This window comes from Klebsiella sp. BDA134-6, from assembly GCF_015601345.1.
In the GTDB taxonomy this organism is placed as follows: domain Bacteria; phylum Pseudomonadota; class Gammaproteobacteria; order Enterobacterales; family Enterobacteriaceae; genus Klebsiella; species Klebsiella grimontii.
Genome location: NZ_CP064784.1, coordinates 345059 through 803786 on the forward strand (window position 1 = coordinate 345059; position 458728 = coordinate 803786).

At 55.0% G+C, this 458728-nt stretch carries 420 protein-coding genes, 9 tRNA genes, 3 rRNA genes, 12 pseudogenes and 1 riboswitch (2 of these 445 cut by a window edge); of the genes and pseudogenes, 199 read left to right on the top strand and 245 right to left on the bottom strand.

What is annotated here, in order from left to right:
* Together rtcR and IYV58_RS01580 are read right to left on the bottom strand one after the other, a co-directional pair.
* Positions 1-924, bottom strand: partial view of an RNA repair transcriptional activator RtcR gene (rtcR, locus tag IYV58_RS01575; protein ID WP_049115447.1) — the 5' portion only. It extends 657 nt beyond the left edge of the window; only the first 924 of its 1581 coding nucleotides appear in the window; it begins with the start codon at positions 922-924; its stop codon lies beyond the left edge, outside the window.
* A 105-nt stretch (positions 925-1029) separates the two neighbouring features.
* Positions 1030-1233 (bottom strand): hypothetical protein, encoded by a 204-nt coding sequence (locus tag IYV58_RS01580; RefSeq protein WP_071988251.1) that lies wholly within the window; start codon positions 1231-1233, stop codon positions 1030-1032.
* A gap of 138 nt (positions 1234-1371) precedes the next feature.
* On the opposite strand from IYV58_RS01580, the gene IYV58_RS01585 reads away from it, so the two are divergent.
* Positions 1372-2499, top strand: coding sequence for a slipin family protein (locus IYV58_RS01585; protein WP_172879602.1), 1128 nt, complete (start codon positions 1372-1374; stop codon positions 2497-2499).
* A 5-nt stretch (positions 2500-2504) separates the two neighbouring features.
* Positions 2505-3293 (top strand): nucleotidyltransferase domain-containing protein, encoded by a 789-nt coding sequence (locus IYV58_RS01590; protein ID WP_087829761.1) that lies wholly within the window; start codon positions 2505-2507, stop codon positions 3291-3293.
* Between the two features lie 39 nt (positions 3294-3332).
* Here the strand turns inward: IYV58_RS01590 and lysC are convergent, their stop codons facing one another.
* A complete protein-coding gene (lysC, locus tag IYV58_RS01595; protein WP_004127755.1) occupies positions 3333-4682 on the bottom strand; it encodes a lysine-sensitive aspartokinase 3 in 1350 nt (449 codons plus the stop codon).
* 180 nt (positions 4683-4862) lie between these two features.
* Positions 4863-5096: riboswitch (Lysine riboswitch) on the bottom strand.
* Between the two features lie 352 nt (positions 5097-5448).
* Between lysC and pgi the strand changes: the two genes are divergently transcribed.
* Positions 5449-7098 (top strand): glucose-6-phosphate isomerase, encoded by a 1650-nt coding sequence (gene pgi / locus IYV58_RS01600; RefSeq protein ID WP_004127757.1) that lies wholly within the window; start codon positions 5449-5451, stop codon positions 7096-7098.
* A 45-nt stretch (positions 7099-7143) separates the two neighbouring features.
* Here pgi and IYV58_RS01605 read toward each other — a convergent pair whose 3' ends face one another.
* The 6 genes from IYV58_RS01605 to IYV58_RS01630 all read right to left on the bottom strand — a co-directional run bounded on the left by IYV58_RS01605 (position 7144) and on the right by IYV58_RS01630 (position 11026).
* Positions 7144-7599 carry an acyltransferase gene (locus IYV58_RS01605; RefSeq protein ID WP_004097740.1) on the bottom strand — a complete coding sequence of 152 codons (456 nt, stop codon included), beginning with the start codon at positions 7597-7599 and terminating at the stop codon, positions 7144-7146.
* 8 nt (positions 7600-7607) lie between these two features.
* Positions 7608-8117, bottom strand: a complete 510-nt coding sequence (locus IYV58_RS01610) for a GNAT family N-acetyltransferase (RefSeq protein ID WP_004127761.1) — start codon at positions 8115-8117, stop codon at positions 7608-7610.
* A gap of 110 nt (positions 8118-8227) precedes the next feature.
* Positions 8228-8605, bottom strand: coding sequence for a Rid family detoxifying hydrolase (locus tag IYV58_RS01615; protein ID WP_004127773.1), 378 nt, complete (start codon positions 8603-8605; stop codon positions 8228-8230).
* A 25-nt stretch (positions 8606-8630) separates the two neighbouring features.
* The gene (locus tag IYV58_RS01620) at positions 8631-8951 is read right to left on the bottom strand and encodes an AzlD domain-containing protein (protein ID WP_004097748.1); all 321 of its coding nucleotides are present in this window, start codon (positions 8949-8951) and stop codon (positions 8631-8633) included.
* Positions 8944-9681 (bottom strand): AzlC family ABC transporter permease, encoded by a 738-nt coding sequence (locus IYV58_RS01625; protein WP_195729379.1) that lies wholly within the window; start codon positions 9679-9681, stop codon positions 8944-8946. Before IYV58_RS01625 ends, IYV58_RS01620 begins: the two co-directional genes overlap by 8 nt.
* Before the next feature lie 67 nt (positions 9682-9748).
* Positions 9749-11026, bottom strand: a complete 1278-nt coding sequence (locus IYV58_RS01630) for an L-cysteine desulfidase family protein (RefSeq protein ID WP_004127779.1) — start codon at positions 11024-11026, stop codon at positions 9749-9751.
* Positions 11027-11403: 377 nt separating this feature from the next.
* Between IYV58_RS01630 and psiE the strand changes: the two genes are divergently transcribed.
* Entirely contained in the window at positions 11404-11814 is a 411-nt protein-coding gene (gene psiE / locus IYV58_RS01635; protein WP_087829644.1) for a phosphate-starvation-inducible protein PsiE, read from the top strand.
* Positions 11815-12002: 188 nt separating this feature from the next.
* Here the strand turns inward: psiE and malG are convergent, their stop codons facing one another.
* The 3 genes from malG to malE form a co-directional block, all read right to left on the bottom strand.
* On the bottom strand, positions 12003-12893 hold the full coding sequence (gene malG / locus IYV58_RS01640; protein WP_004097756.1) for a maltose ABC transporter permease MalG: 891 nt from the start codon (positions 12891-12893) through the stop codon (positions 12003-12005).
* 14 nt (positions 12894-12907) lie between these two features.
* Complete coding sequence (gene malF / locus IYV58_RS01645; RefSeq protein WP_087829647.1) at positions 12908-14452, bottom strand: maltose ABC transporter permease MalF; 1545 nt, start codon at positions 14450-14452, stop codon at positions 12908-12910.
* Positions 14453-14638: 186 nt separating this feature from the next.
* Complete coding sequence (malE, locus tag IYV58_RS01650) at positions 14639-15829, bottom strand: maltose/maltodextrin ABC transporter substrate-binding protein MalE (protein ID WP_112167070.1); 1191 nt, start codon at positions 15827-15829, stop codon at positions 14639-14641.
* A 370-nt stretch (positions 15830-16199) separates the two neighbouring features.
* Here malE and malK point away from each other — a divergent pair, with 370 nt between their 5' ends.
* The 5 genes from malK to ubiA all read left to right on the top strand — a co-directional run bounded on the left by malK (position 16200) and on the right by ubiA (position 21375).
* Positions 16200-17309 carry a maltose/maltodextrin ABC transporter ATP-binding protein MalK gene (malK, locus tag IYV58_RS01655; protein ID WP_004097762.1) on the top strand — a complete coding sequence of 370 codons (1110 nt, stop codon included), beginning with the start codon at positions 16200-16202 and terminating at the stop codon, positions 17307-17309.
* A 171-nt stretch (positions 17310-17480) separates the two neighbouring features.
* Positions 17481-18767 carry a maltoporin gene (locus IYV58_RS01660; RefSeq protein WP_004097765.1) on the top strand — a complete coding sequence of 429 codons (1287 nt, stop codon included), beginning with the start codon at positions 17481-17483 and terminating at the stop codon, positions 18765-18767.
* Between the two features lie 107 nt (positions 18768-18874).
* Positions 18875-19807, top strand: a complete 933-nt coding sequence (gene malM / locus IYV58_RS01665; protein ID WP_004097766.1) for a maltose operon protein MalM — start codon at positions 18875-18877, stop codon at positions 19805-19807.
* Between the two features lie 188 nt (positions 19808-19995).
* Complete coding sequence (gene ubiC / locus IYV58_RS01670; protein ID WP_014227537.1) at positions 19996-20493, top strand: chorismate lyase; 498 nt, start codon at positions 19996-19998, stop codon at positions 20491-20493.
* A gap of 12 nt (positions 20494-20505) precedes the next feature.
* Positions 20506-21375, top strand: a complete 870-nt coding sequence (gene ubiA, locus IYV58_RS01675; RefSeq protein ID WP_004127792.1) for a 4-hydroxybenzoate octaprenyltransferase — start codon at positions 20506-20508, stop codon at positions 21373-21375.
* 91 nt (positions 21376-21466) lie between these two features.
* Here the strand turns inward: ubiA and plsB are convergent, their stop codons facing one another.
* Positions 21467-23890 carry a glycerol-3-phosphate 1-O-acyltransferase PlsB gene (gene plsB, locus IYV58_RS01680; RefSeq protein WP_004127795.1) on the bottom strand — a complete coding sequence of 808 codons (2424 nt, stop codon included), beginning with the start codon at positions 23888-23890 and terminating at the stop codon, positions 21467-21469.
* A 129-nt stretch (positions 23891-24019) separates the two neighbouring features.
* On the opposite strand from plsB, the gene IYV58_RS01685 reads away from it, so the two are divergent.
* The 4 genes from IYV58_RS01685 (at position 24020) to IYV58_RS01700 (ending at position 26854) form a co-directional block, all read left to right on the top strand.
* Positions 24020-24388, top strand: a complete 369-nt coding sequence (locus IYV58_RS01685) for a diacylglycerol kinase (protein ID WP_004127797.1) — start codon at positions 24020-24022, stop codon at positions 24386-24388.
* Positions 24389-24510: 122 nt separating this feature from the next.
* A complete protein-coding gene (gene lexA / locus IYV58_RS01690) occupies positions 24511-25119 on the top strand; it encodes a transcriptional repressor LexA (RefSeq protein ID WP_004097774.1) in 609 nt (202 codons plus the stop codon).
* Positions 25120-25191: 72 nt separating this feature from the next.
* Complete coding sequence (gene dinF, locus IYV58_RS01695; RefSeq protein ID WP_004127801.1) at positions 25192-26508, top strand: MATE family efflux transporter DinF; 1317 nt, start codon at positions 25192-25194, stop codon at positions 26506-26508.
* Positions 26509-26644: 136 nt separating this feature from the next.
* Complete coding sequence (locus IYV58_RS01700; protein WP_004137568.1) at positions 26645-26854, top strand: CsbD family protein; 210 nt, start codon at positions 26645-26647, stop codon at positions 26852-26854.
* Positions 26855-27068: 214 nt separating this feature from the next.
* Here the strand turns inward: IYV58_RS01700 and zur are convergent, their stop codons facing one another.
* Positions 27069-27584, bottom strand: a complete 516-nt coding sequence (gene zur / locus IYV58_RS01705; RefSeq protein WP_004127803.1) for a zinc uptake transcriptional repressor Zur — start codon at positions 27582-27584, stop codon at positions 27069-27071.
* Between the two features lie 192 nt (positions 27585-27776).
* Between zur and IYV58_RS01710 the strand changes: the two genes are divergently transcribed.
* From IYV58_RS01710 to pspG, 3 genes are all read left to right on the top strand, one after another.
* The gene (locus IYV58_RS01710) at positions 27777-28265 is read left to right on the top strand and encodes a cupin domain-containing protein (protein WP_004127806.1); all 489 of its coding nucleotides are present in this window, start codon (positions 27777-27779) and stop codon (positions 28263-28265) included.
* Positions 28266-28369: 104 nt separating this feature from the next.
* A complete protein-coding gene (gene dusA / locus IYV58_RS01715; protein ID WP_123828569.1) occupies positions 28370-29368 on the top strand; it encodes a tRNA dihydrouridine(20/20a) synthase DusA in 999 nt (332 codons plus the stop codon).
* A 139-nt stretch (positions 29369-29507) separates the two neighbouring features.
* The gene (gene pspG, locus IYV58_RS01720) at positions 29508-29750 is read left to right on the top strand and encodes an envelope stress response protein PspG (RefSeq protein ID WP_195729380.1); all 243 of its coding nucleotides are present in this window, start codon (positions 29508-29510) and stop codon (positions 29748-29750) included.
* A 304-nt stretch (positions 29751-30054) separates the two neighbouring features.
* Here the strand turns inward: pspG and IYV58_RS01725 are convergent, their stop codons facing one another.
* Positions 30055-31038: a quinone oxidoreductase gene (locus IYV58_RS01725; protein WP_195729381.1), complete on the bottom strand. Its 984-nt coding sequence runs from the start codon at positions 31036-31038 to the stop codon at positions 30055-30057.
* Between the two features lie 61 nt (positions 31039-31099).
* Between IYV58_RS01725 and dnaB the strand changes: the two genes are divergently transcribed.
* The 6 genes from dnaB to IYV58_RS01755 all read left to right on the top strand — a co-directional run bounded on the left by dnaB (position 31100) and on the right by IYV58_RS01755 (position 36973).
* The gene (dnaB, locus tag IYV58_RS01730) at positions 31100-32515 is read left to right on the top strand and encodes a replicative DNA helicase (RefSeq protein ID WP_004097788.1); all 1416 of its coding nucleotides are present in this window, start codon (positions 31100-31102) and stop codon (positions 32513-32515) included.
* A 144-nt stretch (positions 32516-32659) separates the two neighbouring features.
* Entirely contained in the window at positions 32660-33739 is a 1080-nt protein-coding gene (gene alr, locus IYV58_RS01735; RefSeq protein ID WP_004127814.1) for an alanine racemase, read from the top strand.
* Positions 33740-33954: 215 nt separating this feature from the next.
* Entirely contained in the window at positions 33955-35148 is a 1194-nt protein-coding gene (gene tyrB, locus IYV58_RS01740; RefSeq protein WP_004127815.1) for an aromatic amino acid transaminase, read from the top strand.
* A 197-nt stretch (positions 35149-35345) separates the two neighbouring features.
* The gene (gene aphA / locus IYV58_RS01745; RefSeq protein WP_004127818.1) at positions 35346-36059 is read left to right on the top strand and encodes an acid phosphatase AphA; all 714 of its coding nucleotides are present in this window, start codon (positions 35346-35348) and stop codon (positions 36057-36059) included.
* A gap of 141 nt (positions 36060-36200) precedes the next feature.
* Positions 36201-36617 carry a secondary thiamine-phosphate synthase enzyme YjbQ gene (locus IYV58_RS01750; protein WP_049115957.1) on the top strand — a complete coding sequence of 139 codons (417 nt, stop codon included), beginning with the start codon at positions 36201-36203 and terminating at the stop codon, positions 36615-36617.
* A 2-nt stretch (positions 36618-36619) separates the two neighbouring features.
* Positions 36620-36973: an MmcQ/YjbR family DNA-binding protein gene (locus IYV58_RS01755; RefSeq protein ID WP_004127822.1), complete on the top strand. Its 354-nt coding sequence runs from the start codon at positions 36620-36622 to the stop codon at positions 36971-36973.
* Positions 36974-36981: 8 nt separating this feature from the next.
* Here the strand turns inward: IYV58_RS01755 and IYV58_RS01760 are convergent, their stop codons facing one another.
* From IYV58_RS01760 to uvrA, 3 genes are all read right to left on the bottom strand, one after another.
* Complete coding sequence (locus tag IYV58_RS01760) at positions 36982-37293, bottom strand: hypothetical protein (protein WP_049115955.1); 312 nt, start codon at positions 37291-37293, stop codon at positions 36982-36984.
* A gap of 2 nt (positions 37294-37295) precedes the next feature.
* Entirely contained in the window at positions 37296-37706 is a 411-nt protein-coding gene (locus tag IYV58_RS01765; protein WP_004127825.1) for a hypothetical protein, read from the bottom strand.
* A 132-nt stretch (positions 37707-37838) separates the two neighbouring features.
* Positions 37839-40664 carry an excinuclease ABC subunit UvrA gene (gene uvrA / locus IYV58_RS01770; protein ID WP_004097797.1) on the bottom strand — a complete coding sequence of 942 codons (2826 nt, stop codon included), beginning with the start codon at positions 40662-40664 and terminating at the stop codon, positions 37839-37841.
* A 246-nt stretch (positions 40665-40910) separates the two neighbouring features.
* Here uvrA and ssb1 point away from each other — a divergent pair, with 246 nt between their 5' ends.
* Positions 40911-41438, top strand: coding sequence for a single-stranded DNA-binding protein SSB1 (ssb1, locus tag IYV58_RS01775; protein ID WP_004097799.1), 528 nt, complete (start codon positions 40911-40913; stop codon positions 41436-41438).
* Between the two features lie 86 nt (positions 41439-41524).
* Here the strand turns inward: ssb1 and IYV58_RS01780 are convergent, their stop codons facing one another.
* Complete coding sequence (locus IYV58_RS01780; RefSeq protein ID WP_004127827.1) at positions 41525-43096, bottom strand: MltF family protein; 1572 nt, start codon at positions 43094-43096, stop codon at positions 41525-41527.
* Positions 43097-43693: 597 nt separating this feature from the next.
* Here IYV58_RS01780 and IYV58_RS01785 point away from each other — a divergent pair.
* The 3 genes and pseudogenes from IYV58_RS01785 (at position 43694) to iraM (ending at position 45291) form a co-directional block, all read left to right on the top strand.
* Positions 43694-43957 carry a hypothetical protein gene (locus IYV58_RS01785; RefSeq protein WP_004127830.1) on the top strand — a complete coding sequence of 88 codons (264 nt, stop codon included), beginning with the start codon at positions 43694-43696 and terminating at the stop codon, positions 43955-43957.
* Positions 43855-44582 (top strand): annotated as a pseudogene (locus IYV58_RS01790) (BamA/TamA family outer membrane protein); the annotation flags it as partial. The gene IYV58_RS01785 and the pseudogene IYV58_RS01790, both read left to right, overlap by 103 nt.
* Before the next feature lie 319 nt (positions 44583-44901).
* Positions 44902-45291 (top strand): anti-adapter protein IraM, encoded by a 390-nt coding sequence (gene iraM, locus IYV58_RS01795; protein WP_049115948.1) that lies wholly within the window; start codon positions 44902-44904, stop codon positions 45289-45291.
* 146 nt (positions 45292-45437) lie between these two features.
* Here iraM and IYV58_RS01800 read toward each other — a convergent pair whose 3' ends face one another.
* On the bottom strand, positions 45438-45719 hold the full coding sequence (locus tag IYV58_RS01800) for a YjcB family protein (RefSeq protein WP_004097808.1): 282 nt from the start codon (positions 45717-45719) through the stop codon (positions 45438-45440).
* A 544-nt stretch (positions 45720-46263) separates the two neighbouring features.
* On the opposite strand from IYV58_RS01800, the gene IYV58_RS01805 reads away from it, so the two are divergent.
* Positions 46264-47868, top strand: coding sequence for an EAL domain-containing protein (locus IYV58_RS01805; protein ID WP_004127839.1), 1605 nt, complete (start codon positions 46264-46266; stop codon positions 47866-47868).
* Here IYV58_RS01805 and soxS read toward each other — a convergent pair.
* Positions 47853-48182 (bottom strand): superoxide response transcriptional regulator SoxS, encoded by a 330-nt coding sequence (gene soxS / locus IYV58_RS01810; protein ID WP_195729382.1) that lies wholly within the window; start codon positions 48180-48182, stop codon positions 47853-47855. The genes IYV58_RS01805 and soxS overlap by 16 nt on opposite strands.
* 84 nt (positions 48183-48266) lie before the next feature.
* Here soxS and soxR point away from each other — a divergent pair, with 84 nt between their 5' ends.
* The 4 genes from soxR (at position 48267) to IYV58_RS01830 (ending at position 53183) form a co-directional block, all read left to right on the top strand.
* Complete coding sequence (gene soxR, locus IYV58_RS01815) at positions 48267-48725, top strand: redox-sensitive transcriptional activator SoxR (protein WP_004097815.1); 459 nt, start codon at positions 48267-48269, stop codon at positions 48723-48725.
* Between the two features lie 258 nt (positions 48726-48983).
* Positions 48984-49652 carry a glutathione S-transferase family protein gene (locus tag IYV58_RS01820; protein WP_004127844.1) on the top strand — a complete coding sequence of 223 codons (669 nt, stop codon included), beginning with the start codon at positions 48984-48986 and terminating at the stop codon, positions 49650-49652.
* A gap of 388 nt (positions 49653-50040) precedes the next feature.
* Positions 50041-51390, top strand: a complete 1350-nt coding sequence (locus IYV58_RS01825) for an NCS2 family permease (RefSeq protein ID WP_004127847.1) — start codon at positions 50041-50043, stop codon at positions 51388-51390.
* A gap of 146 nt (positions 51391-51536) precedes the next feature.
* A complete protein-coding gene (locus tag IYV58_RS01830; RefSeq protein ID WP_004127849.1) occupies positions 51537-53183 on the top strand; it encodes a Na+/H+ antiporter in 1647 nt (548 codons plus the stop codon).
* A 45-nt stretch (positions 53184-53228) separates the two neighbouring features.
* Here the strand turns inward: IYV58_RS01830 and IYV58_RS01835 are convergent, their stop codons facing one another.
* Complete coding sequence (locus tag IYV58_RS01835; RefSeq protein WP_087829668.1) at positions 53229-54110, bottom strand: LysR family transcriptional regulator; 882 nt, start codon at positions 54108-54110, stop codon at positions 53229-53231.
* Between the two features lie 103 nt (positions 54111-54213).
* Here IYV58_RS01835 and IYV58_RS01840 point away from each other — a divergent pair, with 103 nt between their 5' ends.
* The 7 genes from IYV58_RS01840 to IYV58_RS01870 all read left to right on the top strand — a co-directional run bounded on the left by IYV58_RS01840 (position 54214) and on the right by IYV58_RS01870 (position 61456).
* Complete coding sequence (locus IYV58_RS01840) at positions 54214-54624, top strand: CidA/LrgA family protein (protein WP_049114150.1); 411 nt, start codon at positions 54214-54216, stop codon at positions 54622-54624.
* Entirely contained in the window at positions 54617-55306 is a 690-nt protein-coding gene (locus IYV58_RS01845) for an LrgB family protein (RefSeq protein WP_004127853.1), read from the top strand. The genes IYV58_RS01840 and IYV58_RS01845 overlap by 8 nt, the downstream gene beginning before the upstream one ends.
* Before the next feature lie 590 nt (positions 55307-55896).
* Positions 55897-56436, top strand: coding sequence for a fimbrial protein (locus IYV58_RS01850; protein ID WP_087829670.1), 540 nt, complete (start codon positions 55897-55899; stop codon positions 56434-56436).
* Between the two features lie 60 nt (positions 56437-56496).
* Positions 56497-57183: a fimbrial assembly chaperone gene (locus tag IYV58_RS01855; RefSeq protein WP_004127856.1), complete on the top strand. Its 687-nt coding sequence runs from the start codon at positions 56497-56499 to the stop codon at positions 57181-57183.
* A complete protein-coding gene (locus IYV58_RS01860) occupies positions 57137-59725 on the top strand; it encodes a fimbria/pilus outer membrane usher protein (RefSeq protein WP_195729383.1) in 2589 nt (862 codons plus the stop codon). Before IYV58_RS01855 ends, IYV58_RS01860 begins: the two co-directional genes overlap by 47 nt.
* Entirely contained in the window at positions 59722-60336 is a 615-nt protein-coding gene (locus IYV58_RS01865; protein WP_032742009.1) for a fimbrial protein, read from the top strand. The genes IYV58_RS01860 and IYV58_RS01865 overlap by 4 nt, the downstream gene beginning before the upstream one ends.
* Positions 60337-60358: 22 nt before the next feature.
* Positions 60359-61456: a type 1 fimbrial protein gene (locus IYV58_RS01870; RefSeq protein WP_004127865.1), complete on the top strand. Its 1098-nt coding sequence runs from the start codon at positions 60359-60361 to the stop codon at positions 61454-61456.
* Positions 61457-61494: 38 nt separating this feature from the next.
* Here the strand turns inward: IYV58_RS01870 and actP are convergent, their stop codons facing one another.
* From actP to acs, 3 genes are all read right to left on the bottom strand, one after another.
* Positions 61495-63144: a cation/acetate symporter ActP gene (actP, locus tag IYV58_RS01875; RefSeq protein ID WP_004127868.1), complete on the bottom strand. Its 1650-nt coding sequence runs from the start codon at positions 63142-63144 to the stop codon at positions 61495-61497.
* Positions 63141-63455: a DUF485 domain-containing protein gene (locus IYV58_RS01880; protein ID WP_004127871.1), complete on the bottom strand. Its 315-nt coding sequence runs from the start codon at positions 63453-63455 to the stop codon at positions 63141-63143. The genes actP and IYV58_RS01880 overlap by 4 nt, the downstream gene beginning before the upstream one ends.
* Positions 63456-63637: 182 nt before the next feature.
* A complete protein-coding gene (gene acs, locus IYV58_RS01885; RefSeq protein WP_004127873.1) occupies positions 63638-65596 on the bottom strand; it encodes an acetate--CoA ligase in 1959 nt (652 codons plus the stop codon).
* 411 nt (positions 65597-66007) lie between these two features.
* Between acs and gltP the strand changes: the two genes are divergently transcribed.
* The gene (gltP, locus tag IYV58_RS01890; RefSeq protein ID WP_004109428.1) at positions 66008-67321 is read left to right on the top strand and encodes a glutamate/aspartate:proton symporter GltP; all 1314 of its coding nucleotides are present in this window, start codon (positions 66008-66010) and stop codon (positions 67319-67321) included.
* Positions 67322-67357: 36 nt separating this feature from the next.
* On the opposite strand, the gene IYV58_RS01895 is transcribed toward gltP, so the two are convergent.
* Positions 67358-68041 (bottom strand): tetratricopeptide repeat protein, encoded by a 684-nt coding sequence (locus IYV58_RS01895; protein ID WP_004127875.1) that lies wholly within the window; start codon positions 68039-68041, stop codon positions 67358-67360.
* A gap of 204 nt (positions 68042-68245) precedes the next feature.
* On the bottom strand, positions 68246-70393 hold the full coding sequence (gene fdhF, locus IYV58_RS01900) for a formate dehydrogenase subunit alpha (protein WP_077598887.1): 2148 nt from the start codon (positions 70391-70393) through the stop codon (positions 68246-68248).
* Between the two features lie 93 nt (positions 70394-70486).
* Between fdhF and IYV58_RS01905 the strand changes: the two genes are divergently transcribed.
* Complete coding sequence (locus IYV58_RS01905) at positions 70487-70654, top strand: hypothetical protein (protein ID WP_157262004.1); 168 nt, start codon at positions 70487-70489, stop codon at positions 70652-70654.
* Here the strand turns inward: IYV58_RS01905 and alsK are convergent.
* The 6 genes from alsK to IYV58_RS01935 all read right to left on the bottom strand — a co-directional run bounded on the left by alsK (position 70651) and on the right by IYV58_RS01935 (position 76689).
* A complete protein-coding gene (alsK, locus tag IYV58_RS01910) occupies positions 70651-71562 on the bottom strand; it encodes an allose kinase (RefSeq protein ID WP_139528974.1) in 912 nt (303 codons plus the stop codon). The genes IYV58_RS01905 and alsK overlap by 4 nt on opposite strands.
* A complete protein-coding gene (gene alsE / locus IYV58_RS01915; RefSeq protein WP_004127884.1) occupies positions 71546-72241 on the bottom strand; it encodes a D-allulose 6-phosphate 3-epimerase in 696 nt (231 codons plus the stop codon). Before alsE ends, alsK begins: the two co-directional genes overlap by 17 nt.
* Before the next feature lie 10 nt (positions 72242-72251).
* On the bottom strand, positions 72252-73232 hold the full coding sequence (gene alsC, locus IYV58_RS01920; RefSeq protein WP_004127887.1) for a D-allose ABC transporter permease: 981 nt from the start codon (positions 73230-73232) through the stop codon (positions 72252-72254).
* A complete protein-coding gene (gene alsA, locus IYV58_RS01925; RefSeq protein WP_004127889.1) occupies positions 73211-74743 on the bottom strand; it encodes a D-allose ABC transporter ATP-binding protein AlsA in 1533 nt (510 codons plus the stop codon). Before alsA ends, alsC begins: the two co-directional genes overlap by 22 nt.
* Positions 74744-74805: 62 nt before the next feature.
* Positions 74806-75741: a D-allose transporter substrate-binding protein gene (gene alsB / locus IYV58_RS01930; RefSeq protein ID WP_004127900.1), complete on the bottom strand. Its 936-nt coding sequence runs from the start codon at positions 75739-75741 to the stop codon at positions 74806-74808.
* A gap of 60 nt (positions 75742-75801) precedes the next feature.
* Positions 75802-76689 carry a MurR/RpiR family transcriptional regulator gene (locus IYV58_RS01935; protein WP_004127904.1) on the bottom strand — a complete coding sequence of 296 codons (888 nt, stop codon included), beginning with the start codon at positions 76687-76689 and terminating at the stop codon, positions 75802-75804.
* Positions 76690-77053: 364 nt separating this feature from the next.
* Here IYV58_RS01935 and rpiB point away from each other — a divergent pair, with 364 nt between their 5' ends.
* Together rpiB and yjdP are read left to right on the top strand one after the other, a co-directional pair.
* The gene (rpiB, locus tag IYV58_RS01940; RefSeq protein WP_004127907.1) at positions 77054-77503 is read left to right on the top strand and encodes a bifunctional allose-6-phosphate isomerase/ribose-5-phosphate isomerase RpiB; all 450 of its coding nucleotides are present in this window, start codon (positions 77054-77056) and stop codon (positions 77501-77503) included.
* Between the two features lie 69 nt (positions 77504-77572).
* Complete coding sequence (yjdP, locus tag IYV58_RS01945) at positions 77573-77905, top strand: DDRRRQL repeat protein YjdP (RefSeq protein ID WP_004127911.1); 333 nt, start codon at positions 77573-77575, stop codon at positions 77903-77905.
* Here yjdP and IYV58_RS28225 read toward each other — a convergent pair.
* The 13 genes from IYV58_RS28225 to IYV58_RS02010 all read right to left on the bottom strand — a co-directional run bounded on the left by IYV58_RS28225 (position 77899) and on the right by IYV58_RS02010 (position 87220).
* Entirely contained in the window at positions 77899-78123 is a 225-nt protein-coding gene (locus IYV58_RS28225) for a hemolysin XhlA family protein (protein WP_224326683.1), read from the bottom strand. The two genes, yjdP and IYV58_RS28225, sit on opposite strands and share 7 nt — an antisense overlap.
* 259 nt (positions 78124-78382) lie before the next feature.
* Entirely contained in the window at positions 78383-79141 is a 759-nt protein-coding gene (phnP, locus tag IYV58_RS01955) for a phosphonate metabolism protein PhnP (RefSeq protein WP_004127918.1), read from the bottom strand.
* Between the two features lie 13 nt (positions 79142-79154).
* Positions 79155-79718, bottom strand: a complete 564-nt coding sequence (gene phnN, locus IYV58_RS01960) for a ribose 1,5-bisphosphokinase (RefSeq protein ID WP_004127921.1) — start codon at positions 79716-79718, stop codon at positions 79155-79157.
* The gene (phnM, locus tag IYV58_RS01965; RefSeq protein ID WP_004127924.1) at positions 79718-80854 is read right to left on the bottom strand and encodes an alpha-D-ribose 1-methylphosphonate 5-triphosphate diphosphatase; all 1137 of its coding nucleotides are present in this window, start codon (positions 80852-80854) and stop codon (positions 79718-79720) included. The genes phnN and phnM overlap by 1 nt, the downstream gene beginning before the upstream one ends.
* Positions 80851-81537 carry a phosphonate C-P lyase system protein PhnL gene (gene phnL, locus IYV58_RS01970; RefSeq protein WP_004127927.1) on the bottom strand — a complete coding sequence of 229 codons (687 nt, stop codon included), beginning with the start codon at positions 81535-81537 and terminating at the stop codon, positions 80851-80853. Before phnL ends, phnM begins: the two co-directional genes overlap by 4 nt.
* Before the next feature lie 106 nt (positions 81538-81643).
* A complete protein-coding gene (phnK, locus tag IYV58_RS01975) occupies positions 81644-82402 on the bottom strand; it encodes a phosphonate C-P lyase system protein PhnK (protein WP_195729384.1) in 759 nt (252 codons plus the stop codon).
* On the bottom strand, positions 82399-83247 hold the full coding sequence (locus IYV58_RS01980) for an alpha-D-ribose 1-methylphosphonate 5-phosphate C-P-lyase PhnJ (protein WP_004127934.1): 849 nt from the start codon (positions 83245-83247) through the stop codon (positions 82399-82401). Before IYV58_RS01980 ends, phnK begins: the two co-directional genes overlap by 4 nt.
* Entirely contained in the window at positions 83240-84304 is a 1065-nt protein-coding gene (locus IYV58_RS01985) for a carbon-phosphorus lyase complex subunit (RefSeq protein WP_004127936.1), read from the bottom strand. The genes IYV58_RS01980 and IYV58_RS01985 overlap by 8 nt, the downstream gene beginning before the upstream one ends.
* Entirely contained in the window at positions 84304-84888 is a 585-nt protein-coding gene (phnH, locus tag IYV58_RS01990; RefSeq protein WP_087829683.1) for a phosphonate C-P lyase system protein PhnH, read from the bottom strand. The genes IYV58_RS01985 and phnH overlap by 1 nt, the downstream gene beginning before the upstream one ends.
* A complete protein-coding gene (gene phnG / locus IYV58_RS01995; protein WP_004097867.1) occupies positions 84885-85337 on the bottom strand; it encodes a phosphonate C-P lyase system protein PhnG in 453 nt (150 codons plus the stop codon). The genes phnH and phnG overlap by 4 nt, the downstream gene beginning before the upstream one ends.
* Positions 85338-86063: a phosphonate metabolism transcriptional regulator PhnF gene (gene phnF / locus IYV58_RS02000; RefSeq protein WP_049114407.1), complete on the bottom strand. Its 726-nt coding sequence runs from the start codon at positions 86061-86063 to the stop codon at positions 85338-85340.
* Between the two features lie 204 nt (positions 86064-86267).
* Positions 86268-86711, bottom strand: coding sequence for a VOC family metalloprotein YjdN (yjdN, locus tag IYV58_RS02005; RefSeq protein ID WP_195729385.1), 444 nt, complete (start codon positions 86709-86711; stop codon positions 86268-86270).
* A gap of 173 nt (positions 86712-86884) precedes the next feature.
* Positions 86885-87220: a zinc ribbon domain-containing protein YjdM gene (locus IYV58_RS02010; protein ID WP_004127949.1), complete on the bottom strand. Its 336-nt coding sequence runs from the start codon at positions 87218-87220 to the stop codon at positions 86885-86887.
* Positions 87221-87760: 540 nt separating this feature from the next.
* Here IYV58_RS02010 and proP point away from each other — a divergent pair.
* A complete protein-coding gene (gene proP / locus IYV58_RS02015) occupies positions 87761-89263 on the top strand; it encodes a glycine betaine/L-proline transporter ProP (protein WP_004127952.1) in 1503 nt (500 codons plus the stop codon).
* Between the two features lie 145 nt (positions 89264-89408).
* Here proP and cbpM read toward each other — a convergent pair whose 3' ends face one another.
* From cbpM to IYV58_RS02030, 3 genes are all read right to left on the bottom strand, one after another.
* On the bottom strand, positions 89409-89714 hold the full coding sequence (gene cbpM / locus IYV58_RS02020; RefSeq protein WP_004127958.1) for a chaperone modulator CbpM: 306 nt from the start codon (positions 89712-89714) through the stop codon (positions 89409-89411).
* Entirely contained in the window at positions 89714-90631 is a 918-nt protein-coding gene (cbpA, locus tag IYV58_RS02025; RefSeq protein ID WP_195729386.1) for a curved DNA-binding protein, read from the bottom strand. Before cbpA ends, cbpM begins: the two co-directional genes overlap by 1 nt.
* A 150-nt stretch (positions 90632-90781) precedes the next feature.
* Positions 90782-91462, bottom strand: coding sequence for a TerC family protein (locus IYV58_RS02030; RefSeq protein WP_142471650.1), 681 nt, complete (start codon positions 91460-91462; stop codon positions 90782-90784).
* A gap of 223 nt (positions 91463-91685) precedes the next feature.
* Here IYV58_RS02030 and IYV58_RS02035 point away from each other — a divergent pair, with 223 nt between their 5' ends.
* A complete protein-coding gene (locus IYV58_RS02035; RefSeq protein WP_049114401.1) occupies positions 91686-92468 on the top strand; it encodes a DsbA family protein in 783 nt (260 codons plus the stop codon).
* Between the two features lie 33 nt (positions 92469-92501).
* Here the strand turns inward: IYV58_RS02035 and IYV58_RS02040 are convergent, their stop codons facing one another.
* Positions 92502-93098, bottom strand: coding sequence for a TetR/AcrR family transcriptional regulator (locus IYV58_RS02040; RefSeq protein ID WP_049114399.1), 597 nt, complete (start codon positions 93096-93098; stop codon positions 92502-92504).
* 115 nt (positions 93099-93213) lie between these two features.
* Between IYV58_RS02040 and IYV58_RS02045 the strand changes: the two genes are divergently transcribed.
* Both IYV58_RS02045 and IYV58_RS02050 read left to right on the top strand, forming a co-directional pair.
* Entirely contained in the window at positions 93214-93801 is a 588-nt protein-coding gene (locus tag IYV58_RS02045) for an NAD(P)H-dependent oxidoreductase (RefSeq protein ID WP_004127972.1), read from the top strand.
* Between the two features lie 451 nt (positions 93802-94252).
* Positions 94253-94690, top strand: coding sequence for a hypothetical protein (locus tag IYV58_RS02050; protein ID WP_227676880.1), 438 nt, complete (start codon positions 94253-94255; stop codon positions 94688-94690).
* 34 nt (positions 94691-94724) lie between these two features.
* On the opposite strand, the gene IYV58_RS02055 is transcribed toward IYV58_RS02050, so the two are convergent.
* On the bottom strand, positions 94725-95534 hold the full coding sequence (locus IYV58_RS02055; RefSeq protein ID WP_004127977.1) for a polysaccharide pyruvyl transferase family protein: 810 nt from the start codon (positions 95532-95534) through the stop codon (positions 94725-94727).
* Positions 95535-95633: 99 nt separating this feature from the next.
* Here IYV58_RS02055 and IYV58_RS02060 point away from each other — a divergent pair, with 99 nt between their 5' ends.
* Positions 95634-97856: a glycosyltransferase gene (locus tag IYV58_RS02060; protein ID WP_004127980.1), complete on the top strand. Its 2223-nt coding sequence runs from the start codon at positions 95634-95636 to the stop codon at positions 97854-97856.
* Positions 97857-98649: 793 nt separating this feature from the next.
* Here IYV58_RS02060 and IYV58_RS02065 read toward each other — a convergent pair.
* The 7 genes from IYV58_RS02065 to aspA all read right to left on the bottom strand — a co-directional run bounded on the left by IYV58_RS02065 (position 98650) and on the right by aspA (position 106626).
* Positions 98650-98725, bottom strand: a tRNA-Phe gene (locus IYV58_RS02065).
* A gap of 115 nt (positions 98726-98840) precedes the next feature.
* Positions 98841-100928, bottom strand: a complete 2088-nt coding sequence (locus IYV58_RS02070) for a DUF1176 domain-containing protein (protein WP_195729387.1) — start codon at positions 100926-100928, stop codon at positions 98841-98843.
* A 67-nt stretch (positions 100929-100995) separates the two neighbouring features.
* Positions 100996-101571, bottom strand: coding sequence for a transcriptional regulator (locus tag IYV58_RS02075; protein ID WP_004871181.1), 576 nt, complete (start codon positions 101569-101571; stop codon positions 100996-100998).
* A gap of 35 nt (positions 101572-101606) precedes the next feature.
* The gene (locus tag IYV58_RS02080) at positions 101607-103376 is read right to left on the bottom strand and encodes a protein-disulfide reductase DsbD (RefSeq protein ID WP_195729388.1); all 1770 of its coding nucleotides are present in this window, start codon (positions 103374-103376) and stop codon (positions 101607-101609) included.
* On the bottom strand, positions 103352-103675 hold the full coding sequence (gene cutA, locus IYV58_RS02085; RefSeq protein WP_004109254.1) for a divalent cation tolerance protein CutA: 324 nt from the start codon (positions 103673-103675) through the stop codon (positions 103352-103354). Before cutA ends, IYV58_RS02080 begins: the two co-directional genes overlap by 25 nt.
* 94 nt (positions 103676-103769) lie before the next feature.
* A complete protein-coding gene (locus tag IYV58_RS02090) occupies positions 103770-105071 on the bottom strand; it encodes an anaerobic C4-dicarboxylate transporter (protein ID WP_004871172.1) in 1302 nt (433 codons plus the stop codon).
* 118 nt (positions 105072-105189) lie between these two features.
* Complete coding sequence (aspA, locus tag IYV58_RS02095; protein WP_004097898.1) at positions 105190-106626, bottom strand: aspartate ammonia-lyase; 1437 nt, start codon at positions 106624-106626, stop codon at positions 105190-105192.
* Positions 106627-106964: 338 nt separating this feature from the next.
* Between aspA and IYV58_RS02100 the strand changes: the two genes are divergently transcribed.
* Complete coding sequence (locus tag IYV58_RS02100) at positions 106965-107441, top strand: FxsA family protein (protein ID WP_004127994.1); 477 nt, start codon at positions 106965-106967, stop codon at positions 107439-107441.
* A gap of 40 nt (positions 107442-107481) precedes the next feature.
* Here the strand turns inward: IYV58_RS02100 and yjeH are convergent, their stop codons facing one another.
* Positions 107482-108720 carry an L-methionine/branched-chain amino acid transporter gene (gene yjeH / locus IYV58_RS02105; RefSeq protein ID WP_049112919.1) on the bottom strand — a complete coding sequence of 413 codons (1239 nt, stop codon included), beginning with the start codon at positions 108718-108720 and terminating at the stop codon, positions 107482-107484.
* 234 nt (positions 108721-108954) lie between these two features.
* On the opposite strand from yjeH, the gene IYV58_RS02110 reads away from it, so the two are divergent.
* The 3 genes from IYV58_RS02110 to IYV58_RS02120 all read left to right on the top strand — a co-directional run bounded on the left by IYV58_RS02110 (position 108955) and on the right by IYV58_RS02120 (position 111423).
* On the top strand, positions 108955-109248 hold the full coding sequence (locus IYV58_RS02110; RefSeq protein ID WP_003855929.1) for a co-chaperone GroES: 294 nt from the start codon (positions 108955-108957) through the stop codon (positions 109246-109248).
* 43 nt (positions 109249-109291) lie between these two features.
* Complete coding sequence (gene groL / locus IYV58_RS02115) at positions 109292-110938, top strand: chaperonin GroEL (RefSeq protein WP_195729389.1); 1647 nt, start codon at positions 109292-109294, stop codon at positions 110936-110938.
* Between the two features lie 131 nt (positions 110939-111069).
* Entirely contained in the window at positions 111070-111423 is a 354-nt protein-coding gene (locus IYV58_RS02120; protein WP_004097909.1) for a DUF4156 domain-containing protein, read from the top strand.
* A gap of 49 nt (positions 111424-111472) precedes the next feature.
* On the opposite strand, the gene yjeJ is transcribed toward IYV58_RS02120, so the two are convergent.
* The 8 genes from yjeJ to IYV58_RS02160 form a co-directional block, all read right to left on the bottom strand.
* On the bottom strand, positions 111473-112339 hold the full coding sequence (gene yjeJ / locus IYV58_RS02125; RefSeq protein WP_195729390.1) for a YjeJ family protein: 867 nt from the start codon (positions 112337-112339) through the stop codon (positions 111473-111475).
* A 22-nt stretch (positions 112340-112361) separates the two neighbouring features.
* On the bottom strand, positions 112362-114485 hold the full coding sequence (locus IYV58_RS02130; protein ID WP_004128007.1) for a peptidase domain-containing ABC transporter: 2124 nt from the start codon (positions 114483-114485) through the stop codon (positions 112362-112364).
* Positions 114478-115764 carry an HlyD family secretion protein gene (locus IYV58_RS02135; RefSeq protein WP_142468494.1) on the bottom strand — a complete coding sequence of 429 codons (1287 nt, stop codon included), beginning with the start codon at positions 115762-115764 and terminating at the stop codon, positions 114478-114480. Before IYV58_RS02135 ends, IYV58_RS02130 begins: the two co-directional genes overlap by 8 nt.
* Before the next feature lie 118 nt (positions 115765-115882).
* Positions 115883-116248 carry a hypothetical protein gene (locus IYV58_RS02140; RefSeq protein WP_032742011.1) on the bottom strand — a complete coding sequence of 122 codons (366 nt, stop codon included), beginning with the start codon at positions 116246-116248 and terminating at the stop codon, positions 115883-115885.
* A gap of 336 nt (positions 116249-116584) precedes the next feature.
* On the bottom strand, positions 116585-117598 hold the full coding sequence (locus IYV58_RS02145; protein WP_075208564.1) for a fimbrial protein: 1014 nt from the start codon (positions 117596-117598) through the stop codon (positions 116585-116587).
* A 16-nt stretch (positions 117599-117614) separates the two neighbouring features.
* Positions 117615-120158 carry a fimbria/pilus outer membrane usher protein gene (locus tag IYV58_RS02150; protein ID WP_154302731.1) on the bottom strand — a complete coding sequence of 848 codons (2544 nt, stop codon included), beginning with the start codon at positions 120156-120158 and terminating at the stop codon, positions 117615-117617.
* A gap of 37 nt (positions 120159-120195) precedes the next feature.
* Entirely contained in the window at positions 120196-120888 is a 693-nt protein-coding gene (locus IYV58_RS02155) for a fimbrial biogenesis chaperone (protein ID WP_049112912.1), read from the bottom strand.
* A gap of 53 nt (positions 120889-120941) precedes the next feature.
* Entirely contained in the window at positions 120942-121502 is a 561-nt protein-coding gene (locus IYV58_RS02160) for a fimbrial protein (protein WP_004128016.1), read from the bottom strand.
* A 491-nt stretch (positions 121503-121993) separates the two neighbouring features.
* Here IYV58_RS02160 and IYV58_RS02165 point away from each other — a divergent pair, with 491 nt between their 5' ends.
* Positions 121994-122551, top strand: a complete 558-nt coding sequence (locus tag IYV58_RS02165; RefSeq protein ID WP_004128019.1) for a winged helix-turn-helix domain-containing protein — start codon at positions 121994-121996, stop codon at positions 122549-122551.
* 155 nt (positions 122552-122706) lie between these two features.
* Here IYV58_RS02165 and epmB read toward each other — a convergent pair whose 3' ends face one another.
* On the bottom strand, positions 122707-123735 hold the full coding sequence (gene epmB / locus IYV58_RS02170; RefSeq protein ID WP_087829705.1) for an EF-P beta-lysylation protein EpmB: 1029 nt from the start codon (positions 123733-123735) through the stop codon (positions 122707-122709).
* A gap of 42 nt (positions 123736-123777) precedes the next feature.
* Here epmB and efp point away from each other — a divergent pair, with 42 nt between their 5' ends.
* The 4 genes from efp (at position 123778) to sugE (ending at position 125316) form a co-directional block, all read left to right on the top strand.
* Positions 123778-124344, top strand: a complete 567-nt coding sequence (gene efp, locus IYV58_RS02175) for an elongation factor P (RefSeq protein ID WP_004097931.1) — start codon at positions 123778-123780, stop codon at positions 124342-124344.
* 72 nt (positions 124345-124416) lie between these two features.
* Positions 124417-124548 carry an entericidin A/B family lipoprotein gene (locus tag IYV58_RS02180; protein WP_004128026.1) on the top strand — a complete coding sequence of 44 codons (132 nt, stop codon included), beginning with the start codon at positions 124417-124419 and terminating at the stop codon, positions 124546-124548.
* 163 nt (positions 124549-124711) lie between these two features.
* Complete coding sequence (gene ecnB, locus IYV58_RS02185) at positions 124712-124858, top strand: lipoprotein toxin entericidin B (protein ID WP_004097935.1); 147 nt, start codon at positions 124712-124714, stop codon at positions 124856-124858.
* A 140-nt stretch (positions 124859-124998) separates the two neighbouring features.
* Positions 124999-125316, top strand: coding sequence for a quaternary ammonium compound efflux SMR transporter SugE (sugE, locus tag IYV58_RS02190; RefSeq protein ID WP_004128029.1), 318 nt, complete (start codon positions 124999-125001; stop codon positions 125314-125316).
* Here sugE and blc read toward each other — a convergent pair.
* The 5 genes from blc to frdA all read right to left on the bottom strand — a co-directional run bounded on the left by blc (position 125313) and on the right by frdA (position 129277).
* A complete protein-coding gene (gene blc, locus IYV58_RS02195; protein WP_049112906.1) occupies positions 125313-125843 on the bottom strand; it encodes an outer membrane lipoprotein Blc in 531 nt (176 codons plus the stop codon). The two genes, sugE and blc, sit on opposite strands and share 4 nt — an antisense overlap.
* 140 nt (positions 125844-125983) lie before the next feature.
* Positions 125984-126343 (bottom strand): fumarate reductase subunit FrdD, encoded by a 360-nt coding sequence (gene frdD / locus IYV58_RS02200; protein ID WP_004128035.1) that lies wholly within the window; start codon positions 126341-126343, stop codon positions 125984-125986.
* Between the two features lie 10 nt (positions 126344-126353).
* Complete coding sequence (gene frdC, locus IYV58_RS02205; RefSeq protein ID WP_004128037.1) at positions 126354-126749, bottom strand: fumarate reductase subunit FrdC; 396 nt, start codon at positions 126747-126749, stop codon at positions 126354-126356.
* A 10-nt stretch (positions 126750-126759) separates the two neighbouring features.
* The gene (locus IYV58_RS02210; RefSeq protein ID WP_004128039.1) at positions 126760-127494 is read right to left on the bottom strand and encodes a succinate dehydrogenase/fumarate reductase iron-sulfur subunit; all 735 of its coding nucleotides are present in this window, start codon (positions 127492-127494) and stop codon (positions 126760-126762) included.
* Entirely contained in the window at positions 127487-129277 is a 1791-nt protein-coding gene (frdA, locus tag IYV58_RS02215) for a fumarate reductase (quinol) flavoprotein subunit (RefSeq protein WP_087829763.1), read from the bottom strand. Before frdA ends, IYV58_RS02210 begins: the two co-directional genes overlap by 8 nt.
* Positions 129278-129552: 275 nt before the next feature.
* On the opposite strand from frdA, the gene epmA reads away from it, so the two are divergent.
* Entirely contained in the window at positions 129553-130530 is a 978-nt protein-coding gene (gene epmA, locus IYV58_RS02220; RefSeq protein WP_004128048.1) for an elongation factor P--(R)-beta-lysine ligase, read from the top strand.
* A gap of 119 nt (positions 130531-130649) precedes the next feature.
* Here epmA and mscM read toward each other — a convergent pair whose 3' ends face one another.
* From mscM to rsgA, 3 genes are all read right to left on the bottom strand, one after another.
* Entirely contained in the window at positions 130650-133976 is a 3327-nt protein-coding gene (gene mscM / locus IYV58_RS02225; protein WP_004128051.1) for a miniconductance mechanosensitive channel MscM, read from the bottom strand.
* Between the two features lie 23 nt (positions 133977-133999).
* Positions 134000-134962 (bottom strand): archaetidylserine decarboxylase, encoded by a 963-nt coding sequence (gene asd, locus IYV58_RS02230; protein ID WP_004128055.1) that lies wholly within the window; start codon positions 134960-134962, stop codon positions 134000-134002.
* A 94-nt stretch (positions 134963-135056) separates the two neighbouring features.
* Positions 135057-136118, bottom strand: a complete 1062-nt coding sequence (gene rsgA / locus IYV58_RS02235; RefSeq protein ID WP_004128058.1) for a small ribosomal subunit biogenesis GTPase RsgA — start codon at positions 136116-136118, stop codon at positions 135057-135059.
* A gap of 94 nt (positions 136119-136212) precedes the next feature.
* On the opposite strand from rsgA, the gene orn reads away from it, so the two are divergent.
* Positions 136213-136758, top strand: coding sequence for an oligoribonuclease (orn, locus tag IYV58_RS02240; RefSeq protein WP_004128059.1), 546 nt, complete (start codon positions 136213-136215; stop codon positions 136756-136758).
* 41 nt (positions 136759-136799) lie between these two features.
* Here orn and IYV58_RS02245 read toward each other — a convergent pair whose 3' ends face one another.
* Entirely contained in the window at positions 136800-137531 is a 732-nt protein-coding gene (locus IYV58_RS02245) for an arginine ABC transporter substrate-binding protein (protein WP_004128062.1), read from the bottom strand.
* Between the two features lie 286 nt (positions 137532-137817).
* On the opposite strand from IYV58_RS02245, the gene IYV58_RS02250 reads away from it, so the two are divergent.
* The 3 genes from IYV58_RS02250 (at position 137818) to IYV58_RS02260 (ending at position 138154) form a co-directional block, all read left to right on the top strand.
* Positions 137818-137893 (top strand) — tRNA-Gly (locus IYV58_RS02250).
* Between the two features lie 85 nt (positions 137894-137978).
* Positions 137979-138054: transfer RNA gene (locus tag IYV58_RS02255), tRNA-Gly, on the top strand.
* Between the two features lie 24 nt (positions 138055-138078).
* Positions 138079-138154 (top strand) — tRNA-Gly (locus tag IYV58_RS02260).
* Between the two features lie 269 nt (positions 138155-138423).
* On the opposite strand, the gene queG is transcribed toward IYV58_RS02260, so the two are convergent.
* Entirely contained in the window at positions 138424-139563 is a 1140-nt protein-coding gene (queG, locus tag IYV58_RS02265) for a tRNA epoxyqueuosine(34) reductase QueG (protein WP_024360250.1), read from the bottom strand.
* A 13-nt stretch (positions 139564-139576) separates the two neighbouring features.
* Here queG and nnr point away from each other — a divergent pair, with 13 nt between their 5' ends.
* From nnr to hflC, 9 genes are all read left to right on the top strand, one after another.
* Positions 139577-141088: a bifunctional ADP-dependent NAD(P)H-hydrate dehydratase/NAD(P)H-hydrate epimerase gene (gene nnr / locus IYV58_RS02270; RefSeq protein WP_177952644.1), complete on the top strand. Its 1512-nt coding sequence runs from the start codon at positions 139577-139579 to the stop codon at positions 141086-141088.
* Positions 141081-141542, top strand: coding sequence for a tRNA (adenosine(37)-N6)-threonylcarbamoyltransferase complex ATPase subunit type 1 TsaE (gene tsaE, locus IYV58_RS02275; RefSeq protein ID WP_004128070.1), 462 nt, complete (start codon positions 141081-141083; stop codon positions 141540-141542). The genes nnr and tsaE overlap by 8 nt, the downstream gene beginning before the upstream one ends.
* Before the next feature lie 16 nt (positions 141543-141558).
* Positions 141559-142890 (top strand): N-acetylmuramoyl-L-alanine amidase AmiB, encoded by a 1332-nt coding sequence (gene amiB, locus IYV58_RS02280; RefSeq protein WP_049115787.1) that lies wholly within the window; start codon positions 141559-141561, stop codon positions 142888-142890.
* Between the two features lie 10 nt (positions 142891-142900).
* Complete coding sequence (mutL, locus tag IYV58_RS02285) at positions 142901-144781, top strand: DNA mismatch repair endonuclease MutL (RefSeq protein ID WP_195729391.1); 1881 nt, start codon at positions 142901-142903, stop codon at positions 144779-144781.
* On the top strand, positions 144774-145724 hold the full coding sequence (gene miaA, locus IYV58_RS02290; protein ID WP_049115784.1) for a tRNA (adenosine(37)-N6)-dimethylallyltransferase MiaA: 951 nt from the start codon (positions 144774-144776) through the stop codon (positions 145722-145724). The genes mutL and miaA overlap by 8 nt, the downstream gene beginning before the upstream one ends.
* Before the next feature lie 92 nt (positions 145725-145816).
* Positions 145817-146125: an RNA chaperone Hfq gene (hfq, locus tag IYV58_RS02295; RefSeq protein WP_004097968.1), complete on the top strand. Its 309-nt coding sequence runs from the start codon at positions 145817-145819 to the stop codon at positions 146123-146125.
* Between the two features lie 75 nt (positions 146126-146200).
* Entirely contained in the window at positions 146201-147481 is a 1281-nt protein-coding gene (gene hflX, locus IYV58_RS02300; RefSeq protein ID WP_004128082.1) for a ribosome rescue GTPase HflX, read from the top strand.
* 65 nt (positions 147482-147546) lie between these two features.
* Positions 147547-148803, top strand: coding sequence for an FtsH protease activity modulator HflK (gene hflK, locus IYV58_RS02305; RefSeq protein WP_004128085.1), 1257 nt, complete (start codon positions 147547-147549; stop codon positions 148801-148803).
* 2 nt (positions 148804-148805) lie between these two features.
* A complete protein-coding gene (hflC, locus tag IYV58_RS02310) occupies positions 148806-149810 on the top strand; it encodes a protease modulator HflC (protein ID WP_004128087.1) in 1005 nt (334 codons plus the stop codon).
* A 67-nt stretch (positions 149811-149877) separates the two neighbouring features.
* Here hflC and IYV58_RS02315 read toward each other — a convergent pair whose 3' ends face one another.
* A complete protein-coding gene (locus IYV58_RS02315; RefSeq protein ID WP_004128090.1) occupies positions 149878-150165 on the bottom strand; it encodes a hypothetical protein in 288 nt (95 codons plus the stop codon).
* A 217-nt stretch (positions 150166-150382) separates the two neighbouring features.
* Between IYV58_RS02315 and IYV58_RS02320 the strand changes: the two genes are divergently transcribed.
* The 5 genes from IYV58_RS02320 to rlmB all read left to right on the top strand — a co-directional run bounded on the left by IYV58_RS02320 (position 150383) and on the right by rlmB (position 155860).
* Positions 150383-150580, top strand: a complete 198-nt coding sequence (locus IYV58_RS02320) for a DUF2065 domain-containing protein (RefSeq protein WP_004097978.1) — start codon at positions 150383-150385, stop codon at positions 150578-150580.
* A 102-nt stretch (positions 150581-150682) separates the two neighbouring features.
* Positions 150683-151981, top strand: coding sequence for an adenylosuccinate synthase (locus IYV58_RS02325; protein ID WP_004097979.1), 1299 nt, complete (start codon positions 150683-150685; stop codon positions 151979-151981).
* Positions 151982-152132: 151 nt separating this feature from the next.
* Positions 152133-152558, top strand: a complete 426-nt coding sequence (nsrR, locus tag IYV58_RS02330; RefSeq protein ID WP_004097980.1) for a nitric oxide-sensing transcriptional repressor NsrR — start codon at positions 152133-152135, stop codon at positions 152556-152558.
* Positions 152559-152595: 37 nt separating this feature from the next.
* The gene (rnr, locus tag IYV58_RS02335; RefSeq protein ID WP_049115782.1) at positions 152596-155043 is read left to right on the top strand and encodes a ribonuclease R; all 2448 of its coding nucleotides are present in this window, start codon (positions 152596-152598) and stop codon (positions 155041-155043) included.
* An 85-nt stretch (positions 155044-155128) separates the two neighbouring features.
* A complete protein-coding gene (gene rlmB / locus IYV58_RS02340; RefSeq protein ID WP_004109129.1) occupies positions 155129-155860 on the top strand; it encodes a 23S rRNA (guanosine(2251)-2'-O)-methyltransferase RlmB in 732 nt (243 codons plus the stop codon).
* A gap of 45 nt (positions 155861-155905) precedes the next feature.
* Here rlmB and IYV58_RS02345 read toward each other — a convergent pair whose 3' ends face one another.
* Positions 155906-156259 carry a hypothetical protein gene (locus tag IYV58_RS02345; protein WP_049115780.1) on the bottom strand — a complete coding sequence of 118 codons (354 nt, stop codon included), beginning with the start codon at positions 156257-156259 and terminating at the stop codon, positions 155906-155908.
* 105 nt (positions 156260-156364) lie between these two features.
* Here IYV58_RS02345 and IYV58_RS02350 point away from each other — a divergent pair, with 105 nt between their 5' ends.
* The gene (locus IYV58_RS02350) at positions 156365-158002 is read left to right on the top strand and encodes an isovaleryl-CoA dehydrogenase (RefSeq protein WP_049115778.1); all 1638 of its coding nucleotides are present in this window, start codon (positions 156365-156367) and stop codon (positions 158000-158002) included.
* Here IYV58_RS02350 and yjfN read toward each other — a convergent pair.
* The gene (gene yjfN / locus IYV58_RS02355; RefSeq protein WP_185910090.1) at positions 157993-158268 is read right to left on the bottom strand and encodes a DUF1471 family protease activator YjfN; all 276 of its coding nucleotides are present in this window, start codon (positions 158266-158268) and stop codon (positions 157993-157995) included. The genes IYV58_RS02350 and yjfN overlap by 10 nt on opposite strands.
* Positions 158269-158405: 137 nt before the next feature.
* Positions 158406-158714: a biofilm peroxide resistance protein BsmA gene (bsmA, locus tag IYV58_RS02360; protein WP_004128104.1), complete on the bottom strand. Its 309-nt coding sequence runs from the start codon at positions 158712-158714 to the stop codon at positions 158406-158408.
* A 197-nt stretch (positions 158715-158911) separates the two neighbouring features.
* Between bsmA and yjfP the strand changes: the two genes are divergently transcribed.
* Positions 158912-159628: an esterase gene (yjfP, locus tag IYV58_RS02365; RefSeq protein WP_004128106.1), complete on the top strand. Its 717-nt coding sequence runs from the start codon at positions 158912-158914 to the stop codon at positions 159626-159628.
* On the opposite strand, the gene ulaR is transcribed toward yjfP, so the two are convergent.
* Both ulaR and ulaG read right to left on the bottom strand, forming a co-directional pair.
* Positions 159625-160380, bottom strand: a complete 756-nt coding sequence (ulaR, locus tag IYV58_RS02370; RefSeq protein WP_004128109.1) for an HTH-type transcriptional regulator UlaR — start codon at positions 160378-160380, stop codon at positions 159625-159627. The genes yjfP and ulaR overlap by 4 nt on opposite strands.
* 106 nt (positions 160381-160486) lie before the next feature.
* A complete protein-coding gene (gene ulaG, locus IYV58_RS02375; RefSeq protein WP_004128112.1) occupies positions 160487-161551 on the bottom strand; it encodes an L-ascorbate 6-phosphate lactonase in 1065 nt (354 codons plus the stop codon).
* A gap of 364 nt (positions 161552-161915) precedes the next feature.
* Between ulaG and ulaA the strand changes: the two genes are divergently transcribed.
* The 6 genes from ulaA to IYV58_RS02405 are packed head-to-tail and all read left to right on the top strand — an operon-like array spanning position 161916 to position 166325.
* Positions 161916-163316 carry a PTS ascorbate transporter subunit IIC gene (gene ulaA / locus IYV58_RS02380; RefSeq protein ID WP_004128123.1) on the top strand — a complete coding sequence of 467 codons (1401 nt, stop codon included), beginning with the start codon at positions 161916-161918 and terminating at the stop codon, positions 163314-163316.
* A 12-nt stretch (positions 163317-163328) separates the two neighbouring features.
* Complete coding sequence (gene ulaB / locus IYV58_RS02385) at positions 163329-163634, top strand: PTS ascorbate transporter subunit IIB (RefSeq protein WP_004109091.1); 306 nt, start codon at positions 163329-163331, stop codon at positions 163632-163634.
* Between the two features lie 9 nt (positions 163635-163643).
* Complete coding sequence (ulaC, locus tag IYV58_RS02390; protein ID WP_004128126.1) at positions 163644-164111, top strand: PTS ascorbate transporter subunit IIA; 468 nt, start codon at positions 163644-163646, stop codon at positions 164109-164111.
* 13 nt (positions 164112-164124) lie between these two features.
* Positions 164125-164775: a 3-keto-L-gulonate-6-phosphate decarboxylase UlaD gene (gene ulaD / locus IYV58_RS02395; RefSeq protein ID WP_004128129.1), complete on the top strand. Its 651-nt coding sequence runs from the start codon at positions 164125-164127 to the stop codon at positions 164773-164775.
* A 9-nt stretch (positions 164776-164784) separates the two neighbouring features.
* Positions 164785-165639, top strand: coding sequence for an L-ribulose-5-phosphate 3-epimerase UlaE (gene ulaE, locus IYV58_RS02400; protein ID WP_004128131.1), 855 nt, complete (start codon positions 164785-164787; stop codon positions 165637-165639).
* Positions 165639-166325, top strand: a complete 687-nt coding sequence (locus IYV58_RS02405) for an L-ribulose-5-phosphate 4-epimerase (protein WP_195729392.1) — start codon at positions 165639-165641, stop codon at positions 166323-166325. Before ulaE ends, IYV58_RS02405 begins: the two co-directional genes overlap by 1 nt.
* Positions 166326-166385: 60 nt before the next feature.
* Here the strand turns inward: IYV58_RS02405 and IYV58_RS02410 are convergent, their stop codons facing one another.
* Complete coding sequence (locus IYV58_RS02410) at positions 166386-167579, bottom strand: MFS transporter (protein ID WP_195729393.1); 1194 nt, start codon at positions 167577-167579, stop codon at positions 166386-166388.
* Between the two features lie 180 nt (positions 167580-167759).
* Positions 167760-168035: a YdgH/BhsA/McbA family protein gene (locus IYV58_RS02415; RefSeq protein WP_049115791.1), complete on the bottom strand. Its 276-nt coding sequence runs from the start codon at positions 168033-168035 to the stop codon at positions 167760-167762.
* Positions 168036-168372: 337 nt separating this feature from the next.
* Here IYV58_RS02415 and rpsF point away from each other — a divergent pair, with 337 nt between their 5' ends.
* The 5 genes from rpsF (at position 168373) to IYV58_RS02440 (ending at position 170911) form a co-directional block, all read left to right on the top strand.
* Complete coding sequence (rpsF, locus tag IYV58_RS02420) at positions 168373-168768, top strand: 30S ribosomal protein S6 (protein ID WP_004098001.1); 396 nt, start codon at positions 168373-168375, stop codon at positions 168766-168768.
* 5 nt (positions 168769-168773) lie between these two features.
* Entirely contained in the window at positions 168774-169088 is a 315-nt protein-coding gene (gene priB / locus IYV58_RS02425) for a primosomal replication protein N (RefSeq protein WP_004128142.1), read from the top strand.
* A 4-nt stretch (positions 169089-169092) separates the two neighbouring features.
* On the top strand, positions 169093-169320 hold the full coding sequence (gene rpsR / locus IYV58_RS02430) for a 30S ribosomal protein S18 (RefSeq protein ID WP_000135199.1): 228 nt from the start codon (positions 169093-169095) through the stop codon (positions 169318-169320).
* Positions 169321-169361: 41 nt separating this feature from the next.
* On the top strand, positions 169362-169811 hold the full coding sequence (rplI, locus tag IYV58_RS02435) for a 50S ribosomal protein L9 (RefSeq protein ID WP_004109068.1): 450 nt from the start codon (positions 169362-169364) through the stop codon (positions 169809-169811).
* Positions 169812-169957: 146 nt separating this feature from the next.
* Positions 169958-170911, top strand: a complete 954-nt coding sequence (locus tag IYV58_RS02440) for a DMT family transporter (RefSeq protein WP_004128146.1) — start codon at positions 169958-169960, stop codon at positions 170909-170911.
* A 4-nt stretch (positions 170912-170915) separates the two neighbouring features.
* On the opposite strand, the gene IYV58_RS02445 is transcribed toward IYV58_RS02440, so the two are convergent.
* Positions 170916-171575 (bottom strand): LysM-like peptidoglycan-binding domain-containing protein, encoded by a 660-nt coding sequence (locus IYV58_RS02445; protein WP_123828546.1) that lies wholly within the window; start codon positions 171573-171575, stop codon positions 170916-170918.
* 451 nt (positions 171576-172026) lie between these two features.
* On the opposite strand from IYV58_RS02445, the gene fklB reads away from it, so the two are divergent.
* Both fklB and cycA read left to right on the top strand, forming a co-directional pair.
* Positions 172027-172647: an FKBP-type peptidyl-prolyl cis-trans isomerase gene (gene fklB / locus IYV58_RS02450; RefSeq protein WP_004098007.1), complete on the top strand. Its 621-nt coding sequence runs from the start codon at positions 172027-172029 to the stop codon at positions 172645-172647.
* A 306-nt stretch (positions 172648-172953) separates the two neighbouring features.
* On the top strand, positions 172954-174357 hold the full coding sequence (cycA, locus tag IYV58_RS02455) for a D-serine/D-alanine/glycine transporter (protein WP_004128150.1): 1404 nt from the start codon (positions 172954-172956) through the stop codon (positions 174355-174357).
* A gap of 114 nt (positions 174358-174471) precedes the next feature.
* On the opposite strand, the gene ytfE is transcribed toward cycA, so the two are convergent.
* The 4 genes from ytfE to IYV58_RS02475 all read right to left on the bottom strand — a co-directional run bounded on the left by ytfE (position 174472) and on the right by IYV58_RS02475 (position 178017).
* A complete protein-coding gene (ytfE, locus tag IYV58_RS02460; protein ID WP_064379970.1) occupies positions 174472-175134 on the bottom strand; it encodes an iron-sulfur cluster repair protein YtfE in 663 nt (220 codons plus the stop codon).
* A gap of 82 nt (positions 175135-175216) precedes the next feature.
* The gene (locus IYV58_RS02465) at positions 175217-176188 is read right to left on the bottom strand and encodes a DMT family transporter (RefSeq protein ID WP_004128153.1); all 972 of its coding nucleotides are present in this window, start codon (positions 176186-176188) and stop codon (positions 175217-175219) included.
* Between the two features lie 75 nt (positions 176189-176263).
* A complete protein-coding gene (locus IYV58_RS02470; protein ID WP_004128154.1) occupies positions 176264-177088 on the bottom strand; it encodes an AraC family transcriptional regulator in 825 nt (274 codons plus the stop codon).
* A gap of 80 nt (positions 177089-177168) precedes the next feature.
* Positions 177169-178017, bottom strand: a complete 849-nt coding sequence (locus tag IYV58_RS02475) for an SDR family oxidoreductase (RefSeq protein ID WP_142471640.1) — start codon at positions 178015-178017, stop codon at positions 177169-177171.
* Between the two features lie 90 nt (positions 178018-178107).
* Between IYV58_RS02475 and IYV58_RS02480 the strand changes: the two genes are divergently transcribed.
* The gene (locus IYV58_RS02480; protein WP_004098015.1) at positions 178108-178485 is read left to right on the top strand and encodes a winged helix-turn-helix transcriptional regulator; all 378 of its coding nucleotides are present in this window, start codon (positions 178108-178110) and stop codon (positions 178483-178485) included.
* 52 nt (positions 178486-178537) lie between these two features.
* Here IYV58_RS02480 and IYV58_RS02485 read toward each other — a convergent pair whose 3' ends face one another.
* Complete coding sequence (locus IYV58_RS02485) at positions 178538-180481, bottom strand: bifunctional 2',3'-cyclic-nucleotide 2'-phosphodiesterase/3'-nucleotidase (protein WP_195729394.1); 1944 nt, start codon at positions 180479-180481, stop codon at positions 178538-178540.
* 191 nt (positions 180482-180672) lie between these two features.
* On the opposite strand from IYV58_RS02485, the gene cysQ reads away from it, so the two are divergent.
* Positions 180673-181416, top strand: a complete 744-nt coding sequence (gene cysQ / locus IYV58_RS02490; RefSeq protein WP_004098019.1) for a 3'(2'),5'-bisphosphate nucleotidase CysQ — start codon at positions 180673-180675, stop codon at positions 181414-181416.
* Here the strand turns inward: cysQ and IYV58_RS02495 are convergent.
* Positions 181406-181963, bottom strand: a complete 558-nt coding sequence (locus IYV58_RS02495; RefSeq protein ID WP_004128163.1) for a YtfJ family protein — start codon at positions 181961-181963, stop codon at positions 181406-181408. The two genes, cysQ and IYV58_RS02495, sit on opposite strands and share 11 nt — an antisense overlap.
* 322 nt (positions 181964-182285) lie before the next feature.
* Here IYV58_RS02495 and IYV58_RS02500 point away from each other — a divergent pair, with 322 nt between their 5' ends.
* Positions 182286-182492, top strand: a complete 207-nt coding sequence (locus tag IYV58_RS02500) for a DUF1107 domain-containing protein (protein WP_004128166.1) — start codon at positions 182286-182288, stop codon at positions 182490-182492.
* A gap of 67 nt (positions 182493-182559) precedes the next feature.
* Here IYV58_RS02500 and araC read toward each other — a convergent pair whose 3' ends face one another.
* The 5 genes from araC to msrA form a co-directional block, all read right to left on the bottom strand.
* On the bottom strand, positions 182560-183432 hold the full coding sequence (araC, locus tag IYV58_RS02505; protein WP_004128168.1) for an arabinose operon transcriptional regulator AraC: 873 nt from the start codon (positions 183430-183432) through the stop codon (positions 182560-182562).
* Between the two features lie 30 nt (positions 183433-183462).
* Positions 183463-185472, bottom strand: coding sequence for a beta-galactosidase (locus tag IYV58_RS02510; RefSeq protein ID WP_142983830.1), 2010 nt, complete (start codon positions 185470-185472; stop codon positions 183463-183465).
* An 18-nt stretch (positions 185473-185490) separates the two neighbouring features.
* Positions 185491-186723 carry an oligosaccharide MFS transporter gene (locus tag IYV58_RS02515; protein WP_087829724.1) on the bottom strand — a complete coding sequence of 411 codons (1233 nt, stop codon included), beginning with the start codon at positions 186721-186723 and terminating at the stop codon, positions 185491-185493.
* A gap of 196 nt (positions 186724-186919) precedes the next feature.
* The gene (locus IYV58_RS02520) at positions 186920-188263 is read right to left on the bottom strand and encodes a polyamine export protein PaeA (protein WP_004128175.1); all 1344 of its coding nucleotides are present in this window, start codon (positions 188261-188263) and stop codon (positions 186920-186922) included.
* 185 nt (positions 188264-188448) lie between these two features.
* Positions 188449-189087 (bottom strand): peptide-methionine (S)-S-oxide reductase MsrA, encoded by a 639-nt coding sequence (gene msrA / locus IYV58_RS02525; RefSeq protein WP_004128176.1) that lies wholly within the window; start codon positions 189085-189087, stop codon positions 188449-188451.
* Between the two features lie 209 nt (positions 189088-189296).
* On the opposite strand from msrA, the gene tamA reads away from it, so the two are divergent.
* From tamA to IYV58_RS02540, 3 genes are read left to right on the top strand one after another with little or no spacing between them, the layout of a single operon-like run.
* Positions 189297-191030: an autotransporter assembly complex protein TamA gene (gene tamA / locus IYV58_RS02530; protein WP_004128178.1), complete on the top strand. Its 1734-nt coding sequence runs from the start codon at positions 189297-189299 to the stop codon at positions 191028-191030.
* Positions 191027-194803, top strand: a complete 3777-nt coding sequence (gene tamB / locus IYV58_RS02535) for an autotransporter assembly complex protein TamB (protein WP_142445968.1) — start codon at positions 191027-191029, stop codon at positions 194801-194803. The genes tamA and tamB overlap by 4 nt, the downstream gene beginning before the upstream one ends.
* Positions 194804-194805: 2 nt before the next feature.
* Positions 194806-195150: a gamma-glutamylcyclotransferase family protein gene (locus IYV58_RS02540; RefSeq protein WP_004098039.1), complete on the top strand. Its 345-nt coding sequence runs from the start codon at positions 194806-194808 to the stop codon at positions 195148-195150.
* Positions 195151-195306: 156 nt separating this feature from the next.
* Here the strand turns inward: IYV58_RS02540 and ppa are convergent, their stop codons facing one another.
* The gene (gene ppa / locus IYV58_RS02545; RefSeq protein ID WP_038636623.1) at positions 195307-195834 is read right to left on the bottom strand and encodes an inorganic diphosphatase; all 528 of its coding nucleotides are present in this window, start codon (positions 195832-195834) and stop codon (positions 195307-195309) included.
* A 403-nt stretch (positions 195835-196237) separates the two neighbouring features.
* Between ppa and ytfQ the strand changes: the two genes are divergently transcribed.
* From ytfQ to yjfF, 4 genes are all read left to right on the top strand, one after another.
* Positions 196238-197194 (top strand): galactofuranose ABC transporter, galactofuranose-binding protein YtfQ, encoded by a 957-nt coding sequence (ytfQ, locus tag IYV58_RS02550; protein WP_004098043.1) that lies wholly within the window; start codon positions 196238-196240, stop codon positions 197192-197194.
* A 180-nt stretch (positions 197195-197374) separates the two neighbouring features.
* Positions 197375-198877, top strand: coding sequence for a galactofuranose ABC transporter, ATP-binding protein YtfR (gene ytfR, locus IYV58_RS02555; protein ID WP_195729395.1), 1503 nt, complete (start codon positions 197375-197377; stop codon positions 198875-198877).
* A gap of 10 nt (positions 198878-198887) precedes the next feature.
* Complete coding sequence (ytfT, locus tag IYV58_RS02560) at positions 198888-199913, top strand: galactofuranose ABC transporter, ATP-binding protein YtfT (RefSeq protein WP_032742013.1); 1026 nt, start codon at positions 198888-198890, stop codon at positions 199911-199913.
* Positions 199900-200886 (top strand): galactofuranose ABC transporter, permease protein YjfF, encoded by a 987-nt coding sequence (gene yjfF / locus IYV58_RS02565; protein ID WP_004128182.1) that lies wholly within the window; start codon positions 199900-199902, stop codon positions 200884-200886. The genes ytfT and yjfF overlap by 14 nt, the downstream gene beginning before the upstream one ends.
* Positions 200887-200930: 44 nt before the next feature.
* Here yjfF and fbp read toward each other — a convergent pair whose 3' ends face one another.
* A complete protein-coding gene (gene fbp / locus IYV58_RS02570; protein ID WP_004128183.1) occupies positions 200931-201929 on the bottom strand; it encodes a class 1 fructose-bisphosphatase in 999 nt (332 codons plus the stop codon).
* Positions 201930-202104: 175 nt separating this feature from the next.
* Between fbp and mpl the strand changes: the two genes are divergently transcribed.
* On the top strand, positions 202105-203478 hold the full coding sequence (mpl, locus tag IYV58_RS02575; protein WP_004128184.1) for a UDP-N-acetylmuramate:L-alanyl-gamma-D-glutamyl-meso-diaminopimelate ligase: 1374 nt from the start codon (positions 202105-202107) through the stop codon (positions 203476-203478).
* Between the two features lie 64 nt (positions 203479-203542).
* The gene (locus IYV58_RS02580) at positions 203543-204088 is read left to right on the top strand and encodes a GNAT family N-acetyltransferase (RefSeq protein ID WP_049114228.1); all 546 of its coding nucleotides are present in this window, start codon (positions 203543-203545) and stop codon (positions 204086-204088) included.
* Between the two features lie 177 nt (positions 204089-204265).
* On the opposite strand, the gene IYV58_RS02585 is transcribed toward IYV58_RS02580, so the two are convergent.
* The 4 genes from IYV58_RS02585 to yjgA all read right to left on the bottom strand — a co-directional run bounded on the left by IYV58_RS02585 (position 204266) and on the right by yjgA (position 209826).
* Complete coding sequence (locus tag IYV58_RS02585; RefSeq protein ID WP_195729396.1) at positions 204266-205474, bottom strand: aldose 1-epimerase family protein; 1209 nt, start codon at positions 205472-205474, stop codon at positions 204266-204268.
* Between the two features lie 325 nt (positions 205475-205799).
* Positions 205800-206942 carry an iron-containing alcohol dehydrogenase gene (locus tag IYV58_RS02590; RefSeq protein WP_195322290.1) on the bottom strand — a complete coding sequence of 381 codons (1143 nt, stop codon included), beginning with the start codon at positions 206940-206942 and terminating at the stop codon, positions 205800-205802.
* 204 nt (positions 206943-207146) lie between these two features.
* A complete protein-coding gene (locus tag IYV58_RS02595) occupies positions 207147-208658 on the bottom strand; it encodes a CoA-acylating methylmalonate-semialdehyde dehydrogenase (RefSeq protein ID WP_195729397.1) in 1512 nt (503 codons plus the stop codon).
* 616 nt (positions 208659-209274) lie between these two features.
* Complete coding sequence (gene yjgA / locus IYV58_RS02600; protein ID WP_004128196.1) at positions 209275-209826, bottom strand: ribosome biogenesis factor YjgA; 552 nt, start codon at positions 209824-209826, stop codon at positions 209275-209277.
* Between the two features lie 94 nt (positions 209827-209920).
* On the opposite strand from yjgA, the gene pmbA reads away from it, so the two are divergent.
* From pmbA to IYV58_RS02660, 12 genes are all read left to right on the top strand, one after another.
* Positions 209921-211273 carry a metalloprotease PmbA gene (gene pmbA / locus IYV58_RS02605; RefSeq protein ID WP_004128199.1) on the top strand — a complete coding sequence of 451 codons (1353 nt, stop codon included), beginning with the start codon at positions 209921-209923 and terminating at the stop codon, positions 211271-211273.
* A 35-nt stretch (positions 211274-211308) separates the two neighbouring features.
* Positions 211309-211695 (top strand): cytochrome b562, encoded by a 387-nt coding sequence (gene cybC / locus IYV58_RS02610; protein ID WP_004128201.1) that lies wholly within the window; start codon positions 211309-211311, stop codon positions 211693-211695.
* 439 nt (positions 211696-212134) lie between these two features.
* Positions 212135-212473: a PRD domain-containing protein gene (locus IYV58_RS02615; protein WP_004128203.1), complete on the top strand. Its 339-nt coding sequence runs from the start codon at positions 212135-212137 to the stop codon at positions 212471-212473.
* Between the two features lie 11 nt (positions 212474-212484).
* Entirely contained in the window at positions 212485-212847 is a 363-nt protein-coding gene (locus tag IYV58_RS02620) for an SFCGS family glycine-rich protein (RefSeq protein ID WP_004098072.1), read from the top strand.
* 2 nt (positions 212848-212849) lie between these two features.
* Entirely contained in the window at positions 212850-213149 is a 300-nt protein-coding gene (locus IYV58_RS02625; protein WP_032742017.1) for a DUF4312 family protein, read from the top strand.
* A 21-nt stretch (positions 213150-213170) separates the two neighbouring features.
* Positions 213171-213947, top strand: a complete 777-nt coding sequence (locus IYV58_RS02630) for a DUF4311 domain-containing protein (RefSeq protein WP_004098075.1) — start codon at positions 213171-213173, stop codon at positions 213945-213947.
* Between the two features lie 12 nt (positions 213948-213959).
* Entirely contained in the window at positions 213960-214604 is a 645-nt protein-coding gene (locus tag IYV58_RS02635; protein ID WP_004128208.1) for a DUF4310 family protein, read from the top strand.
* A 42-nt stretch (positions 214605-214646) separates the two neighbouring features.
* A complete protein-coding gene (locus IYV58_RS02640; protein ID WP_004128211.1) occupies positions 214647-215780 on the top strand; it encodes an amidohydrolase/deacetylase family metallohydrolase in 1134 nt (377 codons plus the stop codon).
* Positions 215764-216882, top strand: a complete 1119-nt coding sequence (locus IYV58_RS02645; RefSeq protein WP_087829733.1) for a DgaE family pyridoxal phosphate-dependent ammonia lyase — start codon at positions 215764-215766, stop codon at positions 216880-216882. The genes IYV58_RS02640 and IYV58_RS02645 overlap by 17 nt, the downstream gene beginning before the upstream one ends.
* Complete coding sequence (gene dagF / locus IYV58_RS02650; protein ID WP_004128216.1) at positions 216879-217619, top strand: 2-dehydro-3-deoxy-phosphogluconate aldolase; 741 nt, start codon at positions 216879-216881, stop codon at positions 217617-217619. The genes IYV58_RS02645 and dagF overlap by 4 nt, the downstream gene beginning before the upstream one ends.
* A 160-nt stretch (positions 217620-217779) precedes the next feature.
* On the top strand, positions 217780-218931 hold the full coding sequence (locus IYV58_RS02655; protein ID WP_195729398.1) for a lactonase family protein: 1152 nt from the start codon (positions 217780-217782) through the stop codon (positions 218929-218931).
* A 22-nt stretch (positions 218932-218953) separates the two neighbouring features.
* The gene (locus IYV58_RS02660) at positions 218954-220864 is read left to right on the top strand and encodes a BglG family transcription antiterminator (RefSeq protein ID WP_195729399.1); all 1911 of its coding nucleotides are present in this window, start codon (positions 218954-218956) and stop codon (positions 220862-220864) included.
* Positions 220865-221016: 152 nt separating this feature from the next.
* Here IYV58_RS02660 and nrdG read toward each other — a convergent pair whose 3' ends face one another.
* The 3 genes from nrdG to IYV58_RS02675 all read right to left on the bottom strand — a co-directional run bounded on the left by nrdG (position 221017) and on the right by IYV58_RS02675 (position 225051).
* Positions 221017-221481 (bottom strand): anaerobic ribonucleoside-triphosphate reductase-activating protein, encoded by a 465-nt coding sequence (gene nrdG / locus IYV58_RS02665; RefSeq protein WP_004128223.1) that lies wholly within the window; start codon positions 221479-221481, stop codon positions 221017-221019.
* Positions 221482-221799: 318 nt separating this feature from the next.
* Positions 221800-223938 (bottom strand): anaerobic ribonucleoside-triphosphate reductase, encoded by a 2139-nt coding sequence (gene nrdD, locus IYV58_RS02670; protein WP_004128226.1) that lies wholly within the window; start codon positions 223936-223938, stop codon positions 221800-221802.
* A 369-nt stretch (positions 223939-224307) separates the two neighbouring features.
* Positions 224308-225051: a MurR/RpiR family transcriptional regulator gene (locus IYV58_RS02675; RefSeq protein ID WP_049113515.1), complete on the bottom strand. Its 744-nt coding sequence runs from the start codon at positions 225049-225051 to the stop codon at positions 224308-224310.
* Between the two features lie 305 nt (positions 225052-225356).
* Here IYV58_RS02675 and IYV58_RS02680 point away from each other — a divergent pair, with 305 nt between their 5' ends.
* The 3 genes from IYV58_RS02680 to celB all read left to right on the top strand — a co-directional run bounded on the left by IYV58_RS02680 (position 225357) and on the right by celB (position 228389).
* Entirely contained in the window at positions 225357-225620 is a 264-nt protein-coding gene (locus tag IYV58_RS02680; protein WP_232391401.1) for a PTS sugar transporter subunit IIB, read from the top strand.
* 79 nt (positions 225621-225699) lie between these two features.
* On the top strand, positions 225700-227007 hold the full coding sequence (locus tag IYV58_RS02685) for a 6-phospho-beta-glucosidase (RefSeq protein WP_195729400.1): 1308 nt from the start codon (positions 225700-225702) through the stop codon (positions 227005-227007).
* Positions 227008-227033: 26 nt separating this feature from the next.
* Entirely contained in the window at positions 227034-228389 is a 1356-nt protein-coding gene (celB, locus tag IYV58_RS02690) for a PTS cellobiose transporter subunit IIC (RefSeq protein ID WP_004128234.1), read from the top strand.
* Between the two features lie 123 nt (positions 228390-228512).
* On the opposite strand, the gene treC is transcribed toward celB, so the two are convergent.
* The 3 genes from treC to treR all read right to left on the bottom strand — a co-directional run bounded on the left by treC (position 228513) and on the right by treR (position 232715).
* Positions 228513-230168, bottom strand: coding sequence for an alpha,alpha-phosphotrehalase (gene treC, locus IYV58_RS02695; protein ID WP_087829740.1), 1656 nt, complete (start codon positions 230166-230168; stop codon positions 228513-228515).
* A 52-nt stretch (positions 230169-230220) separates the two neighbouring features.
* A complete protein-coding gene (gene treB, locus IYV58_RS02700) occupies positions 230221-231639 on the bottom strand; it encodes a PTS trehalose transporter subunit IIBC (protein ID WP_004128239.1) in 1419 nt (472 codons plus the stop codon).
* 128 nt (positions 231640-231767) lie between these two features.
* Complete coding sequence (treR, locus tag IYV58_RS02705) at positions 231768-232715, bottom strand: trehalose operon repressor TreR (RefSeq protein WP_004128250.1); 948 nt, start codon at positions 232713-232715, stop codon at positions 231768-231770.
* Between the two features lie 180 nt (positions 232716-232895).
* Here treR and mgtL point away from each other — a divergent pair, with 180 nt between their 5' ends.
* Positions 232896-232949: a mgtA regulatory leader peptide MgtL gene (gene mgtL / locus IYV58_RS28555; protein ID WP_219192905.1), complete on the top strand. Its 54-nt coding sequence runs from the start codon at positions 232896-232898 to the stop codon at positions 232947-232949.
* A gap of 145 nt (positions 232950-233094) precedes the next feature.
* Complete coding sequence (gene mgtA, locus IYV58_RS02710) at positions 233095-235803, top strand: magnesium-translocating P-type ATPase (protein ID WP_004128253.1); 2709 nt, start codon at positions 233095-233097, stop codon at positions 235801-235803.
* A gap of 67 nt (positions 235804-235870) precedes the next feature.
* On the opposite strand, the gene ridA is transcribed toward mgtA, so the two are convergent.
* The 5 genes from ridA to IYV58_RS02740 all read right to left on the bottom strand — a co-directional run bounded on the left by ridA (position 235871) and on the right by IYV58_RS02740 (position 239676).
* Entirely contained in the window at positions 235871-236257 is a 387-nt protein-coding gene (gene ridA / locus IYV58_RS02715; RefSeq protein WP_004128256.1) for a 2-iminobutanoate/2-iminopropanoate deaminase, read from the bottom strand.
* 154 nt (positions 236258-236411) lie between these two features.
* Positions 236412-237866: an N-acetylglucosamine-binding protein GbpA gene (gene gbpA / locus IYV58_RS02720; protein WP_142447047.1), complete on the bottom strand. Its 1455-nt coding sequence runs from the start codon at positions 237864-237866 to the stop codon at positions 236412-236414.
* 259 nt (positions 237867-238125) lie between these two features.
* A complete protein-coding gene (gene pyrI / locus IYV58_RS02725) occupies positions 238126-238587 on the bottom strand; it encodes an aspartate carbamoyltransferase regulatory subunit (RefSeq protein WP_004128261.1) in 462 nt (153 codons plus the stop codon).
* Between the two features lie 12 nt (positions 238588-238599).
* Positions 238600-239535, bottom strand: coding sequence for an aspartate carbamoyltransferase (gene pyrB / locus IYV58_RS02730; RefSeq protein ID WP_004098118.1), 936 nt, complete (start codon positions 239533-239535; stop codon positions 238600-238602).
* 36 nt (positions 239536-239571) lie between these two features.
* Positions 239572-239676 carry a pyrBI operon leader peptide gene (locus tag IYV58_RS02740; RefSeq protein ID WP_009652331.1) on the bottom strand — a complete coding sequence of 35 codons (105 nt, stop codon included), beginning with the start codon at positions 239674-239676 and terminating at the stop codon, positions 239572-239574.
* A gap of 192 nt (positions 239677-239868) precedes the next feature.
* Here IYV58_RS02740 and IYV58_RS02745 point away from each other — a divergent pair.
* The 6 genes and pseudogenes from IYV58_RS02745 to IYV58_RS02770 all read left to right on the top strand — a co-directional run bounded on the left by IYV58_RS02745 (position 239869) and on the right by IYV58_RS02770 (position 246326).
* A pseudogene (locus IYV58_RS02745) lies at positions 239869-240320 on the top strand (YhcH/YjgK/YiaL family protein).
* A 244-nt stretch (positions 240321-240564) separates the two neighbouring features.
* Complete coding sequence (locus IYV58_RS02750) at positions 240565-241539, top strand: SIS domain-containing protein (RefSeq protein WP_195729401.1); 975 nt, start codon at positions 240565-240567, stop codon at positions 241537-241539.
* Positions 241540-241550: 11 nt separating this feature from the next.
* The gene (locus IYV58_RS02755) at positions 241551-242381 is read left to right on the top strand and encodes a PfkB family carbohydrate kinase (RefSeq protein ID WP_123829426.1); all 831 of its coding nucleotides are present in this window, start codon (positions 241551-241553) and stop codon (positions 242379-242381) included.
* Positions 242382-242475: 94 nt separating this feature from the next.
* A complete protein-coding gene (locus tag IYV58_RS02760) occupies positions 242476-244041 on the top strand; it encodes an amidohydrolase (protein WP_004128269.1) in 1566 nt (521 codons plus the stop codon).
* 56 nt (positions 244042-244097) lie between these two features.
* Positions 244098-245516 carry a YfcC family protein gene (locus tag IYV58_RS02765; RefSeq protein ID WP_004128272.1) on the top strand — a complete coding sequence of 473 codons (1419 nt, stop codon included), beginning with the start codon at positions 244098-244100 and terminating at the stop codon, positions 245514-245516.
* Between the two features lie 84 nt (positions 245517-245600).
* Entirely contained in the window at positions 245601-246326 is a 726-nt protein-coding gene (locus IYV58_RS02770) for a GntR family transcriptional regulator (protein WP_004128274.1), read from the top strand.
* Positions 246327-246328: 2 nt separating this feature from the next.
* Here IYV58_RS02770 and argF read toward each other — a convergent pair whose 3' ends face one another.
* Both argF and argL read right to left on the bottom strand, forming a co-directional pair.
* Positions 246329-247333, bottom strand: coding sequence for an ornithine carbamoyltransferase (argF, locus tag IYV58_RS02775; protein WP_154902765.1), 1005 nt, complete (start codon positions 247331-247333; stop codon positions 246329-246331).
* Positions 247303-247398, bottom strand: a complete 96-nt coding sequence (gene argL, locus IYV58_RS28560; protein ID WP_371320544.1) for a putative translational regulatory protein ArgL — start codon at positions 247396-247398, stop codon at positions 247303-247305. Before argL ends, argF begins: the two co-directional genes overlap by 31 nt.
* Positions 247399-247497: 99 nt before the next feature.
* Here argL and rraB point away from each other — a divergent pair, with 99 nt between their 5' ends.
* Positions 247498-247923 carry a ribonuclease E inhibitor RraB gene (gene rraB, locus IYV58_RS02780; protein WP_004098122.1) on the top strand — a complete coding sequence of 142 codons (426 nt, stop codon included), beginning with the start codon at positions 247498-247500 and terminating at the stop codon, positions 247921-247923.
* Between the two features lie 52 nt (positions 247924-247975).
* Positions 247976-248734, top strand: coding sequence for a tRNA isopentenyl-2-thiomethyl-A-37 hydroxylase MiaE (miaE, locus tag IYV58_RS02785; RefSeq protein ID WP_004128278.1), 759 nt, complete (start codon positions 247976-247978; stop codon positions 248732-248734).
* 40 nt (positions 248735-248774) lie between these two features.
* Here miaE and IYV58_RS02790 read toward each other — a convergent pair whose 3' ends face one another.
* The 5 genes from IYV58_RS02790 to pepA form a co-directional block, all read right to left on the bottom strand.
* Entirely contained in the window at positions 248775-249797 is a 1023-nt protein-coding gene (locus tag IYV58_RS02790) for an alpha/beta hydrolase (protein WP_195729402.1), read from the bottom strand.
* Positions 249798-249949: 152 nt separating this feature from the next.
* A complete protein-coding gene (locus IYV58_RS02795) occupies positions 249950-250453 on the bottom strand; it encodes a GNAT family N-acetyltransferase (protein ID WP_004128281.1) in 504 nt (167 codons plus the stop codon).
* A 123-nt stretch (positions 250454-250576) separates the two neighbouring features.
* Positions 250577-253432, bottom strand: coding sequence for a valine--tRNA ligase (locus tag IYV58_RS02800; RefSeq protein ID WP_004128282.1), 2856 nt, complete (start codon positions 253430-253432; stop codon positions 250577-250579).
* Positions 253432-253875 (bottom strand): DNA polymerase III subunit chi, encoded by a 444-nt coding sequence (gene holC, locus IYV58_RS02805; RefSeq protein WP_004098129.1) that lies wholly within the window; start codon positions 253873-253875, stop codon positions 253432-253434. Before holC ends, IYV58_RS02800 begins: the two co-directional genes overlap by 1 nt.
* A gap of 98 nt (positions 253876-253973) precedes the next feature.
* Positions 253974-255485 carry a leucyl aminopeptidase gene (gene pepA, locus IYV58_RS02810; protein WP_004128283.1) on the bottom strand — a complete coding sequence of 504 codons (1512 nt, stop codon included), beginning with the start codon at positions 255483-255485 and terminating at the stop codon, positions 253974-253976.
* Positions 255486-255878: 393 nt separating this feature from the next.
* Here pepA and lptF point away from each other — a divergent pair, with 393 nt between their 5' ends.
* Positions 255879-256976, top strand: coding sequence for an LPS export ABC transporter permease LptF (lptF, locus tag IYV58_RS02815; protein WP_004128284.1), 1098 nt, complete (start codon positions 255879-255881; stop codon positions 256974-256976).
* The gene (lptG, locus tag IYV58_RS02820; protein ID WP_004128285.1) at positions 256976-258058 is read left to right on the top strand and encodes an LPS export ABC transporter permease LptG; all 1083 of its coding nucleotides are present in this window, start codon (positions 256976-256978) and stop codon (positions 258056-258058) included. The genes lptF and lptG overlap by 1 nt, the downstream gene beginning before the upstream one ends.
* 42 nt (positions 258059-258100) lie before the next feature.
* On the opposite strand, the gene IYV58_RS02825 is transcribed toward lptG, so the two are convergent.
* Together IYV58_RS02825 and IYV58_RS02830 are read right to left on the bottom strand one after the other, a co-directional pair.
* Positions 258101-259603 carry a helicase HerA-like C-terminal domain-containing protein gene (locus tag IYV58_RS02825; protein ID WP_142447046.1) on the bottom strand — a complete coding sequence of 501 codons (1503 nt, stop codon included), beginning with the start codon at positions 259601-259603 and terminating at the stop codon, positions 258101-258103.
* Positions 259604-259689: 86 nt separating this feature from the next.
* Positions 259690-260511, bottom strand: a complete 822-nt coding sequence (locus IYV58_RS02830; RefSeq protein ID WP_004128287.1) for a TIM barrel protein — start codon at positions 260509-260511, stop codon at positions 259690-259692.
* A gap of 361 nt (positions 260512-260872) precedes the next feature.
* On the opposite strand from IYV58_RS02830, the gene IYV58_RS02835 reads away from it, so the two are divergent.
* Both IYV58_RS02835 and iolB read left to right on the top strand, forming a co-directional pair.
* Positions 260873-262378 carry a CoA-acylating methylmalonate-semialdehyde dehydrogenase gene (locus IYV58_RS02835; protein WP_004128288.1) on the top strand — a complete coding sequence of 502 codons (1506 nt, stop codon included), beginning with the start codon at positions 260873-260875 and terminating at the stop codon, positions 262376-262378.
* 18 nt (positions 262379-262396) lie between these two features.
* Positions 262397-263206, top strand: a complete 810-nt coding sequence (gene iolB / locus IYV58_RS02840) for a 5-deoxy-glucuronate isomerase (protein WP_004128289.1) — start codon at positions 262397-262399, stop codon at positions 263204-263206.
* A gap of 432 nt (positions 263207-263638) precedes the next feature.
* On the opposite strand, the gene IYV58_RS02845 is transcribed toward iolB, so the two are convergent.
* Both IYV58_RS02845 and IYV58_RS02850 read right to left on the bottom strand, forming a co-directional pair.
* Positions 263639-264496, bottom strand: coding sequence for a MurR/RpiR family transcriptional regulator (locus IYV58_RS02845; RefSeq protein WP_004098142.1), 858 nt, complete (start codon positions 264494-264496; stop codon positions 263639-263641).
* A 151-nt stretch (positions 264497-264647) separates the two neighbouring features.
* The gene (locus IYV58_RS02850; RefSeq protein ID WP_004128291.1) at positions 264648-266561 is read right to left on the bottom strand and encodes a bifunctional 5-dehydro-2-deoxygluconokinase/5-dehydro-2-deoxyphosphogluconate aldolase; all 1914 of its coding nucleotides are present in this window, start codon (positions 266559-266561) and stop codon (positions 264648-264650) included.
* 525 nt (positions 266562-267086) lie between these two features.
* On the opposite strand from IYV58_RS02850, the gene iolD reads away from it, so the two are divergent.
* Genes iolD through iolE form a run of 4 tightly spaced genes read left to right on the top strand, consistent with a single transcriptional unit; the run spans position 267087 to position 271938 of the window.
* Positions 267087-269027, top strand: coding sequence for a 3D-(3,5/4)-trihydroxycyclohexane-1,2-dione acylhydrolase (decyclizing) (iolD, locus tag IYV58_RS02855; RefSeq protein ID WP_004128293.1), 1941 nt, complete (start codon positions 267087-267089; stop codon positions 269025-269027).
* A gap of 47 nt (positions 269028-269074) precedes the next feature.
* Complete coding sequence (locus IYV58_RS02860) at positions 269075-270088, top strand: bifunctional inositol 2-dehydrogenase/D-chiro-inositol 1-dehydrogenase (protein WP_004098145.1); 1014 nt, start codon at positions 269075-269077, stop codon at positions 270086-270088.
* A 41-nt stretch (positions 270089-270129) separates the two neighbouring features.
* Positions 270130-271014, top strand: a complete 885-nt coding sequence (locus IYV58_RS02865; protein WP_049112879.1) for a sugar phosphate isomerase/epimerase family protein — start codon at positions 270130-270132, stop codon at positions 271012-271014.
* Positions 271015-271038: 24 nt separating this feature from the next.
* Positions 271039-271938, top strand: coding sequence for a myo-inosose-2 dehydratase (gene iolE / locus IYV58_RS02870; RefSeq protein WP_087829745.1), 900 nt, complete (start codon positions 271039-271041; stop codon positions 271936-271938).
* Between the two features lie 136 nt (positions 271939-272074).
* Here the strand turns inward: iolE and IYV58_RS02875 are convergent, their stop codons facing one another.
* The 6 genes from IYV58_RS02875 to ahr all read right to left on the bottom strand — a co-directional run bounded on the left by IYV58_RS02875 (position 272075) and on the right by ahr (position 278251).
* Positions 272075-273385 carry an ABC transporter substrate-binding protein gene (locus IYV58_RS02875; protein ID WP_004108836.1) on the bottom strand — a complete coding sequence of 437 codons (1311 nt, stop codon included), beginning with the start codon at positions 273383-273385 and terminating at the stop codon, positions 272075-272077.
* A complete protein-coding gene (locus IYV58_RS02880; protein ID WP_004128298.1) occupies positions 273378-274451 on the bottom strand; it encodes an ABC transporter ATP-binding protein in 1074 nt (357 codons plus the stop codon). Before IYV58_RS02880 ends, IYV58_RS02875 begins: the two co-directional genes overlap by 8 nt.
* A gap of 5 nt (positions 274452-274456) precedes the next feature.
* Entirely contained in the window at positions 274457-275281 is an 825-nt protein-coding gene (locus tag IYV58_RS02885; protein ID WP_142445955.1) for a phosphodiesterase, read from the bottom strand.
* Positions 275282-275291: 10 nt separating this feature from the next.
* Positions 275292-276179 carry a carbohydrate ABC transporter permease gene (locus IYV58_RS02890; protein ID WP_032694864.1) on the bottom strand — a complete coding sequence of 296 codons (888 nt, stop codon included), beginning with the start codon at positions 276177-276179 and terminating at the stop codon, positions 275292-275294.
* Positions 276169-277041 (bottom strand): carbohydrate ABC transporter permease, encoded by an 873-nt coding sequence (locus IYV58_RS02895; RefSeq protein ID WP_142469201.1) that lies wholly within the window; start codon positions 277039-277041, stop codon positions 276169-276171. The genes IYV58_RS02890 and IYV58_RS02895 overlap by 11 nt, the downstream gene beginning before the upstream one ends.
* A 190-nt stretch (positions 277042-277231) precedes the next feature.
* Positions 277232-278251 carry an NADPH-dependent aldehyde reductase Ahr gene (ahr, locus tag IYV58_RS02900; protein WP_004108819.1) on the bottom strand — a complete coding sequence of 340 codons (1020 nt, stop codon included), beginning with the start codon at positions 278249-278251 and terminating at the stop codon, positions 277232-277234.
* A gap of 234 nt (positions 278252-278485) precedes the next feature.
* Between ahr and IYV58_RS02905 the strand changes: the two genes are divergently transcribed.
* Positions 278486-278570 (top strand) — tRNA-Leu (locus tag IYV58_RS02905).
* A 163-nt stretch (positions 278571-278733) separates the two neighbouring features.
* Complete coding sequence (locus IYV58_RS02910) at positions 278734-279996, top strand: tyrosine-type recombinase/integrase (protein ID WP_195729403.1); 1263 nt, start codon at positions 278734-278736, stop codon at positions 279994-279996.
* Between the two features lie 35 nt (positions 279997-280031).
* Here the strand turns inward: IYV58_RS02910 and IYV58_RS02915 are convergent, their stop codons facing one another.
* From IYV58_RS02915 to IYV58_RS02930, 4 genes are all read right to left on the bottom strand, one after another.
* Entirely contained in the window at positions 280032-282395 is a 2364-nt protein-coding gene (locus IYV58_RS02915; protein WP_142631144.1) for an SIR2 family protein, read from the bottom strand.
* An 893-nt stretch (positions 282396-283288) separates the two neighbouring features.
* Positions 283289-283855: a phage polarity suppression protein gene (locus tag IYV58_RS02920; protein WP_195729404.1), complete on the bottom strand. Its 567-nt coding sequence runs from the start codon at positions 283853-283855 to the stop codon at positions 283289-283291.
* Positions 283856-283872: 17 nt separating this feature from the next.
* Positions 283873-284118, bottom strand: coding sequence for an ogr/Delta-like zinc finger family protein (locus tag IYV58_RS02925; RefSeq protein ID WP_023339332.1), 246 nt, complete (start codon positions 284116-284118; stop codon positions 283873-283875).
* The gene (locus IYV58_RS02930) at positions 284115-284852 is read right to left on the bottom strand and encodes a hypothetical protein (RefSeq protein WP_064173414.1); all 738 of its coding nucleotides are present in this window, start codon (positions 284850-284852) and stop codon (positions 284115-284117) included. Before IYV58_RS02930 ends, IYV58_RS02925 begins: the two co-directional genes overlap by 4 nt.
* 560 nt (positions 284853-285412) lie before the next feature.
* Between IYV58_RS02930 and IYV58_RS02935 the strand changes: the two genes are divergently transcribed.
* The 6 genes and pseudogenes from IYV58_RS02935 to IYV58_RS02955 all read left to right on the top strand — a co-directional run bounded on the left by IYV58_RS02935 (position 285413) and on the right by IYV58_RS02955 (position 289122).
* Positions 285413-285679, top strand: coding sequence for a helix-turn-helix transcriptional regulator (locus IYV58_RS02935; protein ID WP_195729405.1), 267 nt, complete (start codon positions 285413-285415; stop codon positions 285677-285679).
* Between the two features lie 116 nt (positions 285680-285795).
* A pseudogene (locus IYV58_RS28460) lies at positions 285796-286014 on the top strand (ash family protein); the annotation flags it as partial.
* Positions 286015-286038: 24 nt separating this feature from the next.
* On the top strand, positions 286039-286233 hold the full coding sequence (locus IYV58_RS28465; protein WP_265090822.1) for a host cell division inhibitor Icd-like protein: 195 nt from the start codon (positions 286039-286041) through the stop codon (positions 286231-286233).
* The gene (locus tag IYV58_RS02945; RefSeq protein WP_004098168.1) at positions 286230-286457 is read left to right on the top strand and encodes a hypothetical protein; all 228 of its coding nucleotides are present in this window, start codon (positions 286230-286232) and stop codon (positions 286455-286457) included. The genes IYV58_RS28465 and IYV58_RS02945 overlap by 4 nt, the downstream gene beginning before the upstream one ends.
* Entirely contained in the window at positions 286454-286774 is a 321-nt protein-coding gene (locus tag IYV58_RS02950) for a DUF5375 domain-containing protein (RefSeq protein WP_004098169.1), read from the top strand. The genes IYV58_RS02945 and IYV58_RS02950 overlap by 4 nt, the downstream gene beginning before the upstream one ends.
* Positions 286775-286788: 14 nt before the next feature.
* The gene (locus IYV58_RS02955) at positions 286789-289122 is read left to right on the top strand and encodes a primase-helicase zinc-binding domain-containing protein (protein ID WP_195729407.1); all 2334 of its coding nucleotides are present in this window, start codon (positions 286789-286791) and stop codon (positions 289120-289122) included.
* 704 nt (positions 289123-289826) lie between these two features.
* Here IYV58_RS02955 and IYV58_RS02960 read toward each other — a convergent pair.
* The 23 genes and pseudogenes from IYV58_RS02960 to IYV58_RS03070 form a co-directional block, all read right to left on the bottom strand.
* The gene (locus IYV58_RS02960) at positions 289827-290753 is read right to left on the bottom strand and encodes a tyrosine-type recombinase/integrase (protein WP_195729408.1); all 927 of its coding nucleotides are present in this window, start codon (positions 290751-290753) and stop codon (positions 289827-289829) included.
* Positions 290743-292362, bottom strand: a pseudogene (gene mobH, locus IYV58_RS02965) (MobH family relaxase). Before mobH ends, IYV58_RS02960 begins: the two are co-directional and overlap by 11 nt.
* 178 nt (positions 292363-292540) lie before the next feature.
* Positions 292541-293451, bottom strand: a pseudogene (locus IYV58_RS02970) (ArdC family protein).
* Between the two features lie 85 nt (positions 293452-293536).
* Positions 293537-293830 carry a hypothetical protein gene (locus tag IYV58_RS02975; RefSeq protein WP_023247628.1) on the bottom strand — a complete coding sequence of 98 codons (294 nt, stop codon included), beginning with the start codon at positions 293828-293830 and terminating at the stop codon, positions 293537-293539.
* A gap of 321 nt (positions 293831-294151) precedes the next feature.
* A complete protein-coding gene (locus tag IYV58_RS02980; RefSeq protein WP_195729409.1) occupies positions 294152-295024 on the bottom strand; it encodes a phosphorothioated DNA-binding restriction endonuclease in 873 nt (290 codons plus the stop codon).
* Between the two features lie 290 nt (positions 295025-295314).
* Positions 295315-296676 (bottom strand): DNA double-strand break repair nuclease NurA, encoded by a 1362-nt coding sequence (locus IYV58_RS02985; protein ID WP_000535973.1) that lies wholly within the window; start codon positions 296674-296676, stop codon positions 295315-295317.
* Between the two features lies 1 nt (position 296677).
* The gene (locus IYV58_RS02990) at positions 296678-298759 is read right to left on the bottom strand and encodes an ATP-binding protein (RefSeq protein ID WP_000892298.1); all 2082 of its coding nucleotides are present in this window, start codon (positions 298757-298759) and stop codon (positions 296678-296680) included.
* A 9-nt stretch (positions 298760-298768) separates the two neighbouring features.
* Positions 298769-299752 carry a DNA-methyltransferase gene (locus IYV58_RS02995; protein WP_042780313.1) on the bottom strand — a complete coding sequence of 328 codons (984 nt, stop codon included), beginning with the start codon at positions 299750-299752 and terminating at the stop codon, positions 298769-298771.
* A 473-nt stretch (positions 299753-300225) separates the two neighbouring features.
* Entirely contained in the window at positions 300226-301707 is a 1482-nt protein-coding gene (locus IYV58_RS03000) for a conjugal transfer protein TraG N-terminal domain-containing protein (RefSeq protein WP_195729410.1), read from the bottom strand.
* The gene (locus IYV58_RS03005) at positions 301704-301961 is read right to left on the bottom strand and encodes a hypothetical protein (protein ID WP_195729411.1); all 258 of its coding nucleotides are present in this window, start codon (positions 301959-301961) and stop codon (positions 301704-301706) included. The genes IYV58_RS03000 and IYV58_RS03005 overlap by 4 nt, the downstream gene beginning before the upstream one ends.
* Positions 301958-303325: an integrating conjugative element protein gene (locus IYV58_RS03010; RefSeq protein WP_195729412.1), complete on the bottom strand. Its 1368-nt coding sequence runs from the start codon at positions 303323-303325 to the stop codon at positions 301958-301960. Before IYV58_RS03010 ends, IYV58_RS03005 begins: the two co-directional genes overlap by 4 nt.
* Before the next feature lie 2 nt (positions 303326-303327).
* Positions 303328-304194 (bottom strand): TIGR03756 family integrating conjugative element protein, encoded by an 867-nt coding sequence (locus tag IYV58_RS03015; protein ID WP_227676923.1) that lies wholly within the window; start codon positions 304192-304194, stop codon positions 303328-303330.
* Positions 304094-304438, bottom strand: a pseudogene (locus tag IYV58_RS03020) (conjugative transfer ATPase); the annotation flags it as partial. The pseudogene IYV58_RS03020 and the gene IYV58_RS03015, both read right to left, overlap by 101 nt.
* Positions 304439-304512: 74 nt before the next feature.
* Positions 304513-304692, bottom strand: coding sequence for a TIGR03758 family integrating conjugative element protein (locus IYV58_RS03025; RefSeq protein WP_227676883.1), 180 nt, complete (start codon positions 304690-304692; stop codon positions 304513-304515).
* The gene (locus IYV58_RS03030; protein WP_227676885.1) at positions 304689-305042 is read right to left on the bottom strand and encodes an integrative conjugative element protein, RAQPRD family; all 354 of its coding nucleotides are present in this window, start codon (positions 305040-305042) and stop codon (positions 304689-304691) included. The genes IYV58_RS03025 and IYV58_RS03030 overlap by 4 nt, the downstream gene beginning before the upstream one ends.
* 79 nt (positions 305043-305121) lie before the next feature.
* Positions 305122-306084 (bottom strand): SIR2 family protein, encoded by a 963-nt coding sequence (locus IYV58_RS03035; RefSeq protein ID WP_195729413.1) that lies wholly within the window; start codon positions 306082-306084, stop codon positions 305122-305124.
* A 14-nt stretch (positions 306085-306098) separates the two neighbouring features.
* Positions 306099-306778, bottom strand: a pseudogene (locus tag IYV58_RS03040) (DUF4400 domain-containing protein).
* Positions 306778-307044 (bottom strand): hypothetical protein, encoded by a 267-nt coding sequence (locus tag IYV58_RS03045; RefSeq protein WP_195729414.1) that lies wholly within the window; start codon positions 307042-307044, stop codon positions 306778-306780. Before IYV58_RS03045 ends, IYV58_RS03040 begins: the two are co-directional and overlap by 1 nt.
* Positions 307041-307322 (bottom strand): hypothetical protein, encoded by a 282-nt coding sequence (locus IYV58_RS03050; RefSeq protein ID WP_227676887.1) that lies wholly within the window; start codon positions 307320-307322, stop codon positions 307041-307043. Before IYV58_RS03050 ends, IYV58_RS03045 begins: the two co-directional genes overlap by 4 nt.
* A 117-nt stretch (positions 307323-307439) precedes the next feature.
* Positions 307440-308153: a hypothetical protein gene (locus IYV58_RS03055; RefSeq protein WP_142469195.1), complete on the bottom strand. Its 714-nt coding sequence runs from the start codon at positions 308151-308153 to the stop codon at positions 307440-307442.
* A 165-nt stretch (positions 308154-308318) separates the two neighbouring features.
* The gene (locus tag IYV58_RS03060) at positions 308319-308753 is read right to left on the bottom strand and encodes a VOC family protein (protein ID WP_049113956.1); all 435 of its coding nucleotides are present in this window, start codon (positions 308751-308753) and stop codon (positions 308319-308321) included.
* Positions 308754-308899: 146 nt separating this feature from the next.
* Positions 308900-309223, bottom strand: a complete 324-nt coding sequence (symE, locus tag IYV58_RS03065; RefSeq protein ID WP_004128377.1) for an endoribonuclease SymE — start codon at positions 309221-309223, stop codon at positions 308900-308902.
* A gap of 289 nt (positions 309224-309512) precedes the next feature.
* Entirely contained in the window at positions 309513-310217 is a 705-nt protein-coding gene (locus tag IYV58_RS03070) for a DNA/RNA non-specific endonuclease (RefSeq protein ID WP_134897227.1), read from the bottom strand.
* A 473-nt stretch (positions 310218-310690) separates the two neighbouring features.
* Between IYV58_RS03070 and IYV58_RS03075 the strand changes: the two genes are divergently transcribed.
* Together IYV58_RS03075 and IYV58_RS03080 are read left to right on the top strand one after the other, a co-directional pair.
* A complete protein-coding gene (locus tag IYV58_RS03075) occupies positions 310691-311722 on the top strand; it encodes a DUF1176 domain-containing protein (RefSeq protein WP_195729415.1) in 1032 nt (343 codons plus the stop codon).
* Between the two features lie 210 nt (positions 311723-311932).
* Positions 311933-312946 carry a LacI family DNA-binding transcriptional regulator gene (locus tag IYV58_RS03080; RefSeq protein ID WP_004117622.1) on the top strand — a complete coding sequence of 338 codons (1014 nt, stop codon included), beginning with the start codon at positions 311933-311935 and terminating at the stop codon, positions 312944-312946.
* Between the two features lie 136 nt (positions 312947-313082).
* Here IYV58_RS03080 and IYV58_RS03085 read toward each other — a convergent pair whose 3' ends face one another.
* The 6 genes from IYV58_RS03085 to IYV58_RS03110 form a co-directional block, all read right to left on the bottom strand.
* On the bottom strand, positions 313083-313514 hold the full coding sequence (locus tag IYV58_RS03085) for a GlcG/HbpS family heme-binding protein (RefSeq protein WP_195729416.1): 432 nt from the start codon (positions 313512-313514) through the stop codon (positions 313083-313085).
* Positions 313501-314412: a dihydrodipicolinate synthase family protein gene (locus IYV58_RS03090; RefSeq protein WP_195729417.1), complete on the bottom strand. Its 912-nt coding sequence runs from the start codon at positions 314410-314412 to the stop codon at positions 313501-313503. The genes IYV58_RS03085 and IYV58_RS03090 overlap by 14 nt, the downstream gene beginning before the upstream one ends.
* A complete protein-coding gene (locus IYV58_RS03095) occupies positions 314406-315233 on the bottom strand; it encodes an SDR family oxidoreductase (protein WP_016809991.1) in 828 nt (275 codons plus the stop codon). Before IYV58_RS03095 ends, IYV58_RS03090 begins: the two co-directional genes overlap by 7 nt.
* Positions 315234-315256: 23 nt before the next feature.
* Positions 315257-316360, bottom strand: coding sequence for a mandelate racemase/muconate lactonizing enzyme family protein (locus IYV58_RS03100; RefSeq protein ID WP_195729418.1), 1104 nt, complete (start codon positions 316358-316360; stop codon positions 315257-315259).
* Between the two features lie 52 nt (positions 316361-316412).
* Entirely contained in the window at positions 316413-317864 is a 1452-nt protein-coding gene (locus IYV58_RS03105; RefSeq protein ID WP_004128398.1) for an MFS transporter, read from the bottom strand.
* A 144-nt stretch (positions 317865-318008) separates the two neighbouring features.
* Positions 318009-319658 carry a signal transduction protein gene (locus tag IYV58_RS03110; protein WP_195729419.1) on the bottom strand — a complete coding sequence of 550 codons (1650 nt, stop codon included), beginning with the start codon at positions 319656-319658 and terminating at the stop codon, positions 318009-318011.
* A gap of 564 nt (positions 319659-320222) precedes the next feature.
* Between IYV58_RS03110 and IYV58_RS03115 the strand changes: the two genes are divergently transcribed.
* Positions 320223-321587: an MFS transporter gene (locus IYV58_RS03115; protein WP_195729689.1), complete on the top strand. Its 1365-nt coding sequence runs from the start codon at positions 320223-320225 to the stop codon at positions 321585-321587.
* Between the two features lie 41 nt (positions 321588-321628).
* On the opposite strand, the gene IYV58_RS03120 is transcribed toward IYV58_RS03115, so the two are convergent.
* Positions 321629-322972: an OprD family outer membrane porin gene (locus IYV58_RS03120; RefSeq protein ID WP_195729420.1), complete on the bottom strand. Its 1344-nt coding sequence runs from the start codon at positions 322970-322972 to the stop codon at positions 321629-321631.
* Between the two features lie 84 nt (positions 322973-323056).
* Positions 323057-323836, bottom strand: a complete 780-nt coding sequence (locus IYV58_RS03125) for a histidine phosphatase family protein (RefSeq protein WP_172880462.1) — start codon at positions 323834-323836, stop codon at positions 323057-323059.
* A gap of 495 nt (positions 323837-324331) precedes the next feature.
* Here IYV58_RS03125 and surE point away from each other — a divergent pair, with 495 nt between their 5' ends.
* Positions 324332-325207 (top strand): 5'/3'-nucleotidase SurE, encoded by an 876-nt coding sequence (surE, locus tag IYV58_RS03130; RefSeq protein ID WP_195729690.1) that lies wholly within the window; start codon positions 324332-324334, stop codon positions 325205-325207.
* A gap of 68 nt (positions 325208-325275) precedes the next feature.
* Here the strand turns inward: surE and IYV58_RS03135 are convergent, their stop codons facing one another.
* Positions 325276-326400, bottom strand: a complete 1125-nt coding sequence (locus IYV58_RS03135) for a ribosomal protein uL16 3-hydroxylase (RefSeq protein WP_004128415.1) — start codon at positions 326398-326400, stop codon at positions 325276-325278.
* Between the two features lie 602 nt (positions 326401-327002).
* Here IYV58_RS03135 and IYV58_RS03140 point away from each other — a divergent pair.
* The 5 genes from IYV58_RS03140 to IYV58_RS03160 all read left to right on the top strand — a co-directional run bounded on the left by IYV58_RS03140 (position 327003) and on the right by IYV58_RS03160 (position 333283).
* Positions 327003-328542 (top strand): 16S ribosomal RNA (locus IYV58_RS03140).
* Between the two features lie 87 nt (positions 328543-328629).
* Positions 328630-328704 (top strand) — tRNA-Glu (locus IYV58_RS03145).
* Positions 328705-328894: 190 nt separating this feature from the next.
* A 23S ribosomal RNA gene (locus tag IYV58_RS03150) occupies positions 328895-331800 on the top strand.
* Between the two features lie 201 nt (positions 331801-332001).
* Positions 332002-332117 (top strand): 5S ribosomal RNA (gene rrf, locus IYV58_RS03155).
* Together the 16S, 23S and 5S rRNA genes with 1 tRNA gene alongside form the textbook arrangement of a ribosomal RNA operon.
* An 848-nt stretch (positions 332118-332965) precedes the next feature.
* Positions 332966-333283, top strand: coding sequence for a hypothetical protein (locus IYV58_RS03160; protein ID WP_004128418.1), 318 nt, complete (start codon positions 332966-332968; stop codon positions 333281-333283).
* A gap of 40 nt (positions 333284-333323) precedes the next feature.
* Here the strand turns inward: IYV58_RS03160 and IYV58_RS03165 are convergent, their stop codons facing one another.
* From IYV58_RS03165 to IYV58_RS03175, 3 genes are read right to left on the bottom strand one after another with little or no spacing between them, the layout of a single operon-like run.
* Positions 333324-334448: an ABC transporter permease gene (locus tag IYV58_RS03165; protein ID WP_142445101.1), complete on the bottom strand. Its 1125-nt coding sequence runs from the start codon at positions 334446-334448 to the stop codon at positions 333324-333326.
* The gene (rbbA, locus tag IYV58_RS03170) at positions 334448-337177 is read right to left on the bottom strand and encodes a ribosome-associated ATPase/putative transporter RbbA (RefSeq protein ID WP_195729421.1); all 2730 of its coding nucleotides are present in this window, start codon (positions 337175-337177) and stop codon (positions 334448-334450) included. The genes IYV58_RS03165 and rbbA overlap by 1 nt, the downstream gene beginning before the upstream one ends.
* On the bottom strand, positions 337174-338241 hold the full coding sequence (locus tag IYV58_RS03175) for an HlyD family secretion protein (RefSeq protein WP_004128432.1): 1068 nt from the start codon (positions 338239-338241) through the stop codon (positions 337174-337176). The genes rbbA and IYV58_RS03175 overlap by 4 nt, the downstream gene beginning before the upstream one ends.
* A 532-nt stretch (positions 338242-338773) precedes the next feature.
* On the opposite strand from IYV58_RS03175, the gene IYV58_RS03180 reads away from it, so the two are divergent.
* The gene (locus IYV58_RS03180; protein ID WP_004128440.1) at positions 338774-340171 is read left to right on the top strand and encodes a GGDEF domain-containing protein; all 1398 of its coding nucleotides are present in this window, start codon (positions 338774-338776) and stop codon (positions 340169-340171) included.
* A 151-nt stretch (positions 340172-340322) separates the two neighbouring features.
* Here IYV58_RS03180 and trpS read toward each other — a convergent pair whose 3' ends face one another.
* The 21 genes from trpS to IYV58_RS03285 form a co-directional block, all read right to left on the bottom strand.
* Entirely contained in the window at positions 340323-341330 is a 1008-nt protein-coding gene (gene trpS, locus IYV58_RS03185) for a tryptophan--tRNA ligase (RefSeq protein WP_004128443.1), read from the bottom strand.
* A gap of 206 nt (positions 341331-341536) precedes the next feature.
* On the bottom strand, positions 341537-342793 hold the full coding sequence (mtr, locus tag IYV58_RS03190) for a tryptophan permease (protein ID WP_004128446.1): 1257 nt from the start codon (positions 342791-342793) through the stop codon (positions 341537-341539).
* 333 nt (positions 342794-343126) lie between these two features.
* The gene (gene tnaA / locus IYV58_RS03195; RefSeq protein ID WP_004128455.1) at positions 343127-344515 is read right to left on the bottom strand and encodes a tryptophanase; all 1389 of its coding nucleotides are present in this window, start codon (positions 344513-344515) and stop codon (positions 343127-343129) included.
* A gap of 122 nt (positions 344516-344637) precedes the next feature.
* Entirely contained in the window at positions 344638-344733 is a 96-nt protein-coding gene (gene tnaC, locus IYV58_RS03200; protein ID WP_004098218.1) for a tryptophanase leader peptide, read from the bottom strand.
* A gap of 241 nt (positions 344734-344974) precedes the next feature.
* The gene (locus IYV58_RS03205; protein WP_004108688.1) at positions 344975-345304 is read right to left on the bottom strand and encodes a DMT family transporter; all 330 of its coding nucleotides are present in this window, start codon (positions 345302-345304) and stop codon (positions 344975-344977) included.
* An 18-nt stretch (positions 345305-345322) separates the two neighbouring features.
* Complete coding sequence (locus IYV58_RS03210; protein WP_049114468.1) at positions 345323-345736, bottom strand: DMT family transporter; 414 nt, start codon at positions 345734-345736, stop codon at positions 345323-345325.
* A 19-nt stretch (positions 345737-345755) separates the two neighbouring features.
* The gene (locus IYV58_RS03215; protein WP_004128467.1) at positions 345756-346442 is read right to left on the bottom strand and encodes a hypothetical protein; all 687 of its coding nucleotides are present in this window, start codon (positions 346440-346442) and stop codon (positions 345756-345758) included.
* Between the two features lie 12 nt (positions 346443-346454).
* Positions 346455-347075 carry a phosphate propanoyltransferase gene (locus IYV58_RS03220; RefSeq protein WP_014837302.1) on the bottom strand — a complete coding sequence of 207 codons (621 nt, stop codon included), beginning with the start codon at positions 347073-347075 and terminating at the stop codon, positions 346455-346457.
* The gene (locus tag IYV58_RS03225) at positions 347072-347494 is read right to left on the bottom strand and encodes a BMC domain-containing protein (protein WP_004098223.1); all 423 of its coding nucleotides are present in this window, start codon (positions 347492-347494) and stop codon (positions 347072-347074) included. The genes IYV58_RS03220 and IYV58_RS03225 overlap by 4 nt, the downstream gene beginning before the upstream one ends.
* Before the next feature lie 12 nt (positions 347495-347506).
* The gene (gene cutD, locus IYV58_RS03230) at positions 347507-348454 is read right to left on the bottom strand and encodes a choline TMA-lyase-activating enzyme (RefSeq protein ID WP_004128480.1); all 948 of its coding nucleotides are present in this window, start codon (positions 348452-348454) and stop codon (positions 347507-347509) included.
* A 56-nt stretch (positions 348455-348510) separates the two neighbouring features.
* Positions 348511-351897 (bottom strand): choline trimethylamine-lyase, encoded by a 3387-nt coding sequence (gene cutC, locus IYV58_RS03235; protein WP_142445096.1) that lies wholly within the window; start codon positions 351895-351897, stop codon positions 348511-348513.
* Between the two features lie 25 nt (positions 351898-351922).
* On the bottom strand, positions 351923-353077 hold the full coding sequence (locus IYV58_RS03240; RefSeq protein ID WP_087828890.1) for a 1-propanol dehydrogenase PduQ: 1155 nt from the start codon (positions 353075-353077) through the stop codon (positions 351923-351925).
* Positions 353078-353092: 15 nt separating this feature from the next.
* A complete protein-coding gene (locus IYV58_RS03245) occupies positions 353093-353350 on the bottom strand; it encodes a EutN/CcmL family microcompartment protein (RefSeq protein WP_004098229.1) in 258 nt (85 codons plus the stop codon).
* A 26-nt stretch (positions 353351-353376) separates the two neighbouring features.
* Positions 353377-354978 carry an acetaldehyde dehydrogenase (acetylating) gene (locus IYV58_RS03250; RefSeq protein WP_142473663.1) on the bottom strand — a complete coding sequence of 534 codons (1602 nt, stop codon included), beginning with the start codon at positions 354976-354978 and terminating at the stop codon, positions 353377-353379.
* Positions 354979-355031: 53 nt separating this feature from the next.
* Positions 355032-355310, bottom strand: a complete 279-nt coding sequence (locus IYV58_RS03255) for a BMC domain-containing protein (protein ID WP_002442217.1) — start codon at positions 355308-355310, stop codon at positions 355032-355034.
* Between the two features lie 15 nt (positions 355311-355325).
* Positions 355326-355610 (bottom strand): BMC domain-containing protein, encoded by a 285-nt coding sequence (locus tag IYV58_RS03260; protein WP_004098238.1) that lies wholly within the window; start codon positions 355608-355610, stop codon positions 355326-355328.
* Positions 355611-355627: 17 nt separating this feature from the next.
* Positions 355628-355906 (bottom strand): BMC domain-containing protein, encoded by a 279-nt coding sequence (locus IYV58_RS03265; RefSeq protein ID WP_004098239.1) that lies wholly within the window; start codon positions 355904-355906, stop codon positions 355628-355630.
* A gap of 406 nt (positions 355907-356312) precedes the next feature.
* Positions 356313-356831, bottom strand: coding sequence for a FidL-like protein (locus IYV58_RS03270; RefSeq protein ID WP_004098240.1), 519 nt, complete (start codon positions 356829-356831; stop codon positions 356313-356315).
* The gene (locus IYV58_RS03275; protein ID WP_049114453.1) at positions 356828-357628 is read right to left on the bottom strand and encodes a winged helix-turn-helix domain-containing protein; all 801 of its coding nucleotides are present in this window, start codon (positions 357626-357628) and stop codon (positions 356828-356830) included. Before IYV58_RS03275 ends, IYV58_RS03270 begins: the two co-directional genes overlap by 4 nt.
* Before the next feature lie 17 nt (positions 357629-357645).
* Positions 357646-358230 carry a TetR/AcrR family transcriptional regulator gene (locus tag IYV58_RS03280; RefSeq protein WP_139529220.1) on the bottom strand — a complete coding sequence of 195 codons (585 nt, stop codon included), beginning with the start codon at positions 358228-358230 and terminating at the stop codon, positions 357646-357648.
* 147 nt (positions 358231-358377) lie between these two features.
* Positions 358378-359160 (bottom strand): NAD(P)H-dependent oxidoreductase, encoded by a 783-nt coding sequence (locus IYV58_RS03285; protein ID WP_142481040.1) that lies wholly within the window; start codon positions 359158-359160, stop codon positions 358378-358380.
* Positions 359161-359247: 87 nt separating this feature from the next.
* On the opposite strand from IYV58_RS03285, the gene IYV58_RS03290 reads away from it, so the two are divergent.
* The 3 genes from IYV58_RS03290 to IYV58_RS03300 are packed head-to-tail and all read left to right on the top strand — an operon-like array spanning position 359248 to position 360864.
* Entirely contained in the window at positions 359248-360156 is a 909-nt protein-coding gene (locus IYV58_RS03290; protein ID WP_004128500.1) for a LysR family transcriptional regulator, read from the top strand.
* A complete protein-coding gene (locus IYV58_RS03295) occupies positions 360150-360593 on the top strand; it encodes a FosA family fosfomycin resistance glutathione transferase (protein ID WP_142470459.1) in 444 nt (147 codons plus the stop codon). The genes IYV58_RS03290 and IYV58_RS03295 overlap by 7 nt, the downstream gene beginning before the upstream one ends.
* A gap of 43 nt (positions 360594-360636) precedes the next feature.
* Positions 360637-360864 (top strand): hypothetical protein, encoded by a 228-nt coding sequence (locus IYV58_RS03300; protein ID WP_195729422.1) that lies wholly within the window; start codon positions 360637-360639, stop codon positions 360862-360864.
* Here the strand turns inward: IYV58_RS03300 and IYV58_RS03305 are convergent.
* The 6 genes from IYV58_RS03305 to hsdR form a co-directional block, all read right to left on the bottom strand.
* Entirely contained in the window at positions 360861-362204 is a 1344-nt protein-coding gene (locus tag IYV58_RS03305) for an APC family permease (RefSeq protein ID WP_142445093.1), read from the bottom strand. The two genes, IYV58_RS03300 and IYV58_RS03305, sit on opposite strands and share 4 nt — an antisense overlap.
* Complete coding sequence (locus IYV58_RS03310; RefSeq protein ID WP_195729423.1) at positions 362201-363112, bottom strand: acetamidase/formamidase family protein; 912 nt, start codon at positions 363110-363112, stop codon at positions 362201-362203. The genes IYV58_RS03305 and IYV58_RS03310 overlap by 4 nt, the downstream gene beginning before the upstream one ends.
* Before the next feature lie 453 nt (positions 363113-363565).
* The gene (symE, locus tag IYV58_RS03315; protein WP_049075177.1) at positions 363566-363901 is read right to left on the bottom strand and encodes an endoribonuclease SymE; all 336 of its coding nucleotides are present in this window, start codon (positions 363899-363901) and stop codon (positions 363566-363568) included.
* Between the two features lie 216 nt (positions 363902-364117).
* On the bottom strand, positions 364118-365875 hold the full coding sequence (locus IYV58_RS03320) for a restriction endonuclease subunit S (protein ID WP_195729424.1): 1758 nt from the start codon (positions 365873-365875) through the stop codon (positions 364118-364120).
* Entirely contained in the window at positions 365875-367344 is a 1470-nt protein-coding gene (locus tag IYV58_RS03325) for an N-6 DNA methylase (protein ID WP_119834586.1), read from the bottom strand. The genes IYV58_RS03320 and IYV58_RS03325 overlap by 1 nt, the downstream gene beginning before the upstream one ends.
* Positions 367345-367418: 74 nt before the next feature.
* On the bottom strand, positions 367419-369848 hold the full coding sequence (gene hsdR / locus IYV58_RS03330) for an EcoAI/FtnUII family type I restriction enzme subunit R (RefSeq protein ID WP_195729425.1): 2430 nt from the start codon (positions 369846-369848) through the stop codon (positions 367419-367421).
* A 141-nt stretch (positions 369849-369989) separates the two neighbouring features.
* Here hsdR and IYV58_RS03335 point away from each other — a divergent pair, with 141 nt between their 5' ends.
* Positions 369990-370958 carry a hypothetical protein gene (locus IYV58_RS03335; protein WP_195729426.1) on the top strand — a complete coding sequence of 323 codons (969 nt, stop codon included), beginning with the start codon at positions 369990-369992 and terminating at the stop codon, positions 370956-370958.
* 95 nt (positions 370959-371053) lie between these two features.
* On the opposite strand, the gene IYV58_RS03340 is transcribed toward IYV58_RS03335, so the two are convergent.
* Positions 371054-372466, bottom strand: a complete 1413-nt coding sequence (locus tag IYV58_RS03340; RefSeq protein WP_087828879.1) for an aminotransferase-like domain-containing protein — start codon at positions 372464-372466, stop codon at positions 371054-371056.
* A 177-nt stretch (positions 372467-372643) separates the two neighbouring features.
* On the opposite strand from IYV58_RS03340, the gene IYV58_RS03345 reads away from it, so the two are divergent.
* The 4 genes from IYV58_RS03345 (at position 372644) to IYV58_RS03360 (ending at position 375619) form a co-directional block, all read left to right on the top strand.
* Entirely contained in the window at positions 372644-372808 is a 165-nt protein-coding gene (locus IYV58_RS03345; protein WP_004098259.1) for a DUF1127 domain-containing protein, read from the top strand.
* Positions 372809-373026: 218 nt separating this feature from the next.
* Positions 373027-373491, top strand: a complete 465-nt coding sequence (locus IYV58_RS03350; RefSeq protein WP_004128530.1) for a MarR family winged helix-turn-helix transcriptional regulator — start codon at positions 373027-373029, stop codon at positions 373489-373491.
* Between the two features lie 6 nt (positions 373492-373497).
* Positions 373498-374565, top strand: coding sequence for an HlyD family secretion protein (locus tag IYV58_RS03355; RefSeq protein ID WP_049113042.1), 1068 nt, complete (start codon positions 373498-373500; stop codon positions 374563-374565).
* Complete coding sequence (locus tag IYV58_RS03360) at positions 374555-375619, top strand: DUF2955 domain-containing protein (protein ID WP_195729427.1); 1065 nt, start codon at positions 374555-374557, stop codon at positions 375617-375619. The genes IYV58_RS03355 and IYV58_RS03360 overlap by 11 nt, the downstream gene beginning before the upstream one ends.
* Positions 375620-375621: 2 nt before the next feature.
* Here the strand turns inward: IYV58_RS03360 and IYV58_RS03365 are convergent, their stop codons facing one another.
* A complete protein-coding gene (locus tag IYV58_RS03365) occupies positions 375622-376536 on the bottom strand; it encodes a LysR family transcriptional regulator (RefSeq protein ID WP_004098266.1) in 915 nt (304 codons plus the stop codon).
* 312 nt (positions 376537-376848) lie between these two features.
* On the opposite strand from IYV58_RS03365, the gene IYV58_RS03370 reads away from it, so the two are divergent.
* The 3 genes from IYV58_RS03370 to IYV58_RS03380 are packed head-to-tail and all read left to right on the top strand — an operon-like array spanning position 376849 to position 379116.
* Complete coding sequence (locus tag IYV58_RS03370) at positions 376849-377532, top strand: nucleoside recognition domain-containing protein (RefSeq protein WP_004128538.1); 684 nt, start codon at positions 376849-376851, stop codon at positions 377530-377532.
* Positions 377525-377992 (top strand): YjiG family protein, encoded by a 468-nt coding sequence (locus tag IYV58_RS03375; RefSeq protein WP_004128539.1) that lies wholly within the window; start codon positions 377525-377527, stop codon positions 377990-377992. The genes IYV58_RS03370 and IYV58_RS03375 overlap by 8 nt, the downstream gene beginning before the upstream one ends.
* Before the next feature lie 20 nt (positions 377993-378012).
* Entirely contained in the window at positions 378013-379116 is a 1104-nt protein-coding gene (locus tag IYV58_RS03380) for a M20 peptidase aminoacylase family protein (protein WP_087828878.1), read from the top strand.
* Between the two features lie 59 nt (positions 379117-379175).
* Here IYV58_RS03380 and IYV58_RS03385 read toward each other — a convergent pair whose 3' ends face one another.
* From IYV58_RS03385 to IYV58_RS03400, 4 genes are all read right to left on the bottom strand, one after another.
* The gene (locus IYV58_RS03385; RefSeq protein WP_004128543.1) at positions 379176-379430 is read right to left on the bottom strand and encodes a putative Se/S carrier protein; all 255 of its coding nucleotides are present in this window, start codon (positions 379428-379430) and stop codon (positions 379176-379178) included.
* Positions 379427-380194 carry a putative 2-hydroxyacyl-CoA dehydratase activator YjiL gene (yjiL, locus tag IYV58_RS03390; RefSeq protein WP_004128545.1) on the bottom strand — a complete coding sequence of 256 codons (768 nt, stop codon included), beginning with the start codon at positions 380192-380194 and terminating at the stop codon, positions 379427-379429. The genes IYV58_RS03385 and yjiL overlap by 4 nt, the downstream gene beginning before the upstream one ends.
* A gap of 8 nt (positions 380195-380202) precedes the next feature.
* Positions 380203-381354, bottom strand: coding sequence for a double-cubane-cluster-containing anaerobic reductase (locus IYV58_RS03395; RefSeq protein WP_004128548.1), 1152 nt, complete (start codon positions 381352-381354; stop codon positions 380203-380205).
* A gap of 82 nt (positions 381355-381436) precedes the next feature.
* Complete coding sequence (locus IYV58_RS03400) at positions 381437-381676, bottom strand: DUF2164 domain-containing protein (protein ID WP_004128551.1); 240 nt, start codon at positions 381674-381676, stop codon at positions 381437-381439.
* Positions 381677-382049: 373 nt separating this feature from the next.
* Between IYV58_RS03400 and IYV58_RS03405 the strand changes: the two genes are divergently transcribed.
* Together IYV58_RS03405 and IYV58_RS03410 are read left to right on the top strand one after the other, a co-directional pair.
* Entirely contained in the window at positions 382050-383261 is a 1212-nt protein-coding gene (locus IYV58_RS03405; RefSeq protein ID WP_004128554.1) for a phosphoadenosine phosphosulfate reductase, read from the top strand.
* Positions 383261-383887 carry an IbrB-like domain-containing protein gene (locus IYV58_RS03410; RefSeq protein ID WP_004128557.1) on the top strand — a complete coding sequence of 209 codons (627 nt, stop codon included), beginning with the start codon at positions 383261-383263 and terminating at the stop codon, positions 383885-383887. The genes IYV58_RS03405 and IYV58_RS03410 overlap by 1 nt, the downstream gene beginning before the upstream one ends.
* 10 nt (positions 383888-383897) lie before the next feature.
* Here IYV58_RS03410 and mdtM read toward each other — a convergent pair whose 3' ends face one another.
* From mdtM to IYV58_RS03430, 4 genes are all read right to left on the bottom strand, one after another.
* Positions 383898-385139 carry a multidrug efflux MFS transporter MdtM gene (gene mdtM / locus IYV58_RS03415; protein ID WP_049113053.1) on the bottom strand — a complete coding sequence of 414 codons (1242 nt, stop codon included), beginning with the start codon at positions 385137-385139 and terminating at the stop codon, positions 383898-383900.
* 163 nt (positions 385140-385302) lie between these two features.
* Positions 385303-386592, bottom strand: a complete 1290-nt coding sequence (locus tag IYV58_RS03420) for a DUF445 domain-containing protein (RefSeq protein ID WP_004128562.1) — start codon at positions 386590-386592, stop codon at positions 385303-385305.
* Complete coding sequence (locus IYV58_RS03425) at positions 386585-387247, bottom strand: LysE family translocator (RefSeq protein WP_004128563.1); 663 nt, start codon at positions 387245-387247, stop codon at positions 386585-386587. The genes IYV58_RS03420 and IYV58_RS03425 overlap by 8 nt, the downstream gene beginning before the upstream one ends.
* Before the next feature lie 46 nt (positions 387248-387293).
* The gene (locus tag IYV58_RS03430) at positions 387294-388109 is read right to left on the bottom strand and encodes an AraC family transcriptional regulator (RefSeq protein ID WP_049113054.1); all 816 of its coding nucleotides are present in this window, start codon (positions 388107-388109) and stop codon (positions 387294-387296) included.
* A 625-nt stretch (positions 388110-388734) separates the two neighbouring features.
* On the opposite strand from IYV58_RS03430, the gene IYV58_RS03435 reads away from it, so the two are divergent.
* Positions 388735-390105 carry an NAD-dependent succinate-semialdehyde dehydrogenase gene (locus IYV58_RS03435; RefSeq protein ID WP_004128567.1) on the top strand — a complete coding sequence of 457 codons (1371 nt, stop codon included), beginning with the start codon at positions 388735-388737 and terminating at the stop codon, positions 390103-390105.
* A gap of 45 nt (positions 390106-390150) precedes the next feature.
* Here the strand turns inward: IYV58_RS03435 and IYV58_RS03440 are convergent, their stop codons facing one another.
* The 5 genes from IYV58_RS03440 to IYV58_RS03460 form a co-directional block, all read right to left on the bottom strand.
* The gene (locus IYV58_RS03440; protein WP_004128569.1) at positions 390151-390471 is read right to left on the bottom strand and encodes a hypothetical protein; all 321 of its coding nucleotides are present in this window, start codon (positions 390469-390471) and stop codon (positions 390151-390153) included.
* Positions 390471-391016: a YfaZ family outer membrane protein gene (locus tag IYV58_RS03445; protein ID WP_004098290.1), complete on the bottom strand. Its 546-nt coding sequence runs from the start codon at positions 391014-391016 to the stop codon at positions 390471-390473. Before IYV58_RS03445 ends, IYV58_RS03440 begins: the two co-directional genes overlap by 1 nt.
* A gap of 348 nt (positions 391017-391364) precedes the next feature.
* Positions 391365-392321: a GTPase gene (yjiA, locus tag IYV58_RS03450; RefSeq protein ID WP_004128572.1), complete on the bottom strand. Its 957-nt coding sequence runs from the start codon at positions 392319-392321 to the stop codon at positions 391365-391367.
* Positions 392322-392332: 11 nt separating this feature from the next.
* Positions 392333-392536 (bottom strand): YbdD/YjiX family protein, encoded by a 204-nt coding sequence (locus IYV58_RS03455; protein ID WP_004108577.1) that lies wholly within the window; start codon positions 392534-392536, stop codon positions 392333-392335.
* Between the two features lie 109 nt (positions 392537-392645).
* Entirely contained in the window at positions 392646-394796 is a 2151-nt protein-coding gene (locus tag IYV58_RS03460; RefSeq protein ID WP_004128574.1) for a carbon starvation CstA family protein, read from the bottom strand.
* A gap of 502 nt (positions 394797-395298) precedes the next feature.
* On the opposite strand from IYV58_RS03460, the gene IYV58_RS03465 reads away from it, so the two are divergent.
* The 3 genes from IYV58_RS03465 (at position 395299) to IYV58_RS03475 (ending at position 405276) form a co-directional block, all read left to right on the top strand.
* On the top strand, positions 395299-396981 hold the full coding sequence (locus tag IYV58_RS03465; RefSeq protein ID WP_195729428.1) for a ShlB/FhaC/HecB family hemolysin secretion/activation protein: 1683 nt from the start codon (positions 395299-395301) through the stop codon (positions 396979-396981).
* 88 nt (positions 396982-397069) lie between these two features.
* Positions 397070-404965, top strand: coding sequence for a two-partner secretion domain-containing protein (locus IYV58_RS03470; protein WP_227676890.1), 7896 nt, complete (start codon positions 397070-397072; stop codon positions 404963-404965).
* Positions 404962-405276 (top strand): hypothetical protein, encoded by a 315-nt coding sequence (locus IYV58_RS03475; RefSeq protein WP_195729429.1) that lies wholly within the window; start codon positions 404962-404964, stop codon positions 405274-405276. Before IYV58_RS03470 ends, IYV58_RS03475 begins: the two co-directional genes overlap by 4 nt.
* Before the next feature lie 45 nt (positions 405277-405321).
* Here IYV58_RS03475 and IYV58_RS03480 read toward each other — a convergent pair whose 3' ends face one another.
* Positions 405322-405429: a SymE family type I addiction module toxin gene (locus tag IYV58_RS03480; RefSeq protein WP_142445307.1), complete on the bottom strand. Its 108-nt coding sequence runs from the start codon at positions 405427-405429 to the stop codon at positions 405322-405324.
* A 35-nt stretch (positions 405430-405464) separates the two neighbouring features.
* Here IYV58_RS03480 and IYV58_RS03485 point away from each other — a divergent pair.
* The 6 genes and pseudogenes from IYV58_RS03485 to IYV58_RS28565 all read left to right on the top strand — a co-directional run.
* Positions 405465-405779, top strand: a pseudogene (locus tag IYV58_RS03485) (tyrosine-type recombinase/integrase); the annotation flags it as partial.
* Positions 405780-406528: 749 nt separating this feature from the next.
* A pseudogene (locus tag IYV58_RS03490) lies at positions 406529-407410 on the top strand (VENN motif pre-toxin domain-containing protein); the annotation flags it as partial.
* Positions 407407-407625, top strand: coding sequence for a hypothetical protein (locus tag IYV58_RS03495; RefSeq protein ID WP_004128582.1), 219 nt, complete (start codon positions 407407-407409; stop codon positions 407623-407625). The pseudogene IYV58_RS03490 and the gene IYV58_RS03495, both read left to right, overlap by 4 nt.
* Positions 407626-407730: 105 nt before the next feature.
* Positions 407731-408369: a ParB N-terminal domain-containing protein gene (locus IYV58_RS03500; protein WP_170101013.1), complete on the top strand. Its 639-nt coding sequence runs from the start codon at positions 407731-407733 to the stop codon at positions 408367-408369.
* 1 nt (position 408370) lies between these two features.
* The gene (locus IYV58_RS03505) at positions 408371-408769 is read left to right on the top strand and encodes a DUF6896 domain-containing protein (RefSeq protein WP_004128589.1); all 399 of its coding nucleotides are present in this window, start codon (positions 408371-408373) and stop codon (positions 408767-408769) included.
* A gap of 293 nt (positions 408770-409062) precedes the next feature.
* Positions 409063-409200: pseudogene (locus IYV58_RS28565) on the top strand (filamentous hemagglutinin); the annotation flags it as partial.
* Between the two features lie 84 nt (positions 409201-409284).
* On the opposite strand, the gene IYV58_RS03515 reads toward IYV58_RS28565, so the two are convergent.
* From IYV58_RS03515 to IYV58_RS28570, 12 genes and pseudogenes are all read right to left on the bottom strand, one after another.
* Positions 409285-409797 carry a 4-hydroxyphenylacetate 3-monooxygenase reductase subunit gene (locus IYV58_RS03515; protein ID WP_004128595.1) on the bottom strand — a complete coding sequence of 171 codons (513 nt, stop codon included), beginning with the start codon at positions 409795-409797 and terminating at the stop codon, positions 409285-409287.
* Positions 409798-409815: 18 nt separating this feature from the next.
* A complete protein-coding gene (gene hpaB / locus IYV58_RS03520; protein ID WP_139529232.1) occupies positions 409816-411378 on the bottom strand; it encodes a 4-hydroxyphenylacetate 3-monooxygenase, oxygenase component in 1563 nt (520 codons plus the stop codon).
* Between the two features lie 361 nt (positions 411379-411739).
* Positions 411740-412630 (bottom strand): 4-hydroxyphenylacetate catabolism regulatory protein HpaA, encoded by an 891-nt coding sequence (gene hpaA / locus IYV58_RS03525; RefSeq protein ID WP_112167009.1) that lies wholly within the window; start codon positions 412628-412630, stop codon positions 411740-411742.
* 9 nt (positions 412631-412639) lie between these two features.
* Entirely contained in the window at positions 412640-414016 is a 1377-nt protein-coding gene (hpaX, locus tag IYV58_RS03530; RefSeq protein ID WP_139529233.1) for a 4-hydroxyphenylacetate permease, read from the bottom strand.
* 69 nt (positions 414017-414085) lie between these two features.
* The gene (hpaI, locus tag IYV58_RS03535) at positions 414086-414877 is read right to left on the bottom strand and encodes a 4-hydroxy-2-oxoheptanedioate aldolase (RefSeq protein WP_049115401.1); all 792 of its coding nucleotides are present in this window, start codon (positions 414875-414877) and stop codon (positions 414086-414088) included.
* 10 nt (positions 414878-414887) lie between these two features.
* Positions 414888-415691 carry a 2-oxo-hept-4-ene-1,7-dioate hydratase gene (hpaH, locus tag IYV58_RS03540; protein ID WP_049115400.1) on the bottom strand — a complete coding sequence of 268 codons (804 nt, stop codon included), beginning with the start codon at positions 415689-415691 and terminating at the stop codon, positions 414888-414890.
* A 135-nt stretch (positions 415692-415826) separates the two neighbouring features.
* Positions 415827-416207: a 5-carboxymethyl-2-hydroxymuconate Delta-isomerase gene (locus IYV58_RS03545; protein WP_087828583.1), complete on the bottom strand. Its 381-nt coding sequence runs from the start codon at positions 416205-416207 to the stop codon at positions 415827-415829.
* Positions 416208-416219: 12 nt separating this feature from the next.
* Positions 416220-417077: a 3,4-dihydroxyphenylacetate 2,3-dioxygenase gene (gene hpaD, locus IYV58_RS03550; RefSeq protein ID WP_004128612.1), complete on the bottom strand. Its 858-nt coding sequence runs from the start codon at positions 417075-417077 to the stop codon at positions 416220-416222.
* 1 nt (position 417078) lies between these two features.
* The gene (gene hpaE, locus IYV58_RS03555) at positions 417079-418545 is read right to left on the bottom strand and encodes a 5-carboxymethyl-2-hydroxymuconate semialdehyde dehydrogenase (protein ID WP_123828491.1); all 1467 of its coding nucleotides are present in this window, start codon (positions 418543-418545) and stop codon (positions 417079-417081) included.
* A complete protein-coding gene (locus IYV58_RS03560) occupies positions 418542-419306 on the bottom strand; it encodes a fumarylacetoacetate hydrolase family protein (RefSeq protein WP_004128617.1) in 765 nt (254 codons plus the stop codon). The genes hpaE and IYV58_RS03560 overlap by 4 nt, the downstream gene beginning before the upstream one ends.
* Positions 419303-419935, bottom strand: a complete 633-nt coding sequence (locus IYV58_RS03565) for a fumarylacetoacetate hydrolase family protein (protein ID WP_004128618.1) — start codon at positions 419933-419935, stop codon at positions 419303-419305. The genes IYV58_RS03560 and IYV58_RS03565 overlap by 4 nt, the downstream gene beginning before the upstream one ends.
* 56 nt (positions 419936-419991) lie before the next feature.
* Positions 419992-420066 (bottom strand): annotated as a pseudogene (locus IYV58_RS28570) (hypothetical protein); the annotation flags it as partial.
* Between the two features lie 153 nt (positions 420067-420219).
* Between IYV58_RS28570 and hpaR the strand changes: the two are divergent.
* The gene (hpaR, locus tag IYV58_RS03570; RefSeq protein ID WP_004128621.1) at positions 420220-420657 is read left to right on the top strand and encodes a homoprotocatechuate degradation operon regulator HpaR; all 438 of its coding nucleotides are present in this window, start codon (positions 420220-420222) and stop codon (positions 420655-420657) included.
* Positions 420658-420775: 118 nt separating this feature from the next.
* Here hpaR and IYV58_RS03575 read toward each other — a convergent pair whose 3' ends face one another.
* Positions 420776-421990: an amino acid deaminase gene (locus IYV58_RS03575; protein WP_087828586.1), complete on the bottom strand. Its 1215-nt coding sequence runs from the start codon at positions 421988-421990 to the stop codon at positions 420776-420778.
* Between the two features lie 200 nt (positions 421991-422190).
* On the opposite strand from IYV58_RS03575, the gene IYV58_RS03580 reads away from it, so the two are divergent.
* From IYV58_RS03580 to IYV58_RS03600, 5 genes are all read left to right on the top strand, one after another.
* The gene (locus tag IYV58_RS03580; protein ID WP_087828587.1) at positions 422191-423630 is read left to right on the top strand and encodes an N-acyl-D-amino-acid deacylase family protein; all 1440 of its coding nucleotides are present in this window, start codon (positions 422191-422193) and stop codon (positions 423628-423630) included.
* Positions 423631-423640: 10 nt separating this feature from the next.
* Entirely contained in the window at positions 423641-424033 is a 393-nt protein-coding gene (locus tag IYV58_RS03585) for a RidA family protein (RefSeq protein ID WP_049114121.1), read from the top strand.
* 102 nt (positions 424034-424135) lie between these two features.
* Positions 424136-425623 (top strand): sodium:solute symporter family protein, encoded by a 1488-nt coding sequence (locus IYV58_RS03590; RefSeq protein WP_087828588.1) that lies wholly within the window; start codon positions 424136-424138, stop codon positions 425621-425623.
* The gene (locus IYV58_RS03595; RefSeq protein WP_004128628.1) at positions 425620-426492 is read left to right on the top strand and encodes a 2-dehydro-3-deoxygalactonokinase; all 873 of its coding nucleotides are present in this window, start codon (positions 425620-425622) and stop codon (positions 426490-426492) included. Before IYV58_RS03590 ends, IYV58_RS03595 begins: the two co-directional genes overlap by 4 nt.
* Positions 426479-427081, top strand: coding sequence for a 2-dehydro-3-deoxy-6-phosphogalactonate aldolase (locus tag IYV58_RS03600; protein WP_004128629.1), 603 nt, complete (start codon positions 426479-426481; stop codon positions 427079-427081). Before IYV58_RS03595 ends, IYV58_RS03600 begins: the two co-directional genes overlap by 14 nt.
* Here the strand turns inward: IYV58_RS03600 and IYV58_RS03605 are convergent.
* A complete protein-coding gene (locus IYV58_RS03605; protein WP_004128630.1) occupies positions 427078-427941 on the bottom strand; it encodes a MurR/RpiR family transcriptional regulator in 864 nt (287 codons plus the stop codon). The two genes, IYV58_RS03600 and IYV58_RS03605, sit on opposite strands and share 4 nt — an antisense overlap.
* A gap of 70 nt (positions 427942-428011) precedes the next feature.
* Positions 428012-428545, bottom strand: a complete 534-nt coding sequence (locus IYV58_RS03610) for a GNAT family N-acetyltransferase (protein ID WP_004128631.1) — start codon at positions 428543-428545, stop codon at positions 428012-428014.
* 32 nt (positions 428546-428577) lie between these two features.
* On the opposite strand from IYV58_RS03610, the gene IYV58_RS03615 reads away from it, so the two are divergent.
* A complete protein-coding gene (locus IYV58_RS03615; RefSeq protein ID WP_049123268.1) occupies positions 428578-429414 on the top strand; it encodes a GNAT family N-acetyltransferase in 837 nt (278 codons plus the stop codon).
* Between the two features lie 3 nt (positions 429415-429417).
* Here the strand turns inward: IYV58_RS03615 and IYV58_RS03620 are convergent, their stop codons facing one another.
* Positions 429418-430779: an MFS transporter gene (locus tag IYV58_RS03620; protein ID WP_004128633.1), complete on the bottom strand. Its 1362-nt coding sequence runs from the start codon at positions 430777-430779 to the stop codon at positions 429418-429420.
* 179 nt (positions 430780-430958) lie between these two features.
* Entirely contained in the window at positions 430959-431873 is a 915-nt protein-coding gene (locus tag IYV58_RS03625; RefSeq protein WP_172879690.1) for a GntR family transcriptional regulator, read from the bottom strand.
* Between the two features lie 139 nt (positions 431874-432012).
* Between IYV58_RS03625 and IYV58_RS03630 the strand changes: the two genes are divergently transcribed.
* The 10 genes from IYV58_RS03630 (at position 432013) to IYV58_RS03675 (ending at position 443230) form a co-directional block, all read left to right on the top strand.
* The gene (locus tag IYV58_RS03630) at positions 432013-433035 is read left to right on the top strand and encodes a zinc-binding alcohol dehydrogenase family protein (protein WP_004128635.1); all 1023 of its coding nucleotides are present in this window, start codon (positions 432013-432015) and stop codon (positions 433033-433035) included.
* Positions 433036-433046: 11 nt separating this feature from the next.
* Positions 433047-434492: a tagaturonate reductase gene (locus IYV58_RS03635; protein ID WP_049113873.1), complete on the top strand. Its 1446-nt coding sequence runs from the start codon at positions 433047-433049 to the stop codon at positions 434490-434492.
* Positions 434493-434627: 135 nt separating this feature from the next.
* Positions 434628-437393, top strand: a complete 2766-nt coding sequence (locus IYV58_RS03640) for a sigma 54-interacting transcriptional regulator (protein ID WP_123828488.1) — start codon at positions 434628-434630, stop codon at positions 437391-437393.
* 99 nt (positions 437394-437492) lie between these two features.
* A complete protein-coding gene (locus tag IYV58_RS03645; RefSeq protein WP_004128638.1) occupies positions 437493-437915 on the top strand; it encodes a PTS sugar transporter subunit IIA in 423 nt (140 codons plus the stop codon).
* A gap of 14 nt (positions 437916-437929) precedes the next feature.
* On the top strand, positions 437930-438400 hold the full coding sequence (locus tag IYV58_RS03650; protein WP_024360411.1) for a PTS sugar transporter subunit IIB: 471 nt from the start codon (positions 437930-437932) through the stop codon (positions 438398-438400).
* A 16-nt stretch (positions 438401-438416) separates the two neighbouring features.
* Complete coding sequence (locus IYV58_RS03655; RefSeq protein ID WP_004108505.1) at positions 438417-439196, top strand: PTS mannose/fructose/sorbose/N-acetylgalactosamine transporter subunit IIC; 780 nt, start codon at positions 438417-438419, stop codon at positions 439194-439196.
* Positions 439174-440025, top strand: coding sequence for a PTS system mannose/fructose/sorbose family transporter subunit IID (locus IYV58_RS03660; RefSeq protein ID WP_004128642.1), 852 nt, complete (start codon positions 439174-439176; stop codon positions 440023-440025). The genes IYV58_RS03655 and IYV58_RS03660 overlap by 23 nt, the downstream gene beginning before the upstream one ends.
* Before the next feature lie 12 nt (positions 440026-440037).
* The gene (locus IYV58_RS03665) at positions 440038-441099 is read left to right on the top strand and encodes an SIS domain-containing protein (protein WP_195729430.1); all 1062 of its coding nucleotides are present in this window, start codon (positions 440038-440040) and stop codon (positions 441097-441099) included.
* An 18-nt stretch (positions 441100-441117) separates the two neighbouring features.
* The gene (locus tag IYV58_RS03670; RefSeq protein ID WP_112167019.1) at positions 441118-442128 is read left to right on the top strand and encodes an SIS domain-containing protein; all 1011 of its coding nucleotides are present in this window, start codon (positions 441118-441120) and stop codon (positions 442126-442128) included.
* Positions 442129-442267: 139 nt separating this feature from the next.
* Positions 442268-443230: an Rpn family recombination-promoting nuclease/putative transposase gene (locus tag IYV58_RS03675; protein WP_139529244.1), complete on the top strand. Its 963-nt coding sequence runs from the start codon at positions 442268-442270 to the stop codon at positions 443228-443230.
* Between the two features lie 53 nt (positions 443231-443283).
* Here the strand turns inward: IYV58_RS03675 and opgB are convergent, their stop codons facing one another.
* The 6 genes from opgB to IYV58_RS03705 all read right to left on the bottom strand — a co-directional run bounded on the left by opgB (position 443284) and on the right by IYV58_RS03705 (position 449021).
* Positions 443284-445575 (bottom strand): phosphatidylglycerol--membrane-oligosaccharide glycerophosphotransferase, encoded by a 2292-nt coding sequence (gene opgB / locus IYV58_RS03680; protein WP_004128650.1) that lies wholly within the window; start codon positions 445573-445575, stop codon positions 443284-443286.
* A gap of 257 nt (positions 445576-445832) precedes the next feature.
* On the bottom strand, positions 445833-446327 hold the full coding sequence (locus IYV58_RS03685) for a YjjA family protein (protein ID WP_004128652.1): 495 nt from the start codon (positions 446325-446327) through the stop codon (positions 445833-445835).
* Between the two features lie 65 nt (positions 446328-446392).
* The gene (dnaC, locus tag IYV58_RS03690) at positions 446393-447130 is read right to left on the bottom strand and encodes a DNA replication protein DnaC (protein WP_014227813.1); all 738 of its coding nucleotides are present in this window, start codon (positions 447128-447130) and stop codon (positions 446393-446395) included.
* A 2-nt stretch (positions 447131-447132) separates the two neighbouring features.
* A complete protein-coding gene (dnaT, locus tag IYV58_RS03695; RefSeq protein ID WP_195729431.1) occupies positions 447133-447672 on the bottom strand; it encodes a primosomal protein DnaT in 540 nt (179 codons plus the stop codon).
* A gap of 108 nt (positions 447673-447780) precedes the next feature.
* Positions 447781-448254 carry a threonine/serine exporter gene (locus IYV58_RS03700; RefSeq protein ID WP_004134228.1) on the bottom strand — a complete coding sequence of 158 codons (474 nt, stop codon included), beginning with the start codon at positions 448252-448254 and terminating at the stop codon, positions 447781-447783.
* Complete coding sequence (locus IYV58_RS03705; RefSeq protein ID WP_004128660.1) at positions 448245-449021, bottom strand: threonine/serine exporter family protein; 777 nt, start codon at positions 449019-449021, stop codon at positions 448245-448247. Before IYV58_RS03705 ends, IYV58_RS03700 begins: the two co-directional genes overlap by 10 nt.
* Before the next feature lie 284 nt (positions 449022-449305).
* Between IYV58_RS03705 and pobA the strand changes: the two genes are divergently transcribed.
* The 4 genes from pobA to bglJ all read left to right on the top strand — a co-directional run bounded on the left by pobA (position 449306) and on the right by bglJ (position 453026).
* Positions 449306-450490 (top strand): 4-hydroxybenzoate 3-monooxygenase, encoded by a 1185-nt coding sequence (gene pobA / locus IYV58_RS03710; protein ID WP_195729432.1) that lies wholly within the window; start codon positions 449306-449308, stop codon positions 450488-450490.
* Between the two features lie 23 nt (positions 450491-450513).
* A complete protein-coding gene (locus IYV58_RS03715) occupies positions 450514-451383 on the top strand; it encodes a helix-turn-helix domain-containing protein (protein WP_004128665.1) in 870 nt (289 codons plus the stop codon).
* 279 nt (positions 451384-451662) lie between these two features.
* On the top strand, positions 451663-452385 hold the full coding sequence (locus tag IYV58_RS03720) for a helix-turn-helix transcriptional regulator (protein ID WP_087828597.1): 723 nt from the start codon (positions 451663-451665) through the stop codon (positions 452383-452385).
* Positions 452346-453026 carry a DNA-binding transcriptional activator BglJ gene (gene bglJ, locus IYV58_RS03725; protein WP_004128669.1) on the top strand — a complete coding sequence of 227 codons (681 nt, stop codon included), beginning with the start codon at positions 452346-452348 and terminating at the stop codon, positions 453024-453026. Before IYV58_RS03720 ends, bglJ begins: the two co-directional genes overlap by 40 nt.
* Before the next feature lie 13 nt (positions 453027-453039).
* Here the strand turns inward: bglJ and IYV58_RS03730 are convergent, their stop codons facing one another.
* Positions 453040-453498 (bottom strand): YbaK/EbsC family protein, encoded by a 459-nt coding sequence (locus tag IYV58_RS03730; protein ID WP_004128671.1) that lies wholly within the window; start codon positions 453496-453498, stop codon positions 453040-453042.
* Between the two features lie 341 nt (positions 453499-453839).
* On the opposite strand from IYV58_RS03730, the gene IYV58_RS03735 reads away from it, so the two are divergent.
* The gene (locus tag IYV58_RS03735; protein WP_142445038.1) at positions 453840-455183 is read left to right on the top strand and encodes a PTS sugar transporter subunit IIC; all 1344 of its coding nucleotides are present in this window, start codon (positions 453840-453842) and stop codon (positions 455181-455183) included.
* Between the two features lie 47 nt (positions 455184-455230).
* On the opposite strand, the gene fhuF is transcribed toward IYV58_RS03735, so the two are convergent.
* The 3 genes and pseudogenes from fhuF to IYV58_RS28575 all read right to left on the bottom strand — a co-directional run.
* The gene (fhuF, locus tag IYV58_RS03740) at positions 455231-456019 is read right to left on the bottom strand and encodes a siderophore-iron reductase FhuF (RefSeq protein WP_004128675.1); all 789 of its coding nucleotides are present in this window, start codon (positions 456017-456019) and stop codon (positions 455231-455233) included.
* A 108-nt stretch (positions 456020-456127) separates the two neighbouring features.
* Complete coding sequence (locus IYV58_RS03745; protein WP_004128677.1) at positions 456128-457174, bottom strand: GGDEF domain-containing protein; 1047 nt, start codon at positions 457172-457174, stop codon at positions 456128-456130.
* 92 nt (positions 457175-457266) lie between these two features.
* A pseudogene (locus tag IYV58_RS28575) lies at positions 457267-457332 on the bottom strand (hypothetical protein); the annotation flags it as partial.
* A gap of 104 nt (positions 457333-457436) precedes the next feature.
* On the opposite strand from IYV58_RS28575, the gene IYV58_RS03750 reads away from it, so the two are divergent.
* Positions 457437-457676, top strand: coding sequence for a DUF1435 domain-containing protein (locus IYV58_RS03750; protein WP_004128679.1), 240 nt, complete (start codon positions 457437-457439; stop codon positions 457674-457676).
* Positions 457677-457697: 21 nt separating this feature from the next.
* Here the strand turns inward: IYV58_RS03750 and IYV58_RS03755 are convergent.
* From IYV58_RS03755 to rsmC, 4 genes are all read right to left on the bottom strand, one after another.
* Positions 457698-457784, bottom strand: a tRNA-Leu gene (locus tag IYV58_RS03755).
* Positions 457785-457815: 31 nt separating this feature from the next.
* Positions 457816-457902: transfer RNA gene (locus IYV58_RS03760), tRNA-Leu, on the bottom strand.
* Positions 457903-457930: 28 nt separating this feature from the next.
* A tRNA-Leu gene (locus IYV58_RS03765) sits at positions 457931-458017 on the bottom strand.
* Between the two features lie 165 nt (positions 458018-458182).
* Positions 458183-458728 carry the 3' portion of a 16S rRNA (guanine(1207)-N(2))-methyltransferase RsmC gene (gene rsmC, locus IYV58_RS03770; protein ID WP_049114002.1) on the bottom strand. It continues 483 nt past the right edge of the window, so the window shows 546 of its 1029 coding nt (coding positions 484-1029); its start codon lies beyond the right edge, outside the window — the gene reads right to left on this strand; it ends in the stop codon at positions 458183-458185.

Below are 458728 nucleotides of genomic sequence, written 5' to 3' on the forward strand. Positions count from 1 at the left end.
GGCCTTCAGCAGCATGGCCTGCTCATCCAGCCCCAGCTCGGCTATTTCATCGAGAAACAGTACGCCGCCGTCGGCTTCGCGTAATAGCCCGGCGCGAGGCGTCACCGCGCCGGTAAACGCGCCTTTGACATGACCAAACAGCGTGGACATGGCGTTATCGCCGCGCAGCGTGGCGCAGTTCACCGCCATGAATTTTCCCGCCACCCGATGCCGTGACTGACGAAGCTGAAAAATACGTTTGGCGAGGACGGATTTACCGGCGCCCGTTGGGCCGGTAAGCAGGATCGGATCGGTCGATCGGATCGCCACGCGCTCAATACGATCGATAAGTGCGTTGAACGTCGCGTTCCGCGTCTCGATACCTGCCTTCAGGAAGGAGACGGACTGCTGCTGCTCGCGCTGAAAGCGGCTGGTGAGCGCAGCATAGCGGCTTAAGTCCAGATCGATCACCGAGTAAATACCGGCGGCGACGGCTTCATCCGCTGCGCCTTTCGGCGCAGGGCTGGTCTGCAGCAGGCTGGCGGGAAGGTAGCGCGCTTCGGTCAGCAGGAACCAGCAGATCTGCGCCACGTGGGTCCCGGTGGTGATATGCACCAGATACTCTTCGTTTTCGGTATCAAAGCGATAGCGGTTGGCGAAGTCGAGAAACGCCGCGTAGACCTCTTCAAAATCCCAGGGATCGTTGATTTCAACCGTATGCGGATGGACTTCGGTATGCGGCGAAAGCTGTGCGATATCGTCAATCAGCTTTTGCGCCATATTTTCATCACGCGGCTGGTGGAGAAGCTCCAGCCTGTCGACAGGAAAATCGGCCTGCTGGCATAGCCCCACGGTGGGCCGCCATTTTTTAAAACGGTTCGCTCGCTTGCCGCGTTTATCCAGTACCGTTCCGAGGACGCCAATCACCACTCGCCGCTTTTTCATGTTTATCCCAAAAGATAATTGTTGATATTTAAAGATAAAAAAACCTGTTGGCGGGAGCAAGCGCTACGGTGTGCTTTGAAAATAAAAACCTTATTAATCAATTTTTTAAAAAACAACTTTCGCCATTGTTGTTTTTGGCACGCATCTGGCAATAGTCCTTTTGTCACGACGCTGAAGACGCAGGGGGTTAAACCCCGCCGGCACGCCAGGAACGGTACAGACCGTTTTTCGGGCGCGTTCCGTCAGCCGATGACCACCAATGGGTTCGATTCCCGATTTCATCTCCAATGAAAACTGGTTGTTAATCATAAAAATACACCGGGGTTGTGCGCAGTCGGCACTCCCCAAAGCAGGTCGCCGGTAAAGGCGCCGTGCCGCAGGTAAAAGGGAGTTCCCCTGCGGCTTCGCCCCTGCACCCGCGCCTGATTAATTGTTAAGGAATAAAAAATGACGAAAAAAATTACGGTACGTAAAGGTCAGCTTGGCCTTTTATCCCGCCAGGGCGACTACTATCAGGTTCTGGAAGCGGGCGAGCACCGCCTGCCGTGGTTCAACGTTCCTGACGTGCTGATCGTAAACCGGGACGGCAGCGAGGTGCCGGAAGCGCTGGCGGAGTATTTACGGCGCTTTCAGCCTGAATGGGTTGAACGCTACTGCCTGGCGGCGGATTTGACGGATATCGAAACCGGGGCGCTGTATGCCAACGGTGTGCTGCAGGAAATTTTACCGCCTTCGACGCGCCGGCTGTACTGGTCCGCCGGTGACGAGATGCGGCTGCTACGTATCGATACCCGGCAGGTTGCGGTTCCGGCTGACATCATGAATGCGGTGCTGCAGCCGCGACGTCACGGGGCGGTAAAAGGCCGCGAAGCGATCCTCACCGTATCGGTGCCGGCGTGGCACGTCGGGGTGCTGAAAATCGACGGCGAGACACAATCGCTGCTGCAGCCTGGCCTGAGCGCGTACTGGAAGATCAATCACCTGGTGGAAGCGGAAGTGGTCGATACCCGCCTGCAGGTGCTGGAGGTTGGCGGCCAGGAGATTCTGACCAAAGACAAAGTGAACCTGCGTTTAAATCTGGCGGCGAACTGGCGCTACAGCGATGTGCTGCAGGCTTTTGGACAGCTGACGAAGCCGCTGGACCATCTATATCGCGAGCTGCAGTTTGCGCTGCGTGAAGCCGTCGGAACACGAACGCTGGATGCGCTGCTGGAAGATAAGAAAATCATTGATGAGGTGGTAAGCGCGCAGGTCACCGAGCGCATGGCGGCATTTGGTATCGACGTCGCGTCGCTGGGCGTGAAGGATATTGTGCTGCCCGGCGACATGAAAGCCATTTTGTCGCAGCTGGTGGGGGCGGAGAAATCGGCGCAGGCGAACGTGATCCGCCGGCGTGAAGAGACCGCGGCGACGCGCTCGTTGCTCAACACCGCGAAGGTGATGGAAAACAATCCGGTGGCGTTGCGTTTAAAAGAGCTGGAAACGCTGGAAAGAGTGGCGGAGCGTATCGATAAAATCTCGGTCTTTGGCGGTCTGGACCAGGTGCTGCATGGCCTGGTGAATCTAAAAGGATAATGAAAATGACGTATCACGGTGTGAACGCCGCCATGCGCCATAAGGTGCAGCGGCAGTTAAACGACGTGGAGCGGCGCTACGGCGTCAGGGTGCTCTACGCCTGCGAGTCCGGCAGCCGGGGCTGGGGCTTTGCTTCGCCGGACAGCGATTATGATGTGCGGTTTCTCTACGTTCATTCGCTGGAGTGGTATCTGCGGGTGGACGCGCAGCGCGATGTTATTGAGCTGCCCATCGACGATGAGCTGGACGTTTGCGGCTGGGAGTGGCGCAAAGCGCTGGGTCTGTTGAAAGGGGCGAACCCGACGCTGATCGAATGGCTGGATTCACCGGTGGTGTATCGGCAGGATGATGCGACGGTTCAGGCGCTTAAAAAACTCATCCCGCATTGGTTTTCTCCGGTTCGCGCCCGCTGGCATTACTACTCGATGGCCAGGAAAAATTTTCGCGGCTATCTGCAAGGCGAACAGGTGCGGCTGAAAAAGTACTTTTACGTATTGCGCCCGCTGCTGGCCGTCCGCTGGGTTGAGGCGGGAAAAGGCGTGCCGCCGATGCGCTTTGATGAACTGCTGGCGGGAAGCGAGCTGGAAACGGGTCTACGTGCGGAAATAGGCGAGCTGCTGGAGCGTAAACAGCGTGCGGGAGAGGCGGAAAACGGCCCGCGTCGACCGCTGCTGCATGCGTTTATTCAGTCCGAGCTGCTCAGGGGCGCAATCCCGCCAGCGCTGCCGGAGAGCCGGAGCGGTGATGTCAGGGAGTTGGACAGATTGCTGATCACCACGGTGATGGGAAACTAAAAATGGCCCGGCAGAAATGGCGGGCCATTTTATTCGCTATTACTCGAACAGATTATGATGCAGCTTCTGCACCACTTTTTCGGCATCCGCTCCCGGTACCAGGAAGCACAGGTTATGGCTGGATGCGCCGTAGCAAATCATACGAATATTAAACGGGTCCAGTACGCCAAACACCTCTTTACCGACGCCGCACGCCTTCGACAGCTCATTACCAATGATGGCGACCAGCGCCAGATCCTGCTCGACCTCAACGCGGCACAGAGAGGAAAGTTCGGTCAGCAACCCTTGGGTGAGCAGGGTATCGCCAGCCGACGTCGAACCGGTGGTATCCATGGTCAGCGCCACGCTCACTTCCGACGTGGTGATCAGATCGACGGAGATACTGTGACGCGCCAGAATACTGAATACCTCGGCCAGAAAACCGCGTGAGTGCAGCATATTCAGGCTGTGCAGGGTTAGCAGCGTCTGCTTGCGGCGCAGCGCCAGCGCGCGGAACAGTGGCGGGTTTTCGGTGTTTTTGCACACCAGCGTGCCGCCGGCTTTCGGCTCTTTGCTGGAGCCGACGAATACCGGAATATCGCTGCGCACGGCGGGGAGCAGGGTGGCCGGATGCAGGACCTTCGCGCCAAAGGTCGCCATTTCCGCCGCTTCTTCAAAAGCGATAACGTCAATGCGTTTGGCCGCCGGGGCGACGCGCGGGTCGGTGGTATAGATACCCGGAACATCGGTCCAGATATCGACGCGGGTGGCGTTTAGCGCTTCGCCGAGCAGCGCGGCGGTATAGTCGCTGCCGCCGCGGCCCAGGGTGGTGGTACGGCCTTTGGCTTCGCTGCCGATAAAGCCCTGGGTGATCACCAGCCCTTCCGCAAGGCGCGGGGTCAGCTGCTGCTGGGTTAATTCAGATAAGGCGGCGATATCCGGTTCCGCACGGCCAAAGCGGTCGTTGGTGCGCATAATTTTGCGTACATCGAACCACTGGGCGGCGATACCGCGCTCGCGCAGGATCTCGACAAACAGCAGGGTAGACATCAGTTCGCCGTGGCTGACCAGCTCGTCGGTTAACGCGGTTGAGCTGGCCAGGGAGGCGGCTTCCGCCAGGGTGGTGATATTTTCCAGCAGGCGCTCAATTTCATCGCGAATAACGTTGGGATAGCGCAGACGCTCCAGAATATTGAACTGGATTTGACGCATGGCATCGAGCTTCGCGAAACGTTCGCCGGGTTCCAGCCCTTCCGCTAATGCGACCAGCAGGTTGGTCACGCCCGCTGAGGCGGAAAGCACCACCACGCGGGTATTGGCATCCAGCAGCGCGACGTCTACGCTGCGGTTCATGGCATCAAAATCGGCAACGCTGGTGCCGCCGAATTTGGCTACAACTAAATCTGTCATAACAACCTCGTGTCAGGGGGCCTGACTTATTAAAACGATTCCAGAAAACCAATCCTGGCGGGGCTGGACGCAGCCGGATTGCAATAAAATGTCTTAATAAGCCAGGCCAAATTATTCAGCCATGGCACAAGGGAAGAGCGAAAAACAGGGTGGGCGCAGAGCGATAAACAAACTACGATGTCACCCAGAAGTGCTCCACCTTGTAGACCCGCTTGCCGATGCTGTGCATCAGATGGCGAGTATGAAACGCCCGACTGCGAACGTTTCTGGTGACAACCCAGGGGATTCAGCCCCTGTGGCCGGTGATGAGCGTAACCAGACGCTTATTCACCTCGGCGTTGCTCCCCCTCACGTATTTTCCCCGGACTGGCTCCTCCAATACGGTTACCTGGGCAACGCACCTCTTCTGGCAATTACCGACGTCTTTCACTTTGCCTGGGGGACGCGGGACATTATACCCCCCTACAATACCCTTTCGCTGTAGCGTGAAATGCGCGATCCATACATATCTACGTATACGTAGGTACTGCCGTTATATAAAGGCTTCAGGCGAAGTATGTCAACGTCAGGGTTATGCGGATTTTTCATGCGCGGGTCGCTGACAGAAAAAAGCCTTATGATGTCTATACTATCAGGGGCATTTTGCGCCAAATCGGCCCAATTTCTGACGCGTATCATCGGCATAACATAAAAATCATCACAATTTTTCGTCACCGGCGCTACAATCGACCGCAGTCACAATTCTCAAATCAGAAGAGTATTGCTAATGAAAAACATCAACCCAACGCAGACCTCTGCCTGGCAGGCATTACAGAAACACTTTGATGAAATGAAAGACGTTACCATCGCGGATCTGTTCGCGAAGGATAGCGATCGTTTCTCTAAATTCTCCGCCACGTTCGACGATCTGATGCTGGTGGATTTTTCCAAAAACCGCATCACCGAAGAGACGCTGGCAAAACTGCAGGACCTGGCCAAAGAGACCTTCCTGGCAGACGCCATTAAATCCATGTTCTCCGGCGAGAAGATTAACCGTACGGAAGATCGCGCGGTGCTGCACGTTGCGCTGCGTAACCGCAGCAATACTCCGATTCTGGTTGATGGCAAAGACGTGATGCCGGAAGTGAACGCCGTGCTTGAGAAGATGAAAACCTTCTCCGAAGCCATTATCTCCGGCAGCTGGAAAGGCTACACCGGTAAAGCGATTACCGACGTCGTCAACATCGGTATCGGCGGCTCCGACCTCGGCCCGTTCATGGTGACCGAAGCGCTGCGCCCGTATAAAAATCACCTGAATATGCACTTTGTTTCCAACGTCGATGGGACCCACATCGCCGAAGTGCTGAAAACGGTGAACCCGGAAACCACGCTGTTCCTGGTGGCGTCGAAAACCTTTACCACTCAGGAAACGATGACCAACGCCCACAGCGCGCGCGACTGGTTCCTGGCGACCGCCGGCGATGAGAAACACGTAGCGAAACACTTCGCCGCGCTCTCCACCAATGGTAAAGCGGTGGGCGAGTTCGGTATTGATACCGCTAATATGTTTGAGTTCTGGGACTGGGTTGGCGGCCGTTACTCTCTGTGGTCAGCCATCGGCCTGTCCATCATCCTGTCCGTGGGCTTCGACAATTTTGTTGAACTGCTCTCCGGCGCGCATGCGATGGACAAACACTTCTCCACGACCGCGCCTGAGAAAAACCTGCCGGTGCTGCTGGCGCTGATTGGTATCTGGTACAACAACTTCTTCGGCGCTGAAACCGAAGCGATTCTGCCGTACGACCAGTATATGCACCGCTTTGCCGCCTACTTCCAGCAGGGCAACATGGAATCCAACGGTAAATACGTTGACCGTAACGGCAACGCCGTGGATTACCAGACTGGCCCAATCATCTGGGGCGAGCCGGGCACTAACGGTCAGCACGCGTTCTACCAGCTGATTCACCAGGGGACCAAAATGGTGCCTTGCGACTTTATCGCCCCGGCGGTTACCCACAACCCGCTGTCCGACCACCATCCGAAGCTGCTGTCTAACTTCTTTGCGCAGACCGAAGCGCTGGCGTTTGGTAAATCCCGCGAAGTGGTCGAGCAGGAATATCGCGATCAGGGTAAAGATCCGGCGACCCTGGAACACGTTGTGCCGTTCAAAGTGTTTGAAGGCAACCGCCCAACCAACTCCATCCTGCTGCGTGAAATTACGCCGTTCAGCCTGGGCGCGCTGATTGCCCTGTATGAGCACAAAATCTTCACCCAGGGCGTGATTATGAACATCTTCACCTTCGATCAGTGGGGCGTTGAGCTGGGCAAACAGCTGGCTAACCGCATCCTGCCGGAGCTGAAAGATGGTTCCGAAGTGAGCAGCCACGACAGCTCCACTAACGGTCTGATTAACCGCTATAAATCCTGGCGCGCATAATCGCTAAAACGTTCGCAATGCCGGCCCATGTGGTCGGCATTTTTGTTATAGCCGGCGCAGCAGCTTTGCCGGGTTCCCGGCCCACACGCCTTTCTCAGTAATGGATTTTGTCACCACGCTGCCCGCGCCGATCACGACCCCATCGCAGATGCTGACCGCCAGAATGGTTGCGCCGCTGCCGATAGACACATCGTTGCCAATCACAATTCTTCCCCAGCTCTCGCGGTCGGCGTTGGGTTTGCCTTCGCGGAACATATCGTTGGCGAACATCACGCCGTGGCCGATAAAGCAGCGCTCGCCGATGGTCACGTACTCGCAGATAAAGGTGTGGGACTGAATTTTGCTGTCGTTGCCGATGCGGGTATGACCCTGAATCTCCACAAATGGCCCGACGAAGACGTTATCGCCAAGCGTGCAGTCGTAGAGGTTGGCGGGTTGGTAAATCACCACGTTTTCGCCGCTGGCGACGTTGCGAATGGCGGTTTCACGAAGGGTATGCATGCTGCCTCTCAGATTGGTTTAGCCAGAATATGGAGTGTGCTTTGCTGGGTTGCAGAATGAAATGCCACATCCTTCACGTGCTGCATCCCCTGGCGTTCATAAAAACGGCGGGCGCGGGTATTCGCGGCGAGCACTTCCAGCCATAGCCAGCTTTCACCCGTCTCTTTCGCTCGCGTCTCGACGGCGCGGAAAATCTGCTCGCCGTAACGATGCCCGGTGGCGTCAGGCAGTAGATAGAGCTTATGTAGCAGCGCGCCGGATGGACCCCCGGGATCAATATTCTGACCACAGGCGTATTTAGCAAAGCCGACAGGGCGCGCGGCTTCCGCAATCAACCAGCAGCACTGCGGATCGGCCAGGCTGGGCGCCAACGCGGCCATGGAATACTCTTGCTGCAGGTAGTGCTCCATTTCCTCGGCGTTGTGCCAGAGATGGGTAAAGTGGTGGCGGTAACTGACGTTGGCCATTTCGTTGAGTAAAGCCGCATCTTCCGGACGTCCAATACGAATCTTTAGCATTCTGCGTTCCTCGCAAAGAAGTGGCGATATTTTGCCCGTAAACTTCGCTGCGGGTAAACCTCAAAAGTGGGGGGGAAGACGTTGCCGGAGGAGGACCTCCGGCAGGGGGATTAGGCGACGGCGATGGCTTCGATCTCAATGCCCGCATCTTTAGGCAGTCTGGCGACTTCAACGCAAGAGCGGGCTGGAAAGTCCGCGTTGTGTTCGGCGAAGAACGCTTCATAAACCGCGTTGATGGTGGCGAAGTCATTCAGATCCTTGACGAAGACCATCGTCTTAACGATGTTTTTCACCTGCAAACCCGCCGCTTCAACGATAGCCTTAACGTTATCCAGCGACTGTCGCGTCTGCTGAGCGATGTCGTCAGACATGGTGCCGTCTTGCGGATTGACCGGCAGCTGCCCCGAGGTCATCGTCATGGTACCCAGGTTTACCCCCTGAACATACGGACCAATGGCGGCAGGCGCAGCGGCAGTGGTAATTATCATTCTGTTGATTCCTTCTGATAGGTGGTTACATGAAATAGTTGAGCAAAACGAGTGAACCGACGCCGCTGACGACGACCCATACCAGGCCCAGGCGGAAGCTGGCGAGCGTGCAGATAATCGCGGCGATCACCTTCGGGTTTTTCAAATCGAATTCCATGCTGGAATTTACGCTCAGGATCTGAATCGTGATGATGGCCGGCAGCACGGTCACCGGCACAAAACGCAGCGTTTTGCTGACCCGGCTCGACATCTGAATCTTCCCGGCGAGGCCAATGAACGAGAAGCGAATAAGAAAGGTCACGGCGGCCATGCCCAGCGTCAGGGCGATAAAAAAGCTATTACTCATTTTCCAGCGCTCCTTCGAGAGAGAGTTTGTCAGCGGCCTGCGCCTGTTTACGCTCTTCGGCGAGATCGACGCTCAGGCCCGCCATTACGCCCAGTACGGACGCGACGACGATACCTAACGAGTAGGGCAGTACGACCAAAAGTACCCCGGATACGGCAGCAACAACGGCGGCGACGGTACAGGCCTGGCTTTTGATTTGCGGGACCACGATGGCGATAAATGCGGCGACCATCGCGAAGTCCAGACCATATTTTTCAATGTGCGGAAAAGACGCGCCAACCAGAGCGCCAAGGAAATCGGCCAGTACCCAGGCGAACCAAAACGTCAGCATTGCTGAAAAATAGAAAAGATATTTATCTTTTTTATTCTCCTCCATCTCTTTCACCGTCGTGGCGTACACTTCATCGGTCAGGGCATATGCCATAAAGCATTTTTTAAAGAAGGAGGCTTCGCGTACCGCACTGGAAATAGAGGCGCTATAAAGCACATGGCGAAGATTAATTATCATCGTGGTGAATATAATCACCCCAAGGCTCGCTCCGGTTTTTAGCATATTTAACGCCAGCATTTGTGCCGAACCGGCGATGACAATCGTCGACCATGCCGTACTTTGCCAGATACTCATCCCGGCGCTAACGCTTAGCGCGCCGACAATAAATGAAAACGGAAAGTCGCCGATGCACAAGGGAAGTATGGCGCTCATACCCCGTAGAATAACTTTTTTGTTCATAAGCAATACCTGTTGTATTCAGGAGATTAATTATTTGTGTAAGGTACATTAAAACGCGAATTAATGATTACTTTGCTACCATAATGTTGATGATTTCTTTATCGGTATAGGCCATGGGCTTAATCACCAGACGGCAGAGATTATTAATGGTCTGCTCTACATCAGCGCAAACAATGCCGTCATTAGAGCCTGCGCAGCTATTTTGCATCGCCATCAGTACGGCCTTAAAGGCGCTGGAAACCACGGACGATACTTTCATTGCGCAGCTATTAGAGGCGCCATCGCAAATCATGCCGGTAATATCGCTGATCATATTAATAATAGCGGTATTAATTGTTTGCAGGTCACGGGTAAATAACCACGCCATACCTGCCGCGGCGCCCATCGCTGCCGTGGACGCTGCGCATAGCGCGGACAGACGCGTATAGCGGGAGTGGATCGATATGGCGGTCAGGTGGGAGAGCGCCAGCGCCCGCGCGAGGGTCTCTTCATCGGCGTTAAGATGCTCCGCGACCGTCACTACCGGCATGGTGGCGGCGATACCCTGGTTACCGGAACCAAAGTTTGACATCGCGACGACGGGGGCTCCGCCCATTCGCGCGTCGGATGCGGCGACGGTATTGATGATGACTTTACTCAGCAGGTCGTTGCTGAGCAGGCCATTTTTTACCGCATCAGAGAAGGTGCCGTTGATGTTCAAACCGTATTTTTTGCTTTTACCTTCCTCCGCCAGCGCCGAATTGAGCCGGGCGGCTTCGAGAATAAATGCGATGTCGGCGAATTCGACCTCGCTAATAAAATCAAAGGCCTCGGCAAGCGAAAAGGTTGCTAATGTTTCCTGCTGCGTTACCGTACTCTGTTTGTCCGCCAGCACCTGCGCTTCGCCATTAATATACAGCTCAACGATATTGGTATGCGTGCCCTTGACCACCACGCGGCAGCTCTTTTCGCCGCCCGTTAGCGTCAGATCCAGATGAATAAAATCAGGGGTGTCTTGCACGCTAATATTGACCTGACCATCGGCGATTAATTTTTGGGCTAGTTCAACATGCCGTTCGCTAATCCCCTCCAGTGTTTTTAATCCCTTATCAGCGTCGCCGCCAAATGCGCCAATTGCGGCCGCAAGCGCCACGCCGCTGACGGATGTTCCGGGAATAGTTACGCCCATTGCATTCTTATACAGATTTGCGGAAATAAAACCGCTAATACTTTGACAAGCGGTATCCAAATGTTTCGCGGCGTAAGCCGCGGTAAAAGAAATAGCGACAGGCTCTGTACAGCCTAATGCCGGGGCAACTTCTTTTTTCAGCCAGTTTATAAATAGAGATGCGTGTTCAGTAGTCATATTTTATATCTATCCGCTAACGAGGGCTTATTAATATGCGAATATGCTATGTCAATTCTTAAGAAAAAACTTACTCTAATACCCCCGTTATTTATGCCTGAAAGAGAAAAATATTCGCTTATTAAAATATTGTAAAATTGTGATCTTATTATGGTTAATTAGCTGATTTGATAGGTATTTATATTCTGTTTTTTGAACATAAAAAGGGATTTAGTTAACTGCCTCACAGCCTCGCCGAAAGTAAAAATTTCTTTTTTTACGTATTTCGTCGGATAGTCGAGAGCTATGTAGTAACAAGAAGGGACTCATAAATGTAGATCTGGATCACATTTTTGCGTTATACAGGTCACAGGAAATCATGATGATGAGGTGTACCTATGCCGCCGGTTTATCGTCCGTTGGTGAATTTTATTGCAACCGCCATGCAAACCGTTTTGAATCTCGGGCTATTGTGTCTGGGAGTCATACTGATCGTTTTTCTCGGGAAAGAGACGTTGCATCTGGCGCACGTCCTGTTCACCCCTGAACCTGTCAGTAAGTACAAGCTGGTGGAAGGGCTGGTGGTCTACTTCCTCTATTTCGAATTTATCGCGCTGATAGTGAAGTACTTTGAGTCGGGATTTCACTTCCCGCTGCGCTACTTTGTCTATATCGGCATCACCGCCATCGTCCGCCTGATCATTATCGATCATGAGTCGCCTATGGCGGTACTGATTTACTCCGCGGCGATCCTGATTTTGGTGATTACGCTCTGGCTGTGTAACTCCAACCGCCTGAAACGCGAATAAAAAAAAGCGGCCTCCAGGGCCGCTGACCAACAGTCACAAATTAAATTTATGTAGGGTCCAGTTGAGGATAGCAGTGGCATTTGCCTTACTTTTTCAGCTGAGGGCGGCGGCAATACCCGGTTGGGGACGTGTATTGCCGCTAAACCGCCGGCCCTCATCTGAAATTTGGGGCGGGTGTTACAAAAAAATTAACCTTTCACTCCGCCAGCCGTCAGGCCGTTGACCAACCAGCGCTGGGCCAGCAGGAACACTACGGTAATCGGGATGGCGGAGAGCACCGCCGCGGCGGCAAAGTCGCCCCACAGATAGTTCTGCGGGTTGAGATACTGCTGCATTCCGACCGCCAGGGTATAGCTGTTCACATCGCGCAGCAGCAGGGAGGCCACCGGTACTTCGGTAATCGCAGCGATGAACGACAGAATAAACACCACCGCCAGAATCGGCACTGACAGCGGGAGCAGCACCAGGCGGAAAGCCTGCCATGGGGTGGCGCCGTCCAGCGCCGCCGCTTCTTCCAGCGAGCCGTCGATGGTTTCGAAGTAACCTTTAATCGTCCAGACGTGCAGCGCGATACCGCCCATATAGGCAAAGATGACGCCGCCGTGGGTATTCAGGCCGACGAACGGCACGTACTGGCCAAGACGGTCAAACAGGGCATACAGCGCGACCAGCGACAGCACTGCGGGGAACATCTGGAAAATCAGCATCCCTTTCAGCAGCGTTGCTTTACCTGGGAAGCGCATGCGGGCAAAAGCGTAAGCGCAGGTGGTAGAGAGCGCGACAATGCCAATAGCGGTAATGCCGGCCACCTTGATGGAGTTCCACAGCCACAGCAGCACCGGGAAGGGCGGCGGCGTGACGCGGCCGTCAGCGTGTTCGACGCTGAAACCTAACGCCAGCCGCCAGTGCTCCCAGGAGATACTTTCAGGGATCAGGCTACCGGTGGCGAAGTTACCTTCGCGCAGAGAGATAGCGATAACCATCAGCAGCGGGAACATAATCGCCGCGATAAAAATCAGCAGCAGGAGATGCGTCGTGAACAGGCGCAGCTTCTGAGATTTGGGTTGAACCATAGCCATAATCGTTATCTCCCTTAATCAAACTTCATACGTGTGGCTTTCAGGTTAACAATCGCCAGCGCGCCTACCAGCAGGAAGATCAGCGTGGCGATAGCCGCCGCGAGGCCGAAGTCCTGACCGCCGCCGCCTTCAAAGGCGATACGGTAGGTATAGCTCACCAGCAGGTCGGTGTAGCCCGCCGGCGTGGTGGTGCCGAGCCGGTCCGGCCCGCCGTTGGTCAACAGCTGAATCAGCACGAAGTTGTTAAAGTTAAAGGCGAAGCTGGCGATCATCAGCGGCGTCAGCGGCTTGATCAGCAGCGGCAGCGTAATTTTGAAGAAGTTCTGGAACGGCGTAGCGCCATCCATTGCCGAGGCTTCATATAAATCGTCAGGAATCGCTTTCAGCAGGCCCATGCACAGGATCATCATGTACGGATAGCCCAGCCAGGTGTTGACGATGATAATCATCGTGCGCGCGGTGGTCGGGTCGCTGAACCAGGCTGGCTTGATGCCGAACATCGCACTGAGCATCATGTTGATCTCGCCAAAGCTCTGGTTGAACAAGCCTTTGAAAATCAGAATCGAGATAAATGACGGTACGGCATACGGCAGAATCAGCAGTACGCGGTAAATCGCTTTGCCCTTCAGGGCTTCCCACTGGACGAGACAGGCGAGCACCATGCCGACCGCAACGGTGAGAATCACGGTCAGAACGGAGAACACCACCGTCCAGACGAAAATCGCGAAGAACGGTTTCTGGATCCCTTCATCCTGGAACACGCGGGTGAAGTTATCCCAGCCGATGGTTACGGTGTAGCCCGGGCTGAGCTTTTCGCTGCCCCAGCTGCCGTCGGCGTTGATCGCCTGATAGAAACCGACCTCGGCGTTCGGACGATATTTCACGCCGCTCTGGTTGTTGGTCAGCGTACCGTCATTGGCCAGCGCGTACAGCGGTTGAGTACCGGAGAACTGACGCAGGGAGCTCATGATGACTTTGCTTTCATCCGGCAGCACGGCGGTCAGCTGGTTCAGGGCGGTACGGTTTTGCGTAATCACGCGCAGCGTGGCGCGCTCGCCTTCCGGCAGGGCGTCAGCCTCTTTTAAGGCCAGCTTCTGCTCGCCGCCGAATTTAAAGGCGTCGGAAAGATAGTTTTTGCCGCTTTCGCCGTCGGTCAGCGCCAGCTTCCATTCATCTCCCGCCGGATAGAGCGCGAAGTTGTAGGATTTACCCGCCTGGAAGGAGCGGTCCATCAGCACCTGTTGGGCGCGTTCGAAGGTCAACTGGTTAGTGCTGCTGTAGTTGGTAAAAGCGATTGCGATCGTGCAGATCAGCGGGAACAGGACGAACAGCCCCATCCCGGCGAGACCCGGATACACATAGCGCCAGGCGTAGGCTTTGCGATTGGAAAAAATATACAGGCCAACCGAGCTCAAAATCAGCGTCATGATGGCAAACAGGTACTCCCCCTGGGCGTACATCAAAACAACAAGGTAACCCACCAGCAGGCACAGCAAGCCGATCACAGACCATGTGAGCTGCGGGCTTTGCCACCAGTGTTTCTTTTTCACGACATCCATGGGGATCATCCTCTTTACACTTTATCCTTCGCGCTACCTCTTTGTTGGCTGCGGATGCGTACCCCAGTCACTTACTGATGTAAGCGCCTGGGGATTTGCATCCTTGCCGCCTCGATGTAGCGCGAATGATTTCGTGTAACAACGTATTCAACAAACCTTATTCCCTAAGAAATAAGGGAAACCGTATTACTTGGTGATACGAGCCTGTGCGTCTTTCAGCGCCTCTTCAACGGTCTGGCGACCGCTAGCGGCGTTGATCACTGCGGTACGAACGGCATACCAGAAGGCGGACATCTGCGGAATATTCGGCATGATTTCACCATTCTTGGCGTTAGCCATGGTGGCGGCGATACGCGGATCTTTTTCCAGTTTTTCCTGGAAGGATTTCAGCGCGACCGCGCCCAGCGGTTTGTCCTTGTTCACTTCATCCAGGCCCTGATCGGTCATCAGGTAGTTTTCGAGGAACTCTTTCGCCAGTTCTTTGTTCGGGCTGGCGGCGTTAATACCGGCGCTCAGTACGCCAACGAACGGTTTAGACGGGTTGCCTTTGAAGGTCGGCAGCAGGGTAACGCCGTAGTTAACCTTGCTCTTATCGATGTTAGACCACGCCCACGGACCGTTGATGGTCATCGCGGTTTCGCCTTTGTTGAATGCCGCTTCCGCGATGGAGTAGTCGGTGTCGGCGTTCATATGCTTGTTCTTAATAAGGTCGACCAGGAAGGTCAGGCCTGCTTTCGCGCCAGCGCTATCCACGCCTACGTCTTTCACGTCGTACTTGCCGTTTTCAAACTTGAACGCATAACCGCCGTCGGCGGCAATCAGCGGCCAGGTGAAGTACGGTTCTTGCAGGTTGAACATCAGCGCGCTCTTACCTTTCGCCTTCAGTTCTTTATCCAGCGCCGGGATCTCTTCCCAGGTTTTCGGCGGATTTGGCACCAGGTCTTTGTTATAGATCAACGACAGCGCTTCGACGGCAACCGGGTAGGCAATCAGCTTGCCGTTATAGCGAACCGCGTCCCAGGTGAACGGATAGAGTTTGTCCTGGAAAGTTTTGTCCGGGGTAATTTCCGCCAACAGGCCGGACTGGGCGTAGCCGCCAAAACGGTCGTGGGCCCAGAAAATGATGTCAGGGCCGTCGCCGGTCGCGGCAACCTGCGGGAATTTCTCCTCCAGCTTATCCGGATGTTCTACGGATACTTTAATGCCGGTGTCTTTTTCAAACTTTTTACCCACTTCAGCGAGGCCGTTGTAGCCTTTGTCGCCGTTAATCCAGATAACCAGCTTACCTTCTTCGATTTTTGCGAGGGCAGAGGCGGAAAACATCATCGTGGTCAATGCAGACAGCGCGAGGATGCGAGCGCCAGTTTTGATTTTCATATACCCGTCCTATTTGGTGATGTGCTCGTGGATACACTTGAGTGGCTTAACGGTGATGAGTTTCCTTTTTTAACAACCTCTTTCCATCCTCCCCATGTCTACGCCCCATCCCCCGATTGTGTGATCTCCATAGCAGAAATGCCGGTTATGAGTCCTGGAGCACATAAAAAGGAGGCCAATTTTGCAGGCTGCATCACGAAATGGGTATCGGCCCGCCCCCCCCAGCGGCGAGACGTCATCTCTCATCCTCCCGTCTCCTCCCCCATGAAAAAGCCGGGGGGTGGAGGATTTACCAGACTAATGAATGCCGCATAGTCAGCCCATCTTGAATGTGTCGTTAAGTGACAGGTTGTAACGAAGGGAGAAGGGCATGGCGAGCGTACAGCTGCGAAATGTAACGAAAGCCTGGGGTGACGTGGTGGTATCAAAAGATATCAATCTCGAGATCCAGGATGGGGAGTTCGTCGTGTTTGTTGGGCCATCAGGCTGCGGCAAATCCACCCTGCTGCGTATGATTGCCGGGCTGGAAACGGTGACCAGCGGCGATCTGCTGATTGGCGATACCCGAATGAATGATGTTCCGCCCGCCGAGCGCGGTATCGGGATGGTGTTTCAGTCTTATGCACTTTACCCCCATCTTTCCGTCGCGGAAAACATGTCTTTTGGCCTGAAGCTGGCCGGCGCCAAAAAAGAGCTGATTAACCAACGCGTGACTCAGGTGGCGGAAGTGCTGCAGCTGGCTCACCTGCTGGAGCGTAAACCGAAAGCGCTTTCCGGCGGTCAGCGCCAGCGCGTGGCGATTGGTCGTACCCTGGTGGCTGAACCGCGCGTTTTCCTGCTGGATGAACCGCTCTCCAACCTCGATGCCGCGCTGCGCGTACAGATGCGTATTGAGATTTCCCGTCTGCATAAGCGTCTTGGCCGCACGATGATTTACGTGACCCACGACCAGGTCGAAGCAATGACCCTCGCCGACAAGATTGTGGTGCTGGACGCCGGTCGCGTCGCGCAGGTCGGCAAGCCTCTCGAACTCTATCACTACCCGGCGGATCGCTTCGTCGCGGGCTTTATCGGTTCGCCGAAGATGAACTTCCTGCCGGTCAAAGTCACCGCTACCGCCATTGAGCAGGTGCAGGTGGAGCTACCGAACCGTCAGCAGGTCTGGCTGCCGGTGGACAGCGCCCGCGTTCAGGTCGGCGCCAATATGTCTTTAGGTATTCGCCCGGAACATCTGCTGCCCAGCGATATCGCCGACGTCACCCTTGAAGGTGAAGTTCAGGTGGTCGAACAGCTCGGCCACGAAACGCAAATTCATATCCAGATCCCATCCATCCGTCAAAACCTGGTTTACCGCCAGAACGACGTGGTGCTGGTAGAAGAGGGAGCCACATTCGCCATCGGTTTGCCGCCGGAGCGCTGCCATTTATTCCGTGAGGATGGCACCGCTTGTCGTCGGCTGCATAAAGAGCCGGGCGTGTAGGGCTTCTAACTAAAAAAAAACACAAAACCATTCGCGCTGCATCGAGGCGGCAAGGGAATGAATCCCTGGGAGCGTACAAAAGTACGTGACCAGGGTGAGTGAGCGCAGCCAACAAAGAGGCAGCCCGAAGGGTGAAGTGTTCAAAGAAAAGCAATGATCTCAGGAGATAGAATGATGATTACTCTGCGCAAACTTCCACTGGCGGTCGCCGTTGCGGCAGGCGTTATGTCTGCTCAGGCGCTGGCCGTTGATTTCCACGGTTATGCCCGTTCTGGTATCGGCTGGACCGGCAGCGGCGGTGAGCAACAGTGCTTCCAGGCAACCGGCGCTCAAAGTAAATACCGTCTGGGTAACGAATGTGAAACCTATGCGGAACTGAAGCTGGGCCAGGAAGTATGGAAAGAAGGTGATAAGAGCTTCTACTTCGATACCAACGTCGCCTACTCTGTGTCACAGCAGAACGACTGGGAATCCACCAGTCCGGCATTCCGTGAAGCTAACGTGCAGGGTAAAAACCTGATCGAATGGTTGCCAGGTTCCACCATCTGGGCCGGTAAGCGCTTCTACCAGCGTCATGACGTTCATATGATCGACTTCTACTACTGGGATATTTCTGGTCCTGGTGCGGGTATTGAAAACATCGATCTGGGCTTCGGTAAACTCTCTCTGGCAGCAACGCGTTCTTCTGAATCCGGCGGCTCCGGCACCTTCGCCGATCGCGACGAGTTCGGTAATCGCGTCTATGACAATATCGTGCCGAACGATGTATTCGACGTGCGTTTAGCCGGTCTGGAAACTAACCCGGGCGGCACGCTGGAACTGGGCGTTGACTACGGCCACACTAACATCCCTGATGATTACTCACTGCAGCCGGGCGCTTCCAAAGACGGGTGGATGCTCACCGCTGAGCATACTCAGAGCATGCTGAAAGGCTTTAACAAATTTGTTCTGCAGTATGCAACTGACTCTATGACCTCCAGCGGTAAAGGCGTTCCGCAGGGTGGCAGCATTAATAACGATGGATCTATGTGGCGCGTGTTGGACCACGGTGCGATCTCTCTGGGCGATAGCTGGGATCTGATGTACGTCGGTATGTACCAGGATATCGACCGCGACAACAACAATGGTACCCAGTGGTGGACCGTCGGCGTTCGTCCAATGTACAAGTGGACGCCTATCATGAGCACCCTGATGGAAATCGGCTACGACAACGTCAAATCTCAACGCACCAGCGATCGTAACAGCCAGTATAAAGTGACTCTGGCACAGCAGTGGCAGGCTGGTGACAGCATCTGGTCCCGTCCGGCAATCCGCGTATTCGCAACGTACGCTAAATGGGATGAGAAATGGGGCTATAACGATAGCGGCGTAGCGTACAACGACACCAGCGCTAAAACCTTTAGCCGTGGCGATAGCGACGAGTGGACCTTCGGTGCCCAGATGGAAATCTGGTGGTAATCGAGCCTGACCGTTCGTAACTAAAAGAGGGGCGCAAGCCCCTCTATCTTAGGCCCAGCGCGCTATTGCCTGGCTACCGCTCGGCCATCGGAATTGAGGTGATAACAATGAAAATGAAGAAAAGTCTCGTTGCCCTCTGCCTGTCCGTCGGCCTGATGGCCTGCGTACCCGCAGTCAGTTTTGCTGATGTTAATTTCGTGCCGCAGAACACCTCTGCCGCGCCGTCGATTCCGGCCTCCGCGTTGCAGCAGTTGACCTGGACTCCGGTCGATCAATCCAAAACGCAGACGACAAAGCTCGCCGTGGCCGGACAGACGCTCAGTGTCCCCGGTATCAGCGGCCCGGTCGCCGCATACAGCGTTCCGGCGAATATTGGCGAGCTCAATATTACGTTAACCAGCGAAGTGGAAAAACAAACTGCGGTATATGCGCCGAACGTGCTGATTCTTGACCAAAATATGACGCCATCCGCGTTTTTCCCCAGCAGCTACTTCACTTATCTTGAACCGGGAGTGATGAGTTCAGATCGTCTGGAAGGCGTAATGCGCCTGACTCCGGCGCTGGGACAGCAGAAAATTTATGTGCTGGTTTTTACCACGCCGCAGGATTTGCAGCAGACCACTAAATTAATCGATCCGGCGAAGGCTTACGCCAAAGGTACCGGCAATGCGGTGCCGGATATTCCGGATCCCATCGCGAAACACGTTACAGACGGCACCATTAGCCTGAAGGTGAAAACCTCTACCGGCTCCAGCGTGCTGGTTGGCCCGTTGTTTGGTTCGTCAGGTCCGGGGCCCGTTACCGTCGGTAATACCGCTGCTCCTGCCTATAGCGCGCCGGTTGTCGCGCCGGCCCCGGCTCCGGCGGCGAAAAGCGAACCGATGCTTGATGACACCGAAACCTATTTCAACAACGGCATTAAGCAGGCGGTTGCGAAAGGCGATATCGATAAAGCCCTGAAATTGATGAACGAAGCTGAACGTCTTGGCTCGAAATCTGCTCGTTCCACCTTTATCAGCAGTGTAAAAGGCAAGGGGTGACCGTCTCCCCGCAATGCTGATGTTTAGGCACAGCCTTTAGGTGCGTCCGTCAGGGCGCACTTTTTTTTAGCGCGCCGCAGCCTCTGTTGCACGGCTGTTGCGCGGATGATCGTATATTGACGTTTGCCCGCCCCCGATGCCCCATTCTGCGATACAATACCTTCACGTTATGTACCGGAGATTCAGGCATGCCACATCCTGCGCTTACGCAACTGCGTGCGCTGCATTATTTTGCCGCTATGCCCCCGCTGGATGCGCATCTGCGCGACTGGTTATTGCTGGAAGACTCAATGACCAAACGCTTTGAGCAGCAGGGGAAGAAAGTCAGCGTCATCATGGTTAACGAAGGTTTTGTTGGACGCGACGCGCTGGCCGGTGAGGCGCCCCTGTTACCGAGCGAACCCCGCTACTGGCTGCGGGAAATCATTCTTTGCGCCAACGGTGAACCCTGGCTGGCCGGGCGCACGATAGTGCCCGAATCAACGCTGAGCGGCCCCGAACTGGCGCTGCAACAGCTGGGGCAAACGCCGTTGGGCCGCTATCTCTTCACGTCATCGACGCTAACCCGCGATTTTATTGAAATTGGTCGTCATGCAGAGCTGTGGGGGCGTCGTTCCCGTCTCCGGTTGAGCGGCAAACCGCTGCTGCTGACGGAACTGTTTTTGCCTGCATCGCCGTTGTATTAAGAGGAAAATGAAATGGAGTGGAGTCTGACGCAGAACAAGCTGCTGGCGTTTCACCGCCTGATGCGTACTGACAAACCGATTGGCGCGCTGCTGCTGCTGTGGCCGACGCTGTGGGCGCTGTGGGTGGCGACGCCGGGGATACCGCCGCTATGGATCCTCGCCGTTTTCGTCGCCGGCGTCTGGCTGATGCGCGCCGCAGGCTGCGTGGTCAACGATTATGCCGATCGCAAGTTTGACGGCCACGTCAAACGGACGGCCCACCGCCCGTTGCCGAGCGGCGACGTGAGCGAAAAGGAGGCGCGGACGCTGTTTGTCGTGCTGGTGCTGCTTTCGTTCCTGCTGGTGTTGACCCTGAACACCATGACCATTTTGCTGTCGGTAGCGGCGCTGGCGCTGGCATGGGTATATCCGTTTATGAAGCGCTATACCCACCTGCCGCAGGTAGTACTGGGCGCGGCGTTCGGCTGGTCGATCCCGATGGCCTTTTCGGCGGTCAGCGAATCGCTGCCGCTGAGCTGCTGGCTGATGTTCCTCGCCAATATCCTGTGGGCGGTGGCCTACGATACCCAGTATGCGATGGTCGATCGTGATGATGACGTCAAAATAGGTATTAAATCGACGGCGATTCTCTTTGGCGACAACGATCGCTTAATCATCGGCATTTTACAGGTGGCGGTGCTGGCCCTGATGGCGGCGGTAGGCTGGCTGAGCGGGCTGGGCTGGGAGTATTACTGGTCGTTGTTTATCGCCGCGGCGCTGTTCGCCTGGCAGCAGAAGCTAATATTTAAACGCGAACGCGATGCCTGCTTTAAGGCGTTTATGAACAATAACTACGTTGGGCTGGTGCTGTTTCTTGGTCTGGCGATGGGATATATGCAGTAGTTCTTCCCGGCTTGCGGCATAAACGCCTTAGCCGGGCTACAAAACCGCATGGGCCGGTAGCCCGGCGCAAGCCGGGACATCTCTTTAAACGTTACGCTTCATCCTGGGTAACGCTTTCAATCGTTAACCGCACATCCGAAGTAATCAGATCCGCCAGCATGCGGTAGATCTTCAACGTCTCTTCCGGCTCGGCGTCCCCGGTATCGCTGATATAGCCTTCGTCACGCAGGGTCAGCACCAGCGTGCTGAACACCGCCTTATCGAAGAACTCCGGCGCGTTGATGCCGTGCAGAACGGACAGGCGCTGCGCCACGGTGCGGCTCTCTTTCTCCAGCGAACTGCGGTTGATTGACGGGTTAGCGCTCAGCAGCCAGAAGGTAATGGCGTAGCGCTGCAGCGTTTCGCGCGCGCCTGCGGCCAGCAGCTGCAGAGAACGGGCGTGAGACGGATTAACGCTCACCTCATCGTTGTTCAGGGCGATCAGACCCTGACGCTGCATCTCGGCGATCAGCGCATCGACGACGCCCGCCAGCTCCGCTTTTTCCCAACGCAGGAATAGCTCGGCCTTGAGGAACGGATAGAACATCTCAACGTGACGCAGAATTTCGGCGCGGGTAATGCGACGATGCTGAGTGACGATGGCGGCTAACAGCGACGGCATCACCAGCATATGGGCGATGTTGTTGCGGTAATAAGTCATCAGGACGGCCTGCTCGCGCGGCAGAATGATGATATCGCCAATGGTGTCTTTCTCGACTTCGAACTTGTTCATCTGCAGCGCGTGGTCGATAAGCTCGCTGGCTGAGGCCGCAGGCGTGGTCGCATCCGCTGAATATGGCACGTTGCGCAGCAGGGCGAGATAGCACTCCAACTGCTCGGTGAGCTGCTCGCGGGTCAGTGAGCGTTGACGCGATGCCAGCAGCGCGGTACAGCACAGGTTCATGGCGTTAGCCGCGCCGGCATTGTTGATGCGTACCATCAGATCCGAGGCGATGTTATTCACCGTCGGCGTCAGCCAGGAAGGACGGACCGCTTCGATAGGGTCGATAGACTCGCGCCAGTCCGGCACATGCTGGTTCAGATAGGTCATCAGCGGCAGCGGTTCGCCGAAGTTAACGTAGCCCTGGCCGAGATTGCGCAGCTTGCTCAAGCCGCGCAGCATCTGCGGCAGACTCTCTTTCTCTTTTGTCGCGCCGCGCAGCTCTTTGGCGTAGGTGCCGACCTCCATCACGTGCTCGTAGCCGATGTAAATCGGCACCAGGGTGATAGGGCGATTACCGCCGCGCAGCATTGCCTGGATGGTCATCGACAGAGTGCCGGTTTTCGGATCCAGCAGACGACCAGTACGTGAACGCCCGCCCTCCACGAAGTACTCCACCGAATAGCCGCGGCTGAACAGCTCGCCAAGATATTCGCGAAATACGGTTGAGTAGAGCTTATTGCCCTTGAACGTGCGACGAATAAAGAACGCGCCGCCGCGACGGAAGATCGGCCCGGCGGGCCAGAAGTTCAGGTTGATGCCGGCAGCGATATGCGGCGGCACCAGGCCCTGATGATAAATGACGTAAGAGAGCAGCAGATAGTCCATATGGCTGCGGTGGCATGGGACGTAGACTATCTCGTGGCCTTCGTGCGCCAGCTGACGGACACGCTCGGCGTTATGGACGTTGATGCCCTGATACAACCGGTTCCAGGTAAAGCCCAGCACGCGGTCTGTCAGGCGAATCATCTCGTAGGAGAAGTTTGCCGCGATCTCTTCCATCAGAGCGATAGCGTTTTGCTGCGCCTTTTCATGAGAAATCTTCTTGCTGCGCGCTTCGTCTTCTACCGCACGGGCAATGGCTTTCGACGCCAGCAGTTTATTAAACAGATCCTGGCGCGCGGGGAGGCGCGGGCCGACCGCCGCCAGACGCTGACGGGCGAAGTGCATGCGCGCCACGCGGGCCAGCTTCTGGGCGATGGTTTTATCGGTACCGTGTTCGTCCGCCATCTTACGCAGCGAGACCGAAGGCGAGAAACGGACGAAGCTATCGCGGCCCAGCCACAGAACGGCGAAGAATTTTTGAATGCCGTTGAGCATACGCAGCGGCGGGTTAACCTCGCCTTTTTCACGCCCCGGCGCGCGCCCGAACATCACCGAAACCGGCACCATCTGCACGTCAAGATCGGGATGATTGCGGTGCAAATCCAGATAGTCGTGAAAGAGCTTGATAGACTCTTCTTTCGGCGTGTAATAGGTGAACACGCGCGGCCCGCCGTGGATAAATACGTAGCGCGGAAGCAGGGCGCCGTCGATCTCGAGCGGCTCCAGCGGGTCCGGTAACTCATGTTCCAGACATTGCGCGCGCAGCGTCAGCAGGTCCGCCTTCGAATTGTAGGGCAGGACGTACATAATAGGACGCGAGGTATCCAGGCCTAATTCCTGCGCAGGTTGCGCCGGAATCGACTTGCTTTTTACCAGCGCCCTTAATGGTAAATTCAGTAATTTATAGTAAATTCGTTGCCAGCCAGACATAGACGATGTGAAGCCTCTGGTTAATCATGCAAATGCGCCGCAAGAATAACAGAAAGTGCGCAAAATTTCCGTTGTAACGCGGCAAACGCGTACACTCATTGACGTCATTTACATAAAAAGGTTTGTTTGATGGCCAATAATACCACTGGGTTAACCCGAATTATTAAAGCTGCCGGGTATTCCTGGAAAGGATTCCGTGCGGCGTGGGTCAATGAGGCCGCATTTCGTCAGGAAGGCATCGCGGCCGTCATTGCCGTGGCGATCGCATGCTGGTTGGACGTCGATGCTATCACGCGGGTGCTGCTCATTAGCTCGGTCTTGCTAGTGATGATAGTTGAAATTATCAATAGCGCGATTGAGGCGGTGGTTGACCGTATCGGTCCCGAACATCATGAGCTTTCGGGGCGAGCGAAAGATATGGGATCGGCGGCAGTTCTGCTGGCGATTATCATCGCGCTGATCGCATGGGGAACGCTGCTGTGGGCGAACTACCGCTAAGTCTTGTCGTAGCTGCTCGCAAAACGGAAAGAAACTCCTGATTTTTGTGTGAAATGTGGTTCCAAAATCACCGTTAGCTGTATATACTCACAGCATAACTGTATATACACCCAGGGGGCGGAATGAAAGCGTTAACGACCAGGCAGCAAGAGGTGTTTGATCTCATTCGGGATCATATCAGCCAGACGGGCATGCCGCCGACGCGTGCGGAGATTGCTCAGCGCTTGGGGTTTCGCTCCCCAAACGCGGCGGAAGAGCACCTGAAAGCGCTGGCGCGTAAAGGCGCAATCGAGATCGTTTCCGGCGCCTCCCGCGGAATTCGTCTGCTGACGGAAGAAGAAACCGGTCTGCCGCTTATCGGCCGCGTCGCGGCAGGTGAGCCGCTGCTGGCCCAGCAGCACATTGAAGGCCACTACCAGGTGGACCCGGCCATGTTTAAGCCGAACGCCGATTTTCTGCTGCGCGTTAGCGGTATGTCGATGAAAGACATCGGTATTCTTGATGGCGACCTGCTGGCCGTCCATAAAACGCAGGATGTGCGCAATGGCCAGGTGGTTGTGGCGCGCATCGACGAAGAAGTGACCGTGAAGCGTCTGAAAAAACAGGGTAACGTCGTGGAACTGCTGCCGGAAAACAGCGAATTCTCGCCAATTGTGGTCGACCTTCGCGAACAAAGTTTTACTATTGAAGGCCTGGCCGTCGGCGTTATCCGCAACGGCAACTGGCAATAATCTCTTCATCTCGCGGCATCATCATCTGAAGCATGATGCTGCGTCGTTTTTCCTCATTTAGGCGCTTTCTCCATGCTTTTTAACGCCGCCGACAAAGCCCTGTGGCGCTTAGCGCTGCCCATGATCTTCTCCAATATCACCGTTCCGCTGCTGGGGCTGGTGGATACCGCCGTTATTGGCCATCTCGACAGCCCGGTTTATCTGGGCGGCGTGGCGGTTGGCGCAACGGCGACCAGCTTCCTCTTTATGCTGCTCCTTTTCCTGCGCATGAGTACCACCGGGCTAACGGCACAGGCGTTTGGTGCCAGGGATCCGCAGCGGCTGGCGCGCGCGCTGGTGCAGCCGCTGGGCCTGGCGCTGGCCGCCGGGCTGGCGATTGTGCTTTTCAGGATCCCGTTGATAAACCTGGCTCTGCATATTGTCGGCGGCAGCGAAGCCGTGCTTGAACAGGCCAGGCGTTTCCTTGAGATCCGCTGGCTAAGCGCGCCGGCCTCGCTGGCGAACCTGGTCCTGCTGGGCTGGCTGCTGGGCGTGCAGTACGCCAGAGCGCCGGTGATCCTGCTGGTGGTCGGCAACGTCCTCAACATTGTGCTCGATTTATGGCTGGTGATGGGCCTGCATATGAACGTGCAGGGAGCTGCACTGGCGACGGTCACCGCAGAATACGTCACTTTCTTTATTGGTCTGCTGATGGCGAGACGCGTGCTGGCGCTGCGCGGCGTTTCCCTGTCGATGCTGAAAAATGCCTGGCGCGGCGATATACGCCGCCTGCTGGCGCTGAATCGCGACATCATGCTGCGCTCGCTGCTGCTACAGCTCTGCTTCGGGGCGGTGACGGTATTTGGCGCCCGCCTCGGCGCCGATGTCGTCGCGGTCAATGCGGTCCTCATGACGATGCTGACCTTTACCGCCTATGCGCTGGACGGTTTTGCCTATGCCGTTGAGGCGCACTCCGGGCAGGCCTACGGCGCGCGCGACGACAGCCAGCTGCTTGCGGTCTGGCATGCGGCCTGCCGCCAGTCGGGGATGGTGGCGCTGGGGTTTGCGCTGATTTACGGCCTTGCCGGTGAACAGATTATCGCGTTGCTGACCTCGCTGCCTTCGCTGCAGCAGTTGGCCGACCGCTATCTGGTCTGGCAGATGATCCTGCCGGTCATCGGCGTCTGGTGTTACCTGCTGGACGGCATGTTTATCGGCGCGACGCGCGGCGCGGAGATGCGCAACAGCATGGCGGTCGCAGCAGCAGGGTTTGCCCTGACGCTGTTTACCGTACCGGCGCTCGGTAACCACGGGCTGTGGCTGGCGCTGACGGTATTTCTCGCCCTGCGCGGCGCTTCCCTGGCGGTTATCTGGCGGCGCCACTGGCAGCGCGGAACCTGGTTTTCGTAATGCCTTTGGCTCTTCTGATGGTTAAAGATTCCGAATAATAAATCTTACTCAGAATACTCATCTATAGTTAAGTCATGTCCGGCACACAGCGGGCTGTTCATTCACCGAACGATCACCGAACGATGAGGAATGCATGATGAATAAAGACGAAATCGGCGGTAACTGGAAACAGTTCAAAGGTAAAGCGAAAGAAAAATGGGGCAAGCTGACCGACGATGACATGACCGTCATTGAAGGCAAACGCGACCAGCTGGTGGGCAGAATTCAGGAACGTTACGGTTACGCAAAAGACCAGGCAGAGAAAGAAGTGACCGACTGGGAAACTAAAAACGACTATCGCTGGTAGCGAAAACGCCGTGTTTTAACCCCTTACTATTGTCTGCCCTAACGATTTATACCCTAAATAATGCGAGTTGCAGGACAAGGCACTCGTGCTTTGAACAGCGCTTGCGCTGGCCCCGAAGGGCGAAGCTCATGGATGAGCCGAGTACCAAAGCCAACGCACATGCAACTTGAAGTATGACGGGTATACACCCTTGATTCCCGCTGCGGCTACCGCCTCAGCGGGCTTTCTTTTTGATCTGAATGGTATGGTCGTGGTGGCAATGGCCCGGCGTACTGCAGGACTCAACCTCGACGCAGGCGGCGCACAGGCCGTGAGCCTCAATGACGTTGTGGCGCAGGGCGAATCCCATTCTTGCCGCCAGCGTATGCATAATATCTTCGACGCCTTCCGCACACTCTTCTTTGACGCCACCGCAGCGGTCGCAGATAAACATCGCCGAGCTGTGGGTAGGCTGATCGAAAAGGTGACACAGTACGTAGCTATTGGTGGATTCCACCTTATGTACGAACCCTTGCTCCAGTAAAAACTCCAGCGCCCGGTATACCGTTGGCGGTTTCGCCTGAGGTTCTTTATCACGAAGGAGATCGAGCAGATCGTAGGCGCTGATTGCCCCTTGCTGTAGGCTCATCAAACGCAATACTTCGAGGCGCTGCGGGGTCAGGCGCACGCCACGCTGCGCGCACAGCTTTTCAGCATGCGCTAACATTTGTTGCGAAGTGGTCTTATCCATGAGCGTCCTCTGGTTGCGTGAATCTGAAACTGTTACTTTATCACGATACCGGTAAAACGCCGAGACCCGGCGGGATATAGCCGTCACACTTCATGTGACATGTGCGTTGGTCGCCCCGGTCATGCGCTCTCGGGGCGCGCTATCTTGCCGCCTTATGCTATACCTGAAGCATCTCATTTTCGGGAGAAAACGATGAAACGACCTGATTGCATACGACACTGGCGTGAACTGGAAGGTGCGGATGATTCCACCTATCCCGACAGTACTGAGCTTTTCTCCATCGGCGCGCCGCTGGCGCGCGGCCTGCGACTGAATCGTCTGGGGATCCACCATGAACGTCTGCCGCCCGGGCGTCGTACCTCCTACCCGCATGCGGAAAGCGATGAAGAAGAGTTCATCTACGTGCTGGACGGCTATCCTGAGGTGTGGATTAACGGCTACCTCTGGAAGTTGGAGCCGGGGGATAGCGTCGGTTTTCCTGCTGGAACCGGCATTTGCCATACCTTCCTCAATAACACCGAGCAGGAGGTGCGGCTGTTAGTCGTTGGCGAGGCAAACAAGAAATTCAATCGCATCTACTACCCGCTGAACCCAGGCTATGCCGCCACGCGTCAGGATCGCTGGGTTGACCATCCGCCGCAGTTTTTTGGCCCTCACGACGGGAAGCCGCGGAAAATATAGCGTTTATTGCGGGATAAAAAAGGTGAGCGCTGACGCTATGCGTCAGTGGTTTATCTTTATGCTATAGTAGCGCCCCTTTTTACCCGGATGCTTATTTATTCGCCATGATGTCAGAATCAACGCCTACTGCTTTCGCCGCTCACCGTTTTTCCATCGCGCCGATGCTCGACTGGACCGATAGACACTGCCGTTATTTTCTGCGTCAGCTGTCGCGCCATACGCTGCTGTATACCGAAATGGTGACCACCGGTGCGATTATTCACGGCAAGGGCGATTATCTGGCCTACAGCGAAGAAGAACATCCGGTCGCCCTGCAGCTCGGCGGCAGCGATCCGGCTGCGCTGGCGCACTGCGCGAAGCTGGCGCAGGCGCGCGGCTACGATGAAATTAACCTCAACGTCGGCTGCCCGTCAGATCGCGTGCAGAACGGTATGTTTGGCGCTTGCCTGATGGGGAATGCGCAGCTGGTTGCCGACTGCATTAAAGCGATGCGCGACGTCGTGTCGATCCCGGTCACGGTAAAAACCCGTATCGGCATTGATGACCAGGACAGCTACGCGTTTCTGTGTGATTTTATCGAAACGGTATCCGGGAAAGGCGAATGCGAGATGTTTATCATCCACGCGCGCAAAGCCTGGCTTTCAGGTCTGAGTCCAAAGGAAAACCGCGAGATCCCGCCGCTGGATTATCCGCGCGTCTACCAGCTTAAACGTGATTTCCCGCATCTGACCATGGCGATTAACGGCGGCATTAAGTCGCTGGAAGAGGCAAAGCTGCATCTTGCGCATATGGACGGCGTGATGGTCGGCCGCGAGGCTTATCAGAATCCGGGCATTCTGGCCTCGGTGGATCGGGAGATTTTCGGCGTGGAAGGCGTCGATGCCGATCCGGTCTCCGTGGTCCGGGCGATGTATCCCTACATCGAGCGCGAGCTTAGCAACGGGACTTATCTCGGACATGTGACGCGTCATATGCTGGGGCTGTTTCAGGGGATACCTGGCGCGCGCCAGTGGCGTCGCTATCTGAGCGAAAATGCGCATAAAGCCGGGGCGGATATCAACGTGTTGGAACAGGCGCTGAAGCTGGTTGCCGATAAGCGTTAGTTTTTCGCTAAAACCTGGTCAAATTCACCACGCCCTGCACGTTTCGTGTTGGGCGTTTTTGTTTTTATTCAATAGCTTATATTTGGCACGATTTTTGTAACATCCGGCAAGGTAGATAAATTTCTTTAGGGGAAAGACGATGCTGGAACTCTTATTTGTTATTGGCTTTTTTGTCATGCTGTTGGTCACCGGCGTGTCGCTGCTGGGCATAATTGCCGCGATTGTGGTCGCGACCGCGCTGATTTTTGTCGGCGGTCTGTTTGCATTAATGATTAAACTGCTGCCGTGGCTGCTGCTGGCCGTTATCGTGGTTTGGCTGATTCGGGCGATAAAATCGCCAGCCGCGAACCGCTATCGCGGTAATAACCGCTGGCGTTACTAAGGTATTGAGCGGTATGTCACAACCTGAAGATTTTTGCATAAAACAGCGTAGGCTTTGCTTATTAAATCTGTCACTATTAGCGGGTTAACGAATTCATCGCGCTGTACCCTACATACAGCCGAACAAAAAAAAGTAAGGGCTTCCCATGTGGAAGCCCTAAACTTTTCTTCTTTTCCCGTCATACTTCAGGCTACAGGGGCGTTGGTTGCTTGCATTCACCCCAATCACTTACTGTTGTAAGCTCCTGGGGATTCATTCACTTACCATCTTCCTGTAGCCCGAATTATTTAGGGAAAAGCCATAACTATGGCAAGAGCAAACTTGAACCCTGCGTCGCCCGGCTTTCCAGCACCTCATGCGCGCGCCTGGCGTCGGTTAACGCATATTTTTGACTCTCCGCGACATCCACTTTTATCACGCCGCTGGCGATCAGCGAGAACAGCTCGTTGCTGGCTTCCGTCAGCTCGTCACGCGTGGTGATATAGCCCTGCAGAGAAGGGCGGGTGACGTACAGCGAACCCTTTTGATTGAGGATCCCGAGGTTGACGCCGGTCACCGGGCCGGAAGAATTGCCAAAGCTCACCATCAGCCCCCGACGCTGCAGGCAGTCAAGTGAGGCTTCCCAGGTATCTTTACCGACTGAATCATACACCACGTGGACTTTCTTACCGTCGGTGATCTCTTTCAGGCGCTCGACGATATTCTCTTCGCGATAGTTAATGATCTGCCAGGCGCCGGCCTGTTTAGCGCGTTCAGCTTTTTGCGCGCTGCCGACGGTACCGATTAGCTTCGCGCCCAGCGCTTTGGCCCACTGGCAGGCGATGAGCCCGACGCCGCCGGCCGCTGCATGAAACAGGAACGGCTCGCCCGCTTTGATCTCGTAGGTTTTCCGCAGCAGGTAATAGACCGTGAGCCCTTTCAGGAATGAGGCCGCCGCCTGCTCGAAAGAGATCGCGTCCGGCAAAATAGCGGCCTTATCGGCGGGGACATTGTGGACAGTGCTATAGGCTCCCAGCGCCGATTGTGCGTAGACCACCCGATCGCCGGCTTTAATATGTTTCACGCCGCTGCCAACTTTGCTCACCACGCCAGCGGCTTCGGTGCCCAGACCGCTCGGCAATGATGGTGGTGGGTAGAGGCCGCTGCGGATATAGGTATCAATGTAGTTGATGCCGATGGCCTTATTCTCTACCTGAATTTCGTGCTCTGCGGGATCTTTCGGCATGAACTCTACCGCTTGCAGAACTTCAGGCCCTCCGTGCTGGTGAAATTCAATTCGTGTTGCCATGCTTCCTCCAGAAATGTGGTAATCTTTCGACCCATTCACTATCTCGGTAACTCCATTCACTATGGCAGGAAATAAACCCTTCAACAAACCACAGACTGAACCCCGCGAGCGTGATTATCAGCTTGATGGGTTGAAGGTCCCGCCGCACTCGATTGAAGCGGAACAGTCGGTGTTGGGCGGTTTAATGCTGGATAACGAACGTTGGGACGATGTTGCCGAGCGCGTTGTTTCGGAAGATTTTTATACCCGTCCGCATCGCCATATTTTCACCGAAATGGCGCGTCTGCAGGAGTCGGGAAGCCCGATTGACCTGATTACGCTCGCGGAATCGCTGGAGCGTCAGGGTCAGTTGGACAGCGTCGGCGGCTTCGCCTATCTGGCCGAATTATCGAAAAATACGCCAAGCGCGGCGAATATTAGCGCCTATGCCGATATCGTTCGCGAACGCGCGGTCGTACGCGAAATGATCTCTGTGGCGAATGAAATCGCCGAAGCCGGCTTTGACCCCCAGGGCCGCACCAGCGAAGATCTGCTCGACCTCGCCGAATCCCGAGTCTTTAAAATCGCCGAAAGCCGCGCGAATAAAGACGAAGGGCCGAAGAATATCGCCGACGTGCTCGACGCCACCGTGGCGCGTATTGAGCAGCTGTTCCAGCAGCCGCATGACGGCGTCACCGGGGTAAATACCGGCTATGACGATCTCAACAAAAAGACCGCCGGTCTTCAGCCGTCGGACCTGATTATCGTTGCCGCGCGTCCGTCTATGGGTAAAACGACCTTTGCGATGAACCTCGTGGAAAACGCGGCGATGCTGCAGGATAAACCGGTACTCATCTTCAGTCTCGAGATGCCTTCGGAGCAGATTATGATGCGTTCTCTGGCCTCACTGTCGCGCGTTGACCAGACCCGCATTCGAACCGGCCAACTGGATGACGAAGACTGGGCGCGCATTTCCGGCACCATGGGGATCCTGCTGGAAAAGCGCAATATTTATATTGATGACTCCTCCGGCCTGACGCCGACGGAAGTGCGCTCCCGCGCGCGGCGTATTGCCCGCGAGCACGGGGGGATCGGACTTATCATGATCGACTACCTGCAGCTGATGCGCGTGCCGTCGCTCTCCGATAACCGTACGCTGGAAATCGCCGAAATTTCGCGCTCGCTCAAGGCGCTGGCGAAGGAGCTACAGGTGCCGGTGGTGGCGCTGTCGCAGCTTAACCGCTCGCTGGAACAGCGTGCGGACAAGCGCCCGGTGAACTCCGACCTGCGTGAATCCGGATCCATTGAGCAGGACGCCGACTTAATCATGTTTATCTACCGTGACGAGGTTTATCACGAGAACAGTGATTTAAAAGGCATCGCCGAAATTATTATTGGTAAACAGCGTAACGGCCCTATCGGGACGGTGCGCCTGACGTTTAACGGCCAGTGGTCGCGTTTTGATAATTATGCTGGGCCACAATACGACGACGAATAAATCTCCGTCATCCTTCATGCCGCAGATGCGTTGACTACGCCTGTTCACCCGGTCACTTAGTTTACTAAGCTTCCGGGGATTCTCAGGCTTGTCGCCTTCCTGCAACACGAAGGATTTAGGAGATTCTTTTATTAAGGAATTCAAATGCAAGCGGCAACTGTAGTCATTAACCGCCGCGCTCTGCGACACAACCTGCAACGTCTGCGTGAACTGGCGCCCGCCAGCAAACTGGTTGCGGTGGTGAAAGCGAACGCCTACGGACACGGTCTTCTTGAGACCGCGCGAACGCTCCCTGACGCCGATGCTTTTGGCGTCGCCCGTCTTGAAGAAGCTCTGCGCCTGCGCGCGGGCGGTATCGGCCAGCCGATTCTGCTGCTGGAGGGGTTCTTTGAGGCTGCCGACCTGGCGGTGATTTCCGCCCAGCGCCTGCACACGGCGGTACACAGCCCGGAACAGCTGGCGGCGCTGGAGGAAGCGGATTTACCCGAGCCGGTCACCGTATGGATGAAGCTGGATACCGGAATGCATCGATTAGGCGTTCTGCCTGAGCAGGCCGAAGCGTTTTATCAGCGTCTTAGCCAGTGTAAAAACGTCCGCCAGCCGGTCAACGTGGTCAGCCATTTTGCCCGTGCGGATGAGCCTGAGTGCGGCGCGACCGAACGTCAGCTGGATATCTTTACCACCTTCACGGAAGGGAAACCGGGACTGCGCTCTATCGCCGCATCCGGCGGTATATTGCTGTGGCCCCAGTCGCATTTCGACTGGGCGCGTCCGGGGATCATTCTCTACGGCGTGTCGCCGCTCGACGGTAGCTCTACCGGCGCGGACTTTGGCTGCCAGCCGGTGATGTCTCTGACCTCGAGCCTGATTGCGGTCCGCGAGCATAAAGCCGGGGAGCCGGTGGGCTACGGCGGAACCTGGATCAGCGAGCGTGATACGCGTTTAGGGGTGGTGGCGATGGGCTACGGTGACGGCTATCCGCGCGCTGCGCCGTCCGGGACCCCGGTGCTGGTCAACGGCCGCGAAGTGCCGATTGTGGGTCGCGTGGCGATGGATATGATTTGCGTCGATCTCGGGCCCGAAGCGCAGGATAAATCGGGCGACCCGGTGGTGCTGTGGGGCGAAGGCCTGCCCGTCGAGCGTATTGCCGAAATCACAAAAGTAAGTGCTTACGAACTTATTACCCGCCTGACTTCACGGGTATCAATGAAGTACGTGGATTGATTTCAGCCAGCGCTCTTTCCCCCGGTGGCGGCTGACGGCTTACCGGGGGGCTACGTATTCGCTACCGGCTGCGGGTCGGTAGCCAGGATAAGGCGTTTTAAGCCGCCATCCGGGATGGCTGGCAAACCCAGCCATCCGCCAACATCCTCTCGACCTTCTTTCACATCCGGTTTATTGTGTTATGACGAGCCCATGTAAACCTGGAGAAACATCCCGTGTTTCAGAAAGTTGACGCCTACGCTGGCGACCCCATTCTCTCCCTGATGGAGCGTTTCAAAGACGATCCGCGTAGTGACAAAGTAAATCTCAGCATCGGTCTTTATTACAACGAAGACGGCATTATTCCGCAGCTGCAGTCGGTTGCCGCAGCTGAGGCGCGCCTCAATGCCCAGCCGCATGGCGCCTCAGTCTATTTACCGATGGAAGGGCTGAACACCTATCGTCACGCTATCGCGCCGCTGCTGTTCGGTGCCGATCATCAGGTGCTGGCGCAAAATCGCGTGGCCTCCATTCAAACGCTGGGCGGTTCCGGCGCCCTGAAGGTGGGCGCTGATTTTCTGAAACGCTACTTCCCGGAGTCGCGTGTTTGGGTGAGCGACCCGACATGGGAAAACCACATCGCAATATTTGAAGGGGCAGGATTCGAAGTAAGTACTTACCCTTGGTTTGATGAGAAGACCAATGGCGTACGTTTCGCGGCGTTCCTGGAAAAACTCAATTCGCTAGCGGAGCGAGATATTGTGCTGCTGCATCCGTGCTGCCATAACCCAACGGGAGCCGATCTCAGCAACGCCCAGTGGGATCGGGTGGTTGAGGTACTGAAAGCGCGTAATTTGATTCCTTTCCTCGATATCGCCTATCAGGGCTTTGGCGCAGGAATGGAAGAGGATGCTTACGCAATCCGCGCCATTGCGAACGCCGGCATGCCAATGCTGGTCAGCAACTCGTTCTCAAAAATCTTCTCCCTGTACGGTGAGCGCGTTGGCGGGCTGTCAATCGTCTGTGAGGACGCTGAAACCGCGATTCGCGTGCTGGGGCAATTAAAAGCGACCGTACGTCGCAACTACTCCAGCCCACCGAACTTTGGCGCACAGGTTGTTGCGGCGGTACTGAGCGACAGCGAGCTGAAAGCCTCATGGTTGGCGGAAGTGGAAGGGATGCGTACCCGTATTCTGGCCATGCGTCAGGAGCTGGTTAATGTGCTTAAAGATACGGTGCCGGGCGGTAATTTTGACTATCTTCTGAAGCAGCGCGGAATGTTTAGCTATACCGGGTTCAGCCCGGCCCAGGTCGACCGCCTGCGCGATGAGTTTGGCGTCTACCTGATTGCCAGCGGACGCATGTGCGTCGCGGGACTGAATTCACGCAACGTTCAGCGCGTGGCCCAGGCCTTTGCCGCGGTGATATAAATCCTTACAGACCGCTTTTGCCCTCGCCAACATTTTGGTGAGGGTCATTCCCTTCCTGAAGTGTGATCATTCTCTTTTTATATGACATCTGAGCAGAAAAACCTTCCTATCCGCCTCAGCGGGGGGTAAGGTCTGGGTGCATTAATAAGCGTACACATTATTGAAAACTATAACGATTCGATTATTTAGGGAAAAATATGCGCAAGATCACCCTGGCCTTTGGGGCCATCTGCTTACTGTTCACGCTAAATAGCTCCGTCGTTGCTCGCGCCTCCACGCCGCAGCCGCTGTGGACGGGCACCAATATGGCGAAACTCGCCGAACAGGCGCCGATCCATTGGGTTTCCGTGGCTCAGATTGAAAATAGCCTGCTGGGACGCCAGCCGATGGCCGTCGGCTTTGATATTGATGATACCGTCCTGTTCTCCAGTCCGGGCTTCTGGCGCGGGCAGAAAACCTATTCCCCCGGCAGCGATGATTACCTGAAAAATCCGGAGTTCTGGGAAAAAATGAACAACGGCTGGGATGAATTCAGCATGCCGAAAGAGGTGGCGCGCCAGCTGATTGCGATGCACGTGAAGCGTGGCGATAGCATCTATTTTGTCACCGGACGCAGCCAGACCAAAACCGAAACGGTATCAAAAACTCTGCAGGACGATTTTCTCATCCCGGCAGCGAACATGAACCCGGTTATTTTTGCCGGCGATAAGCCTGGTCAGAACACCAAAACGCAGTGGCTGCAGGAGAAGGGCATTAAAGTCTTCTACGGCGATTCAGATAACGATATTTCTGCCGCCCGTGAGGTTGGCGCCCGCGGTATCCGCATCCTGCGGGCATCCAACTCTTCCTATAAGCCGCTGCCAATGGCAGGCGCTCAGGGTGAAGAGGTGATTGTGAATTCAGAATATTAAGCTGACGACGGCTTAATTATGAATTGCTAAAACGGCAGCCAGCGCGCTGCCGTTTTTTTGTGCAAAATAGCGTACCAAAGGTTTTACCTTTTCGCTTATTGCTGCACACTTAGGAAGGTTCATTAGTAGAAGGAGTCGCCTATGTGGCATCAGCAAACCCTGACGTTAGGCCCAAAATCAAGGGGCTTCCATCTGGTCACTGATGAAATTCTCGGTCAAATCCGCGAACTATCGCGGGTGAAAACGGGCCTGCTGCATATGCTGCTCCAGCATACATCTGCTTCCCTGACGCTTAATGAAAACTGCGATCCGACCGTCCGTTACGATATGGAGCAGCATTTTCTTACTGCCGTACCGGATAACGCGCCGTATGAACACGATTATGAAGGTCCTGATGATATGCCCTCGCACATTAAGTCGTCGATGCTGGGCGTATCGCTGATGCTGCCCGTTCGGGATGGGCGCGTCAGGCTAGGGACCTGGCAGGGGATCTGGCTCGGGGAGCATCGTATTCATGGCGGATCGCGCCATATCATCGCGACGCTGATGGGGGAATAAAAATGACAATTTCGGATTTATTGCAGTACTGCATGGCCAAGCCGGGCGCGGAACAAAGCGTACATAGCGACTGGAAAGCGACGCAAATCAAAGCGGCTGACGTACTGTTTGCGATGATAAAAGAGGTAGAGGACAACCGGCCTGCGGTATCGTTAAAAACCAGCCCCGAGCTTGCAGAGCTGCTGAGGCAGCAGCATCGCGATGTGCGACCCAGCAAACATCTTAATAAAGCCCACTGGAGCACGGTGTTTCTTGACGGCTCCCTGCCTGATTCACAAATTTACTATCTGGTGGATGCGTCATATCAGCAGGCGCTTGATTCTCTTACTGAAAACAAGCGTAAGCTGTTGTCATAAAGCGATATTCAACCCAGCAGCGCCAGTAGCGTCATATCAAGCAGACGAAGCAGCGTGGACTGAAGATGTCTCTGCATGGCGATATGCGCGTTATTGGCGCGAATGCGGGCAATATCGCGCTGCCCTTGTAGAAGCAGAACCAGGTCGTCATGGGTTAACCAGCCGCGCGCTTTCTCCTGTAATGCCTGGAGCATAAGCGTCCCGGCGTCGCGAATGTCGCTGTCGTCATCATGAACGATCGCGTGCATAAGCTGTAACCACTCTGCCGCATTCACGCCGGAGTCGGTTAACTGGGTACTTAACTCTTCTATGGTGGACATGCTCACCTTCCTGAACGCCGCTGTTCGCCGCTGATGGCCTGCTGGTAAAGATTTTCCGTTTGTTGCGTCAGAATCCCGGCCTCGAAGGGCGTTAGCGCAGTATCCTGGCTGGCTACGTGCCGGTACAGCCGCTGATAATTTTTCTCCAGCACGAGCAGATTATTCTGCCGTAGCGCATCGCTATCGCTTAACGCCAGGCTAAATTGCTGACGAATCTGGCGATCCTCTTGCCTGAGTAATTGTCGGTTGACCGGCGCGGCGGCCGCATCGCTGATGAACTGCAGATGAAGCTGTTCCAGCATCAGCAGTTGCTGATGAGCCGTGCTGCTGTAGCCGTCTACCCAGCTGCAGGCGGCTATCAAAAACAACGCTGCGGCGAGGGCCAGGCGATAAACTCCGGGCTGTAAATACATGATCCATCCTGCAATTTATGGCTGTGGTGCTATCTGATGACAGATGCCGTCCGGCTGCAAATCACAAAATATCAGTGGGAAAAAATGAGAGGAAATGGTGCCTCTTCCCGGGACGGAAAGAGGCAGATGAGATTACTTCAACATGGGCTTGAGGAAGCGAGCCGTATAGGAGGCCTCGCACTCGGCGACCGTTTCCGGCGTACCGGAAACGAGGATCTCTCCGCCGCCGCTTCCGCCTTCCGGCCCAAGGTCAACGATCCAGTCAGCCGTCTTGATGACGTCCAGGTTGTGCTCAATCACCACAATGGTATTGCCCTGGTCGCGGAGCTGATGCAGAACTTCCAGCAACTGTTGAATATCGGCAAAGTGCAGGCCGGTAGTCGGTTCATCAAGGATATACAGCGTTTGCCCGGTACCGCGTTTGGACAGCTCGCGCGCCAGCTTGACGCGCTGGGCCTCGCCGCCGGAGAGGGTGGTCGCTGACTGACCCAGACGAATATAGGTCAGGCCGACGTCCATCAGCGTTTGCAGCTTACGCGCCAGCGCCGGTACCGCATCGAAGAACTCACGCGCTTCTTCGATGGTCATATCCAGCACTTCATGAATCGTTTTGCCTTTGTACTTAATCTCCAGCGTTTCGCGGTTATAGCGCTTGCCTTTGCACTGGTCGCACGGCACGTAGATATCCGGCAGGAAGTGCATCTCGACTTTGATCACGCCGTCGCCCTGACACGCTTCACAGCGACCGCCGCGCACGTTAAAACTGAAGCGGCCCGGCGTGTAACCGCGCGAACGTGATTCAGGTACGCCGGCAAACAGTTCACGGACTGGCGTAAAGACGCCGGTGTAGGTGGCCGGGTTAGAACGCGGCGTACGGCCGATGGGGCTCTGGTCGATATCAATGACTTTGTCGAAATGTTCCAGCCCCTGCACGTCGCGGTACGGCGCCGGCTCGGCGATGGTGGCGCCGTTGAGCTGACGCTGAGCAATCGGAAACAGCGTGTCGTTGATCAGCGTGGATTTACCCGACCCGGAAACGCCGGTAATGCAGGTGAAGAGGCCCACCGGCAGCGTCAGCGTCACGTCTTTCAGGTTGTTTCCGCGCGCGCCGGACAACTTCAGCACTTTCTCCGGATTGGCGGGCACGCGCTGTTTCGGTACTTCGATTTTACGCTTGCCGCTCATGAACTGGCCGGTCAGCGATTCCGGCACCGCCATAATATCTTCCAGCTTGCCTTCAGCCACGACCTGACCACCGTGTACCCCGGCACCCGGGCCGATATCGATAACGTGGTCGGCGGCGCGAATAGCGTCTTCATCGTGCTCAACGACGATCACGGTATTGCCGAGATTTCGCAGATGGATCAGGGTGCCCAGTAGGCGTTCGTTATCGCGCTGATGCAGGCCGATAGAGGGCTCATCCAGTACGTACATCACGCCCACCAGGCCCGCGCCGATCTGGCTGGCGAGGCGGATACGCTGCGCTTCGCCGCCTGAGAGGGTTTCCGCCGAACGGGAGAGCGTCAGGTAGTTCAGACCGACGTTAACGAGGAACTTCAGGCGATCGCCAATCTCTTTCAGGACTTTTTCAGCGATTTGCGCACGCTGGCCGGAGAGCTTCAGGTTGTTGAAGAAGTCCATCGCGTGGCCGATGCTCATGTCCGAGATGGTCGGCAGCGGGGTATTTTCCACGAAAACGTGCCGCGCTTCACGCTTCAGGCGGGTCCCTTCACAGCTGGTGCAGGGACGGTTGCTGATGAATTTCGCTAACTCTTCACGTACCGCGCTGGATTCCGTCTCTTTATAACGGCGCTCCATATTATGCAGCACACCTTCGAACGGATGGCGGCGCACCGAGGTGTCGCCGCGATCGTTCATATATTTGAATTCAATATTCTCTTTGCCTGAGCCATACAGGACCACTTTTTGTACGCTGCTATTCAGCGTGCCCCAGGGGGCTTCAACATCGAATTCATAGTGTTCCGCCAGCGACTTCAGCATCTGGAAGTAGTAAAAATTGCGCCGATCCCAGCCGCGAATCGCCCCGCCCGCCAGTGACAGCTCTGGGTTCTGAATGACGCGTTCCGGATCGAAATACTGCTGTACGCCGAGACCATCGCAGGTCGGGCAAGCGCCAGCCGGGTTGTTGAAGGAGAACAGGCGCGGTTCCAGTTCGCGCATGCTGTAGCCGCAAATCGGGCAGGCGAAGTTGGCGGAAAACAACAGCTCTTCGGCTTTCGGATCGTCCATATTGGCGACGATAGCGGTGCCGCCCGACAGCTCCAGCGCGGTTTCAAAAGACTCGGCCAGGCGCGTGCTGAGATCGTCGCGTACCTTAAAGCGGTCAATCACCACTTCAATAGTGTGTTTCTTCTGCAGTTCCAGCTTTGGCGGATCGGAGAGATCGCAGACCTCGCCGTCGATCCTCGCGCGGATGTAGCCCTGCCCGGCGAGATTTTCCAGGGTTTTGTTATGCTCGCCTTTGCGCTCTTTAATGATCGGCGCCAGCAGCATCAGGCGCTGTCCTTCTGGCTGGGAGAGCACGTTATCGACCATCTGGCTCACGGTTTGCGCCGCCAGCGGGACGTCGTGATCCGGGCAGCGCGGCTCGCCGACGCGCGCGTACAGCAGACGCAGGTAGTCGTGAATTTCGGTAATGGTGCCTACCGTTGAACGGGGGTTGTGGGACGTTGATTTCTGTTCAATGGAAATCGCCGGCGACAGCCCTTCAATATGGTCGACGTCGGGCTTCTCCATCAGCGACAGGAACTGCCGCGCGTAGGCGGAGAGCGACTCAACGTAGCGACGCTGCCCTTCGGCATACAACGTGTCGAAAGCCAGTGAGGATTTGCCTGAACCCGAAAGCCCGGTGACGACAATGAGTTTGTCGCGCGGGATGACGAGGTTGATATTTTTGAGATTATGGGTGCGGGCGCCCCGAACTTCGATCTTATCCATTCACCTTTCCCGGTAGATACGCGGATTGCCTGGTTTGTTAGAAGGACAAACGGCAGAAACGGCTAATTATGACACAATTTAACCTGTTTGAATATACAGTATTGGAATGCATTTTCCGGTGGGATGTGTAAAAATGTCGCACCGCGAGAGTTATCTGGAACCTACTTCCCAGCTATCAACATAGCACCTGGAAATGGTACACTCGCGCGTTTACACTATTAAGAAACGCATTCAGGAGACACAAACATGGCCAGCAGAGGCGTAAACAAGGTGATTCTCGTCGGTAATCTGGGCCAGGACCCGGAAGTACGCTACATGCCGAGTGGTGGCGCAGTTGCCAACATTACGCTGGCTACTTCCGAATCCTGGCGTGATAAAGCGACCGGTGAGATGAAAGAGCAGACCGAATGGCACCGCGTTGTGCTGTTCGGCAAACTGGCGGAAGTGGCCGGCGAGTATCTGCGTAAAGGTTCTCAGGTCTACATTGAAGGCCAGCTGCGTACGCGTAAATGGACTGATCAATCCGGTCAGGAAAAATACACCACTGAAGTTGTGGTTAACGTTGGCGGCACGATGCAAATGCTCGGCGGTCGTCAGCAGGGCGCGGGCGCCCCGGCGGGCGGCGGTCAGCAGCAGGGCGGTTGGGGTCAGCCTCAGCAGCCGCAGGGCGGAAACCAGTTCAGCGGCGGTGCGCAGTCTCGTCCGCAGCAGCAGGCTCCGGCAGCCCCTTCCAATGAGCCGCCGATGGACTTTGACGACGATATCCCGTTCTAATCGCGATTAGACGTTGTGAAGTCTGTTCCGAAAAAGCCCCTGACCGGGGCTTTTTCTATTTTAAAACGCAGGTTATCAGCGCTATTTCACTGCGAAGCGGGCGTGGCCGCAGCGGCTGGTACGGCTGGCGTCGCTGTCGCGGGCGGCAAGGCCGGATTTTTGGCGGCAGCTGTCGCCAGCTGCTTGCGCGCCATTTCATCCACAATCAGCCGGTAAGCGATGTAATATTTATAGATATTGCTGACATAGCTTACGGTCTCGGAACCGATCTTCTCGGCGGCCAGATATTCCACGTTGCCAAACCAGATGTTTGGGTCAAAACCGCGCTTTTTGGTATCCGCCCGCAGTCGGGCGATGCGCGCGGGGCCCGCATTATAAGAAGCGAATGAGAACAGCGCCTTATCAAGCTGGGTCATCGGTTCATCGCCATAGTAGCGGTCTATCATCCAGCGCATATATTTCACCCCAGCATGAATATTGGGATCGAGCTGCTTAATATCGCCGACGTTCAGCTCCCTGCCGGTGCCCGGCATCACCTGCATAACGCCAATTGCGCCGACGTGGCTACGAACCGACTGATTTAGCCGCGACTCCTGATAGCCCTGCGCCGCCATCAGCAGCCAGTCAACGTCGTAGCGATCGCCATATTTGCGGAAGATCTCCACCATGGTCAGAAATTTACGCCGCTCTTTTTGTGCTGCCGCGTTTTTAACGTATCGGGCATCCTTCAGGTAGCGCAGCAGAATCGTATTACCCAGCTTGCTGCCCTGACGATTTTTGTTGATGAATTCATTAAGCAAGGCCAGCAGCTGCGGGCTGTTGTTGCGTACTGCCCAGCCGATATTGCCTTCGTTGCGCAGAATGATGTTTTGATGAACCTGAATTCTGGGGAAGACCTGCTTCCAGAACAGGGCCTTGTGGCGGTCGACGACGGTCAAGGGAATCAGGCCCGCGCTGAGCATCTCTATCAAATCTTCATCCTCCAGCGCTTCAGGCGCCGGTGTGATGGTGATAGGGGGCAAAGATTGCTGCGCAAAGCGCGCGTTGAGCGCGACCAGGCTCTCGTAATAGCTCGATGAGGTACGCACAAAGACCGTTTTACCGGAAAGCTGCTGCAGATTGTCCACTTTGGGGGAACCCGGGCCGGAAAGGAGCAGCTCCTGAACGTGAGAGTATATCGGCGCGGTAAAGGTCATCTCCTGCTGGCGAGCGGGGGTAATCGTCAGGTTGGCGGCGATAATATCCCCTTTACCAGCGTTAAGCGCGCTGATGAGCTGGTCGCGGGCAACCGGCACAAAGATGATACGGACCTTAAGATGACGATGTTTGAGCTTTTTCTCCTTCGCCAGGCTTTGGTTAAGGCTACGCTCAAACTCCATAAAAATATCGTGCGTGGCGCCGCGCTGAGTGCCTTTGTTAATAAAGAAAAAGGTTTTGCTGAAGGTGGTTAATACGCGAATAGTTCGCCGGTCGAGCATGCCGGGTAAATCTCCCTTCCATGGTTGTAGCATATCGTCAACGTTGACCTCCAGAGCCTCGCGTTCTTCTGGCTCTGACAGTTTGTTCTCAGTGGCGGCGTAAACGGAGGTGAAGCATAGCAGGGCGGCAAGGCATGCGAGCCCACCGACAAGGTATCGATAGAACGATGAAGTGTTCATGGCGCGGTGCTCCGCAGGGGGATTTTCTTATTTTAGTCAATTCCACGCCGTTAGCATCCCCGGCGATCGAGAATGTCGGTCGGTTAATCAGCTATTTTATTAATTAACAGGCTCAGTATTTATAGTGGAGTAATAAAGAAATAGATGTCAGTAATTATGGAGATAATATGATCAGATTGTGTTTTTTTTGGTGTGGATATATTTTAATTATTTAAAGTGCTAATAAGAAATAAGCGCAAATAATTATTTCATTTTTTTGTTTTTATTGGATTATTTAAATTTATTGGTGTGATGCATAGTTATCTACTTGATAATACATCTCATTTCTAATAACGTTGTGTGGCACAATACTCCTATTACTGCTGTTGGGCAAATGCTATCAAAGAATAGCACGGTGCGTTTATTTCTTCATTTTTGCCAAAGTAAAAAATCTATTTTGGCCGATCATTATTTATTGCTGTTCCGCTATTTAAGCTGGAGGGCCCGGCTACGCCAAAAGCAGAGATACTGCGCTTGCATGAAAGTCATTGCCGTTGTTTATCTGGCTGATGAAGAAGACGCGCCCCGACAGCTAAAAAGAAAAACAGGGCATATTCCATGAAACACGATTCATACTACTCGCTGGCCGTGCTGATCCCGATGGTCATCTGGGGAGGGACGCTGCCGGTTCAGGCCGCTGATGGCAGCACGCCAGACGATATGAAGAAATCTGAAACGGCTGCGGGAAATGATGATGAAACGATGGTGGTTACCGCGGCGGCGCCACCTATAGCGCCAATGACTATTTTGCCAGCGTTGGCTGGAGCTATAACAACCTCGATCGCGGCTTCTTCCCGCGCGCGGGGAATAAAAGCAGCCTGACCGCCAAGGTTACCGTGCCCGGTTCGGATAACAGCTATTACAAAGTCACTTTCGATACCACCCAATATATGCCGCTGACCGAGAGCAAAAGCTGGGTGTGGATGGAGCACCTGCGAGCGGGCTATGCCGATGGGCTAAACGGCAAATCGGTACCGTTTTATGATAATTTTTATGCCGGCGGATCGTCGTCGGTTCGCGGTTTTTCGTCGAATACGATTGGCCCAAAAGCGGCTTATTATCGTTGTAATGGTTCTGAAAGCAGCTACAGCGCCTGTCAGCTGGACTCATCATCCGATGCGGTTGGCGGTAACGCGATGGCGGTGCTGAACAGCGAGTTTATTGTGCCGACGCCGTTTGTGAATGACAAATACGCCGACAGCCTGCGGACGTCGCTATTCCTCGATGCCGGTACGGTATGGAGCACCTCCTGGCAAAATACCGGCCAGACGCTGGCGGCCGGGATCCCTGACTATGGCGATCCGTCGCATATCCGGATGTCTGTCGGGATTGCGGTGCAGTGGATGTCGCCGCCAGGCCCGCTGGTATTCTCTGGGCCGAGCCGTTTAAAAAATACGATGGGGATAAAGCCGAGCAGTTTCAGTTTAATATCGGCAAAACCTGGTAATCCCCCAGGTGATTATTATTCGAGTCGTTCAGTCTCTTTCTGCTTAATGCAAAAATAACACTACAGGCTATCGATTCTGATGGCCTGTAATTTATTGTCAGTATGTTTTAATTTATGTATAGGCCTGCGCGCATTGTTTTTGGCTATTATGGCTAATCATTCATTATTAGATCGCCATATTCATGGTAAGCCTTATTGAGTATCAGTAATGTTGAGAATTGTCTAATATCAAATTATTCGGCGACAACCTTGCGGGTAGCAATGATGGATGCTATCAATATATAGAGTCATTTATCAGCAATGCCTGCAAGGATAAAAAATGAAATGGACTATTCATAATACGCTTGTGTGCCCGTATTCCGGCGTGGCTTTCTCTTCGATTTCCAGCCTGCGTTTTTTAAAATTTATTCTTTGGTATGAAGCTGACATTTTGTTGCTGCCGGGAGAGTCGATGAAGCTCTATTCGTCTGGCGTGTTAATTAACGAGCAGTATCACGCGATAAGGGTTTATAACGTTACGCGATACGACGAGACGCAATGGGATAAATTACGTGAGCGGCCCTCCTGTCCCTACCAGTCTACCGCCACGGCGGCGGCGTCCTGTGCTTACCAGGCGCACTGCGCGATAAAGCGCTGCCCGAACGATTTTTCTCGCGGAGCGCCAGAGCAGGCTTCCGGACGGCGCGACGTCGGTCAGCGGATGCGCTAAAACCTGGCGGCTATGTTGCCATGGCTGCGGTTTATGCCGGTGATATATTTATGCTGTCGCAGAGGGGGAAATTGCTGCGCACCTGTCCAGGCCAGGGAGTGACTGCCCGGTCAGGTGCACCGGCGCCCGGCCAGGGCGGGCGGACATCAGGTCATCATCATCGGCCATTCCGGCGGGGTCTGACTCATGACTTCAATCATCACGTCCTTGATATTACCCCAGATTTTCGCCACGTCCAGCAGCGTGATACCTAACAGACCGGTGGCGAACCAGCAGGCCGCAGCCAGGCCCATACAGCTACAAATCACCGCTAAACCGGCATAATCGCTTTTACGTAGCTGAATGTTTAACGAGCTGGCCAGAAACATCAGCACTGCGCTCACGAGCGGCCAGCGCAAAAGTACGACACTGGTAGTAATGGAAGCCATCAACCTATCCTCAACGAAATTTGGCAGCCTTTGACAACCGGGTGAGACTGACGATGGTACGGTCTTCTGGTCATCTTCAGGCAAACAAGAATGTAATGAAACAACGTTTTTGTTTCATTAACTAATGTGAACTATATCACACTTGTTCTTTTATTGACCAGCCTAAAAAAGGTCTTTTATTGCGCCTTATAACCATTCTAATGATGTGGTTAATGGCGAGGGGGAGGATTGTTCTTTCAGCGTGAAGGCCGATTATAAGGGATTCCCGGCGACTTTTCTTTTTTATATAGGTTTATGTTCTACGGATTTTATTACTTATTCCGGCTAATTATACGGATAAACCGAATAACATAGTGGAGCTAATCTCATTCTGTTGAGAATGTTTCTCCAGACTTCTATAAGCCAGTATTATTCATAATTCATCGTCATGAGGTTTTTACGTCAAAGCATGTGTTGCTGAGATGCCCTAATTCATATCACAGTAAGCAGAGTCGTCGGGGCAGCTCACCTTGATTAAGGCGTATCGCATGGATAAGAAGCGGAAATGAATCATAGCGCGCCACGTAAGGCGTTGAGAATATTTGGCATCGTGTTAGTCATTCTGCTACCGGTGCTGCTGGCGTTGTGGTTTGCGCAGATACGCGCCAAAGCGGAAACCGGCGATCAGCTGCGGTTGTTTTCTCGGCTGGCGTTGCAAAAAACGGAGTTGGTGATTCATGAGGCCGACGAAGCGCGGGATAAAGCCCGTTTGTATCAGGGAGAGATATGTTCACCGCAACATCAGCAATATCTGCTCGGGATTGTTCGCGGTCTGCTCTATATCGACGATTTAATCTACGCCAACGGCACCCATTTTTTCTGCTCCACCTCGGTACGCCGCCCGACGGGGTGGCGGATTCCGGCCGCAACCTATACCAAAAAGCCGGATATCGCGATTTACTACTACCGCGAAACGCCTTTCTACCCAGACTACGCGATGAACTATATGCAGCGCGGTAACTATGTGGTGGTGGTGAATCCGCTTTCATATAGCGCGTTGATAACCAGCGACCGCAACCTCGCCTGGGGCGTTTTCGACACTAAAACCCGGCAGTTTTTTTCCGTCAGCAAGAATGCCGATCCCGCTGAGCTGCATCGTCTGATTCGTGCTGAAGAGGCTTTATTTCATCAGGATGGTCGCGTTTATACCATCGCTCATTCCAGCGTTCGCCCGATAGCCGTTATTATGTCGACCTCGCGCGTCAGCTATTTTCAGAATTTTTATAACCAGGTCACGTTGACGTTACCGCTGGGGCTGATTTGCAGCGTATTGCTTTTACTGGTGTGGTCGCGCACCCGGCAGCAGTACCACTCTCCGCGCAAGATGCTGCAGCGGGCGTTGAGTCGGCGCCAGCTGTGCCTGCACTATCAGCCGGTTATCGATATTAAAAATAACCGCTGCGTCGGCACCGAAGCATTATTGCGCTGGCCGGGCTTTGATGGCCCGGTGATGAGCCCGGCGGAGTTTATTCCACTGGCGGAAAACGAAGGGATGATCGCGCAGGTCACCGATTATGTGATAGAAGAGGTTTTTGCCGATCTTGGCGAGTTTCTGGCACGGCAGCCGCATCTGTACGTAGCGATTAACCTTTCCGCTTCCGATTTCCATTCCGCTCGCCTGATTGAGAACATCAACGAGAAGCTCCGCCGCTACGCGGTCAAGGCGGAACAAATTAAAATTGAAGTGACCGAACGCGGGTTTATCGACGTGGCGAAAACGACGCCGGTGATTCAGGCGTTCCGCGAGGCGGGATATGAAATCGCCATTGATGATTTCGGTACCGGGTACTCCAACCTGAACAACCTCCATGCGCTCAACGTCGATGTCCTCAAGATTGATAAATCTTTTGTCGACATGCTGACGAGCAACAGCACCAGCCACATGATTGCTGAGCATATTATCCAGATGGCGAACAGCCTGCGCTTAAAAATCGTGGCTGAAGGCGTCGAAACGGCAGGGCAGGTCGCATGGCTCCAAAAGCGCGGCGTGCAATACTGCCAGGGATGGCACTTTGCGAAAGCGATGCCACCGCAGGAGTTCATGCAGTGGCTGGCGAATGACCGCATCAGCCTCTGCCCTTATCAGCAGCCTTATCAGGCCGAAATTTGATGGCGATAGGAGGTAGGCGTACGGTCAAATTCGCGGCGGAACACCCGCGAGAAAGTCTGCTGCGACACGTAGCCGAGATCCATCGCGATATCAAAAATAGGACGCTGGGTGGTTCTTAGCGCTTCCGCGGCGAGCAGCAGGCGGCGCTGGCGAATGTAATCTCCCAGCGTTTGATGCATCACGGCGCGGAACATCCGCTGCAGATACCATTTCGAGTATCCCGATTTTCTGGCGACTATATCAATGTTAAGTGGTTGATCGATATGTTCATCAATCCATTCAATAAGCGTTTGGATAATATCCTGATGGGACATAAAGCGGCCTCTCTCAATTCTCGATTCGTCGTTTTGTCTGCGGGCGAGTATAATTCCTCAAGTTAACTTGAGGTAAAGCGCTTTATGGAAAAGAAATCACCCCGCATCAAAATGCTGCTGACGCCCGGCGAAGTGGCAAAACGAACCGGCGTGGCCGTCTCCGCGCTGCACTTTTATGAAAGCAAAGGGCTGATCCACAGCCAGCGCAACGCGGGTAATCAGCGGCGCTACCGGCGCGACGTCCTGCGCGCGGTGGCGATCATTAAGATTGCGCAACGTATTGGTATTCCGCTGGCAACCATCGGCGACGCGTTCGGCGTGCTGCCGGAAGGGCATAACCTCAGCGCCAAAGAGTGGAAGATGCTGTCGTCCCAGTGGCGGGAAGAGCTAGACCGACGCATCCATACCCTGACCGCGCTGCGCGATCAGCTCGATGGTTGCATTGGCTGCGGCTGTCTGTCGCGCCGCGATTGCCCGTTACGTAACCCCGGCGATAAGCTGGGTGAAGAGGGGACCGGCGCGCGATTGCTGGAAGATGACTAAAAAAACTAAAGCGCCACAACAGGGCGCTTTAGTTGTTTTCCGGTCTTGGTCTTTCGCACTATCCCGCTGGTACGCAGGAGGGTTTCCCCCGACGTCGGCTCACCTCAGTATTGCGCAATCTTTGATGGAGGTTCCGGTTTGCGCCGACACTTTAAGTGTGGCTCTTTTCTCTGAATTTGCCTCTTCCGTTTGCCGAAAAATTCCCGTCATTCGCCGCCTGTTCCTATAGTTAATTTGAACAAACAGCGGGAGAGGCCCATGTTAACGGTACATCATCTCAATCAGTCACGATCGCAGCGCGTATTATGGGCGCTGGAAGAGCTGCAGCTGCCTTATCAGGTTGTCTCTTATCAGCGGGGAAAGAATATGCTCGCCCCGGCGGAATTAAAAAGCGTTCATCCGCTGGGCAAATCACCAGTTGTAGAGGATAACGGCCATATTTTGGCGGAATCCGGCGCCATTCTGGAGTATTTACAGGAAACCTATGATAGCGCCCGGCGCTTAAAGCCTGAGTCGGTGGAAGATAAGCTGCAATATCGTTTTTGGCTGCACTACGCCGAGGGTTCGCTAATGCCCCTGCTGCTGATGAAGCTGGTATTTGCCAGCCTGGGTAAACCCCCAGTGCCGTTTGGCATGCGCACGCTGGGCAATGCGTTGGGCAAAGGGGTGCAAAAGGCGTGGCTTAACCGCCAGGTGGAAACCCATGCCCGTTTTATTGAGGCGCATCTTTCCCGCCAGCGCTGGTTTGCCGGCGCGGATTTAAGTATGGCCGATATTCAGATGAGCTTTCCGGCGATGGCGCTGCTGGCGCGCGGCGGCGTGGATGATTTACCGCATCTGACGCAGTGGGTTCAGCGCGTAGAGCAGCGTCCGGCCTGGCAGAAGGCGATTGCGCGCGGGGGACCATTTACCTTACCCGGCGAGTAAACTATTACTAAAGCCGATGACCGGCGAAAATTGCTATCAGCGCAATACAAAAATGTTACCGGATTGCGCATGGACGATAACGTTTGCGCATCGGCTGGTTATTTCCTGAACGTCATAAGCGAAATTTAGCGAAATACGACAAACTTCAGTTGAAAAGGCCCGTCTAAAGGCTGGATAATCGTTTGCCTTTTTATTTTGCTCATCATTTCCTCTGCTGACAGGGGGGAGCAAAGTCATTCTTCACACCGTATTGGATGCGCGGAGTTAAACGTTTGCTTTTCACAGCCCCTGGCGCTGCGATGTAGCACAAGGAGATCGCGTTTAACTGGCAGTGGATGGTCCACCACGCATCCAGATGAACGATAAAAATTCTCAGGGGAAGTTTTCTATGTCTACGCCTTCTGCGCGTAACGGCGGTTCATTAGACGCCTGGTTTAAAATTTCTGCTCGCGGCAGCACCGTGCGTCAGGAAATCGTTGCCGGTCTTACCACCTTTCTGGCGATGGTCTATTCCGTCATCGTGGTGCCAGGTATGCTCGGTAAAGCGGGTTTCCCGCCGGCAGCGGTATTTGTCTCCACCTGCCTGGTTGCCGGCGTCGGCTCTCTGGTGATGGGCCTGTGGGCGAACCTGCCGCTGGCGATTGGCTGCGCCATCTCGCTGACCGCGTTTACCGCCTTCAGCCTGGTGCTGGGTCAGCAGATCAGCATTCCGGTCGCGCTGGGCGCGGTCTTTCTTATGGGCGTGTTGTTTACGGTGATTTCCGCAACCGGTATTCGTAGCTGGATCCTGCGTAACCTGCCGCAGGGCGTGGCGCACGGCACCGGGATTGGTATCGGCCTGTTCCTGCTGCTGATTGCCGCCAATGGCGTAGGCCTGGTGATCAAAAACCCGCTGGATGGTCTGCCGGTGGCGCTGGGGCATTTTGACAGCTTCCCGGTGATTATGTCGCTGGTCGGGCTGGCGGTGATTATCGGCCTTGAAAAACTGAAAGTGCCGGGCGGTATCCTGCTGACGATTATCGGCGTCTCGATTATCGGCCTGATTTTCGATCCTAACGTCCACTTCTCCGGGATTTTCGCCATGCCGTCGCTGAGCGACGATAAAGGCAACTCGCTGATCGGTAGTCTGGATATCGTGGGGGCGCTGAATCCGGTCGTGTTGCCAAGCGTGCTTGCGCTGGTGATGACCGCGGTGTTTGACGCCACCGGTACCATCCGCGCGGTGGCCGGTCAGGCGAACCTGCTGGATAAAGACGGGCAGATTATTAACGGCGGCAAAGCGCTGACCACCGACTCCCTGAGCAGCGTTTTCTCCGGCCTGGTGGGCGCGGCGCCGGCGGCGGTGTATATCGAATCGGCTGCCGGTACGGCGGCGGGTGGTAAAACCGGCCTGACGGCAGTGACCGTCGGCGTGCTGTTCCTGCTGATCCTGTTCCTCTCGCCGCTCTCCTATCTGGTTCCGGCATATGCCACCGCTCCGGCGCTGATGTACGTCGGCCTGCTGATGCTGAGCAACGTGGCGAAAATCGATTTCAACGACTTCGTCGACGCGATGGCGGGCCTGATTACCGCGGTCTTTATCGTGCTGACCTGCAACATCGTGACCGGTATCATGATCGGCTTTGCGACACTGGTGATTGGACGTCTGGTGTCTGGTGAATGGCGTAAGCTTAACCTGGGTACGGTGATCATCGCCGCGGCGCTGGTTATCTTCTATGCCGGCGGTTGGGCGATTTAACTTTTTCTGCTAACAACGGGCGGCTTTGGCCGCCCGCTTAATTTTTAAGCCACATCCTGTTTCCTTTTGCGTTAATCTGAGTAGCGTATTATGCCGAGACATGACGCCTCAGATGTAAAAAAAGAAACGCAGCAAACAGGGAACACATGGAAATATTTTTTACCATACTCATCATGACCCTCGTGGTCTCTCTCTCCGGGGTGGTTACACGCGTACTGCCCTTTCAGGTTCCACTCCCCTTAATCCAAATCGGCATCGGCGCGCTGTTGGCCTGGCCTACTTTCGGACTGCACGTTGAATTCGACCCTGAACTCTTTCTGGTTCTGTTCATTCCGCCGCTGCTTTTTGCCGACGGCTGGAAGACGCCGACCCGCGAATTCATTGAGCATGGGCGAGAAATTTTTGGTCTGGCGCTAGCGCTGGTGGTGGTGACGGTGGTTGGTATTGGCTACCTCATCTACTGGATCGTTCCGGGTATTCCACTGATTCCGGCTTTTGCTCTGGCGGCGGTCCTGTCGCCAACGGATGCCGTGGCGCTATCCGGGATTGTTGGCGAAGGGCGCATCCCGAAAAAAATTATGGGGATTTTGCAGGGCGAGGCGCTGATGAACGATGCCTCCGGCCTGGTCTCCCTGAAGTTTGCCGTTGCGGTGGCGATGGGCACCATGGTCTTTACCGTAGGCGGCGCGACGGTGGAGTTTTTCAAGGTGGCGGTCGGCGGTATTCTCGCGGGCTTCGTGGTCAGCTGGCTGTACGGGCGCTCGATGCGCTTCCTCAGCCGCTGGGGCGGCGATGAACCGGCAACGCAAATTGTGCTGCTGTTCCTGCTGCCATTCGCTTCTTACCTGATCGCCGAGCATATCGGCTTTTCCGGGATCCTGGCGGCGGTCGCGGCGGGGATGACTATCACGCGTTCCGGGGTGATGCGCAGCGCGCCGCTGGCGATGCGCCTGCGCGCCAACAGCACCTGGGCGATGCTGGAGTTTGTGTTTAACGGCATGGTCTTCCTGCTGTTGGGCCTGCAGCTACCGGATATTCTCTCCACTTCTCTGGTGGCCGCGGAAGCGGATCCCAACGTCGAAACCTGGATGCTGTTTACCGATATCATCCTGATTTATGCCGCCCTGATGCTGGTGCGTTTTGGCTGGCTGTGGACGATGCGCAAACTCAGCCAGCGTTTCCTGAAAAAGAAACCGATGGAATTTGGCTCCTGGACCACGCGCGAGCTGCTGATCTCCTCCGTCGCTGGTGTCCGCGGGGCGATTACCCTTGCCGGCGTACTGTCGATTCCTCTACTGCTGCCGGACGGCAACGTCTTCCCGGCGCGCTATGAGCTGGTGTTCCTGGCCGCAGGGGTGATTCTGTTCTCGCTGTTCGTCGGCGTGATTGTGCTGCCGATTCTGCTGCGGCATATCGAGTCGAGCGATCATGTCCAGCAGCGCAAAGAGGAGCGTCTGGCGCGGGCGGCAACCGCGGATGTGGCGATTGTCGCGATTCAGAAAATGGAGGAGCGCCTGGCTGCGGATACCAAAGAGAATATCGATAATCAGCTGCTGACCGAGGTCAGTTCGCGGGTCATCGGTAACCTGCGTCGTCGCGTCGATGGGCGCAACGATGTTGAGACCTCAATGCTGGAAGAGAGCCTCGAACGGCGGTTCCGTCTGGCGGCGCTGCGCTCAGAACGCGGTGAGCTGTACCACCTGCGCGCCACCCGGCAGATTAGTAACGAGACGCTGCAGAAGCTGCTGCATGACCTCGACCTGCTGGAAGCGCTGCTTATCGAAGACCAGTAACGCGGTTGTTCCCCGGGTCAGGCGTTTACGCCGCGACCCGGGGACTTACTTCAGCCAGAACGCCTTACTGCACGCCAGCCACGCGCGCGCGCTGTGCGACATATACACCCCTTCCCGCCAAATCATCCCCAGCTCCCAGCGCAGGTCGCTCTGCAAGGGGATCCAGCAAAAGCTCTGTGGGTCGAGACGCTGGCAAATCGGTTCCGGCAAAATCGCGACGCCAATTCCTGCCTGCACCATGGCGGCCAGAAAATCCCACTGTCCGCTGCGTACGGCGATGCGCGGCTTAACCTCATGCTGAGCAAAAAGCCGCATCAGCTGCTGGCTGAGGGCGAAATCCTCGTTGTAAATTACCAGCGGATACGCTGCGAGCGCCTGCGGCGATAATGACGCGATGCTCTCCCACTGCGCCGTTCTCGGCGTCAGTACGCAGAGCGGATGGCTGAACAGAGATAGCGTCGTCAGGCCGCTGGCCTCATCAACGGGAAGCGCCGTCATGGCCAGATCCAGTTCGCCGTTGCTAACCGCCTGCTGCACGGTCAACCCGCCAAACTCGGCGATTTTCAGCTCAATGCCCGCATAGCGCTGGCGGAAGCGGCTAATCGGCTCGGCCATCAGCATGCCGACCATCGGCGGGATCCCGAGGCGCAGTACGCCTTTGTGCAGATGATTAATATCGCTCAGCTCCGACTCCAGTTGATGAAATTCGCCAAGAATGGCCTGCCCGCGCTCGAAAACCACGCGTCCGGTATCGGTCAGCAGCAGCTTGCGCCCGTCGCGGATCAGCAGCGTACAGTTCAGCTCATCTTCCAGATTTTTAAGCATTTTGCTGATGGTGGGCTGCGTGACGAACAGTTTCTCCGCCGCGCGGGTAAAGCTTTGTTGGCGAACCACTTCGACAAAATAACGCAGCGTTCGGATATCCATGATTATTCCCTGAGACTATACCTGCGATGATTTTAATTCATTTCTGCCAGGCCGGGCGGCTCTCTATACTGCACGCCTGTCTTCTTTTTCAGGAATACCGCTCATGGCCTTCGCGCCAGCACGAGTGACGCCCTTCGTCATGCAACGTCTTCAGGTACCGGTTCAGGTACTGATTTACGCCGGACTGTTCGTCTGCTCTGAATATTTAGTCAACTGGCTGCACCTGCCGCTTCCGGCGAATCTGGTCGGCATGCTGATGCTGCTGGCGCTGATTGTTTGCCGCATTATCCCCCTAAACTGGGTACGGGCCGGCGCCCGCTGGCTGCTGGCAGAGATGCTGCTATTTTTCGTGCCGGCGGTGGTGGCGGTCGTCAACTACGCGCAGCTGCTAATGGTCGATGGCTGGCGCATCTTTCTGGTCATTGGCCTGAGTACCACCATGGTACTGGGCGCAACGGCGTGGGTGGTTGATAAAGTGTATCACTATGAAGTCAGCAGGATGAAACATGAGTGATTTTCAGCTAAGCGTTCTGTGCCTTCTGGTCACGCTGGGACTCTATTTTGCCAACAAGCGGCTTTACCGTCGCTTCCATAAACTTCCGCTGATGCCGCTGGTATTTACCCCGATTCTGTTGGTCATGATTCTGGTGGTTGGCCATATCTCCTATCAACGCTACATGGGGGAGACCCACTGGCTACTGTGGCTGCTGGGTCCGGCGACGATCGCTTTTGCCGTGCCGGTGTATGACAACCTGGCGATCATTAAGCGCCACTGGATGTCGCTGACTGCCGGCGTCACTACCGCGTCGGTTGTCGCAGTGACCAGCTCGGTGTGGCTGGCGCGATTACTGACTTTACCTGATGAGATCCAGCGCAGCCTGGCGGTACGCTCGGTGACCACGCCCTTTGCGCTGGCGGCAGCCAAACCGCTGGGCGGTCAGCCAGACTTAGTCGCCCTGTTTGTGGTGGTGACCGGGGTATTCGGTATGGCGGTAGGTGATGTACTGTTTCTGCGCCTTTCTATTCGCGAAGGAATGGCAAAGGGGGCCGGGTTTGGCGCCGCATCGCACGGCGCCGGTACCGCACGATCCTACGAGCTTGGCCCGCAGGAGGGCGTGGTCGCCAGCCTGGTAATGATGCTATCCGGGGTGGTGATGGTGCTGGCCGCGCCGCTGGTGCGTTGGGTGATGTTCTAAATATTGCTTTTTACACAATGCGTTTTTTTATTAGTGCGGAAGTATATATCTAACTCCTCTTAATATTCATATAATTAGTCATTTTATATATATGAGTAGGCGTTAATTATCAGAATTGAAAGGGCAATGCGACGAATTTATTAGAGAATGTCCTTATTTATTTGTGCTTAATTGTAAGTAATTATTTCTGATTTTAGTGTTTTTAATTTTTAATATCAATATAAATATGTGAAGTAATAGATAGTGTGAATATGTTTTGTTTTTAATGCTATGATTTCATTTAAATATTTTTCATGTGTATGCTTTAATGTTTTATATAATGTGACTTCTTAATTAAGATAATTCATAAACTGTGGTTGAGAATAATCTCGATTTTAGTTACCTTAGTTACGTGAGCTTTTATTATTGAATGGATTCATGTGGAATTAAAGCTCTTGTATTTATGATCTGATATTATTAAATACAGGCAACTCACTCCCCATGCTGCAAGTCAGCTTAAATCTTAAGTTGATATTTAATTTCAATCTCTAATAAATGCCATAAAACAATTGATGGATTGATTGTTAATCTTAATATACAGGGGAATACCAATGAAATTAAAAGCCAAAACACTTGCCAAAATATTAACCTTATCTGCTGTCTGCTCTCTGGTGACCATGGCTCAAGCAGCGAATACAATTACTTTTACCGGTACGGTCTCAGATACCACTTGTACAGCCAATATCAACAATGGCGCCAACTCCATTGAAATGGGCACTGTTTCGGTAGCAGATTTAAAAGATAATACCTATAGCGCGGCCAAGAACTTCTCTTTCACTTTGAGCAATTGCCCTACCGGTGAAGAGGGGGCTCTGACAAAAGCCAGAATTACTTTTGGTGGTGAAGCAGATACATTTAATAGCGATTATTTTAAAAACCAGGCTCCAGTGTCTCCAGCCGCTAATGTCGCAATAGCTATTTTTGATAATGCCGGGGTCGTACAGAAGAACAATACTGAAGGTTCAGATGTCGATATTTCTTCTGGCGAGGCTACCATTCCGTTTATCGTTAAAATGGCTAAGTCGGGTGCCGCTGATCCAACAAAAGGGCCGGTGCAGACAACAGTAACTTATAATGTCACCTATTATTAATTAAGCATTATATAAATAGATATAGGGAAAGCCTTGAGCTTTCCCTCACTGGACTCTACCATGAATAAATTAGCTTATTTGATGTGTTTTTTTTCCTGCATATCCGTCGCGCAGGCCAGTGTGGTGGTTGGCGGGACGCGAGTGATATTCGACGGTACGCAAAAGGCGGCGACGGTATCTGTGCAAAATAAGGATAACGTTACAAATATTGTCCAGTCGTGGATCGCTGTTGTGGATGAAGCATCACCGGCAAAAGATTCCTTTATTACAACCCCTCCGCTATTTCGCCTGAAGGCGGGAGAAAAAGGGTTTGTGCGCATTCTTCGCTCAGGTAAACCGCTGCCCGAGGAGCGAGAGTCAATGTTTTGGCTAAATATTAAAGGCATTCCCGCTATGGATAGCGCCCCGGACAAAAATATGGTGCAGTTTGCCATTAACTCGCGGATTAAACTTATTTTTCGCCCGGCGGCATTAAAAAATGCCATTCCGGAAAATTTTGCCGAAAAGCTGCAGTGGTCTACTGAAGGTCGAGAAATTAAAGTAAAAAACGCCTCGCCGCTATATATGAATTTTTCAGAAATAACAGTTAATGGTAAGTCAGTCCCTGAAGCATGGTTTGTAGCTCCGTTCTCAACAATAAAAATACCGCTTGCAAATACATCTTCACCAGGGAAAAAGAAAATCACATGGAGCGTGATCAATGATTATGGAATGCCGGGACCAAAATACACCGCCATCATTCAATAACGTTGGACAGAATTTTACATTCCTGTTGAAGAGTGGCTATGTTGCCATTATTTCCTGCTTTGCCACAGTTCCGCTATCTACTCTCGCCGGTGAGTATTTCAATCCTCACCTGCTGGAGGTCAATGAAACCGGTACAACGTCGGTCGACTTAAGCTATATCTCCCAGGAAACCGTACCTCCAGGCGAATATAATCTTGATGTTTATATTAACAACGAATTTGTCACTTCCGAATCGGTCAGTTTCAAGCAACAGGATGAAAATCATGACGATTCTTCACCTTGTATCAGCGTCGCGCATCTGAAAGAGTGGTCAATTAAAACGGAAAATTACCCCGAGCTCGCGGTCGCGGGCTCCAGCTGCGCCAGGCTATCCGCGATCCCCGGATGGGGAACCACGGTATTACTTTCGCAACAGCGCGTTGATTTTAACGTGCCTCAGGTCGCGGTGATGCATCACCCGCGGGGATATGTTCCTGAAAACCGATGGCAGCAGGGCATTACCGCGGGGCTGCTTAACTATAATCTCTCCGGGCAAAAAACCGACCCGCGGCACGGCGGGGAAGCGACGTCGAGCCAGTTTGTTAGCCTGCAGCCAGGCTTAAACATCGGGCCGTGGCGCTTACGTAATTACAGCACTCTTAACCATGATGATAACGGCAACCAGTGGGACTCGGTCTACAGCTATATTGCGCGAGACATCCACGCCCTGAAAGGCCAGCTGATCGTAGGTCAAACCTATACTTCATCAAGCGTGTTCGACAGCATTAGCTTCACCGGGCTACAGCTGAATTCAGATAAAGAGATGCTGCCGGACAGTATGAATGGCTTTGCGCCGGTCATTAAAGGCATCGCCCGCTCGACCGCCGATGTGACGGTTTATCAGAATGGATACAGCATCTATAAAACCACGGTCTCTCCCGGCGCGTTTGAGATAAACGATCTTTATCCAACCGGCAGCGCGGGCGATCTGTATGTGACGGTGAAAGAGTCCGATGGCAGTGAACAGAGCTTTGTGGTGCCTTTCGCTTCGCTGGCGATTTTGCAGCGCGAGGGCCAGGTAGATTACGCTCTTAGCGGCGGTAAAACCCGCTCGGGGAGCTCCGGTGGAAAGGAATACAACTTCCTGCAATATAACCTTGCCTGGGGGGCATCGAGCAACGTCACGCTATATGGCGGTTTTCAGCAGCTTGAAGACAAATACAGTAATTTTTTGCTGGGCGCCGGACTTAACCTCGGCACTATCGGCGCGCTCTCTCTGGATGCATCTCAGTCCTGGGCGGATATCAAAGACAATTCCGCAGCGGATCGAACGTCATCCAGCGAAGGGCAATCTTATCGCGTGCGCTTTAGTAAAGATATTCCGCAGACGGGTACCAACTTCTCCGTTGCCGGATATCGTTATTCGACCCATGGCTATTATTCTCTGCAGAATTTCATTGATAGGGCGAATGCTCATAGCGGGTGCTGTTCATCAACGGGGCGGACTAAAGATCGTTTTGATGCTTCGGCTTCCCAGATTTTCTCCGGGTTCGGTTCTCTCTCCCTCTCGCTGGTCAGTGAATCTTATTGGGATAATTCACGTATGGAGTCGCTGGGGGTGAGCTATAGCAATACTCTGGGCCGCGTTTCCTATTTCATTAACTACTCCTATAGCCGAAATGTGCAGAGCGCAAGCCAGAACAGCGAAAGCTCTCCGACCAGTGATAATATGATTTCGCTTACAGTGAGCATGCCTTTTGGCGCGGATATATCGGCTAACTACAACCTGAACAGCAGCCGGACGGGCGACACGACCCATAATCTGGGGCTGAGCGGTTCTGCTTTTGCGGACCGTTCCCTGAGCTGGAACGTGCAGGAAGGCTACAACGCCAGCGACAAAGGCACCTCGGGAAATGTCAATCTGAACTATCAGGGTTCACGAGGCGAAGTCGCCGCCGGATACGGATATGACAGCTATAGCTCGCACTACAACTACTCGTTGCGCGGTGGGATGGTTGCCCATTCCGGCGGGGTAACCCTTTCTCGCTATCTGGGTGAGAGCGTGGCGCTGGTCGAAGCGCCTGGCGTTAGCGATGTGGCAGTGCGCGGGCAGACGAATATTACGACCGATGCTTTCGGATACGCCGTTGTGCCTTTTGTACGACCTTACCATGAAAACAATCTCTCTCTTGATGAGCAGCAGGTCTCTGGTGCGGAAATTGATAATATTGTCAAAACAGTAGTACCGACGCGTAATGCGGTTGTTAAAGTCAAATACGATACCTGGATCGGCTATAAGGCCATGATCACCATAAGCTACAAAAACAAAGCGGTGCCTTTTGGCGCTGTGGTGACGCTAGATGATGAAAATCTGAATGATAAAGAGCGCCGTAGTTCAATTGTGGGCGATGCCGGGCAAGCCTACTTGACCGGGTTACCCAAAAAAGGCCGGCTATTTGTGAAATGGGGTGATACGAAAAATAGCCAGTGTTATCTCAATTATGATTTGTCCTCTAATCAGTCAGTGGATGATATCGTTTTTTATGCAGCGGATTGCCAATGATGAATAACAGGATAATGGCTTTAATTCATAAACCCAGGATGGAAATGATGGAAGGAAATAATTGCCGGTCATTAATGAAATCGCGCTTGTTATTCATTATTAGCATTGGGTTTGTATCTATTTTCGCAAGACCTGCCGGGGCCTATGATGCGAATAGTACTGTTAATTTCAATGTCACCGGTAAGATTGAAGAGCCCGTATGCGAGGTGTCGATAAAGCCCTCCAGTACTATCGATCTGGGAACAGTGTCCTATCAAAGTCTGAGCGGAAAACCAGGTGCGAGTAGCGCTGCGAAGATCGTTGCCATTGCCTTTGATAATTGCTCTCTTGGAACGGCTTCCGTAACGCTAACGTTTAGCGGTACCTCATTTAGCAGTACCTATACCGATATTTATGAGAGTGAGAACATTTATGGCGCTAAGGACGTCGGGCTTCAGCTGTTAAGCGCGGGGGATCAAAAGGTCCTGGGGCCAAATGACAGCTATACCTATGCTTTCATTGAGGGTTCTGAGCATGTTTTTAATATGAACGCCAGAATGTATACGCCGAATGGACGAGCTACGAGGGGAAGTGTCGCTTATACGGTCACTTTTAATGTGGCCTATAGGTGAACTATTCACGCGAGGAAGAGGAATGAAGACGTTTATTTTATTATTGCTGACCTGTTTGTTACCGGCTTACAGCTGGGCATGTCAATCTGGCGCAAATTTGGGTGATATCGCGTTGACCAATTTACCCCCGCAGATACTGGTTAATGCCGGAAGCTATTCGGCGGGCACCATTCTGTATGATTCCGGGCAGCTCACTCATCCAGATACATCTGTTACAGATTGTCGCGGGTGGTTATATGCACAGTTTGTATGGAATTCGGAGAATGCGGGCACGTTAGTTGGCGATAATATCTACTCAACTTCAGTACAGGGCGTCGGTATCAGAGTTAAAGTCTGGTTAAACATCACAGGTGAGTATGCTGGTGATAAAGATGATTTTAATGCTGACTACAATGTTCACTATATCGGTGATGCGGACCTGTATCTGGGAAAACCAAACGGCTATGGCGATGACAAGGCGAGCACACATTATGCGCCGACGTACCAGGTGCAGCTTGTCGCTACGGGAGGGACTATCGCCAGTAATAGCACGCTGACGCTAGCCGATCCGATTTCCAGGGTTTCGATTCTCGACCTTGACGGAACGATGGTTCTTTCGCAGCTGCACGTGACGGGTTCGACAAAAATTCAGCTAACCCCGATGGGGTGCACGGTAGGTTCGACCGCCCTCAATTTCCCCATGGGCTCAATCAGCACAAACGTCTTTAATCTCTCGAACAAGGCTGGTTTTGCTGAGCAAACGCTTATCTTGTCCTGTGAACCCGGTACAAGAGTAACGATGCGTATTAACGCGACTGAAACAGATGGCGATAGCCCGGACAATAGCGTGATAGCGCTCACCCCTGGTAACAACGTGGCGACCGGCGTTGGCGTCCAATTGAATATTGACGGCGCTCCGTTATCCCTGAATACCAACTACCGGGTCTATCCTTACAACAGAACAACGGTAACTAATCCCGGTGCGGATGCCAGCTATCTGATATTCACCGATCCCGATAACCCCGGCGGGGCGGCGGCATCCAATGCGTTGACGTTTACGACGAACTATTACAAAACCGGATCGAAAGTAACACCAGGAAATGCAAATGCAAGTGGCACGATAACCTTTATTTATCAATAAAATATACCCCGGTCGCCAGGCCGGGGTACGAATGATAATTAATGCGCCTGACCCTTCTCAATACCGATACCGGTCTGCGAACGGATAAACTGGGCGCGGAACCGCTCGCGCTCGCGCAATCCTTCTTCTGAGCTATCGGTGGCGGAGAAGAACCAGATACCGACAAAGGCAATGGCGATAGAGAACAGCGCCGGATATTCATATGGGAATACCGCCTTTTCGTGGCCGAGGATCTGTACCCAGATAGTCGGGCCGAGGATCATCAGAATCACCGCGGTCAGCAGACCCAGCCAGCCGCCAATCATCGCCCCGCGGGTGGTCAGCTTCGACCAGTACATCGACAGCAGGATAATCGGGAAGTTACAGCTGGCGGCGATGGAGAATGCGAGACCGACCATAAAGGCGATGTTCTGATTCTCGAACAGGATGCCAAGTAGAATCGCCACTACGCCAAGGATCAGCACGGTAATCTTCGACACCTTCAGTTCCTGACGTTCGGTCGCGCCTTTACGGAACACGTTCGCGTACAGGTCGTGAGAGACCGCCGAAGCGCCCGCCAGCGTCAAACCGGCCACCACCGCCAGAATGGTAGCGAAGGCGACGGCCGAGATAAAGCCGAGGAACAGATTGCCGCCGACCGCGTCCGCCAGATGCACCGCTGCCATGTTGTTGCCGCCGATAAGCTGCCCGGCCGCATCTTTGAACGCCGGATTCGCCCCCACCAGCATGATGGCGCCGAAACCGATGATAAAGGTCAGAATATAGAAGTAGCCCATAAAGCCGGTGGCGTAAAACACGCTCTTACGCGCTTCTTTGGCGTCGCTCACGGTGAAGAAACGCATCAGAATATGCGGCAGGCCCGCAGTACCGAACATCAGCCCGAGACCGAGCGATAGCGCTGATATCGGGTCTTTCACCAGCCCGCCTGGGCTCATAATCGCCGCGCCTTTCGGGTGGACCGCCATCGCTTCGGTGAACAGATTATTGAAGCTGAAGCCGACGTGCTTCATCACCATAAAGGCCATAAAGCTGGCGCCGAACAGCAGCAGGACCGCTTTGATAATCTGCACCCAGGTAGTGGCGAGCATGCCGCCGAAGAGGACGTAAAGCACCATCAGCACGCCGACCAGGACGACCGCAATGTGGTAGTTGAGGCCAAACAGCAGTTGGATAAGCTTACCTGCGCCGACCATCTGGGCGATCAGATAGAGCGCCACTACCACTAGCGAACCGCAGGCGGAGAGGGTGCGAATCGGCCCCTGTTTAAGACGATAGGACGCCACGTCGGCAAACGTATAGCGCCCGAGGTTACGCAGGCGTTCGGCGATCAGGAATAAAATAATCGGCCAGCCGACGAGGAAGCCGAGCGAGTAGATCAACCCATCGTAGCCGGAGGTGTAAACCAGCGCGGAAATGCCGAGGAACGAGGCCGCAGACATAAAGTCGCCGGCAATCGCCAGCCCGTTCTGGAAACCGGTGATATTGCCGCCCGCGGTGTAGTAATCGCTGCGCGAACGTACGCGTTTTGACGCCCACCAGGTGATATAGAGCGTCAGGGCGACGAATATCAGGAACATGATAATCGCCTGCCAGTTAGTCGGCTGGCGCTGTACCGCGCCGGTAATAGCATCCGCGGCATTGGCGGTAAAAGGGAGCGTGGCGGCGAGCGCCGTCAGGACTTTCTTCATGATGCTTTAACCTCGCTGAGAATGCTCTTCGTCAGCCGATCAAATTCACCATTTGCCCGCCAGACGTATATTCCGGTTAATACGAAAGAGATAACGATCACGCCGATACCAATCGGAATACCCCGGGTGACGCTGGTGCCCGCATGCAGCGGCGTGCCCAGCCAGCCGGGGGCGAAGGCGATAAGCAGAATAAAGCCCACATAAATCACCAGCATAATCAGTGACAGGATGGCGGCAAACCTTTGCCGGGCTGCAACAAGTTCCTTAAAATGCGCACTATTTTCTATCCGCTGACAAATCTGATCGTTCATCGTAGCGTCTCCAGAGGTTCCCTTTTGTCATTCACGCGCCGGTCGTCGGCAACACTCATCCGCCCGGCAGTTAACTGTCGGGAATCCGCCTGTTTACCGCTTTCCTGCTACCTGAAATCCTTCGGGAGTATGTATTTATATCCTCTCCCCCGAAGAGGAGAGGGTGTAGGGGATCGGTTGGTTTACGATGGCATCGTGATGGCCTGCTTCTCTTCGAGCAGTTTCTCCACCACGCCCGGATCGGCAAGCGTTGAGGTATCGCCGAGGTTACTGGTATCGCCCGCGGCAATTTTGCGCAGAATACGGCGCATGATTTTGCCCGAACGGGTTTTCGGCAAGGAATCGGTCCAGTGCAGCACGTCCGGCGTCGCCAGCGGACCAATCTCTTTACGAACCCAGTTGCGTACCTCGGCGTAGAGCTCCGGCGTTGGTTCCTCGCCATGGTTGAGGGTCACGTAGGCGTAGATGGCCTGGCCCTTAATATTATGCGGAATGCCGACCACCGCCGCTTCGGCGATTTTCGGATGCGACACCAGCGCCGATTCAATTTCAGCGGTCCCCAGACGGTGGCCGGAAACGTTCAGCACGTCATCGACGCGGCCGGTGATCCAGTAGTAGCCATCTTCGTCACGGCGCGCACCGTCGCCGCTGAAGTACATATTTTTAAAGGTGGAGAAGTAGGTCTGTTCGAAGCGTTCGTGGTCGCCAAACAGCGTGCGCGCCTGGCCCGGCCAGGAGTCGGCGATCGCCAGGTTGCCCTCGGTCGCGCCTTCCAGCGGTGTGCCTTCGTTATCGACCAGTACCGGCTGGACACCGAAGAAGGGACGCGTGGCGGAGCCGGCCTTCAGCTCGATGGCGCCGGGCAGCGGGGTGATCATAAAGCCGCCAGTTTCGGTCTGCCACCAGGTGTCCATCACAGGGCACTTCTCGTTGCCGATTTTCTTCCAGTACCACTCCCAGGCTTCCGGGTTAATCGGTTCGCCGACGGAGCCGAGTATGCGCAGGGAAGAGCGGTCGGTGCCTTCGATGGCCTTATCGCCTTCCGCCATCAGCGCGCGGATCGCCGTAGGAGCGGTATAGAGAATGTTGACCTGATGCTTATCCACCACCTGGCACATGCGCGCCGGGGTCGGCCAGTTCGGTACGCCTTCGAACATCAGCGTCGTTGCGCCGCAGGCCAGCGGGCCGTACAGCAGGTAGCTGTGGCCGGTGACCCAGCCGACGTCGGCGGTGCACCAGTAGATGTCGCCCGGATGGTAGTCGAACACGTATTTAAAGGTCGAAGCCGCATAGACCAGGTAGCCGCCGGTGGTGTGCAGCACACCTTTTGGCTTACCGGTGGAACCGGAGGTATAAAGGATGAACAGCGGATCTTCGGCGTTCATCTCTTCAGGCTGGTGTTCCACGCTGGCTTTCTCAATCAGATCGCTCCACCACTGGTCGCGCCCCTCCTGCCAGTCGATTTTGCCGCCGGTACGCTTGAGCACCACCACGTTTTCGATACTTTTGACGTTCGGATTCTTCAACGCGTCATCGACGTTCTTCTTAAGGGGGATCGCGCGACCGGCGCGCAATCCTTCATCAGCGGTGATCACCAGACGGGAGTTTGAATCGATGATTCGTCCGGCGACCGCTTCCGGCGAGAAGCCACCGAAAATCACCGAATGGATAGCGCCGATGCGGGCACAGGCCAGCATGGCCACCGCCGCTTCCGGCACCATCGGCATATAGATAGCGACCACATCGCCCTTTTTGATGCCGAGATCGAGCAGGACGTTGGCGAAGCGGCAGACATCGCGGTGTAGCTCGCGATAAGTGATGTTTTTGCTCTGGCTGGCGTCATCGCCCTCCCAGATGATGGCCGTCTGGTCGCCGCGCTCCGCCAGATGGCGATCGAGGCAGTTAGCGGCGAGGTTCAGCGTGCCGTCTTCGTACCATTTAATCGAAATATTGCCTGGCGCGAATGAGGTATTTTTCACGCGCGTGTAGGGTTTCATCCAGTCAAGGATTTTGCCCTGTTCGCCCCAGAAGGCATCAGGGTCGGTGACGGACTGTTGATACTGCGCCTGGTACTGTTCCGGGTTAATCAGGCAACGTTCCGCAATAGTAGCGGGAATAGGGTGTTTATGTATTTGGCTCATGGCTTTTTTTCTCCTGTAGGTTGTTAAATATATGTCAAATAAACGTTAATAGTAGGGGCTTTGGTGGCTTTGTTTGCTATTTGGGGGGCAGATCACGCAATAAATAAATTGAATGAAAAGCAATCAAATGAAACTTTTATGTGAAATAATTTCAGAAATGGATTAATAGAAATTGAATATATTAAATATTTTTTATAACAAATACTTATGCAATATAAGGTGGGAATATCAGCGGGTTTATGCATAAAATCAGAGTAAACCGCTGTTCTTAAAGACTTGCGCAGCATGCCGTGCAAATGATACTGATATTGCGCGTTAAATAACCCTATAAAGCAACGCAACACAATTCATACCCCTTTCAGTGGGCGCCATTACCTCCTGGAATGGTGCCTTTCATCGAGGAAGTCTGTAGTGAAGAAAAAAACAAAAGTCAGCCTGGCCTGGCAAATTTTGCTGGCGCTGGTGCTGGGCATACTTCTGGGCAGTTACCTGCATTACCACGCCGAAAGCCGTGATTGGCTGATCTCGAATCTGCTGACCCCGGCGGGCGATATCTTTATCCATCTGATTAAAATGATCGTCGTACCGATCGTTATTTCGACCCTGGTGGTCGGTATTGCGGGCGTGGGCGACGCGAAGCAGTTGGGCCGTATCGGCGCGAAAACCATTATCTATTTTGAAGTGATCACCACGGTGGCTATCGTGCTGGGGATTACCCTGGCGAACGTCTTCCAGCCGGGGAGCGGAATCGATATGTCGCAGCTGGCGGCGGTGGATATTTCGAAGTATCAAAACACCACGGCGGAAGTGCAGAGCCACGCGCATGGCCTGATGGGCACCATCCTCTCGCTGGTGCCGACCAATATCGTGGCCTCGATGGCGAAAGGCGACATGCTGCCGATTATCTTCTTCTCGGTGCTGTTTGGTCTCGGCCTCTCCTCGCTGCCCGCTACCCACCGCGAACCGCTGGTTACGGTGTTCCGCTCTATCTCTGAAACCATGTTCAAAGTGACGCATATGGTGATGCGTTATGCTCCGGTTGGCGTGTTCGCGCTGATCTCGGTGACCGTGGCGACCTTCGGCTTCGCCTCGCTGTGGCCGCTGGCGAAGCTGGTGATTCTGGTTTACTTCGCGATCCTGTTCTTCGCGCTGGTGGTATTAGGCATCGTGGCGCGGGTTTGCGGGCTGAGCATCTGGACTCTGATTCGCATTCTGAAGGATGAGCTGATTCTGGCTTACTCTACCGCCAGCTCCGAGAGCGTGCTGCCGCGTATTATTGAGAAGATGGAAGCCTATGGCGCGCCGGCGTCGATCACCAGCTTCGTGGTGCCTACCGGCTACTCGTTTAACCTCGATGGCTCAACGCTGTATCAGAGCATTGCGGCGATCTTTATTGCCCAGTTGTACGGTATCGACCTTTCCATCTGGCAGGAAATTACCCTCGTGCTGACGCTGATGGTGACGTCGAAAGGGATTGCCGGCGTGCCGGGCGTCTCCTTCGTGGTGCTGCTGGCGACGCTGGGCAGCGTGGGTATTCCGCTGGAAGGTCTGGCCTTTATCGCCGGCGTTGACCGTATCCTCGATATGGCGCGTACCGCGCTGAACGTGGTGGGTAACGCGCTGGCGGTGCTGGTTATCGCCAAGTGGGAACACAAATTTGACCGCAAAAAAGCGCTGGCGTACGAGCGTGAAGTGCTGGGTAAATTTGATAAAACGGCGCAATAAAACAGAAAGCCCGGTGACATCGCTCCGGGCTTTTTCTTATCTTTTACTGATCCTGTCGAACTCTTCACAGCCGGTATCAAACCCCTCCTGACAGCTCACGTTGAGCCAGTGCAGCGCTTTTTGCTTGTTTGGTTCGATAAAGCCTTTTTCTCCCTGCTGGAAAAGCATCCCGGCCCAGTACTCGGCGTAGCCGGTGCGGGAGAGGGCGGAGCTCTCTTTGAAATACTGCGTCGCTTTTACGTCATCCTCCGGCGGATGAACGCCGCTGGCGTAGATGAGCCCCAGCAGCATCTGGGCGTCGACGGCGGAGTCGCTCTCCGGATCCTGTGCGGCATGCTGTAACAGGGAGATGGCGTGCGAATAGTTCGGCGTACCGGCCTGCTGATTCACCAGCACCCGGGCGAGGACAATTTCTCCCGCCCTGCTGCCGGTTTTCACCGATTTTTCAGCCAGCGCTTTCGCCTGGAGATAGTCGGCCTGCTGCGGGTTGCGGATTTTGAGCTGGGCCAGCAGCGCCAGAGCATCGCCGTCGCCGTTGTCCGCGGCTTTTTGCGCCCAGTATTCGGCCTGCGGAAAATCGCCGAAGCTAACGTAGGTATCCGCCAGGTAATACTGAGCGCGCGGGTCGCCCGCTTCGGCCTGCGCTTTGTACTGGCTGCCGGGTTCCATGGCACCTGCGGCGACGCTTGCTATCACCAGCAGTAAAGAGAGGTATTTCATTTTTTATTATCGGTAGAGGACATAGTGAGCAGTATAAAGGCAGGTGAAGGAGAAGAAAACGACGGGAACGAGTGGGGGAGACTCATGCTTTACCCGAATAATCGAGCGATCTGTTTCCTGGGTTGCGGCGTAAACGCCTTACCCGGGCTACGGATTATGTAGCCCGGACAGGTGTGAAGCACCGCCTCCGGGGAGGCGGCCTGATTAGCCCATTGCGCTTTCGCGCAGGCGGGTTTTCAGCTTGTTGTACTCGTCAATCACGTACTGCTCGGCGGCCCGTTGGTCGGCAATCGGCTCAACGTTGACGGCGCAGTACTTGTACTCCGGCGTTTTGGTTATCGGGCTCAGGTTCTCGGAAACCAGCTCGTTACAGGCGCCAATCCACCACTGGTAGGTCATATAGACCGCCCCTTTGTTCGGACGGTCGCTAACCTGCGCGCGGGTGATGATGCGGCCTTTACGCGAATTCACCCACACCAGCGCCTCATCCTCAATGCCCAGACGTTCGGCATCGGCGGTATTGATCTGCGCATAGCCCGGTTCATCTGCTAACGCGGCCAGCGCCGCACAGTTGCCGGTCATCGAACGGCACGAGTAGTGGCCGACTTCACGCACCGTCGACAGCACCATCGGATACTCGTCGGTAAGCTTGTCAATCGGCGCGACCCAGTCGCAGGTGAAGAACTGCGCCAGACCGTTCGGGGTATCGAACTTCTCTTTAAACAGATAAGAGGTCCCCTGGTCAGCGTCGGACTCATCGCGGCACGGCCACATGACGTAGCCCAGCTCGCCCATTTTCTCGTAGGTGGCGCCATAGAAATCCGGGCACAGATGACGCAACTCGTCCCAGATTTCCTGGGTGTTGTTGTAGTGCATCTTATAACCCATCCGGGTGGCGATTTCGCTGATGATCTGCCAGTCGGTTTTCAGGTCCCACTTCGGCTCTACCGCTTTAAAGAAGCGCTGGAAGCCGCGGTCCGCTGCGGTATAAACGCCTTCGTGCTCGCCCCATGAAGTGGAAGGCAGGATAACGTCGGCCGCTGAGGCGGTTTTGGTCATGAAAATATCCTGGACGATAACCAGTTCCAGATCGTCGAAAGCCTTACGTACGGCGGACAGCTCGGCATCGGTCTGCAGCGGATCTTCCCCCATGATGTACGCAGCCCGTACTTCGCCATGCGCCGCGCGGTGCGGCAGCTCGCTGATGCGGTAGCCGGTGTGCGCCGGCAGGCTGTCGACGCCCCAGGCTTTGGCGAACTTCTCGCGGTTTTCCGGGAACTTAACGTACTGATAGCCCGGATAGGTATCCGGCAGCGCGCCCATATCACAGGCGCCCTGAACGTTGTTCTGGCCGCGCACCGGGTTGACGCCGACGCTCGGCTTGCCGAGGTTGCCGGTGAGGATCGCCAGGCTGGTCAACGAACGTACGGTCTCCACGCCCTGGTAGAACTGGGTCACGCCCATGCCCCACAGGATAGCGGCGGATTTCGCGCTGGCGTACATCCGGGCGCAGGCGCGGATTTCCTGGGCGCTGACGCCGGTAATCGCTTCCACCGACTCCGGCGTATAGCCTTCGACGATTTTGCGATACTCTTCGAAGCCCTCGGAACGGCTGGCGACGAAGGATTTATCGTAAAGATCCTCTTCGATAATGACATGCCCGATGGCGTTGAGCAGCGCGATGTTCGAGCCGTTTTTCAGCGCAATGTGCATATCGGCGATGCGCGCGGTTTCGATTTTACGCGGATCGCAGACGATGATTTTCGCCCCATTGCGTTTGGCGTTAATCACGTGATTCGCCACAATAGGGTGTGAATCTGCCGGGTTATACCCGAAGATAAACACGAGATCGGTGTTGTCGATCTCGGTGATGGCATTACTCATAGCGCCGTTACCGACCGATTGGTGCAGACCTGCAACCGATGGGCCGTGTCAGACGCGAGCGCAGCAGTCGACGTTATTGGTACCAATAACGGCGCGCGCGAATTTTTGCATCACATAGTTGGTTTCGTTACCCGTCCCGCGGGACGAACCGGTAGTCTGAATCGCGTCCGGGCCATACTTCTCTTTAATGGCGCTAAGGCGAGTGGCGACGTAATCGAGCGCCTCATCCCAGGAGACGGATTCCAGCTTGCCGCCGCGCTGGCGACGGATCATCGGGGTTTTCAGGCGCGGGGTAAGGATCTGGGTATCGTTAATGAAGTCCCAGCCATAATAGCCTTTCAGACACAGGGTTCCCTGGTTGGTTTTCCCCTGTGCCGCCTCCGCCCGAACGATTTTGCCGTTATCGACCACCAGGTTGATTTTGCAACCTGATGCGCAATACGGGCAAACCGTGACGACTTTTTTCATCGGTCTTGCTCCAGTTAATCAATTGGCGCATACGCGCTATCGCGCCGTCACTATGCATCTTCTATGCCATGTTTTCATTGTGGGTATTGACTGATGATACGTTGTTTTTTTGGGCGAAATGCTGACGAAAAACAGCCTATCGTCAGTTTTGACGTGTCGACGCGAGAGGATGTGACGCGGGTCGGGCAGCCGGGACAGGCGCGCAGCACCGCCCCCGGAGAAGATCGCGGGGCAGCGCGCTTACAGGTATTGCTGGGCTAGTTTAAATACCGGCTTCTCGCCAGCGCCGCCGCGCCCTGGGCGCCGTTAAACGCTGAAGAGGAGGCGGCGATAAAGCGTACGGCCTGATACGGCAGCGGACGGCGAACGTAGGTTTTGACCATCGCGATTAAGGCGTCGCGCGGGAAGGCGGGCATATCCATCACTCCGCCGCCGAGGATCACCGCATCGGGATCGAACAGGTTGATGCTGGTGGCGATGGCGCGAGCGGCGTGGTTTAGCAACGTCTGGACAAACGGCTCCCGCGCAGCGTGGACGAACAGCTCGCCCAGTTCGTACGCTCGAGGTTGCTGTTCATACCAGCGCTTGAGCGCAATGCCGGAGCAAACGGTTTCCAGACAGGCGGGGTTGCCGCAGGCGCAGGTGAGGGCGTCATCGCCCTGCGGAATATGCCCCAGCTCGCCCGCCACGCCGTGCGCGCCGGTCCACGGCCCGCCGTTGAGCCAGACCGCGAAGCCCATGCCGGTGCCGAGATAGGCCGCTAGTACCTCCTGCTCCTGCAGGCCATTCTCCTGCACATCAAAAGAGAGCTGCAGATTCACATCGCGGGAAAACTCCACCGGGCAGCATAGCGCCGCTTCCAGCCGGTCGGCCAGATTATAGAGGTCGTCGGCGGCGAGAGGCAGATTAGGCGTGGAGATAATCGTCCGCTTGTCTTTTGCCACCAGCGCCGGGAACCCCATCACCAGCCCGCAGCAATGGGCGTCGTGCAGGGTCAGCTGCTGCTGCAACAGGTTTTTAATGCCATTGACCAGGCCGTCGGCGCTAATTACATCAGCGGTGCGCCGCTTTTCGCAGTGCAGCGCTTCGCCCTGCGCGGTTTGCAGGCAAAGGCGGATATGGGTCGCGCCCATATCCACGCCCGCGACGACGTTACGCTGTTTTTGCATGAGGCAGTACCTCGTGTTTCGCCGCCAGGATCTGCTCTGCCATGATCTGCCACGCGTCTTCAATCTTATCAGCATGGTTAAAGAGGCCTGAGGTGCCGACGATAAACACGTCCGCGCCCGCCGCCATCAGCTTTTGATAGGTGGCTTTATTGCAGGAACCGTCGATTTCGATCTCGTAGCTCAGCCCCTCGCGCTCGCGCCAGGCTTTCAGTTCGGCGATTTTTTCCAGCATCTCCGGGATAAACGGCTGCCCGGCGAAGCCCGGATCGACGGTCATCACCGTGATTTTGTCGGCTTTATGAATGTAGTACTTCATGGCTTCGACCGGGGTTTCCGGGTTGAGGATCAGCCCGACCTTCATGCCGTGGCGGCGGATCTCTTCGATCAGGCGGAAGGCCTGGCCGTTAATCGTTTCCGGATGCAGGGTGATAAAATCCGCCCCTGCCTGCGCCAGTTGGCTAATGTAGTCCTGCGGGCGGGTGACCATCAGGTGGCAGTCCAGCGGCTTGCTGGCCAGCTTTTTCACCTGGCCGACGAAAAACGGCGACAGGGTCAGGTTCGGTACAAAATGACCGTCCATAATGTCGATGTGGAAATAGTCTGCGTGCTGGTCGATAAACTCGATCTGTTCTTTGAATTTCAGCAGATCCATACACATTAAAGAGGGAGCAATTTTCATTATAAATTCCTTACTTACTGATAAGACGGTCGAGGGCGACAGCCGCGATGATTAACCCGCCCATTACCACCAGCTGGTAGTAGGTTTGTACTTGCAGAATGTTCAGTCCGTTATTGATGGTGCCGATAATCAGGCCGCCGATGACCACCGAGAAGATGCGTCCTTTACCGCCGAAGAAGCTGGTGCCGCCGATGATGGCGCTGGCGATGGCGTAGGTTTCAAAGCCCATCCCCGCCAGCGGTTCCGCCGCGCCGAGACGCGCGGTGGAGACCACGCCCGCCAGCCCGGCGCAAACGCCGGAAATAATGAACACCAGCAGCATGTGGAATTTGACGTCGATACCGGAGTAGAAAGCGGAGTTCTTGTTGCCGCCCAGCGCGTAGATGTTGCGGCCCACGCGCATGCGGGTGGTCAGGAACCAGAGGATCACCGCCACAATCAGCGAGAAAATCACCGGAACCGGTATACCCAGCGGCGTGGCGGCGAAGAAGTTAACGAAATCAAACGAGAAGCCGTATACCGAGTTGGCATCGGAAATCACCAGGGTGATACCGCGAAAGATAGCGTTGGTGCCGAGGGTAATAATGAACGGGTGCAGGCCGGTCCAGTTGACCAGACAGCCGTTGATGGCGCCCAGCGCGCCGCCGACCAGCACGCCGCCAATCAGCGCCGCGAGGAACGGATCGACGCCCGCCAGCATTAACTTAGCGGTGACCATCCCGGAGAGCGCGAGGATCGCCCCTACCGACAGATCGATCCCGGCGACGAGGATCGCGAAGAATTCGCCCATGCCGATCAGGACGGTGACCGAACTTTGGACGAAGATCTGTGTAATGTTGTTGGTCGTCAGGAAGTACTCTGACGATAGGGTGCCGAAGATGGCGACAATAATGGCGAGGATAAAAAAGGTGCCGTATTTATCCCAGAACAGCGCGAAGTTAAACGGTTTTTTCTCGTCCATATCGCCTTTCACTCTTGTGGTAGTGCCCATGCCATAATCTCCTCTTCGCTCAAGTCGTCGCGATTGGTCAGGATTTGCGTCAGTCGCCCTTCGCAGAACACGGCAATGCGGTCGCAGACGGCGATAATTTCAGGTAGTTCGGATGACACCATCAGGATGACTTTTCCGTCATCGGCCAGCTGGCGCATCACTTTATAAATTTCGGCTTTCGCACCGACGTCGATACCGCGCGTCGGCTCGTCAAAAATGATCACTTCGGGGCTGCAGCACAGCCATTTGGAAATCAGCACCTTCTGCTGGTTGCCGCCGGAAAGCTCGGTGATGTTCTGATCGACCGAATGGCACTTCAGCGCCAGCAGTTTGCGCTGCTCTTCCGCCGTTTTGCGTTCGTCGCCTTCGCGGAACAGCCCCATAGCCCCTTTGTAGCCGCCACGCTTCAGGCTCTGGCTGACCGCCATGTTCTGAGCGATGGAAAAATTGGGGAAAAAGCCGTTTTCCCGGCGGCTTTCGGTGATGTAGCCCATCCCTTTTTTTAAGGCGTCCAGCGGCGAGCGGGGGGAGATCGCTTTGCCGTTGAGATAAATTTCACCGCCGCTACGCTTATCAACCCCAAACAGGCAGTCCATGAGCTCCGTGCGCCCGGAGCCGACCAGCCCGGCGAAGCCGAGAATTTCGCCGCGATTCACGCTGAACGAGATATCGCGTACCTTTTTCTTGTCATGGCTGGTGACGTTTTTCACTTCGAATACCGTCTCGCGGACGATATTGCCGGTGCTCTCTTTCATGGCGTTAAAGCGGTTTTGCAGCTCGCGGCCGACCATCAGGCGTACGATGTCGTCGTTATTCACTTCGCTGACCATTCCGCTGCAGACGCTGCTGCCGTCTTTCATCACCGTATAGCGGTCGCAGATGCGGCGTATTTCCGCTAGCTTGTGCGAGATATAGACAATGGCGGTGCCCTCTTTACGCAGCTGGTTCATGATCAGGAACAGATAGTCCACCTCTTTATTGGTCAGCGAGGAGGTCGGTTCATCCATGATCAGCACTTTGGCGTCGAGCATCAGCGTTTTGGCGATTTCCAGCATCTGCTTGTGGCTGATGGAGAGATTGGCCACCTTTTCGTCTAAGTCGATCTTCAGCCCGACGCGCAGCAGCATCATCGCCGCCCGCACGCGCATTTCTTTCCAGTCGATCACGTTGACGCCGCAGACTTTTTTCGTCAGATGGCGGCCAATATATAAATTCTCCAGCACCGTTAATTCATCAATGACGCTGAGCTCCTGATAAATAATGCCGATGCCGAGCTGGGCCGCTAATTTATGGTCCAGCTTGTCGTAGTTCACGTTATTAATGGTAATGGTGCCTTTGGTCGGTTCATGGATTCCCGACAATACTTTCATCAGCGTTGATTTACCGGCACCATTTTCCCCTAATAACGCATGTATTTCGTGCGGGTAAATAGTTAAATCAACCGATTTTAATGCGTGAACCGGGCCAAAGGATTTGCCGATCCCCGCCATTGAAATATATGGCGTGAGCATAGAAAATTTCCTTCATTACCTCTGCATGAATGCCCCTCTCCCAAAGGAAGAGGGGGGCAGACCTATTTCGTCACCAGAATGGAATCCACCAGCGTAAACTGAGGGGCTTTATCCAGCGGGATCACCTTGCCGCTCTTCTCGGCATCGACCATCAGCTTCAGGCCCGTCGCGCCAATATCTGCCGGGTTCTGCGCGATAGTGGCGGTCATCTGTCCGGCTTCGACCATTTTGCGCGCTTCCGGAATACCGTCGGTACCGACCACCAGCACCTTGCCGGTTTTGCCGGCGTTGGCGACGGCCTGGGCGACGCCCATCGCCATGGTGTCGTTGGCGCAGTAAATCGCTTTAACGTTCGGGTTACGCTGCAGCACGTTCGTGGCGACGTCCAGCGCTTTAATACGGTCCCAGTCGGCGGGCTGGCTGGCCACTAGCTTGATCTGGCTCGCTTTTTTGAAGGCCTCGGTGGCGCCATTGCGGCGAGCTTCACCGGAGGCGTTACCGGCTTTACCTTCGATAATCGCCACTTCGCCGCCTTCCGCGCCCAGCTTGTCGATAATAAACTCCGCGCCTTTTGCCCCGACAGCCACGTTATCGGTGGTGACAAAACCTTCAACGTTGCCGCCGGCTTTCTTCAGGTTATCCATATCGATTTTTTCATCGAGGTTGACCAGATAGATGCCTTTTTTCCAGGCTTTGGCCACCGGCATCACCAGGTTTACCGAGGAGAGCGGCGCAAAGGCGATACCTTTGTAGTTTTTGTTGCTCAGGTCTTCAAACAGCTGCAGCTGCGACTGAAAATCCCCTTCAGAAGGAGAAGCAAAAATATCGACGCTCACGCCCAGCGTTTTGGCTTCGTCTTCAATCCCTTTTTTCATATCCACCCAAAACGGATTGGATAAAGTTTTTAAAACCACAGCATAATCGGCGGCGGCAAAGGCGCTGGTGGATAACATTACGCCCATGAGCGTGCCGCTGAAAAGTTTCAGATATTTATTCATGGCAGTATTCTCAGTGTAGGATACAGTTATATTGATCCCACCAACGTGGGATCGGTTTTTTTATTTAAGCGCGCCGGGTGAAAAGAAATTAACAATCGCGCCGGTTTTTCGCATATTTAAATTCGCTTGTTCAATATTCAGCTGGGCAACGGAAACAAAAAACGCATCTAATAATGTGAGTTGTAATATACGCGCTGAGGCGTTACGGCCTAATAAAGGCGTCTCTGGTGCTGGCGAACAAATAATAAAATCAGCTAATTTGGCAATCGGTGAATGATAGCTATGGGTGATACAAATAATTTTTGCGCCATTCTTTTTCGCCAGCTCCACCGCTGATTTGATATCGCTGGTGCGCCCGGAGTGCGAGACCACCAGTACCACATCGCCTTCCTTCAGCAGCGAGGCGGACATCATCATGATATGCGCGTCCGGGTAGGCCTGGCAGCGCACGCCGATGCGTAAAAACTTATGCTGCACGTCCGCGCAGATGGCGTTTGAACCGCCCGCGCCGTACAGGTCGCGCTGGTTGGCCTGGGCGAAAAAGCGCGCCGCGCGATGAATTTCGTCGACGTTCACGATCGACTGGCCTTCCATAATGGTGCGCAGGGTGATGTTGAACACCTTATTCACCACATCCTGCGGCGCTTCATCAAAAGAGAGCTCAGTCGGCAGGACCTGCTCAGACTGCGAAAAATAGGCTTCCAGCGCGCTGCGCAGATTACGAAAACCGCTAAAACCGAGCAGTTTAGAGACCTTAACGATCATGGCCTCTGACACCGACAGCGCCTCTGCGACGTCCTTAATGGCCGGCGCATCGCTCAGATTGCCGGGGGTAAGCAACCATTCGACGATGCGGCTTTCATTTTCGGTCATCCCTTCCTGCTTCATGCGAAGCCAGGGGGCAAGGCCGATACCGTTGGGGAGCGAACTGGATTCTGACTGATTCATCGCTTTCTCATTGTCCATAAAATGAAGACGTCACTATATCACCACAGGCAAAACAGAAAAGATACTATCAACTTCACAAATTTTATATTTTTATAAAGTATTGTCCATTGTGAAGTTTAAGGGAGGTTGGTTTTTCGTTGAATTATTTATTATTTTTTAATTATCAATGAATTATGTTGTTTTTCCTGTTGGTTTTAATGGGGTGGTAATTTGAGGGGAAAGAACGATGACGCTTGATTTGTGAAATTACAGCGTGTAGAACAGGCCCTGGTTGCGGTGTTTTTGACGCTTATTTGGCCGATAAATGCCGTTTAAATCACAACATAAAGCATTTTCGTAAAGTGACTAACAGGCGAGGCTAGGTATGAAAAGGATTGCAATTGGCTGCGATCATGTTGGGTTTATCCTGAAAGACGATATTGTGTTGCATCTGCGTCAGCGCGGAATGGAGGTGGTGGATAAAGGCGCATGGTCAACGGAACGCACCGATTATCCGCGCTATGCCAGCGCCGTCGCGCAGGCGGTTGCCGCCGGCGAAGTTGACGGCGGGATTCTGATCTGCGGCACCGGCGTCGGCATCTCCATTGCCGCCAATAAGTACCCCGGGATTCGCGCGGTGGTTTGCAGCGAGCCCTACTCGGCTCAGCTATCACGCCAGCATAATGACACCAACGTTCTGGCCTTTGGCGCCAGGGTGATCGGCCTTGAACTGGCGAAAATGATCGTTGATGCCTGGCTGAGCGCCGAATTCGAGGGCGGACGCCATCAGGGGCGGGTGGACGCCATCGGCGCGATTGAACAGCAGCGGATTTGAGATTCCTCCGCTACTCGCCGCGATAGCCCTTGATTAACGTAGAGCCAGCCCCCTGATGAGACTGGCTTTATGAAACGTTACTCTACTACTTTGCTTTTCTGCGCTCTTTCCTTCGCCAGCCAGCTGGCGCACGCTGATATTATTGACGATGCGATCGGCAATATTCAGCAGGCCATTAATGACGCTTATCAACCCAACGGCAACCGTTCCGATGATGAGGATTATGATGATGGGCGCTATCAGGGCAGCCGTCAGCAAAACGCCGATCGCCAGCGGCAGTATGACGATCAACGGCGACAGCTGGAAGATCGTCGCCGCGAACTTGATGAGCGTCAGCGCCAGCTGGACCGGGACCGCCGTCAGTTGGAAAGCGACCAGCGCAGGCTGGATGATGATTATTGATGCGGCGCGACCCGCGGCGGAAGTCGGGGAATTATCAGCCCCATAATCATGCCGGACAGCAGCGCCGAGAGAAGTAACAGCGGGATTAAATAGAAAAACATCGGCATAAAGGCGCCGATTGTGCCGCAGCAGATGGCCGTTATCACAACGGCCGCGATTCCCCCTGTTAATAAACGCCAAAACCAGTGGCGATAAACGTTACCAGACAGAACGGCCATAAAAATACCGGTTAACAATGCGGGCAGAAAGCCCACAATCCAGGTAAGAGATACGATCTCCGGAAGATGCCTGAAGATGCTGAAAAACGAGCTTCCCTTAGGGAAAAAAAGAAGTATCGGCAGCGGTATAAACGGCCCAAAGCCGGCAAACCAGCCGGCATGATGTAGAACTCGTCGTGTTGTGGTCACAGGATTCCCTTCAGATAGTTAAGTCCGCAGGGAAGATAGTGAGGTTAAGTGAAGAGACGATGAAGTTTGGTTAATCCAGCACAATCTCCATGCCGTCAAATCCCGCTTCAAATCCCGCAGGCAGAGAATTTTCCATCATCCATGCATCGAACTGGTGGCTGATATGGGTAAGGATCACCCGCGGGCAGCCGATGACCTCGTTAATAGCTCGCACGGTGTTGAGATCGCAGTGATTGCGTGGGGGCTGCGGGCGCGGCTCGTGGCTGCAGTCGATGATGATAAGCTGCGGTCGGTTGTTAAGCAGGAACTTGAGGGTTTTTTCCGGCAGGGCGGCGGTGTCGGACAGCCAGGCGACCCGGCTATGGGCCGATTCCAGCAGGTAGCCGAAAGTGAGCTTTGAGTGATTCAGCGGCAGCGGCGTAACGCGCAATCCCTGAAGTTCAAACATCACGAACGGCTCAACGGTATGGCTGAAATCAAGCAGGCCCGGATGCCTGAACAGGTCATCGCAGCCCTGTTCATCGGGCGGGCCGTAAACCGCAATCGCTTCGCCTACGCCCCAGCGCAGGGGGAACAGGCCCTGCACGTGATCCATATGATAATGGGTGAGCAGAAACTGCTGAAAGCTGCCGGCGGGCCACCGCTCCAGCAGATCCGGCAGCCCGGCATCGAGCAGCGTCACCGCGTTGTTGAACTTCACCGCCGCGCTACAGGGGCGACGGCGATGCGCGTCGTCGGCGCGGGCGCGGCGGCAGGCGCGGCAGGCGCAGCCGAAAACCGGCACCAGCTGCGCGCCGCCGGTGCCGGTCAAGCGGATCGTCAGGCTCATATTTTTCCTCGTCTCAGGCAATTTGCTGCTCGTGTCGGTTGCCGTGAACGCGAATCAGCGAGACCAGCGCATCCACCGACTGGCTCAGGCGGCCATCGTTATTCAGGGTCAAACATGCGCTCGGCGTATAGCGCGCCGCGCGCTCCAGCCGCTGGGCGATTTCCGTCTCGTTCTCCCTTCCGCGCTGCTCCAGGCGCTGGCGCAGCACCTCCGGCGAGACCTGCAAACAGATGGGCAGTAGGGCGTCGGCATAGCGCGTCTGCGCCTGCGCCAGGTGGGCGCGGGAGCCGTTAGCGACCACGTTAAACCCGGCGTGCAGCCACAGGTCAATCTCGATACCGATGCCATAGTAATTATTGTTAGCGTGCCAGCTAAGGGCAAACAGATGCTGCTCAGCGCGGGTAAAAAACTCATGCTCGCTGAGGGCGATATGGTTTTCACAGCCCGCGTTGTGCGGGCGGGTAATGTAGCGGTGCGCCACCAGCAGCTGGGGATGTTCTCGCTGGCGCAGCGCCGCCAGCAGGCTGTCTTTGCCGGAGCCGGACGGACCGACCAGCCAAATCAGTTTCCCTGTCATCAGAAGACCCTCTTGCCTTGCCGCCAGACGTGGTCAATATGGATATGCTCGCCGTGACGGCGCGCCAGCACCAGGTCCGCCCGCTTACCTTCGGCAATCTCCCCGCGGTCGTGCAGCCCCAGCGCCTGGGCCGGGTTTTTGCTCACCAGACGAATGGCCTGCGCGAGGGTAAAGGCGTTGCCCTCGTCGTCGGCGATGCGAAAAGCGGCATCCAGCAGGCTGGCGGGATAATAGTCGGAGGAGAGAATGTCCAGCAGGCCGCTGGCCGCCAGATGGTGGGCGGCGACGTTCCCCGAGTGCGAGCCGCCGCGTACGATATTCGGCGCGCCCATCAGAACGTTCATCCCGTGCTGGCGCGACGCCTGGGCTGCGGCGATCGTGGTGGGAAATTCGGCGATGACGCTGCCAAGCTGGCGCGATTCGAGCACATGTTCGCAGGTGGCGTCATCGTGGCTGGCCAGCGCGATATTTCGCTCGCGACAGATGGCGGCGATGCGCTGCCGGTTAGGCTGAGACCAGGCCGCCGCCAGCGCCATCTGTTCCTCTTCGAATTTGTCCATCTCTTCGTTGGTCAGGTGATATTTGCCCTGATAATAGTCGCGGTATTTGCTGCGGTCGGCATACTGGCGCTGGCCAGGGGAGTGATCCATCAGGGAGACCATGCTCACCGGCTCGCGGCCAACCAGCTTCTCAAACAGCGGCAGGGTGGTGTGATGCGGCAGTTCGCAGCGAAGATGCAGCCGATGCTCAGCGCGGTTGAGGCCGCGCTTCTGCGTCTCTTCCACGGCGTTGATCATTTTTTCGAGATTTTCCAGGCGATCGCCGCCGTCGCGCACATCGCCAATAGCCACGGCATCCAGCACGGTGGTGATGCCGCTGGCGACCATCAGCGCGTCGTGGCTGCTCATCGCCGAGTGGGCGGGCCAGTCCACTTTCGGTCGCGGGGTGAAAAACTTGTCCAGGTTGTCGGTATGCAGCTCGATAAGCCCCGGCAGCAGCCAGCCACCCTCTCCATCGATGGCCTCCGCCAGTCGGCTCTGGCTTTCGGCAAAGGCCGAAATTCTGCCGTCCTGGACTTCCAGCGAACCGTTAACCACCTCGTCTTCGAGGACCAGCTTTACGTTATTAATAATCATGCTGAAATCCCCATCGGGTGCAGACGGTCGGCGACCTGGTTGCGTGTGGCCTCGTCGTGGAAAATACCGACGATCGCCGCGCCGCGGGCTTTAGCTTCGAGAATCAACGCCACCACCGCGGCGCTGTTATTAGCGTCCAGCGAGGCGGTGGGTTCGTCGAGAAGCAAAATCGGGTAGTCGACCGCGAAGCCGCGGGCGATGTTAACCCGCTGCTGTTCACCGCCGGAAAAGGTTGAGGGGGCGAGGTGCCACAGGCGTTCGGGGACGTTCAGGCGCGTCAGCAGGCGGGCGGCTTTCGCGGCACTCTCTTCGCGCGGGGCGCCCAGTTCGAGCAGCGGTTGCATCACCACGTCGAGGGCGGAGATACGCGGGATCACCCGTAGAAACTGACTAACCCAGCCGATAGTGGTTTTGCGCACTTCCAGCACTTTGCGCGGCGTTGCGGTAACCAGGTCGACCCATTCGTCGCCGTGGCGAATATGAATGTGGCCGCTATCGGGGAGATAGTTGGCGTACAGCGAGCGCAGCAGGGTCGATTTGCCGCTGCCGGAGTGGCCGTGCAGCACCACGCATTCGCCGGCATTCACGGTCAGCGAGGCGTTGGCGAGGACCGGCAGACGCGCGCCGTGCTGCTGGTGCAGAACAAAGGTTTTATGAATATTTTCAACGCGGATGGCGTTCATTTTTAGCCTCATCGTGCCTGAATTTCCCCGGATCGCGGCGTAAACGCCTTATCCGGGCTACCTGATGCATTAACTCACGAAGCGCCACCAGGGAGTGGACATACGCTCAGTTCTGCAATACCGACGACACCAGCAGCTGGGTGTAGGGGTGATGGGGATCGTCGAGCACCCGGTCGGTTAAGCCGCTTTCCACTACCTGACCCTGCTTCATCACCAGCAGACGGTTAGCCAGCAGGCGGGCAACGCCGAGGTCGTGGGTCACAATCACCACCGCCAGGTTCAGCTCCACCACCAGGCCGCGCAGCAGATCGAGCAGGCGCGCCTGCACCGACACGTCCAGCCCGCCGGTGGGTTCATCCATAAACACCAGCTTCGGCTGGGTCACCAGATTGCGGGCGATTTGTAGACGCTGCTGCATACCGCCGGAAAAGGTGGTGGGCAGGTCGTCAATGCGCGAAGGCGGGATCTCCACCTCCTGCAACCACCTTTCGGCGGTCGCGCGAATATTGCCGTAGTGGCGGGCCCCGGTGGCCATCAGGCGCTCGCCGATATTCCCCCCAGCCGACACCTGACGGCGCAGGCCGTCCATCGGATGCTGATGTACCACGCCCCATTCGGTGCGCAGCAGGCGGCGGCGATCCGCTTCGCTCATCGCGTACAGCGAACGGTTCTGATAGCGCACGTCGCCCTGTTGCGGCGTCAGGCGGGCGGAAAGCGCCTGTAGCAGGGTGGTTTTCCCGGAGCCGGACTCGCCGACGATACCCAGCACTTCTCCCGGCCACAGCTCAAACGACACGTCGCAGAAGCCTTTGCCTGGCGCGTAGAGGTGGGTCAGATTATTGACCGCCAGTAACGGATGACTCATTTTTCCTGCTCCTCGCTCTGCTGGCGGCAATAATCGGTATCTGAACAAACAAACATCCTTTTGCCGCTGTCGTCGAGCACCACTTCATCAAGATAGCTATGGCGAGATCCGCAGATGGCGCAGGGTTCATCCCATTCCTGAACGGTAAACGGATGATCGTCGAAATCGAGGCTCTCAACCGGGGTATACGGCGGTACCGCGTAGATGCGTTTTTCGCGTCCGGCGCCGAACAGCTGAAGTGCGGGCATCATATGCATCTTCGGGTTATCGAATTTCGGAATCGGCGACGGGTCCATCACGTAGCGGCCGTTGACCTTCACCGGATAGGCGTAGGTGGTGGCGATATGGCCGAAGCGGGCGATATCTTCGTACAGCTTCACCTGCATCACGCCGTACTCCTCCAGCGCGTGCATGGTGCGGGTTTCGGTTTCTCGCGGTTCAATAAAGCGCAGCGGCTCCGGGATCGGCACCTGGAAGATCAGGATCTGATCTTCGGTCAGCGGCGTTTCCGGGATCCGGTGGCGGGTCTGGATCAGCGTCGCGTCTTCGGTGCGTTCGGTGGTCGCGACGCCGGTGACGCGTTGGAAAAACTGGCGAATCGACACCGCGTTGGTGGTGTCGTCGGCGCCCTGGTCAATCACCTTCAGCACGTCATTTTCGCCGATGACGCTGGCGGTAAGCTGGATACCGCCGGTACCCCAGCCGTAAGGCATCGGCATCTCGCGACCGCCGAAGGGCACCTGGTAGCCGGGGATGGCCACCGCTTTCAGGATGGCGCGGCGGATCATGCGTTTGGTTTGCTCGTCAAGATAAGCAAAGTTGTAGCCGGTCAATGCGTTAGCCACGTTGATTCTCCCGTTGCAGGCGTTTAAGCAGCGCCAGTTCGGCCTGGAAATCGACATAGTGGGGAAGTTTAAGGTGCGAAACGAAACCGGCCGCCTCGACGTTATCGGCATGGGCCAGCACAAACTCTTCGTCCTGAGCGGGGCCCGCTAGCTCTTCGCCGTACTCCGGCGCCTGGAGCGCACGGTCCACCAGCGCCATCGCCATCGCTTTACGCTCGCTCATGCCGAACGTCAGGCCGTAGCCGCGGGTAAAGTGCGGCGGTTCATCCTCAGGGGCGACAAAGCCGTTAACCATTTCGCATTCGGTCATCAGCAGTTCACCGATATTGACGGTGAATCCCAGCTCTTCGGGAGCGATCTCCACCGCGACGTAGCCGCTGCGAATTTCACCGGCAAACGGGTGGTTGCGCCCGTAGCCGCGCTGGGTGGAGTAGGCCAGCGCCAGCAGGTAACCCTCGTCGCCGCGCGCCAGCTGCTGCAGGCGCGAAGAGCGCGAGCAGGGATAGACCGGCGGATGGCGGGTGATATCGTCGGGCTGCGCGTCGGTATCTCGTTCGGCTTTCGCCAGTTCTTGCTGAACCAGCAGATTAAAAACGTGCGGCGCGGCTTCCTGCGGCGCGCTATCGGTCGCCAGCGGCGGGGTTTCGCCGTTGGCCAGCAGGGTAAAATCGAGCAGGCGGTGGCTGTAATCGTAGGTTGGGCCGAGCAGCTGGCCGCCGGGAATATCTTTATAGACCGCCGAAATACGGCGCTCAAGGCGCATACCGGCGGTGTCGACGGGCTCGCTGACCGCCAGCCTTTGCAGCGTGGTACGGTAAGCGCGCAGCAGAAAAATCGCTTCAACGCTATCACCGCTGGCCTGCTTAAGCGCCAGCGCCGCCAGTTCCCGGTCGGCGATACCGCCTTCGGTCATTACCCGGTCCACCGCCAGATTAAGCTGCTGGCTAATCTGGTCAACGCTGATTTCAGGAAGCCGTCCATCGCCTCGGCGTTTCTGTTCCTGTAGGGCGTGAGCGGCGACGATCGCCTTCTCGCCGCCTTTGACGGCTACGTACATTAGCAGACCTCGACATGGGTAGTGCGCGGGATAGCCAGCAGGCGTTCACCGCAGGTGAGGATCAGATCGATGCCCAGCGGGAACGGATGCGGGCGCTCGGTCAATTCTTCAATAATGCATTCCGGCAGCTGCGGGGCGATCATCCGCTCTTCGGCGATCCCCGCGCCGGTCAGCCGCAGCATCCGGCCGCCGCTCAGGCTGGCAAGCTGGACCACCAGCGTGACGCCGGTTTCAGGGGCGACGACGGTTCCGGCGGAAAGCACGTTCAACTGCTCGGCGCTGATGGTGTCACTGGCGACGGCGAAGATCGCCTGCTGCGGCTGCTCAACCAGCGGCGCACCGGTATGAAAGCGCAGATTCTGGCCGACGAGATCGTTATGCAGCACCGGAGCCAGCCAGACCGGCGTCTCGTGATCCACCAGCGTCAGCAACAGGCTGGTAGAGGCGACGTTCAGCGGCTGCCAGCCGTGCTGAAGCTGTTGCAGGGAGACAATCACTCCCGGCTCGCTCATCGCCTTCAGCAGGCGGCGGAAACTGTGCTGGGCATCTTGCACAGCCAGGGTAAAGGCGGGTTGTAGTGTCATGCGTTATCTCCGCGAACCAGAGTAAAGAAGTCGACCCGGCTGGCGTTGACTTCGGCGCGTCGGGCTTCAATGCGCGCGCTACGTTGTTCTTCCAGCGGGGTTATCAGGGTTTCCATCAGGGTGTGAAAATGGTGTGGCGACTGCATCAGGGCATCGATAGCCGCGCAGCGTTCAGCGTGCGGGCGGTCGCGGCCCAAAATCCAGCTATAGCCGAGCGTTCCGTCGGCCAGGCGAATGGCGGCGCGGGTTAAGGTGGCGTCTCCGGCAAAGAATCGGTCGCCGATGCCGCCCATACGCGCCTGCAGCTGAACCAGTCCGGTTTCCGGGGCGCGAATCAGCTCATACTGCGGCGCGAGCTGCAGGGTCTGCATCCGTGCCGCCAGTTCTTGTGGTTCACTGTGGGCCAGCACGGACATCCAGCGCTGGCGGGTGGCGGTATCAAAGTGCATTCAGTGCTCCATGGTGAATTCAATCATGTCGGCGCGGGTCAGGCTGACGGAGTACTCCGTCGCGTTCTGCTCGTCCTGGCGATGATTCAGGGTGCGCACGCACAGCAGCGGCGCCATGTTGGGAATGCCGAGAATGTTGCTCTCTTTGGCCTGCGCGCGGCGGGCGCTGATTTTGGTGCGTACGCGGGTCAGTTCGATATCAAGCCGGTCGCGCAGCAGGTCATGGAGAGAGCCGTGGGTAAAGGTTTGCAGAACCGGCCACAGTCGCAGGTCGGTAAAGTAGTGGTCTATCAGGCACAGCGCGACGCCGTTAACGCGGCGCAGGGTGCGCAGGTGGATGACGTTATCGCCTTCATTAATGGCAAACGCCTCAGCAACGTGGCTACTGGCCGGGCGTAATACCGACAGCAACTTCTCGCTGGTCGGATGGCTACCCTGTTCGAGAAGATTCTGGCTAAAGCGGGCCTGAGCATTGAGTGGATAATCTATCGGGCGCATCAGAACCAGCACGCCGACGCCCTGGCGGCGCTGGACCCAGCCGCGTTCGACGAGCTGATCGATGGCCCGGCGCAGGGTATGGCGGTTAACTTCAAAGCGGGTTGCCAGCTGCTGCTCGGCGGGAAGATAGTCGCCGCAGCGGTAGTGATGGCGAAGCTCTTGCTCAAGTTTGGCGGCAATTTCCTGATATCGTGTCGGGTAACTGGTCGGATGTCTGGATAAGTACATGTCAATCGAACCTCACTATAGACATGAAGGAGTTTCCCTCTGAGCGTGGGCCGATCCTGACGGTTTTTTGTTACATTTCGGTTAACTCATGATGACCGGGGGATGAAGAGTTAATGCCGATGGGATGACAGGGAGAGGGGGAATGAACGCACGGATGCCCTCACCCTGGCTCTCTACCGGAGGGTGAGGGGAGGAAGGTAAGCGTTAAGGCTCTTGAGGCTCTTTCACCACGTTGACCATCCACGGGACGCCAAAGCGGTCGATGACTTTACCGAAGCCGTGCGCCCAGAACGTTTCCTGCCAGGCCATCTCTATCTGGCCGCCGTCGGCGAGGCCGTCAAACCAGCGTTTACCCTCGATCACGTCTTTTGGGTCGAGCACGATGGTAAATCCGGCGTAGCGCTCCATTTTGCTGGAGGGGCTGTCGCTGAGCATCAGGATGCTGTCCGCGATGCGCAGGCTGGCGTGTGCGATACCGTCAGCAGCCAGATGTTGGCCAGAAGGGCAGCCATCTTCGGCGTCCTGGGTATTCTGCGGCATTTCACCCCAGGTGATTTTGTGGATCAGCTCAGCGCCCAGCGCCTTCTGGTAGAAGGCGATGGCGGCAGCGCAGTTGCCGCTAAAAGCGATATAGGGACTTAAGGGCATAACCATTACCTCAGGTAACGAATATTCCATTAAGCGTAGAAGGGGATTGCAGAATTAAGCCAGGCGGCAGGCGACGGATGCCAGGCTCGGGTAAGGCGAGTGCGAATGAGGGAAGGCTGATCAGGGCGCGGAAAAATCTTTTCCCCCCGGCGATGGGCGCCGGGGGAATAAAATCAGTTCTTTTTAACAAATTCGGATTTTAGCTTCATCGGTCCAAAACCATCAATTTTACAGTCAATATTATGATCGCCTTCTACCAGGCGGATATTTTTAACTTTAGTACCAATTTTTAGCATCGAAGAGCTGCCTTTAACCTTCAGATCTTTTACCACGGTGACGCTATCGCCGTCGGCCAGTAAATTGCCGTTGGCGTCTTTGACAATCAGCGCGTCGTTATCGTCCGCAGGCTCGGCATTGTTCCATTCGTGGGCGCATTCCGGGCAAACAAACATGCCGTTGTCTTCATAAGTGTATTCAGAATGGCATTTTGGGCAGTGTGGCAGTTGCATGACGTTCCTCGCGATTACTGGGTAAAACAGGACGTTGGTCCTTTAAATGGCGGCTGATAGCCGAAAGTGATGCTGATTATAGCGCAATCCCGCACTTTTGTCGGGCCTTTTTTATGCGGCTTCGCAGCGGAGTAAGAGAATTTATATTGTGAGGATTGGCGGGATTAATTCCTTAAAAACCGCCAGTTATTTCCGGAAATATATCGCTAAGTTCCAATATTCATTGAACTTATTGGTTTGGGACGACTCTGTTTAAGGGTAGGTAAATTTTTGTGAAGTTGATCCCAAATTTAAACGCTGTTAGGGTAAAAAAGCGAGAACGCAAATTCACTACACTTATTAGCGGCACCGCTTATTTGATTATGGCCAGAGCAGGCGTCAACAGGTTCGGTTGTACGGACTGTCAGCAGACAGTGCAGGCAAACCTGCTACGCTTGAAATGTGGAGCACAGCAATTCGCCGCTCCCAACGCATGACGCGAATGACTTTGTCATTCGGCGGAGATTCGTGCGCTCAAGGCGAGAGCAAAAGAGGATAATTATGCTTAAAAGGAAAAAAGTAAAACCCATCACGCTTCGGGATGTGACCATCATTGATGACAGCAAACTGAAGAAAGCGATTACCGCAGCATCGCTGGGTAACGCGATGGAATGGTTCGATTTTGGGGTTTATGGTTTTGTTGCGTATGCCCTGGGTAAAGTCTTTTTCCCCGATGCTAACCCCAGCGTGCAGATGATCGCCGCCCTCGGTACCTTCTCGGTTCCCTTCTTAATTCGTCCATTAGGCGGCCTGTTCTTCGGGATGCTGGGCGATAAATACGGTCGACAAAAGATTCTGGCGATAACCATTGTCATCATGTCGATAAGTACATTCTGTATCGGTCTTATTCCGTCGTATGCCACGATTGGTATCTGGGCGCCAATACTGCTGCTGCTGTGTAAAATGGCGCAGGGCTTCTCGGTGGGCGGAGAATATACCGGCGCATCGATCTTTGTTGCGGAATACTCCCCTGACCGGAAACGCGGCTTTATGGGTAGCTGGCTGGACTTCGGTTCGATAGCCGGTTTTGTGATGGGCGCGGGCGTGGTGGTACTGATTTCCAGCGTGGTGGGTGAAGAGAACTTCCTCGACTGGGGCTGGCGTATTCCGTTCTTCCTGGCGCTGCCGTTAGGGATTATTGGTCTTTATCTGCGCCATGCGCTGGAAGAGACGCCAGCGTTCCAGCAGCACGTTGATAAAATGGAGCAGGGCGATCGTGAAGGCCTGCAGGAAGGACCGAAAGTCTCGTTTAAAGAGATTGCGACCAAACACTGGCGTAGCCTGCTGACCTGTATCGGTCTGGTGATTTCCACCAACGTGACCTACTACATGTTGCTGACCTATATGCCGAGCTACCTATCGCATAACCTGCACTATTCAGAAGACCACGGGGTGCTGATCATCATCGCCATCATGGTCGGGATGCTGTTCGTTCAGCCGGTTATCGGTATGCTCAGCGACCGTTTTGGCCGTCGCCCGTTTATTCTGATTGGTAGCGTGGCGCTGTTCGCGCTGTCGATTCCGGCCTTTATCATGATTAACAGTAACGTTCTCGGCCTGATTTTCGCCGGTCTGCTGGTGTTGGCGGTAGTGCTGAACTGCTTTATCGGGGTGATGGCCTCGTCGCTGCCGGCGATGTTCCCGACCCACATCCGCTTTAGCGCCCTGGCCAGTGCCTTTAACATCTCGGTGCTGATTGCCGGTCTGACGCCGACGCTGGCGGCGTGGCTGGTGGAAAGCACGCAGAACCTGATGATGCCGGCTTACTATCTGATGGTGGTGGCATTGATTGGTCTGATTACCGGCCTGTCGATGAAAGAGACCGCTAACCGTCCGCTGAAAGGGGCGACGCCAGCGGCTTCGGATATTCAGGAAGCGAAAGAAATTCTCGGCGAGCACTACGATAACATCGAACATAAAATCGAAGATATCGATCAGGAAATCGCCGACCTGCAGGAAAAACGTTCTCGTCTGGTGCAGCAGCATCCGCGCATCAACGACTAAATCGTTTTGCTGGTAACGCATGCCGCCGCGGGCTTCCCCCGGCGGCATTTTTTATGTCCTGACTGACTACAGACGTGATGTCGTTCGCGAAATGCGTATGCCCGGTAAGGTATTAGCCGCCACCGGGCGTTGCGGCGGCGAGGGCTTAGCTATGCGTCAGAAAGCGCGCCAGCCGCTGCTGCAGGATTTGATTTTCACGGCTCAGGCGCGCGTTCTCGTCCAGCAGCGTTAAGGCGACAGCGATACCCGGCCAGTCTAGCTCCAGCTCTTTGCGCAGGCGTACGGCGCGGTGCACTATGGTCACTGCGCTATCGTCAAACAGCCAGCTTTCCCGCTGCGGCTGGCGGGGCTCAATCATGCCAAGGCCGACAATCTCGTCAAGCTCCTCTTCGGAAAGGCCGGTGTGGAGACAAAACTCGGTAATCGTGAACGTCACTGTTATCTTAGCCATCAGGCTTTCCCCCATGTCTTACGCGGCTCGAAGCTGGATTGCGCATCCGCCAGTTGTTGCCAGAGCGCGCGACTCTTCTCATCTGGTTTTGGCGGCATGACGATTTTAATCACCGCATACAGGTCGCCGGTGGTGGTTTTGCTGGTCAGCCCTTTGCCCTTCACGCGCAGCCGCTGACCGGCCTGGCTGCCCGGCGGAATGGTCAACAGGATGTTCTCTTTCAGCGTCGGGATGGTAACTTTAGCGCCCAATGCGGCTTCCCATGGTGCCAGCGGCAGGACGATTTCAAGGTTATGGCCGACGACATCAAACAGCGGATGCGGTGCGATATGGATCACCAGCCACAGATCGCCGTTGGGGCCGCCATTTTCACCGGGAGTGCCCTGGCCTTTCAGACGGATGCGCTGGCCGTCGACGACGCCCGCGGGAATTTTCACGTTCAGGGTTTTCGGCGTTTCGCTTTCGACCATGCCGAAGACGTTATAAACCGGCAGCTTATAGCTGATAGTGCGCGTCTGCTCCGCCAGGGTCTCTTCAAGGAATACCGCGACTTCTATCTCCAGGTCATGACCGCGGACGCCGTGCTGGCGGCGGCTATGGTGCGCCTGCTGGCCAAACATAGTGGAGAAGATGTCGTCGAAGTCCTGCTGGCTATAGCTCTGCTCGTGAGAATGCTGCTGCCGGCCAAACTGCGGATCGTTGCGGTGCTGCCAGAGCTGGTCGTATTCGGCGCGGCGCTGGTCATCTTTAAGCACTTCCCAGGCTTCGGCGAGATCTTTGAATTTGGCTTCGGCATCGTTTTCTTTGCTGACATCGGGGTGATATTTACGTGCCAGACGGCGATAGGCGGTCTTAATGGTTTTCAGATCGTCCGTTGGCTGAACCCCTAAAATGGCATAATAATCCTTTAATTCCATGGCGTTATCTCATTTATGCGCAATATTACGGTTACAGATCCCTGGATCAGGTGTCTCTATTAAGCGTAGGGCAAATGAAGACGGATTGGGCGGAAAAGTGGCGCAAACTTGACGCCGTCGGGATTGACGGCGGCCAATTGTGAACGCCAGCTATTCGCTGGAGCGCCTGCGGTTTCTGCGTAGCCCTTCGAGTAGCACCAGCGCTGCGCCAATGGTTCCGCCCATCAGTGGGAGAGCGGCGGGTGCGTTGGGGAACAGATGAATGATGGTCACATCGGTCACCATCATTGAACCGGATATCCAGCCGATGAGCGCACCGCCCAGCATCACCACGGACGGGAAGCGGTTAAGGATTGCCAGCACCAGTTTGCTGCCGAGGACGATAATCGGAATGCTGATTAATACGCCCAGCGCGACCAGCAGCAGATGGCCTTTCCCGGCGGCGGCAACCGCCAGTACGTTATCCAGCGACATAATGACGTCGGCAACGGTAATGGTGACTGCGGTACGCCACAGGCTGCTGGAACTACTGACGTCGCTCTCTTCTTCCTGATTGGTCACCAGCTTGATGCCAATCCACAGTAGCATCAGCGCGCCGACCACTTTAAGCCACGGCAATGAGAGTAAATAGATCGCGATGGCTAAAAGCAGCACGCGTGCCGCTATTGCGCCGACGGTACCGATGATAATCGCTTTGGTACGCTGCTGAGGTGGTAGTTTACGGCAGGCCATCGCAATCACCACCGCGTTGTCGCCGCCCAATAACAGATCGATAGCAATAATTTGCAGCAGAATAACCGCCACGTCCCACTGACTGAAAAACTCATTCATACCCAACTCATCGAACCAAAAAAGAAAACCTACAGAAAAACGCAGGGGCGAAGCGTACTCTCGTTCGGGCACCCTGACCACCTTCCAGAGAGACCGCGCGCAGCGAGTTATTGAAAAATATCGTTACCAATCATTGCATGGTCCGGCAATGATTCGCAGGCAAAGGATGATATTTTGTTCGCAGAAATATATCTGCCGTTCACCTATCGCAAGGACTAACTACATGCCCGGCCATAAGAATTTACTCACATTTGCCTTTATTAGCGCTACCCTGTTTCCGCTTATGGCGACCGCTGCTGATGCGCCGACTTTTACGCCTGAACAAGAGGCCCGTATTGGCAAAATCGCCGCGGATTACTTAGTCGCGCACCCGGAAGTGCTGCTGCAGGCTAGCCAGAAGCTACAGCAAATTCAACAGCAGCAGCAGGCCAGCGCCGCGACCCAGGCGGTACTGAAGAATGCGGCTGCGCTGACCCAGGATAAAAATACGCCAACCTACGGTCCGAAAGAGGGCAAAGTTACGGTCATTGAATTCTTCGATTATCAGTGTGTTTACTGCAGTCGTCTGGCGCCGGTAATGGAACAGGTGATTAAAGAGAACCCGCAGACCCGCTTTGCATTTAAAGAGTGGCCGATTTTTGGCAGCCGCTGGGAAACCTCGCTTGAGGCGGCGAAAACCGGCCTGCAGATTTATCAGCAGAAGGGCGCAGAGGCTTATCTCACCTACCATAACGGGATCTATTCCACCGGGCATAACGAAGGCAAGCTGACGGCTGCCGACATCCAGCAGCAGGCGAAGAAAGTGAATTTCGATGCCGGGAAAGCGGCGGACGTTGAGCCGGCACTGGAAAGCACCAATCAGCTGGCGCAGGAAATTGGTCTGAGTGGGACGCCGGGAGTTATCGTGATGCCGACTACCGGCGCCACGGAAGCGACGATCACCGTGTTCCCGGGGCTAGCGGATAAAGCCTCGCTGGATGCGGCGATCAAGAAAGCGGGCGGCTGATAATCCACGCGTCCGCCGGATGGCGGGCGCGATTTAGCGATGACAGCAGCGTTGCAGCATCGACATAATAACCTGAAAGAGCTCATCTTTAGCCTGCTGCTCGGTGATGACGCCGTTCACGACCGCGGCCGATAATCCGTCGGCGGAGCCGAGCATGGCGAGAATGGCCGCCTCGCTGAGATTCTCGCTCTCACAAAGCGGAGAAAAATAGTCCCGGCATTTTCCGGTAAAGGTGGCGATGCACTCTTGTTTGATCTTCTCCAGCTCAGGCGTCCCGGCCAGCGCGGCCATGACGCTCGGCATCTCGCGCCCCTGAAGCAGCACGCACTCGATATAGGCGTTGGCGATCGCCGCGGCCAGTTTATCCGCGTCCGGTTCGGTATTGCGCAGAATTTCATCCATTCGCGCCGTCTGGCGCTGGTCGTATTCCGTATACAGCGTCGCGAAAAGTCCCGAACGGCTGTCAAAATGATCGTATACCACCGGTTTAGTGACCCCCGCCTGCGTCGCCAGGTAGCCCAGCGTCAGGGCATCGGTCCCTTCTTGGCGAATAATCTGCCAGGCAACATCAATCAGCTGTTTGTGCCGCTCTTCTCGCGTTAAACGCTGCCGTACGAGTGGTTCAGACATAGAAGCATTCTCCCGTTGACATGCTTATATACCAAAGGTAACTTACTATTGGTAGGTTACTGTTAGTATATAAGACTACGTCCAATATCGTTGTATAGCAACTGGAGTATCCGTCATGCATGCATTAATCGTGGTTTCTCATCCTCTTAATACTTCTCTGACTCACAGCGTTGCGACGGCGATTGCGCAGGGGGTTGCCGAATCCGGTTCGCATCACAGCGCTGAAATTGCCGATTTAACCCAGGAAGGCTTTAGCCCGGTTTTTGCCGAACCGGATATTGCCGCCTTTCTGCAAACCGGCGCTACGCCGTCCGATACGACCGCTGAACAGGCCAGAATCGATAACGCCGATGCGCTGGTGCTGGTGTTTCCCATTTACTGGTGGTCGATGCCGGGGCTGCTGAAAGGCTGGATTGACCGCGTGTTTTCAAACGGCTGGGCGTATGAGGAGACCGCCGACGGCAACGTCGTGAAGAAGCTGGGGCGCCTGCGGGTACATCTGGTGGCATTAGGCGCAGCGAGTCGACAAACGTATGACAAGCACGGGTTTACCGATGCTTTTAATGCGCAAATTGTCCACGGCATTTTTGATTACTGCGGGGCTACGGTAGCCAGTTCGCAGATGCTGCTGTTGCCGGACCTGAAAACGGCGGAGGCGCATCTGGAGGCGGGGCGCCAGCTGGGAAGAAAGATGTTTGCCTGAGGTTCGTTTCGCTCCCGAGCCGGGGGTTCCGCCGGGCGGCTTTATCCGAGCCCGGCCTGAAAAAAATATATTATCAATGGCTTATGTTCGCCATGTCGGGACAGAATGGGTGCTAATCCTGCGAGGGCACCTAATGCTGATATGCCGTGTATTCATCGAGTTATGTTGCCCTGAGCAGACTGGATCTGCCGACATTTTGGTGTTAGCGAGAGATGCCTTATTGTATAATCCTTCCATTCCCCCTCTGGAAAACAATGATAAATAATTTACAGCGTTTCGAAAGTCTCGGTGATAATTGTGAGTTTGCTTTCTTTCTAAGAGAGTCAGGTTATGATGAAGGCAGCTTATTTCGTTGGACTTTAATAAAAAACTATCATGCACTTCTAAAGTTAATCGAATCTGATTTTGCTGATTTGTATGTTATGAAAATCTGACGCCCTCCTGGCAGGATATGGTGCTTGATCAACGGCATGATATTTGTTTTCATACTGAAATGTATAGCGATAATAAAGATGATGGCTGGGTCTGGCGTTATACCCAAGAGGAAAATGATCTTATTTATACAAGGGAAATGGATAAGATTAATTACTTGATAAATAAATTTAAGAACAGCCTTGCTGATGAGAATAAAATTTTTGTCGTAAAAAACAATGGCAATAACCTTGATGATGTTGTACTGGCTTTAGCAAACGAGTTCAAGAAGCACGGCAACAGTAAAATACTCTATGTTAATAGCGATGCGGGAAATTCAAAGCCAGGTGAGATAACGAAATTAACGGATAATCTCTTTGTTGGGGCCATTGATAGATTCGCCGACTATAGTCGTGCAAATGAATACTCACGTGAAGGCTGGCAGGCAATAATTGATAATGCTGTAAAGGTTATGTGACTTTTTAGCAGCGTATTAATATACGCTGCATTTTTTAGCTGGTAGTGATAAAGCACGTTTTTGGGTAATGATTCAACAGTGAGTAATTATAAACGGCTTCATTTTTATAGTACGAGTTAGGGTAGAAGTTGACTTCTTTCCCGAGCAGAGAAGCTAAAATTGCTACATGCAGTCTGTCGGTATTAACGACTTTATACTCTTCAAGAAAGTTAATCATGCAGCGGGTAGAATTTCGTGCCAGAAATTCATTGTCCCAATAGTCGCCATTCCATGTGAGCGAAATATCATGATTGTTTTCTTTATAATCTCCTGTCAGCGATTCTGAATCTGTTCTGAAACAATTTGCCTGTTGTTTATAGGCAGGTTTAAGGGACAGATATTTGCTAAGATCGAGATAAAACGCCATGTCATCAGCAATGAATACGTTTTTGTTTGCCTCGTAGTTAAGAGATCTAATATAATCGAAAGTGGTATTTTCACGGCAAAATACCACTAACTTATCGATGTTGCTGGTGAATAAATCGCTGTACCCTCTGATTGTCGAAGGCATAATGATTGCTTTGTGAAATTTATGAATATTATTTTGGATAAAATCACGGCCTTCAGCATATAACCCTTCGATGAGGTTTCCTCCGCCGCCAAAAATTAAAATATCGGTATCGGGGCTGTAGTGCTCATCGGCCCTGTAAGGAACATAAGTAAGCGCATTTCGTTCGAAAAAATCGTACGTTGCCGATGCAATCACGCCATCACCCGCGTTACCGGGGTTTGCCTTATAGACAAATCGATGAGATGGATGATAGGATTTTAGAAATAAATCAAATTTTAACTCTGCACTGGTCATTTTTTATCCTGTTTAACAGAAGCTATTGATTGCTATCTTAATATTACTTCAACTCACTCATTATTATAGAAAAGTCTAGGTTACTAAGGAAAGATCACAATGAAAAAAGTTCTTATAATGACGCCGGACATAGAGGGGCCTGTCCGTAACGGCGGCATTGGTACTGCTTTCACTGCCCTTGCCACTACTTTGGCAAAAAAGGGGTATGATGTCGATGTATTGTATACATGTGGTGACTATTCGGAGTCATCTGCATCAACTTTTAGCGATTGGTCACGTATTTATAGCACCTTTGGTATTAATCTGCTGAGTACCGGGCTGGTTAAAGAAATTAATATCGACGCCCCCTATTTTAGAAGAAAAAGTTACTCAATTTTGCTCTGGCTGAAAGAAAATAATGTCTATGACACGATTATTTCTTGTGAATGGCAGGCAGATCTTTATTACGCTTTATTAAGTAAAAAGAATGGCACTGATTTTGAAAATACCAAATTCATTGTCAATACCCATAGCTCAACGTTATGGGCTGATGAAGGGAACTACCAGCTCCCATATGATCAGAATCACCTTGAACTCTATTATATGGAAAAAATGGTTGTTGAGATGGCTGATGAAGTCGTTAGTCCTTCTCAGTATTTAATTGACTGGATGTTGAGTAAACACTGGAATGTTCCTGAAGAACGCCGCGTTATTTTAAATTGCGAGCCATTTCAAGGGTTTGAAAAGAGAAGTGACGTTGTCGTTAAAACCAATGAAAAAACCGCCTCAGGCGTTGAGCTTGTATTTTTCGGCCGCCTTGAAACCCGTAAAGGGCTCGATATCTTCCTGCGCGCATTAAGAAAACTCTCTGACGAAGATAAAGAAACGATCTCTGGTGTAACTTTCCTCGGGAAAAACGTCACGCTGGGTAAAATTGATTCATTTACCTATATCATGAATCAGACCAAAAATCTGGGTCTGGCAGTCAATATCATCAGCGATTATGACCGTACCAATGCGAACGAATATATAAAAAGAAAAAATGTATTAGTCATCATCCCATCGCTCGTTGAAAACTCTCCGTATACCGTTTATGAATGCTTGATTAATAACGTTAACTTCCTCGCTTCAAACGTCGGAGGGATTCCAGAGCTTATTCCGCAGGAGCATCATGCCGAAGTTTTGTTTACCCCAACGCCGGTTGATTTATACGGTAAAATTCACTATCGCTTAAAAAATATAAACATCAAACCCGGACTGGTTGACTCACAAGAAAATATCCAGGCAGCGTGGTTTGCCGCGATTGAAAGAAAAGATAACTGTGTCTTCAAGAAAATTGATGAATCCAATCGCCCGTTAGTGAGCGTATGTATTACTCATTTCGATCGTCACCATCTGCTCCAGCAGGCGCTGGCCTCAATAAAAACGCAAACGTACCAAAATATTGAAGTTATTTTAGTTGATGATGGAAGCACAAAAGAAGAATCTCATCGTTATTTGAATCTAATCGAGAACGACTTTAACGCCCGAGGTTGGAAAATCATCCGCAGTTCTAATAACTACCTCGGTGCAGCACGAAATTTGGCTGCGCGACATGCTTCCGGTGAATATCTGATGTTTATGGATGATGATAATGTCGCTAAACCTTTTGAGGTTGAGACATTTGTCACGGCAGCTTTAAACTCCGGTGCCGATGTGTTAACCACTCCAAGCGATCTCATTTTTGGTGAGGAGTTCCCTTCGCCATTCCGTAAAATGACGCACTGCTGGCTTCCGTTAGGACCTGATTTAAATATTGCCAGCTTTAGTAACTGCTTTGGCGATGCTAATGCCCTGATCAGGAAAGAAGCTTTCGACCACATCGGTGGCTTTACTGAAGATTACGGTTTAGGTCATGAAGATTGGGAGTTTTTTGCAAAAATATCTTTAAATGGTTATAAACTGCAAATCGTTCCTGAGCCGCTATTTTGGTACAGAGTAGCAAACTCCGGAATGTTGTTAAGCGGAAATAAGAGCAAAAACAACTATCGCAGTTTCCGTCCATTTATGGATGAGAATGTGAAATATAACTATGCGATGGGGTTGATTCCTGCTTACCTCGAAAAAATTCATGAGCTGGAGAATGAAGTGAGCCGACTGCGCAGCATCAATGGCGGCCACTCAGTCAGTAATGAACTACAGCTTTTAAATAATAAGATTGATGGTCTGATTTCTCAGCAAAGGGACGGCTGGGCCCACGATCGCTTTAATGCTCTTTATGAAGCGATTCATGTTCAGGGGGCAAACAGAGGCAGAAGTCTGGTTCGTCGGGTAGGCAGGAAAGTTAAATCCCTGTTGAAATAGCAGCGTCCGCGGAGCTCGAAAGAGCTCCGCAAAAAATAGTTTTAATGAAGTTTAATTGTCCGACGTACTCAACTCCCCCCGAATACCAACGTCTGCTTATTCCGCGATTAGGCTGCTTTTAGGCGGGTTCTCTGAATAGTGGTGCCCGGACTCGGACTAACGCCGCAGGCGTTGAACAGCGCGCTTGTCGCGCTGGCCCCGAAGGGGTGAGCCGCTGTGCGGCGAATAATCGAACGTAGTTCGATGGAGAGTCCGGTCGTAGAAAAGCAAAAACCCAGCCATAGGCTGGGTTCTCTGAATAAGTGGTGCCCGGACTCGGACTAACGCCGCAGGCGTTGAACAGCGCGCTTGTCGCGCTGGCCCCGAAGGGGTGAGCCGCCGAGCGGCGAATAATCGAACGTAGTTCGATGGAGAGGCCGGTCGCAGAAAAGTAAAAACCCAGCCATAGGCTGGGTTCTTTAAATAGTGGTGCCCGAACTCGGACTAACGCCGCAGGCGTTGAACAGCGCGCTTGTCGCGCTGGCCCCGAAGGGGTGAGCCGCTGTGCGGCGAATAATCGAACGTAGTTCGATGGAGAGTCCGGTCGTAGAAAAGCAAAAACCCAGCCATAGGCTGGGTTCTCTGAATAAGTGGTGCCCGGACTCGGACTAACGCCGCAGGCGTTGAACAGCGCGCTTGTCGCGCTGGCCCCGAAGGGGTGAGCCGCCGAGCGGCGAATAATCGAACGCAGTTCGATGGAGAGGCCGGTCGCAGAAAAGTAAAAACCCAGCCATAGGCTGGGTTCTTTAAATAGTGGTGCCCGGACTCGGAATCGAACCAAGGACACGGGGATTTTCAATCCCCTGCTCTACCGACTGAGCTATCCGGGCAACGGGGCGCATTAAACCGTAATCCGTACGCCCCGTCAATCAAATTTCTCGTTTTATCTATCGGTTGCTTAACTTTGCGGCAATTCTGCGCCCAAAGGCGCTTTTTTGCTGAAAATTACATCATACCGTTGTCGCCTTCGCGGATTTTCCAGCCGCTGGTCACCGAGATAGCGCGGCGCAATCCGGAGATCGTGTAGTCGCCAACGATATCTTCATCATCACGCGGCGAGCTGAGCGTGATTTCCGCGTCGACGCCGTGGCGATAGGCGCCGTGGTGGCTAAAGATGGTGCCGATAAAACATTTATCGTTCAGCCAAACCGGGATATACGCCACGGTTTCATAGATATAGTTCGATGGTACGCCGCTGTAGTAGTTTTCCGCGTCATCGGACGACGTGCCCGGAGGAATAGGGCAAATCGGCGCGTCATTGTCGCTCTGCGGCTTATCCTTGAGCAGGCTGCTCTGCATCACTTCCAGTGACTTCAGCAGGTCTGATTTTTCCCGCTCATTCAGCGCGGGCGTCAGGGGCTGGTCTTTTTCCGGCGAGCGAATGTCGTTAAGGGTGTAGCGGTAGCGGATCGTCACTGCCGGCGTACTGCCTGAGGGACCAAACGGGCGCAAGAGATAGAGATTATCTTCGCCAAACTGGCCGTTGTACCAGAGCGCATAAACCTGGCCATTAATGCGTACCCAATGGCTCCACTGGTTGGCGCCGCGGCCGTTGAGAGAGTAGAGCGCGCCGGGAACGCCTGCGTCAAAATCATCGCCGTTGCCGCTATCATCGCTGTTGACCGCAGCAAAAGCATCGTCGCTGCGTTTTAATATTCCGGTATAGCTAAAGAGTCCGGTACCGCCGACGTAGCTGTCGATGATTAAATCACGCTTACCGTCTCCGTCGAGGTCGACCAGGGTAAAGCTGACTTTGCCGTTTTCGGAGTCGGCGCTGATATCGGACTGGAGAAACGTCTGCCACTCATCATCGCTGATATCGGCGGAAGGTTTCGTCGTCGAGACCAGAGAGTCGTCCGCGTAGGTTAGCGTAAAATGGCTGACGTTGCCGCTGAGAGGAAACTGCTCGGCGATCTTATTCAGATCCAGTTCAGGATTGACCTTCTGCTCTTTTAACACCGCGTTGTATAACGCTTTCAGCGCGTTGTTATCGGCATCTTTCTGCTGCTTTGGGATAACCTGGCTCACAAAGGTGGGCAGCATCCACGCGCCGCCGGGAGCGATTTCCCGGCAGTCACCGGTGGTGTACTTTAGGCTCTGGACAAACGTTTTGCCGTCCCAGACGCGCTCTTCGCCGCTGATGCAGTCGGCGATACCGCGGCCTTTATTGAAAAAGGTGAGTACGCCATCGGCATAGCTGGAGGCGTCAGTAGTGACCAACTGAGGCGGGGTCATGAACCCTTTGTCCACAACCCACATTGCATAGCCGTCGTTATAGGCCGCGCGCCAGCACAGGGCCTGAATCAGCGTGTGGTTTTTGTCCAGCGGGATTGCGGTGAGCTGGCGCTCAGACGCCGGGATATCCGCGTTTTGCCAGTCGTCACAATGACTGTTCAGGAGCGGGACAAGCTGGGGAAGGAGTTTCTGCCGCTGCTTTGCCGGCAGCGGCGCGGTAGCGGCATCGTGAACCACCGGCGCGGCGATGATTTCCGGCGCGGGCGCTGCCGATAAAATATTGTCATCACCGGCGTCGCCCTGGCGTAACAGCGCATCGGCAGTGCCCAGGCGCCGCTGGAACTCATCCATCTTCAAAAATACGGCGCTGCTGCCTGCGTCGGAAAGCGTCTTACGCTCGCCGTTAAGCGCCAGCTCAATTTTTCCGTTGTGCTCAAGGGCCTGAATCAGGGCCGCCGTCTGGGTATCATCGAAGCGAAAGTGGCTCTCGTCGGCGACGTCAAGTGGACCGTGATCCCGATCGTCAATAAACAGGTTTACCACGGCGTCGGGAGGAATATCGCGTTCGGTTTGCGCGAAGGTCGCGACAGCGATGACGTGCTGCGCCGCGCCCGCATTGCGGGTCAGCAGAACGCTGACTTCGCCCATGGTGGCGCCATAGCCGGCGGCCCTACAGGTACCGGTGTTGTCGCAGGCGAGCTCCCAGTCTTTATGCGCGAAAGAAAAGCCTTGCGGAGAGGCTGCCAGGAGCGGCGTCGAACACAGCCCCATGGTGGCAAGCCAAAGAAGAGAGCGCATATCAAACCCTGTCAGCATATCGATGAAGGGGAATTATATGCGCGATGAATCAGTTAAGATATCGGAATCAGGTCAGGGCGCCGCCCATACGGCACTGGGCAAAACGTAAAATGTCTTCAGCCAGGCGACGCGCGGTATCGACGTCCGTCTGACTGCGTTTGATCAGCAGCCGGCTCAGGCAGCCTTCGATGATCAGCTCCATCTGCTTCGCGACCATTGCCGGATCGTCAACTTCCAGCTGGCTAAGCAGTTCGTGGGTATAGGCCAGTGAAGCCTGCTTTTGCTGTTCGGCCAGCTGATGGATTGGATGCTGAGGGTCCGGATAAAAAGTACAGGCGGCAATAAACAGGCAGCCGGGATAACGATGGTTGCTTACGCAGGTGGTCAGCGCGGCGTAGCGGGCCAGCAGCTTCTGCTCTGCGCTTAGCGACTCGTCCAGTAAAAGCTGGCGGCGCCAGGCATCGACCTGATGGCTGAGATAGCGAAGCGCGTCGTACAGCAGCGCTTCCTGGTCAGGCCAGAAACGTTTGAGGTCATTGAGCGGGTAAGCCACGCGCTCGGCGACCATTTCCAGCGTGGTGTTAGCGATACCCTCGATTTCGAGGATTTGGATGGCTTCACCCAGGACATCTTCACGTTGCACGGTCTTTTCCTCCATTTTTCCTCCTACAGTGTCGCTCACGGTTGTCGATCGCGCAAATGGGCGCTGAATGCCGCGGCATCCATAAATCCGGTGACTCGCTGCGCGGGCAGCTCCTCGCCCTGTTCATTGAAGAACAGAATGGTGGGCAAGCCGAGCACCTGGAGATGCTTCAGCAGCGCCGCGTCCCGCGCGCTATTTTTGGTGACATCAACCTGCAGCAGAACGGTCTCTTTCAGGGCCTGTTGAACCTCAGGTGAGGTGAAGGTGTATTTCTCGAACTCCTTGCAGGCCACGCACCAGTCGGCGTACAGGTCGAGCATCACCGGTTTACCTTTCGCCTGCGCCAGCGCCTGATTGAGCTCATCGACGCTATGGATACGGGTAAACTGGAGATGGGCCTGCCGTTGGGCGAGCGGCGCATCGAAAGCCCAGTCCTGCAGCGGACGGGCGCTGACCAACGCAGCGCCGAACATTGCTATTTGCACGATACGCAGCCAGGGGCGCGTGCCGCCCAGCGAGGTAATAAACGCCCAGCTAAAAAAGGCGACGCCCAGCAGCGACCACAGCCGCAGGCCCCACGGTTCGCCCACGATACGCTCCAGTAAAAAGACCGGCAGCGCGAGGATCACAAAGCCAAAGGCGGTTTTGACGTGGGACATCCATGGGCCGCTTTTCGGCAGCAGACGGTTACCGAATAAGGTCACCAGGATCAGCGGCAGCCCCATACCGAGCGCATAGAGATACAGGGTACCGCCGCCCAGCCACAGATTACCGCTCTGGGCGATATAGAGCAGAATGGCGCTCAGCGGCGCGGTGGTGCAGGGCGAGCAGATTAATCCGGCGATCGCCCCCATGGCGAATACGCCGCCGGGTGAACCGCCCTGACGTTTGTTGCTCATCAGCGTCAGACGCGTTTGCAGCGACGAAGGCAGCTGGAGCGTAAACAGACCAAACATCGACAGCGCCAGCAGGATAAACACCACCGACAGGCCGATCAGCACATAAGGGTGCTGCAGCGCCGCCTGGAACTGCAAGCCCGCAGCGGCAACAACCAACCCCAGCGCGGTGTAGGTTAAGGCCATACCCTGAACGTAGATAAAGGCCAGCAGCAGCGCGCGGGCGGTGGAGAGACGTTGCTGGCCGCCCAGCACGATACCGGAAATGAGTGGATACATCGGCAGAACGCAGGGGGTAAACGCGATGCCGATACCAATTAATAGCGCCCACAGCGCGCTAAAAGGGAGATCTGAGCCTTTGTTATCCTGGACTAAGGGAGGAAGAGCAGATGGCGACTCTACCGGCAGCGCCGGGCGCGTTTCCAGCGGCAGAGGCGGGTTGAGCTTTGGTTGTTCGGCCGTAGCGCCGCTGTCGGAGCGCGCCAGCGCATTGCCGAGCGGCACGATTTTGGTTTCCGGCGGATAGCAGAAACCGGCATCCGCGCATCCCTGATAAGTCACGGTAAGAGTCGCGCCGGCGGCGGCGTGAGTCAGCGTGACCGGCACGGTCAGGCGCTGGCGGTAAATTTCGCTTTTACCGTAAAACTCGTCCTCATGCCACTCGCCTGCAGGCAGCGAGGGGGCGGTAAACGCCGCATCGGCGGACGTCAGCTTTATCTGTTTACGGTAAAGATAGTAACCATCTTTGATTTGCCAGGTCAGATTAAGATCGTGTTGATTCTGCTGAAAATCGAAGGCAAAAGCCTGGTCAGCAGGAACAAAGTTCGAACGGCCAGGGGCGTCGAACAGGCCGGCAATGGCCGAAGTGCTGCAAAGCAGCAGGATCAGCGTAATGATGCGTTGAGCCATGAGAGGTAATCGTTGTCTCCGTGAATAACGGGCAGAACCAGAAGTTCAGGGGTTTGATACGGGTGATGAGACTTCAGGCAGTCCAGTAGCGCCTGCTGATGGGCAAGGTCGGTTTTCAGCAGCATTTGTACTTCATACTCCTGCTCCAGTTTTCCTTCCCAATAGTAGAGCGATGTCGCTCCCGGGAGGAGAGTGGCGCAGGCGGCGAGTTTTTCCGCCAGCGCTTTGGCCGCCAGGTCCTGGGCGGTCGCTTCATCCGGCGCGGTACAGAGTACAACAACAGCATCAGGCGTAGTCATCGTGAACCTCGTATCAGCGAAAAGAGGCACTATAGCACGCAAGGTGGGGAGGATTAACGAAACGGGCCAGGCTCTGGCCCGAATTTGAAGAGATTTACAGCATGATACCGCCGAAAATAAACCCGAGGATCACGCATAGCGTAATGGCGATGACGCCGGGGATCAGGAAGGCATGGTTAAAGACATATTTGCCGATGCGGGTTGAGCCGGTGTCATCCATTTCGACCGCCGCCAGCAGCGTTGGGTAGGTCGGCAGAACGAAAAGGGCGGAGACGGCGGCAAACGAAGCGATGGCGGTCAGCGGGCTCACGCCCAGCATCAGCGCTGCGGGCATCAGCGCCTTAGTGGTCGCGGCCTGGGAATATAGCAGGGTCGCAGCGAAGAACAACACCACCGCCAGCAGCCACGGGTAGTTGTGCAGCAGGTCGCCCGCCACGGTCTGGATATCGCTGATATGGGCTTTGACGAACGTATCCCCCAGCCAGGCGACGCCGAGAACGCAGACGCAGGCGCTCATGCCGGATTTAAAGGTACTGGCGTTGAGAACTTCACCGGTGTCGATTTTACAGGTAATGCTTATCAGCGTTGCGATAGTCAGCATAAATACGACGATCGCTTCGTTACGCGGCAGGACCGGGTTCTGGATCAGGCCTACGGTATCGCTAATGGCGGTGGCGTAGAACATCACCGCGATGATACCAATCAGAAACAGTAATACCGAGCGTCTGGCGTGCGGCTTCAGTTCAAATACCTGGCTGCCGCGCAGTTTGACTTCCCCTTTTGCCAGTCGCTCCTGATAAATCGGATCGTCTTTCAGCTCGCAACCGAGGAAGTTACAGACGATGGCGGTAAGCATGACGGCAATCAGGGTTACCGGAATACAGATCGCCAGCAGGGTCAGGTAGCTGACGCCCAGCGGCTCAAGAATGCCGGCAAAAAAGACCACCGCTGCCGAAATCGGCGAGGCGGTAATCGCAATCTGCGAAGCGACCACCGCGATGGAGAGAGGACGCGAGGGGCGGATGCCCTGTTCTTTTGCCACTTCGGTGATCACCGGTAGGGTCGAGAATGCGGTATGCCCGGTTCCGGCAAGTACGGTCATAAACCAGGTGACCAGCGGAGCGAGAAAGGTGATGTATTTAGGGTGACGCCGGAGCATACGTTCGGCGAGGCTGACCAGATAGTCCATCCCTCCGGCGACCTGCATGGCGGCGATAGCGGCGATAACCGCCATAATGATTTCAATAACGTCGAAGGGGATCGCGCCGGGTTTAATTTGAAAAACGAGAGTCAGGACGAGGACACCCAGGCCACCGGCGAAACCGATGCCGATGCCCCCCAGTCTGGCTCCCAGATAAATAGCCAGCAGGACAATAACGAGTTCTGCACCAAACATATTTTCCTTCCTTGTTTTATTAACAAGTTGATATTGGGTTGTTGTGATTTAGTAAATCAATAAGAACAAAAAAGGCATGTCATCGCTGACATGCCTGTGGTAAGTCTACTCTGAAGATCTATTGTTCGCTTTCATCGGTATAACGCTTCGCTTTATAGGCCGGGTGCATCAGGTTCTGCGCAGAGAAGATGTCATCCAGCTCCGCTGCGGTCAGTAGCCCGCGTTCAAGCACCACGTCCCTGACGCTCTTGCCCGTTTCGGCGCAAATCTTGCCGACGATATCGCCATTGTGGTGGCCGATATACGGGTTGAGGTAGGTGACAATACCAATCGAGTTATAGACGTAGCTTTCACATACCGCTTTGTTGGCGGTGATGCCGCTGACGCATTTTTCCAGCAGGTTGTAGCAGGCGTTGGTCAGAATATGGATAGATTCAAACATCGCCTGGCCAATCACCGGTTCCATCACGTTCAGCTGCAGTTGGCCAGCCTCGGAAGCCATGGTGACGGTGGTGTCGTTGCCGATCACTTTGAAGCATACCTGGTTGACGACTTCCGGGACTACCGGGTTTACCTTAGCTGGCATGATGGAGGATCCCGCCTGTAGTTCAGGCAGATTGATTTCGTTCAGGCCAGCGCGCGGGCCGGAAGAGAGCAGGCGCAGGTCGTTACAGATTTTGGACAGTTTTACCGCCAGACGCTTCAGGGAACTGTGGACCATTACGTAGGCGCCGCAGTCGGAGGTCGCTTCGATCAGATCTTCCGCGGGTACGACCGGCAGGTTGCTGACTTCCGCCAGTTTTTGTACCGCTAACTGCTGATAACCATCCGGGGTGTTCAAGCGGGTGCCGATAGCGGTCGCGCCAAGGTTCACTTCCAGCAGCAGCTCCGCAGTGCGCAGAATGCATTTGGTCTCTTCGTTAAGCAGAACATTAAACGCGTGGAACTCCTGGCCGAGGGTCATCGGCACCGCATCCTGTAGCTGAGTCCGGCCCATTTTCAGAATGTCCTGGAACTCAACCGCCTTCTGCTGGAAGCCTTCGCCCAGCTGGTTAATCGCATCGATCAACTTGAGGATGGACGCGTAGACCGCGATGCGGAAACCGGTCGGGTACGCATCGTTGGTGGACTGGCATTTGTTAACGTGGTCGTTAGGGTTGAGGTACTGATATTCGCCTTTCTGGTGGCCCATCAGCTCAAGGCCGATGTTGGCCAGTACTTCGTTGGTGTTCATGTTAACGGAAGTGCCCGCGCCACCCTGGAACACATCGACCGGGAACTGGTCCATGCATTTGCCATTATTCAGGACCTCATCGCAGGCGGCGATAATGGCATTGGCAACGCTTTTTGGGATAGTTTGCAGCTCTTTGTTAGCCTGCGCAGCGGCCTTCTTCACCATTACCATTCCGCGGACAAATTCAGGGATATCGCTGATTTTGTTGTTGCTGATGTAGAAGTTTTCAATCGCTCTCAGAGTATGGACGCCGTAGTAAGCGTCGGCTGGAACTTCCCTGGTGCCCAACAGATCTTCTTCGATACGAATGTTGTTTAACATGTGAACCTTCTCTTTCAAGCTGCCTATGAATTCACCAAATACGCAGAATTTATCGGATCTAGCGCATTTTCTGGCCGCAGATTATTTCCTTAATCGGCCCGGTGCCCACGATCATATGCTGATGATAGCGAATATCAGCCGCCCTGATCACTTATTATGTAGTGAATCTTATAAGAATTATTAATCTGTGAAATGAGTCACCGGTTTTCTAATCTTGAAAAAAATAAGCTTTTTTTACGATTGAAAAGTGACGTTTTGGCCCAACATCTTTCTGATGCGAATAGCACATCAATGACTACGGGCGCCGATGCGGGCGTCTGTTTATGAAGGAGACGCCGGTGCGTTGGATTCCATTAATTGCCGTTTTTTTATACGTTTACATTGAAATCTCGATCTTTATCCAGGTCGCCCATGTGCTTGGCGTCTTGCTGACGCTGATTCTGGTGATCTTCAGCTCGGTGGTGGGGATATCGCTGGTAAAAAACCAGGGCTTTAAAAACCTTGTGCTGATGCAGCAGAAGATGGCGGCGGGGGAGAGCCCGGCCGCTGAGATGATCAAAAGCGTGTCGCTGATTATCGCCGGTCTGCTGTTACTGCTGCCGGGGTTCTTTACCGATTTCCTGGGACTGCTGCTGCTGCTACCTCCGGTACAGAAGCATCTGACCTTAAAACTGATGCCGCATCTGCGTTTTAGCCGGATGCCGGGCGGCGGGTTTAGTGCCGGAACGGGCGGCGGCGATACCTTTGAAGGCGAATACCAGCGTAAAGACGACGAACGCGACCGTCTCGATCATAAAGACGATCGCCGCGACTAACCTGCATTGTCCAGGCCGGTTACTCCGGCCCGGAACCCCTCTACGCCAGCCTGCGCTTCGGTAAAAACAACCACAGTACCGCCAGCATGATAAACGCGTAAAGGCTCTTCCAGCCCACCATCGCCAGCAGCAGCAGGCACAGCAGGCTGCCAAACGCCGCTAACAGGCGATAACGTCCCTCAAGCAAACGGCAGCCCGCCAGCATGCACAGCAGATAGATCATAATAAAAATGCCGTTGGCGTATACGATCAGCGCATCAAGATTGATATTGAGTGCATAAATGCCTAACGCGCTAATGACGCAGCAGCCGAGCACCGCATTCAGCGCGTTGCGCGGAATCTGTCGCGGCGACAGCCGGGCCAGATAGCTCTCGGGCTTGTACTGCGCCTGCGACCAGACCAGGCGAGCAAAACTCTGAATATAGATATTGAGGCTGGCGAAGCAGGCGAGATAGCCGATAACGCAGGCAATCCACAGCGCCTGCACGCCAAACAGGCGCACCACGATATTGGGCAGCGACGCGGCGGCGGCCATCTCTTCGCTAAAGGCGTGAAAATGCAGAACCAGTACCGTACAGGCCCAATAGACTGAACCCGCCAGTAATAAGCCGATCATCAGCGCGCGGGGGAAATCGCGTTCCGGCTGCTTAAATTCAGAGGCCAGGTGCGCGAAGGCCTCAAGACCGACAAAACACCAGAACATCACCGAAAGGGCAGAAAAAAGCTGCGAACTGTCGATATCAGAAGGCGCCGGGAAGGGGATCTGCGCTGGGTTTATCCCCCCGCGCCACCAAATGGCGACAATCAGGGCGACAATCAGCACGGCAACCAGCGTTTGTAGATTGGCGCTGGAGCTGGCCCCGCGGGAACCGACCCACCAGATAATCGCCAACGTTCCCAGCTCGGCCAGCAGCAGCTGGCTATCGTGCCAGCCAAAGAGCGCCTGACCAAAGCCGGTGGCGATATGCAGGGCGGCGGGTAACCCGACCGGGATCACCGATAAAAAGAGCCAGCCGGTGACGCGCGCCAGGCGCGGGCCAAAAGCCATATGCACAAAATGCGCTACGCCGCCTGCACTGGGAAAGTGGCGGCCCAGCGTGGCGAAGACGATAGCGATGGGAAACACCAGTAAAATCAGCGCCGGCCAGGCCCAGAGGCTGTTATCGCCGGCGACTAATGCCGCCAGTGCCGGAACGGCGAAAACGCCGGTTCCCAGTAATGATGTGGAAAGTAGCCCCACTCCTTGAGCAAGCCCCAACTCCTGTTTTAAACCACTCATGATTCAACCTTGCGCCCGGCAAAAAAGGGATGGTATCACAATCGCTTTTGCTTATGACGTCAGGTGAGGACAGCAAATTAGTGTGCGTCTGAGCACGTGGACAAATTTTTTTTTGCTTTTCCCCTTGAAGCGGGAAAACCCCATCCCCATCTCTCAGGGCACTAGCCGGAAAACCGTGTGCGGACCGGCGTCATCCATAACTGATAATGACTTTCTCAAAGGAGAGCTATCAAAATGAGTATTCGTCCGTTACATGATCGTGTGATCGTCAAACGTAAAGAAGTTGAAACGAAGTCTGCTGGCGGCATCGTTCTGACCGGTTCTGCGGCAGCAAAATCAACTCGTGGCGAAATCATCGCTGTCGGTAAGGGCCGCATCCTGGAAAACGGAACCGTGCAGCCTCTGGACGTTAAAGTTGGTGACATCGTCATTTTCAACGATGGCTACGGCGTAAAATCCGAGAAGATCGACAATGAAGAAGTGTTGATCATGTCCGAGAGCGACATTCTGGCAATTGTTGAAGCGTAATCCGCGAACGACACTGAACATACGAATTTAAGGGAAAGATAAAATGGCAGCTAAAGACGTAAAATTCGGTAACGACGCTCGTGTGAAAATGCTGCGCGGCGTAAACGTACTGGCAGACGCAGTTAAAGTCACCCTGGGCCCGAAAGGCCGTAACGTGGTTCTGGACAAATCCTTCGGGGCGCCGACCATCACTAAAGATGGCGTGTCCGTAGCGCGTGAAATCGAGCTGGAAGACAAGTTCGAAAATATGGGCGCGCAGATGGTAAAAGAAGTTGCCTCTAAAGCGAACGACGCTGCAGGCGACGGTACCACTACCGCAACCGTACTGGCTCAGGCTATCATCGCTGAAGGCCTGAAAGCCGTTGCTGCGGGTATGAATCCGATGGATCTGAAACGTGGTATCGACAAAGCTGTCGTAGCCGCTGTTGAAGAACTGAAAACGCTGTCCGTACCGTGCTCTGATTCTAAAGCCATTGCTCAGGTTGGTACTATCTCCGCTAACTCCGACGAAACCGTAGGTAAATTGATCGCTGAAGCGATGGATAAAGTTGGTAAAGAAGGCGTGATCACCGTAGAAGACGGTACCGGTCTGGAAGACGAACTGGACGTGGTTGAAGGTATGCAGTTTGACCGCGGCTACCTGTCTCCGTACTTCATCAACAAGCCGGAAACCGGTGCTGTTGAGCTGGAAAGCCCGTTCATCCTGCTGGCTGACAAAAAAATCTCCAACATCCGCGAAATGCTGCCGGTTCTGGAAGCCGTAGCGAAAGCTGGCAAACCGCTGGTTATCATCGCTGAAGACGTAGAAGGCGAAGCGCTGGCGACCCTGGTGGTGAACACCATGCGCGGCATCGTTAAAGTGGCTGCGGTTAAAGCTCCGGGCTTCGGCGACCGTCGTAAAGCTATGCTACAGGATATCGCAACCCTGACCAGCGGTACCGTTATCTCTGAAGAGATCGGTATGGAGCTGGAAAAAGCGACTCTGGAAGACCTGGGTCAGGCGAAACGCGTTGTTATCAACAAAGACACCACCACCATCATTGATGGCGTGGGTGAAGAAGCTGCGATTCAGGGCCGCGTTGCTCAGATCCGTAAGCAGATTGAAGAAGCAACTTCTGACTATGACCGTGAAAAACTGCAGGAGCGCGTAGCTAAACTGGCTGGCGGCGTCGCGGTAATCAAAGTTGGCGCAGCGACAGAAGTTGAAATGAAAGAGAAAAAAGCACGCGTTGACGATGCCCTGCACGCAACTCGTGCCGCGGTTGAAGAAGGCGTAGTTGCCGGTGGTGGCGTAGCGCTGGTTCGCGTTGCCGCTAAACTGGCTGGCCTGACTGCTCAGAACGAAGATCAGAACGTCGGTATCAAAGTTGCGCTGCGCGCAATGGAGGCTCCGCTGCGTCAGATCGTATCCAACGCTGGTGAAGAGCCATCTGTTGTTGCTAACAACGTAAAAGCCGGTGAAGGTAACTACGGTTACAACGCAGCAACTGAAGAATACGGCAACATGATCGACTTCGGTATCCTGGACCCAACTAAAGTGACTCGTTCTGCTCTGCAATACGCAGCATCCGTTGCTGGTCTGATGATTACCACCGAGTGCATGGTCACCGACCTGCCGAAAAGCGATGCGCCTGATTTAGGTGCTGCTGGCGGTATGGGTGGCATGGGTGGTATGGGCGGCATGATGTAATCGTGCTCTATACCCCTTAAATAAAGAACCCTCGGGCAGAAATGCTCGGGGGTTTTTCTTTTTGTCGTCTTTTTAGTATAAGGTTGTACATCCGGGCCAGTGCGTCCAGCTCATTGATCGTGGGGAATAACATGCAGGTAAAATATTTAGCAGGGATTGTCGGCGCAGCATTGTTGTTAGCAGGTTGCAGCTCCAGCAACGAATTGACCTCTGGCGGCCAGAACGTACGCTTTGTTGAAGATAAGCCGGGTTCTGAATGCCAGCTGTTAGGGACCGCGACCGGAACGCAGAGCAACTGGCTGTCCGGGCAGAATGGTGATGAAGGCGGCTCTATGCGCGGCGCGGCAAATGCTCTGCGTAACCATGCGGCAGAAATGGGCGGCAACGTGATTTACGGCGTCAGCAGCCCGACGCAGAATCTGCTGTCGAGCTTTGTGCCGACCGATAGCCAAATGAACGGCCAGGTTTATAAGTGCCCGAATTGAGTTAACAGGTGCCTCTCTTGCATAAATTGAGGCACCCGCTTGATCTCTTTTATTGCTTGCTGATTTGCGCCTGAGTTTGCTGGTAGAACGCATGCAAAGGACGTAGGCACTCCTCCAGCGTCATCATTTTTCCTGGCTGAGAAGGAATTATTTGGCTAAAAATCTGGCTGGGCTGGCGCTGGGTATGCACTTCTTTCAGCTTTGGGCTTCTCTCAATTAAGCGCATTACAACGATATTTTCCTGCTCTGATGGATGAGCGGCGTTGGTTTTAATCACTGCGCCGGAGATGATTTTTCGGCCTTCCTCCGTGTCACAACAGTACAACACGCCGAGATAATGGGAAAACAGATTGAGCTTCCATTCATCCTGAAGATACTGCTGATAATCAACGCTGCTGGTATTCTTTAAATCCACCGCGTATAGCATCAGGCCTTCCAGCGAGGAAGTTAAATAATTAATTAGATCGCTATCACCAGTGTGTTTAAGCGACTGCTGAATGCCCACCAGCAGCGCTTCAACTTGCATATCATCAATGCGCAACGTAGCAATTTGTTCATTTTGCAGCACCAGTATGAGCGTTGACCAGGTGTGGCCGGGTTTTAACGTTATCGACATGATACGCTTTTCCGGATTGGGCTGCTGTACTTCCGGAATATCGATCGTCGGTGTATTTTCCATAAGGCGTTCATTAAAGGCCACCAGTTCATTCTTATAACTTTCGCCTTCAGCATTTAAGCGCTGCAGGACGATGGCCATTCTGTGCTGCAGAACTAACAGGAGATCCGCAAGAATCGGCGCCTGAAGATAATAAGACTGACAGAGTTGATTACTCTGTTTGACTTTGAGCATCAAAGCCAAAAATTTGTCCTCATATTTAATAGATGCAGTATTAAAACCAATAAATGTTCCTTGCATACGGATCTCCTTTTCCTGGTGGTTACGCTGGTGCCTGCATATGGAGCTGTGACATATCAATGATGCGATCGGCTGAGGCAATGGTGGATGGTCGATGGGCAACAATGATTCGGGTAATGCTTAAACCAGAGATAGACTGGTTAATGGCCGATTCATTTTTCAGGTCGAGATGGCTGGTGGCTTCATCCATAAACAGAATGCTGGGTTTGCGGTAGAGCGCACGGGCGATTAAGATTCGCTGTTTTTGCCCGCCAGAGATGCCTAAACCAAGCTCACCGACAATGGTTTCGTAACCCATAGGCATTTTCATAATTTCGTCATGAATATTACACCTGCGCGCACATTCGATGATGAAATCCATATCGGCGTTATCTTCAAAACCGCTGATATTATCGATAAGTGAGCCAGAGAAAAGACGGTCCTCCTGAAGAACGCAGGCCGTTCCATGGCGGAAGTTGTTAAGGCCAATTTTTTGAATATCGAGATTATCCGCTATCACGTCGCCGCTGGTGGGGGCTAACAGGCCGCACATGACTTTCAGTAGGGTGGTTTTACCGACCCCGGAAGGGCCCACCAGAGCTATTGACTCACCTGGTTCAACGGTAATATTTAAATTAGAAAAAATAGGCTGTGAGAACGGATCGTACTGATAGCTGAGATTTTTCACTTCCAGCTTAACGCCCGTATTTTCAGCAAAAACGCGTCGCGAAGGCAGCTCTTTTTCTGGCTCGCTGAAGACGATCTCTGAAAGACGCTCATTATGTAACGACAGCATGCGCAGTTGCATGACCAGGTCGATCAAGCTTGATGCTCGCTGCGAGAATTGCCCGCGATAGGCGTTAAAAGCCATAAACATACCGAGGGTCATATTGTTATCAATAACCATAATAGCACCCAGCCAGAGTACGGCGACTTGATCGATAGAGGTAATAAAAGTATTAATACCGCCAAACATCATATCGAAACGAGTCTGTTTGATGCCGGCATTACAGGCATCGATATTGATATTTAACCAGTGCTGCGAACGACGCTCTTTTAAGTTGAGCGCTTTAATGGTTGAAATGCCATACAGCGACTCCATGAAGTGCGAGCTGGAGCGCGCGCCCTTGATAACCTGCTCTTCGGCAACGCGACGATAGAAGCTGTAGGTGGCAAAACGCATGATGGCGTAGCATAACGTAAAGCCTACCACGACCCAGACCAGCCAGCCGCCGTACAGGGTTAACATAACCAGCAGGCCAATCGTCATGATTGAGTCGATAATGCCGGTAACAATGCTATTGGTAAACGTCGAGCGAATGGTATCCAGTGATGAGAAGCGAGACTGAATATCGCCTAAATGGCGCTTCTCAAAAAAGGATAATGGTAGGCTCGTCAGATGATCGAACAGCGTTGTCTTCCACTGAATGTTGGTTAAGGTGTTTAACGTTAATGAGGTCCATGCTCTCAGCATACTGATAAAGGTGCGAAAGAGCGTAAAAAACACCAGGCCAATACATATGACAGAAAGCAGGCTCTGGTCGTGGGCCATGATGACATGGTCGGTTACCAGCTGCGTACCGATAGGTAATAACAAACCGATGGCTTCAACGACAACCGAAAAGGCAAAGATCTTCAGCAGGACGGATTTGAGGCCAACAATGTTGCGCATCAGATCCAGCAGGCGCAGGCGAGACTTTGCCTGCTCCTGCTGGAAGTTTTGATCTGGCCATAGCTCCAGGGCAACGCCGGTAAAGTTATTCGACATCTCCTGGATACCAATAACTCTTTTTCCCAGCGCCGGGTCATGAACGATAAAGCTACTTTTACGTGCTTTAGTCAGTACAACGTAGTGGTTCATACCCCAGTGGATAATGCAGGGGAGCTTTAGCTGCTTTATTTCATCGAGGTCGAGAGAAAGTGCCCGGCTTTTTAGCCCGGCATGTTCCGCCGTTTTACTTAATGACATCAGCGTGACGCCCTGAGAGGGGCTGCCGTAGCGATGGCGGAAGTTAAACAGATCGATATTGAGACCGTAAAAGCCGCATACCATTGCCAGGCAGGCGATGCCGCATTCGGCAGCCTCTGACTGTAAAATAACCGGCGTTTTATGGCGGAATGAAAAATTAAGCTTATCGGTAATGGTTTTAAATAGTTCTTTATTCATCGATCGGGCCACTCACGCTTTGCGTCATCTTATAGAAAGGAGTAAACATCCACATGTAAAGCGGGCGTTCTTCAAGGAAAACTACCGCCTGAGCCTTCAGGCCGTTAGAGAGCGTGAGCGTTTTTCCATTGTAGCTAAAGGTCTTGTCCTTTATTTTTATAATTGCTTTATAGAGCGCTAATTCCTGCTGATTAGTGCCGTTACTTACATTGGTATATTCTGCCATTTCCTGACGTGACGCCGGGACCGAGGAAATAGAAAAAACCTTACCTGGAAATTGGCCAAATTTATCGGCAGGAAAAGCATCATAGCGAATATTAATGGTGTCCCCGGGTTTCACGTAGGGGATGGTGTTATTGGGTAACCAGAGGATGAGATAATACTCAACATTGCCGGTGGGCTTAATCTGAGCAAGGCTGCTGCCGTTTTCCACCATCTGACCTTTGGTAACGGCTAAAGACTCTATTTTTCCGTCGGTAGTGGCTTTAATAATTATATTGCTATTGGCATTTGATTCCACTAGCTGGTTTTTATAGTCATTAATTTGGTTATGCTGGCTCGATATCTGATTGTCAAAATCTGCCGCTTTAGTGACTTTATCACTATTTGTTTGTGTGAGCTGGGACTCGAGTTGCATCTTTTGGCTCACCAGAGACTGGTAAGCACTTTGCTGTTGGAAATATAATGAATGCTGATAGTTATACTGATCTTTAGTAATCATCCCGTCTTTCAGATATTTATCATAGCTGGCTAAGTTATTATGCATCTTTTTTAAGCCTGCCTGAGTGTTTACCAGCATACGATTGGTTTCTGCCAGGGAGTCACGGGTAGTTTTTATTTGTTTATCCAGGGCGCTTAGCGTTTCAGACTTATTATGTGAAAGTTTGCTGATGATATCCTGGGCATTAGCGATTTTCTCATTGATGACTTCAATCTGTGCAGTGCTGACATTGCCATTCACTGTATTGCGTGAAATATCCAGTTCATAGAGTGATTGACCTTTTTTAACTATATCACCCACTTTTACATGCTGGTTAACAACAAAACCCTGCTGGGGAGCGAAAACGTTAACGGAGTGGGGAAGGGTAATAACTTCACCACGTACATCAATACGCTGGGTAAAGGTGCAATATATAAGCGAAAGTACCAGGGCAATAAGGAAAATGAATGCCAGTAAGGTTATAAGCCATGCAGGAATTCCTGCCAACAATAGAGCTTTCCCTTTCCAGTGCGTTTTTTTGTACTCAATCGCTTCCTTGCGATAGATATTTTTTAGCATATTTTACCAATTTTACTCTGCTTCTAGTAAAAAAGGTCTGGATATCCAGACCTTTAATTCAATGAATATAAAGAATATTATCTATTCATGATACTATAATATATTCGATTGTTGAATTTTAAGCCCAAGGAGCAAGGGTGCCGTTATAGAGACCATTCATAGCTGCTTGAGCTTCCTTGCTGGCAAATTCCCAGCCACCCATAGCGCCGTAAACTGCACCACCAATAGCACCAACAGCCAGACCCCAAACCATTCCAACAGCTTGCCCGATAGCACCAATACCAAGTAGACCACCGCCGTCACCACCCTGTGATCCCCCAATAGTCGAACCTATCATCGCATGTGCTGCACCAGAAATTATGGCAGAGGCTACTGCTTCAGCACCGTTACTTACTACACTTGTGATAGCTGAGCTGATAGAAGAGAAGTCCCAAGAATATCCACCGGAGATAGTTTCCATTTCGAATACAGTCAATTGTTTCATTACATATTCCCTTTTATACTAAGATTATTCTACGATAACAATATGTTAATAATAAGTAGGTTAACATATTTTGTTACATTTAGTCTACGAAAGGTCACTAATGCGTTATGTGACATTTCGACGATGATTTTAGTATGCGCTTTTTATTTTTCAATGCCATTTGTCATGATTAAATGATGAATTTTTAGTTGTTCATGTATCAATTTTTATGGATTTATATAATTACTCTCTTAACTATCATTGAAACTCCGAAATAAGTTATATCTCATATGGTCAATATGCCGCCAGCCTGGCTTAGGCTTGACGGTATGACATTTATCTTCATGTAGGTTAAGGTTATTCTTCCTGAAGGACAATCTCTAGGTCTGTTTTGATCTCCCCAGTAGTTCCTGTTGAAACATTTTGGGCGATTTTATAGTAATCAGCCGTTAACGTTATATCTTGACTCTTCGAGCTGGTGAAGGGATAGGCTTCCAGATTGTTAAATTTTATCGCAGAGCTTCCTTTTTTTAAAATTATGCCTACATTTTGAGCACCATCTGATAATGAATTTAGTAATAATCCATCGGTGCTAGTTGATGCTATAGATATAGGGCTAAACCAGTAAATATATTTCTTGTTAACTTCGGAGTCTGGGCAGCTAATATCAAGTGTGATGCTTTTTGCTTTTCCAACGGCACTTCCAACTGACACTGAGTTCAGCTCTGAAATATCAATGTTTGATAGTCTTACTATATTTCCGTTTCGGGGGGAAATTTCACATGTGGTTTCTTTGAATTTTATGTTAGTTAAGTCAATAATGATTCTGAATAATTCAGTTGCATTTGACGAACCAGTACTAGTCTGATTTGGCGGGCCAGCCATAAAGTAAACAGAGGTTTTTATTCCCGTCGTTTTAGTTATGGGGCCTGTTTTAACTAACCAAACCATGACTTGGCCAGATGAGTTAGAGAAATAATGAGTATTGGCTGCTTCTGGCTGATCTATATTTGCTGGTGAAAAATAGTTTGCAGATGGTAACGTAATATCGGAGATCTGAAAGCCAATACCAGGGATACCTGTCTCATATACGACTTTGCCACCAATTTTTGAAATGCTAGATGGACTAACTGTAGGAACGGTTCTAACAACAAAAACGTCACTAGCGCTACATGACGAAAATGTTTTGGGATCAACACCTCCGCGCCTTGCTGACGCTAATATGCTTCCATTAGGTAATGTTGAATCAGCGATTACAGAGCCACTGAAGTTAACGCTAATTGCACCGCCACCAGTTTTACCATACGTGCAGGTAGCTACTGCATGCGAGCTTATGCAGAGTAAGCTAATAATAAAAAAAAGACTTTTCATAGTATTACTATCCCTGTTAACGGCAAACCGCAGTGGCCTGCGCAATGCCTTCGGTTGTCGCAGCTAAGCTATAAGTTGCCTTACACTGCTGGCCGCTTTTAGTTCCCCACCGGGCATAAATTTCACCGTTATCTTTCAGCCCGGACATATAAACCATGCCACCGTCGGATACGATGCTGGCCTGAGCATTTTTATCCGTGGTTAAGGTTACCGTCGCACCATAAGGAACATAGTCACCCGACGTTCTTTTCAATATCAGGAAAGCGCGACGGCCAATATTGCCTTCAAAGTTTGCCCGTACAATTGCGGCACGAGTGGGCACCACTTTCTGCGTGGTATTCGGTAATTCCATATTGTCACTCAGGGTGGTGTTATCTAAAGTCACACTGGTTCGATGGTATGGTGTAACGTATGGGATAATTGCGTAACCACGATAATCTGTTGTAATACTGACATCATTTTCCAGTCGAACATTATCTAACCCCGGGGCTTTAACTAACACCGCTGTTTCAGACATTTCCTGACCCAGAGTAATCCCGTCAGCGTGGAGCAGGACTCCACCGCTCATACCATAGTTAATGAGCTGGCTATGTTTGCTATAGCTGTAACCACCGTTAATGGAACCCATTGAACCACGATAGTTGCTATATACCCCACCGCTGGCATCTTCCCGATTGCTATAACCCTGCTGTACGTTCCAGTCCAGATTATGATTTTCCAGCGCTACACCGCTGAGAGAAACGTACTGGTCGGTAGATCCTGGGCTGCTATTAGTGACGTTATAGGTTGCGTAGGTATTGGGTATCCAGTCACCTAATGGCACTGTGATGTTAAATGAAACGACGTGGTCGTCTTCGACGGTACGATTCGAGCCGCTATCGCCCCAGGAATAGCGACTGTAGCTATAGCCTGCATAATAGTTAAAGCGACGGAACCCACCATTATAGCCAATATTGAATGAGTTGTTACGGCGATTGCTATCCCAGTAGTCTTCAAATATACCGGAGACGGACAGACTTCCGAGCCCTGAACCCAGACTTTGATTTACGGTGATATTGGTTCTGTTTCGTAAAGAACGAGAAGTATAACTACCGTAGCGATTATTATAAGTGTTCATTACATCAGTAAGCGTATTGAACCCAGAGGTGGAGTAGCGGTAGCCTGCGACGGTGATATTCGTACCGGTTTCAAGAATATTTTTACCATAGCGGATACGCCAGGACTGACCCGTCGTTTTATCCATATCTTTCTTTTTCGACCAGGCTTCGGTGACGTCGGCTGAAACTGCACCGATATCACCCAGATTTTGCCCGACACCTAAAGCCAGCGCCTGATAACTCGATGCAGCCTGCAAGCCGGTGTAAAAAGTCGTATTGCTTAATACGCCGTAGCTGATGGTCGCTTGGGTAAATGGTTTTTCGTCAACATCACCATCATAGGGACGATATTTACCGCTGGTGATTTCGTATTCCATCTGGCCTTCTCTGAGCATCAGCGGCAAAGAGGCGTAAGGAACAACGAAGTTTTGTCGGGAGCCATCGGCTTCTTCGACAGTGACATACAGATCACCGTTACCGCCGGTTGAGTAGAGGTCGGTAATTTCAAAGGCGCCAGGTGCAACAAAGGCTTGATAGATCTGGTAGCCGTTCTGTTTGATAACTACGCGGGCGTTAGTTCTGGCAATACCACGCACGATAGGGGCGAAGCCGCGCAGGCTTTCTGGAATCATATCAGTATCAGTAGCAAGCTGAATACCAGTAAACGGCACGCTATCAAAAATACTTGATAGTGAACTGCTTTCCCCCATTACCAGCGTGCTTTTTAGGGGGATAATACTCCGTTGAGCATAAAGATATACTGAATCCCAATCGCTCTGGATACCAGCCGATTTATTCCATGTGCTGAGATTACGTAGACGCCATGGTCCAATGTTTAGGCCAGATTGTAGGTTGAGGTTGTAGTATTCATTATTCGCCTCATAATCCTTCCCTGAGCTGAATTGGTAATTGGTCAGCAGTGCGTTAATTCCATCATCAAATTCTTCAGGCGGGACAAACCCTTGAGCAATAGTTGATAATGCAGCCTGTGGTATGGATATCAGCAGTTGCTGAGTATTGAAGTTAAAATCTGTCGTGAAGTTAGGTATCCCACTGACATCAGCGCACCCGTTAGTATCTTCTTTTAAGTGAGGGAATGCTTCTGAGCGTAAACCATAGCTGGTTAATTTAGCGATACTCAGGCAGGGAACTAGTTTCAGAGCACCAGTAGTCGGATCTTTTTTTTCGACAAATTGAATATCAGTGGTTTCCTGCAGATTGTTGTTTAAAACTACATCAATACGATACTCACCCGGTGCCTGAGCATCTTTCGTTGCGTACAGCGATAAGTCCGGTATTGAGGAAGGGTCGCTTTGACCCACTGATTTAATAAAATCAGGATCAAAAAAATCACGCGCCAGGGCATTGTTACAAAAACCGAGGGCTAACGCAGGAACAAGAACGAAAAATGGGTGGGACACACCAGAAAGAATACCATCCCTTTTTTTTATTAAAATAGACATACTTTTCACCCTGGTCGGTCAAAAAAGAACAAAAAAATTAAATTGATGACGAGTAGGCAGAACCCATGCCTCCGTTGTCAGTTGCGACTTTCCATACTATTTCTGAGCCATTTACACCCGCTGGTAATGTAAATTCTTTGGTTGCGAATGCATCGATATTGTTAATGGAACCACTCACTTCTGTGTTATTAATTTTGATTGACTTAAAATAGATAAAAAATGGTGTCGTGTTTTTTAGCGTGATTTTATTACCACTTCTCCGCCATTCTAATTTCTTTGCTTCTTGGTTAATCGAAAGATCCTGTAAGGATTTTGGGCGATAGATAAGACGCATTCTATGACGCACAGCCAGTTGGATTTTGTTTTTATCCGTATCTGCGTCACTGGTCGGTGGGATTGACATTACGTTGAAATAATAAACAGTTTCCCTATCTTTAGGCGCGTTAGTTATGTTCGCATTAGGAAATATACGCACAGTATTTTTCTGTTTTGCTTCCAGACGAAAAAGAGGAGGGGTTACCATAAAAAAAGACATTTGGCTGCCTTCGCGAGGCTCAACCCATGACTTTATTAAATACGGAATATTATCTTTGTTTTCCAGGTTAGCGTTAATTTCACGCGCCCCCTCTTTATAAAGATGCCGTGTGGAGTCCACAACTACACCGCTATAGGCGGCAAAACTTACTGAAAACGCAAAAACTGCCACTATCTTTAATAATGACTTCAACATAATTCATTCCCTGAATAAAAATAGGGCTTGCCTGAGGCAGGCCCTATTGAGTATTAGTAGGTGATGGTAAAGGTAGCTACACCTTTAACTGCGCCATCGGTAACGCCGGCAGCGGTTTTAACATATGCTGCTTTGTAGCGCAGGTAAGATGGGGTACCCGCAGTATAAGCGACAACTTTAGGTGTTGTGCCTGTGAAGCTCACGCGAGAACCATCGGTGTTAACAACAGTTACTGCTGCGTTGGTTGCTGGGTTTACAGCGGTGTTAGTCAGCACGTTATCCTGGCCGCTGATATAGTCGCCGGTTACGGTCACGTTGAGGTTACCAGTGTAATCGGTTGCGCCTTTCTGGCAATCTTCAATTTTGTATTCAATATCTTTTGCAAGAGACATATACGGCGAGTTTACGGCCTGGCCTTCCAGGGTAGAGGCTTTAACATCATCCAGAGTTAAAGAACCTCCCTGGATCTGCGCTGAAGGAGTAACGTTACAGGACTCACCGGTATCAGTGACGTTGCCCAGAATTGTTAGTTGAGAACTGTTCCCTGCCGCGAAAGCCTGAGCGCTCAGAACTGCGGAAGCAGCGACCATTACAGCTACGATTGTTTTTTTCATTTATTTAATCCATTTATAGATACTAAAGTCCTGAATAGATACTCGGCCCGGTTGTTAATTAATGATATTAGTAATAACTAACACCCCGTATCTATGCCTGAGCTCTATCGTTTTCTTACTCCTGCTGCCGCTATTGCGTATAGCTAGTATACATAAAGCGTACTGTACCGGAGCGGGAACAAATCTAAGTGTAGGGTAGACAAAATGCATGTGAATTCTGCTTGAATTTAAACCTCGTTTATTGAAGGTTGCAAATTCACAAAGAGATTTCGTGGATAATAATGAGCGTGTCTGGAACGTATAGTTGTAAATCAGTCTTCCCTTTGGTTCAAATATCATGATAATATTATCTTTGCTCTGGGAAGAGCGGGAGCTTATCCGTAAAATTATCTAATCTGGCAGGCTTAAAGGGATGTACCGTGTTTGCTAAAGGTGAATTTGAATTTAATTCATCTTTATTTCATATGGAATGGTGAAGGGGGATTGGAATTATGATATTCAATGAATATATCATTAATAATGAAGTTATATTTAATGTAAATATGAATGAGTTGCAGCCCGTTGGGGAAAATGGGGATAGCGTGACCCTGAATGCGCCAACTGCACGCTGCCTTCAACTTTTACTGGAAAGCAATGGGAAGATTATATCCAGAGAAGAGTTTCTGGATATAGTATGGAAAACCAGAGGTGTTGTCGTTTCCCAGAATACTTTCTATCAAAATATTTCCTTGCTAAGAAAATCGTTAGTAAAAGCAGGGTTGTCGCAGGATATTATTGTTACTGTAAGGCAGAGGGGGTTTGTTCTTGCGGCTGGTTCACATATAGCCTCATTCTTCCGAACGGAGGAGAAACAGCCTGAAAATCTACAGATCACCGCGAGCACATCCTCGCCCCCGGTTGAGAAAAATGTGATTCATAATTTAGCCATTCAGGATGACGCCTCAAAAAGTTTCAGTGGCAATAAAGCAACAGAATTCAAATTACCTGGGTGGATCTTACCCCTGTTATTGGCGATGACCGCAGCAAACATTCTTTCTCTTTTTTTGTAACTATTAATGAATGAAGTTACAGCTTACTTTTATATTTGCTTTTACTTTCTTCTGGAGAATACTCGTTCTACGAAAATTATAAGTCGTCAGTATTTATACACAGTGAGTAATGGCAAGTAGGTAGTCTGCCAGGCAGTGCCCGGCAGACGGATTGGTTATCGCTGCTTTAATCCTAAGTCCAGGGGAGTCTTACTTGGTTCTCCGCCGATTTCCCGTGCAAGTTTTGGTACTAAATAGCCGGATATCAGGGTGAGCAGTTCGCGCATGATGCTTCTGGCCTCTTCGTCACTGACCATAAAATGGGCCGCCCCCTGCACTTTGTCCAGAACGTGGAGATAGTAGGGCATGACGCCAGCGTCGAAGAGCGCATTGCTCAAATCGGCAAGCGTATGCGCGTTATCGTTTACGCCGCGCAGCAGCACGCTTTGGTTCAATAAGGTTACGCCAGCCATACGCAGCTTTTTCATGGACGAACGAAATGCCGCATCAATCTCGTTAGCGTGGTTAACATGGTTTACCAGCAGTACCTGTAGCGATGATGCAGAAATACGGGCAACCAGCGTATCGGTAATACGCGCAGGAATCACAACGGGCAACCGGCTGTGGATACGTAGGCGTTTGATGTGCGGAATAGCTTCCAGCTGCGTCAAGAGCCAGTCGAGCTCATGATCCTTCGCCATGAGCGGATCTCCACCGGAAAAGATGATCTCATCGAGTCGGGGATGCGCCGCAATATACTCGAGGGCCATCTGCCAGTTACGTTTATTGCCCTGATTTTCAGCATAGGGGAAGTGACGACGGAAACAATAACGACAATTTACCGCACAGCCGCCTTTAACCAGCAGTAACGCGCGGTTGCTGTATTTATGCAGCAGGCCCGGCACAACGCTATGCTGTTCTTCCAACGGATCGGTAGAGAATCCTGGAACATTAGTAAACTCTTCCTGAGAGGTAAGTACCTGACGAAGAAGAGGATCATTAGGGTTGCCTGGTTCCATACGGGCAATAAACGCTCGTGGAACACGCAATGCGAACAGGCGCTTAGCATCGCGCCCTGCCAATAGATTCGCATCAGCGTCTACATTTAAAAGATGCAGCAGTTCATCAGGACTGGTCACAACATCGGCAAGTTGCGTTAACCAATCTTCTCTGGATGGGGTATTTAGGGTTACAATATGCGCCATTTTGTGGCTTAGCTACCAATTAACAAAATTTCAGAGGGCCTTATGGCGACTTACTATAGCAACGATTTTCGTGCCGGTCTTAAAATCATGATGGACGGCGAACCTTATGCAGTTGAAGCCAGTGAATTCGTTAAACCCGGCAAAGGCCAGGCTTTTGCACGCGTTAAGCTGCGCCGCCTGCTGACCGGTACTCGCGTTGAGAAAACTTTTAAGTCTACTGATTCTGCTGAAGGCGCGGACGTTGTCGATATGAACCTGACTTACCTGTATAACGACGGTGAGTTCTGGCACTTTATGAATAACTCTACTTTCGAACAGCTGGCTGCTGACGCTAAAGCCGTTGGCGATAACGCGAAATGGCTGCTGGATCAGGCTGAATGCATCGTGACCCTGTGGAACGGTCAGCCAATTTCCGTCACCCCACCAAACTTTGTTGAGCTGGAAATCGTTGAAACCGATCCTGGCCTGAAGGGCGATACTGCCGGTACTGGCGGCAAACCTGCAACGCTATCCACTGGCGCAGTAGTTAAAGTTCCTCTGTTCGTACAGATTGGCGAAGTCATCAAAGTGGATACCCGCTCTGGCGAATACGTATCCCGCGTGAAGTAATCTGGGCGATGAGATGGTTGGCGCAGCCGCAATGCTGCGCCCTCTATAATGTCGAAACTGCAGGCAAGGAAGATGAACGCTACGCTGAAACTTTTGTTACTGTTAGTTCTGGGCGGGTCGCTGCTTACCGGGTGCAACACGGCTCGTGGCGTTGGCGAGGATATCCAGAGCCTGGGTCATGCTATTTCTCACGCTGTCAGTTAATCTTATTTCATCAGGGAATTCTTATTCACACTCCCCACGCGCAATCCTATTCGCTCGCGTAATTTCTTTTTCTCTTAAAAATCGCCGCGTTTCCCTCATCCTGGAGCAGTTTGTCTATGCTTATAGAGCACGATAACTAAAACTGGTTAATAAGGATGACATTATGGTAAAAAAAGCGATTGCAGCGTTCTTTACGGTTTTGGCTCTTTCCTCTGTACTGACTGCATGTAACACCACGCGCGGTGTTGGTCAGGATATTTCAGAAGGCGGCAGCGCGATTTCGGGCGCCGCGACCAAAGCTCAGCAATAGACCATGGCGGTACGGCCGCTGGTCGTACCGTTCTTCCTCACCTTACCCACGTCGTGTATAATTCCTGCGGAATATCATCTACCTTACGGGACGACCTGTAAGCGTTTCACATCTGGGGACGGCCCCATTAAAGGAGCCATATGTCCTGGTTAGTTCTGTTTATCGCTGGTCTGCTGGAAGTTGTCTGGGCAGTCGGTCTGAAATATACCCACGGTTTTAGCCGTCTGGTGCCAAGCGTGATAACGATTGCCGCTATGGTCATCAGCATGGCGCTGTTGTCATGGGCGATGAAAACGTTGCCCGTAGGGACGGCTTACGCCGTTTGGACCGGAATAGGCGCGGTCGGCGCAGCCGTGACGGGTATTATCCTGCTGGGTGAATCCGCCAGCCCGATGCGCATTGCCAGCCTGGCGTGTATTGTGATTGGCATCATTGGCCTGAAAATGAGCGCGCATTAATACTGCTGATTGACCCATAGCAGTTTGCTCACGTCGAATCCTTGCCGGGTAGCGATATCCAGCATCTGCTGCTTCACTTCCGGCGGGATTTTCGGCGTGCGCGCCAGTAGCCAGAGATAGTCGCGATCGGGTCCACAAACCAGCGCGTAGCGATAATCCTTATCCAGCGCCATCACGTTATAGCTGCCATAGAAGGGGCCGAAAAACGAGACTTTCAGCGCGGCTCGCGTGGGCTCTCCGGTAAAGTAGGCGACGCCATCGGTTTTTTGCCACATACCCCGGTCTGGGTTGTAGCCTTTATTTACCACGTTCAGTCCGCCATCATCGCGCAGGCTATACGTTGCGGTGACCTTTTCTAAGCCGCTTTCAAAACGGTGATCGAAGCGGGCAATCTCATACCAGGTGCCAAGATAGCGTTGAGCGTCGAAGGGGCTAACCACGGTTACGCCAGGAGGCGGCACCGGAGTACTACAGGCTACAAGCAGAAATGAAGCGGCAACAACCGCAAGAACGGGTAGCAGACGCATAATTTTTTCCTTGCCAGTTTTAAGCTGAGTGTAGAGCCAGGCAGGAAAAATGTGGCAGAATTTTCTTGAGAAGCGAGCCCGGTAACAGAATGCTACCGGGCTTATTGCGGCTGAGGTAAAAGCCGCGTACGGCTATTCGTTTAGATGAACAATATGCCGACCAGTGTGACGATGGTCAGAATCGCCGCAAGGCCGTAGAAGACCCATTTACCGTTGGGTACGTGAATTTTTAAATCGTGCATTGCATGGTGAATACGGTGAAGCCCGCACCATAGCGGCAGAACAATCATCAGGAAAATGAATGCACGGCCAATAAAGCTATGGGCAAAAGCCAGCACGCGTTCATAGCTGAAGGCGTCGGCAGGCGCGAGGCCAAGCGGCAGCATAATACCTACCAGCAGCACAATGACGGGGGCGATAATCGCTCCCCACATGCCGCCAGCGCCAAACAGCCCCCAGAATACCGGCTCATCAGAACGTTTTGGGTTGGGATTAATCATTCCAGCCTCCTTACCAGAACAGTGCGACAAACAGGATCACCACGGTGACGACCGCAGTGACGACCCAAAGCCCTTTAATAATTGGCTCAGGTCCCATTTTCTCGCCTTTAAGGATAATATTGGCGGCTTTCGGCGCCAGCTCAAACCAGGTTTTGGTATGCAGTAGCGCGGCTGCAAGCGTGATCAGGTTTAGGATCACGACAATCGGGTTTTGCAGGAAACCGACATAGCCCGCCCAGCTCTCCGCGCCATGCTTCAGTGCGAACAGCCCGTAAATCAGCACGATGCTGAACCAGACCGTGGGTACCGCCGTTCCTTCACGCAGCATATAGAAGCGATAAAACGGCAGCTTTTTCCACCAGGTGGACGGCATCGGCCGCACGTAGGGTTTGCGTTTAGTCGTCATACAGCACTCCTTAGCGTGGTTTCAGGGTGGCGATAAGAAAGTCTTTCGAGCTTTCTACCTTGCCCTGCTGGATCGCGGCCGCCGGGTCGACGTGTTTCGGGCAGACTTCGGAGCAGTAGCCCACGAAAGTACATGTCCAGACGCCATTCTGGCCGTTAAGCTGCGCCATACGTTCCTTTTTACCGCGATCGCGGCTGTCTTCGTTGTAGCGATGGGCGAGGGTGATCGCCGCCGGACCGATAAACTCCGGATTAAGACCAAACTGCGGACAGGCCGCATAGCACAGGCCGCAGTTGATGCAGCCAGAGAACTGGTGGTACTTGGCCATTTGCGCCGGCGTCTGCGTGTTAGGCCCCTGATCGGGCGTGCGTGGGTTGCCAATGATGTACGGCTTAATGGCTTCCAGGCTTTCAATAAAGTGAGTCATATCGACCACCAGATCGCGCTCAATCGGGAAGTTAGCCAGCGCCTCGACTTTAATGCCTTTGGTGTATTCACGCAGGAAGGTTTTACAGGCCAGCTTTGGCACCTTGTTCACCATCATGCCGCAGGAACCGCAAATCGCCATACGGCAGGACCAGCGGTAGCTGAGGTCCGGCGCGAGGTTGTCTTTGATATAGCCCAGAGCATCAAGCAGAGAGGTTTGCTCATCGTAGGGAACTTCATAGAAAGCGCTGTGCGGTGCAATGTCCACTTCCGGGTTGTAGCGCACCACTTCGACTTTCATATTTTTCATCTCAGCCATTCGTCGTCTCCTTCTTCTCGGCTGCTTCCGCTTCCGCACCGTACACGCGTTTTGCCGGCGGCAGAGTGGTGATTTTCACATCACTGTACTCCAGGCTGGTATTACCGTCGGCATCGCGGAAGGCGAGGGTATGCTTGAGGAAGTTGACGTCGTCACGCTCGGTGCAGCCTTCGTCCAGACGCTGATGCGCGCCGCGGGACTCTTTACGCGCGAGGGCGGAGTGCGCCATACATTCGGCGACGTTCAGGCCATGACCCAGTTCGATGGTGTACAGCAGGTCGGTATTGAACACGCTCGAGGTGTCGGTGATACGCACGCGCTTGAAGCGCTCCTGCAGCTCGGCCAGCTTATCAACCGTTTTCTGCATAAGCTCCGGCGTACGGTAGATGCCGCAGCCTTCTTCCATTGACAGCCCCATTTCGTCACGAATCTTCGCCCAGTTCTCGTTACCTTCTTGATTAACGAGTTCTTTCAGGCGGTTCTCGATATCGACGACCTGGGCGTCCAGCGCAGCGCTATTGGCTTCGCCCGCTTCGGTTGCGCGCTGCATGGCCTGCTCACCGGCCAGACGACCAAACACCACCAGCTCCGCCAGGGAGTTGGAGCCAAGGCGGTTGGCGCCATGCAGGCCGACAGAAGAACATTCGCCCACGGCAAACAGCCCTTTGATGCGGGTTTCACACTGCTGGTCGGTTTCGATCCCGCCCATGGTATAGTGCGCGGTCGGACGTACCGGAATAGGATCTTTCACCGGATCGACGCCAACGTAGGCCTTCGAGAGTTCGCAGATAAACGGCAGACGTTCAAGCAGCTTTTTCTCGCCCAAATGGCGCAGATCGAGATAGACCACATCGCCCCGCGGGGTAGGGATCGTGTTGCCCTTACGCCATTCGTGCCAGAAAGCCTGGGAGACTTTATCGCGCGGACCCAGCTCCATATATTTATTTTTCGGTTCGCCCAACGGGGTTTCCGGACCCATGCCGTAATCCTGCAGATAGCGGTAGCCGTTCTTGTTGACCAGAATACCGCCTTCGCCGCGGCAGCCTTCCGTCATCAGAATGCCGGAACCCGGCAGACCGGTGGGGTGATATTGCACGAACTCCATATCGCGCAGCGGTACGCCGTGGCTGAGCGCCATACCCATACCGTCACCGGTGACGATACCGCCGTTGGTATTGTAGCGATACACGCGTCCTGCGCCGCCGGTCGCCAGAATGACCGCGTTGGCGCGGATCTGCACCAGCGTACCTTCCATCATATTCATCGCGACCAGACCGCGAGCCTGGCCATCATCCACCAGAATATCCAGAACAAAATGTTCATCGAAGCGCTGGATTTGCGGGAATTGAAGCGAGGTCTGAAAAAGGGTGTGCAGCATATGAAAGCCGGTTTTATCGGCAGCGAACCAGGTTCGTTCGATCTTCATACCGCCGAATCGCCGGACGTTGACGCTGCCGTCCGGGCGGCGACTCCACGGGCATCCCCAATGTTCGAGCTGGGTCATTTCCGTCGGGCAGTGATGAACGAAGTAGTCAACGACGTCCTGTTCGCACAGCCAGTCGCCTCCTGCAACGGTGTCGTGGAAATGGTACTCGAAGCTATCATGATCCTGCGCGACGGCAGCGGAACCCCCTTCAGCAGCAACAGTATGGCTGCGCATAGGATAGACTTTTGAAATTAGAGCGATTTTAGCATTTGGATTAGCTTGCGCGGCGGCTATTGCGGCGCGAAGACCTGCTCCGCCTGCGCCTATTACGGCAAGATCGGCTTGAAAAGTTTGCACGACATTCCTCCAGTTTTTGTTTATTTCGCCGCCGGGCTGGCGAAAACGTATCACTGCTCCTTTATAGGTAAGGAGTATAGCCGTAGGGTCATAAGGGAAAATTGACGTGTTCGATTTTTTTATCGTTCTGTGCGGTTGTTTATCTGCTTGCTTTATGTTTTTGGGTTATCAACAAATTAAGTGTATGTAACGCGTTTACGTATTCGCACAAAATTTGTTTCATCTGCCAGTTACGAGTAGACTTCGTGCCCTTGTTTCAAATCGGAGAAAGTACCATGAGCGAAACGGCAACCTGGCAGCCGAGCGCATCCATTCCAAATCTGTTAAAACGTGCAGCGGTGATGGCGGAAATTCGCCGTTTCTTTACCGACCGCGGCGTGCTGGAGGTGGAGACGCCCTGCATGAGTCAGGCGACGGTGACGGATATTCATATGGTCCCGTTTGAGACGCGTTTCGTTGGTCCTGGCCACTCTCAGGGGCTGAACCTGTACCTGATGACCAGCCCGGAGTATCACATGAAACGCCTGCTGGCGGCCGGCTGCGGCCCGGTGTTTCAGCTATGCCGTAGCTTCCGCAATGAAGAGATGGGGCGTCACCATAATCCGGAATTCACCATGCTGGAGTGGTATCGTCCATGCTACGACATGTACCGCCTGATCAATGAAGTCGACGATCTGCTCCAGCAGGTGCTCGACTGCCAGCCGGCCGAAAGCCTCTCTTACCAGCAAGCCTTTCAGCGTCATCTGGAAATCGACCCGCTGTCGGCGGATAAAACCCAGCTGCGCGAAGCGGCGGCGAAGCTGGATCTGAGCAATATCGCCGATACGGAAGAGGACCGGGATACGCTGCTTCAGCTACTCTTCGCCATGGGCGTCGAGCCGCACATCGGTAAAGATCGGCCAACGTTTATTTATCACTTCCCGGCAAGCCAGGCGTCGCTGGCGCAAATTAGCACCGAAGATCACCGCGTGGCGGAGCGCTTCGAGGTCTATTACAAAGGCATTGAGCTGGCGAACGGTTTTCATGAGCTGACCGACGCGCGCGAACAGCAGCAGCGTTTTGAGCAGGATAACCGCAAGCGTGCTGCTCGCGGCCTGCCGCAGCAGCCAATCGATCGTCATCTGCTGGCCGCTCTGGAAGCCGGGCTGCCGGATTGTTCCGGCGTAGCGCTGGGCGTTGACCGCGTTGTGATGCTGGCCCTGGGGGCTGAAAGCATCGGTGAGGTCATTTCGTTTACCGTCGACCGTGCCTGATCTTCCTTTCCGCTTTCCTGCCGGATATTGACGGAGATGACCGCCGATGTACGGCGGTATGGTTGATTGTCCGGTCGTGCGACCGTTCTGGCCTTGCCTGCGTTCAGGCAAGGCCGTTCTTACAGACTGCCGGGGGCGCGGCTGGTTTTCCCTGCCGAAGTCAGCGCTCTGCTGCTTTTTCTGCCATCAATGCTCTCCAGACGCATCTGGAACGGCGGGAACGGCATATCGATCCCGTGCTCGCGGAATCCGGCCAGAATCAGCTGATGCATCTCGTGGCGCAGCGGCATACGGTGACCCATTTCGGCGGCGTAGATACGCAGCTCGAAAATCTGGATCCCCTGCTGCAGGTCAACGAGGAACGCTTCCGGCGCCGGGGTATCGATAACTAACGAACAGCGGTGCGCGGCATTTAACAGGATCTGCGCAACCTCTTCGGTATTGGCATCCACCGGCGCAGGCACCGTCAACACTACGCGGGTCACGGAATCCGACAACGACCAGTTGATGAACTGTTCGGTGATGAACGCCTTGTTCGGCACGATAATCTCTTTACGGTCCCAGTCGCTGATGGTCGTGGCGCGGGTATTAATACGCGTCACGCTGCCGGTGAGATCGCGAATAGTGACCGTATCGCCAATCCGTATTGGTTTCTCAAACAGAATAATCAGGCCGGAGATAAAGTTGGCGAAGATCTCCTGCAGACCAAAACCGAGACCGACGCCGAGGGCGGCAATGAGCCACTGCAGCTTGGCCCACTCGATGCCAATCATCGAGAAGCCGACCAGACCGCCAATCAGCATCAGCAGATATTTAGTGATGGTGGTGATGGCGTAGCCGGTGCCCGGCGTCAGTTCCAGATGCTGGAGGATCGCCAGTTCCAGCAGCGCGGGCAGGTTGCGCACCAGTTGGGTGGTAATAATCAACACCAGGATGGCAATCAGCACCGCGCCGAGGGTAATCGGCTCCAGGCTCTCAACGCCCTGCACCGTAGAGGTGACGTCCCACAGCGAGATATTCTCCAGGAAGCCAAACGCGGAGTGGATTTCTGACCACAGCACGATAACCGACACTAGCGCAATCAGCATCAGCAGGGAGCGCACCAGACGTAACGACTGGGTACTGATGGCATCCAGATCGACCTCGCTGACCTCGGCTTCCATTGAACCTTCCGGGCTGCTGGTATGCTGAGCCTCTTCTTCACCACGCGCGCGCTGGGCGAGGATCTCCGCCCGTCGATGCTTGGCGCGATCGAACGCCAGGCGGCGGCGCTGGATCAACATCCAGCGGCGAATGATGTGATAGACCACCAGCAGCAGGAACCAGATGGCGACCGAGGTTTCGAGCCTGGCGAGCAGCGCCTGCGCCGTGGCGAGATAGCCGATCGCCGCCGCCAGCATCGCCACCAGCGGCGCGCCGAGCAGCATATTCCACAGCAGCCGGTTCAGCATATTGTCGCCGCTGCCTTCTTTGTCGAGATACAGCGGGATGCCGGCGCGTTTCAGGCTCAGGGTCACCATCGCCAGCGCGCCGCAAATCAGCATAAAGCAGAGGCGGCCCAGCGAGGCGGAGAATTCGCGATCGTTGAGGTTATCGAAGGTAATCAGCGCCATAATCAGCGGCACGATCAGCCCGATGCTCATCAGGTAGTAGCGCATCGCTTTGCTGACGCGGCTACGCGGCCAGCCGAAGTGGGCGATGAACAGGCCGTTTGGGCGGGCGAATGTAGCGCAAATCATCACCACCCACAGCAGCGGCACCGTAGCGGTAACGCTGTCGCCAATGGCGACCGCCAGCGGGAAAGGCCAGGCGGCCTGCAGGCCATAGCCCAGCGTCATCCACAGTACCGGCAGCGGCGAGGCCACCAGTATTGACCAGAACACCGTGCGCAGCGTGAGCCAGAAGTGATCCTGCGTCACCTTACCGACGCGCGCGCTGGAGCGCTCAAGGAAGCTGGTGAAATGGCGTCGTGAGCTAATACTGAACCCCACCAGAATGAGCGCGACGAAGAGCGGCAGCAGGGTCTCTTTGCTGGTCAGCATCATCATGCTGGCTTTGCCGAGCTGGCTCATGGTATCGAGCGAGATCAGACGGCGTAGGTCCTGAACGATCTCCAGCGGCCATGAGAAGCCGATTGGGCTGACGTCGGAGGTCCAGAACAGATAGCGGTGGGTCGCTTCGTTGATCTCTTTAAGCGCATCTTCAAGCTGGCCGTTGGCGACTTTCAGCTTGGTCAGTTCGAGCATAAGCGTATCGCCGCCGCGTAGCAGGGAGTTGAGCAACTCAGTCTGCGTACGCATCTGAGCCTGCAGAATACGGTTCTGCTCGCTGGTGAGCGGCTCCCCATCCGCCTGACGAATTTGTCTTAGCTGAGGCTGCTTGCCGAGCTGATCTTCATAGCGCAGGCGCTGCACGCGCAGCTGAGCCATTTCGGTATCCAACTGCTGCGGTCGCGGGATTTCCGGCAGCCGCGCAACCTGCGCGCGCAGGGCTTCGCCAAGCAGATTGGAAGAACCCAGCCACTGAGACTGCTCGCGCAGGGTGTTTAGCGCCTGACGCACCTGGAGAGTTTGATTGGTCGCCTGGCGCTGCTGCGAGGCGATCAGATCCATGCGCTGCGCCTGCTGGTTGAGCGCCTGCGACAGCTCGCGGTTAACTTTAAACTGCGCCACGATATCCGGCGGCAGGTTTTCGCTGTTTTCCGCCAGTAGTTCGGTGCTTTCCAGCGCTTTCTCCGCCTCGCGCTGCCGTTGGTTGTTTAGCTGATTACGCAGCGCTTGTAGCCAGGCGTCGAGCTGTTCGCTCTCTTTCTGCGCCAGCTCGGAGCGCAACCGCGAAAGTTCCTGGCGGTTATTGGCGGAGAGCTGGGCCAGATCCAGCTCATCGACCAGCGCTTTCAGCCGCGCGGACTCCGCCTGCAGGCCAAGATTCTGCGCCTGCGCCAGCGGCGTATTGCTGTTTTGTGCGCCAACCCGGCGCTCAACCTCGTTCAGTTGGCGGCGGGCATCGCTCTGCTGCTGCGGCAGCTGGTTAAGCGAATCGGCGATATCGCGGGCGCGATCCTGCTCCTGCTGAGCTTTACGGCTGGCTTCCAGCAGCTGGCTGCTGACCTGGAGAATCTCCTGGTTCAGCGCATCGGAGGAGAGAGTAGTGGAGACCTGGCGCGGCTCATCGCTCAGATTATTGAGCTGCGCGCGCAGGTTTTGCGACAGTTTGGGGAAGTTATCGATAACGTCCTGGTACTGACGGACGCGCTCAAGGGAAGCATTACGCTCCTCAAGGGCGTTGAGGGCAGATTGCAGGACTTCGACGGTCTCAGGCTGGGCGGGCTTCGCCGCCTTCGCCTGTTCCAGTTCCTGAGCTATCTGTTTAGCATCCGGGGCTGTCGCTGCGTACGCCCCAAAACTGAGGCACCAGGCCAGCAGGAAAGTGTATATCAGGCGCACGGCGTGACCTTTTCTTTCAGGAATTAACCTTTGTCTTGTTTATCGTCAACCAGCGGACTGGCGGCGTGTTCCGCGCGGACTTCTTCTTCTGCCAGCGGCGCGGGCTCGGCCGGCGCTACGGCTTCAGGCGCGGTTGCCAGCGGCTGGCCTATTTTAGTGACCGACAGGCTGTGTAACTGCTCAATCAGCGTCACCTTGCCTGGCGAAAATAGGTTGATCACCGTGGAGCCCAGTTTAAAGCGGCCCATTTCCTGGCCTTTCAGCAGGGCGACAGAGCCTTCGCTATCACCAGCAGGCCAGGTCCAGCGCTTAATGATGCCTTCGCGCGGCGGCGTGACGGTACCGGACCACACGGTTTCGATGCTGCCGACGATGGTGGCACCGACGAGGATTTGCACCATAGGACCAAACTCAGTATCGAACAGGCAGATGACGCGCTCGTTGCGAGCAAAAAGATTCGGCACGTTTTGTGCGGTCAGGTGGTTTACGGAGAACAGATCCCCCGGCACGTAGATCATTTCGCGCAGAATACCGTTGCATGGCATATGCACGCGGTGGTAATCGCGCGGCGAAAGATAGGTGGTGACGAAGCTGCCGTTACGGAACAGGTCCGCCATCTGGTAGTTACCGGCCAGCAGCGCTTCCAGGCTGTAGTTATGGCCCTTAGCCTGCAAAATTTTGTCGTCTTCAATGGCGCCCAGTTGGCTGATGACGCCGTCGGCGGGCATCACCAGCACGCTCGGGTCGGTATTTAACGGACGCACGTCGTCGCGCAGCGGACGAACGAAGAAGTCGTTAAAGGTACGGTAGCTGGCGGTATCAGGCTTTTGCGCCTCTTTCATATCGACCTTGTAATATTTCACGAACAGATCGATGACCAGTTTTGTCAGCCAGCCTGCTCGTTTGCGTGCACCCCAGCCTGCGAGGCGGGTGAGCCACAGTTTAGGCAGAATGTATTGCAGTGAAAGTTTAAGATCGTTTAACAAGGTAGCCTCCAGGCCATTATTTGTCGTTCCTGGCCCCGCGGAGCAGCGGAGCCTGAAAAAAGGGGGACGATTCTAACGATGCTCAGCTTAAATGTCAGTCATCGGTTGATGAAAAGCTTTTACGCGTTTTTACCTGTACCTGCGCCATGCTTTCCAGAATGCGATGGTAGTTTTCAAACCGGCTTTCGGCGATTTCACCCTTCTCAACCGCTTCGCGAATGGCGCAGCCCGGGTCATTGTCGTGCTTGCAGTCGCGGTATTTGCACCGGCCTAAATAATCATGGAATTCGACAAAGCCGTGGGTGATTTGTTCCGCGTCGAGATGCCACAAACCAAACTCGCGTACGCCCGGCGAATCAATCACATCGCCGCCGTGCGGGAAGTGGTACAGGCGCGCGGCCGTGGTGGTGTGCTGCCCCAGTCCTGAGACGTCCGAAACGTCATTGGTGAGGATTTGGTCATCATGCAGGCCCAGCAGCGCGTTCAGCAGGCTGGATTTGCCTACCCCTGACTGCCCGGCAAAGATACTGATACGATCGGTGAGCGCCTCTTCAAGCGGCTTCAGGCCATCCTGCGTGCGGCTGGAGACCATCAGTACGCGGTAACCAATATGGCGATAAATGTCCATTTGCTCGTTGACGAAGGCCATGCTCTCCTGATCCAGCAGATCGATCTTGTTGAGTACGATCAACGGCTCGACGTTTAGCGCTTCGCAGGCCACGAGATAGCGGTCGATAATATTCGGAGAAAGCTCAGGCAAAATCGCGGAAACAATGACAATCTGATTGATATTGGCGGCGATGGGTTTGACGCCGTCATAGAAATCCGGACGCGTCAGTACGGAAGTTCGTTCATGGACGGCCTCGACGATGCCCTTAACGTTGACGCCGTCAGCTTCGCTTTTGCCAGGCCGCCAGACCACGCGATCGCCGGTGACCAGCGAACGGATAGTGCGGCGTATGTTGCAACGGTGGACGCTACCGTCGGCGGATTCGACATCGGCATGCATGCCAAAGCGGCTAATGACTGTCCCTTCAGATTTTTCACCGAACAAGTTGTCGTCAAAATCGGCCTTCTCCGAAGTCGTTTTCAGGCGGCGCTGGTGGTTGGCCTTCACGCGGCGCTGTTGGCCTTTGGAGAGTTTATTTTTACTCAATCGAACTGGCTCCTGGTCGCCCTGTACGGGCAAAACCTCTATGATACACGCTATTTTAGATGAATATAGTGACGTAAGAAGGGTGGAAAATAACATGAGTGCAGATGAAAACAACCTGATTTGGATCGATCTTGAAATGACGGGGCTGGATCCGGAGCGCGATCGCATCATCGAAATCGCCACCCTGGTGACCGACGCGAATCTGAACATTCTGGCGGAAGGGCCGACGATTGCGGTACACCAGTCAGACGAGCAGCTGGCGCTGATGGACGAGTGGAACGTGCGTACCCATACCGGCAGCGGGCTGGTGGAACGGGTGAAGGCGAGTACCCAGGGCGATCGTGAAGCCGAACTGGCGACTATCGAATTCCTCAAAAAGTGGGTACCGGCAGGTAAGTCGCCAATCTGCGGCAATAGCATCGGCCAGGATCGTCGCTTCCTGTTTAAATATATGCCGGAGCTGGAAGCATATTTCCATTACCGTTACCTGGACGTCAGTACGCTGAAAGAGCTGGCTCGTCGCTGGAAGCCGGAAATTCTCGACGGCTTTAAGAAACAAGGTACGCACCAGGCGATGGACGATATTCGCGAATCGGTCGCGGAACTGGCCTACTATCGCGAACACTTTATTAAGCTTTAACGCCCGTGCCGGGGCCAAGAACGCCCCGGACATTCCCCTGCCTATTTAAACCACTTCTGTTCCATGGCCTGAAACTCCGGTGAGGCTTTTACGACTTCCAGAGCGGCATTAATGTTATTCAGCAGCTCAGGATCGTCTTTACGTACCGCAATGGCGTACTGCTTACCGTAGTAGCCGGGATCCGTGGCGCGTTCGTCCATCATGGCGTAGTCGGGGTTATCCTGGAGCCATTTCGTTAACGTCTCCTGATCGCCCATCACGCCGCTAATGACGCCTTCTTTCAGCGCGCTCAGAGCGCTTTCGTCGCTGTCGTAAGGCACCGCATGCACGGCTTTTTGTTTGTCCCGCAGATAGCGCTGATGAAGGGTGCCTTTTACGACGCCGATTTTTTTATCCTTCAGATCGGCAAAGGTGTGGGCGGCGTCTTTCGCTGTGACAACTACGCCGGACAGCGCCTGACGATAGGGATGGCTGAACGCAACCTGCTTTTCTCGCATTGGAATCACTTCGATACCGGCAATCACGGCGTCGAATTTCTTAAAGCGCAGCGCCGGGATGAGGGTATCGAACCCCTGGGGAGTGAATTTGCACTCGACCTGCATCTGCTTGCACAGCGCGTTGGCCAGGTCGATATCAAAACCCGTGGGCAGATTTTTACCATTGACGGTTTCATACGGCGGATTGGCCGTCGTTGTCCCAAAATGTAGCGTTGTTGCCGATGCTGTTCCTGTGGCAAGCGTGGCCAGCAGCAGGACGGTAAGCGCTTTTTTCATTTTATTTCCCTGGTTGTCATCGTTGTTGACCGTCAGCGGGCGATATCCGCCTATAAACTTGAGCGATTTTGCGCCTTTAGCGGGCCCGGAAAAAGTGATTTTGCCGCATTTGCTGGTTATTTAGACAATTCAGGCTGGTGTGTGGTGATAAAGTGGTCACTTAAACCAAAAACGAAAAAAATTGCGCTCAGGGGGGTTGCAGGTAAATCGAATTCTCGTATAATGCGCCTCCCGTGACGAAGCAGAAATGCAAATCACGACGCCATGGAAATATGGCCAGAAGTATGCGGGAATAGCTCAGTTGGTAGAGCACGACCTTGCCAAGGTCGGGGTCGCGAGTTCGAGTCTCGTTTCCCGCTCCAAAATTTGAAAGTACCATCCTAATCACAGGATTTCGAGTTGCGATAAAGCAGCTAACGCAGAAGCGACTTGAAAGACAAAGATTAAGCGGGAATAGCTCAGTTGGTAGAGCACGACCTTGCCAAGGTCGGGGTCGCGAGTTCGAGTCTCGTTTCCCGCTCCAAAATTTGAAAGTTACCACACCCAAGCGGGAATAGCTCAGTTGGTAGAGCACGACCTTGCCAAGGTCGGGGTCGCGAGTTCGAGTCTCGTTTCCCGCTCCAAATTTCTTCTCATATTCAGTTTATCCACAGCGCAACTACGCGTCATGGATGCTTTTCGCGATGTCCTGAAAATACTGTGAACAGAGTTATCCACAGGTTAGTCTTTCGTCTTTTCTCAGGAAAACACTTCACTATGTAAATAGTATTCTTATATGTGCCTGAAACGTAAGGGTTAAATTTCATTTCAAAGTGTTAATCCGATCACTTGACGAACGTCTGCCCGTTGAAACGCAATGTGTTTTTATTTTTATTCACACCCTGTGAATGAATCAGGCGTCGCGCGGTAGCCCTTTTTCAACCACCCTGACCAGCCGTAGCTTCTTGGGCAATTGCACCTCAACCACATTGGCATTTCGTTTTGCCATTTGCTGCGTCATCGCCCACTCGATGTGTTCATCGAGAAGTGGGTGCTCACCCCGGCGGCTCTCCAGCGCCTTGAGGTTGGCTTCATCCCAGGGCGCATTGCCCAGCGCGACGGCAATATTACGTAGCCAGCGCAGATGGCCAATACGGCGAATAGCCGATCCCTCCGTCACTTTTAGAAAATATGACTCGCTCCAGGTGAAAAGCTCCAGTAGCTCTGGGGCATGCAACGCTTTGCGCGGGCTGAAATCGTCTTCATCAGTCAGCTGCGCGAAGCGGTTCCACGGGCAAATCAGCTGGCAATCATCGCAGCCGTAGATGCGGTTACCGATCAGCGGGCGGAACTCTTCCGGGATGGCGCCTTCCAGTTCAATCGTCAGATAGGAGATACAGCGTCGGGCATCGACGGTATAGGGCTCGACGATGGCGCCGGTTGGGCAGATAGTCATGCAGGCCACGCAGCGCCCGCACTCTTCCTCGACGGGTTGGTCGATGGGGAGAGGGAGGTCGATTAGTAGCTCGCCGAGGAAAAAGAACGAGCCGGCATCGCGGCTGAGGATGAGTGAGTGCTTACCTGTCCATCCCAGCCCTGCTTTTTCGGCTAAAGGGCGTTCAAGAATCGGCGCGGAATCGACAAAAGGTCTAAAATTGAGCGAAGCACACTGCGCCTGAATCATCTCACCTAATTTTTTCAGGCGATGACGTAACAGCTTATGATAGTCCCGTCCGAGGGCGTAACGGCTAACGTAACCCCGCGCGGGATCTTTCAGGGTGCGGGCGAAAGCGGCATTAGCAGGCAGATAGTTCATCCTCACGCTAATCACGCGTAAGGTACCTGGCTGGAGTTCATGAGGGCGCGCGCGCATCATGCCATGGCGCGCCATCCACTCCATTTCGCCGTGGTATTGTTTATCCAGCCACGCCTGCAGTTTAGGTTCGCTGGCGCTGAGATCGGTATCGGTAATACCGACCTGCTGGAACCCCAGCTCTGTGCCCCACTGTTTGATTTGCTGCGCTAAATGATTGAGATCGAGGGGCTGTGACATGATGGACCATACGATGACGAAAAACACCGACAGTATACCACATATCATCTGGCCGGCGGAGGCGCTACGGCGGGCGGAAAAAGAGGCGGCGGATGCCCTTGGGCTGACGTTATATGAGCTGATGCGCCGTGCGGGCGAAGCGGCTTTTGAACTTGCCTGCGAACAGTATCCAGGAAGCCAGCACTGGCTGATTCTTTGCGGCCACGGTAATAACGGCGGAGACGGCTACGTGGTGGCGCGCCTGGCGCAGGCGCGCGGGATTCAGGTCACGCTGCTGGCGCTGGAGAGCGAGAAGCCGCTGCCGGAAGAGGCCAGCCTGGCGCGTGAAGAGTGGCTCAATGCCGGCGGGACGATTCACGCCGCGAACATCGTCTGGCCTGAAGATATCACATTGATTATTGACGGTCTGCTCGGTACCGGGCTACAGAGCGCGCCCCGGGAAAACGTCGCTGAGCTTATCGCGCATGCTAACGCTTATCCGGTGCCGGTTGTCGCGCTCGATATCCCCTCAGGTCTGAACGCGCAGACAGGTACGACGCCAGGCGCGGTTATCCATGCCGCTCATACCATCACGTTTATTGCGCTTAAGCCGGGGCTGCTGACCGGCAAAGCTCGCGATGTCGTGGGCCGCCTGCATCATCACGCTTTAGGGCTTGACCGCTGGCTGGCAGGCCAGAAGACGGCAATCAGTCGATTCGATGCGTCGCAGCTTTCCGACTGGCTGCCGCCACGACGCCCAACCTCGCACAAAGGCGACCACGGTAAGCTGGTGATTATTGGCGGCGAACCGGGTACGGCGGGAGCCATTCGGATGAGCGGGGAAGCGGCGCTGCGTGCGGGCGCAGGGCTGGTGCGCGTCCTGACTCATAAGGATAATATCGCCCCCGTTCTGACCGCCAGGCCGGAGCTGATGGTCCATGAACTGACATCCTGCGCGCTTGAGGAAAGCCTGCAATGGGCGGATGTCGTCGCGATTGGGCCGGGTCTTGGTCAGAGCGAGTGGGGTAAGAATGCGCTGCGCCAGGCGGAGAATTTTCGCAAACCGATGGTCTGGGATGCGGATGCGCTGAACCTGCTGGCAATCAATCCCGATAAACGTCACAATCGCGTGCTGACGCCGCATCCCGGCGAAGCCGCCCGTCTGCTGAACGTGAGTGTGGCAGAAATTGAAAGCGATCGCTTACATTCTGCACAACGTCTGGTAAAACGTTATGGTGGCGTTGTGGTGCTAAAAGGTGCAGGAACGATCGTGGCGAGCGAAACGGGCGAAATGGCTATTATCGACGCCGGTAACGCTGGGATGGCCAGCGGCGGGATGGGCGATGTGCTGACCGGTATTATCGCCGCGTTGTTAGGCCAGCGCCTGACGCCGTATGATGCTGCCTGCGCCGGATGCGTTGCTCATGGCGAAGCTGCCGATCGGCTGGCGGCGAGACATGGCACCCGCGGAATGCTGGCGACCGATCTTTTTTCCACGCTCAGGCGTGTTGTTAACCCGGATGTGATTGACGTAGACCATGATTAACCGAGTGATTCCTTTACCCGATGAGCAGGCGACTTTAAGCCTTGGCAACCGCGTCGCGCAGGCATGCACTGGCGCGACGGTCATCTATTTGTATGGCGATTTAGGGGCGGGTAAGACCACCTTTAGCCGCGGTTTCCTTCAGGCTCTCGGTCACCGTGGCAACGTTAAAAGCCCAACCTACACCCTCGTAGAGCCTTACAGTCTCGATAATTTGATGGTCTATCACTTCGATCTGTATCGCCTGGCGGATCCTGAGGAACTCGAGTTTATGGGGATCCGCGATTATTTTACTGACGATGCTATCTGCCTGGTGGAATGGCCGCAGCAGGGCACGGGAGTACTGCCGGACCCGGATGTTGAAATTCACCTTGAGTATCAGGCACAAGGGCGTGAGGCGCGCGTAACCGCGGTCTCCTCATTGGGTAAGTCTTTATTGGCGCGTTTGGCTAATTAGCCTGAAGGACGACGGGATGATGTATCGCATAACCAGTTGGCTGGCTGCCGCACTGATGCTGTTTAGCATTCAGGCTACTGCGGCAAGTTTATCCGATATCCAGGTCTCAAATGGAGATCGGCAGGCCCGTATTACCATTAGTTTTATCGGCGAGCCTGAATATTCGTTTAGCCCCCAGGGCAAACGCATCGTGGCGCTGGATATCAAACAGACCGGCGTACTCCAGGGGCTACCGCTGCAGTTTAGCGGCAATAATCTGGTAAAAAGCATTCGTTCCGGGACGCCGCAGGATACGCAGTCGCTGCGCTTGTTGGTGGATTTAACTGCCGATGGCAAAACCCGCGCGGTGAAACAGCAGAACGGCTCTAACTACACCGTGGTGTTTACGATTAACGCCGACGAGCCGCCTCCGCCACCGCCGCAGCCGGTGGTGGTTAGACAGGCGGAAAGGCCCGTGGCGCAGCCCGTGCGTCCGAGCGAACCCGCACGTAACCCGTTTAAAGCCGATAACGACCGGCTTACTGCGGTGACCAGCACGAGTAGCGTAACGCGTCCCGCTGCGCGTCCCGTGTCCTCCGATGATAAAGTGATTATCGCCATTGATGCCGGTCACGGCGGCCAGGATCCGGGCGCTATTGGCCCGAATGGCACGAAAGAGAAGAATGTGACTATTGCCATTGCGCGTAAGCTCCGCGCGCTATTGAATGCCGACCCTCAGTTCAGGCCGGTGCTGACGCGCGACGGCGATTACTTTATTTCAGTCATGGGGAGATCTGACGTCGCGCGTAAGCAAAACGCCAATTTCCTTGTCTCAATTCACGCCGACGCCGCGCCGAATCGCGATGCCACCGGAGCCTCGGTTTGGGTGCTTTCCAACCGCCGCGCGAACAGCGAGATGGCCGGCTGGCTCGAACAGCATGAGAAGCAGTCCGAGCTGCTGGGCGGCGCGGGCGATGTACTGGCCAACAGCCAGTCTGACCCTTACCTGAGCCAGGCGGTGCTGGATTTACAGTTCGGCCATTCCCAGCGCGTCGGGTATGATGTGGCGACCAATGTGCTGAGCCAACTGCAGCGGATCGGCGATTTACATAAGCGCCGCCCCGAGCATGCCAGCCTGGGTGTACTGCGCTCGCCGGATATCCCGTCGATCCTTGTCGAAACAGGTTTTATTAGTAATACAGGCGAGGAGCGGCTGTTGGGCAGCGATGCCTATCAGCAACAGGTCGCAGAGGCGATTTATAACGGTCTGCGTAACTACTTTATGCAGCATCCTCTGCAATCCGCGCCGCGCGGAGCAGCCGCGCAGACCGCCAGCGCAGGTTCGTCTGATGGGACGTTGTTAAATTAAGGAGACGGCCATGCCGATTCAGGTTCTACCGCCGCAGCTCGCCAACCAGATTGCCGCAGGTGAAGTGGTGGAACGACCGGCTTCGGTGGTCAAAGAGCTGGTGGAAAATAGCCTCGATGCCGGGGCGACGCGCATCGACATTGATATTGAGCGCGGCGGGGCGAAGTTAATCCGCATTCGCGATAACGGCTGCGGCATTAAAAAAGACGAGCTGGCGCTAGCGCTGGCCCGTCACGCCACCAGTAAAATTGCTTCGCTGGACGACCTTGAGGCGATCATTAGCCTCGGCTTTCGCGGCGAAGCTCTGGCCAGTATTAGCTCAGTGGCTCGCCTGACCTTGACCTCGCGTACCGAGGATCAGCAGGAGGCCTGGCAGGCCTATGCCGAAGGGCGCGATCAGGCGGTCACCGTGAAGCCAGCGGCGCACCCGGTGGGGACAACGCTTGAAGTGCTGGACCTGTTTTATAACACCCCCGCCCGGCGCAAGTTTATGCGCACCGAGAAAACCGAATTTGGCCATATTGACGAAATCGTCCGGCGCATCGCGCTGGCGCGTTTCGACGTCACTATCAACCTCAGCCACAATGGTAAAGTCGTGCGTCAGTACCGGGCGGTATCGCAGGACGGCCAGCGTGAGCGGCGTCTGGGCGCGATCTGCGGTATACCCTTTCTCGAACATGCCCTGGCGATTGAGTGGCAGCATGGCGATCTTACCCTCAGCGGCTGGGTGGCCGATCCTCTGCATACCAATCCGACGCTGGCGGAGATTCAATATTGCTACGTCAATGGGCGGATGATGCGCGATCGCCTGATTAATCACGCGATCCGTCAGGCTTGTGAAGATAAACTGGGGGCCGATCAGCAGCCTGCTTTTGTGCTGTACCTGAAGATAGATCCGCATCAGGTGGATGTGAACGTTCACCCGGCCAAACATGAAGTGCGTTTTCATCAGTCGCGCCTGGTGCACGATTTTATCTATCAGGGCGTGCTGAGCGTCCTGCAGCAGCAGCTGGATGTACCGTTGGCGGAAGAGGGCGATGAGCCCGCGCCGCGGCAGGTGCCGGAAAACCGCATTGCGGCAGGCGGCAATCATTTTGCCCAGCCGGCGGTCGCGCGTGAAAACGCGGCTCCCCGGTATCGTGATGAGCCCGCCGCGCCGCGCTTTAACGCCAGCGGTTCGTCGGGGCCATCTTCAACTGGTGGAGCCGGCTGGCCGCATGCGCAGCCAGGCTATCAAAAACAGCAGGGTGCGCTCTACCGCCAACTGCTGGATACTCCTGTCGCGGAGCGCAAACCCAAATCTCCCACACCGACGGCGGAAGGCCTGTCAGGTCATAGCCAAAGCTTTGGCCGCGTGCTGACGATTATCGATAGCGACTGCGCGCTGCTGGAGCGCGACGGTAAGTTAGCGCTGCTGGCCCTGCCGGTCGCTGAGCGCTGGCTGCGCCAGGCACAGCTGACGCCGGGCGCAGAGGCGGTTTGCGCCCAACCGTTGCTTATCCCGCTGCGGATAAAAGTGTCCGAAGAGGAAAAAGACGCGCTCAAGCAGGCGCAGTCTGCGCTGGCAGAGGTCGGGATTGAACTCCAGTCCGATGCGCACCACGTGACGATCCGCGCAGTGCCTTTACCCTTAAGACAACAAAATTTACAAATCTTGATTCCTGAACTGATAGGCTACCTGGCGCAGCAAAAAACCGTCGACGTCGGCAATATTGCCCAGTGGATGGCGCGTAACCTGGCGAGCGAGCATGCGCAGTGGAATATGGCGCAGGCGATTGCCGTCCTGGCGGATATTGAGCGCTTATGTCCGCAGCTGGTTAAAGCGCCGCCGGGTGGTCTGTTACAACCTGTTGATTTACATTCGGCGATGAATGCCCTGAAAGATGAGTGATGTAACCGAGGCAAGCCTGCCTAAGGCAATATTTTTAATGGGCCCGACGGCCTCTGGTAAAACCGCATTGGCGATCGCCTTACGTAAAGTTTTGCCAGTAGAGTTGATTAGCGTTGATTCAGCCCTCATTTATCGAGGAATGGACATCGGCACGGCCAAGCCGGATGCCGCGGAGCTAAGCGCTGCGCCGCATCGGCTGCTGGATATTCTTGATCCGGCTGAGGCTTATTCCGCAGCGGATTTTCGTCGTGCTGCGCTGGCTGAGATGGCTGATATTGTTGCCGCGGGGCGTATTCCGCTACTGGTTGGCGGAACGATGTTGTATTTCAAGGCGTTGTTGGAAGGGTTGTCGCCTCTACCCTCGGCTGACCCTGAGGTCAGGGCCAGGATCGAGCAACAGGCCGCAGAGCAAGGATGGAACGCGTTGCACCAGCAGCTACAGGAAATTGATCCGGTTGCCGCCGCGCGTATTCATCCAAATGATCCGCAAAGACTTTCCCGAGCACTGGAAGTTTTTTTCATTTCGGGTAAAACTTTAACGGAGCTGACGCAAACGTCAGGTGATGCTCTGCCGTATAAGGTGCACCAGTTCGCCATCGCCCCGGCGAGCCGTGAACTGCTCCATCAGCGCATAGAACAGCGTTTTCATCAGATGTTGGCTTCAGGTTTTGAAGCAGAAGTGCGGGCGCTTTTTGCCCGGGGAGATTTGCATACGGATATGCCTTCCATTCGTTGTGTCGGATATCGCCAGATGTGGTCGTACCTAAATGGCGAGATCCCGTATGATGAAATGGTTTATCGAGGTGTTTGCGCCACGAGACAGTTGGCTAAACGTCAGGTTACCTGGCTGCGCGGTTGGGAAGGTATTCACTGGTTAGACAGTGAACAACCTGAACAAGCGTTCAACAAAGTATTACAGGTTGTTGGTGCTAGCCTGGACTGAACGTGTACAATTGAACAGGTATCGTGCGTAATTTTTTTAAGAATCGTAAGGTTCTGAGTACAAAACAAGCATACATATAAGGAAAAGAGAGAATGGCTAAGGGGCAATCTTTACAAGATCCGTTCCTGAACGCTTTGCGTCGGGAACGTGTTCCGGTTTCTATTTATTTGGTGAATGGTATTAAGCTGCAAGGGCAAATTGAGTCTTTCGATCAGTTCGTGATCCTGTTGAAAAACACGGTCAGCCAGATGGTCTATAAGCACGCAATTTCTACTGTTGTCCCGTCTCGCCCGGTGTCACACCACAGCAACAATGCTGGTGGCGGTACAAACAACTATCACCACGGTGGTGGTGCGCAGGGTTCTTCTGCGCCGCAGCAAGACAGCGAAGACGCCGAATAAGGCAGATGCTGTTTTTCCACGTCGGGGAGCCAGGTTTTCTGCGTTCCCCGCTGGTATTTTATAAGGGGTTTACGCTTGTTTGACCGTTATGATGCCGGTGAGCAGGCGGTACTGGTACACATCTATTTTTCGCAAGACAAAGATATGGAAGATCTCCAGGAGTTTGAAACTCTGGCCTCTTCCGCCGGTGTCGAAGCAATGCAGGTGATTACCGGTAGCCGTAAAGCACCGCACCCGAAGTATTTTGTTGGTGAAGGTAAAGCTGTCGAAATTGCGGAAGCCGTAAAAGCGACCGGAGCATCGGTCGTGCTCTTCGATCATGCCCTGAGTCCGGCACAGGAACGAAACCTGGAGCGCTTATGCGAATGTCGGGTTATCGATCGTACCGGCCTGATTTTAGATATTTTTGCCCAGCGAGCGCGTACCCACGAAGGGAAACTACAGGTCGAGCTGGCGCAGCTGCGCCACATGGCGACTCGCCTCGTTCGCGGCTGGACCCACCTTGAAAGACAGAAAGGCGGGATTGGTTTGCGCGGCCCGGGTGAAACCCAGCTCGAAACTGACCGCCGTTTGCTGCGTAACCGCATTATGCAGATCCTGGCGCGGCTGGAAAAAGTTGAAAAACAGCGCGAGCAGGGACGGCGGTCACGCGCTAAAGCCGATATTCCAACCGTGTCGCTGGTCGGTTATACCAACGCCGGTAAATCCACGTTGTTCAACCAGATAACTGAAGCCGAGGTCTATGCTGCGAACCAGCTGTTCGCTACTCTGGATCCAACGCTGCGCCGCATTGACGTCCCTGATGTTGGCGAAACCGTACTGGCGGATACCGTAGGTTTTATCCGCCACCTGCCGCACGACCTGGTGGCCGCGTTTAAAGCGACGCTCCAGGAGACGCGCCAGGCGACGCTGCTGCTGCATATCATTGATGCGGCCGATGTGCGCGTGCAGGAAAACATTGACGCGGTAAATACGGTGCTCGCGGAAATCGAGGCCGATGAGATCCCGACGCTGCTGGTTATGAATAAAATCGACATGCTGGATGATTTTGAGCCGCGTATCGATCGGGATGAAGAAAATAAACCGATTCGGGTCTGGCTTTCCGCCCAGACCGGGGTTGGTGTACCGCTGCTTTTTCAGGCTTTGACGGAACGGCTTTCTGGTGAAGTGGCGCAGCACACGCTGCGCCTGCCGCCGCAGGAAGGCCGGTTGAGAAGCCGGTTCTATCAGCTTCAGGCGATAGAGAAAGAGTGGATGGAGGATGACGGTAGCGTTGGTCTGCAGGTGCGCATGCCGATCGTTGACTGGCGTCGCCTCTGTAAACAAGAGCCAGCGCTGGTTGAATACGTGATTTGACCTTGCAGCTTGCCTGAAGATATTAACCCCTGTGGGGATATCAAAAACAAATATGGAGCATATACATGGCGTGGAATCAGCCCGGTAATAACGGACAGGACCGCGACCCGTGGGGAAGCAGCAATAACCAAGGCGGCAACTCTGGGGGAAATGGCAATAAAGGCGGTCGCGATCAGGGACCTCCCGATCTGGATGATATCTTCCGTAAGCTAAGCAAAAAACTTGGCGGCCTGGGTGGCGGAAAAGGTGGACTGGGCGGCGGTAGCGGCTCTCAGGGACCTCGTGGGCCAATGGGCGGGCGTATCGTCGGCATCGTTGCCGCCGCTGCGGTTATTATCTGGGCAGCCAGCGGTTTTTATACCATTAAAGAAGCTGAACGTGGCGTCGTCACTCGCTTTGGTAAATTTAGCCATCTGGTTGAGCCTGGCCTTAACTGGAAACCGACCTTCATTGATAGCGTTCAGGCGGTTAACGTTGAGTCGGTCCGTGAACTGGCGGCTTCCGGCGTCATGCTGACGTCTGACGAAAACGTCGTGCGCGTTGAGATGAACGTGCAGTACCGCGTGACCGATCCGGAACGCTATCTGTTCAGCGTCACCAGCGCGGACGATAGCCTGCGTCAGGCTACCGACAGCGCCCTGCGCGGCGTGATCGGTAAATACACCATGGACCGTATCCTGACTGAAGGACGTACCGTCATTCGTAGCGATACTCAGCGTGAGCTGGAAGAGACCATTCGTCCGTACAACATGGGGATTACCCTGCTGGACGTCAACTTCCAGACGGCTCGTCCGCCGGAAGAAGTAAAAGCCGCGTTTGATGATGCGATTGCCGCACGTGAAAACGAACAGCAGTACATTCGTGAAGCGGAAGCTTACACCAACGAAGTTCAGCCGCGGGCTAACGGTCAGGCGCAGCGTATTCTGGAAGAAGCTCGCGCATACAAGACCCAGACCGTTCTTGAAGCTCAGGGTGAAGTGGCTCGCTTTGCGAAAATCCTGCCTGAGTATAAAGCGGCTCCGGAAATTACCCGCGAGCGTCTGTATATCGAAACCATGGAAAAAGTGCTGAGCCATACGCGCAAAGTGCTGGTTAACGATAAGGGGAGCAACCTGATGGTTCTGCCTCTGGATCAGATGCTTAAAGGCGCCGGCGCGCCGGCGGCAAAGAGCGATAGCAGTGGCGCAAGCGATCTGCTGCGTCTGCCGCCTGCATCCAGCTCAAACAGCGCCAGCAACGCTTCTACCTCTACGGGAGGCACCATTATGGACCAACGCCGCGCCAACGCGCAGCGTAACGACTACCAGCGTCAGGGGGAATAACGATGCGTAAATCTGTTATCGCGATAATTGTCATCGTGCTGGTGGTGCTCTACATGTCCATCTTTGTTGTTAAAGAGGGCGAGCGCGGGATCACGCTGCGTTTTGGTAAAGTTCTGCGCGACGATGAAAACAAACCTCTGGTGTACGCGCCAGGACTGCACTTCAAGATTCCGTTTATTGAGTCTGTGAAGATGCTCGATGCGCGTATCCAGACGATGGACAATCAGGCTGACCGCTTCGTCACCAAAGAGAAGAAAGACCTGATCGTTGACTCCTACATCAAGTGGCGCATCAGCGACTTTAGCCGTTACTACCTGGCAACCGGCGGCGGTGATATCTCCCAGGCCGAGGTGCTGCTGAAACGTAAATTCTCTGACCGTCTGCGTTCTGAAATTGGCCGTCTCGATGTGAAAGACATCGTGACCGACTCCCGCGGTCGTCTGACCCTGGAAGTGCGCGATGCCCTGAACTCAGGCTCTGCGGGCACGGAAGATGAAGTCAGCACGCCGGCTGCCGATGACGCGATTGCCAAAGCGGCAGAGCGTATTGAAGCAGAAACCAACGGTAAGGTTCAGGTGATCAACCCGAACAGTATGGCGGCGCTGGGTATTGAAGTCGTCGACGTGCGAATCAAACAGATCAACCTGCCGGCTGAAGTGTCTGAAGCGATCTACAACCGTATGCGCGCCGAGCGTGAAGCGGTTGCCCGTCGCCATCGTTCGCAAGGGCAGGAAGAAGCTGAAAAACTGCGCGCGACCGCGGATTATGAAGTGACCAAAACGCTGGCGGAAGCCGAGCGTCAGGGACGTATCCTGCGCGGTGAAGGCGACGCTGAGTCGGCGAAATTGTTTGCTGACGCATTCAGTCAGGATCCGGGCTTCTATGCCTTTATCCGTAGCCTGCGTGCGTACGAGAACAGCTTCCAGAGCAATCAGGATGTGATGGTTCTCAGCCCGGACAGCGATTTCTTCCGCTATATGAAATCACCTACGGCGGCGGCTCGCTAATAAGCGTTCGTAGATGGAATAAGTGAAAAGGCGCCTTGTAAGGCGCCTTTTTTACAACTGAGCTAAATTAGTTGCCAAGCAATTTATTTATCAGCCCACCGAATAACGGTACGCTTGCTAGCGTGCTTTCAATCACACCGCCGATTGTTGAACCTATCGTACTACCGATAGTTTCTCCAAGCCCTGGCGCGATGGTCGACAGATTGATTGTGCCAAGGATAGGTAAGTCAACGCTCAGAGTACTGCCGAGTGACCATACTGCAGAGCCTGTCTTACCACCCAGTGAAGCCAGCCCATCTTGCAGCCAGCCCGCGCCGCTTACAGCGTTGATTTCAGTTGCGGTTAATTCTCTCATAATAATCCTCCTGATTATCTTATGCTCGTATCGAATCTTGATACGCTATGCATACTTGCAATTTAAAAAACAACCTTCAATACAATGGGTTATGAATTTTGTTTCATAAAATTAGTTCATAATGATGATGAAATAACTGACAATGTGAAATGAGGATAAACACAGCATTGACTAGCATCGGGTGCTGTATCGGGCGGCGTATAAATAAGGGTAAATAATGAACTCAACAATCTGGCTGGCGCTGGCGCTGGTTTTAGTACTCGAAGGACTCGGGCCGCTGCTTTACCCGCGAGCCTGGCGTCGAATGGTCGCCACGATGAGTCAATTACCGGATAATTTATTACGCCGGTTTGGCGGTGGTCTTGTGGTTGCTGGCATCGTCATCTACTACATGTTGAGGAAAACGATTGGCTGAGCGTAAAGTAGACTAATTTCCCGTCTTTCGAGTGCAAAAAGTGCTGTAACTCTGAAAAAGCGATGGTAGAATCCATTTTTAAGCAAACGGTGATTTTGAAAAATGGGTAACAACGTCGTCGTACTGGGCACCCAATGGGGTGACGAAGGTAAAGGGAAGATCGTCGATCTCCTGACTGAACGGGCTAAATATGTTGTGCGCTACCAGGGTGGTCACAACGCCGGCCATACTCTCGTAATCAACGGTGAAAAAACCGTCCTCCATCTCATTCCATCAGGTATTCTTCGCGAGAATGTCACCAGCATCATCGGTAACGGTGTTGTACTGTCTCCGGCTGCGCTGATGAAAGAGATGAAAGGTCTGGAAGACCGTGGTATCCCTGTTCGCGAGCGTCTGCTGCTTTCTGAAGCTTGCCCGCTTATCCTCGAATATCACGTCGCGCTGGATGTCGCCCGTGAAAAAGCGCGTGGCGCGAAAGCTATCGGTACGACCGGTCGCGGTATCGGCCCGGCTTACGAAGATAAAGTGGCTCGCCGCGGTCTGCGCGTTGGCGATCTGTTTGATAAAGCCACCTTCGCTGAGAAACTGAAAGAAGTGATGGAATATCACAACTTCCAGTTGGTGAATTTCTATAAAGCCGAAGCGGTTGATTACCAGAAAGTTCTGGATGACGTGATGGCGATTGCCGACATCCTGACCGCGATGGTTGTTGACGTTTCCGATCTGCTCGACCAGGCGCGTAAGCGTGGCGATTTCGTCATGTTTGAAGGCGCGCAGGGTACGCTGCTGGATATCGACCACGGTACCTACCCGTACGTGACCTCCTCCAACACCACCGCCGGTGGCGTTGCGACCGGCTCCGGTCTGGGTCCGCGTTATGTAGACTACGTGCTGGGTATCATTAAAGCCTACTCCACTCGCGTAGGCGCAGGTCCGTTCCCGACTGAGCTGTTTGATGAAACCGGAGAGTTCCTGTGCAAGCAGGGTAACGAGTTTGGCGCCACCACCGGCCGTCGTCGTCGTACCGGTTGGCTGGATGCCGTGGCGGTACGCCGCGCGGTGCAGATTAACTCCCTGTCGGGTTTCTGCCTGACTAAGCTGGACGTCCTGGACGGCCTGAAAGAAGTTAAAATCTGCGTTGCCTACCGTATGCCGGATGGCCGCGAAGTGACAACCACTCCGCTGGCTGCTGACAACTGGGAAGGCATCGAGCCGATTTATGAAACCATGCCGGGCTGGTCTGAAACCACCTTTGGTGTGAAAGAGCGCAGCGGCCTGCCGCAGGCAGCGCTGAACTACATCGCACGCATTGAAGAGCTGACCGGTGTACCGGTTGATATTATCTCTACCGGTCCTGACCGTACCGAGACGATGATTTTGCGCGATCCGTTCGACGCGTAATTATCTCCAGGGGCGCCGTTAAGGCGCCTCTTGTTTTTGCTGTTCGCCCGCCCCATTTAAATAAATTAGCGGCCTGAGCGCTGGCTGGTTTATCATCAATAGTAATTACGTCTACCGACGCACTCTGTTTTTCTTTTCCCTGAGGTTGATTGTGCAGTTAACGAGTTTCACTGATTACGGATTACGCGCGCTGATTTATATGGCGTCGCTACCGGATGGAAGAATGACCAGCATCTCCGAAGTGACGGAGGTTTACGGCGTTTCCCGTAATCATATGGTTAAAATAATCAATCAGCTAAGTCGCGTGGGGTACGTGACCGCGGTACGGGGAAAAAATGGGGGCATTCGTCTGGGGAAACCGGCAAATATGATTCGCGTGGGGGATGTTGTTCGCGATCTTGAGCCGCTCTCGTTGGTCAACTGCAGCAGCGAATTTTGCCATATTACGCCCGCCTGTCGTCTTAAACAGGCGCTTGCTGAAGCCGCGCAAAGTTTTCTCAAGGAACTGGATAACTACACGCTGGCCGATTTGGTTGAAAAGAATCAACCGCTTTATAAATTATTACTGGTGGAGTGACGTAAACTTCACTGGAGATGACAACGGAGGAACCGACATGTCACAAGATCCTTTCCTGGACCGCGAATCTGAAAAATACGCTAATCCAATCCCGAGCCGGGAATTTATCCTCGATCATTTAGCAAAACGCGAAAAACCGGCTAGCCGAGATGAGCTGGCAATAGAGCTGAATATTGAAGGCGAAGAACAACAAGAAGCATTGCGCCGCAGATTGCGTGCAATGGAACGCGATGGTCAACTGGTCTTTACACGTCGTCAGTGCTATGCGCTGCCGGAACGTCTTGATCTGCTGAAAGGGACCGTTATCGGTCATCGTGATGGTTATGGCTTCCTGCGCGTTGAAGGCCGTAAAGATGACCTGTATCTGTCGTCCGAGCAGATGAAAACCTGCATTCACGGCGATCAGGTGCTGGCGCAGCCGCTGGGCGCCGACCGTAAAGGCCGTCGGGAAGCGCGTATTGTCCGCGTACTGGTGCCCAAAACGGGTCAGATTGTGGGCCGCTACTTTACCGATGCGGGCGTTGGCTTCGTGGTGCCGGATGACAGCCGCTTGAGCTTCGATATCCTGATCCCCCCGGAACAGATCATGGGCGCGCGGATGGGATTTGTCGTGGTGGTTGAGCTGACCCAGCGTCCAACCCGCCGCACCAAAGCGGTCGGCAAGATCGTTGAGGTACTTGGCGACAATATGGGTACCGGTATGGCGGTCGATATGGCCCTGCGCACCCATGAAATTCCCTACGTCTGGCCGCCAGCGGTCGAAAAACAGGTTGCCGGCCTGAAAGAACAGGTACCTGAAGAGGCGAAAAAAGGGCGCGTTGATTTACGCAGCCTGCCGCTGGTCACCATTGATGGCGAAGACGCCCGTGACTTTGATGATGCCGTGTACTGCGAGAAGAAACGCGGCGGTGGCTGGCGTCTGTGGGTGGCGATCGCCGATGTGAGCTACTACGTGCGCCCGGGTACGCCGCTGGATGGCGAGGCGCGTAGCCGCGGCACGTCGGTCTACTTCCCGTCTCAGGTGGTTCCGATGCTGCCTGAAGTGCTCTCTAACGGCCTGTGTTCACTGAATCCTCAGGTCGACAGGCTCTGTATGGTTTGTGAAATGACGATTTCGGCCAAGGGGCGTCTGACCGGCTTCAAATTCTACGAAGCGGTGATGAGCTCCCATGCCCGTCTGACCTATACCAAAGTCTGGCATATGCTGCAGGGCGACCAGGATCTGCGCGAGCAGTACGCGCCGCTGGTTAAGCATATTGAAGAGCTGCATAACCTCTACAAAGTGCTGGACGGCGCGCGTGAAGAGCGCGGCGGTATCTCATTTGAGAGTGAAGAAGCTAAATTCATCTTTAATGCTGAACGCCGCATTGAACGTATTGAGCAGACTCAGCGTAACGACGCGCACAAGCTGATTGAAGAGTGCATGATCCTGGCGAACATCTCCGCTGCGCGCTTCGTTGAGAAGGCCGAGGAACCGGCGCTGTTCCGTATCCATGACAAACCGAGTACGGAAGCGATTACCGCATTCCGTTCGGTGCTCGCGGAACTAGGGCTTGAACTACCTGGCGGCAACAAGCCGGAGCCGCGCGACTATGCGGAATTACTGACCTCTATCGCCGATCGTCCGGATGCAGAGATGCTGCAAACCATGCTGCTGCGGTCGATGAAACAGGCAATATACGACCCGGAAAACCGTGGCCACTTTGGTCTGGCGCTGCAATCCTATGCCCACTTCACCTCGCCGATTCGCCGCTATCCTGACCTTTCGCTGCATCGCGCGATCAAGTATTTACTGGCGAAAGAGCAGGGACATAAAGGCAATAGCACCGAGACCGGCGGCTGGCACTACAGCATGGACGAGATGCTGCAGCTGGGAGCGCACTGTTCGATGACCGAGCGTCGTGCTGATGAAGCGACGCGCGATGTTTCGGACTGGCTGAAGTGTGACTTCATGTTGGATCAGGTGGGTAACGTCTTTAAGGGCGTGATTGCCAGCGTGACCGGCTTTGGTTTCTTCGTCCGTCTGGATGAGCTGTTTATTGATGGCCTGGTGCACGTCTCTTCTCTCGATAACGACTACTACCGCTTCGATCAGGTCGGGCAGCGTCTGATTGGTGAATCCGGCGGCCAGACCTATCGACTGGGCGATCGCGTGGAAGTGCGCGTTGAAGCGGTCAACATGGACGAGCGTAAAATTGACTTCTCGCTTATCTCCAGCGAGCGCGCGCCGCGCAACGTCGGTAAGACCGAGCGAGAAAAAGCGAAGAAAGGTGGCGCAGGTAAATCTTCCGGACGTCGCCGTCAGGCGGGCAAGCAGGTAAACTTCGAGCCGGATAGCGCATTCCGCAAACAGAAAGGTCAGCCTCAGGCAAAGTCCGCTCAGCCAAAAGGCGAGAAGAAAGCGAAGAAGCCGTCGGAGAAAACCCAGAAGATCGCCGCAGCGACCAAGGCCAAGCGCGCGGCGAAAAAGAAAATAGCTGAGTAATGATATCCCTTTACCCCGGCGACTCCCGGAATCGTAATGGGACCGGGGTGAAGGGACTGAAAACAGAACCTAAACGAGTAGATAAATGAGTGAAATGATTTACGGCATCCACGCGGTGCAGGCGCTGCTGGAGCGTGCTCCTGAGCGTTTCCAGGAAGTCTTTATTCTGAAAGGCCGCGAGGATAAGCGCCTTATGCCGCTGATCCATGCTCTGGAAGCGCAGGGTGTGGTGATTCAGGTCGCCAGCCGCCAGTTTCTGGATGAGAAAAGCGAAGGCGCCGTTCATCAGGGAATTATTGCCCGCGTGAAGCCCGGACGTCAGTATCAGGAGAACGATCTGCCGGATCTGATCGCCTCTCTCGATCAGCCGTTCTTTTTGATCCTTGACGGCGTGACCGATCCGCACAACCTCGGCGCCTGTTTACGTAGCGCTGACGCCGCTGGCGTGCATGCGGTGATTGTCCCCAAAGACCGTTCTGCGCAGCTGAATGCCACGGCGAAAAAAGTGGCCTGCGGTGCGGCGGAAAACGTCCCGCTGATCCGCGTCACCAACCTGGCGCGTACCATGCGTTTGCTGCAGGAAGAGAACGTCTGGATCGTCGGTACTGCCGGTGAGGCCGATCATACGCTGTTCCAGAGCAAAATGACCGGATCGCTGGCGCTGGTCATGGGAGCGGAAGGTGAAGGCATGCGCCGCCTGACCCGGGAGCACTGCGACGAGTTAATCAGCATCCCGATGGCCGGTAGTGTGTCGTCGCTGAACGTATCGGTCGCCACCGGTATTTGCCTGTTTGAAGCGGTACGCCAGCGCAGCTAATCTCTTCTTTCTGAATAAGCCATTCTCCGGAATGGCTTATCTTCATCAGTCCTGTTCATCCTCTCGCTCTATCCGACGGGCAATGTCGAGACCTTTTTCAACATAGTCCAGGACCTGGCTCAAGGGTAATTCCTCTCCCGGTTCATCTCCCGTTTGCTTAATGAATTTAAGCTGCGCGCCTCGATGCTTTAATACTTTGACGAGATTCAGAAAATTTCCAATGGGGTTCTGCTCTTCCAGAATGTCATCGCAGATTTTGTTTTCATCAAATGAGGTGACGTAACCGTAAGCGTTCAGGTTCTGCTTGATAGCGCTCATCGCGAGATGAGGAAGATGGCGGTGGATAAGCGGAATATAGCTCGGCGCATTTTCTCGAGCTTCAATAATTAAATGAATCATGAAATTCCCTTTCTGATTGTGAGAGAACTTTATAACAGAGTTCTCTGACGGAAAGTGCGCCGTTGTCCATACTTATGAATAGAGCCATTGAAGGAGGGAAACATAATGCACTGGCAAACTCATACCGTATTTAACCAACCCTCGCCGCTGTGCAACAGCAACTTATTCTTGTCCGATACCGCCCTGCGTGAAGCCGTCGTCCGCGAAGGCGCGGGCTGGGATGGCGATCTGCTGGCGAGCATTGGTCAACAGCTGGGGACGGCCGAATCTCTGGAGCTGGGGCGCCTGGCCAACAGCAACCCGCCGGAACTGCTGCGCTATGACGCCACGGGATCGCGGCTTGACGATGTGCGTTTCCATCCCGCCTGGCATCTCCTGATGCAGGGACTATGCGCTAACCGGGTACATAACCTCGCCTGGCAGGAGGATGCTCGCGGAGGTTCTTTCGTTGCCCGCGCTGCCCGCTTTATGCTGCATGCGCAGGTAGAAGCGGGAACCCTGTGTCCCACCACCATGACCTTTGCCGCTATTCCATTGCTGCAGCGTTCCTTACCCAGGCCCTTTAGCGACTGGTTATCACCGCTATTAAGCGATCGCTACGATCCGCATTTGGTACCGGGAAATCAGAAACGCGGGCTGCTTATCGGCATGGGGATGACGGAAAAGCAGGGGGGATCTGATGTCCTGAGCAATACGACCCGTGCGGAGAAGACAGCCGAAGGCTTTTATCATCTGATTGGGCATAAATGGTTTTTCTCCGTACCGCAGAGCGATGCTCATCTGGTGCTGGCTCAGGCGCCGGCGGGCCTCTCCTGCTTTTTTGTTCCGCGCCTGTTGCCGGATGGCCAGCGTAACGGCGTACATCTGGAAAGGCTGAAAGATAAATTGGGCAACCGCGCGAATGCCAGCAGCGAAGCCGAGTTTTTCAATGCCTGCGGCTGGCTGGTCGGGGAAGAGGGTGATGGCGTCCGGCAAATTCTCAAAATGGGCGGTCTGACCCGTTTTGACTGTGCGCTGGGTAGCCATGCGCTGATGCGCCGGGCCTATTCGGTAGCGTTATACCATGCTCTGCAGCGTCAGGCATTTGGTAAAAATCTGGTCGATCAGCCGATGATGCGTCAGGTTCTGGGGCAGATGGCGCTGCGGCTGGAAGGGCAAACCGTCTTTCTGTTTCGCCTGGCGAGGGCCTGGGACAGGCGCAATGATGTGCAGGAAGCGCTATGGGCAAGGTTGTTCACGCCCGCGGCGAAATTTGCTATCTGCAAATCCGGTATCGCCTTCGTCGCCGAGGCGATGGAGGTGCTGGGCGGCTCCGGCTACTGTGAAGAAAGTGAACTGCCGCGTTTGTATCGTGAAATGCCGGTAAACAGTATCTGGGAAGGTTCAGGGAATATTATGTGCCTGGACGTGATGCGTGTTCTGATCAAGCAGCCGGCGGCGCTTGAGCTTCTGGCGGCGGAGTGCGCGGAAGTGAAAGGGCAAAATCGTCATTTCGATCGGGCGTGGCGGCAGCTGCAGCAGTGGCTACGGCGCCCTCACGAAGAACAGGGACGGGAGATTACCCGGCTGGTTTATCTGCTTGGCGTTGGCGCGCAGGTATTACGCTTCGCTTCACCGCCGTTGGCAGAGGCCTGGTGTCGTATGATGCTCGACACGCGCGGCGGCATGCGGCTGGATGAGCAGACGCTGGATGACTTGCTGTTACGGGCAACGGGACGCGGACGCCTGGCGCCTCAGGCATAGAGAATGGCCTGTACCCGCCAGTTATCCGGCTGCTGATCCTCGTACATCTGGACAATGCGATACCAGGACGCGCCCTGTTCGTCGGCCTGCACGGCGATGGCGTGCTCAACATCCTGCTGGCTGCCGGAGATGTTGTTAACGCAAATCAGGCCAATTTCGTTCAGGCCCGTTACGCAGTCAGCGCTGGCAAATTCCGCTGACTGCGCGGAAGTATTGGCCGTGACGGTGGTCAACATCAGGCTAGGTAGGGTAAAAGTTCGTTTCATCGTCAGCTCCATTTCACATAGTCCTGAGGGCAGTCCGTTGCTAACGTTCTGCCAGGTTACAGCTGGCTGAACGTTATTATGCACAGGAGAACGTGAATGGATGCAAAACAGTGTAAAGCTGGCTTAAAGGTTGACCGCTATTTACGGTACAAAATTGCCTGCGAATACCACTGGCCCGGAACCATGGTGTCATCAATCATTATGATGACGTAGTAATCAGCTTTAGCCGCCTCTGCTTTGAGCTTCAGCGCAGCCTCTACATCCATCGGCGAGCCGTACATTAATACGCTCACCGTCCCCATCTTCTGCAGACCCGCCGTCTGGTTACGCTGGATCTCTTGTGGATGGTCGGTTGCTGGCGGCGGCGCCTTTGGCGTCCCTTGTAGGGCGCTACAGCCGGTTAAAGCGATTGCCATTAACCACGGTGCAAACCTACGCATAACCATATCTCGTTTCCTGTTAGTCATAGTGTAGTGGTAGCCTGAATGTCATTTCCGGGGAATGTTCCCAAATTGTTATCCCGTACGCGATTTTCGAATGAAAATATCGTGAAAGCGTAATCTGGTTCTCAAGATTATGAATCATGTGCGAGCGAGTGACTTGAGTAATAACATAACATCACTTGAGAGAAAGGAGACGGTAAATGATTGCACTAGAAATGCGTAACCTTGCGGGTGGGGAGATTCTCCATGCGTACCCGCAGGGCGCCGCGGATACGGCGCTGCCTTGCATTGTCTTTTACCATGGTTTTACCTCTTCTAAGCTGGTCTACAGCTATTTTGCCGTTGCGCTTGCAGAGGCGGGCTTTCGGGTGATTATGCCCGATGCAGCGGAACACGGCGCGCGCTACCGGGGAGACGAACAGGGGCGGATGCAGCGCTTCTGGCCGATTCTGATGAACAATTTTATTGAATTTCCGGCGCTACAGGAGGCGATTCGGGAGCGGGGATGGCTTGCTGACGACAGGCTGGCGGTGGCCGGCGCATCGATGGGCGGAATGACGGCCTTAGGGATTATGACCCACCACCCGGAGCTGAAAAGCGTCGCCTGCCTGATGGGGTCAGGCTATTTCAGTACGCTCTCGCAGACGCTTTTTCCTTCTCCTTCGTGGGAGGCAGGGCAGCTGGCTGAGTGGGACGTCAGCCAGCAGCTGGCGACCCTCGCCAGCAGACCGCTGCTGCTCTGGCACGGCGATGAGGATGATGTGGTGCCGCCGGGGGAGACCTTCCGCCTGCAGCAGGCGCTGCAGCAAAACGCACTGGCCGACAACTTAACCTGCATTTGGCAGAAAGGCGTCCGTCACCGCATTACGCCGGAAGCGTTAGCCGCGACGGTGGCATTTTTTCAACGTCACCTTTAAACGCGAATCACCTGAACGCCCTGATCTTCAAGCTGCTTGAGGATCGCCTCATCGGCCTGTTTACCGGTAATAACCAGGTCGATTTGCCCGGCCTGGCTAAAGAGCATTCCGGCGCGTTCGCCTACTTTGCTGCTGTCGACCAGAACCGCGAGTTTGCCGACAACGTTAAGCATTTTTTGCTCCGCCATCGCCGTCAGCATATCGGTTTTGTACAACCCTTCGGCGGTCAACCCTTTGCCGCTGGTAAACATCCAGTGCCCGGCGTACAGGCTGTTTTCGCTGCCCTGCGGGCTCAGCGTGATGGAGTGGCTGCGGTTATACTGTCCGCCCATAATAATGACGCTGTCGTGTTCCTGATCGATCAGGTAGTTGGCCAGCGGCAAATAGTTGGTGATGATCTGCACCGGTTTACCGCACAGTTCTTGCCCAAGCAGGAATGCGGTAGAGCCGCAATTTATGACGATGCTTTCGCCCGGGTTCACCAGCTGCGAAGCCGCGCGTGCAATCCGCACCTTCTCATCGTGGTTTTGCGCCTGGTGAATATTCATTGGTGACCAGCGCGGGCGCTGCTCGCTGATGGCTTCCGCGCCGTTGCGGACCTTTTTCAGCTTGCCGCTTTCATCGAGTTTGTTGATATCGCGTCGTGCCGTCGCCGGAGAAATTCCCAGCCGGGAAATCACCTGCTCCACGGTGACAAATCCCGTTTGTGCCAGCAAATCCAGTAAAATTTGATGTCTTTGCGCTTCCGTCATGAGCAAATCCGATTAAAAGTGATAAGCAAAGATGATATTTGAAATCAGGTGAAAATACTAATGCTGACGGGGATAATTTCCGGCGGGCGGTCCCGCCGGAGAAGCCTTACAGGAAAGACTTAAAGGGCAGGTCCGGTTCCATGGTGAAGCAATCGTCGAATCCGCGCGGATAGTGGTATTCAAAGCTGTCTTTATCCAGCGGCCAGGTGAATTTCCCACCCACCTGCCAGATAAAAGGCTTAAAGCCATACTTCAGGCGGTCTTTTTTCATCTCCCACAGAACGCGGATTTCCTGCGGATCGGCCTGGAAGTTTGACCAGATATCGTGATGAAACGGGATCACCACTTTGGCATTCAGAGACTCGGCCATGCGCAGGATATCGGCGCTGGTCATTTTGTCGGTGATACCGCGCGGGTTCTCGCCATAGGAACCGAGAGCCACGTCTATCTGGTGTTCGTTACCGTGCTTCGCGTAGTAGTTGGAGTAGTGAGAATCGCCGCTATGGTAAAGGTTGCCGCCCGGCGTTTTGAACAGGTAGTTCACCGCGCGCTGATCCATTCCGTCCGGCAGTACGCCTGCCGCTTTCTGATCCGCGGGCAAGGTAATCAGAGCCGTACGGTCAAAAGCGTCGAGCGCGTGAATTTCGACGTCTTTTATTTTGACCACATCGCCCGGCTTCATCACGATGCAGCGCTCTTTCGGTACGCCCCAGCCAATCCACAGATCGACGCAGGTTTGCGGACCGATAAACGGCACGTCATCGGCGCAGTTTTGCATAACCGCGGCGGCCACGTTCACATCAATGTGATCGTTATGATCGTGGGTGGACAGTACGGCGTCGATCTGGCGAATAGCGAACGGATCGAGAACAAACGGGGTGGTGCGCAGGTTGGGCTGGAGCTTCTTCACGCCGGCCATACGCTGCATCTGGTGGCCGGTTTTCATCAGCGGATTCCCGTGGCTTTGCTTGCCGGTACCGCACCAGAAATCGACGCAGATATTGGCCCCGCCTTCGGATTTCAGCCAGATGCCCGTACAACCCAACCACCACATCGCGAAGGTGCCCGGCGCAACCTGCTCTTGTTCAATTTCTTCATTCAGCCAGCTACCCCATTCCGGAAAAGTGTTCAGGATCCATGATTCGCGGGTGATGGTTTGCACTTTACTCATTTATTTTTCCCTCACATATTATCAAAAGTAATCACAATGTGATTTGTTTTGACGAATACTGGCATCGTTTGTTCAGGATTGCAATCCTGAATTTTGCCCTTCATGAGAGTAGTTGTGGGAGTTAAAAAGAGATGAATGTATACTTTATGATATGTGGTTTATCATATTTTATTGATTTTAATATATTATTTTTCAGTTTCTGAAAATGAGAATTAATACCATGATGGATTGTATGATTATTTGCGGCGTGCGTCACATTTAATCAAATATAATCTTGTTGTGATTATTTTTGATTATTAGAGTGATCGCAACAACCAACCTGGGCGTAGCGTGCGTTCAGAGCGTCCACTTTCTGGAGTGTGTTATGGAGATTCTCTACCACATCTTTACCGTGTTCTTTAACCAGGTTATGACCAACGCCCCGCTGCTGCTGGGTATTGTGACCTGCCTGGGCTATATCCTGCTGCGCAAAAGCGCCAGCGTTATCGTTAAAGGGACAATTAAAACCATTATCGGTTTTATGCTGCTGCAGGCCGGCTCCGGCATTCTGACCAGCACGTTTAAACCGGTGGTGGCGAAAATGTCTGAAGTTTACGGCATCAACGGCGCTATCTCTGATACCTATGCCTCCATGATGGCGACCATTGAGAGGATGGGCGATGCTTACAGCTGGGTGGGCTATGCCGTGCTGTTAGCCCTGGCGCTGAATATTTGTTATGTCCTGCTGCGGCGTATTACCGGTATTCGTACCATCATGCTTACCGGGCACATCATGTTCCAGCAGGCGGGGCTGATTGCCGTCTCTTTTTATATCTTCGGCTACACGATGTGGACGACGATTATCTGCACGGCGGTGCTGGTGTCACTCTATTGGGGCATTACCTCAAATATGATGTATAAGCCGACGCAGGAAGTGACCGACGGCTGCGGCTTCTCCATCGGACACCAGCAGCAGTTCGCTTCATGGATTGCTTACAAGATCGCCCCGTATCTGGGTAAAAAAGAGGAGAGCGTTGAGGATCTCAAGCTGCCTGGCTGGCTGAACATCTTTCACGACAACATTGTCTCCACGGCTATCGTGATGACCATTTTCTTCGGCGCGATTTTGCTCTCCTTCGGCATCGACACCGTACAGGCGATGGCGGGTAAAACCCACTGGACAATCTATATCCTGCAAACCGGCTTCTCGTTCGCCGTCGCTATTTTCATTATCACCCAGGGCGTGCGCATGTTCGTCGCCGAACTTTCGGAAGCGTTCAACGGTATCTCCCAGCGCCTGATTCCCGGCGCCGTGCTGGCGATTGACTGCGCCGCGATTTATAGCTTTGCGCCAAACGCCGTCGTCTGGGGCTTTATGTGGGGCACCATCGGCCAGCTGATCGCCGTCGGTATTCTGGTGGGCTTCGGCTCTTCCATTCTGATTATTCCGGGTTTTATCCCGATGTTCTTCTCTAACGCCACCATCGGCGTGTTTGCTAACCATTTTGGCGGCTGGCGCGCGGCGCTCAAGATTTGTCTGGTGATGGGGATGATCGAAATCTTTGGCTGCGTCTGGGCGGTGAAGCTGACCGGCATGAGCGCCTGGATGGGCATGGCGGACTGGTCAATTCTGGCGCCGCCGATGATGCAGGGCTTCGCCTCCATCGGTATCGCGTTTATAGCCGTCATCATCATTATCGCACTGGCTTATATGTTCTTCGCAGGGCGCACGCTGCGTGCTGAAGAGGACGCGGAAAAACAACTGGCAGATGCTTCTGCTCAATAAGGAGTTTTGACTATGACCGTACGTATTCTGGCTGTATGTGGCAACGGGCAAGGAAGTTCCATGATCATGAAGATGAAGGTGGACCAGTTTTTGACCCAGTCAAATATCGATCACACGGTAAACAGCTGCGCGGTGGGTGAATACAAAAGTGAACTAAACGGCGCGGATATCATCATCGCCTCCACCCATATCGCCGGTGAGATTAGCGTCTCCGGCAACAAGTATGTGGTTGGGGTGCGCAACATGCTATCGCCTGCGGATTTCGGCCCAAAACTGCTGGAAGTGATCAAAGCGCACTTTCCGCAGGATGTGAAGTAAGGAGGCTAAATGAAATTACGTGACTCGCTGGTGGATAACAACTCCATCCTTTTACAAGCCGACGCCAGCACCTGGCAGGAAGCCGTCAAGCTGAGCGTTGATTTACTGGTAAAGGCGGATGTCGTTGAGCCGCGCTACTACCAGGCCATTCTGGATGGCGTAGCCCAGCATGGCCCCTATTTTGTGATTGCTCCCGGTCTGGCGATGCCGCATGGCCGACCAGAAGAGGGGGTTAAGAAAACCGGCTTTGCGCTGGTCACGCTGAAAACGCCGCTGGTTTTTAATCACGAGGATAACGACCCGGTCGATATTCTGATCACCATGGCGGCCGTGGATGCCAATACCCATCAGGAAGTCGGCATCATGCAAATCGTTAATCTGTTTGAAGATGAAGCCAACTTTGACCGTTTACGCGCCTGCCGCACCGCGCAGGAAGTGCTGGAATTAATTGATAACGCCACGGCGGCGGCCGTTTAAAAGGAACACTACAATGTCATTACCTATGTTGCAGGTTGCGCTTGATAACCAATCCATGTCTTCCGCGTATGAAACGACGCGCCTGATAGCCGATGAAGTGGACATTATTGAAGTCGGCACCATTCTTTGTGTGGCTGAAGGCGTACGCGCCGTTCGCGACCTGAAGGCGCTCTATCCCAATAAAATCGTGCTGGCGGACGCCAAAATCGCCGATGCCGGTAAAATTCTCTCCCGCATGTGCTTTGAAGCCAACGCCGATTGGGTCACCGTGATCTGTTGCGCGGACATCAACACCACCAAAGGCGCGCTGGATGTCGCGAAAGAGTTCAACGGCGATGTCCAGATCGAACTGACCGGCTACTGGACCTGGGAGCAGGCGCAGGAGTGGCGCGAAGCGGGTATTCAGCAGGTGGTCTATCACCGTAGCCGCGATGCCCAGGCGGCCGGCGTGGCGTGGGGCGAGGCGGATATCAGCGCGATCAAACGCTTGTCTGAAATGGGCTTTAAAGTCACCGTCACCGGCGGTCTGGCGCTGGAAGATTTACCGCTGTTTAAAGGTATTCCCATTCACGTCTTTATCGCCGGTCGCAGCATTCGCGACGCTGCCTCTCCGGTAGAGGCAGCCCGGCAGTTTAAACGTTCTATCGCCCAGCTGTGGGGCTAAGGAGCGGTCATGCTGTCAAAACAAATTCCGCTCGGTATCTATGAAAAAGCGCTCCCCGCGGGGGAGTGCTGGCATGAACGCCTGCGGCTGGCGAAAGAACTCGGCTTTGATTTCGTCGAAATGTCGGTAGATGAAACGGACGCCCGTCTGGCGCGACTAGACTGGAGCCGGGAGCAGCGCCTTGCGCTGGTCAACGCGATTGCTGAAACCGGGGTGCGGGTACCCTCTATGTGCCTGAGCGCCCATCGCCGCTTTCCGCTCGGTAGTGAAGACGACGCGGTTCGTGCGCAGGGCCTGGAGATTATGCGCAAAGCGATTCGGCTGGCGCAGGATGTGGGGATTCGCGTTATCCAACTGGCGGGTTACGACGTGTACTACCAGGAAGCCAATAACGAGACGCGCCGTCGTTTCCGCGACGGGCTAAAAGAGAGCGTCGAAATGGCGAGCCGCGCGCAGGTGACGCTGGCGATGGAAATCATGGACTACCCGCTGATGAACTCGATCAGCAAGGCGCTGGGCTATGCCCACTACCTGAATAATCCGTGGTTCCAGCTCTATCCGGATATCGGCAACCTGTCCGCCTGGGATAACGACGTGCAGATGGAGCTTCAGGCCGGAATGGGTCATATCGTGGCGGTGCACGTCAAAGATACGAAGCCCGGCGTGTTTAAAAACGTGCCGTTCGGTGAAGGCGTCGTCGATTTTGAACGTTGTTTCGAAACGCTCAAGCAGACGGGCTACTGCGGCCCGTATCTGATTGAAATGTGGAGCGAAACGACCGACGATCCGGCCGCTGAAGTTGCGAAAGCACGCGATTGGGTGAGGGCGCGGATGGCCCGCGCCGGTCTGGTGGAGGCGGCATAATGCACACGTTAAAACAGCAGGTCTTTGACGCCAATATGGATTTGCCGCGTTACGGACTGGTCACTTTTACCTGGGGTAACGTCAGCGCCATTGACCGCGAACGCGGGCTGGTAGCGATTAAGCCCAGCGGCGTCGCCTACGAGATCATGAAAGCGGATGATATGGTGGTAGTCGATCTCGAGGGTAAGGTGGTGGAAGGGCGCTATCGCCCTTCTTCCGATACCGCCACGCACCTGGCGCTATATCGTCGCTATCCGAGCCTCGGCGGCGTGGTGCATACCCACTCGACGCACGCGACGGCCTGGGCGCAGGCGGGCCTGGCTATTCCCGCGCTGGGGACGACCCACGCGGACTACTTCTTTGGCGATATTCCCTGCACCCGGGCGTTAAGCGCGCAGGAAGTGGCGGAGGCTTATGAGCTGAACACCGGCCGCGTGATTATCGAAACGCTGGGAGACGTTGAGCCGCTGCATACGCCGGGCATCGTGGTTTATCAGCACGGGCCTTTTGCCTGGGGCAAAGATGCGCACGATGCGGTGCATAACGCGGTGGTGATGGAAGAGGTGGCGCGGATGGCGTGGATTGCTCGCGGGATCAATCCGCAGCTGAAGCCCATCGATAGCTGGCTGATGGACAAGCACTTTATGCGCAAGCATGGGCCAAATGCCTATTACGGGCAAAAGTGAAACACGTGCTCCGGAGCATTCATCTTTATGATGAATCAACCGGTCTGCTCCGGAGCCATTTTAGTTTTGCTGATAAGCTGATGGCATACAGCGCATACCAATAAGCGTCAGCACGCAGATTACCGCTCCGGCGTAAAACGTCGAGGCAGCACCGAATACCTCCCACAGCCCCCCCGCACCTGCGCTGGCCAGCAGCAGCGCAACGCCGCTCACCAGGTTGAACATCCCGAACGCCGTTCCGCGCAGCTCCGGCGGGGCGGTTTGCGCCACCATCGCCGCCAGTAGACCCTGCGTCATGCCCATATGAATACCCCACAGCGCGACGCCGGCCAGAAGCGTGCTCCAGTGGCTGCTCAGCGCCAGCACGATATCGGCGGCGATCAGCACCAGCAGACCCCACTGCAGCATTTTGCTGTGGCTCATGCTGTCCGATAGTTTACCGAACGGATAAGCCGTCAGGCTGTACACCAGATTCATCGCGACCATCACCAGCGGAATCGCGAACAGCGGGATCGCCATCTGCTGGGCACGCAGTACCAGAAACGCTTCGCTGAAGCGGGCGAGAGTAAATATCGAGCCGATAACCACAACCCACCAGTAGGCGGCTGAAAGCTTTTTTAGGTTCTCGCTGCGCAGGGGATTGGTTCGTTTCCGGGTGACCGGCGTTTTTGGCTCTTTTAGCCCAAGGCCTAATAAAGCGATGGAGAACGCGGCAGGAATGACCGCGATCCAGAAAATAGACTGGAAGTCGTTATCCCAGAGAAACATCAGCGCGACGGCAAGCAGCGGCCCCAGAAAAGCGCCGATAGTGTCCAGCGCCTGGCGCAGCCCGTAGGCGGCGCCGCGGATTTCCGGCGGGGTGACGTCGGCGACCAGCGCATCCCTCGGCGCGCCGCGTATTCCTTTGCCCACGCGGTCGATCATTCGCGCGCTAAACACCACGCCTGAGGTGGGCGCGATGGCGAAAAGAGGCTTGCTCAGCGCACCCAGGCCATAGCCGAGCAGCGCAAGGCCTTTGCGTTTGCCGACATAATCGCTGAAGACGCCAGAGAAAACCTTCAGCATCAGCGCGGTAGCTTCGGCAACGCCTTCGATAATGCCGATAATAATGACGCTGGCCCCCAACGTAGTGGCCATAAATAAAGGGAGCAGGCTGTGGATCATTTCCGAGGAAACATCCATCAGCAGGCTAACACCGCCAAGAACCCAAACTCCTTTTGGGATACGGCTTAGCGTGGCAAAACGCGGAACCATGAAGCACTCCGGAAAATCATGCGGTTAAAAAGTGATTAAATCAGGTTACGCTGGCGCTGATAAGTCACGAGAAAAAATAATTCTCAATTGCATTAAGGCGCTATTGTGCGGATATGCCCGCCGGGCAATGCCATCGTTGGCTTCCCCCTGCAACGGGAAGAAGCCAACGATCCGGGAAAACTAGCGGTAAATGGCGGCACTGGCGTGAATCGGACCGTCGCTTCCCGGTTCATGGATGAGGATCGGCTGGAAATACTTCGCTCCCTGAGCATCGCTCTGCTGACTAAGCGCCTGGTCGGCTTCCTGCTCGGTGGCGATGTTGTGGTTAATATAGATAACGCCGAGGCTCTGCACATCGTCCATGTTGCGGGCCTGGCGGGCATCGATTTTAATAGCAGCCAGCGCGTTGGCGCTCAATAAAAGCACTGCCATTACGGTTATGAGGATGTATTTCATCATCTACGCTCCTTATGACAATCCTGACGTTAACCCGCTTCCATGGGGTATGGATTGCTTCTGATCTAAGTGTAATCGCTGCCTCGCTGGCGTATCGCGACCATTTCTGATGCAGTTGTTCAAAAAATTGTCGCTTCCGCCGTTGATTAATTTTAAATCACTGGCTTAAGGCCACTTCGCGCTTAGTGCGAATTATTTGCACAATTCACTTGTCTTAAACCCCGCTCGCCCGTATTATGACGCGTCAATTTTTCAGCCGCCCTTTAACACGTTCCTTGCCTCCATGGGCCGCGGCTGACCCAGACAGGAGGCTGAATAATCCGTAAGGAGCAATTCGATGCGTCATTACGAAATCGTTTTTATGGTCCATCCTGACCAGAGCGAACAGGTTCCGGGCATGATCGAACGTTACACTGGTGCAATCACTGCAGCAGAAGGTACGATCCACCGTCTGGAAGACTGGGGCCGCCGTCAGCTGGCTTATCCGATCAACAAACTGCACAAAGCTCACTACGTTCTGCTGAACGTTGAAGCGCCGCAGGAAGCGATCGATGAGCTGGAAACTAACTTCCGCTTCAACGACGCCGTTATCCGCAGCATGGTAATGCGTACTAAGCACGCTGTTACCGAAGCATCTCCGATGGTTAAAGCGAAAGACGAGCGCCGCGAGCGTCGCGAAGATTTCGCCAACGAAACCGCAGATGATTCTGAAGCTGGGGATTCTGAAGAGTAATCCTGATGACCAACCGTCTGGAGCTGTCCGGCATAGTATGCAGGACTCCACTTCGTAAGGTCAGCCCGTCAGGAATTCCACACTGCCAGTTCGTGCTTGAGCATCGTTCAGTGCAGGAGGAAGCCGGTTTTCACCGGCAGGCATGGTGCCAAATGCCCGTGATAATCAGCGGACACGAGAACCAGGCCATTACTCACAGTATAACGGTCGGTAGCGCAGTAATCGTTCGAGGGTTCATCTCTTGCCACAAGGCAAAGAACGGCTTGAGCAAAATGGTTCTGCATGCCGAGCAGATTGAATTGATAGATTCTGGAGACTAGCCATATGGCACGTTATTTCCGTCGTCGCAAGTTCTGCCGTTTCACCGCGGAAGGCGTTCAAGAGATCGACTATAAAGATATCGCTACGCTGAAAAACTACATCACCGAAAGCGGTAAGATTGTCCCGAGCCGTATCACCGGTACCCGTGCAAAATATCAGCGTCAGCTGGCACGCGCAATCAAACGCGCTCGCTACCTGTCCCTGCTGCCGTACACTGATCGTCATCAGTAATCGGTCACGGTCCATTAATACGACTTTGAGAGGATAAGGTAATGCAAGTTATTCTGCTTGATAAAGTAGCAAACCTGGGTAGCCTGGGTGATCAGGTTAACGTTAAAGCGGGCTATGCTCGTAACTTCCTGGTACCACAGGGTAAAGCTGTTCCTGCTACCAAGAAAAACGTTGAATTCTTCGAAGCACGCCGTGCTGAACTGGAAGCCAAACTGGCAGAAGTTCTGAGCGCTGCTAACGCACGTGCTGAAGCAATCAACGCACTGGGCACCGTTACCATCGCGTCTAAATCTGGCGACGAAGGTAAACTGTTCGGTTCCATCGGTACTCGCGACATCGCTGACGCTGTAACTGCAGCTGGCGTTGCCGTTGCTAAGAGCGAAGTTCGTCTGCCGAACGGCGTTCTGCGCACCACCGGTGAGCACGAAGTGGACTTCCAGGTTCACAGCGAAGTTTTCGCTAAACTGGTTGTTAACGTTGTAGCTGAGTAATTAATTACTCAACTCACGTCGAGACGCCGGCCTTGTGCCGGCGTTTTGCTTTTCTGTATTTGTCGAATCTTTTCCTGGTATGGTGGCTATTCTTAGCAACTTTCTGGATAATAAAATAAAACACTATTTTATTTCTGGTGAAGTGAATGGACGCACCCTCGATTTTTTCCCGCAAGAAAGTGGCTTATGCCTGCGCAACCCTCTGCTGTCTGCTGTGGGGAAGCTCCTACCCGGCGATTAAAAGCGGCTATGAACTGTTTCAGATTGCCACTGATGATGTGCCGTCTAAAATCGTCTTTGCTGGCTATCGCTTCCTGTTTGCCGGCGCGCTGCTGCTGCTCTTCGCGCTGGCGCAGCGTAAGCCAATCGCTCGCTTAAATCCCCGTCAGTGCGGCCAGCTGGCGATACTGGGCATCACGCAAACGTCTATCCAGTACGTTTTCTTCTACGTTGGCCTCGCGTTTACCACCGGCGTGAAGGGATCGATTATGAACGCCACAGGTACCTTCTTCAGCGTTCTGCTGGCGCACTTTATCTATCAGAATGACAGGCTGAGCTACAACAAAGCCATCGGCTGTATTGTCGGCTTTGCCGGCGTGATGCTGGTGAACGTTAATCATTCATTGAGCGATTTTAGCTTTATCTGGCAGGGCGACGGCTTTGTAGTGCTGGCGGCGTTTATCCTGTCGGCGGCGACGCTGTACGGTAAGCGCATTTCGCAGACGGTTGACCCGACGGTGATGACCGGCTGGCAACTGGCGTTTGGCGGCCTGGTACTGGTCGGCGGCGGCTATCTGACCGGCGGCACCCTTGAGGTTCACAGCGCAGCTGCTGCGCTGGTTCTGGCTTATTTGACGCTGCTCTCTTCCATTGCTTTTGCTCTATGGAGCGTGCTGCTCAAGCATAACCGGGTGAGTACGATCGCGCCGTTCAACTTTGTGGTTCCGGTAGCCGGCACCGTGCTGTCGGCCATCTTCCTCGGCGAGAATATTCTCGAGCTGAAATATGCGGTTGCGCTGGCGCTGGTGTGCGCCGGGATCTGGTGGGTGAATAAGCCCGGCAAAGCTTCACCGCAGGCCGGGTCAATTACCCGGCCGTGAGACCTTATCGGACGCGAATAAAGCTACCGTTCGACTGGCGGGTAAATAGCACCTGCTGCCCGCCGCCGGTATCGATAGTCAGCCCGGTGACTACGCCATTGGCGTTCTGACGGATCTGTACCGTCTGCCCGGTTTGCAGTGAGCTTAGCGGTTTTCCTGCGCCTTCCACCTGGGCCATGGCGTAAACGTCGGTCGGCGGCAGGTTGTGGTCGCGGAACAGCTGTGCGAGGGTTTTGCCGGATTCAATGCGGTAGGTCCGCCACTGCTGCTCAATGCCGGGAGTCGACTGCGGCTCCTGATAAGGCTGGGAAGCGGTCTGCTGCTGCGGCTGGTCCGGCTGCTCATCCTGAATCGGCTCCGGCGCGACCGGCGCCACCTGATCGGCATCGTTCACGGGCGGCGTATTGGTGATGGGCGGCAGCGGGACAGCCTGATTGCCGGAAGAGGGCTGTGACTGGGATTGCAGGTTGATGTTCGCCTCGCGGCTGGCCTGAACCTCGCTGCTGTTATCCTCGGAAGGGAGCAGAACGCCGATAATCACCAGTAGCGCTCCGGCAATGATGCCCCGGCGGTGCATCGGCGGTAGCGGATCCATGAGGCGAAAATGATCCGGGGCGTGCCAGATCTTCGCCAGGGTAGATGTCAGTTCAAAGCGCCCGGGCATGGCTTTCCTCCTGCTCCGCATATTTTTATCCTGTAAATAAAGTATATACCCTAAATAATTTAAGTCGCAGGACAAGGTTTGCCTTGAACAGCGCTTGCGCTGGCCCCGTAGGGGCGGGGCCGCAGGCCGAGTAACGCGGCAAGCCAGTAAGTTCCCAGGAGCATAGATAACTATGTGACTGGGGCGCGCTGGCGAAGCCAACGCTCCTGCAACTTAAAGTATGACGGGTATAAATGGCTAACTTCCTGAAGGACGAGACAAAGCTATGTTTCGTGAGGTTAACCTTATCTCTCTATTGTTTCTGTTTCCCTTAGATTTGTCATCATCCAGGCGACAAAGTTTTACCCGTCGTGCTATGGCTGATATGCTTCCCACCTCTTTTCTCTGCTCATCGTCTTTTGCATTTTGGAAGCCAGAGAGCATGAGAGCTCCCACGAAAAAAGGAACAAAGATGGCAACCCCAACTTTTGACACGATCGAAGCACAGGCAAGTTACGGTATCGGCTTGCAGGTTGGACAACAGCTGAGCGAATCTGGCCTGCAGGGGCTGCTGCCGGAAGCGTTGGTCGCCGGTATTGCTGACGCGCTGGAAGGTAAACAGCCGCAGGTGCCGGTGGAAGCCGTTCACCGCGCGCTGCGTGAAATCCACGAACGCGCTGACGCCGTGCGTCGCGAGCGTTTCCAGGAAATGGCCGCGGATGGCGAGAAATACCTGGAAGAGAACCGCGAGCGCGAAGGCGTGAACAGCACCGAATCTGGTCTGCAGTTCCGCGTTCTGACCCAGGGCGAAGGCCCGATCCCGGCGCGTACTGACCGCGTTCGCGTCCACTACACCGGCAAACTGATCGACGGTACCGTCTTCGATAGCTCCGTCGCACGCGGCGAACCGGCTGAGTTCCCGGTGACAGGCGTAATCGGCGGCTGGATTGAAGCGCTGACCCTGATGCCAGTGGGTTCCAAATGGGAACTGACCATTCCGCACAGCCTGGCCTACGGCGAGCGCGGCGCGGGCGCATCCATTCCTCCGTTCAGTACCCTGATTTTTGAAGTTGAACTGCTGGATATTATCTAAACAGCAGGTGCTTCCTCTCCCGTACGGGGGAGGAGGCCGCTTTAAATAGTGTAAAACCCTTAAGTTGAGCGTTTTCCGGAGCTTTATATTGCATATCTGCTTAATGGGTGTATTTTTGTGAGCTGTTTCGCGTAACCTGAGTGATATAACACTCACTTTAAACATAAAATTAACATTATATCTAAATCATAGTATTCATCCCTCCGATTCTTACCTAATATCGATAAACCCTCGTTCCAGGGTTAAGACGAATGAAGGGCCAGCAGAGCCCGAACAACACAGACAGGTACAACAGGAAAAAATCACATGGTAGATCAGGTAAAAGTCGCTGCCGACGAACAGGCTCCGACTGAACAATCGCTGCGGCGAAATCTCACTAACCGGCATATTCAGCTTATTGCTATCGGTGGTGCGATCGGCACCGGGCTGTTTATGGGCTCAGGCAAAACCATCAGCCTTGCCGGGCCGTCAATTATTTTTGTTTATATGATCATCGGCTTTATGCTGTTTTTCGTCATGCGCGCCATGGGCGAACTGCTGCTGTCGAATCTCGAATACAAGTCGTTCAGCGATTTTGCCGCCGACCTGCTGGGCCCTTGGGCAGGCTATTTTACCGGCTGGACCTACTGGTTCTGCTGGGTAGTAACCGGGATGGCGGACGTGGTGGCGATCACCGCCTACGCGCAGTTCTGGTTCCCGGGACTCTCCGACTGGGTCGCCTCGCTGGCGGTCATCCTGCTGCTGCTGGGCCTTAACCTCGCCACCGTGAAGATGTTCGGCGAGATGGAGTTCTGGTTTGCGATGATCAAAATCGTCGCTATCGTGGCGCTGATCGTCGTCGGCCTGGTGATGGTGATGATGCACTTCCAGTCACCGACCGGGGTAGAAGCTTCTTTCGCCCATCTGTGGAATGACGGCGGCTGGTTCCCGAAAGGCATCAGCGGATTCTTTGCCGGCTTCCAGATAGCGGTCTTCGCCTTTGTGGGCATCGAACTGGTGGGAACCACGGCGGCGGAAACGAAAGATCCTGAGAAATCCCTGCCGCGGGCGATTAACTCAATTCCAATCCGTATCATTATGTTCTACGTCTTTGCGCTGATCGTGATTATGTCAGTGACGCCGTGGAGCTCCGTCGTGCCGTCAAAGAGCCCGTTCGTTGAACTGTTTGTGCTGGTCGGGCTGCCGGCGGCGGCAAGCCTGATCAACTTCGTGGTGCTGACCTCGGCGGCCTCTTCCGCTAACAGCGGCGTGTTCTCCACCAGCCGTATGCTGTTCGGTCTGGCGCAGGACGGACAGGCGCCGAAAATGTTCGCCAAGCTGTCGAAGCGTGCGGTACCGGCGAAAGGCCTGACCTTCTCCTGTATGTGTCTGCTGGGCGGCGTGGTGATGCTGATGGTCAATCCAAGCGTGATCGCGGCGTTTACCATGATTACCACGGTGTCGGCGATCCTGTTTATGTTCGTCTGGACGATTATCCTGTGCTCGTATCTGGCCTATCGCAGAAAGCGTCCGCAGCTGCATGAGCAGTCCAAATATAAGATGCCGCTGGGCAAACTGATGTGCTGGGTGTGCATGGCATTCTTCGTCTTTGTGCTGGTCCTGCTGACGCTGGAAGCCGATACCCGCGAAGCGCTGATGGTGACCCCGCTGTGGTTTGTGCTGCTCGGCGCGGGCTGGCTGTTTGCCGGCAAGAAGCGCCTGGCGAAATAAAAAATCTTCGGCAGCGGTTTTTAACGTTGCTTGCAACGGTCCGTCATAAAAAAGGCCACCCGGGGTGGCCAATAAGACTGACAATGTCGAGGGCGCCTGCGGGCGCCTTTTTATTTACTTTCCGGCGAGGGCGCGCGGGAACAGGACGTTATTTTCAAGGCTGATGTGCTCCATCAGGTCATCAATCAGCTCGTTGATGCCGTTGTACATCGCTTTCCAGGTAGTGCAGGCTTCCGCCGGTGGCGTCACGTTCTGCGTGATGTGCTTAATCACCTCCAGCAGCTCGCCCGCGTCATCATGTTCGCTTTCCATCACGCTGATAGGGCCGCCGGCCTGCGTTCCCATGCCCTGTTTGATCATCGGGAACAGAATCTGCTCCTCTTTCATCATATGGCTGGAAAGCTCCTGGTGCAGCATGGTCAGGTACTTGGTTAAACCTTTCGGAACGTTGGGCTTGTCGGCGTGAACGCGCTCGACTTTAGTGGCCTGTAAAATCAGCTCCGGCAACTGCTCGCGATGCCGGTCGTGATAGCGAACGATAATGTGATCGATGATGTCCGCATAGGGCGCAGCCCGCCAGTCGCGCTCTACCGGCTCTTCCGCCAGTTTGGCCAGCTCGGCTTCAATCACCGCGACGTCCAGCTCTTTGCGCGACGCCGCGCGCTCCAGCGTCTGTTTGCCGCCGCAGCAGTAGTCCATATCGTATTGACGGAACAGCGCGGAGGCGCGCGGAATCGTCAGCGCCAGCTCGCCTAAAGGTTGGTCACGGAAAGCCATAGCAGTTACCTCGTCATCAAGAATATAAGTTGTATTTTAAATGCATCTTATGTTCCTGGGAATACCCCTTTAGGATACCAGGCTATTTTTTCTCGCTGACCAGCTCCTGCAGCGCGGGCTTTTCCGGGCGGGCACGCACGGCGGACACCACGCCGAGCACCAGCAGCAGGATACCGCTGAAGGTGAGAAACGGGGGCAGGCTCTGGCGCAGAATAAAGGTATACAGCAGTCCGGCAAGGGTTTCGAAGACGATCAGCGGCCCGAGGATCACCGTTGGCAGGCGCTGGCTGGCAACGTTCCAGCACCACGCGCCGACCCATGAGCAGAAAATGGCGATCGCCAGCATCAGGGTGACAAATACCGCCGGGCGCGGGCCGAAGGGGAGCGGAAAGTCCGCGTGCTGGCCGTGCAGCCACCCGCAGGCGATAAGGTATCCGGCCAGGGATACCGGCAGGGTCACCAGCGCCTGCGCGGTGGCCCACATCATCGGTGGCTTATCCGGATTTTCCCGCAGCCAGCGGGCGTTGCGCAGCGCGTACCAGGCCCAGCACACCACCGAGATCAGTGCCAGCGCGATACCGGAACCGTAGCGCCACGGGCTGAAATCAGGTAAGCCCTGATGCAGCTCGGCGATATTGACGCACGCCAGGCCGAGGGCAATACAGACCAGCGCCGGGAACAGGCGTCGCCACGGCAGCTTGCCGTCGCGCTGGCTATAGAGCAGGTTAGCGAAAACCGGCAGCACGACCGGCAGGGTGCCGATAATCATGGTCGATACCGGCGCGCCGGTACGCTGAATGGCGCTGGCCAGGCAGACGTAATAGATTAAGTTGCCCATCATGGTCAGCCCCAGCGCTGTCCACCAGTCTTTCCCGGTGAGCTGGCGCAGCCGCGCGCGGCCCAGCCAGGCCAGCGGCAGAGCGATCAGCCCCAGCGCCAGATAGCGCCCCATCGACTGTAAAACAGCCGGGTATTCCGGCACCAGTAAAGGACCCACGAATATCAATCCCCACATCAGCCCTGCCAGCAGGGCGTACAGCACACCACTAATCATCACGCCTTCCATTACTCTTTTCGTTGGCGACAGTGTAGGCGAGGCAAAAGCGGGAATATTGTATGAGGTTGCGCATTAGCGCGGGAGAACCTGCTTTTGATAACGCACCGGCGTAATGCCGTAGCGGCGAGTGAAGGCGCGCGTCAGGTGCGACTGGTCGGTCAGCCCGGCGGCGAGAGCAACGTCGGCGGCGGGCATGCCGTGGGTAAGAAACGCTTTGGCGCGCCACAGGCGAATCGCCATCAGCATCTGGTGCGGCGTGACGTGAAAGTGCGCTTTGAACTGGCGTTGAAAATGGTATGGGCTGAGCGCCGCCACCTGCGCCAGCTCATCGAGGGTGACCGTACGCATATAATTGTCGTGCAGATAGTCGCGTACCCGCTCGAAGCGGTGGCGGGCCTCGGGCAGCGCAGCGGCGTGATGGGCAAACGGACGGAAGGTATCGATGAGATCCAGCAGCAGGCCCTGCTGCGCCAGCGGATCGTCGGTATGCCACAGGCCATAGATAAGATTGCCGATTTGCCGGGAGCGCAGCGGATCCTGGCGAACCACCTCGCTGAACCACCAGTGGCGTTCGCCGGTCACCTCTTCCAGCGTATCCGGGTCGAGATAAATCATTCGATAGCGCCAGCCGTCGGCGGTCTCTGCCTCGCCGGTGTGCAGCTCATCGGGGTTCATGGTGACGATCGAGTTAACCGAAGCCACGTGCTGGCTGCCGCGATAGCGAAAACGCTCGGCGCCGAGCTCGATCGCGCCGATACCAAAGGCTTCATGGGTGTGCGGTTCAAAGGCGTAGCGGGAGATATGGGCATGGTACAGCTCAACGCCGGGCAGCTGCGCCAGATGGCGAAAGCGCGCGCTGTCTCTTTCATCACTGAACTGTTCTGGTACGCCTTGCATGCGATAACTCCCGACGGACATCCTTTTATTATTGAGGATGGTCCGCCGGGATGCTACAAAAATTAACCACTATGTAACAGTTACAGAATGCCTTTGACGCTCTCTGCCAGCGTCGTGGTTGGGCGACCGATGAGCTTACTCAGGGTGCAGCTATCGTCGAACAGACCGCCTTTGGACGCGCCGGTATCAGAATCCGCCAGCATATCCGCCAGACCGGCAGGTAGCCCGACGCCCTTCAGCGCGGCGGCGAAGTCGGCTTCGCTGAGGTTTTGATACACCACGTTTTTACCGCTTTGTTTGCTCAGCTCAGCGGCCAGTTCGCTCAGCGTCCACGCCTCATCGCCCGCCAGTTCATACACTTTTCCGGCGTGGCCCTCTTCGGCGATAACGCTAGCGGCGGCGGCGGCGTAGTCTGCGCGGGTCGCGGAGGCGATTTTGCCGTTACCGGCCGCGCCGATAAACACGCCGTGCTCAATCGACGGCGGCGCGCTGGCGAGATAGTTTTCGGTGTACCAGCCGTTGCGCAGCAGAGCATACGCAATGCCGGAGTCGGCGAGCATTTTCTCGGTGGCGATATGCTCATCGGCCAGCCCCAGCGGGGAGGTATCGGCGTGCAGCAGGCTGGTGTAGGCGATAAATTTTACGCCGGCGGCTTTCGCCGCGTTAATTACGTTACGGTGCTGGACGGCACGCTGGCCGACTTCGCTGGACGAGATCAGCAGCAGTTTGTCTACGCCCTGCAGGGCGGCGGTCAACGCGGCTTCATCGCTGTAGTCGGCCTGACGAACCACCACGCCCTGTTGACTCAGCGATTCGGCCTTCGCCGGGTTGCGCACGATAGCCACAACCTGGCCTGCGGGGACGGTAGTTAACAGATTTTCCAGGACGTGCTGGCCAAGCTGGCCAGTGGCGCCGGTAATGGCGATCATAAGTCTTCTCCTTCGTGTTCATTGGCAGTTGTGGTAAGCTAACACCTTAACTAACTTTTAGTAAGTACGTACAAAAAGGTAAGTGTGAATATGGCGAATCTGACGCTAAGCGAGCAGCTACGCAACGGCAACCTGTTTGCCGAACAGTGCCCCTCGCGGGAAGTGCTCAAGCACGTGACCAGCCGCTGGGGCGTACTGATTTTGGTGTCCCTGCGCGATGGCACCCATCGGTTTAGCGATCTGCGGCGTAAGATCGGCGGCGTCAGCGAAAAGATGCTGGCCCAGTCGTTGCAGGCGCTGGAGCAGGATGGCTTTCTTAACCGCGTGTCGTACCCGGTGGTACCGCCGCACGTTGAATATAGTCTGACTCCGCTCGGTGAGCAGGTAAGCGAGAAGGTGGCGGCGCTGGCGGACTGGATTGAGCTGAACCTGCCCGCGGTTCTGGCGAACCACGAACAGGTAGCATGAGGGTGATGCCTGGGTAGCCCCGGTAGGCGTAGCGCAACCGGGGAACGGGCAATTACTGACTCAAATCCAGCTGATAAATGGCAAAACCGATATCGTCGGTTGCGACCTGGCGCATCGGGTATTGCGCTTTCTCTTTGATAAACGCCGTGGCCTTATCGCCCGGTGAGGTTTCAAAGCGAATATCCAGCGGTACGCTGCTATGGATCGGCGCCAGTCGCCAGTTGTTATCCGCCGCCGGATGGATCTCGCCGTTTTTCTTCGACTCCGCGCCAATCCACGCCGCCAGCACCGAGCGGTTTTCATCCGGCGAGGCGAACGCGATATGATCCTCGCCGGTGCCCTGGAATTTACCGCCGTAAGCGCGGTAGTTATTGGTCGCGACGAGGAAAGTGGCGTTCTGATCGATTGGCTTGCCGTTAAAGGTCAGGTTTTTAATTCGCTCGGCCTGCGGATTAACGGGCTGACATTCGCCGTCATAGCGCGCCGGCTGGGTGATATCGATCTGGTAGTTCACGCCGTCAATCACGTCGAAGTTGTAGGTGCGGAAGCTGTCCCAGTTAATCAGCGACTGCGGCTTGCTGCTGGCGGGGTCAATCTGATTGAACTGCCCGGCGGAACACTCCAGCCACTCTTTCACCTCTTTACCACTCACTTTCATCACCACCAGGGTGTTGGGATACAGGTAGAGATCGGCGGCGTTGCGGAAGGTGAGCTGACCTTTTTCCACTTCCACAAAGCTGGCCGGATCGTTTTTCCGTCCGCCGACTTTAAACGGCGCGGCGGCGGAGAGTACCGGCAGCTTCGCCAAATCCGGGTCGCCCTGAATATAGTGCTCCACATAGGCTTTCTGGGCCATGTTGACCACCTGTACGGTCGGGTCATCCTGCACCAGCGCCAGGTAGCTGTACATATTGTCCGAGGATTTACCGATCGGTTTGCCGACAAACTCGCGGGTGGCGTCATGGTCGGCTTTTAATACCGCCACCATATTGCTGTCTTCTGCCGCCAGCGATTTCTTCGCCGCCGCATCGTAGATCGGGCGCGCTTCGGCTTTCGCTGCGCTGACCTGCCATTTGCCGCTGTCGTTGTTCAGAACCAGATCGACCACCCCAAGATGATCGCCCCACATGCCCGGCATCACCGCCGGTACGCCGTTCAGCGTACCTTTCGCGATATCTGCGCCTTTAATACCGGCAAAATCTTTGCTCGGGAAGACGGCATGCGCGTGGCCGAACATAATGGCATCGACGCCGGGCACCTGGCTTAAATAGTAAACGGAGTTCTCCGCCATCGCCTGATACGGGTCGGCGGAGAGGCCGGAGTGGGCAATGACCACCACCACATCCGCGCCTTTTTCACGCATTTCCGGGACAAACTTGCGCGCGGTTGCGGTAATGTCGTTGACGGTGACTTTGCCGCTGAGATTGGCTTTATCCCAGGTCATAATCTGCGGCGGTACGAAGCCGATATAGCCAATGCGCAGCGTCTGCGTTTTGCCGTCGCTATCCTGTACCTGGGTATCCTGAATCAGATAAGGCGTAAACATCGGTTTGCCGGTTTTAGCATCGATGATATTGGCGTTTACGTAGGGGAATTTCGCGCCGGCCAGCGCTTTGTGCAGGAAGTCGAGTCCGTAGTTAAACTCGTGGTTACCGAGGTTGCCCACCGTATAGTCCAGGGTATTCATTGCCTTATAGACCGGGTGAACATCGCCCTCTTTCAGCCCCTTCGCCGCCATATAGTCGCCCAGCGGGCTGCCCTGAATGACGTCGCCGTTATCGACCAGCACGCTGTTTTTGGCTTCCTGGCGTGATTTCTCAATCAGGGTTGCGGTGCGCACCAGGCCAAATTTTTCCGTGGCGCTGTCTTTGTAATAGTCAAAGTCCATCATATTACTGTGCAGATCGGTGGTTTCCATGATCCGCAAATCGACCGTCGCCGCATTTACGCTGGCGGCGATCAGCGTGGCCAGCAGCGTTGCGCTAAACTTAATCATCAGTGGCGTCCTTTTTTATGAGCAATAGCACAGAAGAAAATGTATTTACATTCTGTTGCTTACAGAAATGTGAATCATGCCAGAAAAGGGATCAATGAAACCGGCATCGTTATCACAGATAGCGGAACTCACAATGATGCGATATAAATAAAACAACGAGTTAACGCCACTGTAACCAGACGAGGTGGAGAATGTTAGAACAAGTATGTCAGCTTGCACGGAACGCGGGCGATGCCATCATGGAAGTTTACGATGGAAAACAGCCGATGGACGTTGCCAGCAAGAAGGACGATTCTCCGGTCACGGCCGCGGATATTGCGGCGCACAAGGTGATTATCAGCGGCCTGCTGGCGCTGACGCCCGATATTCCGGTTCTGTCGGAAGAGGACCCGCCGGCCTGGGAGGTGCGCCAGCACTGGCAGCGCTACTGGCTGGTGGACCCGCTGGACGGCACCAAAGAGTTTATCAAGCGCAACGGCGAGTTCACGGTCAATATCGCCTTGATTGAGAACGGGAAGCCGATCCTTGGCGTAGTCTACGCGCCGGTGATGAAGGTGATGTACAGCGCGGAAAAGGGCAAAGCATGGAAAGAGGAGTGCGGCGTTCGCAAGCAGATTCAAGTCCGCGATGCGCGTCCGCCGCTGGTGGTGATTAGCCGATCCCACGGCAATGACCCGGAACTGCAGGAGTATCTGGAGCAGCTTGGCGAACACCAGACCACCTCAATCGGTTCATCGCTGAAGTTCTGTCTGGTCGCCGAAGGGCAGGCCCAGCTTTATCCGCGCTTCGGGCCGACCTCCACCTGGGATACCGCGGCCGGTCATGCGGTGGCCAGCGCCGCCGGGGCGCACGTTCACGACTGGCAGGGGCGTACCCTTGATTACACGCCGCGTGAATCGTTCCTCAACCCCGGCTTCCGGGTCTCTATTTATTGAGCAGCTTGTGCAGCAGGGCCACAACCTGCTGCACCTCTTCCTGACTAAGCGCGCCGTCTTTAGCCCACTGTACGCGGCCGTCTTTATCCAGAACCACGATGGCTGAACTCTCCTCATTAAGCTGCCACGCTTTGCGGACCACACCGTTGCTGTCGACGATAAACTGCGACCAGGGGTAAAGCTGCTTGTTGCTCTCAATACTGCTGCGGACAAACATGCCTGAACCCGGGATAGCGTCATCGGTATTGACGATAGTGGTGGTTTGATAGCGATCGTGCGGCAGCTTCGCACTTTTAATCGCTTCAATCAGGGTCGCGTTTTTTTCTTTTGCCGACGAGCGCCCGGCAATATGTTGCACGACGCGCACTTTCCCCACCAGCTGCGCGCTATTCCAGCTTTTATAGCTAAACTTATCGTTGTTCAGTACCAGCTCCCCCCGATCCGCGACGCCGACCGGCGCAACGCGCTGACCATCGACAAAGTTATGCGCCGACGCCATCAGCGGGAACAGGAGACATGAAACGGCCAGTAATCTATGTAGGGTCATGGTGTTTCCTTTTATTATTTGTGCAGGTGATCCGACCACTTGGTCTGCTTTAATCATAAATGCGATTTATGGGCATTATCCGCAATGATGGTGCCAGTTTGCGTGTTAACGCACAAATTCGTCCAAAATCGGCGACTTATACTACCTTCATCGGATGCCTGAAACGAAAACTCTGAATTATTGTCATCATAAGGTAAATAAACTTATACATACTGGGTATCACTCAGATTCTGGACTATAGTTTCAGGGCACTAAAATTTGCGCTTCCGGTACGTGGGCTAACTGTGGCACCACAGGAGCGTAACCCTGGCAGGAGACAACAATGAAAATTTTCCAACGCTACAATCCGCTACAAGTAGCGAAGTACGTGAAGATCCTGTTCCGTGGACGTTTGTATATCAAGGACGTTGGCGCTTTTGAGTTTGATAAGGGCAAAATCCTTATCCCGAAGGTGAAGGACAAGCTGCATTTGTCGGTGATGTCCGAAGTCAATCGTCAGGTTATCCGTCTGCAAACAGAGATGGCATAATCTGAAAAGTGGTATGGCTACACGGTAAAAAGGCGGCTCCCAACGGGAGCCGTTGATGTTTCTGGACCTATCCCTTCATTTGCGCATAGCGTTTGCGGTACTCGCCCGGCGGAATGCCGTTATGCTTGCGGAAAATGCGCGTGAAATAGACCGGGTCTCCATAACCTACCGACAGGGCGATTTTGTTAAGCGGCAGCGACGTGGTTTGGATCAGCCACTTTGCGCGGTTAATGCGCTGCGCCTCGCGCCAGGCGTAAACCGTTTGCCCCAGTTCATTTTTGAACAGATGCGCCAGCCGGGAGGGGGAGATAAAAACCATCGCCGCCAGGTTCTCAATCTTAATCTCTTGGGCAATATGTTCGTTAAGATAGTCGCATACGGCGTTAATCCGCGGATCGTGGGCGTGGCGGTTGCTGATCGGCTGTCGCTGAAAGCAGCTCAGGATCAGGCGCTCCAGCGCGTTCATCGCCAGCGCCTCCGACAGCGGGGCGGAAGCGGAGTGATGGCGGATGACCTCATAGAACAGATCGCGCAGGCTTTGCAACTGCTCAGGATCGTTGACCGTGGTTTTACCAATGCCGTGGGTCGTTTGATCCCATTTTAGCCAGTCTATCCAGTAGGGCCGGGGGATAAAGTAGATCCATAGGTGATCCCAGTAGTCGCTGTGTTCGTCCCGTCCATAATGGTGGGGAACGCCGGGCGGGAAGAGCAGCAGATCGTTTTCACGAAACAGAAGAGAGCCGTCGCCCGCTTTCGCGCGCGCCTGGCCGCGCAGGGTAAGATTGATGATGTAACCTTTCATTCCCTGCGGGCGGTTAATGTAGTAGTCCAGCTTTGAGCCGCGGGTGATGGGAGTAAAGCCGGCGACGACCCAGGCGTTGAAGGTAAAGGTCTTCATCAATGGCGAGAAGTTCAGTAGCTCATTGATATCCAGTTGCATCGTTTCCCCCGCCCGAGCGGCGCCGCTCGCTTAACTTTCGATGATACTAAATTCCCATGCCCTGAGACGCAACGGCTGGCCGCAGTGAACTTTTTCCCCGCTCAGCAGCGCGTTGCCCGATGTCTCGCTGATAAACGCCAGCGGATCGCCGGAGTAGTTAAACAGGAAGTGGATGCTATTACCGTCGCGGTTGCGCATCTTTTTGACCACCATCGGATAGCGGTAGGCCGAGGTGCGTGAACGCAGCTCCAGACCCACTGTCAGCCGGTCGAATAGTTGGCTAATCAGCGTTTTTTGCGGCAGGAAGCCAACGTAAATCGCCCGGCCCTGGCCGTAATCCGCCTCGGTGGCGGCGGCATAGTCGCCCCATGCCGGATGCTGATAGCGCAGTAGCGTACGGGTACCGGCGTCCGGCGTCAGCAGCTCCATCCACAGCTCGGCCTGGTTATCTTTGCTGCAATCAATGTCCGAGCTGCACGCGCTTACCGTCGTCTCTTCCGGCAGGGTGAACTGGCTGTAGCTCACGCCGCAGCTTTCGCACAAAACTCCCGGCTGCGCGCCGCTGCGCACCTTTACGTTTTCATCGCTAAAGCCCGATTTAAAGCCGATCAGCGCTCTGCCGCCCTGTTCAATATAGCGGTTAATGCGCGTAAGCAGGCCATCATCCGCGGCGTAGAGTCCGGGTACGATCAGCACGCGATAGCGCGAGGTTTCCTCGTTAACGTCGTGGATAATATCGAGGCTGATATTGTGGTCGTACAGCGCATCGTGGAAGCGGCGGAAAATATCGTTATAAATATTGCCCTGCGCGTCACCGGGGCGGAACTGGTTAAGGGCGTCCATCGCCTCATTGCTGATCAGCAGCGCGACGTCGTTTTCTGCCTTCAGCTCCGCCAGCTGCGGCGACAGGCGGGCGAAGTCAGCCCCGATAGTGGTGGCCTCCTGCCAGGTCGCGTTGCGTGAAAAGTCATGGCTTAACAGCCCTTTCCAGTAAGTTTCGAACGCGTTATGAATCGAATGCCAATGCCAGTAAGAGACCATCGCCGCCCCCGAGGCCACGTGGCTAAAGGCCTGCAGGCGCAGCTGGCCCGGATAAGGAGTCCATTGGGCAAAGCCCTGCGCCTGGGTTTCCAGCACGAAGTAATTCTTACCCTGCTTGAGCGAGCGCGTAATGGCGCCGCCAAACGCGATTTCCCGCCCGGTCAGGTGCTTCTGGCCCGGGTGATAGATATCGACACCGGCAATATCCAGCGCCTGCGCCGCCGCAAAATGGTCGACTCGCGGCTGCACGCCGTAGGAGTAGCCGCGCCATTCAAAATCGAAGTTGTGGGTGACGAACTGATGCGGCTGGGCATATTCGCGCACGATCTCCGCCTGCCAGGCGAGATACTCCGTCACCTGCTGGCGCTGGTAGCGAGAGAACGCGCAGGCGAGGCTGGCGTTAATGGTATTCTCGACCGGCGGAAAATCCTGCCAGCTATCAATACGGTTGCTCCAGTAGTCCAGACCAAAATCGTTATTCAACCGGTCGAGATCGGGGTATTTTTCCCGCAGGCTGCGCACAAAACCCTCTTGCATATAGCGGCCGATATTATCGTAATGCTTGGTTTCGTTATCCAGCTGCCAGCCAATAATCGCCGGATGGTGCTGCACGTGCGTCATTAGCGTACGGATAATCTTTTCGGCATAGCGGCGAAAGGTCGGGTTGACGATATCCATAATCTGGCGCGGGCCATATTTTTGCTGGCCATCGACCGTGGTGACCAGTATGTCCGGATGTTTAGCCGCCAGCCAGGCCGGGACGGCGTAGGTCGGCGTACCGATAATCACCGCGATCCCCGCCTCATGCATGGCATTCAGCACCCGGTCGATATGATAGAAGTTATATTCACCCTCCCGGGGCTCGAGCGTACTCCAGGTCGATTCGGCAATGCGCACCACGTTAATGCCCGTTTCCTGCATTAAGGCGATATCTTTTGCCAGCCGCTCTTCCGGCATATATTCATCGTAATAGGCCACGCCATAAAATAAATCAGACATACAGGTTACCTCCTTAAATTAATGCGCGGGCGCCGGCTGCGGGGCAAAAGCGCGCGCTTTATCCAGCGTAATAAATGAAATCAGCGTAAAGCACAGGGCGATACCGCCGAGCACGATATAGCTGCTGGTAAAGCCCATGCTCTGGTACATATGACCGATGCCAGTAGAAAGGAAAATAGAGCTAAAGCTTTTCGAAAACTGGAAGCCGATTAAATAAACCGTGGCTGATAGCAGCGGGTTGAAGTTGGCGGTGATATATTTCAGCGCGGCAACGAGTAATACCGAACTTTCAAAACCGTGCAGCAGTTTAATCAGGCTAATGGACACCGGGCCAATAGCCCAGGCCGAGCCGATAATGCGCAGACTCATAATCATTCCGCAGTACAGCAGAGCATTTTTTGGGCCGATTTTATTCACGAACCATGGGGCGAAGAACATCACCACCGCATCAAGGAAAATCTGACCTGTGGTTAAATAGCCGAACACTTCCGCGCCGCGCGCTTTGCTCTCAAAGAAGTGGCTGTAATAGATGGCGAACTGCTGGTCGTAGGTTTCATATACCGCGCCGACACCGATCGTGTAGATCGCGAAGAACCAGAATTTCTTCATTTTCAGCAGCGAGGTGGCGTCGCTCAGGGTGACCGGAGAGGCTTTACGACTCTGCATCGCGCCTTGTTTATGCGCGCTGATCTGCATTTTCCAGACAATGACCAGCAGGCATAAGCCTGCGCAACTGGCCAGCCAGAAAATCATGTTCTGGTCGATCCCGTAGAGCTTGCCTGCCGCGAAGGTGCCGATAGCCGCGCCAATGCCGCCAAACATTCTTGCGCGACCAAACTCAAAGCCGGAAGCGCGGCTGACTTTATCAATGTAAGCTTCGCAAATACCGCAGCCTGCGCCGTAGGCCATGCCAATATAAATGCCGCCGGCCAGCGCCCCGAGAAAAACGTTAACTTTTAATAATGGCGCAAAGACGTAGATCCAGTAGGGGGCAAAAAGGGTAATAATGATGGCCAGCATCCACATCAGGTTTTTACGATAAACCAGCCTGTCGGATATAAAACCGAATAGCGGCTGAACGCAAACGGCAATAACCGCAGTAAAGGAATAAACCAGACCGACATCAGTATAATTAATACCGATGGTTTCCGTTAACCACAATGATAAATAAGGATAGCAGCATCCCCAGCCAATAAAGAAGAACAGGAAGAACAGACAGCTTATATAGTAGTTTTTATTTGATTCTATCATGGTAACCCTCGCTTCCTTTATTCAGGAATATGATCGTGTAGTCGCGAGCAAAGTTACCTTTTTGTGCAGAGGGGAGTCATGAACGTTTCGCTATGGAGCAGTAAAAATCTGCTATCGCCCGAGGGGCGTGAGCCGCCTCACATTCGGGCAATAAAAAAGGCGGATTTTCATCCGCCTTGTCGGTTCGTCAAACGCTTTACGCCGACTCTTTATCGCTATTCGCCGCGTCCGGCAGCTTGGGCACCAGCACCGTCGGCTTATTGTCGATACGGGTCACCAGCAGCTGATCGATACGGTAGTTATCGATATCCACCACTTCGAACTTATAGCCGGAGAATTTCACCGCATCGGTCCGCTTGGGAATTTTACGCAGCATAAACATCATAAAGCCGCCAATGGTCTCGTAATTGCCAGACTGCGGGAAATCATCGATATCCAGCACCCGCATCACGTCGTCAATCGGCGTCCCGCCGTCGATGAGCCAGGAGTTTTCATCGCGCGCGACGATCTGCTCTTCCAGACCCTGGCCGACGAGGTCGCCCATCAGGGTGGTCATCACGTCGTTCAGGGTGATAATCCCAACCACCAGCGCATACTCGTTCATGATCACGGCGAAGTCTTCACCGGCGGTTTTAAAGCTTTCCAGCGCTTCAGAGAGCGTCAGGGTGTCCGGGACAATCAGGGTATTACGGATCTGCACGCCGCCGGTCAGTACCAGGCTCTGGTTCGCCAGCACGCGGTTCAGCAGGTCTTTAGAGTCAACGTAGCCGATGATGTGGTCGATATCTTCGTTACACACCAGGAATTTGGAGTGTGGATGCTCCGCGACCTTATTCTTCAGGCTCTGCTCATCTTCATGAAGATCGAACCAGATGACGTTTTCACGCGAGGTCATAGATGAAGGCACGGTGCGCGATTCCAGCTCGAACACGTTTTCAATCAGCTCATGCTCCTGCTTACGCAGCACCCCGGCCAGCGCGCCGGCTTCCACCACGGCGTAGATATCATCAGAGGTAATGTCGTCTTTACGCACCATCGGAATTTTGAACAGGCGGAAGATGTTGTTGGCCATGCCGTTAAACAACCACACCAGCGGGCGGAAGATAAACAAGCAGAAGCGCATCGGGTTGATGATGCGTAAAGCGACGGCTTCAGGCGCGATCATACCGATGCGTTTCGGAGTCAGGTCAGCAAACAGAATGAACAGGCTGGTGACCAGGGTAAAGGAAATAATAAAGCTCAGCTGCTCGGAGAGCTCCGGCGACAGATAGCGGTTCAGCAGGCCGTAGAAAGCGGGTGAAAACGCAGCGTCGCCGACGATACCGCCGAGAATCGCCACCGCGTTGAGGCCGATTTGCACCACGGTAAAGAACATACCGGGGTTTTCCTGCATCTTCAGCACGCGTTGAGCGTTGATGTTGCCATCATCGGCCAGCAGCTTGAGTTTGATTTTACGTGATGCGGCCAGCGAGATTTCCGATATCGAAAAGAACGCACTGACGGCTATCAGACAGAGTATTACTAAAATACTGTTTAACATATCTTATCTGACCGTTGAGATCAGATCCTCGGAAGGGAAGTGGATAACGCTAAGTGGAATTCACAAAAAGCCGGTCCGAAGGCCCTGGACCGGCGATAGCACGGCGTAGTATAGCGTAAGGTACTGTAAAGCCGCCAGAGCGTAAATTATTCAATCCGGCGGCCTGCGGGAACCACGCGGCGGCATCAGGCCTGCGGCGGCAAACAAACGCCGATTCCGCCGATACCGCAGTATCCGTACGGGTTTTTATGCAGATACTGCTGATGATCGTCTTCCGCATAGTAGAACGGTTTCGCCGTCGCGATCTCGGTAGTGATAGTGCGCGAGTCGTTAGCTTCCTTCATTGCCGCCTGGAAACGCGCCAGGCTGGCCTGTGCCGCCTCGCTCTGCTCCGGCGTCAGCGGATAAATCGCGGAACGATACTGGGTACCGCGATCGTTACCCTGCTGCATACCCTGCGCCGGGTCGTGGTTTTCCCAGAACACCTGGAGCAGCTGCTCATAGCTGATAACCTGCGGATCGTAGACCACGCGCACCGCTTCGGCGTGACCGGTCTCGCCGCTGCACACTTCGCGGTAGGTCGGGTTTGGCGTATAGCCGCCGGTGTAGCCGGCGGCGGTACTGTAGACGCCGGGCAGCTGCCAGAACAGGCGTTCGACGCCCCAGAAGCAGCCCATGGCGAACAGGGCGATTTCCATTCCTGCGGGAACGTTGGTCATCGAGTGACCATTGACGGCGTGGAGCGTAGCCACCGGCATCGGCGTGTTGCGTCCCGGCAGCGCGTCCGCTTGGGCGACAAGATGCGTTTTATCAAATAGACTCACGGTGGGCCTCTCAAAACAGAAAATGTGGTTAAGGTTGTAACCAAGCGCGTCTTTTAACACAATAAACGCGCTTAATACGTCTAGATTTAAACATAAGAATTATTTGGGATAACGTCTATTTTTCAACCCTTGCTTGTTAGGGTTTTGTTAAGCCGTGGAGCGGCGCTTTCGTTTCCTTCGGGGGGAAACAAGGATATTCAGGAGAAAACGTGCTACAAATCCGCCAGTTATGTATCACCAGCCTTTTGCTGGTCAGCGGGGTCGCCAGCGCAGCGAGCGTGCGTTTGCAGGTTGAGGGGCTATCCGGGGAACTGGAAAAAAACGTCCGCGCCCAACTATCTACGATCCAGAGCGATGAAGTCACGCCGGACCGGCGCTTTCGCGCGCGCGTTGATGATGCTATCCGCGAAGGCCTGAAAGCGCTCGGCTACTACGAACCGACGATCGATTTTGATTTACGTCCGCCGCCGGCGAGGGGCCGCCAGGTCCTGATCGCCAAAGTTACGCCCGGCGAACCGGTGCGTATTGGCGGCACTGAAGTGATTTTACGCGGCGGCGCCCGAACCGATCGCGACTATCTGGATTTGTTGAAAACGCGCCCGGCGATCGGCACCGTGCTAAACCACGGCGACTATGATGGCTTCAAAAGCTCCCTGACCCGCGTTGCGCTACGTAAAGGCTATTTTGATAGCGAGTTTAATAAAAGCCAGCTCGGCGTCTCTCTCGACCGACATCAGGCCTTCTGGGATATCGACTACAACAGCGGCGAGCGCTACCGCTTTGGCCCGGTCACTTTTGAAGGCTCGCAAATTCGCGACGAATATCTGCAAAACCTGGTGCCGTTTAAGCAGGGCGACTACTACACTTCGCAGGATCTCGCTGAACTGAACCGCCGCCTGGCGGCAACCGGCTGGTTTAGCTCCGTCGTGGTGGCGCCGCAGTTTGAAAAATCCCGCCAGACCAAAGTTCTGCCTTTGCAGGGCGTCGTCTCTCCGCGTAAAGAGAATACCGTTGAAACCGGGGTCGGCTACTCAACCGACGTCGGGCCGCGCGTCAAAGGCACCTGGAGAAAGCCGTGGATGAACTCCTACGGCCACAGCCTGACCTCTAGCCTCAGCCTTTCCGCCCCGGAACAGCAGCTTGATTTCAGCTATAAGGTGCCGCTGTTAAAAAGCCCGCTGGAGCAGTACTACCTGATGCAGGGCGGCTTTAAGCGTACCGACCTTAACGATACCAAAGCTGACTCTACGACTCTCGGGGTATCACGTTTTTGGGAGATGTCGAGCGGCTGGCAGCGCGCGCTGAACCTGCGCTGGAGCCTCGACCACTTTACCCAGGCCAACGTCACTAACACCACCATGCTGATCTACCCCGGCGTGTCGGTGAACCGCACACGTTCGCGCGGCGGCCTGATGCCGACCTGGGGTGATTCGCAGCGCTATTCTGTGGACTACTCCAATACCATGTGGGGCTCGGACATCAACTTTATCGTGATGCAGGCGCAGGACGTCTGGATCCGCACCCTGTATGACCGCCACCGCTTCGTAGTACGCGGCAATCTCGGCTGGATTGAGGCCGATAACTTCAGCAAGGTCCCGCCGGATCTGCGTTTCTTCGCCGGTGGCGACCGCAGCATTCGCGGGTATAAATACAAATCTATCTCGCCAAAAGATGACGACGGCAAGCTGATGGGGGCCTCGAAGCTGGCTACCGGTTCGCTGGAGTATCAGTACAACGTGAGCGGCAAATGGTGGGGCGCGGTGTTCGTCGATAGCGGCGAAGCGGTGAGCGATATCCGCGAGAGCGACTTTAAAACCGGCGCCGGCCTCGGCGTACGCTGGCAGTCTCCGGTCGGACCAATCAAGCTGGATATCGCCAGACCGATCGGCGACAAAGAAGAGCACGGTTTACAGTTTTATATCGGTCTGGGGCCTGAATTATGAGTTTATGGAAGAAGATAAGCCTCGGCGTACTGATTTTTCTTGTGCTGCTGCTGGGGACGGTAGGATTCCTGGTGGGGACCACCACCGGCCTGCATCTGGTGATCAAAGCTGCCGACCGCTGGGTTCCGGGGCTGGAGATTGGCAAAGCGACCGGCGGCTGGCGCGATTTGACGCTGGAGAACGTGCGCTTTGAGCAGCCGGGCGTGGCGGTCACCGCTGGTCAGTTCCACCTCGGCGTCAAGCTGCGCTGCCTGTGGGACAGCAGCCTGTGCGTCAACGATCTTTCTCTGCGCGATATCTATGTGGCGATCGATACCAGCAAGATGCCGCCGGCGGCGCCGGTTGAAGAAGAAGATAGCGGCCCGCTGAATCTCTCCACACCTTATCCCATCACGCTGAGCCGGGTGGCGCTGCATAACGTCAACGTAAAAATTGACGATACCGCCGTCTCGCTGCGCGACTTTACCAGCGGTCTGAACTGGCAGGAGAAAAACCTGACCCTGACGCCGACCTCCCTGCAGGGGTTGCTCATCGCGCTGCCGAAGGTGGCGAAGGTGGCCCAGGAGCAGGTGGTCGAGCCGAAAATTGACAATCCGCAGCCGGAAGAAAAGCCGCTCGGCGAGACGATGAAAGATCTGTTCTCGAAGCCGGTGCTGCCGGAGATGACCGACGTCCATCTGCCGTTGAATCTCAATATTCAGGCGTTCCGCGGCGAGCAGCTGCGTCTCACCGGCGACACCGATATCACCATCTATAATCTGCTGCTTAAAGTCAGCAGTATTGATGGGCAGATGAAGCTAGACGCGCTGGATGTGGACTCCGACCAGGGCAAAGTCACGGCTTCCGGCAACGCCCAGCTGCAGGATAACTGGCCGGTCGATATTACCCTCAACAGTACGCTGAATATTGATCCCCTCAAGGGCGAGAAAGTGCAGCTGAAAGTGGGCGGTGAAGTGCGTAAAAAGCTTACGCTCGGCGTGGATTTAAACGGTCCCGTGGCGATGACCCTGCGTGCCGAAGCGCAGCTGGCGGAGGCGGGGCTACCGTTGGATATGGAGATTAAAAGTAAGCAGCTCTACTGGCCGTTCACCGGCGAGAAAGCGTATCAGGCTGACGATCTCCTGCTGAAATTTAACGGCAAAATGACCGACTACACCCTGGCCTTCAGCACCGCGGTCAAAGGGCAGTCGCTGCCGCCGGCGAAGATTAACCTCAGCGCCAAGGGCAACGAGCAGCAGGTCAATCTTGATAAACTGACCGTCGCCGCCCTCGAAGGGAAAACCGAACTGAAGGCGCTGCTCGACTGGCAGCAGGCGATCAGCTGGCGCGGCGAATTGACGCTTGACGGTATCAATACCGCTAAAGAGGTCCCGGACTGGCCGTCGAAGCTCAACGGCCTGATTAAGACTCAGGGCAGCCTGTACGGTGGCAGCTGGCAGATGTCGGTGCCGGAGCTGAAAATCACCGGTAACGTGAAGCAAAATAAAGTTGATGTGAGCGGTTCGCTGCAGGGCAACAGCTATATGCAGTGGAAAATCCCCGGTCTGCATCTGGCGTTAGGCCCCAACAGCGCTGATGTGAAAGGCGAGCTGGGGGTCAAAGACCTTAACCTTGACGCCACCATTGATGCGCCGCATCTCGACAACGCCCTGCCGGGCCTGGGCGGCACAGCGAAGGGGCTGGTGAAGGTTCGCGGCACCGTCGACGCGCCGCAGCTGCTGGCGGATATTACCGCCCGGGCGCTGCGCTGGCAGGAGCTGTCGGTGGCCCAGGTGAACGTGAAGGGCGATGTGAAATCCACCGACCAGATTGGCGGTAATCTTGACGTACGCGTGGACCGCATTAGCCAGCCGGGCGTCAATATCAGTCTGGTGCAGCTCAATGCCAAGGGCAACGAGAAGCAGCACGACCTGCAGCTGCGGGTGCAGGGCGATCCGGTCTCCGGGCAGCTGTCGCTGGCGGGGAGCTTTGACCGCAAAGCGGAGCGCTGGAAAGGCTCGCTGAGCAATACCCGTTTCCAGACCCCGGTGGGGCCGGTTGCGCTGACGCGCGATATCGCGCTGGATTATCGTAACCTCGAACAGAAAATCAGCATCGGGCCGCACTGCTGGACTAACCCGAACGCCGAGCTGTGCGTACCGCAGACCATCGACGCCGGGGCAAGCGGGCGCGCGGTGGTGAACCTCAACCGTTTCGATCTCGCGATGCTGAAGCCCTTTATGCCGGAAGCGACCCAGGCCAGCGGCGTGTTTAGCGGTAATGCCGATGTGAGTTGGGACACTACCAAAGAGGGGCTGCCGCAGGGTAAGGTCACCCTGAGCGGGCGTAACGTGAAGGTGACGCAGACGGTCAACGACGCGCCGTTGCCGGTGGCTTTCGATACTCTCAACCTCACCGCCGATCTGCATAATAATCGCGCCCAGTTGGGCTGGCTAATTCGTCTGACCAACAATGGCCAGTTGGACGGGCAGGTGCAGGTCACCGATCCGCAGGGCCGACGTAATCTGGGCGGTAACGTCAATATCAACAACTTCTCGCTGGCGATGATTAACCCAATCTTCTCGCGCGGCGAAAAGGCGGAAGGGAGACTGAATGCACGCCTGACGCTTGGCGGCAACCTTCAGAGTCCGCAGCTGTTCGGTCAAATGCAGCTGAATGGCGTTGATATTGACGGTAACTTTATGCCGTTCGATATGCAGCCGAGCCAGCTGGCGATGAATTTCACCGGTACCCGCTCGACCCTACAGGGAACGGTGAATACCAGCCAGGGCCACATCGCGCTCAGCGGCAACGCCGACTGGACGCAGATTGATAACTGGCGCGCGCAGATTGCGGCGAAGGGCAGCCGGGTGCGGATAACCGTGCCGCCGATGGTGCGCCTGGATGTCTCGCCGGACGTGGTGTTTACCGCCACGCCAAGCCTGTTTAACCTGGATGGCAGCGTTGATGTGCCCTGGGCGCGTATCGTGGTCAACGAAGTGCCGGAAAGCGCCGTTGGGGTCTCATCTGACGAAGTGATGCTGGATAAAAATCTGCAGCCGATTAAGCAGCAGAGCGCCGGTATCCCTATCAACAGCAACCTGACTATTCACGTAGGCAACAACGTTCGTCTGGATGCCTTCGGTCTGAAAGCGCGTTTGACCGGTGATTTGAAAGTCGCTCAGGACAAACAGGGGCTGGGGCTCAACGGGCAGATCAACATCCCGGAGGGGCGCTTCCATGCCTACGGGCAGGATCTGATCGTGCGTAAAGGCGAGCTGCTGTTCTCCGGTCCTCCGGATCAGCCGCTGCTGAATATCGAAGCCATTCGTAATCCGGACGCCACCGAGGACGACGTTATCGCCGGCGTTCGCGTCACCGGCTCGGCCGATCAGCCGAAAGCGGAGATTTTCTCCGATCCGGCGATGTCGCAGCAGGAAGCGCTCTCTTACCTGCTCCGCGGGCAGGGTTTAGGCAGCGGACAGAGCGATAGTGCGGCAATGACCTCCATGCTTATTGGTATGGGGGTTGCACAAAGTGGTCAGGTTGTGGGTAAAATCGGCGAGACGTTTGGCGTAAGCAATCTGGCGCTGGATACCGAGGGAGTGGGCGACTCCTCCCAGGTGGTGGTCAGCGGCTATGTGCTGCCCGGTCTGCAGGTAAAATATGGGGTAGGGATCTTTGATTCCCTGGCGACATTGACGTTACGTTATCGCCTGATGCCTAAGCTATATATGGAAGCCGTGTCTGGTGTAGACCAGGCTCTCGATTTGCTCTATCAGTTTGAGTTTTAGCAATGCGAATATTTGTTTACGGCAGTTTACGACGCAAACAAGGCAACAGCCACTGGATGACCAACGCTCAGTGGCTGGGCGATCATAGTGTCAATGATTATCAACTGTACAGCCTGGGCCACTATCCAGGCGCGGTGCCCGGCGATGGCACGGTACATGGTGAAGTCTATCGTATTGACGCATCGACGCTGGCTGAATTGGATGCGCTGCGTACCAAAGGCGGCGAGTATGCTCGTCACCTGATCCAGACGCCTTACGGTAGCGCCTGGATGTATGTCTATCAGCGCCCCGTTGAGGGCTTCACGCTGATAGAAAGCGGCAACTGGTTGGATAAAGACCAGTATTAATAACGATAACGCCACCCTCAGGTGGCGTTGTTTTTTGTGAAGTTGGGTGTTGTCGCCCGGCTAAGGCGCATTAGTCGCTAACCGGGAAATGGCTCAATATGCCAAATAAAAACACCGCCCGGAGGCGGTGTTTTCGCTAACCTGAGTGCGGAAGAATTACTTCTTCGCGCGCTCGAAGGAAGCTACGATTTCAGCTTTCGCCGCTTCAGCGTTGTCCCAGCCGTCAACCTTAACCCATTTGCCCGCTTCGAGGTCTTTATAGTGCTCGAAGAAGTGGGTGATCTGCGCTTTCAACAGTTCCGGCAGGTCGCTCACATCTTTGATGTGATCGTACTCTTTGCTCAGTTTGGTGTGCGGTACCGCAACCAGCTTCGCATCTTCACCGGATTCGTCGGTCATTTTCAGTACGCCAACCGGACGGCAGCGGATAACTGAACCTGGCTCCAGCGGATACGGGGTCGGGACCAGTACGTCAACCGGGTCGCCGTCCAGGGAGAGAGTGTGGTTGATGTAGCCGTAGTTGCACGGATAGAACATTGCCGTGGACATGAAACGGTCAACGAACAGTGCACCGCTCTCTTTGTCGACTTCGTATTTGATAGGATCTGCGTTCGCCGGGATCTCGATCACGACGTAGATGTCTTCCGGCAGATCTTTGCCCGCAGGTACGTTGAGTAAGCTCATGTCTGTTTCCTTTAAAATGTATGGCAAACAAGTGCCCGGTATTATAGCCAACTCGCATCGAATGTCTTCGCTTCTTTTTCTCCAGAACGGGTGGGGGGAGTCTGAAATTTTCCCCGTCATACAGCCTGAAAATCCATAAACATAGCCGCATACTGAATAAAATTATGTAACCGTTTTCATTGCATATGCTTGATATCTCAAAGTGTGAAAAATTTCGTCATAAACGGTGAAGCTCGCACGGCTCGCGAAGCCTCATCGGCTCTCCGCTGATGAGATGGGTGCTGATTAACATCTAATTAACTTTTTTGAAGTGTGATGTAACGCATTCAGTTACATCTCCGATTGTCTATAGTTTGTCCGCAGGTGAGGCTTTAACCAACAATAACCCTACGAGGATCCTCTTATGTGGAAGCGCTTACTTCTTGTCACAGCAGTTTCCGCAGCTATGTCGTCTATGGTCATGGCTGCCCCTCTTACCGTAGGTTTTTCGCAGGTCGGTTCTGAATCCGGCTGGCGTGCGGCCGAAACCAACGTCGCGAAGGAAGAGGCCGCGAAGCGCGGCATTACGCTGAAGATTGCCGACGCCCAACAAAAACAGGAAAACCAGATTAAAGCCGTACGCTCCTTCATCGCTCAGGGCGTCGATGCCATCTTCATCGCTCCGGTAGTGGCGACCGGCTGGGAGCCGGTACTGAAGGAAGCGAAAGAAGCCAAAATCCCGGTATTCCTGCTCGACCGCTCTATTGATGTCAAAGACAAAGATCTCTATATGACCACCGTCACCGCGAACAACGTGCTGGAAGGCCAACTGATCGGTGAGTGGCTGGTGAAAACCGTCGACGGCAAGCCGTGTAACGTTGTTGAACTGCAGGGCACCGTAGGGGCCAGCGTGGCGATTGACCGCAAGAAAGGCTTTGCTGAAGCCATTTCTAAAGCCTCCAATATCAAGATTATCCGCTCCCAGTCCGGCGACTTTACCCGCAGTAAGGGTAAAGAAGTGATGGAGAGCTTTATCAAAGCGGAGAACAACGGCAAGAACATCTGCATGGTTTACGCCCATAACGACGACATGGTGATTGGCGCGATTCAGGCGATTAAAGAGGCCGGGCTGAAGCCGGGCAAAGATATCCTCACCGGCTCTATCGACGGCGTGCCGGATATCTATAAAGCGATGATGGCCGGCGAGGCTAACGCCAGCGTCGAGCTGACGCCGAATATGGCCGGCCCGGCGTTCGATGCGCTGGAGAAATACAAAAAAGACGGCACCCTGCCTGAAAAAGTCACCATCACCAAATCGACCCTCTACCTGCCGGATACGGCGAAAGAAGAGTTAGAGAAGAAGAAAAATATGGGCTATTGAGTAGCGAAAAACACGCACGCTCCCGGTGACGCTATGCGCACCGGGCGACAGGTTCATCGCCGTCTGCGGATTGAGTAGCCCGGACAGGCGCGCGGCGCCGCCTCCGGGATTTTCCCGGTCGCTAAGGCGCGGCTGAACACCCTCTCCCGGTCGGGGAGCGGGTTAAGGTGAGGGGAGAGCATGAACGGCGAACAACATCAGGAAATCCTTCGAACTGAAGGGCTAAGCAAATTTTTCCCCGGCGTGAAGGCGCTGGATAACGTTAATTTCAGCCTGCGCCGGGGCGAAATCATGGCTCTGTTAGGCGAAAACGGCGCGGGTAAGTCCACCCTGATTAAAGCGCTTACCGGCGTCTACCACGCTGATCGCGGGGCAATATGGCTGGAAGGCCGGGAGATCTCGCCAAAAAACACCGCCCACGCCCAGCAGCTGGGGATCGGCACCGTCTATCAGGAAGTAAACCTGCTGCCTAACATGTCGGTGGCGGATAATCTGTTTATTGGCCGCGAGCCCCGGCGCTTTGGCCTCCTGCAGCGCAAAGAGATGGAAAAACGCGCCACCGCGCTGATGGCGTCCTACGGTTTTTCTCTCGATGTCCGTGAACCGCTGAACCGCTTTTCGGTCGCCATGCAGCAGATTGTCGCGATCTGCCGGGCAATTGACCTGTCAGCAAAAGTGTTAATTCTTGATGAACCGACCGCCAGCCTGGATACCCAGGAGGTGGAAATGCTCTTCACCCTGATGCGCCAGCTGCGCGATAGCGGCGTCAGCCTGATTTTCGTCACCCACTTCCTCGACCAGGTTTACGCCGTCAGCGACCGCATCACCGTTCTGCGTAACGGCGGTTTTGTCGGCTGCCGGGAAACCCGCGAGCTGCCGCAAATTGAACTGGTGAAAATGATGCTGGGCCGCGAGCTGGAGCATAACGCCCTGCAGCGCGCGGGCCGCACCCTGCTGAGTGATAAACCGGTGGCCGCCTTCGAAGATTTTGGCAAAAAAGGCACCATCGCACCGTTTAGTCTGCAGGTCCGTCCCGGTGAGATCGTCGGCCTGGCGGGTCTGCTAGGCTCCGGACGCACGGAAACCGCGGAAGTCATTTTCGGCATTAAACCCGCCGACAGCGGCAAAGCGTGGATCAAAGGCAAGCCGCAAACCCTGTGCTCGCCGCATCAGGCATCGTGCCTCGGGATTGGCTTCTGTCCGGAAGATCGTAAAACCGACGGCATTATCGCCGCCGCCTCGGTGCGGGAAAATATCGTTCTCGCGCTACAGGCGCAGCGCGGCTGGCTGCGGCCGATTAGTCGCCGCGAACAAAATGAGATTGCCGAACGTTTTATTCGTCAGCTCGGTATTCGTACCCCCAGCGCTGAACAGCCGATCGAATTTCTCTCCGGCGGTAATCAGCAGAAGGTGCTGCTCTCCCGCTGGCTGCTGACGAAGCCGCAGTTCCTGATCCTCGATGAACCGACTCGCGGTATTGACGTTGGCGCCCACGCCGAAATCATTCGCCTGATAGAAACTCTGTGTGCCGATGGCCTGGCGCTGCTGGTCATCTCTTCTGAGCTGGAAGAGCTGGTGGGTTACGCCGATCGGGTGATTATCATGCGCGATCGCCAGCAGGTGGCGGAGCTGTCGCTGAGCGAGCTCTCCGTACCGGCGATCATGAACGCTATTGCGGCATAAGGAGTAACCGATGATGCCTCAATCTGTTCCGAAAAGCGGCCAGCCGAAACGGCGCTTTAACTGGCCAAAAGGGATGCCGCAAATTATTGCGCTGCTGCTGGTGCTGGTCGTTGACAGCCTGGTCGCGCCGCATTTTTATCAGGTCGTGCTCCAGGACGGGCGGCTGTTCGGCAGCCCGATAGACATTTTAAACCGCGCCGCCCCGGTGGCGCTGCTGGCGATTGGCATGACGCTGGTTATCGCCACCGGGGGGATTGACCTCTCCGTCGGGGCGGTGATGGCGATTGCCGGCGCAACGGCAGCGTCGATGACCGTGGCAGGGCACAGCCTGCCGATTGTGCTGCTGGCTTCGCTGGCGGCCGGCGCGCTGGCCGGTCTGTGGAACGGGATCCTGGTGGCGGTGCTGAAGATCCAGCCGTTCGTCGCCACGCTGATCCTGATGGTCGCCGGGCGCGGAGTGGCGCAGCTGATCACCTCCGGGCAGATCGTGACCTTTGACTCACCGCATCTGGCGTGGCTGGGCAGCGGTTCGCTGCTGTTGTTCCCGACGCCGGTGATTATCGCCATCGTCACGCTGGCGCTGTTCTGGCTGTTTACCCGCAAAACCGCGCTGGGAATGTTTATCGAAGCGGTGGGGATTAACATTCGCGCGGCGAAAAACGCCGGCGTAAATACCCGCGTCGTCGTGATGTTAGCCTACGTACTTAGCGGCGTTTGCGCGGCAATCGCCGGGATTATCGTTGCGGCGGATATTCGCGGCGCGGATGCCAATAACGCCGGGCTGTGGCTGGAGCTGGACGCCATCCTGGCGGTGGTTATCGGCGGCGGCTCGCTGATGGGCGGGCGCTTTAACCTGCTGCTCTCGGTCGTCGGGGCGCTGATTATCCAGGGTATGAATACCGGGATCCTGCTGTCAGGCTTCCCGCCGGAGCTTAATCAGGTAGTTAAAGCGGTGGTGGTGCTGTGCGTACTGATCGTCCAGTCGCCGCGCTTTATCAGCATACTGAAGGGGATGCGCGGCCATGATAAAACGTAATTTACCGTTAATGATCACCCTCGCGGTATTTGTGCTGGGGTACCTTTACTGCCTGACCCAGTTTCCCGGCTTTGCCTCGACGCGGGTGATCTGTAATATCCTGACCGACAATGCTTTTCTCGGGATTATCGCCGTCGGTATGACCTTCGTGATCCTCTCCGGCGGGATCGATCTGTCGGTCGGGTCGGTGATCGCCTTTACCGGGGTCTTTCTCGCTAAAGCGATTGGTTTCTGGGGGATCTCGCCACTGGTGGCGTTTCCGCTGGTACTGGTGATGGGCTGCGCCTTTGGCGCGTTTATGGGCCTGCTTATTGATGCGCTGAAGATCCCGGCGTTTATCATCACCCTCGCCGGGATGTTTTTCCTGCGCGGCGTCAGCTACCTGGTTTCGGAAGAGTCGATTCCCATTAATCACCCGGTATATGACGCGCTGTCAGGACTGGCATGGACCATCCCCGGCGGCGGGCGTCTGAGCGCGATGGGGCTGCTGATGCTGCTGGTGGTGATCGGCGGAATTTTTATGGCCCACCGCACCCGCTTCGGCAATCAGGTTTATGCCATCGGCGGCAACGCGACGTCGGCGAACCTGATGGGGATCTCCACGCGGAGCACGACGATCCGCATCTATATGCTCTCCACCGGACTGGCGACGCTGGCGGGGATCGTCTTCTCTATTTATACCCAGGCGGGCTATGCGCTGGCGGGCGTCGGCGTCGAGCTGGACGCGATTGCTTCAGTGGTTATCGGCGGCACGCTGTTAAGCGGCGGGGTAGGGACGGTGCTCGGCACGCTGTTTGGCGTAGGGATTCAGGGGCTGATTCAAACCTATATCAACTTCGACGGTACCCTCAGTTCATGGTGGACCAAGATCGCCATCGGTATCCTGCTGTTTATCTTTATTGCGCTGCAGCGCGGCCTGACGGTGCTGTGGGAGAATCGGCAGAGCTCGCCGGTGACAAGGGTGGGACACTGATTGGAGAATTTCCCCTCCCGTACGGCGGGAGGGGAAGAGGCGCTTTATGCGTCCGGGAACTCTTTAATAAAGTTCTCGACGTCTTCAACCATATGGTTATTGCCGACGAAGAAAGAACGGCGCTGGTGCAGGCTTTCCGGAATGATATCCAGAATACGCTCTTTACCATCGCTGGCCTTACCGCCCGCCTGTTCCGCGAGGAACGCCATCGGGTTGCATTCGTACAGCAGGCGCAGTTTACCGTCCGGGTGGCTGGCGGTGCTCGGGTAGAGATAGATGCCGCCTTTTAGCAGGTTGCGGTGGAAATCCGCCACCAGGGAGCCGATGTAGCGCGAGGTGTACGGGCGCTGGGTCTCTCTATCTTCTTCCTGGCAATGCTTGATGTACTTCTTCACACCCATCGGGAACTTGATGTAGTTACCTTCGTTAATCGAGTAGGTGTTGCCCTTTTCCGGGAAGCGCATGCGCTCCTGGCACAAGCAGAAGACGCCAAGGGACGGGTCGTAGGTAAAGGCGTGGACGCCGCAGCCGGTGGTATAAACCAGCATCGTCGAGGAGCCGTAAACCACATAGCCCGCGGCGACCTGTCGGTTGCCCGGTTGCAGGAAATCTTCTTCAGTAACGGGGGTTCCCACCGGCGTGACGCGGCGATAGATAGAGAAAATCGTTCCAACGGAGACGTTAACGTCGATGTTAGAAGATCCATCCAGCGGGTCCATCAGCACCACGTATTTGGCGTGTTCACATCCTTCAAAGACGACAATTTCATCTTCTTCTTCAGAGGCGATCCCGGCAACAATATCGCGTGCTCGCAGTGCGGCTTTCAACTTTTCATTGGCAAACAGGTCGAGTTTTTGCTGAACCTCGCCCTGAACGTTTTCAGCACCGCTGGCACCCAGGATATCGACCAGACCGGCCTTGTTGATATCGCGGTGGATGATCTTGGCGCCTAACTTTATCGCCGACAACAAAGCAGTAAGCTCGCCGGTTGCGTGAGAGAACTCGTGCTGCTTTTCGACAATAAATTCACCTAACGTTTTCATAACCCGTTCCCTGCATGTTTATGTGAAGTAAAACGAACATAACAATCTTAACAAAGAATAAAAAAAGTTCGCACAGGTGAATCGCGCCAGCAAAATACGGATTCGCCTTAAATGCATTTCTTTCACCCCCAACATCCCGGTAAACTGTGCTTCAGATAAGAGAAGGAAGTGACGAATGCGCATTCATATTTTAGGAATCTGTGGCACGTTTATGGGGGGGCTGGCGATGCTGGCGCGTTCCCTCGGTCATGAGGTAACGGGGTCGGATGCGAACGTCTATCCGCCAATGAGTACCCTGTTGGAAAACCAGGGAATTGAGTTAATTCAAGGGTATGATGCCAGTCAGTTGGATCCGCAGCCGGATCTGGTGATTATCGGTAACGCGATGACGCGTGGTAACCCGTGCGTGGAAGCGGTGCTGGAAAATAATATCCCTTACATGTCCGGTCCGCAGTGGCTGCACGACTTCGTTCTGCGCGATCGCTGGGTGCTGGCGGTTGCCGGTACGCACGGGAAAACCACCACCGCCGGCATGGCGACCTGGATCCTCGAAGCCTGCGGCTACAAGCCGGGCTTTGTTATCGGCGGCGTTCCGGGCAACTTCGATGTTTCCGCGCGCCTCGGCGATAGCCCGTTCTTCGTGATTGAAGCCGATGAATACGACTGCGCTTTCTTCGATAAGCGCTCTAAGTTCGTTCACTACTGCCCGCGCACGTTGATTCTCAATAACCTTGAGTTTGACCACGCGGACATCTTTGACGATCTGAAAGCGATCCAGAAACAGTTCCATCATCTGGTGCGCATTGTGCCGGGCAAAGGCAAGATTATCCTGCCGGAGAACGACATCAATCTGAAACAGACGATGGCGATGGGCTGCTGGAGCGAACAGGAGCTGGTCGGCGAACAGGGCCACTGGCAGGCGAAAAAGCTCACCACAGATGCTTCCTCATGGGAAGTGTGGCTGGACGGCGAGAAAGTCGGTGAGGTGAAGTGGGCGCTGGTTGGCGAACATAATATGCATAATGGTCTGATGGCCATTGCCGCCGCCCGTCATGTCGGCGTGCAGCCTGCCGATGCGGCTAACGCGCTGGGCAGCTTTATCAACGCCCGCCGGCGTCTGGAGCTGCGCGGCGAAGCCAACGGCGTGACCGTGTACGACGATTTTGCCCACCACCCGACGGCGATTCTGGCGACCCTGCAGGCACTACGCGGCAAGGTTGGCGGTACCGCGCGTATTCTTGCCGTGCTTGAACCTCGTTCCAACACCATGAAAATGGGTATCTGCAAAGACGACCTGGCGCCGTCCCTTGGCCGAGCGGACGAAGTCTTCCTGCTGCAGCCGCAGCATATTCCGTGGCAGGTTGCTGAAGTGGCTGACGCTTGCGTACAGCCCGCGCACTGGAGCGCCGATGTCGATGCGCTGGTGGATATGATTGTTAAAACCGCGCATCCGGGCGACCACATTCTGGTGATGAGCAACGGCGGGTTTGGCGGCATTCATCAGAAGCTGCTCGATAAGCTGGCGAAAAAAGCCGAGGCGGTCGAGTAAGCTATTCTCCTCGTTTATCCGCCCTCCGCGCGAGGGCGGATGGTTTTTGTGACCAGGACGGTTCATGTTGATTTCACAAAGAGTGACCTCTACCGATTCCGCGCATTTTCCCGCGCTTGACGCGCTGTACGGCAGGGCCTTCCCGTGGCATGAACAGCGTGAAGCCGGAGCTAAACAGCAGGCGCTTGATAATCCGCATTATGAACTCGAAGCCTGGTTCGATGATGGCCTGTTTATTGGCCTGAGCGGCGGCTGGCGGTTTACCGACTATGTCTACATTGAGCATCTGGCCGTTGACGACAGGTTACGATCGCGCGGCTACGGCAAGCAGTTGTTAGCTGAAATACTTCAGCGGGCGCCGCTGACCATCCTGGAAATCGATCCGCTGACCAGCGAGATTGCCCATAAGCGCCTGCGCTTTTATGAAACCATGGGGTTTTGCGCGAATCCCTGGGCGCATCGTCACCCGAGCTATCATCAGGGGATCGCCGATCATGAATTGATCGTGTTGAGCTACCCGCAGCCGATTAATGAAGTGCAGTACCAGCGCTTTGCACAGGATTTGCGTTTGGTGGTCATGGATCGGGCTGGTGCGGCCAAGGTTTTGTAACCCGTATAAGGCGCGCCAAGCGCCGCCTGCAGGAAAGTATATCCATCCTGGACTCTGAACCATTCCCCGGTGGCGGCTGACGCCTTACCGGGGCTACAGGTTTACTGCCGTCTGCCGTCTGCCGTCTGCGGTCCGGTAGTCCGGACAGGTGCGCAGCGCCGCCTCCTGGAAACAGCGCTACTCCTTCGCGATAGGTGTTTCGTTTTCCGTTACTTTGGTATCGCCCTGAATAGCCGCGATTTTCTTCTCCACGTCGGCAACCTGCTCGCTGCTGTGCAGCAGCGTATAGGTCAGATCAAACTGGGTGCTTGCTCCAGGCTGAAGTTGCTTAACGCGTTTTTGCTCGCGCTCGATGGTCACCGGATAGGCGTAGCTGGTGCCCGGCTCAATACCGGTTACGTAGCCCTGTTTCTCGGTATCGGTGTTTTTCCACAGCGTCAGTACCGGCAACTGGCGGGTATCAAACTGAATCGATGCCCCTTTATCGCCGGCTTTGTTGACCACGGCGGCCAGGGTTTGATGATTTTCATCCGCCAGCGGCTGCATATTAAACACCATTTCATCGAAACCTTTGGTTGGACCGGCGTAGGTTTGCCAGGTTTTTAAGCCGGCCTTGGCGTAGTCATTGAACGGGCTGATGCTTGAGATCGGCGCCAGGAAGCGGGCCCCCTCTTCGAGGATCGGCTGGCCAAAGTTGCTGTGATAGATAATTTGATAGTCATGCGGATAGTCGGCATGGTTGGTTAAGACATCGTGCAGGCTGAAGCTGTTGCTGCCGGGTACATAGAGCAACTCGGTCATGGTCTGCAGATCCGCTTTCTTAAACGTGCTCTCCTTCACCAGTCCGCGAACGCGAATTTCATACGGCGCGGCGTCAGCGACTTCCACTTCCACCTGTGAAGCCGGCGTGTTGCCAACTTTGCCGTGCAGGGTATAAATCTGACCGTCTGCGGTTACCGGATGGCCGGTCCATTCATAGCCGCAGCGCACCATCATCTCATTGAAGCCTTCCAGCCACCCCAGCCCGTTGCGGCTTTCAAGGTTTATGAACGCCGGGTTGACGACCTCTTTAACCGGCGAGTCCCAGCCCATCCGCGAACCAAACCCTTCGATTTTTAGCAGGTTCATGCCGCGGGTGGGGCTCAGGGTAATTGTCAGGCCGTCTTTGCTGTGGATGACGAGGATTTTGCTGCCTTCTTGTTTACCGCCGTGAAGGACTTTTTGCTCAATGCTGAAATTATGATCTTTAATCTTCAGCTGGTCGCTTGTTATCTGCCAGTTTCCTTTATCCATGCCGCTTTCAGCACTTGTCAGCACCCACGTTTTTGCTACTACTGGCCCAGAAACAAGCATAGCGATTGCTGTTAAAACTAATGTTTTTTTCATTTTTCATTCCTTTTGCTGAATCGATTGTGTTGCTGATGGAGGGAATTTAGTTGCAAGTGGATTATTAAAATGTGAAGTGTCTCACCTGGTGAGAAAATGGCCATTTTTATATTTTTAAATGAGATTTAAATCGCGTTTTTTAGGTAATTATAAAAATAGTTGCTAAAAATTTGTGATTTAAAACGAAGAAAGCTTTAACGATTCAGCTATTACTGGCCATGGCTATGATGACGTCTGTAGAACCGATAAGGCCGCCGGGTTTTAGTTATCCATGCGGCCCTGGTTGACGCTGCTTTAGCGTTTAAAAAAAACAGTGGGGAGGCGATTAAGCGCCGTAGAATGCCTGGGTATAGAGCCCTTTGACATCCTGAACAGACGGATAGTTAGGGTTAGTTAAGGTGCATGGATCGTCGACGGCATGGCGGCTCATTCTGTCGAGAACATTCACAAAGGTCACTTCATTGATTTTAACTTCATCGCACTGGCTTAGGGTTTTCGGCACGCCCAGACGTTGATTCAGCGCGTTGATCGCTTCACTTAGGTTATTGATGTCTAAAGCCGCTTCCAGCTGACGATATTTTTTGGTGAACTTCGCGTTATATCGAATGATATAAGGCAACATAATCGCGTTCGCCAGCCCGTGGGTAATACCAAACTCGCCGCCAATTTTATGCGCCATCGCGTGGACTAATCCCAGCGAAGCATTCGTGAAGGCGATTCCCGCCAGCGCAGAGGCGTTATGCATATGCATGCGGGCGTTTATATCATCAGGTGAGCGCCAGGCGGTTTCCAGATACTTAAACACCAGCCGAATCGCTTCTACCGCATAGGGATCGGTAAAGGAGTTGGCCGCGGTGGACACATAGGCTTCAATCGCATGGGTCAGAACGTCCATACCGGTGTGAACGGTTACGTGCGGCGGCATTTTTGCCGGAATTGTCGGGTCGAGAATAGCGATATCCGGCACCAGATCGGCGGCAACAATCGGGTGCTTGATATGATTTGCCGTATCGGTGATCACCGAGAACGCGGTGATCTCAGAGGCGCTGCCGCTGGTGGAAGGAATCGCCACAAACCGGGCTTTATTGCGCAGCGCTGGCATGGAGCCGACTGGGAGAATATCTTCAAACTTCAGTTGCGGATGCTCGTAAAAACACCACATGACTTTGGCGGCATCAAGCGCAGAGCCGCCGCCAATCGCCACTATCCAGTCTGGTTCAAAGGCCAGCATCGCTTTTGCGCCGCGCCAGACGGTTTTAATGGATGGGTTGGGTTCCACATTATCGATAATAATGCATTCCATCCCCGCTTTATTAAGTTCGCTGACGGCTTTATCCAGAAAGCCAAAACGCTTCATTGAACTTCCGCCGGTGACTAATGCGGCTTTTTTACCGCTTAGCGTGGAAAGATGTTCTAAGGCGTTTTCGCCATAAATAATACTACGAGGAATTGAGAAGGCCTGGGTCATAGGAAACTCCATTTAATATTAAGGATTTTTTTAGTGTGCATTCGTCATTTACGATTCAGCGACACGTGCAGAGTAAAAAAATCGAATTAATGCTCCAGATATTGCCGGAGCAATATCTGGAGGGAGCTGTTTCTTTTAAATCCGCCATATTTCCAGGGGGAGGCGATGGCGGCAACTCGAATTAATTGGAGAAATAAGCTGCGATTAAATCGTACCGTCCCAGGAGTCGACTTTTTCGCGTTTCGCTTCCTCTTCATCAAACCAGCGCGAGGTCACGCATTTTGATTCTGTGTAGAAACGTACGCCGTCTTTGCCCAGGCAGTGCAGATCACCGAAGAAGGACTGCTTATGGCCAGAGAACGGGAATACGCCGACCGGTACCGGGATACCGACGTTGATACCGACCATACCGCCGTGCGTGCGTTTCTGGAATTCACGGGCGTAATAGCCGCTTTGGGTGAAAATAACCGAGCCGTTGGCAAACGGGTTATTGTTCATTAATTGCAGACCTTCTTCGAAGGTTTTCACCCGCTTAAAGCACAGCACCGGCCCGAAAATTTCCTGTGTTCCGACGCTCATCTCTTCGGTTACGCGATCCAGTATGGTCGGCCCGACGTAAAAGCCGTTTTCCTGGCCCGGAACCTTAATATCGCGACCATCGAGCACCAGCTTCGCCCCCTCCTCAATGCCTTTATTAATCCAGTCGACCACCGACCGTTTATGGTCTTTAGAAATCACCGGACCCATATCGGTATCGCGCAGATAGCCGGGGCCGATTTTCAGCTGTTTGGCTTTTTCGACGACGGCGGCAATCAGCTTATCGGCGATCTCTTCCTGCACCACGACGACCGGCAACGCCATACAGCGTTCGCCCGCGCAGCCAAACGCGGCGTTGATAATCCCCGCTGCGGTGCGGTTAATCGGCGCATCGGCCAGCACCAGGGCATGGTTTTTCGCTTCGCACAGCGCCTGGACGCGTTTGCCATGAGCGGCGGCTTTGGAGTAAACGTGCAGGCCCACGGAGGTAGAGCCGACGAAGGAGACGCCGTTGACGTCCGGATGGTTTAGCAAGATATCGGCTTCGTTACGTGAGCAGGTCACCACGTTGATAACCCCATCCGGCACGCCTGCTTCCTGGTAGAGCTTGGTGATTTCCATACAGGTCATCGGCGTCATACTGGCCGCTTTTATCACCATGGTATTACCGGAAGCGACGCATAATGGCGCCATCCATCCCATCGGGATCATCGCCGGGAAGTTAAACGGCACAATACCGGCGAACACGCCAATTGGCTCACGGTAAAGGTTGGTGTCGATCCCGGCAGAGGCGTCCATCAGGTTTTCACCGGCCATGAGAGTGGGAATCGAGCAGGCAAGCTCGGTGCCTTCTTTCGCTTTTAAGACATCGCCCTGGGCGTCGCCCCAGGCTTTACCGTTTTCTTTTGCCACCAGCTCGGTTAAGCGGTCCTGATGCTGGATTAATAATTCGCGAACGCGGAACATAATTTGCGAGCGTTTAATGGCTGGCGTATCTGACCATGCCGGAAAGGCTTTGCGCGCCGCGGCAACGGCATCCAGCACTTCTTGCTCGGTGCAGCAGGGGGCCTGAGCCATCACTTCCCCCGTACTTGGGTTATAGACGTCCATATAGCGTTCGGTCTGCGATACGCGCCATTGACCATCAACGAAATATTTCAGTCTTGGTACAGTAGTCATATTTTTCTCCATGATGATAGCTGTCGACTCTCTAAAAATCTGGCTCTGACCGGCGGCAAACGGCTTAGCGCCGGGTCAGCCACTCTCGTGAATAGTGAATTCCTGATGATTACCGGCGATTCACCTGCGGTGGCGCGGAAGATTTGGTCGACTTTCTCCTGAAGAAAGCCTGCAGACGCCCGGTTTTAATTAACAGAACTGACTGGCCAAAATACACGCTCGCACCGTTTCGTTTCTCGTGACTTAATGAAATTATTTTTTCATTATAATAATGTACGAAATAACAAGACCGTTTTGAGAGATGGATCAAAGATAAACAAACTGCTGATAAAGTCAGCGTTTTAAAGGCGGGATTCTGTTTTTTAATTTAATAAAATCAATGTATTAATATTGTTCTGGCAGCATTGCCGGAAAGGTGGGGTGACCAGGCAGGCTAGAATGGAACGGTTTTTTTGTGAAATAAAAGTTAAATTTAAACGCAGAATGGAATTAAAATGAAAAATTAAAACCGATTTTAAGCCACGGTAACGACGACTGGCTATCGATCAAGTGATCTGTAAGAGGAGGTGGGTCGCCCGGATCGGGCTAGGGCCGTATCCGGGGGAGTCGTTCAGAATTAGCCTTCGCTTTCGGCCAGTTCACGCAGGTACTGGAAGATAAGACGCGCGGACTTCGGCGGCTTGTTGCCTTCTTTCTCTTTTTTGGCGTTGCGGATCAGCGAACGCAGCTGCTGACGATCGGCGTCAGGCCACAGGTTCAGCACTTCAGCAACGGCCTCATCACCATTATCAATCAGACGATCGCGGATCTGCTCAAGCTTATGGAACAGCGCAACCTGCTGGTTGTGGCGGTTCTTGAGCTTGTCCAGCGCCTGACGAATCGGCTCGACGTCGCGGCTGCGCAGCATTTTACCAATCAGCTGCATTTGGCGGCGGCGGCCTTCTTTCTTGATACGCTGGGCGAGTTCAATCGCGTCGCGCAGGTCGGTATCCAGCGGGATTTTATCAAGCGCGTTTTTACCCAGCTCGACCATTTCCGCGCCAAGACGCTTCAGTTCTTCGGCGTCGCGCTTAATTTCACTTTTACTGACCCAGATAATTTCATCGTCTTCATCTTCGACGTCATCACCAGGGACGTCGTCGAGCCAGTCTTCGGGCTGCTTTGTCATCTCAGGCTCCTTAAAAAAGAGACTAATGTTACCAGTTAAGGCGCGCACTGAAAAACGGTTCTCTGTTAGACTTCAGTTAACTCCTTCTTACATTATGGCATTAGCGATGAAAGTCATCTCTCAAGTTGCACAACAGCGTAAGACGCTGGAAGAGGCCGTGACCACGGCGCTGGAACTGGCGGCAGGCAAATCCGACGGCGCGGAAGTCTCCGTCAGCAAAACTACCGGTATCGGCGTTAGCACCCGCTACGGCGAAGTGGAGAACGTAGAATTCAATAGCGATGGTGCCCTGGGCATCACCGTTTATCACCAAAACCGTAAAGGCAGCGCGTCTTCGACCGATCTTAGCCCGCAGGCTATCGCCCGCACGGTGCAGGCGGCGCTGGATATTGCCCGCTACACCTCGCCGGACCCGTGCGCGGGCGTGGCGGATAAAGAGCTGCTGGCCTTTGAGGCCCCGGATCTTGATCTGTTCCATCCTGCGGAAGTGTCGCCGGACGAAGCCATTGAGCTGGCCTCCCGCGCTGAGCAGGCGGCTCTGAAAGCCGATAAGCGCATCAGCAATACTGAAGGCGGCAGCTTTAACAGCCACTACGGCATTAAAGTATTCGGCAACAGCCACGGTATGCTGCAGAGCTACTGTTCGACCCGCCATTCGCTATCGAGCTGCGTGATTGCCGAAGAGAATGGTGATATGGAGCGAGATTACGCTTATACCATCGGGCGGGCGATAGACGATCTGCAATCGCCGGAGTGGGTTGGCGAGGAGTGTGCCCGCCGTACCCTGTCGCGCCTGGCTCCGCGTAAGCTATCGACGATGAAAGCGCCGGTGATTTTCGCCAACGAAGTCGCTACCGGCCTGTTCGGGCATCTGGTCGGAGCGATCGCCGGCGGGTCGGTTTACCGTAAATCTACCTTCCTGCTTGATGCGCTGGGTAGCCAGATCCTGCCGGAGTGGCTGACCATTGAAGAGCATCCGCACCTGCTGAAAGGGCTGGCTTCAACCCCGTTCGATAGCGAAGGCGTCCGTACGGAACGCCGCGATATCATTAAAGATGGCGTGCTGACCCAATGGCTACTGACCAACTACTCGGCGCGCAAACTGGGGCTGAAGAGCACCGGCCACGCGGGCGGCATTCACAATTGGCGGATCAACGGCCGCGGCCTCAGTTTTGCAAAGTTGCTTAAAGAGATGGGAACCGGTCTTGTCGTAACGGAACTGATGGGGCAGGGTGTAAGCGGCGTCACCGGCGACTACTCACGCGGCGCATCCGGCTTTTGGGTAGAGAATGGCGAAATTCAGTATCCAGTCAGTGAGATAACCATTGCAGGAAATCTGAAAGATATGTGGCGTAATATCGTGACCATCGGCGACGATATCGAAACGCGCAGCAACATTCAGTGCGGTTCCGTGCTGCTGCCGGAGATGAAAATCGCCGGGCAATAAACCTGTGTGCTAAATAATAAAAAAGGAAGTGAGCAATGCGTAAAAAACTGTTAGCGATGCTGGCCGTATCGGCTTTTGCGCTTGGTTCGGCATCGGCCTTCGCCGATCTGGGCGAAGACATGGATACCCTTGCCGAGAACCTGCAAGTGGTGCAGAAAACCTCCGACGCCGGCGAGCTGAAAGCGGCGCTGAATAAGATGCGTACGGCGGCGGTGGATGCCCAGAAAGAGACGCCGCCGAAGCTGGAAGGTAAAGCGGCGGACAGTGCCGAAATGAAAGACTATCGTCACGGTTTTGATGTGCTGATCGGCCAGATCGACGGCGCGCTGAAGCTGGCCGACGAAGGTAAAGTTAAAGAGGCCCAGGCCGCCGCGGAAGAGTTCAAAACCACCCGCAACGCCTATCACAAGAAGTATCGTTAATCGTTTTTAGATGTTAGGTATTTCTGCCGGGCGGCGGCTGACGCCTCGCCCGGCATGGAAAAATGAAAAATACTCCCAAACCCCAAACCCCAAACCCCAAACCCCAAACCCCAAACCCCAAACCCCAAACCCCAAACCCCAAACCCCAAACCCCAAACCCCAAACCGTTCCGCAGGCCTTTGCAGGTAGGTAAGCTGACATAAAAACCACCTTCATCACATTTTTCTCTTTTCAACTCAGCGGGTTTCGCTTCAGAATCGCTGGCGTTTTTGTGATATTCATCACGTGAATTTGACTAAGTGAACACTTTCCTTATGGTTATGTGAAATGAATCACGCCTGCCGCCGTTCTTTCCACTTCGAAGTGGAAAACAACTCGCTACAAACTCATCCTTCCCGGCATTAGTGTTATCCCCAGAGACATCAACGGGGTAATTCAAGTGAATAACGGAGCGGTAACACACGTCCCAGAGGAGCAGGCCACGCTAACCGAACAGCTGGCCAACAAGATGCTGCAGCAGGTTTTCGCGCTATTAAGCCGCCGCAACATCGTCCCCAACGACGTGCAGGAGCAAATGCTGACTTCCCACGTTCGGGCGATGGCCCATCGCTCAATCAGCGGCGAGCCGCTGCCGGAAGTGGATGCCAGCCTGTTCGAAGAGATCTCGGAAGATTCAATGATGCTGGCCCGCGAAGTGGTCGCACAGTTCGGCAATCTGCCAGATGAAGAAGCCTGGCTGCTGTCTGTCCACTTCGAAGTCGCGAAAGATAACCTGTAAGGAGCACTCAAATGGAACAAATCACTGTTGTTATTGGCGATCGCCTGGGTAAAGGACAAAAAGTTGCCGCAGGTGCGGAAAAAGCCGGCGCTCGCGCCGTTGTCGTCCCGGGCGTCGCCGCGGATATGAAGCTGGGCGACATGATGAAAGCCGAAAACGCCACCTTCGGTATCTCTTTCTGCGGCAGCGGCGGCGCAGGGGCGATCACCGCGCAGAATAAGCACGGCTACAAAGCAAAATATGGTATGCGTTCCGTTGATGAAGGCGTCACCGCGATCAACGAAGGCTACAACGTTCTGGGCTTCGGCTTTATGGATAAAGAAGAGCTGGGCGAACGCCTGGTTGAGGCCTGGAAGAAGAAGTACGGCGCGTGAGTATGAAAGAGCAATTCACCACCACGGTGAGCGTTGCCGGCAAAGGCGAGAGCAAAGCGCGCGCTTTCGCTGATGCGCTGAACCATGTTCAGGCGGCGGTGATGAAAACGTCGCCGCACATTCTACTGCGTATTGAACCACAGGATGTGGAGGTTGTTCATGCGCGTGAAGCGGTACGAAAAGAGGCGTTTTTATTCTTCTTTCTGCGCCGCGAGCGACGGAGCTACAGCGTGGAGCTGAAGGTCACCGTCAACGTGACCGCCATTAATCTCGATAAAGTGGATTTCGTCACGCAAACCTGATTTTCACCAAAGGGTCAGACTATGTTCCTGATAATTTTAATAAAATCGCTCATCATCGGCGGCCTGGTTGGCGTCGGCGTTGGCGCCGGAGCGGCACGCATGTTTCATGCGCCCACCACGCAGGGGATGGGGGCGTTTCGTACGTTGGGCGAGCTGAATTCATGTGAAGGCGATCCGGCTTCCCACTTCTCTTTTGGCCTGGGCTTCTTCTTCAACGCCTGGGCCTCTTCCGTCGCGGCAGGCTCCTTCACTCAGGACGTTGACCACCGCATCATCCCCAACTGGGGGGCGGCGGCCCTGATGATCAAAAACCGCAACGTTGGCGAGACGCTGCACGATCCGAAAAAGATGGCCATCGCCTGCGGCATTATCGGCATGATCGTGGTCGCTTTCCTCAACCTGACCGCTTCTTCAGTACCGGAAGCGCTGCAGGTGACGGCGGTCAAAGTCCTGGTTCCGGCGGCGAACCTGCTGGTGAACACGGTGATGCCGGTTATCTTCTGGCTGGCGGCGATTGATGCCGGTAAAAAATCGGGCTTCTGGGCGACGATTTTCGGCGGCGCGGCGCAGCTGATTATGGGTAACGCCGTACCGGGCCTGGTGCTGGGTATCCTGATTGGTAAAGGCGTAGAAGAGAGCGGCTGGCACCGCGTCACTAAAGTGATGATGGTGGCCATTGTCGCGCTGTTCGTCCTGAGCGGCTTCTTCCGCGGTTTCGATATGAAGATGATTGAATCCTTCCATCTGACCGTGCCGAACTGGCTGGAACTGATCCACAACTCGCTCAGCGGTAAATAACAGGAGCCTCTCATGGAACAAAATAAAGGTTTTTGGTATGCCGACTGGTCGTTCCCGATCTTTGTTGGCCTGCTCTCCTCCGGCGTCTTTGCCGGGACGCATATGTACTACCTCTACGGTATCGGCGCGTTTAACGAAGTCGCTTTCGTGGCGATGCTGAAAGCGGGAATCGATACCGGGGCCTACGGAGCGGTAGCGGCGTTCGGCGCCAGCTTCCTGTTCGCGCGTATTATCGAAGGCTCGCTGGTGGGGATTCTGGATATCGGCGGGGCGATTCAGACCGGCGTCGGCCTGGGCGTTCCGGCGCTGCTGCTCGGCGCGGGCTTTGTTTTCCCGGTCGCCAACTTTGCCGCCTCTCTGGCCACCGGTCTGGTGCTTGGCCTCGCCATTGGCTACATCATCATCCTGGCGCGTAAATTCACCATCAACCAGAGCGACTCCACCTACGGCGCGGACGTCATGATGGGGGCCGGTAACGCCTCCGGCCGCTTCCTCGGGCCGTTGATTATTCTCAGTGCCATGGCCGCTTCTATTCCTATCGGCATCGGCTCCCTGGCGGGCGCGCTGCTGTTCTACATCTGGCAGAAGCCGATCACCGGCGGCGCGATCCTTGGCGCGATGCTGCTTGGGTCAATCTTCCCGGTGGCGATTAGTTAAGTTCTGCGGGCGCATCGGCGCCCGCGTTAACAGGAGAGAGATATGTTTGATTTACTCCTGCGCCGTGCGCGCCTCGTCGACGATACCCTGACCGATATCGCCATCCGGGACGGTAAAATCGCGGCGCTTGGCGAGATTAGCGCCCCTGCGCGCAAAACTATTGCGCTGGACGGCAGCTGTTATGTCAGCGCGGGCTGGATTGACTCCCATGTTCACTGCTATCCGAACTCGCCGATTTACCATGATGAGCCGGACAGCGTGGGGATTGCTACCGGCGTGACCACCGTGATTGACGCGGGCAGCACCGGTGCGGACGACGTGGATGATTTCTACCAGTTGACCCGCAAAGCCGCGACTGAGGTTTATGCCCTGCTTAATATCTCCCGCGTCGGGCTGATTGCCCAGAATGAACTGGCCAATATGGCGAATATCGACGCGGATGTGGTGAAGCAGGCGGTCAACCGCTATCCGAACTTTATCGTTGGCCTGAAGGCGCGGATGAGCAGCAGCGTGGTGGGCGAAAACGGCATTACGCCGCTGGCGCGCGCGAAGGCGATGCAGCAGGAAAACGGCGGCCTGCCGCTGATGGTGCATATTGGCAACAATCCGCCCGACCTGGATGAAATCGCCGACCTGCTGACCTCCGGTGACATCATTACCCACTGCTACAACGGTAAACCCAATCGTATTCTGACGCCGTCCGGCGAACTGAAAAGCTCGATTTCCCGCGCGCTACAGCGCGGCGTGCGCCTTGATATCGGCCACGGTACCGCCAGCTTCAGCTTTGAAGTGGCGCGGCGGGCGATTGCTATGGGCATTCTACCGCACACCATCAGCTCCGATATCTACTGCCGCAACCGTATCGACGGCCCGGTGCGCTCGCTGGCGCTGGTGATGTCGAAATTCCTCGCCATCGGGATGTCGCTGCCGCAGGTCATCGACTGCGTGACCGCTCACGCCGCAGACGGCCTGCGTCTTTCTCATAAAGGGCGGTTGGAGGTGGGCTACGACGCCGATCTTACGTTGTTTACCCTCGCGCAGACGCCGACGGTGCTGGTGGATGCGGAAAAAGAGAGCCTTCAGACCGACACGATTCTGCAGCCGCTTGCCGCCGTTCGCGCGGGCAAGGGCTATATGACCGAACAAGGGAGCGCGGAAAATGCCTTCGATTTTTGAGAAATATGATTTAAAACAGGTTATTAATACCTCCGGCCGTATGACCATTCTCGGCGTCTCCACGCCGCGGCCGGAAGTGGTGGAGGCCGCGATGGCGGGCATGAACCAGTATTTCGAGATGAAAGATCTGGTCAACAAAACCGGCGCGTATATTGCGAAGCTGCTGGACGTGGAAGGAGCGACCGTCGTCTCCTGCGCCTCGGCGGGCATTGCCCAGTCGGTGGCGGCGGTGCTGGTAAAAGACAGCGACTGGCTACTGGAAAACCTGCACGTGGCGCCGATCGAAAACAACGAAATCGTGCTGCCTAAGGGTCATAACGTCAACTTTGGCGCGCCGGTGGGCACCATGGTGGCGCTGGGCGGCGGCAGGCTGGTGGAAGCGGGTTACGCCAACGAATGTTCCGCCGGGCAGCTGGCGGCGGCGATTACCCCACGCACCGCGGCCATTCTGTATATCAAATCCCATCACTGCGTGCAGAAAAGCATGCTCAACGTGGCGCAAGCGGCCGAGGTGGCGCAGCGCCATAATCTGCCGCTGATTGTCGACGCGGCGGCGGAGGAAGATCTCCAGGCCTACTATCGTGCCGGCGCCGATCTGGTGATTTATAGCGGCGCGAAGGCGATCGAAGGGCCGACCAGCGGGCTGGTGATTGGCAAAACCCAATACGTTGAGTGGGTCAAACGCCAGTCGAACGGCATTGGTCGGGCGATGAAGGTGGGCAAAGAGGGGATTCTCGGCCTGACCTGCGCCATCGAACATTACCTGACGGCGAGCAAAGAGAGCGGTGAGCAGATGGTGGCCAAGATGACGCCGTTTATTCAGCAGCTTAATACGCTTAATGGCGTGACGGCGCGCGTGGTCTGGGACAGCGCCGGCCGCGATATCGCGCGGGCAGAGATTAAGTTTGATGAAGCGGTGACCGGCGTCAATACCGGCGATCTGGTCAATGCGCTGAAGCAGGGCGAATACGCCATCTACTTCCGTGGCTATAAAGCTAATGAAGGCATTATTGAAGCCGATGTCCGCAGCGTGAACGCGCAGCAGCTGGAGATTGTCTCCCGTCGCATCGCAGAAGTTTTGAACAAGGAGAAAAACGCATGAAACTGACCCCTAATTTTTATCGTGACCGCGTCTGCCTGAACGTGCTGGCGGGGGGCAAAGATAACGCCAGCGAGATTTATGAGGCGGCGGAAGGTCATGTACTGGTGGGCGTGCTCTCCAAAAATTACCCGGACGTCGCCAGCGCGGTGGCCGATATGCGGGAATACGCGCTGCGGATCGATAACGCGCTCTCCGTGGGACTGGGTGCCGGTGACCCGAACCAGTCGGCGATGGTCAGCGAAATTTCGCGCCAGGTGCAGCCGCAGCACGTTAATCAGGTATTTACCGGCGTGGCGACCAGCCGCGCGCTGCTGGGGCAGGACGAAACCGTGGTCAACGGTCTGGTGTCGCCAACCGGTACGCCGGGCATGGTGAAGATCTCCACCGGTCCGCTTAGCAGCGGCGCGCCGGACGGCATCGTACCGCTGGAAACCGCGATTGCGCTGTTGAAAGATATGGGCGGCAGTTCGATTAAATATTTCCCGATGGGTGGGCTGAAGCATCGCGACGAGTTTATCGCGGTGGCCGAGGCCTGCGCCCGTTATGATTTCTGGCTGGAGCCGACCGGCGGGATCGATCTGGAAAATTATGGCGAGATCCTGCAGATCGCGCTGGATGCCGGCGTGAGTAAAATTATCCCGCATATCTACAGTTCGATTATTGATAAAGCCAGCGGTAACACCCGCCCGGCGGATGTGCGTCAGCTGCTTTCGATCACCAAACAGTTAGTCAAATAGCGCCGTTGCCCTCACCCCGGTCCTCTACCAAAGGGAGAGGGAGATAACCAGACGGTGCCTTTTGCGCCGATCGGGCGGGAGAATACCGAACTGTTCCCTCGCCCCTCTGGGGAAAGGGTTAGGGTGAGGGGAACCCTCAGCGAACCATCAAGGAGCCACCATGCCAACCGCTCGTCATCTGCTTGTTGCTTCACTCTCTCTACTCGCCGCCAGCGCCGCTGCGCAAACCCAATACGCCTGGGTCGGCACCTATAACCCCAATGGTGAAGGACTGTACCGCTTTACCATCGATAGCCAGACCGGAGCGCTGCGAGATAAAGCGCTAGTTGCTAAGCTGCCTAATCTTGCCCAGCTCACCGTCTCGGCGGACGGCAAAACCCTGTACGCCGCCAGCGAAGTGGACAAAGGTGTGGTTCAGGCATGGCGCATCGGCAGCAACGGCGAACTGAGCGAGCTCAATCAGGTCGCTTCCGGCGGCGCCGGTCCGGTTTATCTCTCCCTGACCCCCGATGGCCGCCATCTGCTGGTGGCAAACTATGTCAGCGGTAGTATCGCGGTGCTCCCGGTGAACGAAGAGGGTAACCTGGGTGAAGCGGTGGATATACATCAGGATCAAGGCCCTGCTGGCGCGGAACGCCCGGCGGCGGCCGTCGAAGGCAGTTTTGCCATTAGCGATCATAACGGCCCGCACGCCCATATGATTGCCGCCGATCCCAGCGGTAAGTTCGTTTATTCCACCGATCTGGGGCTGGACCGGATCTATCAGTACCGGCTGAATAACGCCAGCGGCAAGCTGACGCCGAACGATCCGCCATTTATTGACGCCTCATCTCCCGGCGCCGGGCCGCGCCACTTTGTTTTTACGCCGCAGGGCGACGGACTATGGCTGATTAACGAAGAGGCATCGACGCTTACCTTCTATCATCTTGATAAGCAAACCGGCCTTCTGCGCGAGGGGAAAACGGTCTCGACGCTGCCTAAAGAATATAAGGGCACCAGCTTTGCCGCCGGCCTGGTCCTGAGCCGCGACGGCAAGCAGCTGTACGTCGCCAACCGGCTGCATAACAGCATCGCCCACTTTACGGTGCTGGCCGACGGCAGCCTGAGCCACCAGGAAGATATCTGGACCCGCGGCGACTACCCGCGCACGCTGACCCTGGACAGTCAGGGGCAGTGGCTGTACGTCATGAACCAGCGTAGCGACAACATTACCCGTTTCCGCGTCGCGCCGAAGGATGGCAGGTTGACGTTCTCCCCGGACTACACTCCGGTCGGCGCCCCGTCGCAGATGGTGATATCCGCTCAACCCTGAGCCGTAAGAAAAAGGAACTGACATGCGATTTCCCAATCAACGTTTAGCGCAGCTGTTTACTCTGTTGCAAAACGAAACGCTGCCGCAGGAGGAGCTGGCGCAGCGGCTGTCGGTTTCTACTCGCACGGTGCGCGCGGACATCACCGCGCTGAACGCGCTGCTGCTGCACTACGGCGCGCAGTTCACCCTTACTCGCGGCAGCGGTTATCAACTGGTGATTCACGATCCGTCGCGCTATCAGACGCTGGAAGAGAGCGCGCCGAAAGCGCAGCACATCCCGCGAACCGCGGCGGATCGCAGCCACTTTTTGCTGGTGCGCTTTTTAACCTCCGCGTTTTCTATCAAGCTGGAGGATCTGGCCGATGCGTGGTTCGTCAGCCGCGCCACCTTACAGGGCGACATGGTCGACGTACGCGAACGTTTTCAGCGTTATCAACTCACCCTCGAGACGCGTCCGCGCCACGGTATGAAGCTGTTCGGCAGCGAGGTCTCCATTCGCGCCTGCCTGACCGATCTGCTGTGGGAGCTGAGCCAGCAAGGGCCGCTGAACCCGCTTATCGGCGAAGAGGCGTTTGACGCCAGCGTACCGGCGCTGCTGGCAGGCGTGCTGCAGGAGACGTTGACCCGTCATCACGTGCGCCTGACTGACGCGGGAGAACGCTTTGTCTGCCTGTACGGTGCGGTTGCCGTGCGCCGCGTGAGTGAAGGGTATCCGCTGGCCGACTTTAGCGCCGAGGATGTGGCGCAGAACGTGCGCGACACCGCCCGCGAGCTGGCGAATACCCTGCAACAGCTGGCGGGTAAACCGCTTGCTGCGGCGGAAGAGGAGTGGCTGTGCGTCCATCTTGCCGCCCGCCAGGTGCAGGACGTCGATCCGGGCACCATCAGCGCCGACGACGACGAAGCGCTGGTGAACTACATCCTGCGCTATATCAATCAGCAATATAACTACAATCTGCTGGACGACGCCCAGCTGCATGCGGATTTACTGACCCATATTAAGACCATGATCACCCGCGTGCGCTACCAGATAATGATCCCTAATCCACTGCTCGATAACATCAAGCAGCACTATCCGATGGCGTGGGACATGACCCTGGCGGCGGTATCCAGCTGGGGAAAATATACCCCCTACGCCATCAGCGAAAATGAGATTGGCTTTCTGGTGCTGCATATCGGCGTCGGGCTGGAGCGCCATTACAATATCGGCTACCAGCGTCAGCCGCAGGTGTTGCTGGTGTGCGATACCAGCAACGCGATGGTGCGGATGATTGAAGCTATTCTTCAGCGAAAGTATCCGCAGCTGGAAATTGCCGCCACCCTCTCGCAGCGCGAATATGAACAGCGGCAAGAGATCGCGGAAGATTTTGTCATCTCCACCGTGCGCATCAGCGAGAAAGATAAGCCGGTGGTGACCATTGCGCCGTTTCCTACCGACTATCAGCTCGACCAAATCGGCAAGCTTGTGCTGGTGGACCGCACGCGTCCCTGGATGCTGAATAAGTATTTTGATGAGACTCACTTTCAGGTAATTGATGCCCCGATGGATCGGCAGACGCTGTTTGCCACGCTGTGCCAGCAGCTGCAGCGGGAGGGGTTTGTCGGCGCGGAGTTCCATGATTCGGTGGTGGAGCGTGAGGCTATCGTCAGCACCATGCTCGGCGACGGCATCGCGCTGCCCCACGCCCTCGGCCTGCTGGCGAAAAAGACCGTGGTTTATACCGTGATTGCGCCGCACGGCATCGCCTGGGGCGATGAAACCGCGCATATCATCTTCCTGCTTGCCATCAGCAAAAGCGAGTATGAAGAAGCGATGGCGATCTACGATATTTTCGTTACCTTCCTGCGCGAACGCGCTATGGCCCGCCTCGCCGTCACCCGCAGCTTTGATGAGTTTAAAGCGGTGGCGATGGAGTGCGTCAGCCGGTTTTGAGAGGCGCTGTCAGAGTTCGAGCCGTGCGCGCTTCGGAATACCGTCTGGTATATCAGGTTCGGGATGAGGGGGTGATGGTTTATGCGATTGCTGTGGGAAACGAGACAAATTAGCCGTCTACCGGAAAGTCAATAAACGGCTGTAGCGGGAGGCTATCTCAGGTGATGCACCACCTGGTTGCTGCTGCCGCGCCAGATTAGCGCCGGGTCTTTGAGATCCTGCACAAATTTGCCATCAACCAGCACGTTGATGAGATCCACCACCTGCATCTGCGCGTCGTTAAGTTCGGAAAGCGTGTAGCCGGTCCATACCCAGATGTCTTTACCGGGGCACTCGGCGCGAACGCGCTGCACCAGCTTAAGGATCTCCGGGACGTTCTGCGGATGCAGCGGGTCGCCGCCGGAGAGGGTGATCCCCTGGCGCTTAACGCGCGTGTCGTTGAGGTCGGCAATGATGCGGTCGGCCATCTCGGGGGTAAACGGCATGCCGGAATTTAGCCGCCAGGTGCTTTTGTTGTAGCAGCCGGGGCATTCGTGAACGCAGCCGGAGACAAACAGGGTGCAGCGGGTGCCCGGACCGTTAACAATATCTACCGGGTAGTACTGATGGTAATTCATTTTTTCGCTTCTCAATTAACGCCATAGCCGCGTTGGCTGCGCTCGCTCACCCCAGTCACGTACTTAATGTACGCTCCCGGGGATTCCCTCGTTTGCCGCCTTGCTCTGACGCTAATTGCTTTGCGAAAACGGAGGGGCTTTGCATTTGTAAAGGGAACGGCTCCCGGCGTCGCTGCGCTCGGCCGGGCTACGAAAAGCCGCATACGCGGTTGTAGCCCGGATAAGGCGCTTTGCGCCGCGATCCGGGAATGGCCAAACGGCGACTGGTCGGTACCCTCTCCCCGTTGGGGAGAAGGTTAGGGGCCAAATCGCGCGGAATTAACCGATCTGCCCGTTACCCAGATGCTTCACGCGGCGCTTCACTTCTTCCTGCTTGCCAGCGTTGAACGGACGCGCGTCCGGGCTCCCGAGATAGCCGCACACGCGGCGGGTTACCGATACGCGAGAAGCATCGTGGTTGCCGCATTTCGGGCAGGTGAAGCCTTTGCTGGTGCACTCGAACTCGCCGGTAAAGCCGCACTCATAGCACTCATCGATGGGCGTATTGGTTCCGTAATAGGGTACGTGCTGATAGCTGTAATCCCAGACGTCTTCCAGCGCTCTCAGGTTGTGCTGAATATTCGGGTACTCGCCGTAACAAATAAAGCCTCCATTAGCCAGCGGCGGATAAGGCGCTTCAAAATCGATTTTGTCGTAAGGGTTCACCTTCTTCTCCACGTCAAGGTGGAAGCTGTTGGTGTAATACCCTTTATCGGTCACGCCTTCAATGACGCCGAACTCAGCGGTATCGAGACGGCAGAAGCGGTCGCAGAGGTTTTCGCTCGGCGTGCTGTACAGGCTAAATCCATAGCCCGTCTCGTCTTTCCACTGATCTACCGCTTCGCGCAGGCGCTGAACGATGGCGACGCCTTTCTCACGCAGCGCTGCGCTATCGTACATATGCTTGTTGCCGAACAGCGCGTTGATGGTTTCATGGATGCCGATATAGCCCAGCGAAATCGACGCGCGGCCGTTTTTGAAAATCTCTGAAACGTCGTCGTCCGCTTTCAGACGCACGCCGCAGGCCCCTTCCATATACAGAATCGGCGCCACGCGAGCCTTCACCCCTTCCAGGCGGGCGATGCGGGTCATTAGCGCTTTACGCGCCAGCTGCAGGCGTTCGTCGAGCAGTTTCCAGAACTCTGTTTCGTCGCCCTTCGCTTCCAGCGCGATGCGCGGCAGGTTGAGGCTGATAACGCCGAGGTTATTGCGGCCATCGTGCACCTGTTCGCCGTCCTCGTTTTCCCACACGCCGAGAAAGCTGCGGCAGCCCATCGGCGTTTTGAACGAGCCGGTCACCTTCACTACCTGATCGTAGTTGAGGATGTCCGGGTACATACGCTTGCTCGCGCACTCCAGCGCCAGCTGTTTAATGTCGTAGTTCGCATCGCCGAACTTGTGGTTCAGGCCGTCGCGAATGGCGAAGACCAGCTTCGGGAACACCGCCGTTTTGCGATTTTTACCGAGGCCTGCGATGCGGTTGCGCAGAATGGACTGCTGAATCAGGCGCGATTCCCAACTGGTGCCAAGGCCAAAACCGAAGGTCACGAACGGCGTCTGACCGTTGGCGGTATGCAGGGTGTTCACTTCATATTCCAGCGACTGGAAGGCGTCGTAGCACTCTTTCTCGGTGCGGGAACGGGCGTAGCCTTCGGCATCGGGGATGTGCCACTCTTCGGCAATTTTACGGTGCTTATTGAAGCTTTCGGTAACAAACGGCGCCAGTACTTCATCGATGCGGTTGATGGTCGTACCGCCATAAATATGGCTGGCGACCTGAGCGATAATCTGCGCCGTCACCGCGGTAGCGGTAGAGATTGACTTCGGCGGCTCAATCTCGGCGTTGCCCATTTTAAATCCCTGGGTCAGCATGCCTTTAAGATCGATCAGCATACAGTTGAACATCGGGAAGAACGGGGAGTAGTCGAGATCGTGATAGTGGATCACGCCGCGCTCGTGGGCCATCACCACGTCATGCGGCAGCAGGTGCTGGCGCGCGTAGTGCTTGGCGACGATACCTGCCAGCAGATCGCGCTGGGTAGGGATGACTTTGCTGTCTTTGTTGGCGTTCTCGTTGAGTAACGCCGAGTTGGTCTGCTCAACCAGGCCGCGAATTTCCTGGTTCAGACGACCGCGCTTTTCACGTTGGCTATCGCGGTCGTGGCGATATTCAATGTAGGCGCGCGCCAGCTGCTTGTACGGACCGGACATCAGTTGGTTCTCAACCGCGGTCTGGATCTCGCTGATATCCACCTGGGCGCGGCCCTGCATTTGCTGGCTAACGACTTCTGCGACGGTGGCGCAATAGTCTGCGTCATCGACTCCCGCTGCTTTAGCTGCACGTAGAATTGCTTCATTTATGCGCTCTGACTTGAACGGCACTTTACAGCCATCGCGTTTCATCACATGCGGTGTCATGATCACTCCATAATTTTTACAGAACAGGTTATCCACAGAGGCGGAAGGTCAATCGAAGCCACGAGGCGCTATAGCTGCCGCCGTTTCCCTCCGATCCCGGCCCTTTTTATCCACATCCCATCACCGCCTGAGTACGATGGGCGTGGTGACATAATAGACTATTAATACAATATGTGGGGCCGGGACGCATTTTAAGTTCTATATGTAGTGCTTTGCATCAAAGATGTTTGCAATTTTATTGATGCAGAACAAAGTAAAAAGAGGAGAGCAGGAATGATGGGCACTTGCGCTTAATGTAAATTTATCCGCTTATAAAATAAGCAGAAATGGGGCCTGAACGCAGTAAATTCAGGCCTGAAAGGGATAACGTCAGGCGAGCAGCGCGTCGTTAAGCAGGTCGACCAGCAGCAGCAGGGCGTAACGCGCGGCCTGCGCATTCTCAGGCAGAGGCAACAGCGCGGAGGCCATATTGCTCAACGCGTGGTTGGCCGGAGTGAGAGCGAAAATCGTCGCTTCCTGTACCCGGGCCAGCAGGGTAGCGCCCTGCAAAATCGCGTCGGCCTCGCCGGTTGCCAGCACCAGCAGGAGATGATCGTCGCTGAGGGTACTGGCTACCATCCGCATCAGGGCGCTGTCCTGGCAGAGATTAATCACGATACCGATGGAGAGCAGCTGGTGCTGAAGCAGCGTCGCCAGCGCGATATCCTGCGCGCCGAGGGCGAAACAGTGCACGGCGCGGGCATTTTGTAGGCGCGTGCGTAGCTTTTGCAGCGTCGATTCGGGCGTGCTGACCAGCTGCTGCTCCAGATTTGCGCTAATCAGGCTTAACTTGTCGCGCCACGCGGCCGGCAGCGCGGCGCTCTCCTCGTTTAGCCAACTGGTGCGACGTTCGCAGGCCTGCGCCAGCTGCTTGCGCAAATCACGAATATCCTCGCAGCCGACGGAGCGGGCAAAGCGGGTAATTGTGGCTGCGCTCACGCCAGCGCGCACCGCCAGTTCATCAATCGAAGCGCTGGCGGTAAAGCTTAAATTCTGCAGAATAAATGCCGCGACCCTTGATTCCTGAGCGCTAAAGCGCGTCATGCCTTCCTGTAACTGCCCTACGATATCCATGCTTTTAGCCTCTTTCTCCGCCACCGCCTGATTGAAAATGTTTTTCAAATAATGATGGCTTTTTATACCACTTAATCACCCGCAATGCCTGAGATTATGACCGGTTTCGCTTTTATGCCGGGGTAAAGAGGCGAAAAATAACGCCTCGATCACGTACGTGAAAAAAATTTTCATATAGCCTTCACCGATACCCGCACCTCGCCCTATAGTCGATGGTGCTTATTTAGCACTCGCTCAAGCAAAACCCATTGGGAGGAATTATGCCACGTATCGTCCTGTGCTGCGCCGCCGGAATGTCCACCAGCATGCTGGTTAACAAAATGAAAACCGAGGCGCAGCAGCGCGCGCTGGCGCTGGAAATTTATGCCGTGCCCGTCGCCGAGTTTGAACGCGAGTTGCCAAATGCCGACGTGATTTTACTGGGGCCGCAGGTGAAGTACGAAGCGGCCCGATTGACCGAGCTTGCTGCCCCGCACGGGAAAGCCGTTGCGGTAATCGATATGGCAGATTACGGCATGATGCGCGGGGCCGCCGTCCTTGATAAAGCGCTCGCTCTGCTGAACCACTAACGCTTTCCCATCAACGCGTTCATTTCGCAAAGCCGCTGCGGCCTTGCGCGGGGATCTGTACGCCAAAAATGAGGCCACTATGCAAACATTGAAAATTGCCGTCATCGGCGGCGGCAGCAGCTATACGCCGGAACTTATCGAAGGCATTATCCTTCGCCATCAGCAGATTCCGGTCACGGAACTGGCGCTGGTCGATGTCGAAGCCGGGCGCGAGAAAGTGGTGATTATCGCCGGGCTGGCCCAGCGTATGCTAAAGCGCCATGGTCTCGAACAGGTTAAGGTTAGCGTGCATTTCAGCCTGGATGAGGCCATTCGCGGCGCTAAATTCGTCCTGACCCAGCTGCGGGTTGGGCAGCTGGCGGCGCGGGCGGCGGATGAGAGTTTGGGGCTGAAATATAACCTCCTGGGCCAGGAAACCACCGGCATCGGCGGCTTTGCTAAGGCGCTGCGCACCATTCCGGTGATCTTGCAGGTCGCGCGCAAAGTTGAGGCGCTGGCACCCGACGCCTTCATCCTCAACTTTACCAATCCAGCGGGGATCGTGACGGAGGCGGTGAGCCGCTACAGCAGCGCTAAAATCATCGGCCTGTGCAACGTGCCCATCAACATGCAGCATATGATCGCCGGCATGCTGGAGGCAAAGGCAGAGGAGGTCAGGCTGAGCTTCGCCGGGTTAAATCATATGGTCTGGGTACACAAGGTGATGCAGGGGCGGGAGGATGTCACCGGTAAGGTTCTCGACATGCTGTGCGACGGTCAATCACTGTCGATGAACAATATTAAATCGTTGCCGTGGCCGGCGGAGTTTCTGCGGGCCCTGAAGGCGATTCCCTGTCCCTATCACCGCTATTTCTGGCTGACGCCAGCCATGCTGGCGGAAGAGATTGAGGCGGCGAAAACCAAAGGCACCCGCGCGGAACAGGTGATGAAGGTGGAACAGGAGCTGTTTGATATTTATGCCCGGCCTGAGCTGGATGAAAAGCCCGAACAGCTGAGCTTTCGCGGTGGGGCCTACTACTCCGAAGTGGCGGTGGAGCTGATTAACGCCATTTACAACAATCTTGGCAAAGAGATGGTCGTCAACACCCGCAACAACGGCGCGATCCACGGCTTCGATGATGATGCGGTGGTGGAAATTAACAGCATTATTGACGCGCAGGGCGCACGACCGCTGGCCTTTGGCGCGCTGTCGCCGATCATGAACGGACTGACGCAACAGGTGAAAGCCTTCGAGCGCTTGACGATTGAGGCCGCGGTTCACGGCTGCCGGGATAGCGCGCTGCTGGCGCTGGTAAGTAACCCGCTGGTTGGGAATGTGACCGATGCCCGGGCGCTGCTTGATGAGGTGTTAACCATCAACCGCCCCTGGTTAACGCAGTTTAACTAAACTTTTCCGCCTTCGGGGATACCACTATGTCTCGTACTTCATTTATTGAACGCTATGTCATGCCCGCCGCGCTGAAAATCGGCGGTCAGAAGCATGTCCTGTCGGTACGCGACGGCATTATTCTCAATATGCCGTTTATGCTGATTGGTTCGTTTTTCCTGATATTCGCCTACCTGCCGATTCCCGGCTACGGTGAGATGATGGCCAGCGTATTTGGCGATGCCTGGCGCGACAAAATGCTGTACCCGGTCAAAGCGACCTATGACATCATGGCGCTGCTTTCGGCCTTCGGCATTGCCTACCGGCTGGCGGAAAAATATCGCACCCTGGACCCGCTCAGCGCCGGGGCGATGTCGCTGGTGGCGTTTGTGATGACGATCCCGCAGGTGACGCTTTTTACACCGGCAGATGGCTCGGCGGCGCAAATCGTCAAAGGCGTGCTGCCGGTAGGGATGATTGGCAGCCAGGGACTGTTTGTGGCGATTGTGATTTCGCTGCTTTCCACGGAGATCTACCGCCTGGTGGCCAGCCGTAATCTGGTGATCCGCATGCCAGATGGCGTACCGCCCGCGGTGGCGAAATCTTTTCTCGCCCTGATCCCCGGCTTCTGCGTGCTGGCCGTGGTGCTGGCGCTGCGCCTGATCGTCGAAGCCTCGCCGTTCGGTGATATCAATAGCATGATCACCACGCTGATTGGTATTCCAATGTCGCACGTCGGCGGTTCGCTGCCGGGGATGATTATCTCAGTGATCCTGATTGGCATCCTGTGGACCCTGGGGCTGCACGGCGACACCATTGTGCTGGTGTTTATTCGCCCGGTCTGGCTGTCGAATATGTCGGAGAACCTGGAAGCGTTTCAGAATGGGCTGCCGATCCCGCATATCATCACCCAGCAGTTTTATGACCTGTGGATTGCGCCCGGCGGTACCGGGGCGCTGCTGGGGCTGGTGATTTTTATGCTGCTGCGCAGCCGTAGCCAGCAGATGAAACAGCTAGGGAAAATTGCCGCGCCGGGGGCGCTGTTCAATATCAGCGAGCCGATGGTATTCGGCATTCCGCTGGTGATGAACCCGTACTTCTTCCTGCCGTTTATTTTGACGCCAGTCCTGTTGGTGATTGTCTCGTATACCGCGATGGCCACCGGGCTGGTGATGAAGCCGGCGGGGATTGCGCTGCCGTTTACCACGCCTATTTTTATGAGTGGCTATCTGGCGACCGGAGGGCACGTTTCCGGTGCGGTGCTGCAGGTGGTGAACCTGGCGATCTCGCTGGTGATCTACTATCCGTTCTTCCGGGCATGGGATCGCCTGAAGGCAAAAGAAGAGCAGGCGTCAGCGCAGCCGGAAGCCAGCGCGACGCTGTCTGCGGCCGATCGTATTTAAAGCATATTCCCGGAGGCGGCGCTTGACGCGCCTGTCCGGGCTACTGGCTCGCAGACGATGGTGAACCTGTAGCCCGGGTAAGCGCAGCGCGACCCGGGACTCTCAGCGCAAGCCGGGGAGGGGTTACTCCTGCAGCCACCATACCGCTTCAAACGGACGCAGGGTCATATCAGCAGGACGGTTTGCCGCTTCCGCGTAGTTGCTCATCAGCATCCCCCATTCGCCGCTCATCACTTCCGGCTGCCAGCGCTGGAACTCGCGGCTCAGGTTCGCCACGACCACCAGCGTTTGCCCTTGCCACTGACGGCGATAGCACCACAGGGACGGATGTTCCGGCAGCAGGTCCTGATAGTCGCCCCAGGTCAGCACTGGCGCGCTCTTGCGCAACGCAATCAGCTGCTGATAGGTATAAAACACCGATTCCGGGTCCGCCAGCGCCGCTTCGGCGTTGATCTCGCGATAGTTATCGCACAGCGCAATCCACGGCTCGCCTGCGCTAAAACCGCCGTTATCGGCGCTGTTCCACTGCATTGGCGTACGGCTGTTATCGCGCGATTTACTGGCCAGAATCGCCAGAAGTTCATCCGGATCCTGGCCCTGCGCCGCGCGTTCGATGAACATGTTGTGGCTCTCAACGTCGCGATAATCGGTAATGCGCGTAAAGTGCGGATTCGTCATGCCGATCTCTTCGCCCTGATAGATATAGGGCGTGCCCTGCATACCGTGGAGCACCATCGCCAGCATTTTCGCCGCCGGGACGCGGTATTCACCCTCGTCGCCGAAGCGGGAGACGATGCGCGGCTGGTCGTGGTTACACCAGAACAGCGCGTTCCACGCGCGATTGTGCATCCCCTGCTGCCAGTGCCTGAACAGCGCTTTCAAGGCCACAAAATCCGGGCGCGCCAGCGTCCACTTCTCGCCGCCGGGATAGTCCACCTTCAGATGGTGGAAGTTAAAGGTCATCGATAGCTCACCGCCGTCGAGCGCCGCGTACTTCTGGCAATGCTCAAGCGTGGTGGAGGACATTTCGCCGACCGTCATCAGGTTGCGCGGGGTGAAGACATCGCGGCTCATCTCCTGCAAAAATTCGTGCGCTCGCGGACCGTCGGTATAGAAGCGGCGGCCGTCGCCATCCGTATCGGACGGAAAGGTCTGGTCTTTGGAGATCAAATTGACCACATCGAGGCGCAGGCCGTCGACGCCGCGATCGGCCCAGAACTCGCACACTTTTTTCAGCTCCGCGCGTACCGCCGGGTTTTCCCAGTTCAGGTCCGCCTGCTCAATGGCGAACAGATGCAGATAGTACTGCTCGCTTTCGGCGTGCCACTGCCAGGCGTTACCACCAAATTTTGAGCGCCAGTTGTTGGGCGGCGTGGTGGGTTCGCCGTCGCGCCAGATATAGAACTGGCGATACGGACTCTCTTTATTGAGCGCTTCGCGGAACCACGCGTGTTCGGTCGAAGTGTGGTTCAGCACCATATCCAGCACGATGCGGATCCCGCGATCGTGCGCCTGAGTGACCAGTTCGTCGAAATCGTCCAGCGTGCCGTAGGTTGGGTCGATAGCGGTATAGTTGGCGACGTCGTAACCATTATCCACCTGTGGCGAGACGTAGAACGGCGTCAGCCAGATGGCGTCCACGCCGAGCTTTTGCAGATAGTCGAGGCGGGAGGTGACGCCGCGCAGATCGCCGGTTCCGGTACCGGTGGTGTCCTGGAAACTCTTCGGATAGATTTGATAAATAACGCCGTTTTGCCACCAGAGGGGAAGGGTATTCATATCACGTTCCTGCTACAGCAAGGGGGCGCCTGGGCGCCCCGAAAATAAGAAGTCAGACAATCTGTAAGGTGCCCTGGCGGAATTTGCGCTGGTAAACGACCGTCGTCAGGACAATCGGTACCACTACGGCGATGGCCATCGCCAGCGCGTAAACCTGCCAGTAGGTTGGCTGGATAGAGAGGATGCCCGGCAGGCCGCCGACGCCGATACCGTTGGCCATCACGCCGTTCAGGCCGCACAGCAGCCCGGCAAGACCGGAACCGACCATCGCGCACAGCATCGGGAAGCGGTACTTCAGGTTGATACCGTACATGGCCGGTTCCGTGACGCCGAGGTAGGCGGAAATGGCGGCCGGAACGGAGATTTCACGTTCGTTCTGTTTACGGCTGGCGATGATGATTCCCACGACCGCCGACGCCTGGGCAATGTTGGACAGCGCAATCAGCGGCCATACCGGCGTCCCGCCCATGCTCTGTATCATCTGCATATCGATGGCGAGCGTGGTCTGATGAACCCCGGTAATCACCAGCGGCGCGTACAGGAAGCCGAACAGCGCGGCGCCAATCGGCGCGAAGCTGCCGGTTAGCAGATGACGCACGGCCCAGGCCACGCCGTCGCCAATCATGCGGCCAAACGGGCCGATAAAAGCGTGCGCGAGGAAGACTGCCAGAATCAGCGAACAGACTGGTACGATCACCAGATAGAGATAGTCAGGCACGATGCGTTTCAGCCGCGTTTCGATAAAGCCGAGCGCCAGTCCCGCCAGCAGGGCCGGGATAACCTGCGCCTGGTAGCCGACCTTCTCAATGGTGAACAGACCAAAGTTCCAGACTTCCGGCACCTGCTGGCCCAGCAGGTAGGCGTTCATCAGCTGCGGAGAGACCAGCGTGACGCCCAGCACGATGCCGAGGATCGGCGTGCCGCCCATTTTCTTGACCGCGGACCAGCAGATACCCACCGGCAGGTAGAAGAAGATCGCCTCGCCAATCAGCCACAGGAAGTCATAAATAGTTTTCAGCGACGGGTGCATTTGCGCCAGCGTCTGGCCGTTGCTCATCGGCAGATCGCCGATCACGTTGCGGAAGCCTAAGATCAGGCCGCCGCTGATCAGCGCAGGCAGCAGCGGGAAGAAGATCTCCGCGAAGTGTGAAATGAGCTGTTCATGCCATTTCATATTCTGCCGCGCGGCTTTTTTGGCCTGCTCTTTGTCGGCGCTGGCCTGGCCGGTAGTCGCCAGAAGCGCTTTATAGTAGTCGCCAACCTCGGTGCCGATCACCACCTGGAACTGTCCGGCGTTGGTAAAGCAGCCCTTCACCATGCGTAGCTGTTCAATGTCTTTCGGTTTGGCGATGGCCGGATTATTCAGCACAAAGCGCAAACGGGTAATACAGTGGCTGACGGTGGCGATATTGTCGCGCCCGCCCACCAGTTCGATAAGTTTATCGATGTCCTGCTGATTCACTTTACTCATGATGAGGCCTCATGACCGAGGGGAGAGGTTGCATTTAACTTGAGACGGATCCTACTCGCTCCGCTTAAATTGCAAAATGGGAACGTTCCCGAAACGCAGTGAAGATCACATAAATCGTTCCTGCGGGGTTAATTCAGTACGGCGGGAATCACGATTTGACGGGGCTCACGGTTGCCGGCGATCTGCTCGATCAGCTGCTGTGCCGCCTGGCGTCCGGATTCGGCATAGCCGGGATCGACCGTCAGGATCTCCGGGTGGAGAAACTTCATCAGCGGCGTGCTGCCAACGCTGGCAAGCTGGAGACGATCGATTCCCTGCTGCTGGAGATACTTGCTGGCCCCCAGCGCGAGAGTATCGGTTGCGCAGACCAGCGCGCTGGTCTCTGCCGACAGCACCTCAGCGACGCTTTCGTAGCCCTGTTTCATGCCCAGACCCGGCAGCGCGGCGAGGGGAGTGAGGCGTTTTTTCTGACAGAAATCGAGGTAGGCCTGGTGGCGGCGCTGCCCGGTGGTCACGTCGCTATGCGGCACGCCGAGGAAGCTGATATGGCGATGTCCACGCTCGTAAAGGCGCTGCATCAGCATCCTGATCGACCCTTCATCGTCATAGCAGACGGAGGCGATTCCGGGCGCGTCGCGGGCCAGCAGCACCAGCGTCTCCCGCCACGGGGTGAGCATCTCTTCATGAATGCCGGTAAAACCAAACAGCACCACGCCATCGATATTGCGCCGGGCGAGCATGCCGAGATGCTCCTCGACCAGCGCCGGAGAGAATTGGCTCTCCATCATAATCGGATCGTAGCCCTGTTCGTAAAAAGCCGGAAGCATGGTTTGCACGGCAAGATTTTCTGAGAGTGAATCCAGGCGGGTGACGATAATCGCCACGACTTTGTCGCTTTGACCACGCATCGCCCTGGCGGAGCGCGAAGGCGAAAATCCATGCTGTTGCATCACCGCTTCGACCCGTTCGCGGGTGCGTTCGCTAACGCCGCTTTCGTTATTAAGCACGCGGGATACCGTCGATTTCCCGACGCCGCTTAAGCGCGCGATATCTTTGATGGTCAGCCGGTTTTGCATGCAGGGTTCTCGTTGTGGTCCGATTAAAGTGAGCCTAATGCTACTCAAGGAAACCACAATGAGCAAAGTCTGGTTTACGTCTGGTTTAGCTACCCGGGGGTATCATCGCCATAATAGCCACAAATAGAGTATCGGTGACGATATAATTCGCGCCGTTTGTATTCATTTACCGGAGATTTTATGGACCCCGAACCCACTCCCGATCCTCGATGGAGCCATCTTTTTTTCCGGTAATCCCGCTTAGCGTTGCTTTACCGGAAGCGTAAAGCAGCGACGTCCTTGATGTCCCTGCCATAAAAATAATATGCCTGACAGGTAAGGTTTACTCGCGCCTGTCGGTTGCGCTGCGTTCGCTCGCGCGAGCGCGGAGGGACTGTTTATGTTGAAAAATTTTACCCGCCAGCTGTTTGCCCAGCTTGGCCGCCATTTACCGCATCGTTTAGTGCAACGCGATCCGCTACCCGATGCTCGCAATTTGGCGAGCGCGCCGATCCCGGATTCTCTCGGCAAGCAGTGCCTGAACGTGGCGGCAATGGATGAGAATGAAATCTGGCGCGCTTTCGCCAGTCATCCAGAAGGGCTAAACGAAGGCGAAGTGGCGCAGAAAATCGCGCAGTATGGCGAAAACCAGATCCCGGCGCAGAAGCCGTCGCCGTGGTGGGTGCATCTGTGGAGCTGCTACCGCAATCCTTTCAATCTGCTGCTGACCGTTCTGGGTATCGTCTCCTACTCGACGGAGGATCTGTTTGCCGCGGCGGTTATCGCCCTGATGGTGGGGATCTCCACGCTGCTGAACTTTATCCAGGAAGCCCGCTCGACCAAAGCCGCGGACGCCCTGAAGGCGATGGTCAGCAACACCGCGACGGTCCTGCGGGTGGTGAATGAGCAGGGTGAAAGCCGCTGGTGCGAGCTGCCCATCGACCAGTTGGTGCCGGGAGATATCGTCAAGCTATCGGCGGGAGACATGATTCCGGCAGATCTGCGCGTCATTCAGGCGCGCGACCTGTTTGTCGCCCAGGCCTCGCTGACCGGGGAATCGCTGCCGGTCGAAAAGGTGACCCGCACCCGCGACCCGCTACAGACGAACCCGCTGGAGTGCGACACCCTGTGCTTTATGGGTACCAACGTAGTGAGCGGATCGGCGCAGGCCATCGTTTTCGCCACCGGCGGCGGCACCTGGTTTGGCCAGCTGGCCGGTCGCGTCAGCGAGCAGGAAAGCGAGCCGAACGCCTTTCAGAAAGGCATCAGCCGGGTCAGCATGCTGCTGATCCGCTTTATGCTGGTGATGACGCCGATCGTGCTGCTGATTAACGGCTACACCAAAGGCGACTGGTGGGAGGCGGCGCTGTTCGCGCTCTCCGTCGCGGTGGGTCTGACCCCGGAAATGCTGCCGATGATCGTCACCTCGACCCTGGCGCGCGGGGCGGTGAAGCTGTCGAAACAGAAAGTGATCGTCAAGCACCTCGACGCGATACAGAACTTTGGCGCGATGGACATTCTGTGCACCGATAAAACCGGTACCCTGACGCAGGATAAAATCGTGCTGGAGAATCACACCGATGTCTCCGGCAAAGTGAGCGAACGGGTGCTGCATACCGCCTGGCTGAATAGCCACTATCAGACCGGGCTGAAGAATCTGCTCGATACCGCGGTGCTGGAGGGCGTAGAGCTGGAGTCAGCGCGCGGGCTGGCGGAACGCTGGCAAAAAGTGGATGAGATCCCGTTCGATTTTGAGCGTCGCCGTATGTCGGTGGTGGTGCAGGAGCAGGACAACGTTCACCAGCTGATCTGCAAAGGCGCTTTGCAGGAGATCCTCAACGTCTCGACCCAAGTGCGCTATAACGGCGACATCGTACCGCTGGACGAGACCATGCTACGGCGCATCCGTCGCGTCACCGACACCCTCAACCGCCAGGGATTGCGCGTGGTGGCGGTGGCGACGAAGTACCTGCCCGCACGCGAAGGCGACTACCAGCGCGCGGATGAGTCAGATCTGATCCTCGAAGGTTATATCGCCTTCCTTGACCCGCCGAAAGAGACTACCGCCCCGGCGCTCAAGGCGCTGAAGGCCAGCGGCATTACGGTCAAAATCCTCACTGGCGACAGTGAGCTGGTGGCGGCCAAAGTCTGCCACGAAGTGGGGCTGGATGCGGGGGACGTGGTTATCGGCAGCCAGGTTGAAGCGCTGAACGATGATGAGTTGGCCGAACTGGCAAAACGTACCACCCTGTTTGCTCGCCTGGCGCCGCTGCACAAAGAGCGTATCGTGACCCTACTGAAACGCGAAGGACATGTGGTGGGTTTTATGGGCGACGGCATTAACGACGCCCCGGCGCTGCGCGCGGCGGATATCGGTATTTCCGTCGACGGCGCGGTGGATATCGCCCGCGAGGCGGCGGATATCATCCTGCTGGAGAAGAGCCTGATGGTGCTGGAGGAGGGGGTTATTGAAGGCCGCCGGACCTTCGCCAATATGCTCAAGTACATCAAAATGACCGCCAGCTCCAATTTCGGTAACGTTTTTAGCGTGCTGGTGGCCAGCGCCTTCCTGCCGTTCCTGCCGATGCTGCCGCTGCATCTGCTGATCCAGAACCTGCTGTACGACGTATCCCAGGTCGCGATCCCGTTCGATAACGTGGACGATGAGCAGATTCGTAAACCGCAGCGCTGGAACCCGGCGGATCTCGGCCGCTTTATGGTCTTCTTTGGGCCGATCAGTTCCATATTCGATATTCTGACGTTCTGCCTGATGTGGTGGGTATTCCACGCCAACACGCCGGAACATCAGACCCTGTTCCAGTCCGGCTGGTTCGTGGTTGGCCTGCTGTCGCAGACGCTGATTGTGCATATGATCCGTACGCGGCGGATCCCGTTTATCCAGAGCCGCGCGGCCTGGCCGCTGATCGTGATGACGCTGCTGGTGATGGTGGTGGGAATTGCGCTGCCGTTCTCGCCGCTGGCGGGCTACCTGCAGCTTCAGGCGTTGCCGCTCAGCTACTTCCCGTGGCTGATTGCGATCCTTGCGGGCTATATGACGCTGACGCAGATGGTCAAAGGCTTCTACAGCCGTCGCTACGGCTGGCAGTGAGCGAGGCGCTTTACGTGCAGAAACAACAAAGGCAGCCACGGGCTGCCTTTGTTCATACTGTCTACGATTAGCGACGAATGGCGATCGCTTCAATCTCAATTTTCACGTCTTTCGGCAGACGCGCCACTTCTACGCAGGAGCGCGCCGGGAAGGTGGCGTTGTGCTCGGTGAAGAAGGCTTCATAGGCGGCGTTAACGGTGGCGAAATCGTTCAGATCTTTCACGAAAACGGTGGTTTTAATGATATCGCCAACTTTCAGGCCCGCGGCTTCTACGATAGCTTTCACGTTTTCCAGCGACTGACGTGCCTGAGCGGCGACATCTTCCGGCACGCTGCCGGTTTTCGGGTCTACCGGGATCTGCCCGGAAGTGATGATCATATTACCCAGATCAACACCCTGAACGTACGGGCCGATGGCTGCGGGTGCATTTTCCGTCGCGATAGTTTTAGACATGAGTTCTCCTGAAATATTTAAAGGTAATCTGACTGGCGTTGGCCATTATAAAGAGTGCTGACTGCTTTATCATTATACAGGCCGCATTTTGCGAAGCAGAGCAGCGGATAACGCAGGGCGCTATCCGCTTAAGGCATGAATCTACAGAACGAAATTAGCGGGTGACTTCAGTCCATGCCGCCGTCCAGGCCGACCCGACGCCCGGTTCGTACTGGTTGGCGTGTTGGCTCCACTGCACGCAGTAGCCGCTGTAGGGGAGTGGGCGACATTGGTACACTTTGCCGTCTTTAGGCTGTAAAACCCGGGTGCCTGCCGTATAGCTTTTCAGCTGCTCCGGAAAGGTGTAGTCATACTTGCCCGCAGGCGCTGGCGTCGGTTGCGCACTCTCTTCCAGCATCAGGTTAATGACCCCCTGGCCGATGATGGCGCCTTGCTCATTGCTGGCATTGTAGCGCAGCATATGATGGCCAGCCTGAACGTGACTTAGAGGAATAGTTAACGTCAGGGTGCGATTATCTACCGTTTGCTGAATGCTCCCTTTCTCCGTGCCCGCATGATTGCTGACGGCGGCGGTAAGGTGCATTTTACCGTTGGCCGTGGCGTTAAAGGTCACCGTCGCTTTCCCGTTTTCGATTTTGGTTGCGCTGACGTTGGTAATGCTCAGAGATTCTTTCGCGCTATCGTCTGACTGCGATTCGGCATAGGTCAGCGTGACGCTTTGTACCGCGCTGTCTTGCGGCACATAGACCTGGTTAACGCCATGGATCGGGTTAATATTGCCATCGCCCTCCTTTACCCCGGCGCGCAGCTTGCCTTCGTGCGCGGTATTAATGGCTTCCGCCAGATCGTAAGACCATTGGCTGTTTTGCCCCTGCGCATCGCTGGCGATCGTTAATTCCGTTTGTAACGAATAAACTTCGCCGCTCGCGTTAAAGAAATGGGCAACGACTTTATCACCAGCATGGAGATCCTTCCCAGTCAGCTGGCCTGACAGCTGCGTTGTCCAGAGTGATTCGTCTGCGCTGTCATCGCTGGTGCTGCCAAAATCGACATCAATGGCCTGATAGAAACTATTTGCCGTATCGGCAATTTCCCACACGGCATAAATAACCTGATAGCCGGTACGCTCGGGGACATTACAGGAATGGGTGACCTGTATTGCCGGCGCTACGCCGTTACCGGCGATTTGACAAAAGGGCTTGCTTTCAAAATCGCTGCGCGTCAGCGGCTTATTTTGAACCCAGTTTTGTTTGGTAATGTAATAACGCCAGTTAGCGGTTCTGTGGGGCGCAGAATGGTGCCAGACAAAATTATTTTTACCGCTCTTTATCCTGGTTTTCGACCAGCGGGTCGGGCTCTGGCTATCCAGCTGCGAGAAGTTGGTTTTACCCGCGCTGGCCAGTTGCCCGTCAGGCGGCATCGGGCCTTCAGGAAAACCGCTTGCTTGCTCAACGCTTTGCGGTTCCCACTGCACCGGACCGCAGTCCGTGTTTTTCCCTGTATTACATTGGTAGGCCCGACTTGGCGGAGATTCCACATAGCCATGAGCCAATGCTGAGGAGGTAAATAATAATGTTGCCGTATAGAGCGATATTTTCTTCAGTTTCATAATTCATCCAGTGATTAATTAATAAATAATGGAAAGCGTTCTGGAGTGTATGAAGAGAAAAAAACGAGAGCAATACGGGTGATATTTAATGAGCAATATCAATAATCATTATATATAACCGTCAGACACCTGGATAATAAATGATGGTATAGTGAGAGATATTGATTATCTTGCAAACGGTCTGTGAGTTGACTTTGCGCGGATTATTTAACGTATCGTTTTATTAGCAGACCCATTGCTGGGTCTGCTACCGAAGCATTTAGTTTGCCAGAACGACATGATGTGAAAATTCTTTTTCACAATATTTGCACTTCAGCGCGATATCGTTTTCACGTTTCTTCACCGCAAAGCTGGAGGACACCGGCTCGGCGTGGCTGATACAGTTGCTGTTGGGGCAAACCAGTACGTTGTTAATGCGGTCCGGTAGATGCGGGCGGGATTTACCGACCACTTCATAATCATCAATGCGGTTCACCGTAGCCTGCGGCGCGTACAGGGAGAGCTGGTTGACCTGCTCGTCGGTCAGGAAGGTGTTTTCGATTTTGATTAAATCTTTGCGGCCCATTTCGCCTGACGGCAGGTTCAGGCCGATGGTGATGCGCTGATCCGTTTCGGTCAGTTTGAACAGGGTCAGCAGCTTAAAGCCGACCTGCGCCGGGATATGGTCGATAACGGTGCCACGTTTGATGGCTTCTACCTGTAATTTATTGTCGTGTGTCATCTCTTTTTCCCCTTACAGTGCCAGATCGCTATTCAGTACCAGTGCCAGTAAGGCCTGGCGCGCGAAGATGCCGTTGCCTGCCTGCTGGAAGTACCAGGCGTGCGGCGTTTTATCGACATCGGTGGTGATTTCATCAATGCGCGGCAGCGGATGCAGCACCTTCATATTGGCGCGGGCGCCTTCCAGATCGGCGGCGCGCAGGACAAACTGCGCCTTCACGTTGGCATATTCCGATGGGTCGAGGCGCTCTTTCTGTACCCGGGTCATATACAGAATGTCCACCTCTTCCATCACCTCTTCAATGGCGCTATGCAGGCTCCAGGCAATGCCTTTTTCGTCGAGCATGTCGAGGATGTACTGCGGCATGGCCAGCGCGTCCGGCGCGATAAAGTAGAAGCGGTTGCCGTTAAATTTCGCCAGCGCCTGGGTCAGGGAGTGAACGGTGCGGCCGTATTTCAGGTCGCCGACCATCGCCACGTTAAGATTTTCCAGACGGCCCTGGGTCTCCTGAATGGTGAACAGATCCAGCAGGGTCTGCGTCGGATGCTGGTTCGCGCCGTCGCCGGCGTTGAGTACCGGAATACCGCCGGAGAATTCGGTCGCCAGACGCGCCGCGCCTTCCTGCGGGTGGCGCATGACGATGGCATCGACATAGGTGCTGATGACCGAGATGGTATCGGCCAGGGTTTCGCCTTTCTTGCCCAGCGAGGTGTTGCTGCTGTCCGAGAAACCGACCACGCTGGCGCCCAGGCGATGCATCGAGGTTTCAAACGACAGGCGGGTGCGGGTCGACGCTTCAAAAAAGCAGCTGGCAATCACTTTATGCTTCAGCAGCTCAGGCTGTGGATGGGCTTTGAGCTTTGCTGCGGTTGCCAGTACCAGTTCAAGGTCTTCGCGGCTGAGATCGTTTATAGAAATGATATGTTTTTGATACAGCGGATTAGCCATGTTTATCTCCTGACGCCTGGGCAAAAAAAAAGCCCCTTAAATAAGGGGCTTTACGAATACGGATGCAACGGAAAGAAAAAACGGCAGGCCAGCGCCTGTTTTCAGACGCGGTAAGACGCGATGTCGTACACACTGAACCATAATTCCTCCCGGCAAAACGGGTGGCATTATACGCAGCTCATATTTCGGATCAAGCGATTAATCCACAAAAGGTAAACGTTTGCCTGGAGAAGAGTGCGGTAACGCAAAAAACCCTGAAAAAGAGGTGGTATGGCAGTGCGAAGGGGGGTATAAAACGGAAAATGAAAAGCTGTTTTATAATTAGGGGTTATTATGATCGTTGGGAACATTCACCATCTGCAGAGCTGGCTGCCGGCGTCTCTACGCGAGGCTACGAACACGTTAAGGCCCACGTCACCGACGCGACGCCGCTGGGTAAACATGATATTGACGGCAACAACCTGTTTTATCTCATTTCCGAAGATACCACCGAGCCGATGGCCGACCGCCGCGCCGAGTATCACGCCCGCTACCTCGACATCCAGATTGTACTCAAAGGCCAGGAGAGCATGACCTTTAGCGTTCTTCCCGCCGGTGCGCCGGATACCGATTGGCTGGCTGATAAAGACATCGCTTTCCTGGCGGAGGGGGCGCAGGAAAAAACCGTTATCCTCAGCGAAGGCGATTTTGTAGTGTTCTATCCCGGCGAAGTACATAAGCCGCTGTGCGCCGTCGGCACGCCAGCGAAGGTGCGCAAAGCGGTTGTGAAGATGCTGATGGTTTAGTTGACGAGCGTATTTTTACCGAAGGCTAGCAATTGTCATATTGTGACAATTGCTAGCCTTTGTTTTTTCTAGCTATTCGCGATTTTTTACTTCTTATTCCCTCTCATTTGATGCTTCAGCCAAACGCTCATACCGCGCGCATTGTGCAAATTTTGATGGCGATCTCATTAATACGTTATATAACGTATTAATGTTGTTTCCGTTAATTTGAACAATCAATAATGAGATGTGGAGTTTTTACTATATGAATACTAAAGAAATAATTAATGCCGTTGCGAAAGAGATAGAAGATAAAGGCGGAATCCGCCAGGTGTTCCTTGTGGCCTGCGGCGGGTCATTAGTGGATATGTATCCGGCTAAATACTTTCTTGATAGCGAGGCGACAACGCTTCATGTCGGCATGTATACCGCCAATGAGTTTGTCTACGCGACGCCAAAAACGTTGGGGGAGAATTCGCTGGTTATCGTCTGTTCGCACGGGGGCAACACGCCAGAATCCGTCGCTGCGGCTAAGCTTGCACAGCACCATCAAGCGCATACTATTACGCTGACTCACAACGCTCAGGCACAGCTGATCGAATACGCCAACCACAACATACTCTATGCCTGGGGTAACGATACCAATGTGGTCGATAATCCGATGGCGATTATCCTCAATCTGTGCGTTGATACGCTGCAGCAGGTTGAAGGTTTCGATAATTACGCTGATTTCCAACAGGGAATGGCCCAAATTAATGGCGTCATTGCTCATGGCCGTCAGCAGGTTGCGGATCGCTGCCAGCGTTTTGCCCAAAAATATCAGGATGAAAAACTCTTCTATATCCTCTCCAGCGGAGCTTCTTACGGCCATGCTTATGGTTTTGCTATCTGCTCACTAATGGAAATGCAATGGCTACATGCCGCACCTATTCACTCCGGTGAGTACTTCCACGGGCCTTTCGAAGTTACGGATAAAGAGACGCCGTTTATTTTATTAATGAACGAAGGCCGTACGCGAGCGATGGATGAGCGAGCTTTGGTCTTCCTCACCAAGTATGCAGAGAAAGTGGAAGTCGTTGATGCTAAAGAACTGGGCATCGGGGTTCTCCCTCCGTCAGTCGTGGAGTTTTTCAACCCCGTGCTGTTTTACAGCATCATGTGTGAATATCGTTCTGCGCTTGCCGACATTCGTCAGCATCCATTGGATACCCGCCGCTATATGGGGCTGGTGGAATACTAAGGGGAATTATGATGAATGTGATTGGAATTGGCGATAACGTCGTCGATAAATACGCCCATACTCAGACCATGTATCCCGGTGGAAATGCGTTGAACTTTGCCGCTTATGCGGCCATGTTGGGACACAATGCGGCCTATCTGGGGATTTTTGGTAATGATGCCGCTGCGGAGCACGTTATGCAGGTGCTGGATAAAGTTGGCGTCAAGTGGCCCCACTGTCTGCAGGTGGCCGGGGAGAACGGCTGTGCGCAGCTGAAAATCGAAGAGGGAGAACGGATATTTCTTGGTTCGAACGCCGGGGGTATTCGTAAGACAACTTCGATGGATTTTATTTTTCAGCATGAGCAATACCTGCGTGAGTTTGATCTGATCCATAGCGGTTGTTATAGCTACATGGAGACGCAATTACCTCAGTTACGCAAGCTCAACATTCCTGTCTCTTTCGATTTTTCAGATGACTTTGTACTGGAGCAGGCGCTGCCGTTGTGCCGTTACGTCGACTTCGCATTCTTCTCATGCGCTGACTACAGCCTGGCGCAAACGCGTGAAATTGTGCAACAGGCGCAGGCCAGCGGGAGTCGCATTGTCTGCGCGACGCGTGGGGATGAAGGCGCGATTTTATTTGACGGGCAGGATTGGTATCAGCAGGCGCCCGATTACGTCACTCCAGTCGATACAATGGGCGCAGGTGATGCTTTTATTACCGCTTTCGTTTGCCATTTTCTGGCCCAACCTACGGGTAACAAGCGCGAAGCGATTACCCATAGCCTGCAAAAAGCAGCAGCTTTCTCGGCACAAATTTGCCTGAAAGAAGGGGCGTTTGGCTACGGGACTCACTACTAACCTATAACGCCTTCTCTCATTTTTCCATACTGATTTCCGTCCGCTTGCCGGGCGGAAACGGGGATTCGTGCGCTTTTTCCGTGAGGAAAGAATTATGCATAGTGAAGCTGCTGATTTGATTTTACGTTCTGATGCTATTTTTACTGCTGCCAGAAATGAGCTATTTAGCGGATATGTCGTCATTAAAAATGGCGCTATCGCGGCGATGATAGCAAATGGGGAAGATATTCAACCCTGGAGAGGTGAAAGTACTCGCTTTATCGAACTTGGCGATCGCCTGATTTGTCCGGGATTTTGCGATAATCACACGTTTTTTACCGGCTATATGAGCATGCGGCGTGGCGTCGATCTCCATGGCGCCCGCGACAGTAATCATGCCCTTGAACTACTACAGGCTGCAGTGAATCTTCTCCCTGAGGGGAAAAGCCTCTATGGCTGGGGCTGGTCTGTTGCCCGTTGGGGAGCGGTGCCTGATGCCAGCTTATTGGATGACGCTTTCCCGCAGAGGCCGGTTGTTGCTATTAACGATGACAAAAGCTATTGCTGGATGAACCGTGCCGCCGTGGAGCTTTATGGCTTTACCGCTGAAGAGTGCAGCGCGGAGGCGAGAATCGCATTATTGAATGAGATGCTGGCTGATACCGCACAGTTAAAAAAAGAAATGCGGGCATTTATGACCCGACTTGCCGGGCAGGGAATCACGGCGATAAAAGACGTTTGTTTCAACGATGCGCCGCGGTTGATGAATGCCTGGGATGAACTGGAAAAAGAGGATGCGCTGTCGCTGAGGGTGAGCATTGTTTCTCAGCCCGTATCTGCGCCTGTCGATCTTGCTTTCGGTGAACAGGCCCGACGCCGCTTTCATTCGCCATGGCTGCGGTTTCATGGTTTTAAATTTATGGTCGATGGCGTTATTGCCGATCATACCGGCGATATGATTTACCCCTATGCCGATCGTCCCGGCACGAACAATGAAAGGCCCGTTGATTATGATGCCCTGCGCCAGCAGGTTTTGCTGGCTGATGCTCGTGGATTCAACTGCTGTATGAATGCGGAGGGCGATGCCGCAATTCGCCGCTGTATAGATATTTTTGCCGAATGCCGTCAGCGTCACCCGCAGAGTGTGGTTAGACATTCTCTGAGCGATCTGGAATGCCCGCATCCAAACGATATTCCCAGAATGGCTGAGCTCGGCCTCTTTGCCGAAGTTTATGCACAAATTCTGCTCCTTAACCCCTGCGAAGCCGAAGCCTATATGCGCGAACGCTATGGAGAAGAGCGCGAAGCGCAATTCTACGATTATGCCGCACTATTCGGGGCTGGTGTGACGGTCACTATTGGTACCGATCTGCCCCTGTTTATTCCTTCTGTTCCTGACGCGATGTATGCCGCCTGCTGTCGTCAGTTCCCTGATGGTTCACCCGTGAATGGCTGGTACCGCGAACGCGGAATGACACGACAGCAGCTCTTAACGGCCTGGACGCTGAATAGTGCTCGACATCACGGCATGGAAGATATGACCGGTAGCCTTGAGCCGGGAAAACGTGCGGATATCGCGGTTTTTGACCGTAATTTGTTGAGCTGCCCGAATGATGAGTTACGGACCTCCACCGTTGTACTGACCCTGGTGGATGGCCGTATTACCCATGACCTTCTGTGACTCTAAAAATGCCGAATGACGGCGAACATTATATAAACATCTTACCGAGGCGGATTATGCGTATTGCAAAAATAAAGTGGGCGATGCCACACTGCTACGCTCTGATTTTCTTCATTATTATATTAGTAGCGCTGCTGACATGGTGTATTCCCAGCGGCAGTTTTGATTATCACTCAGTGACTTTACCCGGCGGTGAAACGAAAACATTAGTGATCCCAGGGTCTTATCATCTGCTGGAAAAAGTCAGCAGCGAGGGCGATTTACGTCAGGGTATTGCCGCCGTACTGGCCGCGCCGATGGAGGGAATTATCAAGGCCGCCGACGTAGTGGCGTTTGTACTCATTGTTGGTGGTGCTTTTGGCGTTATTTTACGTACTGGCGCTATTGAGCGGGGGCTGGTGGCGCTGGCTGAACGTCTGGCTGGTAAAGGGATTCTGGTTATCCCTATCGCAATGACTTTGTTTAGCCTGGGGGGCGCAACTTTTGGTATGAGCGAGGAGGTGATCCCTCTTTATGCGATCTTTATATCCCTCATGTTCGCGCTGGGTTATGACTCAATGACCGCGATCCTGATTCTTTTTCTGGGAACCCAGATTGGCTATGTTGGCGCAATGACCAATCCGTTCTCTGTACTCATTGCCCAGGGCGTAGCGGGTATTCAGGGAAATCCGCAGCTTTGGCTGCGTGCCATCGCATGGCTGGTCTTCACATTACTGGCGATTACTTACACCATGTGGTACGCACATCGTGTTAAACGCACTCCACAAAAGTCGCCGGTATATGAGAATGATTGCCGCAACCGTGAGCAGTTTTTGTCGATACAGGATACGTCGGTCCATTTTTCCATCGCCGATCGAGTGATTATCATCGCTTTTGTGCTGGCGCTGGCCATCATTTCATGGGGGTTAATCACGCGTGGCTGGTACATGGTTGAGATCGGCTCTGTGTTCCTGGCTCTGGGGCTGTTTTCTGGGATCGTCGGGCGCATGGGTATTAGCGGGATGGCCGACAGCTTTGTCGAAGGGTGTAAAGAGTTTGTTTACGCCGCCGTAGTGATAGGACTCGCGCGCGGTATTTTGGTGGTGGCAGAGAACGGACGAATTATCGACACGCTGCTCTTTGGCTTGTCGGAAATGCTGGAAGGGTTGCCGCAGTACGCATTCACCACTTTGATGCTATTAGGGCATAACGTCATCACCTTTTTTGTCCCTTCCTCTTCGGGCGAGGCTGCGCTCACGATGCCCGTGCTGGCGCCATTAGGCGATTTAGTGGGTATCAATAAAGAGGCGATGGTAATGGCTTATCAATTTGGCAATGGCCTGACGAACCTGGTTTCTCCTACCGGTGGTGTATTGCTGGCCGGGCTGTCTATTGCGCGTATTGGATTTGGTCAGTGGTTAAAGGCGATTGCGCCGCTGTTTCCGGTGCTGTGGATAGTCAGCGCCGTGTTTGCTGCGATTTCGGCCTGGGTCTAAGGGATATGCGCGCCGTCGTAGTTTGATGGGCGCGCTTCGATTATAATCCTGCTTCGCATTAATGGCCGTGCTGGTACCTCTTTTATGTCGAATTTCGGACTGCAACAGAATACTTCCGTACCGTTATACAGGCAGCTTAAAGATAAAATCCTCAGCGATATCTCGTCCGGGAAACTCGCTGAAGGAGAGAAAATCCCCACCGAGATTGAGCTCAGCGAACTTTACAATATCAGCCGCATTACGGTGCGCAACGCAGTGAAAGAGCTGGTAGCCGAAGGCTATTTGGTGAAAAAGCAGGGGAAGGGGACTTTTGTCTGTCTGCCTAAAATTGAGCGTAAAGTTGTGCACCTGCTTAGCTTTACTGCCGCATGCGATGCTAACCATCTACCAACCCACAGCGTAGTGACTCGTCGTGAGATTCTGCCGGACTATCGTAATGCGCGTCAGCTTCTTGAGCTTGAGAGGGATGATTCCGTGCTTTATATCCAACGCCTCAGGATCGCTGGCGATGCGCCGTTAATGTTAGAGAATAATTACTACTCTCTGAAACGATTAGGATTTTTACAGCAGGAAGATCTCAGCGGGTCGCTTTATCAGCTATTGAGTGATAAATACGCGATCGTGCCTACCTATGCGGGTGAAACGACGGTAGAGATGGTGCGCGCGCATTCTGACAACGCACCGCTGCTGCAGCAACCGCCCGGCGAACCGTTATTCCTGATGAAAACGCTGATTCTGGATAGCCAGCATCAGCCTATTCACTATGGAGAACAGTATATTGTCGCCGAGCGTTACACGTTTAGTTTTTGATTTCAGTGGGAAAGCGTCGCCACCATCACCGCTTTGATAGTATGCATGCGGTTTTCCGCCTGGTCGAAAACGACGCTCGCCGCGGATTCAAATACCTCGTCGGTGACTTCCATACCGCCGTGCAGGCCGTACTCCGCCGCCATCTGTTTGCCGAGCGTGGTCTGGTCGTCGTGGAACGCGGGCAGGCAGTGGAGGAATTTCACCTGCGGATTGCCGGTCAGCGCCATCATCTCGCTATTCACTTGATACCCGCGCAGCAGCGCGATACGCTCCGCCCACTTCTCTTTAGCTTCGCCCATTGATACCCAGACGTCGGTATAGATAAAGTCCGCGTCCTTCACGCCCGCGGCGATATCTTCGGTCAGCGTAATATTGCCGCCGTTTTTCTGCGCCAGCGCCCGGCACTGCTCGACCAGCTTCTCTTCCGGCCAGCAGGCCGTTGGCGCGACCAGGCGCAGATCCAGGCCGGTCAGCGCGGCGGCTTCGAGCATGGAGTTGCCCATATTATTCCGCGCGTCGCCGGCGTAGACCAGGGTCATCTGGCTAAAGGCTTTGCCCGGCAGGTGCTCCTGCATGGTCAGAAGGTCCGCTAGCAGCTGGGTAGGGTGGAATTCATTGGTCAGGCCGTTCCATACCGGAACGCCGGCATATTCGGCAAGGGTTTCCACCACTTCCTGGCCATGACCGCGATATTGAATACCGTCGTACATGCGTCCCAGCACGCGGGCGGTGTCTTTAATCGACTCTTTGTGGCCAATCTGGCTGCCGCTTGGTCCGAGATAGGTGACGCGAGCGCCCTGGTCAAATGCGGCAACTTCGAAAGAGCATCGGGTACGAGTAGAGTCTTTTTCGAAGATGAGCGCGATGTTTTTGCCGGTGAGATGCTGAATTTCGATATTGTTTTTCTTATCAGCTTTGAGCCTGGCCGCCAGTTCAAGCAGGGCGGTAATTTCTGCAGGAGTAAAATCAAGTAACTTTAAAAAATGCTTCTGATATAACGCGGACATGGTTCCCTCACATGGCTTAGACCATTTGTTGAATTAAAATTCACTTTATATGTATGAATATTCATTTGCAACCCCGTGTCATAAATCTTTCTCTTAGAAGGTGGAGGCAATCACGGCGGTATGTGACAATAGAAGCATCTGCGACACATTATGAGGAACGAGCCATGGCCAACCCGGAATTACTGGAAGAACAGCGTGAAGAAACGCGTCTGATTATTGAAGAGTTGCTCGAAGACGGCAGCGATCCTGACGCGCTGTACACCATTGAGCACCATCTCTCCGCCGATGATTTCGAAACGCTGGAGAAAGTGGCGGTAGAAGCTTTCAAGCTGGGCTATGAAGTGACTGAGCCAGAAGAGCTGGAAGTGGAAGAGGGCGATACCGTGATTTGCTGCGATATCCTCAGCGAATCCGCGCTGAATGCCGAGCTGATCGATGCCCAGGTTGAGCAGCTGATGACGCTGGCGGAAAAATACGACGTTGAATACGACGGCTGGGGCACCTACTACGAAGATCCTAACGGGGAAGACGAAGAAGGTGACGACGACGAAGATCTCGTTGATGAAGACGACGACGGCGTTCGCCACTAGGTAGCAGAGGTATACGGCGGTGTGTTATGCCGCCGTATAGCAAGGAATTTCAATGGATTACCCGCAAATACTCGCCCCGATTTTAAGCTTTCTGCATTGCCCAACTCCTCAGGCGTGGATTGATGAAGCCCGTAAACCGGAAAATCTTCCACTGCTATTGACCGACCATATGGTGTGCGAGCTGAAAGCGGCGCAAAACGCCATGCTGCTGGTGCGTCGATACGTTGCGGATAAAGAAGGCGCCGATGAGCTGCTGGCCTGCCTGAAGCCCTACGAGGACTTCACCTACCGCTGGGGCCCGGAGCCGGATTTCGTCGCGCTACATAAGCAGATAAACAAAAGCGCCATGCCGCAGACCGACGATCCCTGGGGACGTCAGCTGCTCGACAGCATGATTTTGCTGATCAAAGAGGAGCTGCATCACTTCTGGCAGGTGAGGGAAATCATGCTTTCCCGCGAAATCCCGTACGTCAAAATCACCGCCAGCAACTATGCCCGCGGGCTGCGCCGGGAAGTGCGTTCTCACGAACCGGTGATGCTGATCGATAAACTGATTTGCGGCGCCTACATTGAAGCCCGTTCCTGCGAGCGTTTTGCCGCGCTGGCGCCATGGCTGGATGACGATCTGCAGAAGTTTTATCTGTCGCTGCTGCGTTCCGAAGCGCGCCACTATCAGGACTATCTGGACTTAGCGCAGAGGATTTCCGCGGAAAATATCAGCGAACGCGTGCGCCAGCTTGGCGAGGCGGAAGCGGCGTTAATTAACGCGCCTGAAGCGGAGTTTCGTTTTCACAGCGGCGTGCCGGTCTGAGTGCCAGGCCGCCGCTTCGTCGCAGCGGCCTGACGATCTATTACAGATTGGCGTTTTTGTCTTTCTCTGCTGTCGCGGCGGCTTTTGGCGCGCCGAGGGTCGCTTTAAACCAGTTCACTACCCGTTCAATAACCGGCTTCTGATACCAGCTGTCATCGCCGTGCTCCGCACCCGCCAGCAACACGTAATCAGCCGGGTTGCCCTCCTTCTTCAGCGCGCGATAGAGCTGTTGACTTTGTACCGGTGCAACCAGGGTATCGGCGCTGCCGTGCATAATTAAAAACGGCGGCTTTTTACCGCTGATATGGCCCATCGGGCTGGCCGCCAGGGCTTTTTGCGGATCGCTGTCAATGGTCGCTCCCGGCCAGTCGCGAAAAGCGCTACCGTGTACCAGCAGCGCTTCAGTGACCGCCGGCGACTGGTGTACCTTTTGAATCGCCTGCGGAAAACCTTCGCCGATATTCAACAGGTTTGAAATACCGTACAGCGTGGCGGCGGCCTGCACGTCCGAGGATTGCGCCAGGTTATCGCCACGATCGAACGTTTTGTCGCCGTTGGTGAGCGCCAGCATCTGCGCCATATAGCCGCCTGCGGAATCCCCCAGCACGCCAATACGCGACGGGTCTATACCGTATTCCGCGGCATGTTCGCGGAGATAGCGAACGGCAGCTTTACCATCGATAACCGGGGCCGGGAAGGTGTCGGGAACCGTACGGTATTCCGCCGCCGCGACGACGAATCCCGCCGTCGCCAGCGCCATACGCATCTCGATAAACTTATTCCAGGCCGCGCTGGTGAAACCGCCGCCGGGGAAATAGATGATTGCCGGTTTCAGATCGCCGTTACGCGGTACCAGTAAAGACATATGCAGCTGACGAACGGCGACGGTGCTTTTTACCTGGCTATAAACGATATCGTTGAGCGCATCGATACGGCCCCGGTTTTTTTCCACGCGAATGACCTGAGCGCCTTCGGTATTGCCAGCAAGTTCGCCGGCGTTAACGCAGGAAGCCATGCCGGCAAGCATCAGGCCGCCGGTGAGCAGGAGGGGGAGTTTTTTCATGATGTTCTATCCTGAGCAAAGCCTGCCGCAGTAGCAGGCGAAAAGATCCAATGCTCGAAGAGTGTATTAGCGAAAACGTGCGGTGAATAACGCTCTTTTTGCATGAAAACCATGCATTTTTTCGATTAATTAACGTCGTCGTTTTGCGGGCGCTACAGCACTTTCAGCATCGTGACCTCGCAGTCAACGTGGCCGGTGCAGCCCAGCGGCCCGTCGATATGCTCGAAGCCGAGATGCTCATATAAACCGACCGCTTCTTTAAGGAAGGCGGTGGTTTCGAGATAGCAGCGTTTGAAACCCTGTTCACGGGCGTAATCCATGGCCATCAGCGCCAGCTTTTTCGCCAGTCCCCGACCGCGCGCGGAGGTCATAAAATACATTTTTTGTAGTTCGCAGATATCGGGCTCGCTGCAGGAGAGCGGCGCCACGCCGCCGCCGCCGACCACTTCACCATTCTGCTCAACGACCCAATAGGCGGAACCCGGTTGGCTATAAAGCTCATAGAGCTGATCCAGATTCGGATCGGCGACCGTATAGCCTTTATCGGCGGTCAGGCCATATTCGGCGGAAACCTGGCGGATAACGTTGGCTATCGCCTGATTATCATTAGCCGTGATGCGGCGCAGGGTTAGCGGTAGGGTTGCGCTCGTATTCATGTGAAGACTCGTTGCAAAATGATGACGGATGATGTTGTTAATAACACTGCGGGAGGGGAGAGTGCAAGCGAGGATCTTTCACAGAAAACGCCCCTTACCCGGATGGGATAAGGGGCGAGTGAATTACAGCGCGGCGATAACCGCCTGCTGCTCAATCAGCTTCGCTTTCGCTTCCGCGTAACCTTCCAGCTTCTCACGCTCTTTGGCGATCACCGCTTCCGGCGCGCGTGCCACAAAGCCTTCGTTGGATAGTTTGCTCTCGATGCGGCCAATCTCACCTTCGATTTTTGTCACCTCTTTCGCGAGGCGCGCCAGTTCATCTTCTTTATTGATGAGGCCGGCCATCGGGATCAGCAGCTCGGCGCCGTCGATAATTTTGGTCACGGAAACCGGACCTTTATCATCGGCGGGCAGCACGGTGATGCTTTCCAGACGCGCCAGGTTCAGCAGGAAGCTACGGTTGTCGTTCACGCGACGCATCGCGGCTTCGCTGCAACCGCGCAGCAGCAGCTCCAGCGGCTTACCTGGGGCGATGTTCATTTCCGCACGGATGTTACGCACGGCGACGATCGCCTGCTTCAGCCATTCGGTATCGGCCAGCGCCGCTTCGTCAACCTGAGACGCATCGTACTGCGGGAACGGCTGCAGCATGATGGTATCGGCAGTAATACCGCAAATCACCTTCACGCGCTGCCAGATGGTCTCGGTGATGAACGGGATAATCGGGTGCGCCAGGCGCAGCAGACCTTCCAGAACGGTCACCAGCGTGTGGCGGGTGCCGCGCAGCTCAGACTCGGAACCGCCGGTCATCACCGGCTTGGTCAGCTCCAGATACCAGTCGCAGAACTGGTTCCAGGTGAACTCATACAGAATGCCCGCGGCGATATCGAAGCGGAAGCCGTCCAGCGCCTCGCGGTAGGCTTTGACGGTCTGGTTGAATTCCGCCAGGATCCAGCGGTCCGCCAGCGACAGGGTCATTTCACCGCCGTTAAAGCCGCAATCCTGATCTTCGGTGTTCATCAGCACAAAGCGGCTGGCGTTCCACAGCTTGTTGCAGAAGTTACGATAACCTTCCAGACGCTTCATATCCCAGTTGATATCGCGGCCGGTCGAGGCCAACGCCGCCAGGGTAAAGCGCAGGGCGTCGGTACCGTGCGGCTCAATGCCGTTCGGGAACTGTTTCTCGGTGCGTTTGGCGATTTTTTCCGCCAGCTGCGGCTGCATCATGTTACCGGTGCGTTTTTCCAGCAGCTCCGGCAGGGAAATGCCGTCGACCATATCCAGCGGGTCGATAACGTTGCCCTTCGATTTGGACATCTTCTGGCCTTCGTCATCGCGGATCAGGCCGGTCATATAGACGGTTTTAAACGGCACCTGCGGCTTGCCGTTTTCATCTTTGATGAAGTGCATGGTCATCATGATCATGCGCGCAATCCAGAAGAAGATGATGTCGAAGCCGGAAACCATCACGCTGGTCGGATGGAACTGGCGCAGGGCATCGGTGTTTTCCGGCCAGCCGAGGGTGGAGAAGGTCCACAGCGCGGAGGAGAACCAGGTATCGAGAACGTCTTCGTCCTGGCGCAGCGCTACGCCGGCGCCCAGGTTATTTTCCTGACGCACTTCGTCTTCGGTGCGGCCAACGTAGACGTTGCCGTCGTTGTCGTACCATGCCGGGATGCGGTGACCCCACCACAGCTGGCGGGAGATACACCAGTCCTGAATGTCGCGCATCCAGGAGAAGTACATGTTTTCGTACTGCTTCGGCACGAACTGGATGTCGCCGTTCTCAACCGCTTCAACAGCGGGTTTAGCCAGCACGTCGGCGCGGACGTACCACTGGTCGGTCAGCATCGGTTCGATCACCACGCCGCCGCGGTCGCCGTACGGAACGGTCAGGTCGTGCGGTTTAATCTCTTCCAGCAGGCCCAGCGCGTCGATAGCGGCAACTACCGCTTTACGCGCGGCAAAGCGCTCCAGCTTCTGGAACTCCGCCGGGATAGCGTTTGAGTAAACGTCAGACTCGTTGCCTTTGGTGTCATAAACTTCCGCGGTTTCGCGGATGTCGCCGTCAAAGGTCAGGATATTGATCATCGGCAGGGCATGACGCTTGCCCACTTCATAGTCGTTAAAATCGTGCGCCGGGGTGATCTTCACGCAGCCGGTGCCTTTTTCCATATCGGCGTGTTCGTCGCCTACAATCGGAATGCGGCGGTCAACCAGCGGCAGGATCACGAATTTGCCGATAAGGTCTTTATAGCGCGGATCTTCCGGGTTAACGGCCACGCCGGTATCGCCCAGCACGGTCTCCGGACGGGTGGTGGCGACGACCAGATAATCTTTACCGTCAGCGGTTTTCGCGCCGTCGGCCAGAGGATAGCGGATATGCCACATCGAGCCTTTAGACTCGCGGTTTTCCACTTCCAGATCGGAGATAGCGGTGCGCAGTTTCGGGTCCCAGTTGACCAGGCGCTTGCCGCGGTAGATCAGATCTTCTTTGTACAGGCGGACAAAGACTTCTTTGACGGCGTTGGACAGGCCTTCGTCCATGGTGAAGCGCTCGCGCTCCCAGTCCACGGAGTTGCCCAGGCGGCGCATCTGGCGGGTAATGGTGCCGCCGGACTCCGCTTTCCACTGCCAGATTTTATCGATAAAGGCGTCGCGACCGTAGTCGTGGCGGGTTTTACCTTCTTCGGCGGCAATCTTACGCTCAACCACCATCTGGGTAGCGATACCCGCGTGGTCGGTACCGGCCTGCCACAGAGTGTTTTTACCCTGCATGCGCTGGTAGCGAATCATGGTATCCATGATGGTTTGCTGGAAGGCATGACCCATATGCAAACTGCCGGTGACGTTCGGCGGCGGGATCATGATGCAGAAGGACTCTTTGCTTTCATCGCCGTTAGGCTTGAAATAGCCCTGCTTTTCCCAGTGCTCGTAAAGCGGCTGTTCGATATCTTGGGGGTTGTATGTCTTTTCCATTATTTCCAGGTTGCCGTGTTCAGGTTGAAACCAGCCATGCGGTACGCTTTATAGCGTTCGCGCGCCAGTTGTTTCAAAGAATCTTCATAAGGGACGAAGTCTATCACTTCTGTGAAAGCGGTGGCAAAATCTGCAAAATTTAGCCGCAGGCTAATCAGAATATCCCGCGGGCTGCTGTTGCGTTTTTGCGGCCAGGCGATCTCCACCGGCGCGCCGCCGCGCGGACCTTCTCCCGCCAGATTATGCGGAACAAAACTTTCCGCTGGCCGTGCCCACAGCGCCTCGTCCAGACGAATGGCCTGTTGCTCATCTTCGCAGGCGATGAGCACTCGCTTGCCGCTGCGCCAACGTTCTGCGGCAATGTCACACACCAGTTGTTCAACGGCGCTCAGACCGTCTTGTTGCGTGTCGTTGTCCAGAAGGTAGAACGTTGCGTTTTTCATATATGGGGCTTCTTGTGATGACTTTAAATGCTTAAGCCGGGCGGACCCGGCCTACGGTGTACTGTCGTTAGTAGGCCGGGTCCACCCGGCACGTTGCATCACTCTTCGCCGGTAAACCCAGCGCGGTTGAGCAGGAACTGCGACAGCATCGCCACCGGACGACCGGTCGCGCCTTTGGCTTTACCGGAACGCCACGCGGTACCGGCGATATCCAGGTGCGCCCAGTTGTACTTACGGGTAAAGCGCGCCAGGAAGCAGCCCGCGGTAATCGCTCCGCCGGGACGGCCGCCGATGTTCGCCATATCGGCGAAGTTAGATTCCAGCTGTTCCTGGAACTCGTCGGCAAGCGGCAGACGCCATGCGCGATCGCCTGCCAGTTCGGAGGCGCCGATCAGCTCGTGGGCCAGCGGATTGTGGTTCGACATCAGGCCGGTGATGTGATGGCCCAGCGCTATCACGCAGGCGCCGGTCAGCGTCGCCACGTCGATTACCGTCTCCGGCTCGAAGCGCTCGACGTAGGTCAGCACATCGCACAGCACCAGGCGCCCTTCGGCATCGGTGTTCAGCACTTCAACCGTTTGCCCGGACATCGTGGTCAACACGTCGCCTGGGCGGTAGGCGCGACCACCCGGCATGTTTTCACATCCAGCAAGCACGCCGACAACGTTCAGTGGCAGCTGAAGTTCTGCCACCATGCGCATCACGCCGTACACTGCCGCCGCGCCGCACATATCGTATTTCATCTCGTCCATGCCTTCGGCAGGCTTGATGGAGATGCCGCCGGAGTCAAAGGTCAGGCCTTTACCGACCAGCACGATAGGACGCGCATCCTCCGCCGGGTTGCCTTTGTATTCGATAACCGACATCAGCGATTCGTTCTGCGAACCGTTGCCGACCGCCAGATAAGAGTTCATTCCCAGCTCTTTCATCTGCTGTTCGCCGATAACGCGGGTAATGACGTTCTTGCTGTAGGTATCGGCCAGCTGGCGCGCCTGAGAGGCCAGATAGGCGGCATTACAGATGTTTGGCGGCATATTGCCGAGATCTTTCGCCGCTTTGATGCCGGCAGCAATCGCCAGACCGTGCTGAATGGCGCGTTCGCCGCTGGTCAGCTCGCGACGGGTCGGGACGTTGAAAACCATTTTACGCAGCGGGCGGCGCGGCTCGCTTTTGTTGGTTTTCAACTGGTCAAAGCTGTACAGCGTTTCTTTAGCGGTCTCGACCGCCTGACGCACTTTCCAGTAGTTATTGCGGCCTTTGACGTGCAGCTCGGTCAGGAAGCAGACGGCCTCCATTGAACCGGTATCATTCAGCGTATTGATAGTTTTCTGAATGACCTGCTTGTACTGACGTTCATCCAGCTCGCGCTCTTTACCACAGCCAATAAGCAGAATGCGCTCCGACAGAATATTCGGCACATGGTGCAGCAATAAAGTCTGGCCAGGTTTGCCTTCCAGCTCGCCGCGACGCAGCAGGGCGCTGATATAACCGTCGCTAATTTTATCAAGCTGTTCGGCGATGGGGGAGAGGCGCCGTGGTTCAAAGACGCCGACCACGATACAGGCGCTCCGCTGCTTCTCCGGGCTACCGCTTTTTACACTGAACTCCATGCACTATGCTCCTGAATCTTAAAGACAACAGTGGTGGCTACAGATATACTCGTCGTCTTTCAAGTTGCAGATGCGTTGGCTGCGCCTGCTCACCCCTGTCACTTACCTGATGTAAGCTCCGGGGCTTCACAGTCTTGCCGCCTGCCTGCAACTCGAAATCCATAGAGTATAGAAATTGAAAGCTTTCGTAACTCATGTCCGCTGTTGTGGTGACTTCGTGTTAATCTTAACGTTATTACGGCCTTGGTTCGTCAGAAAAGATCCTGATACGCAGAACCAGCGAGTCATTTAATCTTAGCGATGTTTTCGACGACCAAAGAGAATAAATGACGTTTAAGCCATGAAACAAGCAATTTTCCTGCAATAAAACGGGTTTTTACGGGCGTATTTATAGTGATAATCATAAGATATCTGGTTCGTGAGACGCTGAAAAGCCAGTTGGCGATCCTATTCATCCTGCTGCTCATTTTCTTTTGTCAGAAACTGGTCAGGATCCTCGGCGCCGCTGTTGATGGCGATATCCCGACAAATCTGGTGCTCTCGCTGCTAGGGCTGGGCGTACCTGAAATGGCGCAGCTTATTCTGCCCCTGAGTTTATTCCTCGGGCTGCTGATGACGCTGGGTAAACTGTATACCGAAAGCGAAATCACGGTGATGCACGCCTGCGGCCTGAGCAAGGCAGTGCTGGTGAAAGCCGCCATGATCCTGGCGCTCTTTACGGGCATCGTCGCGGCGGTCAACGTGATGTGGGCCGGGCCCTGGTCTTCTCGTCACCAGGATGAAGTGCTGGCGGAAGCGAAAGCGAACCCCGGCATGGCGGCGCTGGCTCAGGGCCAGTTCCAGCAGGCCAGCGATGGCAGCGCGGTGCTGTTTATTGAGAACGTCAACGGCAACCGCTTCAGCGATGTTTTCCTTGCTCAGCTGCGGCCGCGAGGCAACGCACGCCCGTCGGTGGTTGTCGCGGATACCGGCGAGCTCTCGCTGCGTAAAGACGGCTCGCAGGTGGTGACCATGAATCAGGGCACCCGCTTTGAAGGCACCGCGATGCTGCGCGACTTCCGCATTACTGACTTCAAAAACTATCAGGCGATAGTCGGCCATCAGGCGGTGGCATCCGATCCGAACGATACCGAGCAGATGGATATGCGTACCCTGTGGCGTACCGATACCGATCGCGCCCGGGCGGAGCTGCACTGGCGCTTCACGCTGGTCGCGACGGTATTCATCATGGCGCTGATGGTGGTGCCGCTTAGCGTGGTAAACCCGCGCCAGGGCCGCGTGCTGTCGATGCTGCCGGCGATGCTGCTCTATCTGGTGTTCTTCCTGCTGCAAACGTCGATTAAATCGAGCGGCGGTAAAGGCAAAATGGATCCGATGATCTGGATGTGGGCGGTAAACCTGCTCTATTTCGCGTTGGCCGTGCTGTTGAACCTGTGGGATACGGTGCCGATGCGCCGCTTCCGTGCCCGTTTTAACAAAGGAGCGGCGTGATGCAGGCGTTTGGGGTACTTGACCGTTATATCGGTAAGACGATTTTCAATACCATCATGATGACCCTGTTCATGCTGGTTTCCCTCTCGGGCATTATCAAGTTTGTCGACCAGCTGAAAAAGGCCGGGCAGGGCAACTATGATGCGCTGGGGGCAGGAATCTACACGATTCTCAGCGTGCCGAAAGATATCCAAATCTTCTTCCCGATGGCGGCGCTGCTCGGCGCGCTGCTGGGGCTGGGGATGCTGGCGCAGCGCAGCGAACTGGTGGTGATGCAGGCTTCCGGCTTTACCCGTCTGCAGGTGGCGCTGTCGGTGATGAAAACCGCGATTCCGCTGGTGCTGCTGACCATGGCGATGGGCGAGTGGGTTGCCCCGCAGGGCGAGCAGATGGCGCGTAACTATCGTGCTCAGCAGATGTACGGCGGATCGCTGCTTTCAACGCAGCAGGGGCTGTGGGCGAAAGACGGCCATAACTTTGTGTATATCGAGCGGGTAAAAGGCAGCGATGAGCTGGGCGGAGTGAGCATCTACGCCTTTAACGACCAGCGCCGCCTGCAGTCCGTTCGCTATGCCGCTTCGGCAAAGTTTGACACCGAGAATAAGCTCTGGCGGCTGTCGCAGGTGGATGAATCCAACCTGACTGACCCGAAACAGGTCACCGGAACGCAGACGGTCAGCGGGACCTGGAAGACCAACCTGACGCCGGACAAGCTCGGCGTGGTGGCGCTGGACCCCGACGCGCTGTCTATCAGCGGCCTGCACAACTATGTTACCTATTTGAAGTCCAGCGGTCAGGATCCGGGCCGCTATCAGCTCAATATGTGGAGCAAGATCTTCCAGCCGCTGTCGGTGGCGGTGATGATGCTGATGGCGCTGTCGTTTATCTTTGGCCCGCTACGTAGCGTGCCGATGGGCGTCAGAGTGGTGACCGGGATCAGCTTCGGCTTCATCTTCTACGTGCTGGACCAGATTTTCGGCCCGCTCACCCTGGTGTACGGCATCCCGCCGATTATCGGCGCGCTGTTGCCGAGCGCCAGCTTCTTCTTGCTGAGCCTCTGGCTGATGATGCGTAAATCCTGACGTCACGCGCCCCCTTCCTGAATTCAGAAAGGGGGCGTTTTTTTAGCGTTTCCGCCCGCCAAGCAAGCTTCCCAGCATTCCCCTGACTATCTGATTGGTGACCTGACGCACCGCGCTCCTGGCTGCCGTTTGTACGATACCGTCGCGTTTGCCGCCGCGCGGGCCGGTGGTGCCGAACAGAATGTCTTTTAATCCGCCCAGCAGGCCGTCGTCATCGCCGCTTTGCTGGCCTTTTGCGGGCGGTGACTGCTGCTGCTCCGTTGTGCTCTGAACGCCCTGTTGCAGCATTTCAAAGGCCGATTCACGGTCGATCTCTTCTTCATATTTTCCGTACAGCGGCGAGTGGTTAAGTAGCCCGTTGCGTTCGTCATCGGTGACCGGCCCCATACGCGAGCAGGGGGCGATAACCATTGCGCGTTCCACTATCGAAGGGCTGCCTTTCTCATCAAGAAAGGAGATCAGCGCTTCGCCGGTGCCCAGCTCCTGAATCGCCTGTTCGGTACTGAACGCCGGATTCGCGCGCATGGTCTGCGCGGCAGTTTTTACCGCTTTTTGGTCTTTCGGCGTGAAGGCGCGCAGGGCGTGCTGCACGCGATTACCCAGTTGGCCGAGAACCGCATCGGGAATGTCCGACGGGTTTTGTGAAACAAAATAGACCCCGACGGCTTTAGAACGAATCAGACGAATGACCTGCTCGATTTTATCCAGCAGCACCTGCGGCGCATCGTTAAACAGCAGATGCGCTTCATCAAAGAAAAAGACCAGCTTTGGCTTCTCCTGGTCGCCGGCTTCCGGCAGCCGTTCGTAAAGCTCGGAGAGCATCCATAGCAGGCTGGCGGCGTACAGCTTCGGCATCTGGTAGAGCTTCTCGGCGCTCAGGATATTAATCACCCCTTTACCCTCAGCGTCGACGCGCATCCAGTCCTGAATATCGAGCATAGGTTCGCCGAAAAAGTGCTCCGCCCCCTGCTGCTCAAGGGTGAGTAACCCGCGCTGAATCGCCCCTACGGAGGCGCTGCTGATATTGCCGTACTGGTTCTGAAACGCTTTGGCGTTGTCGCCAATGTATTGGGTAATGGCGCGCAGGTCTTTAAAGTCGAGCAGCAGCAGCCCGCGATCGTCGGCGATACGGAAAATGATATTCAGCACCCCGGACTGAACCTCATTGAGGTTGAGCAGGCGAGCCAGCAGCAGGGGCCCGAGATCGGAAACCGTGGCGCGCACCGGGTGGCCTTTTTCGCCGAAAATATCCCATAGCACCACCGGATTGGCGTGCGGCTGCCAATCCGTTGCGCCAATTTTCTCCAGCCGCGCCTGCAGCTTTTCCGAACTTTGGCCCGACTCGGCGATACCGGTGAGGTCGCCTTTCACATCGGCCATAAATACCGGAACGCCGATCTCCGAGAACGACTCCGCCAGCTTTTGCAGGGTGACGGTTTTACCGGTCCCCGTGGCGCCGGTAATTAAGCCGTGGCGGTTGGCCATAGCGGGCAGTAAATGCAGCTGTTTATCCAGCGTGCGGGCAATTAGCAGAGGTGCGCTCATGATCGATTTCTCCATTTATCCTGCTGCGAGTATAGGCAACTTGATGACAAAAGCAGGGAAATCACGTGCGCCTTCGCTTATTCGCTTCAGGCGCAGTGGCGCTGAATTAACGCGATGCTCTGCTCAATTTCGCGGCGGATATCGTCTTCGCTCCAGTTTGCCAGCTCCGGCGCGAAGGGCTCGAACGCATACACGCCCTGATAACCGCGCGCCTCCAGGTTTTTGACCTGCTCGCAGCTGTGCAGCTGGTCTTTTGCGCTCAGCATGATGCGCTCATTGTCGGTAAGGGCTTCGCGTGGGCGGGTATCCTCTACGCCGGAAAGATGGACCAGACCGATTTCGCCGATATCCACCTGGTTAAACTCCTGCTCCGCCTGCGGATAAAGATGATGATGGAAGGTATCGATCAGCAGCTTAAACGGCACCCGCGCGTCGTGGATCAGCGTTTGCGCCTGCGCCGAGGAGCGCAGCGAGCTCTGCGGGAAACCGAGCGGTTCCACCAGTCCCTGAATGCCGTAGAAGGCGAATAACGGCGCCAGGTCACGCAGGGCGTTAAGGGTTTCGCTCGCCGGAACCTCGGTACCATCGTTCAGCGGGCACAGCACCAGCGATTTGGCGCCAACGGCTTTGGCTTCTTTTAACAATGACTCCGTCAGGCTACGAACCTCTGCGGTGCGGCAGTTGAAAGGGTAGACCGCGTTGATCGTGAGGATCTCAATATGGTAGCGGTCAGCCAGCTCGCGAACCTGCTGGTGGCTCAGGTCGTCGGTTACTTTTCCGCTGGGGAGGTCGTTACGTAGCTCGACTTTGTTCAGCCCGAGGCTGTTCACCAGCCGGAAAAAGGCCTCAATGCTGAATGACGGGGCGATCTTGCGGTTGATGCAGAAACGTTGCGATGCAATAGCCATTTTGACTCTCCAGAAACGTAGGGATCGAATTCGTTCGAATGCCTCATAGTCAAAACATTTATTCCAAAATTAGCAATGTATGAAATGGCGATTTTTTGAGCCGACTCGCAAAATATTTTTCTGTTGTGCTTTCATTGCTGCCGGTTCCAGAAGGCGCTACGTCTAATCTCTTTTTGTCGGGCTTTAGCGCGCAAGGCGGCGTTTCCTTACAATAAATTGCGACCATCGTCACCAAAATTGAATTTCATTAGCTATCAATATTGAAATATTAATTTCATTTTACTACGGTTATAGCACAGCAGATCCAGCAATGGGCCGTACTGCGTTGGCCCCCGATACCCCATACAGATGAGGCGAGAGCATGACTATCACAGGAAACTTTATTGGCGGGAAAACCGTTACCAGCGGCAGCAACAACACAATGCCGGTATTCGACCCCGCGACGGGCAAAGTGGTCCGCGAAGTCACGTTATCGACCGCGCAGGAAGTCTCTGACGCCATTCAGGTGGCGCGTGATGCTTTTGAGAGCTGGTCGCGCACCACGCCGCTGCGCCGCGCGCGCGTGATGTTCAATTTTAAAATGTTACTGGAACAGCACGCTGAAGAGCTGGCGGGGATTATCGTCAGCGAGCACGGTAAAGTGTTTTCCGACGCGATGGGTGAGCTGACGCGCGGCATGGAAGTCGTCGAGTTTGCCTGCGGCATTCCGCATCTGATCAAAGGGGAGTTCTCATCGGATGTCGGTACCGGCGTTGACAGCTATTCTCTGATGCAGCCGCTGGGCGTGGTGGCGGGCATTACACCGTTCAACTTCCCGGCGATGGTACCGATGTGGATGTTCCCGCTAGCGCTGGCCTGCGGCAACAGCTTTGTCCTGAAGCCACCAGCGCTGGCGCCGACCGCCGCGGTGCGTCTGGCGGAATTGCTGAAAGAAGCGGGGCTGCCGGATGGCGTCTTTAACGTGGTGCACTGCAGCAATGAAGACGCTGAGCAGCTCTACCGGGACCCGCGTATCGCGGCGGTAAGCTTTGTGGGTTCGTCCGGCGTGGCGGAGCATATTTATAAAACCGCCAGCGCTTATGGCAAGCGAGTACAGGCGTTTGGCGCGGCGAAAAACCACGCGATTGTGATGCCGGATGCCGATCTGGATGCCACCGTGAACGCCATTATGGGCGGCGCGTTCGGCTCGGCGGGCGAGCGCTGCATGGCGCTGCCGGTAGTGGTCGCCGTCGGCGATGAAACGGCGGATAAACTGATTGCGCGCCTGAAGCCACTGGTGGAATCCCTGAAGGTTGGGCCGGGCTGTATGCGCGGAAAAGAAGAGAACGAAATGGGGCCGGTCGTTTCCGATACCCATCAGAAAAAAGTGCTGGGATATATTGATAAAGGGATCAGCGAGGGGGCGACGCTGGTGGTTGACGGCCGTAAGCCGCAGGTTCCCGGGTTTGAAGAGGGGTACTACGTCGGTGGAACGCTGTTCGACAACGTTACGCCGGAGATGACTATCTGGCGCGAAGAGATTTTTGGCCCGGTGCTGGGTATTGTCCGCGTGGCGGATTACCACAGCGCGCTGGAGCTGGTGAACAGCCATGAGTTCGGCAACGGTAGCGCCGTCTTTACCAGCAACGGCCACACCGCGCGTGAATTTGTACATGATGTCCAGGCCGGAATGGTTGGGGTCAACGTACCGGTACCCGTTCCCATGGCCTTCCATAGCTTTGGCGGCTGGAAACGCTCCGTATTCGGCGCCCTGAACGTGCATGGCCCGGATGGTGTGCGCTTCTATACGCGTATGAAAACCGCCACCGTCCGCTGGCCGCAGGGTCAGCAAACCGTATCTGAATTCAGTATGCCGACGTTAGGCTAATCGGCGAAGGAGAGCGCCATGTCTTTACTGGCTAAAGCAAAAAAAGAAGGGCAGATTCAGCACATCACCCCGCAGAGCGCGGGGTGGAAGTACATTGGTTTTGACGTCTGGATGTTAAAGAAAGGGCAAACCGTCACCCTGGAAAGCGGCGATCGCGAACTGTGCCTGGTGCTGGTCGCCGGGCTGGCTTCGGTAAAAACCACTCGGGCGGATTTCCCCAACCTTGGCCAGCGTATGTCGCCATTTGAGCGTACGCCGCCCTGGTCAGTCTATGTGCCGCCGCAGGATAAAGTCGAAGTGACGGCGGATTCAGACCTCGAGCTGGCCGTATGCAGCGCGCCGGGTAAAGGAACCTTCCCTGCACGGGTCATCTCCCCGCAGGACGTTGGCGTAGAGCATCGCGGTAAGGGGCGCAACCAGCGCCTGGTGCACAATATTCTTCCGGACAACGTGCAGGCGGACTGCCTGCTGGTGGTGGAGGTTTACACCGAGGAAGGGGCGACCAGCTCATGGCCGTCGCATAAGCACGATACGGCGCTGCCGGGTCAGGAAACCCAGCTGGAAGAGACCTACTATCACCGTTTCGATCCGCCGCAGGGTTTTGCCTTCCAGCGCGTCTACACCGATGACCGCAGCCTCGATGCCTGCATGGCTCCCTACAACCACGATGTGGTCATGGTGCCGCGCGGCTACCATCCGGTGGCGGCGATTGCCGGATATGACAGTTACTATCTGAACGTGATGGCCGGCCCGGATCGCAAATGGATGTTTACCTGGGAAGAGGATCACGCGTGGATCAATAGCCCTGATTATCCTCGCCACGATTAACGTCGCTTGAGGATAAAAAGGCCGGTTAGCGTTGCTAGCCGGCCTTTTTGATCCTGTAACCCGAATAAGATCGTCGTCGCAATCCTACCACATCCCCGGCTCGCGCTGCGCTGAGCCGGGCTACGGGTTTACCGTCGTCTGCGGACAAGTAGCCCGGATAAGACGTTTACGTCGCTATCCGGGAATAATGAAAAGCTTAAGCCAGCTGCACCCCCGGCTCGCGCTGCGCTGAGCCGGGCTACGGGTTTACCGTCGTCTGCGGACAAGTAGCCCGGATAAGACGTTTACGCCGCAATCCGGGAATAATGAAAAGCTTAAGCCAACTGCACCCCCGGCTCGCGCTGCGCTTAGCCGGGTTACGGGTTTAACGTTGTCTGCGGACAAGTAGCCCGGATAAGACGTTTACGTCGCCATCCGGGAGGCATGAAAAATTTAAGCCAGCTGCTTCGTCTCTGCATCCTTGCTGCTGTTCAGCGCCAGCGAGACCGCCAGAGTCTGGGCCAGGCACAGCGAGGCCACCTGTGAACGGAAACCATCAACCTGCGCCTCGCGCACCACGAAGCAGACGTCGCTGAAGGCCGCGAGCGGGCTGACCTGGCTGTCGGTAATCGCTATCTGCCGTGCTTTACGCTGCGCGCCGAGCTCCACCAGTTCAACCACTTCCCGCGCATACGGAGAGAAGCTCACCGCCACCACGACATCTTTCGGCCCGACCAGGCTGAGCTGCTCGGTAAACATGCCGCCCAGACCGTCAATCAGGAACGCTTTACGGTCCAGATGGCGCAGGGCGTAGGTCAGATAGGAGGCGACGCTAAAGGAGCGGCGCAGGCCGATAACGTAGATATTCTCCGCTTCCGCCAGCAGCGCGACCGCGCGCTGCAGATCGTCGCCAGAGGTCTGCATCGCCAGCTGCTGCAGCGCCTGGGTATTGACCATGGTGAACATATTCAGGATTTCGGTCGGCGTTTCCGGCGGGGTTGCGTCATCCGTGGTGGTCTGGCGGAACAGACGCGCGCGCTCGGTATAGTTAGCCGTCTCTTCCATCAGGTGCTGCTTGAACATCTGCTTCATTTCGTTGAAGCCGCTAAAACCAAAGGCGTTAGCGAAGCGGATCAGCGTGGAAGGGGGGACGTCAGCTTGTTGCGCGATAGAGGCCACGGTGTCGAAAGCCACGCTATTGCTGTTATCGAGAATATAGCGGGCTACCTGTTTCAGGCGTTTGCTTAACGTGTCGTAGCGACGCCTGATTTCATCCTGCAAGATGGTAAGTTGGGTCGGATTATTGGCCATAGATTGCGCTCTGAGAAAATGAAAGGAATATAATTTCCAGTGTATCAAATGAAGCGAATTTTTCATTTACTACGATGAAATACGCGATTCATTTCACGAAGATCCAGAAAAAAGCCCGCATCTTCTGAAGAGGATGCGGGCCTGGGCTGAATCAGCCGCGGGCTTCTCGCCAGTAGCCGATGAGCGTGAGGTAGTTGCGTTTCACTTCGTTAATCAGCGCCTCGTCGCTGAGCTCTCCCTGCATCCAGCGCCGTGAAGGTTGGCCAAAAATGGTGCGCCCGACGGCAAAACCTTTGATCATCGGATGCTTCGCCGCTTCAGCAAAACCGGCGCGCAGTCGGTCCGAAGGAGCGTCGAGGCCGAGGATTAAGATCCCGCGGCACCAGCTATCTTCGCGCGCGATCAGTTTGCCGATCCTTTCCCATTCCGCGCTCGACAGCGGCGGCAGCTTCCACCAGTCCGGCTGGATGCCCAGCTGATAGAAATGCTCCAGCATGTCGTGGTAGTGGCGTTCATCTTTATCCGGGCCGTTTTCCGGCAGGATGATTTCCAGCAGCAGTTCATGCCCGGACTTGTTGCACGCCTGCCAGACCTCCAGCAGCAGCGCATCCTGTTCGGCGCGCAGCTCGGCGGGATCGGCCGGATGATAGAAGACCAGGCATTTCACCACGTGTTCCAGCGGCCAGTCGATCAGCTGGGAACCGATGTTGCCATGTTCCAGGCGCAGCGGGCGTGAGCTCGGCATTTCAATCGGCCGACCAATCCACCAACCCTTGCCGGTGATGGCATTGAGCGAACGCTGGCCGTAGGTGCCATCGGCGAGGATGCCGCTGCGACCGTCAAGACCGGCTTCATCTGCAGCGGCTTCCGCGGCAGCCAGCAGCAGCAGCTTCAGCTGCGGAATACAGGATTCATCACGCCCGGTTTCCAGCGCCAGGTCTGCCAGCTGCTTACGGTGGTCAAAGGCGAAAATGCACAGCTCCGGCCACGCCTGGCGGCGGCTGGTGACGCGATGGAGATGGTTGAGGCGAGCGTCGATATCCGGACGCGGCACCGATTCTGCCCGCGACAGATAGTCGTCAAGCTCGGCTTTGGTCGGCATCGCGGGCGCGCAGCCGTGGCGTGAAACCACCAGCGCGCCGCAGGCGTTAGCGTAGCGACAGGCCTGCTCCCAGCCTTCATCGTTAAGCCAGCCGCGCAACAGGCCGGACATAAAGGCATCGCCCGCGCCCAGGACGTTAAGCACGTCTACACGTACGCCCTGCTGCAGCGGCACGCTATCCCAGCTGTCGGGAATGGCGCCTTCCAGCACCACGCAGCCCATCGGACCGCGCTTGCAAACCAGCGTCGCTTTTGTGGCGTTACGCACGTTTTTCAGCGCGGTCAGGGTATCGGTGCTGCCGCCGGCAATATGAAACTCCTCTTCAGTCCCCACCACCAAATCGAACAGATGCAGGACTTCCTGCAGCTGGCTGGTTACCTGGCCGGATTCAATGAAACGCGTTTCACCGTCGCCTAAAGACGTTAACCCCCAAAGCACCGGACGATAGTCGATATCCAGCGCGGTACGCAGTCCGTGGCGGCGGGCGTACTCCAGCGCCTTCAGCACCGCTTCGCGCGTGTTGGCGTGCGAAAGATGGGTGCCGGTTACCGCCAGTGCCCGGGAAGAGGCGATGTACTCTTCCTTAATATCTTCTGGCGAAAGGGCCATATCGGCGCAGTTATCGCGGTAAAAAATCAGCGGAAACGTCTCCTGATCTTTAATCCCCAGCATCACTAACGCTGTCAGGCGCTGCTTATCGGTGATCAGATATTCGGTATCGACGCCGGCGCGGCTCAGAGTTTCGCGTAGAAAACGGCCATTATGCTCATCGCCCACGCGAGCGAGCATTGCCGATTTTAATCCCTGAATGGCGGTGCCGAAGGCGACGTTGCCGGAAGAGCCACCCAGGTATTTAGAAAAACTGGCGACATCTTCCAGCCTCGCGCCAATCTGCTGGGCATAGAGATCGACTGCCACCCGGCCAATACAGATGACGTCGAGTCGCTTTACTGCTGCATTCATAGCTAGGGTTTCCTTTTGCATTTCTGCTGTACGGAAGAGTCGGAATGCCGACAGCGTCTCCGAAAACAGCCTGAGGGTTATTGGTTACCCTTAGTTTGAGAAATAAATATTTCATTTGCAAACTAGATCGAAATTAAAAAACCAAAAATGTGAGGGATATACCACTATGCCGCGCTGAGCCTCATTCTGCCTCGGATCCTGGGCTGCGGCTGAAAGTTGAACTGGAGCCCGTTTGGATGTGGTCTTTACCTATGATTTTTAAGGGGATATTAAGAGGTGGGCCGCGTAATTTGCGCGTTATCCCGTATACAGGATGCGAATGAAACGGGTGAAATGCATAGAGAGTTTGATCCCTCTCGCAAAATGAAATATTTCTTCTGTATTTCTATTTAATGAAAAAAATGTTTGCCTATAATCCAGAAGTATTCCAGTGGCGTTAACGGTTTCCCTGACTCATCGCTTGTATCGCTGCGCAGGGCAAAACGCTAACCCACACGCAAATACTGACAATAAGGATTGGGCAACATGGGCAAACTGAGACTGACAATGGCGCAGGCGCTGGTGAAGTTCCTGGATAACCAGTACCTGGAAGTCGATGGCGAAGAGCATAAGTTCGTCAAAGGCATCTTTGCTATCTTTGGCCACGGCAACGTGCTGGGAATGGGCCAGGCCCTTGAACAAGATAGCGGTGAAATGCGGGTCTATCAGGGGCGTAACGAGCAAGGGATGGCGCATGTCGCCACCGGTTTTGCCAGACAGTCTTTGCGTCGTCAGATTATTGCCTGTACTTCCTCCATTGGCCCCGGCGCAGCGAATATGATTACCGCCGCCGCGACCGCGACCGCCAACCGCATCCCGCTGCTGCTGCTGCCGGGCGATGTGTTTGCGACCCGCCAGCCTGATCCGGTGCTGCAGCAAATCGAACAGAGCCACGATCTCAGCATTACCACTAACGACGCGTTTCGCGCGGTGAGTAAATATTGGGATCGCATCACCCGTCCGGAACAGCTGATGAGCGCCTGCATCAACGCCATGCGCGTGTTGACTGACCCGGCGGAAACCGGTGCGGTCACGCTCTGTCTGCCGCAGGATGTCCAGGGTGAAGCCTGGGATTATCCGGAATCCTTCTTTACCCGCCGGGTACACCGCCTTGATCGCCGTCCGGCCAGCGCCGCGCAGCTGGCGGATGCCGTGGCGGCGATTAAAGCCAGCCGTAAGCCGCTGATCGTTTGCGGCGGCGGGGTGAAATACTCCGGCGCAGGCGAGGCGTTGACCCGTTTTGCCGAGCGCTACGGCGTGCCGTTTGCCGAAACCCAGGCGGGTAAAGGCAGCGTTGTCTCTTCGCATCCTTATAACGTAGGCGGCGTCGGCGAAACCGGCTGCCTGGCGGCGAACCTGCTGGCGAAAGAGGCGGACTTAGTCATCGGTCTTGGCACGCGTTTCAGCGATTTCACCACCTCATCAAAATGGATTTTCCAGCACCCGGACGTGCGCTTCCTCAATATCAACGTCAGCAACTTCGACGCCTGGAAGCTGGATGGCATCCCGATGCTGGCGGATGCTCGCGAAGCCCTCACCGCTCTGGACGGCGCCCTGTCCGGCGAATCCTGGCAGGCTGGCTGGGGAGAGCAGATTGAAAGCGTACAGAGCCGCCAGCTGAAAGAGACCCAGCGCGTTTACCAGGCGGTGTGGCAGGAAACCGCTTTCGTCCCGGAAATAGACGACCACCTGGATCGGGAATCGGTGTATCGCGAATTTCGCCAGATAACCGACTCCACCCTGACGCAAAGCAGCGTTCTCGGCGTACTCAACGAAACGCTGCCGGCGGATGCGGTAATTGTGGCGGCGGCGGGTAGCCTGCCGGGAGACCTGCAGCGCGTCTGGCGCAACCGGGCCACCAACACCTATCACGTGGAATACGGCTACTCCTGCATGGGGTATGAAGTCAGCGCCGCGCTGGGCGTGAAGTTAGCCCAACCGCAAAGCGAGGTCTATTCGCTGGTCGGCGACGGCTCGTTCATGATGCTGCACTCCGAGCTGGTCACCTCCCTGCAGGAGCGCGCGAAGATCAACATCGTGCTGCTCGACAACATGGCCAACGGTTGCATTAACAACCTGCAGATGGAGCACGGTATGGACAGCTTCGGCACCGAGTTCCGCTTCCGCTGCGCCGAATCGGGCCAGCTGCAGGGCGGACTGGTGCCGGTAGATTTCGCCACCGTCGCTGCCGGCTATGGCTGCAAAACCTGGCGCGTCACGACGCTAGAAGAACTGCGCCACGCGCTGGACGCCGCGCGCCGCGAAACCGTCAGTACCCTAATAGACATTAAAGTGCTGCCGAAAACCATGGTGCACAAATACGGCAGCTGGTGGAACGTCGGCGTCGCGCAGTCTGCGCTCTCCGAGCGGATCCGCAAGGTGGCGCAAATGATCAATGAAAAACGCGCTCAGGCGCGGGATTACTAAACAGAACATAAACCCTGAACCCTACAAATCTCGGGAGAAAACCAACTATGTCACTCAAATTAGGTGTCATCGGTGCCGGCGCTATCGGTAAAGAGCATATCCGTCGTTGCACTCAGGTACTGCAGGGAGCCACGGTCGTTGCGGTTTCGGACATCAACGAAGAGAACGCCCGCGCCGCGGTAGCGCTGCCGGGCGTGCATGCCGAAGTTTATGCCGACGGTCATGACGTGATTAAAGCCAGCGATGTCGATGCCATTCTGGTCACCTCATGGGACCCCACCCACGAAGAGTACACCCTGGCCGCTATCGCCGCCGGGAAGCCGGTGTTCTGCGAGAAGCCGCTGGCGATGAGCGCGGAAGGCTGCCGCCGCATCGTTGATGCGGAAATGAAAGCTGGTCGCCGCCTGGTGCAGGTTGGATTTATGCGCCCTTACGACGAAGGCTATCTGGCGCTGAAAAAAGTGATCGATGACGGCGACATCGGCGCGCCGCTGATGCTGCGCTGCGCGCACCGCAACCAGTCGGTGGGCGAGGATTACATCACCAACATGGCGATCACTAACACCCTGATTCACGAACTGGATGTGCTGCGCTGGCTGCTGAATGACGACTATGTTTCCGTGCAGGTGCGCTTCCCGCGCTCCACGTCCCACACCCACGCGCGCCTGAAAGACCCGCAGATCGTGTCGTTTGAAACCAAAAAAGGCACACTGATCGACGTGGAAGTCTTCGTGAACTGCCAGTACGGCTACGACATCCAGTGTGAAGTGGTAGGGGAAACCGGGATTGCCCGCCTGCCTGAGCCGTCGGCCGTGCAGATGCGCAAAGCCGCTAATCTGTCGACCGCTATCCTGACCGACTGGAAGGATCGCTTTATCAAAGCGTATGACGTTGAGCTGCAGGCCTTTATCAATGATGTTCAGGCCGGCCAGCTGCACGGCCCATCGGCGTGGGATGGCTATGCGGCGTCCGTTGCTGCCGACGCCTGTATCAAAGCCCAGGAAACCAGCGAGCCGGTTGAGGTGACGCTGCCGGAATGCCCGGCATTCTACAAACGCTAATCCCGCTTTGCTGACGGAACTTCTTTGCACAGGTAACGACGATGAAAATTGCTTTTGACGTTGATGTCATTAAAGACCTCGGGGTAACCCGAATGGTCCATCAGGTGGCGGAGTGGGGCTACAAGTACATTGAGCAATCGCCGCACCCGCAGATCAACCCGTTCTACAAGCACCCGCGGGCCAGCCGGGAAATTATGGCTGAGTACAAGCAGGCGCTGCGCGATACCGGCGTGGAGCTCTCTTCGTTTATCTGCGTCTACCGCTGGTCCGGTCCGGATGAGCTGCGCCGTCAGGCGGCAGTGAAAAACTGGAAACGGCTGATCGAAATCGCGGTTGAAATGGGTGTACAGGTGATCAACACCGAGTTTTCCGGCGATCCTAACCAGCCGGAGATTTGCGATGAGATGTTCTATCGCTCCATGGAAGAGCTGCTGCCGATTTTTGAGCGCGAAGGCATCCGCGTTGAAATTCAGGCACATCCGTGGGACTTCTGCGAAGAGAACAACGAAACCGTCGATATTGTGAAGTCGTTTCGCAGCGATAACGTTAAGTACGTTTACAGCGTCCCGCACACCTTCTTCTATGACAAAGGCGTGGGTGATGTTGAGAAGATGCTGCGCTACGCGGGGAGCGATCTCTCCCATGTGCTGATCGCGGATACCCGCAACCATACAAAACATTGCCGCTATATCGTTAACCCGCCGGGCGTAGATGCCGTCGTTCACCAGCACGTGGGCGTCGGGGAAGGGGATGTTGATTTCGACGCGCTGTTCCGCACTCTGCGCGATATGAAATTTGCCGAGCAGACCTTCAAGGTCGGCGGTGAGCCTATTGTGGCCACCTCGCTGTTCGGTTACCCGGAAAAAATAAAATACCAGGCAGTGGAAACCCGTGAACTCATCGAACGTGAATTGCTGCGCCGGTAAGGCGCAGCGGCAGGAGCCCCTACTATGAACAAAGATAACGTAAAACTGGCTATCGCCCCGATTGGCTGGACTAACGACGATATGCCGGAGCTGGGCAGCGAAAATACTTTCCAGCAAATCGTCAGCGAAATGGCGCTGGCGGGCTTTACCGGCAGCGAAGTCGGCAGCAAATATCCACGCGATCCGGCGGTTCTCAAGCCGATGCTGGATATCCGCGGCATTCATATTTGCAACGCCTGGTTCAGCACCTTTTTTGCTAACGGCCAGCGGGAAAAGACCATTGATGAATTCGTTAACCACATGAATTTCCTGCATGCTATGGGCGCAAAAGTGATCGGCTGTTCCGAGCAGAGTGGCAGCATCCAGGGGCTGGAAAAGCCCATCCTGGAGAATGAGAAACCGTGCTTTAGCGAAGAAGAGTGGCAGCGGGTGGCGGAAGGCTACAACACCCTCGGTCGCCTGGCGGCGGAAAAGGGCATGCAGGTCTGTCTGCACCACCATATGGGTACCGGTATCCAGACGACGGCAGAGATCGACAAGTTTATGTCGCTGGTGGATGACAAAGTCTTCCTGCTCTACGACACCGGGCACGCCTGGTATTCCGAAGGCGGCGAAGAGCCGATGCTGGCGATTCTGAAAAAATATCTGCCGCGTATTAATCACGTGCACCTGAAAGACGTGCGTCCGCCGGTGATCGAGCAGGTGCGTCGCGAAGGGCTCTCCTTCCTTGACGGCGTGAAGAAGGGGACCTTCACCGTGCCGGGAGACGGCGTCATTGATTTCCGTCCGGTGTTTAAACTGCTGGACGAACATGGCTATAAAGGCTGGATGGTGGTTGAGGCCGAGCAGGATCCGGCGCTGGCCAACCCATTCGAATATGCCGTAAAAGCGCGCAAATATATCCGCGAGACGGCAGGAATCTAATCGTTGTTTTATTTTCAGGCCATACGTCGTATGGCCTGCTTTTTTTCCTCTGTCGTGACATTGCCTGGTGGCGAATAAGCGACGCTGTACGCGTTTCCCTCTCCTTTTGGGAGAGGTGCAGGGAGAGGGAAAAGTTTTACTTCACTTCCGCCAGCGCGGTCTTATCGACGTAGGGCTTCATCAGCGCATCGGCTTCCTTCTGCGCCGCCTGCACCGCGGCTTCCGGGGTAACGTTGGCATCGTTGACCACCGCGGCCAGCTGGTTTTCCATCGCTTTACGCACGGCAACGGTCTCCCAGGTGGAGTACCACGGATGGGCATACTTCAGCTGTTCGAGGGCGATAGCCGCGCGCGGATCCTGCTGCAGATACGCCTTCATTTCCGGCGTATCGTAGGCGGCCTTACGCGGGGAGAAGTAGCCGGTAAAGCGGCTCCAGGCGCCGTTGACCTGCGGGCTCACCAGATATGTCAGGAACTGGTACGCCGCTTTTTTCTGGGCGTCGTTGATGCCCTTGAAGCTCACCAGGCTGGCGCCGCCGATCGGTACCGCCCGCTGCTCTTTGGCCGGCAGCATCGCCACGCCCAGCTCAAAATCTTTGCTGTTCTCGCGCATAAAGCCCAGTGCGCCGGTGCTCAGCATCGCCATTCCAACTTTGCCGGAGAAGAAGCTGGCGCCAATCTGTTTCGAATTCAGCACGCCGGAAGGCATGACTTTGTCTTTATAGACCAGGTTCTGCCAGAAGCGCAGGGCGCCGATGGTGGTTGGCGTGTTGTAATAGACTTCGCCGGGATAGTCCTCGTTAAAGTATTTCCCGCCGTTGGCGCGCACCAGCGCCGAGAAGATCCAGCCGCCGTAATCATCGTTGGTCGACGGCAGCATGATCCCCCACTGGCCTTTGCTTTCGTCGGTCAGCTTTCTGGCGTCCGCCAGCAGCTCGGCCCAGGTTTGCGGCGGCTGCTTGATCCCGGCCCGATCGAACATCGTTTTGTTGTAGTAGAGGATCGGCGTCGAGTTATGGAACGGGATCGCATAGGTGGTGCCCATCACCTGGGCGTTTTTATGCATTGCGGGCCAGAACGCCTTCACCAGGAAATCCCCGGCTTTTTGATCGCCATACTGGAACAGCTCGTCCATCGGCAGGATCTCATCCTTCAGCGCCAGATCGGTGGTGAAGTTGGCGGACATAATCACCAGCGCGGGCGGCTGCCCAGCCTTCTGCGCCGATTCGGCTTTGATCTTGGTGGTGTCGTAGTTGCCGGTAAAGATCCCGCGCACTTCGACATCCTGCTGCGACTCGTTGAATTGCTTAATGACGCGGGTCATCTCCATGGTCAGCTTGCCGTCCACCGGCGCCGGAAACATGAAGTCGATCTTCTCTTTCGCCAGCGCCGCGCCGCTCAGGGCAAGGCTGAGCCCAACCGCGAGAGCGGTGAGAGGTTTAAACATGGTCTGTCTCCATCAGTAAATTATGCTGTTTCTCAGCATGAAAAAGATGCACATCGGCAGGTGAAAAGCCGAGGATCAGTGAATCGCCTTTCTCCGGCACCGCGCCGCGATGGCGACGGCTAAAGCGTAAGGTGCCGATGGGGGTGCTGACGTGGAGCAAATAATCGGCTCCCATCAGTTCTCGTTGCAGCACGGTGGCGGGCAAGCGCAGATGGTTCTCTTCCACGCGGTCGCTGATATGTTCCGGGCGAATGCCTAACCACACCCGGGGTTCATCACGGTAGCGCGGCGGCAGCGGATAGCGCAGCTCACCCAGTAATACCTCACCATCAGCGCAGGGCAGTGAGAGCAGATTCATCGCCGGAGATCCGATAAATCCGGCGACAAACAGGTTGGCCGGGTTGGCGTACAGATACTCCGGTCGCCCGACCTGCTGTACGTGGCCGCCGTTCATCACCACGATGCGGTCGGCCATCGACATCGCTTCCGTCTGGTCATGGGTGACGTAGACGGTGCTGGTTCTGAGCTGCTGGTGGAGGTCCATAATGCTGTCGCGCACTTCGCTACGCAGGCGGGCGTCGAGGTTGGAGAGCGGCTCATCCATCAGGAACAGGCGCGGATTGCGCACAATCGCCCGCGCCATCGCCACCCGCTGCCGCTGGCCGCCGGAGAGCTTCGCCGGTTTGCGATCGAGCAGCGTCTCCAGCTGCAGCATCTGCGCGACTTTATCTACCCGCGGCTGCCAACCGCTTTTTTCTTCCTTGCGTACCTTCATGCCGAAGGTGATGTTGTCGCGCACCGACAGGTGCGGAAACAGCGCATAGTTCTGGAAGATCATCGCGAAATTACGCTCTCTGGGCGACATGTCGGTGATGTTCTCATCGTGCAGCCAGATCTCCCCCTCGCTGACCGGCTCCAGCCCGGCGAGCAGGCGCAGCAGGGTGCTTTTACCGCAGCCGGACGGGCCCACCAGCACCACGAATTCCCCTTCGCGAATATCCAGCGACAGGGCGCTGAGAGCATGTTTACCATCAAACTGTTTACTGATGTTTTGCAGACTAAGCATGGCGTTTAGCAATCTTCCGTTGGGCAGCTGATATTTTCGTCGTACATCCACGGTCCGGCGTAGTGGGTCAGAGGATGCTGATAGCTCACCCACTGCTCGTCGACCTGGCGATGCATCAGGCACGACGCCGGAGAGAGGTCGTAATACGGACGTGTATCTTCATGAAAATAGGGCACCTGGTGGACGGTTCCCGGGATGGTGGAGATGATGGCCTGGCGATACTGGGTCATGGTCAGGCTGTGGTTATGGCCGCAGAAAATGCGCGTCAGCGACGGGAAACGTTCAATCAGCGCCAGCAGACGATGGCCGTTTTCGCAGGCGATAGGGTCCATCTGCGCGTTGCCCAGCGGCAGCGGCGGATGATGCATAAACACCGTCGCCGGTTTATCGCCGCCATCAAACAGTTGAGCCTCAAGCCACTTGATGGTTTCCTCGGTCAGCCAGCCTTTCGACGTACCCGCCCGGCTGGAGTCGATAAAAAGCAGGCGAGTGGCAAAATCGTCTACCGCGTAGTGCATGTTTTGCGCGTCGCGGCCGAGCTGCGGGCACAGCGGATGCAGGTATTCCAGAAACAGCGCTTTATCGTCGTGGTTGCCGGGAATGAGATACAGCGGATAGTTCAGGCTGCCGAGGATCTGGCGGGCGACCTCATACTCTTCCGGGCGGCCGCAGTTGACGATATCGCCGCTCACCACCACCGCGTCCGGACGCTCCTGCAGGGCATTCAGCTGGGAGACGACGTCGGCATTGGCGGCGTTGACGTCAATAAAGCCGTACAGCTTCTGGCCGCGGCTGCGGAAATGGGTATCGGAAATTTGCGCTAACAGCATGAAGAGCTCCTTATTTGATCCCGGAGAAGCCGAAGCTTCGCAGGAACTGTTTCTGGAAGAGGATGAAGGCCAGCATCAGCGGCAGGCAGACCATCAGCGTGCCGGCGCCAATGATGCCCCACTGGCCGCCGGATTCGGCGCCCATGGCGAACGAGACCAGTCCCACGGTCAGCACCTGTTTGTCCGGGTCGTTCAGCATCATCAGCGGCCACAGATACTCGTTCCAGTGGTAGGTAATGCTGACGGTGGCGAAGGCCAGCACCGACGGCCAGGACATCGGCAGCAGCACGCGGAACAGCACCTGCCACCAGCGACAGCCCTCCATCAGCGCCGCCTCTTCCAGCTCTTTGGGGATGGACAGAAACGCCTGACGCATCAGGAACACGCCGAACGCCGAGGTGAAGTAGGGCATCATTACCCCGGTGAGGGTGTTGAGCAGGCCGAAGGTTTTCAGGGTCAGCATGTTCGGCACCATCATCACCACCGGCATGATCATCAGCTGGACGAGGAACATCAGGAACAGCGTCTTCTTGCCGCGAAACTCGTGGCAGGCGAAGACGTAGCCGGCGGTGGTGATGGTCAACAGCTGCACGAAGAAGGTGCCGAAGGTGAAGATAAGGGTGTTGGCGTAGAGGCTCAGCCAGTCGGCGCTGGCCCAGGCATCACGGAAGTTATCCAGCGTCAGCGGCATACGGGGCAGCAGCGAGGCCATATCCTCGCCGAAGGTCGTGGCGCTGAACGAGGTCGCCAGCATCCATAAAAACGGACTCATCCACAGCAGCGCCAGGCAGCACATTAATACCGTGAGCGTAAAGGGCTGCGAGCGGCGCAGGCGCAGCCAGAGTGGGCGCGATGCGCTGTGCGATCGCAGCGCCAGCGGCGAGATTTCAGCGCTCATAGTGCGCTCCTTTCTCCAGCAGTTTGAGGTTAATCAGCGAGAAGGCAAACAGCCCGGCCAGCGTCAGGAAGGTGGCGGCGGAAGCTTTTCCTAAATCATGGGTGTCCCAGGCGAGGTTCTGGATGTAGTAGAGCAGCACGGTTGTGGCGTTATCCGGCCCGCCGCGGGTCATCACCGCCACGTGGTCGATCTGGGTGATGGAGTAGATCAGCGCCGTGGTTATCACAAAGCTCAGGGTCGGGCGCAGCAGCGGCAGCGTGACCTTAAAGAACACCTGCGTGCGGGTGGCGCCTTCCATGATCGCCGCTTCGCGCGTGGAGGCCGGAATGCTTTGCAGCCCGGCGAGGAAAAACAGCATGTAGTAACCGGCGAACTTCCACACGCCAATCAGCGCCAGCGCCAGCAGCGCGCTATTGCTGCGCCCCAGCCAGTTGTTGTTCATCGGTCCGAACAGCTTCGCCAGATAGTGGTCGAGCAGGCCAAGGCCGGGCATAAAGATAAACAGCCACAGCGCGGCGGCGCTGACCATCGGGATAATCATCGGGAAGAAGAAGGCGGTGCGCAGCCAGCGGTTGACGCGGTGATTCTCGGTCAGGGCGACCGCCAGCAGCAGGGCGAGGGTCACGCCCGGTACCACCGTCAGCAGGATATAAAGCAGGTTATTCGCCAGCGACTGCCAGAAGACGCTGTCGGTGAACAGACGACTAAAGTTCTCCAGCCCGACATACTGGCCGCCGTCGCTGACCATGCGGGTATCGAACAGGCTATCATAGACCGATCGCCCGAGCGGGAACCAGGTAAACAGTAATAAAAACAGCAGGGAAGGCGACAGTATCAGCCAGGGGAGCCAGGTTTTTCTCATGGTGGCGGACGTCTCATTCAGGCGTTTGTAGAAGCCCGGATTGTGAGAAGGATTGACTGCAAACGTATGGCGGGGAGATGACGGTTTAATGACCAGGGAAACAAGCGCCGGGCAGACGGGCCGCCCGGCATCATCCCGGTCAGTGGCGTTCAGGCCGCGCGGCTGCGGCCTGAAGCATGACGAGGGTTGATCAGAAGTCGGCTTTCAGCACCACGCGGTAGCGGGCCTTGCCCTCGCGAACGTGCTTCAGCGCCTCGTTGATCTGCGACATGGGGAACAGCTCGGTGGTCGGCGCGACTTTGCTGCGTCCGGCGAATTTCATCAGCTTGCGCAGCTCGGATGGGTTGCCGGTGGCCGAACCTGAGATGCTGCGGTCGCCGCCAATCAGGGTAAAAGCGGGGACCGGGAACGGCTTCATTACCGCGCCGACGGTGTGGAAGTTGCCGCCGTACGCCAGCGCTTCAAAGTACGGCTGCCAGTCGAGGTCGACGGCGACGGTGTTGATAATCAGGTCGAACTGGCCGGCCAGCGCCTTTAAGGCTTCGGGATCGCGGCTGTTCACCACACGATCGGCGCCCATTGCCAGCACTTCCTGCTCTTTCGCCGGATTGGAGCTAAAGGCGGTGACTTCCGCGCCCATCGCGTGCAGCAGCTTGATGGCGATATGGCCGAGGCCGCCAATGCCGATGACGCCGACGCGGCTGTTCGCCGTGACGTGATGCATCAGCAGCGGTTTGAAGACGGTAATGCCGCCGCAGAGCATCGGCCCGGCGGATTCGAGATCGACGTTTTCCGGCAGCGGGATCACCCATTGCCAGTCGGCGCGTAGCTTATCGGCGAAGCCGCCGCGGTTGATGATGGTGGGCACCGAGCCTTCCAGACAGTTCACGTGGTTGCCGCTGATACAGGCGTCGCAGTGGCCGCAGCTGCGCGCCGTCCAGCCAATGCCGACCTTCTGGCCAACCTTCAGCCCCTTATCCTGCGCCGCGCTGCCCAGCGCCGCCACCCGGCCAATCACCTCGTGACCGGCCACCAGCGGATAGCTCGACATGCCCCATTCGTTGTCGATCATCGACAGGTCGGAGTGGCAGATCCCGCAGTACTCCACCTGCACTTCGACATCTTCCGGCTTAAGGTCGCCGGCATCGTACTCCCACAGCGACAGATCGGCGCCCGCTTCTTTGGCGGCGTAACTTTTAATAGTGCTCATGACAGTTTCCTTGGGTTTGGCGTAGTTAAGAAGGAAGTGTAGAGCATGGGGCGAGGGGACGCCTGGCAGAAGGAGGGGGGAAGGGGGGTTATAGAGGAGGGAAAAATGTACCCTGAAGAGGCTAACACACTGAGCCGATGAAAAATTCATCACTTGGTGGCAGGTGAATGCAACGTTGCTTGCATGGCAGCGTATGACAGGTATAATCCAGAACGTTTTCCGTATCCTTTCCGTGCCGGAGTGGCGAAATCGGTAGACGCAGTTGATTCAAAATCAACCGTAGAAATACGTGCCGGTTCGAGTCCGGCCTTCGGCACCATTAGTACTTCCAAGACCATCCGAGAAAGTCCAATTATCCCTTAAAAATCAATGCAATCAGCGATTTTTACGTCCTGAGTCGTCCGAGGTTGTCCGTTGAAATCCGGATGTCATTGGGGGCATAATTGGGGGCATCTTAACTTCGATTAGAAATGTGCCCCCAAATGAAGCTCAACGCCAGGCAGGTAGAGACCGCAAAGCCCAAAGACAAAACCTACAAAATGGCCGATGGTGGTGGGTTGTATCTTGAGGTTTCAGCCACGGGTTCTAAATACTGGCGCATGAAATACAGACGCCCCCCAGACAAAAAAGAGGATCGCCTGGCATTTGGTGTGTGGCCTACTGTAACGCTTGCTCAGGCAAGAGCAAAACGTGATGAAGCTAAAAAGCTGTTAGGGCAGGGGGTTGACCCAAAAGCTGAACAGAAGGAAGCTCAGGCTGAAAACGCTGGGGCATATACTTTTGAAACTATCGCCCGCGAATGGCATGTCAGTAACAAGAGATGGAGTGAAGACCATCGATCGCGCGTTCTCCGTTATCTTGAGCTTTATATTTTCCCCCATATCGGCTCGTCCGACATTCGGCAGCTCAAAACCAGTCATCTCTTGGCTCCGATCAAGAAAGTTGATGCCAGCGGCAAGCATGATGTCGCCCAGCGCCTGCAACAACGTGTCACGGCCATTATGCGCTATGCCGTACAGAACGATTACATCGACTCAAACCCTGCTAGTGATATGGCCGGTGCGCTATCGACAACCAAAGCACGACACTATCCGGCGTTACCTTCCAGCCGCTTCCCTGAATTTCTTGCGCGTCTTGCTGCATACCGTGGCCGAATGATGACTCGGATTGCTGTAGAACTTTCTTTACTCACTTTTGTTCGTTCCAGTGAGTTACGCTTTGCGCGGTGGGAAGAGTTCGACTTTGAAAAAGCAATATGGCGCATACCAGCAAAGCGGGAAGAAATTAAAGGCGTGCGTTACTCTCATCGTGGCATGAAGATGAAAGAGGAACACATTGTTCCGCTTAGCCGACAAGCTATGGTGTTATTGGAACAGCTTAAGCAAATTAGTGGTGATAAAGCGCTGCTTTTCCCCGGTGATCACAATGCTGCGAAAGTTATGAGTGAGAACACGGTTAACAGTGCCTTGCGCGCGATGGGTTATGACACGAAAGCCGAAGTTTGTGGGCATGGATTTAGGACTATGGCGCGCGGCGCGCTTGGTGAATCAGGCTTATGGAGCGATGATGCGATAGAACGGCAGTTGAGCCATTCAGAGCGTAATAATGTGCGTGCGGCTTATATTCATACGTCCCAGCATTTAGAAGAACGACGGTTAATGGTGCAGTGGTGGGCTGACTACTTAAGTTCTAACTCTAACAGCTATATTACACCGTTTGAATTTGCAAAAGAAAAATATACATAGTTGATAAAGTGCGAGGCCTAAGGGCCTCGCAAATATTATCTAACCGCTATGAATTGCATGATTCTGTTAAACATCATTTTTTCTTCACTAGATAACTTTAAATTTAACCTTATTATATTTCTGCATAAGGTATATAAATATCCTCTTTTTCCATGGGTATTCTCAAGCATAGAATTGATATATTTGGGATTATAATCATTATTTCTGATTGCAGAGTTATACCAGTACAATGCATCACTTATCAGGCCCTTATCTGTGAAATTTGTATTTTCACAGATTTTGCCATGTAGGTTCGCTAAGGTAAATTCCGCATTTAATATAGTTTTATCCCTTTTACCATCTTCATATGCTTTTTTCGCAAAATCAATTGCTTCTCGAAGATTACGTTCACCTTTCAATACTTTGCCCATGGCCTTTGCTCTTTGTAACCAATAGTCTGGCTCATGGCTAAGGATAGGTTGTAAATCCTCATATAATTTTATTATTAATCTGCCGGCACCTTTTTTTCGTGAGAATAATAAATTTATAGTGTCAAACATTATCATTTTTTTTCCTGTGTCTTCATGCTGTTTGTTATTTAATAATGTTTTGATAACTTCAAGTAAAATCTCTTTTGTAGAATCATACCCTAAGGTAATAAATTGCTGATTTATTTCTTCCAACAACCATGATCTTGAGTTTGAAACTATTTTAAATCGAGATTTATGATTCACCTCTAATTCGTTTGTTGGCATTAACTCAATGATTGGTGTGTATTTAATAGCAAAGTCCTGTGCTTCTTTGTTGCCGATATTTATAAGTCTACTCAAAGAGATATATACTTTATCAAGTATGGCTAGTAAAACTAAGCACTTGAAATCAGTTGGTGTGCATTCTTTTTTTAAATAAATTTTTTGTTTGATCTGTGGGTAGATATTTGCTGTTTTGAATGTGCTTTCAAGTATGTTTGTTTTTTCTCTCCACTCAACGATACCTAATGAAGATAGATTGCGATTTAATGCGATCATCTCTACGTTATTGAGAAAATTAGGTAGTTCGAAGAAATTATTTTCGATATCAAAAGTTGAAAATGTATTAGCTATGTCAACTTCTGTGGAATTACATGCAATTACAAAAGAGGTGTTGTTTTTTAACAAATCTGGGATAGCTGTTCTAATCACAGCGGCTTCTTGATACGTAATTACATTACTATCAATAAAGTAAATTGAATTCTTTAATGAGCACATCCTTTTTATATCATCTATATTTAAAGATGTTACGGAAGGGAAATAGTAGCTTTTTTTGTTTTTTATTTTTATAGATAGGTTTTTTAATAGTAGCGTTTTACCGGAAAATCTTCGTCCCTTGATAACAATAACTGTGTTCTCAGCTATCCCTTTTGAAATATCTTTTTCCCGAGAACGCTCTATTATATATGAAGGGATTGAAAAATATTTTTGGCTACCATTCTCATCTCCTTCTCCTTGTAACATGAATTTAATATTCATGTTTTTATCTGAGGGGATGAGCTGCATGCTTTCAGACTGATATTTTTGGAGAGAAGCACCGCTGTTATTATCAGCTAGTGCAAGACACTCATTTACTAAATGATAAATATCATCATAGTCATTAAGTCTACAAATGACATTAATCCCATATTCTGCCAGTGTATCTATTTCAACTTCGTCGATATCGTCTTTAGTAACATAGATTCGTTTAGAGTTTATTAAATTATCTTCCGTTACCCCTGATACCGCATACATGATATCCAGTTCTCTATCCAAACTGCATCCAAGGTATAAGAGATTACTCTCAAGAATGTCATTTTTAAGAGCGGTTAAAATATGATCATTCTTTGTTAGGCTCCTAATGTATTGCTTTTCCGAAAAAATTAAACTGCTTTCCTCTTTGTATAAAGTTTCTTCGTTGGCACATCCATGTATTTTATATAGCAAGTTAATATCTTGAGCCTTTTTATCAAGCTCTTTGTATGGTAGTACCTTGGTTATGTTTCTATTAGCCCGCTCGATACCATCGTCAATATTTAAAGTGTAGATGTATTTCCAGTTTTGTTTAAGAAATGTTCTTCTGACGCCAGATATATTCACTTGTGTGAAATTATTTCTTATATCTTCAACAAAGTAACTTCTGGGTACATACTTTTCATTAAGGTAATATCTTGATATGGCTTTAAAGCCCATGCTTTTTATTTTTTCTATCTTCTCCGGTTCTAGTACCCCCGCTTTTTTTAATGTGTATAACATCATTTGTATTAAGGCATTGCCATCAGGGACCTTCCCATTAAAAGCTTCGCTGCCTTTTGAAAATCCGGCACCTATGACAGGAATTATTCCGCCACCAGAAAAACAAGCGGTCAAAATATTTTTAAATTCTTGAGAGTTGACGTTTAGTATTTCCATTTTATTTCTCGAGTTTTAATTTGTTTGATGAATGATAAATCGAAATAAATAAACTATTATAAATGTCATATTGAAGATATGATCAAACATTGAGATTTACAATAGCAATAATTTAAATGCGTTTTGTATTATTTCAATTTGTAATTATGATCACTATTTCTATTTGTTTGGGCGCTATTTTCACGCTGTAACTACTACAAAAGTAGCGCGATATGCTGATTTATGAATATATCCAAATCAAGTTAGCTTGATGACTATGCTTGGCAGCGCGATTCTAAACATAGCGAACATATGCAAACCAAGTATTCGATGCCCTTCACATAGAGATGATTCAAATGGAAGCGCGAGTCTTGACGACATTCTTGAATAGATTAATTTAAACGGCTTTAGGCGCGCAGTGCTTTCCCCGCCTCGCCTGCACGCTTCGTGCAGGAGCAATGCGATGCTCAGGCTGCCGCATACCCAAATATGTCAGAGAAATAGCAGCTTTAGAAGTGATACAATGGACGCCGAAATGGCAGTTTTCAATCATGCTCAGGGTGGCTTTTCCTGTCTCCACGCGTGACCGCCTCAGAAACTCAGCACGCCCCTGAACAGCAACGCGCCACCCACCGACACTCCCGCGAATCCGCACAGCGCAGCGACGCGCTCAGGCCGCCAAATTAAATATCATTAAATAAATACTTTACCGCTGGCGCGCAGTGTTTTCCCCGCCTCGCCTGCCCGCTTCGTGGGGCGGTTTTCATGCAGGTGCATCGACAGGCTCAGGCCGCGCCGGGACAGGGGCCGGACAGGAATAACAAGGCGAGGAAACGCATGCAAAACCATGCACCCTGTGGATGCATGGCTTAATTCGGGAAAAATAGCGGTATTTTCGGGGATTTTTTGCGGAGCTACTTACTGGCCAGTTCCGTGCGCCGGCGGGCATAAATCAGGCTCTGTGCGGGGGTGTATTTTTCCTGATTATCCACCCGCGAAGCCGCGTCAGGCCTGAATCCGATGGCCGTTAAAATATCGCTGTCTTCTGCCGAATAATTAATTTCTTCACCGGTACTCAGCCACACGGACAGGGCTTCGCGCAGGTAATGCGCCGAACGGTCGAGCGCATGGCCGGTCAGGAGTGCGGGCTGCTGGCTGAGTCCCATCAGCTCCGGGGCGAGCGTGGCCGCCAGTTCAGTACCGTGTGCCTGCATAAAGTCATTCAGCCGGTTGCGGATACTGATGCGCTGCACCGCTTCATGAGAGCGGATATAGCGCCCGGCGGCCTGATTAATTTCCCATTTTTTAACATCGATAATGTCGCGCAGTTCCTGCATGACTGCCGGGATACGTTCATCCCCGGCCAGCACCTGCTCGCGGTATTCCTGCTCTGCGGCCGCCAGTTCGGCTTTACGGTTCAGCCAGGCGGTTTTGTTATTCTGACAGGCCTCAAAGGCCTGCTGTAGCGTAATGGCGGTCATGGTCAGTTCTCCCCTGATTAATGGCGGTATGGCGAGCTGTAGCAGCCCTGCACTTTACGGGGGGCCGGAGGTGTGACCGGCTCCGCGACAGGCGGCGTTTTCTCCGCCGGAGGACGGATAACCTCGTCAATGGCTTCAGTGGTGCGGAACGTCGCCGAGCACTCAATATTGGTGCACTGGTGGTAGCGCTGTTTGACGTTCTCTGACAGATAGCGGGAGGTACGGGTATGCGCTGACTTTTTGCAGAACGGACAGTGCATCATGGCAGCAGCCCCCACGCTTTCAGGTCAGCCTCTCTCTGGCGCATTTTCTCCTGCCAGACCTTACGCTCGCCGGGCGTGCTGGCGGCGTCGTGGTCCATATGCGGAAGCGCGACGGCCGGGAAGCCGGTCAGGGAGAGCACCGGCTCATCGGCTGGCGTGACGGAGAAGGCGCTCACTTTCCCGGTAAGGAAGGTGACCACCTGCTGCATGACCTCCTTCTCCGGTTCGATGTAGCCCTGATGGCCGGTGGTGTTGGCGAGCGGATTTTCCATCACCTCTGCTTTCAGCACCATCGCCCGGACCAGTGGCCCGAGAGTGTCATTCAGCGCGCGGTTAAGCTCTTCCTCAGCGTATTTACTCAGCACAGCATGATGCGCCTGCCGGAATGTCTTTGCGGTGCTGTTGCAGGCGACTTTCAGCTGGTCACGTTCAAAGGCCAGCACTTCGGTCAGGTTGTCACATTCCTGAGCCAGCTCACGACGGGCCACGCGCTCGATATGGCCGCTTTTCAGCTCATCGGTCAGCATGGCGCCCCCGGCACGGAAAGCGGCGCGCCAGGTGCGGGTATCGCTGCCGTTGTCCTGCTTCAGCTCTGCTTTCTGCTCCTCCGCGCGGGTGATGGCCGTCAGGGTGTCCTCCATCCGGCGGGCCTGTTCAAGATGGGCCGCTCTGGCTGCGGCCAGTCGCTCCAGCGCCGGTTTCAGGTAATCAGGGATAAAGGTGGTGTCGGTCATGGCAGGTTTCCTCGTGGTTTCAACATGAGGTGATTCTGCCGGGGCACACACAACAACACGACCTGTTGCGGTTGTGGCAGTGCTGGCACAAACAGGACGTCAAAACACGGCTTGCCAGAGAAAGGTCTCAGGAAAAACGTACTCACCGTTTGTTTTTTTACTATTAACTATTCACCACTGTTCACCATAAGAAAAAATATAAGTAATACAGTAATATAAAGGGTGAACAGTTGAGGGGTTGACTGTTCACCGTCTGTTCACCACTGTTCACCCTGGCTATTTATTAACCGCTGACCGTTTTTGAGATACTTAGAATTATTTGGGATAAATAATTAATTTAAAATTCCATTTAGTAATTAATCGCTTTGCCAACAATGGCCAATAACGGTCAATAATGGCCAATATAGGCCAGCACCTTTTTTTGATTAAAAATTAGCCTGTTGTGTGGTGAGACACCACAAAATGACTTGTTGCCCTCAGAGAAAATATTCACAAAATAGAGAGCTACCCGAGGCCGGACGGACACGACCGGCACTGTATGGACTTTATGAGGTAGCCCGATGCACACCGCTTTTTCTTCCCCGTCTTCTGCCCCTGCCGCGCCGCTGATGCCGGTTTCTGATGCCGTTCAGGAGCGCTTTATTCGCCTGCCTGAAGTGATGCATCTGTGCGGGCTGTCCCGCTCCACGATTTACGATCTCATCAGCCGGGAGGCTTTCCCGAAACAAATCTCCCTTGGCGGAAAAAACGTGGCGTGGGCGCAGTCGGAAATCACCGTGTGGATGGCTGACCGTATCGCCGAACGCAACCGGGGCTATGACGCATGATGATGCCCGTTCCGCAAAAAGCCCCTTTTTCTGGCTTGCTTCCCTTCGCCGTTTCCAGGTATAGTTTTATCGCTGTCGCAAAATCGGCAGCCGGGCGTAGGAACCCGAGTTACTCAATGGCGACACCAGACGCGCCATGCGTCTTTTTTTACGTCGTTGCTCAGGCACACCCATTTTTCGGGCTGTGGTGTTTATGCACGCACCGCAGTTCCGGCAAGATAATGGTGGCCCGGGCGGGGCAGCCTTCGGGCTGGCCGGTACCCATTGAGGCCGGTATTCCTACCCCCGTCCGGGTCACCACCCATGAGTGTAGGAACTCCGGTGGTGGCAATAACCGCTACTCAATGGAGGCTGCCATCATGGCTACTATCCTCACCCCGTCACACCCGCAGTTTGTCTTTGTGTTTGCCGCCGTTCGTCGCGCAGACCGTCAGCCCCGTATCTGTATGCTCCGCGCCGTCGCCGGGGATGAACACGCCGCACGCCTTTCCCTCGTCCGCGATTACGTCCTCTCGTTTGCCGGTCGTCTGCCGGTGGCGGAGGTGCGCTCATGAAACAGCCCGCTATCACCGTCAAAGACCTTGAATGCCTGGAGCACCTGCGTAACGTCGGCCAGTTCGTCGGCGAGCTGATGCAGGTGCAGGACTGTACTTCCCTGCGTCGTGACCCGACTCAGCAGTTACAGCTCACCTCCGTGATTTACCTGATGACCGCCCAGCTCGACGGCGTGGTCGAGCGCTGCAACCACCGCTGGTTCACCGGGGAGGGCAACGTATGAAAACGCCATTACCGCCCGTATTGCGCGCTGCCCTGTATCGCCGCGCTGTCGCCTGTGCCTGGCTGACCCTGTGCGAACGTCAGCACCGCTATCCCCACCTCACCCTCGACGCGCTGGAAAGTGCCATCGCCGCCGAGCTGGAGGGCTTCTATCTGCGTCAGCACGGCGAGGAAAAAGGCCGTCTGATTGCCTGTGCATTACTGGAAGATTTGATGGAGGCCGGGCCGCTGAAAGCCGCCCCGTCTCTGTCCTTCCTCGGGCTCGCCGTGATGGATGAGCTCTGCGCCCGCCATATCACATCGCCTGTACTGCACTGAGGGAGACAATCACCATGAAAATGAACGTAACGGACACCGTAAAACAGGCGTGCGGCCACTGGCCGCGCATTCTCCCGGCGCTGGGAATGAAAGTGATAAAAAACCGCCATCAGGCCTGCCCGGTGTGCGGCGGCGCGGACCGGTTCCGCTTTGACGATAAAGAAGGGCGTGGCACATGGTTCTGTAACCAGTGCGGCGCCGGTGACGGCCTGAAACTGGTTGAGAAGGTGTTCGGCATATCGGCATCCGAGGCCGCCGGGAAGGTGAACGCCGTCACCGGCAATATGCCGCCGGTGGCCCCGGAGGTGGCAGCAGCCGCAGAGGCCGGAACAGAGGCCGACCGCAAAGCAGCGGCCGCGCTGGCCATCAGGCTGATGGAGAAAACGCGCCCGGCCACCGGCAACGCCTACCTGACCCGCAAGGGCTTTCCCGCCCGGGAGTGTCTGACGCTGACCGTGTCTCACAAAACCGGCGGCGTGGCCTACCGCGCCGGTGATGTGGTGGTGCCGCTGTATGACGAAACCGGCGCGCTGGTTAACCTCCAGCTTATTAATGCTGAGGGGCTCAAGCGCACCCTGAAGGGCGGGCAGGTGAAAGGGGCATGCCATCTCATCGACGGACAGAAACAGGCGGGAAAACGCCTGTGGATAGCGGAGGGCTATGCGACCGCGCTCACCGTGCATCACCTGACCGGCGAAACCGTCATGGTGGCGCTGTCGTCCGTGAACCTCCTTTCTCTGGCGAGCCTGGCCCGTCAGAAACACCCGGCCTGTCAGATTGTCCTCGCCGCCGACCGTGACCTTAACGGCGACGGCCAGAGTAAAGCCGCTGTGGCCGCAGACGCCTGTGAGGGCGTTGTTGCCCTGCCGCCGGTGTTCGGCGACTGGAATGATGCGTTTATGCAGCACGGCGAGGAGGTCACGCGGAAAGCGATTTATGACGCCATCCGGCCACCGGCGCAAAGTCCGTTTGATACCATGAGCGAGGCGGAATTTACCGCCATGAGCGCCAGCGACAAGGCCTGGCGGGTACATGAGCATTACGGCGAAGCGCTGGCGGTGGATGCGAACGGCCAGCTCCTGTCCCGTTATGAAGCAGGGATATGGAAAGTCATTCAGCCGTCCAATTTCGAACGCGACGTAGCAGGGCTTTTCCAGCGCCTGCGCGCCCCGTTCTCGTCGGGGAGAATCACCTCAGTGGTGGAGACGCTGAAGCTGATTATTCCGCAGCAGGAGGCACCGGCGCGCCGTCTGATTGGTTTTCGCAACGGGGTACTCGACACCCAGAGCGGTCTGTTCAGCCCGCACAGCAAATCACACTGGCTGCGCACCCTGTGTGACGTGGATTTCACCCCGCCGGTAGAGGGGGAAACGCTGGAAACCCACGCGCCGAGCTTCTGGCGGTGGCTCGACCGGGCGGCCAGTGGCAACCCGACAAAACGTAACGTGATTCTGGCCGCGCTGTTTATGGTGCTGGCGAACCGCTACGACTGGCAGCTCTTTCTCGAAGTGACCGGCCCCGGTGGCAGCGGGAAAAGTATTCTGGCCGAAATCGCCACGATGCTGGCCGGAGAGGATAACGCCACATCGGCGAATATCGACACGCTGGAAGACCCGCGTAAGCGTGCCTCCCTGATTGGCTTCTCGCTGATACGTCTGCCTGACCAGGAGAAATGGAGTGGTGACGGTGCGGGGCTCAAGGCCATCACCGGCGGCGATGCGGTGTCGGTCGACCCGAAATACCAGAACCCGTACTCAACGCATATCCCAGCGGTGATTCTGGCCGTGAACAATAACCCGATGCGCTTCACCGACCGCAGCGGCGGCGTGTCACGTCGCCGGGTGATTATCCACTTCCCGGAGCAGATAGCCCCGGAGGAGCGCGACCCGCAGCTCAGGGATAAAATCGCCCGCGAGCTGGCCGTCATCGTGCGCCAGTTAATGCAGCAGTTCAGTGACCCGATGAGTGCCCGTTCGCTGCTCCAGTCGCAGCAGAACTCCGATGAGGCGCTCAGTATTAAACGCGACGCTGACCCGACCTTTGATTTTTGCGGCTATCTGGAGGCGCTGCCGCAGACCAACGGGATGTTTATGGGGAATGCCAGTATCATCCCGCGTAATTACCGTAAATATCTCTATCACGCGTATCTGGCCTATATGGAGGCCAACGGGTACAGGAATGTGCTCAGCCTGAAAATGTTCGGACTGGGACTGCCCATGATGCTGAAAGAGTACGGGATGAATTATGAGAAGCGGCACACCAAGCAGGGGATACAAACCAACCTGTCGCTGAAAGAAGAAAGCTACGGCGACTGGCTGCCGAAGTGCGACGAACCCACCGCGACTTAACCTGTCTCAGACCGGCAACAGCCGGTCTTTTTGTATCTGCCCCTCCCTCAAGGGTGAACAATCCACTGTTCACCCTTCACCGTATGTTCACCCTGTATCACTATGAAAGTATTAATAAAAAACCAAAGGTGAACAGTGTGAACAGTTAAACCCAAAAAAACTTTTTACCCCCCCCTCATCACCATCGTATTGCGGTGATGTTCGCCGGAAACAGGCCAGAGATGCGCTGAGGTGAAGAGTTGACTGTTCACTCTTCACCAACTGATCACCATCTATCATTATGATATTAAAAAGAAAAATAAGGAGGTGAACAGTGTGAACAGTTAAATGCAAAAAAACTTTTTTATGGTATTTGAGTTCCGGTTAGGATCCGGGTTTCGGATCCTAACCGAATGGGGCATTAGTCTTTAATTAGATAGTAATATCAAACAGCTAAGTTTGATATGGTCGCAAAAATGGTTGGGGGCACAAAAGGGGGCATATAATTTATGATTTATATATTATCTGTTTAATTTCATTAAGTTACGACATGATTTGAGTCCGGCCTTCGCACCAAAAACGATTGTGATAATCGGAAAACCTACAACAATCAATACGTTGTACAATGAAGCTGGACGTTGACGGCAACTACAAAATGGCCGCATCTCCGGCTTTTTTTGTTTATAAAGCCTCGGGCCGGATCTTTTCACTCACTCCCTGTTTTGTCAATCTCTCTCCACGCAACTTCTGAGCATCTCGACATTGTGTTCAATATAGCTGAGCGTCAACTTAATATCGCGGTGGCCGAGTAGTTTCTGCGTGACATACAAATTTTGCTCCGGTTTCTGCATCAATTCTGTGGCAACGGTATGACGGTAGCGATGTGATGAAAAACGGCTGTGGCAGGCATCGCTGAGTTTGGCAAAGAAATAGCTCACCTGATTTTCTGTCATCGGTTTACCCTGGCGCAGCGTCCTCCGACTGAAACGATTGATGTTGAACAACTGATCGTCAGCCCGTATTCCCTTTGTTTTCGTTTCTTCAAGCAGATGCTCCAGATAGGGCCGCAGCCGGGAGGCAATGGGAACAATATGTTCATCATGGCTTTTACTGCCTTCGATCTGAATAAACAGCGTGTCATGGACCAAATCGATATCCCTTACTCGCAGGTGAATAAGCTGATTCAGCCGGATAGCGGTGTAGTTGAAGGTTTCGACCACGGTCAGCCAAAACCATGCCGGATATAAAGGCGAACGATAGCCGCGCTGCATTTTCTCCCGTTCGATAAATTGGTTAAGTACTTTGCGGGATGCGACGATTTGCTCGCGGGTCAGGGTTTTCTTTTTCTTACGAGATTCCCGCAGTGATGTTTTTTGGAACGGATTGATAAATTGTTCCAGCAGCCCTTGTTCAATAGCGAAGCTATACAAGGCTCGCATATGACGCATATAGTGATTCCAGCTTACTGGCTTGATACAGCGCACATTTAGCAGGTAATGACGCCGCTCCAGCACCATATGCGACGTCACTTCGGCGGGTAACACATTGCGCCAGTGAGTGAATTGATTTACTGCCGTGCGATAACAGCTCTGGGTGTCAGGTCGCAATAAGCGGGCAAAAAAATACTCTTCCAGGATCTGTTCAAAGGTCATTTGAGTGACTTCCTTCATTGAGCAAGAGATGAGGGTTATTAAAGGGAACGTCATCTCCAAAAAGCGGCGTGGGATCGTCAAGCAGATATCCCTTCAGACGTGAACAACGGCGTGGGCCGACAACGGCGCAGTGCCAGATGTTGAGGCCGTTTTTTTGTTTTCGGTGAAGATTCAGGTTCTGGAACTTCTTCTGTACCTCCCGCCAGTATTCTTCAGGGACATTCTGACCGCAGGTGCTAAGCCAGAGTTTGAAAATACCGGGCGTCACCAGAAACACCGACCCGGCGACGGTATGGATTCGGGCGTTAGGTTCATTGACTTCCAGATGTTGAGCCTGAACATTACGAACCAGCCACTGTCAGAAGGCTTCGCCTGAAAGTGGGGTATCGTCCTGTTCGGGTAGGGGGGATGGTTGTTCTGCTACCGTGTCCGTTGCAATCACTGCTTCTGTCTCATTCTGGACTCCCGCTATTGGTGTGACGATTCCACTGAATGTTGCGGGCCGCTGTTGTGGATCTTCCCAAATCAGCGAAGGGGAAAAGCGCAGTAGTGTAAGTTCACTGCTCCAGCCACCGCTGGCCTCAATCTGGCAATGCCAGATGGCCTTGTCCTCATAGGGAATAAGCAACTGGTGCGCCTGCATCTCGTCGAACAGCCGCACATTATGCTGCGGCACGGCATCAATTCCCTGACGCAGAAGCCAGCCACGCACGGCATCGGCAGCGTTCTTGCTGACCAGCCACAGCGCCTCTTCCGTCAGCCAGCCGTCAGAACCGCCATTCGGGTTGTTGAGTCGGAACTCATGCGCCAGCAGGTCGCGCAAGGCGGTGATAATTTGCTGCGGCAGCGAGGTTTGAGGACGATGGATAGCCTTGACCGGATCGCCGCCGAGATTAAACGCTACCGACGCCCGGTCGGCTTTCTGCACCAGTTCACCCGCCAGCCCGGCATACTGATATTGTCCATTCAGGCAGTGCAGTAGAGTGGATAATGCAGCAGAATCAGCGGCGAGCCAGTCGAGGCTTTCCGGGGGGATAAGTTGGGTGAGCAGAAGAGCTACCGCAGCCGGATGGCGCAGGTAATCACGTTGCGACAGATAGCGGAACCGATAAGGTTGTATCAGCGGACCATGCCATGGAAACCAGCGTTTCCCACTGGCATCTTCCACGTCAATATCGGTGATGAGTTTGCCCAGATCGTGCAGCAATGCGGCGTAGATGATGACCGTTGTCCAGCGTTCGGACTGAGCAGCCTGATCTTCCGGCGCTGCATCAGGCGGGAAAAGATAACTCTGCCGCAGTCGTGCGGCATAGCAGGCGGCTTCGAGACTATGATCGAGCAGGCCACCTGCGTGGGAATGGTGGTGGTTTTCCGAGGCTGGGAACAACTGCGCCAGTTCCGCAAAGCGGTGGAGCGGCGTTAACCAGAAGCGTTCAAACAGCGAGGCGGGAAGCGCGGTGCTCTGGCGAATAAACTGGATCAGCTGTGGGCGGGTAGTTTCAGCCAGTAGTGTCTGCGCGGATTCAGGATGCAGCCATCCCTCCGTGGCGTCTGGTTCGCCAGTGGATGGTGTGGTGTTTTGCTTTTTGCGCGTCAGCCATATCCGCATAATGGCCCTTTCCCCTTTTTCGGGTAAGCCCGTTACCCCTTCACTCTCTTCCCCTTCACCCCTTGGATTTTGCCTTTTGGTGCCGTCAGATTTGGGGCGAAATTGTTTATTGGGTTGCGCAAATTTATTGGAGTGGAGAAAAACGGCAGAGCAGGATGCTCCGCCGTTGATATGAAGGTCATGCGCTCAGCGCTAACGGTTGCTGCGCCCGTTCAAGCAGGTATTCACAGGCATTACGCGCTAAACCGCTGGCGCGGAAAATCGCTTTTTGTCTTGCTGCAACACCTTCAGCCACGATGCGATGTAACTGTCATGCTGTAGCTTCGACTGGATGCCAACGTGAGCACACAGGAAAGCCGCTCCCATTTCGGCGACCAGCTCTTCAAAACTGTACGTCGGATCGCCGAAGGTATGCTTTCCGGCAGTGATGCCGTCCCGGTTCAATCGTGAAGCGTGTCCGGTAGCGTGCGTCAGTTCATGCAGCAGCGTGCCGTAATAATCCTCACGCGAAGTGAACTGTTCAGGATGCGGCATGATGATGCAGTCGCGCCCCGGCGAGTAATACGCCCGGTTCTGGCGTCGGTGAGTGATCACCACCGCACTTTGCCGGGTAACCTGCTCAGCGGCGGCGATAGGATCATCGACCATCACGACAGGCTGTGAAAACGCCTCCGGCAGCCCTTCACATTGTTGAATGTTGAACAGCCGGAACTCGCGTACTACAGCGTAAGACGTCACTTTAGGGTTGCCGTCAGCATCAAGAACCGTATTTCCGTTGCTGTCCACAACTTCGCGCTGCTGGGGCAGATAAAACACGGCCAGTGTAGATCTTTCGCCTTTGCGGATGTTACCGCCCGCGTTGCGAATTTGAGTGAAGGTCAGCCAGCGATCGTTTTCATATCCCTGTCGTTCTGCGCTGTTCCAGAGCAGGGGAATATTGATGCCGTGATAAAACCGCCCGGACAGGGCATTCATCGGCACCACCGGTTCCCCTTCCCGCCACGGGCGAACCCAGGGGATCACGCCTTTCTCCAGCGCGGCGATAATTTCATCGGTGACTTTCTGGTAAAGATCGTTGCTTCTGTTCATAAGCGTAACCTCATGATAAAGAAGCCGGGTACAGCGCTCCCGGTCGGGAGTCGCCCGGCACGGGGAGTGAAGGATGCTGAGGCAATCAGCAGGTATGAAGGGCAGTAACCAACAAGTGGTTATCTTCAAGGGTTAAGCGTAGCGGCGTCATCAGCGGTACATTGCTGCTGCCGTCAGAGGGCAAACAGTACAGACCGAAATTAATGCTCTTGCGGTCCGGGCCTGCGCTTTTGAATGTCAGCATGGTGGCGACAATCAGGTTTTCGAGACGGTCGTCTTCCTGAGAGGGATCGGGGGGAAAACTGACTACCTTTTCCCAGGCCTCAGATGAGACAGACAACGATAAGGATTTTGCTTCAGGGCAAGATGAAGTAGGCATAGTATTTCTCCAGTGATGAAAGCAGAGAAACACCGCCCGGCAGGGAGGGGTTCCCTGCATGGTGGGGTAGAGGATGTATCAGGCGCTAAGCGCTGTCCGCGAGGATGATACGGAGCGGACGAAAAGGCGAGCCTCACCGGGAAGGTGGCAACCTGAAGGCTCTGGTTGCGGGTCAAACTTCGTACAGATTAATACGGTATCAATAATAATCAAGAGCAAGCCTAGTGTGTGATTTATCCGCTATAGGGGGTAAAGGCAATTTATCCTCTGGAGGGGATAAAGCATATTGGGCAATCGATGATACCTGCAAAGCCCACTGTCTCAGGCTTTGAAGATCTGTTTACGATGCCAGCCAACGTATTGTTCAGTGGGCCACAGCGATGTGTCATGAGGAAGATGCAACAGTTGGCCGTTCCGTTGCCAGAACAGGTTGTCCACCACCGGGCTACGACTGACGCCGCCGGAGATGCGGATAGTCAGGCTTTCATCCAGCCCGAATGCGCCCATATCAAAAGCATCGTGGTGCAGCGAACACAGTGCCAGACCGTTGTTTACCACACATGGCCCACCATAGGTTTTCCAGTGGATATGGGCTGCTTCAATACCAACCAGCGCACCATCCAGCCGTAGGTCGTAACCGCAGAAAGCACATCGCGAATGGTAAGCCCGGAGCACGATATCCCTGAAACGCGGATCGCGGTTCTTTGAACGGTCGATAAAATCCAAACCCAGTTGGTTGGCGAGGATCCGCTGAATACTCTCGGGGAAACGATCTATCAGGATCTGCTGGGCCAGTTGGTCGATCATCTCCGGATGCGCCAGCAACTGCTGGTAAGCTGCTTCATCAAAGCCGCCCGCTACCTGGTTATCAATCAGCTCTTTTTTTGTCGGCTGGGTGTTCCCTTTACGGGGTTTACAACCTTCTGCGTTGGCGATTTCCCAAAAACCGTCAGTTCTGAGCCGCCAGAAAGGCATATTGGGATAGTCAGTGCGCCGCTTGGGGCCAAACTCTTTCAGCAGGCGAGTGAGCGGTTCGTGGATCTCCTGGCCGTAGTTAAACAGGCGTGGGTGTCCTGCTTTGTACTGCGATAACACATACAACAGCAACAACGGCTTGTGCGGCGCGCATACGTCACCCTGACGCCATACAGAGACGTTGGAGATGGCCGATTGCAGCGCTTCGAGAGATATCATAGGAATGAACCGAGTAACAGGCTGATGTTATTGCGATCATGCTCGCAAAAGCGGTGAAATTCAATTGTGGCTCGTCATGTTGATGGGAGAGAAATCGATTTTTTATTCCTGTAACTCTGGATAGTACATTAGTTTATTAACAGCATTTACCAATCATATACTGTATAGGTGTGACTTTTCGAGATGTGAATATAATCACGAGTCATACTATATGATCAAAGTTTTTTGTATTTAGAAAAGTAAGAAGGGAGAATTATTAACGAAATATCTCCCATCTCTTCAGATAAAATTCACTTAACATCTATATTCGTAGTAGCAAATTTCTCGAGTAAAATTTTGCTAGGATGGTTTGCAAGAGAAACTAGTTTATTTGCAATTGCTACTGGAACAATTGAATTGTCATACATGTTACATCGTAATAGTTCAACATTTCTAAGTATAATATCAAGATTATAATAATCACTCTTGGCAGGGCATAAGTTAGAGTCTTTACTTGGAGTTGGCACTGTTATAACCAAAGTTTGCTCATCCTTGGTCATATATATGACTTTCCCACTGTAATAGGACGTATTTCCATAATGCATTTTTGTATGATCGCCTGGGATGATATATTTATATATATATTTATTGCTTAGTAGTAATATGTCTCTTGGTTTTATCAATGCGTCTTTATCTTTAGCCTTTGATATTTCATAAGCATGGTCTACAAAAGCTCCACTTTTTTCAATGCCAACTAAATTAATATTGTGATTGTTATAAAGATAATTACAGAGTTTCCTCATTGGAGCATTCATATTTGCCCCTTGACCTGAAAAGCTAAGTGGCCCATCGGAAATAAATAAAAATTCACTCAAAAGGCTGCGTTGATATTTTAGTATAAATTTAATGAAATGAATGAGAATAAATTGCTCGATAATTCTAGTTAAATATCCAAGAAGTCCAGCAGCCCCTTGTTCTTCATCTACAACCTCATGTAATCGAAATACATCTGTGAGATAAATCTTTCCGTCAGGTGAATCGAAGGTATAGTCAGAATTCATCGATTTCCTATATAGGGTGATTTTCCCTGTACCAATATCTAGATTTGGATTGCTGGCAAGATTATAGCTATCAATTGGCGTGGCTAAATACTCCTCGAAAATGAACCATTTCAATGTTTCTATGAATGAGTTTTTTTCCCGTTCCTGCATGAAAAAATCATATATAGATTTTCTAACTGAATTTTTAAGTGATTCTGCGGAGTCAAGTATAATATTTTTAGTTGGTAATGCCAGCTTATATCTCTGTAAATTATGCAGTTTTTGCATATCCTCAGGGAATATATATGGTTTTGTTGATAAATTCTTTAGATCTTCAGTGCTGAACATTATTGCGCCGAATTGAAAAAAAGAAAACTGAGCACTTGGGAAGTTTTTTTGCACATCTACATTGGTATATCCTCCGTCAACAGCAAGGATGAATTTTATTGGATTTTTATCTGTAGTAACTAAAGAAGATATATATTCAAGATCCTTTTTATCTATTTCAGATCGATTCTTTGGTAAATTACATTGTGACAAAAAATCTTGTATGAATTTATCGTTAATTAAATGGGTGTGATTTATTTTAGCAGCCCATTCATTGGGTTTATTACTTCTACTTGTCGAACCCATATCAGGCCTCTTTCGTGGCTAAAAATTTATCAATTTGGACGGGGACCACAAAAGGATTAGTATAAGTTTTCATTCTTACAAAACCTTTATCATTTCCAGAGCTAAACTTTAAAAGGGAGTTAATAAAATCAGAAAAGTCATAATATTTTCTTAATTCTTTAAGTTCATCTTCATTATTAAGATGTGCAATGAACCAATTTTGTGTATTTTTAAGTATATTTGAACTTATTGAGCTAACCTCTTGTGTTGCATATAACATGCCTAGATTTAGTTTTGCCCCCTCTTTTGCAAGTCGATTATATATATCACTAAGATTCTTATCCTCTTTTTTAGGAAAAAGATTGTGAGCCTCTTCAAAGTAAAATTGGATATGATTGTTAGGAATAGTTTTAGTAAACCTATCCATTGAATCTTCAAATATTTTTCTTGTTATTTTTTCTGAATATAAGTTTCTGATGTTTTCGTCACCTTGTGATAAATCTATAATTACTATTCTTCCACCTCGAAGAGACTTTAGAATTTCTACTTCAAATGATGTTTTAGACAATGGTGTATGTAGTTGTTTAAATGGCCTTAATAGCCTAAATCCACCATATGTAGCTTGTTTTCCTGGCGCAGATTTACGCGTAAGAAAAACTAATAGTGCTTTCATATCCTCATCAAAAAAATCTTTTTCTTTATTTTTTCTATAAGTTTCAAATTTTTCTCTGTGACTATCATCTTCCATCGCTTCAAATATAGTGCTGAACCAGAGGCTAGCCTGCTCTAATGTTAGTCCGCTATGAGGTTTTAGATCAGGAATTATTTTATTAATGGTATTGGTGTCACCCATAAATTTTAATATATAATTATCTGACGGTGGTTGGAATCCCGCTTGGTGAAGACAACATTTATAAATGGCAATTTTTTTATCATAGGCTATAGCTGCATGATTCTCGTCACTTGTTCTTTCTTGATGATTTTTTCTATATCCATCAGGCTCAGATAAATCAATTGTGCAGAAACTCTTAATGTAATTACTAGATTGTTCGTTTAATCCAATAGTAATTAATTTAAAACCAGCTTGGAGTTCATTAAAAAAATTAACCTTCAGAACTTTAAAACCCTTGTCTGTTTTATCTTCAATTGAATATCTGTCTACATTATTTTGGTATAATTCAAAAATAGCAGTTCCTTCGTCTTGAAGGTTTGCGTTGGCATACTCACCATTAATGTCAAATATTAATTGTCCCACTGGATATTGCGGTGCTCCTTCATTAGTAAAGACTGGTAACTCAGTAGACTTATTTAAAATTCCTTTATGAGGTGATTTACCAGAAATCTCAGCTGTCGCTTCTATAATTTTTTTAACTGTATTTGACTTCCCTGTTCTTGTCATTCCGAAAAGAGCAGTTCTTTTTCCTAGAAAATCTTTTGGGCTAATGTAAACATCTACATGTTCCAGATTCGACTGAAACCTTCTGCTTGAGCTATATCTGACATAACCGATTTTGAATTCATTTTCATTCCCTGCAATAATACTATCATCCCTCTGGTTGACAATTTTCTTCAGTACATCATCAGTTGCTTTGTATACGCTATAATTATTAGCTGAATAAAAGTTTTCAATATCAGCACCAAATTCAACTGTAGTCTTATAAGACAATCCTGCATTGTTTTTAACTTGATGATTTATTTTATAAAAGGAACCAAGAACCCTACATTGTAGACCAGAGAAGCTAAATTCATATCTTGTAAAATCGTCGAGTTTACTTTTGTTTGAACTTCCAGCTAAACCGCTAATGTCGGTTCCTTCTTTATAATATTCAATCATGGAGCTCACAACGTCATTATCCGTTGGTAATTTAGATGGTGTTAATGCCCTCAATAAGAGAGCTTCTTGCACATCATCTTCTCCATCATAGAATGCTAGTAAAAATGCCCCCTGCGGAATCCCTTTTACTTTATGTTTCCAGGCATCTGATACTAAGATTTGAGCATTCTCGTAGTCTAAATAAAATGGTCTACCAACGAAAAGCTCATCTTTTCTACCCTCTTTGAATATATCAATATTCATGATTTCTTTAATTTTATTTTCAAGCATTAAATAATCCTATATCTCAAATAATTTTATCTTTGTATTTAATTCTGGATCTTCAAACCGAATCATAGAATCAAGAGCATAGCTCTTATTTGCCTCTATTGATATCCAGCGCCTATTCAACTTTTCTGCACAATATCCTGTAGTGTTACTTCCTGCAAAAGGATCAAGCACCAAATCCCCCTCGTCGGTTAAAAAATCAATAAAGAAATTTATAAGCCCTCCGTGCATTCGTGCAGGATGTGGTGATATATTTTTTTCTCTACATCTTTTAAAGTAATAGTCATTAGATGTTGTATTAGAATAACTAAGAATATTGTGTGGTAATCTTACGTCTCGGGAAGCATCAATCGCATCTAATTCAAATAGATTGTGTGGAATACTACCTCCATTATCTCGGAAAAAAGCAGTGGGACTTATGCCATGTTCAGATGGTCTCTTTCCTGCATTGTATTTTTTTCGCTTAATCAAATTTTCCATTTCTTTCGAATATGGTCGAAGAACCTTAGCATTATTTGCCTTGGGAAAATCAGATTTTGAAATCCACCATACATGCGTATAGCTATCAACGGTTCTAATTCTATTTACTGTAACCCATTGAGCGGGGGAGGGAAGCCTTGACGGGTTATAACAGATGAACTCTTGTATTAACCTTAAATCAGAATTAGGATTTTTTACCAACCCTAGTAAACACTCTAAATGTAAGAGTGATTGTATGGGTCTACCAGACTCCCATGAGTTTCCGATCTCAATAACTAAGGAACCATCATCAGTAAGTAGGTTTGAGAATATTGGAGCTAAGGAGATGAACCAGTCATAATAAGCCTCCCCTTGTAGATTTCCATACTTCTTTTTATTGTTTAAAGGGAACGGAGGCGAAGTTATTATTAAGTTGAATTTATTTTTATAATGTCTGTTAAGATATTTTTGTGATAAGGATACCGAGTCCCCTACAAATAATCTTCCCATTTTAGTTCTATATAATTCATTTTGCATTGTAAAATCTTCTTAATAGTTTATGAAGCACGTAATTTTAATTTATGGGGTTAAGTAAGAGTTATGCTTCAATTGAAATTATCAATTTTAACGTTCTAATAAAAATTAGTTTCTAGCGTGCTATAATTAAATGATTTTTATCATAACCTAAACCATTCTTAGTTTCCATCATATTAGTATGTTAAAAAGCACGCTACCGCCCCGAGGTTTATGGCCATTCCCCCGACCTTCGTAGGGATTATGAACAACACTTGTTAAATGTTCAACGGTGTTAATCTATACAGATCACAGAGTTAGTTGTTTATCTGGTTGTTGATTAACCAATGCCGATTGATGATAAGAAAAAACGACATTGGGAATGAGCCCTGATGGGCTTTTTGGCGGTTTTGTATCTAAAAATGCTCGATGCATTTTCTCAAGGTAAGCGACACTTAATTACACTTTATGCAAATCAAAAAAGTAAATTTGGCTAATCACCTCCCAACCATTCCCCCAGCCTTCCCCCCACTATCCTGCGTCACCTTAACCCCGCCCGTCAGCGCTCCATTCACCGCCACACCGACCCTCACTCCAACCCACGTCATCGCACCCAGCCAGAACGTCGGCAGCACCAGAAACATCGACCCCATCACCAGATTGATAATCACGTCATCCTGCGTATTCTGTATCCCGGCCAGATTCCAGCTACTGTGGGTATCGCTGTTGTAGAGTACATCCAGCAGCCAGCTATCGAGCCAGCGCGCCAGTTCCCACCAGAAGGTGAGGAAGAACAATGCGAACTGCACAAACGTCAGCATCATCACTACTTTCACATCCCACGCCGAGCAGAGTGTTACCAGTGGAATACAGATCACCAGCGCCATTTGCAGCAACGCTTGTACCATCGGCAGAGCCTGGCGCACGCTGTCGAATGCCGGGAATGTGGCTATGCTGCCGAGGATATTTCCGGCGCTGGATGCCAGCCGGGTGGCGGCATTGGCGACGGTGCCATCGACATTGCCACCATAACCGGGATAAACACGTCCGTTTTGTGATATCTGCATATTGCGTTCACTGACCAACGAACGCAGCACGGCCTCTTCATATACTGCCTGCGACTGACCGAGCTTTTTAAACGCCGTCCAGATATCCGGGGCCGGGAGTTGCAGTAGCCGGTCTTTCAGACCAACGGTGTCATCGGCCCACCACTGTTTACAGGTAGGGTAGCCACCGGCACCTGTATCGACCAGCCCAGCATCGCGTGATGCGCTATACGACCAGTCGCTATGTGGTGAAAGCGCATGATCGGTATCGTAGTAACCAGCCGTGTTAAGAAAGTACGATGATCCCAGCCAGGCCGTATCGTCACTGGTGTCATCGTCCAGCTCTCCGGCGCGGAATTTCAGACGGGCGCGGGAAGGGGCATAACACTCCTCGACAAAATCCCGCAGTTCCTGAGCCAGCGCCGGATCCTTAATTCGGGTGTGCTGTACCTCAAAGCGGATCTGACGCAGATCCGGCTGGCAGGGAAGGGTGGCAACCGTTGCGCTAGTGATGCCTTTGCTGATCACATGAATAAAATACCACCAGACCGGGACGGCGGCGGTTTTACCGCCCAGCGAGTTTATAATCGGTTGATAGCCGGTATCGGCGGGCTGCGGCACCGACATGCCGCACTGCTTTGAGCACGTGGTGTCATATTTGATGGTATCGAGGTCGATGTTCAACATTGGCACGCAGGTGAACATAATCACCAGCAGCGAGGTGTACATCAGGTGCTCGGTCCATACCAGGGACAGCGCGGCTTTGTTGCCTTCATCGGCTCCCTGACTTCTGGCCTGTAGCCACAGCGCCAGCAACTTAATCAGCAGCGGCAGGGCGAATAATCCGGTGGCGCTGATCGCGTTCCACAGTCCGTTATTGACCACCCAGCCGAGCAGCGTCAGAAAGTATTCCAGATAGCTGTTAGTTGTCACCGGAATACCTCCGGCACGATTTCGTTGAGTACAATCAGTACGATAAATATCAGCGCGATACGGCGGATTGCCGGACGATATGGCGGCAAGCGGTCATACAGATGCCAGCCCACACTACAAATCACACCGTACAGCATTATGCGCCAGGGTAGCAGGTCGCTGCGGTTAATCTGTGGTGTATTGTCAGCAGCCAGATAAAACATCACTGCTATGCAGACCAGAAGCAGGGAGCCGGACAGTATCAGCCGCTTCATTGCGCATCCCCACCTGTGGGTTTGCTGAGATCGTCCACCCGTTTGTCAGTGTCGTCCTCTACGCCGACAGCCTGGCCTTTGGTCTTCGCCCGCGTTGTCTGGCGTTCAAGGATGGTGAGCGCGGCGTTATCCGCCAGCGCCTGACGCATATCCAGCTCCAGCTTGAGCTGAGACAGTTCCTGGTCGAGCTGGGCAGTGGTCTGGGTCAGCGCGGTTTGCGCCTCTTTTTCTCCGGAGACATTGGGTTCGCGCATTCCTGCCAGCAGCGTGCGCCGGGCCATCAGCGCCTGTTCCATCACGCGGGAGAGCGCCAGTTCGCCGGAGAGCCGCTGGATAAGTACCGCTGCATCGAGATCGTCACGCAGCGCCTCGATAACGCCGCGCGTCAGATGCAGTTCGCCGCCGCTGGCTTGCGCCAGTGTGTCATCGTTAACGGGCTGGCTGCGGTTCACCATATCGATAATCAGCGGCTGGATCTTATCCTGCTCTTCCTGAATCAGTGGCGTCAGCCCGACACCCGATTGTGCGCCACTTTGCTGGTCAGTGTCGCCGGATTGATCGTTATCCGGGGCGACGTTAATGGTTTGCTCGCCAACTACCCGAGTCAGCCATTGCGCAGCGTCGTCGGGTTTGCTCCATACTTGGCAAAGTTCACCCTGACAGTCGTTGCTGGATACCGAACTGGTACTGGTCGCGCTGCGATTATTGAGGATGTTGTAGCCTGCGACCGTCGTATCGCGAACCAGTTTGATGGGCGATTGACCTTTGCCGCCGCGATGTTCGCCACCAACCCAGCGTTTGCCTTTCTCTGCCGCTTCTTCAGCCGCTCGCTGGTCGGCGCGAACGGCGTCTTTTTCGCTGGCCGCAATGCCCTGATAGTTTTCCGCTTGGGCGCTCTGCGTCCAGGCCGGACCGAGCGCGTAGTCAGTCATCTTGCCAGCCATCTTCTGGCAGCTTAACAGTGATTTATCGAAGTCGAGCCGTCCCTGAAGCACGCCGTTGGTCAGCAGATCGTAGAGCTGGGGATTGGCACGCTGGATCACCATTGCGGGCAGACTGGCGACCGCACTGGTTGCGCTTTCGATAACCTCGCCCATCAGTTGCTGGAAGCCGTCCGTCACGCCGTTGAGCTGGTTGCGCACCGTGGTATCAATATCGAAGTTGCCGCACATCATATCGCTGTTCCAGCTTACGCCTGCCGTCAGCGGGAAGGTGTTACGCCGGGTTGCGGAAGGGGGAATGGCCGCACCGCCGCCGATGCGGTAATACATCCAGTCGCTGATAGCCCCCTGCTGCTGATACTGGTATTTATCAGCCGCCGGGGCGAGAAAGGCGATGAATAAAAGACAGAATGCCGGGCGCATGATTAACCTCCGCTACTGCCGAGAAAGGTCTGCCCACGACGCGGACAGCATTTATAGGGCCGCCACAGCGTCCAGACATATGCGCCATCCTCCGCCAGTTTATCAGTGTAAGAATCGGTGGAGGAGCCATCCGGGAAGATCGTGCAGGAGGCGGATTTTTGGGGAACCAGCATCTGCCACTGGTGGTTATTGCTGTCGCCTTCCGTGACCGGATCCGGAGGCCAGTAGCCATCGTGTGAACTGGCAGCCAGTGGAATATAAACATGCGGCTGACCACTGCGCGTTACCAGATCGGCAGCGCGTTGGGCGATGACCGCCCCGGCCTTGTAGTCATGCGTCTGGCTGAGCGCCCCGGCTCGTGGGTAGATATTGCCCCACATATCGCCATCTTTGCTGACTTCGTGCAGTCCTGGCGTTAACGCCTCCGGGTAGAACATTTCCGGTACGCCGCTGCGCCAGGCGAGCGCATCCAGCGTGCTGAGAAAGTAGGGGAGAAAAGGCTGTGACGATGGGGCGCAGACGTAGCCAAACTGAGAGAAGAAATTTGCCAACGCATCACCGGCAGGAAAGCCTATTGCATCTGCGTTCTTGAAGCGGACTTTACTGTGCTGGCCGACGGCGCGGGGGTTGGTATCGCCACCGGCTTCAGCGATACCGGGCAGCGGCGAGCTGAGCGGCGACATCTCAGCCCACGGGGTTTGCCCGGTCACGCTGTAGGCTGAGACTACCAGGTCCGGGCGGAAATGGCGTACCTTCACCGATGTACGCACCGAGCAGCAGCAGGTGGCCGTTCTGGGCGCGGTCCTCGCGGTTAAGCGGTTCCCAGCACAGCATCCCGCCGCCCCGGTTAAAGTAGCTGACGCCCGGATGTCCGGTGCCGCTTTCGCGGCCAAACAGCGGCAACAGGTTGGCGAGGTGTTGCACGAAGCTGAATCGGGTGTAGAGCTGGCGCTTATCCCGCGCCGGGTCGAAGCACATTGGCAGCCAGCGCAGCCACGAACTGAGCGGGATGAGTTCGTCATTCTCCTGTACCGGGACCATACCCGCATTCAGCAGCAGGCTGTTCAGGCTGCGCACGCGTCGGGTCAGTTCGCCGTTATCCGGGGCGGACAGAGCCGGAAACCACAGTAGCATTTTGGGTATGCGCTTTTTCATAATGCCTCCTGAAGTCGCTAGCTCAGTACCAGTCAGAAGCTGACCAGCAGCAGTAAGATGGTTCGCCCGCCGATGCTGCCCAGCGCTCGCCAGCTTACCCGCGCGGTTACTACGCCCCGGTAGGCATCATTTAGTACCCAGACCACCCACAGCAGCAGGAAGGCGCTGAACAGGCCGAGCTTTACCAGGCTGACGGCATCGGGCTTTATCAAGCTGGCGGCCTAGAAAGCGCTGATTTGTTCAGGGGCCATGGCGCGGTTTTCTCCTCACGGTATTGCCCGACCAGCGTCGCCGTATCTCGCGGTTGAGCGCGAGCTGGGGTGAGGTAATGTTCAATTCCGCTGCGCAGGGGGGTGATATCGCCGTGGAAACGCGGATATTCGAAGTAATAGCGCTCGTTGATACCGGTTTTGGCGCTTTGCTGGGCACGGTGGAGTGAGGCTTCGATTTGAGTTAGCTGGTTGAGGGACAAGGTTAGCTCTTCGCGCTCGGTGAGGGGGGCGGCGAAGGTTGAAGATCCCCCAAACAGTAGAATTAAAAATGAAAGAAGAGCATTTTTCATGGCTGCATCCCGAATGAAATTTCGTTTCAGGATGCAACGTTAGTCAGTTAGCTTACAGCTTAAATTGTTTTTCGCATTGTTATGAATTCAGGGCGTGTTGGTTACGGATATCGTTTAACACCTGTAGATAGAAATTTTTTTCATGTACTTTGGAGTGTTTGAAATCCATGCCGAAATTCTTGTTAATGTGTACACCAACGCTTTCAAGAAGTTCTGTTTTGACTTTTAGGCGCTTGATGTCGTCTTCTTTACATTGAGAAGAATCGAGGAAACAGGCAGGCAAATAATAGGTGATGTTATTATTGATTTCTTTTGCCGATTTTTTTATGTATTTATTTCTTTCTCGAAAGGTTAATAACCACCAGAGGTCTATTTCTACGAAATCCAGCGTTAAACCAATAATATAGATATCTCTGAGGAAGAAATTGTCGATCCAACTGTATTCTGGGGTGAGAACGTTTTTCTTGTGTCTGCTTATCAGCGAACTCTGGTCAAAATCACTCTTCTTGTAATGACTCCCTGAGGTTGTATAATTCCGCATGCTTTGCAGATGGCCGCTGTAGTGTTCATAGCCAAGTGTAATCGAATTCGGAACATTGATATCTCCGTGGATATGCCAGATCTTTTTTTCACCTAGTTCATGGTGTCTGAAGACATTGTAACGTTGTTCCTTGATTATTCCCTTATTGCTAAGGTGTGTCGTTTTAGTCTCCTTTCTTAGAAGGTCTTCAAAAGCGAGGTCGTAATTTGTTGTCATTATATTCTGACAGTTGAGTTCTAGTATCGCTTGGTGAATGTCATTGGCTGTTATCTTTCTTATTTTCTCAGCGATGAAGTTCTTAATGTCGTTTTCATTATTTCCATTGCCTTTTCTTTTGAGTATCTTGAAGTAAATTTCTTCGTAAGCCAGAGGGAAAGGTTTTTCATTGGTGTTAATATCGACTTTGTACTTATCTCCTAGCCCCTTTAATACATCATCCCAAGAATATCCTTCGGAAAGGTTATTGATACCGTTGCCAATGAGTAGCGAATAATCGTACATTTATTTTCCTTTTTTCACAGATATTTTTTAAACGCTAAAAAAGCTAAGGACGACATTAATCCGATGACCACAGCTCCCGGCGTTAATACAAACTCCGGCTCAAAAAAAATCGGTACCGTCAGCCACACCATCCCCGTTGCCGCCAGGCGGAACTGATCATACGCCTGGCATGGTGATAAACAAACCCGGAATCATGGCCTGCGCTGAACCGCCGTAAGTCGCGTCTTATCAGCCCGTCAATAAGCCCGACGAAGATAATCAGCGCAAATAGCGGCAGTGCCTGCCACAAAATCGCCAGGCGCAGCAGAAAGGTGAGGATGACATTGCACGCAGACAGTAACGCGCAGCGGATTACCGTAATGACGGTTTCCGTCCAGAACAACCCGCTCTGCCCATTAAGCGAAGAAATCAGCGCTGCAATCCCTTGCTGCAATGTATCGCTGACAATCGCCAGACCTTTTACTAACCACACCGGTGCGCCAGCAAAGTTTCGCCACCACTGCCATGTAGCCTGCAATATCAGTTCACTGCGGCTGGAGAAGGTATTCCGCCATAAAAACGCCTCGCCCAGCCACTCCAGCGCTATCGCCAGCATCCATGCGCCGAGGCAAAAGCCAACCAGCACGCCGGGCAACAATGCTAGCCAGCCGAGCAGTCCGGGACGATGCACGGGGTGTGGCGCATGTTCGGGCATCAGTGCAGCGGCAGCGTGACGTAGCGGCAGAGGAATCGTGCCTCGTGCTCCTTATCCAGTCGTATCTGAAAAATGTCATGTTCGCCCTGCGGCGACGTAGCTTCGCGCCATGCCTGAAATCCCTGTAAATTCATCCGGGCGATAATCTGATCGGGCGTTTCTCCCTGCGTCAGCGCTTCAACCGCCTGTTGCAGGGGAAGAGGCAGCGTTTGCGCAGGCCACATCACTTCAACGCTCACAAGCTGGCGGTGTGTCCGGGGTATCATCGGTCAGTTTCTCCGTGGTTTCGCTGTCGTTCAGCCATAAAATAGGGTCGTTTTTCGGCGTTACAACTGCCGCCGGACGGTTCCTCCATACGGGAGCGCTTTTCCATATAACGGGAGATTTGCGCGATGTTTTCCGGCATCAGTGGAACGTGCGCGGTATCCGGCAATGGGATGCGTAACTTCCAGAGTTGACCGCCTTCCAACAGGGCGAACGCCTGACTTTTGGGGAGCTGGACTAGCGAGGCGGATTCCAGTAACGGCACCTGTATGCTGCTCACCCGATCCTGAGGGTTACTGGAAATTTAAATAGATCGGTTTTAGTTCCATGCATTTTTTGAGATCTCGGCCAAGTTGCTCTCCTCCCGAAAAACAGCACCGGTCTACTGAGGTGCCCGCTATTGCTGAGTTCGATCTGTTAACGCAGGACCCTCCCCACTTTCCATCCCCGCTTCATCCTCACACCACCTTTCAAACAGCCTGGCGAACCTGGCGCTTTGCCAGGTTTCTCCAACCTGGCTCAAGATAAAGCCAGTGACCACAATAGCGGAAATAAAGTAAAACAGTGAAAATGCGATAGCTGAATTTACGCCCCCGCTGGCCAGTAACGATTGTATTGTCGTCCACCAGGCGCAAGCAAAAATGACGATTGAAAATAGCCAGAACCCCCCGCTAACGATGTGAAAATTTTTAATTTTTTTAGCATCTACAGAAAAATGATTTTCTTCACAACGATATAAGGATGGGTTTTTAAGGAAACTCATCAATCGTACATCATATGAGCCGATATTTTTATCAGCGATAAACGCGATCAGCTGATGGGCGTGCCAGACAGGAAGCGTTATCCCGATCTGCTCATACAAAAATTTCATTTGTACCGTCTGATGCGTCCTCGAGAGTTTAGTGTCGGGTATTTCAGCGTTCGCTATCTCAGCGATTTTATTCAGCACCTCTATTTTCGTTTCAATAGGTACCTTTTCGAAGCGAATTTTTCGCTTTGCGGGCGGGCTGGACATCACTTTTCCCGCCCAGTCGATGATCTTTTTAGCCACATATAAAATCGCGGGTAGCAAAACCAGCTTTGCAATATCTATCTCGTTAATGGCTCCCATCGTTATTCCTTTATAAAATGAATACGCAATGAATTTACAACAGTGAATTTATTTTATGAAGCCCTCATTATTATGAGGGCTTCGATATGGCTAATTCCTGGGCTGGCTCCTGGTCTGACTTAATGCCAACCGCCCAATACTGCCCCTGCCCGGAGGCCGTTATACTTAAAGACTGAAGCCAATCTCCACCGATGCCGCACTGCGTTCCCCCTCGCCATGGTAAACCGCTTCGATGTTGTTACCATCGGGATCGAGTACAAAGGCCGCGTAGTACCCCGGGTGATAAGTTCGCTCACCGGGTGCGCCGTTATCACTGCCGCCGTGTGCCAGCGCTGCCTGGTAAAAAGCATCCACCGTCTCACGATCCCTGGCCTGGAAAGCCAGATGATGGCGACCTGTCGGCTTACCTGCGGAACCGGGGCTATTAATGGATGAAACAACAAGCTCATCAGCCCAAAAATAATCGTCGTAGGTATTCACGACAGGGATCTCAAGGACCGCCAGCACGGCTGTATAAAACGCTTTGCTGGCCTCGAAATCATTTACCACAAGCTGGATATGGTCGATAAGCCTGCCGCGATATAATCGGTAAGTCTCCATGATGGTTTCCTCATTCAGTCGTATTAACAGGTGCTTATCCGTTATCTAAAAGGAGCGTTGTACGGATTTGATGGATAAGTACAGGTCCGGAGTGGCGATATAGAGCATGACATTAAAATCCTGTCTGTCACCGCAATCCTGACCCCTCAACCCCGTCCCCCAATCACCCCGATAAACTCTCTGACCTGCTTCTGCTTCCTGGCCGACAGCTTCTCCACCCTGCGCATCGCGGCTTCCAGCTCCGGTTCCGGCTCAACCGCCGTCAGCACAATACAGCCATCCATCACCCGCACCTCCACCCGGGTGCCGGTCGAAAACCCTGCCGCCGCCAGCCACTCGCCCTTCATGATCAGCGCCGGAACAAGACGACGATCTGGCAAACGTCTCACATAACTCACCGTCAACTGACGCTTATTTTTAGGCGACACTTCTGGATCAAACGAATCTACAATACAATCAGCATTAGTCATGGTTGCTATTCCTGGTAAATAGTAATTGTGATCAGCGGTGCGGGTGTGTTGGCGCACATTCGCACCGCGCTAAATAACACCTGTAAACCTAACCAGTAATAAAAATAAAGTCCAGACTTTAATCGGACATAATAAACGCCTTTAACTGCGAATTAAGAATTAACAGAATGCGTGATGCCATTAATTAGCGCCTGTGCAAAATGTTTTTCCTGATATTGCTGAAATAACCGCAAAGCAGATTCAAAAAATAAAAGCGAGATAATACGCGTAACAGGATGCCCATACCTAATTACGGGCACCCCATCTCTTTTGCCAGCATCCCCTTCCGGAACTTCAGGCGGCGGGCGATACCTGCCGGCAGGGCGGACCAGAACGAGAGCGCCGGATGAGTCCGCCGCTCAATCTCCTCCACCGTCACTTGATAATCACAAAAACTGGCGCTTTTGGGCGTCGCCTGATCCAGCAAAAACGCCGCGTATTCGCCTTTATCCGGACTGGAGCCGATAAAAATAATCTTCCAGTAGCCGCTGGGAAGCTCCACCTCGGGCGCGGCGGGCAGGGTGGCGATATGCCGTTCGAACAGCGGCCCGGTAACGGACCACACCGCCGCCACGTCGCGGCGCTCGGCGAGGGCGCGCTCCTTATCCTCCAGCCGCGCCCACGCCCCCTGATTCAGATCGGAGGCCTGCGGGGTGATATTGGAAAGATAGTTTAACGCCTGCCAGTCTGCGCTGGCACCCAGTCCGGCGAGCGGCGCCTGATGCCCGCGATCGACCGCCAATGCTGCGCTGGCCCCTTTATATGCCGCGGGGGCAAGGGTATCCGCAGCGGGTAAATCCGGATCGCGCTTCCAGCTGCGCGAACGCCCGCTGGCCAGGCTGGCTTTGGTGATTTTATACGCCACCCAATTAGCGAATTTGCGGTGGCTGTTGTTATTGAGCGTATAGGCTTCGCGAACCAGCGTCTGCGCGCTTCCGCCGGTCGGGCAGCCCACTTCACAATGATCCACGCCGGATGATGCGGCAGCGCACGCGACGGCAAAAAATAGCGACGGCAGTACGCTGAATACTCGGGATAGCTTCATATTATTGATGACGTCAAAGAAAAGATGAACCGATGCATAAAAGCACCCCCTGAATAACCAGAGCGGAATTCAGCTATGAATCGCAAAGATGAAGTGAGAGCGTAAAAAGAGTTAGCCGGTCGCAGCCGCGCGGAATGTCACAAGATGATTTAACATCACGGCGGATGTTATTTTGTGATCCCGGAAATGATGTTGAATGAGGTAATCAGACTCTCAGCCCGCTATTTTCAGCCGGGCTGAACGGGCGGGAATATGCCTGACGACGCGTAAAGCCGTACTGCATCCATGTCGTTGTCTGAAAAAATGTCGCGGCAGGGGAAAACGCTTCTCTCTGAGCAGGGGATTACTCAGACTATACGGATGACCGATTAAGGAGAGAAAGTATGAAAAAGGAACTCTGGAGAGGCGTGCTGGCACTGGCCGTACTTAGCCTCCCCGCGCTGGCGAAAACAGGCGTTTCATTCAGCCACAAAGACTGGGAAGTGGTATGCGATAACACGCTGACCTGCCGGGCGGCGGGATACAGCGCTGAAGAAGGAAGCGGAGGTTCGGTGCTGCTGACCCGCCAGGCCGGAGCGGGTACCGCCCTCTCGGGAGAGCTGATGCTGGCGGAGGTGACCGACAGCGACGTTCTGCCGGGCAAACTGACGCTGTGGATCAACGGCCAGCCGGCAGGCGATGTGAAGCCCGTAAAAGAGAGCTGGCCGCTGTCGGAGAAACAGGCCCGGGCGATCGTTAACGCCATCAAAGGCAGCGGGAAGGTCGAATTTACAGGCGGGGAGGCGCCGTTTGAGCTTTCCGGCGAAGGTGCTTACGCGGTACTGCTGAAAATGGACGATGTTCAGGGGCGAATCGGCACGCCGGGCGCGTTGACCAAAAAAGGCGACAGGCCGGAAAGCAGCGTCCGGGCGGCGATTCCTGCCCCGGTCATTCACCGGGTCATGCCTGAGAAGGCGCAGGAGAGAGCGTTAACCGCGCCTGAGCTGGCGGTGCTCAAGCCGAAGCTTCTGGCCACGCTAAATAACGATGATTGGTGCGATCGCCTCCAGCCTGAGGAGGGGGAGGAGGCTGAAACCATCAGCCTGACGCCGCTGGATAACGCGCATTCCCTGATTTCGGCCTTGTGCTGGCGGGCGGCCTATAACGAGGGATACGGCTATTGGGTTGTGGATAGCAAACTTGAGGGCAATCCAACGCTTATTACGGTTTCCGGTTCTGAGTATGGTGACGGCGAGATTTTTATGAGCCAGAAAGGGCGAGGGCTTGGCGATTGCTGGGGGACGGCGAGCTGGCTCTGGGATGGCACAACGTTCCGCAAAAGCCGTGAAGCGACCACCGGGATGTGCCGCTATCTTCGCCTCGGCGGAACATGGGATCTCCCCACCTGGGTGACCGAGGTTAAACCGGCAAAGTGAAATAGCGCGGCCAGAATCTCTCCCGGCACACACGCCGACAGAGAGGACAGGGAAGGATCTTAACGATCGTCCGCGTAGCGGGATCGCGATCGACAGCGCCAGTGGCGTCAGAAAACTGACGCATTGTTCAAAATAACAGCGCGGCTAATGTATTGCTAACTCGAATTAGTTTATGATTAAGCCGTTCTGTTCGTTATGGAAAATGAGTTTATGGCCAAAACCGTTGAGCAAGTCGCCAGGGCGCTGGAAATCTCGATTACTACCGTGCGCCTGGTGCTGGGTGGCAAAGCTGAGCAGTATCGCATCAGCGCCAAAACGCAGCAGCGTATTAATGATTACATCGCCGAGAACGGGCTGGTCGTTAACCATATCGCCCGCAGCCTGAAGCTCAATAAAACCGAGACCTTAGGGCTGGTGATCCCGCGTTTATCCAACCTGTTTTTCTCCACCCTGGCGGAAAAGCTCGAAGCCTGTTGCCGTCAGGCGGGGTATCAGCTAATGATTGCCTGCACCTATAGCGACAGCGAGCATGAAAACAGTCTGGTTGAAGGACTGCTGGCGCGCAACGTTGACGGGCTCTTCGTGGTGCCCTCTACCCGGGAAACGCAGCTGCATCACCAGAAAGTAGCGCGCAAGCGCCCGCTGGTGCTGCTCGACCGCGATTTTGGCGAGAGCGACGTGTCGCTGGTGGTGAGCGATAACTACAACGGCAGCAAAAAGCTGGTGCAGGCGATGACCCAGGCGGTGGACGTCTCGCCGATTTTTTTTATCGCCGGGGATACCCAGCAGCCGTCTATCCAGCGTCGTCTACAGGGCTACCTGAGCGAACTGCCCGCGGGGAAGGAGTGGATATTGTCCGCCAGCCATAACCGTCAGGAAGAGGGCAAACAGCTGATGCTCGATTTTCTCCGTCAGCATCGCGAGCCGCCGAAGGCGTTTATCGCCTCCTCCCTACCCATTCTGGAAGGGACGCTGAGCGCGCTGCGGGAAACCTACGGCTTTATTCCGTCGGATATTCCCATCGGCACCTTCGATGAACATCAGATGCTGGGATTTCTGCCGAACGCGGTGTGGTCGATGCGCCAGGATGAGGACGCCTGGGCGCAGCACGCCTTTCATCTGATGCAGCAGAAGCTGCAGGGGGAAAATGCCGATGTGAAGATCACCGTGCCGATGACCCTGATTCACCGCCCGCTGTCGGTGGAGAAGCAGCGGAGCCAGTAAATGACACGGCTTGTGTGAACACGTCAATCCCCGGCTGCGCTATGCTGGCCGGGGCTACAAATACCGCATCCTGCGCGCGCTGGTAGCCCGGATAAGGCGCGGGCGCCGCAATCCGGGAACCCTTAACGATCCCTCATCAAGTCAATCGCTGAACAAACCGCGCCGCCAGCCCGGTGTCCAGCTCCGGCGGCAGGCCGCTGATCCCGACGCCGCCAATGGCCAGCCCGTCGACGATCACCGGCTCGCCGCCCGGCATCGCCAGCAGCTGCGGGTCGTTAAATACCGCCAGCTGCAGGGCGCCGGCGCTGACCTCTTGCGCCAGCGTTGCCGTCGGACGGCGAAAGCGCAGGGCGCTCCAGGCCTTGCGCTGTGCCAGCTGGCGCGGTAGCGGCGGGCAGCGAGCGTGCGCGCCAAAGGCGATGAGCTCGCCCTCCGGCCCGACAACCGCCACCGCCAGCCCCCGGGTTCGCGCATCGCTTTCCGTCTCCTGTAAAAACCGCGCGACCTGCTGGCACACGACGCTATCGTTCAGACGGACCTGGGGACAGAACACGTCATTGCCCGGCATCGGCGATATACCTCCGTAAGCGCAGATAGAGGTCATCCAGCTCGCCTTTCTGCGCCGCCGTCAGCGCCACAAACGGCTCGCGGGTGGGGCCGGTATCGACGGTCTCTTTCGCGGCAAGATACTTCGCCGACTGGAACACGCCGCGCGCGACCAGCTGCTCCACCACCTCGTTGATCTGCTGCTGCAGGCGCTGCGCCCGGGCGATGTCGCCCTGCTGAAAAGCGCTGCGCAGGGCGAGAAACAACTCCGGCTGTAGGTTAACCGTGGTGCCAACCGTAGCCGTCGCGCCCGCCGCGAGGCTGGAAAGGAAGATCTCATCGAAACCGTTAAAAAAGACTTTCTCCGGGTAGCGGGCGATCATCCGTTCCAGCGAATAGAGGTTATGCGAAGTATGCTTCACCCCCAGAACCTGCTCATCGCCGAGCAGCGCGTCGGCGCTCTGGGCGTCCAGCTCGACGCCGGTAAACTGCGGAATGTTATACAAAATCACCGGAATCGAAATGGCGTCCAGCACTCGACGGTAGTAGGCGATAATCTCCTCGCGGCTATATTTGTAGTAGTAGGGCGGCACCAGCGACACCGCGCTGGCGCCGTCCTGCTCGGCGTGCTTCGCCAGCTCGACGGCATCCCGGGTGCGCGGCGTCCCGACGTGGGCGATCACCGGCACGCGACCGCCCGCCGACTGCACCAGCGTTGCCAGTACCTGCCGGCGCTCATCGAAACGCAGCAACGGCCCCTCCCCGGAGGAGCCGCAGCAGTAAAAGCCCTCAACCCCGCGCGCCAGCTGGGCGCGGGCGAGCGCGTCCAGCGCCGCGTAGTTCACCGACTCATCGGCATGCATCGGCGTCACCACGGCGGAGATAATGCCGCGAAAAACCTGCCATTTATCGCTTACCATGCGGTCCAGCCTCCATCCACCACCACGTTGGAACCGGTCATATAGACCGAGGCGTCGGAGAGCAAAAACACCACCGCGCCGTTGTACTCGTGGGCTTTCGCCATCCGCCCGATGGGGATACGGTTGGTGTAGTTTTTCTGAAAGCGCGGGTCCTGATCGCTGCGCTCGACGCCGGAGAGGGTCAGGGTATTGACGCGAATGCCGTCGCGCCCCCAGTAGGTGGCGCAGTAGCGGGTAAAGTTATACAGCCCGGACTTTGCCGCCGAATAGGCCACCGGTTTGACGAACGGAATGCCGGTGTCCTCTTTTTTATAGCTGTAGATATCCTGCACCGGAGAGACCACGCCGTAGATCGAACCGACGTTGATGATCGAGCCGCCTTTGCCGGCCTGCTTCATGCGCTTGCCGACCTGTTGGGTCATCAGGAAGGTGCCAACCAGGTTCACTTCCACCACCTCGCGGAACACCTCTTCCGGGAACTCCTCAAACGGCCCGGAGACTTCCGGCGGCGCGCTGGGCTGGGTGTCGACGCCCGCATTGTTGACCAGGCCATCCGGCACGCCCCACTTCGCTTCAATGCTATCCAGCACCCGGTTAATGCTGGCTTTATCGGTAATATTCACTTCCGCGCACAGCAGGCGATCGGAGTCCTTAATCGCCCCCAGCACGCGGTCGACGCGGGCGGCATCGACGCGGGTGGCCAGCGCCGCCACCTTCGCGCCGCGGTCGTGTAATGTCTTCACGTACTGCGCCCCCAGCTGTCCCAGGCCGCCGGTCACAATGATGACCTTGTCTTTAACCGAGAATAACGTGTCTTCCATTGTCCTTTCCCCTCACTGCGTGGTTAGATTTTGTGGGTTGCGAGGTAATCACGATCGAGAATAATGCCGTGGCCCGGCCGTTCGCTCGGTACGTAGTAGCCGTCCACCTCTTCGCCCGCTTCGGCGATGATGCGCAGATCTTTCCAGCGCCCGCCGTCGGTCATCTCGGCGTATGAGATATTCGGCACCGTAGCCAGCAGGCTGGCGCTGAGCTCCATGACAAAATGCGGCGTCATCGGCAGGTTGTGCGCGCGGGCGACGGCGGCGATATCCAGATAGCCGGTGATCCCGCCGACGCGGCCGAGATCCGCCTGGATATAATCCGCGCTGCCGCTCTCGATGTACTGCGTAAACTGGTTTAAGTTATAGACGTTTTCTCCCAGCGCGATAGGCGTGGCGCTGCGTTCGCGCAGCCGCAGGTGGCCGGCGATATCGTCGGAGGGCAGCGGCTCCTCAATCCACAGCAGGTTAAGCGGCTCGAACAGCTTGAATGCGCGCAGCGCCTGCGGGAAGTTCCAGCCCTGGTTGGCGTCCACCGCCAGCGGGAAGCCCGGCACCGCCTCCTGAATCTTACGCAGCCGCTCTACGTCCTCTTCCAGCGTCGGTTTGCCCACTTTCACTTTCGCCGCCAGGTAGCCGGTGCTTTTCCAGCGTTTGACCTGGTCAATCACTTCCTCAATGGACAGATGCAGGTTGATGCCGCTGCCGTACAGCGGAACGCGATCGCGCACGCGGCCAAGAATGTCGATAATCGGCGCATTGAGGGTTTTACCTAACAGATCCCAGTAGGCAATATCCAGCGCCGCCAGGGCATGGGTGGTGACGCCCGCGCCGCCGACGTCGTGTACGTGTTTATACGAGCGATGCCACAGGCCGCGTGGGGAGAGCGGCTGGCCAATAACGTCCGGGATAATCTCGGCAATCAGCGCGGAGATGGTTTTCCCGCACCAGCCGGAAGTGTGGCTAAAGCCGGTGCCGATGTGGCCGTTAGAACCGTAGACGTCAACAATCGCCACTTCGATATCGGTGACGTGGTGAATCTGATCCCCCCACGGGCCTTCCGGCAGCGGAACGCGGGCGGTCATCAGTTCGATATTTTCAATTACGGGCATTTTTGTGCTGTTCATCTGATTCCTTCCTTTATGGGTTCAGCGGGGGCCGCCCCTGCGGCCCGGGCGGTTAATGTTTGGAGGCCGGGGATTCATGCCCCTCCAGGGCGATTGCCGGGCTGGCGTCATGTTCTCGATCGTTCTCGTCGCCCACCGCATGGCCGAAGACTTCCGGTAGCAGGAAGATAGAGGCGAGGAAGGCGCAGAACGGCGCGATAGCGATAATCATTGAGGCGACCGGTACGCCGACCGCTTCAAACAGGGCCGGGAAGACCAGGGTGGTGACGAAGGCGGTGACCTTGACGATGGTGTAGCCGATGCCGGAGGCCACGCCGCGATAGCGCGGTTTTGCCACCAGCGAGATCACCGTCATGCCGCTTTCGGAATCCCAGTAGTGGCCCCACAGCATCAGCGCCGCGCCGAAAATGATAAAACCAAAGCTGCTGCTGTAGACGCCCCACGCCGAAATTGAGATGCCGATGGTGACCAGCAGGAAGCCGTATTTGCTCAGCCCCTTATGCCCGAGCTTCGGCAACAGCAGCGGGCCGACAAACGCCGAGAGCGCGGCGATACAGTTCACCGCCAGCAGAGCGAGGTTATTCTGGATCTGTCCGGAAATCCCGATGGTCACGAGGATCAGCGGCAGGAAGAAGGAGAAGGCGTAGTTTTCAAACGACTGCACGGCGCAGGAGAACCAGCCGAACAGGGTGGTGCGGCGGGTAAACGGACGGCGGAACAGATCGTGCAGCGTCTCTTTGAGCGTCGGGTCGGCGATGGTGACGTTTTCGTTGGGCAGAATGTCGTCCAGCAGACGGCCATCCTGTTCGCCGTAATAGTCACGGGAGGCTTGTTTCGCTTCGATAAAGCGGCCGCGTTCGACGAACCACGCCGGCGTCTCCGGCAGCTCCCGACGCATAAACAGCAGCAGGCAGGCCGGGATCGCCGGGATCGCCAGCACGATGCGCCAGATCATATCCGGGTGAACATCAAGCGCCACCAGCGTGGTGACCAGCAGAATGGCGGCGATAATCCCTAGCGCGAACATAAACTGCCAGCGGTTAGCCATCACTTCGCGCTTGCCCTTCGGCATCACCTCCATGATGTAGGTAAAGCCGTTAGCCACGTCCGCGCCCACCGGGATCCCGGCGAGGCAGCGAATAATCGCCAGCCAGTACATATTGGGCGCCAGGCCCTGAAGAACGGCGAAGATCGCGAACAGGATCATCGACCAGAGGAAAATTTTACGCCGTCCGAGCTTATCGGTCAGCCAGCCGCCGAGCAGCGCGCCGACCACCGCGCCAAGCTGGGTGCCGGCGGCGGTAAAACCAAGCAGCCAGCTGCTGGGCTCATAAATATCTTTCAGGGCGAATAAAATAAACGCCATGGAATAAATATCCCATGACTCAATTAATAATGCGGTGATCATCAGCCATCCCGCTTTGGTGCAGCCGGGGGCCTCCTGCTGGTCGAGCCGTTTCTTTGCCTTCTGGATAATAAATTCAATATGTTGCTGCTGATACATATAATCCTCTCTTATCCGGGCAGGCGTAGGGCCCGCCCGGACAGATGCGCGTTAATCCGCTCTTTATGAGTGATAAAGAGACGAATGAAGCGGATGTTTGCCAGGATCGCTAACAACGTAAAAATTACATAAGCGAATCAGTTGTTATTTCATTAATAAATGCGCATCGCCTGCGATAAAGACTTTCATATTTTGCGTCAGCGCCTGAGCAATAAAGGCGTTCAGCACTTCGGATAATACCTCCTCTTCTACATAAGCCAGACTGAGATGGTTGCTCTGGTGGCCCGCCATTAAATCGTCGCGCGAAACCCCGTCGAGAACGGCGTTGAGTAATGGCCACTCGTAGTTGGTCGCCCGGCGGCGGCGTTCGAATTCGTCATGCGGCAGTTCGACGGCGGTGCCGGTGCCGATATGCAGGATCACCTGAGTGCCTTCGTAGTGCGCGCGCGCCCAGATAAAGCGTCCGGCTTTGCCCTGACCGGCGATGGTTGAGCCGCCATAGGGGAAGAACATCGCCGGCTGGCGATAGCCGGTGGCCCCGGCGATCCCGCCCTTCAGATGGGCGAACGGCACCGCGCCGGAGATCTCCAGATCCCAGTAGAACGTGCCGTTGTATTCGCTACCCCAGCGGATATCGTGAAGGGTGGTTTCGCTCGCCATGCCCAGCGCGCCGAGCAGCTTCGCCAGCATCACCTGCGGGATGGCGCTGCCCATGTCTACCTCGTTGATGCAGGGGATCGGCGCGTCCGGACAGACGATCTCGCCGTTCTCATCCGGGATCGGGAAACGCTCCGCGTTGCCGATGGCGCCTTCGGCAAAATCCGAGGCGGCGCAGCTGTCTTTGAGCCCCTGCTGATACTGCACGCCCACCGCCGTCAGGCCGAAGCGCTTCACGAAGCGCGCCATGGCGATCATCATCGCGCACTGTTCCAGCACCTGCTCCCGGGTCAGATCCTTCGCCCCGTCGGTGCCGAACAGGAAGCGCATGCCGCGGGTCTCATACCAGTCGAGACAGGCTTCGCGCAGGGCGGTCGGCACCTTGTTCATCTCAACCAGCAGCGCCGATTGCGACAGCGACTCCACCGGCATCCCTACGTCGATCATCGCTTTTTGCGGGAACACGCCGTTGATCATCCCCATACAGAAGGTATCGAACAGGCCGACAATGGCCTTGTGTTTGAGGATCGACTGCCCAACCTTCACGCCAATCTGTCCGGCTTCGCTGGCCAGCAGCGGCGCGCTGGGCGCGACCGGATGCAGATAGCCGAGCTTATGGCTGAGATGGCCGTCGCGCAGCCAGGTGTCTAAGCCGCGAATAAACGCCTCGTCGGCGAAGGTTTCCGACCACAGCCGCGAGTAGTTGCGCTCCAGGCTGGTGAGGCAGCCTGCCATACAGAGCATGCCGACGAGGCCCGGCCAGGTGCCGTCAAAATTGGCGAGCAGCAAAATAGGGCCGCGATGATGTACCAGCGAAGGCGCAAGGTGATGGGAGTATTGCCAGGCGGTAAGCAGGACAATAATCGGCGCATCCTGATCGATCCCGGCGAACAGCTCGCTACCCTCTTTCTGGCTGCTGATAAACCCGTGGCCGCGCCGCTCGTTGACCGGATGGGCGCGGCGCAGGCGGTAGCCTAATGTTTCCAGCGCCGTTTCCAGACGCTGTTCAAACAGCTTCTGCGTGGGCCAGCAGGTGACGTTAGCCGGTTCGCGGAGATCCGCATTGGTCACCATCAACACTTCGCCTGGCTGCGGGGTAATAAGTTCGGCTTCCGCGGGTAACGTTAAATTCAACATGTGAATTTCTCCTGTAGGGGATAGGTCGCTTAGTTATCGTTGAGCGTGCTGCGCCGGGGTAAGCGCGGCATCAATCGTTTTATTTTTGGCTAATTTCTTTGGCTAACTCGAATTAGCAAGTTAGGTCAAAAAAAAGACAGGAACAAACTCTTTACCGGGGATTTGTGATGGCTATCAATGTGCAATTATTAACTTATTAATATTTAACTCTTTATTTTAAACGGCAGGTCTGGTGTTCAGCAACGCTTGCTGAGGCGGCATCAAGGCGGGCAGAAAAGCGGGCGGGAAGCGCAGCGGGGACGGTAAATCAGTGTTTAATATTTAATTGATTGAATTTAATAAATTATTTACGCCTTATTTTGAGCGATTTGCCTCGCGGCGCTGGTGACGGTGTCAAAATATAACCGATCCTGGTCACACTCTTTTAGCATTTACGTTGTGAATCTCCGTATCTTGTTATAATTAGCTAATTCGAGTTAGCTTGCCGGCGATTTTCCCTCGCCACCGCTGTTAACCAGGCGCTGCCCGACTTAACAATAATGATTCAGGACAGAGGATTTAATGATGACTATGCTTACCTCGCCCGCCATGACCCCTGCAAAAGACGAACAAACATCGCAACAAACCCATGAAAGAAGAAAGCTGATCACCGTGCTGGGCTCTGGTCTTTCTGGTACAACGATTGAGTTCTATGACTTTTTTATCTACGGCACCGCCGCCGCGCTGGTGTTTCCATCGCTGTTTTTTCCTAACCTCTCGCCGCTGATGGCGCTGCTGGTATCCTTACTGACGCTGTCGATTACCTTCGTCAGCCGACCCATCGGGGCCATCGTATTTGGTCACTATGGCGATAAGATCGGCCGCAAGAAATCGCTGGTTCTGTCGCTGATGATTATGGGTATTTCGACGTTTTTCATAGGCTTAATCCCTAGCTACGACACCATAGGCAACGCCGCGCCGTTGATACTTATCTTTTTGCGCCTCTGCCAGGGCTTTGCCATCGGCGGCGAATGGGGCGGGGCGACGACGCTGATCACCGAGTATGCGCCGCGCCATCGCCGGGGCTTTTTCGGCACCTTTGTTCAGTTGGGCAACGTGCTTGGCCTGTTTATCGCCACCGGCGTTTTTGCGCTGGTGGTGATGCTGCCGGAGGATGACCTGATGTCCTGGGGCTGGCGCGTGCCTTTCCTGTTAAGTATCGCGCTGCTGTTCGTCGGGATGTTTATCCGCTCAAGGATCGAAGAGACGCCGGTGTTCCAGGAGAATCAGAAACAGCAGCAGAACGCGGCGAAAGCGGCCGAGCAGAAGTTTCCCATTCTCACCGTGCTCAAACATCACCGTAAAGCGGTATTCCTGGCGATGGGTATGCGCATGGGGGAGATTGTTCTGGGTTGGTTGACGGTGGCGTTCTTTATGTCCTATGTGACAAGGGAACTCAACTTTACCCGCGAAACGGCGCTGAACGGGCTGCTGCTGGCCAGCTTTGTCGGCATTTTTACCTTTCCGTTCTTCGGCTGGCTTTCCGATAAAATTGGCCGCCGACCGGTCTATCTGGCCGGCGCCGCCATCACGCTGATCTTTGCTTTCCCGCTGTTCTGGATGATCGACTCCGGCTCGGTGAAGATGTTTATGTTCGCCACCACCTTCTGCTATTCCGTGGGGCTGGGCATGATGTTCAGCGTTCAGCCGGCCTTCTTTTCGGAGCTTTTTGACACCAGCGTGCGCTATACCGGCGTGTCGCTCGGCTTCCAGCTGGCGAATATCGTCGGCGGCTTAACGCCGATGATCGGTACCTTGCTGCTGGTGTGGTCCGGCGGCGCATCGTGGCCCATCTCGCTGTTTCTCGCCTGCATGGCGCTGATTACCATCCTGTGCGTCTGCGTGACGCGGGAAAGCTATAACGATGAGCTTAATGAGGTGAAGAAGTAGCCGGGAAGGGTTGCCCCGCCATGACCGGCGGGGCGGGCGAATCAGAACAGGTTAAATTTATATTCGATAATCACTTCCGAAGAGAGCGAGTTGGCCCGGCTGTAATGGCCGTCGGTGAGCACCGGCGTTTTACCATTCATTTTATAGGACCAGCCCGGCCCGAACATCGCCCAGACGGTGAGATTTTTCAGCCTTGGGTGCGTCGGCACCCAGCGGCTGAAGGCGTTAATTTCCCCCGTACGGACGTGGTTGCCGCGGTAGTTAAACTGGGCGATGTTGCCGGCCAGACCGATAGCCAGCTCCGGCGTCAGGTTATAGTCCGACATATTGGAGAGAACCAGTTCACCGTCGCGCATATAGTCGTTGCCGGCATAGGCCATTGAGATAAAGGTCCCGCGCGAGTTTTTACTCATATGGCGCGGGTAGAAGCCCACTTCATTGGCCTTGTTCGCATCGGTATAGCCCAGACCCCACTTGGTGCTCCAGTTGTCCGCCTGCCACTTCACATCCATGGCGATGTGCCAGGCGTCGTCGTCAAAGTCACGCTTATTCGCCGGCATCGCTTTATACTCGTCCAGCGCGTGAGTGGCGTAGACCTGAGTACCGATGTTCAGCGCTTTTATCGGCTTAATATTGGTAAACAGAACATGGCGGCGCAGATAGTTGTCGCTTTCACCATAGCCGTACTGCATGTTCAGGTGCTCGCTTTGCCACAGAATATCGCCGCTGGCGATATGGTTAATGTACTGTCCGCTGTTGGTCTGGAAGCGTTTCTTATCCGGCGAGTTACGATCCATCGCGCTTTCGATGTACGCGCCGCGCAGCGTGAAGGGGCCGTAGTTCACCGCGCCGGTCCAGCCCAAATAGGTGGTCGGGGAGAGGCGGGTCGAGTTGGAGATGACGCCAAAGTTTTTCATCGTCTGCCAGCCCCAGCGGGCGTTCAGATGAGTGTCCGCCAGGCGATACTGCAGCTTGACGTTGCGTTGACCAAATTTGGAAAAGCCTTCAGCGTTGCTCTTTTTATTCCCGCTGCCGTTGTTATAAAGCACGCCGCGGGAGTTAAAATAATCGCTGGCGCCGAGCTTTACCGCTCCGTAGTAAGTGGCATCAAAGCCAATAATATCGGCAAAATAGCCGGACTGATAATCGACGGCGACGCCCTGACCCCAGGCATTATGGACTTTCTTTGGCTCGGTCTCTTCTTCCTTAAGATATTTCCAGTAGTTTTTAAACGACAAATTCATATGGGACTGGCTAAATAATGGATCGTCGAGCACGGTATCGATATTATCGCGCTCCTTCAGGCTGTTAGTGGTCGAAGCTGACCAGGCGCTGGTGGGAATAGCCAGCAGCATAATGGCGACTGTTGTAGTATTGATTTTCATAATAAACCCCAGAGTAGGGACGCAGCGATCCAGGCGAGGTGTTTTCGCCTGAAGTCTGCCGTAATAAATAATTAAGCGTGGGTATTATTTTTTATCGAGAGCCTGTTTTCCGGCTTCAACATATTTCATGGTGCCAATTTCTGGAACGGTATATTTGCCGTCTTTATAAACAATTTTCACCACCGCGGCATTGGCAAGCGGCTTGTTTTTCGCGTTATCGTCGGTTAAATCGGAGATCATGATCTGCATTGCGGTACCGGATGAAATCGCCAGCACGTTTTTATCGCCCCGGGCCTGCGCGTTTTCAACGATAGTGTGCAGCGCTGCCTGGGTGCGGGTTTTTACCTGCTGATAGTTTTCCGCCATGCCCTTGGAATCGGCCGCTGCCAGCGCGTTCTGGTTGGTATCAACGGCCAGGGTGCCCGCTTTCATTTGGCTGAACAGCGCAGCGCCGTCTTTAAGCCCCAGCTGTCTGGCGCCGGCGTCGGCCATATCTTTGTTATAGCCGCCTTCGAAACCGCCGAAGAAGGCTTCCCGCAGGCCGCTGAGCTCAGTAAGTTTGTAATCACTTACTCCGGCTTGCTTAAGGATCACCTGCATGGTTTCACGCTGACGTCCGGCATCGCTGGAATAGAAGCTATCAAACGGAATACCTTTAAGCCCCTCGCCGAGATAACGAGCGACGCGAATGCCGTCTTCGGTAAGCGGTGAGTCCGCCCAACCCTGCACGCGGTCAAACGTATTCAGCAGCGTTTTGCCATGACGGGCGAAATAGATATTCACGCCGTCATCGTTTTTAACTTCCGCCGCAGAGCAGGTTGCCGCACCTGCCGCCATCATTAATGCTATTAGCCACTTCTTCATATAACGCTCCACCTGAATGGTCTTTTTATAAGCAAAAAAAAACCTACGTCAGATATTCGACGCGAAGCATAAATAAGGTTATGTTCGCTCGAACGTCTATGACGTAGGTTTCGCCTGTTCTAAACAGTAACAATCCAACATGGGCGACGTTAGCACTAATTATGAAAAAAGACACCCTCTATTTATTATTAATGTCAATAAATGTGATCGTCTTCATGGAGGTAATTTTGCTGATTGAGTTGTATCTTAAGTTTAATTTTCAGATTAATTGGCGGTTTTCGGCTTGAATAATTTTAGAGGATTGATCTCCATCACAGAATAATGATGTCTGGGCTGGACTCTTTTACGCTCTGGCGTTATTTTCGCAACACTCTGGGATTGTTACTGACCACAGGCAAAACCTAAGACTCCTGTCCGCCAATGAGGCGTGCGGCAGGAGTCTTAGGTTTTTTTTTGCGCCTAAGAAATACTTCTGCTACCCAACAAGGAGTGATGATGAGAACGAAAATCCTGACTGCCGCCATTCTGGCGTTATCTGCCGCTGGCGTACAGGCTGCTGAAAAACCGCTGAAAATACTGCTGGTTAACGATGATGGCTGCCAGTCGGTGGGGACCACTTCGCTACAGGAAAAACTGGCGGCCAAAGGGTATGACGTCTGGATGGTGGCACCGGCAACGAATCAGAGCGGTATCGGATCGGCAATTACTTTTAAGACGGGTAAAGTTTTTGATGTCAAAAAAGCCGCTGACAAACGCTATTGCTTCCCCGGAACCCCTGCCGATGCGCTGGATTTTGGCCTGTGGGGCGTCCTGAAAGACGCGCCGCCGGATCTGGTGATTTCGGGTGTTAACGATGGCCCCAATACCGGTATGGCGCAGGTTAACTCCGGCACCGTGAGCGCCGCGGCCCGCGCCGTACGCTACGGTTTCCCGGCGATTGCCGCCAGCATTGGCTACCGATTCACGGAAGAAGAGATGAAGAACAAATGGCCGAGCACGCATAAGTACTGGCCTGATTCGGTGGATTATGTCGTCTCGCTGGTGGATAAACTTAACGCCGCGCATAAACCGGGAAGCCCGATTATGCCGCAGGGGGCCGGGTTGAGCATTAACTATCCGCCGCTACCGTCGGCTGAAATTAAGGGCGTTCATTATATTGAGAATGAACAATTCCCTGTGCCGCAGATTGGTTATGAACTTCTGGCGGACGGTACCGCCAAACAGACGATGAATCCGCAGGCGATGAAACCGGCGGAAGGGGATAATGACTCGGGCTGGCTCAACAAAGGATATATTACTTACACCCTGTTTGATGGTTCATGGAACGCGCCGCACTACCAGCCGCAGTTTGAGACGCTGCTCGGTAAATGATGCTGTAGCGATAATAAAGAAGAAGGCGCGGGCTCCGCGCCTTCTTTATATGAACCGATGATGAAGCGCTATTCGTCGAAGAACCAGTAGCCCTGGTTAATCAAACGGGTCAGATCGGCGATAAACGCCGGATTGCGCAGCGCTGCCTCGCCTAGCTCCTCTTTACCCAGCAGGGTGTAGCGGCACAGCGCATCCAGAGCCGCGGGGTCGGTTGGCTCCAGCTGTTCGCTATTCACAAAGAAGCTGTCGCCGATGTGCAGTACGCGCAGGCCGCTCAGGCGGGTCAGCATTTCACCGCCCATCAGCGCGTCGACAATCTCCTCTTCTTCAAAAGGCGGTTCAGCGGGCGCAATATCCAGCTCGTGGCGCGGCGTGGTGGCAAAGCGCCCAAACCAGCGGCGGAAATCTTCTGGCTGGCTAATCATCTCGATCATCATGCCGCGCAGGCGTTCCAGTTCATACTCTTCTACCCGTCCCGGGTGTTCGCGACAGGTTAAATCCGGATCGCTGTAGTGCTCGCCGCCGAGATCGTTTTCCAGCGCGTAATCGGCAAAGCTGCTGATCAAATCGCGGCCGTTTGGCCCGCGGAAGCCGACGGAGTAATTCAGCGCCGTTTCGTGAGTGATCCCGTCATGCGGGAATCCCGGTGGAATATAGAGGATGTCGCCAGGTTCCAGATCCTCATCAATAATGGGCGGGAACGGGTCGACGTGCAGCAGCGCGGGATGCGGGCAGAACTGACGCATCGGTAGCTTATCGCCCACGCGCCAGCGGCGGCTGCCCATGCCCTGAATAATAAAGACGTCGTACTGGTCGATATGCGGGCCCACGCCGCCGCCCGGTACGGAAAAGGAGATCATCAGATCGTCCAAACGCCAGTCCGGCAGCACGCGGAAGGGGCGCACCAGTTCAGCTGCGGGCATATGCCAGTGGTTTACCGCCTGAGCCAGTAACGACCAGCCGGTTTCGCCCAGGCCATCAAAATGTTCAAACGGCCCGTTGCTGGCCTGCCATTGACCGTTCTTGAGGCTCACCAGTCGACTATCGACTTCCGGTTCCATGGCCAGCCCGGCCAGCTCATCCGGCGTAATCGGATCGACGAAATTCGCGAAAGCCTTCTTTAATACGACTGGCTGCTTTTGCCAGTACTTTTCTAAAAACTCGGGCCAGTTAATGTTGAGTTGATAAGCCATAGGTTTATACCAATAAGAAGAAACGGGCCTGATTATAGAAATAGGCACCCTCAAGCCGCTTTGTCATGGGTCAAGGCTGGTGCTTAATTCATCATCTGAAGTCACGACGCGGTAAGAGAGGGGGAAACGTAAAGCGGATAACGTTGATTTTTGCAAAATGTCGCTTTTGCCTGAATTCGCTACAGCCCGCGTGGCGTCTGGATTTTCCTCATTTTTTCTGGCGTGGATGGGGCGTGGGAAGTTTAAATTATGAGCGTTTGATAAGTTTTTTGTATTTTAAGGGTTGCTATATCCCGGCAGCTCCCTATAATGCGCTCCCACTGACACGGCAGATGTGAATCACTTCACAAACAACCCGGTCGGTTGAAGAGAAAAAATCCTGAAATAACGGGTTGACTCTGAAAGAGGAAAGCGTAATATACGCCACCTCGCAACGGTGAGCGAAAGCCGCGTTGCACTGCTCTTTAACAATTTATCAGACAATCTGTGTGGGCACTCAAAGTGACATGGATTCTTGACGTCCTCGGACGAAAAATGAATACCAAGTCTCTGAGTGAACATACGTAATTCATTACGAAGTTTAATTCACGAGCATCAAACTTAAATTGAAGAGTTTGATCATGGCTCAGATTGAACGCTGGCGGCAGGCCTAACACATGCAAGTCGAACGGTAGCACAGAGAGCTTGCTCTCGGGTGACGAGTGGCGGACGGGTGAGTAATGTCTGGGAAACTGCCTGATGGAGGGGGATAACTACTGGAAACGGTAGCTAATACCGCATAACGTCGCAAGACCAAAGAGGGGGACCTTCGGGCCTCTTGCCATCAGATGTGCCCAGATGGGATTAGCTAGTAGGTGGGGTAACGGCTCACCTAGGCGACGATCCCTAGCTGGTCTGAGAGGATGACCAGCCACACTGGAACTGAGACACGGTCCAGACTCCTACGGGAGGCAGCAGTGGGGAATATTGCACAATGGGCGCAAGCCTGATGCAGCCATGCCGCGTGTATGAAGAAGGCCTTCGGGTTGTAAAGTACTTTCAGCGGGGAGGAAGGCGATAAGGTTAATAACCTTGTCGATTGACGTTACCCGCAGAAGAAGCACCGGCTAACTCCGTGCCAGCAGCCGCGGTAATACGGAGGGTGCAAGCGTTAATCGGAATTACTGGGCGTAAAGCGCACGCAGGCGGTCTGTCAAGTCGGATGTGAAATCCCCGGGCTCAACCTGGGAACTGCATTCGAAACTGGCAGGCTGGAGTCTTGTAGAGGGGGGTAGAATTCCAGGTGTAGCGGTGAAATGCGTAGAGATCTGGAGGAATACCGGTGGCGAAGGCGGCCCCCTGGACAAAGACTGACGCTCAGGTGCGAAAGCGTGGGGAGCAAACAGGATTAGATACCCTGGTAGTCCACGCTGTAAACGATGTCGACTTGGAGGTTGTTCCCTTGAGGAGTGGCTTCCGGAGCTAACGCGTTAAGTCGACCGCCTGGGGAGTACGGCCGCAAGGTTAAAACTCAAATGAATTGACGGGGGCCCGCACAAGCGGTGGAGCATGTGGTTTAATTCGATGCAACGCGAAGAACCTTACCTACTCTTGACATCCAGAGAACTTAGCAGAGATGCTTTGGTGCCTTCGGGAACTCTGAGACAGGTGCTGCATGGCTGTCGTCAGCTCGTGTTGTGAAATGTTGGGTTAAGTCCCGCAACGAGCGCAACCCTTATCCTTTGTTGCCAGCGATTCGGTCGGGAACTCAAAGGAGACTGCCAGTGATAAACTGGAGGAAGGTGGGGATGACGTCAAGTCATCATGGCCCTTACGAGTAGGGCTACACACGTGCTACAATGGCATATACAAAGAGAAGCGACCTCGCGAGAGCAAGCGGACCTCATAAAGTATGTCGTAGTCCGGATTGGAGTCTGCAACTCGACTCCATGAAGTCGGAATCGCTAGTAATCGTGGATCAGAATGCCACGGTGAATACGTTCCCGGGCCTTGTACACACCGCCCGTCACACCATGGGAGTGGGTTGCAAAAGAAGTAGGTAGCTTAACCTTCGGGAGGGCGCTTACCACTTTGTGATTCATGACTGGGGTGAAGTCGTAACAAGGTAACCGTAGGGGAACCTGCGGTTGGATCACCTCCTTACCTTAAAGAACCTGCCTTTGTAGTGCTCACACAGATTGTCTGATAGATGTAAAGAAGCAAGACGGCTGCGAAGTCGTGACACCTCGTGTCCCCTTCGTCTAGCGGTTAGGACTCCGCCCTTTCACGGCGGCAACAGGGGTTCGAATCCCCTAGGGGACGCCACTTGCTGGCTGTGAGTGAAAGGCACAACCAACCGATATCTCAAAACTCATCTTCGGGTGACGTTTGAGATATTTGCTCTTTAAAAATCTGGATCAAGCTGAAAATTGAAACGACACACATGTTATGTGTGTTCGAGTCTCTCAAATTTTCGCGACACGATGATGTTTTACGAAACATCTTCGGGTTGTGAGGTTAAGCGACTAAGCGTACACGGTGGATGCCCTGGCAGTCAGAGGCGATGAAGGACGTGCTAATCTGCGAAAAGCGTCGGTAAGGTGATATGAACCGTTACAGCCGGCGATGTCCGAATGGGGAAACCCAGTGCAATTCGTTGCACTATCGTTTGATGAATACATAGTCAAACGAGGCGAACCGGGGGAACTGAAACATCTAAGTACCCCGAGGAAAAGAAATCAACCGAGATTCCCCCAGTAGCGGCGAGCGAACGGGGAGCAGCCCGGAGTCTGAATCAGCTTGTGTGTTAGTGGAAGCGTCTGGAAAGTCGCAGGGTACAGGGTGATACTCCCGTACACTAAAACGCACAGGTTGTGAACTCGAAGAGTAGGGCGGGACACGTGGTATCCTGTCTGAATATGGGGGGACCATCCTCCAAGGCTAAATACTCCTGACTGACCGATAGTGAACCAGTACCGTGAGGGAAAGGCGAAAAGAACCCCGGCGAGGGGAGTGAAAAAGAACCTGAAACCGTGTACGTACAAGCAGTAGGAGCCCACTTGTTGGGTGACTGCGTACCTTTTGTATAATGGGTCAGCGACTTATATTCTGTAGCAAGGTTAACCGTATAGGGGAGCCGCAGGGAAACCGAGTCTTAACTGGGCGTTAAGTTGCAGGGTATAGACCCGAAACCCGGTGATCTAGCCATGGGCAGGTTGAAGGTTGGGTAACACTAACTGGAGGACCGAACCGACTAATGTTGAAAAATTAGCGGATGACTTGTGGCTGGGGGTGAAAGGCCAATCAAACCGGGAGATAGCTGGTTCTCCCCGAAAGCTATTTAGGTAGCGCCTTGTGAACTCATCTTCGGGGGTAGAGCACTGTTTCGGCTAGGGGGTCATCCCGACTTACCAACCCGATGCAAACTACGAATACCGAAGAATGTTATCACGGGAGACACACGGCGGGTGCTAACGTCCGTCGTGAAGAGGGAAACAACCCAGACCGCCAGCTAAGGTCCCAAAGTCATGGTTAAGTGGGAAACGATGTGGGAAGGCCCAGACAGCCAGGATGTTGGCTTAGAAGCAGCCATCATTTAAAGAAAGCGTAATAGCTCACTGGTCGAGTCGGCCTGCGCGGAAGATGTAACGGGGCTAAACCATGCACCGAAGCTGCGGCAGCGACACTATGTGTTGTTGGGTAGGGGAGCGTTCTGTAAGCCGTTGAAGGTGGCCTGTGAGGGTTGCTGGAGGTATCAGAAGTGCGAATGCTGACATAAGTAACGATAATGCGGGTGAAAAACCCGCACGCCGGAAGACCAAGGGTTCCTGTCCAACGTTAATCGGGGCAGGGTGAGTCGACCCCTAAGGCGAGGCCGAAAGGCGTAGTCGATGGGAAACAGGTTAATATTCCTGTACTTGGTGTTACTGCGAAGGGGGGACGGAGAAGGCTATGTTGGCCGGGCGACGGTTGTCCCGGTTTAAGCGTGTAGGTGTGTGTTCCAGGTAAATCCGGTTCACTTTAACACTGAGGCGTGATGACGAGGCACTACGGTGCTGAAGTGACAAATGCCCTGCTTCCAGGAAAAGCCTCTAAGCATCAGGTAACATCAAATCGTACCCCAAACCGACACAGGTGGTCAGGTAGAGAATACCAAGGCGCTTGAGAGAACTCGGGTGAAGGAACTAGGCAAAATGGTGCCGTAACTTCGGGAGAAGGCACGCTGATATGTAGGTGAAGTGGTTTACCCATGGAGCTGAAATCAGTCGAAGATACCAGCTGGCTGCAACTGTTTATTAAAAACACAGCACTGTGCAAACACGAAAGTGGACGTATACGGTGTGACGCCTGCCCGGTGCCGGAAGGTTAATTGATGGGGTTATCCGTAAGGAGAAGCTCTTGATCGAAGCCCCGGTAAACGGCGGCCGTAACTATAACGGTCCTAAGGTAGCGAAATTCCTTGTCGGGTAAGTTCCGACCTGCACGAATGGCGTAATGATGGCCAGGCTGTCTCCACCCGAGACTCAGTGAAATTGAACTCGCTGTGAAGATGCAGTGTACCCGCGGCAAGACGGAAAGACCCCGTGAACCTTTACTATAGCTTGACACTGAACACTGGTCCTTGATGTGTAGGATAGGTGGGAGGCTTTGAAGCGTGGACGCCAGTCTGCGTGGAGCCATCCTTGAAATACCACCCTTTAATGGCTGGTGTTCTAACGTGGGCCCGTAATCCGGGTTGCGGACAGTGTCTGGTGGGTAGTTTGACTGGGGCGGTCTCCTCCTAAAGAGTAACGGAGGAGCACGAAGGTCAGCTAATCCTGGTCGGACATCAGGAGGTTAGTGCAATGGCATAAGCTGGCTTGACTGCGAGCGTGACGGCGCGAGCAGGTGCGAAAGCAGGTCATAGTGATCCGGTGGTTCTGAATGGAAGGGCCATCGCTCAACGGATAAAAGGTACTCCGGGGATAACAGGCTGATACCGCCCAAGAGTTCATATCGACGGCGGTGTTTGGCACCTCGATGTCGGCTCATCACATCCTGGGGCTGAAGTAGGTCCCAAGGGTATGGCTGTTCGCCATTTAAAGTGGTACGCGAGCTGGGTTTAGAACGTCGTGAGACAGTTCGGTCCCTATCTGCCGTGGGCGCTGGAGAATTGAGGGGGGCTGCTCCTAGTACGAGAGGACCGGAGTGGACGCATCACTGGTGTTCGGGTTGTCATGCCAATGGCATTGCCCGGTAGCTAAATGCGGAAGAGATAAGTGCTGAAAGCATCTAAGTACGAAACTTGCCCCGAGATGAGTTCTCCCTGACCCTTTAAGGGTCCTGAAGGAACGTTGAAGACGACGACGTTGATAGGCCGGGTGTGTAAGCGCAGCGATGCGTTGAGCTAACCGGTACTAATGAACCGTGAGGCTTAACCTTACAACGCCGAAGATGTTTTGGCGGATTTGAGAAGACAACAATTTCAGCATTGATTACAGATTTTCGGGAACGAAAGATTTTACGCTGAGGCAAGGCGGCAAATGAAGTAAAGGAAGGAGCATACTGAGGTATGTGACTGACTTTACGAATGCAGCCAACGCAGCATCGGTGTAAAAGATTCGTTTCTGACAACAGAATTTGCCTGGCGGCGATAGCGCGGTGGTCCCACCTGACCCCATGCCGAACTCAGAAGTGAAACGCCGTAGCGCCGATGGTAGTGTGGGGTCTCCCCATGTGAGAGTAGGGAACTGCCAGGCATCAAACACGTGAAGAGCCCATCCTGACGGATGGGCTTTTTGCGTTTTTGTGGCCTGAGAACTAACGCCAGAGTTGTATCACGTTACCGACAGCATTCATGTTTTCCAGCCTGAAGCCTGTCATACGCCCTCCCTCCGGTTAAAGCGTCGCTAACGCATGAAAATGTGTTTCTTTAGTTTACCTTATAGGATGAGTTCGGCCGTTTCAGCAGCTGATACAGCAATACCTAACATTACTGAACGTGTCAGCCGAACGGCTATTGTGATGAGGTATCCGCCGTATTAAAACAATATTGATTTATATCGCAATGAAATTGAAGAGGTTTTCCTGTCTGATCTGGACTTGGAACAAGAACGCTGAATATTGAGGCGAGTCGTTAGAGGAAATGATTATCAGCTGCGGTGAAGGAGAAAATAGTGCCCTTTTAAGCCTGTTTTTTTATTGAGAAATAACCTGCAAAGGATTTATTTTCTCAATAAAATAACCTTATGAAGGAGGTGTTTCTTAGGATGTATGTTTTATATGAAAATAAAAATATATATAAACTCGTCTCTTAATATTTAATGTGAATTATATTAAGAATATTTCCGATTTAATTCTTAAGTTACTCTAATGTAATCAGGTTAACAAATAGATACGAAACCCCCTTATCATGCCGGGAAGCAGGCATAACAGCTGGACTTTTTCTGCGAAATGACTTAGTGTCCTTAACACTTTGTTAACTCGATCTGGTTTAAGTTAATTCAAATTTGCTAAAAACATAGGGTGCATTGCCTGTATGGAAGCTAACCCGGTAACGTCTTTTGACGAATAGTGCATGTTACCGGCTGGCAATATGAGAATATAAATGAAATTTCTGATTAACTGGCCTCCTCTGCGCCAACCAATAAATTATATCCGGGAGCGTTTTACCTTTCTGGTCTTGCTCTGCTGGCCGGCGATCATCTGGCTGGTATGTCGGGCGCTTGTCTGGTTAACAGATGGGCTGATGGTTCTGCTCGGAAAGCCTACCGAACACTCCTTTACCGTCTATCTTCAGCCACTTATGACGCTAAGCGCGCTACTGAGAATTTCCGTCAGCTGGGTGCTGCTGCTGTTTATCCTGTTCAGCATGGCGATGGGGTTCACCTGGGCTCTGCGGCGCTTTATGAATCGAAATAAATAACGCCGATGCTGCGACCACAGGGAGCGGCACCGGCATTGACTCAGGCCATCTCACCGATCGTTTTACGAAAACGCAGTAGCGCGACAGTAAAAAACACCCCACCGATAGCCAGCAGCGTCAGAAACTGCGGCCAGACGATCGAGAAATCCGCGCCGCGATAAAGAATGGCCTGCGCCAGACTGACAAAGTGGGTTGTCGGCATGGTGAGCATAATATCCTGTACAGCCTGCGGCATACTTTCCCGTGGCGTCGAGCCGCCGGAAAGCATCTGCAGCGGCAACAGCACCAGAATCATCAGCAGCCCCAGCTGCGGCATGGAACGCGCCACCGTACCCATAAAAATGCCGATCGAGGTGGTGGCAAACAGGCTCAGGGCCACCCCAAGCATAAAGAGCGGTATCGAGCCCTCTATCGGTACTTGCAATACACCCTGAACCATCAAGATCAGGGAGAGTCCGGAAACCACCAGCACCACCAGCCCCATTGACCATATCTTCGCCATCATGATCTCAAACGGCGTGACCGGCATAACCAGCAGGTGCTCTATGGTGCCATGTTCCCGCTCACGTATCAGCGCCGAACCGGTCAGCACGATCGCCAGCATGGTGATATTATTGATAATTGCCATGACGGCGCCAAAACGCTCCTGTTCCAGGTTCGGGTTAAAACGCATTCTGACGGCCAGCTCAACCGGCAGCGTGCCGTTGTCCCGGTAGCGGGCGACAAAGCTGTTCACCTCGCCGGTGACGATATTCTGGATATAGCTATTGCCGGTAAACGCCTGGCTCATTCGCGTCGCGTCGACGTTAACCTGCAGCTCGGGCTGGCGTCCGGCCAGAACGTCGTGCTGGAAACCCGGCGGAATATTGATGGCGAAAGTATAGCGTCCCGCATCCAGCCCGGCATCCATCTCATCAGCGGTGATCAGCGCCGGCGGCAAAAACCAGGGCCGGTAAAACCCATTGATAATGCGCGATGAGAGCTGCGACTTATCCATGTCGGCAATAGCGATGGGCGCCAGATGCAGCGAACCCGGCATGACGGTCGCGGAGGAGTACACCGAGACGGTAAAAGCAAAGACAATTAACGTCAGCATCGCTTTATCGCCCAGCAGGCTGCGTAGCTCTTTCATCCCCAAATTATAAATATTGCGTAATCCGCGCATTATCCCTCCTGTTTTTTCAACAGCCACACGCTCAGGCCCAGCACCAGCGGAACTGCGATAAGCAGCGGAATAAAGGATCCCCACAAATCCGTCAGATTCAGCGCTTTGGAGAACGTTCCGCGCGCGATGGTCAGAAAGTGGCTGGTTGGATAAATCTGGCCAATCCAGCGGCCGGGCCCTTCCAGCGAGGCAACGGGATCGATCATTCCGGAGAACTGCGTCGCCGGGATAAGCGTAATGATCGCGGTGCCGAAAATCGCCGCAATCTGGCTTTTCATAAAGGTGGAGATCAGCAGGCCAAGCCCGGTGGCGATAGTGACGTAGAGCAGCGCGGCGAGGGTGAGCGTCAGAAAACTCCCTTTGTGCGGTACGCCAAAAACAAAGACCGACAGCGCGCAGAGCAGGAAGAAGTTGAACATCCCCAGCACGATATACGGCACCTGTTTACCCAGCAGAAATTCGCTGCGGGTGGTTGGCGTCACGTACAAATTGATAATTGAGCCGAGCTCTTTCTCGCGGACCACGCTAAGCGCGCTGAGCATCGCCGGGATCATCATCAACAGCAGCGGAATTACCGCCGGGACGATTGCCGGCAGGCTCTTCACATCCGGGTTATAGCGGTAGCGGGTCTCGATGGAAATCAGTGATGTATCGCGATTGGGGCTGGCCTGGCGACCGGCCATCTCCTGCAGCCAGGCCAGATGCATGGCCTGCACGTAGCCGCGCACCGTTTCCGCTCGGTTCGGCATCGCGCCGTCCACCCACACGCCAATTTGCACCGGCGTTCCCCTGGCGATATCACGGCCAAAATTAGGCGGAATTTCGATAGCCACCGCCAGCTCGCCGTTACGCATTCTTCTGTCCAGTTCGCTATAGCTTTGCAGCGGCGGTTGTTCGATGAAGTAGCGCGAACCGGCGATATTTTGCGACCAGGCCTGGCTGCTGACGGTCTGGTCGCGGTCGAGCACCGCAAACCGCAGATCTTCGACGTCCATACTGATCCCGTAGCCCATGATAAACATCAGGATCACGGTGCCGAGCAGGGCCAGGGTCGATCGCACCGGATCGCGGCGAAGCTCAAGCGCTTCGCGGCGACTGTAGCTAAACAGGCGCTGCAGGCTAAACCCCTGGCGCGGCGCCACGCTTTCGGCTTTGTGTTCTATCGCGGGAACCGGTGCAGCCTGCGCATCAGGCGGCTGGGCGGTATCCGCTGCTTCCTGTAGCCAGGCAATAAACGCCTCTTCAAGGCTGGCCGATCCGCGCTGTTCGACCAGCGTCTGCGGCGTATCGCTGGCCAGCACTTTTCCGGCATGCATCAGCGAAATGCGATCGCAACGCTCCGCTTCATTCATAAAATGGGTGGAGATAAAAATCGTCACCCGGTCCTGACGCGCAAGATCGACCATTAGCTGCCAGAACATATCCCGGGCCACCGGATCGACGCCGGAGGTGGGTTCATCAAGGATTAACATTTCCGGGCGGTGGATCACCGCGACCGCCAGCGAGAGCCGCTGGCGGATACCTAGCGGCAGCGAAGCGGGCAGGGTGTCCTCAACCTCTTCCAGCATAAAGCGCTGGCTCATTTCGGCGATCCGTCCGGGGATCTCCGCATCCGGTATATGGAACAGGCGGGCATGCAGTTCGAGGTTTTGCCGCACGGTCAGTTCGCTATAGAGGGAAAAGGCCTGCGACATATAGCCGACGCGGCGGCGGGTTTCGATGTCCCTGGGGTCGACCGGTTGGCCAAACAGCCACGCCTCGCCTTCGCTGGCCGGTAGCAACCCGGTCAGCATTTTCATGGTCGTTGATTTGCCGCAGCCGTTAGAGCCGAGGAAACCGAAAATCTCGCCGCGGGCGATACGAAAGTTCACGTGGTCAACGGCGATAAAATTACCGAAGCGCATGGTGAGCCCGCGCGCTTCAATCGCAATTTCGCTTTCATCGGCCTGGCGCGGCGGGATGATCACCTCTTTATGCGCCAGGCGCTGGGCTTCGGGTAGCAGGGCGATAAATGCCTGCTCCAGCGTCTGACTCGCCGTGTGCGCTTTAAGCTCATCGGCGCTGCCGGTCGCCAGAACCTCCCCCGCGTTCATGGCTACCAGCCAGTCAAAGCGCTCCGCCTCCTCCATGTAAGCGGTGGCGACCAGGACGCTCATCTCCGGCTGACGCTGGCGGATGTTGTCGATCAGATCCCAAAACTGCGCCCGCGAGAGGGGATCGACGCCGGTGGTGGGTTCATCGAGGATCAGCAGCTGCGGGTCGTGAATAAGCGCGCAGCACAGGCCGAGCTTTTGTTTCATCCCCCCGGAGAGTTTTCCTGCCGGACGATCGCGAAACGGCGCCAGGCCGGTACTCTGGAGCAGCTCATTGATGCGGATGTCGCGTTCGGCTTTATCATGGCCGAACAGACGGGCGAAGAAATCGACGTTTTCATAGACCGACAGAGTGTGGTAGAGGTTCTTCCCCAGCCCCTGGGGCATCCAGGCGATTTTCGGGCAGACATCCTGGCGATGGCGCACATCGCTCATATCGCCGCCGAGCACCATGACGTTACCGCGCTCAATCACGCGCGCGCCGGAAATCAGCGAGAGCAGGCTGGACTTGCCCACGCCATCGGGCCCGATCAGCCCTACCATACGGCGGGCGGGAATGCTCAGCGTAATGTCCTTCAGCGCGACGGTTGCGCCAAAGCGCTGGCTAACGTTTTCCAGGCGGGCGACGGTTTTCATTGCGGTAGCCTCACCGTCAGCGCTTCAGGCCACGCCAGCTGGTTATCCAGACGAACCCAGGCCATCCCGGGCAGGCCGGTCTTCACATACTCCAGATGCTCCGCCAGCAGCGCCGGCGGAATGCGGGCTTTCACGCGGAACATCAGTTTCAGCCTTTCGTCGCTGGTTTCCACCGTTTTAGGCGTAAACTGCGCCACGCTGGCGACAAAACTGATATTGGCGGGGATCACCAGATTCGGCGCGGCATCAAGGATAATTCGCGCTTCGCTGCCCAGCGCCAGCAGACCCGCCTGCTCGGTAGGCAGGAAGAAGGTCATATAGACATCGGATAAGTCGACCATATTCAGCACCCGGCCGCCCGCCGCCAGCACCTCTCCCGGTTCGGCGACGCGGTACTGAATGCGGCCATCGCGCGGGGCTTTCAGCTCGCTATCGTCGATATCGGCGATAATCCGCCGTTCGGTCGCCTGGGCGGCCTCGACCCGGGTTTGCGCCTGAATGATGCTGGTTCGCGCCGCCTCAATTGCGGCCCTGGCGGCAGAGACCTGCGCTTTGGCGGATTCCAGCGCCGCTCTGGCGCTTTCTGCCGCCGCCTGGTCGTCATCCAGCTGCTGCGCGGAGACCGCGCCGCGCTGCGAGAGCGTGCTGGAGCGGACGTGTCGTTTAGCCGAGGAGTTCAGCTCCGCCTGCCGCTGCTTCACTACCGCTTCCGTAGCGCGCATTTCGCTTTGGCGCTGGTCGAGCAGGGCTTTCGCGGCGGCAATCGCGCTCTCTGCTTCCTTGATTTGCGCAGCGGCTTCCAGCCGTTGTTCGTTGAGCACGCGGGTATCCATGCGGGCCAGAACGTCACCCTGGTGAACAAACTGCCCCTCCTTGACCAGTATCGTCTCGATACGCCCGGCGGTTTTGGTGGCGATATCGACTTCCGTAGCTTCAATTCTGCCGTTACTGCTGGCAAAGCCCGCCGGAATTCCCGGCGGGCGCAGCATCCACCATGCCGCTGCGGCAATCACCACCAGTAAACCAATAACGTATCCAACCCAACGTCGTTTGATTTTGTCCATATGCGACTCGCTTTGTTCCATAGGCTGAGTGGTGCGCGCTTCTCCTCCGCGTGGCGAAGTATCGTCTCTTCAGGAAAGGGAGGAATGGGGGGGCAAGGCCAACCGGCGCGTGAATCCTGCTGCGCGGCGAACCGGTCGGAAAGAGGTGCGATTAATGTGGTCATCATCAGCAATCCTCGCCTTAAATGAAACACGCATATTTATTGCTACCGTCAATGCAATACTAACACCCGCACTAATTATGTCCATATGGAAAACATGGACTTGTCGCAGGGTTAACATAAAAACAGCCGCGAACCGATATGCCAATATTACCCATAATACTATTTGGGTTTAATGCTTCGGGCACTCGCTCGTACAATCTCATAGCGCTTCATTAAATCATCATACTTATAAGCTATCGCACAACGCTAATAACCTGAGGATATTATTGGTAGGGAACTGGCGCATTTTTAATCTGGTTGCTCCAGGAGAACTGTTGTATGATCTCCGGCCCTGAAAATACACTCACGCCAGGCGAGCGCTTTATTCAATGAAAGATGAAAGCCAAAAATATATCTCAATTATTTTTAAGGAATGGTTGCCGCTGTACGACAGCCTGACGCCGGAGGTGAAGGCGGTACTTAAAAATATCGCCGGGCAGCAGGCGGAGGCGTTAGCGACCCGTTTCTATGACTTTATTTTTCAGGACCCGGATATCGCCAGGCATCTTACCTATGATTTAGTCCAGGAGCGGCTCAGTAGCTCGCTGGCCGGGTGGGTGAAAGATATCCTGATGTGTGAGAAAGAGAATTTGCAGGCGCTGGCGGAGCGGCAGTACCTGATCGGCAGCATCCATTCGCGTATCGGTATCCCGGCAGAGGCCGTGCTTCGCGGCGCGCGCCAGCTGAAAGCCGGGCTGATTGAAAATATCCGCGATAGTCACCTCGATCGCGAAACCAGCGTCGCCGCCATCTACTACGCCATCATGGCCATTAACATGGCGGTAGAGATGATGTGTCATGCCTATACTTTGTCGCACTATCGGGCGACAAAAAATGAAGAAGCCTACCGCCTGTATAGCCTGATGGATAACGTGCCGCTGGAATATGGCAAGCAGCAGGCCTCGCTCTCCGGTTGGGAAAATACCGCTATTTTTAATATCGTTAGCGATAATAAGACAGATATTAACGGCGCGTTATTATCTGATTCGGAATTTGGTCTGTGGTTCCGCCATAAATGCGTGCGTTATTTTAACAAAAATCCGCAAATGGAGGAGATCGCCGATTTAATTAGCAAGGTGGATGCGCTGTTATCCGCCTGGAAATCCTCCTCTGACGGTTCTGAGTATAAAAATACGCAGGCTCTGCTGCAGGGGATTCATATCCATTGCCAGCAGATCGGCAGCCAGTTGGGGGTACTCTTTAGCAGCCTGTCGCAGATGCAAAGCGGTAAGGATTCGCTGACCAGCCTGCTGAACCGTCGCTATCTGCCGGTTGTCCTCAAGCATGAAGTGACGCTGGCGATGGAGTATGAGCTGCCGATGACGGTGGCGATTATCGATATCGACCACTTTAAAGAGATCAATGATAGCTGGGGTCATATGGTCGGTGATCGGGCCATCAAGCATGTTGCGGAGTTGCTCAGCGATAACATTCGTTCCAGCGATTATATCTTCCGCTACGGCGGCGAGGAGTTTCTGCTGGTGCTGGTGGAGACCGGTGCCGCGGAAGCCTTTACGATCCTTGAACGGCTGCGTAAAAAAATCAGCCAACTGGCGTTTAGCGTTGGCGCTGACAATGAGATTTCGATTACCGCCAGCATCGGCTACGCCGTCCACACCGGTCATCCGGATTACAATCTGCTGCTGCGCGATGCCGACAGCGCGCTGTACGTCGCCAAGCGCGATGGGCGCAACTGCGTGAAAATGCATGAAAGCGACGGAAATTAAGCTGACGGCCCATCCCGGAGGCGGCGCGCTGCGCCTGTCCGGGCTACCGGATCGCAGACGGCTGTGAACATGTAGCCCGGGCAAGGCGCGCCAAGCGCCGCCCCCGGGAGAGATGTGGCAGCGGATTTCAATGCGGCGAGATCTCCGCGCCTCAAAACAGCACCGGCAGCCCCAGGCCACGCTTCACTTCATGCAGCGTCCGTTGTGTCAGTTCGTGCGCTCGCTCGCTTCCCCGGCGCAGCAGCGTCAGCAGCATGCCTTTATCCTGAATATAGGTCGCCCGGCGTTCGCGTATTGGCGCCAGCAGCTCCTGTAAGCAGGTCTCCAGCGCGTTTTTACACTGCCTGTCTCCCAGTCCTCCGCGCCGATAGTGGGCTTTCATATCGGCAACGAAAGCCTTATCAGCATGAAAGGCGTCGAGATAAGTGAAGACCACGTTGCCTTCTACCTGACCCGGGTCGGCGACCCGCAGGTGATTCGGGTCGGTATACATGGCGCTGACCGCACGATGGATCTCCTCTTCACTGGCCGAAAGGGTGAGGGTGTTCCCCAGCGATTTCGACATTTTGGCATTGCCATCGATGCCCGGCAGGCGGCTGACGTCGCTGAGCAGCGCTTTGCAGTGCTGTAAGATCGGCGTCGTGGTCAGGCTATTCATTTTGTGCACGATCTCATTGGTTTGTTCAATCATCGGTAGCTGATCGTCGCCGACCGGCACCAGTTCGGCCTTAAAGGCGGTGATATCGGCGGCCTGGCTAATGGGATAGGCTAAAAATCCCACCGGCAGCGAGCGGGAAAACCCCTTCTGGGCGATTTCATTTTTTACCGTCGGATTACGTTCAACCCGGGCGACGGTGACAATATTCATATACAGCGCGCTGAGTTCGGCCAGCGCCGGCAGGGCGGATTGCAGGCAAATGGTGGTCTTCTGCGGATCGATGCCGACGGCGAGATAATCAGCCATCACCTCAAGGATATTGCTGCTGATTTTTTGCGGGTTGCTGCCGTTGTCGGTCAGACCCTGGAGATCCGCGACGAGGATAAACTGCTGGTGGTCGTGCTGGAGCAGCACGCGCTGGCGCAGGGAACCGACGTAGTGGCCGAGGTGCAGCTGGCCGGTAGGACGGTCGCCGGTCAGGATCGTTTGGCTGGTGTTCATAAGTGACTCCTTAGGATGCTATCAGGCCGAAGGGCGACACTCAGAAACAACAAAGCCGCCTTCCGGCGGCTTTGAATAGAGGAAACGTCAAATCTTGCCGCCTGTTATGCAGGCAGCCACCAACGGCGGAGGTGAGAGATGACAACGTTTCTGTTCATCTTTTTATCCTGCCACGAAAAGCCGCGGCAGTAAAAGCCCTTTTTCATTCAGCGATAAACCGGCAGCAGGTTAAAGCTGGATAAAATATGAATTATTGCGTTGGCGCCGCCGAAGCACAAAATCAGGATAATCATGGCATTGCCGCCCCAGACCCGATAGTTCGGGCTGCCGAAACGCCTGCGCGAGGCGCGCGCCAGCAGGGCGGGGACGATAGCGGCCCAGACGGTGGCGGCGAGACCGGCGAAACCAATGGCGTAGATAAAACCGTTAGGCCACAGCAGCCCGCCGGCGATCGGCGGCAGAAAGGTCACCAGCGCGGTTTTAAACCGCCCCAGCCGGCTATCGTCAAACTTAAACAGATCCGCCAGATAATCAAACAGGCCGAGCGTGACGCCCAGGAACGAGCTGGCGACGGCGAAGTTGGAAAAGACCGTCAGCAGTAAGTCCAGGGTCGAACTGTTCAGCAGGCCGCTTAAGGTCTGTACCAGCACGTCGATATTGCCGCCTTTTTCGGCGATAGCAATAAACGCCGGGCGCGGGATATTACCCATGGTGCCGACCAGCCAGATGATATACAGCACCAGCGCCATCAGCGTGCCGAGCAGCAGGCAGCGGCGAATGATAAGCGGATCTTTACCGTAATACTTCATCAGGCTGGGGACGTTACCGTGATAGCCAAATGAGGCGAGACAGAACGGTAGCGTCATCAGCACGTAGGGCAAATATGACGCGTTGGCTTCTGAGCGGTTAAACAGAATCGCGGGCTCCACGTGCCACATCAGGCCGCCGAAGGTCATAAAGAAGGTGAGGATTTTGGCGCCCAGCACAATAGTCGTCATCCGGCTTACCGCTTTCGTACTCAGCCAGACGATAAAGGCGACCACCAGCGCGAACGCCAGTCCGCCCAGGCGTGCGGGAACCGCGAGGTTCATCTGCGCAAAAGTATGCTGAATAACAGAACCGCTGGCGGAAATATAGGCGTAGGTCAGGATATATAAAACAAAGGCGACGGTCAGGCCGTTAATAATATTCCAGCCGTTTCCGAGTAAATCCTTGGTAATCGTGTCGAAGCTGGCGCCAATATGATAATTGAGATTGGCTTCGAGGATCATTAACCCGGAGTGCAGCATGCAAAACCAGGTAAAAATGAGCGCCAACAGCGACCAGAAAAACCAGGCACCGGACATCACCACCGGTAAAGAAAACATGCCGGCGCCAATAATCGTGCCGCCGATAATCATCGCTCCGCCAATCAGCGATGGCGTATTTGTTGAGACCGCTTTTGAGACTGATAGTGTAGCCATAAGGTGCATTCCTCACGTGGCTATAATTATTATACCCGTCATACTTCAAGTTGCAGATGTGTTGGCTGCGTTCACTCACCCCAGTCACTTACCTCAGTAAGCTCCTGGGGATTAATGAGAGGCTCCTGCCTCTCACCGGAGGCCAGCCTTCGGCTGGTCAAATTCGTTCCCGACGAATTTGTCCCTCTCTTGCCGCCTTTCTGCAACTCGAATTATTTAGGGTACAGATAACGGCTGCGGGCAAACGGCTACCCGGCGCAACCCGAATGATTGAGCTTAAAGAGATGGATTTAAATTAATGGCGCTCCCGTTGCGAGAGCGCCAGGACGTTATTTATTTCACCGGTTTCAGTCTGGCGACAAAGTGGCGCAGTACCGGCGGCTCATAGGTAAAGGTCAGACCCTTAATCGTGGCGGCGCGGGCCTTAACGGCGATCAGCGCATCAGCGATATAGTCCATATGATCGTTGGTATAAACCCGGCGCGGAATGGTCAGGCGCAGCAGCTCCATCGGCGACGCCTTCTGTTTGCCCGTTTGCGGGTCGCGGCCCAGCAGCAGGGAGCCGATTTCCACGCTGCGGATGCCCGCTTCCAGATACAGCTCGTTGTTTAACGCGTGCGCCGGGAACTGCTCCGGTGGGATATGCGGCAGCAGCAGCTTAGCATCGACGAACACCGCATGGCCGCCGGTCGGATACTGAATCGGAATGCCGCCTTCGCGCAGGCGTTCGCCGAGGTATTCCACCTGATTGATGCGATAAGCGAGGTAATCCTCGTTGGTCCCTTCTTCCAGGCCGATAGCCAACGCCTCCATATCGCGCCCCGCCAGGCCGCCGTAGGTGACAAAGCCCTCCATCGGCACGCAGCGGATGCGCACTTCGTTGAAGAGATCTTCGTCATCGCGGAAGCAGCAGAGTCCGCCGATATTCACCATCGGGTCTTTCTTGGCGGACATGGTCAGCATATCGCCGTACTGGTACATCTCAAGAATAATCTCTTTCACCGATTTATCGGCGTAGCCCTCTTCGCGCTGTTTAATAAACCAGGCGTTTTCGCAGAAGCGGGCGGAGTCGATCACCACCGGAATATTATTCTGGCGGGCAATCTGATACACCTCGCGCATATTCGCCAGCGATACCGGTTGGCCGCCGGAGCTGTTACAGGTGACGGTGGTAATAATCGCCGCCACGTTTTCCGCGCCGTGTTCGGCGATGGTCGCTTTGAGCAAATCAATATCAAAGTTGCCTTTCCAGTCGTACCACGAGGTAGTGTCGAAGGCTTTCGGCGTCACCACGTTAATGGCTTTCGCGCCGTTGAGCTCCACGTGCGCGGCGGTGGTATCGAAGTGGAAGTTGGAAATAAACACCGGATGCGCCGACTTGCGGCGAGCAATCAGGCTCGGGAACAGAATCTGCTCCGCGCCGCGCCCCTGATGGGTGGGAATGGTATATGGATAGCCGATAATCTCTTTGACCTTTTCGCACAGATGCTGATAGTTACGCGACCCGGCGTAGGCTTCGTCGCCCATCATCAGCCCGGCCCACTGATGGTCGCTCATCGCGCCGGTGCCGGAGTCGGTCAGCAGGTCGATATACACGTCCTGGCTATTGAGTAAAAACGGGTTATAGCCCGCCTCTTCCAGCGCTTTGACGCGATCGTCAAAAGTGGTCATACGAATGTTTTCGACCATTTTAATGCGGAACGGCTCAGGAATACGTTTCATTTATTTTCTCCATGGGGATGCTGTGCCGCGTTTGGCTATTTGGCGACAAATAACAGACGCAACAAATAGCGACTAAACGCAGTGCTGAATTAATTTTTTAGGGAATGAACAGCAGCGGAGAATTAACGAGGGAAGTCGTTGGAGATGCGGTGATCTAAATTATACCAGTCGTCCAGGCCGCCCTGGGCAATGAGGCGATAAATCGATTTTTGCGTCATGACATCGTCCTCTGTGAGTGAAGGGATGCCATAAAAATAAGGTAAAATGAGAAAATAACCACGATTAAAATCACAAAAAATTATTTATCGATAAGCGGAGTATAAAAATTTGACGCTCGTCGTCTTTTTAGCGTTATTGATTAGCAGGCGATGGTTTTTTGTTTTTTTATTACGCCAATAATGGTTTATTGAGTGAGGTTATTAGCGCCTTCACCGCAATCAATGAAGGCGCAGGCGGGACTTACATGCTGGAGAAGACGTTCATAATGATGCCGCCGGAGATGATCAGCACCATGGCGAGAATGGCCGGGATATCCGGTTTTTGCTTATAAAGGATCATTGAGCAAATCGTGACGCCGACGATGCCAAAACCGCACCACAGCGAGTAGGCGACGCCGACCGGAATAGTGCTCATCGCGCGGGTGAGGGCGAAGTAGCACAGGCCGTAGGCGCAGACCACCAGCACCGACGGCGCCAGCTTGCTGAAGCCGTTGGTCTTTTTGATCATCGATGTGCCGGTGATTTCGGAGCCGATAGACAGCGCCAGCCATAAAAATCCGAGGTTAAACATAGGTAATTCCTTTTTTTGTTAGTTGGCGACTTTTTTGTCCAGAGATGCAGCGACTGGTTGCGCGGGCGCTTCCTCGCTCTCTTCGCTACCCATTTTGGAAAACAGGTTCATGATCACGATCCCGCTGGCGATAACCGCCATACCGATAATGGCGGCGGTGTCCGGGTGCTGGCCGTAAAACGCCATTCCCAGGGTCGACACCACGAGGATGCCGGTACCGGACCAGGTGGCGTAGGCCAGACCGACGGGAATATCCTTCACCGCGCGGGACAGCGAGTAGTAGCAGGTGCAGTACAGCAGCACCAGCAGCCCGAGCAGCAGCATTTTGGTCATCCCTTCACTGCCGCCGAACATTTTGAGGGTGGAGGTGGCTGAGGTTTCGGAAACGATAACCAGCAGCATCCATAGCCAACACTTTGTTTTTGAAGACATAAATTAAACTCCGGGTTTACTATTTAAGGTAAGGTTCTTTTTTTCTGTTTTTTAAAAAATCGATAGCGGCATCGGTCAACTGCGCTTCAGGAGCACAGGCCAGCGCCGGATTATTCACCACGTCTGTGACAGTGAGATAACGCCGCGGGCTGCTCGCCGACGGCGCCGCCGCTTCGCGACCCGACGCCAGCTTCTCCAGCAATTCGTTCATGGTGCACAGCGCGATGCCGCATTCGGCCAGGCGGGCCAGCGTGGCCTGCATATGCCCGGCGTAAGCGGTATCAGGCTGCGCCCCGCGCAGCTGATTAAGCTCGCTGGCGGGATCGCAGTGATAGCGCAGCGCCAGTACCGGCAGGCCGCTCAGCAGGGCATCGTGCACGCGGCGGGCAACGGGACTGTGCAGGGAACCCTTCAGCAGATCCGCCGCCAGCGGGTAGTCGAGAAACGGCAGCAACAGCGCCTTATACGAGGCAGAAGGCAGCTCCTGTTGCCAGTCGGCCGCCGCCAGCGTTTTACCAATAGCCCGCCACTGCTCGCCGTCGCCAATCCCGCTATCCAGCGCCAGGTGCAGGCTCTCGCCGCAGCTGGCCAGCCGCTGACGAATAGCGTGCCGGTAGCCCGCCGCGGCGGTCACCATCACCAGTACCGGCGGCCGCAGACGCTGGATAATGCGTTCAACCAGGTCTTCCATCTGTTGGTCGGTCATGGCGAGCCTCCTTTAGCCGATGAGCGTGACCTGCGCGCCGTTTTTCAAGCCGGCGGCGTTGGCCTCTTCGGTATCAATATGAAACTCCAGCGCAAAGTCTTCGCGCACCCGCACTACCACTTCATCGAAGGTCAACTGGCGTTCGCCGTCGCTGCGGACGCTAACCTTCTGGCCGTTGGCGACGTTCAGCTGGCGGGCGTCCTGCGGCGACATATGGATATGCCGCCAGGCGCAGATCACCTGAGATCGCAGCTCAACGTGGCCTGCCGGGCCGATCAGCAGCGCGCTGCCCGCGTTCTCCAACTGGCCGGATTCGCGAACCGGCGCTTTGATGCCGAGGGTAAAGCAGTCGGCGCGGGAGATTTCCAGCTGCGATACCGGGCGGGTTGGGCCGAGGACGCGCACCTGGGTGAGCGAGCCCTTTGGACCGACCACGGTGACGCACTCCTGGGCCGCGAACTGCCCCGGCTGGCGCAGCGGCTTAAACGGCGTCAGGACGTAGCCCTTGCCAAACAGCGCTTCGACGTCCTGCTGCGCCAGATGGACGTGGCGGTTAGAGATGCCGACCGGGATAGCCGGAGCAACGTGGCTCAGGCGGGCGGCGATTTTTTCATGGAGCAGGGTGTCGATCATGCCTTCTTCCCTTTCCTCATCGCCGCGTTTTTATCTTCCGTCGGCGCAGGTGCGGCGGCGGGTTCAGTGGGTTCCCTTGTTTCCACAGCTGCGGGCGCGACGGCTTCAGCCTCAAGCGGCGCGGCAGCTTCCGCGCGCGGCGGACGGCCTTTTAGAGTGCTGAGAGCGTCGACGACGCTGCGCTCCGGACGGGCGATCGTCAGGGATTTCACCTGCGGGTCGATGAGCGCGGCGACGGCCACGCCGCGTTCGATAGCGGTGTGAATCGCGCTGATCTCCCCTTCAAAGCAGACGCTCACTAGCCCCGAACCGACTTTGCGGTAGCCAATGCAGGACACGCCTGCGCTTTTACAGGCGGCATCCACGGCCTGAACGGCGGCAACTAACCCTCGCGTTTCAATTACGCCTAAACTTTTCATTGTCGGCTCCTGTTAATGGCGGACTAAGCGAATATCAAAATCAAACTGCGTGAAGAACGTTTCCAGCCGGTCTAACTCCTCGGCGGAATACGTTGGGTCCTGGGTAATGGGATAGGGCATATCGAGGCGTTCATATTTTTTGCGCCCGAGCTGGTGGTACGGCAGCATATCGATGCGGCGGATATTTCCGCGCTTCGCCAGCTTTTGTACATAATCAATGGCCCCGGTAATGGCATCGAACGAGTCGTTATAGCCGCGAACCAGCGGCATGCGGATAATGACGTTAGCGCCGGAATCCACCAGCCACTCCAGGTTGCGGCGAATGCCTTCGTTACCGATGCCAAATAACGCTTTATGGTGCTCGCTGTTAATTTGCTTAATATCGAATAAGAAGGTGTCGGTCACCGGCGCCAGCTTTTGATAATTGGCCAGCGGCGTGGTGCCCTGCGTTTCCACGGCGGTATTGAGCATCATCTTTTTGCATTCGCTAAATAGCGCGACGGCAAAGTCGGTCTGCAGGCTCATTTCACCGCCGCCGATGGTGACGCCGCCGCCGGAGGAGATATAAAAGTCGTAGTCCTGCATGATGATCTCCATCAGCTCGCTGACGGTGACATCTTTACCCATAATATCCAGCGCGTTTTGGGTGCAGATCTCTTCGCACTTGCGGCAGCCGATACAGTCTTTGTTGCGGTTGACGAAATGCTTCATTTCGCCGTTTTCTTCCGCCCGATAATGAATTCCCGCCGGGCAGACGTTGACGCAGTCGCCGCAGTTAATGCATTTATCCTGTGAGAACATCACCTGAAACTGGCTATTCAGCCCTTCCGGGTTAGCGCACCACGGGCAGCGAATATTGCAGCCTTTGAAAAAAACCAGCGTGCGGATCCCATCGCCGTCATAGATCGAATATTTCTGAATATTGAATATTCGCCCGGTTAATTCTTGTTTTGCGCTCACACATACCTCCAGAAAAACGATCGGGACATCCGTGTCCAAAAACGTCCGTGTCTTTATCAGAACTTCTCGATGACCGTACGGCTGATGATCTCGTCCTGAACTTCTTTACACAGCTCAACGAAGTAGGCGCTGTAGCCCGCGACGCGGACGATCAGGTCGCGATATTTTTCCGGCTCCTGCTGGGCTTTTTTCAGCACGTCGTTATCGACATAGCTGAACTGCATTTGGCCGTTGCCGAGAATCGACGCGGTGCGCAGCAGGGTAATCAGGCCGTGACGACCTTCCGGGGTATCCAGCAGCCCTTTGAGGAACTTGAAGTTGTGCACCATGCCGATGTTCATGGTTTCAACGTTCATCTTGCTCACCGACTTGATGATCGCCGTCGGGCCCTGCTTATCCGCGCCCTGAGTCGGGCTGATGCCGTCGGAGAGCGGCATCCACGCCAGGCGACCGTTCGGCGTGGCGTTGGTCAGCTCGCCGATCGGCGTGTTGTTGGAGATGGACAGGGTGCCGTGGCTCAGGGTGGAGTAGAGCATCTTGTACTTACGGCACTCGCGCTCGGTCCACTCGGTAATATCCAGCGCATACCGATCGACGTAGTTATCATCGTTGCCGTATTTCGGCGCGTTGAGGCAGTCGCGGCGCAGGCCTTCAAAGCCTTCGAAGTTCGCCAGCAGCGCATCGCGTACCTGCTCGAGGGTGTATTTCTTATCTTCAAACACCAGCTTACGAATCGCCGCCATGGAGTCGACGTAGGTCGCCAGACCGGAGAAGATCAGCCCCGGGCCGTGGTTGATCATCGCGCCGCCGGCGGCAACGTCTTTGCCTTTTTCCATGCAGCCTTCCACCAGCAGCGACATCAGCGGCTTCGGCGCCACGTCGCGGTGCACGCGCTGGCTGATGACGGTGCCGATCGCCGACAGGCGCACGATATGGGCGATCTGCTGTTTCACCGCCGCGTCGAATTCTTCGAAAGTGCGCAGGTCGCGCAGGTCGCCGGTATCCAGCCCCTGATAGCTGTCGAACAGCACCATGCGGCCGCGGTTTAAAACGAACTCAATGGCGATGGGCCACTGGGTGTAGCCGGTGGAGGTCCACTGATAGATGCGGCCGGATTTCTGCGGTTCGACGCAGCCCATCAGGCAGTAATCGCGGGCATCTTCGAAATCGAAGCCTTTACGCAGCATCATCTTGATATGGGAGTCGTCGAAGTGGCAGGCCGGGAAGCCCATCCCCGCTTTGACGACGTCGACGATTTTTTCCATATACTTCTGCGGCGACTGGTTGTGAATACGGCAGGCCAGCGACGGCTGGTAAACCTTCACGAAGCGCACGGCGTCCATGATCAGGTAGGTCAGGTCGTTACAGGCATCGCCGCCGGAGCGCTTCTGACCGCCGACGGTCAGGTTGATAAATGGCTGATAGCCAGCGAAATATTTCGCTCCCAGCTCGCTGGACATCCACATCAGCTCGGCGCATTTGATGATAAACGCCTGTAGCAGCTCCAGCGCGGTGTCGTGCGTCAGGCGGCCTTCGCGGATATCGGCTTCAAACATCGGGTAGCAGTACTGGTCTACGCGGCCCAGCGATAGCCCGGTCTGGTTCTCTTCGATTTCAAACAGCGACTCCACGGTCCAGATGCTTTGCAGCGCTTCCTGCAGGGTTTTCGGCGGATTCGCCGGCACGTTCTGGTTCACCTCGGCGATGGTCAGCAGCTCGGCGCGGCGCTGGGCGTTCTGCTCAATCGCTGCCAGTTCGCGGGCGCGGGCGGCGATGCGGTGCGCGTAGTTAATCACCCCTTCGCAGGTTTCAATCGCTGCTTTGTAGTAGTAGATGCGGTCGATATCTTCCGGGTTTTCCATGCTCAGGCTGGCAAGGTGCGCCTCGGCGTCGGCTTTAATGCCGTTCATCCCTTTGGTAAATAGCAGTACGTCGTAGCCCGGGCAGGTGTCGCCGCCGCCGTTGATCTGGTGGTAGGAGAGGTCGCTGACGAAGGTTTCGCCGCTGAACGCCCATACGCCGGCTTCGCGGTACTGGGCTTCGCAGATTTCGTCCAGCGAGCGGCCTTCCCAGAACGGCACGATCTCTTCGCGAATGGTTTTCTTATCTTCTTCGCTGATCTCAAACGGATCCTGCGGACGGGTGCTCATAGTATCGAGTTCGTCGCGCACCCAGCGCCAGGCGATATCCGGCGAGAAGGCCCCCGCGCGCGGCTTGCCGCATGGATGACCGACGATCAGCTCATCGTCCTGAATCAGAATCGGCGCGGTTTCGCAGGCGTGGCGGAAGGCTTTGGCGCGCAGCAGAATCGTGGGCATGCCGGGGTTGGCTTTGACCACTTCGGTAAAGGCCAGCGCGCGGTAGATAGAGACGCTCGGGCGCACGGTCAGGTAGTGGTTACGCAGGCGCTGCATGCGCGGGGTCAGCCCTTCTGCTGCCGGCGTTTCGCCGGCGGCGGCAAACGGGGCGGCGGAAACGTGCTGGACGCCCTTGAACAGACGCACCGGCAGATGCAGGGCGCTCAGGTTGTGCTGCGCGCTGAGGAACATGTCGGAGAGTTCGTTGATGCGCGCGTTCTCAAGGCTTGCGCCGTGCAGAAGGGCGTCGAACATCGGATAACCGTCGATCGCGCAGGCGGCGCGCACTTCGCACAGTTCCGCCAGCTTGAACCACAGGGATTCGACGATTTCATATGCCTGCTGCGGGGAGAGCGCGCCGCTGTTGATATCGTGCTGGTAGTACGGCAGCAGGGCTTTGTCGGCGCCTTCCGGGTTGACGGCGTAGCTGCCGTTATCGAGCTGGAGCGCCAGCTGGAACAGATAAAAGGCCTGGCACGCCTCTTTGAAGCTGCGCGCCGGATGTGCCGGAACGTGGTGCAGAATGGCGGCGCTGTCCAGCAATTCCGCCCGGCGGTAAGCATTGGTTTCCGCGGCGGCCAGCTGTTCGGCGCTGTTGGCCAGGTTTTGCGCCAGCGCCATCAGGGCATCGCAGGCGTAGATGGCCGCGCGGCAGCCGTTGACTTCGTCCATGCCGCTGCGGCTGACGGCGCTGCCCAGCGCGCGGGTTTTCTCTTCCAACTGATGTTTTATCGCCAGTACGCCTTTTTCGATCACCAGCTTGTAATCCGGGGAGTCGAGGTCGCTATTCAGGTTGAGGAACTGGAACGCGGACGGGCGACGGACGGCGCTCTCGTCGTGGAAAATCGCCCCGTGCGGTTTGCGGGTCTGGTTGCCGACGATCAGTTCGTCAGCGCTGATGCACAGCGGCAGCTGGCGCATCAGTTCATAGAAACGGCGCGCCGGTTTGACGGCGGCGGGAACCCCGGCGATATCGCCATCAAGGGCGTTCAGCGTGGTGGCGTGTTCGGTGCACAGGGTGCTTTTTTGTGAGAGTAAACGTTCTGCCAACACTTTGACGCGCGGCGTTAAGCTGTAGTGTGCCATGGGTAAGGTTCTCCAAATCTTGTTATCAGTGGCCCTGAACGGCGTTGCCGGTCCATGCCCGGCGATAGAGTTCGGTCAGTGCGTGAGCGTCCGGCGCGCGTGGGTTCGTCGGGGTACAGCTGTCGCGTAGCGCCTGGCCGACCATCTCCGCCAGCCGCTGTTCAAACGCGTCTACAAGGACGCCGGTATCGCGGATGCCGGCCGGCATGCTCATTTCGTCTTTTAGCGCCTGAATGGCGACCAACAGACTGGCGACGCCCTGGCGGGTAGTGGCCGCAGGCAGATCCAGCAGATGGGCTAATCGGGCGTATTTGCGGGCGGCATCGGTATCGCACTGCCCGTGATAATCGGCGTTCCAGGCCACCACATCCGCCATCAGCAGGGCGTTGGCGCGACCGTGGGGGACGCGAAACACGCCGCCGAGCGCGTGGGCAAGGCTGTGGGTGATGCCCAGCGACGCGTTGGTGAACGCCATGCCCGCCATGCAGGAGGCGTTATGCATCTTTTCCCGCGCCAGCAGGTCGCCACCGTTGCGCCAGCAGGTCGGCAGAAAGCGAAATACCTGCTGCACTACTTTCTCCGCCAGCGCATCGGAAAAGTCGCTGGCGGCGAGGGAGACGTAGGCTTCCAGTGCGTGACACAGCACGTCCATCCCGGTATCGGCGGTGATCGCCGGCGGCACCGAGGCCACCAGCGCCGGGTCAAGAATGGCGATATCCGGCAGCAGCGACGGGTCCACCAGCACCAGCTTCTCGGCGTGGGCTTTTACCACCGAAAAGGCGGTGACCTCAGAGCCGGTGCCGCTGGTGGTGGGGATCGCCACAAAGCAGGGCGGCTCGCGGTGAGCGTCCGGACGGGTTTGCGCCAGGGCGAAAATAACCGCTTTGGCTGCATCAATCACCGAACCGCCGCCCAGCGCGATAACCAGATCCGGATAGCTGTTATCCATCCGCTTCATACCGCGCACTACGGTGGCGATATCCGGGTCGGCCACCACGTCGTCCCAGACCTGGAAAGCGATGCCGCGCGCATTGAGGATCTGCGTGACGCGATCGGCGAGGCCAAACTTAACCATCGCCTGGTCAGTGACCAGCAGTACGTTGCGGGCGGGCAGCTCGTTCAGGATGGCAAGCGCATCCTGACCAAAGCGAATCCGGGGTTTCAGCAAAAATTCACTCATTGGGTTATTGACTCCTTAAGCGTCCCGAAACACGTTCTCGACAATGGCGACCACCGACATGGCCTTGTAGCGCTCTTTGTTGAGCGCCAGATATTCTTCGGCCAGCACGATGTCGTGCATACCGGCGCCGACGCTATCAACGGCAACCCAGGTCTGGTCTTTCATCGGCTGCTGGTCATCATCTAATTTGACGATCAGCAGCAGGTTGCTGCCCCGTAGCTCATCGCACTTCTGCGTGGCGACGACATGTCCGACTACCTTTGCGAGAATCATTGTTTTTATCGCCTTATATCAATGTGTTACTTACCAAGGCGTTCCAGCACCTGGCGGATGACGCGTTCCACGTTTTGCTCATTAATCTCGCTGTCCGCGCCGACGGCGGCGGCAGTCGCAAAGCGATCGTCGGCGCTGGCCGGATGGGCTGCGGTGGCGGCAGCCGGGGCGTTAAAACGTTCATCGTCAAAGATGCTGCGGTTTGGGCCGGCTGCCTGGCTGACGATGGTCGGCTGCGGTTCCGGGCGGCTGCCCGGCGCACGCAGCTCATCGATGGAGCGAACGCCGTAGCCCACTTTGCGGATGTTGAGCAGGTTCATCGGCCCGACGTTGTCCGAGCTGGATCCGCCGCCGACCGCGCCGCAGCCGAGGGTCAGGGCCGGAGTGATATTGGTGGTCGCGCCGATGCCGCCCAGCGCCGCCGGGGTATTAATCAGAATGCGGTTAACCGGTTTTTCGAGGCAGAACTGGCGGATGACATCCTGGTTGCGGGTGTGGATCACCAGCGTGTGGCCGAGGCCTTCGTTGGTCAGCAGCTCCACGACGCGGTGGCAGGCGGCTTTCCAGTCCTCTTCAACGTACAGGCCGAGTACCGGGCACAGTTTTTCCCGCGAGTAGGGGTTGGAATGCGATACCGTGGTCTGCGCGGCAATCAGCACCCGGGTGCTGGCAGGGACGCAGAAGCCGGCCATCTGGCTCAGATAGAGCGCGGTTTTACCCACCACTTTGGGGTTGATGGTGCCGTTGGGGCGCAGCAGCAGGGCTGCCATTTTCGCCGCTTCGCTTTCGTTCATGAAGTACGCGCCCTGGGCTTCCAGTTCGCGGTGCACTTCGTCGTAGATACAGCGTTCGACAATAATCGACTGCTCGGAGGCGCAGATCACGCCGTTATCGAAGGTTTTACTGGTGATGATATCTTTCACCGCGTGGGGAATATCGGCGCTGCGTTCGATAAACGCCGGGCCGTTACCCGGGCCGCCGCTGATGGTCGGCGTGCCGGACGCGTAGGCGGCGCGCACCATGCCTTCGCCGCCGGTCGCCAGGATCAGCGACACGTCTTTGCTGTGCATCAGTTCTGAGGTGGCTTCGAGGGTCAGTTGGCTAATGGCGTCGACGCTACCGGCAGGAGCCCCTGCCGCTTCCGCCGCGCGCTTCACGATTTCAATCGCTTTCCAGCTGCACTGGCGGGCGCCGGGATGCGGGGAGAAGATAATCGCGTTGCCGGCCTTCAGCGCAATCAGCGTTTTGTAGATAACGGTGGAGGTCGGGTTGGTCGACGGCACCAGCGCACAAATCACCCCCAGCGGCACGCCCACGTCCATCACTTTTTGTAGCGGATCGTCATGAATGATGCCGACGGTCTTCATATCTTTGATGGCGTCGTAGACGCGCAGCGAGGCGAAGCGGTTCTTCAGCACTTTGTCCTGCCAGTTGCCAAAACCGGTTTCTTCCGCGGCCATTTTCGCCAGCGCTTCGGCATGATGCGCCGCTTCCTGGGCCACGTTCTTCACGATGGCGTCGATTTGCTGCTGCGAAAAGGTGGCCAGAATCGCCTGCGCCTTTTTGGCATTGCGCACCAGCTCCCGGGCGTTCTGCCGGGACTGCAAATCGTTATCCAGTTCAATCATGAGTCTATCCTTCATCAGACTAAAAGAGTGGAGACGGGGCGCGCCCTGTCAGGTCATGCTTTGTGCTGTGCCGCGATTTTTTCGATGTCGTTATGCGGACGCGCGATGACGCGAGAGGTGACGACTTCGCCGATGCGTTTTGCCGCTTCCACGCCGGAATCCACCGCGGCATTCACCGCGCCGACGTCGCCTTTCACCATCGCGGTAACGAGGCCGGAGCCGACGTTTTCATAGCCAATCAGCTCCACGTTGGCGGCTTTACACATCGCATCCGCGGCTTCGATACAGGCCACCAGACCTTTGGTTTCGATCAGACCAAGCGCTTCTTTCATCAGGTTTTTCTCCGGTTAATCCATGATTTTGTAATGCGAGACGATTTTGTTGATGTCGTTATGCGGGCGGGCGATAACCAGCGAAGTCACCACTTCACCGATGCGCTGCGCGGATTCGACGCCGGAATCCACCGCCGCTTTCACCGCGCCGACGTCGCCTTTCACCATCGCGGTGACGAGGCCGGAACCGACGTTTTCATAGCCAATCAGTTCAACGTTGGCGGCTTTACACATCGCATCTGCCGCTTCGATACAAGCCACCAGACCTTTGGTTTCAATCAGACCTAATGCATCACCCATTTGTGTTCTCCTGGCCCTCAGGCCTTGTGTTTAATGACGATTTTGTTGATGTCGTTATGCGGACGAGCGATAACCAGCGAGGTCACCACTTCACCGATGCGCTGCGCGGACTCGACGCCGGAATCGACCGCCGCTTTCACCGCGCCGACGTCGCCCTTCACCATGACGGTCACCAGCCCCGAGCCGATGTTTTCATAGCTAATCAGCTCGACGTTGGCGGCTTTACACATCGCATCCGCTGCTTCAATGCAGGCCACCAGACCTTTGGTTTCGATAAGCCCTAATGCATCACCCATGGTTTCTCCTTCAGAACAGGTTTTGTGATTCGGGAAAACCGTCCGCGTAACGACGTCAGGACGCGGAAGCGGCGTTCGGGGTTCACTATAGGGAATGGCGAATGAAGTGAAATTAAAATCTGCTCAAGGTGGATTTTTAGTTTTTTGCTCTATGAATTAGATTTTATAAGCCGGCGATTTATGCGTTTGTGCTGCGGTGGTGGGGCGAATTGAGTGACGATTGCGGCGTTTTTTTCACCATTTAGCCGGAGGCGAACTGATGTTAACAAGTTGCTAATTTATTGCAGATCGGGGGTAATTTGACGATGTATGAAGTGTGGAGAGGATCGTGTTTTATTCGGCAGGCTAAATACAAAACGTGCGGTTTTACTAAAGCGAAAGCGATGAAGGAAAAGCGGGTGTGAGCTTAATCAAGCTTGCTGCCGGACTTCAGCGTGCAGACGTAGAGCGGTGAGTTGATAGAGCTGAGAAGAATGGCTTTCTCATTGAGCTTCTGCGCGTTCAGGAACAGGCCGTCGTGGCTATCGGACATCTCACGCATAAAGTAGTCGAAGATCACGTCCGGCGACTCATCGATGGACGAGGCGCTGGATTCCCACTTGCTGATGCGATAGTGGCGCTCGGTGGTGGAGATGCGTTTGCTGGTGTAGCTAAACTTGACGTAGCGCTGGAGATAGAGCCAACCGGCGGCGGAATCGGTATAGCCTTCGACGACCATCGACCCTTTTCCGTTGGCGGCAAAGTTGAAATGGATATTGCCGTTGACGTTCTCTTTCTCCATGTTCTCAAAGCGCATAATCGCTTTGGTCGAGCAGCTCATCACCCCGCCGTTTTCGACCGGCAGCAGCTTCCAGGCGCAGAACCCGGCGGCGGCAATAAACACCAGGCTGGAGAGGGCGAAAAAGGGGCGCGGGGCGAGTCTCATTGCGGCTTCCATGAATAGTAAAAATAGTTATCGCAGTAGCTGAACGGGTTATCTTCATGCATCGCGCAGTGGGCGAGGAATACCCGGCCCAGGCCGTTGGTTTCCAGCCGGTCGCCATAGAAGAAGACGAAGCGTTCGCCGGGCTTGCACTCCAGCTTCAGGCGCTGGCGCACGGCATCAAAATTCTTGCCATAGGCGGTTCCGGCAACGGAGCGCAGCATCTCATCGCTGGCCAGCAGCTCGCACTGGCTATGGCGCATTTGCGTCAGGGTGATGGGGTGCGAGGTGTTGCCGCCGAGAAAACTGCATATCACCAGCAGCAGGGCGATGGTGAGCAGGCAGCCGCCGGCGAGATACCAGCAGGTGCCGCGCGCGTGGCGGCTGGGAACGGCCTTCTGCGCTTCCGGGGCGGCGGTTTCGTCTTGCTCAACTTCCGCCGTTAACAGCGGTTCCGGCTCCGGGCTGGCGTCGAGCCTCTCGATGGTGAGATCCGGATTGAGCTGCAGCAGTCCGCGCGACACGGTGACGATAATGTTGTCGATATCGTAGTGGCGAAAGGTTTTGCGCAGCATGCTCAGGTACTGATTGAGATTGCTGTTGGATGAGGTTAACCCGTTGTCATCCCAGACTTTTTTAAGCACCTCATCGCGGCTGACCACCTCGGTGTGGCGCAGGAAGAACCACAGCAGCGCGTTGGCGGTGATCGACAGCTGGCTGTCCGCCTCATCGCTTCCTGGTAACGTTAGCGTGCCGTCCATTGCATCATAAATCAGACGGCCATGGATGTTATAGCGCATCGTGGCCTCAACATGCTTCACGCAGGAAGCGTCATCTTCGTCAGATCGCTGACCAGCGACTGCCGGTGCCCGGGGTTCATGGTGCGCCCCTCGGTTAATTCCGATAGCCAGATGCCGTCCGCCGCATAGCGCACCAGCGTGCCGGTATGGCTATTGTCCAGTTCATCGCCTTGCGCCAGATGGTCGAGCATCCAGTCGCGCCAGCATTTTCGCAGCACCGGTTCATCCGGCATGGCTAGCGACAGCACCATCAGCTGGCGGCTCTCCTGGGTATCCGTGAGTTCCGGCGCCGACAGATAGCGCAGATAGGCGCGGGTAAAGCGGCCATAAGAGATGTTATCCGCGGCCATAAGCTCTGAAATCGCCTCTTCCATAATCGCCAGCAGGCGGGCAAAGAGAGCGAAAATCAGCGCCTGCTTGTTGGGGAAATGGTGCAGTAAGCCGCCTTTGCTGACGCCCGCTTCGCGCGCGACGGCGTTCAGCGACAGAGAGGCGATGCCGTCCCGGCCGGCGATGGTGGCCGCGGACTCCAGCAGCTGCTTATACAGGCGGACGGGATCTTTTTTACGATGTTGGGCTTCCATATTCATGGCCCGAATCATACCGACCAGACGGTATGATTATTCTTGATCGCTATCAATATGCGAAGGGGCGTAGCGGGGCGCGATGCCGTTATTGCGTGGAGGCTCACAGTTCACCTTATGAATTGTGGTGATATTCGCCGGGCCGCGAATATCACCCACCGAGATTCACATCGGCTTCACGTGGATAGCGAGGCCGTTTTCGCCCGGCGCCAGCTCCGGGCGCAGGTTCAGAGAGGGGATCAGATAGTCGCCGTAGTTCTGACGACGGAAGGGAATGGGCGGCGTTTCAGAGAGGGTATCCAGTCGCCGGGCCAGCGCCTCGCGCAGCGCGGCGAAGCGCTGTGCATCGAGTTTGTCGGTGCGGTAGAACACCACCGGCGGCAGGACGTCAAAGCCGGGATAGAACAGCATCCCGTGCTGAATAGGGAACAGGATATCGTCGATAGACCCGTTAATTCCGCGCGGCGCGTAGTGTTCCGCCCATCCGCCGGCGGTAACGACCAGCATCGCCCGTTTCCCCGCGAACGTGCCTTCGCCGTAGCGATCGCCCCAGTGGGTTTCGCTGTGCTCGCCGACGCCGTAGGCAAACCCGTAAGCGTAGACCCGGTCAATCCAGCCCTTCATGATGGCGGGCAGCGAAAACCACCACAGCGGGAACTGAAAAATCACCGTATCGGCCCACAGCAGCTTCTCCTGTTCGCCCATGATATCCGCGCTTTGCGTGCCGTTAGCGAAGGCGTACTGCGAATCCCGCGTTGCCCGCCAGCTTTCACCGACCGGCGGGGCGCTGCTGTCATCGGCATCAAATCCCGCCTTCCAGCGCATGGCGTAGAGATCGGACACCTGCACGTCATGACCGGCGTTTTGCAGATGCTGCACGGTAAAATCTTTCAGCGCGCCGTTAAGCGAACGCGGTTCGGGATGGGCGTAAACCAGTAATATTTTCATTGAAATCACCTCTGAGCAATGGAGAGCTGCAGAGTAGAGTCGACGACGCTATAGTAGAAATGAATTGCTTCAATGACAGGTATAGTAATGATTAATCTCCAGGGGCTGGATCTCAATTTGCTGCGCACGCTGAACGTCCTGCTCAGCGAAAATAACGTCACCCGCGCGGCGCAGCGCCTCAACCTGTCGCAGCCGTCGGTCAGCGTGCAGTTGGCAAGACTACGGGAGATTTTCGCCGACCCGCTGCTGCTACCGGGGCCGCGCGGAATGCAGCCCACCGCCCGCGCTGATGAACTGCGCGGGCCGCTGCGCGATGCGCTGCTGGCGCTGGAGCTGGCGGTAGCGCCGGTTCAGCCCTTCGACCCGGCCACGGCGGCGCAGACCTGGCGGGTGGCGGCGACGGACTATATGGCGTCGGCGATTTTGCTGCCGGTACTCAATACCCTGCGCATCGCCTCTCCAGCCAGCCGCCTGGCGCTGTTTGAGCTACAGCCCGCGCGGCTGGTTCAGCAGGCGGATCGTGATGAGGTCGATCTGTTTTTTCACACGCGCGACGGCGCGCCGCCCGGGCTGCATCAGCGTTTGCTGTTCCGCGAGCGCTATGTGCTGGCGGGTAGAGCGGGGCACCCGGCGCTACGGTCGGCGTTAAGCCTGGCGCAGTTCTGCGAGCTGGAGCAGGTGATTGTCTCGCCGGATGGCGGAGGATTCAGCGCCGCGACCGATAGCGCGCTGACGAATCTCGGGCTGGCGCGGCGGGTTGTCCTTTCCGTGCCACATTTCCTCTTTATGCTGGAGACGCTGCGTAATAGCGAGCTGGTGGCGGTGCTGCCGGAGCGGCTGGTGCGCGGAGCTGAGGGGCTGACGGTGGTTGAACCGCCGCTGGCGGTCGCCGGGTTTGAGATGCTGATGCTGTGGCACGAGCGCTGGCACCGCGATCCGGCGCATCGGTGGCTGCGCCAGCAAATCGTAACGTCATTAGAGGAAAAGCCATGTTAAGCGGATTAAACCATCTGACCCTGGCGGTCAGCCAGCTGGCGCCGAGCGTGGCGTTTTATCAGCAGCTTCCGGGGATGACGCTGCGCGCCCGCTGGGATAACGGCGCGTATTTCTCCTGCGGCGACCTCTGGCTGTGCCTGTCGCTGGACCCGCAGCGGCGCGTCATTTCGCCGGAGGAGAGCGACTACACCCACTACGCGTTCAGCATTGCGGAAGAGGATTTCGCGCTTGTTGTCGGGCGCCTGAATGCGGCTGGCGTTCCGGTTTGGAAAACCAACAAAAGCGAAGGCGCGTCGCACTATTTTCTCGACCCGGACGGCCACAAGCTGGAGCTGCACGTCGGCAGCCTCGCCCAGCGCCTGGCGGCGTGCCGGGCGAAGCCCTATAAAGGTATGGTGTTTTTTGGCGAGGACGAACCGACGGCCGGGAACCCGTAGCCCGGCTAAGCGTAGCGCGAGCCGGGGAAAAGTGGAGGCTGTATTGCGCGTTGTTTCCCCGGAGGCGGCGCTTGACGCGCCTTGTCCGGGCTACCGGCCCGTGCAATCGGGTAGCCCGGCTAAGCGCAGCGCGAGCCGGGGAAAAGTGGAGGCTGTATTGCGCGTTGTTTCCCCGGAGGCGGCGCTTGACGCGCCTTGTCCGGGCTACCGGCCCGTGCGATCGGGTAGCCCGGCTAAGCGTAGCGCGAGCCGGGGAGATAAATCGCGCTAGCCTTCCAGCTTCAGTTCCACATTGCGCTTGAGCACCAGGCGCATCAGCAGGTAATAGACCACGCCAACCGCCAGCCAGCTTAGCCCCAGCACCTTGGCCTGCGCGTCCATTTCATAAATAACAAAGCCGATAATGCACAGGCCCACCACCGGGAACAGCAGGTGTACCACCAGATTGCGCGATTTCTGGCGAATGATGTAATGGTTTATCACGGCGATATGCAGCACCAGGAAGCCCATCAGCGCCCCGAAGTTCACCAGACGGCTGAGGTTATCGATATCGCCATAGAACCACAGGCCGGAAGCCAGCGAAATCAGCGCCACAAACAGGGTGCTGACGTAAGGCGTTTTCAGCCGCGGATGCACTTTCGCCAGCAGCTGCGGCAGCTGCTTGTCGCGCGCCATCGCAAACAGAATACGCGACACGGCGGCCTGCGCCACCAGGGCGTTAGCAATCCCCCAGGAGATCACCGTCGACCACATGGTGACATACTTCAGCCAGCCGCCGCCCGCCAGATTCGCGGTATCGTAGAAGGCGGTATCGAGGCTGCTGAACGTCATGCCCTGCGCCAGATCGGCGGCAATCCACGTTTGCAGGATAAACAGCGAACCGACCAGCATCAGCGCGCCCAGCGACGCCTTACCCACTGTATCTACGCCGCCTTTCGTTTCCTCTGACAGCGTGGAGATCCCGTCGAAGCCGAGGAACGAGAGCACGGCGATGGAGACTGCGCCCATCACCAGCGGCAGGCTGAACTTATCGGCGTTATAGAGCGGGTCGAGGGTCAGATGGCCCGCTCCGGCGCCGGAGTAGAGCGCAATCAGCCCCAGCACAACGAACACCGACAGCACCACGATCTCCGCGATCAGAATCGTATTATTGGCGCGCGCAGTAAAGGTAATGCCGCGCAGGTTAATCAGGCTGTTAATCGCGATAAAGCCGACAATCCACATCCAGCCCGGCACGCCCGGCAGCATGGGCGCCAGCGCCGCCGCGCTGACGATATAGAGCAGCGACGGCACCAGAATATAATCCAGCAGGATCAGCCAGCCGGCAAAAAAGCCGACAATGGGATGAATACCGCGCTGGGCATAGGCATATACCGAGCCGGAAACCGGAAACGCGCGCGACATCGACCAGTAGCTCATGGCGGTAAAGAACATCGCCACCATACCGATAAGATAGGCCAGCGCCACCATGCCCTGCGCGCCGTCCCAGACGTAGCCAAAGACGCCAAACGGTGCGATGGGCACCATAAAAATCATCCCGTAGACCAGCAGATCGCGGAACGTCAGCGCCCGGTGCAGCTCCTGCTTATAGCCAAATTGTTCAACGCTCATGCCTGCTCCCCTTCAATTCGCAAGGAGAGCTGTTCAACCACTGATTTCGGTAAGGCATAGCGGCAGGTTTTCAGCGGGTCGACTACCTGACAGATTTGCAGGTCGCCCGCAATGCTCAGGATGCTGATGGCGTCCCCCAGCGTCAGGGAGGTATTGTCGGCGATAAAATGCGCCATATTGCGGGTAGCCATGGCGGCGGCATCATCGAGGGTCAGCGCCGAGGCGAGGGTAAACAGGGTCTCGCTGTTTTCGAGCATCGGCAGCGGCAGCTTGCGGTTTTTGACCACCGTCAGTTCGACCAGCACTTCGCCGGGAATTTCCAGACCGCAAACCGAGACTTCGCCATCGCCCATCGCGGCGTGTAAATCCCCCAGCCCGAACAGCGCGCCGGGAACGTTGACCGGCAGCCACAGGGTGCTGCCGGCGGTAATCATTTTGCAGTCCATATTGCCGCCGTGGCTATCCGGCGTGCCGCAGGAGATGGCTTCCCCGGCAGGCGCGACGCCGATCACGCCGACCATCGGATTAAGCGGGACGCGCACGTTGCCGGGCAGTATGGCATGGTCGTTTTCAATCGGGACGATAGTGACCTTCGGAGCATCTAGCTCGTCGCCAATCACCCCCAGCTGCGGTGCGGTGACCATCACCGCCTGATTGCTGCTCAGGGTAATGCGTTTGATGGTCACCTTGAGCGCATCGCCCGGCTCGGCGCCCTCGACGTAAACCGGCCCGGTCGCCGGGTTAATTCGCTGCCAGTCCAGCTCGTTGAACACGGCATCGGCGGAGGTGATTTGGTCGGAGAAGCAGTCGCAGGTTTCGAACAGCACTTCACTGCCGCTGCTGACGGTAGCGACAGGAGTGTTTTCGCGCGACATGGCGTAAACCACTCGGTCTTTGGTTATTTTCATGACATTCATCCCGGTTATATTGTTGTGATTTTTATATTTAGAGTTTCCCGTATAGGGAATGAGTGAATGTATCGGGATTATTATGGGAAGGCAATCAGGTCAGTTTTTTCAAAAATAAATGGTATATATTTGCTGGTGAATCATGCGGTTAGCTATATTGGTGGGGTTTTCTTATATGCTGGTTATTTAGCAAAAAACTTTTTGTTATTTTGGCTTTAGTGGTCATTCGCTAATTGTTTACTGCCCTGGGGTTATTATCCAGCATATTACGCTGCTGCGTGCGGCAGTAGGATTATTTATATATGCGGTGATATGAGCGCATTATAAGGTCTTAGGTGTAGGGAGAATAGAAATCCCGGAGGCGGTGCTTGACGCGCCTTGTCCGGGCTACCGGCCCGCAGACGACGGGGAACCGGTAGCCCCGGTCAGCGCAGCGCCGCCGGGGAATTTAGCTTAGGCCAGCTTACGTTTCTGCCCGGCGATCGCGCCGATTAACGCCTGCACCTGCTTCTGCTTGCGCGCCGACAGCTTATGCAGCTGGCGCAGCGACTCTACCAGTTCCGGCTCCGGCTGCTTCGCGGTAATCACGATACAGCCTTCCATCACTTTGATATCAATTTTGGTGCCGGTGGCAAAACCGGCAGCTTCCAGCCACTGTCCTTTCATGATAATCGCCGGGATACGCTGGCGATCTTCAAAGCGGCTCGCGTAACTGACGGTGCCTTTACGGTTATTTTGCGGGGAGACTTCTGGATCGGTGAATTCTGCAATAGAATGCGGGGTAGTCATGATGGCTATTTCCTGTGAATAGTGATTGTGATTAGCGAGGCGCTCGTGTTGCAGCACGGGCGTCTTGCGTTAAATACCTGGATATATCATCAGGGAAAAGAAGAAAAGTCCAGCTGAAAATGAATGAAAATAACGGCGGGGATAAAGGGAAGGATTATTTCTGGTGATGGGAATAAAGCGGCTATTTAGCCGCTTTATTGGTTTATGAAGGGCGGGTTAATTGATGGCTGCGTCGGTGAGGGCGTCGGCCAGGTGGAGCTGGGTTTGTTGGGCGGATTTAATTTTGACTTTTAAAATATTTAGCATTGATTCTAATGAATGAACATTATCAATAATTTTCTGTTGTTCATTTAAAGGTGGTACCGGTAATAACTTTTTCTTTAAATCTCCTAGCAATAGGTTATTAATAGCACTACCACCAGATTTTTTCTTTAATGCTTCACTTTGTGATTGAAGATATAAGTATAGATATAAATTCAAAATGTATGGCTTTGTTGGTTTTATAATGGCCACACTCTTTTGAAATGTAGTTCTGCTGGCTAATTCAGCATTTTCAACTAGAGCAAGCTTTCCGATAGTGGCACCTGTATTAACAAGACAGATATCGCCTTCTTTTAAATCGGTTCTTTGATGAACTTCTTCAAATTGATCTTTATCTATCTGGCGAGCATGTTCATATGATAACTTTCCTTCTTGAATATCTTTTGCGGATAAAAAGTAATACCCAGAATTATCGTGATTTAAGCAATCGCCATGTTTCCCATCTGTAATTAGATTAGTTACATCCTGTAGGTAACTCCATTCCCACCCATCCGGCAGCTCAAACGGTTTTTCCTCACCGCTAATCGGCGGCAACGGTTTTTGTTTTTTAATTTTCCCGTCTTTCACCAGTTGCGCTTTTTCCTGCGCAATACGTTTGAGCAGTTCAGAGGCCGGTTCGTCGTTCGGATCCTGCGGTACCAGTTTGCCCATCACCGCCAGTTGCAGAATGGTCTGTTTTAAGGCGTCAATGCTGGCTTCGGTGGTAAATAGCGTGTCGAAATGTTCGCTGATACGCGCCCAGTTTTCGGCCAGTTCATCGGCGTTCTGGCTGTTGGTTAGCGTGGTCAGCAGGGTTTCAACCAGCTGCTGATGGGCGTCCAGACTGGTCAGGGAATGCTGCTCCAGTTGGTCGCAGAGGGACATGAGAGCAGTAAGTTTTACAACAATTCGATATTGTTCTGCCAACGGTGGAAGTGCCATAACCGTATTACGTAAGGTGCTTAGTGATACAAAAGGCTGAACTCCACCAGAAGATATATTTCTCAACACTAAGGATAAAGACTCCAGCACACATCTTAAATATTCTGGAACAGATAGATCTTTGCTATAGTATTTAAATAAAGCAACATTTTTTATTGAGAATTCATTTTTAGTATCAACAATAGCAGGATTTCCAATACTACCAATCATAGCAAAGAGAATATCATTGAATTCTACAAAAGAGCGCTCTTTAATTTTTTCATGTGCCTCTTTGCTTATAAATTTAATATCATCAAAATTCAGTTTTCCAGAGGATAAATTTTTACTTGTGACCAATGGATAGCCTTCTGATTGATACTTAGGAGTATCATGCGTTCCATCTCTTACATCATATATTTCTACAAGACGCGCCCATTCCCACCCAATCGGCAGCTCAAACGGTTTCTCTTCCCCGCTAATCTCCGGCAGCGGCTTCTGTTTTTTAATTTTCCCCTGCTTCACCAACTCGGCCTTTTCCGCTGCAATGCGTTTCAGCAGCTCCGACGCCGGTTCGTCGTTCGGATCCTGCGGCACCAGCTTGCCGCGCACCGCCAGCTCCAGAATCAGCTCGCGCAGCTTCTTAATGCCGTACAGGTCGATCTTACCCGAGCTGCCGCGCCCCGCCGTGGAGCGGGTTTGCAGCGCCGTGGTCCAGGTGTCGATATGGTCGACAATCAGTTTTTCCACCGCCATCAGTTGGCCTCCTTACCGGAGAGCGCCGCGCCGAGGATATCGCGCAGCTGGTGGCGCAGGGTCTGGATTTCTTCCTGTTGTTTGGCGTACTGCGCCAGCAGTTCGTCCGGATCGTGGCTGACGGTTTCCGCCTGGTGCGGGTTTTTGATATCGAGGTTAAAGTTGCGGGCAATCACCTCGTCGATGCTGACCTTCCACGCCTGCTCGTTCTCGACGCGGCTGGCGAAGCCGTCGGCCTCGTTGCCCCACCAGTCGATCTCGGCCTGGAACTCCTCAAACTTCATCGGCTTGGTTTTGCTGTAGTTCTTCACGCCCGCCGGGTACGGGTGCTCGTAGAACCAGATGTCTTTGGTCGGCTGGCCTTTGGTAAAGAACAGCAGGTTGGTTTTGATCCCGGTGTACGGGTTAAACACGCCGTTCGGCAGACGCACGATGGTGTGCAGGTTGCACTCCTCGGTGAGCAGCTTTTTGATTTTGGTTTTCACACCTTCGCCAAACAGCGTGCCGTCCGGCAGCACCACCGCCGCGCGGCCGTTTTTCGCCAGCACTTCAACGATCAGTTGCAGGAACAGATCCGCCGTTTCGCGGGTCTGCATCTCTGCCGGGAAGTTCTTCTCAATGCCGTCTTCTTCGGTGCCGCCAAACGGCGGGTTGGTGACAATCACATCCAACTGTTCATCCCACGACGACAGCGGCTTGTTGAGGGTGTTGTCGTGACGGATTTGCACCGGCACTTCGATACCGTGCAGCAGCATATTGGTGGTCGCCAGCAGGTGCGGGAGCTGTTTTTTCTCTACGCCGTGGATCTGCTGTTGCAGCGTCTGGTGATCGGCCACGCTCTTCACGTAGTTGTTTTTGACGTGATCGAATGCGCAGGCGAGGAAGCCGCCGGTGCCGCAGGCCGGATCCATAATTGACTCGCCGAGCTTCGGATCGACGCGATCGACCATAAAGCGGGTCACCGCTCGCGGGGTGTAGAACTCACCAGCATTGCCCGCCGATTGCAGATCTTTGAGGATCTGTTCGTAAATGTCGCCGAACAGGTGGCGCTCGCTGGCGCTGGTAAAGTCGATTTCGTTGAGCTTGTTGATCACCTGACGCAGCAGGGTGCCGTTTTTCATGTAGTTATAGGCATCGCTGAACGCCTGCCTGACCACAAAGCCGCGCGGGTTCTTGTCGATAGGCGCGGTGAGGTTTTTCAGCGTCGGGAACAGGTCGTCGTTGACGAATTCCAGCAGGGAATCACCGGTAATGCCCTCGGCGTTCGCCGCCCAGGTGCGCCACAGGTAGCGCTGCGGGATCGGGTACTGATAGTTATCCTGCTCCAGTTCCAGCGCCTCTTCCTGGGCGTCGAAGATTTTCAGAAACAGCAGCCAGGAGAGCTGGCCGAGGCGCTGCGCATCGCCGTCCACGCCGGCGTCTTTGCGCATAATGTCCTGTAATGATTTGATAACCGAGCTGATTGACATGATGTGTTCCATGTTTCATTAACAATAAGGCCTTCTGCTACGCGGTGGCAGCAGAAGGCGCAAAAGGGGAGTGGTTACGCGGAGCGGGGCGGTAGGTGGTAGATTTCGCTCTCCAGCTCGCTGATGGCCTGATTATACCCGTTACGGTCGCCGAATCCGCTTTTAATGATCTCCGGCAGCGTACCCATGCTGTCGAACGGCTTGAGCTTCAGCACCTGAATACTCTCTATTTCCTGCACGCCCGCGTCGGCGTATTTATCCAGCAGCGTGTTCAGCACCGCCTGCGCGGCGTCGGAGTATTTGGTGAAGTAGTTGCGCTTGCGCACGTTCTCCGCCCGCTCTTTGCGGGTTAACGGCGGCTGACCATACACCACGTGGCACAGCATGTCGAACGGGTCGAGATCTTTACCGACCTCTTCCGCCAGTACTTCCCAGATAATCCCCTGCTGCTCCAGCTCCTTGATGATGGCCTCCTTGCGCTCGGCGCCCTGCCATTTGCGGGTGAAATCATCCAGCGAGGCGTACTCTTTGAGCAGCGTTTTGCGGGTGTAATCTTTGAAGGATTCGGTGACCAGCTTGCCGTCGGCGTCGTAATACTGCACGCGCTGGGCAATTACGCCGACGGCCACGCCGTTGACGTGAAACTTGCGCACTTTGTTCTCGTCCTCTTCCGGCAGCGGGCCGACATCGCCGGAATCGGTGACGGTATACGGGGCGGGATCTTCATCGGCACCGGTGATGTCGTTTTCGGTCTCTTCTTCGTGTTCGTCGAACTGCTCTGCAAAATCAGACTCCGGGTCGGCGATATCTTGCGGCGTGGTGTCCATCACCTTTTCCGGGATGCCGTCGAAGCGCTCGTCGGCGAACAGTTCGGTGGCCTTTTTGAAGTCGAGGATGGTGAACCATAGCTTGCCGTAGCGTTCATCGATGCGGGTGCCGCGACCGATGATCTGCTTGAATTTGGTCATCGACTGAATATTTTGGTCCAGCACCACCAGTTTGCAGGTTTTGGCGTCCACGCCGGTGGTCATCAGCTCGGAGGTGGTGGCGATAACCGGATACTCTTTTTTGGGGTTAATAAAGTTATCCAGCTGGGCTTTACCGATGTCGTCATCGCCGGTGATTTTCATCACGTACTTGTCGTTTTTTTTGACCTGTTCCGGGTTGAGATTGACCAGCGCGCGGCGCATCCGCTCCGCGTGATCGATGTCGTTACAGAAGATGATGGTTTTATCCATCGGGTTGGTGCGCTTGAGGTAATCGGTAATGGTTTTCGCTACCAGTTCGGTGCGCTCATCGATCACCATCGTGCGGTCAAAATCTTTCTGGTTGTAGATACGGTCGTCGATCAGCTCGCCGTTTTTATCCGTCTGGCCTTTGGTCGGGCGCCAGCCCTGGAGATCGACGTCGATGTCGACGCGCACCACTTTATAGGGAGCAAGGAAGCCGTCTTCGATACCTTCTTTCAGCGAGTAGATATACACCGGGTCGCCGAAGTAATCGGTGCTGGAGACTTCATGAGTCTCTTTCGGCGTGGCGGTTAAGCCAACCTGCGTGGCGGCGCTGAAATAGTCGAGGATTTCGCGCCACGCGCTGTCTTCCGAAGCGCTGCCGCGATGACATTCGTCGATGACAATCAGGTCAAAGAAATCCGGCGCTACCTGTTTAAAGGCTTTTTGATCTTCTTCCGGGCCGGTGATGGCCTGGTACAGCGCGAGGTGGATTTCAAAGGCCGGGTCGATGGTGCGCCCGGTGACCTTGGTCATCGCCGTGCCAAACGGCAGGAAGTCGTTGTTTTTGGTCTGATCGACCAGGATATTGCGATCGGCGAGGAACAGGATCCGCTTCTTACTTTTCGCTTTCCATAAGCGCCAGATGATCTGGAAGGCGGTATAGGTTTTGCCGGTGCCGGTTGCCATCACCAGCAGAACGCGGTTCTGCCCGGCGGAAACGGCTTCAATCGTTTTATTGATGGCCTGTAGCTGGTAGTAGCGCGGCGCTTTGCCGCTGCCGTCGTCGTAGTAGTCCTGAGTAATCACCGGAAGCTGGGCTGCGGTGTAGCCTTTCCAGACGCAGAGCTTGTGCCAAAGTTCGGCTGGGGATGGAAATTCGTCAAGGGTAATACTTTTTTCGAGCAACTCGCCTTCGGCTGCCGTGGCATCGCGGAAAATAAAACCGTCGCCATTGGTGGCGAAGACGAACGGAACGTCCAGCAGTCGCGCGTACTCGATGCCCTGCTGCATCCCCTTGCCGATTTCATGTTTGTTGGCTTTGGCTTCAATGACCGCCAGCGGAATACCCGGCTTGTGATACAGCACGATATCGGCGGATTTCACCGTTCTGCGCGCTGCAACCTTACCGCGCACGATGACCTTACCATCCCGGAGTTTGACCTCCTGTCGGATTTGCGTTGTGTCGCTCCAGCCAGCATCAAGGATGGCGGGCATAACGCGTTTGGTGATGATGTCTGCTTCCGTCAGGGTACTCAGGTTCAGGTCAGCCATTGGGGATTCTCATCAAATAGCGATGCGCAAATTCTACACACAAAATCAGATGAAATCATTACACTCTATGTGCATTATTTGTCTTAAGTCTCTGTTTTAGATGAATTCGTGGATCCTGTACTCAACATATAAGGTTTTAATATGGAAATTATTAAGATTTGGAAATCCTTTCTTAAACATTTCAAACAGAAAAAATTAGACTCTGCGGTGGTTATCTACGGAGCGATCGCCATCTATTTAATTCCCTATAAATTTCCGTTGAAAAGTTACCTGGTTGCGTTTCTTTTTATATCTATTTTAATCTTCGCTTGCACTCAAGAGTCTCGGCTTAAGGAATATATTGGATTTTTTGTGCGTACATGTAATGACCATTTTCTGACTCGGTTTGCGGGTATTCTATCGCTAACTGCATGGTCAATTTTTTTGCTTTTATTGTTGTCTGCTAATGTGTTTTTAAATACCATAACGTATTGGTTAGCGATTTTATTTTCGCTCCTCATCCTCATTAGCAGTATTTTGACGATTTTAGATATTGTCAGAAATAATACAGCAAAGACTCTTGAGATAATCAGTCTGGCGGTTACTTTGTTTTCAGGTGTATTTGCATTTGTCAGTAGCTATTCAGCCAGTATTTTCTGGCAAATTAGTAACCTGGAGCTATCGTCCTCTCCATGGGTAGAGTATTGCTGGAAAGCCACGGCATATCTTATGTTTTTCTTGTGGTTATCACAGCCAATTTGTTATGGATTGTTTATCATTTACGGTGATAAAGCGAAAGGGTATCGAATATTTACATTAACCGGTGCCTTTATTATGTCAGTTTTTTTGTTTCTACTTGTTCCTAAACTGTTTGGTGATGCTGCTTATTATGTGTTAAACAGAACCATCAATTTTGAATGGCGTGATGAAGCAAAATGCGGCGATCTAAAAGTGAAGAATAAAAATGAAAAATACTTTGGCTTTAATACTGATAAATATACCGTTTTTTATTCAGATAAAAATGATAAATGGGGTTTCTATGAGCTTACTTGCCAAAAAGGCAGTAACAGGAAAGATTTTTATGCAGTCGAGTATTTACCTGAATATAATATTCCCGCGTGGTTAAAATAATAGAAACGTTTTCCCCGGAGGCGGCGCTTGACGCGCCTTGTCCGGGCTACCGGCCCGCAGACGATGGGGAACCGGTAGTCCCGATTAACGCAGACTCACTCCATCGCCACTTTCACCGCTTCCCCCAGCTGAACCATCACCTCTTTATGCTTCTCGATCGGCGGCAGGGCGCAGTTGATCCTTAAGCAGTTGCGATACTTCCCGGATGCTGAAAACAGCGATCCCGGCGCGACCTGGATTTTCAGGCGGCACAGCTGCTTCGCGACGCAGACCATATCCACCTGCTCCGGCAGCTCGACCCACAGCATAAAGCCGCCTTTCGGGCGGGTAACGCAGATCCCGCAGGGGAAAAACTCCCGCAGCCAGCAGGTGTAGATCTCCATATTACGCTGGTAGATCTGCCGCATCCGCCGCACGTGGCGGTGATAGTGGCCTTCGCGAATAAAGTTACAGGCCGCCAGTTGGGTGGAGGGGACGTTGGTGCCGCTGGCGGCATATTTCATCTGCAGCAGACGATCGTAATAACGGCCGGGGGCAATCCAGCCGATGCGCAGGCCGGGAGCGATGGTTTTGGTAAACGAACTGCAGAGCATCACCCGTCCGTCGATATCCCAGGAATGGATGGTGCGCGGGCGCGGGTATTCGGTCGCCAGTTCGCCGTAGATATCATCCTCAAAAATAACGATATCGTGGCGCTGGGCGAGGCACAGCGCCGCCCGCTTGCGGGCATCCGGCATGATAAATCCCAGCGGATTATTGCAGTTAGGGACCAGGATCACCCCTTTGATCGGCCATTGATCGAGCGCCAGCTCTAACGCCTCGATGCTGATCCCGGTTTCCGGATCGGTGGGGATCTCGATGGTTTTTAACCCTAATCCGCGCAGCATCTGCATGGTGCCGTAGTAGCAAGGGGATTCGACGGCGACGATATCGCCGGGCTGGCACACCGACAGCAGCGCCAGCGACAGCGCGCTGTGGCAGCCGCTGGTGAGCACCAGATCGTTGGCGGTGACCACCGATCCGCCGTCGAGCATCAGGCGGGCGATCTGTTCGCGCAGCTCGCGACGCCCGGCCAGCTCGTCGTAGTTCAGCACTTCGCTAAGGTTGTGCTGGATTGCCCGGCTCAGCTCGCGCCAGATAGGCTTCAGGCTCGGCTGAGTGACGTCCGGCGAGCCGCCGCCGAAGGGGATAATCGATTTGTCGTGGCGGGCGTCGAGCATGGTCAGTACCTGATCCCACTGGGTGATCTCGACGGGGCGCTGGACCGGACGCGACATCGGCGGTACCGGCGGCTGGGCTTTACGCGGGGCCACGAAATAGCCGGATCGCGGCTGCGGCACGATCAGCTGCTGCTGTTCCAGCATCTGGTAGGCCTGCTGAACGGTACTGATGCTGACACCGTGTTCCTGGCTCAGGCTGCGTACCGACGGCAGCTTTTCGCCGGGGCGATACAGCCCCTGTTCGATGCGTTCTGCCAGCAGGCTGGCCAGATGTTGATAGCGGGTCATGCTGTATCCTTGATCGTCGCCATACAGATCAATAAACCAGTACAGATTGGCGGTAAAAATGAGGTCTGCTGTACGTTTTAGCGAATCTGTATGTTAAAGAAAAGTATTTTGTGAATCTGTATTGTTTAGCCCCGGATCCGTGAAGATAAAGCCTCTGGCAAGGTGAGGAGGTAGAGGATGGAATTTCACGAGAATCGGGCAAGACAGCCGTTTATCGGCTTCGTATTTCTGGCGCGGATAATCAAAAAATGGTGGCTTCGTGAACAAACGCGCAGGACATTGCAGCGTATGAGCGACGAACAGCTAAAAGATGTCGGGCTGCGTCGGGATCAGATCAATTAAAAAATGCGATTTATTCCCTGGCATTTCCCCGGAGGCGGCGCTTGAAGCGCCTGTCCGGGGGGGCTACCAAACCGCGCAGTTCTGTAGCCCCGGTAAGCGCAAGCGCGACCGGGGATAATACATTCATAGAATTTATCAATTCATGCTTATCCACTCTTCGTTTCTTGATACTTATCGTGATAAGTATTATTTTCCTTAGCGTTAAGTGAGGAAAAAAGATGACCGAAGACGACCTGTTTGCCCGCCGCCCGATGGGCATGCGCATGGCGATGGTGGTGCGCCAGTGGCGCGCGATTATTGATTCTGCCATTACCGACACCGGCCTGACCCAGTCAAGCTGGACGGTGCTGATGCAGCTGCATCAGTTGGGGGATAACGTCTCGGTCAGCGAGCTGGCGGAGGTGCAGGGCATTGAACTGCCGCCGCTGATGCGCACCCTCACGCAGCTGGAAAAGCAGGGCTATCTGCTGCGTTCTACATCGCCTTATGACAAACGCATACGCCTGCTGACGCTGACAGCGGAAGGCCGCGCTATTCTGGAGAAGCTGAACCGCGTGATTGAGACCTATCAACAGCGCGTCACCGAAACCCTCCCTGAAGCGCAGCTCGCCGCCTTTAGCGCCACGTTAAATCAAATCGCCTGCAATCTGCGGACTATCCGCGAAGAAGATAACAAGATCTAAAACACTATGATGACCCCTGAACAGAAATTTGCCCGCTGGGTAAGGGTGAGTATTGCCGCCTTCCTGGCCATATTCGCCTGGTTTATCGTTGCCGATATCTGGATCCCGCTCACGCCGGACTCCACCGTGATGCGCGTGGTCACGCCGGTCTCGTCGCGCGTCTCCGGCTATGTCTCCCATGTCTATGTGCACAACAACAGCCAGGTGAAGAAGGGCGACCTGCTCTATGAACTGGATCCGACGCCGTTTATCAATAAAGTGGAAGCGGCGCAGATCGCCCTTGAACAGGCGAAACTCAGCAACCAGCAGCTGGACGCGCAGATCGCCTCTGCCCGCGCCAACCTGCGCACCGCCCAGTACACCGCGCGCAACGATAAGGTGACCTTCGATCGTTACCAGCGCCTGAGCACCATGCAGAACGTCTCTCAGTCGGATCTGGATAAAGTGCGTACCACCTGGCAGACCAGCGAGCAGTCGGTCAGCGCGCTCAACGCCAGTATCCAGAATCTGCTGATCCAGCGCGGCGAGCGCGACGATGAGCGCAACGTCACGCTGCAGAAGTACCGCAACGCGCTGGAAGAAGCGCAGCTTAACCTCGGCTGGACGAAGGTCCGCGCGGAGACTGACGGCATGGTGAGCAACCTGCAGCTTAACCCCGGTCTGTACGCCACCGCCGCCACGCCGCTGCTGGCGCTGGTGAGCAATCAGACCGATATCGTCGCCGATTTCCGTGAAAAGAGCCTGCGCCACACCGGCGTCAATACCGATGCCGCGGTGGTGTTTGATGCGCTGCCGGGGAAAGTCTTCCCGGCGCACGTCACCAGCAGCGATGCCGGTATTCTGGCCGGCCAGGAAGAGGTCAATGGCCAGCTGTCGCAGCCGGAGCAGTCTACCCGCTGGGTGCGCGACGCGCAGCGCATGCGTATTCACGTTGCCCTGGACGAGCCGCTGGATAAGCCGCTGCCCACCGGCGCCCGCGCGACGGTACAGCTTTATAACAGCGATGGCCCGTTTGCCCGCACCTTTGCCGGCGCGCAGATCCATCTGGTGAGTCTGCTGCACTATGTCTATTAATACCCTGGCGCGGGTTTTCACCCCGCACGGCAACATCGTCTATACGGCCAACGATTTTCGCCAGACGCTGCGTATCGCCGTGGCCGGCACTATCGCACTGAGCATTTCGACCTTCTACGACGTAAAGTACGGCGTCTTTTTCGTGGTTTATCCGCTGATGCTGCTGTCGCTGGTGCCGGTATTTAATCGTCACGTGGCGCGGCAGTTTGTGTTCAGCGCGGCGGTAAACTGCGTCGAAATGGTGCTGATCGTCGGCTATCTGTCGCAGTGGCCGGTGATCATGACGCTGGTGGTGTTTGGCCTGTACGTGATGCGCTTTCGCTTTATGAGCCAGGGGCCGCTGTTTTTGCTGGGATCGATGGGCGTGGTGTGTCAAAGCACGATGCTCAACTTTATGAGCTATCCCACCAGTAACTGGCACACCCTGATGTTCTCCAATATGGAGGCCTGCGTGATGGCGGTAGCGCTGAGCGCATTGCTCAACTACTTCATCCCGGACGTTGAACCGCGCAAGCCGCCGCCGCGCATTGAAAAAGACGCCGCCCGTATTCGCCACGAATCGCTGCTCTCCGGCAGCGTGGCGACAATGATCTTTGTGATCTTTCAGGTCTGCGATCTGAGCGACTCGCTGTCTGCGCTGATGGCGGGGATTTTAATTCTGTTCCCGATGCACTATCGCGGCGCGGTGATCAGCTCGATCTGGCGTGTGGTGGGGGTAGTGCTGGCCTGCCTTTATATTCTGGTGGTGCAGCTGATTATCTACGACTTCAGCAACCATATGTTGCTGATGATGCCGCTGATTGGTCTCGGCCTGGCGTTTAGCGCCCGTCTGCACGTGATGGAGAAAGTGGGGGCTGGCGTTGGCTTCGCCAGCATCACCACCATCGGCATCATGTTCGGTCAGAACCTGCATCCGGACCAGGACCTGGTGTTCAGCGATCTGTACCGCATCACTTCCGTCACCGTGGCGCTGATCGTCACGCTGACCATGGTCTTCCTTATGCATCGGCTGCTGAACTGTTTTGCGCCAACGCGATTCGTGGTGACCGAATAAGCTCAGGCCGCCAGCGCCCGCTGCGCGTCGCGAAAAGCGTTGTGCAGCAGCCGCCACATATGATGCGCCGCCGGGGAAAAGCGGCGGTCGGAGTTGCGTAGCAGGTGGCACTGGGCGCTGCTGGCGATAGGATGGTCGATGGGGACTGCGGTCAGAATACCGTGGGCGATCGCTTCCCGGGCGGCGTATGCGGTCATAAAAGAGATCCCTAATCCCGCCTGGCTCAGGCTCATGGCGGTGGAAAAGAGGTTGCAGCGATAGGCCGGATGAAACTGCCGTCCAGCGGTTTTGAACATGGCGTTCATATGACGCTGCAGGCCAAAGCTGTCGGTGAGCGCGATCAGGCGATATTGCGTAAGCTCATCGATGGTGACGGCGGGCAGGGCAGCGATGGGGTGCTGTGGCGAGACCACGGCGCAGATAGGGCCCCACTGGAAGCTGTGGCGTTTAAGCTCCGGGTTGCCGATGGGGCCAAAGGCGACCGCCATATCCGCTTCGCCGCTGGCGATATCGTTGAGCATCTCCTGCATGCTGCCGACAATAATATCCACGAATACGTTAGGCCAGGACTGCGCAAAGGTGCTCATCACCGATTCAATAAAGGTGGTGACCAGCCCGCCGCCAATCCTCACTGAAATTGTCCCGCCGCGCATATGGCGTAAATCCTTCAGGTGACTTTCCAGCTTTTCCCGGCGTTGGCGGCTTTCGAAGTAGTCCTCCGCCAGCAGGCGCCCTGCTTCGGTGAGCACCACGTTTCGCCCCTGCCGTTCCAGCAGCGGCAGCTCCAGCGCCCGTTCCAGCTGCGCTATCTGGCGGCTGATGACTGACGGGTTGATGCCCAGCATATCGGCGGCCCGGCGAATGCCTCCCTGAATCCCGACTTCATACAGATAGCTCATTGGCCTCTCATGCAACATCGTTTCTCGCTCCTTTGTTGACCTGTAGTCAACAATAACACCCTTTCACAGGTATTTATCATCCCGGCAAGTTATAGATAATCGTAATTCGGACAAAAACTGACAGGGAGGAAAATTCTCATCGCTTATTTCCGGCGTGCTATTAAGGTGGTAAGGCTCGGGGAGTTGAAGAATAAGAAATGGTGATGATGCTGATTAAGGGAATATGGAAAAGCCTATCAGTGAAAATAATAAATTCGAATAACAATAAATTGACATAATTTCAAATTGCAAACAATCGCACTAACATTTCATTATGTGAGAGGACAGGGTATGAGTGAAAATAAAACGTTGGAATGTTCCTCCGACGAAACGGCAAATGAGTGGAAAGTCGGGCCCGGCGCCTGGATTTCACTGATCATCGTATTGTTAGTTTTCTCCGGATTATTGTTTAAGGTTGAAGGCATGGCCTGGCTGGGGGCGTTTGACTTTACCACCCTCGGCGGCGCGTTCGGCACCATGAAAACACCGGAAACCAACACCTTTATCGGTAGCGGCGGCATCAGCGCCAAGGCCGGCTTCCTGTTTGCCCTGTCGCTGGTGCCGACGGTGATGCTGGCGCTGGGGCTGCTGGAGATATTTACCCACTACGGCGCGATCCGCGCGGCGCATAAGCTGCTGACCCCGCTGCTTCGCCCGCTGCTCGGGATCCCGGGTTATACCGGCTTGGCGCTGATTACCGATTTACAGAGTACCGATGCCGGCGCGGCGCTGACTAAAGAGCTGTATGACAGCGACAAAATAAATCGTAAGGATCTGGTTATTATGGGCGCCTGGCAATATTCTGGCGCCGGTCTGATTAATAACTACTTCTCGATTGGCTCAGCGCTGTTCGCTTCATTAACCATTCCTATCATTATTCCGCTGCTTTTAATGTTTGTGCTGAAATTTGTCGGCGCGGCAATCACGCGTCTGGTTCTGAATACCGCTTATAGAAGGGATTTTGAAAATGAATAATTCGGCAAAAGTCGGCAGTAACCCGTTCGATATTTTCGTTATCGGGGCGCGCAAAGGATTTAATATCGCGATCAACAATCTGATGCCGAATGTATTAATGGCCTACGTGATCGCTGAAATGCTCAATTTGCTCGGCGTGATGCAGATCATCGGCCACGTCTGCGCGCCGCTGATGGGCCTGTTTGGCCTGCCGGGCGAAGCCATTACCGTATTGCTGACCTCCTGGCTTTCCGCCTCTGCGGGAACCGGCGTGGCGGTGAGCCTGTTGAGCAAAGGCACCCTCAACGTGGCGGATATCACGATTCTGATCCCGGCGATTTTCCTCATGGGTTCGCAGCTTCAGTACATGGGGCGCCTGCTCGGCGTGGCGGATGTCCCGAAAAAATATTGGCCGCTGCTGATGGCGGTGAGCATTATCAATGCCGTCATCGCCATGCTGGTCATGCGCGTGATTGCATAATAGAAGGCAAGGAGTAAGACGTGTCGCGAACTTTAGAGCATTTCAATTATCTGCACCAAATCCCTGAACTGGGCTTTGAGGAGCACAAAACGTCGGCATACATCGGCGATGCATTAGAAGCCGCGGGGTTTCAGGTTCAGCGCAACGTCGGCGGCACCACCGGCATTGTTGCGCTGCTGGATAGCGGTAAGCCGGGGCCGGTCGTGGCGCTGCGGGCGGATATGGATGCGCTGGGCCATATCATTGATGGCCGTTTAGAGGCTCGCCATACCTGTGGTCATGACGGTCACTCTTCGGTGGTGTTGACCGCCGCGGAAGAGATCCTCGCCGAAGGGCTGGTAAAGCGCGGGAAGCTGAAAATACTCTTTCAGCCCGCTGAAGAGCTGGGCACCGGGGCGATCGCGCTGACGGAAGCGGGCGTGCTGGACGACGTAGAGATGCTGTTCGGCTTCCACCTCAGGCCGCTGGAGGAGTGTCCGAAGGGCAAGGCGGTCCCGGCGATGTACTACTCCGCCTCGGCGACGGTGATGGTTGATTTCCACGGCAAAGCCGCGCATGCCGCCCGGCCTCATCTGGGCGTTAACGCGCTGGATGCCGCGTCGCACGCGGTGCAGGCGGTAAACGGGATTCATCTGGCGCCTTCGCTGACCTGGAGCGCTAAAGCGACGCGCTTTCTGTGCGATGCGGGAGTGACCAACTCGGTGCCGGCAAAAGCGCACGTGTGCTGGGATCTGCGCAGCGCGGAAAATGACGGTATGGCGACGTTGAAAGAGCGGGTGGTGCGGGCGATAGAAAGCAGCGCGGCGGCTTACGGCGCCACCGTCGATATCCAGATCGTCAAGGAGATGCCCGCCGCGATTATCGACGAACAGGCTACGGCTATCGTCAGCCAGGCGATTCGCGAAACGTTTGGCGAAGCCGGCTTAACGGCGGCGAAGAGTACGCCGGGCAGTGAGGACTTTTTCCACTACCTGCGCCTGCGTCCACAGGTGAAGGGCGGGTTCTGGGGTCTGGGCTGCGACCTGCTCCCAGGGCTACATCATCCGGAGATGCGCTTCGACCGCGCCGCGCTGGCGGATGGCGTGCGGGTGTTTAAATCCTGCATTCGCCAGCTGCTGGGCTGAGGGAACAAACCCGGATATTGTGCTCGCTGTACGCCGCCGGGCGATGATTCGCGCCTGGGTTACGCCTGCGGCGGAAACTGAGCCAGCAGCTGATAATCATCCCCGGCGACGCGAAACAGGGCTGCCGTTTGGCCGGGGAGAATCCACTTCTGTTCTTCGCCCGGCGCACAGCTCAGATAAATGCACAGCCCGCAGCCGCCGCGCAGCTGGCGCGGAATGTCCTTCACCCGGAAGGACGCCCCCGCCGCCTGCAGGGCTTTGCGCATCCGCACTACCCCCACCGTTGAGTGAAATAAAAACAGATATTCCGTCACCGGCGGCTCCTCTGACGTAAGCCGATCAGCGCTGCGCCGATCGCCCCGGCAAACTGCGCGTCGGGATGCGTCTGCACCGCCATACCCATGTGCCCCTCCAGCCTCCGCGCGAAGGCCGCGCAGTGGCTGACGCCGCCGGTAAACAGCAGCGGCCCCTGTGCCGAAAGACGACCGATAAAATTGGCGCTGCGTCGGGCCATGGCGTTGATCACCCCGGCGAGGATCGCCTCCGGCGGCACCCCGGCCGAACGCAGGCTGATGACCTCGGATTCGGCGAATACCGTACACATGCTGGTAATCGCATGGGGCTCAACGCCTTCGGTGATGCTGTCGAGCTGTTCGACGCTGGCCCCCAGCGTACGCGAGATCACTTCCAGAAAGCGCCCGGTGCCCGCCGCGCATTTATCATTCATCAGAAAATCGGTGAGATTACCCGCCTCGTCCAGTTGGATAACCTTACTGTCCTGGCCGCCGATGTCGATGACCGTCCGGGTCTGCGGGGCCAGCAGCCGCGCGCCGAGCCCGTGGCACGAGATCTCGGTGACCTGCTTATCGGCGAAATCCACAAGCTGGCGTCCGTAGCCGGTTAAGGTTAAAAAGGGGCGTTCGCTCAGGCCAGCGCGGAGCGTTTCCCACGCCTCAACGATGGCGTCGGCGGGGCGAAACGGCGTCGGGCAGAGAAAGCGGCGCTGAATCACGCCGTCTTCAAGCAGGATGCCTTTGGTGGCGGTGGATCCGGAATCAATCCCTACGGTAACGGTCACGTGCGCTCCTAAAGCATCTCAATAAAGGCCGCCACGCGGGTGCTGAGCTGGCCGATATCCGCCGTTGAATAGTCGGTCTCAATGGCGATATAGGGGATGTCGTGCTGCTGGCGCACGTGGCGTTTTATCGCCAGCGACTCCACCGCGTAGGTATGGCAGGCCTGCAGAATGACGTCTACCACGCCGTCCGCCTGATATTCATCCACCATCTGGCTAAGCAGGGAGAGTCGCTGGTCGTTCGGCGAGATGCAGGAGCAGCCGATGGCGAGATATTTATCGGTCAGGGCGTCGTAAACGTCGCCCGTCTCCTCCACGCAGCGCTCGGTGGCTTTCGCGCCGGTGCAGTTTTCAAAACCGACCACCCAGCCGCCGTTGTCCTCAATGGCCTTCACCACTTTTTCCGCCGCGCCGCCGATCGGGCAGCCGGTGATCAGAATACGCGGCCGCGCCGCCAGCCGTTTGCCCTCTTGCCACTGCAGGCGTACCCGATCCGCCATGTCGTTGAGCTCATCGATCAGCGCCGCTTTATCGAAGCGGAAGGTCGCGCCGTAGACCACTTTTAAAATATCGCTGCCGCTGAGCGCGGGCGGGTTGAGCTGCCCGACGCGATAAAAGTTCGCCAGCGCCCGCCGTTCGCGGTTCTTGAGGATAATCGCCTCGCGCAGGGCGGCTTCGGTGATCGGCGTACCAAAGCGATCTTCCACTGCCTTCTGCAGGCGCAAAATTTCCGCTTTCCATAACGCTCGCGAGGCATCATCGCTGGCGCTGTTCGGCAACTGCATCACGTGTACGGCTTTGAATTCGGCCATGTATTCGTACATTTTCTTTTTGCCGTCGCAGGTGGTTTCGCCCACCACGAGGTCGGAAAAGTAGAAGTAGGGGCATTTGTCGGTCTTGCCAAAGCCGTAGCTGCTTTTTATCAGCGGACAGAGGTTGCGCGGCAGATCTTTTTCCGCCTCTTCAATCGTCTCGTCGGAGGTGGAGCACAGCGACACCACCACTGCGCCGGCGGCCAGCGGAATTTCCTGCGGCATAAAGGTGCAGTAGGTGCCAACCAGCGGTATATTTTGCTCTTTAAGCTCCATGACCGTGAGGAAACCCTGCTGGCGGGCTGCGGAGAAGTGGTCAAAGATGGCGGGTAGATCGGTGATAAGCGACATGGTTTTCCTTCCCCGTACACGGGAGATGATGAAAGAGGTCGCATTATACCCCTGTTTATTGCATGGATTTATTGATCTCCCGCTAATAGACTTTTTTCAGGTCCATCTCTTCCTGAATCCGATCGCTCCACGCAAGGTGGGTGGCGATGGCCGCATCAATCCCGGCGTTATAAAACATTGGACCCAGCTCTTTCGCAATAAAGTCGACAAAGAATTCCGCGTCAAATTGCTCCAGCTCCAGCTCAAAATTCTCTTCGCAGTATTTACACAGCTTCTCGCGCAGCAGATCGCGTTGCGGCGGGCTGAGATCGATATCGCTCATGGCGTTCCTTAATCAATATTGTTACGGTGAATCAGGGCCGCTGATTATATCCGATAGCGACGCTCCCGTGGGGTTATAGCGTGATGTTTTTGGTCGCAGTGAAGGAGAATGAATAAATAGTTCAGGAGATAATTGTGACAGAGGTCACGGTATTCCCTGTGTAATGGAGACTATAAGAGATATTCTCATAACTTTATGAATTTAAATGAGATATTATGATTTTTATGATGTGAATAACATTTAGTTGCGCTCGCCTTTTTTCAGCATGTCGGTATCTGGATGAATAATCTATGAACCTGATTTCAGGTTATCTGGCTTACGGGATTTTTCTATAAGTACATTCTGACGGCGATTCATTTATCAGGGGTGAAGGATGAAACGCGTAAAACTGGATATGAATGTTTTTGACGCTGCTCTGATGCGCCTGGATTGGGTATTTGATACTTTCGAGCAGGTCTGTTTATCTTTTTCGGGTGGCAAAGACTCAACGGTATTATTTCATCTGGCGGCGGCCGTTGCGCGTAAAAAAGGGAAAAAGTTTGCGGTATTGTTCGTGGACTGGGAAGCACAGTATTTATTAACTATCCAGCACGTGCAAAATATGAAAGAGCGCTATCAGGACGTGGTGAGCCGCTTCTACTGGGTGGCGCTGCCGATGACCACGGTGAGCGGCGTATCGCAGCATGAGCCGGAATGGGTCGCCTGGCGGGCCGGTGTTGAATGGGTAAGGCAACCGCCGGATGACGCCATCACCGATATCGATTTTTTCCCTTTTTATCAGCCGGAAATGACGTTTGAAGCCTTTGTTCCGGCCTTTTCGCACTGGCTGGCTGCCGGGAGAAGCCTCGCTTCGCTGATCGGTATCCGCACCGACGAGTCGCTACATCGCTACATGGCGCTCACTTCGCCGACCAAACTGCGCTTTGAGGACGATAAGCCATGGACCACCGCCTCGCCGGAAGGGTTCAGCTACACCTGCTATCCCCTCTATGACTGGCGGACCCGCGACATCTGGATCTTTAATCACAAGTCGCGGCTCCCCTACAACCCGCTCTATGACCTGATGCACCGCGCCGGCGTACCGCTGAAAAATATGCGCGTCTGCGAGCCCTTCGGCCCCGAGCAGCGGCGCGGGCTGTGGCTTTATCACATTCTTGAGCCGGAGACCTGGGAGCGGATGTGCCGTCGGGTCTGCGGCGCGCACAGCGGCGCGATTTACGCCAACGCCAGCGGCGACTATTTTGCGCTGAAGACCAAAATCCGCAAACCGGCGCATTTTAGCTGGCGTGAGTATGCGCTCTTTCTGCTCGACAGCATGCCGGAAAAAACCGCCGAGCATTACCGCAATAAAATCGCTATTTATCTGCACTGGTACCAGACCCGCGGTTTCCCTGACGATATCCCCGATGAGCAGGAAAAAGATCTCGGCTATCGCGATATTCCCTCATGGCGTCGCATCTGCAAGACGCTGCTGAAAAACGATTTCTGGTGCCGGATGCTGTCGTTCAGCCCGACGCAGCCTAAGCACTATGAGCGTTACTGTCGGCTGGTGAGTAACAAACGTAAAGAGTGGAGGACGCTTTGATGTCACCGGATGTGGCTAAGACAGTGATTGAGTATCTCGAGTCGTTTGACGATATTGACCTGAAAATCAAAGCGATTAACGAGCTGAAGAGCCTGATCCACCAGCACAGTCCTTTCTGCCGCGAGCCGGTAGACTGCGTGCTGTGGGTCGAAGCCAACACGGTTGAGGCGAATGACTACAACCCGAACGTGATGGCGACGGTGGAAAAAAAGCTGCTGGAGCGCTCTATCGAACTGGATGGTTTTACCCAACCGGTAGTGGTAGCCCGCCAGCAGCGACGCCACCTGGTTGTCGACGGCTTTCATCGCCATCTGATTGGTAAGAGTCGCCCGGAGCTGAGCCGCCGCCTGCATGGGTATCTTCCGGTGACGCTCATCAATGCCGAGCGGGAGGGGCAGAAAGAGCGTATCGCCGCCACCATTCGCCATAATCGCGCCAGGGGCAAACATCAGATCGCGGCGATGTCCGACATCGTCCGCGATTTACATCGCCAGGGGTGGGACGACCGACGCATCGGCGAAGAGCTCGGTATGGATGCGGATGAGGTGCTGCGCCTGAAACAGATCAGCGGCCTGACGGAGCTGTTCGCCGACGAAAGCTTTAGTGAAGCCTGGACCGTGGAGTAGCCAATGCGCGCTACTCCTGCGCCAGCGTGGCTTCCGGCTGCTGGCGTATCCGGCTTAATAAACCCGCCAGACAGCACGCGGCCGCGATCCCCGCCGCCACCCCCAGCAGATGAAAAGGCAGCCTGCCGCCGTTAAACCACAGCCAGCGCGCCGCTTCGATAGAGAGCGCGCTGACGCTGAGGATCACGATGTTCAGCGACGCGGAAACCGTGCCTTTTGGCAGATCGTTTGAAAACAGAGTAAAGCGGAACAGCGTCGGGAAGATCAGCCCGATGCCGAAAGCATAGAAGCAGGTGCCGAGCACCGACCACAGCCAGACGTGCGGCCACAGCAGGTTGCCGAGGATCAGGATCGCCAGCCCGGTCATCTGGATGGGCACCGCGCGCCAGATAAAGCGCGGGCGGGTGGGATCTTTTACCCAGCGCGCCACCGACAGGTTGGCAATAATCACCGCGCTGAAGACCGGTACCTGGGTCCAGGCGAACTCGGCGGTAGTCAGCCCGCCGTCGTCAATCAGGATAACCGGCGAGACCGCAACCCAGCTCATCAGTGGAATATAGCTGAGCGAGAGCGTGGCGGCGCCGAACAGAAAAACGCGGTTGCGGAAAACATCGCGGAAATCGCGCAGCACGCCGCTGGCGCTGAAGGGGACGTCGCCGCGCCGGACGGTCTCCGGCATATTCAGCAGCAGCCCCAGCCAGGCGATAAACCCCATAACGGCAATAATCCCGAACAGCGCTTTCCAGTGCACGAAGTGCATCAGCGCCGCGCCGGAGAGCGGGCCAATTATTGGCGCGATCAGCACGATCGAGGTAATAATCGCCATCAGCTTAATGGCTTTTGTCTGGCCGAACGCCTCCTGCACGGTGACGTAGCCGACCGTGGCGATAAAACAGATGCTGGTGCCCTGAACAAAGCGCGCGGCGAGGAACTGCTCCATTGAGGTGGTGAACAGGGTCGCGAAGCAGGCCAGGGTAAAGATCAGCGCGCCGGTGAGCAGCACCGGGCGGCGGCCGATACGATCGGAGAGCGGCCCGAGCAGCCACTGTAGCGCCATGCCGCCGGCCATATACAGGCTAACGGAGGCGGGCGCCAGCGCCACGTCGGCGTCAAAGTCGCGGACCACGTGGATAATACCCGGCTGGATAAGATCGGTGGTCAGATAGGCGGCAAAGTCATAGAGGATCAGCGCTGCCGGGAAGAACAGGGTGGCGGAATGGCGGGCAAAAAAGCGGGTCATCCATTGCAACATCGGTGGGCTCCTTGTTGAGTCTCTACGCCATAAATAGCCGTTTATGCGCGCACTATTTCAGCACTTCACACTGCAATAAATTTAGGGTCAACCTAAATATCCATGTTCTTTTAGTGGCCAATATATATTGGCGTAAGGAATACTTTAAAAACAAACAGTTGAATTAAATATGTAAATGCAGCAGCGCCGGGATTTGTGAAAACAGCCACAGCAGCAGACCGATAGTGCCGCCAACCAGCGTGCCGTTGATGCGGATAAACTGCAGGTCCTTACCAATGTTCAGCTCGATTTGTCGGGACATATCGCGGGAGTCCCAGCTTTTGACCGTATCGCTGATATGGCGCGTCAGGAAGGTGGCAAACTCCGGGGCCACCCGGTGCGCCGCCTGCTCAAGGTGTTCGTTCAGCGATTCTCGCAGCGCCTCATCGTGGAGCAGCGTTTCGCCAAACCACTGCCCGGCTTCGGCAATGCGCTGCTTAATACGTGAATCGTCGCTATTAACATCGTTTTTAACCCAGCCGCGCAGATCGGCCCATACCTCGCCCAGATAGCGGTTAAAGGTCTCATCGTTTTTCAGATAGGCTTTAATATTGTCCGCTTTTTCCGCCATCAGCGGATCGGACTTCAGGTTGTCGATCAGCTTCAGCGCCGCGCGATCGAAGGCCTGGCGGATCTGATGGGCGCGATCCTGACTCACTTCGTCGAGCAGCGTGTTAACCGCATCGGTAACCATTTCAGCGCTGTGCTCGCCAAGCCATTCGGTAGGCAGCAGTCTGGCTTTAAGCGGATGCTCGGTCTCCAGCCAGTGTACGATTCCGCGGGCAATAAACGCCCGCGAGCTGTCGCGCTGGAGCAGGGCGATCAGCTGGCTAATCAGCGAATCGAGCAGCTTCTGGTGGCGGTTATCGCGCGTCAGCCCCTCCAGCATCATGGCGCTGGTTTGGGTTAAATCGACCTTATCAATCGCTTTATGCACCGCCCGACGCAGCAGGCGCTGAATGCGCGCGTCATCGGTGAGCTCGAGAAACCCGCTCATCACTTGCAGCAGATGCTGGCCGACCCGCCGCGCGTTTTCCGGCTGGCTGAACCAGTTACCGAGCATCAGCGCCGGTTCATAGCGGCGGATCAGCGCCACCAGCGACGGCGTATCAAGAAATTTTTCCTGCACGAAATAGCCGAGATTATCGGCAATCCGATCCTTATTACGCGGAATAATCGCCGTATGTCGCGAAACGAACGGCAGCGGAATACGGCGAAACAGCGCGACTACCGCAAACCAGTCCGCCAGCGCGCCGACCATTGCCGCTTCGGAAATAGCCTTTAGCGCACCGACCCATGGCGTTGGCGGCAGCACGAGGGTAGTGATAAAAATGGCGGCTGCAATCAGCAGCAGCGAGAGCGCCAGCAGCTTGGCGCGTTTCAGTTCAGCGAGTTTTTCCATAAGCTTAAGCATATAGCCTGACGGCGAACTCGTGCAAAAACTGCCACACAATCCAACAACCAAAAGCCATCAATACGCCGCCGGCCGTGCGCTCGACTCGCCAGACGACGGCGGAAAGGCGGCGCTGCACCGACGGTAGCGCAATCAGCGTGACCAGCAACAGATCCCATATCAACACCACGCTGGTCATCCAGGCCCCGCTGACGGCCTGCTGCACCAGCGTGACGTTCGGTCCCAGCAGGGAGGTCATCAGCGCGAGGTAGAACAGCGCGTTTTTCGGATTGAGCAGCGAAGAACCCAGCCCGAGAAAAAGCTGCTTCACCAGCGGCGGGCGCGAAGCCGAGGCGCCGTGCAGCGCCAGCGTGGCCGGGCGGCTTCTGAGCAGCAGGCTGCCAATCCACAGCAAATACGCCGCGCCCAGCAGCTCAATCGCCGTAAACAGCAGCGGCGCCTGGCGCAGGATCCCCCAGCCGATAATCGCCAGAAGAATATACAGGCCGTTTCCGGCGGCGATGCCGAGACACAGGCCAACGCTGCCGCGCAGGCGATAGCGGATGGCGTAGCCCACCAGCAGAAAAAAATCGGGTCCGGGGCTCAGCAGGGCGACAAAATGGGAGAGCGCCAGCGCGGGGAAGGCGGAGGGAAAGAGCGTAGCGAGTATGTCCATAGCAACCTCAGTAATAACCTGAGGTCACCCTACGCCAGCGCGAACGCTAATTATTGTCTGTTATTGATCGAGATTGCGCATACTGGCGCGGCGTGGCGGCGGTATAGCTGACAAAGGTTTTATGAAAGTGGCTCTGGTCGGCAAACCCGGCCTGGTAGCCCACATCGGCGATATTATCCCCGGCGCGCAGACGCGTTTTGGCGAATTCAATCCGCGCGATATTGATAAAGCTGGCGGGCGTCAGGCCGGTATCCTGCTTGAAGGCGCGGATCAGCGTCTCTTTACGCAGCGAAAACTCATCGGCGAGGCTATCCAGCGTCGGCGGCGCCTGCAGATTGGTTGCCAGACGACTGAACAAACGCGCGCTGGTTTGGCTTAGCGCTGCAGGCGCGAGCGGGCGCAGCGGCAGGCCGCGCAGCAATCGGGCGACGCTTTCGGGTAACGTGGCGGTGTTCTGCTGGCTCATCAATTCCACGATTTGCAAATACCGGGCAAAGAGTTCGGCATCGCGTATTACCGGCTGGGAGGCTATTAACCGCTCTTGATGCATATCGTTGGCCAGCTGTCGCCGGCACCAGCTTAGCTCGAGATAGAGCATATGGTAGCTGCGCGGCTGGCCGTCGCGCGGATTGCAGCTGTGGGGGGCCTGGGCGGGGATAGTAATCAGATCGCCCGGCCGCAGCAGATACTCCTGCCCGTTGCAGATACAGCGCGTTTCCCCCTCGATAATCGCCCCCACGGAGAGCTGCGGATGGCGGTGACGTTTATAGGCCTGGCGGCTGTTCCAGGTACTGCGCAGCTCCAGCCAGGGCAGCTGTTCGTCGCGCCAGAAGGTTTGCTGAATATCGCGCGTATGGCTCACGATGGGCTCCTTAGCTGAGAGGGATAGCTGTTTATACCATGCCGTTTCCGCTGGTGGATATTATCGCTGTGCCTGATGACGAAATTGTCCAACATCGAAGACTCGCCTGACTGGAGATGATGCAAAATATATTTATCAGCGCGATTGGCTGGGTTTTATGGAACCTCTGACGGCCATTTTGCTTAGCGGATACGCTTATGACAGGCAGCTAACACGCTGTTTAATTACCTGATTCACTCGGGCAAAGCGCTTCGGTTGGGGAAATTTATCCGCGAAGTGGGGCGCAGGCAGGGGAAGCGGGAAGGTCGACTTGAGGGCGTTTAGGAGGGGCTGCGGGCCGAAGCGCTGCGTATTGCTCAAACGATGCTCGCCGAAGGTATGGCCCTGGAAACGGTGCTGAGAATTACCGGTTTGTCTGAGGCGGACATTCGGGCCGTTATTCACTAACTCATTGATATTAAGTTTTTATTTCTGAGCGATATATGCCGATAGGGCGATCTGTTTCATTTCTGGAAAATTCTGTATCTCTCTGAGTTTGGCCGCATCCTCAGCTATCTCGACTACCCTTAATATCCTGTGCGGTATTTATGACTGCGTTAACAGCGATAACAAGGAGACATACGATATGGCTTATCAGACGGTGAATCCTGCCAATAACCAGCTTATTAAAGAGTTTCCGGCACACAGTGACGCGGACGTAGAAGCGGCTCTGCAGAAGGCGGATGCGCTTTATCATTCGCCGTGGGCGAAAGGGGATATTGACCAGCGCCTGCCGGTACTGCATAAACTGGCGGACTTGATCGACAGCCGGGTTGAAGAGTTGGCTAAAATCGCCAGCCAGGAGATGGGCAAACTGATTGAGCAAAGCCGCGGTGAAGTGAAGCTGTGCGCGCAAATTGCTCGTTACTATGCCGACAACGCCAAACAGTTTTTGGCGCCGGTGAAGTATCCGTCAGATTTGGGCGAAGCCTGGGTTGAACACCATCCTATCGGCGTGTTGATGGCTGTAGAACCGTGGAACTTCCCTTATTACCAGCTTATGCGCGTACTGGCGCCGAACCTGGCGGCGGGGAACCCGGTTATCGCTAAACATGCCAGCATCGTCCCGCACTGTGCGGAAACCTTCGCCCACCTGGTACGTGAAGCCGGCGCGCCGGAAGGGGCGTGGACTAACCTGTTTATTTCTCAGGATCAGGTGGCGAAGATTATCGCCGACGATCGCGTACAGGGTGCGGCCCTGACCGGGTCGGAAAAAGCCGGTGGCGTGGTGGCGGCGCAGGCGGCTAAACACATCAAGAAAGCGACGCTTGAACTGGGCGGAAACGATGTCTTTGTGGTCCTGGACGATGCCGATCTGGCGAAGGCGGTGAAGATCGGCGTGCAGGCGCGGCTCAACAACGCAGGCCAGGTGTGCACCGCGGCGAAGCGCTTTATCCTGCATGAAAAAATTGCCGACTCGTTCCTGAACCAGTTTACCGAGGCCTTCCGTCAGGTGAAAATCGGCGATCCGCTGGATGAGAGCACGACGCTGGGGCCGCTCTCCTCAAAAGATGCGCTGGACACACTGACCAGGCAGGTGAGTGACGCGGTGAAAAACGGCGCGAAGCTGCACCTGGGCGGTAAACCCGTGCAGCGTGAGGGCAGCTTTTTCGAGCCCACCATACTCACCGGTATTACCCGCGATAACCCGGCCTACTTCGAAGAGTTCTTCGGCCCGGTTGCGCAAATCTACGTGGTGAAAGATGACGATGAGGTGGTGAAGCTGGCTAACGATTCGCACTATGGCCTTGGCGGAGCCGTATTCAGCCAGGATATCGAAAGAGCGAAACGCATGGCCTCGCGGATTGAAACCGGGATGGTCTATATCAACTGGCTAACCGATACCGCGCCGGAGCTGCCGTTTGGCGGCGTTAAGCGTTCCGGGTTTGGCCGCGAGCTTTCCGATCTCGGGATTAAAGAGTTTGTGAATCAGAAGCTGGTGGTCGTGCATAAATAACGGCGTGAAAGACAAAAACCTGCCATCCGGCAGGTTTTTTTGTGTTCACTGAACTTCAATCTTATCCCAGCCGCTCTTAAACATGCAGCTGTCGACGAGCGTATCTCTGCGCCCCTCATTGGCATCCTCAACCGTATAGCTGGTGGAAATATCCTTTTTCTTGTTCTTTTTGTCCGTTTTTTCCGAGCTTGAACCGGTAACGACGTTATCCGGGGGGAGATCGATCAGCGCCTGCGCTTCGCATTCCGTGAGCTTTTTATTCATCTCCGTATCGCTGACGCCCGGCTTCACCCATTTGTACTGGACGCAGCCTGACAGCAGCATGGTGAAGCTCAAAACGCAAAGCGCGGCGAAGCGGCTGTTCATCAGAAGGTAACCCCACCGCCGACATAGGCGCCGTCGATCAGCGTGTGGCCCGGGCGGCCATCTTTGCCGTCGACGCTGACATGACGATAGCCCACTTTCAGCGTCACCGGGGTGATGGGCGTCCAGCTTACGCCGCCGTTGGCTTCAACGTAGTTTTTGACGCTGTTGTTCAGGCCCTCCGGTGCGGCATAGCCCTCACCATAGAGATGAATGCTGTCGGTCAGGGCCACATTGACGCCGCCGCCAATGGGAAAGGCTACGCCGTTATCGCCTTTTTTTGGGCCGAGGTAGATGGCTTTCGCGCCGGCGTTGAACATCACCGGGCCGAGTTCCAGGTTATAACCCGCGCCGACGCCGCCTGTCTGGGTACCGTCATCGGTATTTTTGAGCCAGTTGCTTTCCACATACAGGCCAGAGGAGGATTTCCCCATTTCCAGATTCAGGTTGGTGAAGTTCTTGCCCTGCTCAACGGTGCCGCCCATCGCGAGCGCGGATCCCGAGACGGCAGTCAACGCCGAGAGAAGAAGGATATTCAGCTTTTTCATGTTTTATGCCTCATCATTACATTACGCGGAGGGCACCTTAACAATCGATTTTTATGACTGCAAATCAGCTAGCGATGACTGTTTTATGCTAATTTTGTTATTAGATATATTTATTTGTGTTGTTTGTTAGTTGTTTTTACTGCGGAGTCAATGGCTAATCTTTAGCCGTTGAGCGTGAGTTGAATCTTTTGGCTAAATATTCGCTGAACGGGCGAGAAAAATCGGTTGTTGACGCAATAATTGCCTTTCTAATTATTTCCAAAAACATTTCTGTTGTTACATATAAGAACAGAATTTTACATTTCATTCGCGCACTCCCCCTCCCGAAGAGGGGGATAAGCTGCGTGGCTACTTGCGAAGGCTCGCAAATGCGGTGCGAATCTCATCTTCCGGAAGCTGTATTCCAATAAATACCAGAGTGCTGTGCGGCCGCTCATCGCCCCACGGCCGATCCCAGTCGGCGCTGTATAGCCGTTGAACGCCCTGGAACAGCAGGCGGTTGGGCTCGCCATCGATCCACAGCATCCCTTTATAGCGCATCAGCTGTTCTGCAAAGGTGAGCAGCAGGTTTTCCATCACCCGCGACACCTCACTGATATCCACCGGATAATCCAGCTCCACTACGATAGACGACACGTCGTTCTGCTTATCGGCCATAAAGTGGAAGCGCGGTTTGCTGCTGACCACGTTCTCTTCCAGCATAAAGCCGCTGGTGTTAAACAGCAGGTTCAGGTCGATATCGCCGTGGGTGACGTTGTAAATCGGCGCGCGGGCGTTAATTCGTATCAGCCGTTCGCGGAGCTTGTCGCTGTCGCCCGCCACGTCAGTTTTGCTGAGCAGGATGCGATCGGCATAGCCCACCTGCGACTGGGCGATGGTGAACTGATTCATCTGCTGGTCGGCATGCACCGCGTCAACCAGCGCAATCACCCCATCCAGCAGGTAGCGTTCACACAGCACATCGTGAGAGAAAAAGGTCTGAATGATCGGGCCGGGGTCGGCCATGCCGGTGCATTCGATCACCAGCCGGTCAAACGCGATGTCTCCGCGATCGAGGCTGTCGAGCAGATCGAGCAGGGCGTCTTCCAGCTCGTTGGAGCGGGTACAGCAGATACAGCCGTTGGTCAGAGTTTTAATCTGCGTGGCGCGATCGCCGATAAGCTGGTTATCGATGGCGACTTCGCCAAATTCGTTTTCAATAACGGCAATTTTAAAGCCGTGCCGTTCGTTCAGGATATGGCGCAGCAGGGTGGTTTTACCGGCGCCAAGAAAACCGGTTAACAGGGTAACTGCAATCGGTGCCATGTTTGCCTCCATTAGCAGCAGCGTACGCCGCCTTTGCCGTCGCCGCCGTAGCGGGCCTGCTGGCGTTCGCGAAAGAATTCGTCGTAGGTCATGTACGGCTGGTCCGGATGGTTAGTCTGCATATGCTCGACGTAATTATCGTAATCCGGAATGCCGATCAGCATTTTCGCTGCCTGACCGAGGTATTTTTTTGCCTGACCTAAGTTACCAAACATTGTGAGTCCCAGAGAACGAATAAAGCCGGATGGCGGCTAGCGCCTTATCCGGCCTACAAACATTCGTTTGTGTAGACCGGATAAGCGTAGCGCTATCCGGCATTAAGGTTTAGTGATGGGAAGAGGTCTTCACGCCGCCTTCCGGTACCGGCACGTACGGGGTCTCCTTGTCGGTACGCACTTTATTGTTGCGCACGTTGAGCCAGGTTTTGATGCCGTAGAAAATGATGCTGTAAACCACCACCAGGAACAGAATGCTCAGACCCGCGTTGGTGTAGTTGTTCACCACGATATGGTTCATGTTGGCAATCTGCTGCGCGGTCAGTTCGCCGCCGGAAGCGATCTTCTCTTTGTACTGCTGCGCCATGAAGAAGAAGCCTTCCATCTGCGGGTTGGTGCTGAACAGTTTCAGACCTAGCGCCCAGGTGGTGCACAGTAGCAGCCAAGCGGCCGGGATCACGGTGACCCAGATATATTTGGTGCGCTGCATTTTGACCAGCACCACGGTGCCGAGCACCAGCGCCACGGCGGCCAGCATCTGGTTAGAGATGCCGAACAGCGGCCACAGGCTCTTCACGCCGCCCAGCGGGTCGACCACACCCTGATACAGCAGGTAGCCCCACAGGCCGACGCAGCCCGCGGTACCGATAACACCGGCCACCAGCGAGTCGGTTTTCTTGAGGAACGGCACGAAGTTGCCCAGCAGATCCTGCAGCATAAAGCGGCCTGCACGGGTACCGGCATCCAGCGCGGTGAGGATAAACAGCGCTTCAAACAGAATACCGAAGTGGTACCAGAAGCCCATATCCGCCATCGGGATGATTTTGTGGAATACGTGAGCGATACCCACGGCCAGCGTCGGCGCGCCGCCCGCGCGGTTCAGTACCGACGGTTCGCCGATATCTTTCGCGGTTTGCAGGATTTGCTCAGGAGAGATCACAAAGCCCCAGGAGCTAACGGTCGCCGCCGCGTGCGCGGTGACATCCCTCAGCTGCGCGGCAATCAGCGCGGCGTTTTCACCGCCCATTTCATGCAGGTTCGGCATGGTGATGCCGAGGCCAGCCGGTGGGGTGTTCATGGCAAAGTAGAGGCCCGGTTCGATAATCGATGCCGCAACCAGCGCCATGATAGCGACGAAAGATTCCATCAGCATCGCGCCGTAGCCGATAAAACGGGCATCGGTTTCGTTGGCCAGTAGCTTCGGCGTCGTACCAGAGGCGATCAGGGCGTGGAAGCCAGAGACCGCGCCGCAGGCGATGGTGATAAACAGGAACGGGAACAGGGCGCCTTTCCACAGCGGGCCGGTACCATCAATGTACTGGGTCACTGCCGGCATTTTCAGGTCCGGGTTGAGGATAACGATCCCCAGCGCCAGGCCGACGATCACGCCGATTTTCAGGAAGGTGGCCAGATAATCGCGCGGCGCCAGAATCAGCCATACCGGCAGCAGCGCGGAGATGAACGCGTAGCCAATCAGGGTAAAGGTAATGGTGGTGTCTTTAAAGGTCAGCGCCGGGCCCCAGTACGGGTCGTGGGCAATGATGCCGCCGAACCAGATGGATGCCACCAGCAGCACGATACCGATAACTGAAACTTCACCCACGCGGCCAGGGCGCAGGAAGCGCATATAGATACCCATAAACAGGGCAATCGGCACGGTCGAGCAGACGGTGAATACGCCCCACGGGCTTTCCGCCAGCGCTTTCACCACGATTAACGCCAGCACTGCGAGGATGATGATCATTATCAGGAAGCAGCCGAACAGCGCGATGGAACCCGGCACCGGACCCATCTCCTGCTTGATCATTTCTCCCAGCGAGGCGCCGTTACGCCGCGAGGAGATAAACAGCACCATAAAGTCCTGCACCGCCCCGGCCAGCACGACGCCCGCCAGCAGCCACAGGGTACCCGGCAGGTAGCCCATCTGCGCGGCGAGCACCGGCCCTACCAGCGGACCGGCGCCAGCGATAGCGGCAAAGTGGTGGCCGAACAGCACGTAGCGGTTGGTCGGGACGTAGTTCAGGCCATCGTTGTTTATGACCGCTGGCGTAGAGCGCGTAGGGTCGAGCTTCATCACCTTTTGCGCGATGTACAGGCTGTAATAACGGTAGGCGACGAGGTAGACGGAAACCGACGCCACCACGATCCACAGCGCACTGACGTGCTCACCGCGGCGCAGAGCGACGACTGAGAGGCAAAATGCCCCGATGATTCCGAGAATCACCCAAGGTATGTGCTTGAGTAGTTTTTTGGTATCCATAGTAAAACCTGGCGTTAATTAGATTAATAATTGGCCGAAGCCGTCTGGTTTTGTGTTTGGGTTGGTGGAGGTATTGATTAGCTATGCTGGCTCCGATCTTGCCAGAACGCCGTGTGCGTAAAGTTGGGTAAATCGGTGAGTGGTTATATGCGGGGTTAAGCGGTCGCTAGCCGGGGTAAGCGGTTGGCTATGAAGTGAGCAGGAGGAAAATATGTGATTGAGATCACAGGGGTTTGTGGTGTGGCACGAGTCATACCAGCGGCAGATTATATCAATTCAAACTCATTATTCTCATTTCGTAATGAATTCACATTTCACCTTTATTACTGAAATATATTCACCGATCCAATAAAAATATCCCGCCATTGATGAATTCGCCGTTGAATTATTATTGCGGTGATTGCCTTATTAATATGAGTTGATATTTGTGTGCGTTCGCATGTATTTAATTGCCATTATTGAATGCTTGTCATCGACATGGATAGCCCTGGCTTAAAAAATAATGAATAAATGGAGTTTAATTCATAAGGTTTTTATTATCTCTGCGCTGCCAGTGTGGGGGTACGCCGCGCCTGCGGATACCGTACGTGAGCAGCAGTTCATCAACCAGCAGCAGCGCCAGCAAGCCCTGGAAAGTCAGATCGCGCCGCCGTCACCGGATATTCATTTATCCGCGGAAGGAATAAATGTCGATGATGGGCTATTTCCCGGAGAACAACCTTGCTTTGCTATTTCTCAGGTTATTTTGCAGGGCGCCGAAGCCTTACCGCATTGGCTTCCGCTCCAGCGCCAGAAAAATAAAGTGATTGGGCGTTGTCTGGGAGGAAAGGGAATAAATCTACTGATGGCCAAATTGCAGAATATATTAATCGACCGCGGTTATATCACCAGCCGGATCCTTGCTCCGCAGCAGGACTTAAAAAGCGGTGTTTTACGCCTGGTAGTGATGCCGGGATATATCCGTGAAGCCAGGCTTACGGCGCAGAGCGATGATTATCTGTGGCTGGCGAGCGCATTTCCGGCGACTGATGGGAAACTGTTGGATTTGCGCGATATTGAACAGGGGCTGGAAAATCTGCAGCGCCTGCCGACGGTACAGGCCAGCATGGAAATTGTTCCGGGCGAGATGCCGGGGCAAAGCGATATTGTCATTAACCGCCAACAGGAGCGCTTCTGGCGCGTCGACGCCTCGCTCGATGATTCCGGCTCTAATGCCACCGGCCGTTATCAGGGGAACCTGACGCTGTCACTGGATAACCCGCTAGCCTTAAGCGATCTTTTTTACCTTTCCGGTTCACATAACCTCGATGGCAACGGCGGTAAATCCTCGAAGAACCTGACCGGCCACTATTCGGTCCCGCTGGGCTACTGGCAGTTCCTGTTAACCGCCAGCCAGTACGATTACGTGCAAACCGTGGCGGGGGCTAACGGCGATTACCAGTACAGCGGTAAAAGCAAGAACGTTGATTTCCAGCTTAGCCGCGTACTGCACCGTAGCGGTAGTCAGAAGACCACTCTTAGCGCCGATGTGTTAGCCCGCGAGCAGCAGAACTTTATTAACGACACCGAGATTGCCGTCCAGCGGCGGCAAACGGCGGCCTGGAAGCTTGGTCTGCAGCATCGCCATTACCTTGGCAACGCCACTCTCGATGGCGGAGTGAGCTACCAGCGCGGTACCCGCTGGTTCGGCGCTCAACCCGCGCCGGAAGAGCAGTGGGGGGAAGCAACCGCCCTCAGCAAGATCCTGCAATTTAATGCTCAGCTCAATTTGCCTTTTGCCTTGGGCGGGCAACGTTTTCGCTTTACCAGTCGCTATCAGCGGCAGATGAGCAGCACGGCGCTGACTTCGCCGGATATGTTTTCCATCGGCAACCGCTGGACGGTTCGCGGCTTTGACGGCGAGCGCACCCTGACCGCCAGCCACGGCTGGTACGTACGTAACGATATCGCCTGGTCGACCCCGTTACCGGGGCAGGAGTTTTATCTGGGAGCGGATTACGGCGAAGTCGGCGGCGCAGGCAGTGAAACGCTGGTGGGCAAACACCTCGCCGGAGGCGTGGCAGGGCTGCGCGGCCAGTACCTACGCGCCAGCTACGACCTGTTCGCCGGTATCCCTTTAGACAAACCCGATGGTTTTAAAACCGAACCGGCAACTTTTGGTTTCAGCGTCAGCTGGAGCTACTGACTTTTACTCACGCGCCGTCCGGCGGCGCGTGCTGCGCACAGGGATGATTTTCCGCGCCGCGGTGGACAACGGATGACGAGTAACGGCAATGAATAAACGCTTTTATCGAATCGTATTTAATAAGGCTCGCGGGATGCTGATGGTAGTGGCGGAAACGACCCACTCTCATCGGGCGGGCGTGTCGCCGCAATCCGGCGCCGACGCGCGAACCGGGTCGACGCTGACGTCCACCCTGGCGCCGCTGGCCTTTGGCTTTCTGCTCGCGTTTTCCTGTCTCACCCCGGTTCAGGCAGCGATTGTCGCCGATAACCCTGCGCCTGGCGGCCAGCAACCGCAGATCGTCAATAGCGCCAATGGCACGCCGCAGGTCAATATTCAGACACCGAGCGGCGCAGGCGTTTCGCGCAACGTCTACAGCCAGTTTGACGTCGATGGGCGCGGCGTGGTGCTGAATAACAGCCACGCCAGCACTTCAACCCAACTGGCCGGGATGGTCGCCGGTAACCCGAATCTGGCGAAAGGGGAAGCCAGAGTGATCCTCAACGAGGTGAATACCCGTGATCCGAGCCGGCTGAATGGCTATATCGAGGTTGCCGGGCAGAAAGCGCAGGTGGTGATCGCTAACCCTGGCGGAATTAGCTGCGACGGCTGCGGGTTTATCAATGCCAGCCGCGCGACGCTGACGACAGGTCAGGTGCAGTACAGCAACGGGCAGATTAGCGGTTACGATGTCAATCGCGGCGAAATTATCGTACAGGGCGGCGGGCTTGATGCGAGCTCGGTAGACAGCACCGACCTGCTCGCCCGCGCGGTGAAAATCAACGCCGGGGTTTGGGCGCAGGAGCTAAAGGTCACAGCAGGGCGTAATCAGATCGATGCGGCGCACAGTCGGACGACGGCAAAATCAACCGACGGCAGTGCGGCGCCAGCGGTGGCGATAGACGTCAGCGCGCTGGGCGGGATGTACGCCCATAAAATTCGTCTTGTCGGTACCGAGCGCGGCGTAGGCGTTCACAATGCCGGCAATATCGGCGCGGCGACGGGGGACGTAGCAATCAGCGCTGATGGCGCGCTCAGCAACAGCGGCATGATTCAGTCCGCGCAGAATCTGCAACTGTCCGTTAAGGGCGATCTTCACAACCAGGGCCAGCTGTACGCCGGAAAAGATAGCCTGGTGACGGCCAGCGCGACGCTAACCAATGACGGCATTATCGCCGCGCAAGGTGATACGCGGATTGCCGCCAACGCTTTGCGTAGCGTGCAAAACAGCACGCTCGCCGCCGGATTAAATAGCGATGGTTCTTCCGCCAGCAGCGGCGCGCTGACGCTGAATAGCCAGACTTCGCTGGCGCTGAATGGCCGCAATATGGCGGCAGGGACGCTGACGGCGCAGGGCAGGGCGGTGGATCTTGATAATAGTCGAACCTCGGGGGCGCGGATCGTGGTCAGCGCCGCGTCCGGCGATATCACAACCCGAGATGCGGTGGTGGCGGCCAGCGAAAAACTCCAGTTGGCCGCCAGCGGTAAACTCAAAAACCACAGTGGCCTGTTGACGGCCAGCCAGCTTGAGCTGAAAGCAATGGCGCTGGATAACCAGCAGGGCGTAATCCAGCACACGGGCGGGGACGATCTACGCCTTGATTTTCGCGCGGGATTGGATAACCACGGCGGAGAGATTGCCAGCAACAGCCATGCATTGACGCTCAGCACCAGCCAGTTGCTCAATCAAAACGGAACGCTGTTGCATACCGGCAGCGGCGGCATGTCTATTACCAGCGATGGCGTGCTGGACAACGGCCAAGGCACTATTGCCGCTAACGGCAATATCGTTTTGTACTCCGATAACATTAATAATCGCAGCGGTAAAATCAGTACGACGCAAGGCAATGCCCAGCTCACTACGCGTCATGAGCTGGAAAATTCACAAGGGAATATCGTTGCTGGCGGTAGCCTTTCTCTACAAGTAGCAAGCCTTCGGAACCAGCAGGGGCAATTGATTGCGGCGCAGGGCGACCTGGCCATGAGCGCTGAAGGGGGGCTGGATAACCGCGAAGGCGTTCTTGCCGCAAATGGCAATATCAAGCTTGATGCCGACAATCTGACCAACCATGGCGGAAAAATCAGCGCGGCGCAGGGCGACGTTCAGCTCACTGCGCGCCATGGGGTGGATAACTCGCAGGGGAATATCATCGCCAGCGGCGACATCCGGCTACAGGCTGAAAATCTTAACAATCGTCACGGGCAGGTTGGCTCGGCGCAGCGGGGCAGCGTCAACCTGAAGACGAGCGGTTTACTGGATAATCAGCAGGGCACAATTACCGCCGTTGATGTCCTGCGTATTCACAGCGCCGCTGTTGATAACCGTCAGGGAGAACTGCAGTCCGGCGGTAACCTGAACATCACCATCCACAATCGGGGGCTGGATAACCGGCAGGGGCAGATCGTCTCCGCCGCCGCTCTGGATATAGCAGGCGTCAACCTGGCGCTGGCTAATACGGGCGGGACGCTACTGGCCGCGAGCAAACTTATTCTCGATGCAGATTCCCTCAGCGGCGATGGCGAGGTGCTCTCTCAAGGCGATATGTCACTAACGTTGCGTCAGGCGTTTCATCACGCCGGGATGATCATCGCCAACGGCAACCTGCAGTGGAATCTCTCCGGATTGGCGCTGATTAATCAGGGGGTTATCAGCGTTGGCCAGGCGCTCAATCTCTATGTGGCGAAGCTGGATAACCGTCAGGAAGGTGAAATCAGCGCTGGCGAGAACCATTCGACGGTTAATGGCGAGTTAGTCAATCGGGGGCTGATTGACGGTGGTTTAACCCATATTGTCGCCACGACGTTAACCAATATCGGTAGCGGGCGCCTGTACGGCGACGCCGTCGCGCTGCAGGCGGCAACGCTGACTAACGCCGCGGAGAACGGCGTGGCGGCGACGATTGCTGCACGAGCATCGCTGGCAATGGGCGTCGGCACGCTCAATAACCAGGATCACGCGCTGATCTTCAGCGACGGTACGCTCGCCATTGGCGGCCTACTTGCCGAAGACGGTTCGCTCAGCGGCCGGGCGGGAGTCTTTAATAACCACAGCGCAACGCTTGAGTCCGCCGGTGATATGGCGCTCGATATCCAACAAATCAATAACTACAACGACCATCTGGTGACGAAAGATGTGATGGTCGAGCAGTCATGGCGCCATGAAGCGGCGCTGAAAGGATCGGTACAGCGCTTCGACTGGTCGCTGGTCGATACCAGCTATAAAAACAAATACGGCGTTCACGACGCCATCATGCCGGACGGTAGCCGCGGCGATGAGTTCTATGAATATCAGTACCAGCGTACCGTTGTGGAAACGCAGGTGGTGGAAAGCGATCCCGGCAAAATCCTCTCCGGCGGCCGGCTCATCATCAACAGCGATAAGCTGAATAACTACGACAGCCAGATTATCGCCGGAGGAGCGCTTGGTGGCGTGATTGGCGAACTAAACAATGTCGCCACGACCGGTAAACGGGTGACCACCGACGTCGGCACCCAGACTCGTTGGTATGAAAAAAAGACCAGCCGCCCGTTTGGCGGCACCAAAACCAGCCAGGGGAAAAAAAGCAGCGAATATGAACCGACGCCAACGGTTCAGACTATCGATCTGCAAACCATGAAGTGGCAGGGCAATACCCCAATTGATGGCCATAGCGGTGTGATTACCCCGCGCGATCGCGCCGATGAAACAGGTGAACTACCCGCCGGACGACTGGTGGAAGTGACGCCGGTTAACGCTGACGGAACGGTTATTCGCGTCGTCACGCCGGATACCCGTCTTCCTGTCAGCAGCCTGTATCAGATCGATCCGCAGGCTACTGCGGGCTATCTGGTGGAAACCGATCCGCGTTTTACCAACGGTAAAGCGTGGCTCGCCAGCGACTACATGCAAAATCAGCTGGGCGTTGATCAGGCGATGAAGCGGCTTGGCGACGGCTATTACGAACAGCGGCTGGTGCGTGAGCAGATCGTTAAACTGAGCGGCGGGCGCTACCTGCAGGGCTACAGTAACGATGAAGAGCAGTACCGGGCGCTGATAGACGCGGGCGTCGCCTTCGCCAAACAGTACAACCTGACGGTCGGGGTAGCGCTGACGCCAGCGCAGATGGCGCTGCTGACCAGCGATATGGTCTGGCTGGTTGCCAGAGAGGTCACGCTAATGGATGGCTCTGTGCAACAGGTGCTGGTGCCGCAGGTTTATGCGCGGCTTAAAGCGGGCGATCTTGATGGCAGCGGCGCGTTGCTCGGCGGTGAAAACGTGGCGTTCAGTGTGAGCCGTGATGTGACCAACAGCGGGCACATCCTCAGCCGCGGCGTAACGCAGCTAACCGCGGAAAACATTCATAACAGCGGCTATATCGGCGGCAACCAGCTCACGCTAAACGCGCGTACTGATATCAACAATATTGGCGGAACGCTGCAGGGCGGCGATAGCCTGAACGCGCAAGCCGGGCGTGATATCAACAGCGCCAGCACCCTCGGCGGCGGCTCAGGTAATGTCAGCCTCGACCGGCCTGCGGGGATTTATGTCCAGAATGAAAACGGCCAGCTGGGGCTGCAGGCGCTACATAACATTAATCTGACGGCAAGCATGGTGAGTAACAGCGCGGCGGGCAGCCAGACGCAGATTATCGCCGGCAACGATCTCAACCTGCAGACGCTCGCTACCACCCACAGCGAAAGCGGAAATTGGGGGAAAGGCAACGATCGTTCTTTGACCCAGCGTAGCGATATCGGCACGCAAATTAACGGCGGCGCGGTGGCGCTGTCCGCCGGCCACGATATGAATGCCCGCGCCGCCAGCGTGACGGCAACCAGCAGCCTGACGGTTGCCGCCGGCAATGACATTAACCTCAGCAGCGGCGAGTCCTCATGGCATCTGATGGAAAACAGCCATCAAAGCAGCAGCGGCCTGCTGGCTCGCCGCTCGCTCACCACTCACGATGAAGTGTGGGCGCAGAACGCCATCGGCAGCAATTTTAGCGGTGACAGTATTGTGATGCAGGCCGGGCGCGACCTGCTGGTATCCGGCAGCGGTGTTGCCGGTACCCAGGAGGTCAACCTTGTGGCGGGGCGTAACCTGACCATCGCCACCGCCGAGGAGAGTCGCCAGGAAAACCATCTACGTAAAGAGAAACATAGCGGCTTTTCCGGCACCGGCGGTGTTGGCTTCAGCGTCGGCAGTTCGTCGCTGAAAGCCACCGACGCGACGACAACGCTGAGTAGCGCCGCCAGTACCGTCGGAAGCTCACAGGGCAACCTTAGCCTGAGCGCCGGTAATGTGTTGACGGTTCAGGGATCTGACCTGGTGGCCGGCAACAATATGGCGTTGACCGGTAAAACCGTGAATATTCTGGCAGCGGAACACCAGAGCACCCAGACCCATACCGTGGAGCAGAAAACCAGCGGCCTGACGCTGGCGTTATCCGGGATGGTGGGCAGCGCCATTAATACCGCGGTTTCCAGCGCCAACCAGGCCAGCACCGAGAGCAATGGTCGTCTCGCCGCGCTGAGCGGGCTGCAGTCGGCATTATCGGGCGTACAGGCGTATCAGGCATCGCAGATGCAGACTGCGGATTCCAGTCCGGAGAGCATGATAGGGGTCAACCTTTCCTGGGGTAGCCAGTCATCGAAATCCACTCAGCGACAAACGCAGAACACCAGCCGCGGCAGTAGCCTGATGGCCGGCACCAATCTCAGCATTATCGCCACTGAGACGGATATCAACGTTGAGGGCAGCCATCTGCAGGCCGGCGGCAGCGCGTTACTCAATGCCGCGCGCGATGTGAATTTATTCTCTGCGGAGAACGCCAGCACCCTGAGCGGTAAAAACGAGAGCCATGGGAGTTCGTTTGGCGTCGGTATTAACTTTGGTCAGGGCGCGAATGGGCTGACGGTCAGCGCCAGCGCCAACGCCGCGAAGGGCCATGAGAAGGGCAACAGCCTGACGCATAACGAAACGACCCTCAGCGCCGGTGAGCGGATGACTATCGTCAGCGGTCGCGATACGACGCTGACCGGGGCGCAGGTGAGCGGCCATCAGGTGACAATGGACGTCGGGCGTAACCTGACGCTGAGCAGCGAGCAGGACAGCGATAACTACGATTCGAAGCAGCGTAGCGGCAGCGTGGGGGCGAGCGGCAGCATGGGCGGCGGTTCGGGCTCTCTCAACCTGAGCCAGAGCAAAATGCACAGCACCTGGGCGTCGGTGGAGGCGCAGACGGGGATTTTTGCCGGCGAGGGCGGTTTTGATGTGAAGGTGGGCGGGCATACGCAGCTGAATGGCAGCGTGCTGGCGAGCACGGCGGCGGCGGAGCTGAACCGGCTGGATACCGGGACGCTGGGTTTCCGGGATATTAAAAACTCTGCCGAGTACAGCGTGGAGCAGCAGAGCGCGGGGGCGAGCACGAGCGGTAGCGTGGCGGGGCAGTTCCTCGGGAATGCGTCCAGTGGTCTGCTGATGGGGGCGAACGGCAGCGGCAGCGACAGTTCGCTGACGCGGGCGGCGGTGAGCGAGGGCAGTATTGTAATTCGCGACGGCACGAGTCAGCAGCAGGACGTGACGGAGTTAAGCCGGGATGCGGCGCATGCGAACCAGACGCTGAGTCCGATATTTGATAAGGAGAAAGAGCAGAACCGGCTGGCGGTGGCGCAGAAGATAGGTGAAATCGGGCGTCAGGTGAGTGATGTGCTGGTGACGCAGGGCAAGCTGAACGCGCAGGCGGCGCAGGGCGACCCGGCTGCGCGGGCAGCGGCGCGGGAGAAGCTGGTAGCGGGAGGGAATGCCAGCCCGAGCGAGGAGCAAATCAGCGCGCAGGTGAGCCGGAAGGCGATGGCGGACTACGATACGGGCGGAAAGTACCAGAAGGTGGCGCAGGCGGTAACGGCGGCGATGCAGGGTCTGGCGGGGGGCAACCTGGCGCAGGCGGCGAGCGGTGCAGTGAGTCCGTATGTGGCGGAAATCATTCACAGCCAGACGACGGACAGCGCGACGGGTAAGGTGAATGTGGAAGCCAATGCGATGGCGCACGCGGTGTGGGGAGCGATAGCGGCGGCATCGGGAAATAACAGCGCGCTGGCGGGGGCCGCGGGTGCAGTGAGCGGCGAGCTGCTGGGCCGCTGGATAGCGGCGGAATATTATCCGGATGTTAAGACAGAAGAGCTGTCGGATGAGCAGAAGTCGACGATAAGCGCGCTGAGCACGCTGGCGGCGGGACTGATGGGGGGGCTTAGCGGAGGCAGCAGCGGGGATGCAGTTGCGGGGGCGCAGGCCGGGAAGAACGCGGTTGAGAATAATACGCTGAGTCTGCCGAAAGGGATGACGGAAACCGGACAGGCAGCTACATCCTGGGTGAAATATGCCCAGGACAACAACCTTTCGCCGGAGCAGGTTCAGGCTGGATTACAGGATATTGTGCGTGGTGATTTGCCGGAAAGCGCAGACATTATCAAAGCCATCCTGAGTAATAACCCTGGTTCGGATACGGTAATGGCTCTGCTGGCAGCGGAAGAAGCGAAGGACTACGCGCTGGCGCTGTTGACGTCGATCCCGGCAGAAAAAGCATTGTCGCTGGCAGGTAAAGCTGCCGGTATCATCGATAACAAAATTCTGATAAGTGCCGCAGAGAAAATATCGACGGCGAAACCGGGTAAGCAATTTACAGCGCCGAGGGATTTGAATGAGCAATTATTGTGGAATCAGGTGAAGGATAATCCAACAATTGGTAGGGGATTGGATGGTATGAATAACGATCCTCGGTTCCCTATGTCAGCAGGATTCCAAAAAATGGAAGCAAAACAGAAACTCTCTGATGGTTCCACTATAACTGTGCATTACCAGTACAACGCAGTAACTGGTAAGGCCTATGATATGAAAATCACTACACCCCAGCGAGTTCAACCAGATCCTCAAGATGTAATAAATAGCATAAAGGATAGAGTAAAATGAAAATAAAAGAGAGAGATGGTGAAGTTGTTGATGTATATGCAGTTTACTTTATTGGTGGTGATGTTAATTTTTTAGGGATGCCTAAAAATTATGGTGGGTTATCTGCTTTTTCAGCTAGAGAAGTAGAAATTGTTGAATCTGAGATGAAATATAACAGTATCTATTTTAAAAATAGTGGATATGGTATTTACCACTGGGCCTTAATTAAAGAAAAGCTACTGGACGATCTTCTTGAACTGGATGAAACGGCCTATAAACGCTTCCTTGAAATCGTGAAAGCTGAAGGTCTGGTAGATCCTGATTTTTATTAACTGCAAAAGATCCCGAGCTCAGCGCCGGGATCGTCTTTTTACCCGTCAGCCCTTAACCGGCTCGATCACCAGCCTTCCCGGCTCAACGCTGACAATGACCGGCGTGTCGGTGCTGAATCCCGCCTCTGCCAGCCAGTTGCCGTTCAGGCGCAGGCTGGGGCTGCGGGAATATGCTGGTAGACCCGGCGTGTAAGGCGCTGTTCGTGGCGACGGACGGTCTGGCGGGGTTGCAGGCCAACGGCATCACCAACGTGGTCGGGGCGTATATCCGGGCATCGGGGCTGGCCAGATGGGGAAGCTGCCACCTGTTCCGCCACGCGATGGCGACGCAGATGCTGGAGAACGGGGCGGACTTAAGGTGGATCCAGGCGATGCTGGGCCATGCGAGCGTGGAGAGTACGCAGATCTACACGCAGGTGAGCATCCGGGCGCTGGCGGCGGTGCATGCCTCAACGCATCCGGCGGAGCAGGACGGAACAGCGGAGCCGCCGGAGAGCCCGTAAAGTTAGCGGACGTTCCCTGTGAGGCCACAGGGGATGGTGCAGGCAGGCCGCCGCCGTCCATGACGGCAGCCTGCCCCTGCCAGCGGCGTGCGCGGGGGTCAATGGCCGCGCCCCGACGTGAGCAGTACCGCATATAGCCGTTCAGTGCAGCCGGGTCACGGTCATTAAACATAATGCGGGGGATTATACGCAGCCGCGCCGGTGAGCTTCAGAGCAGAACGAAGCCGCGCCGTGCGGCACGTCTTCGTACAATCCGCATTATGTCGTGCGCCCCCGCAGGTGAGTCCGCAGCCCTGCGCAGCGCACAGCTCACTGGCGTTCGCTCTGCTGTCGGCAACGGCGTTCTTCCTCAGCCCCGCAGGTCGCCGCATCCCTGCGGCTCCCGGTGCCGTTCTGCGGCAGTGGTGTAACCATCAGCAAACCCCACAGGGGCAGTCGGCCTGCGGCCTCCGCTTAAAAGCTTCACCTCGCCCCCGCCCCAACCCCGCTGCACTGGTTGTGCGCGGCTCGCAGTCGCTACGCTCCTTGCTCGTCCCCGTGCTCGCCATCTCCGCCCCGTGCGGCCCCCGCCGGGGGCCTCCCTGCTACAGCGTCTACCTGCGAACCCTACCAGTTCGCGCTCCGGTCAACCCGCGCCCGCCGCACAGGCAAGCTGTGCAGCGTTCACGGGTTATCGATAAAAACCGGTCAGGCAGGGAAAGGCGGTTAATAAAAAGGGTAATGGCAGCGGCTGACGCCGCTGCTATGATGCGGGGGCCGCGGGCGCAGTGAGCGGCGAACTGCTGGGGCGCTGGATAGCGGCGGAATATTATCCGGATGTTAAGACAGAAGAGCTGTCGGATGAGCAGAAGTCGACGATAAGCGCGCTGAGCACGCTGGCGGCGGGACTGATGGGGGGGCTGAGCGGAGGCAGCGGCGGGGATGCGGTGGCGGGGGCGCAGGCCGGGAAGAACGCGGTTGAGAATAATTTACTCGGCGGTAGTGAAGATGCTCAGGCTGCATGGATACGCCAGCACGGCGTCGATATGGCGAGCTGTTCAGACAATCCGAGTGGGGCTGCATGTCAGAAAGCAATGAATGAACGAGATGCCATAGGGTTGGCGCTGGCTAAAGGTAGTGTTGCCCTGTTACCGGGCGGAGCTCAGGCTATGTGGGGTCTTGGAGCCGGTGCGAATGCAGGCATCAGTTATCTGGCGGATGGTACGATAGATCCGGCAAATGCGGCTATTGCTGGATGGGTAAACGTTATCAGCATGGGAAATGGTCTGGTGGGTACTGTTGGATGGAATGCGGCGGGTGGCGCGCTGGGGAACTGGATTGACAATAAAGATCCACTGTCTGGTGCACTTATCAATGGTGTCGGTTCGGGCATTGGCTATGGTATTGGTAAAGGGCTCTCATGGGGCGTTAATGCTGGAGCAAACTGGTGGAAAGGTGGTTGGGATCCGAAGTTTAATGCTGATCTGAGACAGTTTACTGAAGTGAAAGGAGATTATGGCCTTTCAAAAGAAATGAAACCAAGTAAGGTACCCAGTTCTTTTGGTGACTTAGGCGGTTCTATTTTCTCTGAAATAACAGGTAAAGGAATCGAGAAAATTTCATCTCCAGGTAGTAATGGAGATGAAAAATGATCAATATCCTTTTCGCTTTATTTTCAATTTTGGCAGGGATACTTTTAGCTGAAATTGCATATATTTTTTTACTTATCGTTGAATACGTAATGCTTGGCAATTTTAACTTTGAACTGGCATCAGCATGGCACTATCTGAAAGTAGGGGCCGGTGGAGGGGGGATAATGGGAATAGGACTTGCTCTGCTTCGCCATTTTGAAGTTAAAGGATTTTAATAGTTGTTGTGGAGAATAATGCGCTGAGTGTGAATCAGCTTGATGGTTTTGCGCAAAGAGCCAGAAACTGCGAGGGCAGCCAGCTGCGAGAACGTTGTCAGGGATATGATCAACCTCAACATAGAGCAGCAGCAAGAAATAGCAACTCTGTGTTCAATCAACCCTCAGCAATGTCAACAGAAGTATGGTTATTTGGTTGAGCAGTGGGAAGTGTTTGATGCCACAATCAGGCGCATGGCTGCTGATGGTACGCTGCCGAATGATTTCAGGTATGCGATGGCACCAGTTTATACGCTGAGTCAGGAAGCCGGTGGCATCATGGCGAGCGAGGGCTGGAAAAAACGCTTTGAGGCGATGGGAATCAGGGAGGAATTCGCAACGGCGATGGCGGCAACTCTCCCATTAGCTATGAGTGGAACGAAAGGAGCTAAAGCATCAACAACACAAGTAGTTACTAAGAATGTTAATCCTGGCTCATTAATAAGCCGACAGAATAGTAATGAAATGTCAGGTTCTCAGGTAAAACGCATAGCAAAGGATATGAAAGCAAATGGCTATAAAGTTGATAAGCCCGTTGATGTCGCTATTGTAAACGGCAAAATGATCATTATCGATGGTCATCATAGAGCCGAGGTCGCAAGAAAGGCAGGTATTAAAGATATCCCCGTCAGAGTTCACCCTGTTACAAAAGAGCAAGGTGATCAATTACTGCGTGAAGCCACTGAAGCAAGGGTGAGGTACTGAAATGAATAGTGTTTTTGATAAAGATGAAGTTATTAGATTTTTTCTACTTCAGAGTGAGCTGGTTAAAGCCTTATTTAAAACCTATCCAATGGCAAAAGACATTGAGTGGTTATTAGATTTTCCCAAAAATGGACATGTTCATATTAATGGGGATGTATGGAGTTTTTCCAAACATGGAAAGGGGATCAGGTTCTTTATAGAAGGTTCACATACTGGCAAAGTGGTTGATGTACATAATAATATAAGTTGTCCTGAATTGGTTGATACATGGCGATTACTACAGTACTTTTCGCTTGATGATGAAAACCAGCTTGAGGCGCTTTTGAATGAGATGGTTATCTCAGGTGAATTAGAGAAAATATCGGATAAATTATACCGGTTAAAAGAAATCCCGGCCTGAATGGCCGGGGGCCTTGTTGTAAACCGTTATACTCCCGATAAATGTCTGTTTCCTCGCTTGATCACCAGCAGATCGTCGGTGTCGTGAAGCGCGTCGGAGAGGGTCTTCTGTTACTGGAGCATCTTTATCCGGTTGACACCTGCGACGCCCAGTGCCTCGGCGCAGCCGTACAACTCGCGGGTGTTCTGGCTGTGATGATGATGCAGTTCGGTGTCACCCGGATCCGGATCGGCATCCTGTCAGTCAATTCAGGCAGTAGAACTTGTAGCAGATGGTGGAATGCGGAATGTCCGAATCAGGACTTGAGCCCGCTATGTGGCAAGGAAAAAGAGCAGAACCGGCTGGCGGTGGCGCAGAAGACAGGTGAAATCGGGCGCCAGGTGAGTGATGTGCTGGTGACGCAGGGTAAGCTGAACGCGCACGCGGTGCAGCGCTGACACAGTTTGCACAGCAGGAACGCTAACGCGAATCTGTGTTGCCCCTCCCCGTTATCCGGGGAGAGGCAGGCGAAGCCATTACACCGCGACTTCCATTTCCATCATCACCGGGTGGAAACGGCGTTTAAAGTAAACCAGGCCGTGCCCTTGCGGGCTCAGGGTAATATTGCGGATCTCCGCCAGATACACCAGGTGGGTACCAATGGTTTGCACCTGGCTAATCTCGCCTTCGAGACTCGCCAGTGAGCCTTTTAGCACCGGCTGGCCGAGCTCGCCTTTTTGCCAGCAGCTGAGGCCGAAACGGTCGTCCATCGTCATCCCGGTCATGCCGGCGAAGTGGCGCGCCATCTCCTCTTGCTGGTGGTTTAGCACGTTGATGCACAACTTGCCGTTGCCCTGAAATACCGGGTTCATCGCGCTGTTGGCGTTGATACAAACCATCACCGACGGCGGCGTATCGGTCACCGAACAGACCGCGGTGGCGGTGATTCCGCAGCGGCCCGCCTCGCCTTCGGTGGTGATGACGTTAACGGCGGCCGACAGGCTGGCCATGGCATCGCGAAAACGCAGACGTTGTTCATCTAATTGCATTGTGACCTCCCGCTGCCGTTATTTCAGCAGCTTATCCAGCATGTTGATATCGGTATTGTTGTGCAGATGCGGCACCGTCCAGCCGTTCTGGTCGTACTCGGACAGGCAGCGATCCACCATCGCCATCATTTTGTCCATGTTGCCGGAGCTCTGCGCCTGACGCAGGCACTGCAGGCGAATTTCATCTTGGCTACCTGAGTAGTTGATTTCGTACAGTTCGTGGCGACCGCCAAACTCGCTGCCGATGGCATCCCACATCAATTTGAGGATCTTGATACGCTCGACGTGATCCATGCCGTTCGATCCGCGCACGTATTTCGCCAGATATTCGTTGATCTGCGGGTTGTTGAGATCGCGGGCGCTGGACGGCAGATAGATCAGGCCGCTGGTGACGTTGCGTTCAATAATGTTTTTGATTTTGGCGTAGGCCATCGGCGCCATCACGCGATAGGTTTGCAGCGCGGCGTGATCCGGAAGATACGCACCGTTAACCCACGGCGTCGCTTCGGCGCACATCGAGTCGCTCAACGCCCAGAACATATTGCGCCAGGCTACCACTTCGCCGAGATCCGCCTGTACGCCGCGGAACTCCAGGGTGCCGGTGCACTCCAGCGAGCGCTTCAGCAGGGCGGTGATGAAATCGAGCTTCACCGCCAGACGTACGCAGGCCTGGAGCGGATACATGCGGGCGAAACCGCCTTCCATCGTCCAGCGACGGCAGCGATCGAAATCGCGATAAATCAGCACGTTTTCCCATGGGATCAGGACGTTATCCATCACCAGGATCGCATCGTTTTCGTCGAAGCGGCTGGAGAGCGGATAGTCGTACGGCGATCCGGTGGCGCCGGCGACCAGCTCATAGGAGGCGCGGGAGATAAGCTTAACGCCTTCGGCATCCATCGGCGCGACAAACATCAGCGCGAAGTCCGGGTTCTCGCCCATCACCTGCGCCGAGCCGAAGCCAATCATGTTGTAGTGGGTCAGCGCCGAGTTGGTGGCGACCACTTTCGCGCCGCTGACGATGATCCCTGCGTCGGTCTCTTTTTCCAGCTTGATATAAACATCTTTCACTTCGTCCGCCGGCTTATGGCGATCGATCGGCGGGTTGACGATGGCGTGGTTAAAGTACAGACCGGTTTCCTGGATGCGGGTGTACCAGTTGCGGGCGTTCTGTTCAAACTGACCATAAAACGCCGGGTTGGCGCCGAGCGCGCAGCCGAAGGCGGCTTTGTAGTCGGGGGTGCGGCCCATCCAGCCGTAGCTTAAGCGCGACCATTCGGCGATGGCGTCACGCTGCTGGCGCAGGTCATCGGCGCTTTTCGCCACCCGGAAGAACTTGTGGGTATAGCCGCCGCTGCCGGTGTCGGTGCCCCAGCACAGGGTATCCTGCAGCGCGGGTTTATGCAGCGCGTCGTACATTTGAGCGACGGAGGCGGCGGCGTTGCGGAACGCCGGGTGGGTGGTCACGTCTTTAACGCGTTCACCGTAGATATAGATTTCGCGGCCGTCCTGCAGGCTCTTCAGGTACTCTTCACCGGTTAACGGGCGTTTAGCGTCTGCACGGAAATTTTCAGGTTTCATAGGTGACCTCTTCAGTATTAATCGGAATGTGATGTTAAATTTATGTTTTGTTTTTGTTGTTCAATTGAAGCGGTTAACGCGCCTTTCGTGAAGAGACTTTTAGGTCAACGGTCGGTACTTTTCAGGCGGGGTTGGGTTATGTGATCGGGGTTGGTTTTTCTATTTTCCTGCCTGGCTCCCCGGTGAACCGACAACAAGCCGGGGCGGGTTTTGAATTTGTACCCCGGACAGATGCGCGGCCTCGTCTCCGGGAAATTCAGCGACTCTGCGCTCTGCTCCCGGGGGTGGCGCCTGGCGCGCCTTGCCCGGGCTACCGCCTTTCAGACGGCTGCCGACTCGCCGCGCCGTCCAGGGAACGATCCTAAGACACCGGTACTTTTTGCATTCTGAACGCGCTCGGCGAACAGCCCGTCAGGCGGTTAAAAAAGCGGGCGAAATAGGCCGGATCTTTAAAGCCCAGCTGCCAGGCTATTTCACCGATCGTACTGTCGGAGAAGAGCAGTAATCGCCTGGCCTCGCGCAACTGCCTGTCGAAAATCAGCCGCTTGGGCGGTCGGTTGGCGAAGCGGCGGCAAATATCGGTTAACCGGGATTCGGTCAGATGCAGCTCGCAGGCGTAATCTGGTACCGTCCAGTGCTGGTGGTAGTGGCTATCGATCAACTGGTTAAAACGCTGGAACAGCTTGAGCTCGCCGCGTATCCCGCTGGCCGCATGATCGTCAAGCTTCGCGTTGCGCAGTAGCAGGGTGAATACCGCCTGCGCCAGCAGCGTCAGGGTGTGTTCCCGCCCCGGCAGCTGCGACGTCGATTCCCGTTCAATCAGCCGCCAGTAGTGCGCCAGCGCCGCCAGCTCATCGGGCTTATCGGCCAGCGACAGGCAGATGCCCGGCAGGCCGAAGGCCTCCCGGGTGCCGGGATAGAGCACCTCCAGCAGCGGCCAGACCAGATCCTCGTGCACCGTCAGCACGTGACCATCGCTATCGGACTCGGTGATAAAAGCGTGCGGCACCGAGGGCGGCGTCAGGACAAACAGCGGCGCCTGCACCGAATAGCGATGATCGTCGAGCTGTAGCTCAATCTGCCCGGTATCGAGAAAGTGCATCTGAAAATACTGGTCGTGGCGGTGCGCCTGCATATCACGGCCAAAGAACTCCGCCATCCGGGCAAAGGATTGATAATGCACCTCTTCCGTCCCCAGACTCTCATCGTACTCTTTATTCATATCGATATTGGTAACAGGGCTCTGGCACATAGCGGCTCCCTACGGCGTCGCGCGCGGACGCGATCCTTTCATCGGAATCGTCCAGATAATTACCGCGCCGATGACCAGCAGGGCGGCGACGAACCACAGACCGCTGCTGAAGCTGCCGGTAACATCCTTCAGCCAGCCAATCATAAAGGGGCTGAGCGCCGAGCCGATATTGCCGGTCGCATTGATCACCGCGATGCCGATCGCTCTGGCGCGCAGGCTGATCGACTGATCCGGCGTGGTCCAGAAAATGGCCATCGCGCTAAACGATCCGGTGGAGGCCATCACGATCCCGAGCAGCTGGATCAGGTTGTGATCGGTGGCCGACGCCAGCAGCCAGCCCGCCGCGGCGAACAGGAACGGCAGGGCGGTGTGGTGCTTACGCTCCTGGTGTTTATCGGAGTGGCGGCTCCAGTAGATCATCCCGAGAATGGTACAAATCTGCGGGATCGCCGCCAGCAGGCCGATGGTGATATTGCTGCTGCTTTCGTTAAAGCTTTTGAGGATCTGCGGCGTCCAGATGCTGATCGCGCTGAGCGTATTGGTCAGGCAAAAATAGGCCAGGGTGTACATCAGCACGATCGGCGTGAACACTTCCCGCCACAGGCTGCGCTGCTGCATGGCGTGATGGCTGATCGCCCCTTCCGGCTGGACCAGCGTCAGGCGGTCGTTGTCCATCATCTCCTGCAGGCATTTTTTATCTTCTGCGGTCAGCCATTTGGCCTTCGACGGCGAATCATCCAGCCAGAACCAGACCATAATACCGAGCAGCACCGACGGGAAGCCCTCCAGCAGGAACAACCACTGCCAGCCGTGCAGGTTCAGCAGGCCGTCCATCGACAAGATATAGCCTGAAACAATCGACCCCAGCGCGGTGGTCACCGGCATCGCGATCATAAACAGCGCGTTGGCGCGGGCGCGGAAAAAGGCCGGGAACCAGTAGGTCAGATAGAGCAGAATGCCGGGCAGGAAACCGGCCTCGGTGATCCCTACCAGCATGCGCAGAATATAAAGACTGTTCGGACCGGTCGCGAACATGGTGGCGGTGGAGGCGATACCCCACAGCACCATGATGGTGGCGATCCAGCGTCGTGCGCCGACGATGCTGAGCATCACGTTGCTGGGAATGCCGAAAATCACATAGGTGGCGTAAAAAAGGGTAGTGGCAAGGCCGAACATGGTGGCGTTAAGGCCCAGATCCTGCCCCATGGTCAGCCCGGCAAAGCCGATATTGATGCGATCTAAAAACGAAAAGATAAACAGCACGAACAAAAACACGATCAGGCGGCGAAAGAGCTTGTTGATAACCGACTGCTGCTGCGCCGTCAGCTGCTTGTGCTGATTAGCCGGATCGAACTTTTCCGGGATGGCAGATGATGTATCGCTCATTATCATTTTCCTCTAATGGGAATTTTGTAGGGTACTGCGGGTTGCCGGGTGGCGCTGCGCCACCTGGCGTTAATAGACGCCTGACGAACCCTCGGCGGTTTTTTCCGCGCCAAATCGTGCCGCCAGCGCTTCCGCCCCGCGGGCCAGCAGGGTGGTATCGACGCCGACGGCGACGAACAGCGCGCCGAGCTGCAGGTAGCGCTTCGCCAGCGGTTCGCTGGCCATCAGGATCCCCGGCGCTTTGCCCGCCGCGCGAATTTGCGCGATGGCGCGCTCAATGGCGGCCTGCACTTCCGGATGCTGCGGGTTGCCGCTGAAGCCCATATCGGCGCTCAGATCCGCCGGGCCGATAAACACGCCGTCCACGCCCTCGACATCGAGGATCTGCGGCAGATTGTTGAGCGCTTCGCGAGTTTCGATCTGCACCAGCACGCACATCGCGTCGTTGGCCTGATGGAGATAATCCGGGACGCGGTTCCAGCGCGAGGCGCGGGCCAGCGCGCTGCCGACGCCGCGAATACCCGCGGGCGGATAGCGGGTGGCTTTCACCGCCAGCCGCGCTTCGTCGGCGTTCTGCACCATGGGTACCAGCAGGGTTTGCGCGCCGATATCCAGCAGCTGTTTAATCTGCACCGGGTCGTTCCACGAGGGGCGTACCACCGGCTGGCTGGGGTAAGGAGCGATCGCCTGCAGCTGGGTCAGTATCGTCTGCACGCTGTTTGGCGCATGCTCGCCGTCGATCAGCAGCCAGTCGAATCCGGCCCCGGCCAGCAGCTCGGCGCTGTAGCTGCTGGTCAGCCCCAGCCACAGGCCAATCTGCGGACGACCCGCTTTTAAGGCGTCTTTAAAGGCGTTATTCATCATGTTTCTCCTAGACAAACCGGCAGCTGATCGCGCCCATGTTGCCGTAGTCGACGTGGAAGGTGTCGCCCTTGCGCGCCGGTACCGGGCGCGTAAAGGAGCCGCCGAGAATAATCTGCCCGGCCTCCAGCTGGACGTCGTACGGCGCCAGCTTGTTCGCCAGCCAGGCTACGCCGTTGGCCGGGTGATTCAGTACCCCCGCGGCGACGCCGGTCTCTTCAATCACGCCGTTGCGATAGAGCAGGGCGGCGATCCAGCGTAGATCCAGCTCGTCAGGTTTAATCGGGCGACCGCCGAGGATCACTCCGGCGTTGGCGGCGTTATCGGAGATGGTGTCGAAGACTTTACGCGGACGCTGGGTTTCCGGGTCGATGTTGTGGCAGCGGGCGTCAATCAGCTCCAGCGCCGGGATCACGTAGTCGGTGGCGTTATAGACGTCGAACAGGGTGCAGTTGGGGCCGCGTAACGGTTTGGCCAGCACGAAGGCCAACTCCACTTCGATACGCGGGACGATAAAGCGGTCGGTGGGGATGTCGCCGCCGTCGTGGAAAAACATATCGTCCAGCAGCGCGCCGTAGTCCGGTTCGCTTATCTGCGAGCTGGCCTGCATCGCTTTTGAGGTCAGGCCGATTTTATGCCCTTTCAGCACGCGGCCTTCGGCGATTTTCATATTTACCCATTCGCGCTGTACGGCGTAGGCGTCTTCGATGGTGATCGTCGGGTGATCCAGCGAGATGGCGCGGATCTGTTCGCGCTGTTTTTCCGCCTGGTTTAGCCGCTGGGCGATCAGGGTATGGGTATGTTTATCGAGCATAGTCGCTTCCTGTTACGTCATTCGGTGCTGCTGCGCCGGGGGGCGACGCTGGCGCGTCTTACCCGGCCTGTGGTTTGTGGCAGTGCTTGTTTTCTCCCTCTCCCTAAAGAGGAGAGGGGACTGGCCGGGCGCACGCTATGTAAACAAGGCGTGCACGTTGTTCTGCTTGTAGTTCAGCGTCGGGTGCAGTTCATCGAGCTCAAACGACAGCGCCAGGTAGCGGCTCTTCATCAGCGCGGCGAAATGGGCTTTGATCAGCGTGAACAGCATATCGCCCACGTCCTGGCGGCTCTCCAGGCTGCGCCCGGCGCCAATCTTTAGCGTCATATGCACAAAGGCGTAATCGTGCTGGCCGTCGGCCATCTGCCAGGTATCCAGCCAGATGGCGCGGCTGCGAATGCCGCCGATGGGAAAGATGCCGGTCGCCGCCAGCGCGTCGTTCACTTTGCTGAACAGACCTGATAAATCAGCCTGCTCGCGGATGTTGTCGGTACATTCAGCGATAAAATGCGGCATTCTGCGCTCTCCTTAAGCCGTTTCCGGCAGCGGGAAGACGGCGTTGACCTGACCGGTGCCGGAGCTGGCGAACAGCTCGGTGATAAATTCCACTTTGCCGTCGTATTTATCCCAGCCCAGCAGGCCCAGCAGCATCACCGTGTCGTGCATATTGCCTTCGCCGTAGCAGTAGTCGGCGTACTCCGGCAGCATGGTGCAGAACTCTTTGAATTTGCCTTCGCGCCACAGCTTCACGACCCGTTCGTCCATCTGGTGATCGAACTCGCGGGTATAGCTGTTCATCCCCTCTTCGGCGCGCTGGTCGTCGATAAAACGGTGCGACAGCGAGCCGCTGGCAAAGACCGCCACGGTGCCGTCATATTTCTCGATAGCCTTAAGAATGGCTTCGCCCAGCCTGCGGCTGTCGGCAAAATCATGAACGGTACAGAACGCCGAGATAGAGACCACTTTGAAATGCTTATCGCTGTTCATATAGCGCATGGGCACCAGGGTGCCGTACTCCAGCTTCAGGCTCGGAATGTTGTGCGCTTTAGCGCGGACGCCGAGCTTGACCGCTTCGTCGGCGATCAGGTGGCCGAGCGCCGGATTACCGTCGTAGTCGTAGGTCATGTCGCGAATAAAATGCGGCAACTCGTTGCTGGTATAGACGCCCTGGAAATGGTCAGCGCAGTTGATGTGGTAGGCGCTGTTGACCAGCCAGTGGGTATCAAAGACGATGATGGTATCCACGCCCAGTTCGCGGCACCGCTTGCCGATTTCTTTATGCCCATCGATGGCTCCCTGGCGGCAGCCGTGGTTTTTACCCGGCAGCTCAGAAAGATACATCGACGGCACGTGAGTGATTTTTGCTGCTAACGCTAACTTTCCCATATCAGACTCCCCATTTTGGGATCGGATGGTCGCCCATCGAGATGCAGACGTTTTTCATTTCAGCGAACACTTCAAAGCTATATTCGCCGCCTTCGCGGCCGGTGCCGGAGGCCTTCACGCCGCCGAAAGGCTGACGCAGGTCGCGGACGTTCTGGGTGTTGACGAACACCATTCCGGCTTCGATGCCGCGCGCCAGACGCAGCACCTTGCTGACGTCCTGGGTCCAGATATAAGAGGCGAGGCCATACTCCACATCGTTGGCCAGGCGCAGACCTTCCGCCTCGTCTTTAAACGGCAACAGGCAGGCTACCGGGCCAAAAATCTCTTCCTGCGCTACGCGCATGCGGTTATCGACGTCCGCCAGCACCGTTGGCCGCAGGAAGTTGCCGTTTCTCAGATGGGCGGGCAGATCGGTCGGTTTATCCGCGCCGCCGGCCAGCAGGGTCGCCCCTTCTTCAATGCCGAGGCGGATATAGCCGGAAACTTTCTCCCAGTGCTGCTGGCTAATCAGCGCGCCCACCTGGGTGTTCGGGTCGGTCGGGTCGCCGACGCGCAGGCGGTTCGCCCGCTCGGCGAAGCGTTTAACGAACTCGGGGTAGATGCTCTGCTGAATGAAAATACGCGAACCGGCTGTGCAGCGTTCGCCGTTGATTGAGAAAATGGTGAACAGCGCGGCGTCCAGGGCGCGCTCAATATCGGCGTCTTCGAAAATCAGCACCGGCGATTTGCCGCCCAGCTCCATGGAGTACTTTTTCAGGCCGGCGTTTTTCATGATGTTGCGGCCGGTGGCGGTACCGCCGGTAAACGATACCGCGCGTACGTCATGGTGGCGGACTAGCGCATCGCCAGCGGTGGCGCCATAGCCCTGCACCACGTTGAGCACGCCAGCCGGGATCCCGGCTTCCAGCGCCAGCTCGCCCAGGCGGTCGGCGGTTAACGGCGACAGCTCGGACATCTTCAGCACCGCGGTATTGCCTAGCGCGAGGCATGGCGCTACCTTCCAGGTGGCGGTCATAAACGGCACGTTCCACGGCGACACCAGCGCGCAAACGCCGACCGGCTGCACGAGGGTGTAGTTGAGCATCTTGTCGTCAACCGGGTAGGTCTTGCCGTTCATCTGCTGGCAAACCTCGGCGAAGAATTCGAAGTTGTGCGAGGCGCGCGGGATCAGCACGTTTTTGGTCTGGTGGATCGGCAGGCCGGTATCGGCGGTCTCCATGGCGGCGATCTCCGGGACGTTCTGGTCGATCAGATCCCCCAGCCGACGCATCAGGCGCGCGCGCTCTTTCATCGGCAGATTGGCCCATTTCGGAAATGCCTCTTTCGCCGCGGCCACCGCCTGATTCACCTCGTCGGCGCCGCCGGAGGCGACTTCCGCCAGCACTTCGCCGGTCGCCGGGTTGGTGGTATGGAAATACTCCGCGGCGGCGACGTTTTTGCCGTTGATCCAATGGTTAATTTTTTTCATGACAGCTTCTCCTCATATTCCTGCTGGCTGATGATGCGGTTGACCAGGCGGCCGACGCCCTCCACTTCGACGATCACTTCATCGCCCGGCACTACGTCCGATAGCCCTTTAGGCGTGCCGGTGGCGATCATGTCGCCCGGCTGCAGGGTCATAAATTCGCTGAGGTAAGCGATCAGGAACGGAATGCTGAAGATCAGATCGGCGGTGGTGCCCTGTTGGCGCAGTTCGCCGTTGACCCAGGTGCACAGCGCCAGGTTATGCGGATCCGGGATCGCCTCTTTACTGACGATCCACGGGCCGATCGGCGTCAGGGTGTCGCGGCTTTTGACCCGCAGGTTGGGGCGATAGTAGTTTTCCAGGTAGTCGCGGATGGCGTAGTCGTTGCAGACGGTGTAGCCAGCTACGTACGCCATGGCGTCGGCTTCGGCGACCTTACGCGCGGTTTTGCCGATCACCACCACCAGTTCCGCCTCGTAATGCATGTACTCGACGTTATCCGGGCGCACCGAATCCTGGCGGTGGCCGATAAAGGTGTTGGGCGCTTTGATAAATACCAGCGGCTCCGTTGGCGGCGTAAACGCCAGCTCGCTGGCGTGATCGGCGTAGTTCAGGCCCAGTGCGAACAGGGTGCCGTCGGCGGGCGGCAGCCAGCGAAACTCGCCTTCCTGAAGCAGACTGCCGTTAGCGAGCTTGACCTGACCGCGTTCATTAACCTGGACATCGTGCCGCTGTCCCTGCCACTCAATACGTGCCTGTTTCATGCCAGCTCTCCTTCAGCAACCACCGGGTTTTCCAGCGCCGGGAAACCCTCGGCGAGAAGGCGTACGCGATCGCCGGGGCGCAGCGTAACGCGGGTGTGGGGCGTACCGATCAGAATCGCATCGCCGGGATTGAGGGTGGCGAATTCGCTCAGGGCGCTCAGCAACTCGGCGGCGGAGCGCTGAAGATCGGCGGTATTCCAGCTGTCCGCTTCGCGACCGTTGATTTCGGTGATGATGGTCAGGTTATCGACGTTGCTGAGCGGCGCGAGGGCGCCCAGCGGGCAGAAGCCGTCGCGGCATTTGGCTTTGATGGCCGGACGATAGAAGCTCTCTTCCGGCAGGCTGACGTCGTTGGCCAGCGCGTATCCGGCAATATAATTGGCGGCTTCTTCCGCGGCGACTTTACGCGCGGTTTTCCCGACGATCAGGGCGACGGTAGCGCCGCTCTGCACGGTTTCACCGTCCGGATAGGGGATACTCTCGCCGTCGCCGATCACGGTGTTGCGCGGTTTGATAAACCAGACCGCAGTCTTCGGCGGGGTTTTATAGGGAGCCTGTTGGAACGCTTCGCGCCAGGCGTCGAGCTGGCTGCGGTGGTTAAGCGCCACGGCGAAGATGGTGCCTTTCATTGACCACTCCTCTGCTACAGATTTGGGAATAACAAATTTCATTAATATGTTAATGATCATCTTTTATGCTTTGCGGGAAGGTTTGGCAAACAGAAGTGAATGTTTTGTGATCGGATTAACAATATATTTACAGGTTTTTAATTTATCCGTTTTAAATCAATTGGTAATGAAATTTAGTTGTACCATCTGGTACTTTTCACTGGCAGAAACCGGTTGCCTTCTGCGGCAATTAAGGCTAATTATTAACTTATTAACAGATGAGAGATTTCATTCAGAGGTATGTGATGCATGATTCGTTAACTATCGCGCTGCTGCAGGCGCGGGAAGCGGCGATGGCCCACTTTCGGCCCATCGTTAAACGCCACAATCTGACCGAGCAGCAGTGGCGTATCGTGCGGATCCTCGCCGAAAATCCGTCGATGGATTTTCACGACCTGGCCTTTCGCGCCTGTATTTTACGCCCGAGCCTGACCGGCATCCTGACCCGTATGGAACGCGACGGCCTGGTGCTGCGCTTAAAGCCGGTTAACGATCAGCGCAAGCTCTACGTTTCGCTGACCCCGGCGGGCCTGAAGCTGTATGAAAGCGCCCAGGCCCAGGTCGAAGAAGCCTATCGCCAGATAGAAGCCGAGTTTACCGTCGAAAAAATGCGCCAGCTTACCGCGCTGCTGGAGGAGTTTATCGCCCTGGGGAATGGAGCGCAGGGAGAGGAAGAGGCGTAATGCGTTGTCCGCGCGAAAAACATCCCGGAGGCGGTGCTGGCGCACCTGTCCGGGCTACGGGTTCACAGTCTGGTAGCCCGGACAGGCGCAGCGCGCCGCCTCCGGGAGAAAGCGTCCTTCAGAACAAGGTATCGAGCTCTTCCAGCACGTTATACTGCTCATCCACCAGCAGCAGGGTTTTCCATTTATCAAACGTCAGGCACGGGTGCGAGGTGCCGAACACCAGAATATCGCCGACCTGCACGTCGCTGCCCGGTTCAAGGCGCAGCATGCAGTGCTGATCCATGATCCCGACGCTTTCGATCCCCTGCGCGGACAGCTGCTCACCGTGGCGATACCTGGCGATCGGCTGCGGCAGCCCGGCGTCGAAGGCGCAGTCGCGTTTACCGAAGTTGACCACCGCGCGATCCGCTTCCGGCACCGACTGGACCATCGCCATCAGCTCCAGCGCCGAGGTTAAATCGCCGCCCAGATCGCAGGCGATCGGATCGCGCGCCACCAGCGCTTTCTGTGCGGCATCGTAGATCCCCCGATCGTGGGTGATATAGCAGCCGGGGCGGATAACGATTCGACACTGCGCCGGTTTCTTCGCCGCCAGCCAGATATTGCACACCACGTCATACCAGACGGTGCCCGCGCCGGTAAGGACAAACTCGCCCTCCACCAGCGGCGCCATCCGACAGGCCAAATCGGCGGCCTGGCGCAGCAGAGCCTCCACCTGCGGCTGCGGATCGTCGCCGTGCAGCACCCCTTCATACAGCTCTAGCCCGCGCAGCTTCAGCCCCGGAAGGTCCGCGACGGCCTGCGCCAGGGCCAGCGCATCCTCCACGCTGCGACAGCCGCAGCGCCCGCCGGCCACGCCCAGCTCAATCAGCACGTCCAGCGTTTGTTGCCGTTCGCTGAAAAAGGCCGACAGCGCGCGGGCGTTGGCGAGGCTATCGATGCAGCAGATAAAATCCGCTGCCCGGTAATGCGCCTTCAGCCGCGAAACCGCCTGCATATTCGCCCTACCGACCAACTGATTAACCATTAACACGCGCTCAACGCCGCTGGCCATCGCCGCGCCGGCCTGCCAGGCGCTGCCTACGCCGATCCCCCATGCCCCCGCCCGCTGCTGCGCCTGAAAAATCCACGGCGTCATCGTCGTTTTGCCGTGCGGCGCCAGCGAGACGCCGCGCGCGTCGGCATAGCGTTGCATCCAGGCGATGTTATTTTCCAGCGCCGTTTTTTTCAGCAACGCGGCGGGCAGGCAAATATCTTCCGCCAGCAGATTTGCCGGTTCGGACATCACGGCGGCTTTGTGCGGAATAAGCGTATCGGAATGGTATTTCATAACACTATCCTTTTAGGGTTTATGATCGGATTAAGTTAAGTATCAATTCTAATTTATTGAAAAATAATAATTTTATTGTTTGTTTTTATCGTTAATGAATAAAAGTATCATAATTTGATCTGGTTTTTGCGTAGTTTTCCACTGTTTTTCCGCCTTGTAAATGGTTAACTTGTCGACAGAGTTGAGAGGGAGTAATTGCGATGAAAGTTAATTGGCTTTTCAAAAACGTCACGGTCATTGACGGCAGCGGCGGACCGCAGTTTCGCGGCGACGTGGCGGTGAAGGGCGATCGGATTGTGGATATGGCCCCGGCGCTAAACCTGCCGGCGGAGCAGGTGATTGACGGGCAGGGGCGCGTGCTGGCGCCCGGATTTATCGATGTGCATACCCATGACGATATTAACGTCATCCGTATGCCGGCGTATTTGCCGAAGCTGAGCCAGGGGGTGACAACGGTGATTGTCGGCAACTGCGGGATCAGCGCGGCGACGGCGACCCTGCGCGACGGTGTGCCTGACCCGATGAATCTGCTGGGCGAGCAGGAGCACTTTATTTATCCCACCGTGGACGCTTACGCCCACGCGGTGGAGGCGGCGAAACCTTCATTAAACGTTGGCACGCTGATTGGCCATACCGCGCTGCGTAATAACCATATGGACGATCTATTTCGTCCTGCGACGGAAACCGAGATTGCCGGGATGCGGGTGCAATTGCGCGACGCGCTGCGCCAGGGGGCGCTTGGCCTGAGCAGCGGGCTGGCCTACGCCAGCGCGTTTCAATCCACTACCGAAGAAGTGATGGCGCTGGCCGAGGAGCTGGCGACAGAGGGGGGAATTTATACCACCCACCTGCGTTCGGAGTTCGAACCGATTCTCGAGGCGCTCGACGAGGCGTTCCGCATTGGCCGCCACGGTAACGTACCGGTGGTGGTATCGCACCATAAGTGCGCCGGCGCGAAAAACTGGGGTCGCACGAAGGAGACGCTGGCTTTCTTCGATGAGATGCGCCAGCGCCAGGAGATCGCCTGCGACTGCTACCCGTACTCTGCCAGCTCATCGACGCTGGATATGAAGCAGGTGACCGATGAGTTCGACATCGTCATCACCTGGTCGGAAGCGCAACCGGAACAGGCCGGGAAAACCCTGCAGCAAATTGCCGACGGCTGGCAGGTTAGCCTGCATGAGGCGGCGGCGCGGCTGATACCCGCCGGGGCCATTTACTACAACATGGATGAGCAGGACGTACGGCGGGTACTGCGTTATCCGGTAACCATGATTGGCTCCGATGGTCTGCCGAACGATCCGATGCCGCACCCGCGGCTGTGGGGCGCTTTCCCGCGGGTCCTGGGCCACTACAGCCGCGATGAACGGCTGTTTCCGCTGACCACCGCTATTCACAAAATGACCGGGCTGTCGGCGGCGCGTTTCCAGCTGGCGGATCGCGGGCTGGTGAAAGTGGGCTACTTCGCCGATCTGGTGCTGTTCGATCCGCAGACGGTGCGCGATGTCGCCAGCTTCTCCGACCCGAAACAACCGGCGGACGGTATTGAGGCGGTGATGGTCAACGGCGTGATGAGCTACGGCAGCGATAAAAAGATTATCGGGCGCGCGGGGCGTTTCCTGCGTCGCCAAATGAACTGAGGAGTGAAAGATGAGTATTAAACGTTATGGCGTGGAAGGCGGTACCGGGACTGGCGGGCAGCATCTACCGTTCGCGCGCGCGGTGGAGGCGGGAGGCTGGCTGTATGTATCCGGCCAGACGCCGATGAAGGACGGTGAAGTGGTGGAAGGCGGGATTGTCGACCAGTCGCGCCTGGCGATTCAGAACTGCGTGGATATCATGAGCGAAGCGGGCTACAGCCTGGCCGACGTGGTGCATGTTAAAGTGATCCTCACCGATTCACGCTATTTTCAGTCTTTCAACAAAGTGTTCCGCGAGTTTTTTGGCGACAACCCGCCTGCCCGTATCTGCTGCGTAGCGGACCTGGTGGTGGATTGTAAAGTCGAAGTGGATGTGACCTGTTATAACGCGGCTCGCGTATAAAAATTTATTCATCAGAAATATAAACAGGATTTTGAGCGCTGAATTCATTCAGCGCTCCGTAGCCTTTTACCTTTTACATACTCAACTGGCAGGATGTGAATCATGAATAGTCATGTCTTTTTAGTCGGCTTTATTATTTACGCGTTGGCCATGATTTGGCTTGGCTGGTACGTGTCGCGTAATCAAAAAAGCGGTGAAGATTTTTTACTCGGCGGCCGTTCCTTACCGCTGTTTCTGACGCTGGGTTCCACCGTGGCGACCATGGTGGGAACCGGTTCAAGCATGGGCGCCGTAGGCTTCGGCTACAGCAACGGCTGGGCCGGTATGCTGTACGGCGTGGGCGGGGCCATCGGTATTCTGCTGGTGGCCTGGCTTTTCGCGCCGGTGCGTAAACTCCGTTTTATGACCATGAGCGAAGAGCTCTCATATTATACCGGCGGCAGCCATTTAATTAAAAATATCGTCGGCATAATGATATTTATTGCCTCGATTGGCTGGCTGGGGGCCCATATTCTCGGCGGCAGCATGTATTTATCCTGGGCCACAGGAATAAATCTGACGCTGGCAAAAATTATTATCGCTCTGGCGTTTGCGATTTACGTGATTATTGGCGGGTATTCTGCGGTGGTGTGGACGGATACCATTCAGGCATTAATTCTGTTTTTCGGTTTTATCCTGATGGCGATTCTGGCCGTGGTTCATGTGGGGGGATGGGATGCCATTGTTCAGGCGATGGATCCTAAGGCGATGAGCCTGTTTGCCGTCGACAAGCTCGGGGTGATACCGGCGCTATCGCTGGCCATGGTCATCGGCGTCGGCGTATTGGCGACCCCTTCCTATCGTCAGCGTATCTACTCGGGGAAAGATGTCTCTTCGGTACGCCGCTCGTTTGTCTATACCGGCGTGTTGTATCTGTTTTTCTCGGTACTGCCGGCGATTATCGGCATGGCGGCATGGACGATGAACCCCCATCTGGAGAACAGCAATTACGCCTTCCTGTTCGCCACCAGTTTCCTGCCGGCGACGCTGGGGCTGGTGGTGCTGATTGCCGGACTTTCCGCCACCATGTCTTCGGCCAGCTCCGATGCGATAGCCGCCGTGGCCATCATGATGCGCGATGTCTATACCCTCGTTACCGGCAAGATGCCGCCGGAGAACAGGGCGATAACCCTCTCCCGCTGGATGCTGGCGTTCGTGATTGGCCTGGCGATGATTTTCGCCCTGACCTCGAACGATATCATCAGCTATATCACCAAAATGATCTCCATGCTGATGTCCGGGCTGTTCGTCTGTTCGATTCTGGGCCGCTTCTGGCTGCGCTTTAACTGGCAGGGCGCGTTAACGGCGCTGCTGAGCGGCATGCTGGTCTCTATTGTGGTTCTGATTAAGGCCGACTGGCTGGCTTACTGGGGCAACCCGTGTATACCGTCCGTCGTCGGCAGCTTCGTTTCCGCTGTTTTTGTCACGTTAATGACGCCTGCCAGCAAAATCAGCCGTCAGCAAGCGCTGGAGATGATTACCCAGGAGCGGGAAGGGCAGGCGGCGCCGGCGAAAACGACGGTGGTGCCGGCCTCAGGAGACGCGCAATGAGGGACTATATTGCCGTCGACTGGGGGTCCACCCAGCTGCGTGGCTGGCTGATTCGCAACGCTCAGTGCATCGAAACGAAGCAGCTGCCGCTGGGCATCACCCGCCTGAACGGGCGGGCGCCCGCCGACGTATTCGAGGAGCATTTGGCGCCCTGGCGCGGCGCGGCGACGCTGCCGGTGCTGATGGCCGGGATGATCGGCAGCGATGCGGGCTGGCAATCGGTGCCCTATCTTGCCTGCCCGGCGGCGATTGACGCGCCGGGGCAGCAGCTTTGCGCCGTGGCGGAAGGCGTGTGGATTATTCCCGGCCTCAAGATGGATCAGGCCGGGGATTACAACGTGATGCGCGGCGAAGAGACGCAGCTGCTGGGGGCCTGGCAGCTGGCGCCGGCGGAGTGTTACGTGCTGCCGGGCACCCACTGTAAATGGGTGCAGGTGGAGGACGGCGCGGTGCGCCATTTTGCCACGGCGATGACCGGAGAACTGCATCATCTGCTGATGGCGCAGTCGCTGCTCGGCAAAGGGCTACCGGCCCAGCAGACGGACGAGGCGGCGTTTGAGCGAGGGCTGGAAAAAGGGCTGGCGCAGCCGTCGTTGGTGAGCGAACTGTTTGTCGCCAGGGCGGCCAGGGTACTCGGGGCGCTGGCGGCGACCTCGGTCAGCGACTATCTCTCCGGTCTGCTGATTGGCGCGGAGGTGGCCGTCATGGGCCAGCGTTACCGTACCTCCGCCGTCACGCTGGTTGGCGACCCGGCGCTGAACGCTCGCTATCGCCGGGCGATGATAGCGCGTGGAATGACGGTTAACAGCTGCAGCGGCGATGAGGCATTGCTGAACGGCATGGCGAGGATAATGCATGGACAAGATTAAACTGGTGGCGATTTTACGCGGCATCCGCCCCGCTGAGGCGGCGGAGCATATTGCGACGCTGGTGGGCGAGGGCTTCCGCTATATTGAAATCCCGCTTAATTCACCGGACTGGCGGCAGAGCATTCCGCAGATGGTCGCACGTTTTGGCGAACAAGCGGTGATTGGCGCGGGAACGGTGCTTAAGGTTGAACAGGTCGATTTTCTGGCCGACGCCGGGGCGAAGCTTATCGTGACGCCGAATACTCAGCCGGAGGTGATTCGCCGGGCGGTGGCGCGCGGAATGCGGGTCTGCGCCGGATGCGCCACGGCGACCGAGGCGTTTAGCGCGCTGGACGCCGGTGCGCAGTGGCTGAAAATTTTCCCGTCTTCCGCATTCGGCCCGGACTACATTCGGGCGCTGAAAGCGGTACTGCCGCCGGAGGTACCGGTGCTGGCGGTCGGCGGCGTGACGCCGGAGAATCTGGCGAGCTGGGTGCGAGCGGGATGCGCTGGCGCCGGTCTGGGAAGCGATCTTTATCGCGCCGGGCAGGCCGTGGAGCGTACCCGTCAGCAGGCGGAGAGGTTTATCGCCGCCGCCCGCTGCGCTTAATCGCCCAGCGGCTGGCGGTCAACGCCGCCGCGGTGGCTGTCGAGCGCCAGCTTAATGCGGCGTAGTCTGCCTTTTGCCTGGGTCTTGTTGGCCATCGCCAGTTCGGTGGCCAGCACGTCAACCATCGCCAGCATCGCATAGCGCGAAGTGCTGGGCTTGAAGATATAGTCGTTTTCGCGCACCAGCAGCGGCAGAACCAGATCTGCCTGCTCCGCCAGCGGCGTCCCGGCAGGGGTAATCGCAATCACCTTCGCGCCGTACTGGCTGGCAATCGCCGCGCTTTCAATGATTTCCTGGGTATAGCCGCCTAAGGACAGCACGATAACCACATCCTTTGGCGTGACCGCCGAGCTCATCATGCGCACCAGCAGACCGTCGTTCTGACTGACCACCGGCAGGCCGAGGCGAAACAGGCGATACTGGATTTCCTGAGCGCAGATGGTGGAGCCGCCGCCCATGCCGAGGGCCAGAATCTGCCGCGCGTCGCTCAGCCAGCCGACCGCGCGTTTCAGCGCCTCAAGATCCAGCGCCCGCCGGTTGGTCTCCAGCACGCCGATGATCGACTCGTAGATCCCCTGTACGCCTTCAAGGTCCGGCACATCGAGGATAAATCGCTGCCCGACCGCGAGGGATTGCGCGAGCTTCATCTTCAGCTCGCGGACGTCTTTGCAGCCCAGCGCCCGGGCAAAGCGGGTGACCGAGGCCTGGCTGGTATGGGTCAGACGCGCCATCTCGGCGATGGGCAGCTCCGCCGCCGCCGCGACATCATCGAGAATAAACTGCGCGATGCGCTTTTCGGTCGCCGTCAGTTCAACAAAGCGATCGGTAATGCAGGAAATGATATCGATTGACCAGGACATACGGGTATCAACGGGTTAATTTGGAATGATACTTTGTACCATATTCAGGCGCTGAAAGCAGCGCCGAAGGCTACAGCGCTAAGCGCATGGCGCAGCGCGTTTCCGGCGCCAGCCCGTGTTCCGTCTCCAGATCTCTTTTCGCCGCCAGCCCTGCCGGTAGCCTTAGCTCGTTCAGCATTGAAAATCCGAGGCGCGTGTAGAACGGCGCGTTCCACGGCACGTCGCGGAAGGTGGTGAGCGTGACCGCCGGATACGCCGCCTGGCGGGCTGACTTTATTACCTGCTCCAGCATCATGCGGCCAACGCCTCGCCCCTGCCACGCCTGATGGACGGCGATCTCAACGATAAACAGCGCATCGTCCAGCGGTTCGGTCAGCACGAAGCCGATCGGTTGGTCATCGGCCACGGCCAGCAGGCTGTGGTCCGTTTCGAGAAACAGCCGGTGGCGCTCGGGGCTTATCACATCGCTTTCCGCCAGCCAGGCCAGCGCCGGGATCTGGCGGAAAGCCTGGGCCGCCGAGCGCTCAATCGCGGGCAGGAGGGGAATATCGTTCTCCTCAGTCAGGCGTAACGTCGCGGCGGCGGTTATAGTGTTAGTTTTCATCACCTCAGCATAGCAGCCTCCGGGAGAAATGTATGGAGCTTACCGCCGTTCCCGCCACTCAGTTCAGCATTGAGCAACTGACAACGATCCTCAGCGACTGTTTCGAAGATTACCTCGTTCCCGTCACGCTGTCGGTGGAGGTTTTTGTCCAGCGTTTTAGCGCCGAAGGGCTGAGCCTGCTGGATTCTCGCGTCTGGCTGGAGGGTGATGTCCCCGCCGCGATGGCGGTCGTCGCCCGACGCGGCGATGAAGCCCGACTGGCGGCGTTCGCGGTGCGGCCTGCGTATCGCGGAAAGGGCGTTGGCCGCCGGCTGATGACGCCGCTTATCGACGCGCTGCGCGAGCAGGGCGTACGGCGGATGTGGCTGGAGGTTATCCGCGATAACCATGCCGCGGTGGCGCTGTATCAATCGCTGGGCTTCGAGGTGCGGCACGGGCTGTGCGGCTATCTGAGCGCGCAGGCCGCGAGCGAGGAGTCATCCATATTGCAGGAGTATGACGTGCTGGCGCTGACGCGCAGGGCCGGCGCCGAGATTAACGGTCAGCTGCCGTGGCTGATGGACCCGCTCACCTTCAGCACCCTCCCGTGCCGGGCGTTGAGCCTTCATCAGCAGGCTTTCGCCGTGCTGGCGACCTTAACCAGCAGGCCGCAGCTGCAGTTTTTATGGGTCGATCCCGCCGCCCGCGGGCGCGGGCTGGGACAGGAAATGCTGATGGCGCTCGCCCGTCGGTTTCCCGGCCTCGGTACGTCGGTGACTATCCCGGAGCGCTTTACGCCGCTGTTTCACGCCGCCGGCTATACGCCCATGGCATTAAAACAGTATGAGATGAGCGCGACCTTGAGCGCCCTGCCGCCAGCAGGGCGTTAAGATTCAGCCGTTACGCGGGTCGCTAATCGGCTGTCGGACCAGGAAAATATAGGCCAGCGCGCCGAGGGCGGTCACGCAGCCGCAGATAATCAGCGCCAGCTGGAATGAATGGGTGGTATCGACGATAAACCCGGTCACCAGCGGCGCGAAGGAGGCGCAGATAAAGCTGGCGAAGTTCTGGATGCTGCCGACGGACGCAGTCATCCTTGAGGCCACCGCGACGTGAATCAATCCCCAGCAGGAGGTGCCGGCAAAGTGGATGCAGAACAGCGCCATACCGATTAACAGCACCGCGGCGATTGAGGTAGTGGCCTGCGGCACGATAAGCGTAAATGCGGCGGAGCAGAACATCCCGGCAATAATGCAAATTTTACGGCTTTTGATCGGCGCCATGCCGCCTTTAACCAGCCAGTCGGTGACGTAGCCGTTGATGAGCATACCGGCGGCGCCGAACAGGAAAGGAATGGCGGCCATAAAACCGGTACTTTTCAGATCAAGGCTATATGCCGTTTGCAGGTAGCCCGGCAGCCAGGCCAGATACAGCCATGCGGTATAGTTGATGCCGCTGAAGCCCAGCATCATTCCCCACATGGTTTTGTTTTTAAACAGGCTGCGCCATTCGGCAAAGCTTAGCGGGTCGCGGCGAACGTTGACGCTCCCGGCGTTAAGGTAGGCCTGCTCGTCGGCGGTGAGAGCGATATCCTCCCGGTTGCGATAGAGCATATACCAGCCGATAGCGACGAAGATCCCCAGCAAGCCGATGGTGATAAACATCCCGCGCCAGCCCATCATCAGCATCATGGCGGCCAGGATCGGCGGGCTGATGGCGACGCCAATAGTCGACGCGGCGTTGAAGAAACCCATCGGGCGGCCGCGCTCTTTAATATTAAACCAGTCGTTGATCACCTTGACGCCGCAGGGGTTCATCGGCGCTTCGCCGATCCCCATGCCGATACGCACCAGAACGAACTGGGTAAAGCTGTGCACCATTCCGGAGACCGCCTGAAACAGCGACCAGAAAAACATGCCCAGCCCCAGCATGATGCGCGGACCTTTACGGTCCAGCAGCGGCCCGCAGGGGAGCTGGGCGATGCCGTAGGCCAGCGAGAAAACGGACAGCAGCGCCCCGATTTCGGTGGCGCTCAGCCCCAACTCTTCGCGAATCGTTAAGTTCGCGACGGACAATGAACTTCTGTCGAGGTAGTTAATCACCGCCGCCAGAAATAACAGGATCATTGCCGTTGTCTGAATTTTTTTAATGCGAGTACTACGCGTTAACGTATTATCTAACGGAACTGAAATCGTCTCCGCTTTCCCTTTTTTAAAGGTTGTCTGCGGGTCGATAGTGATATTTCGTTGTTCCACGCCTGACTCCTGGCTATTCTATTTGAACGACAAGTGACACCGAATGGTTTAAACACCACCCACCTATTTCACAGTAAAGTAAGTCGACTTGTTTTCAGCATAAATAACCTTTTTTACGGCATTAGTTTATGTTTTGAGATTTGTGCTGCTGATAATCATTTTCTGTTTTTAATCGGTACTTAATGAGCCAGGGATTCGCTCTGTTTGAGCGAGTTAATCATCGACTGCTTCGCCGAGTTCAGGTGGTTACGCAGCGCCAGGTTGGCATCCAGATCGCTGCGGCAGATGAGCGCGCTGAGGATGGTCATATGTTCATCAATGGCGATGATATTGCGCTGTTTAAGGTCGCTTTCATCCCACTGATAGTGAAAGTGGAAGATCACGGAAATAATTTCAAGTGATTGATTAAAAAATATATTTTCCGCAGCGGACAGCAGCAGCGTATGAAAGTCGCGATCGAGCTGCGAAAACATACGAAAGCTGTCGCCGATGCTGTCCCGCAGGGCGCGATGGCGCTCAAGCAGGGTTCTGGCCTGCAGCCAGCGGGCGTCGTTATCCGGCAGGTTGAGGAAGTGCTGGAGCGCGTGGGTTTCCAGCATTTCCCGCAGTTCGAACAGCTGCTCCGCCCAGGATTGCTCAAACTTCTTCATGTTCCACTGGCCGCGCTTTTCGCTTTCAATCAGGTTGTAGCGGCTGAATTTCAACAAAAATTCTCTGACCACCACCGGACTGACGCCGGCAGCACGCGCCAGCTGTAGCTCGGAGAACATCTCCCCGGCGCGCAGCTGGCGCTGGTTGATCATGGTGAAAAACGCCTGTTCGAAGAGACGATTCTGTTCTGCCAGCGAGGCGCTGGAACCATCGAAGCCGTCCTGCACCTCCGGCTGGCGGAGGATCTGGTAATCCTGCTTGACCTGATGCAGCACGCCGCGCGCGCATAAGTGGCTGAGGATGTGGCGCACGGTGGTGCGGCTGATGTTGTACATCTCCGCCAGCGCGCTTTGAGAGGGCAGCGGCGAGGGAAGAAAGCCGCGCGCCATATCGTTAATGACCTGGTTAATGACGTTGTGACGAAGGTTTTGTGAACGGCTCATCATGATTCTCCTGTTATTTCGTTATTAAAACCAGATTTAAAACATTTTTGTGCGCGAGCTTTCACAGTTTTCGCAATGACTTTAACCTCAATTCTGTTTTTCATCGATATCTAAGCCAACAAATACGGAGGCAATTATTATGACGTCGATGAATACACTAGTGTGCCAGGAACCCAAAAGATTTCACTGGGAAAAACGCCAGATTCCTATTCCCGGGGACGATGAGGTTCTCATTAAAATAAAAACGGTGGGGATTTGTGGCACCGATATTCACGCATGGGGCGGCAATCAACCTTTTTTTAGCTATCCGCGCGTTCTTGGTCATGAAATATGCGGCGAGATAATCGGTCTTGGTAAAAATATTCTTAATCTGAAAAGCGGCCAGCAGGTTGCCGTCATTCCTTACGTCGCCTGCCGCCAGTGTCCGGCCTGCCTGAGCGGCCGGACAAACTGCTGCGAGAAGATTTCGGTTATCGGCGTGCATCGGGACGGCGGGTTTAGCGAGTACCTCAGCGTTCCGGTTAAAAATCTGCTGGTGGTGGATGATGTCGATCCTGAAGCCGCAGCGCTAATTGAGCCTTTTGCCATCAGCGCCCACGCGGTGCGTCGCGCCGCTATCCGGGCGGGAGAGCAGGTGTTGGTAGTTGGCGCGGGCCCCATCGGCCTTGGGGCGGCGGCTATCGCCAAAGCCGACGGGGCGCAGGTGGTGGTAGCGGACACCAGTCCGGCACGGCGCGAACATGTGGCGCAGCATCTCGGTCTGAGCACCCTCGATCCTTCCGACCCGCAGTTTATCGAACAGCTGTGCGCCGCCTTCGGCGGTTCTCTGGCGCAAAAAGTGATCGACGCCACCGGGAATCAGCATGCGATGAACAACACGGTGAATTTAATTCGCCACGGCGGCAGCATCATATTCGTTGGCCTGTTTAAAGGTGAACTGCAGTTCTCAGATCCAGAATTTCATAAGAAAGAGACCACCATGATGGGCAGCCGCAATGCGACGGAAGAGGATTTTGCCAAAGTCGGGCGGCTGATGGCCGAGGGGGAAATCACTGCCAGGATGATGCTGACCCACCGTTACGATTTCAGGTCGCTGGCGGACATTTACGAAAGCGAAGTGATTAATAATCGCCAGCTGATCAAAGGCGTCATTCATTTTTAGCAGGTAAGCTCATGAAATCGTTAAACAGACAAGATTTTCCCGGGCCGCAGTACCCGACGCGCGCGATTCAGTTCGGCGAGGGCAACTTTCTGCGGGCGTTTATCGACTGGCAGCTGGATCTGTTGAATGAGAAAACCGATCTGGCGGCGGGAGTCACCATCGTTCGTCCGATCAACACCGAGTTTCCACCGTCGCTCAATACCCAGGACGGACTCTACACCACGGTGAGCCGCGGACTGGACGAACACGGGGAGGCGGTGAGCGAGGCGCGAATTATTCGCTCCGTAAACAATGAAATTAACCCCTGGCAGGATTTTGCCGGCTATCTGGCGCTGGCCCGTAACCCGGATATTGCATTCGTATTTTCAAATACCACCGAAGCGGGCATCAGCTATCACGCCGGAGACCGGCCTGACGATAAGCCGCCGGTTAGCTTCCCGGCGAAGCTGGCCCAACTGCTGCTCGAACGGTTCCGCCATTTCAACGGCGCAGCGGATAAGGGCTGGACGATTATCCCGTGTGAGCTAATTGATTATAACGGCGAGGCGCTGAAGGCGCTGGTGCTGCGCTACGCCGAAGAGTGGCGATTGCCCGCGGCTTTTCACAACTGGGTTGAAACGGCCAATACGTTTTGTTCAACGCTGGTTGACCGCATCGTTACCGGCTACCCGCATGATGAAGCAGAAAAGCTGGAGGCGGAGCTGGGCTACCATGATGCTTTCCTCGATACCGCCGAATATTTCTGGCTGTTTGTTATCCAGGGACCGCGGGCGCTGGCGGAAAAGCTACGGCTTGACCGCTGCCCGCTTAATATTCATATCGTAGAGGATATCCGGCCCTACAAAGAGCGCAAAGTCGCCATTCTTAACGGCGCGCACACCGCGTTGGTCCCGGTGGCGTGGCTGTGCGGCGTGGATACCGTCGGCGAAGCGATGCGCGACGAAGCCATTCGCCATTATGTGCAGCAGACCATCGGCGAGGAGATTATCCCGGCGCTGGATTTGCCCGCCGATGAGCTACGCCAGTTTGCTGATGCCGTTACCGGACGCTTTCTCAACCCGTTTATCCGCCATCAGCTGCTCTCCATCGCCCTGAACGGGATGACCAAGTTTCGCACCCGGATCCTGCCGCAGCTGCTGACGAATATCCGCCAGCATGGCGTCATTCCGCCGCGCTTAACCTTTGCCCTGGCGGCGCTTATCGCCTTCTACCGCGGCCAGCGTGACGGGCAAGCGTATCCGTTACAGGATGATGACGTCTGGTTAACTCGTTTTGTCGAAGGGTGGGCGCAGGTGGCCCAGGGCCGCCCGCTGGGTGAGCTGGTGACGGAGATTTTGCAGGATAAAGCGCATTGGGGCGAGGATCTGACGGGGATTCCCGGACTTGCCGAACAGGTCACGCGGTATCTGGAAGTGATTTTGAGCGAGGGGATGCGGGAGGCCCTGATACGGTTATAGCCGGTTTGTTGTGCGGCGCCCGCGGATTTGGGCGTCGTTTTTTTTTGTGCTCTGAACCGCAAAAAATGAATTAAGCGCCAACGCCTGGCGGATTTCCCGCATCATAAGCCCCTGACAGGCGAAGAGGGGGATGCGATGCGTAAAACGGAACTGTTGGCTTTTCTGCAAAATCAGACCGATTTTTTTGATCCGGATAACCTGAGCGAGATCTTCACCGCCGGCTACCTTGCCCGGCGTTTTGCCATGCAAAGAAACACCGCCAGCCACTATCTGAATCAGCTGGTGGCCCAGGATGTGCTGGTGAAGATCAATACCCGTCCGGTCTATTTCCTGCATAAGGCCGCCTTCTGCCAGCAGTTTTTCCCCCTTTCCCGCAGCGAGTACGCCAGCATGGCGGAGCTGCTGGCGGAGAGCGACCGACAGCCGGAGCAGGCGGATCATTTCTCATTGCTGACCGGCCATGACGGCAGCCTGCGCAAGCCTATCGAACAGATGAAAACCGCGCTGTTTTATCCTAACGGCGGGCTACCGCTGCTGATCACCGGCGACAGCGGTACCGGCAAGAGCTATATGGCGGAGTTGATGCACGAGTTTGCTATCGCCCAGGGACTGCTGGCGCCCGATGCGCCCTTTGTTAGCTTCAACTGCGCCCAGTACGCCAGTAACCCGGAGCTGTTGGCCGCCAACCTGTTTGGCTACGTTAAAGGCGCGTTTACCGGCGCGCAGGGGGATAAAGCCGGGGCGTTTGAGGCGGCAAACGGCGGCGTGCTGTTTCTCGATGAAGTCCATCGTCTGGATGCGCAGGGCCAGGAGAAGCTCTTCACCTGGCTGGATCGCAAGGAGATTTATCGGGTGGGGGAAACGGCGCAGGGGATGCCGATTTCTCTGCGGCTGGTGTTTGCCACCACCGAAGATATTCACAGCACTTTTCTGACCACCTTTATTCGCCGTATTCCGATCCTCGTTAGCCTGCCTGATTTACAAAACCGCAGCCGCCACGAAAAAGAAGCGTTAACGCTGCAGTTTTTCTGGCAGGAGGCGCGCACGTTGGCCGCCCGGCTGCAGCTGACGCCCCGGCTGCTACAGGTGCTGACGCACTATGTTTATCGGGGTAACGTCGGTGAGCTGAAGAATGTGGTGAAGTACGCCGTTGCGTCGGCCTGGGCGAGGTGCCCGGGCAGCGAGAGGCTTAACGTCACGCTGCACGATCTGCCGGAAAATATCATAGCCGCGACGCCAGCGCTCAGCGAACCGATGGGCCAGCAGGAGCCGCTGCTTATCGAACCGCAGACCAGTCTGGTTTGGCTGCTGCGCGCGCGCGATCCGCTTCAGGGGCTGATCTACGATATTCAGTGCCGCGTTCTGGCGCTATATGAAGCGGTATTGAGTAAAAAAACGGTTTGGGAAGAGGCGCAAAAAAAAATGGGCGAAGAGATTGAAACTCTCTTCGATCGGCTTATTTTCGATAATCACGATGCCAGCAGTTCGCATCTGCTACTGCTGCTGACCCATCAGGCGCGGGAAGAGTTTTATCGCCTTGAAAAGCGCTTCAATATCCAGTTTAACGGCAACTGTATTTACGCCCTCAGCCACTACCTGATACATCGTTCTCGCCAGGCGCACTCCACCATGAGCAACGAGAAAAGCCGCCAGCTGGAGGATTTCCTGGCGCAAAAGTTTCCGCTGCTGTATCGCTTTTGTGAAGAGATCCTCGCCGCGCTGGCGCTGAAGCTGGATATTGAACCCCGACGCATTGACCTGCTGTTGCTGGTGCTGTGGTTACAGAAAAACGGCGCCATCAGCCAGCAGAAGGTCACCCGGGCGATCGTTCTCGCCCACGGTTACGCCACCGCCAGCAGCATCGCCAACGTGGCGAACCGGTTGCTGAAAAGCCAGCTGTTTGAGTCATTCGATATGCCGCTCGACGTGACGCCGGAGGCTATCGCCGACCAGGTGATGGCCTATATCGAGAGCCACTCGCTGGCTTCCGGGCTGATCATCCTGGTCGATATGGGATCGCTGAACGCTATTCACAGCCACTTTAACCGCCGTCTGACCACGCCGGTGGCGATTATTAATAACGTCTCGACCGGGATGGCGATGTACGTCGGAGAGCGGATTTTGCAGGGCGATATGCTGGAGGATATTGTCCGTGAGATTGGCGATGATCTCGCGGTTGAGCATCAGCTCTATTATCCGCAGGCGGACAAACCGCGGGCGATTCTCACGACCTGCGCCACCGGCCTGGGGGCGGCGGCGAATCTGTCGGCGCTGTTAAAAGCCAGTATTCCCGAAGCGCTCGGCATCGATATTGTGGCCTGCGATGTGGAAACGCTCGCCGATCCCGCGCGGCGGGAGCCGATGCTCAGCCGCTACGAGGTGTTAGCGATCGTCGGTACACTCGACCCGCATCTTGCCGATCTGCCGTGGATCTCGCTGGATTCGCTGATTTCCGGCCAGGGCAGCCGCCCGCTGATGCGTATTTTCGGCGAGCTGGCCACCTCTGAACAGGTCAGCGAAATTAATAACCTGCTCCTGAAAAATTTCTCGCTGCGCCGGGTGATCGAGTCGGTGACGATCCTTGATACCGCAAAGGTCATCAATCAGGTCGAGCAGTTTTTACTGCGCTATGAGCATCTGGCCGGCTGCGACGTGCCCAACGATCGCAAGGTGGCGCTGTACGTACATATCAGCTGTCTGATTGAGCGACTGATCCGCAACGCGTCGCCATCCCATTATTCCGGAAGGCAGTGTCCGGAGAGCGAGCTGGTTATTCTCCGCGAGGCCTTTAGTGTCATTGAGAGCGGATATAGTGTCAAAATCCCCGCCGTAGAGCTGTATTACATTCACGATATCCTGACTCGGGAAACAGAATTTATTCAGGAAGATCAAGAGTTTTAATTCCCTTCATCCGTTGGTCCTTGCGCTAACCGGCTCGCCACTGTTTCTGGCACGCCGGTTGCAATTAAGAAAGCAGTGGAATGCGCTTTCGAGGTAAGGATGAAACGACACTATATTTTTGCCAGCCATGGCACCTTTGCTAACGGTCTGCTGAACTCCGTGGAGCTGATCCTCGGCAAGCAGCCGGATATTCATACCCTCTGCGCCTATATCGAAGAGGAGGCCGATCTAACGCAGCAGGTGGAGACGCTGCTGGCGCGTTTTCCCGCTGAGGATGAGCTGATTGTCATTACGGATATTTTCGCCGGTAGCGTCAATAATGAGTTTGTGCGTTTTTTATCGCGTCCTAATTTTCATTTATTGTCCGGTTTAAACTTGCCGCTGATTATTGATTTGCTTATTTCCGCAGGGGAAGAAAATACCGAGAAATTAATTTCTGAAGCATTAACAAGCGCCAAAGAGAGCATCCAGTACTGCAATCAGACGATTGCCAGTGCGATGACCGTTGATAAAGACTTCTGAAATGAGGGAACACCATGATTACGCTATTAAGGGTAGACCATCGATTACTCCACGGCCAGGTCGCTTTTTCCTGGACCCAGTATGTCGGGGCCGATTGCATTTTAATTGCCAACGATAATGTCCCCACTGATGAGCTGCGGAAAACCACGATTAAGCTCGCCAAGCCGCCTTCGGTAAAACTGGTGATTAAAAATATTGACGACGCTATAGAAGCGATAAAAAGCGGCGTTACGGATAAATATAATCTCTTTATCGTTGTGGAGTCGGTGAATGACGCCTGGCGTATTGCCAGCGCCGTCGCGGAAATAAAAAGTATTAATCTCGGTGGGATTAAGGCTAAAGAGGGCAGCAAAAATATCTCTAAGGCGATTAATTTACTCCCGGAAGAAATAGAGCAACTGCAGCAACTGGTCGGGAAAGGCGTCGAGGTTGAGATCCGCCAGGTCCCTAACGATCGCAAACAGCTTTTTGCGGAATGCGTTTAATTCCGGAGGACAGATTATGGTAGAGGCTCTCTTACTGGGTCTGGTGGCGTTTATCGCGCAATCGGAATATGCATTAGGGACGTCGCTGATTTCGCGACCTATCGTCACCGGGCTGCTGACCGGACTGGTGCTGGGGGATGTGCAGACCGGCGTCATCATGGGGGCAACGCTCGAGCTGGCGTTTATTGGATCTTTCTCCGTCGGCGCGTCGATACCGCCTGACGTGGTAACCGGCGGCATTCTCGGGGTGGCGTTCGCCATTACCTCCGGCGCGGGAACGGAAACGGCGCTGCTGCTTGGCCTGCCTATCGCCACCCTGACGCTAATCCTGAAAAACGTTTATCTGGGGATGTTTATCCCGATGCTCAGCCAGAAGGCTGACGGCTACGCGGAACGGGCGGATACGCGGGGCATTGAGCGGATGCATCTGATTGCCGGCTTCGGGCTGTCGCTGATGCTGGCCACGGTGGTGACCGTTTCATTCCTGGTCGGCAGCAACGCGGTGAAATCCCTGCTCGATACCATCCCGGAATTTATCAAACACGGGCTCAGCGTCGCTACCGGCATCATTCCGGCTCTCGGCTTCGCGATGCTCGCCAGGCTGCTGATTAACAAGAAAGTCGCGCCGTACTTTTTCCTCGGCTTCGTGCTGATGGCCTACCTGAAAATCCCGGTGACCGGCATCGCTATTCTTGGCGCAATCGTGGCGGTGGTCATGGTTAACGTCACCGCGTTGAGCTCACCTCGTACGACGACAGAACAAGGAGTCAGCGATGACGACGAAGATGATTTCTGAAGAGACCCTGCGCCCGCAGGAGCAAGAAGAGACCCGTATTACGCCGCGCGATTTACGCCGGGTGTTCTGGCGCTCCTTCCAGATGGAGTTCTCGTGGAACTATGAGCGGCAGATGAATCTCGCCTTTGTTTACGCGCTGATTCCGGTGCTGAAAAAGCTCTATCCGCGCAAAGAGGAGCTGGCCGGAGCGTTGAAACGACATCTGGTGTTCTTCAATACCACGCCGCATATCGTCACATTGCTGCTGGGGATCACCACGGCGATGGAGGAGAAAAATAGCCAGCAGAAAAACATGGACGCCAACGCGATTGATAACGTTAAAGCGTCGCTGATGGGGCCGCTGGCCGGGTTGGGGGACTCCTTTTTCTGGGGGACGCTGCGGCTGATCGCCACCGGCATCGGCACCAGCCTTGCGCTAAAGGGCAACATTCTCGGACCCATTCTGTTTCTGCTGGTGTTTAACGTACCGCATATTCTGGTGCGCTGGTTCTTTACCCGCTGGGGCTACGTGCTGGGCACCGGGGTGCTGCAGCGGATCCAGAAGAGCGGAATGATGGAGAGCCTGACCTACGGGGCGTCGATTATCGGCCTGATGGTGGTGGGCGCGATGACCGCCTCAATGATTGATATCACTATCCCTGTCTCTTTCGGCGCCGGGGAGGCGAAAACCCAGGTACAGGACATTATCAACGACATTCTGCCCTGCATGCTGCCGTTGCTGAGCTTTGGCATCGTTTACTGGCTGCTGGGGCGTAAGGTCAAACCGCTTTCTATTATTGGCGGGATGGCGCTGGTGGGCATTCTGGGTTCGTGGATTGGCTTGTTTTAACGGGAGTCGAAAATGGTACCAACAATGATGATGTATATCAGCGAAGAGCCGGCCTGTCTGGCGCAGATCCTGCGCGACTATCGGCAAAAGCTGGCGGCGATTGAGGATTTCGCCCGCCAGCATCCGGTACGCCGTATTTTGCTGCTGGCGACCGGATCGTCGCTAAACGCCGCACTGTGCGCGCGCTATTTCTTTGAACAGCGCTTCGGCGTGTTGGTTGAAATTAAAGAGCCGTATAACTTTACGCATTACGAGGCTGTCGATCCGCATACCGATCTGGTGGTGGCGATTTCGCAGAGCGGAAAAAGCGCCTCGACGCTGGAGGCGATGCGCAAGGTCCAGGCGGCGAATCTGCCGGTTTTTGCCTTGACCTCCGACCCGCAAAGCCCGATAGCCCGCGATTGCGACGGGGTACTGGATATCAATACCGGTATTGAGAGCGTAGGGTTTGTCACCCGCGGCTTTAGCGCGACGGTACTGAATTTGCTGCTGATGGCGCTGATGATTGCCCGTGTTCAGGGAAGAGTCAGCGAGGCCGAGGAGCAGCGCTATCTTGACGAGCTGCAGCGGCTGGCGGCGGCTATCCCGGATGTTATCGCCCGCACCTCGCGCTTTATCGACAGGCACGGCGAAGCGCTGCGGGGCGGCGAACGATTTATCGCCATCGGCTATGGCGCGCTGGTTGGCGTGGCGAAGGAGTTCGAAACCAAATTTACCGAGACGGTGCGGGTCCCTTCTAGTGGATTTGAACTTGAGGCCTATATGCACGGCCCCTATCTGGAGGCGAACGCCCGTCACGTGATGCTGTTTATTGAAGATGCGCCGGATGCGCGTACCCGGGCGCTGCGGGACTATATGGCGCCGTCCATTGCCCGGGCCTTTACGCTGACGCTCAGCGATAAAGAGGATGAGCAGGCGCTGGCGCTGAACTGTCCGTGTGACCATCACCTGGCGCCGCTGCTGCTAATCGTTCCGGTCCAGATGCTGGCATGGCATACCGCCCGACTAAAAGGGATCGATCTGGCAAAACGTATTTTTGACGATTTTGACCGCGTATTAAAAAGTAAAATCTGATTATTCAGGAGAATAACTATGTTGGGTTTTAATCAGGACGAGTACCTGACCAGTGCTCGCGAGATCATCGCTGCGCGTCAGCAGGCAGAAGCCGTCGCCGACGATATTTATCACAGCGGCTGTAGCGCGTTATTTTTCGCCTCGGTAGGCGGTTCTTTGGCGCCGATGATGGCAATAAATGAGTTTGCAAAAGAATTAACCAGCGTACCTGTTTACCTTGAGCAGGCGGCGGAATTAATTCATCGTGGGCACAAAAAATTAAATAAAGATGCGGTGGTGGTGACGTTATCCAAGTCCGGCGATACCAAAGAGTCGGTCGCCATTGCCGAATGGTGCAAAGCGCAGGGGATTCGCGTGGTGGCCATTACCCGTAACGCTGATTCGCCATTAGCTGAGGCGGCGAGCTGGCATATTCCGATGTGCCACAAAAACGGCGTGGAATATGAATATATGCTGCTGTACTGGTTATTCTTCCGTGTTATTTATCGTCACGGCGACTTTGCCGATTACGATCGTTTTGCCAGCCAGCTGGAACTGCTGCCGGAAAATCTTCTGCAGGCCAAACGCCGGTTCGATCCGCAGGCGGATAAAATCGCCGCTCAATATCATGGCTGCGACTATATGATGTGGATTGGCGGCGCGGAAATGTGGGGCGAGGTCTATCTGTTCTCGATGTGTATTCTTGAAGAGATGCAGTGGAAGCGGACCAAGTCGGTGAGTTCCGCCGAATTTTTCCACGGCACGCTGGAGTTGCTGGAGAAAGAGGTTCCGCTGTTTCTGGTCAAAGGCGAGGGTAAATGCCGGGGGCTGGATGAGCGCGTTGAACGCTTCGCTGAGAAGATCACCAACCATCTGGTGGTGATTGACCCGCGCGACTACCCGCTGAACGGCATCGATGATGCTTTCCGCTGGATTATGGCGCCGTGCGTGGTTTCCACCCTGCTGGTGGACAGGCTGGCGGCCCATTTTGAACATCACACCGGGCACGATCTCAATATTCGCCGTTATTACCGTCAGTTTGATTACTAAGCCTTGCTTGCGGCGGCCAGCCTGGCTGGCCGCCGCGCTATTCTCCGAGGCGCTTCCCAGAAAATCATCGCCAAAACCAACCGGGTAAAAAGCGGTGGTAGAGTCCGGCTTTCCTTCACTTTCAGGCAAGCGGACGGCCATGAAAAAACGGATGACGTCGACACCGCACGATGCGGTATTCAAACGATTTCTTCGCCACCCGGAGACGGCGCATGATTTCCTCACGCTCTACCTTCCCCAGGCGATCCGCCAGCGGTGTGATTTTGCGACGCTGCGGCTGGAGCCAGCGAGCTTTATTGATGAGGATTTGCGCGCCTGGTATTCGGACGTGCTGTGGTCAGTACAAACCCGCTCCGGCCCGGGGTATGTTTATGTGGTCATAGAACACCAGAGCTCGCCGGATAACCATATGGCTTTTCGCCTGATGCGCTATGCGATTGCCGCGATGCAGCGGCATCTCGACGCTGGGCATAAAGCGCTGCCGCTGGTCGTGCCGATGCTTTTTTATCATGGTGCGGCCAGTCCCTATCCCTTTTCCCTGAACTGGCTGGATGAATTTGCCGACCCGCAGATGGCGAAGAAGCTGTATGCCTGCCCGTTTCCGCTGGTTGACGTAACGGTGATGCCGGATGATGAAATCGTTCAGCATCGGCGGGTCGCTTTGCTGGAGCTGATGCAAAAGCATATTCGTCAGCGCGATCTCAGCGGGATTACGGAGTCGTTGGCGACCCTCGTGATGCTGGGATACACTAACCGCAGGCAGTTGAGAGTGCTGTTTCATTATATGCTGCAGTACGGCAATTCCGCCGATCCAGGCGTGTTTCTCCGCCGGTTGGCCCGCCGTCTGCCACAATATGAGGAGAGATTAATGTCCATCGCTCAAAAGCTCAAGCAGGAAGGTCGGCAAGAGGGAAGACAGGAAGGGCGGTTAGAGGGCCGGCAAGAAGGACGCCAGGAAGGGCTGCAGGAAGGGCTGCAGGAAGGGAGCCGACGGGAAGCGCTGCGCATTGCCGGCAGTATGCTGCAGAACGGTTTGGATAAGGAAACGGTCCAGCGAATTACCGGACTTTCGGCGGATGAACTCAAGCCGCTGCATTGTTAATACCCGGCCTCCACAACCATGGCCCGGCGCAAAAAGTCGCCGGGCGCGATGACTTAACCTTCGCTTTTCACCACTTTGATTTCAACCATGCCGATGCCCAGTTGGCGCGGGGAATGGCCGAGAATATTACCCTCGTTCGTGGACTGCGGGTCCGGCGGCGCAATCGTCAACGTGTTGCTGCGCGACGGATTATCGAAATGCAGGGTCGTGGTGGTGACATCATTGGCCAGCGTTAGCGTTTGTTCGCTGTTGCCCACGCGTACCGGAATCGGTTTATTGGCGTTTGGCCCGTAGGCTTTGGCGGTAATCACCAGGTCGAATTTCTCCGGCAGCGGCTCTTTATATTCAATTTTCACTTCACTGCCGAGCTGCGCGTTCGACCAGCGCCCCCATGATTCCGGGCGAGATATGCCGCTGAATTGCTTCACCTCTTCCGGCGCGCCGGCCACGTTGAACAGGAAGCTGTCGGCTTTATAGCGAATATCGTTATCGACAATCTTCAGAGTATCGACGTTGCCCTTATAACGTTCCATATCGATAAGGGTATCTTTAAAGGCGGTTTTACCCTGCCACTGGGCTTTGTCAACGCGCTGGACCTGCTGTTCGCCGCCTAGTTGACCCTGGGATACGCACCAGTCGGTGGAGAGCGCCAGCTCCGGCGACCATAGCTGACCCATTTTGTAGCAGCGGTCGACCCAGACGAAGTTATCGCGTGGCGCGAAGTCGGCTAGCTGGAAGCGCAGCGGCGCGGAGTATTCGCTCTCCGGCAGCGGCTCAACGCGCTTATCGGAGATGCGCAGCAGCAGCGGCAGGCGGAAATGGCTGCCGGAGAAGGAGATCATATTCTTCTGCGAATCAACGGTGAAATTCTTCATCTCTTTGGGGAAATTCCACAGGCGGATGATATCCGGCTTCCACGCCAGCACCTTCTCTTTCATATTGAGGAAAACGCTTGAAAGCGACTCCCCGGATAGACTGCTGCGGCCAAGACCAATAAAGTTATCGCCGCCGAGAATATCCAGCACCGTCGCGCCGTTGTCCATAGTATTACGTTTAACGGCCAGCGTATCCTGCTGGGGCTTATCGCCGCGCAGAATGAAAAACAGGTTGCTGCGATCCTGTTTATTCAGATACTCCCAGGCGGTGTTTTTCATCGCCAGGTGATCGGATGAGACCACAATGACCGTATTTTTGAACCACGGCGACGCTTTAATCTTCTCAATTAACGCCGCGATATGCTCCTGACTACAGGAAACGGCGCTGAAAGAGAGGTTCTTTTTACCGTCCATATCGTAGCTTTTGCGCTGGCAGGTACGGGAAATAAAACCATCCGGATGATGGGTGTCGACCGTCAGCGCAAACAGCGAGAAGCGTTTTCCCGATTGTGAAAGCGCTTCGAATTTTTTCCAGGTTTCATCAAGCACCGTATCATCGTAGAAGCCCCAATCGTTACGGTAGGTTGGGTCGGCGACCGTGGTTTTTAGCTCTTCCGCGCCGTACAGATGATCGAAGCCGTGCGATTTCAGGAAAACGTCTTTTCCGGCAAAGCGCAGGTTAGCGCCCTGTACGAAGTAGTTCTCATAACCCGAGTTTTTCAGGATATCGCCGAGGCAGATATTCTGCGGGAAAAAACTGGAAACCGAAGCCGATGCGTTGCCTTCAAACGGCGCAAACAGCGGTATCCCGCACTGGGAAGCGACCATTCCGGCAATCGTGTAGTCAGTACCGGGGAGCTGGGCGGTGTTGCTGAAATCCAGGCCCTCGCTTTTTAGCTTGCCGAGCTCCGGGGTCAGGTTCGGGAAGGCGTCGTTATCAAAATAAGTGCGCTCAAGGCTTTCGCCGTAGATGTACACCAGGTTCAGTTTCGGGTCCGCGATGCTTTTTGACGGTTCTTTGTAGTAAGCCACAAAGTCAGGATCGCCATCGCGGGACTGGGATTTGACCAACTCGCTAATCTGGCGGAAGGCCGGACTGGCGTCCACGGACGCCAGCGCCAGAACCAGCGCCACCAGGCTGTAACCAAAGTGATGAGGATGATGCCGGCGGCGGCGCAGTACCCAGCCGAGTGCGCCAAATACCGCGACCAGCGCCACGACCAGCCCAACGCCCGGCAGAATATATTTGCCCACGCCAGCGCCCGTCAGGCTGTTGGTCAACGTATAAAGTACCGCGTCATTGATACCGTCGCCGGTGAAGTAATTGCTGGCGTAGAGGGTAATATTCAGAATAACGAACAGGCCCAGCACCGTGAGCGTGGCGGCGAACCACCAGGTATTACGACCGGCTTTTAACGCATAAATCATCACCGAAGCAACAAACAGGGCGATGGATAACAACTCTGACACAGCTCATCCTCATTCACGCCAGCTGTCGGCTGGCCAGATAGATCTTTTTCCACGCTACACTGTAATTGCAGCGCAATATTGCCGCAATTGTATCGTCATGAATTTGTGCTGTGGTTCAGAATTGGTTTAGAAATCGCCATTTTTGACCCGCTTCACATCTTGTCTGCCAGGGGTTCAGAAGGAGAGATGTTAAAAAACAGAGGTTGCGGCCGCGCTGGCCAGGGTAAAGCGCCAAACGCGGCATTATGCGGCCAGGATCAGGAGAGGAAGCTAACGCCCTGTTTTAATACCAGGTCGCAGGCTTTGGTTTTCACTTTTTCTGCCAGCGGGCTACTGCCGAGGCTATTCAGATTCAGCTGCTGACCGTCTTTGCTACTCAGCAAGCCCTGAAGGCCATCAAGATAATTGGTGTCTTCTTTTTGTTTTTCCGGCGCGCTGAGACCCAGCTTATCCAGAACCTGGTTTTTAATGTTTTCGGTATTGGTTACCGACGTCAGTTTCTGTTTCGCGCAATAAGACATAATCCCGGCGGCATTATTCATGCTGCTGGAAGTCAACGACTGACTGCCGCCGTTGAGCAAACCGGTCAGCGAAGAGAGGGACATGCCGCCGCTTTGCTGGCTACCGCTCTGGCTGCTGAGCTGGTTCGCAGCGCTGGAGAGAGAGTCCTGCCAGGAGGTGGCGTGAGCGCCGAAGGTCAATAAAGCGCTGGCCACCATCGCCGTGCGGAATAACGTTTTTACAGATTTCATAGACATACTCTTCGCCGTGACTGAACAATGTCCTGATTATAACGCCGGCAGTGTTCAGAAATATCTTAATACTCTTTGCCGGTCACGCGATCGCGGTAGCTGTCCCAGTTGAAGTTGACCCACAGGCTATTGCCCAGCCGCATGCGGTCCATGACGCGCTCGCCAAGAAGCTTGTTCATCTCGTCCATGGTGCTGTTAGTCAGCATACCGGTGGGACGTTTTGACGAAGAGCGACGATCGACGATCTGGTTAATGATAACTTTTTCGTAGCGTGATTCCGTTTGCATCCCGATTTCGTCAATCACCAGCAGGTCGACTTTGCTCAGGTCGGTGAGAAGCTGCTCTTCGCTGGTTTCCCGGTTGCCGAAGGTATCTTTCATCGCTGACATGATATCGGCGACGGTAATAATCAACACCGACTTGCCCCGCAGCAGCAGTTCGTTGCAGATAGCGGCGGCGAGGTGGTTTTTTCCGGTGCCCGGTTTGCCGGAAAAGATAAAGCTGGCGATATTGCCGTCGAACTCCTCGACGTACTGGCGCGCTCGGGAAAGCGCAATCATCTGGCCTTCACACTCAACCCGGTAGTTATCCAGCGAGCAGTTCTGGTGCAGCGGTCGGATACCGGAACGGTTAAAGGTACGCTGCATTTTCATGGCGCGGTTTTCGCGTTCCAGCGCTTCAGACCGCAGCTTGCCCTGTTCTTTTTGCCATGCCAGCAGCTCCTCACCTGTCTTAAACGCGGGTTCGACATGGGCTGGCATCATCTTTTGCAGGCGCTTCATTAAATCGCCGACATTTTTCATGCTCATCCGCGGAATCCTCGTGGAATATGATTTTCGGGTTCGCTAATCGCGTTGACGTCACGCCGCGGCTGGCCGCCGTTGCTGGCCCGGCCAATCTGTACGCTGCGCGCTAGCTTCTGCTGCCACTGGACATGATGAAAGACTTTACCTTCCGCCTGCCAGTAGGCGACAAATGCGGCCAGCTCTTCCGGCGTAACGGGCTGGCTTAGGGCGATGCCCCACAGCGCGGCCTGACGCTGAAAATCGGCATCCGGCTGCCAGTCAGCGTACATCGGGAATTTGCCCATCGGTACTGCAACGGGAACCGCCGCCGGCTCGTCAAAAAACTGCGCGTCGAGGGCGATATCGCTATTGGGGCGCGCCAGTTTGGCTTCCAGCTCCAGCAGCTGCGCCAGACGCTCCGGCGTCAGCGCATAGAAGGCGGGGGCATTGTTGGTAAATACGGCGACGGCGCCGCTGGCCGATTTTGCCAGTACCGCTGCGTGATCCTGCATGAAGTCATCCAGACCGCTAAAATCGGTAGTTAATATTCGTGAAGACATAAATCAATCTCAACTCTGAACAACTAAAAGGAGAGGGGTAGCTGCACACATAGTAGCATAGAGGTCGCTCAGGAAGGAGCGCCGCAGGTAACCCGGCGGCGCGGTGAATTAAACGCGCGGACGCTTGCGATACAGCCAAAGCCCCGGGATAGAAAGACCGATCGATAATGCGCCAACGATGGATGAAGCCTTGAGAAAGTTACTCAGCAGCATAATCATCATCTCTTCCGAGTAGCCGAAATGGCTGATTTTGACCGCTGAAATCATCGCGGTATAGGCAGAGATACCGGGGAACATCGGGATCACCGCCGCTACGGTGAAAATCTTCGGGTGCGCCAGATACCAACGGGACCACTGGATCCCAATGCTGCCAACCAGCAGGGCGGCCATGAACGTTGCCCACTCGATATTAAAACCTGCCGTCATCATGACCATGCGCGAGCCGTGGCCGATAGCCCCCAGCAGCGCGCACCAGCGCAGCGCTCGCTGTGGGACGTTGAATACCATGGCGAACCCAACGGCGGGGATGGCTGCCAGAGCCATATCCTGCGCCAGCGCGTAGAGATACATAATTATGCCCATCCGCGTAGCCCCCACATCGTCATCGCCATCACCACGCCAATACAGGTGGCGAGCGTGAGCAGACTGGCAATGGCCCAGCGCGCCAGGCCGGTATTGATATGCCCTTTAAACATGTCGGCAACGGCGTTGATCAGCGGAAAGCCGGGTACCAGCAGCAGTACGCTGGCGGCCATCGCTATCGTCGGCGTGCTGGCGAAAGCGGGCAGGCGCAGCATCAGTCCGGAGATGGTCGTTGCGACGAAGGCGGTGAGGCAGAAATTGATTTGCGGATGCATAGAGCGATGGGTGAGTACCTGACGAATATACATGGCTATCGTACTGGCGCAGAAGGTGACCAGCGCGCCATCCCAGCCGCCGTTGTTAAGTTTGCAAAAGCAGGCGCAGGAGAGGCCGACCATTAATACCAGTAGCCAGCGTGGGTAGCGCAGCGGTTTAATTTGCGCGAATCGTTTTTCGACATCCTTATAATCCAGCAGTTTATGCTCTGCCATAATCACAATATGCTGAACTTCCGTGACGACGTGCATGTTGATGCCGCGATCGGTGTTTTTTCGCGTTGAAGTCAGGCATTCGCCATCTTTGATGGTTGTGAGCACAATCGCATTGGAAGAGATGGCGCTTTCAACGCTATCCATCCCCAACGCCAGGCCCAGACGAGTTGAAAGCTCCTCAACCAGCGCGCTTTCCGCGCCATGCTGTAATAAGAAAAGACCACATTGAATGCACAAGCGCGTGATTGCGCGCTGGGTTGCCCGATCTGCTTGCATAAATACCTGCTGTCCGTGATGCCCGATGCCGTAGTGTCTGGCGATACTTTTACCTGAAGTCGTGCTTTCTCTGAGCGGTCAGGATCAAACAATGTGTAAAAAAACACCCGCTCTGCGGGCTCTGTGAAAATTTGAACTCAGCCACACTTCCGCAAGATTGGTGAAAAGTACAATTTTTGCGCCATTTTCTCCCTTCTTTTTCCCGGTAGACTTATCAAAAATGCAAATTCAAACTTTTAATAAACAAAAAACAAACAAATAATTAACCTTGCTGAGGCGATCCTATGAAAACACAAGTGGCGATTATCGGCGCGGGTCCGTCCGGACTCCTGTTGGGGCAGCTCTTACATAACGCCGGGATTCAGACGGTGATACTTGAGCGACAGACGCCCGAGTATGTGCTGGGGAGGATCCGTGCGGGCATTCTGGAAAGCGGAACGGTAGAGCTGCTGCGCGAAGCCGGGGCGGCCCGGCGAATGGATGCTGAAGGCCTGATCCATCATGGGGTCGAGTTTCTGTTTGAAGGCAAGCGCGTACCGGTTGCGCTGACGGAGTTGACGGAAGGCAAAAGCGTGATGGTATACGGCCAGACTGAGGTGACGCGGGATTTAATGGCGGCGCGGGCGGAATGTGGCGCCCCGACGATTTATGGCGTTAGCGACGTCACAATTAATGATGCCAAAAGCGATAGACCATCGGTCTCTTTTACCTGTAACGGAGAAAACCTCCTCCTGGAGTGCGACTTTATCGCCGGTTGCGACGGCTTTCACGGCGTGTCCCGGCAGAGTATTCCGGCAGGGGTTCTGAAAGAGTACGAGAGCGTCTGGCCGTTTGGCTGGCTGGGACTGCTTGCCGACACGCCGCCGGTAAATCCGGAGCTTATTTACGCTCACCACGAACGCGGGTTTGTGCTGTGTAGTCAGCGCTCACTAACCAGAAGTCGCTATTATCTGCAGATACCGCTTAGCGAAAAGGTGGAGGCCTGGTCTGATGAGCGCTTTTGGAATGAACTTAAACGGCGTCTCCCTGATGAGTTATCCGGCAAGTTAGTGACGGGTCACTCACTGGAGAAGAGCATCGCGCCGCTGCGCAGCTATGTGGTGGAGCCGATGCAGTACGGGAAGCTATTTCTGGTGGGAGATGCGGCGCATATCGTACCGCCAACCGGGGCAAAAGGGTTGAATCTCGCAGCGTCCGACGTGAACTATTTATGGCGGATCCTGCGCGAGTATTATCACCATGGCCGCGTTGACCTCTTAGCCAGCTACTCGCGTTTGGCGTTGGATCGGGTGTGGAAGGGGGAGCGTTTCAGCTGGTTTATGACGCGTCTGCTGCATGATTTTCCGCAGCAAAGCGAGTTCGATAGAAAAATGCAGGCGGCGGATCGTCGTTATTATCTGCAATCACGCGCCGGCTTAACCACTATCGCTGAAAACTATGTTGGTCTGCCGATGGAGTGCGTGGCGTAACACCAAAAATATCCGGAGGCGTGATGCAGGCAGTGAGCACCATTCCCGTTTTCAAACTGTATGGCGAAGAGCAGGGCTGGCCAACGCCCGAACTTCTGCACTGTGAGTCGATACTCCAGCGCAGCCATCTTTATGAATGGCATATCCGCGTGCATCAGCATGCTGAGCTGGTGCAGCTGTTGTACCTGCATAAAGGGCGGGCGGAAATTGAAATCGAAGGAACAACGACCGTGATGGTGGAATCCTGTATTCAGGTTGTTCCGGCGCTTTGTATTCATGGATTTCGATTTTCGCCGGGCACGGAAGGATACGTTTTATCCCTGGCATTACCCCTGCTCAGGAGGGTTGAGAATCAGTTTGGCCGCCAATTGGATCTCCTCGGCCAGCCGCAGTGTGTGCCGGTAAAAGCCTCTCGGGGCCATATTCGGGCGCTGTTTACCGCTTTGCGAGAAGAGTACCGTGAGGAGTATGATGCGCGTGAAATGATGCTGCATTCGCTGCTGGGAGCGCTGCTGGTCTGGCTGAATCGGCAATATCGCCCACAGCCGATAGCGGAGGACAAAGCGGAACGCAAGCGTAGCGTGATGCGCCATTTCTCTCGTCTCATTGAAAGCCATTATCGCGAACATCTGCCCTTAGCCGAATATGCCAGGCGGGTGGGTGTGTCCGCGACCCATTTAAATTATTTGTGTCATGAATTTTATGGCTGCAGCGCGCTGGGAGTTTTACATCAAAGGGTGATGCTTGAGGCGCGTCGCAACCTGCTGTATACCAGCATGACTATTGCGCAACTTTCTGATTACTTGGGGTTTAATGATGCTGCCTATTTTTCTCGTTTCTTTCGTCGCTATAGCGGCGAATCCCCAAAAGCATTTAGGAAAAAAATTAAATAAAGAAATCTTTATTTAATTTATCTTAAGTTAGCGTATCTAACGACGATGTTAACCATTTCTAATTTATTGATGACAACTACCTGTGTTAATGTTAATCATTGGCATGGATAACAGCAATATGTTACTCCTCACTATATAAGTTGGTTTTAGGGTACGATATAGCGTACCCGCCAGGGACGATAAAGATTCATTTTGGCAAAATAATTATGATGGTTATTAAATTATTCATCCGATTGTTTTTGCGCCGGCGGTGAGTCTTCGACAGGAAGCGGAGGGTTTATGTTACCAGGACAGGGTAAGTTCGGCATTATTATCAGCAGAATACCGGTGATGCAGTCCGGTTTGAAGGCCATCGTGGGGGAGCATCTCCCTGATTATGAATTGAATTTTTGTCGTTCTCAGGATGAGCTAACCCTGCTGCAATTGCGTCGCGCAGTGCTGGTTATCGCTGACTTGTCCGGTGAAATAGAGCATCCTAGAAACATTTGTGAACACTACTACTCTTTAATGACCCAATACAGGGATATACACTGGGTCTTTATGGTAGGAAACACCTGTTTTCCGTTAGCCGTTCAATTATTAATGCGTCCTGAAAGTACGTTAATTTCAGACAGCGAACCGGTAAAACGCCTTATCGAAGTAGTTCGCGCTGGTGGTCTTGCCGCCGAACGTATTAGCCAGACGTTGTTCTCCCCTGAAGTCGAACGCATCGGTGAAGAACAGCAAAAAATGGTCATTTTGACTCTTTCCGAGCGTAAAGTATTGAGGCTTCTTGCAAAAGGATGGGGAATTAATCAAATTGCTGCTTTATTGAAGAAGAGCAATAAAACCATAAGTGCGCAGAAAAATAGTGCTATGCGCCGCTTATCTCTACGTAGTAATGCAGAGATGTATGCCTGGATTAATAGTGCACAGGGAATGAAGGAGCTGAATATTTATTCAGCCTATGGAGATCAAACGGAATGGAAAAAGACTTCACAACACGATATATCGCTATCGTAGAGAAATGTGCGATGACGGAAGTAGCTCTTCGCCACATCTTAATTAATGAAAGTGGTAAGAATTATCGTATTCAATTCTTTCAAGATACTAAAGCATTAAAACGAGAGTTTCAGTCTAAAGATTTTTCTGCGATTATTTTTTCACTTTCAGGTAATCGCAGGTCCCGTCTTGAAAGCTTACTCTTTCTCCATGAGATCGCGCGTTATTGCCCAGAAATGCAAAGAATTGTCTTAGCGAATGATGAAGCGGAAATGCGTTTGGTTAGCCATCTGACGCCCTCCCGCTTACACGGCATTCTGAATAAATCTGCCTGTCGGATCCAGCTGCAGGAATATTTGCTTCAGCTTCTCGATCATAGCTATCAGACCAATGAGGGCTCGGTATGTCAAAAGCAGAGCATTTCTGGCCAAATTTTGAGCCCAACGGAGCATACCATCCTACGATATATGTCTTATGGCTACTCTTTACCTGAAATAGCGACACAGCTGGAAAGAAATATTAAAACGATTCGGGCCCATAAGTTCAATGCCATGACCAAGCTTGGCGTCAGTTCTGATATGGGACTACTGAGCGCGGCAGACATTTTAATGCGCCTGTCGGCGAATAATGACGATGCCAGAGTTATGCGCCTTGCTCAGTAGTGCCAACGATCTATTAAAGACAAACGTCAATCCACTTAGCATCAGTCAACTGCGCCATCCGCTCGGGTGAAATGCGAACGGCGCTATGAATTGATCCTGCTGCTGGCAGCACTTCCGGGTACTGCCTCAGTGAAATATCACAGTACACCGCCAGCGGAACTTCCAGGCCAAAGGGGCAGACGCCGCCAATAGGGTGTCCCGTCAGCGTAATGACCTCATCGCTGCTGAGCATGCGCGCTTTGGCGCCGAAGGCTTCCTTTAGTTTTTTATTATCCAGGCGCGCATCGCCTTTTGCGACAACGAGCACAACCCTGTCTTTTATTTTTAAAGACAGGGTCTTGGCTATTTGCCCGGGTTCAACGTTATGCGCCGCTGCGGCTAATGCTACCGTGGCCGTGCTCTGAGTAAGTTCGATGATTTCGATATCGGGGGCGTGGTCAGCAAAAAACTGCCGCACGGACTGCAGACTCATTGGAATCTCCTGATTAAGGCTTGTTAAAAATCTGTCACAAGCTTCGCAAAGTGTAAATATCTCTCGTTGATAATCAAGATTCTTTCTAATTTCTGGATCTCCTTCACATTCGCCGCAACCGGTTACTGTAACCGGTTGCGGTTATTCATAGAGACATGAATACTGACAAGGTAACTTCCCTGCGTCACCTATAACAAAAGAGCCGAAGATGAATCGAACGTACCTGAGCACTAAAGCCTGCGGGCTATCAAATCTGGTCGCTCACTCGCAGAAGCGGATTCATCACAGCGGCAAGATAATCGTTGTTGGGCCTGTTCATCTAGCCTGTCAGGAGGGCTGCTATGTCTGCTAACCATGCTGCATTTAATCTGATATTTCGCTTCGTAGAAAATTACATCAGCCCTGTCGCCGGGCGCATCTCGTCTCAGCGCCACGTGATGGCTATCCGCGACGGTTTTATCTCCGCCATGCCGTTTATGATTGTCGGCTCTTTTCTACTGGTATTCGCTTATCCGCCGTTTTCACCGGATACCACATGGGGATTTGCCCGCGCCTGGCTGGATCTGGCAAAAGAGTTTGAAGGGCGAATTCTGACGCCGTTCGATATGACGATGGGTATTATGTCGATCTATATTTGCGCCGCGATCGCCTATAACCTCGGTAAGCATTACGAAAAAATCAATCAGCTCGACCCCTTTATGTGCGCCATGCTGTCGATTATGGCCTTCCTGCTGGTGGCGGCGCCAAAAACGAACGGCAACCTGCCGGTAGATAGCCTGGGAGGAACCGGGATATTTACGGCGATTCTTGTGGCGGTCTATTGCGTTGAAATGATGCGTTTCCTGAAAGCGCATAATATTGGTATTCGCCTGCCGGATCAGGTGCCGCCGATGATCAAAAACTCGTTTGACCTGCTGATCCCGGTTCTGGTTGTCGTCCTGACGCTGTATCCCCTGAGCCTGCTTATTCAGCATCATTTTGATATGCTGATCCCTCAGGCCATTATGGCTATCTTTAAACCGCTGGTTTCCGCAGCCGACTCGCTGCCCGCAATTTTACTGGCGGTCCTGGTGGGCCACCTGCTGTGGTTTGCGGGTATCCACGGTGCGGCTATTGTTTCTGGCATGCTGCAGATGTTCTGGCTCACTAACCTCGGCATGAACCAGCAGGCTCTGGCGCAGGGTGCTCCACTGCCGCATATCTTTATGGAAGCGTTCTGGACATTCTTTATTGTGATTGGCGGTTCTGGAGCGACGATGGGGCTTGTGTTCTGCTATCTGCGTAGCCGCTCCGCGCATCTGCGGTCAATTGGCCGCCTGAGCGTGGTGCCAAGCCTGTTTAACATCAACGAGCCGGTCATTTTTGGCACGCCTATCGTGATGAACCCGGTGTTCTTTATTCCCTTCCTGCTGGCGCCGATGGTCAATGCCGTGCTGGCCTGGGCCGCCATGAAGATGGATCTCATTGGCCGGGTGATTTCGGTTGTGCCGTGGACCGCCCCGGCACCGATTGGCGGCGCATGGGCGCTGGGTTGGGATTTTCGGGCGGCGATTCTGGTGGTTGTCCTCGCGTGCGTTTCCGCGATTATCTACTTCCCGTTCTTCAAGGTTTATGAGAAACAGCTGTTAGCGCAAGAGGCCGAAGAGGCGCAGCGCATCGCGGAAGAGAGCCAGCAGACGGCATAAAAGCAAACGGGCGGCTGAAATAGCCGCCCGTTGACGTTATCAAAAGATCATTTCAGCGTGCAGTCCCCGCACTGCTGCACATCCGGCAGGCGATAGCGCTGGCAGCAGGTGCGGCGCACCAGCTGCCCTTCACGTAAAACCACGGTTCGCCACAGCGGGTTATCTTCGCCGTTGGATAGCTGTTTTTCGAAGAAGCAGTGCTGGCGTAGAGCGGCCACTTTTTCATCTCCCAGCAACGTTTTCATTTCTCCCAGATACCAGTTAATCAGGTAGCCAGTATTGTTCCAGATAAGCTTGCCATTAATATCGCCGGTGGCTTCAAGCGCCTGCACGACGGGTTGTAAAGCCGTGATGACCAGCTTTTCTATCCGGGACTGCGCGGGCTCTGTCGGGGAAGTACCTGCTGAATGAATATCAATCCAGAAACAGGCGGCGCGGCCTGACTCATGAAACTCGACGCGCACATGTTCCGGCGCCAGGCTAATAGCGCGATCTTCGCTCAACAGCGCCAACATTAAAGGGGGCACCAGTAAACCGATGTACCATTGCGCCCAGAGGGACAGCAGGGGTTTTTGCTCACGGGGTTGACTAGGCTGGTGACGATAAATATGGTCGGACCAGGTCGCGATGAACGAACTCAGCGTCGAGGGTTGTGACCATTCAGCCAGGGTTAGCGCATGGGGAGGGGCTTCTTCATTCAGACGGAGAAAATCCAGCAGATGGGGGCGTAACACGGTAATTTTGTCGCGTATTGAATTTGCCAGTTCACGGTCAGCCGAAGGGAGCGGTGCCCGCCAGATGATCTCAGTGTTGAATGCGAGTGAACGGTAAGCCATCGAATGCCAGATACAAATCTAAATGATAATGATTTCTGATACTAATGCCGTGGTCCCGGCTTGGCAAGCGATTTGTCCGCGCGGCGACTTTTGCCGCGCGGTAAAGGATTAGCTGGCGAGAATGACGTTTCTTCCCATATTTTTGGCTTCGTAGAGCGCGTTATCCGCCCGTTTCAGGGCGCTGTCAATATCAGCATCCACTAGCGGCGTCATACCGACACTGATAGTCACATTGGTCGCGACGCTTTCGTTAAACATGTGCGGGATTTTCAGATCATAGACCCGCTGACGAATCCGCTCTGCGGCCTGAAGAGCATTTTCTGCGCTGCTGCTGGTCAACAGCACCATGAACTCTTCGCCGCCAAAGCGGGCTACGATATCGCGTGAGCGCACTGCGTTACGAATGGCGGCGGAAACCTGAATCAATGCCTGGTCGCCCATCATATGCCCATAGTGGTCGTTGTAGGCTTTAAAATGGTCAATATCCAGCAGCAGGACGTAATGTCCGGCGCTGTCCAGAGAGAGGACGGTGTCGAGACGATTTTGCAAACCCCGACGGTTATACAAACCGGTAAGCGGATCCAACATACTGAGATCGTTAAGGGTATTACGTTCCTCCAGCAGCTTATCCATAAGTCCCTGGGTGAATATATCGCTGCGTTTCTGAATTAAGCTTTGCAGGGTGATGCCCGCAATAGGCAACAAGAAGCACCAGGACATGCGCAACCACTGTTCTCCGCCGCCCAGAATCAGGCAGGTAAAGTAGGTTGGTATAGAGTGCAAAGTAAAGCCAATGATATTGCTGGAAAAAGCAATAGTGCCAATAAATAACACGCTTAATAAGGCGATTACCAGGTAGTTAAAATGCGGCGGACCCATCATCAATGCTTTTAGCGCAACGTGCCATGCCCAAAGCAGGCCAAATATCAGAGAAATAATCGGAATATTTATTTTGTGCTGAGAGAATTTACAGTGCCATAGCAGCAGAACCGTGCTGCAGGCAACTATCAGAAAACAGGGTAATGTAAAAGTGATGACGGTAAAGAGCGGGCTGACAAGGGATAAGACGGATGAAACTAAATTAAGCAGTAAAAATAGCCGTAAGGAATACTGATATTTCTGTTCGTAATGGGAGCGCCAGGATTGTGCAGTCATGTCGGAGTTGTCATTATTAATCGTTAAAATTCAATGTGATATTAGTTTGAAGTGAATAATAAAAAACAGTGCGCAAAATAAGGTTTTTACGAAATAATCAGATTATTTAATATATAATTTCTTTTGCTTAATTTATCACCTTCATGAATGTATGTCATTACCGCAAACGTAAAGAATAAAGACTTCCCGTTTCCCTGACATGACAAATGATAAAAATTATCATATGATATTGGTTATCATTATCGCTATTAGAGGCAAAAACATGTTGCAGCGAACTTTAGGGAGTGGATGGGGCGCGGTGATCCCTGGCGTACTGATTGCCGCACTCGGGTTTGCCGATTTGTCGGTCGATGCCTGGCGCGCATTGGTGGCGCTGGGAATGCTCATGTCAGCGATCATGATTTGGCACCGTCAGCTACGACATTTTGTTTTGCTGCCGTCATGCGTGGCGTTAGTCAGTGGAATGATGCTGATTGTAATGAATATAAAGCTGATGGGATAAAACAGAAGGAGTTAAGAATATTGGTGCGAGGGGGGGGACTTGAACCCCCACGTCCGTAAGGACACTAACACCTGAAGCTAGCGCGTCTACCAATTCCGCCACCTTCGCACAGTATTCTTAATTTTTGATATCGCCTCGTTGGTGCGAGGGGGGGGACTTGAACCCCCACGTCCGTAAGAACACTAACACCTGAAGCTAGCGCGTCTACCAATTCCGCCACCTTCGCCCAGTGCGAGCAATATCAATGTGGATTATGGTGCGAGGGGGGGGACTTGAACCCCCACGTCCGTAAGGACACTAACACCTGAAGCTAGCGCGTCTACCAATTCCGCCACCTTCGCATACCATCGACACTATGAAAGTATCGTTACCACGGAGGCGCATTCTAGTGGTTTTCAGCTATTCGTCAATAGTTAATTGTATCAGTTGGATTGATTGTTGCAAAAATGGGCGGTCAGGTAGGGGAAACATCGGCGACCAGCGGCTGCTGGCGCCGAAAAATGGGGTTATTTCTTCGCCTGACGGGTCATCACCGTTCGGTAGACCTTAAAGCGGCCCGTTTGGGCAATCACTTCATGGAAGCCGAAGATCTCATCCAGCACGTTCGGATAGGGCAGGAAGGCGTTGGCGACAATGCGTAGCTCTCCGCCGCTGTTGAGATGACGAACTGCGCCGCGGATCAGGGTTTGCGCGGCCTCCAGGCTGGTCTGCAGACCATCGTGGAAAGGCGGGTTGGAGATAATCATGTCGAAGCGGCCGTTCACTTCAGAGAAGACGTTGCTGGCGAACACTTCCCCTTCGATGCCGTTAGCGGCGAGCGTAGCGCGGCTGGCTTCTACTGCCGGCGCGCTGACGTCGCATAACGTTAAGCGAACTTTAGGCGAGTGGCTGGCCAGTACGGTTGCCAGCACGCCAGCGCCGCAGCCGACGTCCAGAACTTTACCTTTGGTATGCGGGGTGAGCGTGGAAAGCAGCAACTGGCTACCAATATCCAGCCCGTCGCGGCTGAAGACGCCGGGAAGCGTTTTAATCGTCAAATTTTCCAGCGGATA

Excerpts from the sequence above, each read along its gene's own strand:
- IYV58_RS03370 (WP_004128538.1), top strand. The coding sequence starts at position 376,849 with ATGAGTGAAAATAAAACGTTGGAATGTTCCTCCGACGAAACGGCAAAT.
- IYV58_RS02685 (WP_195729400.1), top strand. The coding sequence starts at position 225,700 with ATGCAAACATTGAAAATTGCCGTCATCGGCGGCGGCAGCAGCTATACG.
- nrdG (WP_004128223.1), bottom strand. The coding sequence starts at position 221,481 with ATGAATTACCATCAGTACTACCCGGTAGATATTGTTAACGGTCCGGGC.
- amiB (WP_049115787.1), top strand. The coding sequence starts at position 141,559 with ATGATGTATCGCATAACCAGTTGGCTGGCTGCCGCACTGATGCTGTTT.
- priB (WP_004128142.1), top strand. The coding sequence starts at position 168,774 with ATGACCAACCGTCTGGAGCTGTCCGGCATAGTATGCAGGACTCCACTT.
- IYV58_RS03240 (WP_087828890.1), bottom strand. The coding sequence starts at position 353,077 with ATGAGTGAATTTTTGCTGAAACCCCGGATTCGCTTTGGTCAGGATGCG.
- IYV58_RS01615 (WP_004127773.1), bottom strand. The coding sequence starts at position 8,605 with ATGATAATTACCACTGCCGCTGCGCCTGCCGCCATTGGTCCGTATGTT.
- IYV58_RS02620 (WP_004098072.1), top strand. The coding sequence starts at position 212,485 with ATGGAACAAATCACTGTTGTTATTGGCGATCGCCTGGGTAAAGGACAA.
- tnaA (WP_004128455.1), bottom strand. The coding sequence starts at position 344,515 with ATGAAACGTATTCCTGAGCCGTTCCGCATTAAAATGGTCGAAAACATT.
- phnP (WP_004127918.1), bottom strand. The coding sequence starts at position 79,141 with ATGAGCCTGACGATCCGCTTGACCGGCACCGGCGGCGCGCAGCTGGTG.
- IYV58_RS02635 (WP_004128208.1), top strand. The coding sequence starts at position 213,960 with ATGGAACAAAATAAAGGTTTTTGGTATGCCGACTGGTCGTTCCCGATC.
- IYV58_RS02055 (WP_004127977.1), bottom strand. The coding sequence starts at position 95,534 with ATGACCAGTGCAGAGTTAAAATTTGATTTATTTCTAAAATCCTATCAT.
- IYV58_RS03305 (WP_142445093.1), bottom strand. The coding sequence starts at position 362,204 with ATGAGCGTTGAACAATTTGGCTATAAGCAGGAGCTGCACCGGGCGCTG.
- ytfE (WP_064379970.1), bottom strand. The coding sequence starts at position 175,134 with ATGGCTTTCCGTGACCAACCTTTAGGCGAGCTGGCGCTGACGATTCCG.
- IYV58_RS03475 (WP_195729429.1), top strand. The coding sequence starts at position 404,962 with ATGAAAATAAAAGAGAGAGATGGTGAAGTTGTTGATGTATATGCAGTT.
- alsB (WP_004127900.1), bottom strand. The coding sequence starts at position 75,741 with ATGAATAAATATCTGAAACTTTTCAGCGGCACGCTCATGGGCGTAATG.
- IYV58_RS02150 (WP_154302731.1), bottom strand. The coding sequence starts at position 120,158 with ATGTCTATTTTAATAAAAAAAAGGGATGGTATTCTTTCTGGTGTGTCC.
- treC (WP_087829740.1), bottom strand. The coding sequence starts at position 230,168 with ATGAATACCCTTCCCCTCTGGTGGCAAAACGGCGTTATTTATCAAATC.
- IYV58_RS03100 (WP_195729418.1), bottom strand. The coding sequence starts at position 316,360 with ATGAACAGCACAAAAATGCCCGTAATTGAAAATATCGAACTGATGACC.
- IYV58_RS02440 (WP_004128146.1), top strand. The coding sequence starts at position 169,958 with ATGGACGCACCCTCGATTTTTTCCCGCAAGAAAGTGGCTTATGCCTGC.
- IYV58_RS03325 (WP_119834586.1), bottom strand. The coding sequence starts at position 367,344 with ATGTCAATCAGCTCGGTTATCAAATCATTACAGGACATTATGCGCAAA.
- IYV58_RS03045 (WP_195729414.1), bottom strand. The coding sequence starts at position 307,044 with ATGATACCCCGGACACACCGCCAGCTTGTGAGCGTTGAAGTGATGTGG.
- IYV58_RS03645 (WP_004128638.1), top strand. The coding sequence starts at position 437,493 with ATGAAACGACACTATATTTTTGCCAGCCATGGCACCTTTGCTAACGGT.
- IYV58_RS03075 (WP_195729415.1), top strand. The coding sequence starts at position 310,691 with ATGAAAAAGGAACTCTGGAGAGGCGTGCTGGCACTGGCCGTACTTAGC.
- IYV58_RS02960 (WP_195729408.1), bottom strand. The coding sequence starts at position 290,753 with ATGACCTTTGAACAGATCCTGGAAGAGTATTTTTTTGCCCGCTTATTG.
- IYV58_RS02750 (WP_195729401.1), top strand. The coding sequence starts at position 240,565 with ATGAATACTAAAGAAATAATTAATGCCGTTGCGAAAGAGATAGAAGAT.
- IYV58_RS03465 (WP_195729428.1), top strand. The coding sequence starts at position 395,299 with ATGAATAAATGGAGTTTAATTCATAAGGTTTTTATTATCTCTGCGCTG.
- IYV58_RS03090 (WP_195729417.1), bottom strand. The coding sequence starts at position 314,412 with ATGGTAAGCGATAAATGGCAGGTTTTTCGCGGCATTATCTCCGCCGTG.
- IYV58_RS03355 (WP_049113042.1), top strand. The coding sequence starts at position 373,498 with ATGATGACCCCTGAACAGAAATTTGCCCGCTGGGTAAGGGTGAGTATT.
- aspA (WP_004097898.1), bottom strand. The coding sequence starts at position 106,626 with ATGTTAAACAACATTCGTATCGAAGAAGATCTGTTGGGCACCAGGGAA.
- IYV58_RS01765 (WP_004127825.1), bottom strand. The coding sequence starts at position 37,706 with ATGTATTTACAGCCCGGAGTTTATCGCCTGGCCCTCGCCGCAGCGTTG.
- hpaH (WP_049115400.1), bottom strand. The coding sequence starts at position 415,691 with ATGCTCGATAAACATACCCATACCCTGATCGCCCAGCGGCTAAACCAG.
- IYV58_RS03615 (WP_049123268.1), top strand. The coding sequence starts at position 428,578 with ATGGAGCTTACCGCCGTTCCCGCCACTCAGTTCAGCATTGAGCAACTG.
- symE (WP_004128377.1), bottom strand. The coding sequence starts at position 309,223 with ATGACTAATGCTGATTGTATTGTAGATTCGTTTGATCCAGAAGTGTCG.
- IYV58_RS03610 (WP_004128631.1), bottom strand. The coding sequence starts at position 428,545 with ATGAAAACTAACACTATAACCGCCGCCGCGACGTTACGCCTGACTGAG.
- IYV58_RS02010 (WP_004127949.1), bottom strand. The coding sequence starts at position 87,220 with ATGCAACTGCCACACTGCCCAAAATGCCATTCTGAATACACTTATGAA.
- IYV58_RS02480 (WP_004098015.1), top strand. The coding sequence starts at position 178,108 with ATGGCGAATCTGACGCTAAGCGAGCAGCTACGCAACGGCAACCTGTTT.
- IYV58_RS01820 (WP_004127844.1), top strand. The coding sequence starts at position 48,984 with ATGTTAACGGTACATCATCTCAATCAGTCACGATCGCAGCGCGTATTA.
- cybC (WP_004128201.1), top strand. The coding sequence starts at position 211,309 with ATGCGTAAAAAACTGTTAGCGATGCTGGCCGTATCGGCTTTTGCGCTT.
- hpaB (WP_139529232.1), bottom strand. The coding sequence starts at position 411,378 with ATGAAACCTGAAAATTTCCGTGCAGACGCTAAACGCCCGTTAACCGGT.
- cycA (WP_004128150.1), top strand. The coding sequence starts at position 172,954 with ATGGTAGATCAGGTAAAAGTCGCTGCCGACGAACAGGCTCCGACTGAA.
- IYV58_RS02465 (WP_004128153.1), bottom strand. The coding sequence starts at position 176,188 with ATGATTAGTGGTGTGCTGTACGCCCTGCTGGCAGGGCTGATGTGGGGA.
- dinF (WP_004127801.1), top strand. The coding sequence starts at position 25,192 with ATGCTTTTTAACGCCGCCGACAAAGCCCTGTGGCGCTTAGCGCTGCCC.
- iraM (WP_049115948.1), top strand. The coding sequence starts at position 44,902 with ATGAAATGGACTATTCATAATACGCTTGTGTGCCCGTATTCCGGCGTG.
- IYV58_RS03700 (WP_004134228.1), bottom strand. The coding sequence starts at position 448,254 with ATGGGCATAATTATGTATCTCTACGCGCTGGCGCAGGATATGGCTCTG.
- IYV58_RS01835 (WP_087829668.1), bottom strand. The coding sequence starts at position 54,110 with ATGGATATCCGAACGCTGCGTTATTTTGTCGAAGTGGTTCGCCAACAA.
- IYV58_RS02140 (WP_032742011.1), bottom strand. The coding sequence starts at position 116,248 with ATGAAACAATTGACTGTATTCGAAATGGAAACTATCTCCGGTGGATAT.
- hpaX (WP_139529233.1), bottom strand. The coding sequence starts at position 414,016 with ATGAGCGATACATCATCTGCCATCCCGGAAAAGTTCGATCCGGCTAAT.
- IYV58_RS03165 (WP_142445101.1), bottom strand. The coding sequence starts at position 334,448 with ATGCGCGGATTACGCAATATTTATAATTTGGGGATGAAAGAGCTACGC.
- IYV58_RS02145 (WP_075208564.1), bottom strand. The coding sequence starts at position 117,598 with ATGAAAAGTCTTTTTTTTATTATTAGCTTACTCTGCATAAGCTCGCAT.
- bglJ (WP_004128669.1), top strand. The coding sequence starts at position 452,346 with ATGGAAAAAGACTTCACAACACGATATATCGCTATCGTAGAGAAATGT.
- cutC (WP_142445096.1), bottom strand. The coding sequence starts at position 351,897 with ATGGCACACTACAGCTTAACGCCGCGCGTCAAAGTGTTGGCAGAACGT.
- IYV58_RS01880 (WP_004127871.1), bottom strand. The coding sequence starts at position 63,455 with ATGAACGATCAGATTTGTCAGCGGATAGAAAATAGTGCGCATTTTAAG.
- pepA (WP_004128283.1), bottom strand. The coding sequence starts at position 255,485 with ATGGAGTTCAGTGTAAAAAGCGGTAGCCCGGAGAAGCAGCGGAGCGCC.
- IYV58_RS03745 (WP_004128677.1), bottom strand. The coding sequence starts at position 457,174 with ATGACTGCACAATCCTGGCGCTCCCATTACGAACAGAAATATCAGTAT.
- mtr (WP_004128446.1), bottom strand. The coding sequence starts at position 342,793 with ATGGCTACACTATCAGTCTCAAAAGCGGTCTCAACAAATACGCCATCG.
- dagF (WP_004128216.1), top strand. The coding sequence starts at position 216,879 with ATGAAACTGACCCCTAATTTTTATCGTGACCGCGTCTGCCTGAACGTG.
- IYV58_RS02625 (WP_032742017.1), top strand. The coding sequence starts at position 212,850 with ATGAAAGAGCAATTCACCACCACGGTGAGCGTTGCCGGCAAAGGCGAG.
- IYV58_RS02045 (WP_004127972.1), top strand. The coding sequence starts at position 93,214 with ATGCATGCATTAATCGTGGTTTCTCATCCTCTTAATACTTCTCTGACT.
- plsB (WP_004127795.1), bottom strand. The coding sequence starts at position 23,890 with ATGTCTGGCTGGCAACGAATTTACTATAAATTACTGAATTTACCATTA.
- lptG (WP_004128285.1), top strand. The coding sequence starts at position 256,976 with ATGCAGGCGTTTGGGGTACTTGACCGTTATATCGGTAAGACGATTTTC.
- IYV58_RS03055 (WP_142469195.1), bottom strand. The coding sequence starts at position 308,153 with ATGGGAGCCATTAACGAGATAGATATTGCAAAGCTGGTTTTGCTACCC.
- iolD (WP_004128293.1), top strand. The coding sequence starts at position 267,087 with ATGGGCAAACTGAGACTGACAATGGCGCAGGCGCTGGTGAAGTTCCTG.
- mdtM (WP_049113053.1), bottom strand. The coding sequence starts at position 385,139 with ATGTTGCAATGGATGACCCGCTTTTTTGCCCGCCATTCCGCCACCCTG.
- IYV58_RS03395 (WP_004128548.1), bottom strand. The coding sequence starts at position 381,354 with ATGTCGCTTATCACCGATCTACCCGCCATCTTTGACCACTTCTCCGCA.
- IYV58_RS02765 (WP_004128272.1), top strand. The coding sequence starts at position 244,098 with ATGCGTATTGCAAAAATAAAGTGGGCGATGCCACACTGCTACGCTCTG.
- IYV58_RS02740 (WP_009652331.1), bottom strand. The coding sequence starts at position 239,676 with ATGGTTCAGTGTGTACGACATCGCGTCTTACCGCGTCTGAAAACAGGC.
- IYV58_RS02790 (WP_195729402.1), bottom strand. The coding sequence starts at position 249,797 with ATGAAAAAACTCCCCCTCCTGCTCACCGGCGGCCTGATGCTTGCCGGC.
- IYV58_RS03735 (WP_142445038.1), top strand. The coding sequence starts at position 453,840 with ATGTCTGCTAACCATGCTGCATTTAATCTGATATTTCGCTTCGTAGAA.
- hflK (WP_004128085.1), top strand. The coding sequence starts at position 147,547 with ATGGCGTGGAATCAGCCCGGTAATAACGGACAGGACCGCGACCCGTGG.
- tamB (WP_142445968.1), top strand. The coding sequence starts at position 191,027 with ATGAGTTTATGGAAGAAGATAAGCCTCGGCGTACTGATTTTTCTTGTG.
- phnG (WP_004097867.1), bottom strand. The coding sequence starts at position 85,337 with ATGCACTTTGATACCGCCACCCGCCAGCGCTGGATGTCCGTGCTGGCC.
- IYV58_RS01585 (WP_172879602.1), top strand. The coding sequence starts at position 1,372 with ATGACGAAAAAAATTACGGTACGTAAAGGTCAGCTTGGCCTTTTATCC.
- IYV58_RS03670 (WP_112167019.1), top strand. The coding sequence starts at position 441,118 with ATGTTGGGTTTTAATCAGGACGAGTACCTGACCAGTGCTCGCGAGATC.
- phnN (WP_004127921.1), bottom strand. The coding sequence starts at position 79,718 with ATGACAGGGAAACTGATTTGGCTGGTCGGTCCGTCCGGCTCCGGCAAA.
- IYV58_RS01755 (WP_004127822.1), top strand. The coding sequence starts at position 36,620 with ATGACAATTTCGGATTTATTGCAGTACTGCATGGCCAAGCCGGGCGCG.
- IYV58_RS02035 (WP_049114401.1), top strand. The coding sequence starts at position 91,686 with ATGCCCGGCCATAAGAATTTACTCACATTTGCCTTTATTAGCGCTACC.
- ssb1 (WP_004097799.1), top strand. The coding sequence starts at position 40,911 with ATGGCCAGCAGAGGCGTAAACAAGGTGATTCTCGTCGGTAATCTGGGC.
- IYV58_RS02865 (WP_049112879.1), top strand. The coding sequence starts at position 270,130 with ATGAAAATTGCTTTTGACGTTGATGTCATTAAAGACCTCGGGGTAACC.
- pyrB (WP_004098118.1), bottom strand. The coding sequence starts at position 239,535 with ATGGCTAATCCGCTGTATCAAAAACATATCATTTCTATAAACGATCTC.
- phnF (WP_049114407.1), bottom strand. The coding sequence starts at position 86,063 with ATGTACTTATCCAGACATCCGACCAGTTACCCGACACGATATCAGGAA.
- holC (WP_004098129.1), bottom strand. The coding sequence starts at position 253,875 with ATGAAAAACGCAACGTTCTACCTTCTGGACAACGACACGCAACAAGAC.
- groL (WP_195729389.1), top strand. The coding sequence starts at position 109,292 with ATGGCAGCTAAAGACGTAAAATTCGGTAACGACGCTCGTGTGAAAATG.
- IYV58_RS03110 (WP_195729419.1), bottom strand. The coding sequence starts at position 319,658 with ATGTTGAATTTAACGTTACCCGCGGAAGCCGAACTTATTACCCCGCAG.
- malF (WP_087829647.1), bottom strand. The coding sequence starts at position 14,452 with ATGGATGTCGTGAAAAAGAAACACTGGTGGCAAAGCCCGCAGCTCACA.
- rplI (WP_004109068.1), top strand. The coding sequence starts at position 169,362 with ATGCAAGTTATTCTGCTTGATAAAGTAGCAAACCTGGGTAGCCTGGGT.
- IYV58_RS02315 (WP_004128090.1), bottom strand. The coding sequence starts at position 150,165 with ATGAGAGAATTAACCGCAACTGAAATCAACGCTGTAAGCGGCGCGGGC.
- IYV58_RS03590 (WP_087828588.1), top strand. The coding sequence starts at position 424,136 with ATGAATAGTCATGTCTTTTTAGTCGGCTTTATTATTTACGCGTTGGCC.
- IYV58_RS02165 (WP_004128019.1), top strand. The coding sequence starts at position 121,994 with ATGATATTCAATGAATATATCATTAATAATGAAGTTATATTTAATGTA.
- IYV58_RS03675 (WP_139529244.1), top strand. The coding sequence starts at position 442,268 with ATGAAAAAACGGATGACGTCGACACCGCACGATGCGGTATTCAAACGA.
- IYV58_RS02640 (WP_004128211.1), top strand. The coding sequence starts at position 214,647 with ATGTTTGATTTACTCCTGCGCCGTGCGCGCCTCGTCGACGATACCCTG.
- IYV58_RS02985 (WP_000535973.1), bottom strand. The coding sequence starts at position 296,676 with ATGGGTTCGACAAGTAGAAGTAATAAACCCAATGAATGGGCTGCTAAA.
- IYV58_RS01935 (WP_004127904.1), bottom strand. The coding sequence starts at position 76,689 with ATGAATCAGTCAGAATCCAGTTCGCTCCCCAACGGTATCGGCCTTGCC.
- IYV58_RS03225 (WP_004098223.1), bottom strand. The coding sequence starts at position 347,494 with ATGAAAAGTTTAGGCGTAATTGAAACGCGAGGGTTAGTTGCCGCCGTT.
- ahr (WP_004108819.1), bottom strand. The coding sequence starts at position 278,251 with ATGAGCACTATTAAAAGTTACGCCGCCAAAGAAGCGGGCGCCGATCTG.
- cutA (WP_004109254.1), bottom strand. The coding sequence starts at position 103,675 with ATGACTACGCCTGATGCTGTTGTTGTACTCTGTACCGCGCCGGATGAA.
- IYV58_RS01780 (WP_004127827.1), bottom strand. The coding sequence starts at position 43,096 with ATGAACACTTCATCGTTCTATCGATACCTTGTCGGTGGGCTCGCATGC.
- IYV58_RS02350 (WP_049115778.1), top strand. The coding sequence starts at position 156,365 with ATGCACTGGCAAACTCATACCGTATTTAACCAACCCTCGCCGCTGTGC.
- ulaC (WP_004128126.1), top strand. The coding sequence starts at position 163,644 with ATGAAATTACGTGACTCGCTGGTGGATAACAACTCCATCCTTTTACAA.
- IYV58_RS03470 (WP_227676890.1), top strand. The coding sequence starts at position 397,070 with ATGAATAAACGCTTTTATCGAATCGTATTTAATAAGGCTCGCGGGATG.
- fklB (WP_004098007.1), top strand. The coding sequence starts at position 172,027 with ATGGCAACCCCAACTTTTGACACGATCGAAGCACAGGCAAGTTACGGT.
- IYV58_RS03340 (WP_087828879.1), bottom strand. The coding sequence starts at position 372,466 with ATGACCCGCTATCAACATCTGGCCAGCCTGCTGGCAGAACGCATCGAA.
- IYV58_RS03580 (WP_087828587.1), top strand. The coding sequence starts at position 422,191 with ATGAAAGTTAATTGGCTTTTCAAAAACGTCACGGTCATTGACGGCAGC.
- IYV58_RS02915 (WP_142631144.1), bottom strand. The coding sequence starts at position 282,395 with ATGGAAATACTAAACGTCAACTCTCAAGAATTTAAAAATATTTTGACC.
- IYV58_RS02975 (WP_023247628.1), bottom strand. The coding sequence starts at position 293,830 with ATGCCTACTTCATCTTGCCCTGAAGCAAAATCCTTATCGTTGTCTGTC.
- IYV58_RS02595 (WP_195729397.1), bottom strand. The coding sequence starts at position 208,658 with ATGACTACTGTACCAAGACTGAAATATTTCGTTGATGGTCAATGGCGC.
- IYV58_RS03270 (WP_004098240.1), bottom strand. The coding sequence starts at position 356,831 with ATGAGACTCGCCCCGCGCCCCTTTTTCGCCCTCTCCAGCCTGGTGTTT.
- nrdD (WP_004128226.1), bottom strand. The coding sequence starts at position 223,938 with ATGACACCGCATGTGATGAAACGCGATGGCTGTAAAGTGCCGTTCAAG.
- IYV58_RS03260 (WP_004098238.1), bottom strand. The coding sequence starts at position 355,610 with ATGGGTGATGCATTAGGTCTGATTGAAACCAAAGGTCTGGTGGCTTGT.
- IYV58_RS03400 (WP_004128551.1), bottom strand. The coding sequence starts at position 381,676 with ATGAGCGATATCGATCTCAGCCCGCCGCAACGCGATCTGCTGCGCGAG.
- IYV58_RS02245 (WP_004128062.1), bottom strand. The coding sequence starts at position 137,531 with ATGAAAAAAGCGCTTACCGTCCTGCTGCTGGCCACGCTTGCCACAGGA.
- IYV58_RS03080 (WP_004117622.1), top strand. The coding sequence starts at position 311,933 with ATGGCCAAAACCGTTGAGCAAGTCGCCAGGGCGCTGGAAATCTCGATT.
- IYV58_RS03605 (WP_004128630.1), bottom strand. The coding sequence starts at position 427,941 with ATGTCCTGGTCAATCGATATCATTTCCTGCATTACCGATCGCTTTGTT.
- psiE (WP_087829644.1), top strand. The coding sequence starts at position 11,404 with ATGCCGCCGGTTTATCGTCCGTTGGTGAATTTTATTGCAACCGCCATG.
- IYV58_RS02925 (WP_023339332.1), bottom strand. The coding sequence starts at position 284,118 with ATGATGCACTGTCCGTTCTGCAAAAAGTCAGCGCATACCCGTACCTCC.
- IYV58_RS03625 (WP_172879690.1), bottom strand. The coding sequence starts at position 431,873 with ATGAGCCGTTCACAAAACCTTCGTCACAACGTCATTAACCAGGTCATT.
- IYV58_RS01785 (WP_004127830.1), top strand. The coding sequence starts at position 43,694 with ATGAAACACGATTCATACTACTCGCTGGCCGTGCTGATCCCGATGGTC.
- IYV58_RS01710 (WP_004127806.1), top strand. The coding sequence starts at position 27,777 with ATGAAACGACCTGATTGCATACGACACTGGCGTGAACTGGAAGGTGCG.
- trpS (WP_004128443.1), bottom strand. The coding sequence starts at position 341,330 with ATGAACACCAGCCAAACGATCCTGACCGGCGACCGTCCTACCGGCCAG.
- IYV58_RS03180 (WP_004128440.1), top strand. The coding sequence starts at position 338,774 with ATGAAAGATGAAAGCCAAAAATATATCTCAATTATTTTTAAGGAATGG.
- epmA (WP_004128048.1), top strand. The coding sequence starts at position 129,553 with ATGAGCGAAACGGCAACCTGGCAGCCGAGCGCATCCATTCCAAATCTG.
- IYV58_RS03010 (WP_195729412.1), bottom strand. The coding sequence starts at position 303,325 with ATGCGCCCGGCATTCTGTCTTTTATTCATCGCCTTTCTCGCCCCGGCG.
- pspG (WP_195729380.1), top strand. The coding sequence starts at position 29,508 with ATGCTGGAACTCTTATTTGTTATTGGCTTTTTTGTCATGCTGTTGGTC.
- ecnB (WP_004097935.1), top strand. The coding sequence starts at position 124,712 with ATGGTAAAAAAAGCGATTGCAGCGTTCTTTACGGTTTTGGCTCTTTCC.
- IYV58_RS03375 (WP_004128539.1), top strand. The coding sequence starts at position 377,525 with ATGAATAATTCGGCAAAAGTCGGCAGTAACCCGTTCGATATTTTCGTT.
- IYV58_RS01895 (WP_004127875.1), bottom strand. The coding sequence starts at position 68,041 with ATGAAATACCTCTCTTTACTGCTGGTGATAGCAAGCGTCGCCGCAGGT.
- IYV58_RS02860 (WP_004098145.1), top strand. The coding sequence starts at position 269,075 with ATGTCACTCAAATTAGGTGTCATCGGTGCCGGCGCTATCGGTAAAGAG.
- yjfP (WP_004128106.1), top strand. The coding sequence starts at position 158,912 with ATGATTGCACTAGAAATGCGTAACCTTGCGGGTGGGGAGATTCTCCAT.
- IYV58_RS03440 (WP_004128569.1), bottom strand. The coding sequence starts at position 390,471 with ATGAACAGCCGCTTCGCCGCGCTTTGCGTTTTGAGCTTCACCATGCTG.
- IYV58_RS03720 (WP_087828597.1), top strand. The coding sequence starts at position 451,663 with ATGTTACCAGGACAGGGTAAGTTCGGCATTATTATCAGCAGAATACCG.
- alr (WP_004127814.1), top strand. The coding sequence starts at position 32,660 with ATGCAAGCGGCAACTGTAGTCATTAACCGCCGCGCTCTGCGACACAAC.
- IYV58_RS03320 (WP_195729424.1), bottom strand. The coding sequence starts at position 365,875 with ATGGCGGTGGAAAAACTGATTGTCGACCATATCGACACCTGGACCACG.
- alsK (WP_139528974.1), bottom strand. The coding sequence starts at position 71,562 with ATGCAAAAACAGCGTAACGTCGTCGCGGGCGTGGATATGGGCGCGACC.
- IYV58_RS03275 (WP_049114453.1), bottom strand. The coding sequence starts at position 357,628 with ATGCGCTATAACATCCATGGCCGTCTGATTTATGATGCAATGGACGGC.
- yjeJ (WP_195729390.1), bottom strand. The coding sequence starts at position 112,339 with ATGCAAGGAACATTTATTGGTTTTAATACTGCATCTATTAAATATGAG.
- IYV58_RS03310 (WP_195729423.1), bottom strand. The coding sequence starts at position 363,112 with ATGAAAATAACCAAAGACCGAGTGGTTTACGCCATGTCGCGCGAAAAC.
- IYV58_RS03160 (WP_004128418.1), top strand. The coding sequence starts at position 332,966 with ATGAAATTTCTGATTAACTGGCCTCCTCTGCGCCAACCAATAAATTAT.
- yjdP (WP_004127911.1), top strand. The coding sequence starts at position 77,573 with ATGAAACGTTACTCTACTACTTTGCTTTTCTGCGCTCTTTCCTTCGCC.
- IYV58_RS01625 (WP_195729379.1), bottom strand. The coding sequence starts at position 9,681 with ATGAACAAAAAAGTTATTCTACGGGGTATGAGCGCCATACTTCCCTTG.
- IYV58_RS03405 (WP_004128554.1), top strand. The coding sequence starts at position 382,050 with ATGAAACGCGTAAAACTGGATATGAATGTTTTTGACGCTGCTCTGATG.
- IYV58_RS03665 (WP_195729430.1), top strand. The coding sequence starts at position 440,038 with ATGGTACCAACAATGATGATGTATATCAGCGAAGAGCCGGCCTGTCTG.
- phnM (WP_004127924.1), bottom strand. The coding sequence starts at position 80,854 with ATGATTATTAATAACGTAAAGCTGGTCCTCGAAGACGAGGTGGTTAAC.
- IYV58_RS02540 (WP_004098039.1), top strand. The coding sequence starts at position 194,806 with ATGCGAATATTTGTTTACGGCAGTTTACGACGCAAACAAGGCAACAGC.
- gbpA (WP_142447047.1), bottom strand. The coding sequence starts at position 237,866 with ATGAAACTGAAGAAAATATCGCTCTATACGGCAACATTATTATTTACC.
- IYV58_RS01590 (WP_087829761.1), top strand. The coding sequence starts at position 2,505 with ATGACGTATCACGGTGTGAACGCCGCCATGCGCCATAAGGTGCAGCGG.
- IYV58_RS03705 (WP_004128660.1), bottom strand. The coding sequence starts at position 449,021 with ATGCAAGCAGATCGGGCAACCCAGCGCGCAATCACGCGCTTGTGCATT.
- IYV58_RS01870 (WP_004127865.1), top strand. The coding sequence starts at position 60,359 with ATGAAGACGTTTATTTTATTATTGCTGACCTGTTTGTTACCGGCTTAC.
- aphA (WP_004127818.1), top strand. The coding sequence starts at position 35,346 with ATGCGCAAGATCACCCTGGCCTTTGGGGCCATCTGCTTACTGTTCACG.
- IYV58_RS03750 (WP_004128679.1), top strand. The coding sequence starts at position 457,437 with ATGTTGCAGCGAACTTTAGGGAGTGGATGGGGCGCGGTGATCCCTGGC.
- IYV58_RS03635 (WP_049113873.1), top strand. The coding sequence starts at position 433,047 with ATGAAATCGTTAAACAGACAAGATTTTCCCGGGCCGCAGTACCCGACG.
- IYV58_RS02500 (WP_004128166.1), top strand. The coding sequence starts at position 182,286 with ATGAAAATTTTCCAACGCTACAATCCGCTACAAGTAGCGAAGTACGTG.
- nnr (WP_177952644.1), top strand. The coding sequence starts at position 139,577 with ATGACGAAAAACACCGACAGTATACCACATATCATCTGGCCGGCGGAG.
- IYV58_RS02090 (WP_004871172.1), bottom strand. The coding sequence starts at position 105,071 with ATGTTTGGTGCAGAACTCGTTATTGTCCTGCTGGCTATTTATCTGGGA.
- yjdN (WP_195729385.1), bottom strand. The coding sequence starts at position 86,711 with ATGCCCTTAAGTCCCTATATCGCTTTTAGCGGCAACTGCGCTGCCGCC.
- IYV58_RS03345 (WP_004098259.1), top strand. The coding sequence starts at position 372,644 with ATGGAATTTCACGAGAATCGGGCAAGACAGCCGTTTATCGGCTTCGTA.
- IYV58_RS03595 (WP_004128628.1), top strand. The coding sequence starts at position 425,620 with ATGAGGGACTATATTGCCGTCGACTGGGGGTCCACCCAGCTGCGTGGC.
- IYV58_RS02585 (WP_195729396.1), bottom strand. The coding sequence starts at position 205,474 with ATGAAAAAAACATTAGTTTTAACAGCAATCGCTATGCTTGTTTCTGGG.
- IYV58_RS02210 (WP_004128039.1), bottom strand. The coding sequence starts at position 127,494 with ATGGCTGAGATGAAAAATATGAAAGTCGAAGTGGTGCGCTACAACCCG.
- proP (WP_004127952.1), top strand. The coding sequence starts at position 87,761 with ATGCTTAAAAGGAAAAAAGTAAAACCCATCACGCTTCGGGATGTGACC.
- IYV58_RS02660 (WP_195729399.1), top strand. The coding sequence starts at position 218,954 with ATGCGATTTCCCAATCAACGTTTAGCGCAGCTGTTTACTCTGTTGCAA.
- hpaR (WP_004128621.1), top strand. The coding sequence starts at position 420,220 with ATGCATGATTCGTTAACTATCGCGCTGCTGCAGGCGCGGGAAGCGGCG.
- IYV58_RS02630 (WP_004098075.1), top strand. The coding sequence starts at position 213,171 with ATGTTCCTGATAATTTTAATAAAATCGCTCATCATCGGCGGCCTGGTT.
- IYV58_RS03365 (WP_004098266.1), bottom strand. The coding sequence starts at position 376,536 with ATGTTGCATGAGAGGCCAATGAGCTATCTGTATGAAGTCGGGATTCAG.
- hpaD (WP_004128612.1), bottom strand. The coding sequence starts at position 417,077 with ATGGGAAAGTTAGCGTTAGCAGCAAAAATCACTCACGTGCCGTCGATG.
- argF (WP_154902765.1), bottom strand. The coding sequence starts at position 247,333 with ATGTCCGCGTTATATCAGAAGCATTTTTTAAAGTTACTTGATTTTACT.
- IYV58_RS02405 (WP_195729392.1), top strand. The coding sequence starts at position 165,639 with ATGCACACGTTAAAACAGCAGGTCTTTGACGCCAATATGGATTTGCCG.
- yjgA (WP_004128196.1), bottom strand. The coding sequence starts at position 209,826 with ATGACAAAGCAGCCCGAAGACTGGCTCGACGACGTCCCTGGTGATGAC.
- IYV58_RS03715 (WP_004128665.1), top strand. The coding sequence starts at position 450,514 with ATGCAGGCAGTGAGCACCATTCCCGTTTTCAAACTGTATGGCGAAGAG.
- IYV58_RS03360 (WP_195729427.1), top strand. The coding sequence starts at position 374,555 with ATGTCTATTAATACCCTGGCGCGGGTTTTCACCCCGCACGGCAACATC.
- epmB (WP_087829705.1), bottom strand. The coding sequence starts at position 123,735 with ATGGCGCATATTGTAACCCTAAATACCCCATCCAGAGAAGATTGGTTA.
- ppa (WP_038636623.1), bottom strand. The coding sequence starts at position 195,834 with ATGAGCTTACTCAACGTACCTGCGGGCAAAGATCTGCCGGAAGACATC.
- IYV58_RS02030 (WP_142471650.1), bottom strand. The coding sequence starts at position 91,462 with ATGAATGAGTTTTTCAGTCAGTGGGACGTGGCGGTTATTCTGCTGCAA.
- fhuF (WP_004128675.1), bottom strand. The coding sequence starts at position 456,019 with ATGGCTTACCGTTCACTCGCATTCAACACTGAGATCATCTGGCGGGCA.
- IYV58_RS03560 (WP_004128617.1), bottom strand. The coding sequence starts at position 419,306 with ATGAAACAGGCACGTATTGAGTGGCAGGGACAGCGGCACGATGTCCAG.
- IYV58_RS03505 (WP_004128589.1), top strand. The coding sequence starts at position 408,371 with ATGAATAGTGTTTTTGATAAAGATGAAGTTATTAGATTTTTTCTACTT.
- IYV58_RS01660 (WP_004097765.1), top strand. The coding sequence starts at position 17,481 with ATGATGATTACTCTGCGCAAACTTCCACTGGCGGTCGCCGTTGCGGCA.
- pgi (WP_004127757.1), top strand. The coding sequence starts at position 5,449 with ATGAAAAACATCAACCCAACGCAGACCTCTGCCTGGCAGGCATTACAG.
- IYV58_RS02485 (WP_195729394.1), bottom strand. The coding sequence starts at position 180,481 with ATGATTAAGTTTAGCGCAACGCTGCTGGCCACGCTGATCGCCGCCAGC.
- IYV58_RS02755 (WP_123829426.1), top strand. The coding sequence starts at position 241,551 with ATGAATGTGATTGGAATTGGCGATAACGTCGTCGATAAATACGCCCAT.
- ulaB (WP_004109091.1), top strand. The coding sequence starts at position 163,329 with ATGACCGTACGTATTCTGGCTGTATGTGGCAACGGGCAAGGAAGTTCC.
- IYV58_RS03105 (WP_004128398.1), bottom strand. The coding sequence starts at position 317,864 with ATGTATCAGCAGCAACATATTGAATTTATTATCCAGAAGGCAAAGAAA.
- argL (WP_371320544.1), bottom strand. The coding sequence starts at position 247,398 with ATGAATATTCATACATATAAAGTGAATTTTAATTCAACAAATGGTCTA.
- IYV58_RS02675 (WP_049113515.1), bottom strand. The coding sequence starts at position 225,051 with ATGGATATCGTAGGGCAGTTACAGGAAGGCATGACGCGCTTTAGCGCT.
- IYV58_RS01620 (WP_004097748.1), bottom strand. The coding sequence starts at position 8,951 with ATGAGTAATAGCTTTTTTATCGCCCTGACGCTGGGCATGGCCGCCGTG.
- IYV58_RS03650 (WP_024360411.1), top strand. The coding sequence starts at position 437,930 with ATGATTACGCTATTAAGGGTAGACCATCGATTACTCCACGGCCAGGTC.
- IYV58_RS28225 (WP_224326683.1), bottom strand. The coding sequence starts at position 78,123 with ATGGCCGTTCTGTCTGGTAACGTTTATCGCCACTGGTTTTGGCGTTTA.
- IYV58_RS03500 (WP_170101013.1), top strand. The coding sequence starts at position 407,731 with ATGATCAACCTCAACATAGAGCAGCAGCAAGAAATAGCAACTCTGTGT.
- bsmA (WP_004128104.1), bottom strand. The coding sequence starts at position 158,714 with ATGGTTATGCGTAGGTTTGCACCGTGGTTAATGGCAATCGCTTTAACC.
- pmbA (WP_004128199.1), top strand. The coding sequence starts at position 209,921 with ATGGCATTAGCGATGAAAGTCATCTCTCAAGTTGCACAACAGCGTAAG.
- rpsF (WP_004098001.1), top strand. The coding sequence starts at position 168,373 with ATGCGTCATTACGAAATCGTTTTTATGGTCCATCCTGACCAGAGCGAA.
- treR (WP_004128250.1), bottom strand. The coding sequence starts at position 232,715 with ATGCAAAACCGGCTGACCATCAAAGATATCGCGCGCTTAAGCGGCGTC.
- IYV58_RS03035 (WP_195729413.1), bottom strand. The coding sequence starts at position 306,084 with ATGTACGATTATTCGCTACTCATTGGCAACGGTATCAATAACCTTTCC.
- IYV58_RS03005 (WP_195729411.1), bottom strand. The coding sequence starts at position 301,961 with ATGAAGCGGCTGATACTGTCCGGCTCCCTGCTTCTGGTCTGCATAGCA.
- araC (WP_004128168.1), bottom strand. The coding sequence starts at position 183,432 with ATGCAACTGGATATCAATGAGCTACTGAACTTCTCGCCATTGATGAAG.
- IYV58_RS01840 (WP_049114150.1), top strand. The coding sequence starts at position 54,214 with ATGGCCTTCGCGCCAGCACGAGTGACGCCCTTCGTCATGCAACGTCTT.
- sugE (WP_004128029.1), top strand. The coding sequence starts at position 124,999 with ATGTCCTGGTTAGTTCTGTTTATCGCTGGTCTGCTGGAAGTTGTCTGG.
- acs (WP_004127873.1), bottom strand. The coding sequence starts at position 65,596 with ATGAGCCAAATACATAAACACCCTATTCCCGCTACTATTGCGGAACGT.
- IYV58_RS03220 (WP_014837302.1), bottom strand. The coding sequence starts at position 347,075 with ATGATCGACACCCTGCTCCATGAAAAAATCGCCGCCCGCCTGAGCCAC.
- IYV58_RS01610 (WP_004127761.1), bottom strand. The coding sequence starts at position 8,117 with ATGCTAAAGATTCGTATTGGACGTCCGGAAGATGCGGCTTTACTCAAC.
- hfq (WP_004097968.1), top strand. The coding sequence starts at position 145,817 with ATGGCTAAGGGGCAATCTTTACAAGATCCGTTCCTGAACGCTTTGCGT.
- IYV58_RS01805 (WP_004127839.1), top strand. The coding sequence starts at position 46,264 with ATGAATCATAGCGCGCCACGTAAGGCGTTGAGAATATTTGGCATCGTG.
- IYV58_RS03660 (WP_004128642.1), top strand. The coding sequence starts at position 439,174 with ATGACGACGAAGATGATTTCTGAAGAGACCCTGCGCCCGCAGGAGCAA.
- IYV58_RS02060 (WP_004127980.1), top strand. The coding sequence starts at position 95,634 with ATGAAAAAAGTTCTTATAATGACGCCGGACATAGAGGGGCCTGTCCGT.
- IYV58_RS02070 (WP_195729387.1), bottom strand. The coding sequence starts at position 100,928 with ATGCGCTCTCTTCTTTGGCTTGCCACCATGGGGCTGTGTTCGACGCCG.
- IYV58_RS02825 (WP_142447046.1), bottom strand. The coding sequence starts at position 259,603 with ATGAGCGCACCTCTGCTAATTGCCCGCACGCTGGATAAACAGCTGCAT.
- tnaC (WP_004098218.1), bottom strand. The coding sequence starts at position 344,733 with ATGACGCAAAAATCGATTTATCGCCTCATTGCCCAGGGCGGCCTGGAC.
- yjfN (WP_185910090.1), bottom strand. The coding sequence starts at position 158,268 with ATGAAACGAACTTTTACCCTACCTAGCCTGATGTTGACCACCGTCACG.
- IYV58_RS03585 (WP_049114121.1), top strand. The coding sequence starts at position 423,641 with ATGAGTATTAAACGTTATGGCGTGGAAGGCGGTACCGGGACTGGCGGG.
- IYV58_RS02510 (WP_142983830.1), bottom strand. The coding sequence starts at position 185,472 with ATGTCTGATTTATTTTATGGCGTGGCCTATTACGATGAATATATGCCG.
- alsC (WP_004127887.1), bottom strand. The coding sequence starts at position 73,232 with ATGGGCACTACCACAAGAGTGAAAGGCGATATGGACGAGAAAAAACCG.
- IYV58_RS03210 (WP_049114468.1), bottom strand. The coding sequence starts at position 345,736 with ATGTCTTCAAAAACAAAGTGTTGGCTATGGATGCTGCTGGTTATCGTT.
- IYV58_RS02135 (WP_142468494.1), bottom strand. The coding sequence starts at position 115,764 with ATGCTAAAAAATATCTATCGCAAGGAAGCGATTGAGTACAAAAAAACG.
- IYV58_RS01905 (WP_157262004.1), top strand. The coding sequence starts at position 70,487 with ATGATACGTTGTTTTTTTGGGCGAAATGCTGACGAAAAACAGCCTATC.
- IYV58_RS02445 (WP_123828546.1), bottom strand. The coding sequence starts at position 171,575 with ATGCCCGGGCGCTTTGAACTGACATCTACCCTGGCGAAGATCTGGCAC.
- IYV58_RS02930 (WP_064173414.1), bottom strand. The coding sequence starts at position 284,852 with ATGACCGACACCACCTTTATCCCTGATTACCTGAAACCGGCGCTGGAG.
- yjiA (WP_004128572.1), bottom strand. The coding sequence starts at position 392,321 with ATGGCACCGATTGCAGTTACCCTGTTAACCGGTTTTCTTGGCGCCGGT.
- IYV58_RS01850 (WP_087829670.1), top strand. The coding sequence starts at position 55,897 with ATGAAATTAAAAGCCAAAACACTTGCCAAAATATTAACCTTATCTGCT.
- IYV58_RS02580 (WP_049114228.1), top strand. The coding sequence starts at position 203,543 with ATGTTGATTTCACAAAGAGTGACCTCTACCGATTCCGCGCATTTTCCC.
- IYV58_RS03125 (WP_172880462.1), bottom strand. The coding sequence starts at position 323,836 with ATGAAGAAGTGGCTAATAGCATTAATGATGGCGGCAGGTGCGGCAACC.
- ytfT (WP_032742013.1), top strand. The coding sequence starts at position 198,888 with ATGATGCCTCAATCTGTTCCGAAAAGCGGCCAGCCGAAACGGCGCTTT.
- zur (WP_004127803.1), bottom strand. The coding sequence starts at position 27,584 with ATGGATAAGACCACTTCGCAACAAATGTTAGCGCATGCTGAAAAGCTG.
- iolB (WP_004128289.1), top strand. The coding sequence starts at position 262,397 with ATGTCTTTACTGGCTAAAGCAAAAAAAGAAGGGCAGATTCAGCACATC.
- malK (WP_004097762.1), top strand. The coding sequence starts at position 16,200 with ATGGCGAGCGTACAGCTGCGAAATGTAACGAAAGCCTGGGGTGACGTG.
- IYV58_RS02155 (WP_049112912.1), bottom strand. The coding sequence starts at position 120,888 with ATGTTGAAGTCATTATTAAAGATAGTGGCAGTTTTTGCGTTTTCAGTA.
- dusA (WP_123828569.1), top strand. The coding sequence starts at position 28,370 with ATGATGTCAGAATCAACGCCTACTGCTTTCGCCGCTCACCGTTTTTCC.
- yjfF (WP_004128182.1), top strand. The coding sequence starts at position 199,900 with ATGATAAAACGTAATTTACCGTTAATGATCACCCTCGCGGTATTTGTG.
- hpaI (WP_049115401.1), bottom strand. The coding sequence starts at position 414,877 with ATGAATAACGCCTTTAAAGACGCCTTAAAAGCGGGTCGTCCGCAGATT.
- rraB (WP_004098122.1), top strand. The coding sequence starts at position 247,498 with ATGGCCAACCCGGAATTACTGGAAGAACAGCGTGAAGAAACGCGTCTG.
- IYV58_RS03515 (WP_004128595.1), bottom strand. The coding sequence starts at position 409,797 with ATGCAATTAGATGAACAACGTCTGCGTTTTCGCGATGCCATGGCCAGC.
- IYV58_RS01865 (WP_032742009.1), top strand. The coding sequence starts at position 59,722 with ATGATGAATAACAGGATAATGGCTTTAATTCATAAACCCAGGATGGAA.
- IYV58_RS01825 (WP_004127847.1), top strand. The coding sequence starts at position 50,041 with ATGTCTACGCCTTCTGCGCGTAACGGCGGTTCATTAGACGCCTGGTTT.
- IYV58_RS02590 (WP_195322290.1), bottom strand. The coding sequence starts at position 206,942 with ATGACCCAGGCCTTCTCAATTCCTCGTAGTATTATTTATGGCGAAAAC.
- IYV58_RS02120 (WP_004097909.1), top strand. The coding sequence starts at position 111,070 with ATGCAGGTAAAATATTTAGCAGGGATTGTCGGCGCAGCATTGTTGTTA.
- cbpM (WP_004127958.1), bottom strand. The coding sequence starts at position 89,714 with ATGGCTAAGATAACAGTGACGTTCACGATTACCGAGTTTTGTCTCCAC.
- IYV58_RS01860 (WP_195729383.1), top strand. The coding sequence starts at position 57,137 with ATGATTATGGAATGCCGGGACCAAAATACACCGCCATCATTCAATAAC.
- IYV58_RS02935 (WP_195729405.1), top strand. The coding sequence starts at position 285,413 with ATGCACACCGCTTTTTCTTCCCCGTCTTCTGCCCCTGCCGCGCCGCTG.
- IYV58_RS03350 (WP_004128530.1), top strand. The coding sequence starts at position 373,027 with ATGACCGAAGACGACCTGTTTGCCCGCCGCCCGATGGGCATGCGCATG.
- rpsR (WP_000135199.1), top strand. The coding sequence starts at position 169,093 with ATGGCACGTTATTTCCGTCGTCGCAAGTTCTGCCGTTTCACCGCGGAA.
- IYV58_RS02800 (WP_004128282.1), bottom strand. The coding sequence starts at position 253,432 with ATGGAAAAGACATACAACCCCCAAGATATCGAACAGCCGCTTTACGAG.
- IYV58_RS02990 (WP_000892298.1), bottom strand. The coding sequence starts at position 298,759 with ATGCTTGAAAATAAAATTAAAGAAATCATGAATATTGATATATTCAAA.
- ulaD (WP_004128129.1), top strand. The coding sequence starts at position 164,125 with ATGTCATTACCTATGTTGCAGGTTGCGCTTGATAACCAATCCATGTCT.
- IYV58_RS02180 (WP_004128026.1), top strand. The coding sequence starts at position 124,417 with ATGAACGCTACGCTGAAACTTTTGTTACTGTTAGTTCTGGGCGGGTCG.
- rpiB (WP_004127907.1), top strand. The coding sequence starts at position 77,054 with ATGAAAAGGATTGCAATTGGCTGCGATCATGTTGGGTTTATCCTGAAA.
- IYV58_RS03640 (WP_123828488.1), top strand. The coding sequence starts at position 434,628 with ATGCGTAAAACGGAACTGTTGGCTTTTCTGCAAAATCAGACCGATTTT.
- mpl (WP_004128184.1), top strand. The coding sequence starts at position 202,105 with ATGCGCATTCATATTTTAGGAATCTGTGGCACGTTTATGGGGGGGCTG.
- IYV58_RS03425 (WP_004128563.1), bottom strand. The coding sequence starts at position 387,247 with ATGGACATACTCGCTACGCTCTTTCCCTCCGCCTTCCCCGCGCTGGCG.
- IYV58_RS02050 (WP_227676880.1), top strand. The coding sequence starts at position 94,253 with ATGGTGCTTGATCAACGGCATGATATTTGTTTTCATACTGAAATGTAT.
- IYV58_RS03445 (WP_004098290.1), bottom strand. The coding sequence starts at position 391,016 with ATGAAAAAGCTGAATATCCTTCTTCTCTCGGCGTTGACTGCCGTCTCG.
- IYV58_RS03280 (WP_139529220.1), bottom strand. The coding sequence starts at position 358,230 with ATGATTCGGGCCATGAATATGGAAGCCCAACATCGTAAAAAAGATCCC.
- soxS (WP_195729382.1), bottom strand. The coding sequence starts at position 48,182 with ATGTCCCATCAGGATATTATCCAAACGCTTATTGAATGGATTGATGAA.
- IYV58_RS02320 (WP_004097978.1), top strand. The coding sequence starts at position 150,383 with ATGAACTCAACAATCTGGCTGGCGCTGGCGCTGGTTTTAGTACTCGAA.
- lysC (WP_004127755.1), bottom strand. The coding sequence starts at position 4,682 with ATGACAGATTTAGTTGTAGCCAAATTCGGCGGCACCAGCGTTGCCGAT.
- IYV58_RS03030 (WP_227676885.1), bottom strand. The coding sequence starts at position 305,042 with ATGAAAAATGCTCTTCTTTCATTTTTAATTCTACTGTTTGGGGGATCT.
- IYV58_RS01845 (WP_004127853.1), top strand. The coding sequence starts at position 54,617 with ATGAGTGATTTTCAGCTAAGCGTTCTGTGCCTTCTGGTCACGCTGGGA.
- ulaG (WP_004128112.1), bottom strand. The coding sequence starts at position 161,551 with ATGAGTAAAGTGCAAACCATCACCCGCGAATCATGGATCCTGAACACT.
- IYV58_RS03630 (WP_004128635.1), top strand. The coding sequence starts at position 432,013 with ATGACGTCGATGAATACACTAGTGTGCCAGGAACCCAAAAGATTTCAC.
- IYV58_RS01855 (WP_004127856.1), top strand. The coding sequence starts at position 56,497 with ATGAATAAATTAGCTTATTTGATGTGTTTTTTTTCCTGCATATCCGTC.
- IYV58_RS03255 (WP_002442217.1), bottom strand. The coding sequence starts at position 355,310 with ATGAAAGAAGCGCTTGGTCTGATCGAAACCAAAGGTCTGGTGGCCTGT.
- IYV58_RS03085 (WP_195729416.1), bottom strand. The coding sequence starts at position 313,514 with ATGCCGGGCAATGACGTGTTCTGTCCCCAGGTCCGTCTGAACGATAGC.
- orn (WP_004128059.1), top strand. The coding sequence starts at position 136,213 with ATGAGTGCAGATGAAAACAACCTGATTTGGATCGATCTTGAAATGACG.
- IYV58_RS02830 (WP_004128287.1), bottom strand. The coding sequence starts at position 260,511 with ATGGCTATTGCATCGCAACGTTTCTGCATCAACCGCAAGATCGCCCCG.
- IYV58_RS03205 (WP_004108688.1), bottom strand. The coding sequence starts at position 345,304 with ATGTTTAACCTCGGATTTTTATGGCTGGCGCTGTCTATCGGCTCCGAA.
- IYV58_RS02875 (WP_004108836.1), bottom strand. The coding sequence starts at position 273,385 with ATGTTTAAACCTCTCACCGCTCTCGCGGTTGGGCTCAGCCTTGCCCTG.
- IYV58_RS03120 (WP_195729420.1), bottom strand. The coding sequence starts at position 322,972 with ATGAAAATCAATACTACAACAGTCGCCATTATGCTGCTGGCTATTCCC.
- IYV58_RS02795 (WP_004128281.1), bottom strand. The coding sequence starts at position 250,453 with ATGAATACGAGCGCAACCCTACCGCTAACCCTGCGCCGCATCACGGCT.
- IYV58_RS02890 (WP_032694864.1), bottom strand. The coding sequence starts at position 276,179 with ATGAGCGCTGAAATCTCGCCGCTGGCGCTGCGATCGCACAGCGCATCG.
- IYV58_RS02895 (WP_142469201.1), bottom strand. The coding sequence starts at position 277,041 with ATGAGAAAAACCTGGCTCCCCTGGCTGATACTGTCGCCTTCCCTGCTG.
- phnL (WP_004127927.1), bottom strand. The coding sequence starts at position 81,537 with ATGAACGCCATCCGCGTTGAAAATATTCATAAAACCTTTGTTCTGCAC.
- rnr (WP_049115782.1), top strand. The coding sequence starts at position 152,596 with ATGTCACAAGATCCTTTCCTGGACCGCGAATCTGAAAAATACGCTAAT.
- surE (WP_195729690.1), top strand. The coding sequence starts at position 324,332 with ATGAGAACGAAAATCCTGACTGCCGCCATTCTGGCGTTATCTGCCGCT.
- IYV58_RS02850 (WP_004128291.1), bottom strand. The coding sequence starts at position 266,561 with ATGAATGCAGCAGTAAAGCGACTCGACGTCATCTGTATTGGCCGGGTG.
- hpaA (WP_112167009.1), bottom strand. The coding sequence starts at position 412,630 with ATGTGCCAGAGCCCTGTTACCAATATCGATATGAATAAAGAGTACGAT.
- IYV58_RS01725 (WP_195729381.1), bottom strand. The coding sequence starts at position 31,038 with ATGGCAACACGAATTGAATTTCACCAGCACGGAGGGCCTGAAGTTCTG.
- IYV58_RS02080 (WP_195729388.1), bottom strand. The coding sequence starts at position 103,376 with ATGGCTCAACGCATCATTACGCTGATCCTGCTGCTTTGCAGCACTTCG.
- IYV58_RS02945 (WP_004098168.1), top strand. The coding sequence starts at position 286,230 with ATGAAACAGCCCGCTATCACCGTCAAAGACCTTGAATGCCTGGAGCAC.
- IYV58_RS02475 (WP_142471640.1), bottom strand. The coding sequence starts at position 178,017 with ATGATCGCCATTACCGGCGCCACTGGCCAGCTTGGCCAGCACGTCCTG.
- soxR (WP_004097815.1), top strand. The coding sequence starts at position 48,267 with ATGGAAAAGAAATCACCCCGCATCAAAATGCTGCTGACGCCCGGCGAA.
- IYV58_RS01685 (WP_004127797.1), top strand. The coding sequence starts at position 24,020 with ATGGCCAATAATACCACTGGGTTAACCCGAATTATTAAAGCTGCCGGG.
- yjeH (WP_049112919.1), bottom strand. The coding sequence starts at position 108,720 with ATGAGTGGTTTAAAACAGGAGTTGGGGCTTGCTCAAGGAGTGGGGCTA.
- IYV58_RS02110 (WP_003855929.1), top strand. The coding sequence starts at position 108,955 with ATGAGTATTCGTCCGTTACATGATCGTGTGATCGTCAAACGTAAAGAA.
- efp (WP_004097931.1), top strand. The coding sequence starts at position 123,778 with ATGGCGACTTACTATAGCAACGATTTTCGTGCCGGTCTTAAAATCATG.
- tsaE (WP_004128070.1), top strand. The coding sequence starts at position 141,081 with ATGATTAACCGAGTGATTCCTTTACCCGATGAGCAGGCGACTTTAAGC.
- blc (WP_049112906.1), bottom strand. The coding sequence starts at position 125,843 with ATGCGTCTGCTACCCGTTCTTGCGGTTGTTGCCGCTTCATTTCTGCTT.
- mgtA (WP_004128253.1), top strand. The coding sequence starts at position 233,095 with ATGTTGAAAAATTTTACCCGCCAGCTGTTTGCCCAGCTTGGCCGCCAT.
- IYV58_RS03060 (WP_049113956.1), bottom strand. The coding sequence starts at position 308,753 with ATGGAGACTTACCGATTATATCGCGGCAGGCTTATCGACCATATCCAG.
- IYV58_RS02645 (WP_087829733.1), top strand. The coding sequence starts at position 215,764 with ATGCCTTCGATTTTTGAGAAATATGATTTAAAACAGGTTATTAATACC.
- IYV58_RS01830 (WP_004127849.1), top strand. The coding sequence starts at position 51,537 with ATGGAAATATTTTTTACCATACTCATCATGACCCTCGTGGTCTCTCTC.
- IYV58_RS02515 (WP_087829724.1), bottom strand. The coding sequence starts at position 186,723 with ATGATAGAATCAAATAAAAACTACTATATAAGCTGTCTGTTCTTCCTG.
- cbpA (WP_195729386.1), bottom strand. The coding sequence starts at position 90,631 with ATGGAATTAAAGGATTATTATGCCATTTTAGGGGTTCAGCCAACGGAC.
- IYV58_RS02410 (WP_195729393.1), bottom strand. The coding sequence starts at position 167,579 with ATGGTTCCGCGTTTTGCCACGCTAAGCCGTATCCCAAAAGGAGTTTGG.
- queG (WP_024360250.1), bottom strand. The coding sequence starts at position 139,563 with ATGTCACAGCCCCTCGATCTCAATCATTTAGCGCAGCAAATCAAACAG.
- IYV58_RS02495 (WP_004128163.1), bottom strand. The coding sequence starts at position 181,963 with ATGACCCTACATAGATTACTGGCCGTTTCATGTCTCCTGTTCCCGCTG.
- treB (WP_004128239.1), bottom strand. The coding sequence starts at position 231,639 with ATGAGTAAAGTGAATCAGCAGGACATCGATAAACTTATCGAACTGGTG.
- malG (WP_004097756.1), bottom strand. The coding sequence starts at position 12,893 with ATGGCTATGGTTCAACCCAAATCTCAGAAGCTGCGCCTGTTCACGACG.
- ulaE (WP_004128131.1), top strand. The coding sequence starts at position 164,785 with ATGCTGTCAAAACAAATTCCGCTCGGTATCTATGAAAAAGCGCTCCCC.
- ulaA (WP_004128123.1), top strand. The coding sequence starts at position 161,916 with ATGGAGATTCTCTACCACATCTTTACCGTGTTCTTTAACCAGGTTATG.
- uvrA (WP_004097797.1), bottom strand. The coding sequence starts at position 40,664 with ATGGATAAGATCGAAGTTCGGGGCGCCCGCACCCATAATCTCAAAAAT.
- hpaE (WP_123828491.1), bottom strand. The coding sequence starts at position 418,545 with ATGAAAAAAATTAACCATTGGATCAACGGCAAAAACGTCGCCGCCGCG.
- IYV58_RS02655 (WP_195729398.1), top strand. The coding sequence starts at position 217,780 with ATGCCAACCGCTCGTCATCTGCTTGTTGCTTCACTCTCTCTACTCGCC.
- IYV58_RS03655 (WP_004108505.1), top strand. The coding sequence starts at position 438,417 with ATGGTAGAGGCTCTCTTACTGGGTCTGGTGGCGTTTATCGCGCAATCG.
- IYV58_RS01985 (WP_004127936.1), bottom strand. The coding sequence starts at position 84,304 with ATGTACGTAGCCGTCAAAGGCGGCGAGAAGGCGATCGTCGCCGCTCAC.
- IYV58_RS03265 (WP_004098239.1), bottom strand. The coding sequence starts at position 355,906 with ATGGGTGATGCATTAGGGCTTATCGAAACCAAAGGTCTGGTGGCCTGC.
- IYV58_RS03730 (WP_004128671.1), bottom strand. The coding sequence starts at position 453,498 with ATGAGTCTGCAGTCCGTGCGGCAGTTTTTTGCTGACCACGCCCCCGAT.
- IYV58_RS01580 (WP_071988251.1), bottom strand. The coding sequence starts at position 1,233 with ATGATTAACAACCAGTTTTCATTGGAGATGAAATCGGGAATCGAACCC.
- rlmB (WP_004109129.1), top strand. The coding sequence starts at position 155,129 with ATGAGTGAAATGATTTACGGCATCCACGCGGTGCAGGCGCTGCTGGAG.
- IYV58_RS03420 (WP_004128562.1), bottom strand. The coding sequence starts at position 386,592 with ATGCTTAAGCTTATGGAAAAACTCGCTGAACTGAAACGCGCCAAGCTG.
- IYV58_RS03600 (WP_004128629.1), top strand. The coding sequence starts at position 426,479 with ATGGACAAGATTAAACTGGTGGCGATTTTACGCGGCATCCGCCCCGCT.
- IYV58_RS03175 (WP_004128432.1), bottom strand. The coding sequence starts at position 338,241 with ATGGACAAAATCAAACGACGTTGGGTTGGATACGTTATTGGTTTACTG.
- IYV58_RS02835 (WP_004128288.1), top strand. The coding sequence starts at position 260,873 with ATGACTATCACAGGAAACTTTATTGGCGGGAAAACCGTTACCAGCGGC.
- IYV58_RS02770 (WP_004128274.1), top strand. The coding sequence starts at position 245,601 with ATGTCGAATTTCGGACTGCAACAGAATACTTCCGTACCGTTATACAGG.
- IYV58_RS02325 (WP_004097979.1), top strand. The coding sequence starts at position 150,683 with ATGGGTAACAACGTCGTCGTACTGGGCACCCAATGGGGTGACGAAGGT.
- IYV58_RS01800 (WP_004097808.1), bottom strand. The coding sequence starts at position 45,719 with ATGGCTTCCATTACTACCAGTGTCGTACTTTTGCGCTGGCCGCTCGTG.
- malM (WP_004097766.1), top strand. The coding sequence starts at position 18,875 with ATGAAAATGAAGAAAAGTCTCGTTGCCCTCTGCCTGTCCGTCGGCCTG.
- IYV58_RS03410 (WP_004128557.1), top strand. The coding sequence starts at position 383,261 with ATGTCACCGGATGTGGCTAAGACAGTGATTGAGTATCTCGAGTCGTTT.
- ridA (WP_004128256.1), bottom strand. The coding sequence starts at position 236,257 with ATGTCTAAAACTATCGCGACGGAAAATGCACCCGCAGCCATCGGCCCG.
- IYV58_RS01750 (WP_049115957.1), top strand. The coding sequence starts at position 36,201 with ATGTGGCATCAGCAAACCCTGACGTTAGGCCCAAAATCAAGGGGCTTC.
- IYV58_RS03455 (WP_004108577.1), bottom strand. The coding sequence starts at position 392,536 with ATGTTTGGTAACTTAGGTCAGGCAAAAAAATACCTCGGTCAGGCAGCG.
- phnH (WP_087829683.1), bottom strand. The coding sequence starts at position 84,888 with ATGACACTACAACCCGCCTTTACCCTGGCTGTGCAAGATGCCCAGCAC.
- pyrI (WP_004128261.1), bottom strand. The coding sequence starts at position 238,587 with ATGACACACGACAATAAATTACAGGTAGAAGCCATCAAACGTGGCACC.
- IYV58_RS03495 (WP_004128582.1), top strand. The coding sequence starts at position 407,407 with ATGATCAATATCCTTTTCGCTTTATTTTCAATTTTGGCAGGGATACTT.
- IYV58_RS02680 (WP_232391401.1), top strand. The coding sequence starts at position 225,357 with ATGCTGGTTAACAAAATGAAAACCGAGGCGCAGCAGCGCGCGCTGGCG.
- IYV58_RS03685 (WP_004128652.1), bottom strand. The coding sequence starts at position 446,327 with ATGAAATCTGTAAAAACGTTATTCCGCACGGCGATGGTGGCCAGCGCT.
- ulaR (WP_004128109.1), bottom strand. The coding sequence starts at position 160,380 with ATGACGGAAGCGCAAAGACATCAAATTTTACTGGATTTGCTGGCACAA.
- IYV58_RS02345 (WP_049115780.1), bottom strand. The coding sequence starts at position 156,259 with ATGATTCATTTAATTATTGAAGCTCGAGAAAATGCGCCGAGCTATATT.
- rbbA (WP_195729421.1), bottom strand. The coding sequence starts at position 337,177 with ATGAAAACCGTCGCCCGCCTGGAAAACGTTAGCCAGCGCTTTGGCGCA.
- IYV58_RS01605 (WP_004097740.1), bottom strand. The coding sequence starts at position 7,599 with ATGCATACCCTTCGTGAAACCGCCATTCGCAACGTCGCCAGCGGCGAA.
- ubiC (WP_014227537.1), top strand. The coding sequence starts at position 19,996 with ATGCCACATCCTGCGCTTACGCAACTGCGTGCGCTGCATTATTTTGCC.
- dnaC (WP_014227813.1), bottom strand. The coding sequence starts at position 447,130 with ATGAAAAATGTCGGCGATTTAATGAAGCGCCTGCAAAAGATGATGCCA.
- hflC (WP_004128087.1), top strand. The coding sequence starts at position 148,806 with ATGCGTAAATCTGTTATCGCGATAATTGTCATCGTGCTGGTGGTGCTC.
- miaE (WP_004128278.1), top strand. The coding sequence starts at position 247,976 with ATGGATTACCCGCAAATACTCGCCCCGATTTTAAGCTTTCTGCATTGC.
- iolE (WP_087829745.1), top strand. The coding sequence starts at position 271,039 with ATGAACAAAGATAACGTAAAACTGGCTATCGCCCCGATTGGCTGGACT.
- IYV58_RS03565 (WP_004128618.1), bottom strand. The coding sequence starts at position 419,935 with ATGAAAGGCACCATCTTCGCCGTGGCGCTTAACCACCGCAGCCAGCTC.
- IYV58_RS03335 (WP_195729426.1), top strand. The coding sequence starts at position 369,990 with ATGGAAATTATTAAGATTTGGAAATCCTTTCTTAAACATTTCAAACAG.
- mutL (WP_195729391.1), top strand. The coding sequence starts at position 142,901 with ATGCCGATTCAGGTTCTACCGCCGCAGCTCGCCAACCAGATTGCCGCA.
- actP (WP_004127868.1), bottom strand. The coding sequence starts at position 63,144 with ATGAAGAAAGTCCTGACGGCGCTCGCCGCCACGCTCCCTTTTACCGCC.
- IYV58_RS28465 (WP_265090822.1), top strand. The coding sequence starts at position 286,039 with ATGGCTACTATCCTCACCCCGTCACACCCGCAGTTTGTCTTTGTGTTT.
- IYV58_RS02995 (WP_042780313.1), bottom strand. The coding sequence starts at position 299,752 with ATGCAAAATGAATTATATAGAACTAAAATGGGAAGATTATTTGTAGGG.
- IYV58_RS02910 (WP_195729403.1), top strand. The coding sequence starts at position 278,734 with ATGAAGCTCAACGCCAGGCAGGTAGAGACCGCAAAGCCCAAAGACAAA.
- ytfR (WP_195729395.1), top strand. The coding sequence starts at position 197,375 with ATGAACGGCGAACAACATCAGGAAATCCTTCGAACTGAAGGGCTAAGC.
- IYV58_RS03115 (WP_195729689.1), top strand. The coding sequence starts at position 320,223 with ATGACTATGCTTACCTCGCCCGCCATGACCCCTGCAAAAGACGAACAA.
- alsE (WP_004127884.1), bottom strand. The coding sequence starts at position 72,241 with ATGAAAATTGCTCCCTCTTTAATGTGTATGGATCTGCTGAAATTCAAA.
- alsA (WP_004127889.1), bottom strand. The coding sequence starts at position 74,743 with ATGCTCACGCCATATATTTCAATGGCGGGGATCGGCAAATCCTTTGGC.
- fbp (WP_004128183.1), bottom strand. The coding sequence starts at position 201,929 with ATGAAAACGTTAGGTGAATTTATTGTCGAAAAGCAGCACGAGTTCTCT.
- lexA (WP_004097774.1), top strand. The coding sequence starts at position 24,511 with ATGAAAGCGTTAACGACCAGGCAGCAAGAGGTGTTTGATCTCATTCGG.
- IYV58_RS02885 (WP_142445955.1), bottom strand. The coding sequence starts at position 275,281 with ATGCTGTTAGCGCAAATTTCCGATACCCATTTCCGCAGCCGCGGCCAG.
- IYV58_RS03250 (WP_142473663.1), bottom strand. The coding sequence starts at position 354,978 with ATGATTGAACTGGATAACGATTTGCAGTCCCGGCAGAACGCCCGGGAG.
- miaA (WP_049115784.1), top strand. The coding sequence starts at position 144,774 with ATGAGTGATGTAACCGAGGCAAGCCTGCCTAAGGCAATATTTTTAATG.
- IYV58_RS03460 (WP_004128574.1), bottom strand. The coding sequence starts at position 394,796 with ATGGATACCAAAAAACTACTCAAGCACATACCTTGGGTGATTCTCGGA.
- IYV58_RS02845 (WP_004098142.1), bottom strand. The coding sequence starts at position 264,496 with ATGGCCAATAATCCGACCCAACTTACCATCTTGCAGGATGAAATCAGG.
- IYV58_RS02950 (WP_004098169.1), top strand. The coding sequence starts at position 286,454 with ATGAAAACGCCATTACCGCCCGTATTGCGCGCTGCCCTGTATCGCCGC.
- symE (WP_049075177.1), bottom strand. The coding sequence starts at position 363,901 with ATGACTACCCCGCATTCTATTGCAGAATTCACCGATCCAGAAGTCTCC.
- IYV58_RS02980 (WP_195729409.1), bottom strand. The coding sequence starts at position 295,024 with ATGATATCTCTCGAAGCGCTGCAATCGGCCATCTCCAACGTCTCTGTA.
- hsdR (WP_195729425.1), bottom strand. The coding sequence starts at position 369,848 with ATGGCTGACCTGAACCTGAGTACCCTGACGGAAGCAGACATCATCACC.
- ubiA (WP_004127792.1), top strand. The coding sequence starts at position 20,506 with ATGGAGTGGAGTCTGACGCAGAACAAGCTGCTGGCGTTTCACCGCCTG.
- IYV58_RS01630 (WP_004127779.1), bottom strand. The coding sequence starts at position 11,026 with ATGACTACTGAACACGCATCTCTATTTATAAACTGGCTGAAAAAAGAA.
- IYV58_RS02955 (WP_195729407.1), top strand. The coding sequence starts at position 286,789 with ATGAAAATGAACGTAACGGACACCGTAAAACAGGCGTGCGGCCACTGG.
- IYV58_RS02415 (WP_049115791.1), bottom strand. The coding sequence starts at position 168,035 with ATGAAATACATCCTCATAACCGTAATGGCAGTGCTTTTATTGAGCGCC.
- IYV58_RS02040 (WP_049114399.1), bottom strand. The coding sequence starts at position 93,098 with ATGTCTGAACCACTCGTACGGCAGCGTTTAACGCGAGAAGAGCGGCAC.
- ytfQ (WP_004098043.1), top strand. The coding sequence starts at position 196,238 with ATGTGGAAGCGCTTACTTCTTGTCACAGCAGTTTCCGCAGCTATGTCG.
- malE (WP_112167070.1), bottom strand. The coding sequence starts at position 15,829 with ATGAAAATCAAAACTGGCGCTCGCATCCTCGCGCTGTCTGCATTGACC.
- IYV58_RS02880 (WP_004128298.1), bottom strand. The coding sequence starts at position 274,451 with ATGCTTAGTCTGCAAAACATCAGTAAACAGTTTGATGGTAAACATGCT.
- dnaB (WP_004097788.1), top strand. The coding sequence starts at position 31,100 with ATGGCAGGAAATAAACCCTTCAACAAACCACAGACTGAACCCCGCGAG.
- IYV58_RS03285 (WP_142481040.1), bottom strand. The coding sequence starts at position 359,160 with ATGAAAATATTACTGGTTTACGCCCATCCCGAACCGCGTTCGCTTAAC.
- phnK (WP_195729384.1), bottom strand. The coding sequence starts at position 82,402 with ATGAGTCATCCGTTACTGGCGGTCAATAATCTGACCCACCTCTACGCG.
- IYV58_RS02470 (WP_004128154.1), bottom strand. The coding sequence starts at position 177,088 with ATGCAAGGCGTACCAGAACAGTTCAGTGATGAAAGAGACAGCGCGCGC.
- IYV58_RS02160 (WP_004128016.1), bottom strand. The coding sequence starts at position 121,502 with ATGAAAAAAACAATCGTAGCTGTAATGGTCGCTGCTTCCGCAGTTCTG.
- IYV58_RS03435 (WP_004128567.1), top strand. The coding sequence starts at position 388,735 with ATGGCTTATCAGACGGTGAATCCTGCCAATAACCAGCTTATTAAAGAG.
- frdD (WP_004128035.1), bottom strand. The coding sequence starts at position 126,343 with ATGATTAATCCCAACCCAAAACGTTCTGATGAGCCGGTATTCTGGGGG.
- IYV58_RS02760 (WP_004128269.1), top strand. The coding sequence starts at position 242,476 with ATGCATAGTGAAGCTGCTGATTTGATTTTACGTTCTGATGCTATTTTT.
- IYV58_RS03245 (WP_004098229.1), bottom strand. The coding sequence starts at position 353,350 with ATGATTCTCGCAAAGGTAGTCGGACATGTCGTCGCCACGCAGAAGTGC.
- IYV58_RS03545 (WP_087828583.1), bottom strand. The coding sequence starts at position 416,207 with ATGCCGCATTTTATCGCTGAATGTACCGACAACATCCGCGAGCAGGCT.
- frdC (WP_004128037.1), bottom strand. The coding sequence starts at position 126,749 with ATGACGACTAAACGCAAACCCTACGTGCGGCCGATGCCGTCCACCTGG.
- IYV58_RS03135 (WP_004128415.1), bottom strand. The coding sequence starts at position 326,400 with ATGGCTTATCAACTCAACATTAACTGGCCCGAGTTTTTAGAAAAGTAC.
- IYV58_RS02520 (WP_004128175.1), bottom strand. The coding sequence starts at position 188,263 with ATGTTAAACAGTATTTTAGTAATACTCTGTCTGATAGCCGTCAGTGCG.
- cysQ (WP_004098019.1), top strand. The coding sequence starts at position 180,673 with ATGTTAGAACAAGTATGTCAGCTTGCACGGAACGCGGGCGATGCCATC.
- IYV58_RS02920 (WP_195729404.1), bottom strand. The coding sequence starts at position 283,855 with ATGACCGCCATTACGCTACAGCAGGCCTTTGAGGCCTGTCAGAATAAC.
- IYV58_RS03095 (WP_016809991.1), bottom strand. The coding sequence starts at position 315,233 with ATGGAAGACACGTTATTCTCGGTTAAAGACAAGGTCATCATTGTGACC.
- celB (WP_004128234.1), top strand. The coding sequence starts at position 227,034 with ATGTCTCGTACTTCATTTATTGAACGCTATGTCATGCCCGCCGCGCTG.
- dnaT (WP_195729431.1), bottom strand. The coding sequence starts at position 447,672 with ATGTCTTCACGAATATTAACTACCGATTTTAGCGGTCTGGATGACTTC.
- IYV58_RS02130 (WP_004128007.1), bottom strand. The coding sequence starts at position 114,485 with ATGAATAAAGAACTATTTAAAACCATTACCGATAAGCTTAATTTTTCA.
- IYV58_RS03295 (WP_142470459.1), top strand. The coding sequence starts at position 360,150 with ATGTTAAGCGGATTAAACCATCTGACCCTGGCGGTCAGCCAGCTGGCG.
- IYV58_RS03575 (WP_087828586.1), bottom strand. The coding sequence starts at position 421,990 with ATGAAATACCATTCCGATACGCTTATTCCGCACAAAGCCGCCGTGATG.
- IYV58_RS03290 (WP_004128500.1), top strand. The coding sequence starts at position 359,248 with ATGATTAATCTCCAGGGGCTGGATCTCAATTTGCTGCGCACGCTGAAC.
- pobA (WP_195729432.1), top strand. The coding sequence starts at position 449,306 with ATGAAAACACAAGTGGCGATTATCGGCGCGGGTCCGTCCGGACTCCTG.
- IYV58_RS01700 (WP_004137568.1), top strand. The coding sequence starts at position 26,645 with ATGAATAAAGACGAAATCGGCGGTAACTGGAAACAGTTCAAAGGTAAA.
- IYV58_RS03215 (WP_004128467.1), bottom strand. The coding sequence starts at position 346,442 with ATGACCGACCAACAGATGGAAGACCTGGTTGAACGCATTATCCAGCGT.
- IYV58_RS01760 (WP_049115955.1), bottom strand. The coding sequence starts at position 37,293 with ATGTCCACCATAGAAGAGTTAAGTACCCAGTTAACCGACTCCGGCGTG.